This window comes from Azospira sp., assembly GCF_030247495.1.
In the GTDB taxonomy this organism is placed as follows: Bacteria; Pseudomonadota; Gammaproteobacteria; order Burkholderiales; family Rhodocyclaceae; genus Azospira; species Azospira oryzae.
Window position 1 is genome coordinate 113,321 of the sequence record NZ_JAOTRW010000002.1, and the last position, 453,058, is coordinate 566,378.

Consider the following 453,058-nt stretch of genomic DNA (forward strand, 5'->3'; position numbering starts at 1 on the left):
CGAGGAAGTGACCGAGGCCGTCATCACCGTGCCCGCCTACTTCAACGACAGCCAGCGCCAGGCCACCAAGGACGCCGGCCGTATCGCCGGTCTGGAAGTGAAGCGCATCATCAACGAACCCACCGCCGCGGCCCTGGCCTTCGGCATGGACAAGAAGCAGGGCGACAAGAAAATCGCCGTGTATGACCTGGGTGGCGGCACTTTCGACATCTCCATCATCGAAATCGCCGAAATCGACGGCGAGCACCAGTTCGAAGTGCTGTCCACCAACGGCGACACCTTCCTCGGCGGCGAAGACTTCGACCAGCGCCTGATCGACTACATCGTCACCGAATTCAAGAAGGAACAGGGCGCCGACCTGTCCAAGGACGTGCTGGCCCTGCAGCGCCTGAAGGAAGCCGCCGAAAAGGCCAAGATCGAGCTGTCCTCCTCCCAGCAGACCGAAATCAACCTGCCCTACATCACCGCTGACGCTTCCGGTCCCAAGCACCTGACCCAGAAGATCACCCGGGCCAAGTTCGAATCCCTGGTGGACGACCTGGTGGAACGCACCATCGCTCCCTGCGCCACCGCGCTGAAGGATGCCGGCATCAAGGTCAGCGACATCGACGACGTGATCCTGGTGGGCGGCCAGTCCCGCATGCCCAAGGTGCAGGACAAGGTGAAGGAGTTCTTCGGCAAGGATCCCCGCAAGGACGTGAACCCGGACGAAGCCGTGGCCGTCGGCGCTGCCATCCAGGGCGGCGTGCTGCAGGGTGAAGTGAAGGACGTGCTGCTGCTGGACGTGACTCCCCTGTCCCTGGGTATCGAAACCCTGGGCGGCATCATGACCAAGCTGATCCAGAAGAACACCACCATCCCGACCAAGGCCAGCCAGGTCTTCTCCACCGCCGACGACAACCAGAACGCCGTGACCATCCACGTGCTGCAGGGTGAGCGGGAAGTGGCTTCCGGCAACAAGAGCCTGGGCCAGTTCAACCTGTCCGACATCCCGCCGGCCCCCCGCGGCATGCCCCAGATCGAAGTCACCTTCGACATCGACGCCAACGGCATCCTGCACGTCTCCGCCAAGGACAAGGCCACCGGCAAGGAAAACAAGATCAAGATCCAGGCCTCCTCCGGCCTCTCCGAGGAAGAAGTGCAACGCATGGTGCGCGATGCCGAGCTGCACGCCGAAGAGGACAAGAAGGTCCATGAGCTGGCCGATGCCCGCAACCAGGCCGACGGCATGGTGCACATGACCAAGAAGTCCCTGACCGAGTACGGCAAGGAGCTGTCCGACGAGGAAAAGGCCGCCATCGAAGCCGCCATCAAGGAAGTGGAAGACGCCGTGCGCGGCACCGACAAGGCCGAGATCGAAGCCAAGACCCAGGCCCTGGCCGCCGCCGCCCAGAAGCTGGGCGAGAAGATGTACGCCCAGCAGCAGGCTACCGGCGGCGCCCCCGGTGCCGAAGCCGGTGCAGCTTCCGGCGGCGAGAAGACCGTGGAAGGCGACGTGGTGGATGCCGAGTTCACCGAGGTGAAGGACAAGAAGTAATCTCCTCTTCCGGTCCGACCATGGGTCGCAAGGACGTGCAAAGCCAGGCCGGAAGGCCCCTTTGCACGCTTTGCGGCCATGCCTTTTAGAGAGCTGAAATGGCAAAAAAAGATTTTTACGAAGTCCTCGGCGTCAATCGGGATGCCAGCGACGACGAGATCAAGAAGGCCTACCGCAAGCTGGCCATGAAATTCCATCCGGACCGCAATCCGGATAACCCCAAGGCCGAAGAGCAGTTCAAGGAAGCCAAGGAAGCCTACGAGATCCTCTCCGACGGCCAGAAACGGGCTGCCTACGACCAGTACGGCCACGCCGGGGTCGATCCCCAGGCCGGCGGCTTCGGCGGGAGCGGCGGCTTTGGCGGCGGCGGTTTCGGCGATGCCTTCGCCGACATCTTCGGCGACATCTTCGGCGGCCGTGCCGGCGGTGGCGGCGGTGGCCGTTCCAACATCTACCGCGGCGCCGATCTGCGCTACAACCTGGAAATCAGCCTGGAGCAGGCGGCCAAGGGGACGGAAACCAAGATCCGCATCCCCACCATGGAAGTCTGCGACACCTGCAGCGGCTCCGGTGCCAAGAGCGGCACCCAGCCCAAGACCTGCCCCACCTGCCAGGGCAGCGGCCAGGTACGGCTGCAGCAGGGCTTCTTCTCCATCCAGCAGACCTGTCCCAAGTGCCACGGCACCGGCCGCATCATTCCCGACCCCTGCGGCACCTGCCACGGCGCCGGCCGGGTCAAGCAGCACAAGACCCTGTCGGTGAAGATTCCGGCCGGGGTGGACGAAGGCGATCGCATCCGGCTTGCCGGCGAAGGGGAACACGGCGTCAATGGCGGCCCCCCGGGCGACCTTTACGTGCAGATCCACCTCAAGGCCCACTCCGTCTTCCAGCGGGACCACAACGACCTGCATTGCGAGATGCCCATCAGCTTCACCACCGCCGCCCTGGGCGGGGAAATCGAAATCCCCACCCTGGACGGTGCCGCCAAGATCAAGATCCCGGCGGAAACCCAGTCGGGCAAGGTCTTCCGCCTGCGCGGCAAGGGCATCAAGGGCGTGCGCAGCCATGTGCACGGCGACCTGCTGTGCCACGTGGTGGTGGAAACCCCGGTCAATCTCACCGAGCGCCAGAAGGAACTGCTGCGGGAACTGGAGGAGATCAGCCAGGGCGATTCCGCCAACCACAATCCGAAAGCCCAGAGCTGGATGGACAAGGTGAAGGATTTCTTCGGGCAGTAGTCCCGGAGACAAACCAGGGCGGCCTCCGGGCCGCCTTTTTTTCGGGCCGCAAAGCCAGGCGGCGTCTTGCAATCCGGCCCGACCAATGCCATAGTCCTCCCCCACAACACACCACAAAATGACGCTCAAGGAGGGAAAAATGAAGCGCTTTCGTCACCGTCTGGCATCCCTGTTAATGGCCTCCTGCGCCCTGCTGTCCGGCGCCGCCATGGCAGAGAACGGGGTCACCGACAGCACCATCACCCTCGGCATGTCCGCCCCCTTCTCCGGCCCCAACGGCATCTACGGCACGGAAATGCGGGAAAGCATCACCGCCTACTTCGAGCAGATCAACAAGGGCGGCGGCATCAACGGCCGCAAGCTGGAACTGGTTTCCCTGGACGACGGCTACGAGACCGACCGGGCCGTGGCCAATACCAAGAAGCTGATCCACGACGAAAAGGCCTTCGCCCTGCTGGCCTTCTACGGCTCCTCCCCCACCACTGCCGCCATGGAAGTGTTCTCCGGCGCCAAGGTGCCCCTGGTGGGCACCATCTCCGGCGCCGAAACCCTGCGCAACCCGGTGAACCGCTACATGTTCAACGTGCGCGCCAGCTATGCCAACGAAACCGATGCCATCGTCAGCCAGCTGGCCTCCCTCGGCCTGAAGAACATCGCCGTCTTCTACCAGAACGACGGCTTCGGCAAGTCCGGCTTGGACGGCGTCACCGCCGCCCTGAAGAAGCACGGCCTGGCCCCCTCCGCCGTCGGCACCGTGGAACGCAATTCCCTGGACGTGGCCAAGGCGGTGGAAGCCATTTCCAAGGTCACGCCCCAGGCCGTGATCATGGTCACCCTGTACAAGCCCACCGCCGAGTTCGTGCGCCAGATGCGCAAGCACGGCCAGAACCCCCAGTTCATGACCCTCTCCCCGGTGGGCGCCGACCTGCTGGTGAAGGAACTGGGCAACGACGCCCGGGGCATCGGCATCTCCCAGGTCATGCCCTATCCCTGGAACGACTCCAACCCCCTGGTGCGGGAATACCGCAAGCTGATGACCACCATGGGCAAGCAGAGCCAGTCTCCCTACTACGGCGTCGAGGGCTATGCCATGGCCAAGGTCATGGTGGAAGGCATCAAGCGAGCCGGCAAGGACCTCACCCGGGACAAGCTGACCACGGCCCTGGAAAGCATGGGCAGCTATGACCTGGGCGGCTACCGGGTCAGCTACTCCACCAGCGACCACAACGGTTCCCGCTTCGTGGACCTGACGGTGATCGGCAACGGCGGCAAGGTCCTGCGCTAGACCGACCAAGCATAGAAAAAGCCCGCCGATGGCGGGCTTTTTTGTTTCCCCCGTTCCCGACGGGAGGCGGATACGAAAGAGCGGAAGACGGCCCGGCTTCAGGCCCTGCGCCAGGTGGTGCCCTGGGCGGAGTCCTCGAGCACGATGCCGGCAGCCAGCAGTTCGGCCCGCAGACGGTCGGCCTCGGCAAAGTTCTTCGCCTTCTTGGCATCGATGCGGGCCTGGATGCGGGCCTCGATCTCCGCCGGGCTGAGGCCATCGGCCGCATCCGGCGTGGCGCCCTGCAGGAAGGCCTGGGGATCGCGCTGCAGCAGCCCCAGCACCCCGGCCAGGGCCTTCAGCTGGGCCGCCACGGCTGAGTCCTTGCTGCGATTGGCCTCGTTAGCCAGGTCGAACAGCACCGCCAGGGCTTCCGGCGTGTTGAAGTCGTCGTCCATGGCCGCCTGGAAGCGCTGGGCATGGGCCTCGTTCCAGTCCACCGCCACCGCTTCCGCCGGCGCCGCCTTGAGGGCGGTGTACAACCGGGTCAGGGCCTGCCGGGCGTCGTCCAGATGGGCGTCGGAATAGTTGAGGGGGCTGCGGTAGTGGGCGCGCAGGATGAAGAAGCGCACCACTTCGGCGTCGTACTTCTTCAGCACGTCGCGGATGGTGAAGAAGTTGCCCAGGGACTTGGACATCTTCTCGTCGTCCACTCGCACGAAGCCGTTGTGCATCCAGTAATTGACGAAGGTGCAACCGTGGGCCCCTTCGGACTGGGCAATCTCGTTCTCGTGATGGGGGAACTGCAGATCCTGGCCGCCGCCGTGGATGTCGAAATGCTTGCCCAGCAAATCGGAGCTCATGGCCGAGCACTCGATGTGCCAGCCGGGACGGCCGGCGCCCCAGGGGGATTCCCAGGCGGGCTCACCTGCCTTGGCGTGCTTCCACAGCACGAAGTCCAGGGGGTCCTGCTTGGCCGAATCCACTTCCACCCGCTCGCCGGCCCGCAGGTCGTCCAGGGACTTGCCGGAGAGGCGGCCGTAACCGGGGAACTTGCGCACCGAGAAATTCACGTCGCCGTCGGCGGCCTTGTAGGCCAGGCCGTTGGCTTCCAGCTGGCCGATGAGACCCAGCATCTGGGGCACGTACTCGGTGGCCCGGGGTTCGTGGGTGGGCTTCTGCACGCCCAGGGCGGCGGCATCCTCATCCATGGCCGCGATGAAGCGGTCGGTCAGCTGGCCGATGGTCTCGCCGTTTTCCACGGCCCGGCGGATGATCTTGTCGTCGATGTCGGTGATGTTGCGGACGTAGGTCACGTCCAGACCGCTGGCCCGCAGCCAGCGATAGACGGCATCGAATACCACCAGCACCCGGGCGTGGCCCAGGTGGCAGAAATCGTAAACCGTCATGCCGCAGACATACATTTTCACCTTGCCGGCTTCAATGGGGACGAATTCCTGCTTTTCCCGGGCGATGGTGTTATAGATTTTCAGCATGGGCAGAAAGAAAAATGGGGATTATCGGATGGGCAAAAGAAAGGGCGGGAGCTTACCCGCCCGACGGCAGGCCTGGACACAAGCGGCAACTGCCGTGGAACCCGGGGGGCGGACGGCGCCGAAATTCACCAGGTCGATGGCCCGGCAACTTCGCTCCGGCGCCCTTCTTTGTTAGAATCGGGCAGTTTTGCGAAAAGCCTGAAAAAAGCCGTTCGGCGTTCGCTTCGGCATATGCAAAACACCGTCAAATCGTCCGAGAGAGTATAACACAACGATGGGTTCCCACTTTTCGCCAGCTGCCCGCCTGCCGCGCCATTCCAGCCGTTCCCGGCTGCTTCCGGCCCTGCTGATCGGCGCCCTGATCGGGCTCGGTTCCGCCAACATTTCCCTGGCGGCCGACGTTGCCATCACCGATATCCAGAAGATGGTCAGACAGGGACAGAACGCCCAGGCCCTGGAAAAAGTGGATGCCTACATCGCCACCCGTCCCAAGGACGCCCAGGGACGCTTCCTGCGCGGCATCATCCTCACCGAGCTGAATCGCAACAATGAGGCCATCGCGGTCTTCACCAAGCTCACCGAGGATTTCCCGGAACTGCCGGAGCCCTACAACAACCTGGCCGTGCTCTACGCCCAGCAGAAGCAGTACGACAAGGCCCGCACCGCCCTGGAAATGGCCATCCGCACCCATCCTTCCTACGCCGTGGCCCACGAGAACCTGGGCGACGTCTATGCCAAGCTGGCCAGCCAGGCCTACGACAAGGCGCTGCAACTGGACTCCTCCAATGCCCACGCCCAGTCCAAGCTGTCCCTGATCCGCGAAATGATCGGCTCTTCCCGGGCTCCCGGCGGCAAGGTACCCGCTGCCGCCGCGCCTGCTGCCGCTCCGACGCCAGCCCCTGCCCCGGCGCCTGCTGCCGCCGCCCCGGCGCCGACCCCGGCTCCCGCCCCCGTCCCGGCCGCTGCTGCGGCCAAGGCACCGGAAGCGGCCAAGGGCACGCCGGCCAAGGTCACCGTGCTGGACAAGCCGGAGAAGGAAAAGCCCGCCGCCGAACCGGCCAAGGCCGAAAAGCCCGCTCCTGCAGCCGCCAAGGCTGAAGCCGCCGACGAAGGCGCCGTCACCAAGGCCGTGCAGAACTGGGCAGCCGCCTGGTCGCGCAAGGACGTGAAGGGCTATCTCTCCTTCTACGCCCCCGATTTCCAGGCCCCCGGCGGCAACCGCAAGGCCTGGGAGAAGGAACGGGCCAGCCGTATCGACAAGCCCGGCAAGCTGCAGGTATCGGTCGAGGACATCAAGGTCAGCCAGAACGGCGACAAGGCCACGGTGCGCTTCAAGCAGAATTACACCTCCGCCACGCTCAAATCCTCCGCCGCCAAGACCCTCGTGCTGCAGCGTAGCGGTGGCAAATGGCTGATCCAGCAGGAAAAAGTAGGTAGCTGATGTCCTTGATGTACACCCGGGGCAACTCCGGCCGGCGCTTCCGCCGCACCGTAGTTGCCCTGATCGTTTTGGTTGCCGCCGGCGCCGCCTGGAAGGCCAATGCCCTGTGGCGCTACAAGCACGGCAACGGCAGCAGCGAGGCCGACCTTTCCCTGCCGGCCGACGGCGCCACCTATTCCGATTCCGGCGCCGGCCTGCAAGGCCCGGAGCCCATGCTGGCGCGCATTTTCGACGAGATCGAACGCAACCGGCTGGACAAGGCCCTGGTCCTCACCGACACCCTGCTGGAGCGCTTTCCCAAGTTCCGCCTGGGCCACCTGATCAAGGGCGACCTGCTGCTGGCCCGTACCCGGCCCCTGGAAACCTTCGGCAACGCCCCCGGCGCCCCCCAGGACAAGCTGGCGGACCTGCGGGCCGAGGCCATGGTGCGTCTGCGCGGCTACAAGGACAAACCCCAGGCCGACGCGGTGCCCCGCTACCTGATGCAGATGGTGCCGGAGCAGAAATACGCGGTGGTGGTGGACACCCAGAAGTCCCGGCTCTACCTCTACGAGAACGACCTGAAGGCTGGCCGCCCCCGCTTTGTCGCCGACTACTACATCACCCAGGGCAAGCTGGGCGCCGAGAAATTCCGCGAAGGCGACAAGAAGACCCCCATCGGCGTCTACCACGTCACCTCCAGCCTGCCCCGGGAGAAGCTGGCCGACCTCTACGGCAGCGGCGCCTTCCCCATCAACTACCCCAACGAGTGGGACAAGCAGCAGGGCCGCAACGGCCACGGCATCTGGCTGCACGGCACCCCCTCGGACACCTTCTCCCGCCCGCCCCGGGCCTCCGACGGCTGCGTCGTGCTGGCCAATCCGGACCTGGACGCCCTGGCCAAGAACCTGCAGGTGGGCCTGACCCCGGTGATCATCAGCAATTCCGTGGAATGGCTGTCCCTGGACGACTGGAACAAGGAACGGAACGAGCTGAACAAGAAGATTGACGCCTGGCGGGCCGACTGGGAGAGCAAGGATGTGGACAAGTTCCTCTCCCACTACTCCGCCAGCTTCAAGAACGGCCAGCAGAACCTGGCGGATTTCGCCCAGCAGAAGCGCCAGGTCAACGCCAGCAAGGAATGGATCAAGGTCAAGCTGACCGGCATGTCCATGTTCCGCGCCCCGGACAAGGAAGACTACGTGGTGGTCACCTTCGAACAGGACTACCGCAGCAACAACCTCAACAACCAGATGAAGAAACGCCAATACTGGGTGCGGGAAAACGGCACCTGGAAAATCATCTACGAAGGAGCCGCCTGATGTTCAAATCCCTGCACCGCGCCGCCGCCGGCCTGCTGCTGGCCCTGGTCGCCCCCCTGGTCCTGGCAGCCAATCCCCAGGTGGAAATCCAGACCAACCAGGGGCGCATCGTCCTCGAGCTGTATGCGGACAAGGCGCCCAAGACCGTGGACAACTTCCTGCAATACACCAAGGACGGCTTCTACGACGGCACCATCTTCCACCGGGTCATCGACGGCTTCATGATCCAGGGCGGCGGCTTCACCCCGGACATGACCCAGAAGGCCACCCGGGCGCCCATCGAGAACGAGGCCAAGAACGGCCTGAAGAACGACATCGGCACCATCGCCATGGCCCGCACCAACAATCCCCACTCCGCCACGGCCCAGTTCTTCATCAATCTGGTGGACAACCGCAACCTGGACTATCCCTCCTTCGACGGCTGGGGCTACACCGTCTTCGGCAAGGTGCGCGAAGGCATCGACGTGGTGAAGAAGATCGGCCAGGTGCGCACCGGCAACCAGGGCGGGCACCAGAACGTCCCCGCCTCCCCGGTGGTGATCCAGTCCGTCAAGCTGCTCCCGGAAAAGAAATAAACCCGGCGGGCCCGTCCCGCCACCCTCACCCCCGGCCCCTCGTTGCGAGGGCGAGGGGCAATTCGGGCGTCGCCAGCGGCGGCGTCCACCCAGCATCGAAAGGCAAGCTCATGATCAAACTGCACACCAACTTCGGCGTCATCGGCCTGGAACTGGATGCCGAAAAGGCCCCGGAAACCGTGAAGAACTTCATTTCCTACGTGGAAGCCGGCCACTACGACAACACCATCTTCCACCGGGTCATCAACGGCTTCATGATCCAGGGCGGCGGCTTCGAGCCCGGCATGAAGCAGAAGGACACCCAGGCCCCGATCAAGAATGAGGCCGACAACGGCCTGAAGAACGACGTCTACACCATCGCCATGGCCCGCACCAACGATCCCCATTCCGCCACGGCCCAGTTCTTCATCAACGTCAAGAACAACGATTTCCTCAACCACACCTCCCCCTCCGCCAGCGGCTGGGGCTACTGCGTCTTCGGCAAGGTGGTCGAAGGCACCGAGGTGGTGGATCAGATCAAGGGCGTCAAGACCGGCCGCAGCGGCTTCCACCAGGACGTGCCGGTGGAAGACGTGATCATCGAACGCGCTGAAGTCGTCTAAGCAGCCCGCCGTACCGGGGCGCGAGCCATCATCACACCCTCGCGCCCCATGCTCTACTTCATCTCCGATCTCCACCTCTCGCCGGCAGTCCCGGGCATCACCGCCCTCTTCCTCGACTTCCTGGCCTCCCTGCCCGGCCGCCAGGCCAGCAGCCTCTACATCCTCGGCGACTTCTTCGACCACTGGGTCGGCGACGACGACTGCACCGATCCCTACAACGCCCGCATCATCGCCGCCCTGCGCCAGGCCGCCGACCAGGGCATCGAACTCAATCTGCTGCACGGCAACCGGGACTTCCTCCTGGGTCAGGACTTCGCCACCGCCGCCGGCCTGCGCCTGCTGCCCGACCCCTATGTGCTGTCCGTGGTCACCTGGCAGTTCGTCCTCAGCCACGGCGACATCCTGTGCACCGACGACAGGGACTACCAGGACTTCCGCACCCAGGTGCGCGGCGCGGCCTGGCAGGGCGAGTTCCTGGCCAAGCCCCTGGCGGAACGCAAGGCCATCGCCGCCGCCCTGCGCCAGCGCTCCGAAGCCATCAAGGCGGAAAAGCGGGACGGCGCCGACTACCTGATGGACGTCAACGCCGTCACGGTGGAAGACTTTCTGCGCGACAACGGCTACGCCACCCTGATCCACGGCCACACCCACCGCCCGGACCGCCACGACCACATCGTGGACGGCATCCATTGCGAGCGCTGGGTCCTCGCCGACTGGCGCCAGGACGCCAGCCGGGCCTGGGGCGACTGCCTGGTGTGGGACGGCGAGACCCTGCAGCGGGAAAGCCTGCAACTTCCCCTGGCCTGATCCGCCACGGGGCGGCCTGCGTAATAACCACAAGCCCCTCGGGGTTGACCAAAGCGCCCATCCCCCGTAAATTCAACTCCGCGATCCCACGAAGGGGAGTAGCTGAACCGCCGGAAGTCGTCAGTACGGGAATGAAAGTTCCCCGGCCCGGTGGGTGGTTCCAGAGGCGCGACATCCAGAGCGCCGACGCAACCCAAGCGAGACCTTTGCCGCCAACGGCAAAGGTTTTTTGCGTTTACGGGCGGCGAGGATCGGTTAATCTCGATCTTATGCAAAAGGAACCGTCATGAAAAAGCTGCTCTCGCTCCTCTTCTTCAAGCTCCGTCTGGCCCTCCTGGCCGGCATCGGACGCTTCGTCATCCTCCCCATTTTCAAGGCCCTCTTCTCAGCCATTGTCCGCCGCCTGGCGCGCCAGGCCGACGCCGTGCGCCGCGCCCAGGCAGAAGCGGAACCGGCCTTCGCGCCGGCCTACGCCCGGGCCTCCAGCGCTCCCCGCCAGCCCGTCACCCTGAACGGGGAATGGCGCCGCATCGACCCGGCCAGCGACCGCCGGCAGAACTGGTAAGGAGGCGCCATGGCTGAAAGCATCGGCAACCTGTGGTGGTGGGTCGGCTTTGCCGTCTTCGTCGTCGTCGCCATCGTGGTGGACCTGGTGGCCCTGGAAAAGAAGGGAGGCCGGGCCGTTACCGCCCGCCAGGCCCTGGCCTGGTCGGCCCTGTGGGTAAGCCTGGCCCTCATTTTCTGCGCCATCCTGTGGGGCTGGCTGGACCACAGCGTGGGCAGGGAAGTGGCCAACCTGAAGGCCACCGAGTTCCTCACCGGCTACCTGATCGAGAAATCCCTGTCGGTGGACAACATCTTCGTCTTCCTGATGATCTTCACCGCCTTCGTGGTACCGGCGGAGCAGCAGAAGAAGGCCCTCATCGTCGGCGTCATCCTGGCCGTGGTGCTGCGGGCCGTCATGATCCTCATCGGCGCCTGGCTGATTTCCCAGTTCAGCTGGATCCTCTACGTCTTCGGCGCCTTCCTGCTCGTCACCGGCATCAAGATGGCCCTGCCCGGCGAGCATGAGCCGGACATCGAGCAGAATCCGGTGCTCAAGTGGATGCGCGGCCACCTGAAGATCCTGCCCCAGTACGATGGCGACCGTCTGTCGGTGTGGAAGGACGGGGTGCGCTGGTTCACGCCCCTGTTCGTGGTGGTGGTGCTGATCGGGGTCACCGACGTGATCTTCGCCGTGGATTCCATTCCGGCCATTTTCGCCGTGACCACGGACCCCTTCATCGTCATGACCTCCAACATCTTCGCCATCCTCGGCCTGCGGGCCCTGTACTTCCTGCTGGCGGACATGGCCTCCCGCTTCCACCTGCTCAAGTACGGTCTGGCGGCGGTGCTCTGCTTCATCGGCGTGAAGATGCTGATCGTCAAGTGGTTCCACATCCCGGTGTTCGTCTCCCTGGGCGCCGTGGCCGGCATCCTGGCGGTCTCCATCGTCGCCTCCCTGCTGCGGCCGGAGCAAGCCACGGCCGGGAATCGGTAGCAGGAGGGGCCTGGCTAGGCGTGCCGCCGCAGGCAGTACACGGAGTACGGCAAGGCGGCACAACGACGCCAGGCACCTGCTGATGCCGGTTCCCCCCATGGGCCGTGAGATAATCGCGGCCCATGGAAACCAACACCCACACCGCCGCCCTGGAAATCCTGCACCGGGTTTTCGGCTACACCGCCTTCCGCGGCAGCCAGGGCGACATCGTCGGCCACGTGGCCGACGGCGGCGACGCCCTGGTGCTGATGCCCACCGGCGGCGGCAAATCCCTCTGCTACCAGATTCCCGCCCTGCTGCGCCACGGCTGCGGCGTGGTCATCTCGCCCCTGATCGCCCTGATGCAGGACCAGGTGGACGCCCTCACCCAGCTCGGCGTCAAGGCGGCCTACCTCAATTCCACCCTGGACTGGCAGCAGGTACAGGAAGTGGAGCGGCGCGTCCTCTGCGGCGACCTGGACCTGCTCTACGTGGCCCCGGAACGCCTGCTCACCGACCGCTGCCTCTCCCTGCTGGACAAGCTGGAAGAGGACAAGCGCCTGGCCCTCTTCGCCATCGACGAAGCCCACTGCGTCTCCCAGTGGGGCCACGACTTCCGCCCCGAATACCTGCAGCTCTCGGCCCTGCACAACCGCTACCCGGATGTGCCCCGCATCGCCCTCACCGCCACCGCCGACACGGCCACCCGGGAGGAAATGCGGGTGCGCCTGGGGCTGACCGAAGCCCGGGTCTTCGTCGCCAGCTTCGACCGGCCCAACATCCGCTACCTCATCGTCGAGAAAGATAATCCTCGCAAGCAGCTGCTCGGCTTCCTCGCCAACCATAAGGGCGAGGCCGGCATCGTCTACTGCCTGTCGCGCAAGAAGGTGGAAGAGACCGCCGCCTGGCTTACGAGCCAGGGCATCCCCGCCCTGCCCTACCACGCCGGCCTGCCGGCCGAGGTGCGGGCCGACAACCAGCGCACCTTCCTGCGGGAAGAAGGCATCACCATGGTGGCCACCATCGCCTTCGGCATGGGCATCGACAAGCCCGACGTGCGCTTCGTCGCCCACCTGGACCTGCCCAAGAGCCTGGAAGCCTACTACCAGGAAACGGGCCGGGCCGGCCGCGACGGCGAACCGGCCGAAGCCTGGATGGCCTACGGCCTGCAGGACGTGGTGCTGCAACGCTCCCGCATCGAGGATTCCGTCGCCCCGGAAGAACAGAAGCGCCTGGAAGCCCAGAAGCTCAACGCCCTCCTGGCCTACGCCGAATCCCCCCGCTGCCGCCGGGTGGTGCTGCTCGACTACTTCGGCGAAGCCAGCGAGCCTTGCAACAACTGCGACGTCTGCCTCACCCCGCCGGAACTGTGGGACGGCACCGTGGCCGCCCAGAAGGCTCTCTCCGTGGTCTATCGCACCGGCCAGCGCTTCGGCGTGGTGCACCTCATCGACGTGCTGCGGGGCAAGGTCAGCGACAAGGTCAAGCAGTGGGGCCACGACGCCCTGCCCACCTTCGGCGTCGGTGCCGACCTGGACGACGGGGCCTGGCGCGCCGTCTTCCGCCAGCTGGTGGCCGGCGGCATGCTCACCGCAGACCTGGCCGAACACGGCGCCATGAAGCTCACCGATGCCGCCCGCCCGGTGCTGAGAGGCGAACAGACCCTGCAGATGCGCCGCCACGTGGCGCGCAAGGGTGGCAGCAGCAAGAGCCGCAGCGAGCGGGCGCCGACCAAGCTGGACGACATGACCCTGGAAGACCAGTCCCTGTTCGAAGACCTGCGCCAGTGGCGCGCCGCCACCGCCAAGGAACAGGGCGTGCCGGCCTACGTCATCCTGCACGACAAGACCTTGAAGGAACTGGCGGAAGAACGGCCCACCACCCGGGATCAGCTGATGAACATCTCCGGCATGGGCACCGCCAAGCTGGAACGCTACGGCGACGACCTGCTGGGCATCATCCGGGCAGCCTGAGCCGTCCGGGTGGCGGCGATGGATTCAAACGCTACTGCCCGATGAGGCAATAGGGACGCCACTCTTCGGCATGGCAAGGCCGGGAGCGGCGTCCAGCCTGCCTCCCAGGCCACCCCACTTTCAGGAACTGCTACCGGTTCCCCACTCGGCCACAAAGTCCGCCTGGAATTGCCGCAGCCATTGCAGCCTTTCCTCCCCCAGGCGGCGACCTGCCGCCGTCTGCATGGTGGCCGGCAGGATCGCCAGCTTCACCTCGATGTGGTCCAGGGCGTAGGCCTTGTCGTCCAGCTCCCGCGCGGCCCCCAGCGGGTCGCCGGCATGGGCCAGAGCCGAACCCAGACGCCCCGCCGTGTAGAACAGCCGGGCCAATCCCACCGCTCCCAAAGCATCCAGCCGGTCCGCATCCTGGACGATCTTGGCTTCGATGGTGGTGGGCGCGATGCCCGCCGAAAAACTGTGGGCCTCGATGGCATGGGCCACGGCGGCCAGTTTCTCTGCCGGAAAACCGGCTTCCCTGAGTTTTTCCACCGCCAACTCCGCCGCCAGGGTGGAGGCTCTGGAGCGGTCCGGGTGGTTCTTCGGCAGATTGACCAGATCGTGCAGATAGCAGGCCGCCATCACCACCAGGGCATCGGCCTCGGCATGGTCCTGCAGCAGGGTCTGGGCGGTCTGCCAGACCCGGTGCAGGTGGTTGAGGTCGTGGGCGCCGTCGTCATGGCTGTCGGCAATGGCGAGAGCGGCAAGGTGGCGAGACCAGTCGCCGGATGATTCACTCATTGAAGGCACATTCAGGACAGTGAAGGCGCCATTCTAAGGCCCCGGCAGCATGGCCGGAGTCATGCCCCGCCCGGGCCTGATTTCAACCGGCAAATACCTTGCGGATGGTTGCTTCGTCGGGCATGGCGCTCACATGCCAGCGGACCAAAGTGATCCCGGCGGCAGCCAGTGCCTTTTCCTTCTTTGCATCCGCCTCCATCCGCGCTGCCCGCTCGTGGCTTTTTTCGTCCAGTTCGATGGCCGCCACGATGCTGGAATCCTTGAGGCAAACCAGGAAATCGAGGCTCATGCGGTTGATGCGGTTGTTCCATTCATGGAATCTGAACCCCTTCTTCACGCCGAGCACCCGGGAAAGCTGGACCTGGGCCAGCACCATACACTCGGGCAAGGCGGCAACCAGCCGGTGATAAAGCACCTGCTCTGGTTGGGACAAGGGCTTCTTGGCATAGAAGGGCCATGCCTCGGCCCCCTTGCCGGACATTCGCCGCAGCAGTAGAACAGCAATGCCGGCAATGACGAGGAAAACAACAACAGCGACAGGAACCAGTTGCTTCAGCACGAGAGCCTCTCCGGATGCGTCCAGCGTTGCCATATCCCCGGGGTGGGAAGCGATGAAACCTGCTCGCGATTATGACAAACAACTTTCCAAAAAAGCCAGAGGCGGCTTCAGACGCCGGACCTTAACCGCCCAATCCCTGCATCTCCCCCATCAACGCCCCATGCCAGGCCAGCTCGTCTGCTGCCAGGTCCGGGTCCCGATACTGGCGCAGGGTCTGGACGATGACGCCGTCGCCGCGAAATTTGTACTGGGTGTCCATCAGCAGCACGTCCAGGGGCTCCGGGTTCACCGTGACGTAGCAGAGATTGTCCGGCAAGGCCGGTTCTGCCGTCTTGCCGGCGGCCCGGGCGGCGATTTCCTTGGCGACGATGCGGCCCATGCGGTTGGCCACGTGGCCGCTCTTGGGGTAGTGGCCGAAGAGGGGCGAGACGGCGCCGACGGCGTCGCCGATGACGAAGATGCGCTCGTCGGCCCGGCTCTGCAGGCTGGTGCCGCGCACCTGGGCCCAGCCGGTGTTCTTGCCGCCGCTCTTGTCACCATCGTCCGGCCCCACCAGCCCGGCCTGCCAGGCGATGTCGCCGGCCTGCTGGGGCGGCATGAGGATGGCCTCGTCCCAGCCGAATTCGCCGGCGGCGGTAACGATGCGGCGGGCGCCCAGGTCCACCCGGCGCACCAGGGCGTGGGGCACGTAGTGGATCTGGTCCTTGAAGTATTCGTTGAAGACCTTGGCGTAGCCCGGGTTGGGCGGATTGGCATCGAGCAGGGTGATGCGGGCGGGAATCCTGTTCAGCTGGAAGTGCCGGGCCAGCAGCACCGCCCGCTCGAAGGGGGCCGGCGGGCAGCGGTAGGGATAGGGCGGCACGGTCATCAGCAGGTCGCCGCCCTTGAAGGCGGCCAGCCGGGTCTTGAGGGCGGCGAACTCGGGTCCGGCGGTGTAGGCCGGGGCGTAGCGGCTGCGGGCCAGGGCCGCGGCCTCCCGGCCGGCGGCATCGTCGCCGAACCAGGCGCTATAGTCGTGGCGGATGCCGGGGGAGAGGATCAGCCAGTCGTACTCCAGGTGCCCCTGGTTGGTGAGCACCTGGCGCCGGTCCCGGTCCACGCCGCTGACTTCGGCCTGGAGGAAGGTGTAGCCGAGGCGGCCGGCCACCTGGCGGTAGTCGAAGCTCAGGGCGGCGCCATCCGCCTGACCCACCAGCCAGTGGTTGCTGCGGGGGCAGGACCAGAAGGCGGGCAGCCGTTCCAGCAGTTCCACTTCCAGCTGGGGCGCCTCCTGGCGCAGATGGCGGGCGGCGGCGAGGCCGCCCCAGCCGCCGCCGACGATGAGCACCCGGCCGCCCTTGCCCGGGACGGTTGCGGGGGCAGCGGCCCGCGCCAGGGGCATGGCGCCGAGGGCGCCCAGGGCGGCGGTGGCAGTGAGGAAGTGACGGCGGCTCGGCTTCATGGCTCGTGATCGCAACGGGAAAGCGCCAGTCTAGCCAAGGACGCCGCCGGGCGACCTGACGCGCATCAATTCACAGCCCTTGCTCCCGGGCGACGGCAGCGGTAAAACCGAACCATGGAATTTGAAAGCAAGCACCGGAGTGCGCCCGGGCCGGCCGCCGCCTAAGCTGGCCCCGTCGCCTTGCCGGAGCATCCCCATGAAAAACGCCGCCCACGCCCAATCCGCCCCCAACCAGCCCGCCGCCCAGGCCGGCGATGCAGCCACCGACGCCGTCGCCGGTGCCGCGACAATCACCGCCGACCCGCGCTGGGCGGCCCTCTGCGCCCGGGACCCGGCGGCTGAAGGCCGGTTCGTCTACGCCGTGCGCAGCACCGGCATCTACTGTCGCCCCACCTGCCCCTCCCGCCGGCCCAAACCGGAGAACGTGCAGTTCTTCGCCGACGGGGAGGCCGCGGCCACCGCCGGCTTCCGTCCCTGCCGCCGCTGCCGGCCGGAGGAGGCGCCCCTGGCCCAGCGCCAGGCTGCCGTGGTGGCCGATCTGTGCCGCTTCATCGAGGCCGCCGAGACGCCCCCTACCCTGGCCCGGCTGGCGGCCCGGGCCGGCCTCAGCCCCCACCATCTGCACCGCCTGTTCCAGGCCCACACCGGCCTCACTCCCGGCGCCTATGCCAAGGCCCGGCGGGCCGAGCGCCTGCGCCAGAACCTGGCCGCCGGCCAGGGAGTGACCGAGGCCGCCTACGGCGCCGGCTACAACGCCAGCAGCCGCCTCTACAGCGAGGCCGGACGGGTGCTGGGCATGACGCCGGGGCGCTTCCGCCAGGGCGGCGTCGCCGAGGAAATTCGCTTCGCCGTGGCCCAGACCTCCCTCGGTGCCCTGCTGGCGGCCCGCAGCGCCCGGGGACTGTGCGCCATCCTGCTGGGGGATGATCCCCTGGGCCTGGTGGCGGACCTGCAGGCCCGTTTCCCCAAGGCCCGGCTGATCGGCAGCGGGCCGGAGGAGGAAGGGCAAACGGCAGGTGAAACGGGCAGCGCCGACTTCGCCGCCTGGGTCGCCCAGGTGGTGGGCCTGGTGGAAGCCCCCCGGCTGGGACTGGCCCTGCCCCTCGATCTCCAGGGCACCGCCTTTCAACGCCGCGTCTGGCAAGCCTTGCAGGCCATCCCCCCCGGAGAGACCCGCAGCTACACCGAAATCGCCCGGGACCTGGGCCTGCCCAAGGCCGTGCGCGCCGTGGCCGCCGCCTGTGTCGCCAATCCCCTGGCCGTGGCCGTGCCCTGCCACCGGGTGGTGCGCAGCGACGGCAACCTGGCCGGCTACCGCTGGGGCCTGGAGCGCAAGGCCGCCCTGCAACAGCGGGAACGGCAGCAGGCGGAAAATCCCGCCGCCAGCACGGCTCCACCCCGCCCCAGACCCGGCACCAAGGCAGCGCCATGAGCGGCACCCCGGACCTCTTTGCCGACCTGCCGCCCCACGCCGAACGGCTGGGGCCGGGCACGGTGCTGCTGCACGGCTATGTCCTGGAGCGGGCGCCGGCACTGATCGCGGCAGTGGAAGGCATCATTGCCGCCTCCCCCTGGCGCCAGATGATTACCCCCGGCGGCCAGACCATGGCCGTGAGCATGAGCAACTGCGGCCCCCTGGGCTGGATCTCGGACCGCAGGGGCTACCGCTACGTCCCTCTCGACCCCTTGCGCGGCCAGCCCTGGCCGCCCCTGCCGCCCCTGCTGCTGCAACTGGCCGACGAGGCCGCCACGGCCGCCGGCTTTCCCGGTTTCGTCCCCGATGCCTGCCTGATCAACCGCTACGCCCCCGGCACCCGCCTCTCCCTGCACCAGGACCGGGACGAGGAGGACTTCTCCCAGCCCATCGTCTCCCTTTCCCTGGGCCTGCCGGCGGTGTTCCTCCTCGGCGGTGCCAGCCGCAACGACAAGACGGTGAAGATTCCCCTGCTGCACGGCGACGTGCTGGTGTGGGGAGGGCCGGACCGGCTGCGCTTCCACGGCGTGCAGCCAGTGAAAGACGGGAACCACGCCCTCACCGGCCCCTGCCGCCTCAACCTGACCCTGCGCCGGGCCCGCCGATGAAGACCAGCCTGACCCTGGCACTGCCGCCGGATTTCCGCGGCGACGACCTGTTGGCCTTCCACCGCCGCGACGGCCAGGCCCTGGCCGAGCGGGTGACGGCGCAGCGCATCGACAAGGGCCTGCTGTGGCAGGGCCGTCCCGCCTGCCTCAGCCTGATGCTGGAAAGCCCCGGGGAGGCGGCCCTTGGCAGGGTCGGCAAGAGACAAGGCAAGGCAGCCGCCGCAAGCGAAGGAGCAGACAAGGCCGCAACGGAAACCTTGGGCCCCGGCGCCCGGGTAACGGCGACCCTGGCGGTGGACGGCGGCCCCCGCCCCGCCGCTGCCGCCGTGCAGGCCCTGGTCAGCCATCTGCTGGGCCTGGCCCAGCCGGTGGCCGAGTTCGCCGCCGCCCATGGGCACAATCCCCAGCTGGGGCCGGTCATCGCCCAACTGCCCGGCCTGCGGGTGCCCCAGACGGCCACTCCTTTCGAGGCCCTCACCTGGGCCGTCACCGGCCAGCAGATCAGCGTCGCCGCCGCCGTTTCCCTGCGTCGCCAGCTGATCCTGGCGGCGGACCTGCGCCACTCCTCCGGCCTCTACTGCTACCCCGATGCGGGAGCCCTGGCCCGGCTCGACGAAACGGACCTGCGCCAGGCCGGCTTCTCCCGCAGCAAGGCGGCGACCCTGCTGGACCTGGCCCGGGCCGTGGCGGCGGGAGAACTGGACCTGAGCTGCCCGGCGGCGGACCTGCCGGGCCTGCAGGCCGCCCTCCTGGCCCGCCGCGGCATCGGTCCGTGGACCGTCAATTACACCCTGCTGCGGGGCTTCGCCTGGCTCGACGGCTCCCTCCACGGCGACGTGGCCGTGCGCCGGGCCCTGGGCCTGCTGCTGGGCCGGACGGTGGAGGCCCGGGAAACGGAAACCTGGCTCGAATCCTTCCGCCCCTGGCGGGCCCTGGCCGCGGCCCACCTGTGGGCCAGCCTGCGCCTGCAGGCCTGAGACAGCCCTAACGGGCGATCACATAGAGGCAGAGGGAAATGGTGGCGAGGGAACCCACCGTGGTGAGCAGGATGACCCGGGCCACCATGCCCCCTTCCCGCCCGTAGAAGCTGGCCAGCATGAAAGGTCCGGTGCCCGTAGGCAGGGCGCTGAGGAGCAGGGCGGCGTGGGCCCACAGGGGCGGCAGCTGGAACACCCGGTAGGCGAGGAGCCCGGTGATGGCGGGCTGCAGCACCAGCTTGGCCAGGACCAGGCCGGCGGTGCCCGAACGCTGCCCCGCCTGGGGCTGGGCCAGGAAGGCGCCGAGGGAAACCAGGGCGCAGGGCGTGGCGGCGCCGCCGAGCAGGGTGAGGAAACGATCCAGGGCCAGGGGCAGCGCCAGGCCGGCCCCGGCCCAGGCGGCGCCGAGCAGGGGCGCCACCACCAGGGGATTGCGGGCCAGGGCCAGGCCGACCCGGGCGGCGATGCGCCAGGGCGAGGGAGCCTGCTGCAGACTGATTTCCACCAGCACGATGCCCACCGCGAAAAGGGCGCAGGCCACGATCAGGGTGGCGATGATGGCCGGCACCAGGCCCTCGTCCCCCAGCACCAGGGCGCACAGGGGAATGCCGAGGAAGCCGGTGTTGGCGTAGGCGGCGGACAGGCCGTCGATGCTGGCGTCGGCCAGGTGGCGCAGCTGGCGCAGGCGCAGCAGCACCGTCACGGCGAATACCGCGACGCAGCCGACGCAGACGGAAATGACGAAGCCCGGCTGCCACAGTTCGGCCCAGGTGGCCGTGGCGGTGGCCTTGAAGAGCAGGGAGGGCAGGGCCAGCCAGACGACGAAGCGGTTCAGCTCGAAGGAGGCCGCCTCCCCCAGGCAATGGCTGCGGCGGCCCACGTAGCCGGCCAGGATGAGGCCGAAAATGGGCAGGACGACTTGCAGGATGGCGATCATGGCGGGGCCGGGGAACCGGGGAGCGGGAACGGAGGCGCCAGCTTAGGACTTCCCCATTCATACCGTCCAATGCTATATAAGTCGTACATCAATACCCTGGACGCAACGATGCTGCCGGACCTGCGCCAACTGCGTTACTTCGTCACCCTGGGCGAGACCCTGCACTTCGGCCGGGCCGCCGCCCTGCTGCACATCTCCCAGCCGCCCCTGAGCCGGCAGATCGCCGCCCTGGAGGAATCCCTGGGAGTCATGCTGTTCCAGCGCAGCTCCCGCCAGGTGGAACTGACCGTGGCCGGGCGGCATTTCCTCGCCCAGGCCCGGCGCCTGCTGGCCGACCTGGAGCAGGCGGTGCAGGGCACCCGGGCGGTGCACCGGGGCGAACAGGGCAGCCTGCGCCTGGACTTCACCATGGCCGCCGCCTGGAGCGCCCTGCCGCCCCTGATCAAGGCCTACCGCCGGGACTTCCCCCAGGTGGAGGTGCAACTGGGGGAACTGCTGCCCCGGGAGCTGGACGATTCCCTCCTGGCCGGCCGTTGCGACGTGGGCCTGGCCTTTCCCTGGCAGCGTCCGGCGGGCCTGGAATACCTGTGCGTGCACCGGGAGCCCCTCTGCGCCGTGCTGCCGGCGGACCATCCCCTGGCGCAGGAGGAGACCGTGGCCGTGGCGGATCTGGCGGGGGAGCCCTTCATCACCTTTCCCGCCGCCACCGCCCCGGCCCTGCACGCCCTGGTGGCCGGCTGCTGCCGGGAGCACGGCTTCGAGCCCAGGGTCTGCCTGGAAACCCACCTGCAGCAGACCATCGTCAATCTGGTGGCCGAAGGACTGGGGGTCTCCCTGGTGCCCCGCTCCATGGGCAAGATGCAGCTGCAGGGCGCCGCCTTCCGCCCCATCGCCGCGCCACCCCTGGTGGAGCAGGGCATCATCTGGGCCGCCGCCAATCCCAACCCCTGCCTGCCCCACTTCCTCGCCTGTGCCCGCCAGGTGCGCCGCCAGGCCGGCCTCGACTGAGGCGCCGCCGCCGCCAGGGTACAATGGCCGCCCCTGCCCACTCCCCGCCTGCCGCTGCCGCCATGCCCTCCCCTTCCCCCGCCTCCCCACCCCCGGTATTCGGCGTCGTCCTGGCCGGGGGCCTGGGCCGCCGCATGGGCGGGGCCGACAAGGGCCTGCTGCCCTGGCGCGGCCGGCCCCTGGCCCAGGGCATCGCCGCCCGCCTGGCGCCCCAGGTGGAGGCCGTGGCCATCAATGCCAACCGCAACGCCGAGGCCTACGCCGCCTTCGGCTACCCCCTGCTGCCCGACCTGCTGCCGGACTACCCCGGCCCCCTGGGCGGCTTCCACGCCGCCCTCAGCGCCAGTCCCCAGCCCCTGGTGATGCTGGTGCCCTGCGATTCCCCGGACTTCCCTGCGGACCTGGTGGCGCGCCTCCGCCACGCCCTGCTCGAGGCCGACGCCGAGGTGGCCGTGGCCCGGGCCGGAGAGCGGCGCCACTCCGTCTTCTGCCTCTGCCGCCGGGAGCTGGCGGCGGACCTGGCGGCCTGGGTGGCCGAGGGCCGCCACAAGGTGGGGGAATGGCAGGACAGCCGCCGCCTGGTGCTGGTGGACTTTCCCCATCCCGAGGATTTCCGCAATTGCAATATCCGAGAAGATTTATTGGGTTAAGACGCTTTATTGACAAAAAGGGTTGAATTTTCCTGGTCTCCCGTTACCATCCCGTTGCAGCGCCCCCCGTCGGGGGATGCCCCCACGAGGTCGGAAAAACGGCCCTCGGGCCCGAAAAAACAAGAATCGACCCAAGAACACCGCTTCGTTTTGAGTAAATCCCTAATGACCTCGGCCACCCTCTCCTGCCTGCGCCCCCTGCTGGACGTCAATCAAGCCTGGTCGGCCCTGGAACTGGGGCCCCGGGGCATCGGCCTGGCCGCCAGCAGCCAGCTTTTCGCCCACGGCCAGAACCAGCCCCAGCCCTCGCCCCTGCCCTGGCTGGTGCCCTTGAGCGGTACGGACCTCAACCACAGCGGCCTGACCCGCCAGCTGCCGCCGCAACAGGTCTCCCTGCTGCTGCCGGCGGAGGTCTGGCTCGATGCGGCCGGCGCCGCCCGCTGCCAGGAACTGGCCAAACAGGGTTACCGCCTGGGGGCCGACGTGGATTCGGCCCCGGCCCTGGAACAATGCGCCGAGGCCGGCGCCCAGCTGCTGCGCCTGGATGCGGCCACGGCCCGGGAGCAGGTCTCCCCGGTGCTGCTCAACCGGCTCAAGGAAAAGGGCCTGACCCTGGTGGCCGACGGCGTCAGCAGCCACGACCTCTTCGTCTGGTGCGGCGCCCGGGGCTTTACCCTGATGAGCGGCGAATTCGTGCCCCAGCCGGAGGAATGCCCCACCTCCCCGGCGGACCCGACCAAGCTGCGCCTGCTCAAGCTGCTCTCCCTCATCGTCCAGGACGCGGACACCCGGGAGATCGAGGAAATGATCAAACAGGAGCCCAAGCTCTCCTACAACCTGCTGCGCCTGGTCAATTCCGTTTCCGTCGGCGCCACCACCAAGATCACCAGCTTCGCCCAGGCCATCACCCTGCTGGGCCGGCGCCAGCTGCAGCGCTGGCTGCAACTGCTGATCTACGCCAACCAGTTCAACGCCGGCAGCCAGCCCAATCCCCTGATGCCCCAGGCCGCCCTGCGCGGCCGCCTGGTGGAACTGATCGCCCTCGCCGCCCATCCGGAAGCGGCGGAGGACACGGACTTCCACGACTGCGCCTACATGGCCGGAGCCTTCTCCCTGCTCGACGTGCTGCTGCACCTGCCCATGGACAGCGTGCTGGCGGCCCTGCCCCTGGCCGACGAGGTGACCGAGGCCGTGGGCCGCCACCAGGGCCCCCTGGGCGACGCCCTGTCCCTGGTGGAAAGCCTGGAACGGGGCCTGCCGGCGCCGGATACGGCCCTGCTGGAAAAGCTGCGCCTGCGCGGCGATGCCCTGGGCCAGCTGCAGGTGGACGCCCTGGCCTGGGTCAGCCACATCGACGTGGCCTGAGGCAGGCGGCAGAACCATGGCTCCCGACCAGGGCAACTCCTTCCTTCCCCATCTGGGTGGCGGCGCCACCGATTTCGAGCTGGCCGGCCAGCTGTGCTACGCCCTGCTGCTGCGGGAAGGCGAGATTCCCGTGGCCCAGCTGGAGGCGATGTGCCGCAGCGCCATGGCCAGCCCGGAAGGCACGCTGTACCTGGCCAACGGGGATGGCACCCTGGAACTGCCCGCCAGTGCCGGCCCCTGGCAGGCCCTGCTTGAAGAAGCGCGCCGCTCGGGCACCGTGGCCACCCGGCCCGACGCCCTGGCCTGTCCCCTCACCTTCCGCGACATGCTGCTGGGGCTCCTCGCCGTGGGCGGCAAGGCCGAGGGCTACAGCGCCCTGGAACACCGCCGTTTCGGCGACCTGGCCGCCCTCCTGGCCGGTGCCCTGCATGCCCGCCAGGCCTTCAACCTGCGCCAGGAAGACCTGGCCCGCATGGAAGCCAAGGTGGAGGAGCAGAGCCAGATCCTCGACCACATCCACGACTCGGTCATCACCATGGACCTGTCCGGCTACATCATGGGCTGGAACAAGGGGGCCGAGCGCCTGTTCGGCTACACCGCCGCCGAGGCCGTGGGCAGGCACATCCTCTTCCTCTATGCCGACGACGGCAGCGAGACCCTGGAGGAGGAGGACGACCTCTTCTACAACGCCTTCCTCGACCACGGCCGCCGGGAATTCGAGGTGCGCCGGCGCAAGAAGTCGGGCGAGGTGTTCTGGGCCAGCGTCTCCCTTTCCCTGTCGCGCAACGAGGCCGGCGAACCGGCGGGCCTCATCGGCTACCTGGTGGACATCACCAACCAGCTGGAGCGGGAAGAGAAGCTGCGCCTGCACGCCAAGATTTTCGAGCACAACAGCGAGGCGGTGATCGTCACCGACGCCATGCAGCGGGTGCTGTCGGTGAACAAGGCCTTCTGCGACATCACCGGCTTCAGCGAGGCCGAGGTGCGCATGAGCCTGCCGGCCCTGCTGCAGCCGACCCGGGACGACCCCAACCTGGCGGCGGAAATCCAGGTGGCCCTGGCCTCCTCCGGCGCCTGGCAGGGCGAGCTGTGGGACCGGCGCAAGAACGGCGACACCTATCCGGTATGGGTCTCCATCAGCTCGGTGAAAAACACCCGGGGCATCCTCAGCCACTACTTCCTGGTCTTCTCCGACATTTCCGAGCGCAAGGAGGCGGAACGGCAGATCTACCGCCTGGCCTACTACGACGCCCTCACCGGCCTGCCCAACCGCTCCCTGCTGTTCTCCCTGCTGGAACAGGCCCTCATTGAAGCCCAGCGCAACCAGACCCACGGTGCCGTGCTGTTCGTGGACCTGGACCGCTTCAAGACCATCAACGATTCCTTCGGCCACGCCCCCGCCGACGCCCTGCTCAAGGAAGTGGCGCGGCGCCTGCAGGAGACCCTGCGGGCCGAGGACGTGGTGGCGCGCCTGGGCGGCGACGAATTCATCGTCGCCCTGTTCGACATCACCAAGCGGGAACACGCCGCCCTGGTGGGGCAGAAGATCCTCGACGCCCTGGCCGAGCCCTTCCAGATCGAACACCACGAGGTGCTGCTCACCGCCAGCATCGGCATCGCCGTCTTCCCCGACGACGGCCGCGACGCGGAAACCCTGCTGCGCAACGCCGACACCGCCATGTACCGGGTCAAGCAGACCAGCGGCGGCCCCCTCTTCTATTCCCAGGAAATGAACCTGCGCTCCCTGGAGCGCCTGAAGCTGGAAGGGGCCCTGCGCAAGGCGGTGGAGCGCCAGGAATTCCGCCTCTACTACCAGCCCCAGGTGGAGCTGGCCACGGGCCGCATCGTCGGCGCCGAGGCCCTGATCCGCTGGCACCATCCGGAACAGGGCATGATCCCGCCCACCGCCTTCATTCCCCTGGCGGAGGAGACGGGCCTCATCGTCAGCATCGGCGCCTGGGTCCTGGATGCGGCCTGCCGCCAGGGCCACCTGTGGCGCGAGGCCGGCTACGAGGACCTGACCATCGCCGTGAACCTGTCGCCGCGCCAGTTCCGCCCCGGCCTTTCCCAGCTGGTGAACGAAACCCTGGAACGGCACGCCTTCCCCGGCGAAAACCTGGAGCTGGAAATCACCGAGGGCATGCTCATGCACAACTCGGAGGCGGTGATCCAGATGCTGGAGGACTTCCACCAGGCCGGCGTGCGCCTGGCCCTGGACGACTTCGGCACCGGCTATTCCAGCCTGGCCTACCTGAAGAAATTCCCCATCGACAACCTGAAGATCGACCGGTCCTTCGTCAGCGGCATCCCCCACGACGGCGACGACTCGGCCATCGCCAAGGCCATCATCAGCATGGCCAAGAACCTGCGCCTGCTGGTCATCGCCGAAGGGGTGGAGACGGAGGAGCAGCTCGACTTCCTGCGGGCCGCCGGCTGCGACGAAATCCAGGGCTACCTGTTCAGCCCGCCGGTGCCGGTGGAGGATTTCCAGCTGCTGCTGGAACGCAACAACGGTTGACGCAAAAACGCCGGGCACTGCCCGGCGTTCTTCTTTGCGGCTGAGACTGTTGCCTCAGGCGGCGTCGGCCTGGTCGTCCGTCTCCGGGTCGCCCAGGGACAGCAACACCTTGTCCACCCGGTTCTTGTCCATGTCCACCACCTCGAAGCGCCAGCCGGCCAGGTGGAAATGGTCGGCTTCCACCGGCACTCGGCCCAGCTGGTGCATGACCAGGCCGCCCAGGGTGTGGAAGGCGTTTTCCTCTTCCCCCGGCAGCTCTTCCTTGACCTCCAGTACCGACTTCAGGCGCTCGATGGAAAGGCCGCCGTCCATCAGGTAGGAACCGTCCTCCCGCTCCACCACGTCCTGCTCGCCGTCGTCGTCCTGGCTCGGCATGTCGCCGACGATGGCGGCCAGCACGTCGTTGAGGGTAACCAGGCCCTGCACCTCGCCGTATTCGTCGATGACCAGGGCGAACTGGGCCCGGTTGCGGCGCAGGGATTCCAGCAGATGGGTGGTGGTGACGCTCTCCGGCACATAGACCGGCGGCCGCAGGGCCTTGCGCACGTTGAAGGGGGCGTTCTCCAGCACCGGCTTGAGCAGGTCACCCCGCTGCAGGATGCCCAGCACCCGGTCCAGGCCGTCCTGGCAGACCACCACCCGGGCGTAGGGGCACTCGGCCACCTGGCGCCGCACCTCGGCCTCGGATTCGGCCAGGTCCACCAGGTACATGTCCTTGCGCGGCGTCATGATGGCCGCCACCCGCTGCTCGTCCAGGCGCAGCACGTTGGAGACGATCTCCTGTTCGCTCTCATGGAAGACGCCGGCCTCGGCGCCCTGGCCCATGAGCACCTTGATCTCGTCGTCGGTCACCGGCGGCTCATCGCTGCGGCGGGCGCCGAAGAGGCGCAGGATGGCGCCACTGGAAGCGGAGAAAAGCCACACCAGGGGCGCCGTCAGGCGCGACAGCCAGCCCATGGGCCGGGCCACCAGGGAGGCGATGCCCTCGGGGCCGAGCAGGGCCAGTTGCTTGGGCACCAGTTCGCCCACCACCACCGACATGTAGGTGAGCAGGACCACGGTCAGGGAGAGGGCGATGACCCGGGCCGATTCGCCCAGCAGGGGAAACTGGGACAGCCATTGGGTCAGGGGATCGGCCAGGGCCGCCTCGCCGACGGCGCCGCTGAGAATGCCGATGGAGGTGATGCCGACCTGGATGGTGGAGAGGAAACGGGAAGGTTCGCTATGCAGTTTCAGCGCCGCGGCGGCGCCCTGGCTGCCGTCCTCCGCCATCCGCTGCAGGCGGGCCTTGCGCGAGGACACCACGGCAATTTCGGACATGGCGAAAATGCCGTTCAAAACAATCAACAACAGGATGATGCCTAGATCCATACAGGGCCGCGACCACCGTTTCCGGAGCGGCTCGGGGGTGAAGAAGGCGTGAAGATAGCATTTTTCCCGCCTTTCCCGCTATCTTGCCCGCCCGATCGACGCCGAAGCCCGTGGATAAAGGGGCTCCGGGGGAGCAACAGCTTTGCCACAGAGGACACAGAGAGCACAGAGGGTTTCCTTCTTCGCTGCCGGCACCTAGCCAAGCCTCCGGCTCCCATCTACACCAAACAACTCGGCTTCCCGCCTTTTCTCTGTGTTCTCTGTGCCCTCTGTGGCTAAGTTTTCCCCGCCTCAAACCCCCAGATACTTGAGATGGCTGCCGCAGCCTGCCTGGCAGTCGGTGCTGCCGAAGCCCGGGATCAGCACTTCTCCCGGCATGTTGCGGTTGATCTGGCATTCGGGCTCGTCGAAGAGGCGGGTGCCCACCACCTGCACGCCGGGGGCGGTGAGCAGGTAGTCGATGTGCCAGTGCAGCAGCTTGTGGGGCGAGAGATGGCGGGCCAGGCGGGCCGCCATGTTGCGCCGGGCCGAGCCCGTGTAGACGTAGCGGCCGGCCGGGAAGGAACAGGGACCGAGGCGCCCCACCGTCACGGTGACGGGCTGCGCCACCTGGATCAGCAGCTGGTAGGTGGGGGGCTCCGCCTGATCGACGGTCTCGACCATTTCAGCCATGGGCGCCGACGAAGGGGTTGAAGCGCCGTTCCTGGCCGAAGGTGGACATGGGGCCGTGGCCGGGAATGAACTCCACCTCGTCTCCCAGGGGGAACAGCACTTCCCGGATGGAGCGGATCAGGGTGTCGTAGTCGCCCTTGGGAAAATCGGTGCGGCCGATGGAGCCGGCGAAGAGCACGTCGCCCACCAGGGCCAGCTTGCCCGGGCGGTCGAAGAAGACCACGTGGCCCGGGGTGTGGCCCGGGCAGTGCAGCACCTCCAGGGTCTGGCGCCCCACCTGCACGCTGTCGCCGCCCTGGAGCCAGCGGTCCGGGGTGAAGCTGCGCACGTCGGGGAAGCCGAACATTTTGGACTGCTGGGGCATGCCGTCGATCCAGAACCGGTCGTCCACGTGGGGCCCTTCCACCGGAATGGCCAGTTGGGCCGCCAGTTCGGCGACGCCGCCGGCATGGTCGATGTGGCCGTGGGTCACCAGGATCTTTTCCAGGGTGACGCCGTGCTTCTCGGCCGCGGCCAGGATGCGGGGCAGGTCGCCCCCCGGGTCCACCGCGGCGCCCCGCATGGTCTCGGGGCACCACAGCAGGGTGCAGTTCTGTTCGAAGGGAGTGACGGGGACGATGGCGTAGTTCATGGCGCAAGCCTGGTTCGTTGAAGGGGCGTCAGGGGACATCAAGGGGCGACGGGCAGGTCGTCGGCACAGGGGGCGGCGACGCAGCGGGGTTCCCGCTGGGCGATGATGGCGGCCTGCAACTGTTCCAGGGCCGCCAGCAGGGCCCGCCCATGGCGGCGCAGCTGGGGGATGACGGCCTTGGCGGCCCGGGCGTCGCCGGCCTGCAGCTGGGCCGCGGCGGCCCTGGCCAGGGCATGGACCTCCCGGTGGGGGCCGTCCAGCGCCCCATAGGCGGCCAGGTCGCCGTAGTTCTGCTGGCCGCTGCCCAGGTACCAGATGCCGAAACGGCAGCGGGTGGGATCGGCCAGGTCGGCGGGCAGGCACTCCGCGTCGCCCTCCTCCAGGGCCTGGATGACGGTGTCGATCCAGCGCCGGTGCTCGACCTGGGCCGCCACCAGGGGAAAATCCTCCCGCAGCCACTGCTGGGACGCCACCTCGACCCAGCGCGGATCGGGCTCGAAGGAGGCGGCCCAGGCGGGCACCTCCGCCGCCGGCATGGGGCGGGCGATGGCATAGCCCTGGGCATGGATGCAGCCCAGGCGCAGCAGCATGACCCCGTGCTCGACGGTTTCCATGCCTTCGGCGACCACGCTGCGCTGGAAGGCGGAGGTCAGCCCCACCACGCCCTCGACGATGGCCAGGGCTTCCGGGTCGTGCAGCATATCGCGCACGAAGGACTGGTCGATCTTCAGGGTGCGGGCCGGCAGGCTCTTGAAATAGGAGAGGGAGGAATAGCCGGTGCCGAAGTCGTCCAGGGCGAAGCCCACCCCCAGGCGCTGGCAGGCGGCGATGACCAGGCTCACCTGGCCCACGTCTTCCAGGGCCGCGGTTTCCAGGATTTCCAGTTCCAGCAGCCGCGGCGGCACCGCCGGATGGCGCTCCAGGGCCCGCTGCAGGCGGGGCAGGAAGTTGGGCTGCTGCAGGTGGCGTGCGGCGATGTTGATGCTCACCGGATAGTCCCAGCCCAGGGCCTGCCAGGCCTCCAGCTGGGCCAGGGCGGTTTCCATGACCCAGTCGCCGATATCGACGATGAGGTCGGTCTCCTCCAGGTCCACCAGGAAGGCCGCCGGCGCCAGGATGCCCTGCTCCGGATGCTGCCAGCGGATGAGGGCCTCGAAGCCGACGATGAGGCCGGAACAGAGATTCACCTTGGGCTGGTAGTAGAGGCGGAACTGCTCCTGCTCCAGGGCGGCGCGGGCATTGACTATGGCTTCCCGCAGGCTGCGGGCCCGGCTGTCCTGCTCGGTGTCGAAGAGCTGGTAGCGGTTGCGGCCGGACTGCTTGGCGGCGTACATGGCCTGGTCGGCGTGGCGCACTAGGGTGTCGGCATCGGCATCGTCCGTCGGATAGATGGTGACGCCGATGCTGCCGGAAACGCTGGCCGTCTGTCCCTGCAGGGCAAAGGGAGCGGCCAGGGAAAGCAGCAGCCGCTCCAGGATCTGCTCCAGTTCGGAGAGGGCGGTGAGGTCGTTGAGAAGCAGGACGAATTCGTCGCCCCCCAGGCGGGCCGCCGTGTCGCCACCGCGCAGGGAGCGGCGCAGGCGCTCGGCCACGTCCATCAGCAGGCGGTCGCCGGCCTGGTGGCCGTGGCTGTCGTTGATGGCCTTGAAGCCGTCCAGGTCCAGGTAGCACACCGCCAGCAGCTTGTTGCGGCGCTGGGCCTGGGCCATGGCCAGGTGCAGGCGGTCGCTCATCAGGGTGCGGTTGGGCAGGCCGGTGAGGGCGTCGTAATGGGCCAGGCGCTCCAGGCGACGCTGGTTTTCCTTCTGCTGGGTGATGTCGGAAAAGACGCCGACGAAGTGGCTGATGCGCCCGCCATCGTCATGCACGGCGCTGACCGTCATCAGCACCGCCGTCACCGCCCCGGACTTGGTGCGGTTCCACATCTCGCCCTTCCAGAAGCCCCGCTCGGAGACCACCTGGAACAGCTGGCGGAAATAGGTACGGTCGTGGTGGCCGGAATTGAGCATGCGGGCCGGCTGGCCGATGGCCTCCTCCCGGGCGTAGCCGGTGAGTTCGCAGAAGGCCCGGTTCACCTCGATGATCAGGCCTTCCGGGTTGGTGATGAGGATGCCGTCGTGGCTGTTCTCGAACACGCTCAGGGCCAGCCGGTGCTGCTCCTCCCCTTCCTTGCGGTCGGTGATGTCCCGCCCCTCGGCCAGCAGCTGCAGGGGCTGGCCCGGTTCGTCCTCCACCGACTTGAGGATGAAATCCACGTAGCGCAGGCGGCCGTCACGGCGCATGTGGGTGACCTCGAAGCGCTGGGCCTCGCCGCCCGCCGCCACCCGCTCGACGGCCTGGCGCAGGCGCTGCTGCACCAGGGGCTCATGCACCCACCAGGGCGTTTCCCAGAACAGCTGGCCCAGCACCTCGGCGGGCTGGCGGCCGATCAGGTCCAGGGCCGACTGGTTGGCCTCCAGCAGGCGCCCCTTGAGGTCCAGGATGCCGATGAACTCGCTGGTCTGGTTGAAGACGGCGCTCAGGCGCAGGCGGCTTTCCCTGAGCTGGGCGCGGATGGACTGGCCTTCCTGCAGCACGTAGTCCAGGTATTCGCTTTCCAGCTGGCTGACGATGTCGTGCTCCGACACCACGCCCACCACCTCCCCGGCCGCCCCCACCACCACCAGATGGCGCACGTGCTCGGCCTGCATGCGGTCCACCGCCTGGCTGAGGGGATAGCCTTCCGGAATGCTGGCCACCGGGGCGCTCATCACCGCGGCCAGGGGCTGCTCCAGGCTGTCGGCACCGCGGCGGAAGAAGCGCAGGGCGTCCCGCTCGGTGAGGATGCCCAGGGGCCGGCCGGCCTCGGCGACGACGACGCAGCGCAGGCTGCCGGCGGACATCAGGGCCAGGGCCTGGCGCACCGTATCGCCGGGCTGCAGCAGCTGGACGCTGCTCTGCATCACCGCATTGACGTCCCGCAGGCGGCGGAAGAAGGCGACCCCCAGGTGGAAGCGGAAGTCGCTCTCGCTGACCACCCCCACGGGCTGGCCCGCTTCGCCGGTCACCAGCAGGTGGCGGATGCCCTTTTCCGCCAGCAGGTGGTAGGCGTGATGCACGGACATGCGGGAATCGGCGGTATACACCGGGGAGCTCATCACCTGATCCACCGCCAGCAGGCCGTCCACGTTGGCGGAGAGGGCCCGCAGGATGTCCCGTTCGGTGACGATGCCCACCATCAGGGCGCCCTCGCGCACCAGCAGGGAGCTGATGCGGGCCGTTTCCATGACTTCCACCGCCGCCAGCAGGGTGGTCCGACGCTCCACCTCGACGATATTCCAGGTCATCAGGTCTGCGAGGGTGCGTTCGGGCATGGCGTGAGGCCGGACTAGGGGTGAAGCCTCAATTCTAAGGGCTGGAGGGCGGAATCCCAAAGCCGGCCTTGTCCGGAGAGCGACGGAGGCCCTTCCGGCCTTTTTGATTCACATCATGGCTGCATAAGGAGCCCCGTCGCTACTCTCCGCACTGCCGTGTTCCATCTTTATTTTTTCCTCTCATGAAAGGAGGGCAGCATGAGCGGCGCTTTCACTAAGTCGATGGCGCGCAATATCTTTTTCGGCGGAACGGTCTTTTTCTTTCTGCTGTTCTTGGCATTGTCGTTCGACTCAACCGCAACACTGCCGAAGCGCGATAACCGGGCCAATCTGACCCCGGCCGTCGCCAACGGTAAAAAAATCTGGGAAACCCGTAACTGCATCGGCTGCCACACGCTGCTGGGCGAAGGCGCTTACTTTGCGCCCGAGCTGGGCAATGTGTATCCCCGCCGCGGTGGTGACTTCATCAAAGCCTGGATCAAGGGCCAACCCAGCGGTGCCCCCGGCCGTCGCCAGATGCCTCAGTTCAACCTGACTGAGCAGCAACTGGACGATCTGGTGGCTTTCCTCAAGTACACCTCTGAGATCAATACCGCCAACTGGCCGCCCAACATCGAGGGCTGATGCCTCGACGCGGACCCCAGAAAAACAGAGCTTACGCTTAAGGAGTCATCGCTATGCAATATAAATCCCAGGCCGTTGCCACGCCGTATTTCATCGCGGCAATCGGTCTTTTCGTCGGGCAGATCATATTCGGGCTGATCATGGGCCTGCAGTATGTGATCGGGGACTTCCTGTTCCCGATGATCCCCTTCAACGTGGCCCGCATGGTCCACACCAACCTGCTCATCGTGTGGCTGCTGTTCGGCTTCATGGGTGCGGCCTACTACATGATCCCGGAAGAATCGGAAACCGAGCTGTTCAGCCCCAAGCTGGCGCTCGCCATGTTCTGGATCTTCCTGGTGGCAGGGGCCCTGACCATCGTCGGCTACCTGGCGGTTCCCTACGCCACCCTGGCCGAGCTGACCGGTAACGACCTGCTCGAAACCATGGGCCGCGAGTTCCTGGAACAGCCGCTGATCACCAAGGTGGGTATCGTCATCGTCGCCCTGGCCTTCCTCTTCAACATCAGCATGACCGTGCTGAAGGGGCGCAAGACCTCCATCTCCCTGGTGATGCTGCTGGGTCTGTGGGGTCTGGCCGTGTTCTTCCTGTTCTCCTTCTACAACCCCACCAACCTGGTCCTGGACAAGTTCTTCTGGTGGTGGACGGTGCACCTCTGGGTGGAAGGCGTGTGGGAACTGATCCTCGGCGCCATGCTGGCCTTCGTGCTGATCAAGGTGACGGGCGTGGACCGTGAAGTCATCGAAAAGTGGCTCTACGTCATCATCACCCTGACCCTGGTCACCGGCATCATCGGTACCGGTCACCACTACTTCTGGATCGGCACGCCCGAATACTGGCAGTGGTGGGGTTCCGTGTTCTCCGCCCTGGAGCCCATCCCCTTCTTCGCCATGACCGTGTTCGCCTTCAACATGGTGAACCGCCGTCGTCGCGAACACCCCAACAAGGCCGCCACCCTGTGGGCCCTGGGGACCGGTGTGATGGCTTTCCTGGGCGCCGGCGTGTGGGGCTTCCTGCACACCCTGGCTCCGGTGAACTACTACACCCACGGCACCCAGATCACGGCAGCCCACGGCCACATGGCCTTCTACGGTGCCTACGTGATGGTGAACCTGACCATGATCTCCTACGCCATGCCCATCCTGCGCGGCCGTGCTGCCAACAGCAACAAGTCCCAGGTCCTGGAAATGTGGAGCTTCTGGCTGATGACGATCTCCATCGTCTTCATCACCCTGTTCCTCACCGCCGCCGGCATCCTGCAAGTCTGGCTGCAGCGCGTCTCCGAGACTCCCCTGTCCTTCATGGCAACCCAGGACAAGATCTCCCTGTTCTACTGGATGCGTGAGTGGACCGGCGTGGTCTTCCTCATCGGCCTGATCCTGTACATCGCCAGCTTCTTCGTGAAGGGCGAGGACAAGGCAGCCGCCTGAGGTCCCGGCAACACCTCCGCCCCCGCCGCCCCAACCGCGGCGGGAGCGGAACCAGCAACACCTTTTTTGTCACCTCCCAACCTCCGTTGACAAACCGGCGCACTCGCAAGGGTCCGCCGGATTTTTTTTGCCCCGCCGAACGGCCGGGACCGCAGCCGGCGGGCCTGCCGGCGTGTATTAATTGCTTTTACGCAGTGCAGCAATTGGTTAAGCTGCGTCAAGAACAGACTGACAGCCAACAGACGCAATTCCCTCGAGCCGCACCAGGGGGGGTGGAATTGACCAATGTATAAAGAAAACAGTCTTGCCCAGAACCGTCCCGACCCCGGCCCGATGCTGGCGCCGGGGCCGTCTACAGCCTGCCTCGCAGCCCTGCTCGGCGCCCTGCTCTGCCTGCCGCTCGCGGCCGCCGCGGACGCTGCCGACAGCCTGGAGAACGAGCCCGCGCGCCTGCATCTGCGGGGCTTCGGCACCCTGGGCCTGACCCGCTCCTCCGCCGACGGCGCCGACTTCGTGCGGGACCTTTCCCAGCCCCGGGGCACCTCCGGCGGCAACTGGTCGTCCCGGGTGGACAGCGTGCTCGGCCTGCAGGCCAACTGGCAGGCCACCGACCAGCTCGAGGCGGTGGTCCAGGGCGTCACCCGCTACCGTTACGACCAGACCTACCAGCCCGAACTGACCTGGGCCTACCTCAAGTACGACCCCACCCCCTCCCTCAGCCTGCGGGCCGGCCGCCTCGGCACCAATTTCTTCATGCTCGCCGACTCCCGCCTGGTGGGCTATTCCTACCTGGCGGTGCGGCCCTCGGTGGATTACTTCACCTCCCTGCCCTTCTCCCACGTGGACGGGGTGGACGGCAGCTTCACCTTCCCCCTGGGGCCGGGCCTGGGCAAGGTGCAGGCCTTCAGCGGCCGCATGCACGGCAGCCTGGCCCTGGGCGACCAGCAATGGCAGATGGGCGGCTCCAGCATGTACGGCGGCCACCTGGACTACCTGCAGGGCCCGTGGACCCTGCGGGCCGGCTACGCCCACCTGCGCTTCGGCCAGAACCTGCCCATCGACCCGGTGGTTAACGGCCTGCGGGCCAGCGGTGTACCCAGTGCTGCCGCCGCGGCCGACGCCCTCGGCACCCAGGACAAGGACAGCGAGTTCTACTCCCTCGGCGCCCTCTACGAATCCGGCCCCCTGCAGGCCCAGCTGATGCTCAACCGCATCCGCCAGCAGAGCGCCGCCTTCCAGGATTCCCGGGCCGGCACCCTGCTGGCCGGCTACCGCATCGGCCAGTTCACGCCCTACGCCGGCTATTCCTGGCAGAAATCCACGCCCAAGAGCCTGACCACGGGACTGCCCCCTGGCCTGCTGAATGCGGCCGTCAACAGCATCCTGGCCGATTCCCGCAGCCACCAGCACACCGTGACCCTGGGCCTGCGCTGGGACTTCCGCACCAACATGGACCTGAAGCTGCAGTACGACGCCGTGCGCGGCAGCAGCGATTCCATCTTCCCCACCCGCCGCGACACGCCGGGCTGGAACGGCCGCACCGACGTCATCAGCATCGTCACCGACTTCATTTTCTGAGACGACGCCCGTGAAACCCCGCCTCCTGCCCAGCCTCCGCCTCGCCCTGGCCCTGCTGCTCCCCGCAGCCGGGCAGGCCGCCGGCGACCTGGTGGTGGTGGTCAATCCCCGCAGCGGCGTGGAAAAACTGAGCCGGGAAGACGTCACCAACATTTTCCTCGGCCGCTACCGCCAGTTCCCCTCCGGCCTCACCGCCGTGCCCCTGGAACTGCCCCAGGAATCCCTGGAGCGGACCCAGTTCTACTGGCGCCTGGTGGGCAAGAGCCCGGCGGAGATCAATGCCTACTGGGCCCGGGTGATCTTCTCCGGGCGCACCTCGCCGCCCCTGCAGCAGCAGTCGCCGGACATGCTGCTCAACACCGTGGCCAGCAACCGGGGCGCCATCGGCTACCTGGACCGCAGCCGGGTTGATGGCCGGGTCAAGGTGGTGCTGGAACTGGAGAACCGGACCCCATGAGATGCCCGCCCAAACGCAACATCCTCAGCCGGGCCGTCTGGGCCATGGCCGGGGTCACCCTGCTGGTGGGCACCCTGGTGATCGGCATCACCTGGGTCGTCACCAACCACCTGGCCCAGCAGGAAGCCAACAACCGCCTGGGGGAACTGCTCGACACCATCGAGGAGACGGTGCGCATCGCCTGTTTCATCGAAGACGCCCAGCTGGCGACGGAAGTGGCCCGGGGCCTGATCCGCAACAGCGAGGTGGCCGCCGTCAGCATCCGCAGCCTGAACCAGGAGCTGGGGCGGGAGGAGCGCAGCGGCCAGTTGTCCCAGAACAGCGCCGCCGCCCTGCGGCGGGACATCTACTCCCCCTTCGACCCCACCCGCCGGGTCGGTGAAATCGAGCTGCAACCCAACCGGGAAGCCCTGGAACAACGCACCTTCCGCGAGAGCCTGTTCGTCGGCCTGGTACTGGCCGCCCAGCTGGCCCTGCTGACCCTGGCGGTGATCTTCATCGTCCTGCGCCTCATCGTCGCCCCCATCAAGGCCATCTCCGACCGCCTGCACCTGCTCAAGCCGACCCTGGGCGAGCGGCTGCCGGCGCCCCCCGGCCACGGCGGCAACGAAATCGGCCGCCTGGTGGACGACATCAACGGTCTCACCGAGGACCTGGTGGCCGCCCTGGAGGAGGAGCACAGCCTGCGCCTGCGCCAGGCCATGGACGAGCGCAAGTACCGGCACATTTTCGAAAATGCGGAATCGGGCATTTTCGTGGCCGACGGCCAGGGCACCCTGCTCTCCCACAACCGTTCCCTGGCCCGTCTCAGCGGCCAGGAGGAGCGGCCGGGCGGCATGCCGCCCAACCTGCTGGCCCTGCCCTGGGGCCAGCCGGAGCAGACGGCGGCCCTGCTGCGCAGCTGCCTGGAAAGCAACAGCGCCCAGGAGGACGACCTGGAACTGGCCCTGCCGGACAATCCGCGCTGGCTGCACCTGAGCCTGACCCCCATCGGCGACGCCCTGGTCCAGGGCATCGCCAGCGACATCACCCAGCGCAAGCTGGTGGAGACCTTTGCCCAGCGCATGACCGTCACCGACCTGCTGACCAGCCTGGGCAACCGCATGGGCCTGGAGCAGCAGATCCGGGAAATGATCATCCTCCATCCCGAGCAGCCCTTCGCCCTGCTGCTCATCAACCTGGACGGCTTCAAGCGCATCAACGACGGCCAGGGCTTCGACGTGGGCAACGAACTGCTGCTGATGGCCGCCAACCGGCTGCGCAACTGCATCAAGGGCAGCGACTGGCTGGGCCGCACCAGCGGCGACGAATTCGCCCTGCTCCTGCCCAATGTGGAAGGCCAGGAGATTCCCGCCAAGGTGGCCCACCGCATCGTCGAGACCCTGGGCCTGGCCTACGAGCTGGGGGACACCCCGGCCTTCGTCGGCAGCAGCGTCGGCATCGCCCTCTACCCGGAGGACGGGCGGGAACTGCTGACCCTGCTGCGCAACGCCGAACTGGCCCTGGACCGGGTCAAGCGCAGCGGCGGCCGGGACTACCAGTTCTTCCACCCCTCCATGGCCGCCGCCGCCGAGAACCGGCGCCGCCTGGAGAACGAACTGCGCCTGGCGGCGGAGCGCCAGGAGCTGCGCCTGTTCTACCAGCCCATCGTGGACATCCAGCAGAACCGCCTGGCCGGGGCCGAAGCCCTGATCCGCTGGGTCCATCCCCAGCAGGGCATGGTGCCGCCGGACGACTTCATCCCGGTGGCGGAGGAAACCGGCCTGATCCAGGAAATCGGCCTGTGGGTGCTGGAAACGGCCTGCGACCAGCTGCAGCAGTGGCGCCGGGAAGGCCGGGAGGACCTGTACCTCTCCATCAACGTCTCCGGCAGCCAGATTCCCCACGGCCTGCCGCCCTCGGCGGTGATGGAGGCCCTCAGCCGGCGCAGCCTGCCCCCCGGCGCCCTGGTCCTGGAAATCACCGAGGGCGTGCTCATGTCCGACATGAAGCAGGCCCTGGAGTGGCTGCAGGCCCTGCGCCAGGTGGGCATCCGCATCTACCTGGACGATTTCGGCACCGGCTATTCCTCCCTCTCCTACCTGAAGCGTTTCCCGGTGACCACAGTCAAGGTGGACAAGTCCTTCGTCCGCGACATGGGCCAGGACAGCAGCGACCGGGCCCTGGTGGAGGCCATCGTCGCCATGACCCGCAGCCTGGGCCTGGAGGTGGTGGCCGAAGGGGTCGAGAACGAGGCCCAGCTGGCCCTGCTGCGCAGCATGGGCACCCGCTACGGCCAGGGTTACCACTTCTCCCGCCCGGTGCCCGCCAGCGATTTTCCCGCCGTCGCCGAGCGCCTCGAGACCCTGCTGCAGGCCGCTCCCGGCACCCCCGGCTAGGGCTTGGCGCCGCCCCCGGCGGCCCCGGCTACCTTTTGCCGGCGTTCTTAGCAGGTATCAAAGTCGCCCCCGGGCCCCCTTCCTATACTGGGGCCCATGGATACCCAAGCCCTTACCATCAAGCCCGCCGCCAGCGAGCGCCACCTGCCCGGTGACCTGGCCATCTGGTTCTTCATCTGCGCCGAGCTGCTGGCCTTCTGCGTCTTCTTCGCCGCCTACGCCTTCACCCGGGCCAAGCACGTGGAGTTGTTCAACGCCGAACAGCTGGCCCTGGACCGCAATGCCGGTGCCCTCAACACCATCCTCCTGCTCACCGCCAGCTACTTCGTGGTGCGCGCCGTGCAGGCTGCCGAAGCGGGCCTCAAGGACAAGGTGGCGCCCTGGCTGGCCGCCGGCTTCCTCTGCGGCTGCGGCTTCGTCGCCGTCAAGCTGGTGGAATACGCCGACAAGCTGGGGGCCGGCATCACCCTGTCCACCAGCCCCTTCTACATGTTCTATCTCTCCCTCACCTTCTTCCACTTCATGCACGTGCTGCTGGGGCTGGTGATCCTGGCCATCCTCTGGTTCCAGGCCCGCCGCGGCAACTACGGCCCGGACAACGGCACCGCCATGAACAACCTGCACAGCGGCGCCTCCTATTGGCACATGGTGGACCTGGTGTGGATCATCCTTTTCCCCCTGGTCTATGTACTGCGCTGAGAACGAAACCATGGACAACCTGACCCACGTCGCCGCCCCCTACAGCACCCGCCGCAGCACCATCGTCTGGCTGCTGCTGATCGCCGCCACCCTGGCCACCTGGACCGTCGGCGAGGAAGGCATCAGCGGCCCCGCCGCCGTCGCCAGCCTGCTGCTCATCGCCGCCCTCAAGAGCCGGGCGGTGATCCTCGACTTCATGGGCCTGCGCCACGCCCCCCTGCTGTGGAAGGGCATCACCCTCGGCTGGGTGGTCCTGGTCTGCGGCCTCATTGCTATCGCCTACTGGAAAGGAATGCCCTGATGGACATGGCCTCCACTCTGCCCTTCTACGACGCTGCCGCCGATGAAGTGGAAATTTTCGAGCACGCCTGGAAGAACCGGCTGCCCCTCCTGATCAAGGGCCCCACGGGCTGCGGCAAGACCCGCTTCGTCGCCCACATGGCGGCCAAGCTGGGCCTGCCCCTGTTCACCGTGGCCTGCCACGACGACCTCACCGCCGCCGACCTGGTGGGCCGCCACCTCATCGGCGAAGGCAAGACCCTGTGGTGCGACGGCCCCCTCACCCGGGCCGTGCGCGAAGGCGGCATCTGCTACCTGGACGAGGTGGTGGAAGCGCGCAAGGACACCACCGTGGTGCTGCACCCCCTGGCCGACGACCGCCGCATCCTGCCCATCGACCGCACCGGCGAGGTGCTGGAGGCGCCGGATTCCTTCATGCTGGTGGTGTCCTACAACCCGGGCTACCAGAACCTGATGAAGGGCATGAAGCCTTCCACCCGGCAGCGCTTCGTCTCCCTGCGCTTCGACTTCCCCGGCAGCGCCCGGGAAATCGCCATCCTGCGCGGCGAAACCGGCTGCGACGAGGACCTGGCCAAGCGCCTGGTGGCCATTGCCCAGGCCCTTCGCACCCTCAAGGACCAGGACCTGGAGGAAGCCGCCAGCACCCGCCTGCTGGTCTACGCCGCTACCCTGGTGAAGGCCGGCATGGACCCGGTCACCGCCTGCCGCGCCGCCATGGTGGAAAGCCTCACCGACGACGTGGAAACCGCCGGCGCCCTGATGGAAATCGTCAACGCCACCTTCGGCCGCTGACCTACCGCCATGGCCAGCCCCAGCGCCCCTGCAGACAACCCGGAAGGCACCGGCCTGGCCATTGCCGCCGAGGCCCTGTTCCTGGTCAATCTCCTGGCCCTGCCGGGCCTGGCCTTCGCCGCCCTGGCCTGGCTGTGGTGGCGCCACGGCGGCACGGCGCCCCTGCTGGCCCGCCAGCACCTGCAGCAGACCTTCTGGGTCAGCGCCTGGGGCGGCCTGCTCATCGTCACCCTGTCCGCCGGCTTCATCGCCCTGGGCGGCCTCAACTGGGAATGGACCTGGGTCGCCGTCATCCTCTATTTCACCTGCGTCCATTCGGCCCTGGTGGTGGGCGGCATCGTCGGCCTGGCCAGCGCCATGGCCGGGCAGCCCTGGCGCTTCCCCCTGATCGGCCCGCGCCTGCCCCGGGCCTGACGGCCCTGCCTTTCCCATTTCCATGAACCAGCGCGTCATTCCCATCATTCCGGCGGCCCAGGCCGTGGCCGGCAACCAGCGCGTGCAGCGGCAAAGACTGGCGGCCCAGATGGGCTTCTTCGTCCTCTTCGCCCTGGCGCCGGTGTTCGACCTGTTCCGCTACGACCTGGCCCGCGGCCACGCCCTCTTCCTCACCTTCGAATGGCGCCTGGGCCTGGACCAGTTCCTGGCCGGCCGCATCGGCGCCGGCGAAGCGGCCTTCAACGTCCTCACCCGGCTGTTCCTGCCCATTCTCGCCGGCGCCGCCGTCTTCCTCTGGGCCGCCTGGAAATGGGGCCGCCTCTACTGCGGCTGGCTGTGCCCCCACTTCTCCGTGGTGGAGACCATCAACCGGGTGATGATCCGGGCCTCGGGCAAGCACAGCCTGTGGGACAAGAAACCCATCTCCCCCTGGCGCCCCGACGGCACCCCGGCGCCCCGGGGCCCGATCTGGTGGCTGGCGGTGCTGCCCCTGGCGGTGGCCTTCGCCTTCGTCTGGGCGGTGGTCTTCCTCACCTACCTGCTGCCGCCCATGGAGGTTTACACCAACCTCTTCAACGGGGCACTGACGCGCAACCAGCTCATTTTCATCGCGGCCGCCACCACGGTCATTTCCCTGGAATTCCTTTTCGCCCGCCACCTCTTCTGCCGCTATGCCTGCGCCGTCGGCCTGTTCCAGAGCCTGGCCTGGATGGGCAACAAGGACGCCCTGGTGGTGGGCTTCAACCGGCAGCGCACGGCCGAATGTGCCGACTGCCTGCCGGACCGGCAATCGGCCTGCGACGCGGTCTGCCCCATGCGCCTCAAGCCCCGCACCCTGAAACGCATGATGTTCGCCTGCACCCAGTGCGGCCAGTGCCTGGACGCCTGCGCCCAGAGCCAGGGCCGCCAGGACCAGCCACCCCTGCTGCAGTGGGTGGAGGCGGAGGCGGCGCGGCAGAACGAGGCCGGATTTTCCGCGGTGGACCGGCCATGACCAGGCACCGCCCCAAGAACCGCATGGATAAAGGGCCCCAGGCCGGCGCTCAGGCCCTCGCGGCGCCCCTGGCGGCCCATTAAGGAACGGCCATGGAAGAATTCGTCGGCAAACTCTGGCACCGCTGGATCACCCAGGCCGCGGGCGGCCACTACCCCAAGGCGGCGGTCAAGCTGAAGGAAGTGGAACGCACCGCCGGCATCCTCTTCCGCGCCTTCGGCGGCGACCCCGGCCTGCGCGTCGCCGCCGCCGTCGAAGTGCGCCACGGCGCCCGCCGCCGCTGGCTGTCCCGGGTTGCCGGCAGCGACGAAAAGGCCACTCCCGCCACCCTGGACCTGGCCACCCTGCGCCTGCCGCCGGAAATCGCCGCCTTCCCCGACGCCGCCCTCAACCGGGACCTCTACCTGTGGCTGGCCGCCCTGGCCGCCGCCGGCCAGCAGCCCGGGGCTGCCGCCGAAACCGATTCCTGCCGCCGCAACCAGGCCGCCACCCGGCGCGCCCTGGCCTGCTGGCCCGGCCTGGCGCCCCGCTACCGGCGCCTGGTGCAGGCCCACCTGGCCCAGCGCCTCAACCCCGACAGCCTGCCCGCCGCCGAGCGGCCGCGGGAAGAGGCCATCCGCCGCGCCCTGCTGGAGCCGGGCAGCGTCGATGCCCTGCCCCGCTCCCCCGTGCCCTCCCGCCCGGTGATGCTGTGGCTGGGCGACTTCGGCACCGAGCCGCACGGCGCCACCCAGCCCAGCCGCGAGGCGCCCACCGAGGACCAGGCCGGCAGCCAGCAGCTGAAGGAAGAGGAGGAACGGCGCGCCCACCAGACCGAGCGGGTGGAAATGCCGACGGAGAAGAACGGCATGCTGATGATGTTCCGGGCCGAGAGCATTTTCAGCTGGGGCGAATACGTGAAGGTGAACCGCCCCACCGACGACGACCCCAACGAGGACGCGGTGGCCGCCGCCAACGACCTGGACCAGCTGGCCCTGGCCGACGACAGCGAGAAGGTGGCCTCCAAGGTGCGCTTCGACCTGGACCTGCCCTCCGCCGCCGAGGACGACGTGATCCTGGGCGACGGCATTCCCCTGCCCGAATGGGACTACCGCAAGGGCCAACTGCTGGAGGAGCATGTGCGCCTGCTGGAAGTGACGCCCCAGGCCGCCAGCGACAGCGCCCTGCCGCACCGCCTGGCCCGCACCGCCCGCCGCCTGCACCAGCAGTTCGCCGCCCTGCTGCCGGCCCGGCGCTGGCTCAAGGGCCAGCCCGACGGCCAGGAACTGGACGTGGATGCGGCGGTGCGCGCCCACGCCGACCGGGCCACCGGCAGCCACCCCACGGACAACCTCTACCTCTCCCTGGAAAAGCGGGAGCGGGACCTGGCCTGCCTGGTGCTGGCCGACCTCTCCCTGTCCACCGACACCTGGGTCAGCGACGAGGCCCGGGTCATCGACGTGGTCAAGGACGCCCTGCTGCTGTTCGGCACCGCCATGGGCGCCACCGGCGACGCCTTCGCCCTGTGCGGCTTCTCCTCCCTGAAGCGCAGCCAGGTGCGCTTCTCCCGCCTCAAGGATTTCGGCCAGAAGTTCGACGCCGCCGCCCGGGGCCGCATCCTGGCCCTCAAGCCCGGCTACTACACCCGCCTCGGCGCCGCCATCCGCCACGCCGCCAGCCAGCTGGCGCGGCAGCCGGCCAGCCGCCGGGTGCTGCTGATCCTCTCCGACGGCAAGCCCAACGACCTGGACATCTACGACGGCCGCTACGGCATCGAGGACACCCGCATGGCCATCATCGAGGCGCGCAAGCTGGGCCTGCAGCCCTTCTGCGTCACCATCGACCGGGAAGGGGCCTCCTACCTGCCCCACCTGTTCGGCCCCGCCGGCTACGCGGTGATCCGCAAGCCGGAGGAACTGCCCCGCCGCCTGCCCCTGCTTTACGCCCAACTGACGCGCTGACCCACCGCCTCCCAGGAAACGAAGGTAAGCCCATGAACAACAGCACCTGCCTCCTGCCCCCGGATTCGGGCACCCCGCCCGATCCCCGCATCATCGCCCTGCTGCGGGAAACCAGCCTCTTCGCCGAACTGGAGGAGCCCGACCTGGAGCGCCTGGCCCGGGGCGTGCGCGAGGTCGAGGCCGGCCGCGGCGACATCCTCTTCCACAAGGGCGATCCCTGCCGCGGCTTCCACCTGCTGCTGGCGGGCCAGGTGAAGCTGGCCTTCAATTCCAACCAGGGCAACGAAAAGGTGGTGGAACTGATCCACCCGGGCCAGACCTTCGGCGAGGCGGTGATGTTCATGGAAAAGCCCTACGCCCTCTTCGCCCAGGCCCTGACCCGCTCCCGCCTGCTGCACATTTCCAAGCTGGTGCTGTTCCACGAGATGGACCAGGACCCCCTGCTATGCCGCAAGATGATCAGCAGCCTCTCCCGCCGCCTGCACCACCGGGTGGTGGATGTGGAAGCCTATTCCCTGCAGTCCGGCTGGGAGCGCATCGTCGGCTTCCTGCTGCGCGGCGCCGAGGCGCCGGAGGCCGGCAGCGGCAACTGTCCGCGCCAGGCCGTGGTGCGCCTGCCCAGCAGCAAGGGCAACATCGCCTCCCGCCTCAACCTGACCCAGGAACACTTTTCCCGCATCCTGCACGACCTGGCCGGCCGCGGCCTGGTGGTGGTGGACGGTCGCACCATCCACATTCCCGACGTGGAAGCCCTGCGTCTGGCTTCGCCCTAGGCCGCGCCCGATTCAGTCCCGGGTCAGGGTCAGGAGGATGTCCGCATACCAGGCGCAGTTGAGGCCCAGGGCCTCGTCCACCTCCGCATCCCGTCCGCCCGCATCGAGGCGGGCCGAATGCACGCCGAGCAGCAGCCAGGGCAGTTCGCCCCGCCCCCCGTCGCCGTCGGGCAGACGCATCACCACCGGCGCGCCACTGGTGCCGCGGTGGGTGCGGGCATCGGTGAGGAAATAGCCCTGGCCCTGGAAGCGCAGGCCGAAGGACGAGGCCACCACCGCCTGGCGCGCCACCGGCATGTGGTGCAGCTGGTCGTGGAAGCCCAGGGGGAAACCGACGATGAGCAGGGAGCTGCCCACCTCCACCCGGTCCCGGCGACCGGCCAGATGGGCCGGCGTGAAGGCGGCATGGAGCGTGGTCGGCGGCAGGGCCGCCCGCTCGATCTCGATCGCCGCCACGTCGATCTCCCCGGCCCCGTCCGCGCCCTGGCGCCACAGGCTGCGGCCGTCCCGGTAGAGGGGAATGGAAAAGCCGGTGGCGGCGGCCAGGTTGGCCGGATCGGTATGCAGCTCGATCTCGATGCGCTCCGGATGGTGGCCGCTGGCGGCATCGCACAGCACATGGCGGCTGGTGACGAGAAACAGGCGGCTCTCGTCCGGGGCGAAGAAAAAGCCGCTGGCATTAGTCAGGGCCCGGCCGGCGCCGAAAGTGCATACCCGTACTGCCGTCAACAAAATGGATTCGATCATGATCCTGGCACCTTTCGTCCCCAGGCCAAAAAAGGCTCCCGCCGAAGGGGGCGGGCACCGCCTGGAAAGCCATTGTGGGGCAAAGCGGAGAGCCTGCCCCGGACATTTGCCGACAGGGCCCCGGCAAAAGGCAAATATCGGCCCCGCAAGCTTTCCAATCCCCGTGCCACAAGGTAGATTACGGCCCCGGGAGGTATAGCTTCTTCCAGACGAGGAGCGAGACAAAAATGAAGGATAAATCCATCGTTCCCACCAACCGGGAACGGGTCATGCGCGACAACGATTTCATCGTCAGCAAGACCGACCTGAGCGGCCGCATCACCTACGGCAACGAGATTTTCATCGAGTTTTCCGGCTACAGCGAAGCCGAGCTGCTGGGCACCCAGCACAACATCATCCGCCACCCGGACATGCCCCGGGCCGCCTTCAACCTGGTGTGGGACACCCTCAAGTCGGGCCGGGAAATCTTCGCCTACGTGAAGAACATGTCCAAGGACGGCAGTTTCTACTGGGTCTTCGCCCACATCACCCCGGACTTCGGCCCCAAGGGCGACATCGTCGGCTACTACTCGGTGCGGCGCTGCCCCAGGCGCAGCGCCATCGACAAGATCGTGCCGGTGTACCAGCAGATGCTGGCGGCCGAAAAGGCCGCCGGCAGCAAAGACGCCATCGCCGCCGGCACCAAGGTGCTGACCGACCTCCTGCAATCTTCCGGAATGAGCTATGAACAGCTGGTTCTCTCACTTTGACAAGCGGCGCTGGCCGCTCCTGATCCTGGTGCTGGCCGGTGCCGGCCTGGCCTTCCTCGACCCGCTCTACGCCCTGCCGGCCCTGCTGCTGGCGGCCCTGCTGCTGGTCCTGCCCGCCGCCTCCCGCCAGGAGCGCCTGAAAGAGCTGAACGCCCTGATGGACAAGGTGCAGAACGGCCTGCTGGTGGAGCGCATGCCCCGCAGCATCGACGATCCCCAGCTCGACGCCATCCGCATCAGCATCAACTCAGCCCTGGACCAGACCGAAACCGCCTTCCGCGAAATGCTCGGCGCCATGGCTGCCTCGACCCAGGGCCGCCCCTGGCGCCGCCTGCATACCGCGGGCCTGCACGGCACCTTCCGCGACGTGCTGGAGCAGATGCAGGGCATGCTCGACCGCCTCGACGAGGCCCGGGAATCCGTGGCCCGGGAGGCCCTGCTGTCGAAGATCTTCCTGCGTTCGGAACGGGGCCTGTCCACCGCCATCGGCCGGGTCAGCGAGGCCCTGGAAACCGTGGCCCAGGAATCGGCCCAGGCCGAATCCCTGGCCCGGGCCTTCGCCGAATCCGCTGGCGCCATGTCCGGTGCAGCCGAATCCATGTCCGCCGCCCTCGGTCAGGCCCAGACCTCGGCCCAGCACAGCGCCGAGGCCCTGCACGAGCTGGACGGCAAGACCAACGCCATCCGCCAGCTGACCGGCCACATCGACGCCATCGCCAAGCAGACCAACCTGCTGGCCCTCAACGCCGCCATCGAGGCGGCCCGGGCCGGCGAGACGGGCCGCGGCTTTGCTGTGGTGGCCGACGAGGTGCGCAAGCTGGCCGACCAGTCCCAGAAGGCCGCGGTGGAGATCACCCAGGCCATCGGCGACGTTTCCGGCGCCATGGAAGACGTCTCCCGGCGCATGGAAGAACTGGGGGGCGCCGTCTCCGACGCCCGCGGCACCGCCGACACCTTCAGCCAGGAACTGGCCGGCTCCGCCAGCTCCGCCTCCGTGGTGGAGGAACTGGCGGGCACCATCGGCCAGGGTGCCGGCAGGATGGAAACCTCCATGCGCATGGTGTCCCTGGCCCAGAAGGCCCGGGCCGACGTCAATGCCATCATCAACGGCGAGCAGGTGGAAATCGCCAGCCGCTCCGCCACCGAACGGGCAGCCCTGGAACTGGCCGCCACCCGCAAGTGGACCGAGGGCAGTGCCGAGCGGGATGCCCTGGTGGAAATGTACGACGAGCTGTTCGCCTACATCGAAAGCCAGAACGCCGCCCTCTAGGCGGTGTCTGCTCCGGCCATGGCAGCCAAGACCCTCCTGGTGGTGGACGACGTGGAGTCCATGCGCGGCATCCTCACCGCCATCGCCCAGGAGGTGGGCTTTGCCGTCAAGCAGGCCTCCCACGGCCAGGCCGGCCTGGAGATGGTGCAGGCCGGCGGCATCGACGCCATCGTCAGCGACTGGAATATGCCGGTCATGGATGGCGGCCAGTTCGTCCGCGCCCTGCGGGCGGCAGGCCACCAGATGCCGGTGATCATGGTCACCGTGGAAGCGGACCAGAACCGGGTGCGGGAACTGATCCAGACCGGCATCCAGGGCTACATCGTCAAACCCTTCAAGGCGGAAACGGTGCACCGGGCCCTGGAAAAGCTGTTGCAGCGGCTCTGACGGAACACCGCCCGGGTTACCGGGCCCCTGCCGCCCCTGGTCACATCCAGGGCGCTGCTGCCCGGCCGGGCAGTTCCCTTCCCATCACTCCTTACCCAGGCCTCCCCCACCGCCATCGCGGCAGCAGGAAAGCCCGCCGGGCTGCCGAGCCCAGCCTAGTGGCTGGTGCCTTCGGAACGGGTGATCTTGTTCCACACGTTGTACTTGCCCACGGGCTTCTTCATGGGCAGGCGCTTCACCTCTTCCAGGGTCCTGGCGTCGTAGATGATCAGGGCGCCGTCCATTTCCCACAGGCTGGCCAGGGCGTAACGGCCATCCTTGGTGAACTCGATGTGGGCCAGGGTCTTGCCGGGGACGGGCTTGAGTTCCTTGACGATCTCCAGCTTGTCCTTGTCGATCACCTGCAGGGTGTCCTTGGCCGGGCTCATCATGGAATCGACGAAGGCGTAGCGGCTGTTCTCGTGGCTGCGCAGGAAGAAGCCGGCTCCCCGGGTGACGATGTCCTTCACCGGTTTCCAGTCCTTCATGTCGATCACCGTCACCTTGCCTTCCTTGAGGTTGGTGGAGGCCATCACGGTGCGGCCCTGCCAGTTCCAGGTGATGCCGGAGCCCAGGTGAGGCATGCCGGAGAGCTGCAGTTCGGAGACCTTGCGCCGGGCATCCAGGTTCACCACCTGGCCCTTGCCTTCCCGGCTGGTGCCCATCACCTCGGAATAGCTCTGGTCGAAGAAGAAATCGTCCAGGGGATCGGTGAGGCGGGTGCGGCGGGGGTTGAGGAAGCCGGGCACCGAGACCCCTTCCTTGTACTGGTAGTCGTGCACCAGGCCGTCGTAGATGGGATGGGCTTCCGGGTCGTAGCTGATTTCCCAGACCTCGGGCATGTCCTTCATGGCGGCGACGAAGCTCTTGCGCGGGGCGGCATCGTACACCGCGGAAACCCGGGAGCTTTCCTTGCCGTCGGCGCTCTTCGCCTCCATCACCTTGATCAGGTTGAGGTCGGCGTCGAACAGCACCAGATCCTGGGGCAGGTAGTTGGCGGCCATGACGTACTTGCCGTCGCCGGAGACGGCGGCGTTGCGGGTGTTGATGCCGGCCCGCACCTCGGCCACCACCTTCAGGTTCCACAGGTCGAACTTGGTCAACCAGCCGTCCCGGGAGGCGAAATACACGAAGCGGCCGTCGGGGGAGAACTTGGGCCCGCCGTGGAGGGCGTAGCGGGACTGGAAGCGGTGGATGGGCTCCAGCTTGTCGCCGTCGAGGATGGAGACGTGATGGTCGCCCCCTTCCACCACCACGAAGAGGTTCATGGGGTCGGCCTTGAAGACGGGCTTGGGCGAGAGGGTCTTCTCGTCCACGTGCTGGATGCGGGAGGCGCGGATGTCCTTCTCCGTCCAGGTGGGCTTGGGGTTCACCGGGGCGTAGGCGTAGTCGGCCAGGGCGGCGATGTCGGCCTCGCTCAGCTGGTCCTTGAAGGCCGGCATCTGGGTGGCGGCCCGGCCTTCCCTGATGGTCTTGAGGGCTTCGGCCTTTCTCAGCCGTTCCAGGTTTTCCGGCAGCAGGGCCGGGCCCATGCCCCCCAGGCGATCGGTACCGTGGCAGGCGGCGCAGTGCTGCTGGAACAGGGCCGGGGCGTTGGCATCGGCGGCGTGGGCCGGCCGGCTGGCCAGCCACAGCGCCCCCAGGCCCAGGGGTACGGAAAGCAGCCAGAAGGCCAGGGAGGACGGCCGCCTGGCGGCCTGGGCGCGGGTTTTCATAGGGATACCTCGGTTACCTTTTTGACGCCGATTTCTTCGTCGCTGAGATAGCAGGCCGGGTCTTCGGCCCAGGGATTGCCGGTCAGCTGCTGGGCCCGCACCCGGGTGTTGCCGTTGCAGATGTTGAGGTAGGCGCAGGCGCCGCAGCGCCCCTCCACGGGCCGCGGGTGCTGCTTGAGGCCGGCCATGAGGGGGTCGGAGAGGTCGTTCCACAAGGTGGAGAAGGGCCGCTCCTTGACGTTGCCCAGGGTGTGGTGCCACCACATGGTGTCCGGATGCACATTGCCCAGGTTGTCGATGTTGGCCACATTGACGCCGCTGGCGTTGCCGCCCCACTGCTCCAGCTTGGCGCGGATGTGGGAGACCTTGTCCGGGAAGCGGCGGGCCACCCAGCGCAGCAGGTACACGCCGTCGGCATCGTTGTTGCCGGTGACGAATTCCTTGTGCAGACCCTTCTGCCGGTAGTCCCAGCAGGTGTCGAGGAGCAGGTCCATGGCCTGGCGGGTGGCCAGGTGATGGGTGTCGGTGGCCCGGTTCTTGTTGCCCCGGCCGGCATAGTTGAGGTGGGAGAAGTAGAACTTGTCGATGCCCTCGGCCTCGATCAGCTTGAGCAGGCCGGGCAGGTCGTGGGCGTTGTCCTGGGTCATGGTGTAGCGCACGCCCACCTTGATGCCCCGTTCCTTGCACAGGCGGATACCGGCCAGGGAGGCGTCGAAGGCCCCTTCCAGGCGGCGGAACCTGTCGTGGGTCTCCTTGATGCCGTCCAGGCTGACGCCCACGTAGTCGAAGCCGATGTCGGCGATGGCGTCGATATTGGCTTCGCTGATGAGGGTGCCGTTGGAGGAAAGGCCGACGTAGAAGCCCATGCCCTTGGCGCGGCGGGCGATGTCGAAGATGTCCGGCCGCAGCAGGGGCTCGCCGCCGGAGAGGATCAGCACCGGCACGCGGAAGGCCTTGAGGTCGTCCATCACGGTGAACACCTGCTCGGTGTTCAGTTCGCCGGGAAAATCCTTGTCGGCGGAGATGGAGTAGCAGTGCTTGCAGGTGAGGTTGCAGCGGCGCACCAGGTTCCAGATCACCACCGGCCCGGGCGGATTGCGGCGGGGGCCGACGGTGCTGGGGGTCACCAGCTCGTCCATGAATTGGGAGATGCGGAACATTTTTTCTTCCCTGGAGATCGTGGCTGCCATTGAACGCGGGAAGAAATGGGGCGTCGTTGATACGCATCAAGACAGCTGCGGGATGGGCGCCAGGGCGGCCTTCGGCGGATGCGGGGAGGCCGGCGGGAAGCCCTCGGGCAGCAATTCCTGCTAGGATGCCCCTCCCCTTTGCCACCACCGTTACCGAGGAAAACCGAGCGGATGCTGCCGATTATCTACCGCGACGAGCACCTGATCGCCATCCACAAGCCCCCCGGCCTGCTGGTGCACCGCTCCCTGGTGGACCGGCACGAGACCCGCTTCGCCGTGCAGCTGCTGCGGGACCAGATCGGCCAGTGGGTCTACCCGGCCCATCGCCTGGACCGGGGCACTTCCGGCGTGCTGCTGTTCGCCCTCAGCAGCGACATGGCCCGGGAACTGGGGCGCCAGTTCGAGGCCCAGACGGTGCACAAGACCTATGTGGCGGTGGTGCGCGGCCATCCGGAGGAAGCCGGCGTCATCGACCATGCCCTCAGCCGCCAGTTCGACGACGGGGAATGGCAGGGGGAGCGCATGAACCGGGAGCCCCAGGCCGCCCTCACCCGCTACCGGCGCTTGGCCACGGTGGAACTGCCGCTGGCGGTGGACCGCTATCCCAGCAGCCGCTACGCCCTGCTTGAACTGGAGCCGGCCACCGGCCGGCAGCACCAGCTGCGGCGCCATCTCAAGCACATCGCCCATCCCATCATCGGCGACGCCACCTACGGCAAGGGCAAGCACAACCGCTTCTTCGCCCAGCACTTCGCCTGCCCGCGCCTGCTGCTGGCCTGCCTGCGTCTGGAAGTGAGACACCCGGCCAGCGGCGCCCCCCTGCTGCTGGAAGCGCCCCTGGAGGGCGATTTTGCCCGGCTGGTGGCCGAGCTGGGCTGGGCCCAGGCCCTGCCGGCGGGGCTCGCCGGCCAGACCTGAGACACGGCAACGGGGCCTAGCGCCCCTTGCGGCCGCCGTTGTTGGCGCCGCCCCTGCTGGCGGACTTGCTGCCGCCCTTCGCCCCGCCCTTGCCGCTCCGCTTGGGAGCGCCCGTCTTGGCAGCGGCCGGACTCTTGCCGCGATGACCGCCCTGACCCGGACCGCCCGCTTTGCCGCCAGGGGCGGACTTGCCGGGCTTGCCACCGCCAGAACCCGCACGGGGCTTGCCTTGCGGAGCAGCTGCCCCCAGGGCTGGCTTGCCCGTGGTGTTCTTGCGCCAGGTCACCACCTCGTCGTCGCCGGCCGGACCTTCTTTCTTTTCCTGGGCCAGGATGAAGTCGATGCGGCCGGACTCCAGGTCGGCCCGCACCAGTTTCACCCGCAGGCGGTCGCCGAGGCGGAAGCGCTTGCCGCTGCGTTCGCCCAGCATCTGGTGCTTGGCCGGCTCGAAGTGGAAATAGTCCTCGCCCAGTTCGGAAACGTGCACCATGCCTTCGACGAAGACCTCGTCCAGGGCGACGAAAATACCGAAGGCGGCGACGCCGGCGATGGTGCCCTCGAATTCCTCCCCGATGCGCTCCTTCATGTAGAAGCACTTCAGCCAGTTGTCCACGTCCCGGGTGGCCTCGTCGGCCCGGCGCTCGGTGCCGGAGCAATGCAGGCCGATGTCTTCCCACTTGCCCGGGTTGTAGGTCTCGCCGGCCAGCACCGCCTTGATGGCGCGATGCACCAGCAGGTCGGGATAGCGGCGGATGGGCGAGGTGAAGTGGGTGTAGGCCTCGTAGGCCAGGCCGAAGTGGCCCAGGTTTTCCGGGGCGTACTGGGCCTGGCGCAGGGAGCGCAGCATCACCGTCTGCAGCAGCTGGGTGTCGGGACGGCCCTGGATCTTTTCCAGCAGCTCGGCGTAATCCTTGGCCTTGGGCTCGTCGCCGCCGGCAAGGGAGAAGCCAAATTCGCCGAGGAAGGCCCGCAGGTTCTCCAGCTTTTCCGGCGTCGGTCCCTGGTGCACCCGGTACAGGCAGGCCTGCTTGTGCTCATGCAGGAAGCCGGAGGCGCAGACGTTGGCCGCCAGCATGCATTCCTCGATCAGGCGGTGGGCGTCGTTGCGCACCACGGGCACGATGTTCTCGATCTTGCCCTGGGCGTTGAACAGCATCTGGGTTTCCACCGTCTCGAAGTCGATGGCACCCCGCTTCTTGCGCGCCTTGAGCAGCACCTGGAAGAGCTTGTAGAGGTTCTGCAGGTGGGGCTGCAGGGCCTGATGCACCTCGTTCTCCGGCTGGCTTTCGCCGGACAGCCAGCCCCACACCTGGTTGTAGGTGAGGCGGGCATGGGAGCGGAACACGGCCGGGTAGAAGCGGTACTTGCCGATGCTGCCGGTGGCGCTGATGTTCATGTCGCACACCATGGCCAGCCGTTCCACGTCCGGGTTGAGGGAGCAGATGCCGTTGGAGAGTTTCTCCGGCAGCATGGGAATGACGCGCCGCGGGAAATACACCGAGTTGCCCCGGTCATAGGCCTCCTGGTCCAGGGCCATGCCCGGACGCACATAATGGGAGACGTCGGCGATGGCCACCACCAGGCGCCAGCCCCGGCCCACCTTCTCGCAGAAGACCGCATCGTCGAAGTCCCGGGCGGTCTCGCCGTCGATGGTCACCAGGGGCAGCTGACGCAGGTCTTCGCGGCCCTTGAGGTCGCTCTTCTTGACCTTGTCCGGCACCGCCTTGTTTTCGGCCTGGGCCTCCTTGGAAAACTCGAAGGGCAGGTCGTGCTTGCGCAGGGCGATTTCGATTTCCATGCCCGGGTCGGCATAGTTGCCGAGAATCTCGACAATGCGGCCGATGGGCTGGGAATAGCGGGAGGGCTGCTCCAGGATTTCCACCATCACCACATTGCCGGGCCGGGCCTTGAGCTTGGCCCGCTTGTCGGTCATGGCGGTGGGGGGAATCAGGATGTCTTGGCTGATGCGTTTGTTCTCGGCCACCACGAACTGGATGCCGTGCTCTTCCATGAGCCGGCCCACCAGGCGGGTGTTGGCCCGCTCCAGCACCTCGACGATGGTGGCCTCGCGACGGCCGCGGCGGTCCAGGCCGATGCAGCGCACCAGCACCCGGTCGCCGTGCAGCACCTTGTCCATCTGCTTGGGCTCGAGGAACAGGTCGTCGCTGCCGTCGTCCGGTTTGACGAAGCCGAAGCCGTCCGGATGGCCTTCCACCTTGCCCGGAATCAGGTCTGCCTTCTCCGGCAGGATGTAGGAGTTCTTGCGGTTGCGCAGCAGCTGGCCGTCCCGCTCCATGGCGTTGAGACGGCGTTGGAAGAGGTCCCCCTCATCCCGGCTGATGTCCAGCAGGGCCACCAGCTGGTCGAAGGAAACGGGGCGTCCCTGGTCCTGCAGCAGCTGCATGGTGTATTCCCGGGACGGCAGGGGAATCTCGTACTTTTGGCACTCCCTTTCGAAGAAGGGATCGTTTTTTCTAGTTTTGGATAGTTTTCTAGTTGACATGGTCTTTATTTACCTTATAATCGCGCCTTCTTCGACACCTGCCCAGGTGGCGGAATTGGTAGACGCACCAGGTTCAGGTCCTGGCGGTGGCAACACTGTGGAGGTTCGAGTCCTCTCCTGGGCACCAGGTTTCAGACATCAAGCCGGCTTTTGCCGGCTTTTTGTTTTTCTGCTTCCCGTTTGCACGGGTTTCCCCAGCCGCCACAATTCCCGCCAGCCGGGACGCACCCTGTCCTGCCATCCGCAAGGACGACATGGGGGCGACAGCCATGGCAAAAATCGGGTTCTGCAGCGACGGTAAAAAATTAATCATTTTTCCTCTTGCGGTAGTACCGCAGGCTTCATTATAATGCGGGCTCTTTTCGACACCTGCCCAGGTGGCGGAATTGGTAGACGCACCAGGTTCAGGTCCTGGCGGTGGCAACACTGTGGAGGTTCGAGTCCTCTCCTGGGCACCAAGGTTCAGGCAAAGCCGAAAATTCTTCAAGGATTTTCGGCTTTTTGCTTTTCCGGCCCCGCTTCCGCAACGGCTGCCGGTCCGGCACTCCCCCCTCCCCGCACCACCGTCCCCATTCGCGACGGCGGCAGAGTGCGCACCTCCCGCAGTCGCAGGGCACGAATGCCCCCGGCGATACTGGCTGCCGGCAAGCTTAAGGGGAGTTGACGACAATCAGGACGACACTCAGGTTAAAGAAAAAAGCCGGCGCTCTGACGCCGGCTTTTTCGCTCAGGCGGCGAAGGGATGCCGCTTGAGGATGGTTTCGTCCCGCTCCGGACCGGTGGAGACGATATCGATGGGAATCTCGCACAGGGTCTGAATGCGGTCCAGGTAGGCCTGGGCCGTGGCCGGCAGATCTTCCCAGCGCTTGGCGCCGAAGGTGGTTTCCTTCCAGCCGGGCATGGTTTCGTAGATGGGCTCGCAGCGGGCCACTTCGTCGGCACCGATGGGCAGCAGGTCCAGCACCTTGCCGTCCAGCTTGTAGCCGGTGCAGATGTGCAGCTCTTCCAGGCCATCGAGCACGTCCAGCTTGGTGATGCACAGGCCGGTGACGCCGTTGATGCGGGCGGAGCGGCGCAGGGCGGCGGCATCGAACCAGCCACAGCGGCGCTTGCGACCGGTGACGGTGCCGAATTCCTTGCCCTTGGTGGACATCTGATGGCCGGGACAGCCGGCGGTGTCGATATCCAGCTCGGAGGGAAACGGACCGCCGCCGACGCGGGTGCAGTAGGCCTTGGTGATGCCCAGCACGTAATGCAGCATGCCGGGGCCGACGCCGGCGCCCGCTGCCGCCTGACCGGCAACGCAGTTGCTGGAGGTGACGAAGGGATAGGTGCCGTGGTCGATGTCCAGCAGGGTACCCTGGGCGCCTTCGAACAGCAGGTTCTGGCCGGCCTTGTTGGATTCGTAGATGGCAGCGGAGACGTCAGCCACCAGGGGCTTGATCTGTTCCGCATTGGCCAGGGCCTGTTCCAGCACGGCTTCGTAGGAAACGGGCTCGGCACCCAGCATCTTGGTCAGGATGAAGTTGTGGTACTCCATCACTTCCTTCAGCTTGGCGGCGAAGCGCTCCGGGTTGAACAGGTCGTACACCCGCAGGCCGCGGCGAGCCACCTTGTCTTCATAGGCCGGACCGATGCCCTTGCCGGTGGTGCCGATCTTCTGGTCGGCGCACTTGGCGGCTTCCCGCGCCTTGTCGATGGCGGAGTGGTAGGGCAGGATCAGGGGACAGCCGGGGCTGACCTTGAGGCGGGAACGCACGTCCAGGCCGCCCTCTTCCAGGATCTTGATTTCGGCCAGCAGATGCTGGATGTCCAGCACCACGCCGTTGCCGATGTAGCACTGCACGCCGTCACGCACGATGCCGGAGGGCACCAGGTTCAGCTTGTATTCGCGCTCGCCCACCACCAGGGTGTGGCCGGCATTGTGCCCGCCCTGGAAACGCACCACGCCCTGGGCGTTGTCCGTCAGCCAATCGACGATCTTTCCCTTCCCCTCGTCGCCCCACTGGGTGCCGACGACCACGACGTTCTTAGCCATACTGCTTAGTCCTTATTGATTGCTGCAATAATCCATTTGCCGTCCTGCTGCACCAGCCGGCGGTCGCAGGGCAGACCTTCGCTGCCGGCCTGGCCGGGCAGGAGTTCCACCACGGCCTCGCCTTCGGCCCGCAGACGGGCGATGGCGGCGGCCAGCTGGGCATCCTCGCCGCCGTAGGGCGCCAGGATGGCTTTTGAAACCTGGGTGGCGGGGGCCAGGCGGGCCACCTCGCGCAAATCCATGGAGAACCCCGTGGCGGGACGGGCCCGGCCGAAGGCTTCACCAGCGCCGTCGTAGCGGCCGCCCAGGGCCAGGGCGGTGGCGTAGCCGGGGCTGTAGGCGGCGAAGACGACGCCGTTGTGGTAATGATAGCCGCGCAGGTCCGACAGATCGAAACCGATGGGCAGGTCGCCGGCCTTGGCGGCCAGGGCCGAGAGCAGGTCCAGGCCGGCGTGCACCGCCGGCAGGTCGGGCAGCTGCTGCTGGGCCTTGGCCAGCACGGAAGCATCGCCATAGAGGTCGGGCAGGCGCAGCAGGGCGGAACGGTAGGGCTCGGGCAGGCCGGCACAGGCGGCCTGCAGGCCGGGGATGTCCTTGACCTGCAGCAGGGCGAACACTTCCTCGTCAGCCGCAGCCGGCAGGCCGGCGGCCTGGGCGATGGCGCGGAAGATGCCGACATGGCTCAGATCGAGGCGGGCGGCGGAGAGGCCGGCCCCTTCCAGGGCGGCAGCCATCAGGCGGATGATCTCCAGGTCGGCCTCGACGCCGGCATGGCCGTAAATCTCGGCGCCGATCTGGATCGGCTCCCGGGTGCCGGCGGTGGCCGCCGGCAGGGTATGCAGCACGCTGTCGCAATAGCAGAGACGGACCACGCCCTGGCGGTTGAGCAGGTGGGCGTCGATGCGGGCCACCTGGGGCGTGATGTCGGCACGCACGCCCATGGTGCGGCCGGACAGCTGGTCCACCAGCTTGAAGGTCTTCAGACGCAGGTCCTGGCCGGACCCGGTGAGCAGGGATTCCAGGTACTCGAGCAGGGGCGGCATGACCAGTTCGTAGCCATGGCAGCGGAACAGGTCCAGGGTCTGGCGCCGCAGGCGCTCGATCTTGGCGGCCTCTGCCGGCAGGGCATCGGCCAGGTATTCGGGTAGCAACCAGTTCATTTGAAAATCATCAACAGTATGAGGCCCGCGATCATGGCGGTGAGGCCGATGAAGCGGATCTGGCCGTCGCTCATGGCGATGAGGCGGCGAAACGTCTCGCGCCAGGCCTGGGGCGCGAGAAAGGGAACGACGCCTTCGAGCACCAGCATGAGCGCGAAGGCGAGGAGGAGATTATCGCCCATAGGCAGAACGACGGCCGACTTTACTTGCCGCTGCGGCCGACGTTCTTCATGTACTTGAAGAAATCGGAATTGGGTTCCAGCACCATGACATCGCTCTTGCTCTTGAAGGTGGAGCGATAGGCTTCCATGCTGCGGTAGAAGGCGAAGAACTCGGGATTCTGGCCGAAGGCCTGGCCGTAGATGGCGGCAGCCTTGGCATCGCCCTCACCCTTGATCTTCTGGGCATCCCGGTAGGCTTCGGCCACCAGCACTTCGCGCTGGCGGTCGGCGTCGGCGCGGATCTTTTCGGCCTCGGCAGCGCCCTGGGAACGCAGTTCGTTGGCCACCCGCTTGCGCTCGGCCTCCATGCGGCGATAGACGGACTCGCTCACTTCCTGGGGCAGCTCGACGCGCTTCAGGCGCACGTCCACGATCTGCACACCGATCTTGCGGGCATCCTGGTCGGCCTTTTCCCGCATGTCGTCCATGATCTTGTCCCGCTCGCCGGAGACCACGTCATGCACCGTGCGCTTGCCGAACTCTTCCCGCAGGCCCGCATTGACGGTCTGGGAGAGACGGGTACGGGCCCGGGATTCGTCGCCGCCGACGGAGATGTAGTACAGCTTGGGATCGACGATGCGCCACTTGACGTAGGAATCCACCAGCACGTTCTTCTTTTCCGAGGTGATGAAACGCTCGGGTTCCGGGGAATCCATGGTCAGGATGCGGCGATCGAAGAAGCGGACGTTCTGGATCAGGGGCCACTTGAAGTTGAGGCCGGGTTCGGTGATGACCGACTTGACCTCGCCCAGCTGCTGCACCACGGCGTACTGGCGCTGATCCACGGTGAACAGGCTGAGGGCCAGCACCACCACGATGGCGGCCACCAGGCCGCCGATAAGACCGAAGCTCTGTTTCATCTCTGGGGCTCCTTAGCGGCCGTCCCGATCCCGGGAACGCAGGGAAGCGTCACGGGAACGTACATCGTTCTTTTCCAGCTGGGGCGGAACGTCGTTGGAAATCGACACACCCCGGTTCACGGTGCTTTCAACGGCCTGGGCGGCCGGGACGCCGGCATGGCCGGGCGCCGCCACGGTTTCCATCAGCTTGTCCAGGGGCAGGTAGAGCAGGTTGTTGCCGCCCTTGGCATCCACCATGATCTTGGAGGTGTTGGCGTAGATCTGCTGCATGGTTTCCAGATAGAGGCGCTGGCGCGTCACCTCGGGTGCCTTGGCGTATTCCACGAGGATCTGCTTGAAGCGGCTGGCATCGCCCTCGGCGGTGGCGATCATGCGCTGCTTGTAGCCGTCGGCTTCCTGCAACAGTCGGGCAGAGGTGCCCTTGGCCCGGGGGATGACGTCGTTGGCGTAGGCCTGGCCTTCGTTCTTCTGCCGCTCCCGGTCCTGACCCGCCTTCACCGCATCGTCGAAGGCTGCCTGGACCTGCTCCGGCGGCTGGGCATTCTGCATGGTGACCTTGGAAATGAGGATGCCGGTGTTGTAGCGATCCAGGATGTCCTGCATCAGCTTGGCCGCCTGGGCCGCCACCTGCTCCCGGCCTTCGTAGAGGACGAAGTCCATCTTGCTCTTGCCGACGATTTCCCGGATGGCCGTTTCCGAAGCCTGCATCACGGCCTCGTCGGCGTGACGGTTGTTGAACAGGTATTCGACCGGGTCCTTCAGGTAGTACTGCACGGCGAACTGGATGTTGATGATGTTTTCATCATCGGTCAGCATCAGCGCCTCTTTCAGCACCTTGTTCTTCTCGCTGCCCCGGTAGCCCACCTCGATGGTGCGCACGCCGGTGAGATTCACCAGTTCGTGGGATTCGATGGGGAACGGCAGGCGCCAGCGCAGGCCCGGCTCCGTGGTTTCCTTGAACTTGCCGAACTGCAGCACCACGCCGCGCTGGGAGGCGTCGACGATGTAGAAGCCGGAGGCCAGCCAGACCACGGCCACCAGGGCCGCCAGGAGGCCGATGCCGCCGCCGAAAAGCTTGGGATTGAAATCGGAGGGGCCGCCGGAATCGCCGCCGCCAAATTTGCCGTCGCCCTTCTTGCCGAACATGCCGGACAGGCGGCGGTTGAAATCGCGCCACAGGTCTTCCAGATCGGGAGGTCCCTGGTTGGGACGGCGGCCGTCGCCATTGCCACGATTGCCCCACTGGGGGTCGTTGAGCGACATCAGAAGTCCAATGCTAGAGATCATGTCGGGGAACTCTTATTGAGGGCGGTATGAGGGGCCGGTGATCCGGTCTAAACGTCTTGCACTGCGTCATTCGCACTGGCTGCCGCGGCATCGTCCGCAGAGGCCGCTGTCGTCATGCTGAGTGAATTATCCCGGGCAAACTCCGTCAATGCCTGGCGCAACAAATCCAGGCCTTCGCCGGTCCTGGCACTCAATCGGACGCGATGAAGTTTACCATACTCGTCCCGCTCCACAGCGGTGGGCAAGCCCGTAAGGTCGGCCTTGTTCCACACCAGAATCTGGGGCACCTGGTCGGCGCCGATCTCGTGCAGCACCTTGTTGACTTCGGCAATCTGCTCCTCCCGGGCATGGGAGGCGGAATCCACTACATGCAACAGCAGATCGGCCTGGGCCGTGGCTTCCAGGGTGGCCTTGAAAGCCTCCACCAGGGCGTGGGGCAGGTCGCGGATGAAACCCACCGTGTCCGACATTACCACGGAGCCCACTTCCGGCAGCCACAGCTTGCGGGAGGTGGTGTCCAGGGTGGCGAAAAGCTGGTCCGCCGCATAGACGCCGGCCTTGGTCATGGCGTTGAACAGGGTGGATTTGCCCGCGTTGGTATAGCCGACCAAGGACACGTTGAGCACATCGCGCCGGGAACGGGCCCGCCGCTGCACATTGCGCTGGCGCGACAGCTTGGCCAGGCGCTCCTTGAGGCTCTTGACCCGGACGCCAAGCAGACGGCGGTCCGTTTCCAGCTGCTTTTCGCCGGGACCGCGCATACCGATGCCGCCCCGCTGCCGCTCCAGGTGGGTCCAGCCCCGCACCAGGCGGGTGGCCAGATGCTCCAGCTGGGCCAGTTCCACCTGCAGCTTGCCTTCGGAACTGCTGGCGCGCAGGGCGAAGATGTCCAGGATCAGGCTGGTGCGGTCGATCACCCGGCATTGCAGGGCCCGCTCCAGGTTGCGTTCCTGGGCCGGCGACAGCTCGTGGTTGAAAATCACCAGGGTGGCATCATGGGCGGCGGCGACGGCACCGATTTCCTGCACCTTGCCCTTGCCCACATAGGTGGCCGCATCGGGCGCACCCCGCTTGGCCACCAGCACATCCACCACTTCGGCACCAGCCGAGCTGGCCAGCAGGCGCAGTTCTTCCTGGGAATCCTCGATGTCGGGCTGGCCGAAATCTACCTGGATCAGGAGGGCGCGCTCGGAACCGGGGACCCTGGGGTCACCGGCGGAGGGACGATCAAACATGGATTAGGAGCAGACTGGGCGCAACCGGCCGAAAACGACGCGGCCCGCCGGTGATGCCAGCGGGCCGGAAATGCGTATGCGGGGAATGATCACGACTCGGCGCCGTTATCCTGCTGGATATTGACGGGGCGGGCCGGCACCACGGTGGAAATGGCATGCTTGTAGACCATCTGGGTCACCGTGTTCTTGAGCAGCACGACGTACTGGTCGAAGGACTCGATCTGGCCCTGGAGCTTGATGCCGTTCACCAGGTAAATGGAAACCGGCACATGTTCGCGGCGGAGCGTGTTGAGAAACGGGTCTTGTAAAAGTTGCCCTTTATTGCTCATGGCTGAAACTCCATGGTTCGTTGTTATGGAAAAAGCACTTTAATGGATTTTCCGGGGGAAAGCCACCGGGCAAACCCGTAGATTCAGGACTTTTTCTCGCGGTTTTTGTAAAAGGTGTCCCGCGGATTGCCGATCTTGCGCACTTCCTTGGTGGCGAAAGGATTGTGGCTGGTGTTGAACTGGACCCGCAGGGGCGTGCCCTGCAGTTTGAACACTTCGCGGAAGGTATGTTCCAGGTAGCGGCGATAGCTTTCCGGCAGGGAATCCAGGGCGTTGCCGTGGATGACGATCAGGGGCGGGTTGGAGCCGCCCTGGTGGGCATAGCGCAGCTTGGGGCGGAAGATGCCGCCGTGACGGGGCGGCGCCTGGCGGGCCACGGCGTCCAGCAGCACCCGGGTCAGCTTGGGCGTGGGCAGCTTGGCCATGGCGGCGGCGTAGGCCCGGTCCACGGAGGTGAACAGCTTTTCCAGGCCCAGGCCCTTGAGGGCGGAAATGTAGTGGAAGGTGGCGAAGCTGAGGAATTTCAGCTTGTGTTCCAGATCCACCTTGATGCGCTCGCGCCGATAGGCGTCCAGGCTGTCCCACTTGTTCACCGCCACCACCAAGGAGCGGCCGGATTCGACAACGAAACCGGCGATGTGGGCGTCCTGGTCCGAGATGTCCTGGTCCGCGTCCAGCACCAGCACCACCACGTTGGCGTCCTCGATGGACTGCAGGGTCTTCACCACGGAGAACTTCTCCACGGCTTCGAAGACCTTGCCGCGGCGGCGCAGGCCGGCGGTGTCGATCAGGGTGTACTTGCGGCCGTTGCGCTCGAAGTCCACGAAAATGGCATCCCGGGTGGTGCCGGGCATATCGAAGGCGATGACCCGCTCTTCGCCCATGAGGGCGTTGATGAGGGTGCTCTTGCCCACGTTGGGACGACCGACGATGGCCACCCGGGGCGTTTCGTCCTTGGCGTCATCCTCGTCCGGCTCGGGAAAATCGGCCAGGGCCATTTCCACCAGATCCCGCACGCCGTCGCCGTGGGTGGCGGAAACGGGAAACGGCTCGCCCAGGCCCAGTTCGTAGAAGTCGGCCGCCACCACCGTGTGCTTCATGCCCTCGGCCTTGTTCACCGCCACCAGCACCGGGCGCTCCAGCTTGCGCAGCTTGTTGGCGATTTCCTTGTCCTGGGCGGTAATGCCGACGCGGCCGTCCACCACGAAGACCACGGCGTCCGCCTCGGCGATGGCCTGCTCGGTCTGTCGTGCCATCTCGTGGAAAATGCCGTCCTTGGCCAGGGGCTCGAAGCCGCCGGTGTCCACCACCAGATAGGGCTTGCTGCCCACCTTGCCGTGGCCATAGTGGCGGTCCCGGGTCAGCCCGGGCAGGTCGGCGACGATGGCGTCACGGGTCTTGGTCAGGCGATTGAACAGGGTGGACTTGCCTACATTGGGCCGGCCGACCAGTACCAGGGTGGGTTTCACGAGTAATGCTTTCTGCTTGGATTATTGAACGTCGAGGGCGAACACGCCGCCGCCCTGGGTCTGGAACAGCCAGCCGCTGCCGTAGCTCTGGGGCGCCGCCACCACGGCAGTGCCGTCGGTGGTGAAGCGGGCGCTGAAGGAGCCGTCGTCCCGGTTGAGGAAGTGGATCACGCCCTTGACGTCACCCACCGCCACCAGGCCGTGGGCCACCCGGGGCATGGAGAGCTGGCGCAGGAAGAGCTTGTCCTGCTTCCACAGGGAGGTGCCGCGGAAACGGTCCAGGGCATGCACGGCGCCCTTGTCGTCGGCGACGTAGATATTGCGGCTGTCCATGGCCAGACCGGAGGCGGAGGACATGTCCCGGGCCCAGATCAGGTTGCCGTTGGTCAGGTCGAAGCAGGCGACGCGGCCCTGGTAGGCCACGGCGCACACCTGGGGACCGTCGAACACGGGGGGGCTGGTGATATCGGCCACCCGGTCCAGCTCGGTAGTGCCCTTGGGCAGGGCCACGGTGCCTTCCCAGACGGCGGCGCCATTCTGCAGCGACACCGCCACCAGCTTGCCGCCGGGGAACCCGGCGAAGACGTAGCGTTCGGAAATCACCGGCGACGCCGCATTGCGCAGGGATAGGGCCGGGTTGTTGCGCTGATAGACCCACTTGCGCTTGCCGTCGGCCGGATCGAAGCCGTAGAGGCGGTTGTCGCCGGTGCGCACGACGACGATGTCGGCGCTCACGGCTGCCGCCGCCAGGATGTCGGAACTAGCCCGGGCCTTCCACAGCTGCTTGCCGTCCTTGGCGTCGAAGGCAATGATTTCGCCCTTGGGCGTGCCCACCACCACCAGACGGCCGTCGCTGCCGACACCGCCGGAGAGGGGCTGGCCGGCGGAAACCTGCCAGGCCTGCTTGCCGTCGTCGAAACGGGTGACGCTGCCGTTGTTGGCGGCCACATAGACGCTGGAATCCACCACCGCCGGCGTGAAGACGTAGTCCTCGGCCTTGCCGGCCCGGCCCTGCCACAGGCTCACCACATTGACGCTGGGCTTGATGGTGTCCAGCTCGGCCATCTTGACCTTGGAGGAACTGGCGAAGGGATTGATCTTGTCCAGGGAAGAACAGCCGCCCAGGGCGGCTGCCAGCAGCAGGCTCAGGAGGGCGGGACGGAATTTCACTTGGCCTCTCCCAGGGCATCGGCCTTCTGTTGCAGCACCTGACGGTAGGCGGCGGCCGCCTGGGCATCCTGGGCGCCGCTGCCGGCCTTGGCGGCGGCATCGATGGCGGCCAGGGCGTCGGCGAAGGCCTTGCGGGCTTCGTCCTTCTTGTCCTGGGCCAGGAAAATATCGCCACGCACTTCGGCATAGCGGGCCGCGAAGGCGGGTGCCGGCTTGGCTTCCAGCTGCTTCAGGGCCTCGTCGTAGGACTTCTCGTCGAGCAGCACGGCGGCCAGGCGCAGACGGCCCAGGTCGCGCAGCTCGTCCTTGCCGTTCTCGGCCACCCAGGCCAGCTGCACCTTGGCGGTCTTCAGGTCGCCGCCATCGAAGGCCACCTTGGCCGCGGTCAGGGCGCCGAGGGAGGCGTAGGTGGAGCCCTTGTAGTTTTCCAGCAGTTCGCCGGCAGCCGCCTTGAGGCGCTGGGCATCACCTTCCAGGGCGGCCTTCTGCAGCACACCGAAAACCACGGCGGCCTGGGCCGACTGGCGGCCCTGGTACCAGTTCCAGCCCTGCCAGCCGGCAACACCGATGGCGGCGGCGAGCAGGATGCTGGTCACCAGGTTGCCGTGCTGCTTCCACCAGGTCTTGATTTCGTCGAGCTGTTCCTGCTCCTGCAAGTCGTAGACGGCCATTATTTCTCTTCCCAATCAATGATTGAATCCATCAGGGTGGCAGGCAGATCATCCACCTTCACCCGCTGTTGTTCGCCCTTCTCGCCGTCGGCGCTGCGCAGGGACTTGAGGCTCACCTCCCCTGCCGCCGCCTCGTCGTCGCCGATGATCACGGCGAAGGCAGCACCGCTGCCGTCGGCCTTTTTCATCTGGCTCTTGAAACTGCCGCCGCCGCAATTGAGGAGCACGGCCAGGCCGTTGTCCCGCAGCCCTTCGGCGACGCGGAAGGCGAGCCGGCTGGCGGCCTCGCCCTGGTGCACCACGTACACATCCACCGGCTCCGGATTGCCCGCCAGATCCTGGTCCTGGATCAGGGCGATGAGGCGTTCCACCCCCATGGCAAAGCCGCATGCGGGCGTGGGCTTGCCGCCCAGCTGCTCCACCAGGCCGTCGTAGCGGCCGCCGGCGCAGACCGTACCCTGGGCGCCGAGACGGTCGGTGACCCATTCGAACACGGTCAGGTTGTAGTAGTCCAGCCCCCGCACCAGGCGCGGATTCACCGTATAGGGCTGGCCGGCATCCCGCAGCACCTGCTGCACGCCTTCGAAGTGGGCCAGGGATTCGGCGCCGAGGAAGTCGATCAGCTTGGGGGCGTTGGCGCACAGCTCCTGCATGTCCGGATTCTTGGTATCCAGAATGCGCAGGGGATTGGTGTGCAGGCGGCGCTGGGAATCCTCGTCCAGCCGGTCGGCATTGGCCTGGAAATAGGCGATCAGCTCGGCCCGGTGCCGGGCCCGCTCTTCGGGCTGGCCCAGGCTGTTGATCTGCAGGGTGATACCTTCCAGACCCAGGTCGTCCCACAGGCGGGCGCCCATGAGAATCTGCTCGGCGTCCACATCGGGACCGGCGAAGCCGAAGGACTCCACGCCCACCTGGTGGAACTGGCGGTAGCGGCCGCGCTGGGGCCGCTCGTGGCGGAACATCTGGCCCATGTAGTAGAGGCGGCGCGGATGCTGGGCCGCCAGGCTGTGCTGGATCACGGCACGGACGCAACCGGCGGTACCTTCGGGGCGCAGGGTGAGGTTTTCACCGTTGAGGGCATCCTCGAAGGAATACATTTCCTTCTCGACGATGTCCGTGACCTCGCCGATGGCCCGCTTGAAGAGGCCGGTGGGCTCCACGACGGGCATGCGGATGGGGCGGTAGCCGTAGCTGTGCAGCCAGGAACGGACAACCTCCTCGAAGCGCTCCCACAGCTCGGCTTCGTCGGGGAGGATGTCGTTCATGCCGCGGACGGCTTGTAGTGTTTTCTGACTCATAAACCTGGTTTCATTATCGGGAAGGGCCGGACACCGCCCACAGGCGGCGCCGGCCCCGGTCCCTGGCAATCACGGATGCAGTTTGCGTTGGTAGGTACGGGCCACGTAGCGATCCACGATGGCCTTGAATTCTTCGGCGATATTGTCGCCCCGCAGGGTAACCGTCTTTTCCCCGTCCTCAAACACCGGGGCCGCCGGCACTTCGCCGGTGCCGGGCAGGGAAATGCCGATGTTGGCGTGCTTGCTCTCGCCCGGACCGTTGACCACGCAGCCCATGACCGCCAGGGTCATGTTCTCCACGCCGTCGTACTCGGTGCGCCACTGGGGCATCTGGGCCCGCACGTACTCCTGGATGGTGGAAGCCAGTTCCTGGAAGAAGGTGCTGGTGGTACGGCCGCAGCCGGGACAGGCCGCCACCATGGGGGTGAAGGCGCGCAGGCCCATGGTCTGCAGCATTTCCTGGGCGACGATGACTTCACCGGTGCGCTTGCCGCCGGGCTCGGGGGTCAGGGAGACGCGGATGGTGTCGCCGATGCCTTCCTGCAGCAGCACGCCCATGGCGGCGGTGGAAGCGACGATACCCTTGCTGCCCATGCCGGCTTCGGTCAGCCCCAGGTGCAGGGCGAAACGGGAACGGGCCGACAGCTCCCGGTAGATGGCGATCAGGTCCTGCACCCCGGAAACCTTGCAGGAGAGGACGATGTGGTCGGCCGGCAGGCCAATCTCCACGGCCTTCTCCGCCGACTCCAGGGCCGAGGTGACCATGGCCTCGCGCATGATCTGCACCGCGTCCTTGGGTTCGGGCCGCTTGGCGTTCTCGTCCATGATGCGGGCCAGCAGGTCCTGGTCCAGGCTGCCCCAGTTCACGCCGATGCGCACCGGCTTGTCGTACTTGCAGGCCAGCTCGATCATCTGGGCGAACTGCTCGTCCCGCTTCTTGCCATGGCCCACATTGCCCGGGTTGATACGGTACTTGGCCAGGGCCTGGGCACACTCCGGATGGTCGGTGAGCAGGCGGTGGCCGTTGTAGTGGAAGTCGCCGATGAGGGGCACGGAGAGGCCGAGGCGATCCAGGTGCTCGCGGATCTTCGGCACGGCCGCGGCCGCTTCTGGCGTGTTCACGGTGATGCGCACCAGCTCGGAGCCGGCCCGGGCCAGTTCGGCCGTCTGCAGGGCGGTGGCGAGGTAGTCCTCAGTGTCCGTGTTGGTCATGGACTGGACCACCACCGGGGCATCGCCGCCGATGGTGACGCCGCCCACCTTCACGCCCAGGGTCGGGCGACGGGGAATGGAATAGGGATCAGACATGGATCAATCGAGGCTGACGCGGGCCACGTCGTCCTTGCTGCGGGGTTCCAGAGGCACATCCCGGCCCTTGTAGGTCAGCTTGACGTGGGAAGCATTGCCCACCACCAGGGAGAAGGGAGGCACACCTTCCACTTCCCGTTCGCTGCCGGCGGGGTTGAGTTGGGAAAAGACGATCTGGCCGCTCTTGTCCTTCACTTCGACCCAGGAGGGCTGCTCGAAGCGGAACTTGAAGCGGGCCTGGCCGGCGGCCACGGCGCCGCTGGGGGCCGGGGGGGAAACCGTGACCGGGGCGGGGGCGGCCACGGCAGCGGGAGCTGCCGCTGCCACAGGAGCCGGTGCCGCGGCCGCAGCAGGCGGCACAGCGGCAGCTGGCGCCTGCTCCGGAACCCCGGTGGCGGCAGCTTCGCTGCTGTTGCCTTCGGCCGGAGCAGCAGGCGGGAAGGCCTGCTCGGGCTCCGCTTCGGCGGCGGTTTCAGCGACGGGCTCGGGCTCCGGCGCGGACTGCCAGAAATCGGCCGGCACCAGGAAATAGGCGGCCACGGCGACCCCCACCATGAGGGCGGCGCCGGCCACGGCGGCCAGATCGCGGCGCTTGCCCTGGCCCGGCTGGGGCAGGGAGGCGGCGGAGGCTTCGGGCAGCACGATATTGGGATTGTCCGGGGTCTGGGCCGCCTTGATCTGCTGCAGCAGGGGCGTGGCGTCCAGATGCAGCAGCCGGGCGTAATTGCGGATGAAGCCGAGGACGAAGGTCTGGCCCGGCAAGGCGTCCCAGTTGTCGCTCTCCAGGGCATCGACTTGGCGATAGCTGATTTTCAGCAACTGGGCCACATCGGCCACGGACATCTGACGGGATTCCCGCGCCTGGCGCAGGACGAGGCCAACACTGACCTCGGGCCGGGACTCCGCGGCGGGAGATTCCTCGGCCAGGGTTTCTTGAACGAGTTCGCTCATTCGAAATTGCCTTTCAAGAGGGCCTGGGTTTCCCGGGAGCCCGGGAAACGGCGGCGCAACTGGGCGTTGTAACTGGCCTCTTCGGCCCGGTCCCCGAGCTTGCGGGCCAGGCGCAGGCCCAGCCACAGGGATTCGGGAGTGGGATCGCTGGCCTTGTGGAATTCGCGCACCAGCCGGTAGGACTCGTCCAGGTCATCCTGGCGGTACTTGAGGCCGGCCATGGCCAAGGTGGCCTGGAAATCGTTGCGGGCGAGGCGCAGCGCCCGGAAATAATAGTTTTCCGCGCCTTTCAGGTCACCGATTTTCTCCGAGCACCGGCCCGCATTCAGATAGGCACGCTCCGGCGTCGGGTAGAGCGGGTTCTTGATGGCGTTGTTGAAGTAGGCGATGGATTCCTTCTCCCGCCCGACCTGGCAGAGGAACCAGCCGAAGTTGTTGTTGATTTCGGGGTCGTTGCCGGCAAGGGACAGGGCGCGACGGAAGCTCTGCTCCGCCGCCTCGTTTTCCCGCAGGTCCATGTGCACCAGGCCCAGCACGTTGTGGGCCGGGGCATAGCTGGAATCGGCGGCGATGGCAATGCGCAACTCCTCCAGGGCCGTGGCCAGCTGGCCGTCCTGAAAGTACAGGGCCCCCAGCTCGGTATGGATCTTGGCCGAATTGCGGGCATTGCCGGTGACCGTCATCTGGGACTGGGGACCTTCGGCCAGGGGCTGGCTGGAGGGGGCACTGGGATTGCTGTTGCAGGCCGTCACCAGGGCCGCCAGGCAGCACATCAGAAGCGGGAGCGTGGGCAGCCGGAAGGGGGTCTTGCTCATGGTCGCATCTCCTGAATCGGGATGGTCCGCCGTTCGTTGCGCCGGGTCTTGTCCTGCACCTGACCGGCCAACTGGCCGCAGGCCGCGTCGATGTCGTCGCCCCGGGTCTTGCGGGTGGTGGTGACGACGCCGGCCTGGATGAGGATGTCGGCAAAACGGCGGATGCGCTCCGCCTTGGAGCGGCGGAAGGGCGATCCCGGGAAGGGATTGAAGGGAATCAGGTTGAACTTGCAGGGCACGTCGCGGGTGATGGCCAGCAGTTCCCGGGCATGGGCATCGCTGTCGTTCACCCCGTCGAGCATCACGTATTCGAAGGTCACGAAATCCCGCGGCGCCTTTTCCAGGTAACGCTGGCAGGCAGCCATCAGTTCCGCGATGGGGTATTTCTGGTTGATCGGCACCAGCTCGTCCCGCAGCTTGTCGTTGGGGGCGTGCAGGGAGACGGCCAGGGCCACCGGGCATTCATCCCGCAGGCGGTCCATGGCTGGCACCAGGCCGGAAGTGGAGACGGTGACGCGGCGACGGGAAAGGCCGTAGGCGTTGTCGTCCAGCATCAGTTTGAGAGCGGCGACGGCGGCCTCGAAATTGGCCAGGGGCTCGCCCATGCCCATCAGCACCACATTGCTGATGATGCGCTCGGCCTTGTCCGGGTGGCGGGGATCGACCCCCAGGGCCCGGTTGGCCTGCCACAGCTGGCCGATGATCTCGGACACGGCCAGGTTGCGGTTGAATCCTTGTTTGCCGGTGGAGCAGAAGGCGCAGTCCAGGGCGCAGCCGGCCTGGGTGGAAATGCACAGGGTGCCCCGGTCGTCTTCCGGAATAAACACCGTTTCCACCGCATTGCCGTTACCCACGTCGAAGAGGAACTTGCGCGTGCCGTCGTCGGACAGCTTGTCGCTGACGATGGCCGGGGGCAGCACGACCGCATTGGCCTTGAGCATTTCACGCAGGCTCTTGGCGATGTCGGTCATGGCATCGAAATCGGCCTGGCCGAAGTGATGCATCCAGCGCAGCACCTGGCGCGCCCGGAAGGGCTTCTCGCCACGGGCGGCGAACCAGGCCGTCAGGCCTTCGGCATCGAAATCGAGCAGGTTTTGCATCTGGGACTCTGATTGGGTGAGGGGGAACAACGAAAAAGCGGGACCGTCAGACCCCGCTCACCCGACTCCGATTAGCGACCGGAGTAAACGTTCATCGCCGGGAAGAAGAAGGCGATTTCGTTGGCAGCGGTTTCGGCGGCGTCGGAGCCGTGCACGGCGTTGGCGTCGATGGATTCAGCGAAGTCGGCGCGGATGGTGCCCGGCTCGGCCTTCTTGGGGTCGGTGGCGCCCATCAGGTCGCGGTTCTTGGCGATGGCGTTTTCGCCTTCCAGCACCTGGATCATGACGGGGCCGGAGATCATGAAGGACACCAGATCCTTGAAGAAGGGACGTTCCTTGTGCACGGCGTAGAACTTGCCGGCTTCTTCGGCAGACAGCCAGGCCATCTTGGAAGCAACGATCTTCAGACCGTTGGTTTCGAAACGGGAGTAGATCTTGCCGATGACGTTCTTGGCGACGGCGTCGGGTTTGATGATGGAAAGGGTGCGTTCGATAGCCATGGTCACTCCGTGAATAGCTGGGTTTGGAAATAACTTTATATTTTACCAGACCTTAGGGGAGAACCCCAGCCCGGACGCCATTTCCGCACCTTGGCAGCACCACGGCAGCCGCCATCCCCGCCCCGGGGCCGGGACGGGAAACCGGCCGCCCTCCCCTGGCGGGAAGGCGGCCGCCGGGACTCAACCGAACTTGAAGAGGATGCCGAAGCCGGCCCGGGGATAGTTCCAGTCCACGTTGCCGTGGGTGTCGCAGACCACCCGGCAGGTACCGCATTCCAGGCAGCCGTCGGTGATCAGGCCGATCTTGCCCTCCTCGAAGGACCAGCAGCCGGCCGGACAGCAGACGACGCAGGCCCGGCTGACGCAGCCGTCGTTGCAGACGGATTCGTTCTTGATACGGATGTGGGGCCGGTCCGCATCGACCCGGTAGCGGTTCTGGAACAGCTTTTCTTCGACTTTCATCATGATCTATGTCCTTTTGAAGCGCTGCGCCCAAGGGAAACAGCGTGGAGCGCAGCGATCCTGGCCAGGCGTGCCGCCGCAGGCAGTACAGCTAGTACGGCAAGACGGCACGGCCAGGACCATTTTGTTGGCCCTTCCTCAGCGGGTGGCGCGCCACAGGCGGTAGGCATCACCCAGCAGCCCCAGCAGGCTGCGGCGTTCGCGGAAGGCGTTGAAGATGGCCTTTTCCTTGGTCGCCTTGTCCTGTCCATCCACGGTGAAGAACTCGTGGGCGGCGCCGTTGAGCAGGGCCGGGTAATCGGAGAGGAACTGGCGCTGGCTGTGCAGGGTATCCGGGATGTTGCGGTACTTTTTCAGGTCCTTGAGCACGATGCTGTCCTCCAGCCTGGCCTTGTAGCGGGCCAGGTTGGCGGCGGTGGAAGGCAGGCCCTTCTCCCCCAGTTCCAGCAGGGTTTCGGCGGCAAGGCGGCCGCTGGTCATGGCCAGGTTGGAGCCTTCCCGGTGCACGGCGTTCACGAAACCGGCGGAATCCCCCACCAGCAGCCAGCCTTCGCCGTACAGCTCGGGCAGGGCGTGGTAGCCCCCTTCGGGAATGAGGTGGGCGGCGTATTCCCGAGTCTCGCCGCCGGCGATCAGGGGTGCCACGGAAGGGTGCTGCTTCAGCTTTTCCAGCAGTTCCGCCGGGGTGGTGTTCTGCGCCTTCATGTCGGAAAGCATGCAGCCGATGCCAAGGGAAATGGAGTCCTTGTTGGTGTAGAGGAAGGCAGTACCGGCCATGCCCTGGCTGATGCTGCCCAGCATCTCGATCACCACACCCTCGCTGCCCTTCAGGTTGAAGCGGGCTTCCACGGTTTCCTTGGGCAGGAAGATGGTTTCCTTCACCGCCAGGGCCACGGCGGCGGGCTTGATGTCCTCCCGCAGGCCGGCCCGGCTGGCCACCAGGGAATTGACCCCGTCCGCCAGGATCACGGTGTCGGCGTAGATCTTGCCGTCCTCCCGGTCCACCTCGACGCCGATGACCTTGCCGGCGGCATCCCGCAGCAGGGCGATCACCGTCATTTCGCAGATCACCAGGGCGCCGGCCTTCTGCACCTGCTCGGAGAACCACTTGTCGAAACGGGCCCGGATGATGGTGTAGCGGTTGCCCGGCATCTGGTTGAAGCGGTCGGAACGGAAGGTAGTGCCGACGTAGGACTCGTCCTCCATCACCCACATGCGCTGCTCGATGACGGTACGCTCCAGGGGGGCGGAGTCGCGGAAGTCGGGGATGATCTTTTCCAGGGCGTCGGCGTAGAGGATGGCGCCCTGCACGTTCTTGGAGCCGGGATACTCGCCCCGCTCCAGCTGCAGCACCTTCTTGCCGGCCTTGGCCAGGGTGTAGGCGGCGGCATTGCCGGCGGGGCCGGCGCCGACGACGATGACGTCGAATTTTTCGATGTTCTGGGTCATGAGGATTCCTTAGCTGCCTTGGTGCGCCAGGTAGCCGGCGAAGGTGCGGCCCAGGGCCGGCAGCACCTGGTTGCAGTCGCCGACGATGGCGTAGTGGGCGAAGTCGAAAATGGGGGCGTTGGGATCGTTGTTGATGGCGATGATGCAGTCCGCCCCTTCCATGCCCACCCGGTGCTGGATGGCGCCGGAAATGCCGGCGGCGATATAAAGGGCCGGACGCACGGTCTTGCCGGTCTGGCCCACCTGGCGGTCGGCGGAAATCCAGCCGGCGTGGATGGCGGCCCGGGAGGCCCCCACTTCGCCGCCCAGGACCTTGGCCAGATCCCACACATGCTTGAAGTTCTCCGCCTTGCCCAGGCCCTTGCCGCCGGAGACGACGATTTCGGCGTAGGGCAGCTGGGGCTTGTCGCGCTGGTCGTCGGGGATGAATTCCAGCACCTTGGTGACGATGTCGGTCTCGATCAGGCCGGCCTCGAAGTCCACGATCAGGCCGGTCCGTTCCGGTTGCGGGTCGGGCATGGGCATCACCCGGTGGCGCACCGTGGCCATCTGGGGCCGGTAGTTGAGGGTGACGATGGTGCACAGCAGGCTGCCACCGAAGGTGGGACGGGTGGAGAGCAAGCAGCGGTCTTCCGGATCGATGGCCAGCTCGGTGCAGTCGGCGGTGAGTCCGGTCTTCAGGGTGGTGGCGACGGAACCGGCCAGGTCCCGGCCCAGGGTGGTGGCGCCGAGCAGGAGGATTTCCGGCTTGTGGGCATTGACCAGGTCGGTCAGGGCCCGGGTGAAGGGCACGTTGCGGTACTCGGCCAGCACCGGGCTGGCGATGCGGTAGCAGCGGTCGGCGCCGTAGGCGAAGGCGGCCTGGCACTGGGCTTCCAGGTCAGGCCCGGGAGCACCCATGACCACGCCGCACAGCTCCACCCCCAGCTGGTCCGCCAGACGGCGGCCCTGGCCCATCAGCTCCCAGGAAACGGGATGCACATGGCCCCGCTCGCTCTCGACGAAGACCCAGACGCCCCGGTAGGCCAGCAGTTCTTCATCCAGCTTGATCTTGCGCTTCTTGATGGGCTTGTCGGTCTTGGCTTCACTCATGGCGCTCTCCTGCGTTGTGACCAGCCCGCTTGTTGTCGAGCTCCTTCTTTACCTTGGGGATTTCCACCAGCACCTTGTCCAGCAGGGCCTGGGTGGCGGCTTCCGGGTTGGCGGCGTCGAACTCGATCTGCTGGGCCTTCTGGGCCCGGGGGCTGGGCACGAAGACCCGGCTGACGATGGTGGGACTACCCTTCAGGCCCACCTTCTTGATGTCTTCGATGCCGGCAGCGTTGCGATCCCAGACGCGGACTTCGGCCCGGGCGGCGCGGAACATGTCGGGGGCGCTACCGAAGCGGATTTCGTTGCTGCCTTCGAGCATGGTGATGAGGGCCGGCAGGCGGGTTTCCAGCACCTGCACCCCGCCCTCGGCGCGGCGCTCGACGCGGATGCTGTTGGCTGCCTGATCCACACTGACGATGCGGGAGACGTAGGTGAGCAGTTCCAGTTCCAGGCGCTTGGCGACGCCCGGGCCCACCTGGGCCGTGTCGCCGTCGATGGTCTGCTTGCCGGTGAACACCAGGTCCACCGGGGTCTCCTGGTGCAAGGTTTTGATGGCCGAGGCCAGCACGTAGGAGGTGGCCAGGGTGTCGGCCCCGGCGAAGAGCTTGTCGGTCACCAGCACGGCCTCGTCGCAGCCGTAGGAGAGGGCCTTGCGCAGGGCCGGCTCGGCCTGGGGCGGGCCCATGGTCAGCACCGTGACCTTGCCCCCCAGCTGGTCCTTGAGGGCCAGGGCCGCCTCGATGGCGAAGAGGTCGTAGGGGTTGATGATGGCCGGCACCCCCTGGCGCATGATGGTGTTGGTCACCGGATGGACCCGAATCTGGGCACTGTCCGGCACCTGCTTGATACAAACGACGATGTGCATGATGACGATCCGTCTAAAGTTGAAATCAGGGTAGGAAACGGTAGCCGACGCCGATTTCCGTCAGGATATGGCGCGGTTTGGCCGGGTCGGCCTCAATCTTCTGCCGCAGGTGGCCCACATAGACCCGCAGGTACTGATTGTTCTCCGCCGCCTTGCCGCCCCACACCTGGGTCAGCAGCTGGCGGTGGGTCAGCACCCGGCCCGGGTTGCCGGCCAGGGCCAAAAGCAGACGGTACTCGATCTGGGACAGGTGCAACAGTTCGCCGCCCTTCTCCACCCGGCGCCCGGCGCAGTCGATGCGCACCTCGCCGAATTCGATGAGGGGACTGCCCTCCCCCGTGGCCGCCGGCCCCCGGCGCAGCAGGGCACGCACCCGGGCCAGCAGCTCGGGCACGCCGAAGGGCTTGGTCAGGTAGTCGTCGGCGCCCGCGTCCAGGGCCGCCACCTTCTGGCTCTCCTGGGTGCGGGCGGACAGCACCAGCACCGGCGCCGCCGACCAGGCGCGGAAGTCCCGCAGGAAATCCAGGCCGTCCAGGTCCGGCAGGCCCAGGTCCAGGATGAGCAGGGAGGGTTTCAGGGCGCCGGCCTGGACCATGCCGTGGCGGGCCGAACCGGCCTCGCTGACGGCGTAGCCTTCGCTCTCCAGCACGGAGACGACGAATTCCCGGATGGACCCATCGTCCTCCACCACCAGGATGGTTTCGCTGGCGTTCATGGCGTTTCGCTTTCCAGGTCTGCCAGATCCGCCAGGTCGGGCGGGGTTTCCAGGGGCAGGCGCAGGCAGAAGCAGGCACCGCCGCCACTGCGGTTGGCGGCGCTGACGCTGCCGCCGTGGGCCTCGGCAATGGTGCGGGCAATGGCCAGCCCGAGCCCGGCCCCGGGCACGTTGGACTCGCTGCGGCCGCGGCGGAAGAGGCCGAACAGATCCTCCTCCTGGCCCGGCGCCAGGCCTTCGCCCCGGTCGCAGACGGACAGTTCCAGCCAGCCTTCGGACTGGGCCACGCGCAGCTCGATGCTTCGTTCCGCCGGGGAATACTTGAGGGCGTTCTCCAGGAGATTCCACAGCACCCGCTCGATCAGCACCCCGTCGATATGCACCGGCGGCAGGTCCGGGGCGATGTTGATGACGATCTCCCGCCCCCCGGCGTGGGGCTCCAGCAGCCCCATGGTGGCGCCGATGACCTCCTCGATGGGCTGCCATTCCTTCTGCAGCTCCACACTGCCGGAGCGCAGCCGGGCCATTTCCAGCAGGTTGCCGAGCAGCTGGTTGATGGCCAGGGCCTGGTCCCGCAGGCGCAGCAGCATGGATTTCTGCTTGTCGGCACCGGCCACCTTGCCCAGGGCCAAGCCGTCGGCCATGCCCACCAGGGCCGTGAGGGGCGTGCGTAGATCGTGAGAGAGGCTGGCAAGGATGGTGCCGCGCAGGGTTTCGGCCGCCACCCGCAATTCGCTCTCGCGCACGGCGGCGGCGTACTGGGTCCGCTCCAGGGCCACGGCCACCACGGAGGCCATGGTGTCCAGGGCCTCCCGATATTCGCCGTCGTCCAGGGTGCCGCTGTCCACCTCGAAGCCGAGCAGGCCCTGCAGGTCCCGGGTGCCGGCCAGGGGCAGGAGGGCCCGGGAAATGCCCGGCGCCGGGCTGGGAATGGCCACCAGCTGGCGCCGCTCCAGACAGGCCCGTACCAGGGCCTTGGTGATGAAAGGCGGCGGCTGGTCCCAGGTGGCCGGCTCCAGCAGGCGGATGCGGCGGGCACCGAGGGCGTCGGCGAGGAAGCGGCGGCAGGTCTGGGTCACCTCCTCGGCGGTCTGGCTGCCGGCCAGGTGCTTGGCCAGTTCGTAGAGGGCCCGGGCCCGCCGGGCCCGGTCGCGGGCCAGTTCCACCTGGGTGCGCAGGGCGGCGGTGAGATGGCCCACCACCAGGGCCACCACCACCATGATCACCGCTGCCATGACGTACTGGATTTCCGTGATGGCGAGGGAGAAATGGGGCGGTACGAAGACGTAGGCGAAGGCCAGGCTGCCGGCCAGGGCGCAGGCCACGGCGGGGCCGCGGCCGAAGTGGCCGCCCACGGCCACCACCGCCAGGACGTAGAGCAGGGCCAGGTTGGAGAGGTCGATCTCAGCCCGGAACGGGGCCGCCAGCGCCGTCCCCAGGAGGACGAAGAGCATGCCCATCAGGTAGCCGGAGAAGCGCTGCAGGAGGTGCCCCATGGCCGAATCAGCAGGAAGAAGCCGGAATCATGGGCACCATGCTAGCCCGAGCCGTATAAAAGCACTGTAAAAAATGGGCGAAAAAAAGCGCGCGGCGGTTTCCCGCACGCGCGCCAACTCAACGCAAGGGTGATTCTTTGCTACAGCATGCCCAGGGTGCGGGGCAGCCACAGGGACAGGGTGGGCCAGTAGGTGACCAGGCCCAGGAAGCAGAGCATGGAGAGCAGCCACGGCCAGACGGCGATGGTCAGCTCCGTAATCCCCATCTTGGTGATGCCCGAAGCCACATAGAGGTTGAGGCCCACCGGCGGGTGGCACATGCCCACTTCCATGTTCACCACGATCAGGATGCCGAAGTGCACCGGGTCGATGCCCAGCTTGACGGCCACCGGGAACAGGATCGGCGCCATGATCAGGACGATGGAGGAAGGCTCCATGAAGTTGCCGGCCACCAGCAGCAGCACGTTCACCGCCAGGAGGAAGGCGATGGGGCCCAGGCCCTTGTCCAGCAGCCATTCAGCCAGCAGCTGGGGGATGTTCTCGTTGGTCATGAGGAAGGAGAACAGCACCGCGTTGGTGATGATGTACAGCAGCATGGCGGACATGTTGGCCGAATCCAGCAGCACCTTGGGGATCTGCTTGAGGCCCATGTCCTTGTACACGAACACCGCCACGATGAAGGCGTACACCGCGGACATGGCCGCTGCCTCGGTGGGGGTGAACATGCCGGTGTAGATACCGCCCATGACGATGACGATCAGCATCAGGCCCCACACGGACTTGCGGAAGGCGACCCAGCGCTCGCCCCAGGAAGCCTTGGGCATGCGCGGATAGTCGAACTTCTTGGCCCGGTACCAGGTGACCATGCCCAGGGTGAAAGCCAGCAGCAGACCGGGAATCACGCCGGCCATGAACAGGGCGCCCACGGAGGTGTTGGTGGCCACGGAGTACATCACCATGACGATGGAGGGCGGGATCAGGATGCCCAGGGCGCCGGAGGTGGTGATGACGCCCGCACCGAAACGGTTGGGGAAGCCTGCCCTGACCATGGCCGGCAGCAGGATGGAGCCGATGGCCACCACGGTCGCCGGGGAGGAGCCGGAAACGGCGGCGAACAGGGCGCAGGCCAGCACGCCGGCAAGGCCGAGGCCGCCGTAGAAGTGGCCCACCATGGCGCTGGCGAAGTTGATCATGCGCCGCGCCACCCCGCCGTGGGTGAGGAAGTTGCCGGCCAGGATGAAGAACGGGATCGCCATGATCTCGAACTTCTCGATGCCGGTGAACAGCTTCAGGGCCACCGATTCGATGGGCACCTGGGTCATGGTGAAGAGGAAGGTCAGTACGGTCAGACCCAGGGAAATGGAAATGGGCATCCCCGTCAGCATCAGCGCCAGGAGGAGGCCGAAAATGATTGCGGCGTTCATGTTATTGGCCTCCGTTCTTGTCGTCGCGCTTCACACCGTGGGGCGTGTCTGGCTCCATGGGCACTTCCTTGCGGCCAGCGTCCACGTGTTCCAGTTCCTCGGCGGCCTGGATGGCCTCGCCGATGGAGTAGGTCTTCTCTTCCTGGGCCAGTTCCTCTTCCAGACCTTCCACATGGCCGTGGTCGTGGTGGGGCAGTTCGCCGGTCTTGAGGAAGGAGACGGCCACCTGCAGGAAGCGGAAGCACATCAGGTAGGAGCCCAGGGGCACGGCGGAATAGACGATCCAGGTCGGCCATTCCAGGTCCGGTGTGATGGGGCCTTCGAAGAGGTCCGGCGCTTCGATGCCGAACCAGTGGAAGAACTGGTAGTGGGCGCCGTTTTCCCAGACGAAGGTGGCACCCAGGGTGCCGACGATGCCGGTGAAGGTGGCGCCGGCGAGCAGGCCGAACAGCACGAACTTGGCGCGGTTGGCAGTCTTCAGGCGGTTGATGACCACATCGACGCCGACGTGGATGCCGGTGCGCACGCCATAGGCGGCGCCGAACTTGGCCATCCACACGAACATGATGATGCACAGTTCCTGGGCCCAGCTGAAGTTGAGGCTGAGCAGCCAGTCCTGCAGGCCAGGAATGTCGTAACCGGAAAGATAGCGATGCACCACGGACAGGAAAATGATGACCGTGGCCGCACCCATCAGGAAGGTGATGATGGCTTCTTCCAGGTGATTGAGCAGCTTATTCATGACAGAACTCCCCCTGCCCTCACAAAAACGCCCGCCCCAGTCTGAGGCGGGCGTCCTCGCGGGCAGAATGTTTTACTGGGCGGTGAAACCGGTTTCCTTGTAGATGGACTGGATCAGATCCTTGCCGATCCGGTCAGCCATCTTGGCGTGCACCGGGGTCAGTGCCTTCTTGAAGGCTTCGCGCTCTTCCTTGGTGGGCACGTAGACCTGGGTCTTGCCGCTCTTCTTCACGGATTCCAGATCCTTGTCGTTCTGTTCCTTGGCGATCTTGTTGGCGTAGGTGGTGGCGTCCTTCATCGCGGTTTCGAGCTGGCCGCGCACATCGGCGGGCAGACCGTCCCAGAACTTCTTGTTCACGATGACGGCGTAACCCAGGTAGCCGTGGTCGGTCAGGGTCAGATGCTTCTGCACTTCATGCATCTTCTGGGTGTAGAGGTTGGAGATGGGGTTCTCGGTACCGTCCACCACGCCAGTCTGCAGGGCCTGGTACACCTCGGAGAAGGCCATCACCTGGGGCAGGGCGCCCAGGGAGCGCATTTCCTCTTCCAGCACCTTGGAGGACTGGATGCGCATCTTCTTGCCCTTCAGGTCAGCCGGGGTCTTGATCGGGGTGTTGGCGGAGAAGGACTTGAAGCCGTTGTCCCAGTAGGCCAGACCCTTGATGCCCTTGGGTTCCAGCTTGGCCAGCAGGGCGGCGCCGACGGGGCCGGTGGTGACCTTGTGCAGCTCTTCGTAGTTGTCGAAGATGTAGGGCAGGTCGAAGGCTTCGAATTCACGCACGCCCAGGGGACCGAACTTGGCCAGGGAAGGTGCCAGCATCTGCACGGCGCCCAGCTGCAGGGCTTCCATTTCTTCCTTGTCCTTGTAAAGCTGGCTGTTGGGGTAGACCTCGACCTTCACTTTACCCTTGGTCAGTTCGGCAGCCTTCTTGGCGAAGAAGTCGGCGGCCATGCCCTTGGGCGTATCCACGGCCACCACGTGGCTGAACTTGATGACGATGGGCTGCTGGGCCATGGCCCCGCAGGACAGGACTCCGGCCAACAGGCCGAACATGAGATGGGACATCTTCATATTTTCTCCTCCGACAAACAGTTGATTTGGTTTATGTAGACTAGCCCTCAGGCCAGCTTGGCGCAGTATCACAAACGTTATACACCACCCACTACTGTGGATATCCACAATCCACGCGGGTTTCCGTCATTCTGCATGCTTCGCCTCCTTACGTTGCAGCCCGCTGACCGCCCCCCCATGCCCCACGATCTGCTCTCCCCGCCCCTGCTGCTGGCCTGCATCGCCCTCATCGTCGGCATCGCCGCCTTCGCCCACGGGGTCATCGGCGTCGGTTTCCCCCTCATCACCACGCCCTGCATCGCCCTCCTCACCGACTTGAAGACGGCGGTGCTGATCACGGTTCTGCCCAACATCCTGCTCAACATCCTCTCCATCCTGCGCGGCGGCAACTGGCGGGACAGCCTGCTCAAGCACTGGCGCCTGGCCGCCTACGTGCTGCTGGGCAGCCTGGTGGGCACCCAGCTGCTGATCGGCCTGCCGGCCGAGCCCCTGAAGCTGGCCCTGGCCCTGATGATGCTGGTCTCCATCAACCTCAACCGCCTGAAGAAGCTCGACTGGTCCTTCCTGCGCCGCCACCGCCGCACCTCGGAAGCGGCCTTCGGCCTCATCGGCGGCATTCTCTCGGGCACCGTCAATGTCTCGGTGCCGCCCCTGGCCATCTACTTCATCGGCCTGGACCTTTCCCCCGTGGCCACGGTGCAGCTGTTCAACCTCTGCTTCATCGTCGGCAAGCTGACCCAGGCCGGGACCCTGGCCGCCCACGGCGAATTCACCGCCGCCATCCTGTGGCAGAGCGCCGGCCTCACCGTGCTGGCCGTGGCCTGTCTCATTCCCGGCATGCGCATCCAGTCCCGCATGGACGCCTCCACCTACCGGCGCTGGCTCAACCACACCCTGCTGCTGATGGCCGTCCTCATGCTGGTCCAGGTCGGCCTGGCCTGGGCCCGCTAGGCATCCCCAGGACCCGGTCAGCACGCCGGCCGGGGCTCCGCTAGAATGGCGTGCAGCCAGGGGCGCCCATTTCCAGGGGCCCCCCTCGCCAAAGCGCATCCAGGGCCGACCGCCGGCAATGCCGGCTCCCCATGCCCGCCCCATGCGCCGTTCAGACCCGTGCCCTCCCCTCACCTGGTGCCCCGGTATGCAACTGCGATTCGCCTCCGTCCTGCTGCTGTTCCTCGCCGGCTGTACCGCCCTGGTGCGCCACGACCTGGATCAACGCTTCGGCCCCGCCGATGGGGGCCGCTACGATGCGCCCCGGCCCGGCGCCATCTCCTTCCAGCAGCAGGTGCGGCCCATCCTGGACAGCCGCTGCGTCGTCTGCCACTCTTGCTACGACGCCCCCTGCCAGATCAAGCTGGGCTCCTGGGAAGGCGTGGCCCGGGGCGGCAGCAAGATCGAGGTCTATAACGGCACCCGCCTGCGGGAGGAGTCGCCGACCCGCCTCTTCATCGATGCCGAGCAAGCCTCCCAGTGGCGCGACAAGGGCTTCCACCCGATCCTCAACGAGCGGGGCGACACTCCTGCCGCCGCCCTCCAGGCCAGTCTCCTGGCCCGGGCCCTGGACCTCAAGGCGGCCCATCCTCTGGTGCCCGACCAGCCGGTGGGCGGGGACATCGACTTTTCCCTGGCGCGCCAGCAGTCCTGCCCGGCCATCGAGGAGTACGACGCCCTGGAACGGCGCAATCCGGGCTGGGGCATGCCCTTCGGCCTGCCGGCCCTGGCGCCGGCGGAAGTGGCCCTGCTGAAGAAATGGCTGCAGCAGGGCGCCCCCGCCGAAGGCCCCCAGCCCCTGACGCCAGCCCTCCAGGCCCAGGTGGATGCCTGGGAGCGCTTCCTCAACGGCGCCGACCTCAAGACCCGGCTCATGGCCCGCTATCTCTACGAGCACCTGTTCTTGGCCAACCTCTACTTCGAGGGCGCCGCCGAAGGTAGTGACGGCCCCCGTTACTTCCGCCTGGTGCGCTCCCGCAGCGCCCCGGGGGAAAAAGTGGAGGAAATCGCCACGCGGCGCCCCTTCGACGATCCGGAGGTGGAACACTTCCACTACCGCCTGCGCCCGGTGGAAGAGACCATCGTCGCCAAGAACCACATGCCCTACGCCCTCGGCCCGGGGCGCATGGCCCGCTGGCGCGAACTGTTCCTGCAGCCCGCCTACCGGGTGGAGCGCCTGCCGGGCTACGCGCCGGAAGTGGCGGCCAATCCCTTCCTCGCCTTCCGCGACATCCCGGTCCGTGCCCGCTACCAGTTCCTCCTGGACGAGGCCCAGTTCACCGTGATGGGCTTCATCAAGGGCCCGGTGTGCCGGGGCCAGACGGCCCTCAACGTCATCGACGACCATTTCTGGGTCTTCTTCCAGAACCCAGACAGCGTCTCCGAATCCGACGAAGCCTTTCTCCTGCGGGAAAGCCGCAACCTCAGCCTGCCGGCGGAAAAGGGCAGCGAGACGCCGATCCTCACCCCCTGGATGCGCTACAGCGCCCAGGAGACCCGCTATCTCCAGGCCAAGTCCCGCTACTACGAGCAGCGCTTCGACAGCCCGGCCAAGGTCAATCTCAACCTGATCTGGGACGGCGGCGGCCGCAACGACAACGCCGCCCTCACCATCTACCGCCACTTCGACAGCGCCACGGTGCTGAAGGGCCTGGTGGGCGAAAAGCCCAAGACCGCCTGGGTCCTCAGCTACCCCCTGCTGGAACGCATCCACTACCTGCTGGTGGCGGGCTACGACGTCTTCGGCAATATCGGCCACCAGCTGACGACGCGGCTGTACATGGATTTCCTGCGCATGGAGGGGGAATCCCAGTTCCTCATGCTGCTGCCCCGGGAGGCCCGCATCCGGGTGCGGGACCACTGGTACCGGGACGTCAATGGCGACACCCGGGAACGGGTCTATGGCAGCATCGCCCGCTTCGACCAGGAAAGCGGCATCGCCTACCGGAACCGGGAGCACCCCGAACTGGAACTGCTGCAACGTCTGCAGCAGCGGTTGCAGCCGGTGCTGCCGCAGCAGCATCTTCTCGACGCCCTGCCCGAGACCGGTCTACAGGCCGACCTGCAGGCCCTGGCCCGGGTCGCCGGCAAGGCCCTGGCCTGGCTGCCGGAAAGCAGCCTGCTGCTGGTGGAGGAAGCGGGACGCCCGCCCCGGATCTTCACCCTGCTGCGCAACACGGGCCACCGCAATGTCACCTACGTGCTCATCGAAAAGCTGGCCATCGCCCCGGAAGAACACAGCCTGGACGTGCTGCCCGGCATCGCCACCGCCTATCCCAACGCCTTCTACCGGGTGCCCCGCGCCAGCCTGGGTGCCTTCGCCCGGGACCTGGCGGCCCTGGCCTCGGAGCGGGACTACACCCGCTTCATGGACGCCTACGGCCTGCGCCGCAGCAGCCCGGCCTTCTGGGCCCTGAGCGACTACGTCAATGGGGAATACCGGCGCCAGGCCCCCGTCGAGGCCGGCTGGCTGGACTACAACCGGCTGGAGAACCGCTAATCCAGGCCCTCTGCAGGGAGGACAGAAAAGGAAAAAGCCGCCCTCGGGCGGCTTTTTGATTGGCGGCTACCTGAAAGGTCAGGCGGCCTTGCCCACCGGGCGGACCAGATCGGCCGGATGCAGCACGGCGTCGGACACGGCTTCGGGCTCGTCGGCCTCTTCCACCGTTTCGCCGTTCAGCACCCGGGTCATGCGGTCGGTGTTGAGGGCGTTTTCCCACTTGGAGACGACGATGGTGGCGACGCCGTTGCCGATCAGATTGGTGATGGCGCGGGCTTCGGACATGAAGCGGTCCACCCCCAGCAGCAGGGCCAGACCTTCCACCGGCAGCTTGCCGCCCAGGGTGGCCAGGGTGGCCGCCAGGGTGATGAAGCCGCCGCCGGTCACGGCCGCCGCGCCCTTGGAGGTCAGCAGCAGCACGCCGAGGATGGTCAGCTGCTCGGTCAGGGTCAGGGGCACGTTGAGGGCCTGGGCGATGAAGATGGCCGCCATGGTCAGGTAGATGGAGGTGCCGTCCAGGTTGAAGGAGTAGCCGGTGGGAATGACCATGCCGACCACGGGCTTGTGGCAGCCCAGGTTTTCCAGCTTGGTCATCATGCGCGGCAGGGCGGACTCGGAGGAGGAGGTGCCGAGCACGATGAGCAGCTCTTCCTTGATGTAGGCCAGGAACTTCAGCAGGGAGAAGCCGGTGAACTTGGCGATCAGGCCCAGCACCACGAAGACGAACAGGGCGCAGGTGATGTACACGTTGGCCATGAGGAAGCCCAGCTGCTTCAGGGAGCCGATGCCGTACTTGCCGATGGTGAAGGCCATGGCACCGAAGGCGCCGATGGGGGCGAAATGCATGATCATGCCGATGACGCCGAAGAGGCCGTGGGAGAACTCGTCGAGAATCTTCACCAGGGGCTTGGCCTTGTCGCCCAGGCGGGACAGGGCCAGGCCGAAGAGCACGGAGAACAGCAGCACCTGCAGGATTTCACCCTTGGCGAAGGCATCCACCACGCTGTTGGGGATGATGTTCATGAGGAAATCGGTGGTGCTCTGGTTGTGGGCCGCCGCGGCGTAGTTGGCGATGGCCTTGGTATCCAGGGTGGAGGGATCCACGTTCATGCCGGCGCCCGGCTGCAGGATGTTCACCACGATCAGGCCGATGGCCAGGGCCACGGTGGACACCACTTCAAAGTAGATCAGGGCCTTCAGGCCGACCCGGCCCACTTCCTTCATGTCGCCCATCTTGGCGATGCCGACCACCACGGTGGCGAAGATGATCGGGGCGATCATCATCTTGATCAGCTTGATGAAGGCGTCGCCCAGGGGCTTCATGGTGGCGCCCGTTTCCGGGAAGAAGGCGCCGAGGGCAACCCCCAGGGCAATGGCGAACAGCACCTGCACATACAGGCGCTTGTAGAAAGGCTTGTGAGACATGGTCACTCCTGCTGATTGAGATGGCTCCCGGGGTTTCCGTACGGACCCCGATGTAGTTATGGGGGCGCATTCTCTGCCCCTGAAGCCGGGGTCGCCATTGTGGTTATCCGTTAGCTGCAGCGCAGCATGACCCCGCGGAGAGGCAAACGGGACGCACCTCCTGGGGTACTATTGCGCTTTATGAAACGACTTTCCGTTCCTTCCTCGGGCAGCGTCCTGCAATGGCCCCGCTGGACCCTGCTGATGCCCAAGCTGGCGGTGGGGCTGCTGGTCATTTCCCTGGTCAGCCTGCTGTGGCTCCTGCACCGCAACGAGGTGGAGGAGCAACGGGCCACCCTCATCGCCGACATCCTCTGGCTGGAACAGAATTTCCGCTTCCACATGTCGGGCAACGAGGACCAGCTCAACCGCACCGGCCTCGACATGGGCAGCGCCGCCAAGGGCGGCACGCCGGCGACGGTGTTCCAGGTGCAGGCCCAGCACATCGTCAAGAACAACCCGGAAGTGGAACAGGTGATCTGGCTCGACGCCGGCGGCAACCTGGTCCAGGCCTACCCCAACCGCATCCCCGACCGGCAGGAGCTGGACATCTTCGGCGGCCCCATCACCCGGGACGCCTTCGACTTCGCCCGCAAGCTGGGCAAGGCCACCTACACCGACCCCTACCGGGCCGCCGGCGGCAACAGCCAGATCGACCTGTTCGTGCCCATCTACCGCCAGGGCGACTTCGCCGGCATGCTGGTGATGGTCTATTCCCTCAAGTCCATGCTCAACCACCTGGTGCCCTGGTGGTTTGCCGAGAAATACCAGCTGCGCATCCTGGACGACGGCGGTGCGGTGCTGGCCAGCAAGTCCAACATCCAGGGCGAGCCCGGGCTGGCCTACGAACTGCCCTTTGACCCGCCGGGCCACGGCCTCATGCTGCAGGGCATCGCCTACCGCAATGCCGGCAACCCGGCCCAGCTGGTCCTGGCCGGCGCCATCGTGGTCCTGGCCATCGGCGTCTTCTGGAGCCTCTTTGCCATCCGCGGCCTGATCAAGAAGCGCCTGGCGGCGGAACAGGCCCTGCGCGACGAGCATGCCTTCCGCCAGGCCATGGAGGACTCCATGATCATCGGCATGCGGGCCCGGGACATGGACGGCCGCATCACCTACGTGAACCCGGCCTTCTGCCGCATGAGCGGCTACCGGGCCGACGAACTGGTGGGCCACAGCCCGCCCCTGCCCTACTGGAACCCGGACAGCCTGGACACCCACGAGGAGCAGAACGCCCTGGTGCTCACCGGCCATGCCCCCAACGAGGGCTTCGAGGCCAGCATCCGCCACCGGGACGGCCACATCGTGCACACCATGGTGTACGCCACGCCCCTGATCGACGCCCACGGCAAGCAGACCGGCTGGATCAGTTCGGTGGTGGACATCTCGGAGCGGAAGAAGGCCCAGGCCCTGCAGCGGCAGCAGCAGGAGAAACTGGAACAGACGGCGCGCCTGGTGACCATGGGCGAAATGGCCTCGACCCTGGCCCACGAACTGAACCAGCCCCTCTCCGCCATCGCCAGCTACACCACCGGCTGCCTCAACCGCCTGGAGGCGGGGGACTACACCCGGGAGGAAATCTCCGGCGCCCTCAACAAGCTGGCCCTGCAGGCCCAGCGGGCCGGCCGCATCATCCGCCGGGTGCACGACTTCGTGCGGCGGCGGGAGCCCCAGCGGGTCATCTGCCACCTGGAAGAGGTGATCGAGGACAGCATCGCCTTCATCGAGCCCCTGGCGCGCAAGCAGCAGGTGCACATGCTGCGCCTGGTGCCGGCCCATCTGCCCAAGCTGCTGGCCGACCCGGTGCTGCTGGGCCAGGTGCTGATCAACCTGATGCGCAACGGCATCGACGCCATGGCCGCCACCCCGCCGGAACGGCGCCAGCTCATCGTCGAGGCCCAGCTGCTGGGCGACCAGGTGGAAGTGTGCATCGCCGACCGGGGCTGCGGCATTCCCCCGGAAGTGGCGGAAAAGCTCTTTTCCCCCTTCTTCACCACCAAGACGGAAGGCATGGGCATGGGCCTCAACATCTGCCGTTCCGTCATAGAATTCCACGGCGGCCGCCTCTGGTTCGAACCGGGGGCCGAAGGCGGCACCGTATTCATCTTCACCCTGCCCCTCGACTGGGAGTAAGCCGTGAGCCCCAAAGCCCACATCATCGACGACGACGAAGCCATCCGTGACGCCCTTTCCTGGCTGCTGCAGTCCCGCGGCGTCGCCAGCGCCACCTGGCCCAGCGCCGAAGCCTTCCTGGAGGCCTGGAACGCCTCCGGCGAAAGCCTGCAGGGCTGCCTGCTGCTGGATATCCGCATGGACGGCATGAGCGGCCTGGAACTGTTCGAGCACCTGCAGGGCAAGGGCCTCAAGCTGCCGGTGATCTTCCTCACCGGCCACGGCGACGTACCCATGGCCGTCTCCTCCCTGAAGAAGGGCGCCTTCGATTTCGTCGAAAAGCCCTTCAACGACAACGAACTGGTGAACCGGGTCATCGAGGCCATGGATGCGGACGCCCGCAACCAGGAAAAGCAGGCCATCAGCGCCTCCGTCCAGTCCCGCCTGGACACCCTCACCACCCGGGAGCGGCAGATCATGGAACTGATCCTGGTGGGCAAGTTCAATAAGGTCATCGCCGACGAACTGCAGATCAGCATGCGCACGGTGGAAGTGCACCGGGCCCACCTGTTCGAGAAGATGGGCGTGCGCACCGCCGTGGAACTGGCCCAACTGCTCAAACCCTGAGGTATTCCGTCATGAAACCGCCCGCTCCCGCCGCCCCCTCCCCCAATGGACAGGCCGGCCTGGTGGCCGGGCTCTACGGCCTTCTGGCGGCCCTCTGGATCGCCCTCTCGGACCGGCTGGCGGCCCTGGTGGCGGGCGACACGGCCCAGCTGACCCTGATCCAGAACTACAAGGGCTGGGCCTTCGTCGCCATCACCTGCACCCTCCTCTTCTTTCTCGTGCGCCGTTCCCTGTCCCGGCTCCAGGGCTCCTACCGGGCCCTGGCGGAAAGCGAGGCCCTCTACGAATCCCTGGTCCAGGTCATGCCCCAGTGCCTCTACCGCATGGACCGGGAAAGCCGCATCACCTTCGCCAACCGGGCCCTGGAACGCCACCTGGGCAAGCCCCGGGAAGCCATCCTGGGCCATTCGCCGCGGGAGGTGTATCCGGCGGATCTGGCGGCCAAGTACCGCCAGGACGACCTGCGGGTGCTGCAGGGCGAGACCCTCAACCTGATCGAGGAAATGGTTTCCCTCGATAGCGAGCAGCGCAAGCGCTACATCGAGATCGTCAAGACGCCCACCTACGCCCCCGACGGCAGCATCAACGGCATCCAGGGCATTTTCTGGGACATCACGGCACGCAAGAGCGCCGAGGAACAGATCGAATACCTGGCCCACCACGATCCCCTCACCGACCTGCCCAACCGGGTGCTGCTGCGCGACCGCTTCCTCCAGGCCCAGGGCCAGGCGGCCCGCAGCGACGCCCGGGTGGCCATCCTGTTCCTCGACCTGGACCACTTCAAACTGGTGAACGACACCCTGGGCCACCCCATCGGCGACCGCCTGCTGCAGGCCGTGGCCGAGCGCCTGCGCCACGGCGTGCGGGAGACGGACACCATCAGCCGCCAGGGCGGCGACGAGTTCGTCATCGTCCTGCCCGAACTGGCGGACCCGGAAAGCGCCGGCAGCATCGCCGGCAAGCTGATGGAGCAGATGCACGAGCCGGTGCGGGTGAACGGCCACCGCCTCAACGTCACCTTTTCCCTGGGCATCGCCCTCTACCCGGACGACGGCGACGATTTCGACACCCTGATGAAGAAGGCCGACACGGCCATGTACTCGGCCAAGGAAGCGGGGCGCAACACCCTGCGCTTCTTCACCGCCGCCATGAACGTGGAGGCCGCCGCCCGCCTCAAGCTGCAAAGCCGCCTGCAACGGGCCCTGGAAAAGGAGGAACTGGTGCTGTACTACCAGCCCCAGTTCGACCTGGCCAGCGGCCGCATCCTCGGCGCCGAGGCCCTGCTGCGCTGGCTGGACCCGGAACGGGGCCTGGTGCCCCCCGGGGAATTCATCCCGGTGGCCGAGGACACGGGCCTCATCGGCCCCATCGGCGAATGGGTCATCGGCGAAGCCTGCCGCGAGCTGCGCCGCTGGCACGAGGCCGGTGCCACGGACCTTTCCATGGCGGTCAATCTGTCGCCGGTGCAGTTCCGCCGCAGTCGCCTGGTGGAAATCGCCGCCCGGGCCTTGCAGGAAAACCGCCTGCCGGCCGAGTGCCTGGAGTTCGAGCTGACTGAGTCCCTGCTGATTCGGGAGGATGCGGCCATCCTGGAAACCCTCACCGCCCTCAAGGGCCTGGGGGTGAAACTGTCCATCGACGATTTCGGCACCGGCTATTCCAGCCTGGCCTACCTGAAGCGCTTCAATGTGGACAAGCTGAAGATCGACCAGAGCTTCATCCGCGAGCTGTGCAGCAATCCGGACGACGAGGCCATCGTCAGCGCCGTCATCACCATGGCCCGCCAGCTGCGCCTGCGCACCGTGGCCGAAGGGGTGGAAAACGCCGAGCAGGCCACCATGCTGCGCCGCTTCGACTGCGACGAGGTGCAGGGCTTCCACTTCGGCCGCCCCATGCCCGCCGCCGACTTCCAGGCCCTCCTGGGCCGCCGCTGAACACCTTGCGGGGCCGCCCCGGCCTCCACCGTCCACCGCGCCGCGTCCTGGCAGCCCCGGTCGGCCACCCCACAGGCGCCTTGGTCTCCTGAAGCCGAAGAATCGCGCGGCGACGAAATGTCGCCAACGATTGCGCGACTTCTATTTGAGAATAATTCCCATCCAAAGTATATTAGCGGCCGTTCTTGCGCCTCCGCTTCGGAGCCCGCCGGAGGCCGCCGCCGTTCCGCGCGCCTCATCGGCTATGGCGCGGCTCCCCATTTTCGATTCGCAACCCCACTCCCAATCACATACAAGAAAATCATGTCTGTCAGCCTGAAACTGAAGCCGCTCGCTGCGGCCGTACTGCTACTCGGCACAAGTCACTGCGCCCTGGCCGATGAACCTTCCCTGACCCTGTCTGAAATCAATGTGGTGGGACGCAGCGAAGGACAGGACTACTACAGCGACGAGGCCGGCGTGGCCCGTTCCGAGACGCCCCTGCGGGAAGTCCCCCAGTCGGTGCGGGTCGTTCCCCGCCAGGCCATCGACGACATCGGGGCGGTACGCCTCGAGGAAGCCTACGACTATGTCAGCGGCGTCAATCGCCAGAACAGCTTTGGCGGCCTGTGGGACAACTTCTCCATCCGCGGCTTTGCCGGCAACCCGGACACGGGAGCCAATTTCCTGCGCAACGGCTTTGCCGGGAACCGGGGCTACAACGCTCCCCGGGACATGGCCAACGTGGAACGGCTGGAAGTGATCAAGGGCCCCGCATCGGCCCTGTACGGCGGCAGCGAACCCGGGGGCATCCTCAACATCGTCACCAAGAAGCCCCAGTTCAAATCCGGCCACGCCCTGGAAATGTACGTCGGCAGCTACGACACCTACCGGACGACCCTCGATTCCACCGGCCCCATCAGCGACACCCTGGCCTACCGGCTTAACCTGGCCTATGAGGACAAAGGCAGTTTCCGCGAGCAGGTGGACAGCCAGCGCTACCTGGTGGCGCCCTCCTTCACCTGGCTCCTGGGCGCCGGCACCATCGTCAATTACGACCTGGAGCTGCTGCGCCAGAAAGCGCCCATGGACCGGGGGGTGATCGCGGTCAATGGCAAGGTGGGCAGCATTCCCCGGGAGCGCTTCCTGGGAGAGCCGGGGGACGGTGACATCACCATCGACAACAAGACCCACCATCTGACGGTGGAACATGAACTGGCCGATGCCTGGAAAGCCAAGTTTGGTCTGGCCTACCGCACCACCAGCCTGGAAGGCTATTCCACCGAGGCCAGCCCCCGCACTGCCGGCAGCATCCGCTGGACCAGCGCCGGCGCTCCCGTCATCGAGCGGGAACGGCGCTACCGGGACTACAGTTCCAACGACCTGTCGTTCCAGGGCGAAATCCTCGGCAAATTCAGCACCGGCTGGCTCCAGCATGAAGTGCTGACCGGCGTGGACAGCTACCGTTTCGAACTGGACCAGCTGATGCGGCGGGGCCGCTCCACCACCACCTACGGCCTGGATGTGCTCAACCCCGCCTATGGACAGACGCCGCTGGCCCTGACCGCCACGCCCACCAACACCCTGGAAACCCAGCACGCCACCGGCTTCTTCCTGCAGGACCAGATGAGCCTGGCGGAACGCTGGCGCCTGCTGCTGGGCCTGCGCCACGACCGTTTCCGGCAGGAAATCCTCAACCGGAACACGGGTATCAGCACCGCCCAGGAACACAGCGTCACCACCCCCCGCGTCGGCCTGACCTGGCTGGCCACCCCCACCCTGTCCGCCTATGTCCTGGCCAGTGAATCCTTCCGCGCCAACAACGGCGTCGATGCGGCCAGCCAGTCCTTTGCGCCGGAACGGGGCGAGTCCAGGGAAGCCGGCCTCAAATACGAATCGCCTGACAAGCGCTACGGCGGCACCCTGGCCCTGTTCGAGATCGACAAGAAGAACGTGCTGACCAACGACCCGGCCAATGCGGGTTACGCCATCGCCGCCGGCGAGGCCCGCAGCCGCGGCCTGGAATTCGATTTCTCCGGACAACTGACCAGCAAGGTGCGGGTGCTGGCCAACTACGCCCATATCGATGCCGAGATCACCAAGGACAGCAACGCCGCCCTGGTCGGCGCCCGGCTGATCAACGTGCCGAAAAACAGCGGCAGCGTGCTGGCAATGTATGAAGACGGCCTGGCCGGCGGCCGCTACGGCCTTGGCGCCGGCGCCACCTATGTGGGCAAGCGGGCCGGCAATTCCATCGACAGCTTCGAACTGCCCAGCTACACCACCATGCGGGCCATGGCCTACTGGAAGCCGAGCAAGACCCTGCGCTTCTCCCTGGATATCGACAACCTGTTCGACAAGACCTACTACGCCAGTTCCTACGACGTGTACTGGGTGACGCCGGGCGTGCCCCGCACCGTGACCCTGGGCATGCAGGCCAAGTTCTGATGCCCGGCGGAAATCAGCGCATCAACGCCATCGACGCCCTGCGGGGCCTGGTCATGGCGCTGATGGTGGTGGACCACGTGCGGGAGTTCTTTTTCCTGCACCAGCAGGTCGCCGACCCGATGGACCTGCACACCACCTCGCCCGGGCTGTTCTTCACCCGCTTCGCCAGCCACTTCTGCGCCCCGGTCTTCGTTTTTCTCACCGGGCTTGGCGCCTGGTGCTACGGGCAACGGCACCTTGGCGCCGGCGGCGATCCCCGGCGCGCCGCCAGCGCCTTCCTGGCCAAGCGCGGCCTCTTCCTGGTGCTGCTGGAGCTGAGCCTGATCAACTTCGCCTGGACCTTCGCCTTCCCCCCCAGGATGCTCTATCTGCAGGTGATCTGGGCCATCGGCCTGTCCATGCTGGCTCTGGCCGCCCTGCTGTGGCTGCCCCGGGCGGGACAACTGGCCCTGGGGCTCCTCATCATCGTCGGCCACAACCTGCTCGACAGCCTGCACTTCCCTCCGGGCACGGCAGCCCATGCCGTGTGGGCCGTCCTGCACGACCGCGCCATCATCGAACTGGCCCCCGGACTGGCGGCCCGCACCTCCTACCCGGTCCTGCCCTGGATCGGCGTCATCCTGCTGGGTTACGGGCTGGGGCCCTGGTTTGCCCAGGGCAGTGCGCCGGAGCAGCGCCGGCGCCGCCTTGCCCTGGCGGGCCTGGGCGCCCTCGCCCTGTTCGTCCTGCTGCGGGGGCTTGATGGCTACGGGGACCATCCCCTGGCCGGCGCCGGAACGGGCCTGGTCACCCTCATGGGCTGGCTGAACCTGACCAAATATCCGCCCTCCCTGCTGTTCCTGCTGCTGACCCTGGGGAGCGGACTGCTCGGGCTGGCCGTCCTGGAACGACACACCTGGAATTTCCTGGCGGTGCTGGGGCGGGTGCCGATGTTCTTCTACGTCGTCCATCTCTACGCCCTGCATCTGCTCAATCTGCTCTGCCTGGCGCTGTGGGGGCCCACCCAGGGCGAGCGCTACGGCTTCGGGCAGGTCTGGCAGATCTGGGGCCTGGCCCTGCTGTCGGTCCCGGTCCTGTATCCCCTGTGCCGGCGTTTTGCCGACTACAAACGCCGGCATCCCGGCGGCTGGCTGTCCTACTTCTGACCCTCTTCTCCGGCGCCCCCGTCTTACGGCGCCGGAGCAACTGGCGAAACCCCGGCCCCCTCTTCATGGGTCCCGGCAGCAGCCACCTCGATGCGGTTGCGGCCATTGGCCTTGGCCAGGTACATGGCGTTGTCGGCCCGGGACAGGAGGCAGTCCAGGTTGGTGTCGGCCGCTTCCAGGGCGGCGACGCCGATGCTCACCGTCACCGGCGGCAGCTGGGCCGGGCCTTCGGCGGTGGTCAGACGGATGCGCTCGGCCACCTGGCGGGCCTGTTCCAGGTCCGCATCGGGCAGCAGCACCACGAACTCCTCGCCGCCGTAGCGGCCGAAATGCTCACCCCGGCGCAGCACGGCGCCAACCCGCTGGACGAAGCCCTGCAGCACCAGGTCGCCGGCCTGGTGGCCGTAGGTGTCGTTGATCTTCTTGAAGAAATCCAGGTCCAGCATAAGCAGGCAAAGGGCACGGCCGTGGCGCCGGGCCCGGGCCATCTCCCACTCGCACACTTCGACGAAGGCCCTGCGGTTGAGAATCTGGGTCAGGGAGTCGTGGCTGGAGAGATATTCCAGCTCGCCCCGCAGGCGGTCCGTCGCCAGCAGCACGTAACCCACGGTGATCATCAGGGTGCAGATGGGGTAGGCAGTGAGATAGACCACCTGGATCGGCGTCTGCTCCAGGAAATCGCTGCCCAGGCCGGGCACCAGGGCGCTGCTGCCGCGCAGCAGCAACACGCCGATCTGGGCCAGCAGCACCAGGCAGAAAAAACGGCTGATGAAGCCGGGGCGCCCGTAGCGGAACACCACCAGCAGCTGCCGCCCGTAGAACAGGGGCAGGCTGAGGCCGGCCACCGCCAGGCGGGCATTGGTATCCGGCTGCACCAGCAGAAACCAGGTAAGCAGCCCCAGCCCGACGCCGCTGACCAGGGCCTGGAAGCGCCAGGAAGGCTGGCGCTGGTAGAACAGCTCGGTGCCGCTGAGCCAGAGGGAAAGGGCGGTGTACAGCAGCAGGCTGGCCAGAAGCACGGAAAGCGCATCGGGGATCAGCCCGCGCAGGCCGAACAGCAGGCCGGAAAAGACGCCCACCAGGGTGCCGCCGGCCCAGTGGCCGATGCCCCGGATGCGCTGGGGGAAACTGCGGGTGACGAAGAACAGCACCACGGCCATGAGGGCGGTCATGAAACCGGCCAGGAGGATGACGGTGCGCAGGTCAATATGGGGCATCGGGATCGTCGCAGGGCAAGGGTGACAGTGACAGGCTGGCGCTCTCGGCCGGCCGCCATTCGGGCAGCCAGCCGGGTGCGTCGGCCCGGGCCAGGCAGTCGGCGGCGATGCCGATGCCAGGCACCCAGGCCAGGGTCTGGCCGACCCACAGCAGGGGCAGGCGCTGCCGCTGCCAGGGCGGAATGTCCGCTTCCTGCAGCAGTTTTTTCAGGGGACGCCGGGGCCGGCCCGGCAGCTGCATGGTTTCGCCTCCCTGACGCAGGCGGAAGCGGGCAGCCTCGCCGCACAGAGCGAGGGCCACGCCCTGGCCGATCACCTCCCGCCCACCGATGCTGCCGAAGGCCCAAGGGACGGGCATGACGAAGGGGCCTGCCGGCTCCGCCAGGGAAGACGGGGGTTGCAGGGGCTCATGGTCCAGGAACACCGTTCCGCGCCACAAGCGGACCGCCCACTCGCTACAGCGCCATTCCACCTGGCCGTCAGGCCGGGGGCAGGCCAGCTGCTGCCACAGTTCCGCCAGGGCCCGGGCCTCGGGCATGGGGGCGCCATGGCGGCGCAGCCAGCAGCGCAGCAGGTTGCGCCCCCGGGCACTGGAGAGGCCGGCCAGGGCCGCCTGCTGCAGGCGGGAGCCGACGGCGGCCTTGGCCAGATCCTGGGCCGCCAGTTCCTCCAGCAGGTCCTCCGCCTCCCCCGCCAGCGCCGCCGCCCGGCCAAGGCTGACGGCGGCGGGAAAGCGGGACTGCAGCAGGGGCAGGGCCTCATGCCGCAGGAAATTGCGGGCGTAGGCCCGGTCGCCGTTGCTCTCGTCCTCGATCCAGCCCAGGCCCTCGGCCGCCAGCCAGGCTTCCAGCTCGGCCCGGGAGGTTTCCAGCAGGGGACGCAGCAACGGCAGGGGCCCATGGCCCGGACGCGGCAGCAGGCGCCGCCCCGGCATGGCCGCCAGGCCCCGCAGGCCGCTGCCCCGCAGCAGGTTGAAGAGCAGGGTTTCCGCCTGGTCGTCCCGGTGGTGGGCCAGGATCAGGGCATCGGCCGCAAGGCCGGCAAAGACCTGGTAGCGGGCAGCCCGGGCGGTCGCCTCCAGGCCCGCCGGACGGGCCTCGGGCAGACTGACCCGGTGCACCTGCAGGGGCACGCCGAGGCGAGCGCAGAGGTCGCCGCAGAAGGCGGCCCAGGCATCGGCATGGGGCGACAGGCCGTGGTGCACATGCACCGCCTGCAGACGCCAGCCCCGCGCCGGCGCCTGGGCAGCCAGGGCCGCCAGCAGGGCGACGGAATCCCGGCCGCCGGAGAGGCCGACGGCGAGGACGGGCGTAGTGGAAAGGGGGGAAGCGGGAAGAACGGAATGGGGATCGGCCGCCGCCAGCAACCGGGCCAGGCGGTCGGCGATCCGCCGGGGCAGGTCAGGAGACCGGCTGTTCCTTGAAGCGGCCATAGGACATGAGCCGCTCGTAGCGGGCCGCCAGCAGTTCTTGGGTAGACAGGCCGGAAACGCCCTTGAGCGCATCCTGCAGGGCCTTCTTCAGGTTCTGGGCCATGGCGGCGTGATCCCGGTGGGCGCCGCCCACGGGTTCGTTGACGATCTTGTCGATGAGGCCCAGGGTCTTCAGGCGGGAAGCGGTGATGCCCATGGTTTCCGCCGCCTCGTTGGCCTTCTCGGCGCTCTTCCACAGGATGGAGGCGCAGCCTTCGGGGGAAATCACGGAATAGGTGGAGTACTGCAGCATCTGCACCGTGTCGCCGACGGCGATGGCCAGGGCGCCGCCGGAGCCGCCTTCACCGATGATGGTGACGATGATGGGGGTCTTCAGTTCGGCCATGACGTAGAGGTTGCGGCCGATGGCCTCGGACTGGCCCCGCTCCTCGGCGTCGATGCCGGGATAGGCGCCCGGGGTGTCCACGAAGGTGAACACGGGAATCTGGAACTTCTCGGCCAGCTTCATCAGGCGCTCGGCCTTGCGGTAGCCCTCGGGGCGCGGCATGCCGAAGTTGCGGTAGATCTTTTCCTTGGTGTCCCGGCCCTTCTGGTGGCCGATGACGACGCAGGGCTGGCCGTTGAAACGGGCCAGGCCGCCGACGATGGCCTTGTCGTCGGCAAAGCTGCGGTCCCCGTGCAGTTCCTCGAAGTCGGTGAACAGGCGGGAGACGTAGTCCAGGGTGTAGGGACGCTGGGGATGACGCGCCACCATGGCGGTCTGCCAGGGCGTCAGCTTGGCGTAGATGTCTTTGGTCAGCCCCTGGCTCTTCTTTTCCAGGCGGGCGATTTCTTCCGAGATGTCCACCGCGGAATCGTCCTGCATGAAGCGCAGTTCTTCGATCTTGGTTTCAAGCTCGGCGATGGGCTGTTCGAAGTCGAGGAAAGTGGTTTTCATCGAGATAGGGAAATTTTGGCAGGCGCGTATTCTACCCCAAACCCCCCGGATACTCCCCATTGCCCGGGAAAGGCCGGCGGCGGCGCCGGCCCCGTGCCACCGACAGGCAGCAGGCCGCCGCCCCAGACGCCAAAGCCCTGGCCGCAAAAGGGTTGTCCGGACCGGCGCCCCGGGCGAGAATGGCCGAAAACAGGGGCGCGGCCTTTCCGCAGTCCCATATTCTCAGGGAAAAAATCTATGCAACGATTGCTGGCAACGGCCCTGCTGGCCGCTCTCCTGCCTGCCGCGCCCCTCGGCGCGGCGGAAAACCTGCCGCCGGTGGAAGTGTTCGCCCCGGTGCCTTGCCTGGCCTGCATCGACTGGGCCGAGCACCTGCGGCAGAACGGCTTCAGCGTCACCATGAAGGAAACGGCGGACATGGCGGCCTTGAAAAAGCGCCTGAAAGTCCCCGCCGCGGTGGAGTCGGTACATACGGCCCGGGTTGCCGGCTACTTCATCGAAGGCCATGTGCCGGCCGAGGACATCAAGGAACTGCTCAAGGAAAAGCCCAAGGCCCGGGGCCTGGCAGTGCCCGGCCTGCCCGCCGGGGCGCCGGGACGGGAGGCTTCCAACCCCAGCTGCGAGCGGGGCTGCACGGTGCTCGATTCGACCCCGGATCAGCGGGAAGTGCGGCGGGAGCTGTACGACACCCTGCTGGTGGATCTCAAGGGCCAGACCCGCATCTTCAACCGGCACTAGGACGGGCCCGGGCAGACAAGGGGACGGCCTTACGACAGCAACATGGGGGTGCTACACTCAGGGCCACAACAAACAGGCCCCAGGGCCCCGTATAACCATAGCGCCCCGACCATGCCCGATCCCGCCCCCGCCAAGGACATCGCCCCGGAAATCCCCGCCGAGAACCGGGTCAACCTGGATGAAGCCCGCCTGCAGATAGGTGACGCCCTGCAGCTGCAACCCAACGGCGACGCCAACGCCGCCCGCCACTACGTCAAGCTGATCGGCTTCACCAAGGGCGCCAGCGTCCTGGTCAGCACGCCCAAGGTGGACGGCGCCTACATTTTCGTGCGGGACGGCCAGAACTACGTGGTGCGGGCCTTCTCCGGCAAGAACGCCTACGCCTTCTCCACCACGGTGGTGCGTTCCGTGGCCGTGCCCTACCCCTACCTGCACCTGTCCTATCCCAAGGACGTGCGCGCCCTGGTGGTGCGCCGCGGCGCCCGGGCCAAGGTCAATCTCATCGCCAGCGCCCGCCGCCTCGACGCTCAGGGCCAGGAAAGTCCGGACGCCTGCGCCGCCAGCATCCGCAACGTCAGCATCTCCGGCGCCATGCTGGCCTCGCCCCATCCCCTGGGGCTCCAGGGCGACAGCATCCGCCTCTCCTTCAAGATTGCCCTGGCCGACATCATTTCCCTGGTGACCCTGGATGCGGTCATCCGCGCCGTCAATCCGGGCGGCGAAGACCTGGGCCCCGGCATGATCGGCTACGGCCTGGAATTCGTCGGCGGCGAAGCCCAGGACCGCATCACCCTCACCGCCTTCGTCTACCAGAAGCTGCTGGAACAGGACGCGGCCACCTGAAACTCCGGGCAGCCGCGGCCAAGCCAGGCCGTCCCCATCAGGCCTGCATGGCCCGGGCCACCAGCAGGGTGTCGGTGAACTGCTCGAAAGCGACGATCCGGCCGCCGGCAAGCTGCCACACATGGGTCGCCCGGGCCCGCATCGACTTGCCGGTTTTACGGTAAGTGCCGCTGTAGGTGCCGATACCCACCACTTCCTCGCCGCCGTCGATCAACCGTTCCAGGACAAAGGTGTAGCCCTCCCAGTCACGCCCGAGGACGGCGAAGACATGGGCGCTCACCTGGGTGGCACCGATCCAGGTGCCGGCGCAGGGAAAGCCCGCCATCTCGGTCCAGGCCGCCTGCGGCGACAGGTCCGCCAGCATGCCGGCCAGGTCCCCCCGGGCCGATGCGGCGTAATGCTCGGCAACGATCTGCAGATTGCTTTTCATGACCAGACGCCCAGCTTACAGGGCACAACCGTCGAAGCCGCAGCCCAGGGCCTGGGCGGCGCTCGCGGCGGGCAGCCCGGCACGCTGGCGCAGACGCTCCTGGAAGGCCTGGGGACGCCCCAGGTAGGCGGAGACGTCGATGCTCTGCAGGCCCTCCGCCGTTTCGAGGACGAAGGTGGGAAAGCCCTGGGCGCCGACCCGGGCCATGAATTCCCGGGTGTCGCGGAAATGGGCCTGCACCGCCTCGCCCGACAGTTGCGTCAGAGTCTCGGCAAAGGCCGCGGCATCGAGCCCGAGGGATGCGGCCAACTCCACCAGCACCGACGGCTCGGCGATGCGGCGGCCTTCTTCATAGTGGGCCACCTGCAACCGGGCCAGCATGTCCAGCCCGCGGCCGGCCAGCTGCTCGGCGGCCAGCATGGCGGCGGTGGGCGGTTCGGAGTCGAAGACGGCGCCGTTGTCCCGGAGCAGGCCGTCGGTATAGGCGGGGCCGAAGGGCTGGCCGCTCAACTGGGCGATCCGCTGGTCATGGGGTTGGACATAGGCGCGCAGCTGGGGCGTCACCGCCTGGCGCCGGGCGCCGGCCATCATGCCGCCGCTGCGGGGCCGCACCGGGAGGACATCGCGCGCTGCCCGCAGCAAGGGGGCGGCGCCATAGCACCAGCCGCACAGCGGGTCGTAGAGGTAATGCAGGATCGGGGCCGTCATGGTTCGGTAATTCGACAAATGAGGATCGTGCCGCCGCCCGGATGGCGGCGGCACGGTGTTGGCAAGGAGCGCGGAGACCTACCACTGCATCTCGCCCTTGTTGACCTTGGCGCCGATCTCCAGGGCCACGCCCAGACCGGCCCGTGGGTAGGCCTGCTGCATGGCGGCGATCAGCTCGGCGGCATTGGAGGCTTTGGCAGCTTCCGCGTCGAAGCGTTGCAGGTAGCTGCGGGTGTAGCCGATGGCGCTGGCGTCCAGGGCCGTGCCGGGGGCCATGTGGCCCGGCACCACCAAGGCGGGCTGCAGTGCCTCGATCTCGTCCAGCTGGGCGAACCAGGCCTGGCGCTGGCTCGCCGTCCGGGTATCGGCGGTCCAGACGTGCAGGTTGCCGAAGATGGCGATATTGCCGACCACGGCCCGCAGCGACGGAATCCACACATAGGGACGATGGGCCAGCTCGCCGCTGGTGCCGCGCACTTCGACGGTCTCGCCGTCGACGCTGAGGCGGGTGCCCTGCAGCAGTTCCGGCACGATCGGCTGACGGGGCCCGTTGGCGCCCATCTTGGGGCCCCAGAAGGCCACCTTGGCGGCCATTTTGGCCTGGATCTTTTCCCGCACCGCCGGCGTGGTCAGCACCCGGGCCTGGGGGAAATGGGCTTTGAGCACCTCGGCGCCGAAATAGAAATCCGGGTCCGCATTGCTGATGAAAATGGTCGTCAGGGTCTTGCCGCTGTCCAGCACATTGGCCGCCACCCGCAGGGCATCGGCCCGGGTGAAGCCGGTGTCGATGACCACGGCTTCGCTCTTGCCGCTCACCACCACCGCATTGACGTGGAAGCTGTGGCCGTCGGCGTTGTACACCTGCACCTGCAGCGGCGCCGGAGTCTGGGCGGCACCCTGGCTTTGGGCATGGCCGGGGGCGACGATGCCGAGGGTCAGGGCGGGAATGGCGAAGCGGGCGATGCGCTTGAGGGAAAACATGGCGGTCTCCGTGCATGGATGGGTTGTGATGACAGGGCGAACTTTATCTATTGCAAAATGGTTGATAAAGTTCGATCCAGTTGATTATTTATTGCACGAATCGATTAAATGGACCGCCTGACCGCAGTACGCGTCTTCGTTGAAGTGGCCGACCGGGGCAGCCTGACCCAGGCCGCCGAGCACCTGGACATGTCGGCGGCGATGGTCAGCCGCTACCTGGCGGCGGTGGAGGACTGGTTCGACGCCCGCCTGCTGCACCGGACCACGCGCAAGGTCAGCCTCACCGACGCCGGCCTCGCCGCCCTGCCCTCCTGCCGGCAACTGCTGGAGATCGCCACCGAGGCCCGGCACCTGGCCGCGGCCCGCAACCGGGAGCCGGCCGGGGTGCTGCGCGTCACCACCGCCGGCTCCTTTGCCGATGCCCAGCTGACGGCAGCCCTGGCGGACTTTCAGCGGCAGCATGAGCAGGTGGAAATCGTCCTCTCGGTGGGGGACAAGCCCACCGACCTGGTGGCGGAACGGGTCGATCTGGCGGTACGCATCACCAACACCCTGGACCCGGCCATGATCGCGCGGCCCATGGCCCGCTGCCGCTCCCTGCTGTGCGCCGCGCCCGCCTACCTGGAACGATATGGCAAGCCCGAAACGGCCGAGGACCTGCAGCGGCACCGCTGCATTGCCCACGCCTTCGGCATCGGCAAGCAGTACCGGTTCACGCGCAACGGCGCCGACCTTGCGGTGCCGGTGAACTGGAGCTTCCACACCAACGAGACGGCGGTGCTGCGGCGGGCCGTGCTGTGTGGCGCCGGCATCGGCATGCTGCCCACCTACTACCTGGGGGACGACCTGGGCGCCGGTCGCCTGGTGCCCCTGCTGCCGGACCATGAACCGGAAGTGCTGGGCATCCACGCCATCTACCTCTCCCGCCAGCACCAGCCCCTGGCCCTGCGCCTGCTGGTGGACTTCCTCGCCGAGCGCTTTGCCGGCGATCCGGCGCCGTGGGATCGGGGACTCGATCTGCCCGACCTCTCCTGAACGGCCGGGGCGACGACGGCCCCGCCAGGGTGCCGCCCCGGCGCCAGACGAAAAAAAAGGCCGGCGCATTGCTGCGCCGGCCTTTTTCATGGGGATCGCCCTGGCTTAGTGGTGCCGGGTGCCGTTGCGGTGGTTGCCGCCGCTGCGGGGCGTGCCACCGTTGCCGCTGGCGGCACCGCCGCCGCTGCGACTGCGGCCTTCGCCGCCCTGGCCACGGCCGCCACTGCCGCCGTTACCGCCGCTGCGGTTGCCGCCGCCGTTGTTGCCGAAGCTGCGGCCCGGCTGGCCCTGCCCCTGGCGCTGGCCTTGGCGTTGTCCCTGGCCCTGGCGCTGGCCGCCACGGTTCTGGGGCGGTGCCGGGGTCGGGTTGGCGCTGGGCTCGAAGCCGGGCAGCACTTCCTTCTCCAGGTCCTTCTTGATCAGGCGTTCGATGCTGCGCAGGTTGTCCCGCTCGTCGTGGCAGACCAGGGAGATGGCCTCCCCTTCGGCGCCGGCGCGGCCGGTGCGGCCGATGCGGTGCACGTAGTCCTCGGCCACATTGGGCAGCTCGTAGTTCACCACATAGGGCAGCTGGTCGATGTCGATGCCCCGGGCGGCGATGTCGGTGGCCACCAGGGCCACCAGCTTGCCTTCCTTGAACTCGGTCAGGGCCCGCACCCGGGCGCCCTGGGTCTTGTTGCCGTGCAGGGCGGCGGAGCGGATGCCTTCCTTGTCCAGGCGGCGGGAAAGGGCGTCGGCGCCGTGCTTGGTGCGGGTGAAGATCAGCACCTGGTTCCAGCCCCGGTTCTCGAAGAGGTGCAGCAGCACGTCCTTCTTCTTTTCCCGGTCCACGTGAATGACCTTCTGGCTGACGGTTTCCACGGTGGTGTTGCGGCGGGCCACTTCGATGGACTGGGGATCGTGCAGGAAGCTCCTGGCCAGTTCCTTGATCTCGTCGGAGAAGGTGGCGGAGAAGAGCAGGTTCTGGCGCTTGCCGTTGGGCGGCAGCAGGGCCAGGATCTTGCGGATGTCGCGGATGAAACCCATGTCCAGCATGCGGTCGGCTTCGTCCAGGACCAGGATTTCGATGCCGGAAAGGTCCAGGGTGCGCTGGTTGATGTGGTCCAGCAGGCGGCCCGGGCAGGCCACCAGGATGTCCACGCCGCGCTTCAGGGCGGCGATCTGGGGATTCATGCCGACACCGCCGAACATGGACATGGACTTCAGGGGCAGATGCTGGCCGTAGGTACGGACGCTTTCTTCCACCTGCAGGGCCAGTTCCCGGGTCGGCGCCAGGATCAGCACCCGGGGCTTGCGCGCCAGGCGGTTGAGGGGGCTTTCGCCGGCCTGGGCCTGGGACAGCAGCTGCAGGATGGGCAGGGTGAAGCCGGCGGTCTTGCCGGTGCCGGTCTGGGCGCAGGCCATCAGGTCGCGGCCGGCGAGGACGGCGGGAATGGCCTGTTGTTGAATGGGGGTGGGTTCGGTGTAACCCTGCTCGGCAATGGCGCGCAGGATTTCGGCCTTGAGGCCGAGATCGGTAAACAGCATGGATGCTCCTGGTGGGTAGCCCTTGGGCCCTGCGTGCGCTGCGGCACGAACCAGTCGAGGCGAACTACGGGGATGGGGTAATTCACGCGGCGGGCAGAGGGCCCGGCCGGAGGGATTTCAACGAAATCACGACGCCCGCCGTGACTGATTACGGCGACGCGAGGCGCGCAGTGTAGCACGGTCCCCCGCCCCCCGGGCCGCCATTCGCCCCCGGGTTGCCGGAAACCTTCGCTTACACGGATGTAAATGTCTGCAAAAACGGCCGCCGGCCACCCGGCAGGCCCGGGGATAATTGTTAAGATTCAATTACCGGGCCGCATCCGAGCCGCTTGCGGCCTCCAGGCGAACTGCCTGCCAGCGGCTTGCCAGCGGCCAATCCGGGCCGCCGCAGCGTCCCGTCGGCACCCGCCGTTCCGCTCTTCTCCACCACTTTCCTGCCCACCGTCGCCCCCACCGGAATCCCATGCCGCTCTCCCCGCCCCCCTTCCTCCGCCGCACCGCCGGCCACGCCCTGCTCCTGCTGGCCCTGGCCGGCAGCCTGGGGGGCTGCACCCTGTTTACCCCGGCGCCGGACCTGGACCAGCGCCGCCTGCAGGTGAGCGTGCCGGAGCAATGGCAGGGCCCAGCCCCGGCACGGGCCGAGACAACCGCGGAGGCCACCACCGAGGCCGATGAGGCCGCCGTGCTGGCCCAGTGGTGGACCCGTTTCAACGACCCGCTGCTCGACCAGCTGATCGCCCAGGGCCTCTCCGCCTCGCCGGACCTGCGCAGCGCCCAGGCCAAGCTGCGCAGCGCCCGGGCCAGCCGGGACCTGGCCGCCGCCGACTACTACCCGGGCCTCAGCGCCTCCACCGGCGCCACCGGCAGCAAGGCCAGCCCCGCCGTCAGCGGCGGCAGCAGCCGGCGCACCACCATCTACGACGCCGGCTTCGACGCCAGCTGGGAGCCGGACATCTTCGGCGTGGTGCGCCAGGACGTCAGCGCCGCCGATGCGGACGTGGCCGCCCAGGCCGCCACCCTGGAATACGCCCGGGTCACCCTGGTGGGCGAGGTGGCGCGCAACTACGTGGAGCTGCGCACCTACCAGGAACGCCTGCAGATCGCCCGGGACAACGCCAGCAGCCAGGCCGAAACCTTGGAGATCACCCAGTGGCGGCAGCAGGCCGGCCTGGCCACCGAACTGGACGTGGAACAGGCCCGCACCAGCCTGGAACAGACTAGGGCCACCATTCCCGCCCTGGTGAGCAACGTCGCCGCCTCCCAGAACCGCCTGGCCGTGCTCCTGGGCCAGACCCCGGGCAGCCTGCAGGAGCGGCTCGGCAGCGCCCGGCCCCTGCCGGCGGCGCCCCGGGAGATTGCCGTCGGCATTCCCGCCGACGCCCTGCGCCGCCGCCCCGACGTGCGCGCCGCCGAGCGCACCCTGGCGGCGGAAACGGCCCGGGTCCATGCCCGGGTGGCGGAACGCTATCCCAGCTTCACCCTCAGCGGCAGTTTCGGCTGGCAGGCCCTCACCTCCGGCGCCCTGGGCGGCAGCGGCACCGCGGCCCGCTCCCTGGCGGGCACCCTGGCCGCCACCCTGTTCGACGGCGGCCGCCTGAAGAGCCGCATCGCGGTGCAGGACGCCGCCCAGGAACAGGCCCTGATCGCCTACGAGCAGAAAATCCTGACGGCCTTGGAAGATACGGAAAACGCCCTGGCCGCCTACGCCGCCGGCCGGGAGCAGGAGGCCACCCGCCGCCGCGCCGCCGAAGCGGCCCGCAACGCAGCCCAGCTGGCACGGCAGATGTACCAGGCCGGCCTGACGGACTTCCAGAAGGTGCTGGACACCGAACGTACCCGCCTCAGCGCCGAAGACAGCCTGGCCACGGCGCGCCTGGCCGTGCTCAGCGCCGTGATCCAGCTCTACAAGGCCCTCGGCGGCGGCTGGAGCGCCCCCGAGGCCCCGGCGGACGCCATCGCTGCCACCGCTGCCACACCCCTTTCGACACAGGAAAAGACCGCCCCATGACCTCGCCCCAGGACAACCCCACCGGCGCCCTCCAGGACCTCCTCAAGAAGGCCGCCGGCAGCGGCGCCCAGCCCCTCTGGCAGCGTTATCCCAAGCGCTTCCTGGCGGGGGGCGCCATCGCCGTGCTGGCCCTCGCCCTGCTTCTTTCCGGCGGCAAGAAGAGCCAGGGCCAGTTCCTCACGGAAACCGTGGACAGCGGCCCCCTGGTGGTCACCGTTTCCGCCAGCGGCACCCTGGCGCCGACCAAGTCGGTGGACGTGGGCAGCGAACTTTCCGGCACCCTGGAGTCGGTGCTGGTACAGGAGAACGAGCAGGTGAAAAAAGGCCAGCTGCTGGCCCAGCTGGACATCTCCAAGCTCAAGGACCAGGTGGTCAAGTCCCAGGCCGCCGTGGCCGCCGCCGAAGCCAGCGTGGCCCAGGCCGTGGCCACCGTGGCCGAGGCCCGGGCCAGCCTTTCGCGCATGCGCCAGGTGGCGGAGCTGTCCGGCGGCAAGGTGCCGGCCAAGACCGAACTGGAAACGGCGGAAGCGACCCTGCTGCGGGCCCAGGCCAACGAGGCCAGCGCCCGGGCGACGGTGACCCAGGCCCGGGCCACCCTGAAGTCGGACGAGACCAATATCGCCAAGGCCACCATCCGCTCCCCGGTGGACGGGGTGGTGCTGACGCGCAAGGTGGAACCGGGCCAGACCGTGGTCGCCGCCATGACCACCCCGGTGCTTTTTTCCCTGGCCGAAGACCTGACCCAGATGGAACTGCAGGTGAAGGTGGACGAGGCCGACGTGGGCAGCGTGCAGGTGGGGCAGCAGGCCAGCTTCACCGTCTCCGCCTGGAGCGGGCGCAAGTTCCCGGCCCAGATCCAGCGGGTCGGCATCGGTTCCACCACCACCGACAACGTGGTCACCTACAAGACCGTGCTCAAGGTGGCCAACAACGACCTGGCCCTGCGCCCGGGCATGACCGCCACCGCCGAGATCATCACCGCCAGCCGGGACAAGGCCCTGCTGGTGCCCAACGCCGCCCTGCGCTTCACCCCGCCCCAGGCGGCCGGCGGCGACCAGCGCAGCTTCCTCTCCCGCCTCATGCCCGGGCCGCCCCGGGAGCCGGAGAAGAAGCGCAAGGACAACGGCGCCGCCGCCACCCAGGTGTGGGTGCTGCAGGAGGGCCAGCCGGTGGCCGTGGCCGTCACTCCGGGGGTCAGCAACGGCCGCTATACGGAGATACTGGGCGGCGACCTGCAGCCGGGCATGGCCGTCATCACCGAATACCAGGAGATGCGCCCGTGAGTTCCGGCAACGGCGCGGCGCCGCCCCTGATCCAGTTCCGCCGCATCACCAAGACCTACGGCCAGGGCCAGGCCGAGTTCCAGGCCCTGCGCGGCGTCGACCTGGAAATTGCCGAAGGGGACTTCGTCGCCGTCATGGGCCCCAGCGGCTCGGGCAAATCCACGGTGATGAACATCCTCGGCTGCCTGGACAGCCCCAGCAGCGGCGACTACCTGTTCCAGGGTGTGCCGGTGCAGGATCTCTCCCGCAACCAGCGGGCCCTGCTGCGCCGCCACTACCTGGGCTTCGTCTTCCAGGGCTTCAACCTGCTGGCCCGCACCTCGGCCCAGGAGAACGTGGAACTGCCCCTGCTCTACCGCGGCGAGACCCCGGAAGCGCGGCACCGGGCCTCCCGCGAAGCCCTGGCCCGGGTCGGCCTCAACGGCTGGGAGCACCACACCCCGGCCGAGCTTTCCGGCGGCCAGCAGCAGCGGGTGGCCATCGCCCGGGCCATCGTCACCAATCCCCTGGTGCTTCTCGCCGACGAGCCCACCGGCAACCTGGACAGCCAGCGCAGCCACGAAATCATGGAACTGCTGGTGAGGCTGAACCGGGAACAGGGCATCACCATCGCCATGGTCACCCACGAGCCCGACATGGCCACCTACGCCAGCCGCATCGTCCATTTCGTGGACGGCCGGGTGGCCAGCGACGAACGCACCGCGGAGCCCGCCCCATGTTCCTGAACGCCATCCTCCTGGCCCTGCGGGAGATCCGCCGCAACCTGATGCGCTCCTTCCTGACGGTGCTGGGCATCGTCATCGGCGTCGCCGCCGTCATCACCATGGTGACCCTGGGCAACGGCGCCACCCGCATGGTGGCCGAGCAGATTTCCAGCCTCGGCAGCAACCTGCTCATCCTGCGCCCCGGCCAGCGCCTCGGCCCCGGACGGGACAGCGCCGGCGCCCCCAATTTCCGCGCCGCCGACGTGGAGGCCCTGCTCACCCAGGTGCCCTCCCTCAAGGCCGTGGCGCCGGTGGTGAGCAGCACCGTGACCCTGGTGGCCGGCGCCGAGAACTGGTCTTCCAGCGTCACCGGCAGCACCAACGCCTACTTCGTCGCCGGCAACTGGAAGCTGGCTGCCGGCCGCCAGTTCAGCGACGAGGAAATGCGCGCCGGCAAGGCGGTGTGCGTCATCGGCAACACGGTCAAGCAGAAGCTATTCGCCGGCCAGAGCCCCCTCGGCAACGCGGTGCGGGTGAAGAATTTCTCCTGCGAGATCGTCGGTATCCTGGCCAGCAAGGGCCAGGGCGCCATGGGCATGGATCAGGACGACGTGGTGCTGATGCCCCTGGTGACGGCCCAGCGCCGCCTCACCGGCAAGACCCAGGACGTCTCCACCCTGATGCTGTCCCTCAAGGACGGCGCCAGCTCCCCCCGGGTCATGGAACAGATCCGGCAGCTGATGCGGGAGCGGCGCAAGCTGGCGGAGAACGACGACGACAACTTCAACCTGATGGACACCAAGCAGATCGCCGAAGCCCTCTCCGGCACCATCGGCACCATGACCACCCTGCTCGGCGCCGTGGCCGCGGTGAGCCTGCTGGTGGGCGGCATCGGCATCATGAACATCATGCTGGTGTCGGTCACCGAACGCACCCGGGAGATCGGCATCCGCCTGGCCATCGGCGCCCTGGAGAACGAGGTGCTGCTGCAGTTCCTCATCGAGGCCGTGGCCCTCTCCGCCTTCGGCGGCCTGGTCGGCATCATTCTGGCCCTGCTCGCCTGCCTCGGCCTCTCGGCCCTGATGGGCATGCCCTTCCTCTTCAATCCGGGCATCAACCTGCTGGCCTTCGGCTTCTCCGCCGCCATCGGCGTCATCTTCGGCTACGTCCCGGCACGCCGCGCCGCCGGCCTGGACCCCATCGAGGCCCTGCGCCACGAATGAGGCCCCCGCCCCGGGCCTAAGCCTGGGGCAGCACCACCTCGAACAGGGCGCCGCCCCGGCTGCCCCGCAGGCAGCGGATGCGGCCGCCGTGGGCTTCCACCACCGCCCGCACCACCGCCAGGCCCAGGCCGCTGCCGCCGCTGGCGCGGCTACGGGAATCGTCGCCGCGCTGGAAGGCGTCGAACAGATGGGGCAGCAGTTCTTCCGGCACCCCGGGTCCGTCGTCCTCGATCTGGAAGACGAAAGCGCCCTCCCCCAGGTGGCAGGAAATGGTGATCTCACCGGGCTGGGCATAGCGCCGCACATTGTCGAGCAAAGCCATGACGATCTGCCGGATGCGGGTGACGTCGCACAACACCGGCGCCGCCTCCAGCCGCAGGCGCAGGCGGAAGCCGGCGGCCACCAGTTCCGGCTCCAGCAGGCTGGCGATGCGCAGGATTTCCGCCGCCAGGTCGCTGCGCTCCAGGTGCAGGTTGAGGTGGCCGCTGTCGGCCAGGCTCAGCACCCGCAGGTCCTCGATCAGCCGCGACAGGCCTTCCACCTGGGTCAGCAGGCTGTGGAACTGCACCGGGTCCGGTTCGAAGACGCCCTCCGCCAGCCCCTGCAGACGCCCGCGCAGGATGGTCACCGGCGTGCGCAGCTCGTGGGCGATGGCCGCGTTCCAGGTGGAAAACTCGCTGCTCATGCGCTGCAGGCGCTCGGCCATGGCATTGAAGTCCCGCACCAGAACGGCGGTTTCGCCCAGGGCGTTGGCACCGGCCTCGGCCCGGGCATCCAGGTCGCCGTGGGCCAGGCGACGCACGCTGTCGGCCACCGAATTGAGGGGCTGCAGGATGCGCCGGGCCAGGCGGGAGGCGGTATACACAGCCCCCAGCAGCCCCACCAGAGTGACCCCGATCATCCAGCCCCATTCGGGCCCGGTGGGGGGCCAGGCATCGGGAGTGGAGGAGACCATGGCCGGATTCACCTCCATGGCCACGGCGTAGAAAATGTAGAAGCTGACGTGGATGAACAGGGTCACCCCCAGGGCCACCGCCGACATGGAGATGACCAGCTGCCGGCTGAGGCCGCCGGGAAACATCAGGCATTCCCTTCCAGGCAGTAGCCGACGCCGCGCACGCTCACCGGCAGGCCGCCGACCCCGGCCTCCTCCAGCTTGCGCCGCAGCTTGCTCAGGTGGCTGTCCACGGTCCGTTCCAGGGCATCGCTCTCCGGCAGGCAGGCGTGCAGCAGCTCGCTGCGGGAAAAGACCCGGCGCGGCATGCGGGCCAGATGGGCGAGCAGGCGGAACTCGGTCAGGGTCAGGGCCAGGGCTTGTTCGCCCCGGTCGCTGCGGACGCTGACGCGGAAGGCGTCCAGGTCGATTTCCAGGGGACCGGTGCGCAGGACGCCGGCTCCCCCATTCCCCTCCCCGCCGCCCAGGGTGCGGCGCAGCACGGCCCGGGCCCAGGCCGCCACCTCGGCAGGATTGAAGGGCTTGACCACGTAATCGTCGGCGCCCATGCGCAGGGCCGAGAGCTTGTCCACATCCTGGTCGTGGGCGGTGATCATGATGATGGGCGTGCTGCCGCGGCGGCGCACCTCGGCCAGCACCTGCCAGCCATCCAGGAGGGGCATGCGCACGTCCAGCAGGAGCAGGTCGGGCCGCAGGGAGAGGTGCAGTTCCAGGGCCTCCCGGCCGTTGGCGGCATGGGCGCTGCGCAGCCCCTCCCGCGCCAGATAGGCCCGCAGGATGTCGGCGATTTCCGGTTCGTCCTCGGCAACGAGGACCAGGGCCGCCGGGGAATTCACTGCCGCCTCCCATTTTCCGGGCACAGCCGGGGTGCCGGTACTTCCGGCAATGTGCCTTTCCTTCCTGGGCGCTTCTCCATCATTTCTCCACATTTCCGCCACGGATAGTCAATTTCATCCGCCTACACTGGCCCGGTCATCACTATGCCGTCCCTGCCCTTCGCAGGACCCAGCCCCAAGCCATGAAAAAAAGCTTACCGCAACTGCGGCCGTTCCTTGTTTCCCTGTTCGCCCTCACCCTGGCCGCCTGCGGCGGCGGGGAGGCACCCCAGGAAATGCCGCCGCCCATTGTATCCACCATCGTCGTGGAAACGCGCCCGGTCCATCTCGAAGACGAGTTGCCCGGCCGGGTCAGCGCCCTGCGCACGGCGGAAATCCGGCCCCAGGTCGGCGGCATCGTGCTGCGCCGGCTGTTCGAGCAGGGCGCCGAAGTGCAGGCCGGCCAGCCCCTGTTCCAGATCAACCCGGCCCCCTTCAAGGCCGAGGTGGACAGTGCCGCCTCGGCCCTGAAGCGGGCCATCGCCGCCATGGAGCGGGCCAAGCTGCAGGTGGACCGCTTAAAGCCCCTGGTGGATGCGGATGCGGTGAGCCAGCAACTCTTCGACGACGCCCTCTCCCAGTACAACCAGAGCTCGGCCGACGTGGCCCAGGCCAAGGCCGCCCTGGCGCGCCGGCAACTGGACCTGGACTTCGCCACCATTCGTTCCCCCATCGCCGGCCGCATCGGCGAGGAGCTGGTGACCGAAGGCGCCCTGGTGGGCCAGAGCGACGCCAACCCCATGGCCCGGGTGCAGCAGATCGACCAGGTTTATGTGGATGTGCGGCAGCCGGCCTCCATGCTGGAAGCCATCCGCAAGTCCGCCGGCCAGAGCGCCAGCAGCGACGGCGGCAAGGACGGCAACGTGAAAATCCTCGACGCCCAGGGCAATCCATATCCGGTCTCCGGCCACATCCTCTTTTCCGGCATCAATGTGGATGCGGGCACCGGCGACGTGGTCATCCGCATCCGGGTGAACAATCCGGAGCGGCACCTGCTGCCGGGCATGTTCGTGCGGGCCAAAGTGCCCCAGGGCGGCGACATCCAGGGGCTGCTGGTGCCGCAGCAGGCCGTGTCCCGCTCCTCCACCGGCCAGGCCCGGGTCTGGGTGGTGGGCCAGGACGGCAAGGCCGGGGTCAAGAACGTGGAACTGGGCAAGCTGGTGGAACGCCAGTACCTGGTGCGCAGCGGCCTCGCCGCCGGCGAGCGGGTCATCGTCGAAGGCCAGGACCGGCTGCAGCCGGGCATGCCCGTCTCGGCCCAGCCCTGGGCCCTGGCCGCTGACGGCAAGACGGTGGCGCCATGAGACTGCCTGCCTTCTTCGTCCGGCGCCCCATCTTCGCCTGGGTGATCGCCCTCTTCATCATCCTGCTGGGTCTCATCGCCATTCCCCAGCTACCCATCGCCCGCTATCCCACGGTGGCGCCGCCCATGGTCAGCATCTATGCCGTGTATCCCGGCGCCACGCCCCAGACCATGAACGACGCGGTGGTGGGGCTGATCGAGCGGGAGCTTTCCAGCGTCAAGAACCTGCTCTACTTCGAGTCCTCCACCGACACCTCCGGTTTCGCCCAGATCACCGCCACCTTCAAGCCGGGCACCAACCCGGAGCTGGCCCAGGTGGACGTGCAGAACCGCATCAAGACGGTGGAGCCACGCCTGCCGGCCGTGGTGCGGCAGAACGGCCTCAAGTTCGAATCGGCGGCCTCCTCCTTCCTCATGTTCATCAGCCTCAAGTCCGACGACGGCCGCCACAGCGAAGTGGCCCTCAACGACTACATGGCGCGCAACATGGTGGAGGAACTGCGGCGGGTGGACGGGGTCGGCCGGGTGCAGCTGTTCGGCTCCGAAGCCGCCATGCGCATCTGGGTGGACCCGGCCAAGCTGGTCGCCTACAAGCTTTCCATGAGCGACCTGAGCGACGCCGTGACCCAGCAGAACACCCAGATCGCCCCGGGCCGGGTCGGCGGCGCCCCCACGGTGGAAGGCCAGCGGGTCACCTTTCCGGTCTCGGTGCAGGGCCAGCTGACGACCCCCGAGCAGTTCGCCGCCATCGTCCTGCGGGCCAATCCGGATGGTTCCAAAGTGGTGCTGGGCGACGTCGCCCGGGTCGCCCTGGGCGCCCAGAGCTACGGCGAGTCGAACCGGGAGAACGGCAAGCTCGCCGCCGCCCTGGGGGTGCAGATGTCCCCCGGCGCCAATGCGGTGCGCACCTCGGCCGCGGTCAAGGCACGCCTGGCCGAACTGGCCAAGACCATGCCGCCGGGCATGAGCTATTCGGTGCCCTTCGACACGGCGCCCTTCGTGCAGATTTCCATCGAGAAGGTGGCCCAGACCCTGCTCGAAGCCATGCTGCTGGTGTTCCTGGTGATGTACCTGTTCCTGCAGAACGTGCGCTACACCTTCATTCCCGCCATCGTCGCCCCCATCGCCCTGCTCGGCACTTTCACCGTGATGCTGGCCACCGGCTTCTCGGTCAATGTGCTGACCATGTTCGGCATGGTGCTGGCCATCGGCATCATCGTGGACGACGCCATCGTGGTGGTGGAGAACGTGGAGCGCCTCATGGCCAGCGAGGGGCTGTCGCCCAGGGAGGCGACTCTCAAGGCCATGAAGGAAATCTCCGGTGCCGTGGTCGGCATCACCCTGGTGCTGATCGCCGTGTTCATTCCCATGGCCCTGGCCGGCGGCTCCGTCGGCGTCATCTACCGCCAGTTCACCCTGTCCATGGCGGTCTCCATCCTCTTCTCCGCCTTCCTCGCCCTGACCCTGACGCCGGCCCTCTGCGCCACCCTGCTCAAGCCGGTGGACGGCGCCCACCACGAGAAGGGCGGCTTCTTCGGCTGGTTCAACCGCATGTTCGAGCGCATGACCGGCCGCTACGAAACCCGGGTGGTCGCCATGGTGCGGCGCAGCGGCCGGGCCATGGCCGTCTTCCTGGCCATCACCGGGGTGCTGGCCCTGGGCTTCTGGCAGCTGCCGTCGGCCTTCCTGCCGGAGGAGGACCAGGGCTACTTCATCACCTCCATCCAGCTGCCTTCCGATGCCACCACGGAGCGCACCCTGGACGTGGTCAAGGCCTTCGAGGCCCATGCCGTCGGCCGTCCCGGCATCGAGGCGGTGCAGGCCGTGCTCGGCTGGGGTTTCTCCGGCTCCGGCCCCAACGCCGCCATCATCTTCACCACCCTCAAGGAATGGCACGAACGCCAGGGCGCCACCGCCCCCGCCGAGGTGATGGCCGCCCAGGAAGCCATGGGCGTGGCCCGGGAAGGCATGGTCATCAATCTGATGCCGCCGGCCATCGAGGAGCTGGGCACCTCGTCCGGCTTTTCCATGCGCCTGCAGGACCGGGCCAACCAGGGCTACGCCGCCCTCATGGCGGCCCAGCAGCAGCTGCTGGCCATGGCCGCGGAAAGCAAGCTGGTGACCGGCGTCTATCCGGAAGGGCTGCCGCCGGGCAGCAGCGTCCGCCTCGACATCGACCGGCAGAAGGCCGAGGCCCTGGGCGTCTCCTTCGCCAACATCAGCGACACCCTGTCCACCGCCATGGGCTCCCTCTACGTCAATGACTTCCCCAATGCGGGACGCATGCAGCAGGTCATCATCCAGGCCGAGGCCCGTTCCCGCATGCAGGTGGAGGACATCCTGCGCCTGCACGTGCGCAACAACGCCGGCGGCATGGTGGCCCTGAGCGAGGTGGTGACGCCCCAGTGGAGCGATGCGCCGCTGCAGCTGGTGCGCTACCTGGGCTATCCGGCCGTGCGCATTGCCGGCAGCGCCGCCCCGGGCGCCTCCAGCGGCGAGGCCATGGCCGAGATGGAGCGCCTGGCGGCGAAGCTGCCGCCCGGCTTCGCCGTGGAGTGGACCGGCCAGTCCCTGCAGGAGCGCCAGTCGGCGGCCCAGGCGCCGCTGCTGATGGCTCTCTCCATGCTGGTGGTGTTCCTGGTGCTGGCTGCCCTTTACGAGAGCTGGACCATCCCCCTGGCGGTGATGCTGGTGGTGCCCCTGGGCCTGATCGGCGCCGTCTTCGCGGTGTACGCACGGGGCATGCCCAACGACGTCTTCTTCAAGGTGGGCATGATCACGGTGATCGGCCTCTCGGCCAAGAACGCCATCCTCATCATCGAATTCGCCAAGCAGCTGCACGAGCAGGGCATGGGCCTGATCGAGGCCGCCGCCGCGGCCGCCCGCCTGCGCCTGCGGCCCATCCTCATGACCTCCCTGGCCTTCGCCCTGGGCGTGGTGCCCCTGATGCTGGCCAGCGGCGCCAGCGCCGAGACCCAGCACGCCATCGGCACCGGCGTCTTCGGCGGCATGATCACCGCCACCGTGCTGGCCGTGTTCCTGGTGCCGGTGTATTTCGTCTTCGTCCTCAGCCTCAGCGAACGGCTGGCCGCCTCCGCCACCCTGCAACGCCTGCGCCAGCGCTGGAACAAGGATTGACCATGCGTTTATCTCCCCTCACTCTTTCCCTCCTCCTGGCCCTCGGCGGCTGTTCCCTGGCGCCGGCGCTGCCAAAGCCGGCCCTGCCCGTGCCCGATACCTACGGCACCGCCCCGGCGGGCGAGGCGGCGGCAAAATCGGCGACTGCTTCCGCCGCCGCCATCGGCTGGCGCCGCATGTTCGGCGACCCGCGCCTGCAGCGCCTCATCGAAGTGGCCCTGGAACACAACCGGGACCTGCGCCTGGCCGTGCTCAACGTCTCCCAGGTGCAGGCCCAGTACGACATCCAGCGCAGCTACCGGGTGCCCGGTGTCGATGCCGGGCTGGAAGGCTCGCGCCAGCGCAGCTCCAGCGACGGCGGCAACAGCACCGCCATCCAGGAGACCCGTTCCGCCAGCCTGGGCGTCAGCGCCTTCGAGGTGGACCTCTTTGGCCGCGTCGGTTCCCTCTCGGAAGCCGCCTTCGCCCGCTACCTGGCCAGCGAGCACGGCCTGCGGGCGGCCCGCCTCAGTCTCATCGGCGCCGTGGCCGAGGCCTATTTCACCGAGCGCCTGGCCGACGAGCAACTGCGCCTGACTGAACTGACCCTGGCGGACTGGCGCCAGTCCCTGGACCTGGCGCGCAAGCTGAAGCTGGCCCAGCAGAGCAGCGGCCTAGACATCGCCCAGGCCGAAGGCCAGGTCGCCACCGCCGAAGCCGATCTGGAAAGCCGTCAGCGGGCCCTGGCCCAGGCCCGCAACGGCCTGGCCCTGCTGCTCGGCACGGAGCCGCCGGCGGACCTGCCACCGCCCACGCCCCTGGCCCAACAGCCGGTGCTGACCCAGCTGCCGCCGGGATTGCCGTCGGACCTGCTGGCCCACCGGCCCGACATCCAGCAGGCGGAACAGGCCCTCATCGCCGCCAACGCGGACATCGGCGCCGCCCGCGCCGCCTTCTTCCCGCGCCTGCTGCTGACCTTGTCCGTGGGCGCCATCAGCCCCTCCTTCGGCAGCCTCTTTGCCGGCGCCCACCAGACCTGGGCCTTCACTCCCCAGATCAGCCAGCCCATCTTCCAGGGCGGGCGCCTGCGGGCCGAACTGCGGCTGGCCGAACTGCGCCGCTCGGCCGCCGTGGTCGAGTACGAGAAGGCCATCCAGACCGCCTTCCGCGAAGTGCGCGACGGCCTCGCCGGCAGCGCCACCTTCGGCCGCCAGATCCAGGCCCAGGAGCGGGCCGTGGCCAGCGCCGAGCGGCGCCGGGAGCTGTCCACCCTGCGCTATCGGGCCGGCCTGGACAGCCGCCTGGAACTGCTCGACGCCCAGCGCCAGGCCTACGCCTCCCAACTGGGCCTGCTGGAACTGCGGCGGGACGACATCCGCAACGCCATCGGCCTCTACAAGGCTCTGGGCGGGGGACGGCTGGAACAGGGCTGAGGACCGCAGCAGTACTCGATCTCCGGCCCGGCATGGCGGACAGGCCGTACGGGTGAGGCGAGGCCGGCGCCGGCCGCCGGCGCAATGGCAACAAATTGTGTCCGGGCTCAACGGGGCGCCGGGGCCCGGCGTTATTTCCGCCAAGGGAGACCTCCTGTCTCCCGCTGCGGAGACTGCCATGCTTACCCCCCGTTTCATCCCTCCCCGCCTCGCCCGCCTGCTGCTGGCCCTGGCCGCCACCCTGCTGACGACGGCGCCGGCCCGGGCCGATCAATGGTCCGTGCGGGCCATGCCCGCCGGCCTGGCCATCGGCATCGAGATCGGCTCCCCGCCCCCGCCGCCCCGCTACGAAGTCCTGCCGCCGCCCCGGGGCGGCTATCTGTGGGCCCCGGGTTACTGGGCCTGGGACGGCTACAACTACGTCTGGCTGGAAGGCCGCTGGCTGCGCCAGCGCCCGGGCTACATTTACGTGCCGGGCCGCTGGGAACAGCGCCACCAACACTGGTATTTCAACGAGGGCGCCTGGCAGCCACACCACCACCATCCGGGCCCCGGCTACGGCCCGGGGCCGGGGAACTGGCACGGAGGCCCGCCGCCCCGGGGCCATCACCACCGCTAGGTCGGTCCCCGCCATTACCAAAGAAAAAGGATTTACATGCTTAACTTGCCCCGGGCATTTGCCGGTAGTCCGCGCCTGTTTCGGGGGTAAAAGCCACCATGACTGAGAGGCAACAAGGACGGCCTTCTCCGGCATGGCACGGCTAACATTCCCGTCCCCATTGCCTCCTGGGGCAATGCTGTTTTCGGCCGCCGGCAGCGCGAACCCATTCCCTTTGGGGAGGGCACTTCCCTCTCTCCGAAACGGCAAAGCAAATGCGTGGTTGCCAAAGAAAAAGCCCCCGGCAAGCGGGGGCTTTCTCATCTGCGACGCGCGGCCGGCAAGGCCGTCCCGACGGCCTCAGAGCTGGGCCAGGCCCCGCTCCAGATCGGCCTGCAGGTCCGGCACCGCTTCCAGGCCGACGGCGATGCGCAGCAAGCCGTCGCCAATGCCGGCGGTGGCCCGGGCCTCGGCGCTGATGCGGCCGTGGGTGGTGGTGGCCGGGTGGGTGATGGTGGTCTTCACGTCGCCCAGGTTGGCGGTGATGGAGAGCAGGCGGCAGTTGTCCACCACTTTCCAGGCCTCCGGCTTGCCGCCCTTGACCTCGAAGGAGACGATGGCGCCGCCGCTCTTCTGCTGGCGCATGGCCAGGGCGTGCTGGGGATGGGAGGCCAGGCCGGGGTAAAACACCCGGGCCACCTTGGGGTGGGCTTCGAGCCAGGTGGCCAGCTCCAGGGCATTGGCGGACTGGGCGGCCATGCGGATCTTCAGGGTTTCCAGGCCCTTGGCCAGGACCCAGGCGTTGAAGGCGGAGAGGGTCGGCCCGGCAGTGCGCAGGAACTTGAAGACCTCTTCGGTGAGTTTCTTCGAGCCCACCACGGCGCCCCCCAGGACCCGGCCCTGGCCGTCCAGGTACTTGGTGGCCGAATGCACCACCAGGTCGGCGCCCAGTTCCAGGGGCCGTTGCAGGGCGGGGGTGCAGAAGCAGTTGTCCACCGCCACCAGGATGCCCTTGGCGTGGGCGATCTCGGCCAGGGCGGCGATGTCGGCCACTTCCGTCAGGGGGTTGGAGGGCGTCTCCAGGAAGAACAGCTTGGTTTCGGGACGGATGGCGGCGGCCCACTCTTCCGGCCGGGTCTGGCTGGCGTAGGTGGTGCTGATGCCGAAGCGGGCCAGGATGTTGTTGAAAAGCTGGATGGTGGCGCCGAAGAGGCCGGCGGAGGCCACCACGTGGTCACCGGCCTTCAGATGGGCCATGACCAGGGACATGATGGCGGACATGCCGCTGGCGGTGCAGATGGCGCTCTCGGCCCCCTCCAGGGCTGCCAGGCGGTCCTGGAACAGGCTCAGGGTGGGGTTGGAGAAGCGGGAATAGACGTTGCCCTCCTCCTCGCCGGAGAAGCGGGCGGCGGCCTGGGCCGCGTTCTCGAAGACGAAGCTGGAGGTCAGGTACAGCGCCTCGGAATGCTCGTTGAACTGGCTGCGCTCCTGGCCGGCGCGCACCGCCAGGGTTTCCAGCTGCCAGTCGTTGTTGCTGTCGATGCTCATGGGGGTTCCTTAATGACCAAGCCCGTTCGGGAAATCCGGAACGGGCCTGGTGGTTTTTTCTCTGCTCCGGCGGGCGCTCAGTGTTCGGCGTTGTTGCCCATCAGGTTCAGGTCCAGCTGCTGGGTGGCATTGCTGTCATCCTCGTTGCTGGACTTGCCCTTGCCGCCGCGGCCGTTCTCCACCTTGTCCAGGTAGGCCGGCGTGATGTCGCCGGTGACGTAGGTGCCGTCGAAACAGGAGGTGTCGAAACAGGTCAGCTCCGGATTGAGGGCACGCACGGCGGCCTTGAGGGCGTCCAGCTCCTGGTACACCAGGGCGTCGGCACCGATTTCCTTGGCGATCTCGTCATCGGTGCGGCCGGTGGCGATGAGTTCGCCCCGGGTCGGCATGTCGATGCCGTACACATTGGGGAAGCGCACGGGCGGCGCGGCGGAGGCGAAGTACACCTTGAGGGCGCCGGCGGCCCGGGCCATCTCGACGATTTCCCGGCTGGTAGTGCCGCGCACGATGGAGTCGTCCACCAGCAGCACCCGCTTGCCCTTGAACTCGTGGGAGACGGTGTTGAGCTTCTGGCGCACGCTCTTCTTGCGGGTGGATTGGCCCGGCATGATGAAGGTGCGGCCGATGTAGCGGTTCTTCACGAAACCTTCCCGGTAGGGAATATTCAGGGCCTGGGCCAGTTGCATGGCGGAGGGCCGGGAGGAGTCGGGAATGGGGATGACCACGTCGATGTCGGCCGGGTTGAGCACCTGCTTCACCTTCTCGGCCAGGAACTCGCCCATGCGCAGACGGGTTTCATAGACGGAGACGCCGTCCATGAGGGAGTCGGGGCGGGCCAGATAGACGTATTCGAAGATGCAGGGGGCGTACACCGGCTTGTCGGCGCACTGGCGGCTGGAGAGGTTGCGCTGCAGGTCGATGAAGACGGCCTCGCCCGGGGCGATGTCGCGCATCACCTCGAAGCCCAGGGTATCCAGGGTCACGGACTCGGAGGAGATCAGGTATTCGTAGCCCTCTTCCACCGGATTGCGGCCCATCACCAGGGGACGGATGCCGAAGGGATCGCGGAAGGCCAGCAGGCCGTAGCCGGCGATCATGGCCACCACGGCGTAGGCGCCGCGGACCCGGCGATGCACGCCGGCGACGGCGCGGAAGATGATGTCCGGATCGAGGCGGGCGCCCTTGGCGGCGGCCTGCAGTTCATGGGCCAGGACGTTGAGCAGCACCTCGGAATCCGAGTTGGTGTTCACGTGGCGCAGGTCCTGCACGAACATTTCTTCCTTCAGCACTTCGGCATTGGTCAGGTTGCCGTTGTGGGCCAGGGTCAGGCCGAAGGGGGAATTGACGTAGAAGGGTTGAGCCTCGGCGAAGTTCCAGGCGGAACCTGCCGTGGGATAACGGCAATGGCCGATACCCCAGTTGCCCGGGAGAGCCCGCATGTTGCGGGTACGGAACACGTCCCGCACCAGCCCCGGCCCCTTGTGCATGTGGAAGGTATTGCCTTCCGCCGTGGCGATGCCCGCGGCGTCCTGGCCCCGGTGCTGGAGCACCATGAGGCCATCGTAAAGGAGCTGGTTAACCGGCGTGGTCGCGACGACCCCGAGAATACCGCACATAGAACACCACCTGTCTGTTACAAAACTTGGGCCGGAAGCCGGAGGCTACCGGTACTTGATCCTTTTCGCCACCTCGTCGGGCAGCCAGGGCCTGGCCAGCAGCACCGCCGTCTCGAAGGGAGGCGCCAACTGGGCCTGGGCCCACCAGCTCGCCTTGGGCAGGGAAGTCATGCCCCCGGCGGCAAACAGCAACAACACGATCAGGGCGCCCCGGGCCACGCCGAAGACCACGCCCAGGAGCCGGTCCGCCAGGCCCAGGCCGAGGGCCCGGATCAGACCCCGCACCGCCAACCGCAGCAGGGCCAGCAGCAGCAGGACGCCGACGAAGACCAGGATGTAGCCGGCCACCAGGCGCCACACCGGATCGGCGATGAGGCCGGAGAGGAACACCTGGGCGGCTTCCGGACCGAAGGCCCGGGCAGCGAGGAAGCCGAGGATCCAGGCCACCAGGGCGATGATCTCGCCCACCACGCCGCGCCAGGCGCCCAGCAGCAGGGAGGCCAGGATGATGCCGATGATGGCAAAGTCCAGTGCGGTCATTGCCGGTCGTGCTTATTTCGCGGAGACGATGCCGTTGACACCGATTTTCTTCATTTTATCCAGGGCCTTTTCCGCCGCTTCCTTGCTCGGGAAGGGGCCGGCCCGCACGCGGGTCTTGGCGCCCTGGGGGGAATCCAGGTTCTCGGTGTAGGACTTGACGCCGATTTCGTTGAGCTTGGTCTGCAGCACCTTGACGTTGCCGGGGTTGGCAAAGGCGCCGATGAGGATGACGTGCTGGCCGGCCGCAGCCGCCGGCTTGGCGGCTTCAGGCTTGCCGGCACCGAGCAGGGCGGCGGCGCGCTTGGCTTCGGCCTCGGCCTTGGCCTTCTCGGCAGCGGCGGCCTTGTCGGCGGCAGCCTTCTCCGCCGCCTGCTTTTCCGCAGTCCTGTCCACGGGCTTGGCGGCAGGCTTTTCTACCGGGGCGGGCGTGGCGACGGGGGGCTTTTCTGCCGGCTTGGCAGGGGCCTCGGCGGCCGGAGCCACGGCGACCACGGGGGGCGGCGCCAGTTCGGTTCTGGCCGGGGCGGCGGGTTTGGCCGGCGCCGGCGGCGTCAGGGCTTGGGGATTGAAGGCCGTCTGGTCCTGGCCGGGGATGCGGATCTGCACGTCGGGCGTGGGCGGCGGCGGTGCCTGGTCCATGACCATGGGCAGCACGATGGCGGCGAACGTGACGAAGGCCACGGCCCCCACCAGGCGGCGCCGGGCACGTTTTTTCAGTTGCAGTTGTGCGTCACTGTCCGTCACTTGCATGCCCGAAGCACCTTTAGCTGGGGGTTTGACCCGGTTGGCGATGTCGCTGGCCCACATGGGGCAGCACACCGGCCACCGTATGGAAGGATCCAAAAACCAGGATTCTATCATTCTCGGCAGCCTGCTTCAGGGCTGCCTGCCATGCGGCGTAGGGGGAATCGTGGCAGTGCACCTCGCCGCCAAGGCCGGCCACGGCCTCCGCCAGCTGCACTGCAGAGGCGCCCCGGGGCACCGCCAGGTCGGCCAGCAGCCAGGTATCCACCTTGCCCTTGAGGGCGGCCAGGGTGGTGGCGATGTCCTTGTCGCCGAGCATGCCCACCACCGCGTGGGTGCGGTTGTAGAAGCCCATATTGCCCAGGTTGTCGGCCAGCACCTGGGCCGACTGGGGATTGTGGGCCACGTCCAGGACCACCGCCGGCTGGCCGGGCAGTACCTGGAAGCGGCCGGGCAGCTCGGTCTCGATGAGGCCGGCGCGGATGGCGCCCATGGAAACGGGCAGACGGTCCTTGAGGTATTCCAGGGCGGTCAGGGCGGCGCTGGCGTTGGCCAGCTGGGCCGTGCCGCGCAGGCCGGGGAAGGCCAGGGCGCGGCGCTGCAGGGCCTCGCCCTGGCGCAGCCAGTAGCGCCATTGCAGGCGGTCCTCGGTGCTTTTCTCGAAACCGAAGTCGCGGCCGATGAGTTTCAGCTCGGCACCGATGGCGGCGGCGTGGTCCAGCAGGGACTGGGGCGGCTTGGCGTCGGCGCAGATGGCGGGCTTGCCGGGGCGGAAGATGCCCGCCTTTTCCCGGCCGATGTCTTCCCGGGTGGGGCCCAGCCAGTCGGTGTGGTCCAGGGCGATGCCGGTGACCACGGCCACGTCCGGCTCGTAGATGTTCACCGCATCGAGGCGGCCGCCCAGGCCCACTTCCAGGACGATGGCCTCCACCCCGGCGGCGGCGAAGACTTCCCAGGCGGCCAGGGTGCCGAATTCGAAATAGGTCAGGGCCTCATCGCCCCGGGCTGCTTCCACCCTGGCGAAGGCGGCGCACAGGGCCTCATCCTCCACCGGCTGGCCGTTGAGGCGCACCCGCTCGTTGTAGCGCAGAAGGTGGGGGGAACTGTAGGAGCCCACCTTGCAACCGGCCCGGTCCAGGATGTTCTCCAGATAGGCACAGACCGAGCCCTTGCCGTTGGTGCCGCCGACGGTGACGACCGGGCAGAACTCGGTCTGCCCCAGGGCTGCCTTGACCCGGGCCACCCGCTCCAGGCCCAGCTCGATGCCGGCCTGGCCCTTGGGATGGAGGGATTCGAGATGGGTGAGCCAGTCGGACAGGGTGGTGGGGGATGACATAGAAAGGCTAGCCACAGAGGGCACAGAGATCACAGAGGAAAGTCAAAAGCACCTACCCGGGAAGGCACCAGGGACGCGGACCTCGGCCATGGCAGGCTGAAGAATGGCGTCCCTGTTGCCTCCCGGGGCACAGGCCCACACAGTTTCCTCCGCCCTTACGCACGGAGCGGAAACTCTCTGTGTTCTCTGTGCCCTCTGTGGCAAAAAAGATTTTCAGGCAGCCGCAGGCAGCTTCTGCAGCAGGGCCAGCAGCTGGGCGATCTTGTCGCGCATTTCGCGGCGGTCCACGATCAGGTCGATGGCGCCCTTTTCCAGCAGGAACTCGGAGCGCTGGAAGCCTTCCGGCAGCTTTTCCCGCACCGTCTGCTCGATCACCCGGGGACCGGCGAAGCCGATCAGGGCATTGGGCTCGGCGATAACCACGTCGCCAAGGAAGGCGAAGGAGGCGGAGACACCGCCCATGGTGGGATCGGTGAGCACGGAAATGAAGGGCAGGCCGGCTTCCGACAGCTTGGTCAGGGAAGCGGTGGTCTTGGCCATCTGCATCAGGGAGAACAGGCCTTCCTGCATGCGGGCGCCGCCGGAGGCGGTGATGCAGATGAAGGGCACGTTCTGCTCCAGGGCCACCTGGACGCCGCGGATGAAGCGCTCACCCAGCACGGAGCCCATGGAGCCGCCCATGAAGTTGAATTCGAAGCAGGCCACGACCACGGGCAGGGTCTTGATGGCGCCCTGCATCACCACCAGGGAATCGGTCTCGCCGGTGTCTTCGGTGGCGTCGTTGAGGCGCTCCGGATAGCGGCGGCTGTCCTTGAACTTGAGGCTGTCCACCGGCAGCACTTCGGCGCCGATCTCGAAACGGCCTTCCGGGTCCAGCAGCAGGTCCAGGCGTTCCCGGGAATTGAGGCGGTTGTGGTGGCCGCACTTGGGGCAGACGTGCAGGTTGCCTTCCAGGTCGGTGGCGTAGAGCACCGCCTCGCAGGACGGGCACTTGCGCCACAGGCCTTCCGGCAGGTTGGACTTGCGCGGCGCGCCTTCACGCTTGATCTTCGGGGGCAGCAGTTTCTGCAACCAGCTCATGGCGTTCTCCGGTACTTTTTTAAATTCGGGTTGGCCACAGAGGGCACAGAGATCACAGAGTTAAAAACAATTCCTGGACAACGCGACAGGGCCTGATCAAAAGCCCTCGCGGCATGACTGTCCTGTCGGTTTTACTCTCTGTGTCCTCTGTGCCCTCTGTGGCTAAAAAATTACTTGCTGGCGGCATCCACACCGCGGCGGATGTCGGCCACCAGGCCCTTGACGCGGGCCACGGCGTCATCCGGGTACTTTTCCATTTCCTCGATGATGCGGCTGCCCACCACCACGGCGTCGGCCATGCCGGCGATGCGCTTGGCCGTTTCCGCATCGCGGATGCCGAAGCCGACGCCCACGGGCAGGCCGGTGGCTTCGCGGATCTTGGGAATGCGTTCGGCCACTTCGTCGAAGTTGAGGGCGCCGCTGCCGGTCACCCCCTTGAGGGAAACGTAATAGACGTAACCCCGGGCCAGCTGGCCCACCTGACTGATGCGGGCATCGGTGGAGGTGGGAGCGAGGAGGAAGATGGTGTCCAGGTCCCGGGCGTTCATGGCGGCGCAGAAGGCGGCGCTTTCCTCCGGGGTGTAATCCACCACCAGCACGCCGTCCACACCGGCCTCGGCGGCGGCGGCGACGAAGGCTTCCATGCCCATGGCCTCGATCGGGTTGGCGTAGCCCATGAGGACGATGGGAGTCTCGCCGTCCTTCTCGCGGAATTCGCTGACCATGGCCAGCACCTGGCGCAGGCTGACGCCCTTGGCCAGGGCCCGCTCGGAGGCGCGCTGGATGGTGGGGCCGTCGGCCATGGGATCGGAGAAGGGCACGCCCAGCTCGATCACGTCGGCGCCGGCTTCCACCAGGGTGTGCAGCAGGGTGACGGTGAGGGCCGGATGGGGATCGCCGGCAGTGATGAAGGGAATCAGGGCCTTCTTGCCCTGGGCCTTGAGCGCGTCGAAAGTCTGTTGGATGCGGGACATGGGGCGGGCTCTCAGAATTGGATGCCGGACTTTTCGGCGACGGTGTGCATGTCCTTGTCGCCGCGGCCGGATAGATTGACCAGCAGGATCTTGTCCTTGGCCAGGGAGGGGGCCAGCTTGGCGGCATAGGCCAGGGCGTGGGAGGACTCCAGGGCGGGAATGATGCCCTCGAAGCGGCACAGGTCATGGAAGGCCTGCAGGGCTTCGCTGTCGGAAATGCCCACGTATTCGGCCCGGCCCGAATCCTTCAGCCAGGCGTGCTCGGGGCCGACGCCGGGGTAATCGAGGCCGGCGGAGATGGAGTGGGTCTCGGTGATCTGGCCGTTCTCGTCCTGCAGCAGGTAGGTGCGGTTGCCGTGCAGCACGCCGGGGCGACCCTTCTGCAGGCTGGCGGAATGGCGGTTGGTATCCATGCCCTCCCCCGCGGCCTCGACGCCGATCAGCTTGACGCTCTCATGGGGAATGTAGGGATGGAAGATGCCCATGGCGTTGGAACCGCCGCCGACGGCGGCGATCACCGCGTCGGGCTGGCGCCCGGCCATCTCCGGCATCTGCACCAGGGCCTCCTTGCCGATGACGGTCTGGAAGTCCCGCACCATCATGGGATAGGGATGGGGACCGGCCACGGTGCCGATGATGTAGAAGGTGTTCTCGATGTTGGTGACCCAGTCGCGCATGGCTTCGTTGAGCGCGTCCTTGAGGGTCTTGGAGCCGGACTCCACGGGCACCACGGTGGCGCCCAGGAGCTTCATGCGATAGACGTTGGCGGCCTGGCGCTTGACGTCCTCGGAGCCCATGTACACCACGCACTCGAAGCCGTAGCGGGCGGCCACGGTGGCGGTGGCGACGCCGTGCTGGCCGGCGCCGGTCTCGGCGATGACCCGGGGCTTGCCCATGCGCTTGGCCAGCAGGGCCTGGCCGATACAGTTGTTCACCTTGTGGGCGCCGGTGTGGTTAAGGTCTTCCCGCTTCAGGTAGATCTGGGCGCCGCCCAGCAGCTCGGACCAGCGCTTGGCATGGTAGATGGGGCTGGGACGGCCCACGTAGTGCTTCAGCTCGTAGTCGAACTCGGCCTGGAAGGCAGGATCGGTGCAGGCGTGGGCATAGGCCGCCTTCAGTTCTTCGAGGGCGGCGATGAGGGTTTCGGAGACGAAGATGCCGCCGTAGGGGCCGAAGTGGCCGGAGGCGTCGGGCAGGTTGTAGGACATGGTAGGACTCCAGAAGACGAACGTTGAGAAGGACGGGGACTGCTTAGTCAGCCGCCGTCTCTCAGGTGTGGTCCGCCAGGTGGTGGCGCCAGTGAGTGCGAGTATGTCCGCCCGGTTTCTTGCGCATAAATCAGTTCGTCAAATCAATCGTTGTCGGCACTGCGAACGGCGGCGATGAAGGCCCGGATCTTGGCGGCATCCTTGATGCCCTTGGCCGCTTCGACGCCGGAGGACACATCCACCGCCGCCGGGCGCACCCGCCGTACCGCCTCCGCCACATTGTCCCCGTCCAGGCCGCCGGAAAGCACGATGCTCTGGGCCAGGCCGGCCGGGATGAGGGACCAGTCGAAGGTCTTGCCGCCGCCGCCGTAACCATCGACGAAGGCATCCAGCAGGATGGCCCGGGCCGAAGGGTAAGCAGCCGCGTATTGTACCAAATCCAGATCGGGCCTTACGCGGGCCGCCTTGAGGTAGGGCCGCAGGTAGCGCCGGCACTGGCTTTCCGTCTCGTCGCCGTGGAATTGCAGGACCTCCAGGGGCACTTTGGCCAGCACGGCCTCCACCTGGGCCGGTTCCGGATTCACGAACAGCCCCACCGCCGCGACGAAGGGCGGCAGCCGCCGGGCCAGTTCCGCCGCCCGTTCGGGCGTGACGTAGCGCGGGCTGGGCGGGTAGAAGACGAAGCCGATGGCGTCGGCGCCGGCAGCCACGGCGGCATCCACGTCCGCCTCCCGGGTCAGGCCGCAGATCTTGATGCGGGTCTTGGTACGGGCATGGGTGGCGCTCGTCATGGTTCCAGGCTCCAGATTTGGGGCAGCACCGTGGTCTCCGGCAGGCCCCAGTGGGGTTCGTAGCTGACGCCGGCCAGGTAGAGGCCGGAGGGACTGAAGGTGGGGGCCGCCAGGCGCCGGTCCCGGGCCGCCAGCAGTTCGCCGATCCAGGCCGGCTCGTGCTTGCCCTTGCCCACATAGACCAGGGTGCCCACCAGGTTGCGGATCATGTGGTGCAGAAAGGCGGTGGCCTCGAAGTCGAACACTACCAGCTCGCCCTGGCGGCTGACCCGGGCCTGCCGCAGTTCCTTCACCGGCGTCTTGGCCTGGCATTCGGCGGCGCGGAAGGTGGAGAAATCGTGTTCTCCCAGGAGCAGGTCGGCGGCCGCCTGCATTTTCGCCACATCCAGGGGCAGATGGAACCAGCCCACCCGGCCGGCGGCCAGGCCCGGCCGCACCGGGCGGTTGAGCAGCAGGTAGCGGTAGCGCCGCCCCCGGGCGGAGAAGCGGGCATGGAAATCGGCAGGCACGGCCTGGGCCCAGCGCACGGCGACGCCGTCGGGCAGATGGGAATTGACGCCCCGCACCCAGGCCGATTCGGGCCGGGACACGGGCGCGTCGAAATGCACCACCTGGGAAGTGGCATGGACGCCCGTATCGGTGCGGCCGGCGCAGGTGGTGGCCACCGGCACCCCGGCAATGGCGCCCAGGGCGGCCTCCAGGGCATCCTGCACGGTGCGGCCGCCGGGCTGGGTCTGCCAGCCGTGGAAGGCATTGCCGTCGTACTCCAGGCCCAGGGCGATGCGGCCCGGGGTGGTGGCGGAAAGAACAGTGGATTCGCTCATGGCAACCACAGCGGAGAGGCAAGCAGGACGAGGATGCCGAGACCCATGCCGGCGAGAAGCAGGCGGTCAGGGCCTGGCAGGGGATGCAGTTCCACCTCCAGGACGCTTTCCTGCTCCTGGGCCGGCATCTCCAGGAAACGGCGCCAGTCCTGGCCCCGGGGCCAGGCTTCGGCGGAATCCACGTGCCGCATCACCAGCAGCAGGCGGGCAATGCCCCGCTCCGGCGCCAGCCCCAGGTAGCGCAGGGGCTGCAACAGGGTCAGCAGGCCCTGGGCCAGGGCCGCCGGCCGGGTTCGGTGCAACAGCCAGGAGACGGCCAGCAGCACCGTCGCCAGGCGCAGGCACTGTTCCAGGCCGAGGAACACCCCTTCCCGGGAAGGGCTCCAGGCGTGGTCGTAGAGGGGCGTGCCCGGGGTGCCCAGGGCGAAGACGAGGAAGAGGGAAAGCAGCAGCCAGCGCGTGCGCCGCAGCAGAGTGCGGCAACGCCCGGCCACGCCGTCGGCCCGCAGCAAAGGCAGGACCAGGGCGGCCGCCAGGAGCGCCGGCAGGGCCTGGGCCGCCAGGGCCAGGAGCAGGCACAGCAGCAGGCGTACGGCCGGATGACGGGCGGAGGGCGGCGCCGGCATGGCAGCGGGCAAGGGCGGGGCGGAACGGTTCAAGAAGAGGACCAGGGGGTGCGAAGCCCGCACTGTAAAACAAATGCCGCAGCCGGGATACCCGGGCTGCGGCATGGAGGGGGCGGAGCGACGACGGCGCTCAGCTGCCGACGCGCTCCATCAGGGTGCGGGCCACGTCCTGCTGTTCGGCATTGCCTTCGCCGAGCACTTCCTGCAGCAGTTCCCGGGCCCCTTCCAGATCGCCCATTTCTTCATAGGCCTTGGCCAGATCCAGCTTGGTCGCCACTTCCTGCCAGCGGGCATCGTCGCCCTCGGCATCGGCAGCCTGCTCGGCTTCCAGCTGAGCCTCCAGCTGGGCGCCCAGTTCCGGATTGACCACGGTTTCGGCGGAGTCGAAGGACGGAGCCGGTGCAGCAGTCACCTCTTCCATCGCCAGCTCGGGCATGACCACGGTTTCATCCGCCGCCGGCGTCAGGGTGGTCTCGGCCGCGGCTGCAGCCAGGTCATCCAGGCTGAGGGCTTCATCGGCAACTTCCGGCAGCACCACGGTGTCGTCGGCGGCACTGGCGGCCGGCTCGGCAGCCGGCGCGGGTGCCGCATCCAGGTCCAGATTGATGCTGGAAAGATCGAAGGCGCGGGGCGCCTCTTCCACCGGCAGGGCCTCGTCATCCAGCTGGATGTCCAGGTCGCCGCCGGGGGCTTCCGCTGTGATGGAAACAGGCTCTTCGGCCCCGGCCCCCAGATCGAGGTCGAAGTCGATGATGTTGTCGGCAGGAGCCGCCGGGGCTGCCTCAGGGGCCGCGTCCGGCAGCTGGAAGTCCAGCACCTCGGACTCGGCAGCGGCGGCCGGGGCGGGCTCGGCCGCACCCAGGTCCAGGTCGAAGTCCATGGCGCCGGGCAGGGCGGCTTCAGGTTCAGCAGCGACGTCGGCCTGGGGCGCGGCAGGAGCCTCGAGACCCAGGTCGAAGTCCAGACTGACCAGATCGGGCACCGGCTCGGCCGCCGCTTCCTGGGGCGCTTCCACCACCGGCAGGGGCTCCGCTTCGGCAGCGGCTTCAGCCAGCTGGGACAGGGTGCCGGGCATGGTCACCGTGTCCTTCAGCTGCTCGGCGCCGACGATCATGGTGGCATCGGGATCGAAATCGGCAGCAGCAGCCGCGGGCGCCGGGTTGCCGCCGTAGAGCGGGTTGGCCGGGTCCAGCTTGGCGCCCATGGCGGCAGCCTTTTCCCACTCGGCGCCAACGCCGCCGGTCTGGGCGTAAAGCTCGCTGGCCAGGGTTTCGAACTGCTTGACGGCCTTGCGGTTGGAGTAGATTTCCAGCAGCTTGACGTGGATGGCAAAGCGCTTGGGATCCTTCTGCATGGCTTCGAGAAGGATTTCCTCGGCCTGGGCATCCCGGCCGTAGGCCATGTACACATCGGCTTCGGCCACCGGATCCACTTCGTCGGTATCGATGGTGCCGGGGCCGGCCTGGCTGAAATCGGTGGCCGGGGTGTTGGAGGTATCCACACTCTGGCCGCCGGTGCTCTTGAACACGGAATTGGCGCCCAGACTCGGCTGGGACAGGGAGCTGGTGGGCGGCAGGGTGGCCTCGCCGGCGGGAGCCTGGCGACGGCGACGGACCACGGCCAGGGCGCCGAGGCCGGCGATGGCGACCAGGCCGCCGCCCAGGAGGGGCAGGTTGTCCAGCAATTCATCCACTAGGCTGGGCTCTTCCACCGGGGCCGGCGGCGGCACCACCACCGGCGGCTTCGGTGCCGGCGTGGGCTCAGGCTTGGTTTCCGGTGCAGCAGCTTCGGCCGGTTTGTCCTCCGGCTTGGCGGCCTCGGCGGGCTTGGCTTCCTCGACCTTGGGCGGTTCGGGCTTGACCTCGGGCTTGGGCGGTTCCACCGGCGCCACTTCGGCAGGCTTGGCAGGGGCGGCGGCGGGCAGCGGGGCCGCTGCGGCCGGCTTGGCCGCGGCCTGCTTCTGCAGATCGGCCAGGTTCTGGTTCTTCAGTTCCAGCAGCTTCTGCAGTTCGCTGACGTTCTTCTCCAGGGCCGCCATGCGTTCATTGGCGTCCTTGAGGGCCTTGTCCTTGGCAATCAGATCCTCTTCGCTGGCCTTGCCGGCACCGGCCTTGCCCGTGGCCGGACCTTCGGTCTTGGCGACCTTCACCTGGTCCTTGGGCGCAGCGGCCGGCGCCGCCTTGTCTTCCACCTTGGCGGTGACGCGGCCGGCAACGGCCTGGGTGGCGCCGTCGTCCTTGGGCGCCTCCTGGGCCACGGCCCCGGCCAGCTTGCGGCGGTAGGCATTCCAGTCCGAGGACTGGGCAAAGACGATCTTGCGCGCCTCGCTCTCGGAGACAGCAGCGACGGACTCCTTGTCCGGCACCGCCAGAATCTTGCCGGCCTTGAGGCGGTTCATGTTGCCGCCGTCAAAAGCCTCCTTGTTGGCCCGGTACAGGCCTACCAGCATCTGCTCCAGGGAGACGCCCTCGTGCACGGTCTCGCCGGCAATCTTGCGCAGGGTGTCACCCTTCTTCACCTCGACGCTGCCCACGGCAGCAGCGGGCTGCTCAGCGGTCTTTTTCTCGGCGGCGGGCCGGGCCTCTGCCACCGGCTTTTCTTCCGCCGCCACCTTGGGTTTGCGGCTGGCAGTCACCTTGGCAGGTTTCTCTTCCACGGCCCGGGCTGCCGGCTTTTCTTCCACGGGCGCCAGGGGACGGGTTTCAAGACGGGGAGGCTGCTTGGCCTCGACGGTGGACACCTGGGCACCGCCCTTGATGGCCATTTCCGGCGGATCGAGAAGGAAGGTGTATTCGCGCACCAGACGGCCGGAATTCCAGCTCAGCTCCAGCAGCATGTCCACGAAGGGGTCGTTGATGGGCTTGTCCGAACTGATGCGGATAACCGGCTGGGCACCCTTCTGGTCCAGGGTGAACTTGATGCTGAGGAGGGCGGTGGCGTATTCGATGCCGGCCTGGGCAAAGGCATCCTGGGAGGCCAGGCGGGCCGCCATGCTGGACAGCTCCGCCTTGGTGGCGGAGACCTCCACTTCGGCGCGCAAGGGCTGCCCCAGACCGGAATAAACGGTGATCTTTCCCAACCCTGCCGCATCCGCCGCGAAAGGCATACACGCAAGCGCGGTTGCCAGGAGCGAGGCACGAATTTTCATATTGGTATCTTTAGTTTTGGCCACGGCGCCACCCTGAGCGTCGATTTTGGAAGAAATAAAATAACATCAGCAAGTTAGCGACGCAAGCTAATCTTTATTCTAATGTAGTTATCCCTTTTGTATAACAAAACCGGGGCTCTCGGCCCCGGTTCTGGTATTGGCTCCCGGCCGAATCAGGCTTCGAGCAGAATGCGCAGCATGCGGCGCAGGGGTTCGGCAGCGCCCCACAGCAACTGGTCGCCGCAGGTGAAGGCGGCCAGGTACTCGGGACCCATGGCCATCTTGTGCAGACGGCCGACGGGCACGGTCAGGGTACCGGTGACGGCGGCGGGGGTCAGCTCACGCTCGGAAATCTCGCGCTCGTTGGGCACCACCTTGGCCCACTGGTTGGCCTTGGCCAGCATGTCGCTGATCTCATCCAGGGGCACATCCTTCTTCAGCTTGATGGTGAGGGCCTGGGAGTGGCAGCGCATGGCGCCGATACGCACGCAGAGGCCATCGATGGGAATGGAGCCCTGGCTACGGAAAGCGGGCTTGCCCAGGATCTTGTTGCATTCGGCGCCACCCTTCCATTCTTCCTTGGACTGGCCGTTTTCCACGGGCACGTCGATCCAGGGGATCAGGCTGCCGGCCAGGGGGGTGTTGCGGAAGTTCTTCTTGGGGAAGGCGTCGGAACGGATGGTTTCGGCCACCTTGCGGTCGATTTCCAGGATGGCGGAAGACGGGTCGGCCAGCAGGTCGGCCACGGAAGCGTGGATGGTCCCCATCTGGGCGATCAGCTCGCGCATGTTCTGGGCGCCGGCGCCGGACGCGGCCTGGTAGGTCATGGAGGTGGCCCACTCGATCAGGTCGTTCTGGAACAGGCCGCCCAGGCCCATCAGCATCAGGGAGACGGTACAGTTGCCGCCGATCCAGTTCTTGCCGCCCTTGGCCAGGGAGTCCTGGATGACGTTCTTGTTCACCGGGTCGAGGATGATCACGGCGTCGTCGGCCATGCGCAGGGCGGAGGCGGCGTCGATCCAGTGGCCGTTCCAGCCGGCAGCCCGCAGCTTGGGGAAGACTTCCTTGGTGTAGTCGCCACCCTGGCAGGTGATGATGATGTCGCAGGTCTTCAGGGCATCCACGGATATGGCGTCCTGCAGGGGAGCCGCAGCTTCCTTGCCGCCGAACACCGGAGCCTTGCCGCCGGCGTTGGAAGTGGAGAAATACACCGGTTCAATATGGGCGAAATCGCCCTCTTCCACCATGCGCTGCATGAGGACGGAACCGACCATACCGCGCCAACCAACCAGACCAACTCGCTTCATCACTGCTTCCTTGGGTAAGAACTTAATGAATATGTAACGGTATCACAGGCGGCGAGGTTTACCACCCCGCCGCCGTCAAGGTTTTGCCTGGGATTACAGGGCGGCCAGGACCGCGTCGCCCATCTGCCTGGTGCCCACCTTGGTGGTGCCCGGCTCGTAGATGTCGCCGGTGCGGTAGCCCTGGGCCAGCACCTTCTTCACGGCGTTCTCCACCTTCACGGCAGCTTCTTCCATATTGAAGGTGTAGCGCAACATCATGGCGGCGGAGAGGATGGTGGCCAGGGGATTGGCCACGCCCTTGCCGGCGATGTCCGGGGCGGAACCGTGGGAGGGCTCGTAGAGGCCCTTGTTGTTGGCATCCAGGGAGGCGGAGGGCAGCATGCCGATGGAGCCGGTGAGCATGGAGGCTTCGTCGGAGAGGATGTCGCCGAACATGTTGCCGGTGACCATCACGTCGAACTGTTTGGGATTGCGTACCAGCTGCATGGCGGCGTTATCCACCAGCATGTGGGACAGTTCCACATCCGGATACTCAGGGGCCAGTTCATTGGCGATGTCGCGCCACAGCTGGGTGGTTTCCAGCACGTTCATCTTGTCCACCGAGCACAGCTTCTTGTTGCGCTTGCGGGCGGCCTCGAAGGCCACGCGCAGGATGCGGCGGATTTCGGATTCGCTGTAGTGCATGGTGTTGAAGCCGAAGCGCTGCTTCTGGCCGTCGATCTCGCGCTCCTCGATGCCGCGGGGCTGGCCAAAGTAGATGTCGCCGGTCAGTTCGCGCACGATGAGGATGTCCAGGCCGGCCACCACTTCGGGCTTCAGGGTGGAGGCATTGGCCAGTTCCGGGTAGAGGATGGCGGGGCGCAGGTTGGCAAACAGGTTCAGTTGCTTGCGGATGCCCAGCAGGCCGCGCTCAGGGCGCTGTTCCCGGGGCAGGGTGTCCCACTGGGGACCACCCACGGCGCCCAGCAGCACGGCATCGGCGGCCTGGGCCAGTTTCTGGGAGGCTTCCGGATAGGGATTGCCGGTGGCGTCCACGGCGCAGCCACCGAGCAGGGCGGTTTCCATCTCGAAACCCAGGTTCAGGGCTTCCAGCACACGCACGGCTTCCGCCATGATTTCGGGACCGATGCCGTCACCGGGGAGAACGCAAATTTTCATTTTGAGAACCTTAAAGGACTTGGCCACAGAGGGCACAGAGAACACAGAGGTTGAAACCTCGCGGTGCCACGGACACCTGCGTTAGCAGGCCAAATCCGCTGCCTTTCTCTGTGAACTCTGTGTCCTCTGTGGCAAAATTAGATCAGGAAAACAGCCAGGGCTGTTCGGCCCGGCGGCGCTCCTCGAAGGCCTTGATCTTGTCGGCGTGGCGCAGGGTCAGGCCGATGTCGTCCCAGCCGTTGAGCAGGCATTCGCGACGGAAGGCATCCACTTCGAAGGGAATGGCGTGACCGTCGGGGCGCACCACCTTCTGCTGCTCCAGATCGACCACCAGCTTAAAGCCGGGGGTGTATTCGGTGAGGCCGAACAGGGCATCGATCTCGGTCTTGGGCAGGACGATGGGCAGGATGCCGTTCTTGAAGCAGTTGTTGAAGAAGATGTCGGCGAAGGATTCGGCGATGACCACGCGGAAGCCGTAGTCCAGCAGGGCCCAGGGGGCGTGCTCGCGGGAGGAGCCGCAGCCGAAGTTGCTGCGGGTCAGCAGCACGGAGGCGCCCTGGTAGCGTTGCTGGTTGAGCACGAAGTTCGGATTCAGGGGCCGCTTGGAATTGTCCATGCCCGGCTCGCCGTGATCCATGTAGCGCCACTCGTCGAAGGCGTTGGGACCGAAGCCGGAACGCTTGATGGACTTGAGGAACTGCTTGGGGATGATGGCATCGGTATCGACGTTGTTACGGTCGAGGGGGGCCACCAGGCCGTCGAGTTTGGTGAATGCCTGCATTATTTGGTCGCCTTCTGGATGGCCTCGCCACCCTTTTCGATGTCCTGGCCGATACCGCGCACGGTGTTGCAGCCGGCGGACAGGAAAGCCAGGGCTGCGAGAATCAGGGTCAGTTTCTTCATGGCTCTAATCTCCTCGGTCTTCAGAGAATGTCACGCACGTCGGCGAAATGACCGGCGATGCCGGCGGCCGCGGCCATGGCCGGACTCACCAGATGGGTACGGCCACCGGGGCCCTGACGGCCTTCGAAATTACGGTTGGAGGTGGAGGCGCAACGCTCGCCCGGCTCCAGCCGGTCGGCATTCATGGCCAGACACATGGAGCAGCCCGGCTCGCGCCACTCGAAGCCGGCGGCAACGAAAATCTTGTCCAGGCCTTCGGCCTCGGCCTGGCGCTTGACCAGACCGGAGCCCGGCACCACCAGGGCCAGCTTGACGTTGGCAGCCTTCTGGCGGCCGCGCACCACGGCGGCGGCTTCGCGCAGGTCCTCGATGCGGGAATTGGTACAGGAACCGATGAAGACCTTGTCGATGGCGATCTTCTTGATTTCCAGATTGGGCGTCAGGCCCATGTACTGCAGGGCCCGCTCCATGCCTTCGCGCTTCACCGGATCGGCTTCCTTGGCCGGGTCCGGCACGGTGGCGCCGATGGGCACCACCATTTCGGGGGAAGTACCCCAGGTCACCTGGGGCTGGATTTCCTCGGCCTTCAGATCGACGGTGCAGTCGAAGCGGGCGCCTTCGTCGGACTTCAGGGTGCGCCAGTAGGCCACCGCCTTGTCCCAGGTCTCGCCCTTGGGCGAGAAGGGGCGGTCCTTCAGGTAATTGATGGTGGTGTCGTCCACCGCCACGAAACCCATGCGGGCGCCGGCCTCGATGGCCATGTTGCACAGGGTCATGCGGCCTTCCATGGAGAGGCCGCGGATGGCGGAGCCGCCGAATTCGATGGCATAGCCGGTACCGCCGGCGGTGCCGATCTTGCCGATGATGGCCAGGGCCACGTCCTTGCCGGTGACGCCCTTGCCCAGCTTGCCCTCGACGCGGATCAGCATGGACTTGGACTTCTTCTGGATCAGGCACTGGGTGGCCATCACGTGCTCCACCTCGGAGGTGCCGATGCCGTGGGCCATGCAGGCGAAGGCGCCGTGGGTGGAGGTGTGGGAGTCGCCGCAGACCACAGTCATGCCGGGCAGGGTGGCGCCGTTTTCCGGGCCCACCACATGCACGATGCCCTGCCGCATGTCCTTGAAGGGCCAGTAGGCGAGAGCGCCCACTTCACGGATGTTGGCGTCCAGGGTTTCCACCTGCTGGCGGGAAATGGGGTCCTTGATGCCCTCTTCCCAGTGGTCCGTGGGGGTATTGTGGTCGGCGGTGGCGACGATGGAGGAGACGCGCCAGGGCTTGCGGCCGGCCAGCTTCAGACCCTCGAAAGCCTGGGGGCTGGTCACTTCATGGACCAGGTGGCGGTCAATGTAAATCAGCGCAGTGCCATCGGCTTCTTCATGTACCACATGGTTCTGCCAGAGCTTGTCGTAGAGGGTTTGCGGCATTTTTGTTCCGGCCTTGGGAAAAGGGTGGAAATTTTATCGCAAAAAGGCGTTTTCAGGGCCGCCCGGGGCCTGGGGGACTGGAAACCCCTGTCTCATTTCCGTCGTTTTGCCGGTTTCTCGGCGCCTTCCTTGGCGGCATCCTTCGCCGGCTCTCCCGCCTTTTCCCGCTCCGCTCCGGACGCGGCCTCCGGGGCCGCTTCGCTGCGGGGCACGTAGTAGCCCATGGCCTCGGGCAGCCACTGCTGGATCTGGCGGATGCGGGTGCTGTCCGCCGGGTGGGTGGAAAGGAACTCCGGCGGTTTGCCTTCCCGCTTGCTCTCCTCGGCCATGCGCTGCCACAGGGCCAGGGCCGCATGGGGGTCGTAGCCGGCCTTGGCCATGTAGATCAGGCCCATGCGGTCCGCCTCCGATTCCTGCAAGCGCGAATAGGGCAGCAGGTAGCCCACCGCCGCCCCGGCGCCGAGCAGGCCGGCGTACATATTGGCCTTGCGCGAGTCGCTGGCGGAAACCACCACCGCAGCCGTCAGCCCGGCCACCAGCATCTGCTGGCTCATACGCTCGCCACCATGGCGGGCAATGGCGTGGGCCACCTCGTGGCCGACCACCGCCGCCAGGCCCGCATCGTCCCGGGTCAGGGGCAGGATGCCCGTATAGACGGCCACCTTGCCGCCGGGCAGGCAGAAGGCATTGATGGCCTTATCGTTCTCCACCACCTTGAATTCCCACTGGTAGTTCTTGCCCGTGGCGGCGGCAATGCGCTTGCCCACCCGCTGCAGCTGGGCATTGAGGGCCGGATCGTCGGAAATCTTTTCCTTTTTCAGAATGTCCTCGTAGGAACGCAACCCCATCCGCACCTCCTCCCCTTCGCCGAGCAACAGCAGCTGGCTGCGCCCGGTCAGGGGCACCGTCTGGCAGGCGGTAAAGAGGAGGACGGCGGAGGCAAGAAGCCAGGGACGCAGGTTCATGGCGCAATCAATCCGGAAGAAAGTGAATACTCAACGCACCGGGGCCGCCGGGGCTGACTCGTCCCGCACCCAGCCGGCCACCAGGACCAGGCCGCAGACGGCAAACAGGGCGCCGATGCCGAAGGTGGCGGCATTGCCCAGGCCATCCCAGGTCCAGCCGCTGACCAGGCCGCCGAGGAGGCCGCCGGCACCGAAGGAGAGACTGGAATAGAGGGCCTGCCCCCGGGCCTGGCAGCGCCCCGGAAACCAGCGGTTGATGGCGGCGATGGCCGCCGCATGGTAGGCGCCGAAGGTGAGGCCGTGCAACAGCTGGGCGCCGAGCAGGACCGGCAGGGAATCCACGCCCCAGCCGATGAGCAGGAAACGCAGCACGGCGGCGGCAAAGCTGGCCAGCAGCACCTGGCGCAGGGAGAAGCGGCGCAGCAGGCGGGCCATGAAAAAGAAGACGCCGATCTCGGCGATCACACCGAGAAACCACAGGCTACCCACCAGGGTCTTGCTGTAGCCGTGGTCGGCCAGGTAGATGGAATAGAACAGGTAGAGGGCGCCATGGGCCGCCGACATGAGGAAACAGGCCCCCAGCAGGGCCCGCACCCGGGGCTGGGCCAGGATGGTGGACACGGGCGGCGTCGCCACGTGCTGGGGCGGCGTCGGGCTCTCCGGCACCAGCAGGGCGAAGGCCAGGATGCCGCCCATGAGGGCGAAGGACATCCACAACACACTGGCCGGCGGCAGGTAATCGAGCAGGGCGCCGGTGGCCAACACGGTGACGATGTAGCCGATGGAGCCCCAGATGCGCACCCGGCTGTAGCGGGCCGGTTCGGCGTGGAGATGGTCGAAGACCACGGTTTCCATGAGGGGCAGGGCCGCCGACCAGAAGAAGGCCAGCAGGGCCATGGCGCCGAGCAGGGGCACCAGGGTCTGGGCGAAGAAGAACAGGTTGAAGACCACCACGCTGACCCCGGCCGCCAGCCGCACCAGGGGAATGCGCACGTGCAGGTGGTCCGCCAGCCAGCCCCAGACGGCAGGGGAGCACAGGCGCATGAGGGCCATCTGGCTCAGGATCAGGCCGATTTCCCAGGAGGAAAGGCCCAGGGACTGGAGATAGAGCCCGAAATAGGGCTGGAAGACGCCAACGAAGGCGAAATGGAAGAAGTAGTAGCCGGAGAGGCGCCAGTACGGCAGGGATGGGTGCATCCGGCGATTTTACCGGATGCACGGCCCCGGGCTCATGCCTTCGCCGCGGGGCCTGACGGGGGGACCGATCAGCCGCGGCCGGGAGCGGCCGGCAGGCGGGGCGTGGCACAGACCACATCGCCGCACTGGGCGCGGTGGCGCAGGGCATGGTCCATCAGCACCAGGGCCAGCATGGCCTCAGCGATGGGCGTGGCGCGGATGCCGACGCAGGGGTCGTGGCGGCCTTCGGTGGCCACTTCCACCGCATTGCCCTGCACATCCACCGAACGGCGCGGCTGGGCGATGGAAGAAGTGGGCTTGATGGCCATGTTCACTACGATGTCCTGGCCCGTGGAAATGCCGCCGAGGACGCCGCCGGCGTGGTTGGAGAGGAAACCGGCCGGGGTCATCTCGTCGCCGTGCTCGCTGCCCTTCTGGGCGATGCTGGCAAAACCGGCGCCGATCTCCACGCCCTTGACGGCGTTGATGCCCATCATGGCGTAGGCGATTTCCGCATCCAGGCGGTCATAGACCGGCTCGCCCCAGCCCGGCGGCACACCGGTGGCGGTGACGGTGATCTTGGCGCCGACCGAATCCAGGGACTTGCGCAGGGCGTCCATGTAGGCCTCCAGCTCCGGCACGATGGCGGCGTTGGGGGCGAAGAAGGCATTGCCGTCGATGGCGGCGGCGTCCACGAAGGGAATCTCGATGGGGCCCAACTGGCTCATCCAGCCCCGGATGCTGATGCCGTAGCGCTGCTGCAGCCACTTGCGGGCGATGGCGCCGGCGGCCACGCGCACCGCGGTTTCCCGGGCGGAGGAACGACCGCCGCCGCGGTAGTCGCGGAAGCCGTACTTCTGGGTGTAGCCGTAATCGGCATGGCCGGGACGGAAGGTGCTGGCGATGTTGCCGTAGTCCTTGCTGCGCTGGTCCTGGTTGCGGATCAGGAGGCCGATGGGCGTGCCGGTGGTCTTGCCCTCGAAGACACCGGAAAGAATCTCCACCGTATCCGGCTCCCGCCGCTGGGTGACGTGGCGGGAGGTGCCGGGCTTGCGCCGGTCCAGTTCGGCCTGGATGTCGGCCTCAGTCAGCTCCAGCCCGGGAGGGCAGCCATCGACGACGCAGCCGATGGCCGGGCCGTGGGATTCGCCGAAGGAAGTGACCGTGAACAGGGTGCCGAAAGTATTGCCGGACATGGGCGCAGAAACTTTGTGCTGGAAAGGTTTCGGAGTTTATCACAGGCCCGCCCGGCGCCCTCCCCGGCCAGGGCGTGGCAGGCGCCGATTTCAGAAGGGTGGCGGCGACTCGAAGCTGAGAGCCTCGTCGGTGATGGGATGGCGGAATTCGAGGCGGGAGGCGTGCAGCAGCAGACGTTCGGCCCGCGCCTGGGCCGGCCCGGCATACAGCTCGTCCCCCAGGATGGGATGGCCGATGGCCGCCATGTGCACCCGCAGCTGATGGGTGCGGCCGGTCACCGGCTCCAGTTCCACCCGGCTACTGTCGGCAGCCGCATCCACCGCCAGGCGGCGGAAACGGGTGAGGGAAGGCTTGCCCTCCTGGAAATCCACTTTCTGCCGGGGCCGGTTGGGCCAGTCCACGATCAGGGGCAGATCCACCTCCCCTTCCTTGTCCTGCAGCACGCCGGCCACCACCGCCTGGTAGCGCTTGCTCACCTTGCGCTCGCGGAACATCTCGAACAGCTTTTTCTGCATGGCCGGCCCCCGGGCCAGTACCAGCAGGCCGGAAGTGTCCATGTCCAGCCGGTGGGCGATCATGGCGTCGGCAAAGACTGCCTGCACCCGGGACACCAGGCAGTCCGCCTTGTCCTCGCCGCGGCCGGGCACGGAAAGCAGGCCGGCCGGCTTGTTGACCACCACCAGGGCGCCGTCTTCGTAGAGCAGGTCGAGGCCTGTATCGGGGGGAGGCTGATAGGAAATCACGGAAGCTGCCAGGTCGCAAAAAAGGCGCAGCCTACCTCAAGAAGGCGCCGCCCGGCCACCGCCGGCCCGGGAACGGCAGCCTAGGGCGCCGCCGGGAAGGGGGCGGAACGGCCGCCCCAGAACATCAGTTCGGTCTGGCCGGCGGGCGCCGGCGTGCCGGCCCGGGCCAGACCCAGGGCCACGGGCTTGTCCTTGAGCAGCTGGCGGATCAGGGCCGGCGGCACCGGCCCCTCGATGATGTAGCCGCCGGTGCGGGCAGTGACGAAGGAGGCGAAATTCTCCGGCACCGCCAGCCAGCGGCGGGTGGAGGCCACGCTCACCACTTCGTTGCGGCGCACGGTAAAGCCGTTGGCGCGCAACTGGGCTTCCCATTCACCGCAGGGACGGCAGGCGGATTCGTGGAAAATCTCGATCACCGGCGCCCCTCCCTCCTGGGCATGCAGGGGCAGGGCCGGCGCCAGCAGGGCCAGGCACAGCAGCAGGCGGCGGTTCAGCATCCGGCTTTCCCCGGCTTGCAGCCCTTGAGCATCCACAGGGAAATGATGCCCACCGCCTCGTTGGCCATGGTCTTGCGGCCCATGCTGGTGACCGTGCGGCCGTTGCTGGTCACCGCATTGACGTCGGCGCCGGCCTGCAGCAGCAGGGTGGCGTTGGCCGACTTGTCGGCGTAGGCGGCCAGGTGCAGGGGCGTGGCGCCCTCCCCGTCCCGGGCATTGACGTCGGCGCCGGCGGCCAGCAGGGCCTTGACCACGCCGCTGTCCGGATTGGTGGCGGCCAGGTGCAGGGGGGTGGAGCCCATGTCGGTGCGGGCGTCCTTGAGGCCGGGCTGGCGCTTGAGCAGGGCCTGCATCTCGGCGGCCGTGCCCAGGCGGGCCACGTCGTGCACCGGCTGGTCTGGCGACAGGCTCTGGGCGTGGGCATGGGGCGCCAGGAAGACGGAGAGGAACAGGCTGAAGACGACGCCGATGCAAAGGCCGATCAGGGAGCGGAGGGCATAGGGCATGGCACGGTCTCCGGCGACGCAGGAGGGAAAAGCGGGGAACTGGCGTGGGCGCATGGTTTGAGCGGGGTCCGGGAATTTCGTTGGATGCAGCGTAGCATCTACCACCCCCTCGCGGCTTGTCTTTCACCTGCATCAAAACCCGGAGGCGCCGGGGCGGTCGAAATAACCAGACGTTATCTCTTTAGTCCCACCTGATCTTTGTTCGCCGGGCGCCATGGTTTAGATTGGCGCCATTCTCCGCATACCGCCCAAAGGAAATTCCATGAAAATCGCCAAGGATGTGACCCAGCTGGTGGGCAAGACCCCCCTGGTCCAACTCAACCGCGTCGCTGCCGGCATCGAGGGCACCGTGGCCCTGAAGCTGGAATATTTCAACCCGGCCCACAGCGTCAAGGACCGGATCGCCGTGGCCATGATCGATGCGGCCCAGGCCGCCGGCAAGATCAAGCCCGACACCATCGTCCTGGAACCCACCTCCGGCAACACCGGCATCGGCCTGGCCATGGTCTGTGCCGCCCGCGGCATCAAGGCCGCCTTCGTCATGCCCGAAACCATGAGCCGGGAGCGCAAGCTCCTGCTCAAGGCCTACGGCGCCGAGCTGATCCTCACCCCCGGCCCCGAAGGCATGGGCGGTGCCATCAAGAAGGCCCAGGAGCTGGCCGAGAGCGACTCCCGCTATTTCATTCCCCAGCAGTTCGAGAACCCGGCCAACCCGGAAGTGCATCGCAACACCACCGCTGAGGAAATCTGGGCCGATACCGACGGCCAGGTGGACATTTTCGTCGCCGGCGTCGGCACCGGTGGCACCGTCACCGGCGTCGGCGAAGTGCTGAAGGCCCGCAAACCCGGCGTCCAGGTCTTCGCCGTGGAGCCCGATGCCTCCCCGGTGCTCTCCGGCGGCGCCAAGGGCCCCCACCCCATCCAGGGCATTGGCGCCGGCTTCGTGCCCGCCGTGCTCAACACCCAGGTTTACGACGGCGTGGTGCGGGTCAAGAACGACGACGCCTTCGCCACCGCCCGCCGCCTGGCCACGGAAGAAGGCCTGCTGGTGGGCATTTCCTCCGGCGCCGCGGTATGGGCCGCCCTGGAAATCGCCAGGAAACCGGAAAACAAGGGCAAGCTGACCGTGGTGGTGATCCCCTCCTTCGGCGAACGCTACCTGTCCACCGCCCTCTACCAGCACCTGGAAGTCTGACCCCGGATGCTCCCGAACGCCCCGGCCCGCCGGGGCGTTCGGCTGTCCGGGCACGGCAGGAAGCGCCCATGAGCAACGCCCATCCCGTCCTCATCGTGCCCGGCTTCGGCAACTCCGGGCCCGACCATTGGCAGAGCCGCTGGCAGGCTGCCGAGCCCCGTTTCCGCCGGGTCGAGCAGCAATCCTGGGAGACGCCCCATTACACAGACTGGCGCCATGCCCTGGAAGCGGCCGTGGCGGCGGCACCCAGTCCGCCCATCCTGGTGGCCCACAGCCTGGGCTGCCTGCTGGTGAGCCGCTGGGCGGAAGAAAGCCGCCTGCCGGTACAAGGCGCCCTGCTGGTGGCGCCCCCCGACCCCCAGGGGCCGGCCTTTCCGGCCGAGGCCAGGGGTTTCTCGCCCCTGGCCCGCAGCGCCCTGCCCTTTCCCAGCCTGGTGGTGGCCAGCCGGGACGATCCCTACGGCCACCTCATCTTCGCCGCCCAGTGCGCCGCCCTGTGGGGCAGCCGCTTCGTGGACGCGGGCTACTGCGGCCACATCAATGCCGACAGCGGCCTCGGCGACTGGCCCTGGGGCCGGGAACTGTTGCGCAGCCTCGAGGCCTGAAGCGCCCGTCTCAGTGGGCCATGGGCTTCCAGCCCGGGTGGTCGAAGTAGCGGCCGTAATCCTCCAGGGCGCCGAGCACCTTGGCGGCGCCGCGGCGGGGATCGCCGCCCTTGCTCTTGCCGGCCATGGCCTCGATGCCGGCGCCCAGGTCGGCCAGCACCAGATGCAGCATGGCGTCGGCTTCCGGTGCCAGTTTGCAGGCGGCAACGATGCCGCCCACCTCCCGCTCCAGACCCGCCGCCAGCTTGGCGTAGCCGGCCCGGTTCAGGCGGTTGCCGTGGATTTCCGCCAGACGGGGCTCCATGGCAGCCTGGATGCGGCTCATGCCGTCCCGCAGGGGCGCATCGGTGGCCCACTTCTGGCCCTGGTTGAGCTGCAGGGTCGGCGTGGCGGCCCCGTGGTGGTGATGGCTGTGGTCCGCCGCCAGGCTGGATGACAGGGGCGCCGCCAGGGCCAGCAGGCAAAGGACGGTCACGAGGGGTTTCTTGTTCATGTGTTCACTCCGGTTTCTCTAGGGGCCCCTATGCTCCCCATCCGGCCGGGGAAATAACATGATCCGTCTTAAAACGAGGCGGCGGCGGAAGGTCGCAGCGCTGGCAGGAAAATGCGGCTGCCTTGCCCCGACAGGAAACCCCGGAGCCCTGCTGGCCAGGGGCATTCCGAGCTTTTGGCGTCTACGTGCACCAAATTGGTGCATAATTCCCGGCGTTTTTTTCATCTTCCGAAAGCACGCCATGAACGACACCCTGGATTCCTTTCTTGCCCGCCTGCAGCTCCGGGACCCGCAACAGCCGGAGTTTCTCCAGGCCGTGAAGGAGGTCCTGGAAACCCTGTGGCCCTTCCTCCAGGAAAATCCCCGCTACCGCCGCCTGGGCCTGCTGGATCGCATCGTCGAGCCGGAACGGGCCATCATGTTCCGCGTGCCCTGGGTGGACGATGCCGGCCAGGTCCAGGTCAATCGGGGCTACCGCATCCAGATGAGTTCGGCCATCGGCCCCTACAAGGGCGGCATCCGCTTTCACCCCTCGGTCAATCTCTCCATCCTCAAGTTCCTGGCCTTTGAGCAGGTGTTCAAGAACTCCCTCACCACCCTGCCCATGGGCGGCGGCAAGGGCGGCGCCGACTTCGACCCCAAGGGCAAGAGCGACCTGGAGGTGATGCGCTTCTGCCAGGCCTTCATGGCCGAACTGCACAAGCACATCGGCGCCGACATCGACGTACCGGCCGGCGACATCGGCGTCGGCGGCCGGGAGGTGGGCTACATGTTCGGCATGTACAAGAAGCTGGAAGGGGAGTTTTCCTCCGTCCTCACCGGCAAGGGCCTGGACTACGGCGGCAGCCTGATCCGCCCCGAAGCCACCGGCTACGGCACCATCTACTTCGTCGAGAACATGCTGGCCACCCGCAACATGGGCCTGGAAGGCCTGCGCGTCACTGTCTCCGGCTCCGGCAACGTGGCCCAGTTCGCCGCCCAGAAGGCCATGCGCCTGGGGGCCAAAGTCATCAGCGTTTCCGACTCCGGCGGCACCGTGCACGACCCGGACGGCATGACCGAAGAGAAGTGGTCGGCCCTGCACCACATCAAGGAAGTGCAGCGGGGCCGGGTCGAGGACTATGCCCGCCAGTTCGGCCTCACCTTCCTCCCGGGCCAGCGGCCCTGGTCCATTCCCTGCGACGTGGCCCTGCCCTGCGCCACCCAGAACGAGCTGGACGGCAACGACGCCCGCACCCTGCTGCAGAACGGCGTGCGCTGCGTCGCCGAGGGCGCCAACATGCCCTCCACCCTGGAAGCGGTCCATGCCTTCCTCGAGGCCGGCATCCTCTACGCCCCGGGCAAGGCCTCCAATGCAGGCGGGGTCGCCGTCTCCGGCCTGGAAATGAGCCAGAACGCCCTGCGCCTGTCCTGGACCCGGGACGAGGTGGACCAGCGCCTGAAGCAGATCATGCTCTCCATCCACGCCGCCTGCGTCGGCCACGGCAGCGGCCGGGGCCAGCGGGGCAGCATCAACTACGTGGCCGGCGCCAACATCGCCGGCTTCGTCAAGGTGGCCGATGCCATGCTGGCCCAGGGCGTGGTCTGATCCCGGCGCCATCACCAAAACAAAAGGCCCCGCATGCGGGGCCTTTTTCATGGGACCAGGTGCGGCGGATCAGGCCGCTTCCTTCAGCGCCCGGCGCAGGATCTTGCCCACGTTGGTCTTGGGCAGGTCGTCGCGGAACTCCACCAGATGGGGCACCTTGTAGCCGGTGAGGTTCTCCTTGCAGTGGGCGATGAGCTGCTCCTTGGTCACCGACTTGTCCTTGAGCACCACGAATATCTTCACCGCCTCGCCCGAATGCTCGCTCGGCACCCCCACCGCGGCCACTTCCATGACCGCCGGATGCATGGCCACCACGGCCTCCACCTCGTTGGGATACACATTGAAGCCGGACACCAGGATCATGTCCTTCTTGCGGTCCACGATGCGCACGAAGCCCTTCTCGTCCATGACGCCCACGTCGCCGGTGCGCAGGAAGCCGTCGGCGTAGAACACCGTGGCGGTTTCATCCGGGCGCAGCCAGTAGCCCTTCATCACCTGGGGGCCGCGGATGCAGATTTCGCCGGCCTGGCCCACCGGCAGGTCGTTGCCCAGGTCGTCACGGATGACGATCTCGGTGGAGGAGATGGGCAGGCCGATGGCGCCGTTGAATTCGCCCAGGTCCAGGGGATTGATGGTGGCCGCCGGCGAGGTCTCGGTCAGGCCGTAGGCTTCGATCAGGGGCTTGCCGGTGACCTGGCGCCACTTCTGGGCCACTGATTTCTGCACCGCCATGCCGCCCCCCAGGGCCGCGCGCAGGGCCGAGAAATCCAGCTTGGCGAAGTCCGGGTTGTTGAGCAGGGCGTTGAACAGGGTGTTCACCCCGGTGATGACGGTGAACTTGTACTGGGCCAGTTCCTTGACGAAGCCCGGAATATCCCGGGGATTGGTGATCAGCACATTGGTGGCGCCGATCTTGAGGAAGGTCAGGCAGTTCGCCGTCAGGGAGAAGATGTGGTACAGCGGCAGGGCGGTGATGATCAGCTGCTGGTCCTTGTGCAGGAAAGGCTCGATCCAGGCGTGGGCCTGCTGCAGGTTGGCGATGATGTTGCGGTGGAGCAGCATGGCGCCCTTGGCCACGCCGGTGGTGCCGCCGGTGTATTGCAGATAGGCGATGTCCTCGTGGCCCACCTGCACCGGACGCAGGGTGGCGCCCTTGCCCCGGGCCATGGCGGCCTTGAACTTGACGTGGCGCGGCAGCTTCCAGGCCGGCACCATCTTCTTCACGTGGCGCACCACCAGATTGACCACGGTGCCCTTGAGCGCGCCGAGCATGTCACCGAGGGAGGTGACGATGACGTGCTTCAGGCCCGGCACCAGGGGCAGGGCCTGCTCCAGGGTGTGGGCGAAGTTCTCGACGATGACGATGGCCTCGGCGCCGGAATCCTTCAGCTGGTGTTCCAGTTCCCGGTGGGTATAGAGGGGGTTGCAGTTCACCACCACGTAGCCGGCCCGCAGGGCGCCGAACATGCACACCGGATACTGCAGCAGGTTGGGCATCATCAGGGCGACGCGGGCGCCCTGGGGCAGCTTCAGCACGTCCTGCAGATAGGCGGCGAAGTCCCGGGAGAGCCGATCCAGCTCGCCGTAGGTGATGCCCACGCCCATATTGATGTAGGCCACCCGGTCCCGGTACTGGGCACAGCTCTGCTCGAAAAGCTGGCCCAGGGACTTGAATTCGTTGACGTCGACAAACTCCGGCACGCCTTGCGGGTAACTCCGCAGCCAGATCTTTTCCATGGTTTGGTCTCCTCCTATGGCAGTGGCCAAGGGTCTTGTGGGTTTTCTTATTGACGGTTCAAACGACCGTTTGAAATCATTGTAACCTGAGTTTCACCCCCTTGGTAGTGGGACAGCCGAGGCCTGGGGGAAATCCCCTAGGCCCAGCCGATTCATCGCCTCACCCGGCCCCCGGCGGCCATCGCCACGGCCCCGCCGCCAGCCCCGGCAAAGGCTCCTCCGGCTGCGCTCCGGAGCACCTCCCGGGCTTTTCCCGGGCCGTAAACGCCGCTGCCCGCCGGACCTGGAAGGCGCGGCGGGCAGCTTGGCATGGGAGGCTACGGCGGCGGATCAGGCGGAGCCTTCCTCGTCCGGCCAGTTCTTGATGTAGTTCTTCAGCATCTTGTTCTCGAAGTTCTGTTCCTCGAGTACGGACTTGGCCACGTCGAGGAAGGAGAGCACGCCCATCAGGGTAGTGCCGTCCATCACCGGCACGTAGCGCTGGTGGTTTTCGATGAGCAGGTGGCGCAGCTCGTTGGTTTCCATATCGGGGCTGGCCGTGATGGGCGCGGAGAGCATCACGTCCTCGACCTTGACGCTGGCCAGGTTGCCCTTGTGCCGGTGCACCGCCTTCAGCACTTCGCGGAAGGTCAGCATGCCGACCATCTTGCCGCCGCCCATGACCACCAGGGAGCCCACGTCGTTTTCGGCCATGGCGGCCACGGCGTTGTCCAGGGTCTGCTGGGGCATGGCCGTGAACAGCACCGTTCCCTTGATCGCCAGAATATCCCGCACATGCATGTCTGTTCCCCTTGTCGCTTATGTTCGCTGTCGTCGCTGTCTCATTGTCTCCGGCACCTGGGGAGGGCCGGACCCGGATTAGTGATCGGATGTTAGTTCATCCCCTGCAATAGGGAAAGTGGCGTTTACCCCAAATCGGACAGCATTTCTTGCACCTCCAGCAGGGTGCCGTCGCCGAACACCAGGGCGGCGCGTACGGGCTTCTGCCCATAGAGGGGGGTCAGCAGTTCCCGGTACTCCGCCACCTGGCGGCGGTACTCGGCCAGGCGCTTGGTGTCGGCGCGGGAACTCTTGTAATCCACCACCCACACCGCCTCCGGCGTTTCCACCAGACGATCGACCCGCTTCACCTGGCCTTCGGCGTTGCTGATCTCGGCCTCGTTGCGGGCCACCAGGGACGGGTCGAGCAGGAAGGCCAGCTCGGGCCGGGCCATCAGGCGCCGGGCGGCGGCCTCGGCTTCCTCGCCGCCGGCTTCGCTGGCCGTGGCGCCGCCCACCTTGCGCCACCAGTCCGGCTCCAGGGCAAGGCCGGCGGTAAGGCGCTCGAGGCAGCCGTGGAGGAGGATGCCGAAGAGGGCGTCCTCCCCCGGCCCCAGGCGCCGCTCGCCCACGGGTTCCACCGCCAGGAACGGCGCAGGACGCCATTGTTCAGGCAGACCCGGCAAAGACTGGCTTCCCGCCTGGCTCCCGGCCATGGCATCCAGAGCAAGATCGCCGTAGGCCAGGGTGCCGGCCTCGTCCGCCGTCGCCCCCTGGGCCACCAGGGCCCGGGCCAGGCGCTGGTAGGGACTGTTCTCGGGAGAGTCGCCCTTCTTCGGCGCGCTGCCGCTTGCGACGAACACCTGCTTGGCCCGGGTGATAGCGACGTAGAGCAGGTTCAGTTCCTCCCGCTCCGCCAGCTTCGCCTCCCCCTCGAACAGGGGCTCCCGGGCCGCCCCCCGGTCGGCCTTGATGCCGTAGAGGGAAAGGTGCTCGGGCCGGGGCGCTTGCGGCGGCCAGTCCACCAGCAGGCTCCAGGCGTCGGCGGGACCGCCGCCCTCGGCGTTGGCGTCGAGCAGCCAGACGATGGGCGCTTCCAGGCCCTTGGCGGCGTGGATGGTGAGGATGCGCACCCGGCCCTGGCCGTCGTTGCTGTCACCTTCGACGATGCCCTCGTCCGGCGCCTCGTCGGCATCCGCATCGCGCAGGCGGGACAGCTCGTCGATGAAGCGGGGCAGGCTGGGGTAGCGGCCGCCGTCCAGGTCCAGGGCCAGTTGCAGCAGGGCCAGCAGATTGGCCTCCACCCCGGGCCAGAGGGCCGCCGGCACGGCTTCCCGGTAGCGGGCCAGCAGCTCGCCCTGGTGAAAGACCCGGTCCAGCAGGTCGTGGGCCGGCAGCACGTCGGCTGCCTTCAGCCAGCCGTCCAGCAGGGCGAAGGCCCGGGCCAGGCGCGGCCGCGCTTCGCCCCGGTTGCACAGGCCCATGAGGCGTTCCCACCAGGGGCCGGGGCCGGCGGCGGCCAGTTGCAGCAGGTCGTCGTCGCCCACGGCGAAGAGGGGCGTGCGCAGCACCTGGGCCAGGGCCAGGTCGGCGGAGGGCAGCACCAGGAATTCGAACAGGGCGGCGATGTCCCGGGCTTCCAGGGTCTGCAGCAGGCCGCCCCGGGAGGCCGCCAGATAGGGGATGCCGGCGGCCTTGAGGGCCCGCTCGTAGGCGGCCAGCTGGGTGCGCTTGCGCACCAGCAGCATGACGTCGCCCCAGCGGGCCGGGCGTTCGCCCTCCCCTTCCTTGACCCGCAGCGTGGCCATGAACTGCTGCAGGCGGGCTGCCAGGCGGGCCGCCTCCTCGTCCCGCCGCGGGTCCGTGGCTTCCGTCGCCGGGGTGGTGAGGGGATCGCGCAGGGCGGCGCCGGCGCTTTGCTCCTCCTCTTCCGCCAGGCTCACCAGGGGCAGCAGCTCCACCCGGCCCGGCAACTGCCCGGCCAGGGAACTCTGGGGGCGAAAGCCGGTGAAGGCGGGCTCGACACTGAAGAGGGCATTGACCACCTCCACCACCGACCGGGCGTTGCGCCGGGTGGCGTCCTGGGCCAGGCGGCGGGCGCCGAAGTTGTGTTCGAGGAAATCTGCCGCCGTGGCGAAAAGCCGGGGCTCGGCCTGGCGGAAACGGTAGATGGACTGCTTGGGGTCCCCCACCAGGAACAGGCAGGGCGCCTCGCCACCGTCGCCATGGGTGTAGGCGTCGAGCCAGGCCAGGAGAATCTGCCATTGCAGGGGGTTGGTGTCCTGGAACTCGTCCAGCAGGATGTGCTTGTAGCGGGCGTCCAGGCGGGCCTGCAGGAAGGCGGCGTGGCCCTCGTCCTGCAGCAGTTGCAGCACCTGCCATTCCGCGTCTACGAAGTCGATCAGGCGGCGGGCCTGCTTGTGCTTTTCCAGGCGCTCGAGGAAGGCGGCCCCCAGGCTGAGGCCGTGGCGGTTGAACTCGAGAATCTGTTCGGCCCGCAGCACTTCCCGGGTGGCCAGGAGAGACTGACCGAGACGCTGGTGCAGGTCGAGGAAGCGGGCAGCGCCGTCGCTGCCGAAGCGCTTGTCGAGGGCGCCGGAGGGCTTGCGCGAGCGCAGGGTGCCGGTCTGGGTCAGCAACACACTGCCCAGGGCCGCGAAGGCCGCTTCCGGCGCCGCGCCCGGCTGCAGGGCGGCGCGCAGGGGCGCCACCAGGGCCTGGTCGGTCTTGGTCTCGCTCTGTTCGAGAAAGCCCAGGTAGGCGTGGTAATCCGCTTCCCAGCCCGGGGCAAAAAAGGCCTTCAGCCCCTCCCCTGCTTCGCCGACGCCGAGTAGCGCCTGCAATTGCTCCAGGGCATGGGCGACGCCGTTTTCGGTGCCTCCCGTATAGGCCAGCCATTCGGCGCGGCGGCCCACCAGGCGCATCAGCAGGCTGCGGGTGCTGTCCAGGCCGGCGCCCTGCAGCAGGGCGGTGAAGTGGCCGGCCAGTTCGCCTTCCGGATCGGCCTGCAGTTCGGCGGCGAAGTTCTGCCACAGCTCTTCCAGCAGGCGCCCGGTGGATTCCACCAGGCTGCTGCCGGCCAGGCCGGAGACCAGGGGCGCGGCGGCGATGAGCTGGAGGAACCAGCCGTGGAAGGTATGCACGGAAAGGGGCGGCTGGGCGTCCGCCACCCGCTCGTAGAGGCCCCGGGCCCGGCGCAGCAGGCCGGCGTCCGCCGTCATGCCGCGCTCGGCAAGGAAAACAGTGGCCTCGGCATCGGGCATGGCCGCCAGGTCCCGCAGCCAGCCCATGACCCGTTCCTCGATTTCCCGGGCCGCCTTGCGGGTGAAGGTGATGGCCAGGATGTCGCCGGGGGCGGCGCCCTCCAGCAGCAGACGCACGATGCGGGAAGCCAGCAGCCAGGTCTTGCCGCTGCCGGCGCAGGCCTCCACCACCACCGAGCGGCGGGGGTCCAGGGCGTCCAGCACCAGTTGGCGGGGATCAGTCATGGTGGGGCTCCCCCGGGGCACTGGCATTCACGCCGTCGTTCATTTCATCCACGTGTTCGTAGCGGCACAGGCCGGACATTTCGCAATAGGTACACAGGGCGGCGACGCCGTGGGCCGGCAGGGAGGCGCCGGCCCGCATGGCCTGCACCGTCCGCACCAGGCGCGCGGCCTGGGCCTGGGCGTCGGCCTGCAGGTCGTCGCTGGCGGAGAGGGCTTCCACCTTGTCGTCGTCCAGCACCACGTAGGCGGCCTCTTCCGCGTCCTCGCCCACCAGGGCGGCGTAGGCGGCCAGCTGCAGGTCCTCTTCCAGGCCGGACTTGATGGCCTGGCGGCTGCGGGTCTTGTAGTCGAGCAGGGAATAGCCGTCGGGGCCGGTATCGGTGCGGTCGATGCGGCCGTGCAGTTCCACCTGGGCCCCGTCGGCCAGGGGGAAGAGGCGGCTCTGCTTGGTTTCGGCGTTGTGCCAGTACCAGCCCTCGGCCTCCCGCTGGCGCTGCCAGACGAGATAGGCGGCGAGGCGCTTTTCCCAGCGCAGGCGCCAGCCCAGGGCCAGGTAGTTGTCGGCCAGGGCCCGGGCGAAGACCTCCCGGGTGAGCGCCTGCAGGGCCGCCAGGGCTTCGGCCTCGGGCACCGGGGTCAGCACCGGGTATTGTTTATGGAAACGTTCCAGCACTTCGTGCACCAGCAGGCCGTAGTCCCGCTTTTCCATTTCCTCGCTGACCTCGTCCAGCTCGTTGAGGCGCAGCACGTGGCGGGCGAAGAAACGGTAGGGGCAGCCCACCAGGGCGGTGTAAGCGCTGACCGAATATTTGAGGGGAACTGATTCCGGCGCCAGCACCGGCGCCGGCCGCCGGGTGGGGCCGGGGCGCGCCGCGTCGCCTTCCGGCGGATCGGCCAGGGCGGCCACGGCGCCCTGCAGGCTGATCCCCCAGGCGAAGCGGTGCAGGGCGGCGAGGCGGTCCAGCTCCGGCGCCAGCAGCTGGGGTTCCCCGTTCCGTTCCTCCTGCCAGGTCACCGCCACCTGGGGCACACTGGCCAGGAGCAGGGCCAGGTCGGCACGCAGGCGCTCCTGGGCCACGGCCCGGGTGGGCAGGCCCAGTTCCTGGCGCACGCTCTGGTTGAAGAAGGCGGCGGCCGGCTCGGCCGGCTTGAGGCGCCCCGCATCGCCGCCCAGCAACACCGCGGCCTCGAAGGGCCGCAGGCGGGTGGCGGCCAGGTGGGTCATGAGCACCGGACTGTCGATGGAGAGGTCGCGGAAGACTTCGCTTTCCAGCTCCCGGTTGAGCCAGTCGCGGAAGACGTGGAAGGGGAAGCGGTCCCGGCTCTCCGCCAGTTCCTCCCGGCGCTGGGCCAGCAGGTCCAGGATCACCGCCCCGGCGGCGTCCTTGAGCAGTCGCTGGCGGGCGCCCAGGGCGTCCACCGCCTTTTCCAGGCGGGCGATCCAGTCGGGCAGGGTGGCATCGCGGCTGGCCAGCAGCTTGAGGGCCGCTTCCAGACGATCAAGCAGGGCCAGGGCCCGCTCCTGGGCGGCGGTGGGCTGGTCCACAGCCTGCAGCACCCGGCGCATGCCGGCCAAGCCGGCCTTGACGCCGCCCCGGCGCACCGCCTGCTCCAGGGCGAAGACGGCGCCCTTGCGGGCGTTGTCCCGCAGGTCGTCGCAGAGGAAGGGGGACTTCAAGAGGTCCAGCACGTCCTTGTAATAGGCGGCGCCGGCCACGGTCTCCAGGAGGCCGTCGAGGACGGCGCCGGCCCGGGAGGTGGACAGCTTCCAGCCGGTCTCGTCCGCCACCAGCACCTCGCGCCGCTCCAGCAGGGCCCGCACCCGGCGCGCCACCAGGCGGTCCTGGGCGATCAGGGCGATGCGCCGCTTGCCCTCCTGCAGCCATTGCAGCACCAGGGCGGCAGCGCCCCGGGCCTCCTGTTCCCGACCCCGGGCGGCAAGTATCTGCAGGCCCTCGGCCAGGGGACTGGCGGGTACCCGGGCCGGCAGGGCCTGGGCCCGTTCCAGCAGGGGCGCCATCTCCTGGGCTGGATCGGGCAGGGGCCAGGCGGCGGCCAGGGTGCGCATCAGGGGCGCTTCATCCTGCTGCCGCGGCATGGGGTAGTAGAGGAACACCGGCTGGCGCTCGGCGTAGCGCTGGTAGAAGGCTTTTTCCGCCGGCTTCAGGGCCGTTTCCGGCGGACCGTCCAGCACCGCCACCAGAGGCGCCGCGGCGGCCTCGGCGAGGCGGGCCAGTTGCAGGGCGTAGGCGCCTGGGGCGTCGGGCCGCCCCAGGCCGGCCAGGACCCGCCACAGTTCATGCACCACCCGGGCCTCGAAGGCCAGGGGCACGCTATGGCGGATGGCGTAGGCCGCCTCCAGCTCGGCGACGAAGGCGGCTTCGTCCGCCGGCAGGGCCAGGGCATTCTCGGTGAGTTCGTCGAAGAGGGCCGCCATCTCCCCGGCCACGCCCCACAGGGCGCCCTCCTCGAACCAGCGGCGCTCGGCCAGGGCGGCCCGCAGCAGCAGCAGGCGCTCGCTCTCCGGCAGGGGGGCCGGCTGCAGCACCTGGGTCCCGGCCCAGCGGGCCAGGGTGTCGCACACCGGCAGCAGCAGGGGCTGGGCAGCCACCCTGCCCAGTTCCCGGCGCAGCAGGGAGGCCAGGGGCAGGCCCGGGACGCAGACGTGCAGGGACGCCAGGTTGAGGCCCAGGCCGCACTCGGCGCCCAGGGCCAGGACGCCCTGGGCCACGGCCGGCAGAAAACCTGGGCCGGCGGGCAGGGGCAGGATTTGCAGGGAGGGCATCGAGGCGGACCCGGCTCAGCGTTGCAGCAGCTTGAGCTTGTCCGGCTTGCCGTTCCACTCGTCCGCATCCGCCGGCGCCGGCTGGCGCTGGGTGATGGCCGGCCACTGGCGGGCCAGCTCGGCGTTGAGTTCGATCATGTGCCGCTGTTCCACGGGCACGTCGTCCTCGGCGAAGATGGCCTCCGCCGGGCACTCGGCCACGCACAGGGAGCAGTCGATGCATTCCTGGGGGTCGATGGCGAGGAAGTTGGGCCCCTCGCGGAAGCAGTCTACGGGGCAGACATCGACGCAATCGGTGTACTTGCAGCGGATGCAGTTTTCAGTGACGACGTAGGCCATGGGAATCTCGAAATAATATCGGCATGCGGAATCGGGAATTGCCAGACGCAACCGGCCTTCGCCTGAAGTCGGGCCGTGGCGCCGGATTCCCGGGAGACGAAGTTTACGGCAACTTCCCATGCCCGTGGTTTTTCGTTAGGATAGGCCCGTTCCAACCTGTCCGCCCCTTCCGGCGCCGGACACATTTCCCCCAATCTCCAAAGACTTAGATTCCCAACGAGGCTTTTTCCATGAGCGAACACATCCATTACGTCACCGACGACAGCTTCGAGGCCGAAGTTCTTCAGTCCGAGCAACCCGTGCTGGTGGACTACTGGGCCGAATGGTGCGGTCCCTGCAAGATGATCGCCCCGATCCTGGACGAGGTGTCCACCGAATACGCCGGCAAGCTCAAGGTGGCCAAGCTGAACATCGACGACAACCAGAAGACCCCGGCCAAGTACGGCATCCGCGGCATCCCCACCCTGATGCTGTTCAAGGGCGGCAACGTCGAGGCCACCAAGGTCGGCGCCCTCTCCAAGTCCCAGCTCACCGCCTTTATTGACAGCAACCTGTAAAGTCTTTAGGCTGCCTGCCTGAAAGTTCCGGCCGCGCCGCACCAGGGCGCCTAGCGCATACGAACACTAAAAACCTGCGCGATTAAGGGTTGGACTTTCAGGCTGCAACACACCGGGTTCTCCGGGCCAAGAAGCACCGTCGCTCTCCCCCGCCCTGACCGTTTTCGTTTCAGCCCTGACCGGGTCCGGCCCGCACGCCGCACCTTCGATTCCCGACACTTTCTCTGTCTGCCTTCCACTGCCTGTCGTTTCAACGCGGCTTCCGTCCGCCCTTCCTGAAACTCGACACTCCCCCTACGCCATGCATCTATCCGAACTGAAAAACCTCCACGTCAGCCAATTGCTGGAAATGGCGACGACCAACGAAATCGAGGGCGCCAACCGGCTGCGCAAGCAGGAGTTGATCTTCGCCCTGCTCAAGAAGCATGCGAAGAAGGGCGAGAGCATCTTCGGCGACGGCGTCCTGGAAGTGTTGCCCGACGGCTTCGGTTTCCTGCGCTCCCCGGAAACCTCCTACCTGGCCAGTACCGACGACATCTACGTCTCCCCCTCCCAGATCCGCCGCTTCAACCTGCATACCGGCGACACCATCGAGGGCGAGATCCGCACCCCCAAGGACGGAGAACGCTACTTCGCCCTGGTCAAGGTGGACAAGATCAACTACGAGTCCCCGGAAGCGTGCAAGAGCAAGATTCTCTTCGAGAACCTGACGCCCCTGCACCCCTCCTCCCACCTGCACCTGGAGCGGCCGATCCGCGCCGAGGAGAACACCACCTCCCGCGTCATCGACATGATCGCCCCCATCGGCAAGGGCCAGCGCGGCCTGCTGGTGGCCCCGCCCAAGTCCGGCAAGACCGTGATGCTGCAGCACATCGCCCACGCCATCACCGCCAACCATCCGGACGTGCAGCTGATCGTCCTGCTCATCGACGAGCGTCCGGAAGAAGTGACGGAAATGCAGCGCACCGTGCGCGGCGAAGTGGTGGCCTCCACCTTCGACGAACCGGCCACCCGCCACGTCATCGTCGCCGAAATGGTCATCGAGAAGGCCAAGCGCCTGGTGGAACACAAGAAGGATGTGGTCATCCTGCTCGACTCCATCACCCGCCTGGCCCGCGCCTACAACACCGTGCAGCCCGCCTCCGGCAAGGTGCTGACCGGCGGTGTGGACGCCAACGCCCTGCAGAAGCCCAAGCGCTTCTTCGGCGCCGCCCGCAACATCGAGGAAGGCGGCTCCCTCACCATCATCGCCACCGCCCTGGTGGAAACCGGCTCCCGCATGGACGACGTGATCTACGAAGAGTTCAAGGGCACCGGCAACATGGAAATCCACCTGGATCGCCGCATGGCCGAGAAGCGCATCTACCCGGCCATCAACGTGAACCGCTCCGGCACCCGCCGCGAGGAACTGCTGCTGAAGCCCGACGTGCTGCAGAAGATGTGGGTGCTGCGCAAGCTCCTGTACAACATGGACGACCTGGAAGCGATGGAATTCCTGCTGGACAAGGTCAAGGCCACCAAGGCCAACGCCGAGTTCTTCGACGCCATGCGCAGCGGCCGCTGAGGCCCGGCGGCGCCCCGACAAAACATTTGCAACTACTGGAAAGTTCAGGGATAATCCCGCGTTTTCCAGGGGCCGGTCACAACCGCCGGCCAAGAGACTCGAAAGGACACACCATGAAGCCCGGTATCCACCCCGAATACAACGACATCCAGGTCACCTGCTCCTGCGGCGCCACCTTCACCACCAAGTCCACCATGGGCAAGCCCCTGAACGTGGAAGTGTGCTCCTCCTGCCACCCGTTCTACACCGGCAAGCAGAAGATCATGGACACCGCCGGCCGCGTTGAAAAGTTCAACCAGAAGTTCGGCAACCTGCGCAAGTCCGCCTAAGCTTCTGCGGACGATCCGGCGCCTGGCGCCGCGCAATGAAAAAGGCAGCCACGGGCTGCCTTTTTTGCTTTGACCGCCCTTACCTCCAGTCACCTATCGGCCATGATCGACCGCCACTTCCCCGGCCCCGCCACGCGCTACCCCGTCCCTTTCCGGGGACTGCCCCTGCTCCTGCTGCTCGCCCTGTTCCTGCTGCCGGGACTGGTGGGCCACGATCCGTGGAAGGCCGAGGACGCCACCCACCTGGGCATCGTCTGGCGCCTGCTGCAGGGCGACGGCGGCCTGGTCCTGCAACTGGGGCGGGATGCCTGGCCCGACGCCATGCCGCTCTACTACTGGACCGCGGCCCTGGCCGCCAAGGCCTTCGCCTGGCTGCTGCCCTGGTTCGACGGGGCGCGCCTGGCCACCGCCCTCTATGCCGCCCTGACCCTGGGTTTTCTCGCCCTGGCCAGCCGGGAGCTGCATGGCCGCGACGAAAGCGCCTCCGCCCCCCTGCTGCTGGCCGGCTGCATCGGCCTGCTGGTGCATAGCCACGAAGCCCAGCCGGCCATCGCCTTCCTCGCCGGCCAGGCCGCCACCCTGGCCGGCCTCACCCTGCTGCGGCGCCACCCCTGGAGCGGCACCCTGGTCTTCGGCGGCGGCGCCCTGACGGCCTTCCTCGCCGCCGGCCTGGCCGCCCTGCCCGGTCTGCTCCTGCCCCTGGTGCTGCTGCCCTGGCTGGCGCCGCGAAAAACCCTGGTCGTCCCCCTGTTGCTGCTGTCCCTGGCCCTGGCCGCCACCGGTCCCCTGCTATGGTCCGTGCTGCTGACCCCGGCCCAGGCCGGCGTCTGGTGGAACGGCGAACTGGCCCAGCTGCGCAGTCTGGAAGCCGGCTGGCGCAACGCCCTGGTCCTGCTCAACATGCTGCCCTGGTACGCCTGGCCGGCCCTGCCCCTGGCCCTGTGGACCCTGTGGGCCCGGCGCCGGGAATGGCTGACCGCAGCCCCCGCCCCGGCCCTGCTGCTGCCCCTGGCGGCCTTCCTCGCCAGTTTCCTCACCGTGGTCAGCACGGTGGATGCCAAGAGCGTGGCCGCCCTGCCCCTGCTGGCCCCCCTGGCCCTGCTCGGCGCCGGCGGCATCAAGACCCTGCGCCGGGGCGCCACCAATCTTTTCGACTGGTTCGGCATGATGACCTTCACCGTGGCCGCCGCCCTCATCTGGCTGGGCTGGAGCGCCATGGTCTTCGGCCTGCCGCCCAAGATCGCCCGCAATTTCGTCAAGCTGGCGCCGGGCTTCGAAGGCAGCTTCGCCCTGTTCCCCGTGCTCTTTGCCCTGGCCCTCAGCGCCGCCTGGTTCTGGCTCATTTTCTCCTCGCCCCGTTCGCCCTACCGGGGCCTGACCCACTGGACCGCCGGCGTCACCCTGCTGTGGGGGCTGGTGGCCGCCCTGTGGTTCCCCTGGGTGGACTACGGCAAGAGCTACCGCCCAGTGGTGGCCGGCCTGACCCAGGCCCTGCCGACCAAGCACGGCTGCGTCGCGGTGCGGGGCGAACTGTCGCCGGCCCTGAAGGCCTCCCTCGACATCTTCGGCGACCTGCGTCCCCTGCCCCTGGCCAGCAGCGAAGGCAAGCGCTGCGACTGGATGCTGGCCCTGGTGCCGGTGAAGAGCAGCGGCACCGCCGGCACCGGCTGGGAACGGGTCTGGGAAGGGGCCCGTCCCGGCGACAAGACGGAAAGGCTGCGTCTGTACCAGCGCCGCGCCGGCTGAGGCCGCCGCAAGGATCGCCTTTTTCCAGACAAGAAAAAGCCCGGGCCCCTGCTCCTGCAAAGGAGAGGGGCCCGGGCTTTTTGACGGCGCCAGACGCGGGCTGAAGCAGCTCAGCGCTTGGTGGTCAGGTAGGCGGCCACGGCCTTGATGTCGTCGTTGGTCAGGGGCGCGGTGGCGATCTGCATCAGGGGATCGATGCGCTCGCCGGTCTTGTCCCGGTAACGGGTGATGGAGCGGATCAGGTATTCCTTCTGCTGGCCGGCCAGACGGGCGATTTTCTCATTGCCGCGGGCGTCCTCGCCGTGGCAGCGCACGCACAGCTTGGCGAAGGTATCCTGGCCGCGGCGCACCAGGGCGGCATCCGCATTGCCCGGCACCACCTTGGACTCGGAATAGAACAGGGAAATCTGCACCCGCTCGTCGTCGGACAGCACCTTGATCAGGCCCTGCATGAATTCATCCTTGCGCTGGCCGGAGCCGAACTTGCGGATCTGCTCCAGCAGGTAGGCCGGGTTCTGGCCCGCCAGGTTGGGCACTTCCGGGTACTTGCTGTTGCCGTCCTCGCCGTGACAGTTGGCGCAGAAGAAGGAGGCCTTCTTGCCGGCGGCGACGGCGGCGGCGATGTTGATCTTCATGGCCGCCAGCTTTTCTTCCGGCGTGGTCGGGGCCGGCGCGGCGGCGGGGGCCGGGGCGGCTTCCTTCTTGGGCGGCGCGGCGTGCGCGGGCGCCGCCAGCAGACCCAGGGACAGGCTCAGGGCAAGGGGCAGGGGAAATGCCATTCCCAGAATTTTTCTCATTGTTCCTCCCAACGTGGTAAATGTTTTTTCCGCGGATTCTCAGACCCGCAGGAATTTTTCGCGGTAGTACCGCAATTCTTCGATGGATTCGTGGATGTCGGAAAGGGCCGTGTGCAGGCCCTTCTTGGCGAAGCCCTGGGCCACCTCGGGCGCCCAGCGCCGGCACAGCTCCTTGAGGGTGCTCACATCCAGATTCCGGTAATGGAAATAGTCTTCCAGGGCCGGCATGTAGCGGGCCATGAAACGGCGGTCCTGGCCGATGGAATTGCCGCACATGGGCGTGGCGCGGCGGGGCACCCACTGTTCCATGAAGGCCAGGGCCTCGGCCTCGACCTTGGCCTCGTCGGTGGCGGACGCGCGCACCCGGTCGATCAGGCCGGACTTGCCGTGGGTGTTCTTGTTCCAGTCGTCCATGCCGTCCAGCACCGCCTCGGCCTGGTGCACGGCCCACACGGGGGACTCGGCCAGGACGTTGAGATTGACGTCGGTGACCACCATGGCCATTTCGATGATGCGATCCTGGTCCGGGTTGAGGCCGGTCATTTCCATGTCCAGCCAGACGAGGTGGTTTGCGTCCTGTGCCATAATCCGAGGAGAAACTTGCGAAGCCTCTATTTTGTCACAGCTTCATGCCGGCTGACTGCCTTCCTGCATCATCGGCCTGCCGAACCTGCCCCGGACCAGCCCCGAATCCGCTTTTTCCCTGTCGAGACGACTTTCCTGCCGTGACCTTCACCCTCGTATTCCTCGCCGCCCTCCTCCTCAGCCTGGCCCTGCGCCTGGGTCTGGCCCGGCGCCAGATCGCCCACGTCCAGGCCCACCGCGGGGCGGTGCCGGCCGAATTCTCCGCCCGCGTCTCCCTGGAGGCCCACCAGAAGGCCGCCGACTACACCGTGGCCCGCAACCGCTTCGGCATGGCCGCCACCCTCCTGGAAGCCCTGGTCCTGCTCGGTTTCACCCTGGGCGGCGGCATCCAGGCCCTGCACGGCCTGTGGCAGGGCTGGCTGCCGGACAGCCCCCTGGGCTACGGCCTGGGCCTGATCGGCAGCGTCACCCTCATTTCCGGCGCCATCGACCTGCCCTTCGCCTGGTACCGCCAGTTCGTGCTGGAGGAGCGCTTCGGCTTCAACCGCATGACCCCGGCCCTGTTCCTCACCGACCTGCTCAAAAGCACCCTGCTGGGCGCCGCCATCGGCGCCCCGGTGGTGCTGGCGGTGCTGTGGCTGATGGGCTCCATGGGCGAGAACTGGTGGCTCTACGTCTGGCTCTTCTGGTCCGGCTTCAATCTTTTGCTGCTGTTCATCTACCCGACCTGGATCGCCCCCCTCTTCAACAAGTTCGCGCCCCTGGAAGCGGGCGAGCTGAAATCCCGCATCGAGGCCCTGCTGGCCCGCTGCGGCTTTGCCGCCTCCGGCCTCTTCGTCATGGACGGCTCCAAACGCAGCGCCCACGGCAACGCCTATTTCACCGGCTTCGGCAAAAACAAGCGCATCGTCTTCTTCGATACCCTGCTCTCCCGCCTCTCCCCGGTGGAGGCCGAAGCGGTGCTGGCCCACGAGCTGGGCCATTTCAAGCGGCGCCACATCGTCAAGCGCATCGCCCTGCTCTTTGCCATGTCCCTGGGCTTCCTCTGGCTCCTCGGCCAGCTCATGGAAGCGCCCTGGTTCTATGCCGGTCTCGGCGTCTCGGCCCGGAACACTGCCCTGGCCCTGATCCTCTTCTTCATGGTGGCGCCGGTGTTCACCTTCCTGCTGACGCCCCTTTCCAGCCTGCTCTCCCGCCGCCACGAATACGAGGCCGACGCCTACGCGGTGGAGCACGCCGACGGCGAGCAGCTGGTGGCCGCCCTGGTCAAGCTGTACGAGGACAACGCCAGCACCCTGACCCCGGACCCGCTCCATTCCCTGTTCTACGATTCCCACCCGCCCGCCGCCCTGCGCATCGCTCACATCACCCGCCTGAGCCAGCGCCGGACCGGCGCCGGGGCAACCGCCTGAAGGAAAGCGCCATGCTTCTGGACGATCTGGCCCGCGACACCTGCCGTCACCTCTCCGGCCCCCAGCACCGGCTGGACGACGCCACGGTGGCCATGCTGCTGCCCCTGCTGCCCGGCTGGAGCCGGGAGGACGGCCATATCGCCAAGACTTTCCATTTCACCGGCTACGAGGCGGCCATGCTCTTCGCCAACGGCGTCGCCTGGCTGGCCCAACGGCAAAACCATCACCCGGAACTGCAAGTGAACTACAACACCGTGCGCGTCACCTACGGCACCCACGACGTGGGCGGCCTCTCCCGCAACGACTTCATCTGCGCCGCCAAGATCGAAGCGCTGGCGGCCCTATGAGCGAGCGCATCCCAGGTCAGGTGGTGGCCGCCCACGGCCGCCAGTACATGGTGGAACTGGCCAGCGGGGAAACCCTGCTGTGCTTCCCCCGGGGCAAGAAGAGCGACATCGCCTGCGGCGACCGGGTCGAGATCAGCCGTCCGGCCAAGGACCAGGGCGCCATCGAGGCCATCACGCCGCGTAGTTCCCTACTCTACCGCTCCAACGAATACCGGCAGAAGCTCATCGCCGCCAACGTCAGCCAGGTGCTGATCGTGGTGGCCACCGAGCCGGGCTTCAGCTTCGAGCTGGTCTGCCGCACCCTGGTGGCCACCCAGGACCAGGGCGTGGCCGCCCGCATCATCCTCAACAAGTGCGACCTGGCGGACAAGATCGCCCCGGCCCGCCAGGCCCTGGCCCCCTTCGTCGCCCTCGGCGTGCCGGTGCTGGAGCTTTCCGCCCTGCACGGGGCCGAGGCCCTGCGCCCGCTCCTGGCCGGCCACACCAGCCTGCTGGTGGGCCAGTCCGGCATGGGCAAATCGACCCTGGTGAACGCCCTCATTCCCGAAGCGCGCGCCGCCACCCGGGAAATTTCCGAAGCCCTGGATTCGGGCAAGCACACCACCACCCACGCCCGCCTCTATCACCTGGACCCGGCCAAGCCCGAAGCCGGCGACCTGATCGACTCCCCCGGCCTGCAGGATTTCGGCCTGCGGCACCTCTCCCGCAGCGACATCGAGCACGCCTTCGCCGAACTGGCGCCCCATCTGGGCCAATGCCGCTTCCGCGACTGCCGCCACGACCGGGAGCCGGACTGCGCCCTGCGCAGCGCCCTCGAAGCAGGCCAGATCGACCCGCGCCGCTGGGCCGTGTTCCGCACCCTGTACCAGGGCGCCAGCAGCTAGGCAGGCCAGGGGCCAGGCAGGACGGCCATCCCGGGCATGCCATGACGGAAAGGCAGGCGGGACGGGCGTCCTGGCGGTGGTATCGGTAGAATCCGGGCCCGCCGCCGAACCGCCGCCCCGGCCGGAAATCCCGCTTCAAACCGATCACCTCTCTTGCCGCCGCCAGCCCAACGGCCATTCATGGCCTTCCCCACCCTTTCCCCGGCGCCGTCGCCGATCCGTGGGATACTCGCCCCCTCTCTCACCGCCCATCGCCCATGACCAATCCCGCCGCCCCCGCCAGCCCCAAGCCCGGCCTGCATCCGCGCAACCGCCACGCCCACGGCTACGACTTCGCCACCCTGGCGGCCATCACGCCCGAGCTGGCCCGCTTTATCGTCACCACGCCCGCCGGCAGCCCCAGCATCGACTTCGCCAACCCGAAGGCGGTCAAGGCCCTCAACAAGGCCCTGCTGGAAGCGGACTATGGCGTTTCCGGCTGGGACATCCCCCCCGGCTACCTGTGTCCGCCCATCCCGGGCCGGGCCGACCTGCTGCACCACCTGGCCGACATGCTGGCGGAAGGCAACGAGGGCCGCATCCCCACCGGGGAGCGGGTGCGGGTGCTGGACATCGGCGTCGGCGCCAACGGCGTCTATCCCCTCATCGGCCACGCCGAATACGGCTGGCGTTTCGTCGGCGTCGATACGGAGCAGAAGTCCCTGGACAACGTGGCCCGCATCGTCGCCGCCAACGAGCACCTGGCCGGCGCCATCGAGCTGCGCCACCAGCCGGTGCCGGACAACATCTTCGTCGGCGTGCTGCGCTCCGGCGAGAAGTTCGACCTGACGCTGTGCAACCCGCCCTTCCACGCCTCCGCCGCCGACGCCCGCTTCGCCAGCGAGCGCAAGCAGAAGAACCTGGGCCAGACCCAGGGCAAGGGCGGCTCCAACTTCGGCGGCCAGGACAACGAGCTGTGGTATCCCGGCGGCGAACGGGCCTTCCTCACCCGCCTGATCGAGCAGAGCGCCGGCATCCCCAAGCGGGCCCTGTGGTTCTCCGCCCTCATCTCCAAGGCGGAAAACCTGCGCCATGTGGAAGCGGCCCTGGCCAAGGTCAAGCCCACCGCCAGCCGCATCATTGCCATGAGCCAGGGACAGAAGCAGAGCCGCCTGGCGGTGTGGAGCTTCGTCGGCCGGGCCGAGCGGCAGAAGTGGATGCTGGCCCGCTGGGGCTAAGGCAGCCGCGCCGGCAGCACGAAAAAAAAACGGGGCCCGCGGGCCCCGTTTTGCATGCGGCGATGGCCGCCGGCCTCAGGCCGCCTGGTGGGTGCGGAACTGCTGGCCGCTGCGGTTGAGGCCGCTGACGATGGCCTTGAGGGAAGCGGTGACGATGTTGCCGTCAATGCCGACGCCGTAGAACTCCCGGCCGTCGCAGGCCATCTCGACGAAGGCGCAGGCCCGGGCCTCGCCGCCGTCCTGGCTCGGCGCCATGGAGCGCTCCTCGTAGCTGCGCACCTGGACCTGCATGCCGGCGCCGCGCAGGGCGTGGATGGCGGCATCGATGGGGCCGTTGCCTTCGCCGCTGAGCAGGTGGGCGGTGCCGTCGATGTCCACCGAGAGACGGATGCCCTGGGCGCTGCCGTGCTCGAACAGGTGGTGCTCCCGGTAATGCACCGGCGCCACCGGTTCCAGGTAGGTACGGCAGAAGAGCTGCCAGATGTCGGCGGCGGTGAGTTCGCTGCCGTGGCTGTCGGCATACTGCTGGACCACCCCGGAAAACTCCACCTGCAGGCGGCGCGGCATGACCACGCCGTACTCCGTCTCCAGCAGGTAGGCGATGCCGCCCTTGCCCGACTGGCTATTCACCCGGATCACGGAATCATAGCTGCGGCCCACGTCGGCGGGATCGATGGGGAGGTAGGGAACGTTCCACGGCGCATCCGCCTTTTGAGCGGAAAAACCCTTCTTGATGGCGTCCTGGTGGGAGCCGGAGAAGGCCGTGAAGACGAGATCACCCACATAGGGATGGCGCGGGTGAATGGGCAACTGGTTGCAGTGTTCGACGGTACGGGCGACGGCGTTGATGTCGGAAAAGTCGAGGCCGGGATGGACGCCCTGGGTGTACATGTTGAGGGCCACGGTGACGATGTCCACATTGCCGGTGCGCTCGCCGTTGCCGAAGAGGCAGCCCTCGACCCGGTCGGCGCCGGCCATGAGGCCCAACTCGGCGGCGGCCACGGCGGTGCCCCGGTCGTTGTGGGGATGGAGGCTGAGGATGACGCTGTCGCGGCGGGCCAGGTGGCGGTGCATCCACTCGATCTGGTCGGCGTAGATGTTGGGCGTGGCCATTTCCACCGTGGTCGGCAGGTTGAGGATCACCTTGTTGTCCGGGGTGGCGCCCCAGGCGGCGGTGACGGCGTCGCACACTTCCAGGGCGAAATCGAGTTCGGTGGCGGTGAAGGTTTCCGGGCTGTACTCGAGCACCACCTCGGTTTCCGGCATCTCGGCGGCCAACTGCTTGATCAGGGTGACGGCTTCCACCGCCATGGCCACCACCTCGGCCTTGCTCATGCCGAAGACGAAGTCGCGGAAGGGCTGGGAGGTGGCGTTATAGACATGGACGATGGCCCGGGGGGCACCCTTGATGGACTCCATGGTGCGGCGGATGAGGTGTTCCCGGGCCTGGGTGAGCACCTCGATGGTCACGTCCTGGGGGATGTGGCCGTCTTCGATGAGGCTGCGCACGAAATTGAAGTCGGTCTGGGAAGCGGAGGGGAAAGCCACCTCGATTTCCTTGAAGCCCACCTGGCAGAGGGTCTTGAACATGCGCATCTTCTTCTCGACATTCATCGGCTCGAAGAGGGACTGGTTGCCGTCCCGCAGGTCCGTGCTCATCCACATCGGCGGGGTAGTGATGACCCGGCTGGGCCACTGGCGGTCGGCGAGCTGCACCGGGGCGAAAGGCCGATATTTGCTAGACGGGTTGGACAACATGGCGGGCTCCTGAATGAATCAAACGATGGAGCAATGTTAGAGAATCCGGCCCCGCAGGTGCTTGCGTTCTTCAGCCCGAAAATGACATTTACAGCAATTTAATTGCGATAAATCACCTATTGAACAATAATAATTTCACACATTCACAAACCCTGGGAATTTTATGGAAATCGACCGCTACGACCGCCAGATCTTGCAGCTGCTACAGGAGGACGGACGCATCAGCAACCAGGACCTGGCCGACCGCATCGGCCTCTCCCCCTCCCCCTGCCTGCGCCGGGTGCGGGCCCTGGAGGAGGCGGGCCTCATCACCGGCTACCGGGCCCAGCTGGACGCGAAAAAGCTGGGCCTGTCCCTGATGGCCCTGATCGGCATTTCCATGGACCAGCACACGCCGGAGCGCTTCACCAATTTCGAGGCGGCCATCGCCCAGGTGCCCGAAGTCCTGGAATGCCTGCTCATCACCGGCCAGCAGTCCGACTACCAGCTGAAGGTGGCGGTGCAGGACATGGACGCCTACCAGGAGCTGCTGCTCAACCGCATCAACCGCATCGCCGGGGTCACCGGCGTCCATACCAGCTTCGTCCTGCGCCGGGTCATCGACCGCAACACCCTGGCCGTGGCCGCCTGAGGCCCTAGCCCCGCCCGGGGCAAAAAAGAAGGGGCCCGAGGGCCCCTTCTTTTTTTATCAATGGCTGCGGCGGCTAGGCCGGTGCAGCCAGGGGCAGCACCGTCACCGCCACCTCCAGCTCGTGGGCGCCGCCGCCCAGGATGACGCCGCGCATGGGGGAAACGTCGCCGAAGTCCCGGCCCCAGGCCAGGGTGATGTGGCGACTGTCGGGAATGAGGTCGTTGGTGGGGTCCAGATCCACCCAGCCCAGGCCGGGACAGAACAGGGAAACCCAGGCGTGGGAGGCGTCGGCCCCGATCAGCCGGGGGCTGCCCGGGGGCGGCTCGGTGAGCAGGTAGCCGCTGACGTAACGGGCCGGCAGGCCGAGGGAGCGCAGGCAGGCCAGCATGAGGTGGGCGAAGTCCTGGCAGACGCCCCGCTTCCGGGCCAGCACCTCGGCCACCGGGGTGGCGACGCTGGTGGCCTGGGGGTCGAATTCGAACTCGGCATGGATGCGCCCCATGAGGTCCCGGGCCGCCGCCAGCAGGCCCCGGCCGGGGGTGAAGGACGGCGCCGCATAGGCGGCGAAGGCGGGCCCCAGACTGACGAAGGGAGAGGGAAAGGCGAACTGCACCGCCTCCAGCAGTTCCGCCGGCGGCGGCAGGGCGCCCCGGTACACCAGGGCCTGGCGCCAGCCTTCCCAGGGCTGGCCCGGGGGCAGTTCGCCGGCAAAGCGGGGCAGCACCTCGATCTCGGTCTCGGCCCGCACCGTGAGGCTGTCGTGGGGACCGTCGAAGGCCAGCTGGGTGACCGGATTGCCGAAGGCGTCCCAGCGCTCCAGGCGCAGGGACGGCAGGGGCTCCACCTCCAGCCGGTGTTCCCGTACCGTCTGCCAGGGCAGGGGCCGGGGCGTCAGGTGCAGCAGCTGCTGGGAGAGGGCCACCGGGGCGCCGTAGCGGTATTCGGTGGCGTGGGTGATGCGGTAGGCCGCCGCCAGGAGCGCCTCCAGGGCCGGAACAGGATCGTGCAAGGGCATGTTCAGGCCGCCACCGTCTGATGGCTGACGTCGCCCACGTGGGTGAAGTAGCGCATGGCCAGGCGGTCGGAAAGCTCCCGCACCGCCGCCGCCAGGGCCCACAGCACGGCCGCCAGGTCCTCGCAGGCATTGCAGCCGATGCAGTCGCCGCAGACGTCACCCTGGAAGCGGGAGAGGTCCACGCTGCGCAGGCGGGCCAACAGCAGTTCCAGGTCGTCGGTGAAGGGGGCGCCCGCCTCCCCGGCCCCGCCGCCCAGGGACTGTTGCAGGCGGCCCAGGTAGCGCCCCACCACCTGGGCCTGGAAGGCCACCGAGTGGGGGTTGTCCTCGTCCAGCACCAGGAGGTCGATCACCGGCAGCAGCTCGGGCTGGGAGAGGTAGCGGGAGCGGTAGGTGATGGTGCTGTCGGCCAGTTCCAGCAGCCACTCCAGGCCGCCCTGGCCCTGGGAGCGGTCCTTGCCCTCCAGGGCGAGGAAGCCGGCGATGGCCGAGGCCAGGAAGTGCAGCCGTTCCAGGCGGCGGCCCACCACGTGGAAGCGCCAGCCGTCGTCCCGGGTCATGTTGTCCATGGTGAAGCCGGCCAGGGAGGCACAGGAGAGCAGGGCCTGGTCGAGGCAGGCCAGGGTCTCGCCGGGCTCGGGCCGGCTTTCCTTGCTGGCCTGCATGTCGTGGTTGAGGCGGTTGATGGCGTGCCAGTGGTCCATGGAGAGGCGCTCCCGCACCTGGGTGGCGGACCATTGCAGGCGCTTCAGGCCCGCCGCCAGGCCGGTATCCCAGGCGTCGTCGAAGACCGCCCGGGTCAGCCGCTCGGCCAGGGTCGGGGGCGGGGCCGGCGGCCGGGCCGCCGCCTGTTCCCCGGCCTCGTCCCGGGGCGGCAGCAGGCCCATGGCCTCGCCCACCGCCAGGGCCGCGAACAGCTCCGGCCCCGGCTCGCCGCCGGCGTCGATGAGCCGGGTCAGGGCCACCCGCAGGAAGCGGCTGGTATGGTCGCAGCGCTCCGAATAGCGGCCCAGCCAGAAGAGGTTTTCCACCACCCGGGAAGAGAGGCTGCGACCGCCCCGCACCACGTCCCGGGCACCGATGGAGGGCTTGAGCAGGCTGAAGGTGGACACCGGCTCGTCGGACAGCACCCAGGCGTCCTTGGAGGCGCCGCCCCGCTGCATGGAAATGACCCGGGCACCGGCACCGCCGGCCACCCGGGCGAGGCCGCCGGGCATCACCTGGTAGCCCTGGGGCGTGGCCACGGCATAGACCCGCAGCCCCGCCGGCCGGGCCAGCAGGCGCCGCTCGTGGCTGCGGCTCCAGGTGGGGGCCTGGGACAGCTGCACCAGCTCCTGGGCCACGTAGGCCTGGGGCTCGGCCTGCAGGCGGGCCAGCAGCTGCTCCCGCTGGGCACCCTTCAGGTCGGCGCCGAAAATGGGGTCGAAGCGGCGACCGGGGAAGGCCGCCTTGATCACCAGCTGGTCCAGGTGTTCGCTGGTGTATTTGAGGGCCGGCGCCTCGCCGCACCACCAGGTGGCCACCGAGGGCATCTGCAGGGGTTCCCCCAGGAGGCGCTCGCAGATGGCCGGGAGGAAGCCCGGCAACGCCCCCGACTCCACCACGCCGCTGCCCAGGGCATTGGCCACCAGCACCCGGCCGGCCCGCACCGCCTGCAGCAGGCCGGGCACGCCGAGGGCGGAATCGCCGCGCAGCTCCAGGGGGTCGCAGAAGTCGTCGTCCTGGCGGCGCAGGATGGCGTGCACCCGTTTCAGGCCGGTGAGGGTCTTGAGGAAGACGGTCTCGCCCCGCACCGTCAGGTCGGGCCCTTCCACCAGGGGGAAGCCCAGGTAGCGGGCCAGGTAGGCGTGCTCGAAGTAGGTTTCGTTGTAGGGCCCGGGCGTGAGCAGCACGATCAGGGGCGGCTCGCCGCCCTCGCCGCTGTCCGGGGCGTAGTGGGCCAGGCTCTCCTGGACGCTGCGGAAGAAGCCGGCCAGATGCTCCACCTTCAGGTCGCGGAAGAGGTCGGGGAAGACCCGGGAGACGATCAGCCGGTTTTCCAGGGAATAGCCGGCGCCGGAGGGGGCCTGGGTGCGGTCGGCGATGGCCCACCAGCGGCCGTCCGGCGAGCGGGCCAGGTCCACGGCGTAGAAATGGAGGAAGGTGTCGCCGGGCTGGCGCACCTGGCGGCAGGGCCAGAGGAAGCCGCCGTGGCCGTACACCAGGGCCGGCGGCAGCAGGCCCGAGGCCAGCAGGTCCTGGGGGCCGTAGAGGTCGGCCAGGACGGCGTTGAGCAGGGTGGCGCGCTGGGCCACGGCGGCGGCGAGCTGGCGCCACTCGTCGGCGGGGATGATCAGCGGCAGGGGGTCCAGTTCCCAGGGCCGGTCGGTGCCCTTGGGGTCGGCATAGACGTTGTAGGTGACGCCGTTTTCCTGGATGCGCCGCTGCACGAAGGCCAGGCGGGCCCGCATCTGCTCCGGCGAGGCGGCGTCCAGGTGGGAAAAGAAGGCTTGCCAGTGGGGACGCACCGCGCCGCCGGCGGCGAGCATTTCGTCGTAGCGGCCGGCGGAATCGGGATAGATGGAGAGAAGGGTGCGCGCCATGGCGTTCCGCAAAAAAGCGCGGCGGGGAAAAGGGGCGCCGCGCTGGTGGTTTTTTCCAGGGAGGGACTAGGGCCGGCCCTGGCGGCGCAAGTCTAGCGTAAACGGGAATTCCGGGTTCTGCGGCGCCGCCGCCTGGCCCCGGCCCGCCAGGGGACCCGGAGTGTGGCCCATGGGGAAGAAGCGGGCCAGACGCCGGCTCTCGGCCTCGAAGGCATTGACCGGAAAAGCCTCGAAATTGCGCCCGCCCGGATGGGCCACGTGGTACTGGCAGCCGCCCAGGGAGCGGTCCATCCAGGTATCCACCAGGTCGAAGGTCAGGGGCGCATGGACGCCGATGGTGGGATGCAGGCAGGCGGCCGGCTGCCAGGCCCGGTAGCGCACCCCGGCGACGAACTCGCCGACGGTGCCGGTGGGCTGCAGGGGCACGGCATGGCCGTTGCAGGTAAGGCGGTAGCGGTCCGGCGGCAGGCCCGTGACCTTGACCTGGAGCCGCTCCACGGAGGAATCCACATAGCGCACGGTGCCGCCGGCGGCGCCCTCCTCGCCCATGACGTGCCAGGGCTCCAGGGCGTGGCGCAGCTCCACGGCGACGCCGCGTACGGCGAAGTCGCCGATGCGGGGGAAGCGGAATTCCAGGTGGGGCGCGAACCAGGCCGGGTCGAAGGCGTAGCCCGCCGCCTGCATTTCCGTCACCACGTCGGCGAAATCCTGGGCGATGAAGTGGGGCAGCATGAAGCGGTCGTGCAGCTCCGTGCCCCAGCGGGCCAGCCGCTCCGGGGCGTAGGGACGGGCCCAGAAGCGGGCCACCAGGGCCCGCAGCAGCAGTTGCTGGGTCAGGCTCATGCGGGCGTGGGGCGGCATCTCGAAGGCCCGCAGTTCCAGCAGGCCCAGGCGCCCCGTGGGGCCGTCGGGGGAGAACAGCTTGTCGATGCAGAACTCGGCCCGGTGGGTGTTGCCGGTGACGTCGATGAGCAGGTTGCGCAGCAGCCGGTCGGTGAGCCAGGGGGCGCCTCCCTCCCCCGGCGGCGGGAACTGGCGGAAGGCGGTCTCCAGCTCGTAGAGGCTGTCGTTGCGGGCCTCGTCCACCCGCGGTGCCTGGGAGGTGGGGCCGACGAAGAGGCCGGAGAAGAGGTAGGACAGGCTGGGGTGGTTGTGCCAGTAGGAGATGAGGCTGCGCAGCAGGTCGGGCCGGCGCAGGAAGGGGGAGTCGGCCGGCGTGGCGCCGCCGAGGACGAAGTGGTTGCCGCCGCCGGTGCCGGTGTGGCGGCCGTCGAGCATGAACTTCTCGGTCGAGAGGCGGGTTTCCCGGGCCGCCTCGTAGAGGTGGCTGGTGCGCTCCACCAGTTCGTCCCAGGATTTGGCCGGGTGGATGTTCACCTCGATCACCCCCGGGTCCGGCGTCACCCGGAACACTTCCAGGCGCGGGTCCCGGGGCGGCTCGTAGCCTTCGAACATGACCGGCAGGCCTTGGGCCTCGGCGGTGGCTTCCACCGCCGCCAGCACTTCCAGGTAGTCCTCCAGACAGCCCACGGGGGGCATGAAAATGTAGAGCACGCCGTTACGGGGCTCGGCGCACATGGCGGTGCGGGTGATCCAGGCGGCGGATTGGTGATGCCCCGGGGCCCGCTCCCCACTTGCTTCTCCAGGCAGGCCACCCGGAGAAGCGCTTGCTGCCTGCCTGCCAGGCATGACCTTCGTGGGAATGCCCGGCACCTGCCGCCGCAGTTCGGCGTGGCGGGCCAGGGGCGCCCGGGGCGCCGCCGGGTCCGGCGGATTGAGGTAGGGGTAGTCGGACTGGCTGACCCAGGGCTGGGAATCCAGGGGCAGGCGGTAGCCCACCGGAGAGTCGCCGGGGATCAGGTAGCAGCGCTCGCTGCGCAGGAACCAGGAACCGCTCTGCCAGCGGCCGGCGGCCGTCTTGCCCAGGGGCAGCACCTGGCCCACGGCCTGCTCCAGGCCCCGGGTGAACACCTTGGCCAGGCGCGCCCGCTCCAGGGGATCGTCGAGGCGGGCGTCGAAGGGATCCACGTTGGCCGGCAGGCGCCGCTCCCGCCACAGGTAGTAGAAGGCGTCCTCGTAGGCGGGGAACACATGCTTTTCCTCCAGGCCCAGGCGCCGCGCCACTTCGCCGAGGAAGGCGCCGGCCCGGGCGGCATCGACGCCGTAGTCCCGGGACTCGTCGGCGTACAGCTCGGGCCGCTGCCACAGGGGCTCGCCGTCCTGGCGCCAGTAGCAGTTGAGGGACCAGCGGGGCAGCTGTTCCCCCGGATACCACTTGCCCTGGCCGAAATGCATGAAGCCCCGGGGGGCGTACTTCTGCCGCAGGCGGTGGAACAGGTCGGCCGCCAGCAGGCGCTTTTTCGGCCCCAGGGCCTCGGTGTTCCACTCGGCCCCGTCCGGGTCGTCCATGGAGACGAAGGTGGGCTCGCCGCCCATGGTCAGGCGCACGTCCCGGGCCGCCAGGTCGCTGTCCACCGTCTGCCCCAGGGCTTCGATGCGGGACCACTGTTCCTCGCTGTAGGGCTTGGTCACCCGGGGCGCTTCCCAGATGCGGGTAACGCCCATGGTGTGGCCGAACTCGCATTCGCACGGCTCCAGGGCGCCGCTGATGGGCGCCGCCGAGGAAGGCTCGGGGGAGGCGGCCAGGGGAATGTGCCCCTCGCCGGCGAAGAGGCCGGAGGTGGGGTCCAGGCCGATCCAGCCGGCGCCGGGCAGGTACACCTCGCACCAGGCGTGCAGGTCGGTGAAATCGGCTGCGGGACCGGAGGGACCGTCCAGGGATTTGACGTCGGCGGTGAGCTGGATCAGGTAGCCGGAAACGAAGCGGGCCGCCAGGCCCAGGTGGCGCAGCAGCTGGCAGAGCAGCCAGGCCGAGTCACGGCAGGAACCGGAGCCCTTGGCCAGGGTCTCTTCCGGCGTCTGCACCCCGGGCTCGAGGCGGATCAGGTAGGAAATGTCCCGGGCCAGGCGGGCGTTGAGGGCCACCAGGAAATCCACGCTGCGGCACTTCTCCCGGGAGATGGAAGCCAGATAGGCCTGAAATTTCGGCGTCGCCGGCAGGGTGTACAGATAGGGTGCCAGTTCGTGCCGCTGCCAGGCCTCATAGGCGAAGGGCACCTCCTCCGCATAGGGTTCGAGGAAGAAGTCGAAGGGATTGATGACCGACATCTGGGCCACCAGATCCACCTCCACCCGGAACTCCCGGGTCTTCTCCGGGAAAACCAGGCGGGCCAGCCAGTTGGCCTGGGGGTCCTGCTGCCAGTTGATGAAGTGCTCTCCCGGCGTCACCTTGAGGGAATAGGAGAGGATGGGGGTGCGGCTGTGGGGCGCCGGACGCAGCCGGATCACCTGGGGCCCCAGGGCGATGGGCCGGTCGTAGCGGTAATGGGTGACGTGGTTCAGCGCGACGTGGATGGACACGGGGCGGCTCCGGGCGATGGGCGATAGCCGGATTTAGCAAGAGACGGGCCATGCCCCAGGACGGGTCACCCCCTGGAGAAGCGCATGGATACTGGGCCCCGGGCCGGCCGCCGGCCATCATCCGCACCATCCCGGAGCACATCTGCCCCTGGCGCACCAGGAACGGGAGCCCCAGCCCCCTGTTACAGCCCAGTTGCAGCATTTTCCCTGCGTGATAACCTCCCACCCTTCCGCATTTCAACCCAACACCCAGATGACCTCTCCCGCCTTCAGCACGCCCCGCGAATTCCTCGCCGAACTGAGCGAAAAATTCCAGGTTTTCCGCGACCACCTGCCCCTGGCCATCGGCATCAACCAGCAACTGGCCGCCCTGTATCCGGAAATCGACCCCAAGCTGCTGAAGGTGAGCCTGTTCCGCCACACCAACTCGGTCCGCTACCTGAAGAACATGGAGAAGGCCACCCAGCGCCACGACCTGCAGGGCAACGCCGCCGGCGAGGTGGCCGAGGAACACCGCCAGCACGCCGCCGAAGTGCTGAAGGAACGCTTCAAGAAACAGGCCGAACAACGCCGCGCCGAAGCCGCCGCCAAGAAGGCCGAAGAAGATGCCAAGAAGGCGGAAGCCCAGCGCGCCGCCAAGCTCACCGCCCTGGCCGAAAAATTCGGCCGCAAATAAACAGGAAAACCGCCATGGCCACCAAAGCCCCCGTCAAAGCCGCCACCGCCGCCAAGCCCGCCAGCAAGCCCGTCGCCAAAGCCGCCGTCAAACCGGCAGCGAAGCCCGCAGCCAAGCCCGTGGCCAAAGCTGCTGCCAAACCCGTGGCCAAGCCGGCAGCGAAGCCGGTCGTCGCCAAGCCGGCCGCCAGCACCAAGCCCGCCACCAAGCCCGTTGCTGCCGCCAAGCCGGCAACCAAAAGCGCCGCGCCCCAGCGCCTGCTGGGTGCCGCCGACCTGATGGGCGCCCTGGACCTGGCCGACGAGTTCTACGCCATCGCCTACAACATCGAGACCTCCCTGCTCAACGGCGGCGCCGTGCCGGGCCAGGACTACACCCGCCTGGACCTCTACCAGCTGGCCCAGCCCTTCGTCCTGGAACTGTTCAAGGGCAACGAGAAGTTCTCCTACGTCTATCCGGCGGTGGAAGTGAACAAGCCCTGAGCCGTTTCCCGGCCCAAGCAAAAGGCGCCCGCGGGCGCCTTTTTTGTTGCCTGCCGGCCCGCTCCCGGCCTTAGTCCCAGGCCGGGTCGGGCAGTTCGGCGAAGACCTGGCGCAGGCGTTCGCCCCATTGGGTGCGGATCTGGTTGAAGTAGGGATCGTCGGCGCCGATCTTGATCTGGTGGGTGACCTTGAAGTCCCCCCTCTCGTAGACCAGCAGATCCAGGGGCAGGCCCACGGAAAGGTTGGAGCGGATGGTGGAATCCATGGAGATGAGGGCACATTTGGAGGCCTCCTCCAGGCTGGTGGCCTTTTTCACCACCCGGTCGATGATGGGCTTGCCGTACTTGGATTCGCCGATCTGGAAATAGGGCGTGTCGTGGGTCGCCTCGATGAAGTTGCCGGCGGCGTAGATCTGGAACAGGCGCGGCTCCTCGCCGTGGATGTGGCCGCCGAGGATGAAGGCGGCGGCGAAATCGACGCCGAATTCCTTGAGGGCCGCCGCATCCCGCTGGTGCACCTCGCGCAGGGCGTCGCCCACCAGGCGCGCCGCCTCGAACAGGTTGGGGGCGTTGTAGAGATTGGGCTTGTCAGTGGCCGCCAGGTGCTCGTTCAGCACATTGACCACGGACTGGCTGATGGAGAGGTTGCCCGAGGTCATCAGCACCAGCATGCGCTCCCCCGGGCGCTCCCACACGGTCATCTTGCGGAAGGTGTTGATGTGGTCCACCCCGGCGTTGGTGCGGGAATCGGAAAGGAAGACCAGGCCGGCATCGAGCCGCATTGCCACGCAGTAAGTCATGTCGTCGTCGCTGTTTTTATGATGGTGAATAAAGGCCGGCGGCAGCTGCCGCCGGCGCCTCCCCGACTGGTGCGCCTCAGGCCGGCACCAGGAAGTCCTGGGAGATGCGGTTGCCCAGGTCGTAGATGTCGTCCATGAACTCGGTCAGGTACTCGTGCAGGCCATCCTCCAGCACGTCGTCGATGCGGCCGTAGTGCAGGCGCGAATGCAGCAGGCCGGCCCGGCGCAGGGTCTCGCTGGACTGGCGGTTGCCCACCAGGCCCAGCAGGTGATTCACCTTGTCCAGGCAGTGGTGCAGGGAACGGGGCATGTCCATGCGCAGGATCAGCAGCTCCGCCACCCGGGCCGGGGTGATGACGTCCCGGTACACCTTGCGGTACACCTCGAAGGCGGAAAGGGAGCGCAGCAGGGCGCCCCACTGGTAGAAGTCGGTGACGCCGCCCTCCTCCCCTTCACCGTTGGGCTGCAGGAAGTGGTATTTCACGTCCAGGATGCGGGCCGTGTTGTCGGCCCGCTCCAGGAGGCCACCCATGCGGATGAAGTGGGCCGCCTCGTCCTGCAGCAGGGTGCCGAAGGTGACGCCCCGGGTCAGGGCCGAGCGCAGCTTGACCCATTCGAAGAACTCGGTGATGCCGCCGGCCATGATCTGCTCGAAGCTCTGGGCCCGCAGGTCGATCCAGGCGGCGTTGATGGTCTCCCACATCTCCGTGGTGAGGGTGCCGCGCACGGCGTGGGCGTTTTCCCGGGCCGCCCGCAGGCAGCTGTAGATGGAGGAGAAGTTGCTTTCGTCCCGCACCATGAAGCGCAGCACGTTTTCCGCGCTGGGCTCGCCGTAGGCCTTGGCGAAGGGCTCTTCCAGGCTGTTGAGGACGATGATGGCGTTCCAGTTCTGGTTCGCCGCTTCCGGCGACTGGGGCACCAGGGACATCTGGTAGGTGACGTCCAGCAGGCGGGCCAGGTTCTCGGCCCGCTCGATGTAGCGGGCCATCCAGTAGAGGTGATCGGCGGTTCGGCTGAGCATGATGGTTTCCTAGTCTTTTTTAGCCACAGAGGACACAGAGATCACAGAGAACAAGCAGAAACGTTCCGGGTCCGCACGTTTCGCGGCAACACGCCGGCCGCAGCCACGGTCTTACCCTCTGTGTTCTCTGTGCCCTCTGTGGCAAGGTTTCTCATTCCAGCACCCAGGTGTCCTTGGTGCCGCCGCCCTGGGAGGAGTTCACCACCAGGGAGCCTTCCTGCAGGGCCACCCGGGTGAGGCCGCCGGGCACCATGGTCACTTCCTTGCCGGAGAGGACGAAGGGGCGCAGGTCGATGTGGCGTGGCGCCACCCCCGATTCGACGAAGGTGGGGCAGGTGGAGAGGGCCAGGGTGGGCTGGGCGATGTACTTTTCCGGGTTGGCGACAAGACGCCGGCGGAAGTCCTCGATCTCGGCCTGGGTGGAGGCCGGCCCCACCAGCATGCCGTAGCCGCCGGCGCCATGGACTTCCTTCACCACCAGTTCCGGCAGGTGGGCCAGGGTGTAGGCCAGGTCGTCGGGCTTGCGGCACATGTAGGTGGGCACGTTGTTGAGGATGGGCTCCTCCCCCAGGTAGAAGCGCACCATCTCCGGCACATAGGGGTAGATGGACTTGTCGTCGGCCACCCCGGTGCCCACCGCATTGGCCAGGGTCACCTTGCCGGCCCGGTAGGCCTGCAGGATGCCGGGCACGCCGAGCATGGAATCGGCACGGAAGACCTGCGGGTCGATGAAGTCGTCGTCGATGCGGCGGTAGATCACGTCCACCCGCTGGGGGCCCTGGGTGGTGCGCATGTAGACCGTGTCGTTATCGACGAAAAGGTCCCGCCCTTCCACCAGTTCCACCCCCATCTGCTGGGCCAGGAAGGTGTGCTCGAAGTAGGCGCTGTTGTAGGCCCCCGGAGTCAGCACCACCACCGTGGGATCGGAGACACCGTTGGGGGCGGAGGCCCGCAGGGTCTCCAGCAGCAGGTCCGGGTAATGCTCCACCGGGGCCACCTTGTGCTTGGAGAACAGCTCGGGGAAGAGCCGCATCATCATCTTGCGGTCTTCCAGCATGTAGGAGACGCCGGAGGGCACCCGCAGGTTGTCTTCCAGCACGTAGAACTCGCCGGCCCCGGCCCGCACCAGGTCCACGCCGGCGATGTGGGCATAGATGCCGGCCGGCACGTCCACCCCGCGCATGATGGGACGGAATTGGGCGTTGCCCTCCACCTGCTCCCGGGGAATGCGCCCGGCCTTGAGGATTTCCTGGTCGTGGTAGATGTCGTGGAGGAACAGGTTGAGAGCCTTGACCCGCTGCTTGAGGCCGGCCTTGAGGGCCTTCCACTCATCTGCCGGGATGACCCGGGGAATGATGTCGAAGGGGATCAGCCGCTCGGTGCCGGCCTCCTCGCCATAGACGGCGAAGGTGATGCCGACGCGGCGGAAGGCGATGTCGGCCTCGGCCCGCTTGCGGGCGATGCGTTCGTCAGGGGTTTCGGAAAGCCAGCGCCGGTAGGTCTGGTAGTGGGAGCGGACGGCGCCGTCGGCACCGTTCATTTCGTCGAAGAAGCTGGGCTTGTTCATGATGGTCGCGCCATGAGGAAGGGCGACAATCAAATAGCAGGGGTTGTGCCAGGATCATAATCGCTTGATCCTTAAAGGACTTCCGGGGAATTGGCGGAAGCGGCGCCAGAAAACGGTGCCACCATGCACCATGGGCAGAAGCGGGCGCACCAATTTGAAGCAGAAAAGTGTGATTTCCTTCACAGCATGGCTGGTGGCGGAAATATAATGCGCACTTCATGTTTCATATAGTTTGGACAATCCCATGCTTGATCAACTTTCCCTGCGTACCCGACTCCTGGCGGTGGTGCTGGTGGCGCTCCTGGGGGTCCTGGCACTGGCGGCCATCGCCGCCTTCAATACCCGCTCCCTCATGCTGGATGAGAGAAAGGGACAGATTCGCGCCATCACCCAGGGCGCCTACAACGTGGTCGCCTACTATCAAAGCCAGGAAGCCGCCGGCAACCTCAGCCGCGACGAGGCCCAGGCCCACGCCAAGGCGGCCGTGCGGCAGATCCGCTTCAACGGCCCCGACGGCAAGAGCGACTATTTCTACATCTGGACCCCCGACGGCATCAGCGTCATGCATGCCCTGAAGCCGGAATGGGAAGGCAAGCCCATGGGCGACCAGGTGAAGGACGGCAGCGGCAAGCTGATCATCCGGGAACTGGCAAGCCTGCTGCAGAACCAGGCCACCACCTACATGGACACCCAGTTCGTCAAGAAGGCGGGCGACCCCACCATGTATCCCAAGGTGCTCTACGCCCAGAAATTCCCGGCCTGGGACTGGATCATCGGCACCGGCGTCTATATCGACGAAGTGGACCGGGAGTTCCAGCAAACCCTGATCTACCAGGGCCTGCTGGCCCTGGTGGTGCTGGCCCTGATCGGCAGCATCTGCTACCTGGTGACCCGCAGCGTGCTCAAGCAGATCGGCGGCGAGCCGGCAGCCGCCACGGCCATCATGCAGCAGGTGGCCGGCGGCAACCTGCATGCGGCCATCGGCCAGACCCAGCCCGGCAGCCTGCTCCATGCCCTGAGCCAGATGGTGCTCTCCCTGCGCCAGATGCTCACCGAAATCCGCCAGGACGCGGAAACCCTGGCCAGCAACTCCCAGGCGATCAGCTCCGCCTCCAGCCAGCTGGCCGACACCACCGGTGCCCAGGCCGATGCCACCTCCTCCATGGCCGCCGCCATTGAACAGCTGACGGTCAGTTCCAGCCACATTTCCGACAGCGCCGAGGAGACCCAGGGGGATTCCCACAAAGCCGTGGATCTCTCCAAACAGGGCCGGGAACGGGCAGAGCAGGCCGCCGAGGCCATGCAGCGCATCGCCGCCACGGTATCCGAAGGTTCCACCCGCATCCGCACCCTGGATCAGCAGGCCAACCAGATTTCCTCCATTGCCGGCGTGATCAAGGACATCGCCGGGCAAACCAATCTGCTGGCCCTCAACGCCGCCATCGAGGCGGCCCGGGCCGGCGAGGCGGGCCGTGGTTTCGCCGTGGTGGCCGACGAGGTGCGCAAGCTGGCGGAACGGACGTCCTCCGCCACCATCGAAATCGAGCAGATGATCGCCAGCATCCAGAGCGAGACCAACAACGCGGTGCAGTCCATGGACGACGCCCTGCCCCAGGTGGAACAGGGGGTCAGCCTGGCCCAGGCGGCGGCCGAATCCCTGGCCAATATCGAGGCCGGCGCCCTGCGCACCCTGGAGCACATCCAGGAAGTAGCCAATGCCATCCGCGAACAGAGCGCCGCCAGCACCTCCATCGCCCAGCGCGTCGAAGCCATTGCCCAGACGGTGGAAGAAACCAGCACCACCATGAACAACACCATGACCTCTGCCCAGGATCTGGAGCGGGTGGCCCACAACCTGAAGGGCCTGGTGAACCGCTTCCAGACCTGAGGCCGGCAACGCCCAATGAAAAAAGCCCGGAGCTTCGGCCCCGGGCTTTTTTTGTGGACCTCGTCGACCGGCTTAGCGCCCGGGCTGGAACTGGAAGTAGGCGATGAGGTTGCGCAGTTCGCCGGCGGTGGCCAGCAGCTGTTGCACATTGCGCTCCGCCTCGCCGATGGCGGCGGCGTTTTCCTCGATCAGGGCGGCAATCTCGGAGACGCTCATGGCCACGTCCTGGCTGGCCTGGGACTGCTGCACCGTGGCCTGGGCGATGTGGCGCGCCATCTCGTCGATGTGCTGCCCGTCCTGGACCACTTCGGCCAGGCTGACCCCGGTCTCGCCCATGGCCTCGTCGTTGTGCCCCACCTGGGCGCCGGCGGATTCGATGCTGCCGACGGCGCTTTCGGTGATCTTCTGGATCTCCGTCACCATTTCGGCGATTTCGGCAGTCTGCAGGCGGGTGCGTTCGGCCAGCTTGCGCACCTCGTCGGCCACCACGGCGAAACCGCGCCCCGCCTCGCCGGCCCGGGCCGCCTCGATGGCGGCGTTGAGGGCGATGAGGTTGGTCTGGTCGGCGATCTCCTGGATGCCCTGGGTCACCACCCCGATACGGTTGAGGGACTGGAACAGGGTGGCCATGGTGTTGGAGGCGGTATCCACCGCCGAAACCACGGCCCGGGAGGCCTCCCGGCCCTGGATCATGCGCCGCTCCACCCCGGCGATGCGCTCCCGGGTAGTGCCCACGGCGCTGGCCGTCTCCTGGGCATCGGCCGAGACCTGTTCCACCGTGGCGCTCATCTCTTCCATGGAGGCGGCGATGCGGCTCACCGAGTCGGACTGGGACTCGGACTGGGAGGAGACGCTGGACATCTCCAGGTTGAGCTGGGTGGTGTTGCCGCTGACCCGGTTCGCCGCTTCGGCAATCTCCGCCAGCATGACCTTGAGGTGAGCCTGGGTGGTGAGCAGGGAATCCTGCAGCTTGCCCACCTCGTCCAGACGGTCGTGCCACAGATCTTCCGACAGGTCGCCCTGGGCTACCCGGTCCAGGCTGCTGTTGGTGGCATCGATGGCGCGGAAGATACCCTGCTGCAGGCCGATCTGCACCGCGCCAGCAACCAGGCCGGTGAGACTCAGTATCTGCACCAGGGCGACGATGCTGTCGGCGGAAAAGCCGATGCCGCTGCCGAACCAGACGCCGATGCCGGTCAGCAACTGGGCCGCCATGACGAACAGGGTGAGGCCGGCCATCTTCTTGCGCAGGCTGACCTTGCGCCAGCCGCCCGGCCGGGGAATGGCGCCGCCCCCCTTGCCCAGCTTGGCGTAAAGAGCCTCGGCAGACTGCACCTGGGCCCGGGAGGGCTCGGTGCGCACCGACATGTAGCCGATGGTCTGACCCTTCTGCCGCACCGGCACCACCAGGGCATCGACCCAGTAATGGTCGCCGTTCTTGCAGCGGTTCTTGACGATGCCGCGCCAGGGGCGCCCTTCCTTCACCGAGATCCACAGGTCGGCAAAGGCGGCCGGCGGCATGTCCGGGTGGCGCACCAGATTGTGGTTCTTGCCGATCAGTTCATCCCGGGTGAAGCCGCTCAGCTCGACGAAGGTGTCGTTGGCGTAGGTGATGATCCCCTTCAGATCGGTTTTCGAAACGATGTACTTGCCCTTGATGAAGGGCACTTCAACTTGTGTGACGGGAAGATTGTTTTTCATGTTTCCCTACTACTCCCTGAGAGCCACTCTCATTTGGATGGCCTCGCGATGTTATCTCAACTTCATTACATTTGCCCTTAGCATGAATCACAGATCGTGCCCGGTAGACGAAAAAAAGCCCGACGGGATGGCTCCCGTCGGGCTTTTCAGCCTAAGCCGTTGTTTTAGATGCGTTCGTAGATGGTGGTGATACCCTGGCCGCCGCCGATGCACATGGTCGCCATGCCGTAACGGGCACCGGTACGCTGCATTTCATGCAACAACTTGGTGACAATGACGCCGCCGGTTGCACCAACCGGGTGCCCCAGGGCAATGGCGCCGCCATTGACGTTGGTCTTGGCGGGGTCCAGGCCCAGGCCCTTGGCCACGGCCAGGGACTGGGCGGCAAAGGCTTCGTTGGACTCGACCAGGTCGATCTGGTCCAGGGTCAGGCCGGCCTTCTGCAGGGCCAGCTTGGAGGACGGGATCGGACCTTCGCCCATGATTTCGTTGGGCACGCCGGCGATGGCGTAGGACACCAGGCGGGCGATGGGCTTGTGACCTGCAGCGGCGGCCTTGGCGGCATCGGCCAGCACCAGGAAGGCAGCGGCGTCATTGATGCCGGAAGCGTTGCCGGCGGTGACGGAACCGTCCTTCTTGAAGGCGGCCTTCATCTTGGCCAGGGCCTCCATGGTGGTGGCGCGGGGATGCTCGTCGGTATCGAAGACCACGTCGCCCTTCTTGGTCTGGAAGGTGATGGGCACGATCTGGCTCTTGAAGCGGCCTTCGGCGATGGCCTTGGCGGCGCGGTTCTGGGATTCCAGGGCGAAGGCGTCCTGCTCTTCCCGGGTCAGGCCCCACTTGGTCACCAGATTTTCGGCGGTGATGCCCATGTGGCCGACGCCGAAGGGGTCGGTGAGGACGGAGACCATGGCGTCGATGGCCTTGGTGTCGCCCATGCGGGCGCCGGAGCGCAGGGCCGGCAGCAGGTAGGCGCCGCGGGACATGACTTCGACGCCGCCGCCGATGGCGTAGTCGGCGTCACCCAGCATGATGGCCTGGGCGGAGGAGACGATGGCCTGCATGGCGGAACCGCACAGGCGGTTCACGGCGAAGGCCACGGAATCCATGGACATGCCGCCCTGGATGGTGGCCAGGCGGGCGACGTAGGCGTAGCGGGTTTCGGTGGGGATACAGTTGCCGACGGTGGCAAAGGTCACGGCCTTGGGGTCCACACCGGCACGGGCAATGGCTTCCTTGACGACCAGACCACCCAGCTCGGCGGGCTCCATGCCAGCCAGGGAACCGCCAAAACCACCCACAGCGGAACGAACGGCGGACAGAACTACGATTTCCTTGCTCATGAGCATCTCCTTGTTATAACTGACTTATCAACCCACCCAAGTGGCGAGCCCGATCAACAGCAACAGCAACAGCCACAGCACCAGGGCCCGCCAAACCAGGCCCACCGTGCTCTGCATGAAATCCACATCGGCTTCTTCGCCGACCCCCAGTTCGGCCCGGTCGGTGACCTCACCGCCTTCCACCAGGGGCTGGCCGAGACGCACGCCGAGGGCACCGGCACCGCTGGACAGCACGATGCCCAACTCGTGGTCAGCCCACTGGCCGGCCTGGGTGCGCCAGCAATAGACCGCATCCTCAAAATCGCCGACCACGGCGAAGGCGGCAGCGGTGGCCCGCAGGGGCAGCCAGTCGATGATGGCAAAGATTTGTTGCGAAAATTTGCCAAAGTCGCCGAATTCTTCATCCTGCCGCTGGCCCCAGCGCTCGGCCAGAATGCCGGCGAGGCGGTACAGCACCGCACCGCAGGGACCGGGAAGCAGGACGAAACAGAGGATCACCGCAAAAACATGGCGATGGGAAGCGGCCAGGGCCTCCTCGATGGCCAGGCGGGCCACCTCGCTGGACGACAGCCCTTCGGCGGAACGGCCCCGCCATTCGGCCAGAAGCTGTCGGGCCCGGGGCACGTCGCCCATGCGCAGGGCCAGGTGAATGTCGGTGAAATGGTGGCTGAACTGGCGGAAGCCCATGGTCAGATACAGCACCAGGACGTTCCAGGCCCACCCCAGCAGCGGCGTCACAGCGCAGAGCAGGTAATAGATGCCGGCCGCCAGCAGCACCGGCGGCAGCACGGCGGCCAGCCAGGCGATCAGGCCATGCCGCGAGTCGCCGGCGTTGAGGCGCGACTCCAGGAAGTCGGCATAGCGACCCACCGGTTCCAGCAAAAGGCGATTGGGTAGCGGCCGGAACTGTTCGAGGAACAGGGCCGCGATCAGGGAAAAAAGGCTCATCCCGAACTTGAGGCGCGATGTTGATCGGAAGCAGGGAGCCGCCTGGCAGGTGGCTCGGCGCGGAAACCACGCAACCGCCAAATGCTTTGCCAGCGCCCCTGTCGGAGAAGGTCCAAGATAACACATTTCGCCCCGGCCTGCAGATGACAGCCGGGAGCGGCAGGCATCCTACAGCGGTGTCGCCGGGTAGCCGAGACGGTCGGCCAGGGAGACGATCATGCCGGCGGTGGCGCCCCAGATGAAGTAGTCGCCATAGGGCATGGCGAAATAGTGGCGCAGCCGCCCCCGCCACTCCCGGGAGTGGCGCTGGCGATTGGCCGGGTCCAAGAGGAAGGCCAGGGGTACTTCGAAAACTTCGGCCACCTCGAAGGGGTCGGGCCGCAGGGTGAAGGGCGGGCGCACCAGGCCCACCACCGGGGTGACGCGAAAGCCAGTGCTGGTGCGGTACTCCGGCAGGTAGCCGAGCACTTCCACCAGCTCCGGGGACATGCCGATCTCTTCCTCGGTCTCCCGCAGGGCGGTGTGGATGGGGGACTGGTCCACCTCCTCCACCCGGCCGCCGGGAAAGCTGACCTGGCCGCCATGGTCCCGCAGGTGGGAGGTGCGCTGGGTCAGCAGCACCGTGGGATGGCTCTCCCGCAGCACGATGGGAAAGAGGACAGCAGCCGGCGTCAGGGTTTCGTTGCCGATGCCGTCTTCCAGGATCGGCGGGGCCGCCAGGGGTTCGGCGGAAAGGCTGGCACGGAGGCGCTCCAGGTCCACCACGCCGGCCGGACCGTCAATGGGTTTCAGCACCGCTTTCCTCGATCTCGGCACTGACGGCCTGCAGGGCGTCCTGCAGGGTTTCTTCCGGCAGGCGGTTGATGTGGGTTGCCACCAGATCGGCGGCCTCCACGGCGCCGACCGGCAGGCGCTTGCTGTCCAGGCCGGCGATGAGGCTGGCGGCGGCACCGACGATCTGCAGCAGCAAGTGACGCTCGCCCATGAGCAGTTCCAGTTCTTCGCGCAACAGGGCGATTTCCTGATCACGTTGGGGCATTGGGGGTTCCTCCAGGGGGAATCAATAACGTTTTTTTAGAATCATGCGCTGCCCGTCCCGCTGCATTTCCATGCGGTTGAGAAAACTCATGCCGAGCAGGGCGATGGGCATGTCACTCTCGTGCACCAGGCCATCCACATCGGTCAGGGTGACGTCACCGATGCGCACGGTGGACAGAAGTACCTTATACACCCGCGCCGTGCCGTTGGCTGTCTGGGTATAACCGACCTGGGCATTACGCAGGTCGAGGCCCAGACGGCGGGCATCGGACGCGCCGATGGAAACCATGGTAGCACCCGTGTCCACCAGGAAGCGGATGGTGCCGCCGTTGATGTTGCCGGTGGCGTAGAAATGGCCGCTGGCATCGGAAGACAGGGTCAGGGTGGGGGTGCGGTCGGAAGATTGCTGGGAGACGACGCTCTGGCCCACCCGCAGGGTGCGCCGCTTGCCGTCCACCTCGATGATGGCGGCACCGTCCTCCACCGCCACCAGCTTCACGCCCTGCTCCGTCTTCTGGCCCACGGCCACGCCCTTGGGCGGGGCGCCGTCGATGACCAGCAGGGCCTTGTTGGGGAAGACGCCGGCAATGCCGACTTCGACAGCCTGCAGGGGCGATGCCAGCAAAAGACATAGGCATGACAGCCAGCCCAGACTAGAATGCCCCGTCGCCATCCTTCCGCCCCATTTCCCTGCCATGCGTCCCGTTGCCATTTTTCGCCATACTCCGACAGAAGGTCCGGGCTATTTTGCCACATTCCTGGAAGGCCACGGCATCGCCTGGGAGCTGATCCCCGTGGATGCCGGCGCCCCCGTGCCGGCCTCGCCGGAGGCCTATGCCGGCCTCTGTTTCATGGGTGGCCCCATGAGTGTGAACGACCCCCTGCCGTGGATCGACCATACCTGTGCCCTGATCCGCAGCGCCGTCGCTGCCGGCATCCCGGTGCTGGGGCACTGCCTCGGCGGCCAGCTCATGGCCAAAGCCCTGGGCGGCCGGGTGACGCCTAATCCAATCAAGGAAATCGGCTGGGGCACAGCCCGCATCGAGGAGGGTGAAATTCCCGGCCACTGGTTCAACGGCCTGGGGGGCGAAGTCACCGTTTTCCAGTGGCACGGCGAAACATTCTCCCTGCCGCCCCAGGCCGTGCGCCTGCTCACCAACGATTTCTGCGCCAACCAGATGTTCGCCCTGGGGCCCCACCTGGCCATGCAGTGCCATGTGGAAATGACGCCGGAGCTGATCGCCACCTGGAGCAGCGACTGGGCGGACGAAGCCCGGGCCGCCGCCCGGCATCCTGCCGGCCAGACGCCCGAGCAGATGGTGGCCGAAATCGAATGGCGCCTGCCCGCCATGCGGCAGCTGGCCGACCGTCTGTACGGGGCCTGGATCGCCAACCTGCGCCGCTGACAGGACTACGGCAAAAGAAAACGGCGCCCGCGGGCGCCATTTTTCATGCAGGCGGAGAACGCCGGTTCAGTCGCGGAAATTGCCGTACTTGATGGGGAAGTCGGTAATGGACTTCTTCACCAGGGCAATGGCTTCCTGCAGCACATCGCGCTTGGCGCCGGTGACGCGCACCGTGTCGCCCTGGATGGCGGCCTGCACCTTGAGCTTGGAGTCCTTCACCAGCTTGACGATCTTCTTCGCCAGCTCGCTCTCGATGCCGATCTTGATCTTCAGGTCCTGCTTCACCTTGTCGCCGGAGACCTTCTGCACGGCCTGCTGGTCCAGACGCTTGACGCAGTCCGGCTCCTTCTTTTCCATTTCGGGAAAGAGGATGGTCTTGATCTGGTCGAGCTGGAAGTCGGAGTCGCCGTAGACCGTGATGACCTTGTCCTTCTCGTTGAGCTCCACCTTGGCGGTGGTGCCCTTGAAGTCGTGGCGGCCGACGATCTTCTTGCCGGTGGCATCGACGGCGTTCTTCAGCGCCACCATGTCCACTTCAGAGGAAAAATCGAAAGACGGCATGACGATCCTCGCTTAACCGAAGTAGCAGACGTAGTGGTAGGGCTCGCCGGTCACTTCGATGTCGAAGCTGGAATTGCCCGGCACGTTGAAGGACTCACCGGCACCGGAGGTCTTCCATTCCGTCTCGCCCTTGAGGCGATAGCGGCAGGCACCGGCCACGGTTTCCATGACTTCGGGAGCGCCGGTGTTGAAGGTCAGGCTGGCGGGCAGGATCACGCCCACGGTCTTCTTGGAGCCGTCGGCAAAAATCACGGTGTGGCTGACGCACTTGCCGTCGAAGTAGACGTTGGCGGCCTTGACCACGGAAACATTATCGAATTGAGACATCAGATTCCCCACAATTTCTGGATGAAGGTCTTGGAGATGAAGCCGAGCATCCCCAGAGACAGCACGAAAAACAGGACGAAGGTACCGACCTTGCCGGCCTTGGACTTGTAGGCCAGCTCGCCGATGATGAACAGCATGTAGAGGATGAAAGCCCCGATCCCGAAAGTGACGCCGAATTCGGAGATCTGGGCTTCCGTAAAGCCGAAGAGGGTGCTTTCCACCAAACCCTCCGCTTAACCCTTGCGTGCCTTGAGGTTGGCGGCGATGCGCATGCGCAGGGCGTTGAGCTTGATGAAGCCGCCCGCATCCTTCTGGTCGTAGGCGCCGGCATCGTCCTCGAAGGTGGCGATGGTCGGGTCGAACAGGGAGTCGGTCTTGGAATCGCGGCCGACCACGATGACGTTGCCCTTGTACAGCTTGAGACGAACGGTACCGTTCACGGTCTGCTGGGTGTGGTCGATCAGGGTCTGCAGGGCCTTGCGCTCGGGCGCCCACCAGTAGCCGTTGTACACCAGGCTGGCGTAGCGGGGCATGAGGTCGTCCTTGAGGTGGGCGACTTCCCGGTCCAGGGTGATGGATTCGATGGCGCGGTGGGCGCGCAGCAGGATGGTGCCCCCCGGGGTTTCATAGCAGCCGCGGGACTTCATGCCGACGTAGCGGTTTTCCACCAGGTCCAGGCGGCCGATGCCGTGCTTGCCGCCCAGCTCGTTGAGCTTGGCCAGCAGTTCGTGGGCCTTCATGTTCTGGCCGTTGATGGCCACCAGGTCGCCCTGGACGAATTCCAGATCCAGGTATTCGGCGGCATCGGGAGCGTTCTCCGGGGAGACGGTCCAGCGCCACATGTCTTCCTCGGCCTCGGCGGCGGGGTTCTCCAGGTGACGGCCTTCGTAGGAGATGTGCAGCAGGTTGGCGTCCATGGAGTAGGGAGAACCGCCCTGCTTGTGCTTCATTTCCACAGGGATGCCGTGCTGCTCGGCATAGGCCAGCAGCTTCTCGCGGGACAGCAGGTCCCATTCGCGCCAGGGGGCGATGACCTTGACGCCGGGCTTGAGGGCGTAGGCGCCCAGCTCGAAGCGCACCTGGTCGTTGCCCTTGCCGGTGGCGCCGTGGGAGATGGCATCGGCACCGGTCAGGTTGGTGATCTCGATCAGGCGCTTGGCGATCAGGGGGCGGGCGATGGAGGTGCCCAGCAGGTACTCGCCTTCATAGACGGTGTTGGCGCGGAACATGGGGAAGACGAAGTCGCGCACGAACTCTTCGCGCAGGTCGTCGATGAAAATGTTCTCGGGCTTGATGCCGAACTTCAGGGCCTTGGTGCGGGCCGGTTCCAGTTCCTCGCCCTGGCCCAGGTCGGCGGTGAAGGTCACCACTTCGCACTGGTAGGTATCCTGCAGCCACTTGAGGATGACGGAGGTGTCGAGGCCGCCGGAGTAGGCGAGAACCACTTTCTTGATGTCGCTCATGATGCTTCCCTGCAAAGATTAAGAATTGACGCGGCCCAGGAGCAGATACTCCATCAGGGCCTTCTGGGTGTGCAGCCGGTTCTCCGCCTCATCCCAGACTGCGGACTGGGGACCGTCGATCACTTCGGCGGTCACTTCCTCGCCACGGTGGGCCGGCAGGCAATGGAGGAAAATGGCGTCGGACTTGGCGATACGCATCATGTCGCCGTCGACCTGCCAATCGGCGAAGTCCTTCAGGCGTTCCTCGTTTTCAGCTTCGAAGCCCATGGAGGTCCACACGTCGGTGGTGACGATGTCGGCCCCCTTGGCCGCTTCCATGGGATCGCTAAATTGCTCGAAATTGGCGGTGCCATAGAGGCCCGCCCGTTCCGCCTCCACCTCATAGCCCGGGGGCGTGGAGACGTGGACGTTGAAGTCCAGCACTTCGGCCGCCTGCAGCCAGGTGTTGCAGACGTTGTTGGAATCGCCGATCCAGGCCACGGTCTTGCCCTGGATGGGGCCCCGGTGCTCGATGTAGGTGAAGATGTCGGCCATGATCTGGCACGGGTGGTATTCGTTGGTCAGGCCGTTGATCACCGGCACCCGGGAGTTGGCAGCGAAGCGCTCGATGATCTCCTGCTCGAAGGTGCGGATCATGACGATGTCGCTCATACGGGAGATGACCTGGGCCGCATCTTCCACCGGTTCGCCGCGGCCCAGCTGGGAATCGCGGGTGTTGAGGTAGATGGCGGAACCGCCCAGCTGCTGCATGCCGGCCTCGAAGGAGAGGCGGGTACGGGTGCTGGCCTTCTCGAAAATCATCACCAGGGTGCGATCGGTCAGGGGCCAGTACTGCTTGTAGTTCTTGAACTGGTCCTTGATCCAGCGGGTGCGCGCGAACAGGTAGTCGAACTCTTCCCGGGTGAAATCCTTGAACTGCAGAAAATGCTTGATTGACGACATAGTGGTCTCCCCTCCCCGACTGCCTCAGGCCGTCAGGAACTCCTTGATCAGGGCGGCCAGGCGCTGCACCAGCTCCTGGGTATCCGCCGCGCTGAAAGTCAATGCAGGCAACAGGCGCACCACCTTCTCGGCGGTGACGTTGATCAGCAGGCCGGCCTCCAGGCCCTTGGCCACCAGTTCACCGCAGGGACGGTCCAGCTCGATGCCCAGCATCAGGCCCTTGCCGCGAATCTCCACCAGGCCGCCGACACCGGCCAGGGCTTCACTGAGCCCGCGACGGATGGCCTCGCCCTGGGCCACGGCGTTTTCCCGCAGCTTTTCTTCCTCGATGCAGGCGATGGTGGTCAGGGCCGCGGCACAGGCCAGCGGATTGCCGCCGAAGGTGGAGCCGTGGTTGCCCGGCTTGAACAGACCGGCAGCCTTGCCGGCGGTCATGCAGGCGCCGATGGGCACACCGGAGCCCAGGCCTTTGGCCAGGGTGGCCACGTCGGGCAGGATGCCGGCGTGCTGGAAGCCGAACCAGGTGCCGGTACGGCCCATGCCGCACTGCACTTCGTCGCACATCAGCAGCCAGTCCTTCTCGTCGCACAAACTGCGCAGGCCACGCTGGAATTCGGGGTCAGCCACATGGATGCCGCCTTCGCCCTGCACCATTTCCAGCAGCACGGCCACCACATTCGGATTCAGCTCGGCGGCGGCGCGGATGGCGTCCAGGTCGTTGTACGGCACCCGCACGAAACCGGAGACCAGGGGCTCGAAGCCGGCCTGGGCCTTGCGGTTGCCGGTGGCCGACAGGGTCGCCAGGGTGCGGCCGTGAAAGGCCTTTTCCATGACGATGATGACCGGCGCATCGACGCCCTTCTGATGGCCGAAGAAGCGGGCCAGCTTGATGGCGGCCTCGTTGGCTTCGCAACCGGAGTTGCAGAAAAAGACCTCTTCCATGCGGGAAAGCCCGGCCAGACGATCGGCAAGCTCCTCCTGCAGGGGAATCCGGTATAGATTGGAGGTGTGCAGCACCCGAGCCGCCTGGCTGGCGATGGCATTGACCAGCTTGGGATGGTTGTGACCCAGGGTATTGACGGCGATGCCGGACAGGGCGTCCAGATAACACTTGCCGTCGGTATCGTAGATCCGGTTCCCCTCGCCATGGCTGAAAGCCACCGGCAGGCGGGCGTAGGTATTCATCAGGTGGGGCATGACCTTGCCTTGAAGTGACGGGCGAGGGGCGCGAGAATGACAAACGGCGGCCAGTGCCGCCGCCGTGGCGCCCCCGTACCCGGTGCTGTGCTGTAGTGAAAAGCCCAGAAATACGGGGTTGCTAAAGGTTGAATACTAAGCGAAAAACGCCGCCTTGTATAGGCGACACCCGGCCCGAGAGTGCCGTAAAACCTAGACCGAACAGGACTCCAACATGCCCCGGCTGGCGATCTTCAACCAGAAAGGCGGCGTCGGCAAGACGACCACCACCCTCAACCTTGCCGCCGCCAGCATCCGCCACAACCGCCCGCCCCTGCTCCTGGACCTGGACCCCCAGGGACACCTCTCCAGCATCCACGGCGGCGCCCCCAACCAGGTGGAGCACACCCTCTATTCCTTCTACCAGGACAACCGCCCCCTGGGCGACCTGGAACAGCCCTGGCCGGAGATCGGCACCCTGATCCCCTCGCACCAGCAGCTGATCAAGGTGGACTCCATCTACGGCAAGGGCCCCACCATCCTCAACAAGCTGCGCCTGGGGCTCAACCACCTGGAAGAGAGCAAGGGCGAACGGGTCACCCTGATCGACTGCTGCCCCTACGTGGGCGTCCTGGCCCTCAACGCCATCTTTGCCGTGGAACGGGTGCTGATCCCCGTCTCCACCGACTTCCTCTCGCTCCAGGCCGCCTTCCACATGGCCCGCACCCTGGACATCCTGGAGCCGGTGCTGAAGCGGCGCGTGGCGCGGCGCTACGTGCTCACCCGTTTCGACAGGCGCCGACGCATGAGCGAGGACATCCGCCAGCGCCTCTGCGCCGCCTTCGGCGACGAGGTCTGCCGCACCGCCATCTCCGAGAACGTGGCGGTCGCCGAAAGCCCCTCCCTCAACCAGGACGTGTTCACCCACTCCTTTGCCAGCAACGGCGCCCAGGACTACCTGGCCCTGCATGACGAACTGCGGGGCAGCGACTTCCTCTGAAATGCAAAAGGGCGCCGCAGCGCCCCTCGTTACCGGAATACCGTCCGCTCAACCGGACAGCAAATCCACCACCTCCTCGAAGCTGGCCCCGGCCCGGCCGGTCACCGCCAGACGGCGGGCCTCCAGCACCTCGCAGTCCCGGTACATCTGGCGCAGCTTGCGCTGGGCTTCACCCTCATCGCGTCCCTGAATGGTCAGATGATCCACCACCGCACCGGTACGGGTGCGGATGCGGAAACTGAACTTGGTGAAAAAGACGGGCGTCACGACGACCCCCTTTAATTCAATGGGATGGGATGCAGTATATGCACAGACATTTAACTATGCAACGCACCACCATAATTTCATTGAACATTCTCGAAAGCAAAACCTGCCGACACCCGCTCCCGGGAAAATCCGCCCGCCGCCAGCGACGACGAATGCGGCATTTCTGCTAGAATGCTTGGCGGCGCACGGAGGAGCCTCCCCGCCGATGCAGTCGGACATCATCCCGACATCCACACCACCCCGACCGGCACCCACAAGGCACCGGCGAGTCGATAAGAATACGTGGAGACATGACAACAGACGCAGCCCCCAACTTCATCATTGTCGGCCTGACCCGGGAGGGGCGAAAATTTCGCCCCAGCGACTGGGCTGAACGCCTGTGCGGCGTCATGTCTGCCTTTGGCGCCGAAAAGAAGATGAAATACTCCCCCTTCGTCGGCCCCTGTACCTTCCAGGGCGAAAAAGCCGTGTTCGTGGACGCCCAACTGGGCCGCCTCGAACCCATGGCCTACAAGTTCATGCTCAACTTTGCCAACGACAACGAACTGCAGGTCGTCGAAGGCGCGGAACGCCCCCACAACTGACGCTCCGGTATCGGCCGGCATCCCGCCGCCGAAGCACGCTTACTCCACACCCGACACCAGCAAGACCACGAATACCGGCTCCCCGGGAGCCAGAAAACAAAAACGGCACCCGCAGGTGCCGTTTTTTTCATCCGGAGACCGGGAGATCAGGCAGCCAGGGCCTTGATCGCAGCGGACAGGCGGCTCTTGTGACGGGAGGCCTTGTTCTTGTGGATGATTTTCTTGTCGGCAATACGGTCCAGAACGGCGACGGATTGCTGGAATACGGTTTGTGCGGCAGCCTTGTCGCCGGCCAGAACGGCCTTCTGGACGCGCTTGATAGCCGTACGCAGCGTGGAGCGCAGGCTGGCATTGTGAGCGCGTTGCTTCTCGGACTGGCGCGCGCGTTTGCGGGCTTGAGCGCTGTTGGCCATGAATTCTTCCTGAAAACGGGGGTTAATCGAAAGGGCGCGAGTTTACCGGTTCGTCAGGAAAAAGGCAAGCACTACATGCAATTGACCTTTTCGCCCCGCCCGCGGCCCGGGGACGGGCTAATATAGCGCCTTCGCCACGCCGCCGGCACCCCGGCCCCACGCTTCCCGTCTATGAATCTGCTTCGCGCCCTGGTCACCGTCAGCGGCATGACCCTGCTCTCCCGCCTGCTCGGCTTCGTCCGGGACTTCGTCATCGCCCGGGCCTTCGGCGCCGGCCTGGCCACCGACGCCTTCTTCGTCGCCTTCAAGCTGCCCAACCTGCTGCGCCGCCTCTTTGCCGAGGGGGCCTTCTCCCAGGCCTTCGTCCCCATCCTGGGGGAATACAAGAATCGCCGCGGCGAGGAAGAGGCCCGCCATCTGGTGGACCGGGTCGCCACCCTGCTCTTCCTGATCCTGACCCTGGTCACCGCCCTCGGCGTTGCCGGCGCCCCCATCCTGGTCTACATCTCCGCCCCCGGCTTTGCCGCCGAGGCGGAAAAGTTCGAACTGACGGTGACCCTGACCCGCATCACCTTCCCCTACATATTGTTCATGTCCCTGGTGGCCCTGTCGGGGGGCATCCTCAACACCTGGAGCCGCTTTGCCCTGCCGGCCTTCACGCCGGTGCTGCTCAATGTCAGCTTCATCGCCCTGGCCCTCTTCGCCACGCCCTGGTTCGACCAGCCGGCCCTGGTGCTGGGCTGGGCCGTCTTTGTCGGCGGCGTGCTGCAACTGGGACTGCAACTGCCGGCCCTGCGCCGCATCGGCATGCTGCCCCGCTTCCGCTTCGACTGGAAGGACGAGGGGGTGCGCCGCATCCTGCGCCTGATGGCCCCGGCAGTACTCGGCGTCTCGGTCAGCCAGGTGAGCCTGCTCATCAACACCGTGTTCGCCTCCTTCCTGCAGAGCGGCTCCGTCTCCTGGCTCTACTACGCCGACCGGCTCATGGAATTCCCCTCCGGCCTGCTGGGCGCCGCCCTGGGCACCATCCTCCTGCCTTCCCTGGCCAAGTACCACGCCGACGGCAAGGGTGAGGACTATGCCCGCCTGCTCGACTGGGGCCTGCGTCTGTGCCTGCTGCTGACCCTGCCGGCAGCCCTGGCCCTGGCCATCCTGGGCGTCCCCCTGATCGCCACCCTCTTCCACCACGGCGCCTTCACCGGCGCCGACGTGTTCCACACCCGGGACGCCCTGGCGGCCTACGCCGTGGGCCTCACCGGCCTGATCCTGGTCAAGGTCCTGGCGCCCGGCTTCTACGCCCGGCAGAACATCCGCACCCCGGTGAAGATCGCCCTGGCCTCCCTCGGCGCCACCCAGGCCATGAACCTGCTCTTTGTCGTCATCTTCGACCTGGGACATGCCGGCCTGGCCCTTTCCATCGGCCTGGCCGCCTGCCTCAACGCCTTCCTGCTTTATCAGGGCCTGCGCCGGCACGACATCTACCGACCCCAGGCGGGCTGGCTGCCGTTCCTGCTGAAGCTGCTGGCGGCCCTGGCGGTGCTCGGCACCGCCCTGTGGCTGGGCATGGGCCGGGAGGCAGACTGGCTGCTCTATTCCACCCTGCAACGCCTGTTGCATCTGGGAGCCCTGGTGGCCGGCGGCATCTTCGCCTACTTCGCCACCCTTTATGCTCTTGGCTTTAGAATGAGGGACTTCAAACGCCGGGCCGCGGAATAGTCCGACGACCGGCACTTTTCAAGGAGGAGTGCAACGTGAAACTGGAAAGCAAGAGCTTCAGCGACGGCCAGCCGATTCCCGGGGAATTCGCCTTCTGTATCCCCCACGCCCAGCACCACGTTTGCCTCGGGGGTAATCACAACCCCCACCTCCGCTGGAGCGACGTGCCCATCGGCACCCGCTCCTTCGCCCTCATCTGCCACGACCCCGACGTGCCGTCCACAGGCGACGACGTGAACCAGGAAGGCCGCAGCGTGCCGGCCGACCTGCCCCGGGTGGATTTCTTCCATTGGGTGCTGACGGACATCTCCGCCATGCGCCGGGAAATCCGGGCCGGCGAGTTCTGCAGCGAAGTGACGCCCCGGGGCAAGCCCGGCCCCGCCAGCCTGGAAGGCAGCCGCCACGGCATCAACGATTACACCGGCTGGTTCGCCGGCGACGGCGACATGAGCGGCGACTACTACGGCTACGATGGCCCCTGCCCGCCCTGGAACGATGCCCTGCGGCACCGCTACGTATTCACCATCTACGCCCTGGACGTGGAACAGCTGCCGGTGACGGGCCGCTTCAGCGGCGCCGACCTGCGTCAGGCCATGGAGGGCCACATCCTGGCCCAGGCCCAGCTGACCGGCACCTACAGCCTCAACCCTGCCCTCAAGGCCTGAACAACCGCCCCATGCGCTCCAGGGCTGCCTCCAGGGTGGCCCCGGGGCAGCCGAAATTGAGACGGACAAAACCGGGGGCGCCGAACTCCCGGCCGTCCGACAGCCCCACGCCGGCGGCCTCGAAAGCCCGGGCCGGCTCCTCCAGGCCGCTCTGCCGCGCGTCGATCCAGGCCAGATAGGTGGCTTCCGGCGCCACCATCTCCAGCCCCGGCCAGCCGGCCACCGCCTGCACCACCCGCTCCCGGTTCTGCCGTAGATAGGCCAGCAGGGCCTCGCGCCACGGCTCGCCATGGGCGTAGGCGGCACCGCAGGCGGCCAGTCCCAGCACATTGACATGTGGCACGATGCCCGCCATGGCCCGGGTGAAGCGGCGACGGATGGCGCTGTCGGGAATCACCGCGAAGGCGCAGGACAGCCCCGGGATGTTGTAGGTCTTGGAGGGCGCCATGAGGGTGACGCTGCGCCGGGCGGCTTCGGCGTCGAGGCAGGCGAAAGGCAGGTGGCGGGCGCCGGGTTCCAGTTGCAGGTCGGCGTGGATTTCGTCGGAGCAGACCAGCACGTCGTAACGCCCGCACAGCTCTGCCACCGTCTCCAGTTCGCTCCGGCTCCAGGCCCGGCCCACCGGATTGTGGGGATGGCAGAGGAGCAGCAGGGACGGCCGGGGATCGGCCTGCAGCGCCGCTTCCAGGGCTGCGAAGTCCCAGCACCAGCGCCCCTCCTGGCAGTGCAACGGCACCGTGGCCAGGCGCCGCTCCGACAGGGCCGGAGCGGAGAGGAACGGCGGATAGACGGGCACTGCCGAGAGCACCGTCTCCCCCGGCCCCGCCAGGCCCCGGCAGGCCACGTTGAGGCCGGTGACCAGTCCGGGCAGCCACACCAGCCACTCGGCCTGCACCTGCCAGCCGTAATCCCGGTCCAGGGCCTGCAGCACACTCCCGGTCACCTCGGGCGTGGCCCCGCCGTAACCGAAGACGCCGTGATCCACCCGCTGCCGCAGGGCTTCCAGCACCGCCGGCGGTGCCGCGAAATCCATGTCGGCCACCCACAGGGGCAGCACGTCCCGGCCGGCGTAGCGGCCCCACTTGAAGCTGTCGCTGCCCCGGCGCTCCACCGGGGTATCGAAATCGAAGGCCATGGTCAGACGCCGCTCCCCGCTTCCGCTTCCAGCAGTTCCGTATCGTCGTGGCGGTAGGCCGGGCTGCAGGCGCACAGCACCACCAGGGGCTGGTCGCCGCTGTTCTCCAGGGCATGGGCGGTGCCCGGGGCGATATGCACGGTATCGCCGACGGCGATGAGGAAACGCCGCTCCCCCAGGATCATGACGCCGTGGCCGGCGGTGACGTGGTACAGCTCCTCGCTCAGGCGGTGCCGGTGCAGCAGGGTGCGCGTTCCCGGCGGCACCGTGGCCTCGGCCAGGCTCTGCTGGCGGTTGCCGTGGACGTCGGGATGCATCAGTTCGCGGATTTCCGAGCCGTCCTTGGTGCGGTAGGCGGGAATGTCGGCGCGGGCGGTATGAAAGACAGGGCTCATGGCGGCAGTCGGGCGTGGCGGAGGAAGCATGCTGCCACAGACCCGCCCCCCGGGGAAACGCCCATGGACGCCGCCGGTCCGGCCCGCTAAGCTGGGCCGGCGGGGCGATAGCCGCCCCATGACACAAGGAGTCAGCCCATGCACAAGACCCTCCTCATCACCGGCGGTTCCCGCGGCATCGGTGCCGCCACCGTGCGCCTGGCGGCCCGGGCCGGCTACGCGGTGTGCTTCAGCTACCGCCAGGATGCGGCGGCGGCGCAACAGCTGGTGGCGGAAGTGACCCGGGAGAGTGGCCGGGATAGTGGCCGGGAAGGCGCGCCGATATTGGCTTTCCAGGCCGACATCAGCCGTGAAGAGGAAATCCGGGCCCTCTTCGCCGCGGCGGAACAGCGGTTCGGCCCCCTCACAGCCCTGGTCAACAACGCCGGCATCCTGGAGCACCAGACCCGGGTCGAGGACATGGACGGGGATCGCCTGCAGCGCATCTTCGCCACCAACGTCACCGGCACCTTCCTCTGCTGCCGGGAAGCAGTGCGCCGCCTGTCCACCCGCCATGGCGGCCACGGCGGCGCCATCGTCAATCTTTCCTCCCGCGCCGCCCGCCTGGGCGCGGCCGGGGAATACGTGGACTACGCCGCCTCCAAGGCCGCCATCGACACCCTCACCCTGGGTCTGGCCCGGGAGGTGGCGGCAGAAGGCATCCGCGTCAATGCGGTGGCTCCCGGCCTCATCGACACCGACATCCATGCCAGCGGCGGCGAGCCGGGCCGGGTGGAGCGGCTGCGAACGGGCATTCCCATGCAGCGGGGCGGCACACCGGAGGAAGTGGCCAAGGCCATCCTCTGGCTGCTGTCGGAAGACGCCTCCTACACCACCGGCGCCATCCTGGACGTGGCCGGCGGCCGCTAGTCCGCCGCCGGCACGGCCATGAAAAAAGGCGGCCGCAGCCGCCTTTTGCTTGCCGGAGGAAAGCCTCAGGCCATCAGTTTCACCACCAGGGGCACGATCAGCAGGGCCACGATGTTGATGATCTTGATCAGGGGATTCACCGCCGGGCCGGCGGTGTCCTTGTAGGGGTCGCCCACGGTATCGCCGGTGACGGCTGCCTTGTGGGTATCGGAACCCTTGCCGCCGAAGTGGCCGTCCTCGATGTACTTCTTGGCGTTGTCCCAGGCACCGCCGCCGGTGGTCATGGAGATGGCGACGAAGAGACCGGTGACGATGGTACCCATGAGCACCCCGCCCAAAGCCTTGGGACCGAGGAAGAGGCCCACCAGCACCGGCACTGCCACGGGCAGGATGGAGGGAATGATCATTTCCTTGATGGCGGACTTGGTCAGCATGTCCACCGCCCGGGAGTAATCGGGCTTGGCCGTGCCTTCCATGATGCCCTTCACTTCGCGGAACTGGCGCCGCACCTCCTCCACCACCGAACCGGCAGCCCGGCCCACGGCCTCCATGGCCATGGCGCCGAACAGGTAGGGGATCAGGCCGCCGATGAAGAGGCCGACGATCACCATGTGGTCGGAAAGGTCGAAGGAAAGCTTGAGGCCTGCCGTCTCCAGGGCGTGGGTGTAGTCGGCGAACAGCACCAGGGCGGCGAGGCCGGCGGAACCGATGGCGTAGCCCTTGGTCACGGCCTTGGTGGTGTTGCCCACCGCATCCAGGGGATCGGTGACACCGCGCACGGAGTCGGGCAACTCGGCCATTTCGGCGATGCCGCCGGCGTTGTCCGTGATGGGGCCGTAGGCGTCCAGGGCGACGACGATGCCGGTCATGGAGAGCATGGAGGTGGCGGCGATGGCGATGCCGTAGAGTCCGGCCAGGCCGTAGGAGACCAGGATGGCGACGCACACCGAGAGCACCGGCAGGGCCGTGGACTTCATGGACACCCCCAGGCCGGCGATGATGTTGGTCGCATGGCCGGTCTGGGAGGCCGAGGCCACGTGCTTCACCGGCGCATAGTCGGTGCCCGTGTAGTACTCGGTGATCCACACCAGCACGGCGGTCAGCACCAGGCCGACGACGGAGGCGCCGAAGATGGCATTGACGCCGATGACCTTGCCGTCCGCCAGGGGCACGCCTTCCGGCAGCATCCAGGTGGTGACCGGGTAGAAGGCGATCAGGGCCAGCACGCCGGCCACCGCCAGGCCGCGGTAGAGGGCGGCCATGATCTTGCCGCCTTCCGTGGTCTTGACGAAGAAGCAGCCGATGATGGAGGCGATGATGGAGACGCCGCCCAGGGCCAGGGGATAGACCACCAGGTTGTCGTTGGCCGCCGGCACGCCCTTGAGCATGAGGGCGCTCAGCACCATGGTGGCCACCACGGTCACGGCGTAGGTCTCGAACAGGTCGGCCGCCATGCCAGCGCAGTCGCCCACGTTGTCGCCCACGTTGTCGGCGATCACGGCGGGGTTGCGCGGGTCATCTTCCGGAATGCCGGCTTCCACCTTGCCCACCAGGTCGGCGCCCACGTCGGCGCCCTTGGTGAAAATACCGCCACCGAGACGGGCGAAGATGGAGATGAGGGAGCCGCCGAAGGCCAGGCCCACCAGGGGCTCGACGATGTGGTGGATTTCCGTGCCGGGCGCAGCGCCGGCCTTGAGCACGGCGTAGTAGCCGGCCACCCCCAGGAGCGCCAGGCCCACCACCAGCATGCCGGTGATGGCGCCGCCCTTGAAGGCCACATCCAGGGCCGGAGCGATGCCGCCCCGGGCAGCCTCGGCGGTGCGCACGTTGGCCCGCACCGAGACGTTCATGCCGATGAAGCCGGTGGCACCGGAGAGCACGGCACCGATGAGGAAACCGATGGCGGTGCTCCAGGCGAGAAAAATGCCGATGACGACGAACAGCACCGCACCGACGATGCCGATGGTGGTGTATTGCCGGTTGAGATAGGCGGATGCCCCCTGCTGGATGGCCTTGGCGATTTCCTGCATCCGCTCGTTACCGGCGGGCAGGCTGAGGATCCACTTGCTGGAAATGGCGCCGTAAAGCACCGCCAGCACCGCACACACTAGCGCTAACAACAGACCTGATGACATGAACTCCCTCCTAGATAGTGGTAAAGCTCAGGCCGTTCGGGCGATGGTCCGTCCTTACGGTCCGGTTTGCTACAGAGAAACAAACCTTTCCTGCCGCGCCGGGGCGATGCTGGGTCTTACACCTTGAACTCTCCCAGCTGCCGGGGCACGGCAATATTCTTCAGACTGACGTAATCGGGCAGGCCGTGCCGGTAGGGCGGATAGTCCTCCCCTTCGATCAGGGGCGCCAGGTAGGCACGGCACTTGTCGGTGATGTGGAAACCGTCGGCGCTGATGAAATCCGCCGGCATCTTGCGTTCCACATTGGCCACGTCCTTCAGTTCGGCCACGCCCACTTCCCAGCGGTAGGGCGCGTCAGCGAGGCGCTGCACGGTGGGCATCACCGCATTGCGTCCGGCCACGGCCAGCTCCACCGCCGCCTTGCCCAGGGCATAGGCCTGGTCGGCATCGGTCTTGGAGGCGATGTGACGGGCGGCCCGCTGCAGGTAGTCGGCCAGGGCCCAGTGGTACTTGTGGCCCAACTTGTCCTTGATCAGCTGGGCGATCCACTGGCCGGCGCCGCCCAGTTGGGAATGGCCGAAGGCATCCTTGCCGCCCTGCTCGGAAACGAACTTGCCGTCGGCCGTCTTCAGGCCTTCGGAAACGGCGATGGCGCAATAGTCGTAGCGGTCCACGCACTGCTGCACCCGGGCCAGGAAGGCGGCCTCGTCGAAGGGCACTTCGGGGAACAGCAGGATGTGGGGCGGCTGGCCGGAATCGGCCCCGCTGCCGGAAGCCAGGCCGCAGGCGGCGGTGATCCAGCCGGCATGGCGGCCCATGACTTCGAGGACGAAAATCTTGGTGGAAGTGCGGGCCATGGAGGCCACGTCCAGCCCCGCTTCGCGGATGGAGGTGGCGACATACTTGGCCACGGAGCCGAAGCCCGGGCAGCAGTCGGTGAGAGGCAGATCGTTGTCCACCGTCTTCGGTACGCCGACGCAGATGAGCGGGTGGCCCATCTTCTCGGACAGCTGGGAAACCTTCCAGGCGGTGTCCATGGAATCGTTGCCGCCGTTGTAGAAGAAATAGCCGATGTCGTGGGCGCGGCAGACCTCGATCAGGCGCTCGTACTGGGCCCGGTGCTCTTCGATGGACTTGAGCTTGTAGCGGCAGGAGCCGAAGGCGGCTCCCGGGGTGGTGCGCAGCCGGGCGATGTCCGCGGGGGACTCCAGGCTGGTGTCGATCAGGTCTTCGGTGAGGGCGCCGACGATGCCGTTGCGCCCGGCGAAGACCTTGCCGATTTTGTCCGGATGGGCCCGCGCCGTCTCGATGACGGCGCAGGCGGAGGCGTTGATCACGGCGGTGGGCCCGCCGGACTGGGCGTAGAAGGCGTTTTTCACCGCCATGGTGATCCGCCTCCCCTTACTTCAGCGCTGCGAAAGCCGCGTTCTTGATGTCTTCCACGGAACCGACGCCGGCGATCTTGCGGTACTTGGGGGCGTTGGCGTCGCCGGTGGCGGCCCACTTGCCGTAGTAATCCACCAGGGGCTTGGTCTGGGAGTGATACACGTCCAGGCGCTTCTTGACGGTTTCTTCCTTGTCGTCGTCGCGCTGGATCAGGTCTTCACCGGTTTCGTCGTCCTTGCCGGCCACCTTGGGCGGGTTGAAGGTGACGTGGTAGGTGCGGCCGGAGGCCACATGCACGCGACGGCCGCTCATGCGGGAAATGATGTCGCTGTCGGGCACGTCGATTTCCAGCACGAAGTCGATGGCCACGCCGGCAGCCTTCATGGCTTCGGCCTGGGGAATGGTGCGGGGGAAACCGTCGAACAGGTAGCCGGCCTTGCAGTCGTCCTGCTGCAGGCGGTCCTTCACCAGACCGATGATGATGTCGTCGGAAACCAGGCCGCCGGCGTCCATCACCTTCTTGGCTTCGATGCCCAGGGGGGTGCCGGCCTTGACGGCGGCACGCAGCATGTCGCCGGTGGAAATCTGGGGGATGCCGAATTTTTCGCGGATGAATTGGGCCTGGGTGCCCTTACCGGCGCCGGGAGCGCCGAGGAGAATCAGTCGCATGGAGTCCTCGGAATGTGTGCGATGACGTGATGTCAGTCAGAAGTGCGTTGATTGAATTTATGTTTTTGTACAGGTCTGGCGCTGTTCTGGCGGCGGCCTTGGGGAAGCCGCTGGGGTTGTGTTCACCCCTCTTTTTAAGGAGCGAAAATTACTCGGAAATTCCTTCTCGGTCAAACCATTTGCGCATGCGCACCGCATCTTCCGGGGTATCCACGCCGGGGGCCGGCAGGCTGTCGGAAATGGCCACGCTGATGCGGTAGCCGTGCCACAGGGCCCGCAGCTGCTCCAGGCATTCGAACTGCTCCAGGGGCGAGACGGCAAGGCCGGAGTAGGCCTTGAGGAAGGCGGCCCGGTAGGCGTAGAGGCCGATGTGGCGGTAGGCGGGGAAGTCCGTCGGCAGGGTTTCACCGCCGCCTTCCCGGGCGAAATGGTCCCGGGCGTAGGGGATAGGCGCCCGGGAGAAATACAGGGCGTCGCCGTCGGCCTTGCACACCAGCTTGACGATATTGGGATTGAAGAACTCGGCGGCCTCGGACAGGCCGTGGCCCACGGTGGCGATGTCGGCCCCGCTCTCGGCCAGGCGGTTCGCCGTGGCGGAAATCAGTTCCGGCTCGATGAGGGGCTCGTCGCCCTGCACATTGACCACCAGGGTGTCGTCGCTCCAGCCCTGCAGGGCCACCACTTCGGCCAGCCGGTCGGTGCCGGTGGGATGGTCGTCCCGGGTCAGCAGCACATTGAGGCCGTGGGCCCGGCAGGCCGCCTCCACCTCCCGGTGGTCGGTCGCCACCCAGATTTCCTCGGCGCCGGAAAGGGCCGCCCGTTCTGCCACCCGCACCACCATGGGCTTGCCGCCCAGGTCCAGCAGGGGCTTGGCCGGCAGGCGGGAGGAAGCGTAGCGGGCGGGAATGACGACCTTGAAGCGTTGCATGGCGGGATTCCGGGCAGGGCTCAGTTTTCGTCCTGGCCCAGGGTGCGGGCTTCTTCCTCGAGCATGATGGGAATGTCGTCCCGCACCGGGAAGGCCAGCTTGCAGGGCTTGCAGACCAGTTCCTTCTGCTCCTTGCGGTACTCCAGACTACTCTTGCACACCGGGCAGACCAGGATGTCCAGCAACCGTGCGTCCATTGATTTTCTCCAGAACAAAAGCGGATAGGTCGGGGGTCAGCTGGGCGTCCACCGGCAACACCCAGGCTTCGCCCCCGTAGATGGCCGCGCATTTTACCCCATCCTTGGCGGTGGTAAGGAGCACGCCGTCCCGGGCGAAGGCCAGGTCGGCGGCGGTGTAGGCGTGGTGGTCGGGAAAGGCCCGGGCCTCCACCGTCAGACCCAGTTCGGCCAGGGTGCGGAAAAAGCGCTGGGGATGGCCGATGCCGGCCACGGCGTAGAGCCGCTTGCCGGCCAGGTCGGCGGCGCTGCATTGCCGGGACGGGTCCTGCAGGGCATGGAACGATGCGGGCCGCAGGTCCATGCGGAACAGGGGCGGCGTCGCCGCCTTGGCGGAGAAGAGCAGTTCGGCGGCCATGCCGTTGCCCACCACCGCATCCACCTGGGCCAGGCGCTGCCGCGGCTCCCGCAGGGGGCCCACCGGCAGCAGGCGGCCGTTGCCCAGGCCGCGCACGTCGCACACGGCGATTTCCACGTCCCGGGCCAGGCGGTAGTGCTGCAGGCCGTCGTCGCAGAGGATCAGGTTGCAATCGGGGGATGCCGCCAGCAGGGCCCGGGCCGCCGCCGCCCGGTCCCGGCCGATCCATACCGGACAGCCGCTTTCCCGGGCCAGCAGCAGGGGCTCGTCGCCCACCTGTGCGGGCGTCGCCTCGGGGCTGACGGCCGCCACGCCTTCCTGGACGCTACCGTAGCCGCGGCTGACGATGCCCGGACGCAGGCCGGCAGCCCGCAGCTGCCGGGCCAGATAGAGGGTCAGGGGAGTTTTGCCGGCACCGCCGACGATGATGTTGCCCACCACCACCACGGGCACCGGCAGGCGCGCCGACCCCAGCCAGCCGTGGCGGAACGCCAGGCGGCGCAGGGCCGTCAGGCCCCGGAACAGCCAGGAGATGGGGGTCAGCAGGTTGAACAGCAGGGTGTCGAACCAGGCCGGGGCGCCATCACCCCGGCGCGGCAAGGCGCCGCGAAACCAGAACTTCTGCAGTCGCGGGCCTAGGGCCATGCCTTATTTCTGGGGCGCCTGGGTGGCGAAGGAGATGCGGGGATAGCCGGCGCTCTGGGCCGCCTGCATCACGTCCACCACGCTCTGGTGGGTGGCCTTGGCGTCCGCATTGATGACGATGACCGGGTCCTTCTGGCTACCGGCGGCCCGGCGCAGGGCCTCGGCGATGACCGGCACGTCGGGCGTGCTCAGGGGCGACTTGTTGACCAGCACCTGGCCGCTGGCGGTGACGGCCACGCTGACTTCCTGGGGCTGCTCCGGATTCTGGGAGGAATCGGCGGTGGGCAGATTGATTTCCAGGCCGGAGAACTTGGCGTAGGTGGTGGTGAGCATGAGGAAGATGATGATCACCAGGAGCACGTCGATCAACGGAATCAGGTTGATCTCCGGCTCCTCCCGGTGGCGGCCTTGACGGAATTGCATGATCGGGCGCCCGTTCAGTTACGTTCGCCGTGGACCACTTCCACCAGCTTCACCGCCTGCTGCTCCATCTCGATGACGAAGCTGTCCACCAGGGCGCGGAAGTGGCGCCAGAAGATCATGGCGGGAATGGCGATCACCAGGCCGAAGCCGGTGTTGTAGAGGGCGATGGAAATGCCGTGGGCCAGCTGCATGGGGTTGGCACCGGTGGGCGCCTGGGAGCCGAAGATCTCGATCATGCCGACGACGGTGCCGAAGAGGCCCATCAGGGGGCTGATGGAGGCGATGGTGCCGAGGGTGGTGAGATAGCGCTCCAGCTCGTGGGTGACGCCGCGGCCGGCTTCCTCGATGGATTCCTTCATCACTTCGCGGCTGCTCTTGACGTTGCGCAGGCCGGCGGCCAGCACCCGGCCCAGGGGCGAACCCTGCTCCAGGGCGTTGATGGCGGCTTCATTGACGGTTCCCTGGCGCACTTCGCCGACGACCCGGGCCAGCAATCCTTCGGGAGCCACCTTGCTGCGGCGCAGGGCCACCAGACGTTCGATGATGAGGGCAAGGGCGATGATGGATGCGAACAGCAGGGGCCAGATGGGCCAGCCAGCAGCCTGGATGATGGCGAACACGGAACCTCCGAAGGGTCTTTTTAAGCCCGCAACTTTAGCCTGCCCCTCATGCTTCGGGCAAGTCCCGCCCGCCCGGCGGCAGCCCCGCCGGATCGTCCCTTTGCCCGGCCCGCCCCGGGCCCGGCATCCCGGAGGAATTTTCCACCGGCATGGCAGGCGCGGGGCGGGCTTATCCCGGCTTATCCACAAAACCTGTGGATAACTTTGTGGATAGCCTGTCATCAAATTGTCTAAGTCGGGCTGGGACAAGGGTTTTTCTTGCTCTGCCGCAAAAAGGGGCACTCCACAACAATTCATTTAAAAACATGGAGATAAGATAAATCCAGAACAGGCAAGGGATATTTTTCCGCCGTTCCCCCCGGCTCGGCGGCGGGCCGGCTGACGTAAAATGGCGCCCATGCCCGACTACCCTGCCCGTCCCGCCTATTCCCCCGCCCGCCAGGAGCCCTTTGCCGCCGACGGCAGCCGGGAAGTGATCAGCGTCAGCAGCCTCAACCGCCTGGCCCGGCAGCGGCTGGAATCCGCCTTTCCCCTGTGCTGGGTCAGCGGCGAAATCTCCAACCTGACCGTGGCCGCCTCCGGCCACGCCTATTTCTCCCTCAAGGACCCCCAGGCCCAGGTGCGTTGCGTCATGTTCCGCAACAAGGCCCAGACCCTGGGTTTCCGCCTGGAGAACGGCCTCCAGGTGGAGGCCCGGGTGCTGGTCTCCCTCTACGAGCCCCGGGGCGACTTCCAGCTCAATGTGGAAGGCATGCGCCGGGCCGGCCAGGGCGACCTCTACGAACGCTTCCTGCGGCTCAAGGCCAAGCTGGAGGCGGAAGGCCTCTTCGCCGCCGAGCGCAAGCGCCCCCTGCCCGCCCATCCGCGCACCCTGGGCATCGTCACCAGTCCCCAGGCCGCCGCCCTGCGCGATGTGCTGACCACCCTGGCGCGGCGGGCGCCCCATGTGAAGGTGGTGCTGTACCCCACCCTGGTCCAGGGCGAGGAGGCGCCGCGCCAGATCGCCGCCGCCATCGAGACCGCCGCCAGCCGCCGGGAATGCCAGGTGCTGCTGGTGGTGCGCGGCGGCGGCAGCATCGAGGACCTGTGGGCCTTCAACGACGAAGGCGTGGCCCGGGCCATCGCCGCCTGCCCCATGCCCGTGGTCAGCGGCGTCGGCCACGAGACCGATTTCACCATCGCCGACTTCGCCGCCGACCTGCGCGCCCCCACCCCCACGGCCGCCGCCGAACTGGCCAGCCCGGACCGGGATGCGCTGCGCGACCACCTGCAACGCCTCGCCGGCCAGTTCTCCCGCCGCATGCACCGCCGCCTGGAGGAAGCCCAGCAGCGCCTGGACTGGACCGCCCGCCGCCTCAAGCACCCGGCCGAACGCCTGGCCCTGCAGCAGCAGAATCTCCATGCCCTGGGCCAGCGCCTGCAACACGCCCTGGGCCGCCGCCTGGAACGGGCCGGCTTCGATCTGGAGCGGGCCCGCCAGCGCCTGCGCCTGGCCCGGCCCCAGCCGGGGGCCCAGGCCGCCCGCCTGGACGCCCTGCAGCGCCGCCTGGCCAACGCCCAGCAGCGCGCCCTGCAGACCCGCCGCGGCCAGCTGGAGCGCCTCGCCGCCGGCCTCACCCACCTCAATCCGGAGGCCGTGCTGTCCCGGGGCTATGCCATCGCCTTCGACCAGCAGGGCCAGGCGGTCCACGATGCCGGGGCACTGGCGGCGGGCCAGCGCCTGACCCTGCGCCTGCACCGGGGCGAACGCCAGGTGGAAGTGCGGGGCGAATCCGACAGCGCCGCCGGAGCGAACTGAACAATCCCGGGGAACCGCCGCCGACTTGCGTTGTCTGTGGCGATGCGACTGTCTAGAATTGACGGTTACCCCAACCAACCCGCCTACTAAACGGAGAATAAGATGGAACATCAACTGCCCGCCCTGCCCTACGCCAAGAACGCCCTGGCTCCCCACATTTCCGAAGAAACCTTCGACTACCACTACGGCAAGCACCACCAGGCCTACGTGACCAACCTGAACAACCTGATCAAGGGCACCGAGTACGAGAACCTGGGTCTGGAAGAAATCTTCAAGAAGGCTCCCGCCGGCGGCATCTATAACAACGCCGCCCAGGTGTGGAACCACACCTTCTTCTGGAGCTCCATGAAGCCCGCCGGCGGCGGCGCTCCTGCTGGCGCCCTGGCTGACGCCATCAACAAGAAGTGGGGTTCTTTCGACGAGTTCAAGAAGGCCTTCACCGCCTCCGCCGTGGGCAACTTCGGTTCCGGCTGGACCTGGCTGGTGAAGAAGGACGACGGCTCCGTGGACATCGTCAACACCGGCGCCGCCGGCAACCCCCTGAAGACCGGCGAAGGCAAGCCCCTGCTGACCATCGACGTGTGGGAACACGCCTACTACATCGACTACCGCAACGCCCGTCCCAAGTTCGTCGAGACCTTCCTGGCCTCCCTGGCCAACTGGGACTTCGCTGCCCAGAACTTCGCCTGATCAGCTGATCTGGCCGCAAAACGGGACTGGCAACAGTCCCGTTTTTTTATGCCCGGATTTTTCTAGCAATCATGCAACAAGCCACCGACGCCTTCACCCTGGCCTGCCGCCACGACGATTTCAGCGACTGGCACCAGGGCCGGCGCCGCTACGCCGTGTGGGCCATTACCGCCGACACCCCGGCGCTGACGGCCGCCGTGGACAGCCTCAAGGCGCAGCTGGCACCCTGGCTGCTGCCCGGCTACCGGCGCCAGCCCCACATCACGGTGGCCCTGGGCGGCTTTCCCGCCCCGGCGCGGCGACGGGCCGACGACTACAGCCCCGCCTGCCTTGCCGCCCAGGTGGCGGCCCTGGAGCGGGCAGCACCGCCGCCCTTCAACCTGGAACTGGGCCCCTGCGCCACCTTCGCCTCGGCCCCCTACCTGGCGGTGGGCGGCGACGGCCCCAGCCTGCTGCAACTGCGCCAGGCCCTGCTCGACTCCCATCCGGAGCGGGATGACTTCCCCTACACCCCCCACCTGACCCTGGGCCTCTACGGCGACACCTACCCCCTGGCGCCCATGCAGGCTCGGCTGCAGGGGCTCGCCCCGGAGCCGGGCCTGGCGCTGCCGGTGCGCCACCTGGACCTGATGACCTACGCCGCCGACACCATCGGCGGCCCCCTGCACACCGTGGCCCGTTTCGACCTGCAGCAGCGGCGCCTGGATGCGGAAGCGCAAGCCCTGGCCGGGCTCTTTACCCAGCTTTAACCGCCGCCGGGTAGTCGCCGGCGCCCGGCTGGATTACAGTCACGGCAACGTCATTGCCCCGGATACCACCGTGCTGCCCGAGAACGCCACTCCCAGCGCCATCGTCAAATACCTCAACCAGTACGTCATCGGCCAGGAAGAGGCCAAGCGCGTGCTGGCGGTGGCGGTCTACGCCCACTACCGCAAGCTCACCGCCGCCGGCGAGACGGTGCGCCTGGACAAGAGCAACGTCCTCATCATCGGCCCCACCGGCACCGGCAAGACCCTGCTGTGCGAGACCCTCTCCCGCTTCCTGCAGGTGCCTTTCGTCACCACCGACGCCACCTCCTTGGCCCAGACCAAGTACGTCGGCGAGGAGATCGAGGCCATCCTGCTGCGCCTGCTGGAAAAGGCCGGCGGCGACACGGAGCGGGCCGGGCGCGGCATCGTCTTCATCGACGAGATCGACAAGCTCAAGGCCCGCCCCGGGGAAGCGGCCCGGGTCCAGGCCACTTCCGGCGAGAGCGTGCAGCACGCCCTGCTGAAGATCATGGAAGGCTATCCGGTGCGGCTGCCGGACAACCGCAGCATCGACACCTCGGGCATCCTCTTCATCTGCGGCGGCGCCTTCGTCGGCCTGGAGCAGATCATGGAGAAGAGCCACAGCTTCGGCTACATCGGCACCGGCGAGGACGACAACCAGAACATCCTGGACCGCCTCAACAGCCGGGTGAAGCCCACCGACCTCTTCGAATTCGGCCTGATCCCCGAATTCACCGGCCGCCTGCCGGTGGTGGCCCGCTTCCAGGACCTCTCCAAGGCCATGCTGGTGCGGATCATGACCGAGCCGAAGAACTCCCTCTACAACCAGTTCCGCCTGCTGCTGCAAAGCGAGGGGGTGGAACTGCAGATCGAGCCGGCGGTGTTCCAGCAGATCGCCGAAATCGCCTTCGAGTACAAGACCGGCGCCCGCAGCCTGCGGGGCATCTTCGAGGAACTGCTGACCCCGGTGCTCTACGCCGTGCCCGACCACAAGGAAGTGAAGAAGGTGGTCATCAAGTCCCTCTTCGAAGACCCCAGCTACTACAAGTAAGCGCAAAAGGCTCCACCATGACCTACGGCATCACCGACCTGGCCACCTTCATCCTCGGCACCATCTTCATCGTCCTGCTGCCCGGGCCCAATTCCATGTACGTCACCCTGGTGGCCTCCCGCTGGGGCATCGCCGCCGGCTACCGGGGCGCCTGCGGCATCTTCCTCGGCGACCTGATCCTGATGACCCTGGCCGCCTCCGGCGTCGCCTCCCTGCTGGTGGCGGTGCCGGCCCTGTTCATGGTGCTCAAGTACGCCGGCGGCGCCTACCTGGTGTGGCTCGGCATCGGCCTGCTGCGGGCCGCGGTGCAGCGCTGGCGCGGCATCGAGGCGCCCGCCAGCCGCCTGAGCGAAGGCGACGCCCGCCAGCCCTTCCGCACCGCCCTCGTCATCAGCCTGATGAACCCCAAGGCCATCCTCTTCTTCGTCTCCTTCTTCATCCAGTTCGTCTCCCCGGACTACCCCCACCCGGCCCTGTCCTTCCTCATCCTCGGCGCCATCGTCCAGTTCTGCAGCGCCCTCTACCTCTCCGCCCTGATCTTCGGCGGCAGCTATCTGGCCGATGCCTTCCGCCGGCGCCGCCGTCTCTCCGCCGGGGCCACCGGCGCCGTCGGCGGCCTCTTCATCGGCTTCGGAGTGAAGCTGGCGGGCGCCAGCCTGCGCTGACGGTGCCGGGCCGGCAGACCGCCACCACCACGAAAAAAGGCGCCCGCGGGCGCCTTTTTCGTTCCCTGCCGAGGGCCGGTCTCAGGTGGCATTAACCTCGGGATTGTCGGAGAGGGAGACGAAAGACATGGTACGACCGTCGAGGGCGTCGATGGCGCCGTTCTCGATGTCGTAGATCCAGCCGTGCAGGTTCAGCTTGCGCTGGGCCAGGGCCAGGGCCACCGCCGGATGGGTGCGGATGTTGGCCAGCTGGGCGATGACGTTCTCCCGCACCAGGTCGTCGGCCCGCTCCCGGGGCGTGGCGTATTCCCGGGCGGAGATGATGGCCTTGGCCGCATCCGCATAGCGCAGCCAGTGGGCCACGGCCGGCAGGTGGTCGAGGCACTGGCAGCTGGAGATGGCCGCCATGGCGCCACAGTTGGAGTGGCCGCAGATGACCACGTCGGTCACCTTGAGCACGGAGACGGCGTATTCCACGGTGGCGGAAACGCCGCCGGGCTCGGGCCCGTAGGAGGGCACGATGTTGCCCGCGTTGCGGATGACGAAAAGATCGCCCGGCTCCTGCTGGGTCAGCAGCTCGGGCACCACCCGGCTGTCGGAGCAGGTGACGAAGAGCACCTTGGGACTCTGGCCGTCGGCCAGATGGCGGAACAGTTCCGAACGGGCCGGGAAGACCTCTTTCTGGAACTTGAGAAAACCATCAATGATCTTTTGCACTTGGAAGCACCCATGAACTGAGGGAATGTGGGACCGCCGCCATTATCCCCCATGCCGCCGGAGGAACAAGGCAGGGGCCACAGGCCCGACGCCTCCGGCAATGTTGGCGGCGGCAATGGCGGCGGCGCTTCGACCGCGCCGCCCGACGGGGAGTTCAGGCCTGTAGGCCCCGCCACCCCGCCCGGTTGGCAGGCACTACAGCCAGCCCCGGTTGATGAATTCCATGATCGGGTAGAGGCGCTTTTCCAGCGCCTTGCCATGCACCGCCTCGACGATGCGCGACACCCCGGCGGCGTAGGGCGCCTCCCCCTGGACCCGGGTTTCCAGGCGCAGGCTGCAGGCACCGTCGCTGATGCTGAGGCGGTGGAAGGCATGGCGCGGCAGGTCGGCCTCGGGAATGCCCAGTTCCTCCCGCTGCTCCCGGGGGTCCCGCACCGAGCGGATCGCCTCCGGACCCAGGCCGACGGAAGCCGCCAGATTCACCGCCGTCCCCGGCACCGAGCTTTTGCTCGCCTGGTGGGACTCCACCAGTTCCATCTCGTAGCCGCGGAAGAAATAGCCGCTGGCCTCCAGCATGGCCATGAACTTGAGCATCAGGATATTGGTGTTGGGACACAGCAGCACCGGGAACTCCGGCGCCTCCCGCTCCAGGGCGGAGCCGGTGGAAAGCTCGATCAGGGGCGACGCCGTGGCGCGGCAGAAAGCCGCCACCGCCTCCAGCTCCCGCCCCGAACCGGCATGGACAACGATGGCCGGTTCGCCTCCGGCCTGCCGGCCCCAGGGCACGACCTGAAAGGGATGGCCCAACTGGTGGGAAGTGAGGAGCTCACTGGCGAGCTTGCCGGTACCGACGATGACGACTTGCATGGGAAGGCGGAGGGAAGAGAGAACTGGGAGTATAGCGAAGCTCCACCGTGCTGCCCCGGCCTACGGCTATGCGGGGCTATCGCTGGCCGTTAAGCAAAACAACTATCAGGCGACAGGCTTTTCTCACGACACCAAAAGTTGGACTTCAGCGGACGGCAAAAGCGCAGCTTCTGCCGGTCCGCTGGAACGACTAGTTATGCGGCTATTTGGAAGAGAAAACATCTGCCTCTCCCTTCTGTGCAAAAACATCACCAAAGGAGAGTTGGCCATTAGACAACTGATACGGGAAGAAGACAGTCACCGAATATTTGTCACGGTGATTGAGAGAAACGGCGATGGCGTCAGACTTCTTGCCGGTTGAAGGCAAGACGACCTTCACGCCGTAAACCAAAGCTGTCGCTTTGTACTCCCCTGACTTGGCTGCCTTAACAAACCCATCCTTTAGCAGGCGAACGATATCGTTGGATAGCGGTTGCTCGCGGCCATCGTATCCCGCCACACTCGCAATCTCGCCGTTAACTTTGAGTGCAGCTCCGTAAGGAAAAAACTCTCCGTGCTTCCGAAGCATTTGCTCAGCAAATGGGAGGGCTGCGTTCATGAGGTTTTCGCACTCAGACTTTGACTTCGTCATATCCTGTGCTCCAACGACCAGTGAATACAGCAACGAAAGAATTGTAATCAGGATTCTCATGGCGCATAACGCCTGAATTAAGGAGAGCCGCGAAGTGGCGTCGGCTTCTTAAATGATTGGTTAGGCCGCAGGCGCCAGAAGTAGGCGCAGCGACTCTGCATGGATAGTAACGTCCCCGAACTCGCCGCAGATTTGGAACTCGCCGTTCGGCCCAACCGATAGGCTGTCGATCGTGCCGTAGTCCAACGAGCCGTCTGCGTCTTGAGTAGAGATGACGGAGCTTTGTGGCTGGAGCCCGACTACGGAGGTGACCGACTGGAACACAATAAGCCCCGGGCGATAGCAGGCCCAATCCCCTTTGCTGGGCAGTGTGGCCAAGGGATGGCCCTGGCTTAGGTGAGCCAGCACATGGAACACAACTTCGTCTGAGGACGCGTGCCAAGCAAAGACAAATGTGTCTTGCAGGTAAACCTCGGAAAATTCGGAAATGCTCACAAGCGGTCTAACGTGAAGTAAATGAACATATCTGCCGTATAAGCAGGCCAACCGCCGTATAAGCTGGGAAAGACGGCGGCCTGGGAGGCTTCCCAATAGCGGCTTCCGCTAAATTGACGGCAGTATCTTCGGGGATAGATGGCAGTCATACGCGGCCCGGTTCAATGTCGCGTTAATTTTGCCAGTCGGCCAGCCAAATGTCATGCACGCGGAATGTTTGCGAACGGCTGCAATGGCGCGATTTCCCTTACGCCCACTGATGGCCGTCTCCAGCCATCAACCGCAGAACTACCTAATGGAAGTCTTCAGCCGCCCGTGCTGGACATGAAGCGCACGATCTTCGGGGTGGCCATGGCGGCGGTGAAGTCGTGGCCCTGGGCTTTGAGGCCCATGCCGGTGGCGATGGCGGCGCCGAGGGGGGCGTCGTCCTGGGGATGGGCGCGCAGCAGGGGCAGGAGGGGGATGGCGCCGTCGTCGCCGAGGCAGGGGTAGAGGGTGCCCTGGGCGCTGATGCGCACCCGGTTGCAGGTGTCGCAGAAGTTGTGGGAATGGGGGGAGATGAAGCCGACCCGGCTGTCGCTGCCGCCGACCCGCCAGTAGCGGGCGGGGCCGCCGCTGTTCTCCAGGGTGGGGATCAGCTCGAAGCGCTCGGCCAGACGGGCCCGGGCGGCATCGCTGGAAAGATAGGTGGCGCTGCGGTCGTGGCCGGTGTCGCCGAGGGGCATTTCCTCGATCAGGGCCAGGTCGATGTTGCGGGCCACGGCGTAGGCCAGCAGGTCGCCCAGTTCGTCGTCGTTCACGCCCTGCTGCATCACGGCATTCAGCCGGATGCGGGAGAAGCCGGCGGCCAGGGCCGCTTCCACCCCGTCCAGCACCTTGGTCAGGTCGCCGATGCGGGTGATGGCGCGGAAGCGCTCGGGGCGCAGGGTGTCCAGGCTGATGTTGAGGCGGCTGACGCCGGCCCGGCGCAGGTCTGCGGCGTGGCGGGCAAGCTGGGAGCCGTTGGTGGTGAGCACCAGTTCCTTCAGGCCTTGCAGCCTGCCGATCTCCTGCAGCAGCCAGAGGGCGTTGCGCCGTACCAGGGGCTCGCCGCCGGTGATGCGCACCTTGGTCACGCCGAGGGAGACGAAGATGCGCACCAGGCGCAGGGCTTCCTCCAGGCTGAGGACGGCGCTGTGGGGCAGAAACTGCATCTCTTCCGCCATGCAGTAGGTGCAGCGGAAGTCGCAGCGGTCGGTGATGGAGAGGCGCAGGTAGGTGATGCGGCGGCCGAAGCGGTCCACCAGGCCGCCAGGGGGCAGGTGCAGCGGGGCGCCAGGGGGCGCCTGCTCTGAAATCATTGCCGGGCGGGCCTTACATCAGGGTACGGCCGCCGGAGCGCGGCGGCAGCGGCTCCTGGCTGGCACTGCCCTGGGATTGGCCCAGGGGGCGGGTCGCAGCCACGCCTTCGGCGGCCAGGTATTCCGGATGGCTGTAGATGACCAGGCGGGAACCCCGGGCGAAACCGGCCAGGGTGATGCCGCTTTCTTCGGCCAGGCGCACCGCCAGGCCGGTGGGGGCGGAGATGGCGACCAGGCAGCCGATGCCGGCGGCGGCGCATTTCTGCACCATCTCGTAGCTGGCCCGGCTGGAGGTGAGGACGAAGCCGGCGGCCGGGTCGATGCGGCTCTTGGCCAGCCAGCCCACCAGTTTGTCGAGGGCGTTGTGGCGGCCCACGTCTTCGCGCAGGGTGCGGATGTTGCCCAGGTTATCCACCCAGGCGGCGCCATGGACGGCGCCGGTGATGCGGTGCAGCTGCTGCCAGTCGGGCAGCTGGTCCAGGGCCCGGGCCACGGCGGCCACGGGCAGCAGCAGGCCCCGCTGCAGGGGCTTGTAGGGCCGGGCCACGGCGTCCAGGCTCTCGACGCCGCAAAGGCCGCAGCCGGTGCGGCCGGCCAGGTTGCGGCGACGCTCCTTCAGGGCGACGAAGCGGCGGGAGGAAATTTCCAGATGCACTTCCAGGCCCTGGCAGCCGGAAACCACCTCGACGCCGTACAGCTCGGACGGCGACTCCAGGATGCCTTCAGTGAGGGCGAAGCCCAGGGCCATGTCTTCCAGGTTATCCGGCGTGGCCAGCATCACCGCGTGGGAGATGCCGTTGAAGACCAGGGCCACGGGCACCTCTTCCACCACGTGGTCGTCGCAGGTCTCGGCCTCGCCGCCGCTCAGGCGCAGCACCGTGGTGCGGCAGACGGTGGCGTGTTCGGGGCCTTCCAGCTCGTCGTCGAACTGGGTGCCGTGGAGAAGATGCAGGGATTCGCTGGCCATGGTCGTGTGTCCTGTACTGCAAAGATGGGGCTGCAGGGGCCGGAGGCGGCAAGCGCCGCCCCCGGCCGCAACGTCAGGGAATCAGGGGATCAGGATTCCTTGCCGGTCATTTCCCGGAACCACTTGGGATGGTGCTTGCGCGCCCAGGCGTGGGTGACCACCCCTTCCACCATGGCGCGGATGGTGCCCTGCACCCAGAGGGCGGCATAGACGTGCACGATGATGCTGGCGATCAGCACCAGGGCGCTGGCGGCATGCACCAGCAGGGCCACCCGGATCAGGGGAATGGGGAAGTAGAGGGCGAAGTAGGGACGCCAGGCGATGACGCCGGAGATGAGCAGCAGGGCCATGCAGCCAACCATCACCCAGAACATGCCTTTCTGGCCGCCGTTGTAGCGGCCGATGTCGCCCACCTCGTTGCCCTTCATCACCTCCTTCACCGACTTCATCCACTTCACGTCCTCGCTGGTGACGAGGTTGTGGTGCCAGTAGCGGAAGAACTGGCGGGCGAAGGCGATGAACATCACCACCCCGACGAAGGGGTGCACGATGCGGGCCAACTGGGGCGTGCCAAAGACGCCGGTGAGCCAGAAGAAGGCCGGGTAGAAGAAGGCCAGACCGGAGATGGCCAGCAGGATGAAGCACACCGCCACCACCCAGTGGTTGATGCGCTCGGCGGCGTTGTAACGCTGGATCAGTTGTTCTTTCATTTGGTCACCTCTTCTTCAGCCTCGTGTTCGTCCTCGGCCCGGTTGGGGCCCACGGTGATGTAGTGGAAGAAGCCGAACAGGCCGGCGGCGGCGATGCCCAGGGTGGCGACGGGCTTGAGCAGCCCCTTCCACAGGCTGACCGTGGTGCTGATGGCCGGGTCCTTGGGCAGGTTGTTGTACAGCTCGGGCTTGTCGGCGTGGTGCAGCACGTACATCACGTGGGTGCCGCCCACCCCTTGGGGATCGTAGAGGCCGGCGTTGTCGTAGCCCCGGGACTTGAGGTCGGTGACGCGCTTTGCCGCCACTTCCTGCATGTCCTCCTTGGAGCCGAACTGGATGGCGCCGGTGGGGCAGGTCTTGACGCAGGCCGGCTCCTGGCCCACGGCCACCCGGTCGGAACACAGGTTGCACTTGTAGGCCTTGTTGTCCTTCGGGTTGATGCGGGGCACGTTGAAGGGGCAGCCGGAAACGCAGTAGCCGCAGCCGATGCAGTTTTCCTGGTGGAAATCGACGATGCCGTTCTTGTACTGAATGATGGCGCCGGGGGAGGGGCAGGCCTTGAGGCAGCCCGGGTCGGCGCAATGCATGCAGCCGTCCTTGCGGATCAGCCATTCCAGCTTGCCGCCGCTGACGTCGGGCTGCTCCACCTCGTTGAAGCGCATCACCGTCCAGGCCTGGGCCGAGAGGTCGGTGGGGTTGTCGTAGACGCCGACGCAGCTGCCCACGTCGTCACGCAGCTCGTTCCATTCGGAACAGGCCACCTGGCAGGCCTTGCAGCCGATGCAGACGGAAACGTCGATGAGTTTGGCCACTTCCAGGGAATTGCGGGCCTGGGGGGCCGCCGTCGGGCTGGCCGAGCGGCGCAGGATGTCGAGAGATTGCAGAGCCATGTGTTCTTGCTCCTCAAGCCTTTTCAATGTTCACAAGGAAGGCCTTGTATTCCGGCGTCTGCGTGTTGCAGTCGCCCACGGCGGGGGGCAGGGTGTTGGAGAGGAAGCCCTTCTTGGCCACCGTCTCCCAACCCCAGTGCAGGGGAATGCCGACCTGATGCACGGTCTGCTTGTTCACCGTCAGGGCCTTGATGCGCTTGGTCACCACGGCCTTGGCCTTGATGTAGCCGCGCTTGGAACTGACCTTGACCCAGTCCCCGGCCTTGATGCCCTTCTCGGCGGCCAGGGCCTCGCCCACCTCGACGAACTGCTCCGGCTGGGCGATGGCGCTGAGGCGCACGCTCTTGGTCCAGAACTGGAAGTGCTCAGTGAGGCGGTAGGTGGTGCCCACATAGGGGAATTCCTTGTGGGTGCCGAGGCGCTCCTTGTCCGCCTTGAAGATGCGCACCGCCGGGCTGGTCACCACCTTGGGATGCAGGGGGTTGGTGCCGAGGGGGCTTTCCATGGGTTCGTAGTGCTCGGGGAAGGGGCCGTCCACCAGCTTGTCGGTGGCGAACAGGCGGCCCACGCCTTCAGGATTCATGATGAAGGGGTTCATGCCCGAATCCGGGGCCGCATCCACCTTGAAGTCGGGCACGTCGGCGCCGGCCCACTTCTCGCCGTTCCAGGCGATCAGCTTGCGCTTCGGGTCCCAGGGCTTGCCGGCGGCGTCGCAGGAGGCCCGGTTGTAGATGATGCGGCGGTTGGCCGGCCAGGCCCAGGCCCAGCCCGGGGTGTTGCCCAGGCCCGTGTCGGTGTTGTCGCGGCGGGCCATCTGGTTGCCGGCCTGGGTCCAGCAGCCGGCGAAGATCCAGCAGGCGGACATGGTGGAGCCGTCGTCCTGCAGCACGGCGAAGCCGGGAATCTGCTCGCCCTTCTTCACCAGGAACTGGCCCGGGTTCTTCGGATCGGGAATGTCCGCCAGGGCGCGGCCGTTGAGTTCCTTGGCCAGCTCTTCCGGGGTCGGATCGTAGGGGTTCTTGTAGGGCCAGGAGAGATTGAGGATGGGCTCGGGCACGGCGCCGCCCTGCTCCTGGTACAGCTTCTTCAGGGCCATGAACAGCTCGGCGATGATCTCCTGGTCGGTCTTGGCCTCGCCCGGGGCGTCGGCGCCCTTCCAGTGCCACTGCAGCCAGCGGGAGGAATTGACGATGGCGCCGTCCTCTTCCGCGAAGCAGGTGGAGGGCAGGCGGAACACCTCGGTCTGGATGCTGGCCGGGTCCACGTCGTTCAGCTCGCCCTGGTTCTGCCAGAAGGTGGAGGTCTCGGTGGCGATGGGGTCGATGATCACCATGTACTTCAGCTTGGCGAAGTCGGCGGCGGTCTTTTTCGCGTCCGGGAAGGAGGTCAGGGGGTTGAAGCCCTGCACGATGAAGCCGTTGATCTTGCCCTGGTGCATCAGGTCCATCACCTGCAGCACGTCGTACATCTTGTCCCACTTGGGCAGCCAATCGTAGCCCCAGTTGTTCTCCTTGGTGGCCTTGTCGCCCCAGAACCACTTCATCAGGCTGACGAAGAACTTGGGGGTGTTGCCCCAGTAGTTCAGCTGGCCCGGCTGCAGGGCCTTGGGCGTGGTCTTCTCCAGGTAGTCGGCGAAGGTCGGATGGGCCTTCTCGCTGGGCAGGGTCAGGTAACCGGGCAGGCTGGTGGACAGCAGACCCAGGTCGGACAGGCCCTGGATGTTGGAGTGGCCGCGCAGGGCGTTCACGCCGCCGCCGGGCATGCCGATGTTGCCCAGCAGCAGCTGGATCATGGCCATGGTGCGGATGTTCTGGGCGCCCACGGTGTGCTGGGTCCAGCCCAGGGCGTAGAGGATGGTGCCGACCTTGGTCGGCACGCAGGTCTCGCCCAGATGCTTGCAGACGGAGAGGAAGCCTTCCTTGGGGCTGCCGGTGAGGTCGGAGACCACTTCCGGCGTGTAGCGGGCGTAGTGGGCCTTCATCAGGTTCCACACGCAGCGCGGGTGCTGCAGGGTCGGGTCGGTCTTGGCCTGGCCCTTGGCGTCCAGCTCGTAGCTCCAGGAGCCCCGGTCGTACTTGCCCTTGGCCTCGTCGTAGCCGGAGAAGAGGCCCTCGTCGAAGGTGAAGCCTTCATTGACGATGAAGCTGGCGTTGGTGAAGGACTTGACGTAGTCCCACTGGATCTTGTCGTTGCTCACCAGCCAGTTGATGATGCCGCCCAGGAAGGCGATGTCGGAGCCGGCGCGGATCGGCACGAATTCGTCGGCGACGGCGGCGGAGCGGTTGAAGCGCGGGTCCACCACGATCAGCTTGGCGCCCTTCTTCTTCGCCTCGATGGCCCACTTGAAGCCCACCGGGTGGGCCTCGGCCGGGTTGCCGCCCATGATCAGGATGAAGTCGGCGTTCTTGATGTCCACCCAGGTGTTGGTCATGGCGCCGCGGCCGAAGGTGGCGGCCAGGGCAGCCACCGTGGGGCCGTGGCAGACCCGGGCCTGGGCGTCGGTACCGACGATGCCCAGGGAGCGCATGAACTTCTGGGTCAGGATGCCGGTTTCGTTGGAGGAGGCGGAGGCGGTCAGCATGGCGGTGGACAGCCAGCGGTTCACCGTCACGCCGTCGGCGTTCTTGGCGACGAAGTTGGCGTCCCGGTCGGCCTTCATGTGCTTGGCGATGCGCTCCACGGCCTCGTGCCAGGAGATGCGCTTCCATTCCTTGCTGCCCGCTTCCCGCACTTCCGGGTACTTGAGGCGGTTGGGGCTGTGGATGAAGTCCAGCAGGCCCGCGCCCTTGGGACACAGGGAGCCGCGGCTGACGGGGTGATCCGGGTCGCCCTCGATGTGGATGATCTCCTGCTTGGCGTTCTTGGCGCCGTCGCCCAGGCTGTACATGAGCAGGCCGCAGCCCACCGAACAGTAGGTACAGGTGTTGCGGATTTCCTTGGCCCGGGTCAGCTTGTACTGACGTACCTCGGCCAGGGCGGTGGCGGGCGAGAAGCCCAGGGCCACCAGGCTGGAGGCGGAAAGACCCGCCGCCGAAACCTTGAAGAACTGCCGTCGTGTGACTTGCATGAATCCTCCCTTGAAAGCGGAATTGCCGTGCTCCGGGCCGCCCGTGCAGAAGTCGCCTGACCTTCCGCCGGACCATCGCCGCCCACGGCTCGGGGAACATTTCGCACTTTCCGTGCCACCCGCCAAAACCGCTTCGCCACAAGGGTTTTGTGCTTCGCCGCAATCGAAAACGGGACATTCTGTCCCTCGCTGACCGGACAGAATGTCCCGCTGCAGCGCAGCAGAAGCGCCCTGCCCCGCCCCCGCGGCAGGGCCGAAAATCGGCCACCTCGATCGGCGCCGGGCCCCGCCACGGCCCTGGCGCCGCGCCGTTCCGCCGCCCCGCCATTCGCGCCCGGCGCCGCTTCCGGGCACAATCCCGTGCACGATTCTTGCAACCCTGCGCCGATGGCCCGCCAGCCCGGGCCCAATCCGGCCCTCACCGCCCACTGAAGAGACCCACCCACATGACCCTCTCCGCCCACGACGACACCGCCGCCGCCATGGCCGCCGCCGGCCTGGTGCCCGGCCAGTCCCCCTCCCCCGTGCGCCTGCCCGCCGCCGCCAGCGTCTTCAAGACCCGGGCTGCCCGCCTGCGCCAGCTGGCCGAAGGCCACAGCCTGGGCGACTGGCTCGGCTTCGTCGCCACCCTCAGCGACGCCCAGCAACAACGCATCGACGCCGCCCCCGGCCTGACCCCCGGCTCTTCGCCGGAACAGCAATGGCAGGGCGACCTGCAGGCCCTGCTGGCCCTGCTCCAGGACCAGGTGCCCGAACCGGCCCGCCCCACCCTGGCCGCCCTGCAGCAGGCCGACGCCGCCAGCCTCAGCGCCCTGGCCGAGCGCATCGTCGGCGGCACCATGGAAGCGGACGACATGATCCTCGCCCCCTTCGTCATGGCCGCCCTGCAAGTGGCCTGGACCCGCCACGCCGCCGGCCTGGATGCCGCCAGCATCGCCGCCCCCGCCACCGCCCACAGCTGCCCCGTCTGCGGCAGCGCCCCGGTGGCCGGCGTCATCCACGTCGGCAACGAATCCGGCGGCCTGCGCTACCTGCACTGCGGCCTCTGCCACACCGCCTGGCACCACGTCCGCGCCACCTGCGTCGCCTGCGGCAAAGGCAAGGAAGTCAGCTACCGCGCCCTTGACGAGCGGGAAGACGGCGCCCGGGCCGAAGCCTGCGACACCTGCCACAACTATCTGAAGCTGCTGCTGGCCGAGAAGGCCCCCGGCCTGGACCCCATCGCCGACGACATGGCCACCCTGGCTCTGGACATCCTGGTGAGCGAGGAAGGCTACCAGCGCATCGGCATCAACCCCTTCCTGCTGCTGGGCGAATAAGCTCCCGCTCCGGCGCATGCCGGAGAAGCACAAAAGACGGCCCTCCCGGCGATGCCATTGCCGGGAGGGCCGTCTTTATTGGGGTGTGGCGAGGTGGGTAGTTGTGATTGTTCGCCTGGGTATGGCGGACTGTTCCTCGAGGCGCTGCCGGGTGTGATTCCTCAGGTCCGAGAGTTGTTTGAATCTTCCGGCGTGGTGGAGTGTTTTACGGCTGGGTTCCGCGCCTGACGCGCGGGCGTCCTTTCTTTTGTCTCGCCAAAAGAAAGGAGCCAAAGAAAACGCGAGCCCGGTTTGGCGCCCCGCGTTCCGCGGGGTTCCCTGCGCTACTCGCTTCCGGCGGGGGCTGCGCAACTCGGGCCTAAAGGCCCTCAAACAGTGCTCGCCCTTTTCCCGCCACAAGCTCCGTTGCTCGGCGCCGCACAGGGCAGGGACCGGCTCTCTCCGAATATTTCTTATGACTTAAAGAAAACAATCACCGGCTTTGAAAACGGTCAATAACCGACTAAGCCGTCCACGTTTCGAAGGCTGGCTGCCTCCCACCTTGTTTGTGTTGCCAATTGCAAAACCTTTTCAACACCACATTGGGGCTGTTCATCACACACTCTATCGAAATAGCCCGCAAGCCACACATACTTAGCGAACACGTCTTCAGGACAATCTGCCTCTCGCGCCTTGCTGAGAATCAAATCACGGACAGGGTTGAGACAGCTTTTCCATAGTTGCGGATCTGTGAAGAACGGATCACCCATAAACGGCGGCAAGAAATTGAAAAATAGGTAGCCGTCAGGACTGGGTGCCCATGGAAGAGCGCCATTTGAATCTTTGCCTTCCCACTCTAAGCAAAGTTCCCTAGAGAGGATCACGCGAGGAGTAGAGGCAAATTTACTCTCCAAATCGTATGCCTGGATTAGCCCTGGGCCAAACACTAGGTTTCCATCGTGAAATATCTCTCCCCGTGAAACTCCGCCTCGAAGAAGGTATCCAGAAGTAATTAGATTAGATGTCAGTATTTGAAGGGCGTTTTGAAGGATATCTTTGCCTTGGCTACTATCTTCAACGCTAATAACTAGCGAATCTGAAAACTGGGTCATCACCGGATTCCCTGGCCATCTCATGCCATGGGGTAGCAGCCCACTTAGTGAGTTGAAGTGATTCGCGACCCAGCCCAATTGGGCCAAAGTTTTTCCCAGCGCCTTTACGACGGCACTTCCGCCACGACTGATTCCAGCCCTCCAGCCTAATATGTCAAGGAACGCAACAATGCGAGTTTCGTATTGAAGACTAGCTTCAAATCGCGCGGCCTCGTCGGCTTGGCGTTTTGCTTCAGCCTCTCTTTCTGGCGCATCGGCATCCCACTTTGCTTTTTGAGCATCAGCCAGCATTTCCTCTTCATCAGAGAACTCGAGGTAGTAGATCTCGCCTGTTTGCACGTTGGTGGTTAGGCTATATCGGCGAGTGTGGTTTCGCGCTTCCAAACGAACAAGCTTCCCGCCCTCGCGCTTGTAAATCGGATATTCGCCAGCGAGATCAACGACAGTTCTATAGGTTGGATTCATTAGCAGAAGGCATCAATAAGTTAGAGAAATCATACGCTTGCAGACAACCGATTATCCTCTTTGCGCTAGGTTGAGCTATGACCGCTTCTGGTCGCCCCCTTCCACCCCCGCCGAGCAGCGGAAGGCGGGCGGGGGTTTTCGGCGAGGACTGTCTGAGCCCCCGCAGGGGGCGAGTTCCGCAGCCGCCCCGCTCGGCTGAGCAGCGCAGGGAAGCCCGCAGGGCCGGGAGTGAGGGTTCCCCTTCTTTTGGTTCCTTTTCTTGGGGAAGCAAGAAAAGGAACACGCGCGGCGGCGCGGAACACAGCCGCAAAATCAACAAACCACGCCCGAAGCGGCAACCCACCCGAGCAAACCCACCAAAAACAAAGGGCAGTTGCAACCGCCCTTTAACCTCACTCCCCCGCCTTCATAAACCTCGCCGCAAACACCGGCGCCGACGGCTGTTCCGTGTATTGCGCCTCCCGGCGCAGCCACAGGGTGAAGGTGGTGTGCTCCCCCGGCGCGCTCTCCACCGAGATGCGCCCGCCGTAGCGCTGGATGATGGCGTAGGAGATGGACAGCCCCAGCCCCGTGCCCTCCTGCTTCTTGGTGGTGAAGAAGGGATCGAAGATGCGGTCCAGGTCGGCCGGGGCGATGCCGTGGCCCGTGTCCCGCACCCGCAGCAGGGCGCCGGGGAAGGAGGCTTCGCCGGGGATGGCGTCGTCGGGGCCGATGTCCCGGCTTTCCACGCTCAGGGTGCCGCCCTGGGGCATGGCCTGCATGGCGTTCATCATCAGGTTGATCAGCACCTGCTGCAGTTCGCCCCGGTTCATTTCCACATTGCAGCCGGCCTCGAGCCGGGTCTCCACCTTGACCCCGGCCTTGTTCAGGTTGTGCCGGGTCAGCACCAGGCAGTCGGCCACCACGCCGTTCACGTCCGTGGCTTCGGCATAGCCGGCGAAGTCGCCGGGGCGGGCGAATTGCAGCAGGCGGGTGACGATGGCGCGGATGCGCTGGGTCTGTTCGTCGATCAGGCGGATCTCGCCCCGCACCGGCTCGGCCTGCTCCCCCAGCACGTCCCGCAGCAGTTCCAGGTTGCCCTGGATCACGGCCACCGGGTTGTTGATCTCATGGGCGACGCCGGCGGTGAGTTCGCCGATGGCGGTGAGCTTTTCGTTCATCACCAGCTGCTGCTGGGCCCGGCGCAGGGTGGCGTTGGCCTCTTCCAGGGCGGCGGTGCGCTCGGCCACCTTGCGGTCCAGCTCGTCGGCGGAGCGTTGCAGTTCCAGGCGGCGGGCAGAGAGGGAATCGAGCAGGTGGTCGAAGGCCCGGGAGAGGCGGCCCAGTTCGTCCTTGCTGGCGCTGGGGCCGACCCGGGCGGTCTCTTCGCCGGCTTCGATGCGGACCATGACCCGGTTCATGCGCTCGATGGGGCGGAAGATGGTCTGGGCCCAGCGCAGGGCGGCCAGGGTGCCCAGGCCGGAAACCAGCAGGAAGAGCAGGAAGAGGCCGGCCAGGGCGCCGTGCAGGGCGGTCTGCAGGGGGGCTTCGAGAAAGCCCACGTAGAGCATGCCGACCCGCTCGCCGCGCAGGTTGAGCAGGGGCTCATAGCCGGAGACGTAGGTGTCGTCCACCACGAAGGCGGAGCCGAGCCACACTTCGCCCCGGCCCAGCACCTTGTCGCGCACGGCCTGGGAGACCCGGGTGCCGAGGGCGCGCCGGCCTTCGAAGAGGCGCACGTTGGTGGCAATGCGGGTGTCGCCGAGGAACAGGGTGGCGGTGCCCTGGCTGCCCAGGGGCAGGGAGGCCTGCTGATAGACGATGGTGTTGATGCGGTCCACGATGCCCAGGTTGCCGTTGAGCAGCACGCCCCCTTCCAGCACTCCCAGCATCTGGCCCTCGCTGCCCAGCACCGGCACCGCGGCCTGGATCACCAGGCCCCGGTCTTCGGCCCGGCGCGGGTCGGGGGAGGCATTGCGGGTGGGCAGCAGGTCCAGGTGGGCCCGCTGGCGCAGGGCAGGCGCCAGTTCGTCGAGCTGCTCCGGGGCGAACACTTCCAGGCCGTGCTGGCCCCGCCCCTGCAGGGCGGACTGGACCACGTCCCAGGCGCTGCGGTCCACCGGGCCGCGGCCGCCGGCCCGCACCCGGCCCCGGGAATCGAGCAGCACCAGATAGTCCAGGCTCTGGGCCAGGGCCGCTTCCTGCAGCAGCAGGTCCATGTCGTCGGGAGCGCCCCGCTGCAGGGCCTGCAGCAGGCGGTGGGAGGAGGAGAAACCTTCCAGGTTGAGGCTGACGCCGCTCTGCACCCGGTCGAAGAACTGGCGGGCGGTGACCAGGTCGGAGCTGACCTTATTCACCAGCAGCTGGTTGTAGCCCTGGGTGCCCCACACCCAGACGATGAGCAGCAGCACCGGCACCCCCAGCAGCAGGGGCGCCAGCACCAGGGCCAGCAGCTTGAGCCGCACCGAGCCGGCGAAGGAGGCCTGCAGTTCCTCCAGGCGCCGCCCGGGATGGCGCAGCCAGGCGCCCAGGCGGCCGCTCATACCCCCCACTCGGCGCACTTGCGGTCCAGGGTCTTGCGGGAGACGCCCAGGAGGTCCGCCGCCCGGGCCTTGCTGCCGTTGCTCTGGGCCAGCACCGCCAGGATGTGGCGTTTTTCCACCTCGGCCAGAAGCAGGGAGGGGGGCGCTGCCGCCGGCTCCATGGCGGCGCCGTCGCTGCCCAGGGAGTCCAGGGGAAATTCGCCGAAGAGCAGGGAGCGCTCGACGAAGTTGCGCAGCTCCCGCACGTTGCCGGGCCAGGTGTAGGCCGAGAGGGCGTGGGCCACCTCGGGGGTGATGAGCAGGGGCGCCACGCCGAGCTGGACGCACAGGTTGTCCATGAACAGGGCCGCCAGCTCGGGCACGTCCTCGGCGCGCTGGCGCAGGGGCGGCACGGTGAGGGTCATCACTTCCAGGCGGTAGAAGAGGTCCTGGCGGAAGCGGCACTGGGCTGCCTCCTGCTTCAGGTCCCGGTTGGTGGCGGCCACCACCCGCACATCCACCGGCACCTCGTGCTCGGTACCGACGGGGCGGATCCTGCGCTCCTCCAGCACCCGCAGCAGCTTGGATTGCAGGGCCAGGGGGAACTCGCCGATTTCGTCGAGGAACAGGGTGCCGCCGTGGGCGTAGTAGAAGAGGCCGTTGCGGGCCTCCTTGGCGCCGGTGAAGGCGCCCTTCACGTGGCCGAAGAGTTCGGATTCGATGAGGTCGGCGGAAATGGCGGCGCAGTTCACCGCAACGAAGGGCCGGGAGGCCCGGGGCGAGAGCTGGTGCAGGGCCCGGGCCACCAGTTCCTTGCCGACGCCGGACTCGCCCTGGATCAGCACCGTCGAGGGCGTCGGCGCCACCCGCCGCACCAGGGCCCGCAGGCGGGCGATGCTGTCGGAGTGGCCGACGATCTCGTCCCTCGCGCCGCCCCGCTCTTCCAGTTGGCGGCGCAGGACGAAGTTCTCCCGGGCCAGGCGGGCGCGCTCGAAGCAGCGGTTGATGGAATTGACGATCTGGTCCACGCGGAAGGGCTTGAGGACGAAATCGGAAGCGCCGGCGCGCAGGGCGTCGATGGCCGTTTCCATGTCGGCGAAGGCGGTGATGAGGATGACGTCGCCGGCGAAACCGGCGGCCTTCAGGTCCTTCAGCCATTCCAGGCCGGATTTTCCGGGCAGGGCGATATCCAGGATGATCAGGTCGAAGTGGCGCCCGGCCAGCTGGGCCGCCCCCTCCTCGGCACTGGCCGCCGCCTCCACCTGCCAGCCGCGCAGGGCCAGGGTGCGGGTGAGGAAGCTGCGCATGCCCTCCTCGTCGTCCACCACCAGCACCGTCGGTTCGGCGGGGCGGTCGGCGGGATCGGGGGATTCGGACCCGGGGGTTTCGGGAATGAAGGCCATGGCGAAGAAGGGAATGGGCGCGGAAAGGGCCGATTATAAGCCCCGCCGGTGCCCCGCCCGGCCCTCAGGGACGCAGTTCCACCAGGGTCAGGTCGTCGCGGAACTGGTCGCTGCCGTGGTAGCGGGCCGCCGCCAGCCAGATGCCCTGCACCGAGCGGCGCGGCCCCGGCTCCGCCAGGAGGGCGAAGATGGCCTCCTCGCCGAAGGCCTTGCCGTTCTCGTCCTCGCACTCGCAAAAGCCGTCGGTGAACAGGTAGAAGCGGTCCCGGGGATGGAACACCAGTTCCGTCGGCGCTTCCGTCTCCCCCAGGTTGGGCTGCAGACCGAGGGGATAGTAGGTCGAGCCCACCAGGGTCAGCTTGCCCCGGCCGCTGCGATTGAAGCAGCCGGGCATGCCGCCATTCCACACCCGCAGCCGGTCCCGGGCGGCATTCACCTCCACCAGGGCGAAGGCCATGAACATCTGCAGCGGCAGGCGCTGGAACATGACCCGGTTGAGTTCGATCAGCAGGGCCTCGGCATCGCCGTTCTCCGCCGCCTGGGAATAGAAGACGTGGCCCAGCAGGGGCGCCACCACGGCGGAGGCGGGGCCGTGGCCGGAGATGTCGCCCACCAGCACCCACTGGCGCCGGTCCGGGGTCATGGCAGAGAGCAGCATGTCACCGTTGCTGCGGTCCACCGAGGAAAGAACGTAGCGCAGCTTGTGGCAATCGAAGGTCTCGGTCTCCCGCAGCCGGGTGAGGATGTCCTCGGCCAGGCAGCGCTCGTGCATCAGCCACTGGTTCTGCTCCGCCAGCTGGCGCCGCGCCTCGGCCAGGGCCACATGACTGCGGACGCGGGCACGCACGATGGAGGGGCTGACCGGGCGGCCGATGAAATCCACGGCCCCCAGGGCCAGGCCCCGGACCTCGTCGCGGATGGCGGTCATGGCGGTGACGAAGACCACGGGAATGGCGGCGGTGGCCGGATCGGACTTGAGCCGGTCCAGCACCTCGTAGCCGTCCATGCCCGGCATCATGACGTCGAGCAGGATCAGGTCCGGCGGCGGCTCGTCCACAGCGCAGGCCAGGGCCTCCGGACCATTGTAGGCGAAGCGCAGGTCGTATTCGAACTGCAGGCAGTCGGCCAGCACTTCGACGTTTTCCCGGGCGTCGTCCACGATGAGGATGATGGGGCGCCGGAGCGTCCGCCACGGACACCCCCTGCCGGCGGGCAGCCCGGAGCTGCCCTGATCGGACGCATGGGACATGAAAGTCGTCCAGCTAAACCGGATCGGAATGGTCGCCGGCGGGCAGAAGCCCGCTGCGGCGGCTTCAGACCAGCTTGAGCACCTTGTGCAAATTGACCAGCTTGAGGACTTTCTTGACGTCGCTGCTGCAGTTGTGCAGCTCCAGGGACTTGCCTTCCCGGGTGACGCGGTCGTTGATGACCATGAGGGCGCCGATGCCCGAACTGTCGATGTAGGTCAGCTTGCCGCAGTCGAGGATGACTCGGCTGGCTTCCGGCATGGCGATCAGGCTGTTGCAGCGGCTGTGGAAATTGACGGTGTTGGAGTAATCCAGGCGGCCCTCCAGGACCAGGGAACACTCGCCATCCGGCTGGCGGATTTCAGCTTGGTTGTCCATTTCTTATCCCCCTGAAACTCCCGGGAGGCAGGCGGGGCCGGCCTCCGGGCAAGATTGAGCCATTCACCCGACCCAGTGCCTCCCTGGAAATGTCTCTCAGCGTTATATGGCGCGGGCCGGAGGGTCATTAGGCTACCGCCGGCCACCCCCCGTCAAGCCCCCGTCATTACCGTACGGAATGGCGCTTTTCCATCTCCGCCGCCATGGCGTTGAACTGCTCGGCCAGCTCGTGCTGCAGCAGGGACGGCCCCAGCAGGGAGGGCAGCCAGAAGTCGGGAACCATCGCCACCCGGTAGGAAAAGCGGGTGCCGCCGTCCAGGGGCGCCAGCACCATGTCGCTCTCGAATTGCCTGGTATTGCCGGCCAGGCCGCGGGCCTGGATGCGCCGCCGGGGCGTCAGGGTGATCTCCCGCAGGGACTCGAAGGCGAAGGAGAAAATGCCGAAGCGGGCCCTCCCCTTCTGCTCCACCTGCAGCACCTGGCCCTGGCGGGAAAGCACCCGGCTGCTGCTGAGATTGGTGAGGATGGCGGCCATGTTGTCGAAGTCCGTCAGCACTTCCCAGGCGACGGACGGCGGCACCGGCACGACGAACTGCGCCTCCACCGTCCACGTCTCGCCCTGGCGGCGCACCTGGATCTCATCTTCGTCGATGCGGACGGGGGCATTGGCGCCGGCGAGGACCAGGCCGGGGGCCAGCGGCAGCAGGGAGAGGGCCCGCAGAAGGAGGCGGCGGCAGGAATCCATGGCCCATTCTTGCGCCGGGCCCTGACCCGGGTCTGACCGGGCCGTGTAAAAGAATGTTCAGAGGGAGAGCACGGCGGGGAGGAAGACCTCGTTCACCAGGAGCCCCTTGGCGCCGCGGCCGAAGCGGGAGCGGCGGGCCCACAGCCAGCCGGGCTGGGGGCCGAGGGCGGCCTCGGCGCTGCGGTAGAGGCGGTGGCGCCGGTCCAGGGCGCGGAATTCGAGGCGGCCCCGGGCGATGCGCGGGTCGGAGAAGAGCAGGCTGCCCAGGGAACGCTGGCCCAGGGCGAAAAAACGCTGATCGAAGGGATGGCGCGGCGCCAGGGGCATAACGGTGTGGGCGAAGACCACCGGCACCTCGTCCGCCAGCAGCAGCACTTCCCGCATCCAGACCCGGGTGCCGGCGGGCAGGCCGAGGCAGGTCGCCTCTTCGCTGCCGATGGGGGCCAGGCACTGGCGCAGGCATTGCACGCGGAAACGGTCGCAGCGGGCACGGATGCGGGCGGTGAGGGAACCCCGCTCCTCCAGCCAGGGACGCAGGGCCGGGTCCGGGGCCCGGCCGCGTTGCAGCAGGGCCGGGCGCCAGGCGGCGCGGGCCGGGATCATCGCGGCGCGGGAGCGCGCTCGATGCCGCCCAGGGTCAGGCCGGCCTTGAGGCCCCGCTGGGCGAACCAGCCCTGGTTCATCTCCAGGGCGAAGCGGGCGTCCTTGTCGGCGCAGTGGCTGTTCTCGGTCTGGGGCTGCATGTCGCGGATGTTGATGATGCGGCCCTGTTCATCGAGGAAGGCGACGGAAAGGGGCAGCAGGGTGTTCTTCATCCACATGCAGTGGCGGGCCGGGAAGGGGAAGACGAACAGCATGCCCTGGTTGGCCGCCATGCTGCGGCGGTTCATCAGGCCCTGCTGGCGGTCCGGATCGGTGTAGGCCACTTCGGCCTCGATGCGGTGGAAGCCGGCAGTCAGTTCCAGGCGGCCCATCTCGGCCAGGGCGCTGCCGCACCAGGCAGCGGCCGCCAGGGCCAGGGCGGCGCCCAGGGAGCGGGAAAGGATGGTGGTATGCATGGGGCGGAATTATAGGCCAGCCGGCAGCGGCTGCCCTATTTTGCGCAGCGCCGGGCCGGGCAGGCCGCAAGCCTGCCGGACCGGCCGCGGCGGCTTAGTGGTGGCGCTTGGCGTGGTGCTTGGCGGCCTTGGCAGGCTTGACGTGCTTGGCATGGCTCGCCTTCTTGGCGTGGTGGCCATGGGTGGCGGCTTCAGCGACGCCGGTGCCGAGGGCGAAGGCCAGGGTCAGGGCGAGCAGTAGGGCTTTTTTCATTTGCAACTCCGTCAGGGGATGGGGTTCGGCCGGGAGCGCCGTCCGGCGCCAGGTCGGCAAAACCGCCCTGCAGCAGACGCCACTCTCCCGGGGCCAGGCCTTCCACGGAAGCCCGGCCGATGGCGGCCCGGATGAGCCGGAGCGTAGGGTAGCCCACGCTGGCTGTCATCCGCCTGACCTGGCGGTTCTTGCCCTCACGGATTTTCAGTTCGATCCAGCTGGTGGGGATGGCAGCCCGGTAGCGGATGGGCGGCTCCCGCAGCCACAAGCCATGCGGTTCTTCCATGAGCCTGGCCTGGGCCGGCCGGGTGACGCCATCCTTCAGGGCAACCCCCTGGCGAAGGGCTTGCAGCGCGGATTCCGTCGGTACGCCCTCCACCTGCACCCAGTAGGTCTTTTCCAGCTTGTAGCGGGGATCGGCGATGCGGGCCTGCAGGACGCCGTCGTCGGTGAGCAGGAGCAGGCCTTCGCTGTCCGCATCGAGGCGGCCGGCGGGATAAACGCCGGGCATCTCCAGGTAGTCCTTGAGGCCCTGCCAGCGGCCTTCGGGGGTGAATTGGGAGAGGACGCCGTAGGGCTTGTTGAAGAGGAGGATGCGGGCCATCTCAGGCGTTTTCCCCGCCGGCGGCATAGAGGCGGCTAAAGCGCAGTTCTTCCGGATAGGGGAAGAAGTCCTCCACCCGCCCCTGGCGGATCTGCTCCTGGGCCGCCTGCCAGAATTCGGGCTGCAGCAGGTCCCGGTGGTGCTTGAGGAAGGCCTGGCGCACCGGCCGGGAACCGAGCAGGAAGGTGGCGAACTCTTCCGGGAAGACGTCGTTGCGGGCCACGGAATACCAGGGCTCGCCGGACATTTCCAGTTCCGGATAGGGGGCTTCCGGGATGGCCCGGAAATTCATGTCGGTCATGTGTTCGATTTCGTCGTAGTCGTAGAAGACGATGCGGTTGTAGCGGGTGACGCCGAAGTTCTTCCACAGCATGTCGCCGGGGAAGATGTTGGCGATGGCCAGTTCCCGGATGGCGTTGCCGTAGTCCTTCACCGCCGCTTCCACCTTCTCTTCCGGGGCGTTGTCCAGATAGATGTTGAGGGGCGTCATGCGCCGTTCGATGTAGAGGTGCTTGATGATCAGGTCTTCCCCGTCCTCCTCCAGGAGGGAGGGCACCTGCTGCCGCAGCTCCTCCAGCAGGGCCGGATCGAAGCGGGAACGGGGCAGGGCCGCGTAGGAGAACTCCAGGGTGTCGGCCATGCGCCCCACCCGGTCCACCTGCTTCACCAGCTGGTACTTGTACTTCACCGTGGCGTGGTCCACTTCCTTGGAGCTGCCGAAGACGTCCTTGATGATCTTGAAGACGTAGGGGAAGGAGGGCAGGGTGAACACCAGCATCACCAGGCCCCGGATGCCGGGGGCGACGATGAATTTGTCCTCCGAATGGCGCAGGTGGTAGATGAGGTCGCGGAAGAACATGGTCTTGCCCTGCTTGCCCAGTCCCAGCATGGTGTACAGCTCGGAGCGGGGCTTGCCGGGCATGATGGAGCGCAGGAACTGGACGTAGCCGGAGGGCACTTCCATATCCACCATGAAATAGGCCCGGGACAGGGAAAAGAGGATGGAGATGCGCCAGGCGTCGAGCAGGATGGTATCCAGATAGAGCTTGCCACCCGGGGTGTGCAGCACCGGGATGGCGAAGGGGTATTCCTGGTTGCCGTTGATGGCCTTGCCGATGATGTAGGCGCCCTTGTTGCGGTAGAAGGCGGAGTACAGCACCTGGATCTGGCAGTTGGCCTCCCGGGCCGGCAGTTCGCCTCCGAGATGGGTCTGGATGGTGCGGTAGAGGTAGTCCACGTCCCGCTCCAGGTCCTCGAAATCCCGCTGCCAGTCGAAGTCCAGGATGATCTGGCGCATGGTCTGGCCGAGGCCGCCCTCCCCCGGGTAGTAGCTGGAGTAGGTGGGCGGATTGGATTCGATGTTCTCCGTGGAGATGGCCGGCCGCACGAAGATGAAGTCGTTGTGGAAATAGGTGCGGTGCAGGATCTTGCAGCACACGGAGTTGAAGAAGGTCTCCGCCAGCTCCGGCTGCTTGTGATTGAGCAGCAGGCCGATGTAGAGCAGCTTCACCTGCTGCCAGGTGGCGTCGTCCAGGGCCTCGGCCCGGAATTCGTCGCGCAGGCGCTCGACGCACTCCTCCACCCGGTCGTCGTAGAAACGGATGCGATCCTTCACCGCCTTGTGCACCGCCAGCCAGTCGCCGGACTCGAAACGGAACTTGGCCTCCCGGCTGGTCTGGCGGAACAGCCGGTAATGCTTGTTGAAGCCGTCGATGAGGGCAATGGCGATGCGATTGGCGGTGGCGGCGGTCGAAATGTCCATCGGCACGGGCGGGACGCGGAAGAAAGCGGAAATCTTAGCACCGGCCAGCCCCGCCTCCCGCGGAAATGGGGCCCGGACAGGCTCCATGAGGGGCCCTGGGGAGGGAAAGGCGGGCATCCATCCCCACGGCATTCATTGCACGGTACGCAATAAGATTGCACCGGGTGATATAATATATATAAGAGTTGTCCGCACCTTTAACTACGAACTATGTGAGGGATTAGCATGTCTGCTGGTAAGTCGAAGATCATTTACACGCTCACTGATGAGGCGCCCCTGCTGGCGACCTGTGCTTTTCTGCCGATCATCCGCACCTTCACCGGTCCGGCCGGCGTTGAAATCGCCGAAAGCGACATTTCCGTGGCCGCCCGTGTCCTGGCCGAATTCTCCGACTACCTGCGCGACGACCAGAAGGTTCCGGACAACCTGGCCGAACTGGGCCGCCTGACCCAGGACCCCGACACCAACATCATCAAGCTGCCCAACATCAGCGCCTCCGTGGCCCAGCTGGTGGCTTGCGTCAAGGAACTGCAGGCCAAGGGCTACGCCATCCCCGACTACCCGGAAAACCCCACCACGGACGAGGAAAAGGCCCTCAAGACCCGCTACGGCAAGTGCCTGGGCTCCGCCGTGAATCCGGTGCTGCGCGAAGGCAACTCCGACCGCCGCGCCCCCGCCGCCGTCAAGAACTATGCCAAGAAGCACCCCCACTCCATGGGTGAATGGAAGCCCTGGTCCCAGACCCACGTGGCCCACATGGACCACGGCGACTTCTACCACGGCGAAAAGTCCCTGACCCTGGACAAGGCCCGGGACGTGAAGATGGAGCTGGTCACCAAGAGCGGCAAGACCATCGTGCTGAAGCCCAAGGTGGCCCTCAAGGACGGCGAGATCATCGACTCCATGTTCATGAGCAAGAAGGCCCTGTGCGACTTCTACGAGAAGGAACTGGAAGACTGCCGCCAGGCCGGCATCCTCTTCTCCCTGCACGTGAAGGCCACCATGATGAAGGTGTCCCACCCCATCGTCTTCGGCCACTGCGTCAAGATCTACTACAAGGAAGCCTTCGAGAAGCACGGCAAGCTGTTCGACGAGCTGGGCATCAACGTCAACAACGGCATGGCCACCCTCTACGAGAAGATCGACACCCTGCCCGAATCCAAGCGCGACGAGATCATCCGCGACCTGCATGCCTGCCAAGAGCACCGTCCCCGTCTGGCCATGGTGGATTCCGCCAAGGGCATCACCAACTTCCACTCCCCCAACGACATCATCGTGGACGCTTCCATGCCCGCCATGATCCGCGGCGGCGGCAAGATGTGGGGTGCCGACGGCAAGCCTTACGACTGCAAGGCCGTGATGCCTGAATCCACCTTCGCCCGCATCTACCAGGAGATGATCAACTTCTGTAAGTGGCACGGCAACTTCGATCCCAAGACCATGGGCACCGTGCCCAACGTCGGCCTGATGGCCCAGAAGGCCGAGGAATACGGCTCCCACGACAAGACCTTCGAAATCGCCGAAGCCGGCATCGCCAACATTGTGGACCTGGCCACCGGCGAAGTGCTGCTGTCCCAGAACGTGGAAGAAGGCGACATCTGGCGCATGTGCCAGGTGAAGGACGAGCCGATCCGCGACTGGGTCAAGCTGGCCGTCACCCGTGCCCGCAACTCCGGCATGCCTGCCGTCTTCTGGCTGGACCCCTACCGTCCCCACGAGGCCGAGCTGATTAAGAAGGTGGAGAAGTACCTCAAGGATCACGACACCAGCGGCCTGGAAATCCACATCATGTCCCAGGTGCGCGCCATGCGCTTCACCCTGGAACGGGTCGCCCGCGGCCTGGATACCATCTCCGTCACCGGCAACATCCTGCGCGACTACCTGACCGACCTGTTCCCCATCATGGAACTGGGCACCTCCGCCAAGATGCTCTCCATCGTGCCCCTGATGGCTGGCGGCGGCATGTACGAAACCGGTGCCGGCGGCTCCGCGCCCAAGCACGTGCAGCAGCTGGTGGAAGAAAACCACCTGCGCTGGGATTCCCTGGGCGAGTTCCTGGCCCTGGCCGTGTCCCTGGAAGAGCTGGGCATCAAGACCGGCAACGCCAAGGCCAAGCTGCTGGCCAAGACCCTGGATGAGGCCACCGGCAAGCTGCTGGACGAGAACAAGTCCCCCTCCCGCCGTACCGGCGAGCTGGACAACCGGGGCAGCCAGTTCTACCTGGCTCTGTACTGGGCCCAGGCCCTGGCCGCCCAGTCCGAGGACAAGGACCTGGCCACCAAGTTCGGCCCCCTGGCCAAGTCCCTAGCCGAAAACGAGCAGAAGATCGTGGACGAGCTGAAGGCGGTCCAGGGCAAGCCCGTGGATATCGGCGGCTACTACCTGGCCGACCAGGCCAAGGTGACCGCCGTGATGCGCCCCAGCGCCACCCTCAACAGCCTGCTGCAGGCCGCCAGCGCCGCCTGATCGGCACCTGCCCGGCCCACGGCCCGGTCCAGCCCCCGTCCCGGGGTTTGGCCGGGCCGTTTTTCTTGTGTCGGCACCGGCCTTGCCACCTGCCGGACGCACCCTCCCGTTCCGCCTCTCTTCCGCCCCCCTTCTCTGCTCCTCTCCCCGCCAGCTTCCCGGTGGACAACACCCGATTTCCGCCGGCGCCAGCCCCATGTCCCGGCCCTGGATGGGCGTCTGTCCCCCCTCCCCGTTTTTCATACATAATGCCCCGGTGCCGGCCTGAGTTTCTCCTGGCCCACGGCCCTCGCCCGGCATGATCACGACGGGGTTTCAACGCAAAACCCTGCGCTCACATAACAACTCTCATCTCTCATGGAGCTAAGGAAATGAGTTCACACATCAAAGTCCCTCAGGGCGGGCAGAAGATCATCCCGGGCCAGCCCATTCCCAATAACCCCATCATTCCCTTCATCGAAGGTGACGGCATCGGCGTGGACATCACCCCGGTGATGATCAAGGTGGTGGATGCGGCCGTGCAAAAAGCCTATGGCGGCCAGAAGAAAATCCACTGGATGGAGGTTTACGCCGGCGAGAAATCCACCCAGATCTACGGTGCCGACGAGTGGCTGCCCAAGGAAACCTTCGACGCTCTCAAGGAATACTCGGTCTCCATCAAGGGGCCCATGACCACCCCGGTGGGCGGCGGCATCCGCTCCCTCAACGTGGCCCTGCGCCAGGAGCTGGACCTCTACCAGTGCGTGCGCCCGGTGCAGTACTTCAAGGGCGTGCCTTCCCCCCTGAAGCAGCCCGAGCTGTGCAACATGGTGATCTTCCGCGAGAACACGGAGGACATCTACGCCGGCATCGAGTGGGCCCACGGCTCCGAGGCCTGCAAGAAGGTGATCAAGTTCCTGCAGGAGGAGATGGGGGTGAAGAAGATCCGCTTCCCCGAATCCTCCGGCATCGGCATCAAGCCCATCTCCGTCGAAGGCACGGAGCGCCTGGTGCGCGCCGCCATCAAGTACGCCATCGACAATGGCCGCAAGTCGGTGACCATCGTGCACAAGGGCAACATCATGAAGTTCACGGAAGGCAACTTCCGCGACACGGCCTATGCCCTGGCCAAGCGCGAGTTCGGCGGCGTCGACATCGACGGCGGTCCGTGGCAGAAACTGCCCAACGGCATCGTCATCAAGGACGCCATCGCCGACGCCTTCCTGCAACAGATTCTGCTGCGCCCGGCCGAGTACGACGTGATCGCCACCACCAACCTCAACGGCGACTACATCTCCGATGCCCTGGCGGCCCAGGTGGGCGGTATCGGCATTGCTCCCGGCGCCAACATCTCCGACCAGTACGCCTGTTTCGAGGCCACCCACGGCACGGCGCCCAAGTATGCCGGCAAGGACAAGGTGAACCCCGGTTCCCTGATCCTCTCCGCCGAGATGATGCTGCGCCACCTGGGCTGGAAGGAGGCGGCGGACCTCATCATCAAGTCCATGGAAGCGGCCATCGGCGACAAGGTGGTGACCTACGACTTCGCCCGGCTCATGGAAGGGGCGACGGAAGTGTCCTGCTCCGAGTTCGGCGAGGCCATGATCGCCCGCATGTAAGCCGCCGCTGCGGCCACAAAAAAAGCCCCGCCATGCGGGGCTTTTTCTTTCTGCCTGCCAGCAGGGACCGGCTGGAGAAGCGCGTCAGATCTCGCTGATGACGGCGCTCTCGGGCAGGCGGGACTTGGGCAGGCGGGCATTGAAGTCGTCCTCGCTGCGGTAGCCCAGGGCCACCATGACCCGGCTGCGCAGCCCCTTGGCCTTGAGGCCCAGGGCCTCGTCCACGGCCTCGGGGCTGAAACCCTCGATGGGGCAGGCATCGATGCCCAGGGCGCCGGCCCCCAGCAGCAGGGTACCCAGGGCCAGATAGACCTGGCGGTCCATCCAGGAGGCCTCGTCCTGCAGCTGCTGCTGGTGCAGGCCCACGTAGAAGGCCCGGCCCTTGGCCTGGGCGGCCTTGGCCTCGGCGTTGGCAAAGCGGCCGTCGGCCTCCTCCTGCGCCAGGATGGCCGCCAGATGGCCTTCATCCAGGCTTTCCCGGGCGCACAGCACCACCACCTGGGAAGCATTGCGCACCTTGGGCTCGTTGTAGGGGAAATCGGCGCTGAGGGTGGCGGCGATGCGGCCCTTGGCAGCGTCGCTGCCGGCGATGACGAAATGCCAGGGCTGGGAATTGACGGAGGACGGGGCATTGCGCAGCAGGGTGCGCAGGGCCGCCAGATCGTCGGCGGCAATCTTGCGGCTGGGATCGAAGGCCTTGGTGGTGTAGCGTTGTGCGGCTACCTGGGCGATGTTCATGGAAGCTCCTGGGGATAGGGGAAGAAATTTGCCCGGGAGCATACCGCCGCCCGGGGCCGAAGCAAAGGCCGGGAATTCCCGGCCGGCCAACCTCTCGACTCGGGGCCGTCGCCGGCCGCCCCTCAGGCGCCCTTGCCCATCCGCGCCAGCACGTGGCGGGCCATGCCCTTGGCCAGTTCGTCCTCGCCCATGAAGACCGTGCCCAGGCTCTCCTGGCGCAGCAGGCCGGCCTCCTCCTCGGAGTGGGTGCGCAGCACCACTTCGATGGCCGGATTTAGGGTGCGGGCCATGTCCACGATCTTGCGCACGTCCAGGGTGTCGGGCGTGGCGATGACCAGCATGCCGGCCCGGGCGATATGGGCCTGGATCAGCACCGCCGGGTCCGAGGCATCGCCGGAGACGGCAGGCACCCCCCGCTCCCGCAGCTTCTCCACCACCTGGCGGTGCTGCTCGGCCACCACATAGGGAATCTTCTGGGCATCCAGGGCCTCGGCGATGCGCCGGCCGACCCGGCCGTAGCCCACCAGCACCACCTGGCCGGAGAGGAAATGCTCTTCCACCGTGGTCGGCAGGGCGGCCGTCGGGTCTTCCCGCATCTCCAGGCGCCGCGCCAGGGCGGAATGGGCCAGGGCCCATTTGCGGGCCGGACCGATGGCGGCAAAGACGACGGAGTTGAAGGCGATGGAAATCAGGGCCCCGGCCAGGATCAGGCTCTGCCCGGCCTTGGGCAGCAGGTCCAGGGCAACGCCCAGGCCGGCCAGGATGAAGGAGAACTCGCCGATCTGGGCCAGGCTGGCGCCGACTGTGAGGGCGGTGTTGAGGGGATAGCGGAAGGCCAGCACCAGCAGGATGGCAGCCACCGTCTTGCCGACGATGACGACGGCGGCCACCGCCAGCACCTTGCCCGGTTCCTGCAGCAACACCTGGGGATCGAAGAGCATGCCGACGGAGACGAAGAACAACACCGAGAAGGCGTCCCGCAGGGGCAGGGATTCCTCCGCCGCCCGGTGGGCGAAATCGGATTCGCGCATCATCATGCCGGCGAAGAAAGCGCCCAGGGCGAAGGAAACGCCGAAGAGCTTGGCCGAGCCGTAGGCCACGCCGACGGCGGCGGCAATGACGCAAAGGGTGAACAGCTCCCGGGAGCCGGTGCGGGCCACGGCCCACAGGATGCGCGGGAAGAGCCGCCGCCCCACCACCAGCATGAGGGCGATGAAGGCTCCCACCTTGGCCAGGGTCACCGCCAGGGTGCCCCACAGGCTGCCGCCGGCGCCGTGGGCATCGGCAGCGCTACCGCCCAGCAGCTCGGCCAGGGGCGGCATCAGCACCAGCACCAGGACGCACACCAGGTCCTCCACCACCAGCCAGCCGACGGCGATGCGGCCATTCACCGAATCCAGGATGCCCCGGGTCTCCAGGGCCCGCAGCAGCACCACGGTGGAGGCGCAGGAGAGGGCCAGGCCGAAGACCAGGCCGCCGCCGAAAGACCAGCCCCAGTACATGGCCAGCACGGTGCCCAGGGCGGTGGCCACGGTGATCTGCACCACGGCGCCGGGAACGGCGATGCGGCGCACATTCATCAGGTCTTCCAGGGAGAAGTGCAGGCCGACGCCGAACATCAGCAGCATGACGCCGATCTCGGCCAGCTGGCCGGCCAGCTCCACGTCGGCGACGAAGCCCGGGGTGGCCGGGCCCATGATGATGCCGGCAATGAGGTAGCCGACCAGGGGGGGAATCTTCAGGCGGGCAGCAATGAAGCCCAGGATCATGGCCAGGCCGAAGCCGGCGGCCACGGTGGTGATGAGGCTGATGTCGTGGGGCATGTTGCGGTCCTTGCGGGGAGTGTTAGCAGACTAGCGCCAAACAGGCGGCCACGCACTCCCCTCCCCTCGACATCCGCCGGGATCGGGCCGACACGCGCTGACCTTTCGCCCGGCGAAGCCCATTGTCCCACGAAGGGCGCCGCGGCTGGATCAGGGAAACGCCGGACAAACGGACGGCAGGCACCGCGCCGGGGACCCGGTGCGGCCAGGAAAAATCGGGGGAAAAACAGCGGGGCGAGGCCCGCCGCTCAGAACAGGGGCGCCAGGGCCTTGTCCAGGTCTTCCAGCTTCATGCCTCCCAGCTTGCGGGCGACGATGTGGCCCTGGCGGTCCAGGATCACCGTGTAGGGCAGGCCGGCCTTCTCGTTGCCCAGCTGGCGCATCAGGTCCAGCCCGGGCTGCAGGCCGGAAACCAGCACCGGGTAATTCACCTCGTAGGCCGAGGCGAATTCCTTCACCGCCTCCTTGCCCTCTTCCACCGCCACGCCGACGATGGTCAGGCCCTTGGCCTTGTACTTGTTCTGGATGCTCACCAGATCGGGAATTTCCTTGCGGCAGGGGCCACACCAGCGGGCCCAGAAATTCACCACCAGGGGCTTGCCCCGATAGCGCTCCAGATTCACCTTCTCGCCGGCGGTATCGGGAAAGCTGGCGGCGAAGAGCGGCGCCGCGGAGGCCTGCTCTTCGGCGACAGCCGCCAGGGGAGCGGCAAACAGCAGGGCGGAGGCCAGGGCGGCGAGGGAGGAACGCAAGGGCAGCATGGGCATCAGGGCAGGTCGGTTTTGCGGAAAGTCAGGAAGCCGGCCAGGGCCGCAGCGCTGCCCAGGAGGACCGGATAGGCCAAAGCATAAACCTTGTAACCGAGAACGCCAAAGGTATCCAGGATCACGTACGCGGAGGGCCCGAGGACGATCAACTGGGGATCGAAGAGGGCCAGGGCCGCGGTGCGGAACACCTGCAGGGGGTTGGCCAGGGCGATGCCGATCACCGTTTCCGGACTGACCTGGCCCTGGATCAGGACGCCGAGGAGGATCAGGTCGAGGAACACCAGCATCAGCAGCCAGACCATGAAGGCCGTGCCCTGGGCCACGTCGGTGCTGCGGGCCAGGGTGGAGATGAGCATGCCGATGCCGAGGAAGCACCAGGCCATGGCGGCCAGCAGGGCGGTGTAATAGACGAACATGCCCCAGGGCACTTCGATGCCCTTGATCAGGGCCCACAGCACGGCGCCCAGCATGGCGACGAAGACCGGCAGGAAGATGGTGACGTAGCGGCCCAGGAACTTGCCCCAGAACCAGGCCGCCAGGCCCACGGGCAGGGACAGCAGGTATTCGAAGACCCCCGCCTCCCGGTCGCCGGCGACGGAGCGCACAGTGGTGACGAGGACGAAGATGGGCAGGATGGCCATGGCCAGCTGGATGTAGGTCACCAGCAGGCGGGACAGGCCGATGAAGCCCAGGACCCGGGATTCGGTCAGACCGAAGGCGAACAGCAGGGCCACGATACCGCCGAAGACCAGGCTGTAGATGAGGAACCAGCGGGCCCGCAGGGATTCCACGATGTCGAGTTTGGCGGTGAGCCAGAGGGTTTTCATTGCTGTCCTATTCCCTGAGTATTTTTATTTGCCTTTGGCAAGGACCTGCTTCTTCGCTTCGTCGAAGCCGATGCTGCCCTCCACCTTGTCGGCCACGGCACCGAAGCCGTAGGCCATGGGAGTGCGCTTGCCGCTCACGTAATAGGCCTTGCGTGCGTCGAGCCAGCGGCCGTCGCGGGAATCGGCGATCCAGAATTCCATGCGCGGGTCCGACGACCAGGGCTGGTGCTCGCTCCAGAAAATGGCGCAGCCGAAATCGTCGAACTTGTAGACCTTCTTGCTGTAGGGATCGCGGATCTGGGCCGCGTAGGCCTTGTCGCTGATGGCCATGCCGCAGCGGGTGCAGCCGTCCCGGTCCCACTTGATTTCCACCGGGCCGCTGCTGGGCTGGCCGCCGCAGCCGGCGAGGGAGACGAAAACGCCGGCCGGCACCGAGAAGAGAAAGGTGCGGCGCTTCATTGCAGGGTCACTCCCGTGACCTCCTGCATGTCGATGCGGGTCAGCAGGCCGACGTAGCGCGACACCATGCCGAGGAAGCGCAGGCGGTCCGGGCCGGCCACCTGGCCGTGCCAGGAGAGGCCCTCGTTGCGGGCGGCGAAGCCCCAGCCTTCAAGGGCCTTGGCGATGGCCGGGTCGGCCCGGCGCAGGTCCACATGGCAGTCGAGCAGGGTATCCATGCCGGAATCGTCGGCCACCCGGTCGTCCAGCACCACCTTGCCCATGTCCATCTCGATCACCCGGTTCACCAGGGCCGCCACCTCGTCGAGACGGTGGCTGGAAATGATCATGGTGCAGTTGTCCTGGCGCTCGGCCAGAAGCTGGAAGAAGATGTGGCGGGCTTCCGGGTCCAGGTTGGCGGCCGGTTCGTCCATCACCAGCACCTGGGTGTCGCGCCCCAGGGCGATGGCGATCAGCAGCTTCTGCTTCATGCCGCCGGAAAGGCGGTTGAAGGGACGGGCGGCGATGGCGTCCACGTCCAGGCCGAGGCGGTCGGCGATGGCGTGGATGCGCCGGGGATCGGACTTGCACACGGCAGCGGCGAAAGTCACCAGCTGGCCCACGGGCATTTTCAGGGGAGGCGGCAGTTGGGGCACGAAGCCCACCTTGCCCAGCACGTCGGCCCGATGGGTCCGGGGCGCCTTGCCGTCGATGCTGACCTCGCCGCCGTAGGTGTATTCCCCCAGCAGGCAGCGAATCAGGGTGGTCTTGCCGGCACCGTTGGAGCCGATCAGGGCAATGCGCTCGCCCAGCTGGATGTCCAGGCTGACTCCGGCCAGCACCTGGGCCTTCTTGAAAATCTTGCTGACGTTGTCGAAACGGATCATGGGAAAGGAGATTTCTCGCAAAGCGTTACAGGGCCAAGGCCGCAGGATGCCAAAGCCCGGGCTGCGGCGCTTTGATATTTATCTCCTTCGGCTCCATTTTTCCTAAAGCAGTTTGTCCAGGCCCTTGACCCCGTAGGTCAGGGCGCCGCTGGGGCAGGTGTCCACGCACAGGCCGCAACGGGTGCAGTCGGGGCCGATGGACATCACCGCCTCCTCGGCCCGGCCCTTGATGACCACGTCGAGAACGTGGGGCACTAGGCAGACCTTGCGGCAATCGCCCTCATGGAAGCACTTGTCCAGGCGGTAGACGATGCGCAGGGGCGACACGGTGCCCACCATACCGTAGGTCAGGCCGATGGGACAAACATATCGGCACCAGGCCCGGCGCGAGTAGAAAACTTCGAACAGGAGCAGCAGGAAGACCCAGGCCAGGGCCAGGCTGGGGCCGTAGATCAGGGCCCGGGACAGGATGCCGGTGGGGGACAGGGTCTCGAACACGGTGTAGCCGGTGACGATGGCCAGCAGGGAGAACAACACCCAGAACACGGTGCGGGTGCCCCGGTGGAACTCGTGGTCGGTGACCCACTTCTTCTCCACCAGCTTCAGGTGCAGGGCCTCGAACCATTCCGCCACCAGGTGGTAGGGACAGACCCAGGAGCAGAAGGTGCGCCCCCCCAGCAACACCCAGAGGAAGAACACGGTGGCGGTGCCGATCAGCAGGTTCACGATGATGTGCTTGTGGGCCAGCATCACCTGCAGGGCGGAGTTGAGGTCGATCAGGTGGAAGCCGACGAAGCGGGAGGCGGTGAGGGCCCCCTCCAGCATCTGGATGTCCAGCCAGAAGGAGACGACGAAGAGCAGGTTCACGGCGATGAGCACGGCCCAGCGGCGGTTGCGCCACTTGTGCTGCAGCAGCTGGTGCTCCCGGGTGTGCTGCTTCATGGCCTCGAAGTCGGCCTTGTTGAGGCGCTTCAGCTTGTGGATCTGTTCCGCCTCCGGACTGTAGGCGGCGGGCTTTTGCGGCTCCCGGCCGAGCATGACCAGGAGCTTTTCCTTGAAGCTTTTCATTTCAGGCCTCCCAGGTCTTGCGTTCGTCCACCACGATGGCGGCCATGCCGCCCGCTTCCACGGGGCAGATCATTTCGCAGACGCCGCAGCCGACGCATTGTTCCAGGACCTCCGGCACCGCCCGTTTGACGCCGTCGCCGTTGTCCACGAACTTGAGGCGGATGGCGTCCTTGATCGGGCATTCGGTGACGCACAGGTCGCACAGTTCCCGCTCGTAGGGATGGTCCGCCACCGGAATGGGTTTCCAGCGGTCCACATCCATGTAGCGCATGGTGCCCTTGAAGCCGGCGCCCCGGGCCTGCCCCTTGAAGCCCTTGCCCTGGGCCGCCAGACAGATCTGGGGCTGGGCCAGGCGGGCCAGGCCCATGCGTTCCTTCAAGTTGAGGGTGGGCTCCGGGTCCTTTTCCTTGGCCTTGAGAATGGGCAGACGGGCCAGGTGGGCGCCGGGCCGTACCGCCAGGAAACCGGGCTTGTCGTAGGTGAGGGCGCCGGTGGGACAGGCCAGGATGCACTGGCCGGCATCGCAGGAAAAGTCGCAGGCCTGCTCCCGGGCGTCGATGTGGGGCACGCCGATGCCGTAGCCGTCCGTGAGATCGCCCAGCTTGATGGCCTGCACCGGGCAGACCTGGACGCACTGGCCGCACTTGATGCAGGAGGCGAGGAAGTCCTTTTCATCCAGAGCGCCGGGGGGACGCAGGCGGGTGCGGCTGGCCCGGGCCACGGGCAGATAGCCCAGCAGGGCCAGGCCGACGATGCCGCCGGTCAGGAGGGAACTGCGGATGAAGCGACGTCGGGCAGTGCGCTGCTTGGCGGAGCCGGCGGGCTTGGCAGCATTGCCGGCAGGCGTATCGGATTCCGGGTTGTTGTCACTCATGGTGCTTTCCTCCGGGGATTCTTGAACACCGGGGCTTCGTCCCGCACCATCAGCACGGGGTCGGAAAAGGGAGCCAGGCGCTCGAGGAAATCCAGTGATTCCATCATGGGGGCGCTCTTGAAAAAGAGGGCGAAGGGCACTTCCATCCACAGGCGGTCGGCGTAGGCGTAATCCTCGTAGGGCGTGTCGCCGACGCCGTCGTTGTTGCGGTCGAAGCCCTGGTAACCGTCCCAGTAGTTGCCGTGCCAGCGGTTATGGGCGGCACCGCCGCCCCCGGCCACGGCCACGTCGGCCAGGTTGCCCTCGAAGACATTGCTCTCGAAAACGCTCCCCTCCCGGTCGGAGACGAAGCTGACGGCAATGCCGTTGAAGGCGAAGCGGTTCTTGCGCACTTCGGTCTTGGAGCCGGGCTCGAAGGGCGACAGGTCGGTGCCGATGCCGGTGGAGCAGTAGAGGATTTCGTTGCCCTCGATGACCGTGTTGCTGGCCTCCTTCAGGCCCACGGCCATACCGGTGGCGCCGGTGGCATGGGAGATGGTGTTGTTGCGGATGTAGGCGCCGTTGGTGTACATGAGATACACGCCGACGGCGTTGTCGTAGAAGCGGTTGCCCTCCACCGTGTTCTCGTGGGCGAACATGAAGTGGATGGAATAGCGGCTGCGCCGGCTGACGTTGTTGCGGAAGACGTTATGGTCGGAATACCAGGCCACCATGTCCCGGGAATCCTCGATTTCATTGCCTTCCAGCAGGTTGTTCTTGCTGTACCAGAGGCGCACGCCGTCGCCCCGCAGGCCCAGGTCGAAGGGCTTGGAGCGGATGTAGTTGCGGGTCAGCTTGTTGTCGTTGGACTGCTTCAGGTCGATGCCGAAAAGACAGTTGGTGATGCGTACCTGGTCGACCACGTTGCGGTCGCCGCGCACATTGAGACAGGCATCGTCGCTGTCGTGGGAACCGCCGGAATTGGTCAGATGCACGCCGCGCAGCACGGCACCGCTGGTATCCAGGACGAACACCGTGCCCTTGCCGCCGCCGTCGATGATGACCTGGCCCTGGGCCTCGATGGTCAGGGGCTTGTTCACCACCACCGGACCGGAATAGCTGCCGGCCGGCACCTTCAGCACCGAGCCTTCGGGAGCCTGATTGACCAGGTCCTGGAACCAGGGAATGCCGGCCACCGCCGGCGCCGTGGGCAGGGGCACCTTCTCGCCGGAGGCACCCCAGGCGCTGCCGGCAGGCTTGCCCATGCCGTCATCCGCACTGGATGCGGCTGCCGGCGTATCGGTGGCGGCGCCAAGGGCCCGCAGGGCGTAATCCGGGTCTCCCACGGCAACGCTTACCGCCGCCCACACCAGCAACGGCGAGGCGGCGACTGCAAGCAGGCGTCTCACTCGGCAGCCCCCTCGCGCACCTGCTTGCGCCGGATCAGCAGGGCCGGCATGAGGCTGAGGAACATCAGCACCAGCAGGCCGTAACCCCAGTAGGGATAGGAGTAGGTGGAGAACTGGGCCACCTTGCCTTCGCCGAAGACGGTGGGCATGAAGGGCTTCACCGTGAAGGCGCCCCAGGGGTGCAGGTTGTGGCCGAAGAACCACAGCCAGGCGGCGTAGGTGACGACGAAGAAGAGGGGCAGCAGGGCCGGCACCAGGGCCAGCAGCAGGCTGAAATTGCGCACCTTGGCAACGCCGGCGACGACGATGCCCATGACCAGGATCAGGCCGACGATGACGATGTGGCTGATGAGGGTGACGTTATCGCCCCAGGCCTTGATCTTCTCCGGTTCCTTGAAGAAAGTGCCGGCCTCCTGGACGTAGGCTTCGACGTGGCTGGCCAGATGGCCGAGCACGTACTGGTCCACCAGCATCCAGGCGGCAACGGCGGCAAAGCCGGCGGACAGGACCAGGATGCGGGTCTTGCGCTTGGTCACCATGAAGCCGGCCAGCATGACGGCGAAGAAGCCGAAGAAGAACTTGGCCAGGGGCTTCTCCACCGGTGCACCGGTGGCGATGGGGAACATGCCCACGTAGTGGTTGATGGTGTTCATCTCGTGGACGCAGTCCAGGCCCTGGGCCCCCTTGTTCACATCCTTCTTGGCATCCAGGATGGGGTTGTAGCGTTCGGTGTTTTCATCCAGGTCCTGCTGGATGATTTCGTTGGCCATGCGGGTGCCGACCCCGGCCGCCTTGCAGCCGTTGTAGACGCCATCGAAATGGAAGTGGATGCGGATGCCGTCAGGAAAGGCGTCCTTGGGGTAGTTCGGCGCCGTCAGGGAGACCCACCAGATGGGGGCGAAATAGGCGGCCACCATGGCCACCAGGGCGATCAGGGTCAGTCCCTGGACCAGGCGAGTCTGTTTGGTTTGGGTATCCATGTTCTGCTGTCTCTCGAAAAGCAGCCCCGCTTACCGGCGACGGCCGCAGGATGGTAGTGCTAGTTATTTTTGACCGGCCTTCCCTAAACCGCCGGAGGCCCTCTCCCCGGGAGAGGGGTGGATGGAGGGAGGATCGGGCCTCCCCCTCATCCGGGGCCTCCCTGCGGGGAGGCCCAGAGTGTTGCAAGCTTACTTCTTCTTGCCAGGCTTGGCTGCACACATGGAGCCGGGCATGGTCATGCTGGACTGGTAGGCGGAGATGGCCACCAGCTGTTCGTTGTTGTACTTCTTGATGATCTTCACCATGTCCGGGTTGGCGTTACGGCGGTGGCCGTCGCGGATCTCGGTCATCTGGCGCAGCAGGTACTTGTAGTGCTGGCCGGCGATCACGGGGTAGAACTTGTCCTTGACGCCTTCGCCGTTCTTGCCGTGGCACTCCAGACATTCCTTCTCGTACAGCTCCTTGCCCTTGGCGATCTGCAGGGAGGCATCGGCACCTTCGTACTTGCCGTGATCGGTGGGGATGCACAGACCTTCAATGTAGGAGGCCACATCAGCCAGTTCCTGGGGATCGGTCAGGGTGGCGGCGAAGGGGTACATGGTGGGGTTGTCGCGCAGACCGGCACGGATGTCGGCCATCTGCTTGATCAGCACGGTGGTGTGCTGGCCGGCGAGCTGGGGGAAGGTGCCATCGGGACGGCCGGCACCGGAAGGCAGGTGACAGGCGCCGCAGACCTCGTAGGCTTCCTGGCCGCGCTTCTTGTCGCCCTTGAGCTTCAGGGCTTCGATCTTCTCGCCCTCCTGGGCATTCCACTTGTAGTCCTTCGACTCGATACCGCCTTGGTGGGGAGCCGGCGGACCGGCGTGGGCCACCCCCAGGGCGATGAGGGAAAGGGAGGCGGCGATGATCAGCTTTTTCATTTGAATCCCCTTACAGAGAGAAAATTGCTATGTACTAATGTTAGTCGGGCCCGGCGGGGCCTGTATTTGATGCGGGTCAATCCGAAAAAAAGACGCCGGTCGGCAAGCTAGCCGCACCGCCGTCCTCCGGGGATTCGGATCAGGGCTTGACCTTGGACAGGTAGTCGGCCAGCGCCTTGATTTCTTCGTCATTGACCAGGTGCATGACGCCCTTCATGGCGGCAGTCTGGCCGTTGTTGCGGGCGCCGCTCTTGATGTCCTTCATCTGCTGCTCGGCGTAGGCGGCGTTCTGGCCGGCCAGCTTCGGGTAGTTGGGCATCAGGGGCTTCTTGCCTTCGGCACCGTGACAGGCATTGCAGGTCTTCTCGGCAAACAGCTTGGCGCCGTCGGCAGCAAAGGCGGGGGCGGCCACAGCGGCGGCCAGGGCGGTGAAAAGCACCAGTTTTTTCATGGGTATTCCCTTTCATAAGAAAACGGGGAGCATGGTGATGCTCCCCGCGTTCAACAACTATTACCTGAATCAAATCCGGCGGATTACTTCACCTTCTTGGCGCCGTTCTGTTCCAGATAGGTCTTGGCGCGCAGGCCGAGGTCGGCTGCCTTCACCTGGTACTGCCAGACTTGCTCGGCCCACAGGGTGGCCTGGTTCCAGTCCTTCTTCTTGGCAGCGTCTTCATGCTTGGCCTTGGCGTCCTTGATCTTGTTCAGCTGATCGACGGCGTCGTCCATCATGTTCACCACATCCGGGAAGTCCTTGTAATTCACGGAGGTGATGTAGCCGACCACCTGATCAATGACGGCCTGGGTATCGGCCACCTTCTTCAGCTGCTTCTTGTAGTCGTCTTCGCTGTAGATCGCCTTCTCGGCACCAGCCGTCTTGGTCGCCTTCCAGCCCTTCGGCTTGACCAGGAGGTAGCCCTGCATTTCCAGGTGCAGCGCGGAGCAGAACTCGGTGCAGTAGTAGGGATAGACGCCTTCCTTGTCGGCCTTGAACTTGACCGTGACGGTCTTGCCCGGCTCGACGGAAGCATGGACGTTGTAGGTGGAGACGGTGAAGCCGTGGGTCTCGTCCTGGGCCCGTTCGAGGTTGGTCAGGTGGATGGTGATTTCGTCGCCCACTTCAGCCTCGATGGTTTCCGGGGTGATGTGGGAACGGATCAGGGTACCCTTGACCTCGATCTTGTTGCCCTTCTTGGTGGTGACTTCCTCACCAGCACGGACGGCGCCGGGGTGCGGCTTGTCGGTGCGGGAGTCGGTACCCACCTTGTAGCGGACGCCGGGCTTCAGCTTGGCGGCATCGATGGCGACAACGTAGTGCGGCTCGCCCAGCGGCAGGGGCATGTCGTACAGGAGCTGCATCTTGTCGTTGCTGATGTCGATCAGCTGGTGGTTCTGCGGGTGCAGGGGACCGACGGGCACGAAGCGGTCGATGGACAGCTTGTTCAGCGCCACCAGGTAACGGCCCTTGGGATCGGCGGAGTCACCTTCCATGGTCATCAGGTGACCGATGTTGTAGTGCACGCTGATTTTGTCGAGGACCTTGCCTTCACAGAAGTTCCACTTCACCACCTGGGAATCCACGTACAGGGAGGTGTAGGCCAGACACTGCTTGGAGTCGTACTGGGTGTGCAGGGGGCCGAGGCCCAGTTGCACCTGGGTGTGCAGCGCGTCCTTCATGGCGATCACGGGGATGCCGTAGGCGTCCTTGGACTCGAACTTGCCGGCCTTGATGGCGGCCTGGATCTTGTCGAAGGAATACACGGACACGTGGGTGTCGAGCTTGCCGGCAACGGTGATGAACTTGCCGTCCGGGGTCACGTCGACGCCGTGGGGGGACTTGGGTTCCGGAATCAGGAACAGCACGCCTTCCTTGACGGCAGTTTCGATTGCCAGGACGTTATGGCCGTTGATCTTCTTGGCCATGCCCTTGGCGACCAGTTCGGCAGCCTTCTTCCAGTTGATCACGTGCAGATAGTCGGTGTCCTTGGCGGAACAGCCGGCTTCATAGGGAGGACGACCCTTCTCGATACCGCCCACATAGCGCTCGGAGCAGAAGGAGTTGGTGAAGGACCAGCCGTCGGACGGCCCCTTGCCAGCGTCGGACAAATCCTGGCTGTAGGGGGGCAGTTCGAGGGAGAAGGACTGCTTCGGATCGATGCGGCCTTCCTTGCGGTCAAACTTCCAGTAGGTGACGCCGCCGCGGTACTTCTCGTTGAACTCTTCGAGGGGGTAGAACTTCTTGTTTTCCAGCGGGGAAGCGTACTGGGCAGCCTCGATGACGTAGTCGGTGTTCGGGGTGACGAAGGCGCCGCCGTGTTCGGACTTGAAGATCGGGTTGACCACGATCTGCTTGGTCTCGAAGTCGCGCAGGTCGATCACTGCCAGACGGGGATTGGCCTTGTCGTTGATGAAGAGGAACTGGCCGTCGTACTTGCCATCGGTTTCGGAGATGGCCGGGTGGTGGGTGTCGCCCCAGGTGATCTGCTTGCCGTCGATCATGCCCTGGTTCAGCACGGCCTTGGAGTTCTCGTCGTAGCCGTAGCCCTGCCAGGGTTCGGGGGTGAAAACGCCGATGTACTTGAGGATGCGCATGGACGGAATGCCATACACGATCACCTGACCGGACTGACCGCCGGAGGAGAAGGCGACGAATTCATCACGCTTACCGGTGGGAACGTAGGTCTTGGCCGCTGCCAGCAGGTCCTGCTGGGACAGGCTGCGACGTTTCATCACGTCCTGCAGGGACTCTGCTGCCGTGGCAGCCCCCGCTGCCGCGAAACCGATACCGGCTGCAACCAGCGCGGCGACGGTCTGCTTCATACGAGTCTTCATTTTGACTCTCCCGTTGATAAATAAAGGAAATTTCTCTGCTATTGCCCTAGGCACCATAGGGTGCGCACCTACTATGCGGCAATATGTCGCACATCATCGGCGCCGCCACACTTCTAAACTTTGATGCAGGTTAAATTGGGGAAATGGCTCGGGGTTGAGAATCGAGCCCATCGCCAAGCCAGTAGCGGCTTTGGCGTCATCGTGTCAGGATAGCCGAGGAATTACGCGCCTTCGCGGCACCGCTACCCGGCCCATCAAGCCCTAACGCGGTCCGCCGGCCCTCCGCAACACCGGTACCCATTACCTGCCCCAGCCCCGAAGCAACGAATGTCCAAAAAAATTATTTATGACCTGGCCATCCTCGGCGCCGTCATCGCCCTCGGCGGCCTCGGTTACACCCTGGCCCCTCTGCTCACCCCCAAGACCGACCTGGCAGCCCCCCTCTCGGACTGCGACCTGAACCGGGGCCCCTGCCGGGCGGCCCTGCCCGGAGGCGGCGAAGTGGAATTCAGCATCAGTCCCCGCCCGGTGCCGGCCCTCAAGCCCCTGACCCTGAGCGCCCGGGTCAGCGGCATCCCGGCCAGCCAGGTGGAGGTGGATTTTGCCGGGGTGGACATGAAGATGGGCTACAACCGCCCCCTGCTGGCCGCCGCCAAGGAAGCCGGCACCTTTGTCGGGCAGGGCAACCTGCCCGTCTGCATCACCGGCACCATGATCTGGCAGGCCACCGTGCTGGTCGGCAGCGGCGGCAAGAATATCGCCGTCCCCTTCCGCTTCGAGTCGGCCGCCCCGGAAGGCCACTGAAAGACACCATGCGCCTCATTACCCTGCTCACCATCCTGGCCCTGGCCATCCCGGGCCTGCCCGGCTGTTCCCGCGACACCCCGCCAGCCCCCGGCGGCCTGACCCTGGCCGCCCCGCCCAGCGGCGGCGATTTCAGCCTGGACAGCGCCGACGGCCGTATTGCCACCCAGAACTTCCGCGGTCAGGTGGTCGCCCTCTATTTCGGCTACACCTACTGCCCGGACGTCTGCCCCACCTCCCTGGCGGCCCTCGGCAGCGCCCTGGAAAAGCTGACGCCGGCGGAACTGGCCCAGGTCCAGCCCCTGTTCATCTCCGTGGACCCGGAGCGGGACAGCGTGGCCCGCCTCAAGGACTACGCCGTCTTTTTCCACCCCAAGCTCAAGGGCCTGACCGGCACCCCGTCGGAAATCGCCGCCATTGCCCACGCCTACGGCGCCAGCTACAGCCGGCAGGAGGTCAAATCGGAAGGCGGCTATGTGGTGGACCACTCCTCTTTCGTCTACCTGCTGGCTCCCGACGGCCGCCTGGCCGCCTCCCTGCCCCACGGCACGACGCCGGAAGACATGGCCGCCGCCATGCGGCGCCTGCTGCCCCAACCCAAGTAACCGACTTCACCCACAGGAGTTCCCCATGCAACTGCACCGCCGCCTCATTTCCGCCGCCCTGGCCTGTTCCGCCCTGTTCGCCCTGCCGGCCCTGGCCGACAGCCCGATCAAGGTGGAAGACCCCTATGTGCGCCTGGTTCCCACCGGCACCCCCAACACCGGCGCCTTCATGGTCATCAAGAACAGCGGCAACGCCGACCGCAAGGTGCTGAAGGCCGAGAGCCCCGTCTCCAAGGTGGTGGAACTGCACAACCACATCAACGACAACGGCGTCATGCGCATGCGCCCGGTGGCCGACATCGAGGTCAAGGCCAAGGGCGAGGCCGTACTGCAGCCCGGCAGCCTGCACGTCATGCTGATCGGCCTCAAGCAGGACCTGAAGGAAGGCGACGTGGTGCCCATCACCCTGAAGCTGGACGACGGCTCCTCCACCAAGATCGAAGCCCCGGTACGCAAGATCCAGGTGCCCGCCGCCAAGCCGGAAGACATGGGCCAGCACAACCACGGCGCCATGAAGCACTGAGCCTGTCCGGACGCAGCAAAGCAAAGGGACTCCCGCGGGAGTCCCTTTTTGCTGGCCGGCGCTTCAGAACTGGCTGAAGTTGCGCCCCATGACGTGTTCGTCGGTGCGGTATTTGTCCAGTTGCTGGGTGCGCTCGAAATACAGGGGCGGGTCTGGCACCTGCATGACGCCGCAGGTGCCGACGGGCATCCAGCGCAGGCGCAGGGCCCGGGCCGCATGTTCGATGGAAATCTCCACGCTTTCCGAAATGCCCAGTTCCAGGCGCAGGAATTCCAGCATGTTGCGGCGGGTGCCGTCGTCAAAGCGGACGAAATCCTCCCAGGTGTGGGGCACCCAGGGCGTATCGTAGGTCAGGCAGAGCAGGCTGTGCCCCCGGTAGGAACGCAGGCGGCAACCGTCGGCGCAGCAGGTGCAGGCAAAACGCAGTTCCAGCGCCTTGACCAGGCCATCCATATCCATGCCCGCCTCCTTTCGCCCATGCCCAGATGCCCACCTGTTTCATAGTGGGAAAAAAGCGGGGCAAGCGCAAGGAGGGATTTTCCCGCCCCGGCGGAACAATCCCGACCTCAAGGACGGGCGGGTTCCTCGGTGACGAAGGCGATCTTGGCGATGCCCACCCGCTGGGCGGTGGCCATCACTTCCGCCACCTTCTCGTAGCGGGTGCCGCGGTCGGCCCGCAGGTGCAGTTCCGTTTCCGGCCCGGCCAGGCCCTGCAGGCGGGTGGCCAGGGCTTCGCCGGCCACGACCTCGCCGTTGATGAAGACCTGGCTGTTGCCGTCCAGGGCCAGCTGCACCACCTGGGGTTTCTGCTCCACCTGGGTGGCGCTGACCTTGGGCAGATCCACCGGCACGGCCTGATTGAGCAGGGGCGCGGTGATGATGAAGATCACCAAAAGCACCAGCATCACGTCCACCAGGGGCGTGGTGTTGATTTCCGCCATGGGCTGGGCGCTGCCGCCCTCGTTGAAGGATCCGAAAGCCATGCCGGCGGCCTCAGGCAACCCGCACCAGGCCGCCCTGGGGCACGGTGCTGGAGAGACGCACGCCGGTGGTGAGATAGGCGTGGAGGTCGTGGGCAAAGCCGTCCATCTGGGCCAGCACCAGGCGGTTGGCCCGGGTAAAGGCGTTGTAGGCCAGCACGGCGGGAATGGCGACGAAGAGGCCGGCGGCGGTCATGATCAGGGCCTCGCCGACGGGACCGGCCACCTTGTCCAGCACCACCTGGGAAGAGCCGGAGAGGCCCACCAAAGCGTGGTAGATGCCCCACACCGTGCCGAACAGGCCAATGAAGGGCGCCGTCGAGCCCACCGAAGCGAGGAAGGTGAGGCCCTGCTCGATGCGGGCCTGGGCGGTGACGATGCTCTGGCGCAGGCAGCGGGTGACGAATTCACTGGCATTGACGCCGGCGCCGATGCCCCGGGCCGCATGCTGCTCATGGGCCTGGGCGGCGTGGGCGCCGGAGAGGGCCAGGCCGGCCAGGATGCCGCTGGCGTCCTCGCGGCGGATGGCTTCCAAGGCTTCGGGCAGGGAATCGGCCTGCCAGAAGGCGGCCAGGGCCCGGCTCTGGGTGCGGGAGGCGCGCCAGTGGGCGATGAACTTGCCGACGATGACGCACCAGCTGGCCACCGACAGCAGCAGCAGGATCAGGGCGACGGAATGGGAAACCCCATCTCCCTGGGCCCAGAAATGGGAAAGACCGAGTTGGGTGTTCATGGGGACTCCTGCAATGGGTTAGCTGTCGAGAGCGAAAGTGATGGGAACGATGACCGAGGCTGCCACGGCCTCGTCGCCGCGCCGGGCGGGGACGAAACGCCAGCGCTGGACGGCCTCCCGGGCGGCGCTGTCGAGGCGGGAATAGCCGCTACCGGTCTGGATATCCACCTGCTCCGCCGTGCCCTGGGGCGTCACCCGCACCTTGAGCAGAACCTTGCCTTCCTCGCCGAAACGGCGGGACATGGGGGGGTAAACAGGTTTCGGGTTGTGCAGGTAGTCCGCATCGAAACGGGCCGGCACCAGGGTAGGTGCGGCCGCAATGGTGCTGCTGGCGGGACGGCTGGGCGGTGCTTCGGGAGCGACGAAGTCGCTGCTGACGGCCGCCGCCGGCGTTGCGGCCAGTATCGGTGCCGGCGTCTTCGCCAGCGGCACGGGGGCCGGCGCCTTGGGCTGCCGCGGCCGCTCGACCTTGGGCGGCATCGGCTGGGGCGGCGCCACCTCGGGCTGGGGCCTGGCCGCAGGCGCGGCGTCGATGAGGCGCACGCTCATCGGCTGGGGCACCATGGCGCTGACCACGGCACTACCGGAATGCAGGGCGTAGGCCAGACCGCCCCCATGGAGGGCCAGCACCAGCAGGAAGATCGAGCCCCGGCGCCCCCGGGAGAGGGAGGGCCATGGACTGGGCAATGAAGCAGACAGAAAACGATCCTTTTCGGGCCGCGAGGGGCCCCGCAGCGGCATCCCGACGAGGGCTCGCGGGACTGCCGGAAACGCCGTCGCCAGGGCGGCCATGCCGGCTTTGGCGAGAGGGTGGCGAACCCCGTAATTCTAGGGTTCAACGGCCGCCAAGGGGATGCGACCAAAGGTCGCAGGGGCGGCCGGAAAAGGGCGCCAGTCTTAGCGCAGGGAGAGTATCCAGCGCACCAGGGCCTGCAGGTCGGCATCGCTGACCCGCTTGTTGGGCGACATGAAATCGTCGCCCCAGACGCCGCTGCCGCCTTCCCTCACCTTCACCAGCAGGCGGGCCTCGGCTTCCGGGTCGTCCCGGTAGCGGCGCCCCACCTCGCGCCAGGCCGGACCCCGCACCTTGACGTCCACCTCGTGGCAATTGAGGCAGCGGTGCCGCTCGGCCAGTTCGAGCATGGCGGCATCCCGCTTCTTGTCCGCGGCCTGGGCCGGTACGGCAACCACGCCGAGCAGGGCGGCGCAGAGCAGGGTTCGGGTCGTCAGTGACATCCTCATCTCCTTCGACAAAAGGCGTGCACCATGAAAAAACCGGGGGCCGCAGCCCCCGGTCATTAGACAACGATTCCGACAATAACGCTTAGTACACGTCGTGCTGGGTGTTGTGGATGTTGAACTTGCCGGTGGGCGTGACCAGCTTCGGATCCTTGATCACGGTCTTGAACTTGCGGGTCTTGTCGTCCAGCACCACGATGGCGGAAGGCTCGGTCTTGTTGCCCGTCCAAACGGAGAACCAGACTTCGTCACCCTTCTCGTTGTACTCGGCATGCACCACCCGCTTCACGCCCTTGGTTTCCGGCAGGCCGGCCATCTTGGCGACGTTGATCACCTCAGGCTTGGCATCCGGGTTGCCCAGCTGGTCGATGCTGTACACGGTGACGGATTCGGCAGCATCCTTCTCCGGCATCAGCGGGGCATCGGCCCACAGGTTGTTGGACTTGGGATGGGTCTTGACGAACAGGGAACCGGAACCGTGGTTCTTCAGCTCGGCCACGACCTTCCAGGCGTACTGGGGATGCTTCTCCGGATCGGTACCGATCAGGCTGATAACGTCGGAACCCAGGTGGGAAGTGGACCACACGGGACCGAACTTCGGATGCACGAAGTTGGCGCCGCGGCCGGGGTGGGGCTTGGGCTTGGTATCGACCAGGGCGGCCAGCTTGCCTTCCTTGGTATCGACGACCACCACCTTGTTGGAGGCGTTGGCAGCGACGAGGAAGTAACGCTTGGTGGCATCCCAACCGCCGTCATGCAGGAACTTGGCGGTTTCGATGGTGGTTTCCTTCAGGTTCTTCACGTCGGAGTAATCCACCAGCTTGACCAGGCCGGATTCCTTCACCGTCACCACCCACTCGGGCTTGATCAGGGAGGAAACGATGGAGGCAACGCGGGGCTCCTGGTGATACTCGCCATCCACGGTGATGCCGCGGGTGGAGACGTTCTTCAGGGGCTCCAGGGTCATGCCGTCCAGGATGGTGTACTGGGGCGGCCAGTAGGAACCGACGATGGCGTACTTGTCTTCCCAGCCCTTGAACTTGGAGGTATCGACGGAACGGGCTTCCAGGCCGGCCTTCAGGGTGGCGACGATGGTGGGCTTCTCGAACCACATGTCGATCAGGTCCAGACGGCCGTCGCGGCCGATCACATAGACGTAGCGACCGGAAGCGGAAGTACGGGAAATGTGCACGGCGTAGCCGGTCTTGACGATGCCCCAGATCTTCTTGGTGTCGCCGTCGATCAGGGCCACTTCGCCGGAGTCACGCAGGGTGGTGGAGAAGACGTTCTGCAGATTGATGTTGTTCATCTGCTTGGTGGGGCGCTCGGCCACGGGCACGTGCACCTTCCAGTTGGCCTTCATTTCCTTCATGCCCCACTCGGGCGGCACATCCGGCTGCTGCTGGATGTAGGTGGCCATGTTCTTGATTTCATCCTTGGACAGGATGTCGTCGAAGTTGGGCATGCCGCCTTCGGTACCGTAGGTCAGGATCTTTTCCAGACGGCCCTGGCCGAGCTTCTGGGTGTTCGCCGGCTCCAGGTTCTTGCCGGTGGCGCCCTTGCGCAGCATGCCGTGGCAGCCGGCGCAACGCTCGAAGTAGATCTTGGCGGAAGCCTCTTTGGCTTCCTTGGTCAGGCTCGGCGCATTGGCTGCGGGTGCAGCGAAAGCGGAGCCCATGGCGGCCGCGAGGGCCGTAAAGATAAAGGCACTAACTCCCTTTTTCATGCTTTCCTCTCCTCAATAGGAATTATCAGCAAACCGTTACCCCCGACACAGCATCCGGGGATGGCGAAAGATTGCGCCCGGTGACTTGTCCAAATCCTTGATGCGAATCAACTTCAAAAAGTAGGGATATTCACTAGAGTGGTGCCTAGGCCGAAACACCCCCAAAAGGGATTGAAGGCCGACGGCCAGCCCGGCTATGCTGCCTTTTGCCAAACGAGAAAAAATAATGCTCATGCCCGATCCGAACCGCACCCACCCTGCCCTGCCCGGCACCGTCTATCTCGTCGGCGGCGGCCCTGGCGACCCCGACCTGCTGACGGTACGCGCCGCCCGCCTGATTGCCCAGGCCGACGTGCTGGTCTACGACCACCTCATTGGCGACGGCATCCTGGACCTGGCCCGGCCCGACGCCGAGATCATCTACGCCGGCAAGGAAGCCTCGAAACACACCCTGCCCCAGGACGACATCAACCACCTGCTGGTACAGCTGGCCCAGAAATACCGCTGTGTGGTCCGCCTCAAGGGCGGCGACCCCTTCATTTTCGGCCGCGGCGGCGAGGAGCTGGAGATCTTGGCCCGCCACGGCGTGCCCTTCCAGGTGGTGCCCGGCGTCACCGCGGCGGCCGGCTGCGCCGCTTACGCCGGCTTCCCCCTGACCCACCGGGACCACGCCCAGGTGCTGGTGTTCGCCACCGGCCACCTGAAGGACGGCACGGTCAATCTGGACTGGCAGGCCCTGGCCCGGCCCAAGCAGACCGTGGTTTTCTACATGGGAATTGCCGGCCTGGGAGAAATCAGCCGGCAGATGATCGCCCACGGCCTCTCCCCGCAGACCCCGGCTGGCGTGGTGCAACAGGGCACCACCCGCCAGCAGCGGGTGGTGGTGGCCGATCTGGCCACTCTGGAAGCGAAGGTGCAGGAAGCGGGCATCACCACGCCGGCCCTGATTTTCGTCGGCGGCGTGCTGCAGCTGCAGCCCCAGCTCAGCTGGTTCGAACCCCAGGCCGCAGCCGAGACGGTCTAAGCCGGATCAGCCGGGTCGAAAGAGACAGCCCAGGAGCAGCAGGAAGGAGAACAGCAGCTGCAACTGGGCGGTGCGGCCGAGCAGCAGGTTATGGCCGGTACCCGGCGTCGCCCGGGCGAAGCGCACCACCAGCAGCAGGGCCGGCGGCAGCGCCAGCAGGGGCAGGCCGGCGGCCAGATGGTGGCCGGAGGCGGCCAGCCAGCCCAGCAAAACGAAGGGCGCCAGCATCAACAGCCCGTATTCCACCCGGCATCCCGTCAGGCCCAGGCGCACCGCCAGGGTCCGCTTGCCGGCCCGGGCATCCCCGGCCCGGTCCCGGGTGTTGTTCACCACGATCACCGCCGCCGCGAACAGGCCGGACATGTTGGCCAGGGCCAGGGCGGCCCGGCTGAGGCCGCCGGTCTGCAGGTAGTAGGTGCCGAGCACCGCCCCCAGACCGAAGAACAGCCACACGAAGACCTCGCCGAAAGGCCCGTAGGCAATGGGTTTGGGGCCGCCGGTGTAGGCCCAGCCGCAGAACAGGGAAGCCAGGCCGAGCAAGACGATGGGCCAGCCGCCCTGCCCCACCAGATAGATGCCCAGCAGGAAGGCGCCGCCCAGGGCCAGGAAGCCGCCCCGCTTGACCTGGGCGGCGCTGAGCCAGCCCATGGCCGTGGCCCGGGGCGGGCCCAGGCGGTCCGGCGTGTCCGTGCCGCGCTCGAAGTCGCCCACGTCGTTGAGCAGGTTGGTGCCGATCTGGATCAGCAGGGCCGCCGCCAGGGTCACCAGGGCCACCAGCCAGCGCAGCTGGCCCGTTTCCGACCAGGCCAGGGCGCAGGTGGACAGCACCGGGGCCGCCGCCACCGGCAGGGTGCGGGGCCGCAGGGCGAGCCACCAGGCCTGCCCGGGTGTGGGACGGGAGAGGCTGGCGAGTGTGGAAGCGTTCATGGGTAACGGGCGTAAGGGAAAAACAGGCCACAGTCTAACCACAGCGCGGCAAAACGGCGCATGGCCAGATCAAAAGGTGCCGAATTTATCCCGGAACGAAGACTGTGAGAGAATGCGGCCTTTGCAAAAACCGCCCCACGGGGTGGGTGTATTTGGTGCCGGGAGAGGGACTCGAACCCTCACACTGTTACCAGCGGCGGATTTTGAATCCGCTGCGTCTACCGATTCCGCCATCCCGGCCCGGGACGCCCGGCCAGAGCTGGCGGGCACTACTGCGCGAGGGGCGCATTATCACCGATTCACGACGCCCCCACAAGCCGGACGAGGACACCCGCCGCCTGCTCCGGGCACCACCGCCAAAGCCGCAAGACCATGAGCCTTTCCGTCGACCTTTTCGACTTTCCCCTGCCGCCCGAACTGATCGCCCAGCATCCGGCCAGGGAACGCAGCGCCAGCCGCCTGCTGCACGTGGACGGCCCCCACCTGGCCGACCTGCGCTTCACTGACCTGCCCGGCCTGCTGGCCCCCGGCGACCTGCTGGTGTTCAACGATACCCGAGTGATCAAGGCCCGCTTCTTCGGCCAGAAGGACTCCGGCGGCCAGGTGGAAGTGCTGCTGGAGCGCATCGTGGACGAGCACCACGCCCTGGCCCAGGTGCGGGCCAGCAAGTCGCCCAAGGCCGGCACCCGCATCACCCTGGAAAACGCCTTCAGCCTGGTGTGCAGCGGCCGCCAGGGCGAGTTCTTCGCCCTCGAACTGGAGGGCGAAGGCAATCTGTGGGACCTGGCCGAACAGTACGGCCGCCTGCCCCTGCCGCCCTATATCGAGCACGGGGTGGAGGCGGAGGATGAGGCCCGCTACCAGACCGTCTATGCCCGCCACCCGGGCGCCGTGGCAGCGCCCACCGCCGGACTGCACTTCGATGAGGCAATGCTGGAGCGGCTCTCCGGGCAGGGTGTCCGCCGAGCCGCGCTGACGCTGCATGTGGGGGCAGGCACCTTCCAGCCGGTGCGCGTGGAAAAGATCGACGAGCACAAGATGCACAGCGAGCGCTTCCACGTGCCGGAAGAAACCGCCGCGGCCATCGCTGCCACCCGGGAACGGGGCGGCAGGGTGGTGGCGGTGGGCACCACCTCCCTGCGCACCCTGGAATCGGCCGCCTGCGGCAACGGCCTGGTACGTGCCGGCAGCGGCGAGACGGACATTTTCATCACTCCGGGCTACCGCTTCCAGGTGGTGGACCGGCTCATCACCAATTTCCACCTGCCCCGCTCCACCCTGCTCATGCTGGTCTCCGCCTTCGCCGGCCTGGACCCCATCCGCGCCGCCTACGCCCACGCAGTGGCAGAAAAATACCGCTTTTTCAGCTACGGCGACGCCATGCTGCTGGAGCGGGAAGAACATTGATTCAATAAGCCACAGAGGACACAGAGAGCACAGAGAGAAAGACCAGACCCATCCCCTGCCGCAACTGGCGGCAGCCGGTTTTACTCTGTGATCTCTGTGTCCTCTGTGGCAAAAACGCTTTTAGGAATACGTCCATGCAGTTCGAACTTCTCAAGACCGACGGCCAGGCCCGTCGCGGCACCCTGACCCTGGCCCACGGCACGGTGCAGACCCCGGTGTTCATGCCGGTGGGCACCTACGGCACGGTCAAGGCCATGACGCCCCAGTCCCTGCACGACATCGGCGCCCAGATCTGCCTCGGCAACACCTTCCACCTGTGGCTGCGCCCGGGCCTGGAAGTAATCAAGGCCCACGGCGGCCTGCACGACTTCATGGGCTGGAACAAGCCCATCCTCACCGATTCGGGCGGCTTCCAGGTCTTCTCCCTGGGGGCCCTGCGCAAGATCACCGAGGAAGGGGTGAAGTTCTCCTCCCCCATCGACGGCGCCAAGCTGTTCCTGACGCCGGAAGAATCCATGCGCATCCAGCACACGCTGAACTCGGACATCGTCATGATCTTCGACGAATGCACGCCCTACCCGGCCACCGTGGACGAGGCGGCCAAGTCCATGCGCCTCTCCCTGCGCTGGGCCCAGCGCTCCATCGACGAGCACCGTCGCCTGGGCAACGGCAACGCCCTTTTCGGCATCGTCCAGGGCGGCATGTACGAGACCCTGCGCGACGAATCCCTGGCCGGCCTGGATGAAATGGGCTTCGACGGCATGGCCATCGGCGGCCTTTCCGTGGGCGAGCCCAAGGAAGACATGGCCCGCATCCTGGCCCACACCGCACCGAAACTGCCCGCCCACAAGCCCCGCTACCTGATGGGCGTGGGCACGCCGGAAGACCTGGTGCATGCGGTGAGCCAGGGCATCGACATGTTCGACTGCGTCATGCCCACCCGCAACGCCCGCAACGGCCACCTGTTCACCCGCTACGGCGACCTCAAGATCAAGAACGCCATCCACCGCCAGGACACCGGCCCCCTGGACCCGTCCTGCGACTGCTACACCTGCCGCAACTTCAGCCGGGCCTACCTGCACCACCTGTTCCGCGCCGGGGAAATCCTTGGCTCCATGCTCAACACCATCCACAACCTGCACTACTACCAGGTGCTGATGGCCGAATTGCGCGCCGCTATTGAAGAAGGGCGCCTGCAGCCCCATATGGAGAACTTCCATCGGGACCGTTCCCGGGGTGCCAGCCCGGCGGCCGGCTAAAGCCGCACCGTAGGTCCGCCACCGGGCATCCGCGTCATGGCTCGGTGGTACAATGCCCCGTTCAAATTTCGAAGCAATCAAGGAGTAAAACCGTGCTGATTAGCGCCGCTCACGCCCAGGCCGCAGGCCAGGCTGCCGACCCCACCGGGGGCCTGATGCAATTCCTGCCCATCATCCTGATGTTCGTGGTGTTGTGGTTCCTCATGATCCGCCCCCAGATGAAGAAGGCCAAGGAACACAAGGCCATGGTGGACGCCCTGCAGAAGGGTGACGAAGTGGTCACCCAGGGCGGCATGGTGGGCCGCGTCTCCAAGATCGGCGACGCTTACGTCCATCTGGAAATCGCCCCCAACACCGAAGTCGTGGTGCAGAAACCCGCCATCGGGGTGCTGCTGCCCAAGGGAACCCTGAAGTCCCTGTAAGTCATCCCCGGGGCCGGATTCGTCCGGCCCCTTGCCTTTTTCGGTCCCCCAGGAACCGCCCATGAACCGCTATCCGCTCTGGAAATACATCACCGTCGTCGTCGCACTGGTGATCGGTTTCCTCTACACCCTGCCCAATTTCTTCGGTGAAGCCCCGGCCGTCCAGCTTTCCCCGGCCCGCGCCACCCTGAAGACCGATGCCCAGCTGCTGTCCCGCGTCGAAGCCGCCCTGCAGGGCGCCGGCATCAGCCACGACGGCATCTTCCTCGACAGCAACGGCGTCAAGACCCGCTTCAAGGACACCGACACCCAGCTCAAGGTCAAGGACCTGCTGGAAAAGACCTTCAACCCGAATCCCCAGGACGCCCAGTACGTGGTCGCCCTGAACCTGCTCTCCTCCTCCCCCAAGTGGCTCTCCAACCTGGGCGCCCTGCCCATGTACCTGGGCCTGGACCTGCGGGGCGGCGTGCACTTCCTGCTGCAGGTGGACATGGCCGGCGCGCTGACCAAGCGCCTGGACTCCATGTCGGCCGACCTGCGCACCCTGCTGCGGGACAAGAACCTGCGCCACGCCGGCATCAACCGGGAAGGCAATGCGGTGGTGGTCAAGTTCCGCGACGCCGACACCCGCACCAAGGCCCGCATCGTGCTGGAAGACAACCAGCCCGACCTGACCTTCGTGGACGGCCAGGACGGCTCCGACCTGAAACTCACCGCCAGCTTGAAGCCCACGGCGGTCAAGCGCATCCAGGACTTCGCCCTGAAGCAGAACATCACCACCCTGCACAACCGGATCAACGAGCTGGGCGTGGCCGAGCCGGTGATCCAGCAGCAGGGCGCCGACCGCATCGTGGTGCAGCTGCCCGGCGTGCAGGACACGGCCAAGGCCAAGGACATCCTGGGCCGCACCGCCACCCTGGAAATCCGCATGGTGGACGACACCCCGGGCGCCCTGGAAGCGGCCATGGCCGGCCAGGCACCCTTCGGCACCGAGCTTTACAGCGAACGGGGCGGCTCGCCCCTGCTGGTGAAGAAGCAGGTGGTGCTGACCGGCGACCGCCTCACCGACGCCCAGCCCGGCTTCGACGGCCAGACCCACGAACCGGCGGTGCACCTGACCCTGGATTCCGCCGGCGCCCGCATCTTCAAGGACATCACCCGGGAGAACGTGGGCAAGCGCATGGCCATCCTGCTCATTGAAAAGGGCAAGGGCGAAGTGGTCACCGCCCCGGTGATCCGCACCGAAATCGGCGGCGGCCGGGTCCAGATCAGCGGCAAGATGAGCACCATGGAAGCCAACGACACCGCCCTGCTGCTGCGGGCCGGTTCCCTGGCGGCGCCCATGGACATCGTCGAAGAGCGCACCATCGGCCCCTCCCTCGGCGCCGACAACATCAGCAAGGGCTTCCACTCCACCCTGTGGGGCTTCCTCGCCATTGCCGCCTTCATGATGTGCTACTACCTCATGTTCGGCCTCATCTCCACCCTGGCCCTGGCAGCCAACCTGATGTTCCTGGTGGCCCTGCTGTCCCTCATGCAGGCCACCCTGACCCTGCCGGGCATCGCCGCCATCGCCCTGACCCTGGGTATGGCCATCGACTCCAACGTGCTGATCAACGAACGGGTGCGGGAAGAACTGCGCAACGGCGCCAGTCCCCAGGCGGCCATCTCTGCCGGTTACGAGCGGGCCTTCGGCACCATCCTGGACTCCAACGTCACCACCCTGATCGCCGGCGTTGCCCTGCTGGCCTTCGGCTCCGGCCCCATCCGGGGCTTCGCCGTGGTGCACTGCCTGGGCATCCTGACCTCCATGTTCAGTTCCGTGGTGGTCTCCCGGGCCCTGGTCAACCTCATCTACGGTCGCCGCAAGAAGCTGGACAAGGTCTCCATCGGCCAGGTCTGGAAGCCCGGCCTGGACAGCGCCAAGTAAGCGCCTAGCAAGGGATACTCAACATGGAATTTTTCAAGATCCGCAAGGACATCCCCTTCATGCGCCATGCGCTGGTGTTCAACGTCATTTCGTTGGTCACCTTCCTCCTGGCCGTGTTCTTCCTCGCCACCCGGGGCCTGCACCTGTCGGTGGAATTCACCGGCGGCACCCTGATCGAGGTCAGCTACAGCCAGGCCGCCGACCTGGAGAAAATCCGCGGCGCCCTGGGCAAGTCCGGCTTCTCCGACTACTCGGTGCAGAACTTCGGCTCCTCCCAGGACGTGCTGATCCGCCTGCCCCTGAAGTCCGAGCAGAACACGGCCAAGCTGGGCGAGTCCGTCATGGCCGCCCTCTCCGCCGAGGACGCTTCCGCCTCCCTGCGCCGGGTCGAGTTCGTCGGCCCCCAGGTGGGCAAGGAACTGGCCGAGAACGGCGCCATGGCCCTGCTGGTGGTGATCATCGGCATCGTCATCTACCTGGCCTTCCGCTTCGAATGGCGCTTCTCGGTGTCGGCCATCATCGCCAACCTGCACGACGTCATCATCATCCTGGGCTTCTTCGCCTTCTTCCAGTGGGAATTCTCCCTCTCGGTGCTGGCGGCGGTGCTGGCGGTGCTGGGCTACTCGGTGAACGAATCCGTGGTGGTCTTCGACCGGGTGCGGGAAACCTTCCGCAAGGCCCGCGGCATGACCACGCCCCAGGTGCTGGACCACGCCATCACCAGCACCATCTCCCGCACCATCATCACCCACGGCTCCACCCAGATGATGGTGCTGTCCATGCTGGTGTTCGGCGGCGAGACCCTGCACTACTTCGCCATGGCCCTGACCATCGGCATCCTCTTCGGCATCTACTCCTCGGTGCTGGTGGCCAGCCCCCTGGTGATGTGGCTGGGGGTGTCCCGGGAGCAGTTCATCAAGGCCCCCAAGGCCAAGGACCCCAACGTCAGCGACGACGGCGCCTGCGTCTGAGTCTGGATCAGCAACGGCCGGTTACATTCGGCCACAGCCCCGCCCCTGCGGCAGGGGCTACAATTCGACGGGTCGCCTGCCACCGCGGGCGGCCCGTTTTACTTGCATGAGGGAGAAACACTCGTGAGCACGCAGAAAATCAAGGTGTGGGACCTGCCCACCCGCCTCTTCCACTGGCTGCTGGCCGCCCTGGTGCTGGGCGCCGTGGTCACCGGCCAGGTCGGCGGCAACGCCATCTTCGTTCACGGCAAGCTGGGCCTGGCCATCGTCGGCCTGCTGGTGTTCCGTCTGGTGTGGGGCGTAGCCGGTTCCACCTACGCCCGCTTCAGCCAGTTCGTGCCCGGCCCCGGCGCCATCAAGGCCTATCTGCAGGGCCGCTGGCAGGGCCTGGGCCACAATCCCCTGGGCGCCCTCTCCGTCCTGGCCCTGCTGGCCCTGCTGCTGTTCCAGGTGGTATCCGGCCTCTTCGCCAACGACGACATCGCCTTCCGCGGCCCCCTCATGGACCTGGTGGGCAAGGATCTCTCCGACACCCTCTCCGGCCTGCACAAGGGCGCCTTTCCCCTGATCCTGGCCCTGGTGCTGGTGCACGTGGGCGCCATCGTCTTCTACGCCCGGGTGAAGAAGGACAACCTGGTCAAGCCCATGCTCACCGGCTGGAAGGAGCTGCCGGCAGCACAGCCCGCCGTGCCCGCCACCGCCCATGCCCAGGGCGGCGGCCTGGTGGCCTTCATCGTCGCCCTGGCCCTGGCGGCCCTGGCCGTCTGGGGCGCTTCCGGCGTCTGGATCGCACCGCCGCCCCCGCCGCCGGCATCGGCACCGGCCACGCCCAGCTGGTAAGCGTCGAGTCCCCCAAAGAAAAGGCCGCCCACGGGCGGCCTTTTCTTTGCCTGCACGCTCCGGACAGGACGACGCCAGGGTCGCCTGCCGGGCGCAAGGACCTCAGTCCTTCATGCGGAACTTGTCGTGGCAGGACTTGCAGGTCTCGCCGGTCTTGCCGAACTGGGCCTTGATGGCGTTCACGTCGCCGCCGGCAGCCACTTCGGCCAGCTTGTTGGCTTCGGCATTGAAGGCGCGGGCGATCTTGCCCACTTCCTCCTGCTGCTGGAAGAACTCGGGCTTGACCCGGGTCTTCTGGCCGCCGGCGTCCTTGTCGGAGCCGGGCACGTAGAGGGCGCCCATGCCGGAGTTGGCGATGGCGGCGATGGTGCGGGCAGCGGCCAGGACCTGGTCCTTGTTGTAGGCAGCCGGGTTGTCGATGGTCTGCTCCTTGATCTTGCCCATGTTCCAGGACATGTAGGAGTAGCCGGCCTTGCGGTACTTGATGGCGTCTTCAGGCTTGACCTGGGCGGAAGCGCCGGCGGCCACGGCCAGGGCGGAAAGGGCGAGCAGGAGCTTGGGCAGTTTCTTCATGGCATTTCTCTCGTGTTGTGGTTTGAATGGAAAGGCTGACGGTGGCACCGCAAGGCGCGGCGCAACGACGGGCAATTATACGACTCAAGGCAATGGCATATCAGCCGGCGTCAATGTACGGCACCCACCGGACAAGACCGGAGCAACAGCCTGGAAACGGCTGCAGATGCGGCTTCCAGCCGGGCTGGGAGCAAGAAAAAAGGCGGCCGCAGCCGCCCTTTTCCACCGGATTTTTACAACTTTTACACGGCAAAGACGTGCTTGGCGCGCAGGGTCTTGCCCTCGGCCGCCAGCTGGATCAGGCGATCGATATTGGGATGCTTGCCCGGATGCAGCTTGGCATCCTCGCTGTGCTCGGCATAGATCTCGATGCCCTTCAGCGCGGCCTGGGGCGTGATGGCGCCGTAGGTCTGGGCCAGGTGGTTATAGACGGCGACGGAACCGGCGCTGCCCGGCTTGTTCTCGATGGTGGCAACGGTATTGCCTTCGGCATCGAGCAGGTTGATGGCGGCCAGGTGGGAAATGCCCGGCAGCTTCTTCAGGTTTTCAGCAAAGCTCATGGGGAAACTCTGGTTGTGGTTCTTGGGAGAAAAAAATCAGCGCCGGCGCAGCATGCCGAACAGCACGCCGGTGATGGCGCAGGCCGAGGCGATGCCGAAGGCGATGGCCTTGATGCCCCGCTCGGGCCCGTAGGCGCCGAGCAGCAGGCCGGCCAGCAGCAGGCCCAGCAACAGGCCGGCCAGGCCGCCCTGGCGGGCGCCCCGGACCATGGCCTTCTGCCGGGCTTCAAGACAGTCGGGGCAGAGGTCGCTCCGACGGTCCTCCATGGGCTGATCGCAGCGGGGGCAGCGCATGGGCTTAGATGCGCTTGGCCAGTTCGGCAGCCTTGCCGGTGTAGTCCCAGGGCGTCAGCTTGAGCAGTTCGGCCTTGGCGGCTTCCGGGATTTCCAGGGACTGCACGAAGGTCTGCATGCCTTCGCGGGTGACGCGGGTGCCCCGGGTCAGTTCCTTGAGCTTCTCGTAGGCCTGGGGCACGGCGTAGCGGCGCATGACGGTCTGGATCGGTTCGGCCAGCAGTTCCCAGTTGGCGTTGAGGTCGTCGTGCATGGCCTGGGCATTCACTTCCAGCTTGTTCAGGCCGCGCAGCAGGGAATCGTAGCCGAGCAGGGCGTAGCCGAGGCCGACACCCATGTTGCGCAGCACGGTGGAGTCGGTCAGGTCCCGCTGCCAGCGGGAGATGGGCAGCTTCTCGGAGAGATGCTTGAGCACGGCGTTGGCCAGGCCCAGGTTGCCTTCGGAGTTCTCGAAGTCGATGGGATTGACCTTGTGCGGCATGGTGGAGGAACCCACTTCGCCGGCCTTCACCTTCTGCTTGAAGAAGCCCAGGGAGATGTAGCCCCAGACGTCCCGGTCCAGGTCGATGAGGATGGTGTTGGTGCGGGCGAAGGCGTCATACAGTTCGGCCATGGCGTCATGGGGCTCGATCTGGATGGTGTAGGGGTTGAATTCCAGGCCCAGGCTCTCGACGAAGCGCTTGGCGAAGCCTTCCCAGTCGAAACCGGGGTAGGCGGCCAGGTGGGCGTTGTAGTTGCCCACGGCGCCGTTGATCTTGCCCAGCAGGCCGACCTCGGCGATGCGGACGCGGGCCCGGTTGAGGCGATAGACGGCGTTGGCCAATTCCTTGCCCATGGTGGAAGGCGTGGCGGGCTGGCCGTGGGTGCGGCTCATCATGGGCACCTCGGCCAGTTCATGGGCCAGGTCGCGCAGGCGGCCGATGACCTTGTCCAGGGAGGGCAGCATCACCTCGTCCCGGGCGGCCTTGAGCATGAGGGCGTGGGAGAGGTTGTTGATGTCTTCGGAGGTGCAGGCGAAGTGGATGAATTCGGTGACCTTGGTGACTTCGGCGTTGGCCTTGGTCTTGTCCTTGATCCAGTATTCCAGGGCCTTCACGTCGTGGTTGGTGGTGGCCTCGATGGCCTTCACCTCGGCGGCCTGTTCGGGGCCGAAACCGGCCACCAGGGCATCCAGCTCGGCCACGGTGGCGGCGGAGAAGGCGGGGATTTCGGCGAAATGGGGTTCAGCCGCCAGGGCCTTGAGCCATTCGATTTCCACCTGGAGGCGGCGGCGGATCAGGCCGTACTCAGAGAACTGGGGACGCAGGGCATCCACCTTGCCGGCATAGCGGCCGTCCAGGGGGGAAAGGGCGGTGAGAGCGTGAAGAGACATGGAATGGGTATCCTGTTGAGCCAAGAGCGGAATTTTACCCGCCGGGCAAAGGTCTGGGCAAACCGGAATTGCCGTCCCCGAACCAGCACGGCATGGCGTACGTGACTTGCTTGGCAGGGGACGGTGGTCCGGGGTGTTATACTTTGCCTCCCCATCCGGCCGGGCCTGCCCGGTCGAAAACACGCATACAGACAACGAGAAGCTCATGAAACTGATCGGTTCCTACACCAGCCCCTTCGTGCGCAAGGTACGGGTGGTCCTGGCGGAAAAGAAGATCGAGGCCGAGTTCGAAATCGAGTCGCCGTGGACGCCGGAAAGCCGCGTTCCGGAGCACAACCCCCTGGGCAAGATTCCCGTCCTGCTGCTGGACGACGGCACGCCCCTGTTCGATTCCCGGGTCATCGTCGAATACCTGGACAACGTCACCCCCAACAACAAGCTGATGCCCGCCCCCAACCGGGAACGCATGGAAGTGAAGCGCTGGGAGGCCCTGGCCGACGGCCTGCTGGAAGCGGCGGTGGCCACCTTCCTCGAAGGCAAACGGCCGAAGCAGAAGCAGGATGGAGCCACCATCGCCCGGCAACGGGAAAAGATCCAGCGCACCCTGGACTACATGGCCAAGGAACTGGGCGAAAACCCCTGGTGTATGGGCACCCACTTCTCCCTGGCGGACATCGCCGTGGGCGTCGCCCTGGGCTACCTGGACTTCCGCTTTGCCGACATCGAATGGCGGCCGGCCTATCCGGGCCTGGCCCGCATCCACGAGAAGCTGATGCAGCGCCCCGCCTTCAGCGACACCCTGCCCCACGACTGAACGCCAGGGCTCGGCGGCCAATGCGCCTCCCCGAAAAAGGCTGCCGCGGGCAGCCTTTTTTCTTGCCCCCGGCATTATCCTAGGGCGAAAGGGGACGGTTTTTCGGTAGAGTAAGGACTATCGCCGGGACACCGGGGTCAATGCAGGCAGAGGCAGGAGGCTGGCATGGAATATGGGCACGATCATCCCACCCGCCACATTCTGGTGGTGGACGACGAACTGAGCATCCTCCATGCCGTGGAGCGGGAGCTCAAGGGCCGCCGCCTGGGCCGCTATGCCTTCACCGTGGCTGGTTTCACCGACCCGCGCCAGGCCCTGGTGGCTGCCGAGCGGCAGACCTTCGACGCCGTCATCAGCGACTTCCGCATGCCGGGCATGGACGGCCTGGAATTCCTCAAGGCCCTGGCGGCCATCCAGCCGGACTGTCCCCGCCTGGTCCTGAGCGGCCAGACCGACATGGACAGCCTGGTGCGCATGGTCAATGAAACCCACATCTACCGGTTCATCGCCAAGCCCTGGCCGGCCTACATGCTCCAGGCCGCCCTCGCCCAGGCCATCGACTACGCCGAGACCCTGGCCGAAAACCGGCGCCTGGCCGAAGCGGCGCGCCAACGCCAGCTGTCGGAACTGCTGCCGGAACCGGCGGCGGTGGAACAGCTGCTGATCGTGGACGACGACATGGGCGTGCTCAACAGCCTGGCCCGGGTGCTCACCCACCACAGCAAGTCCGACGGCCTCTTCGCCGCCATCCTGGCCGAACAGCACGGCCAGCCCCGCCGCCGGACCCTGGCAGAGGACCACATCAGCGTCCAGATCACCCCCTCCCCCGCCTACGCCCTGCAGATGGCGGAGCGGGTCGCCTTTTCCTGCATCATCGCCGACTACCGCATGCCGGAGATGAACGGGATCGAACTGCTGCAGCGCTTTGCCGCCCGCCAGCCGGACTGCAGCCGCATCCTCATCAGCGGCCAGATCGGCGAGGCCGAACTGGCCCAGGCCATCCAGCAGGCCCACATCTTCGCCTTCGTCGAAAAGCCCTGGAGCGACTTCGAACTGAAGGCCAACATCGCCCTCGCCCTGGCCCAGCACCGCCTGCAGCTGGAAAACCGCTGGCTGGCGGCATTCATGCGGCCGGAGGCGGAGCCGGCGGCTTCCGGAGTCTTCCCAGGATGATTGAAAACGACCTGCCCGAGGCGGGGGACGCCCCCCTGCACCAGGAAACCGTCCTGGTGGTGGACGACACCAAGGAAAACCTCACCGTCATCGGCGAGCTGCTCAATCCCCACTACAACGTGCGCATCGCCAACAGCGGCCAGCGGGCCCTGAAGGTGGCCAACAGCACCCCGGTGCCGGACCTGATCCTGCTCGACATCATGATGCCGGAGATGGATGGCTACGAAACCCTGGCCGAGCTGCGGGCCAATCCGGCCACCCGGCACATTCCGGTGATCTTCGTCACGGCCCTGGATGCGGATGAGGACGAGGAGCGGGGCCTGGCCCTGGGGGCCGTGGATTACATCGCCAAACCCATCCGCCCGGCCATCCTGCTGGGACGCATCCGCACCCAGCTGGACCTGAAGCTGGCCCAGGACCAGCTGCGCCGGCAGAACGCCTCCCTGGAGGCGGAAGTGCAGCGCCGGGTGGCGGAAAACCTGGCCATCCAGGAACAGGGGCAGCGCAACGAGGCCCGTCTCAACCGCATGCGGCAGCTGATCCTTTCCTCCGCCAGCGAAGGCATCTTCGGCGTGGACGTGGAGGGGCGCATCAATTTCATCAACCCGGCCGCCACGGCCCTGCTGGGCTACACCGAGGAGGAACTGCTCGGCCAGGACTCCCACCGCATGCTGCACCACTCCCACATCGACGGCAGCCACTACGCCGTCGAAGACTGCCCCATGCACCTGTGCCTGCACTCCGGCATCACCATCCGGGACCGGGAAAGCACCCTCTGGCACCGGGACGGCACGCCCCTGCCCCTGGAGTGCTCCCACACCCCCATCGTCGAGGACGGCAGGATCATCGGCGCCGTCACCACCCTGCGTGACATCCGGGACCGCAAGCGCTACCTGGAACAGCTGGAGCGCCACTCCAACTACGACGAACTGACGGACCTGCCCAACCGCAACCTGCTCTACGACCGCCTCAACCACAATATCGAGGTGTGCCGCCGCAGCGGCATGAACATCGCCGTCCTCACCCTCAACCTGGACCGCTTCAAGAGCATCAACGACACCCTGGGCCGGGCCGCCGGCGACCAGGTGCTGCGGGAAGTGGCCCAGCGCCTGGGGCGCCAGGTGCGCAAGATGGATACCCTGGCCCGCCTCGAAGGGGACGAGTTCGTGCTGGTGGTGGAGGTGGCCACGGCCGAGCAGTCCAGCGCCTTCGCCCAGCCCATCCTGAAGGCCCTGGCCAATCCCTTCCACGTGGCGGAGCGGGAGTTTTTCCTGTCCGGCAGCATCGGCATCGCCACCTTTCCCAAGGATGGCGACAACGGCGAGGAACTGCTGCGCAACGCGGATGCCGCCATGTACAAGGCCAAGACCAAGGGCGGCAACCGCTTCCAGTTCTACACGGCGGAAATGAACCAGCGCTCCCTGGAGCGCCTGGACCTGGAAAACGGCCTACGCCGGGCCATCGACCAGGGCGAGCTGGTGGTGTACTACCAGCCCCAGGTGAACCTGCGCAACGGCGCCATCATCGGCGCCGAAGCCCTGGTGCGCTGGCAGGACCCGGAGAAGGGCCTGGTCATGCCCGGCTCCTTCATCGCCCTGGCGGAGGAAACCGGCCTCATCGTGCCCCTCGGCGAATGGGTGCTGCGCACCGCCTGCAGCCAGAACAAGGCCTGGCAGGACGCGGGCCTGCCCAAGATTCCCGTGGCGGTGAATCTGTCCGCCCGCCAGTTCGCCGCCCAGGATGTGGTGGAGCTGGCCGCCCGCATCCTGCACGACACCGGGCTGGCCCCCAACTACCTGGAACTGGAGCTGACGGAGAGCGCCGTCATGGCCGACGCCGAGGCCTTCATCCGCGCCACGGAAAAGCTCAAGGGCCTCTCCATCGCCCTCTCCATCGACGACTTCGGCACCGGCTTCTCCTCCCTCAGTTACCTCAAGCGCTTCGCCATCGACCGGCTGAAAATCGACCAGACCTTCGTCCGCGACATCACCCACGATCCCGACAGCGCTTCCATCGCCCTGGCCATCATTTCCCTGGCCCACAGCCTGAAGCTGCTGGCCATTGCCGAAGGGGTGGAGACGGAGGCCCAGCTCAATTTCCTGCGGGCCCGCAATTGCGACGAAATGCAGGGCTACTTCTTTAGCCCGGCCCTGCCCGCCGACGAATTCGAGGCCATGCTGCGCCAGGGCCGCAAGCTGGAGTTCCAGCCCGAGTCCAAGGTGCCCGGGCGCACCCTGCTGCTGGTGGACGACGAACCGGGGATTCTCTCGGCCCTGAAACGCCTCTTCCGCCGCGAAGGCTACGTCATTCTCACCGCCAACAGCGGCAAGGAGGGCCTGGACATCCTGGCCGGCCACGACGTCGGGGTCATCATTTCCGACGCCCGCATGCCGGAGATGGATGGCGCCGAATTCCTGGGCAAGGTGCGGGCCATGTACCCGGACACCATGCGCATCATCCTTTCCGGCTACACCGACCTGAAGGCTGTCACCAGTGCGGTGAACCGGGGCGAACTGTTCAAGTTCCTGACCAAGCCCTGGGACGACGGCGAACTGCTGGAAACCATCCGGGACGCCTTCCGCCAGTACGAAATGCGCAAGCCGCCGCCCGCCGACGGCGCCGCGCCGGAGCACTGAGGCCGGCTGGGAAAGCCGGCCGTGCCTGTGCTACCCTTTTGACATGTCCCGCCGCCCCAGCGTGCGGCCACTCCCTCATTCAGGAATGCAGATCGTGGACCAAAACAACATCCGCCACATCCTCGTTGTGGACGACGAGCCCAACATTGTCAGCGCCGTGCAACGGGAGCTGGCCTCGCCGCCCCACGGCCGCTACCGCTACCAGGTGACCGGCTGCACCGACCCGCTGCAGGCCCTGACCAAGGCCCGGGAACAGAGTTTCGACGCGGTCATCAGCGACTACCGCATGCCCGACATGGACGGCCTGGAGTTCCTCAAGGAACTGACCCTGTTGCAGCCCGAATGCGCCCGCCTGGTGCTGAGCGGCCAGACCGACATGGCCACCCTGATCCGCATGGTCAACGAGACCCACATCTACCGCTTCATTCCCAAGCCCTGGCACGACTACTACCTGAAGAGCTCCCTGGCCCAGGCCATCGGCTATCACCAGACCCTGCGCCAGCACCGGGAACTGGCGGCTGTGGTGCGGCAGCGGCAGATCAGCGTGCCGCCCCTGCCCGAAGGCAACATGGAGCAGATCCTGATCGTGGACCACGACCCCGGCGTGCTCGGTTCCCTCTCCCGGGTACTCACCCACCACTCCGAGGTGGACGACCTCTACCTGGCGATCCGTGCCGAAGTGGCCCACGCCACCACGCCGGTGCTGCAGGAAGGCAAGATCAGCGTGCAGGTCACGCCCTCGGCCCGCCACGCCCTGGAGCTGGTGAAGAACAACACCTTCTCCTGCATCATCGCCGACCGCAAGATGCCGGAAATGGACGGGGTGGAGTTGCTGCAGCGCTTTGCCGACCTGCAGCCCGACTGCTTCCGCATCCTCATCAGCAACGAAATCTGCGAAGGCGACCTGATCCAGGCCATCGGCGGCGCCAACATCTTCGCCTTCATCCAGAAGCCCTGGAGCGATTTCGAACTGAAGACCAGCATCGCCCAGGCCCTGGCCCAGCGCCGCATGCTCCTGGAAAACCGGCAACTGGCCGAGATCGTGCAGCAGGCCGGCGCCGTGTAGCACCGGGGCCGGCCCCGCGCCGGCCCGGCCACAGCCGGTTTTACCCGCCCTCTAGCGGATGACGCCGCCGCCCAGGCAGACCCGGGACTCGTACAGCACCACCGACTGCCCCGGGGTCACGGCCCATTGGGGTTCGGCGAAATCGATCAGGCAGGATTCCCCATCCACCCGCTCCACCTCGCAGGGCGCGTCCTCCTGCCGGTAGCGGGTCTTGGCGCAATAGACCCAGTGGGGCCGCGGCGCCCGGCCCGAGACCCAGGACAGGTCATGGGCTTCCAGGCGGCCCGAGAGCAGGGCCGGATGGTCGTGGCCCTGGACCACGTAGAGCACGTTGGCCGCCACGTCCTTCTTCGCCACGAACCAGGCATCGTGCTCGCCGTTGGCCTTCTGGCCGCCAGCCAGGCCGCCGATGTGCAGGCCCTTGCGCTGGCCGATGGTGTGGTAGGTCATGCCGTCGTGTTCCCCCAGCACCTTGCCGCTGTCCAGATCCCGGATCTCGCCCTTCTGCGGCGGCAGATAGCGCATCAGGAAATCCTTGAAGGGCCGCTCGCCGATGAAGCAGATGCCGGTGGAGTCCTTCTTCGCCGCCACGTGCAGCCCTTCCTCCAGGGCCAGCTTGCGCACGTCCCGCTTGTACCAGTCGGCCAGGGGGAAGAGGGTCTTGGACAGCTGGGCCTGGTTGAGGCGGTGCAGGAAGTAGCTCTGGTCCTTGGTGCCGTCCTCGGCCTTGAGCAGTTGGTACTCGACGCCGACGCCGGCCGGATGGGGCACTTCCCGCACCCCGGCATAGTGGCCGGTGGCGATCTTGTCGGCTCCCAGCTGCATGGCGTGGTCGAGGAAGGCCTTGAACTTGATTTCCGAGTTGCACAGGATGTCCGGATTGGGGGTGCGGCCGGCCTGGTATTCCTTGAGGAACTCGGCGAAGACCCGCTCCTTGTACTCCTTGGCGAAATTCACCACCTCCACGTCGATACCGATGGTGTCGGCCACGCTCATGACGTCGATGAGATCCTGGCGGGAGGAGCAGTATTCCTCGTTGTCGTCGTCCTCCCAGTTTTTCATGAAGAGGCCCACCACCTTCCAGCCCTGGCGCTTCAGCAGCAGGGCTGCGACGGAGGAATCCACCCCGCCGGAAAGACCGACCACGACCGTACCTTTTTCCTGTGCTGCGCTCATTGCTTCACCTGTCTTTCCATCTGTTCCTGGACCGCCTCGGCCACCCGGTGCCGTGCTTCCGGGTCCCGGCCGTCCAGCCAATCCTCGAAGGGGATGACAGCCGGCGTCTCCCCGTAGTCAAAAAACCAGCTATCCACCGCAAACTTTTCCCCGTTGCCGTCCTCGATGGCGGCGGTCCAGTGATCGAAGATCAGGCCGCGGCGCCGCATCTGGCGGGGCAGCAGGGTGTGGTAGCGCAGCCAGCCGCGGCCGGCCAGCAACTCGATGAAATGGGTGGTGTTGGTGGAGTGGTCGATGCAGTCCATGCGCCCCTCCACCGCGTCGTCCTCGGAATTGCCGCCCTTGTCGCGCCAGATGGGCGTCTGGGTGCCGGCGATGCGGTACAGGCGGGCCACCGCCTCGGCCAGGAAGCGGCGCTCGGACTCGGCGTCCCGGGCCTTGAGCATTTCCCGCCCGATGGCGTCCAGCTGGGCCCGACTCACCTCCACTTCCGTCTGCACCGTGCAGCCGTAGTTGTAGCAGAGTCCCACCGGCTCCGCGGCGGCCCCCAGGGGCAGCCCCAGAGCCAGCAGTGCGGCGACAAGGACTCTCATGAATAGTGGGTGATGAGGTCCAGGGGATGGCGCTTGCCGGCCACGTAGTCCTCGATGCAGCGCAGGATCAGGGGGCTGCGGTGGCGTTCCGCCGTGGCCCGCACTTCCTCCAGGGTCAGCCAGCGGGCGCCGATGATGCCCGTATCCAGGGCCCGGCCTTCCTCGAAACCTTCGATCTCGCCGGTGAAGGCGAAGCGCAGGTAGGTGATGTCGCCGGCCGGCCGCGGCCACTGGTAGATGCCGACCAGGGCGGTGGGACGGAAACGGTAGGCGGTTTCCTCCAGGCACTCCCGGGCACAGGCATGCACCAGGGACTCGCCCTCGTCCAGATGGCCGGCAGGCTGGTTGAAGCGCAGACCGTCGTCGGTCTCTTCTTCCACCAGGAGAAAACGGCCGTCCCGCTCGACGACGGCGGCCACGGTGACATTGGGTTTCCAGACGGGTGCCATGGGAATTCCGGATTGCGCAAAGGCCGCATTTTACCCCCAGGCCCAAGGCCGGGGCCAGCCGTCATGCCGCGCCGCACCAATGCAGGCGGTGCGGATTTGGGCTAGAATTTCGGACTTTATCGAACACGCAGCGAACGGAGATTCAACATGTCTATGTCGGACCGCGACGGTTTCATTTGGCAAGACGGCAAACTGGTGCCCTGGCGCGAAGCCACCACCCATGCCCTCACCCACTCCCTGCACTACGGCATGGCCGTGTTCGAGGGCGTCCGGGCTTACCAGACCGACAAGGGTACCGCCATCTTCCGTCTGCAGGACCACACCCAGCGCCTGGCCCGTTCCGCCCACATCTTCCAGATGGCCCTGCCCTACAGCCAGGAAGAGCTGAACGAAGCCCAGAAGGAAGTGATCCGCGCCAACAACCTGGAATCCGGCTACATCCGCCCCCTGGCCTTCTACGGCTCCGAGAAGATGGGCGTTTCCCCCAAGGGCGCCAAGGTGCACGTCATCATCGCCGCCTGGCCCTGGGGCGCCTACCTGGGCGAGGAAGGCATGCAGCGCGGTATCCGCATCAAGACCTCCTCCTTCACCCGCCACCACGTGAACATCACCATGGTGCGGGCCAAGGCCTCCGGCAACTACATGAACTCCATCCTGGCCAACAACGAAGCCCTCACCGACGGCTACGACGAAGCCATGCTGCTGGACCCGGAAGGCTACGTCTGTGAAGGCGCCGGCGAGAACATCTTCATCGTCAAGAACGGCAAGCTGTACACCCCGGACCTGACCTCCTGCCTGGAAGGCATCACCCGCGCCACCGTGATCCAGCTGGCCGGCGAAATGGGCATCGAGGTGGTGGAAAAGCGCATCACCCGCGACGAAGTCTATTGCGCCGACGAAGCCTTCTTCACCGGCACCGCCGCCGAAGTGACCCCCATCCGCGAACTGGACAACCGCCAGATCGGCGTCGGCCACCGCGGCCCCGTCACCAAGGCCCTGCAGGAAAAGTACTTCGACGTGGTCAATGGCCGTTCCGCCGCCCACGCCGACTGGCTGGCCTTCGTTTAATCCTTTCGCCCGTTCCGAGACCGACCATGGCCGACAATCTGACCGTCGAAGTCACCGCCGACGACCTGCCCCTGCACTGCCCCACCCCCAAGGCTCCCCTGTGGAGCCAGCATCCCCGGGTGTTCCTGGACGTGCTGAAGACCGGCGAAGTGACCTGTCCCTACTGCAGCACCCGCTACGTCTTCAAGGGCGAAGCGCCCAAGGGTCACCACTGACCCCGTGCCGTTTCATGGAGGAGAGGCGATGACCTTGCGTCGCGGGCTCATCGTCGCCCCCTCCTGGATCGGCGACGCCGTCCTCGCCCAGCCCCTGTTCCAGCGCCTGCAGGAACGCCACCCGGGGCTGGTGCTCGATGCCCTGGCGCCCCGCTGGGTGGCGCCGGTGCTCTCCCGCATGGACGAGATCGGGGAAGTCCTGGACAACCCCTTCGCCCACGGCGAACTCAATCTCAAGGCCCGCTGGGCCCTCGGCCGCCAGCTGGCGGCCCGGGACTACGACGCCGCCTGGGTCCTGCCCAATTCCCTGAAATCCGCCCTGGTCACCGCCTTCGCCGGCATTCCGCTGCGTGTCGGCTTCACCGGCGAGGCCCGCTACGGCCTGCTCAACTGCCGCCACACCCTGGACAAAAGCGCCACGCCCCTGATGGTGGAACGCTTCGCCCAGCTGGCGGAAGCCCCCGGCCGGCAGCCGCCCCGGCCCATTGCCCCGCCCCGCCTGCACTCCCGGGAGGCAGACCAGATGCGGACCCTGGCAGCCCTGGGCCTGGAACGCCCGTCCCGCCTGCTTGTCTGCTGCCCCGGTGCCGAGTACGGCCCCGCCAAACGCTGGCCCGAGGCCCACTACGCCAGCCTGGCCCGGGCCGCCGCCGCCCAGGGCTGGACCGTCTGGCTGCTGGGCTCCCACAAGGATGGGCCGGTGGGCGAAAGCATCGCCCAGGCCGCCGAGGGCTGCGCCCGCAACCTGTGCGGCGCCACCAGCCTGGACCAGGCCATCGACCTGCTGGCCCTGGCAGACCACGTGGTCTGCAACGATTCCGGCCTGATGCACGTGGCCGCCGCCCTGGGGCGCAGCCTCACCGCCCTCTACGGTTCCTCCTCCCCCGGCTTCACGCCACCCCTCAGCGAGCGGGCCACGGTGCTGCAGCTGGGCCTGGAATGCAGCCCCTGTTTCAAACGGGAGTGCCCCCTGGGGCACTTCAAATGCCTGCAGGACCTGGAACCTCTCCGGGTCCTGGACACCCTCCCCCGCTGACCGCCGGAGTCTCCCATGCCGACACCGCCCTTCCCCCGCCCTGAAGATGCCGAAAACGCCTTCTACGAGGCCCTGGAGAAGGGCGATCTGGAGGCCATGATGGCCATCTGGGCCGACGACGAGGACGTCGTCTGCATCCATCCCGACGGCCAGCGCCTGTGCGGCCACGCCCAGATCCGCCACGGCTGGCAGAGCCTCTTCGCCAGCGCTCCCCGGCTCACCGTGCGCATCGGCGAGCGGGTCGCCTGGCTCGGCGGCATGCTGGCGGTGCACAGCCTGCAGGAAACCTTTTTCGCCGAAGGGGACCCGGAACCCCGGGGCCCGGTGCTGGTGACCAACGTCTTCATCCGCGGCAGCGACGGCTGGCGCCTGCTCTCCCACCACGCCTCCCCCGGCGCCGAAGAGGGCAACGGCGACAGCGACGGGGACGCCCAGCCCCGGGTCCTGCACTGATGGCCCATCCGCCGGCCTACACCCCGCCGGGGTGGCTGCCCGGCGGCCACCTGCAGACCATCTACCCCCTGCTGATCCGGCCGGCGCCCCCGGCCTACGTGCGGGAGCGCTGGGAAACGCCGGATGGCGATTTCATCGACCTGGACTGGCTGGACCCGGACCGGGAGGCCCCGCCCCTGGCCCATCCGCCCTGCCGGCGGCCCCTGCTGGTGCTGTTCCACGGCCTGGAGGGCAGTTCCCGCAGCCACTACGCCACCGCCCTCATGGCCGCCGCCGCCGAGGCCGGCTGGGGCGGTGTGGTGCCCCACTTCCGCGGCTGCTCCGGCGAACTGAACCGTCTGCCCCGGGCCTACCATTCCGGCGACTCCGCCGAAATCGACTGGATCCTGCACCGCCTCCGGCAGCGCTTCCCCGAACGGCCCCTGTTCGCCGCCGGCGTTTCCCTCGGCGGCAACGCCCTGCTTAAGTGGCTGGGGGAACAGGAATTCCAGGCCACCCGGGTGGTGGAGGCCGCCGCCGCGGTGTGCCCGCCCCTGGACCTGACCGTCTGCGGCGACGCCCTGGGCCGGGGCTTCAACCGGGTCTACAGCGCCCATTTCCTCGGCACCCTGAAACGGGGGGCGGAGGCCCGCCTGCGGCGCTTCCCCGACCTCTTCGACCCGCGCCCCATGCGCCGGGCCCGCAGCCTGCGGGCCTTCGACGATGCGGTGACGGCGCCCCTGCACGGCTTCGCCGGGGTGGACGACTACTGGCGACGGGCTTCCAGCAAGCCCCTGCTGCAGGGCATCCGGGTGCCCGCCCTGGTGCTCAATCCGCGCAACGACCCCTTCCTGCCGGCCCATGCCCTGCCCACCCCTACTCAGGTATCATTGCAGGTCCGGCTGGAGCAACCGGCCCACGGCGGTCACGTGGGCTTCGTCCGGGGCGGCCCGCCGGGCCGCCTGGACTGGCTGCCCCGGCGCCTGCTGCACTTTTTCCGGCAACACTGCTGACGCCGCCACCAGGCGCTGCCACCCGAACATTCGCCCGAACATAAAAACACGAGTCCGATTCATGAACGCCTCCGTCCAGATTCCCGCCCTGCCCCCCGAAATCTTCAAGGCCTACGACATCCGCGGCATCGTCGGCAAAAGCCTCACCGCCGACGTGGTGCGCGCCATCGGCCACGGCCTCGGCAGCCTGGCCCGGGAGCGGCAGCAGACGGCCATCGCCATCGGCCGCGACGGCCGCCTCTCCGGCCCGGAGCTGGCCGGCGCCCTGGCCGACGGCATCCGCGCCGCCGGGGTGGACGTGATCGACATCGGCTGCGTGCCCACCCCGGTCACCTATTTTGCTGCCCACCACCTGGGCTGCCACTCCTGCGTCTCCGTCACCGGCAGCCACAATCCGCCGGACTACAACGGCCTGAAAATGGTCATCGGCGGCGAGACCCTGGCCGGCGAGGCGATCCAGGCCCTGAAGCGCCGCATCGAATCCGGCGACCTGGCCCGGGGCGAAGGCAAGCTGACCCAGGCCGACGTCAAGGCCGCCTACGTGGAACGCATCCTGGCCGACGTCAAGCTGGCCCGCCCCATGAAGATCGTCATGGATTGCGGCAACGGCGTCGCCGGCGCCGTGGCGCCCGAACTGTTCAAGAAACTCGGCTGCGACATCGTGCCCCTCTTCTGCGAGGTGGACGGCAACTTCCCCAATCACCACCCGGACCCCTCCAAGCCGGAGAATCTGGCCGACGTCATCCGCGCCCTGAAGGAGACCGACGCCGAGATCGGCATCGCCTTCGACGGCGACGGCGACCGTCTGGGGGTGGTGACCAAGGACGGCGAAGTGATCTTCCCCGACCGCCAGCTGATGCTCTTCGCCGCCGACGTCCTGTCCCGCGTCCCCGGCGGCGAGATTGTTTACGACGTCAAATGCACCCGCCTGCTGGCCCCCTGGATCCGCGAACACGGCGGCAAGCCGGTGATGTGGCAGACCGGCCACGCCCTGATCAAGAAAAAGCTGAAGGAATCCGGCGCCCCCCTGGCCGGCGAAATGAGCGGCCACGTCTTCTTCAAGGAACGCTGGTTCGGCTTCGACGACGGCCTCTACACCGGCGCCCGCCTGCTGGAAATCCTGGCCCGGGCCGCCGACGCCAACCCGGTGCTGAAGAGCCTGCCCAACGCCACTTCCACCCCGGAGCTGAACATCAAGATGGCCGAAGGCGAACCCTTCGCCCTGCTGGACAAGCTCAAGGCCGGCGCCAAGTTCGAGGCCGCCCGGGAGATCATCACCATCGACGGTCTGCGTGTGGAGTACGCCGACGGCTTCGGCCTGGCCCGCCCCTCCAACACCACGCCGGTGGTGGTGCTGCGCTTCGAGGCCGACAACGCCGAGGCCCTGGCCCGCATCCAGGCCGACTTCCGCCGCGAACTGGCCGCCGCCTGGCCCGGCCTGGCCCTGCCCTTCTGACCCGACCGCCATGATGCTGCCCCTGGACGCCGACATCTTCCTGGCCCGCCAGCCCATCCTGGACCGGGAGCAGAAGCTCGTCGCCTACGAACTGCTGTTCCGCAGCAGCGGCGTGGACCGGGCCGCCGTGGCCGACGGCCGCCTGGCCACGGCCCGGGTGGTGGCCAATGCCTTCGGCGAAATGTCCCTGGGGGACGTGCTGGGGCCCTACAAGGCCTACATCAACGCCACCCCGGACTTCGTCCTCGGCCCCGAGGTGGAAATCCTGCCCGGCGCCAGCGTGGTCCTGGAACTGCCCGCCGACACGCCGGCGGACGAGGCCCTGCTGGCCCGCTGCCGCGAGCTGAAGCAGCAGGGCTTCACCTTCGCCCTGGGCGGCGTCGCCGAGTTCGCGGAAATCAACCTGCCCCTGCTGCCGGAAGCGGAAATCCTCAAGGTGGACCACCTGCTGCTGGACAACCACCAGCTGTTCCTCCTGGCCTGCAAGCTGCGCCCCCTGCAGAAGAAGCTGCTGGCGGAAAAGATCGAAAACCAGAGCCAGATGGAGCATTGCTTCGACCTGGGCTTCGAATATTTCCAGGGCTACTACTTCGCCCGCCCCACCCTCATCTCCGGCAAGAAGCTGACCCATTCGGCCATGACGGTGATGCGCCTGCTCGACCTGATCCTCAAGGACGCGGACACCGCCGCCCTGGAGCGTTCCTTCAAGGGCGAGCCGGGCCTCACCCTGAACCTGCTGCGCCTCACCAACTCCTGCGCCAGCGGCCTGGCGGTGCGCATCGCCTCGGTGCGCCACGCCATCACCATCCTCGGCCGCAACCAGCTGCAACGCTGGCTGCAACTGCTGCTCTACGCCGATCCGGAAGGCGGCGAGGTGGGCCCCCTGCTGCAGCTGGCCGCCACCCGGGGCCGCTTCCTGGAACTGGTGACCCAGAAGTTCCTGCCCCGGCAGAAAGACCTGCCGGACCGGGCCTTCATGGTCGGCATCCTCTCCCTGCTGCCCGCCGTCATCGGCCAGCCCATCGCCGACATCATCACGCCCCTGCCCCTGCCGCCGGACGTGAAGCAGGCCCTGATCGAATACAAGGGCGACCTGGGCCGCCTGCTGGCCCTGGCCGAGCAGCTGGAGAAGGCCGACGGCGATGCCACCTTCAACGGCCTCATCGCCGAGATGCCCGGCCTGCGGGGCGCCCTCCTCACCGAATGCCTGGCCCAGGCCATGGCCTGGGCCAACATGCTGGCCCGCGACAGCTGACCGCCATGGCCCCCGACACCACCCACACCACGCCCATCTACCTGGGCCGCCAGCCGATCCTGGATGCCCGGCAGAGCCTCTACGGCTACGAGCTGCTGTTCCGCTCCGGGCCGGCGCCCAACCGGGCCATCGTTGCCAACCACATGGTGGCCACCGCCACGGTCATCACCCACGCCTTCACCGAACTGGGCCTGGCCGACGCATTGGGGGAACAGAAAGCCTTCATCAATGTGGACGGCGACTTCCTCCTCAGCGAGGCGGTGGAGCTGCTGCCGAAGGACAAGGTGGTGCTGGAAATTCTGGAGACGGTGGAGGTGACGCCGGAACTCCTCAAGCGCTGCCGGGAGCTGAAGGCCAAGGGCTTCACCCTGGCCCTGGACGACATCGTCGCCGTCACCCCGGCCATGGAGCCCCTGCTGGACCTGATGGACATCGCCAAGGTGTGCATCTCCGCCGTGTCCGAGGAGGCCCTGCCCGGCCTGGTGCAGGCCCTGGCCCGGCGTCCCCTGGAACTGCTGGCGGAGCAGGTGGAAAGCCGGGAACAGATGGAACACTGCCGCAACCTCGGCTTCCATCTCTTCCAGGGCTACTACTTCGCCCACCCCACCATCCTCTCCGGGCGCAAGCTGGGCCAGTCCCGCCTCTCCCTGCTGAAGCTGCTGTCCCAGGTCCTGGACGATTCGGACACGCCCCAGCTGGAGCAGACCTTCAAGCACGAGCCCGGGCTCTCCATCAACCTGCTGCGCATGGCCAATTCCGCGGCCGTCGGCGCCCGCACCCGCATCACCTCCCTGCGCCACGCCATCACCCTGCTGGGCCGGCGCCAGCTGCAGCGCTGGCTGCAACTGCTGCTTTATACCGACCCGGCCGGCAACACCGGCTTCCCGCCCCTGCTGCAACTGGCGGCGACCCGGGCCCGGCTGCTGGAACTGCTGGCGGAAAGCCACATGGCGGCAGACCGGGATTTCGCCGACCGGGCCTTCATGACCGGCATCCTTTCCCTCACCCCGGCCCTCTTCGCCACGCCCATAGACGAAATCCTCAGCCAGATTTCCACCCTGGCCACGGACGTGAAGCAGGCCCTGCTTCGCCACCAGGGCTCCCTGGGGCTGCTGCTGCGCCTCATCGAGGCCCTGGAAAGCGAGGACCTGAGCCAGGTTCCGGCCCTGGTGGCGCAGCTGCCGGGGCTCTCGCCGGAGCGGGTCAACCTGGCCCAGGCCCAGGCGCTGGCCTGGACCCGGGCCATCGGCCAGGAACAGCAAAACTGATTTGCGCCGGCCTGCCGGGCCAATGCCGCCTCCCTGCTGGGCTGGCGGCAAAATAAAGAAAGCTGATGGTGCACTGCAAATTGCACCCCTTGCCGGCTTCATATAAAACGTTGGAAAACCAGGCTCAAAGGTCGCCTCGCGGCGGCCTCCGTCCATCCGGAATCCCCGCTGCACACTGACCATCCGCCGCCCCCGGCGGACGAGGAGGAGGCAAGCAATGTTCCAGATTCGCCAAGCTGCCGGCGCCGATCACGACGCCATCCATGCCCTGCTGTCCCTGGCCCACCCGGACGAACCCAGCCACTGCCGCCAGGTGGAAGACGTGGTGTACGTCGCCGACTCGGACGTGGGCCTGGTCGGCGCCGGAGGCCTCGCCCCCTGCGGCGACGTGGCCCTGCTCCATTCCCTCATCGTCCGTCCCGGCTTTCGCAAGCAGCGCATCGCCCGCCAGCTCTACCAGCACGTCCTGGACCACGCCTACGGCATGGGCATCCGGGAGCTGTACACCCTGACCGCCTCCAGCCGCACCTATTTCGAGACCCTGGGCTTCACCCCGGCCCACCGCGACACGGCCCCCGAGTCCCTGCGCCAGGCCCTGCTGCGGGACGATCCGGACCCGGACCAGACCGCCCTCATGCGCCGCTCCCTGGCCCACGCCCGCAGCGTGCCCAGCACCCCCCACAGCTACCACGGCGTGGATCCCACCAGCCAGGCCGGCGACTTCTTCGATTCGGGTTTCTACTGCGCCGAAAGCGTGCTGCTGGCCCTGGCCCGGCACATGGGCCTGGACTCCCCCCTCATTCCCGGCATTGCCACCGGCTTCTGCAGCGGCCTCTCCCGCACCTGGGGCACCTGCGGCGCCTACTCGGGCGGCGTGCTGGCCCTCAATCTGGCCCTGGGCCGCAGCGACCCGCGGGAACCGGTGACCGCCAACTACGACGCCATCCAGCGCTTCACCGACGAATTCCGCGCCACCTGCGGCGGCGGCCATTGCAGCGAACTCCTCGGCTGCGACCTGCAGACCCAGGAAGGACGCCAGGTGTACCGGGAAAACCACCTGCACGCCCAGTGCCGGGAATACGTGGTCATCGCCACCCGTCTGGCCCGGGAAATCCTGGACCAGCAGAACGGCGACGAACGCCTGCCCAATCTCTGAGACGGGGGCTTGCTCCCCGGGCCGTGCGCCCCAAGCGGCGACGCAGGAATCCCTTCAGCCGGCGCTGCGCCGGCGCAGCCAGTCGGCCACCGCCAGACCGGTGCCGTAATCCCAGGGTTTCAGCTTTTCCGGCGCGATCAGGCGGACTTCCGCCAGTTCCTCGTTGAGGCAGATTTCCCCTTGGGCCGGCACGTGGAAGGCCATGATCACCTCGTTCTTGCGGGCAAAGGGATAAGTGCCGATAAGCTGGGCACCCACCGCCACCAGCCCCAGCTCCTCCCCCACCTCCCGGCAGGCGGCCTCGGCCGGCGCCTCGTCCCGCTCCAGGAAGCCCGTCACCAGGCCGAACTGGCCTTCGGCCCAGGCCGCGTTGCGGGCCAGGATGACGCTGCCCTGCCACTCCACCAGGGCCGCCACCACCGGTACCGGATTGCCCCAGAAGACGTGGCCGCAGCTCGCGTCGTCGCAGACCTGGCGCGGCGCGCCGCCGATCTCGCGCCAGCTCAGGGTGCCGGCGCAGCAGGGACAGAAACGGTAGGGGGAAGACAGCTCCGACATCAGCGGGCCTTGGGGTTGAGGGAGCCCCGGTTGTAGTCCTTGTCGCCGGGCATCAGCATCTTGCTGCCCGGCACCCAGCCACCCTGGGCCTCAATGGGGCGAACCTGGTTTTCCGGGTACTGCTCGGCCCGCTTCCTGGCCTCGGCGGCCTTGGCCCCGTCAACGAATTCCCACTTGCCCGTGGGGTAGAGACGCACCTTGTCGCCGGCGGCGGTGGTGGCCTCCACCGGCGTGCGGTCCAGGTTGTCGGCGGCCAGGGCCGGGGCCAGGGAAGACAGGGCCAGGAGGGAAGAGAGCAGCAGGATGCGCATGATGTCGGCAAGCGGAAAAGGGAAAACCGCAGGATAGCACTGCTGGCGCCGCCGGCCCACGGCCGGGACCGGTGGCCGGCCTGCCGCAGGGGTACCCCGGAAGGCAGGAACGGTGCGCCTCTCCGGCCAGGCCGGCCCGGGAAGCTTGTGTAGCTTTTGCTACAGAGGTGCCGCCGGCAACGGCCTAAGCTCCGCCCCACTACATCCCGTAGTGACCGCCAAGGAGCCGACCATGCAAGCCCTGCGTTTTTTCATCGACACCCACGACCAGCAGCACGGCACTTTCCCCGCCGGCCTCAGCGCCGCCGACTTCGAGGGCTTCTACGCCCAGTACGAAGCCGCCTGCTACGCCGAAGGCGTCATCCCCCTGCGCACCCATCTCAGCTACGCCGACGGCCGCGCCTTCTGCCTCAACATGGCGCCCGACGCGGAAGCGGTGCGGCGGGCCCACGAACGGGTGGGCCTGCCCTTCGACAGCATCTGCGAAGTGTCCACCGCCACCCCGGCCGACACCTTCTTCCGCCGCCCCGCCCGGGCCTGACCCCAGGGCGCCCCCGGGGCCAGGGGGCGCCCGCCACCCAAGGGAGAACATCATGGACAGCGATCTGTTTGACTTACTGGCGATCGGTCTGGTCGCCGTCATCGGCCTCTTCACCCTGCTGGCCCTAATGGTGCGGCAGGACCTGGCCCCCCGCGCCGGCCTCACCCGGGAGGGGCGCTGGCTGCTTACCGGCGCCCTGGGCACCGGGCTGCTGGCCTTCAGCCTGAAAATGGCGGTGGCGGCGGTGCTGGTCCAGGCCCCCGGCGGCACGGTGGCTCCCCTCATCGCCGCCTACCGCCCGCCCCCGGCGGAAGAGGAGGCAGCCGCCCCGCCGGTCGCCCTGCCGGAGGTGCCCCAGGCGGCCCCGGCCTACGTCTGGGAAGCCCTGCCGCTGCAAGCGCCGGAGCCGGCCGACAACCCGGGCAACGCCGCCAAGATCGCCCTGGGCGAACGTCTCTTCCACGAAACCCGCCTCTCGGGCCAGGGCACCCAGTCCTGCAGTTCCTGCCACGATCTCTACGCCAAGGCCGGCGGCGACCGGCGCCCCACCGCCCTGGGGGAAGCGGGGCAGAGCGGCCCGCGCAACACGCCGACGGTATGGAACGCGGCCTTCCAGTCGCTGCTGTTCTGGGACGGCCGCGCCCCTTCCCTGGAGGAGCAGGCCAAGGGCCCCATCCTCAACCCCGTGGAAATGAACCTGGACAGCCCCGGCGAGGCGGAACGGCGCCTCGCGGCCGACCCCGGCTACCGCCGGGATTTCGCCCGGGCCTTTGGCGACGGCGAGGTCACCTTCAACCGCATCGCCCAGGCCCTGGCCGCCTTCGAGCGCACCCTGATCACCCCGGACAGCGCCTATGACCGCTTCGTCCGCGGCGACGCCACCGCCCTCAGCCAGGCCCAGCTGCGGGGCATGGCCCTGTTCGAGTCCGTCGGCTGCGTCCTCTGCCACAAGGGGCCGGCCTTCAGCGACGCCAGCCTGCTCGGCGGCCAGGCCCCGCGCCGCCATTTCCCGGCCAACCCCACGGCCTACGAGGACCAGTACCCCCTGCTGCTGGAAGACGGCCGCCGGGGCGTCTGGCGCGTGCCCTCCCTGCGCAACGTGGCCCTCACCGGCCCCTGGCTGCACAACGGCTCGGTGGACCGGCTGGAGGAAGTGGTGCGCATCATGGCCAGCGCCCAGCTGGGGCGTTCCGGCCGCCTGACAGCCTGGCGCGGCCAGGACCGGGCCCTGCACCGCATCGAGCGCTCGCCCCTGAGCCCGCGGGAGGTGGCGGACATCGTCGCCTTCCTCAACGCCCTCAGCAGCGACAGCCTGCTGGCCCGGCAGCGGGCCGCCGCCGGCAAGCATGCCGACGCCATGCCGGCGGGCTAGAATGGGCCCATGCCGCCCCCCGGGAGACCGCCCCGTGCAGGACTTCGACACCCTTCCCCTCTTTCGCCAGCTCAGCCCGGACAGCCTGCAACTGCTGCGCCAGGGCGTGGTCACCGCCGAGTGCCAGCCGGGCTCGCCGGTCCTCTACAAGGGCCAGGCCATCTCCGGCGCCTATTTCGTCCTGCGGGGGCGGCTGCGGGTCTATTCCCTGGCCCCCAACGGCAACGAGGCCACCCTCTATTGCATCGACCCGGGAGAGACCTGCGTCTTCGCCCTCAACAGCCTCTTCAACGACCTGCGCTACCCGGCCTGGGTCCAGGCCGAACAGCCCACCACCGTGGCCCTGGTGCCCGGCCCCCTGTACCGCACCCTGTTCGCCCGGGAAGACGCCATCCGGGACCTGACGGTGCACACCCTGGCCACCCTGGTGTTCCGCCTGATGCAGGAACTGGAGCAGGTGCATGCCTACAAGCTCAACCAGCGCCTGGCCAACCTCCTCTTGCTGCAGGCCTCGGCCGCCGGAGAGCTTCGCCAGACCCAGCAGCAGCTGGCCGACCACCTGGGCACCACCCGGGAGGTGGTGGCCCGCCTGCTGGGGGAACTGGCGGCCGACGGCCTGGTGGCCACCGGCCGGGGCCTGATCCGCATCCGCGACGCCCAGCGCCTGGCCGCCCTCATCGCCAGCCCCTGAGCCAAGACGGGGAACGACCATAAAAAAAAGCCCTCCCGCAGGGGAGGGCTTTTTTCCGAGGGAAAGCGGCAGCTTAGAGCTTGCCTGCCACCCAGGCAGCCACGGAATCCAGGGCTGCCGGCAGGTTTTCCGGCTGGGTGCCGCCGGCCTGGGCCATGTCGGGACGGCCGCCGCCCTTGCCGCCCACCTGCTGGGCCACCTGATTGACCAGCTCGCCGGCCTTGACCTTGGCGGTGAGGTCGGCGGTGACGCCGGCGATCAGGGTGACCTTGCCTTCGGCGGTGGAGGCCAGGACGATGGCGGCGGACTTGAGCTTGTCCTTCAGCTTGTCCATGGTCTCCCGCAGGGCGGTGACGTCGGCCCCTTCCAGGGTGGCGGCGAGGACCTTGGCGCCCTTCACTTCCACGGCCTGGTTCACCAGGTCGTCGCCCTGGCTGGAGGCCAGCTTGGACTTCAGCTTGGCCAGTTCCTTTTCCAGGGCCTTCACGGCCTCCTGGGTCTGGGCGATCTTGGCCGGCAGCTCGGCCACGGGTGCCTTGAAAGCGGCGGCGGCCTGGGCCAGCACGGCCTGCTGCTGCTGCACCAGGGCCAGGGCGTTGTCGCCGGTGACGGCTTCGACGCGGCGCACGCCGGCGGCAACGCCGGATTCGGCCACGATCTTGAAGAGGCCGATGTCGCCGGTGCGGGTGACGTGGGTGCCGCCGCACAGTTCCTTGGAGGAGCCGATGGAAAGCACCCGCACCTCGTCGCCGTACTTCTCGCCGAAGAGCATCATGGCGCCGCTCTTCTGGGCGTCGTCGATGCCCATGACCTGGGCTTCGGTGGCGGCGTTGGCCAGCACCTCCGCATTGACGATGGCTTCCACCTTGCGGATTTCCTCATCGCTCATGGGGGCGTTGTGGGCGAAGTCGAAGCGGGTCTTGTCCGGGTCCACCTGGGAGCCCTTCTGCTGCACGTGGCCGCCCAGCACTTCGCGCAGGGCCTTGTGCATCAGGTGGGTGGCGGAGTGGTTGCGCACGGTGCGGCTACGGGCCTGGATGTCCACCTTGGCGGTGACGTTGTTGCCCACCGTCAGGGTGCCGGTCTTGACCACGCCGTGGTGGCCGAAGACGGTGGCCTGGATCTTCTGGGTGTCTTCCACCGCGAAGATGCCGTGCACGCTCTGCAGCGCGCCCCGGTCGCCCACCTGGCCGCCGGATTCGGCGTAGAAGGGGGTGTTGTCTAGCACCACCACGCCCATGTCGCCTTCGTGCAGTTCATTGACCGCGACGCCGTCCTTGTACAGGGCCAGCACGTTGCCCTTGAACTCCAGGGTGTCGTAGCCGTGGAAGGTGGTGGCGGGGCCGTCGTATTCCAGGTTGGCGGCCATCTTGAACTTGCCGGCGGCGCGGGCCTGTTCCTTCTGGCGGGCCATGGCGGCGTCGAACGCCGCAGTATCGACAGTAACGCCGTGCTCGCGGCAAACATCAGCGGTCAGGTCCAGAGGGAAGCCGTAGGTGTCGTGCAGTTTGAAAGCAACATCGCCGTCAAACTTGCCAACAGAAAGCTTGGCAACATCGCCATTGCTATCTGCTGCCAAGGCTTGAATCCGGTCATGCAACGACTGGCCGTCTTCAATTTTCAGCATTTTCTTGAGTTCACCATCCAGGATGGCCATGCCGTGTTCGATGGTGGCGAAGAAGCGTTCCTCTTCCTGCTTCAGCACGTCCATGACGCGCTTTTCGCCGGAGGCCAGCTCGGGATAGGCGGCGCCCATCTCGGCCACCAGGTCCGGCACCATCTTGTGGAAGAAGGCGGCGCGGGCGCCCAGCTTGTAGCCGTGGCGGATGGCGCGGCGGATGATGCGGCGCAGGACGTAGCCCCGGCCTTCATTGCCCGGGATGACGCCGTCAGCGATGAGGAAGGAACAGGCGCGGATATGGTCGGCCAGCACCTTCAGGGAGGGGCTGTCCATGTCGGCACCGGAGGTTTCCCGGGCGGCGGCGGCGATCAGGCGCTGGAACAGGTCGATCTCGTAGTTGGCGTGCACGCCCTGCAGCACGGCGGCGATGCGCTCCAGGCCCATGCCGGTGTCCACGCTGGGCTTGGGCAGCGGGTGCATGACCCCGGCTTCGTCCCGGTTGAACTGCATGAACACGTTGTTCCAGATTTCGATGAAGCGGTCGCCGTCTTCCTCGGGGGATCCGGGAGGGCCGCCCCAGATGTGCTCGCCGTGATCGTAGAAAATCTCGGTGCAGGGGCCGCAGGGACCGGTGTCGCCCATCATCCAGAAGTTGTCGGAAGCGTAGCGGGAACCCTTGTTGTCGCCGATGCGGATGACCCGCTCCACGGGCACGCCGATTTCCTTGGTCCAGATGTCGTAGGCCTCGTCGTCCTCCGCATAGACGGTGACGGTGAGCTTGTCCTTGGGCAGCTTGAAGACGACGGTGAGCAGCTCCCAGGCGTAGGTGATGGCGTCGCGCTTGAAGTAGTCGCCGAAGCTGAAGTTGCCCAGCATCTCGAAGAAGGTGTGGTGGCGGGCGGTGTAGCCCACGTTCTCCAGGTCGTTGTGCTTGCCGCCGGCGCGCACGCACTTCTGGGAAGTGGTGGCTCGTGTGTAGGGACGCTTGTCGAAACCGAGGAAGACATCCTTGAACTGGTTCATGCCGGCGTTGGTGAACAGCAGGGTGGGGTCTTCGTGGGGCACCAGGGAGCTGGAAGAAACAATCTGGTGGCCCTTGGAGGCGAAGAAGTCGAGGAACTTCTGGCGGATTTCGGCGCTTTTCATCGTCGTTGCATCCTTGGCCCCGGCCAATGGCGGGGGCGGCTGAATTGGAAAAACGCGCATTTTATCATTGAACCGGGCCGGGACCGGCTTGCCGCAGTACCCGCGATCGGCAGGAACATGGCGGCCATGGAGAAAGCGCCAAGGCCCGCGCCAGGCGGGCCCCGGGCCGGCCAGGATGCCCGCGGGACGGGGCTCCTGGCCGGGTGGTCGCAAATGCCGGCGGCGACGGCGGGGCCGCGGCCGGCGGCGGCTTACTGACGCGCGGCGCGGCGGGCAGCCCGGCGCTCGGCCCGGTCGCTGCGGCCGTCGTGGTTGAAATCGTGCTGGCCGTCCCGCTTTTCCCGGGCGATGCGGCGACTCTGCACGTCCTGGGCGTGGTCCAGGCGGGCCCGCTCCCGGGCCGTCACCTTGCCGTCGGCCTGGGTCCGGGTCTCCACGTTTTCCACGTGGGTCTGGCCCTTTTCCAGCCGGGCCGCTTCCTTGCCGGTGAGGGTGCCGCTCTGGGCGCCCTGGTCGATGCGCTGCTCCTGGTTGGCCTGGCGCTGATCCACCTTGGGCGTGACGGTCTGGGCCAGCAGGGGGCCGGACAGGGCGAGGAAGAAGGCGGCGGCGGCAACGGGCTTGAAGGTCTTCATGGCAGGTCTCCTGATTTGAATGTCATGGGCGATTCCCATGGCCACTTTAACGTCATGGCCCGGCGGCCGACGACAAGCAGGAAGTAAGCGTGTGTAAGCGGATGTATCCGAGATGCCAGGTCAGGCCGGGCCGGCCAGGTCCAGGCGGTCGGTGAACACCCCGGCGACGCCCCACTGCAGCAGGGCGGAAATACGGGCGGCGTCATTGACCGTGTAGCAGGCCAGGGCCCCGCCCCGGGCGGCCAGCCCGGCGGCCAGTTGCCGCACCGTATACTCATCCAGCCCGGGGGCGGCGCAATGCAGGGCCACCGCCCCCAGGCGCGCCAGACGGGCTTCCCAGTCCGCCGGCACGGCCGTCACCAGGAGGGCCCTGGCCAGGCCGGGAGCCGTCTGCCGCGCGGCTGCCAGGGCCTCTTCGGCAAAGGAGGAGAGCACCAGGGCGGACGCCGGCAGGCCGGCGGCCACCGCCCGGGCCGCCACCTCGGCCACGGCGGCGCCGGTTTCAGCCTCCCGCCCGCGACTCGGCTTGATTTCCAGATTGACCCACAGGCCCAGGCTGCGGCACAGGTCCAGGGCCGCTGCCAGGGTCGGCAGGGGTTCGCCGCGGAAGGCGGGGGAATGCCAGCTGCCCGCATCCAGGCCGGCCAGGAGCGCGTCGCTGCTGGCCGCCACGGCGCCGCGACCGTTACTGGTGCGCTCCAGGGTTTCGTCGTGGATCAGGAAAGGGGTGCCGTCGGCACTGAGCATGGCGTCGAATTCCACCCCGGCGAAACCGGCACGGTGGCCGGCGCGGATGGCGGCCAGGGTGTTTTCCGGCGCGCTGCTGCCGCCGCCCCGGTGGGCGATGAGCCGGGGATAGGCGGGGGCGGATGCAAAAACGCCGGCCCCAGGGACCGGCGTTTCTTGTGGCGGCACTTGCTGGCCCACGACGCGGATCAGCGCACCTTGGAGGCCGCCGGCGCTTCGGCCAGGCGGGCGGCGGCGCCGGAGCGCAGGACCGCGTTGGCGCGGCTGACGGCGTTGTCCAGGGCCAGCTTGGCCGGCTTCTTGTTGGACCACACCTGCTCCAGCTCCTCGTCGATGATCAGGCGCACCGGGTTGATGGCGGAGACCACCGGGGTCAGGGCGGCAGCCTTGCTCACCGAGGTGCGGGGCAGCACCGGGCCGAGCTGGGCCTGGGCCACGTCGATGTTGCGCATGTCGTCCTTGAGCAGCTTGCCCTTGGCCGCGGCCTGGGCGGCGGCGGTGAGGGGCAGGTAGCCGCCGGAGCGGGCGATTTCCACCTGCATGTCGGGAGCCATGAGGAAGCCGACGAACTTGGCCACGCCCTTGTACTCGGCGGCCTTGTGGCCGGGGCCGACCCACAGGGAGGCGCCATCGGCCAGGGCCTGGCGGGGAGCGCCGTAGGCATCATCGTAATAGGGCAGGGGCGCCACGCCCACGTCCAGGTCCTTGTTCTCGCGGAAGGTGACGAAGCGGTCGGAGGCGGTGGTGATCATGCCGCACTCGCCGCTGGCGAAGTGGGCGTCAGCCTCGTTCTGTCCGCCGAAGGTATGGAAGTAGCGGGCCTTGTACCAGGAGTTGAGCAGGGCCACGTGCTTCACCTGCATCATGCCGTTGAAGGCCATCTCGCCCTTCTCGCCCACGGTTTCCACGTTGTTGCGGGCGGCCAGGTTGTCGATGTGCACCCAGGCCGGGCGGGAGGTGGTGTAGGGGCACTTGATGCCGGCGTCGAACAGCTTGCCGGCCACGGCCTGCAGTTCCCACCAGGTCTTGGGCGGGGCCTCGGGATCCAGGCCGGCGCGGCGGAAGGCGCTCTTGCTGTAGAACAGCACGGGGGTCGAGTAGGCCATGGGCAGGCCCAGCAGACGGCCCTTGCCATCGGTGACGCCGCTGCGCAGTTCGGGCGCCAGGCGGGCGGTGTCGATCTTTTCCTTGCTCTCGCTGATGACCTGGTGCAGGGCCCGGTAGGGTTCCTTGCCGCTGACGAAGTGGCTCAGCTCGTCGCGCAGGGCCAGGTTCATGTGGTAGTTGCCGGCGCCGCCCTGGCGGTGCACCAGCACCACCTTGTAGGCCTTCTGCTGGCCGTTGAAGCGGTCCACCACTTCCTGCAGGCGGGAGGTGCGGGATTCTTCCAGCTGGTGGGACAGGGTCAGTTCCACCGGTTCCTGGGGAGCGGCAGCCTTGGCCGGGGCGGCAGGGGCCTTGGCCGGCTTGGCAGCCTGGGCGGGGCCGGCCAGGGCGAAGGCGGCGGCCAGGGAAAGGGCAAGCAAAGAAGTGCGTCGGGCGGAAATGAACATCGCCAATCCTCAAGCAGTGCTAAAACGGCAATTATAGCGCCGGAAAGATGACCGCCGGAGGACAACGCCAGACCCGGCCCCGGGGGCCGCCGGCCTGCTTGTCAGCCCCCGGCCCAGCCACCATAATGACTCGTGCATGGGCATCCATGCCCGGCGCCACCGAGAGCGAGAGCCATGAACAAATATCAGAGACTGGTGTGCATCGTCGCCCTGCTGGACCTGCTGCTGATGGTGCTGTTCCCCCCCTTCAACAACATCCCCCTGGCCCGGGGCGCCCTCAATTCCTTCGACGGCTTCTACCCCCTGCTGACCCAGCTGGGGCACAAGCCCATCCACCAGGAGCTGCTGACCCTGCAGCTCATGTTCGTCGCCGCCAACGCCCTCAGCGCCTGGCTGCTGCTGCAACAGCGGGAGGCCCACGAGATTCCCCGCTTCCGCTACAGCCGGGCCATCGGCCTGTTCACCCTGGTGAACCTGGCGCTGATCTGCCTCTTCCCGCCCTTCGAGCCCTATCCCTCCCTGCTGCGCCAGGCGGCGACCTCGGGCTTCGACAGCTTCTACTTCATCCTCGGCGACCGTTCCCAGCGCCCCATCTTCACCCCCCTGCTCTATCTGGAGGTGGTGCTGGTGGTGATCAACGCCCTGGCCCTGTGGCTGCTCTTCAACGTCGTGCAGCGCAACGAGGACGCCACCCGGCGCAAGATCATCGAACTGGCCGAATCCCTGGACGACGAGGCCCTGCAGGCCCTGGGCGAGGAGATGCGGCAGAAGGTGCTGGCCCACAAGGCCCGCCCGACCCTGGGCCGGGGCGACGACCGGCGCCAGGCGGAACAGACCCACGAAGGGCCCGAACGCCGCCAGGGCGACCGGCGCCAGGAGGCCGAGTGAGCCCGGCGGCCGCCTGCGGCACCGGGGAATGCGGTTAAAATCCCCGCTCCATCAAGGAGGAATGAAGGAAGAGGAGCCCATGAGCCGCTTCAACTGGGAAGACCCCCTGCAGCTGGACGACCAGCTCAGCGCCGAAGAGCGCCAGATCCGGGACACCGCCCGCCACTACAGCCAGGACCGGCTGCTGCCCCGCATCGTCCAGGCCTTCCGCCACGAACAGACTGATCCGGCCATCTTCCGCGAACTGGGGGAACTGGGGCTGCTCGGCGCCACTCTCGACGGCTACGGCTGCGCCGGCGCCAGCTACGTTTCCTACGGCCTGCTGGCCCGGGAGATTGAGCGGGTCGATTCGGGCTACCGCTCCATGGTCTCGGTGCAGTCCTCCCTGGCCATGTACCCCATCCACGTCTTCGGCAGCGAGGCCCTCAAGGAACGTCTGCTGCCCAAAATGGCGACCGGCGAGCTGATCGGCTGCTTCGGCCTCACCGAGCCCAACCACGGCTCCGACCCCGGCTCCATGGAAAGCCGCGCCAAGGCCGTGCCCGGCGGCTGGGAGCTGACGGGGGCCAAGATGTGGATCACCAATTCCCCCATCGCCGACGTCTTCGTGGTCTGGGCCAAGGACGGCCAGGGTGAGGACGGCGGCGAAATCCGCGGCTTCGTCCTGGAGAAGGGCATGAAGGGCCTGTCCGCCCCGGTCATCCAGGGCAAGATGGGCCTGCGGGCCTCGGTCACCGGCGAGATCGTCATGGACAAGGTTTTCGTGCCCGAAGAGAACCTGCTGCCCAAGGTGAAGGGCCTCAAGGGCCCCTTCGCCTGCCTCAACCAGGCCCGCTACGGCATCGCCTGGGGTGCCCTCGGCGCCGCCGAAGCCTGCTGGCACGCGGCCCGCCAATACACCCTGGACCGGCCCCAGTTCGGCCGTCCCCTGGCCGCCAACCAGTTGATCCAGAAGAAGCTGGCGGACATGCAGACCGAGATCGCCCTGGGCCTGCAGGGCTGCCTGCGCCTGGGCCGCTTGAAGGACGAAGGCAAGGATGCACCGGAGATGACCTCCCTCTTGAAGCGCAACTCCTGCGGCAAGGCCCTGGAGATCGCCCGGACGGCCCGGGACATGCACGGCGGCAACGGTATCAGCGACGAATTCCACGTGGTGCGCCACATGTTGAACCTGGAAGTGGTGAATACCTACGAAGGCACCCACGACATCCACGCCCTCATCCTGGGCCGGGCCCAGACCGGCATCGCCGCCTTCGCCAACTGACAGAAGCGCCAGCTGAGATAGAATCCAGGGACCAAATCAAAGGCCGACCATGAAAAGAAGCGCCATCGCCATCACCATTCTCGCCGCGCCCCTGCTGCTGGGCGGCTGCGACCAGGTCCAGAGCAAGCTGGGCATCGAGGACCAGGCGGCCAAGGCCGCCAAACTGGAGGCCGAAGGCAAGGCCGTAGGCGGCGCCTGCCGCCAGTCCGGCCGCGCCATCGAGGATTGCTACAGCGTCTATTACTGGCTGCCCAAGGACGCGGTGTACGGCGGCTGGCGCGAGATGGACGTGTACATGCGGGAAAACCAGATCCAGACCATCGCCCCCACCCTGCCCCCGGCACCGCCGCCGGAAGACCCGAAAAAGAAGAAGACCAAGAAGAAGGCCGACGCCGAAGCCGCACCGGCCGAAGGTGGCGCCGAAGCGCCGAAGGAAGAGGCCAAGGAAGCCGCCAAGGAAGGCGAAGCAGCCAAGCACTGAGCCTCGCCGCCACCGCCCAGAGAAGCCCGTTCCGGCCCCGTCCGCAACGGGCTTTTTGCTGCCCGTCGGGCCGGCACCGAAGCGGAGGAGCGTGGCAGGCGCCTGGACTCGGGCCGGCGCCATCCGCTACCATGCCCCGCGCCCGATCGGCCGTCCCGGCCCGTCGCCGCTCCCCCAACCACCTGCCGGCGGCACACCATGCCCATCCAGTATTCCCGCAAGCTCACAGGCAAGAGGCGCAGTCCGGAAGCCAACCGGCAACTGGGGCTGGTGCTGGCCTTCGTCGCCGGCGCCGCCAATGCGGGGGGATTCCTGGCGGTGCACCAGTACACCTCCCACATGACCGGCATCGTCTCGGCCATGGCGGACCATCTGGCCCTGGGCGAATTCCACGCCTACCTGGCCGGCTTCGGCGCCCTGCTTTCTTTCATCGCCGGCTCGGCCTGCACCGCCATCCTGGTCAATCTGGGACGCCGCCGCCACCTGCACGGCGAATACGCCCTGCCCCTGCTGCTGGAGGCCGTGCTGCTGCTCTGCTTTGGCGCCCTGGGGGAACGCCTGTCCCATATCCACGGCCTGTTCGTGCCGCTGACGGTGATGCTGCTCAGCTTCATCATGGGCCTGCAGAATGCCCTGGTGACCAAGCTCTCCCGGGCCGAAATCCGCACCACCCACATCACCGGCCTGGTGACCGACCTGGGCATCGAACTGGGCAAGGCGGTGTACTGGAATTCCTCGCGCCGACCGGAAGAGCCCGCGGTGCGGGTCAATCGCCCCCGAGTCGCCATCCTGCTGGGCCTGGCCGTGTGCTTCTTCGTCGGCGGCGTCGCCGGCGCCCTCGGCTTCAAGCACATCGGCTACGCCACCACCATTCCCCTGGCCCTGCTGCTGGTGATCCTGGCCAGCGTCCCCACCATCGACGACCTCAGCCACTTTTTCTCCGGCCGCAGCCGCTAGACGCCGGCAGCCGGCTCCAGGGGCAGAAACGACAAAGGCGCCCCTGGGCGCCTTTGTTTTTTTCCCGCAGGTGGCAAGCCGCCTCCAGCCTACAGGGCCGGATTGGGATAGCGCTGGTGCACGGCGTCGATGTCGGCCTGGATGGCGCGCCACTGCTCGGCCCCGGGCCGCCGTTCCCAGGCTTCCAGGTTTTCCTCCAGCTGGGCCAGGGAGGTGGCGCCGATGATGGTGCTGGTGACGCCGGGCCGGTTGTAGCAGAAGGCCAGGGCCAGCCCGGTCATGGAAAGGCCGTGGCGGGCGGCCAGCTCCCGGTAGGCGGCCAGGGCCGGCGGCACATTGACCTTCTCGTAACGCTGGCCGAAACCGGGGAAGGCGGTGATGCGCCCGGCCGCCTTGGCATCGGCCAGGTACTTGCCGGAGAGATGGCCGAAGGCCAGGGGCGAATAGGCCAGCAGGGAAACCCGCTCCCGGAAGCAGACTTCGGACAGGCCGCCGGTGTCGTAGAGGCGGTTGATCAGGTTGTAGGCGTTCTGGGTGGAGGCGATGGCCGGCAGGCCGTGCTCCCGGGCCAGGCGCAGGAATTCCATGATGCCCCAGGGATGCTCGTTGGAGACGCCCACCTGGCGGATCTTGCCCTCCTGCACCAGCACCGCCAGGGCCTCCAGGGTTTCCCGCAGGGGCGTGGACTCCCGCTCCTGTTCCGGCTCGAACTGCCACTGGCCGAACATGGGCTGGTTGCGGGCCGGCCAGTGCAGTTGGTAGAGGTCCACGTAGTCGGTCTGCAGGCGCTGGAGGGAATCCTCCAGGGCGCGGCGCAGATTGGCCAGATCGAAAGCCAGGGGGCCGCCGCGGATCCACTCCATCTTGCGGGCGGGGCCGGCGGCCTTGGTGGCAATCACCACCTGGTCCCGGGCCTGGCCCTTGAGCCAGGAGCCGACGATGCGCTCCGTGGCGCCGTAGGTCTCGGCCCGGGCGGGCACCGGATACATCTCGGCGGTGTCGATGAAATTGATGCCGGCGGCGACGGCCCGGTCCAGCTGGGCGTGGCCTTCGGCCTCGCTGTTCTGCTGGCCGAAGGTCATGGTGCCGAGGCAGACGGCGGAAACCTTGAGCTCGCTGCGGCCCAATGCGCGATATTCCATGCTGTGCTCCGTAGAGGGGGTACGCCATTCTAGCGGCTCGCCCCCACTATTCAGAGCGGGTCGGGTTTCCTATACTCGGCGCATATCCAGGCACGGCCCAGCCAACGAAGGGCCGGCGCTGCCTTCCCGCCCACCGACCGAGGACCGCCATTCCATGACCACTCCCCAGAACACCCACCGCTGGCGCTTTTTCCGCGCCGGGGGCTTCGACCAGGTGCGCCTGGACCGGGCCGAGGACCTGCTGCACCTGGACCAGCTGGACCAGAAACTGTGGGTCGCCCTCTCCTGCCCCATCCAGGGCCTGGAATTCGACCGCCGCACCCTGGAGCTGATCGACACCGACCAGGACGGCCACATCCGCGCCCCGGAACTGATCGCCGCCCTGCACTGGACCGGCGCCCTGCTCAAGGACAAGGCCCTGCTCGGCGCCGGCGCCGCCACCCTGCCCCTGGACGCCATCGACGACAGCAGCGAGGAAGGCCGCCAGGTGCTGGCCGCCGCCCGGCGCATCCTGCAGAGCCTGGGCAAGGGCGAAGCCGCCAGCATCACCCCGGCCGACACCTCCGACATCGCCGCCATCTTCGCCGCCGCCCGCTTCAACGGCGATGGCATCGTCACCCCGGCCAACTGCCAGGACGAGGCCCTGGCCGCCCTGGTGCAGGACATCATGGAGCGCATCGGCAGCGACACCGACCGCAGCGGCGAGCCCGGCGTATCCCAGGCCCAGGCCGAGCGCTTCCTGGCCGAGGCCAAGGCCTGGTGCGAATGGCAGGCCGCCGCACGGCAGGATGGCGCCGTGCTGCCCCTGGGCGAGGCCACCGCCGCCGCCCGGGACGCCGTGGCCGCGGTGCGGGCCAAGGTGGAAGACTATTTCACCCGCTGCCGCCTGGCCGCCTTCGACCCCCGGGCCGGCGGCCTCATGAACGGCGCCGAGGACGACCTCAAGGCCCTGGCGACGCGCAACCTGGAAGCGGGGGATGCGGCCATCGCCGCCCTGCCCCTGGCCCGCATCGAAGCCGGCCGCCCCCTGCCCCTGGAAGGCGGCCTCAACCCGGCCTGGAGCGCCGCCGTGGCCACCCTGGCCAGCGCCGCCGTGACGCCCCTGCTGGGCCAGCGGCAAGCACTGACGGAGGCCGACTGGCAGGCCCTGCTGGCCAGGCTGCAGGCCCATGAGGACTGGCTCGCCGCCCGGGTCGAAACCCCGGTGGCCGAGCTGGGCCTGGAGCGGCTGCAGGCCATCCTCGCCGGCCACCTGCCGGCGCGCCTGCTCGCCCTCATCGCCGAGGACGCCGCCGTGGCGCCCGAATTCGAGGCCATCAGCAGCGCCGACCGGCTGGTGCATTACGTGCGCGACCTGGCCCTGCTGGCCAACAACTTCGTCTCCTTCCGCGATTTCTACACCCGCCGCGGCAAGGCCATGTTCCAGGCCGGCACCCTGTACCTGGACGGCCGCAGCTGCGAACTGGTAATCCCGGTGAACGACGCTGCCAAGCACGCCGCCCTGGCCGGCCTTTCCCGCATCTGCCTGGTCTATTGCGACTGCCAGCGCGGCGGCGAAAAGCTATCCATCGCCGCCGCCTTCACCGCCGGCGATTCGGACCAGCTGCTGGTGGGCCGCAACGGCGTCTTCTACGACCGCCAGGGCCGGGACTGGAACGCCACCATCAGCAAGATCGTGGACCACCCCATCAGCATCCGCCAGGCCTTCTGGTCGCCCTACCGCAAGGTGGCGCGCATGATCGGCGAGCAGTTCCAGAAATTCGCCGCCGCCAAGGCCGCCGCCGTGGAGCAGCAGTCCGCCTCCCTGGTGGCCGACGGCGCCAAGAAGGTGGAAAGCGCCCCCGCCGCCCCGGCTGCGGCCAAGCCGGCGCCGACGCCCTTCGACGTGGGCAAGTTCGCCGGCATCTTCGCCGCCCTGGGCCTGGCCGTGGGCGCCATCGGCACCGCCATCGCCTCGGTGGTCACCGGCTTCCTCGGCCTCTCCTGGTGGCAGATGCCCATCGCCGTGGCCGGCCTCATGCTCATGGTTTCCGGCCCTTCCATGCTGCTGGCCTGGTTCAAGCTCAGGAGCCGCACCCTGGGTCCCCTGCTGGACGCCAACGGCTGGGCGGTGAATGCCCGGGCCCGCATCAACATTCCCTTCGGCACCGCCCTGACCCAGCTGGCCAAGCTGCCGGATGGTGCCGAGCGGGCCCTCACCGACCCCTACGCCGACAAGCGCCGGGTGTGGCCCTGGGCCCTGACCTTCCTGGTGCTGCTGGCCGTCTTCGCCTGGGTGGTGCTGCGGGGCCACGTCTGATGGGCGCAGGCCGCCCGTGACGGCGGGTACATCCCTCCTCGGCCTGCTGACCGCCCTGCTGGGCGGCATCGGCCTCTTCCTGCTGGGCATGACCATGCTCACCGACGGCCTCAAGCTGGCCGCCGGGCGGGCCCTGGAGCGCATCCTGGCGGCGTGGACGCGGACCCGCCTGCACGGCCTCATCACCGGCATCTGCGTCACCGCCCTGGTGCAGTCCTCCACCGCCATGACCGTGGCCGCCATCGGCTTCGTCAATGCGGGCCTGCTCAGCTTCGCCGCCGCCCTGTGGGTGGTCTTCGGCTCCAACCTGGGCTCCTCGGTGACCGGCTGGCTGGTGGCCTGGATCGGCTTCAAGATCTCCATCGACGCCTTCGCCCTGCCCTTCATCGGCATCGGCATGGCCCTCAAGCTCACCGGCGAAGGCACCCGGCGCAGCGGCCTGGGCATGAGCCTGGCCGGCTTCGGCCTGCTCTTCCTCGGCATCGAGCTGCTCAAGGACGGCTTCGCCGGCCTGGGGCCGGACGCCCTGCCGCGCCTGGGCAGCGACCCGGGCGCCCTGGCCCTGGCCATCCTCATCGGCATCGCCCTCACCGTCATCCTGCAGGCCTCCGCCGCCACCCTGACCCTGGCCCTGACAGCGGTGGCCGGCGGCATGCTGCCCCTCACTGCCGCCGCGGCCCTGGTCATCGGCGCCAACGTGGGCACCACCCTCACCGGCATCGTCGCCGCCATCGGCGCCACCGCCAACGCCAAGCGTCTGGCCGCCGCCCACGTCTTCTTCAACGTCGCCACCGCGGTGGTGGCCGCCGCCCTGCTGGTGCCCCTGCTGTGGCTGTCAAAGGCCATCGACCTGGGGCTGGGCGACGGCGACGACCCGGTGACCCAGCTGGTGATTTTCCACACCCTCTTCAACGCCCTCGGCGTGGTGCTGATGGGCCTGCTCTCCCGCTGGCTGGTGCCCTTCCTGCTGTCCCGCTTCGCCTCCACTGAAGACAACGCCGCCCATCCCCGCTACCTGGACCGCAACGTCGCCACCGTGCCCCAGCTGGCGCTGCAGGCCCTGCGCCGGGAACTGGCCCGGGTCGCCCACCTGGCCCTGGAACTGGGGAACCTGGCCTGCCGCCACCTGCAACAGCAGGCGCCGGCCGACGCGGTGCAATTCACCCGCCGCCTGGAAGTGATCGAAAAGCTCCAGGCCGAGATCGGCCGCTTCGTCGGCGAAGTCAGCCGCCGCCAGGTGCACCGGGACCAGGCCGAACAACTGCCCGAGCTGCTGCGCATCGCCAACTACTACGACACCCTGGCCCGGGTCATGTACCACGTGGCCCTCAGCGGCCAGGCCGGCCCCCGGGTCCTCAGCAGCCCCCACCGGGACGAACAGGCCGACCTGCTGGCCGCCGTCGCCCCCGTGCTGGTCTCGGCCCAGGCCTTCTTCGGCGCCGCCGACCCGGACTGCGGCGAAGCCCCGGAGAACATCGCCCTGCGCGCCGAAGAGGCCCGCAACAGCTTCGAAGACACCTACCAGCGCAGCAAGGCCGCCCTGCTCCAGGCCGGGGCCGGCGGCACCGACGTCAATGCCATGTACGACTGGCTGGCCTGCCTCAGCGACCTGCGCCGCGCCGTGGCCCAGGGCTTCAAGGCCAGCCAGCGCTTCGCCTCCCTGCCCGAGCTGAAGGAACCGGCCCTGGGCAGCGAGTCGGAAGACTGAACAATCCAAGGAGAAACCCCATGCTGTTCCACGACCTGTTCCGCCACGAACCCAACCAGCGCCGCATCGCCGCCGGCGATTTCCTCTTCCGCGCCGGCGACCCGGGCGACGCCCTCTACGTCCTCCTCGAAGGCCACGCCCGGGTGCTGGTGGGCGAGCGGGCGGTGGACGAGGTGGAAGCCGGCGCCATCCTCGGCGAAATGTCCCTGGTGGAACGGCTGCCCCACTCCGCCAGCGTCCTCGCCGTGAGCGACTGCACCTTCGCCGCCATCGACGAAAAGCGCTTCCACATCCTCATCGCCCAGACCCCCCACTTCGCCACCGAAGTCATGCGCATCATGGCCCACCGGCTGCGGGCGACCAATCAGTTGCTGCAGCAGGAATAGAAGTAGGGACAGGCCGCCTCAGTCGTCGCCCAAGGTCTTGCCCAGCCACACGCCCAGCAGCAGGGGCAGCAGCCAGCCGCGCCGCGGCGGTGGCGCCGGGACGACCCGCCGGCGGGCCGGGCGCTTCAGGGCCGGGGCGGGCCGGCTGGAGGCCGGAGCCGCCACAGCAGCAAGGGAAGGATCGGGCGCCTCGCTGGCCCGGGCCCATTCGGCAAAGCTCTTTTTGCCCACCACCATGATGCCGCCCTCCCGCTCACAAGGCGCCGCCGATTGGGGCGGCGGCCACAGTCTTATGCCGCAGCCGCGGCCCGCTCCAGATTGAGGGCCAGCAGGCGGCGCAGGATTTCCTCTTCCGCCATTTCCGGCGTGTAGTCGGTCCAGCCGTAGGCCGCGGCCACGGCCGCGTCCAGCTCCCGGTGGGCCAGGTCCAGCCAGGCCGGGCGGGCGTTGTAGAGATTGGTCAGGGTGCGCTTCTTGAGGTCCGCCTCATGGCCCGGCTTGGCCACCGGCCGCTTGGGAAAGCCGGCCTTTTCTTCCTCCGGCGTGATGACCCAATCCACCCACTCCGGCGGATTGAGCCAGGCCTCCCGCCGCTCGTTGAGGCGCCGGGCGGCGGCGGCAATACGCTCCGCCGCCACCTCCCCCGCCAGACAGGGCGGTGAGCCCTGCCCCGCCTGGGGCGCCGTGTCCCGGGGCGTCATGCCGGCCGGGAAGGGGAAGGTCTCGAAGGTGGTGGTGGGGGTGTAGCGGGGGCGGTCTTCCAAGGAAGTGCCCAGGCGCAGGGACCACAGTTCGTGGAAACGGGAATGGAGAATGCCGAAGGTGAGGTCGTCGGCGCGGGCTATTACTACAAGGGCATGATCTGGACAGCAAGTCACTTGTCGCCAGACAAATAACCTGTGCTTTGCATGAGCAACGGTAACTAAGAAACGAGGCAAACCAATCAAATTTCGCCTCAATCCTGGACGAACCTCACCAAAATGCCACCAGTACTTGCGTTGAACATCTCGCTTAGCGCCCTCTCGGAATGGCTTTACGTACTCTGAGAGATGTTGGAAAGGTGCTTCGTATAGACAGGCATCCCCTTCTTCAATACGGACACCAAAGTCAATAATCCACATATCGGTTGGGCGCCGAGCTATTTCAATTCCGTTTGCCCAAGGCTTCACCACATCACTGTTTAGCCTTCCATTCGGATTGGAGGGCAATTTCAACCATTGACGAGCTAAATCGCCATCCACCTCAAACTTCCCCGTCTTCTGAATCCCAATAAAGGCGGTTTCAGCGTTCTCCGACAGAGATACTGCTTTGGTTAAGTCACTACCGATCGCTGCTGTTAAGTCTGAATGGATAACTCCCACACTTTCCCCGTCTAGACTTATCTCCGGATCAAAAGGATGTATCTGACCAAACCCAACCAGAGACACCCGTACTGCCGCCCCCTCATTCACCCATTCTTCATCGCTCCAGGCTTCAAAAATCCGGGTGGTTTCACAGATGCGGTCCAGCACCTTGCGATTGGCGCCGCCGCGGATGGAATTGGTGGCCACCAGACCCGCCGCCTTCAACTTGCCCGCTTCGATCTGGGCCCGGGCCTTCTCGAACCAGTAGGTGACCAGATCGGCCCCGCCGGGCACCCGCCCGGCGTAGCAGCCTCGCAGCACCTCCACATAGGCGTCGCCAAGCTCGGCCCGCATCACCTTGTCGCCGAGAAAGGGCGGGTTGCCCACCACCACGTCCGCCGCCGGCCATTCCCGCTCCACACCGATGCCCATGGGGCCGTGGATGTGGTTGCCTTCGGCATCGACGCTGTTCCAGTCGGTGGTGGGGGTGAAGTCGATCAGGGCATCCTGGTGCACGATGCCGTCCAGGGGCTTGAGGATGGGGTTGGTGGCGTGGGCGTAGCCGTTGCGGCGGCACCACTGGATGTCGCCGATCCACACCGTGACCCGGGCCAGTTCGGCGGCGAATTCGTTGATCTCCAGCCCCAGGATGTTGTGGGGGCCGGTCTGCATGGAGAGTTCGGCGGGCAGGCCCAGTTCCTGGGCTTCCACATGGGCGCGCTTTTCCACGTCGCGCAGGGCTTTTAAGGCCAGGTAGAGGAAGTTGCCGGAGCCGCAGGCCGGGTCCAGCACGCGGAAGTGGTTGAGGCGCAGGAGAAAGGTCTGGTAGGCGGCCTTGGCCTTCTTTGGCTTGGCGGCAATCTCGGCTTTGACCGCGGCCCATTCGGCCAGCAGGGGCTCGCTGATGAGGGGGCGGATGAGTTTTTCGATGGTGCCGGTGTCGGTGTAGTGGGCGCCCAGGGGAGCCCGGGCGGCCGGGTCCAGGCCCCGCTCGAAGAGAGTGCCGAAAATGGTGGGGTCGATGGCGCGCCAGTCCATGTCGGCGGCGGCGGCGTGGAGCCCGGCCAGATCGGACGGCTCCAGGGGCGGGATGTCGATGCTCTTGAAGAGGCCGCCGTTGAACCAGGGAATGTCGGCGTCGCCGTATTCGCCGTTTTTCTGCTGCATGGCCTGGAACAGTTTGGCAATGCGGCGGCGGGCCTTTTCTGCATCCTGGCCGGCGTTTTTCAGCAGGTCGGTGAAGATGCCGGCGGGCAGCAGGCTTTCGTCTTCGGCAAACATGCAGAACAGGCACTGCACCAGGAAATGGGCCACCCGCTGGCCGTCTTCGCCCCGCTGGCGCATGGCCTTGGCCAGGCCGGCGAACTGGCCGGCGGCGGCGGCGGTGATGGCGGCAGTGGATTTTTCGGGGCGCAGCTTTTCCGGCTCGGTGAACACCCAGCGCAGCAGTTGCCGGGCTTCGGGCGTGGCCAGCTGCTCGATGCGGATTTCCCTGGGTTCGTCCGGGTAGCCGGTGAAGGCGGTGTGGATGACGATGCGCTCCCGGTCGCAGACCACCAGCAGGGGCGGGTTCTCCAGTTGGAGGGCGTAGTCGGTGAGCTGCTTGAGGGCCTTCTCCAGGTCCCGCCCGGGCTTCTTGTTTTCCCAGCCGAAGTGCCCCCGTTTCCATACGTCGGCCCAGCCGTCGCCGCCGCCGGCCTTTTTGGCGCCGCGCTCGAAGCAGTAGTTGTCCGGGTCCCGGGGCTTGTCCACCTCCAGCAGTTCGCACAGGTCGTCGAAATGGGCCTGGGCGCCGGCCCGCTCCGAGAGTTTGTTATCTTTCCAGCGGGCGATGAACTGTTCGGGCGTCATGGGGGCGGGGGAAGGTCGGTGGTAAAGATGCCATTGTGGCATCGGCACGATGCGATTGGAATCAAGCCGGCGCGCCGAACTCGATTACCGCTGCCCCAAAGCACAAGGCGCAGCCTTGGCTGCGCCTTGTCGATGCCGTGAAAGCCAGTATCCACGACATTCTCCAGGCACGCCACCCGAAGAATGGCGTCCCGCCTGGCTCCCTGGCTAGGTAGATTACGGAATCACTTGCCGGCGTCTTCCGTCTTGCCGGCAGCCCGCTTCCACGCGGCTTCTTCGGCCAGTTCCCTGGCCCGCAGTTCCTGCCATTGGGCTTCGCTCAGCCCGTGGCTGCCGTCGCAGTATTCGCGGCGGCCGCAGCCGCAGCGGCCGATGTCGGCCGGATTTTCCTGTACCCGCATGGGGATGCTCCTGATGTTGCGGTTGATCGAAACGCCGGCTGTGGCGCCGGCCCGCTGCAAAGACCGCCGGGGCGGCGGAAAATTCCCCGGCCATGAAAAAAGCGCGGCGGTTGCCGCGCTTTTTCTTTGGGGCCGGGAGCTGCCGCGGGCCCGCCGATGGCGGTCCGGGCCGCGCCCGGCTCAGATGCCGCGCAGCTTTTCGCCGGCGGCGGCCAGAGTGGATTCCTGCTTGGCGAAGCAGAAGCGCACCACCTTGTCGTCCCGGCCGTCCGGGTAGAAGACGGAGACGGGGATCACCGCCACCCCCACTTCCCGGGTCAGCCACTGGGCGAACTCGGTGTCGGGCAGATCGGAGATGGCATCGTAGCGGGCCAGCTGGAAGTAGGTGCCGCGGCTGGGCAGCAGTTCGAACTTGGTGCCGGCCAACTGCTGGCGGAAGAAGTCCCGCTTCTGCCGGTAGAACTCGGCCAGTTGCAGGTGCCGGGAGTGGTCGGCCATGAAGGCGGCCAGGCCCACCTGGGAGGGGGCGTGCACGGTGAATACGTTGAACTGGTGCACCTTGCGGAACTCGGCCATGAGGGCGGCGGCGCCGTAGCAGTAGCCGATTTTCCAGCCGGTGATGTGGTAGGTCTTGCCGAAGCTGGAGACGATCAGGCTGCGGGCGGCCAGCTCCGGGTGGCGGGCCAGGGACTGGTGCTCGCCTTCGAAGCAGATGTGTTCGTACACCTCGTCCCCCAGCACCACGATATTGGTGTCGCGGGTCAGTTCCGCCAGGGCCTCCAGGTCGGCGGCGTCGAGCAGGCTGCCGGTGGGGTTGTGGGGGGTGTTGACGATGATCATGCGGGTGCGGGGCGTGATCAGGGCGCGCACCTCGTTCCAGTCGGGCTTGTAGTCCGGGTAGCGGAGGTTGGCGTAGATGGCCTTGGCGCCCACGGTCTCGATGGCGGGCACGTAGGAGTCGTACACCGGGGCGAAGACGATGACCTCGTCCCCCGGGCCGGCGAAGGCGGCGATGGCGGTGAACAGAGCCTGGGTGGCGCCGGCGGTAACGGTGATCTCGCTCTCGGCATCGTAGGCGGTGCCGTAGAGGGCCTGGACCTTGGCGGCGATGGCCTGGCGCAGTTCCGGCAGGCCGGTCATGGGGGCGTACTGGTTGCGCCCGTCGAGCATGGCCTGATGCACGGCGTCGAACAGGCTGCGGTCGGCCTGGAAATCGGGGAAGCCCTGGGACAGGTTGATGGCGCCGCATTCGGCGGCCAGCTTGCTCATCACGGTGAAAATGGTGGTGCCGACCCAAGGCAGCTTGGAGTCGATGGCGACGGGAGATTGGGGCATGGAAATCGGGACTTGAGGCTTGGGGAAGCGGAAGTTTAGGCCCTTTCGCCGGAATAGGCACCTGGGGCCATCCCCGGTTGCGGCGGGATGGCGACGGCTGGCCTGCCGAAGGCTTGAGCGGTACCCGGCCCGTCTTCCCGGTTCGCGGCGGGCGCCCTTATTGGGGCCGGGCTGCTCCGGTACGCCTCAGTCCGCCGCGGCCCGGGCCGGCGCGGGGGCCGCCGCATCCTCCTTGGCCAGCAGCAGGCAGCGCTTGCCGCTGCGGGCGCAGTAGTCCTGCACCCGCCAGTAGTCGTCGTGGCTGAGGCAGCCGGTCTGGCACAGTACCAGGTCGGCCGCCGCCAGGGCCTCGGTCAGTTGGGCCTCGTCGGGCAGGGCCGCCACCAGGTCGGCGGAGAGGATGGCCACGGTGCCCGGCCCGGCGGCCGCTTCTCTGGCCCGCAGGCTTTCCCGCTCGGCCCGCCACAGGGCGGCGTTGCGCTCCCGCTCCAGGGCGACGATGCGCTCGGCCTGGATGTCCAGCAGGCGCACCAGCTCCTGCCGCCCGGCCAGGCCCGGCACCTGGCGGCGCAGTTCCGCCAGTTCCTCCCGCAGCAGTTCCAGGGCCGTGTCCCGCACCATGAGCTGGCCGTGCAGGGCCAGCAACTGGTCGTCCCGCGCCGCCAATTGGGCCGCCAGGGCCCGGCGCTCGGCGTCGTGCTCGGCCTGCAGTTCCGCCTGGAGTTCGCTGTGCACTTCGGCACGCAGCTCCTCGAACTGCCGCCCCACCCGCTGCTGCACCTGGCCCAGGTAGCGCAGCAGGATGCTGCGCTCGCAGGGTTGGGCAGAACGGCCGGGGCCGGCTGGGAAAATGGCGGCGTCGGCAGTAGCGCCGGGCAGGGGCGGAAGATCGGCAGGCAGATGGGCCATGGTCGGCTCCCAGGAGAGGTGGATGAAGGTGGCGCGGGGCAGCGTCCGCCGGCCCGCTTTGCGCCCCCGCCGGCAGCCCCGGACTGCCCGCCAGACGGCGGCGGCGGGGGCGCCCGGCGAGGCGCCATGGCGTCATCCTAGTACAGTCTCCACCCCATGTAAACGCGAATGACTCGCAACAACAAACTTTTACACGACATAAAAAAGGGCGCCCCTGGGGACGCCCGTATTGCCGCATCGCCGCGGCCAGGGCTCAGCGGTCGCCGTCGCCGCCCGGCCGATCGTTGCGCCGGCCACCGCCCCAGGAGTTGCCTTGGCGCTGCTCGCCGCCATCGCCACCCCGGGGCGAGGCCGCCCGACTTTCGCTGGAGCTGCCACCATCGGCGCTGCGACCGCCGCCGTCCCTGCCCATGCTGCGCTCCCCGCCCGGCTGGCCGGACTGGCCCCGGGGCTGGAGCGGAGCGCTGCGGATCTCTTCGCGACGGTAGCCGCTATCCCGGTCCAGGGGCGTCAGGCGGCGCTGCTCGACGCTGCTGTCGGTAGCGGGCCGGTTGCGCTCCTGGGGGGCGACGCCGTTGCCCGGGGTGCCGCGGCGGCTGTCGTCACCCCGGTCACCCCGGTCATTGCGGTCGCCCCAGCCGCCATCCTGGTTGCCGCGGCGCCCATCGCGGTCGCGCCCCTGGACGCCGTCGGGGATGCCGTCCCGGTCCCGGTCCTGTCGGCCGTCCCAGCCGCCGGCGCCATCCCGGTCGCGCCGGGGCGAGGCGTCGTTGCCGCCGTAGCCGTAACCGGGGCGGCCCTGGCCGTCGGCACCGGAGCGGGCAGGCTGGGGCACGGCCTGGGGCCGGGGCTGGGCCGGGGATTCCCAGCGATGCTCCCGGGGGGAATCGCGCATGGGTTCATCATGCCGTTCCCACTGGCCGCCCCGGGGCTGCCAGCGGTCGCCGTCCCGCTCCCACTGGCGCGGTACCCAGCGATAGCCGGGGCGAGGCGCCTCCCAGCGGCCCGGGACCCATACGTAGCGCACGCCGATCCAGTTCCAGTAGCCGCCGATCCAGACATAGCCCACCACCGGCGGCGCCCCCATCACTTCCACCCGCAGCGGCGGCGGCGCCATGCGCACCGGCTCGCCATAGTAGGGACGACTGACGGGCTCGACGGCACAGCCGGCCAGGCCGGCCAAGGCGGCGAAGAGAAGGGAAAGCCAGAGTTTGCGTTTCATGGTGCCTGCCTCATGGGGCGTTGGAAAAAAAGCGCTGTTGCCGGCTTTAACGCGGCAGCGGCAGGCACCGCCGACCCGTTGCCCCGGGCCTTACGAATTGTTGCAACTGCCTTTACCCAATCTTGCCGCGGCCCCCTGGGCCGGACCGTGGCGTCGCCGTGCTTGGGCCGCCCGCCGCCTTGGCCTAGAATCGCCCCATGAGCCCAACCACCCTCCCCTCCCGCACCCTCTGGCCCGTGCCCGGCACCTGCGCCGTGGACATCATCGACCAGACGGCCCTGCCCCATCATTTCCGCACCCTGCGCCTGTTCACCCTGGAAGAGGCGGCCCACGCCATCCGCGCCATGCAGGTGCGGGGCGCGCCCCTGATCGGCGCCACCGCCGCCTACGGCGTCGCCCTGGCCCTGCAGCGGGACGCCTCCGACGCCGCCCTGAGCCAGGCCGTGGCCACCCTGGGCGCCACCCGGCCGACGGCGATCAACCTGCACTGGGCCCTCAACCGCATGCAGGCCCTGCTGCGCCTGCTGCCCCAGGAAGACCGGGCCGAAGCGGCATGGACCGAAGCGGCCGCCATCGCCGACGAGGACGCGGAGCAGAACCGCCGCATCGGCCAGCACGGCCTGGAACTGCTGCGGCCCCTGGCGGAAAAACGGGGACGGCTGGAGATCATGACCCACTGCAACGCCGGCTGGCTGGCCACGGTGGAACACGGCACCGCTCTCGCCCCGGTCTATGCCGCCCACGCCGCCGGCCTGCCGGTGCATGTCTGGGTCTCCGAGACCCGGCCCCGCAACCAGGGCCTGCTGACGGCCTGGGAACTGGCCCAGAAGGGTGTGCCCCACACCCTCATCGCCGACAACGCCGCCGGCCTGCTGCTGGCCCGGGGCGAGGTGGATGCGGTGATCGTCGGCGCCGACCGCATCGCCGCCAACGGCGACGTGGCCAACAAGGTGGGCACCTACCTCAAGGCCCTGGCGGCCCGGGAGGCGGGCGTGCCCTTCTATGTCGCGACGCCCCGTTCCACCCTGGATTTCGCCTGCCCCAGCGGCGCCGCCATTCCCATCGAGGAGCGGGAAGGCGACGAGCTGCGTCTGGTGCACGGTCTGGACGGCGCCGGCAGCCCCGGCTCCATCCGCCAGATCGCCGCCGCCGAGGCCGTGGCCAACCCGGCCTTCGACGTCACCCCGGCGGGCCTGGTGGCCGCCCTCATCACCGAGCGCGGCGCCTGCCCGGCCAGCGCCGACGGCATCTTCGGCCTCTACCCGGAGGAACAGGACCATGCCCGCTGATCCGCGCCAGAGCCTCATCACCGCCGCCCACCGCATGGCGGCGGAGGGCCTCAACCGGGGCACCGCCGGCAACCTGAGCCTGCGGGCCAAGCTGGACGGGGTGGACGGTTTCTACGTCACCCCCACCGGCATGAACTACGACAGCCTGCAGGCGGAGGACATCCCCTTCGTCAAGCTGGCGGACGGCAGCCACGTGGGGCGCCGTCTGCCCTCCTCCGAATGGCGCTTCCACCGGGACATCTACGCCGCCCGGCCGGAGACGGGTGCGGTGCTGCACGCCCATTCCCCCTTCGCCACGTCCCTGGCCTGCCTGCGCCGGGACATTCCCCCCTTCCACTACATGATCGCCCGCTTCGGCGGCGACACGGTGCGCTGCTCGGATTACGCCACCTTCGGCACCCAGGCCCTCTCCGACACCGCCCTGGCCGCCCTGGAAGAACGCAAGGGCTGCCTCCTGGCCAACCACGGCATGATCGTCTGCGGCAAGGATCTGGGCGAGGCCCTGGCCCTGGGGGTGGAACTGGAAAGCCTCAGCGAGCAGTTCTGGCGCGCCAGCCAGCTGGGCTCGCCGGTGCTGCTCGACACGGAACAGATGGCCGAGGCCCTGGCCAGATTCGCCACCTACGGCAAACAGGCCTGAAGGGCCGGAACTCAACAACGGGATCGCCTGGAAGGCAGCAGGGACGCCAATCTCGGGACACCCTGCCTGAAGAGGCTTGCTAGGAGCGGCCCCTGGCAGGGCGTCGTTCTGAACGCCGCAACCGTGCCAGCAGCAGCCAGCCCGCCAGCACCACCCCCACCAGCAGCAGACTCGCCGCCCACAGGCGCAGGGACAGGGCCAGACTCCCGGGCTGGAACATGCCCACCAGCCAGGCCACGGGGAACGGCACCGGCACGCTCATGTCGGCCACGCCGATGACGGCCGGCGCCAGGCCGCAGACCATGCGGAAGGACCACAGGGCCGGCCGGCGCCAGCTGCCCCGGGGCGCCGGCACCAGGAAGGACAGGGCCAGGGCCAGCAACAGCAGTCCCCCCAGGCTGCGCGCCGCCCAGGCCGGCAGGGCCGAATCCAGGGCCAGGAAAGCCTCGCAGCCCGTCACCCCCGGCAACAGGCAGACCCCGCTTACCGCCAGGGTGAGCAGATAGAGGGCCAGGGCCGGCCAGACGAAGAGATAAAAGACCCCGAGAAAGAGCACGATGCGCAGGGCCGGGCTCGGTCCCTTGGCCGGTGCCGCCTCGGCAGTTTCCCGGGCTCGGCGGGAAGCGGCGGTGGAGGGCTTGAAATGCAGGCTCATGGGGCGGGCTCAGGTGGAAGCTGGGCGGAAAAAAGGGAAACGGGAAGATTCGCGGGCCGGGCATCAGCCAGGATTGACCGAATGCGGACCGAATGCGGACCGAATGCGGACCGAGTGCGGGCCGGGCACGCCGCCGGCAAAGCTCGCCGGCGGCAGAGCCGCGAACCACCCGGCAGCGGCGCCAGGCGCCACTATAGGCCCTCCGCGCGCCCCTGACGAGAGCGTGAACGCTGCAGCGACAGCCGGGCAGCGGAGCGCCGCGGCTGGGAGGAAGCTACGGAACAGGCGCCCGTCGCCGGCCATCGCGGCAGCGTTTGCGGCCGGCCTGGGGCGCCATGTCTGCCGCAAACGCCGAAGGCGCCCGCGGCGCCGCCCTCATCCCGCCGCCGCGACAGGAGCCAGGACGGGATTCAGTCCGGAGCGCCCATGCCCCGCACCACAAGCAGGTCGCACTGGATTTCCTCGATGACGTGGAGGCTGACGCTGCCCAGGAGGGCGGCGGTGAGTTCGGAATTGTCCTGGGTCGCCAGGGCGATCAGGTCGAAGCTGAAGTCCTGCACCACCCGCTCGATTTCCGCCGGGGCGTAGCCGTGGCGCAGGCGGGTGCCCGGGGCCGGGCCGTCCTGCCAGCCCAGCTCGGCGACGAAGCGGCCCATGGCTTCCCGGGCGTCGCTCTCGGCCTTGTGGCGGTAGAAGTCCAGGGTGCTGTCCCGGGCGCCGGCGAAGTACATCTGGCGCTCGAAGGGGGCTTCATAGACGTGCAGGAATTCCCGGTCCGCCTCGGGGGCGAAGGCCCGGGCGATGGCGGCGGCGGTGCGGGCATTGGCGGAGAAGTCGGTGGGCAGCAGCACCCGCCGGTAGGGGCCGGCGGCGGCCTGCTTCACCACCAGCACCGGGCAGGGGGCCAGGCGCAGGGCCTTGTGCACCGTGGAGCCGAGCAGTACTTCCTTGAGGAAGCGTTCACCGTGGGCGCCGAGGACGATCAGGTCGGCCCCCAGTTCGCCGGCGGCCTTGGCGATTTCCGCCCCGGGCCGGCCGACCCGCAGTTCCACCTGATGGGGCGGCAGCTCGGGCAGGCGGGAGAGGCGCTCCTCCAGCTCCTGACGGGCGCCGCGGCGGGCCTCGGCCTCGGCCGCCTCCGGCGCCTGCATGGCGAAGCGCCGGGCCAGGTCCAGGGGCCCCTGGGGAATGACGTGCAGCACCGTCAGGCGGGCGCCCCGCTGCCGCGCCAGCTGGGCGGCCCGGGCCAGGGCCCGGTCGGCGGCGGCGGAAAAGTCGGTGGCGATGAGCAGATGGCGCAAGGCGTTGACGGGGGCGTTCATGGGCGGTTTTCCGGAGCGAAGGGAGGCAGTCCAGCGGGAACATGCCGACGGCAAAATTCTAGCGGCGGGAGGACCTTTGCACAGTCCGGCACGGCCCCAGCCGGGGCAGCCCCGAACCGACACCGAGGCAAAGGTTCGGCGAGGGCGGATGGCGCCTTGGCATCGGCCTGGGAATGTCTACAATGAATGTTCCCCGGCCCCTCTGCCGGGAGAGCGGCCAGAATTGCGGCATTCGAGGCACCCCCGGTGAAGATGCCCGTCCCTTGGGCCTTTCATGGCACCTAGAAAAACGTGACGTACGTCACGTTACGCAATATATTTGGCATGGTTGGTGTGCTAGCTTTCCGTCATAGCGACTGTCAAACAAGCAAAGGGAGGGGAATCCCATGCACCAGAACCACCGGCCCGTCATCGACGACGAGCTGTTCGGGGCCGCACTGGCCCAGACGGAGAGGGAAACGGCGGAGCGTCACGTGCGCGTGCAGCAGATGTGGGAGCCGGGCGCCATCGGCCTCGACAGCCAGGGCCACAACGGCGGCCTCTACTGCGTCCAGCACGGCCGCCTGGAACTGATGGTGCGGGACGCCAACGGCGGCGAACGCTCCCTGCGCCTGATGGGCAGCGGCGACATCTTCGGCCTGGAATGCCTGCTGCCCCAGGCCCCGGGCGGTTACCAGGTGCGGGCCCTGACCCGCTCGGCGGTGATCGCCGTCAATCCGGAACTGGTGGACCGCTGGATCCTCTCCTGCCCCGATTTCCGCCGCGCCCTGGCCAACCGCCTGGCCTCGGGCATCTGCCACCTGGAACAGGAACGGGAGCACACCCTCTCGCGCCCGGTGTCCGAGCGGCTGCTGTGCTATCTCATCTGCGGCGAGAGCTGCCAGTCCGAAAGCGCCGAGCGCCATCCCGGCCACGGCCCCCTGCCCATGCAGGTGCTGGCCCGGCGCCTGGGCTGCAGCGCCGGCCACCTGTCCCGGGCGGCACGGCGGCTGTTGCAGAGCGGAGTGGTGCAGCGCACCCATGGCGGCCTGCAGATCGGCGATCTGAGCCGCTTCGAGGGCGCCCTGTGCGAGGGTTGCCGCAAGTCCTAGGGACGGCGGCGGGGACGACGGCTACTTGCCGTCGAGAATGAAGTGCATGGCGGCCGACAGGGCCTCGCTGGTTCCCACCAGAATCAACACATCCTCGGGCTGCACCACGGTCTCCGGCAGGGGCGCCTCGTCCCGCACCCGGTGCCGGCGCAGGGCTTCCAGCTCGACACCGAAGCGGCCCAGGTCCAGCTCGGCCAGGCTGCGGCCGACGGCGTAGGCCTGCTGCTCGATGACACAGGCCAGCTTCTCCTGGGAGATGCGCTGCAGGCGGTCGCTCTCGCCCCGGTAGAAGGCCCGCAGGGCGGTGTAGCGGTGGGCCCGCACCTCCCGCACCTGTTCCAGGGCCCGCTCCACCGGCACGCCGAGCTGGGTCAGGGTCTGGGCCGCCAGCATCAGGCTGCCTTCCAGCACTTCGGGAATGACTTCGGTGGCCCCCAGACTCTTCAGATGCTCCAGGTGCAGGTCGTCCTGGGCGCGGACGATGATGGGCATGTCCGGCCGCAATTCCCGCACCAGATGCAGCACCTTCTCCGTCGCCGGCAGGTCGGCGTAGGTCACCACCAGGGCCCGGGCCCGGTCCAGGCCCGCCGCCTTGAGAATCTCGCGGCGGTCGGCGTTGCCGTACACCACGTTTTCCCCCGCCTCCACCGCCTGGCGGATGCGGGCCTCGTCCACATCCAGGGCGATGAAGGGAATGCTCTCCAGGTCGAGGAAGCGGGCCACACTCTGGCCGGTACGGCCGAAGCCGCAGAGGATCACGTGCTGCTCAATGCCCATGGCGTGCACCGCCACCTCGTGGATCATGCGGGTGCGGTCGCTCCATTCCTGCCGCGACAGGTGCTTGCTCCAGCGGCCGGCCTGGCCGATCAGGAGGGGGGCGATGAACATGGAGAGCAGCATGGCCGCCATGGTCACCTGGAACACGTCGGTGGGCAGCAGCTTGTTGTCCCGGGCCAGTTCCAGCAGCACGAAGCCGAACTCGCCGGCCTGGGCCAGCTGGATGGCGGTGCGGGCCCCCACTTCCGGCGAATTGCGCATCAGGAGGGTGATGAGGAAGACGATGCCGCCCTTGGCCAGCACCAGCAGGGCCAGGGCCAGCAACACCGCCGGCAGGTTCTGCAGGACGAAGTGCAGGTCCAGCAGCATGCCGATGGTGACGAAGAAGAGGCCCAGCAGCACGTCGCGGAAGGGCCGGATATCGGCCTCCACCTGGTGCCGGTAGAGGGTCTCGGAAATGAGCATGCCGCCGATGAAGGCGCCCAGGGCCAGGGAGAGGCCGGCCCAGGCGGTCAGGGCGGAGAGGCCGATCACGATCCACAGCACGCTGAGCATGAACAGCTCGGGGGACTTCTGCCGGGCCACGGCGTCGAACCAGCGGCGCATCAGGCGCTGGCCCACCAGGATCATGGCCGCCAGGGCCAGGGCGGCCTGGCCCAGGGCCATGGAAATGGCGCCGGCCATGCCCTTGGCGTCAGCGGCCAGGGCGGGAATGATGATCAGCAGGGGCACCACCGCCAGATCCTGGAACAGCAGCACGGCCATGGTCTGGCGCCCGGGCTGGGAATGCAGCTCCAGGCGCTCGGAGAGCAGCTTGCTGACGATGGCGGTGGAGGACATGGCGCAGGCGGCGCCGACGGCCAGGCCGATGCGCCAGTCCTGGCCGTAGTAGAGGATGGTGACCAGGGTGGTGCCCACCAGGGTCACCCCCACCTGGGCGCCGCCCAGGCCGAATACCAGGCGGTGCATGGCCTTGAGCCGGGCTAGGCTGAACTCCAGGCCGATGGAGAACATCAGGAAGACCACGCCGAACTCGGCGAAGTGGCTGGCCTCCTCACTCTCCGCCAGGAGGCCGAAGCCGTAGGGGCCGACGATGAGGCCGATGGCCAGGTAGGCCAGCAGGGAGGGCAGACGCAGCTGCTTGGCGACGACGACGAACAACACCGCCAGGGAGAGCAGGAGGACGACGCTGAACAGTGAGTCGGTCACGGCGGACTCCGGCTCCGAATAATGGGTTGGGGCGGATTATAGAAGCTGGAAGGCCAGGACGGACACCAACGTAGGCGGCAACGCGCACAGCAGCAGGCCGATGGGGCTGATGGCCTGCTCGTGGAAAGTGCCTTTGAGGATGGAGAAGCCCGCCGGGTTGGGGGCGTTGGCGATCACCGTGAGACCGCCGCCGGTGACGGCCCCCGCCACCAGGGCGTACTGGAAGGCCGGGGTGACGCCCTCCACCAGGGAGCCCAGGTAGGTCAGGGCCGCATTGTCGGTGAGGGCCGTGAGGGCGGTGGCGCCGAAGAACAGCACGGTGGGCGCCATGCCCGCCAGCACGTCCTGCAGCCACCACTTCTGCAGGCCGCCCAGGGTCACCAGGCCGGCCAGGAAGAAGGCCACCAGCAGGCCTTCCCGCAGGATGAGGCGGTCCTGGTGGTGCTTGTAGGCCTCGCAAAAGCCGAGGAAGAAGAGGAACAGGCCGAGGAACACGGCCGGATGGTGGGCGAACACCACCACCCCGACCAGGAAGGCCAGGTGCACCAGCACCATGCCGGCCGGCACGGCGGGGGCGGCCTCGCCTTCCACGGCGCCGCACAGGCTGACCAGCTCCCGGCGATAGACGAAGGTCACCACCAGGGCGTTGATGCCGACGGCGATGGCGGCCTTCCAGCCGAAGGTGCTGGCCATGAAGGCCAGGTCCCAGCCCCACTTGCCGGCCACCATCAGCACCGGCGGCGCGGCGAAGGGGGTCAGGGTGCCGCCGATGGAAATGTTCACGAACAGCACCGCCAGGGTCGCGTACTTGAGGCGGCTGGAAACAGGCCGGGCGAAATAGCGGTCCCGCAGCAGCAGGGCCCCCAGGGTCATGGCGGCGGGCTCGGTGATGAAGGAGCCGAGCAGGGGCACCAGGAAGAGAATGACGAAGAAGGTGGCGACGCTGTCCGGCAGGGGCAGCGTTCGCGCCGCGGCACGGACGCTGTGGCCGGCCAGGGCCAGGATGGGCCGGCTGGCGGCGATGACCATGATGACGAAGACGAACAGGGCCTCCGTGTAGTTGCAGGATTCCAGGTAGGTCACCGCCTCCCCGGTGCCCTGCAGGCCGACCATGACCAGCACCAGCACCATGGCCCAGAAGCCGAACACCACCTCCACCTCGCCCAGCAGGTGCCACAGGCCGGCATGGGCCGGCTGGGTGTGGGCCAGGTGTTCGAAGTACTTGGTGGAAAAGGTATGCACGATGGCCAGGGCGAACAGCACCGTGGCGGCGATTTCAACGGGAGTGGGGGCGAGGGCCGACATCAGGGCAGGTCCGGGCGCGGGGCAAAAGAAACGCCCGCTGCGGATGACGACGCAGCGGGCGACACGAGTGGGTGTCCAACAGGATTGTTGCTGAATCCAGCCTGGGCATCATAGGCGCGACCGCTCCCGGCGGTAATTCGCCGTTCAGCGTACGGCCGATCAACGACGCGGCCAACCCTAAGGACACGCCGGGCCATCAGGCGGCCTCTTCGTCCGGCGCCGGGGGCGGCACCTCGTTGTCGAACTGGACGACGATGCGCACCAGCTCGGAGAGGTTGCGGGCCTGCAGCTTTTCCATCATGCGGGCCTTGTACACCTCCACCGTGCGGGGGCTGATGCCGAGCACCTCGCCGATTTCCCGGTTGGGCTTGCCGGCGGCGGCCAGGCGCATCACCTCCCGCTCGCGCCGGGAGAGGCGCTCCAGGCGGTCGCGCATCTCGGCGCCGGTGGCGGCCTCCTTGCGGCGGGCCGTGTCCAGGGCCAGGGCGGTGGCGACGGCGTTGAACAGCTGGTTGTCGTCGATGGGCTTTTCCAGGAAATCCACGGCCTGGGCCTTGAAGGCGGTGCGGGCGGTGGAGGCGTCGCCGTGGGCGGAAATGACGATCACCGGCAGCTGGATGCCCTTCTCCGCCAGGGTGGCCTGCAGGGAGAGACCGTCCATGCCGGGCAGGCGCACGTCGGCGATGAGACAGCCGGGAGCGTCGGGATCGACGGCCGCCAGGTAGTCCTCGGCGGAGCCGAAGGCCTGGACCCGGTAACCCTTGAGGTTGAGCAGCAGACCCAGGGAATCCCGGATGGCCGCGTCGTCGTCCACCACATAGACGGTGGGGGCGTTGGGAGGAATGCTCAGATTCATGGGGCTCCTTTCACAGGCAGCGGTTTTACGGAATAAACGGAATGGTGCAGCGGCAAGGCGATGATGAAACGGCTGCCGCCGGCGCTGGGCGATTCGGCCCACAGGCGGCCGCCGTGGGCCTCGACGATGGCCCGGCTGATGGCCAGGCCCAGGCCCATGCCGGTGGGCTTGCTGGTGGCGAAGGGCTCGAACAGGCGTTCGCGGAACTGGGGCAGGATGCCCGGCCCGTTGTCCTGCACCACCAGTTGCAGTTCGTTGCCTTCCCGGTGGGCGGCCAGGCTCACCACCGGCTCGTCGGTGCTGCGGCCGAAGCTTTCCGGCGACACGGCGTCGAGGGCGTTGATGAGCAGGTTGCGCAGCACCACCTGGAGCTGCACCCCGTCGCCCCGGGCCGGCGGCAGGTCGGCCGGGATGGCGTATTCGAGGCGGCAGGCCTGGCGCTTGGCCCGTTCCTCCACCTCGCCGATGGTTTCCACCACCAGGGGCAGGATCGGCACCGGATCGCGCCGGGTGTGGCCGGTCTTGAAGAAGTCCCGCAGGCGGCGCACCACGGCGCCGGCGCGGCGGGCCTCGGCCGCCACCTTGTCCAGCACGTCGGACAGCTCGCCGCCCCGCCCCGCCTCCAGCATCAGCTGGCCGGCCCGGGCGTAGTTGGCCACGGCGGTGAGGGGCTGGTTCAGTTCGTGGGCCAGGGCCGCCGCCATCTCGCCGGCCGCCGCCAGGCGCAGGGCCCGCTTCAGCTCGCTCTCGGCCACCTTGCGGGCGCTGGAGGTGACCCCCAGGGTGAGGCCGGTGATGGCCAGGGAGGCCATGAGGAACTGCATCTCCTGCACCGTGCCACCCTTGTAGCCGAGCCACTGGGCGCTGACGATGAGGCCCACCTGGATCATGGCCAGGGTCAGGCAGGCCCCCTCCAGGCCGTGGCGCAGGGAAATCCAGGTGAGGGGCAGGAACAGCAGGTAGAAATACTTGAATTCGTCGGTCCACGGCAGGCCGAACACCACCCACAGGGAGAGCATCACCGCCAGGCACTGCAGGGTGAATTCCCGGGTCTCCAGGAATTTCCAGTCCCCCGGGCGCAGCAGCACCAGGATCAGGGGGGCGCTGACCAGGACGCCGATGGCATCCCCCACCCAGAAACGCACCAGGGCGTAGAGGAAGCCCCGCTGGCTGTCGGGCAGGAAGGCGCTGACCACCAGCAGATAGAGCCCGCCCAGAAGCAGGGCGGTGCCGGCGAGGACGGCGAGGAAGCGGGGCAGCGCGCCCCGGTCCCGGATGTCGGCGGCGCCGACCCGGTGCAGCAGGGCCGCCATGAGGCCGTAGCCGCCGGCGGTGATGCCGGTGAGCAGCAGGGTTTCCACGGACAGGGCGGCCATGCCGTGCACCAGCACATTGCCGCACCACACGGTGGCGAAGGCCAGGGGCCAGAAGCGCAGGCCGAAGGCCAGCAGCAGGGCCAGGGTCAGTCCGGGGGGCGGATTCCAGGGCGTCACCTCGAAGGCCGGCAGGGGATGGATGAAGCTGACCCAGTCCAGCAGGAGGTAAAGCAGCACGTAGACGCACCCTACGGCCGCAACCCGACTCGGGTTCAGCGCAGGGGGAACGGGCAGGTGGAAAAAGCGGGCAAAAGTCATACCCGGATCATGCCTGAAAACAGGCCAGGACTGGGTCTGCCGGGGTACGTACGGATTTGTCACGACACGCCGCCAGCGGAAATGCCGAACGCATCCCCCGTGCGGCGCAGTACGCACCCGTAAAAGCACCATGCCCGAGCAGCGCACGGGACGGCGCTGTCGGGCATGGGTGTCCGGAGAGGGCCGCGGAACCTTGGTCCCGGACCGGCCCTGAATCAGAAGTTAGGGCTTGGCGGCAGCCTCGGCCGGAACGGCGGCAGCGGCTGCCGCTTCGACGGCGGCGGGCGCCTTGTGGTCCGCATCCGGATGCCAGCCGAGCACGGTGAGCAGGACGAAGAAGCCGACCACGTAGGCCAGGGCCACGTGCCAGCCGTGGCGCAGCCAGTTACCCACGGACTTGGCCTCGGGGAACATGTTGGAGAGGGCCACGCCGGCGGAGGAGCCGAACCACACCATGGAACCGCCGAAGCCCACGGCGTAGGCCAGGAAGCCCCAGTCGTAGCCGCCCTGCTTCAGGGCCAGGGCCGTCAGCGGAATGTTGTCGAAGACGGCGGAAACGAAGCCCAGGCCCAGGGCGGTCTGCCAGGAGGCGCCGGGCAGCTCTTCCACCGGCATCATGGAAGCGCAGGTGACCAGGGAGAGCAGGAAGATGGAGCCCTTGAAGGTTTCCGGCAGCACTTCCCAGTCGGGCCGGCGGATGGAGGTGGAAATGAGGATGGCCAGCCACACGGCGACGCCGATGAAGGGGAAATGGTCCGCCTCTTCGGGGAAATTGATATTCACCAGCACGTTGGCGCCGATGGCGAAGGCCAGGATCATGCCGACGATGCCGACCCGGGCCCAGTCGATCTTGGTGTGCTGGTGGCCGCCCTTGATGATGGGGGAGTAGGCATGCTGCTGCCTGGAGGCGACGAAGGCGACGATGAGCAGGGCGACGATGGCCGCCACGTAGGCGTCGAGCACGATGTGGGGCGGCACGCCGTCGATCCACATCATGGTGGTGGTGGTATCCCCCACCACGGAGCCGGAGCCGCCGGCATTGGAGGCGGCGACGATGCCGGCCAGGTAGCCCACGTGGACCTTGCCGCGGAACAGCTGGTGGGCCATGGCGCCGCCGATGAGGGCCGCGGCGATGTTGTCGAGGAAGGAGGACAGCACGAAGACCATCACCAGCAGCACGAAACCGCCCTTCCACTCGCCCGGCAGGTACTTGGGCAGGATCACCGGCACGTGGCTCTTCTCGAAGTGGCGCGAGAGCAGGGCGAAGCCCATGAGCAGGCACAGCAGGTTGGAGAGGGTGACGAACTCGTGGCCCAGGTGGGCGGCGAAGCCGGCAAAGCCGACCCCGGTCTTGAAGCCGGTGACGAAGATCTTGTACAGGCTGATCACGGTGACGCCGGTGAGACCGACGTAGAGGGTGTAGTTGTGGAACAGGGCCACGCCCAGCAGGGTCAGGCCGAACAGGATGAAGTCCAGGGGAATGCCGGCCACCAGCACCGGGCCGTCGGCCCAGGCGGAGAGGGGAAAAGCCAGGCACAGGGCCAGCAGGCCGAGGGAGCGCGCTCCCGGGCGGGACAGGGTCGACAGCATGGAGTCCTCCAGATTTTTGTGGGCCGGATTCTAACATTCGCCCCGCGGCCTCCCCCTTAGGGGAAAACACTTAGCCCCATGCTGCAACGCCGCATTCTGGCGCACAATAGGACATCGTCTTCCACCGCCCGCCCCATGTCCCTCATCAACGCCCACCTCGCCGAAGGCATCGGCAGCATCACCTTCAACTACGACTTCAAGCGCAACGCCCTGTCGGAAGCCATGACCGGCGAAATCGCCGCCGCCCTCGCCCTGTTCACCCAGGAAGGGGCCCGGGTCGCGGTGATCCGGGGCCAGCCCGGGGCCAAGGTGTGGTCTGCCGGCCACAGCGTGGACGAGCTGCCCACCGGCGGCCACGACCCCCTGGGCTGGAAGGACTCCCTGCGCATGGTGATCCGGGAGATCGAAGCCTTTCCCGGCCCGGTCATCGCCCAGGTGGGCGGCAGCGTCTGGGGCGGCGCCTGCGAACTGGTGTTCGCCTGCGACCTCATCGTCGCCACCCCCGAAGCCACCTTCGCCGCCACCCCGGCCAAGCTGGGCGTGCCCTACAACGCCACCGGCCTGCTCACCTTCCTCAACGCCCTGCCCCTGCACCTGGCCAAGGAACTGCTGTTCACCGGCAGCCCCATGGGCGCCGCCCGCCTGGAACGCCAGGGCGTCATCAACCACCTGGTGCCCGCCGCCGAGATCGACGCCTTCGTGCACGAGCTGGCCAAGGGCATGGCCCACAACGCCCCCCTCTCCATCTCCGTGATCAAGGAACAGCTGCGCATCCTGGCCGGCGCCCACGCCCTCTCCCCCCAGGATTTCGAACGCATCCAGGGCCTGCGCCGGGTGGTGTACAACAGCGCCGACTACGCCGAAGGCATCCACGCCTTCAAGCAGAAGCGCAAGCCGATCTACCGGGGGCAGTAGGTAGGATTAGGCTTCCGGCAATCGGGCCGCGAAGGGGAGACAAAGCGTGAAATTCGGTTACACCATCATCTACGTCGCCGACGTACCGGCCGCCATCGCCTTCTGGGAAAGGGCCTTCGGCCTGCACCGGCGCTTCATCGACGCAACGGGCGTCTACGGGGAGCTGGAGGCCGGCGCCACCTGCATCGCCTTCGCCAGCCACGGCCTGATGGCGGATCTGCTGCCCCCGGAATGCGTGACGGAGCCGCCATTGCCCCAGCATCACGCTTTCGAGATCGGCCTCTTCACGGAAGACGTGCCGGCCGCCTACGCCAAGGCCCTGGCCCAGGGGGCCACCGGCCTGACGCCGCCGCGCACCACCCCCTGGGGCCAGACCGTCTCCTTCGTCCGCTGCCCGGAGGGAACCCTGGTGGAGTTGTGTACGGCCATCAAGCGTTAGTGCCCCAGCGCCCGAATCCATATCGCCTGAACCAATGGAAACCAATCCCAGGCAGTCTCCGCCCCCCGAAGTGGAACGTCGGAAATATCAGACGCTGCATGCCGGCATTGTCTACGGCTTCGCCGCGGTTGTTCTCTTTATTGCTTTGACAGTCTCGTTGCAACTCGGACTGGGGATTGGCCTGGCGGCCCTGCTCCTCCTGGGCGCTTGGTGGGGCGTCCTCATCGTTTTCTGGAGCCACCCAGTTTTCTGCCGGTTCGAAATGGAACATGAGTGGTTGGCCAAGACGCGCCAACTGCCGGCGGGGGTAGAAAGAACATTGCTCACAGGCCTATGGGTCACTTTCTACTGGCCCCTTCTGCTATCGAAGAACATCTATTTCTGGGCATTGCTTGCAGGCGTCGGCATCTATTACGCCTTGAAACTCAGGTAAGCCTTCAGTAGAACCGCCAAGGCCGGAATCAACCCCCTACCACCGCCGCTTTCTTGCTTCGTCCAGAAACGCCTGCAGCAGCGGCTCCCCGTCCAGCAGTTCGCCCTTGCCCGGGGTGTGGAATTCCGGGTGCCATTGCAGGCCCACCACGAAGCCCCGACCGGTCCAGCGCACGGCTTCCACCAGGCCGTCGGCGGCGGTGGCTTCCACCGTCAGGTCCTTGCCCAGCACCTTGACCGCCTGGTGGTGGATGGAAACCACCTGGCCGCCCGTCTGCTCCGGGTAGAGCCTGGCCAGCAGGCCGCCCTCGGCGAACTGCACCGGGTGGGTGTGACGGTCGTATTCGGGGGCCTCGTGGGCGATGGCGTCTTCCACCAGGCTGGGGATGTCCTGGTGCAGGCTGCCCCCCAGGGCCACGTTGATCAGTTGCAGGCCGCGGCAGATGCCCAGCACCGGCTTGCCCGCCTCCATGAACTCGTGCAGCAGTTCCATCTCGTAGGCGTCCCGCACCCGGTCGCCGGCCCATTCGGGCTTGAGGGGTTCCTCGCCGTAGCTGAGGGGCGAGAGGTCGGTGCCGCCCTGCAGCACCAGGCCGTCGAGGGCGCCCACGTAGTCGGCCAGGCGCATGTTGCTGCGCTGCATGGGGCTGTCCTGGACGATGGAGGGCACCATGAACACCAGCACGTCCCGGGACATGACCCAGTGGGCCACGGACTGCTCCAGGTACTGCAGGGTCTTGCCCAGCAGGCCGACGCTCTCGGGCTGGGGATGGTAGAGGCGGGCGGAAATGCCGATCTTGACGGTGCGCTTGGCCATGTCTGACTCCTTTCGATCCGGGTTTCAGGGCATTGCCGCAGCAAGGACAAGCGCCCGGGAGCACGCCGCAAACCAGGCCCCTCTCGGTGAACTCTGTGCCCTCTGTGGCAATAGCATTTTCAATACACCCGCTACACGCCCCCCGCCCAGCAACGGGCCGAGTGGCGCACCACGTCCTCCAGGGCGCCGCTTTCCTCGTGCCGGGCCCGCAGCCAGGCGCTGCCGTTGGCGCCGCTGCCGGCCATGGCGGCCAGCCGGGCCAGGGGCGCGCGGCTGCCGAGGATGTCGGCGAAGGGCTGCAGGCGCTCCAGGGTGGCCAGCAGGTCGTCCCGCAGCACCAGGCTCTGCTGGCTGCGCGGGTCCACCAGGGTGGCGTCGAAACCGAAGCGGGTGGCCTGGAAGCGGTTGTAGCCGTAGACCAGGTACAGGCCCTCCTCCACCCGGTCCGCCGGGTAGGGGCGCTCCACCAGCAGCCAGAAGGCCAGGGCCTGGACGAAGGCGGCCAGGGCGGCGGCCGTATCCACCTCCAGGGGGGTGTCGCAGATGCGCACCTCCACGGTGCCGAATTCGGGCTTGGGGCGGATGTCCCAGTAGAAGTCCTTGATGCTGCCGATGATGCCGTAGCCCAGCATCTTGGCAAAAAACTCCTCGAAGCCGGCCCAGGTGCTCACCGGCGGCATGTGGCCGGAGAGGGGAAAGGCGGAAACGGCGTGCAGGCGCGAGGTCTCGAAGGAGGTGTCCTGCCCCTGGGAAAAGGGCGAGGCCGCCGAGAGGGCGATGAAGTGGGGAATGTAGCGGGACAGCTGGTGCGTCAGATACACCGCGTCGTCCCCCGACTCGCAGGCCACGTGGATATGCTGGCCGAAGACGGTGAACTGCTTGGCCAGGTAGCCGTAAAGGCTGGACAGCTGCTGGAAGCGCTCGGTGGGGAAGATGCGCCGCTCGTGCCAGAGGTGGAAAGGGTGGGTGCCGCCGCCGGCGATGGCCAGGTTGAGGCTGCCGGCGGTATGCACCACCGCGTCGCGCATGGCGTGCAGCTCCTCCAGCAGGCTGTCGTGGCGGGCGTGGGGGCTGCTGTTGAGCTCGATCATGCTCTCAGTGATCTCGGGCTTGATCTCCCCCGGGTGGGCCACCTTCTCCAGGGCCCGCAGCAGGTCCGGGCCGCCCCGGGTCAGGTCCTGGGTATGGGGGTTGATCACCTGCAGTTCCAGCTCCACCCCCAGGGTGTAGGGACTGACGGACTTGAACTCAAGCATGCTCGTCTCCTTCCGGCCGGCTCTCGCCGGCGCCCTTGAAAGCCGCCTGCACTGCCAGGGGGCCGAGGAATTCCAGCAGCACCACCGCCGCCAGCACCAGGTTGCCCAGCCGTTCGCCGAACTGGGGATAGAGGCTGGTGAGGTCATGCACCAGGGCGATGGCCACCCCGGACATGGGCAGCAAAGCCAGGCTCAGCCAGGCGTGCTGGCGCCAGGTGATGCGGGAGAAAGGCGCGGTGAGCATGACCCCGGCCGCCTTGCCCAGGCTGCGGGCCGCCAGATAGGCCAGCACCGGCAGGCCGGCGGCCAGCACTGCCGCCAGGGGCAGGCTGGCGCCGGTGAGGACGAAGAGGACGATGTAGAAGAGCTGGGCGGCGCCCCCCAGGTCCACGCTGAGCAGGGCGTAGCGGCTGTCCCACTGGCGGCAGGCCAGGCCGAACACCAGCAGGGCCAGGAACACCGACAGCTGGAAGGCGTGGGCCAGGCCCACCGCCGCCAGCAGCATGCCGGCCAGCAAGATGAACTGGGAAAACTTGGATTCAGGCCCCTTGCCCAGCAGGCGGGCGCCCCACAGCACCAGGCGGGCGGCCAGGCTGCCCAGCAGCACCGAACCCAGCAGCAGGTAGAGGGGATGCAGCAGGGTCTTGTGCCAGGGCGCCGCATTTTCCGCATGGGCCACCGAGAGCAGGGTGGTGGCGGTGAGGAAGGCGAGCAGGGTGTTGATGGCCACCAGGGCCAGGGTGCGCTCCGTCACCTGGCCTTCGGCCCGGAATTCCCGGGCCACCAGCAGCACCACGGCAGGCGAGGTGGACAGGCCGATGGCCGCCGCCAGGCCCGCCTCCACCCGGGTGAAGCCGAACAGGCACAGCACCCCGGCCATGGCGGCGAAGGCCAGGGCCGATTCGAGCAGGGCCGCGGCCAGCAGGGAGCGGTCCCGCTTGAACCAGGTCAGGTCCAGGCGCCGGCCCAGGTCGAAGAGGATCAGGCCCACGGCCACGTCGAAGAAGAGCCGGGTTTCCCCCAGCAGGGGGTGCAGGGACCAGCCCGGCGGCAGCCAGGGGCCGGCCTGGCCCAGCAGCAGGCCGGCCAGGAGCCAGCCCAGCAGGCGCGGCAGTTTCAGGCGGCGGGCCAGCTCGCCGCCGAACAGCCCGGCCAGCAGCAGGCTGCCGAACAGGGCGGCGGGGCCCAGGGCCGGCGGCAGGGCCGGCAGAAAAGCGAAAGAGATGTTTCCGTCCATAGCGCGGTGCTCCCATGGGACGGCTGTTCAGCAATGTCTCAACAATGCGGCGCCCGGGCGGCCTGCCCGATGGGGCAGGAGCGGTCAGCGCACAGCCTGTTTTTGTTATTGAAAGACGGGCGCCGGCAAGGCGCCCCGGGATCATCCCCGGGGGCGGGGACGGTGGAGGCCGTAGGTTACTTCAGGTCAGAGTCGGCCGGACCCCGGCAAGTTCCGTACGGCCTGACGGCGCGCAAAGCCAAGGCGCAGACGCTTCTCGGTACCGATGACCAGGCCGCAGAAGAGGGCGAAGGCGCCGATTTCCAGCCATTCCGTGAGGCCGATGGGGGCCGTGGCGAAGAGCCGGTTCATGATCGGCGCGTAGGTGAACAGCAGCTGCAGGGCCGCCATGGTGCCGATGCCGCCCCAGAACCAGCGGTTGGTGAACAGGCCGATGCTCCAGAAGGAATGGGTGAGGGAGCGGCAGTTGAAGAGATAGACCGTTTCCACCAGCACGAACACATTGACCGCCACGGTGCGGGCCTCGGCCAGGGTGTGGCCCTGGTCCAACTCCCTCAGGAAGAGGCCGAAGGCGCCGAGCAGCAGCAGCAGGCTCACCAGCAGGATGCGCCCCACCAGGGGGGCGTCCAGCACCGGCGTCTGGGGCGCCCGGGGCGGGCGGGCCATGACGCCCTTCTCGATGGGCTCGAAGGCCAGCATGAGGCCGAGAAACACGGCCGTGGTCATGTTGATCCAGAGAATCTGCAGGGGCGTGATGGGCAGGGTGGCACCGGCAACGATGGCGGCGACGATGACCAGGCCCTCGCCGAAATTGGTGGGCAGGGTCCAGGTGATGAACTTCACCAGGTTGTCGAAGACGCCCCTGCCCTCCTCCACCGCCGCCTCGATGGCGGCGAAGTTGTCGTCGGTGAGGACCATGGCGGCGGCCTCCTTGGCCACCTCGGTGCCGGTAATGCCCATGGCGATGCCGATGTTGGCCTGCTTCAGGGCCGGGGCGTCGTTCACCCCGTCGCCGGTCATGGCCACCACCTGGCCCTGGGCCTGCAGGGCCCGCACCAGACGCAGCTTCTGTTCCGGCTCGACCCGGGCGAAGACGTTGATCTGCTGCACCGCCGCCAGCAGCCCGGCGTCGTCCAGGGCCGCCAGTTCGCCGCCGGAGAGGGCCTGCTCGCCCTCGGCGGCAATGCCGATCTGGCGGGCGATGGCCAGGGCGGTGACGGCATGGTCGCCGGTGATCATCTTGACCCGGATGCCGGCGTTGCGGCAGGCCTTAACCGCCGCCACGGCCTGGGCCCGGGGCGGGTCCATCATGCCGATCAGGCCCAGGTAGTCCAGGCCCTCGCCGGCGATCAGGGAGTCGGCCTCCAGCACGGCCTCGGCCGCCCAGCCGCGGCGGGCCACGGCCAGCACCCGCAGGCCCCGGGCCGCCATCTCCCGGGCCTGGCGCTCGATGGCGGCGGCGTCGGCCGCGCTCAGGGGCACCGGCTGGCCTTCCGCATTGCAGCGGCGGCGGCAGTGGGGCAGCAGCTTTTCCAGGGCGCCCTTGGCATAGACCACCAGGCCGCCGTCGCCCCGGTGCAGGGTGGCCATGTACTGGCGGGCCGAGTCGAAGGGCAGTTCGTCCTGGCGCGGATAGAGGGAAAGCAGGGTGTGTTCGTCCAGCCCGGCCTTGCGCGCCGCCACCAGCAGGGCAGCCTCCGTCGGGTCGCCGCTGATCTGCCAGTGGCGCCCCTCCTTGAAGAGGCCGGCGTCGTTGCACAGGGCGGCGGCCAGCAGGGTTTCCCGCAGGGCCGGCTCCGGCGGCGCCTCGTTGCCCAGACGACGGCCGCCGATCTCCCCTTCCGGGGCGTAGCCGTTGCCGCTCACCGGGTAGGCGATGCCGCCGGCCACCACTTCCCGCACCGTCATCTGGTTCTCGGTGAGGGTGCCGGTCTTGTCGGAGCAGATCACCGTGGTGCTGCCCAGGGTTTCCACCGCCGGCAGCTTGCGGATGATGGCGCGGCGCTTGGCCATGCGCGAGACGCCGATGGCCAGGGTGATGGTCATGGCCGCCGGCAGGCCTTCGGGAATGGCGCCCACGGCCAGGGCCACCGCCGCCATGAACATCTCGAAGGGGGATTCGCCGCGCCACAGGCCGACGGCAAAGGTGAACAGGGCCAGGGCGCCGATGGCCATCAGCAGCCAGTTGGAAAAGGCCGCCATCTTGCGGGTGAGGGGCGTCATCAGGTCCGGCGTCTCGCCCATCAGCTTGGAGATGCGGCCGGTCTCGGTGGCGTCGCCGGTGGCGATGGTGATGCCGGCGCCCTGGCCACTCACCACCATGGTGCCGGCGTAGGCCATGTTGCCCCGGTCCGCCAGCAGGGTTTCCGGCGGCAGGGTCTCGGCGTGCTTGTCGCTGGCCGTGGATTCGCCGGTGAGGGCCGCCTCCATGGCCTTCATCTCCTTGGCCCGGAACAGGCGCAGGTCTGCCGGCACCTTGTCGCCGGCAGCCAGCAGCACCACGTCGCCGGGCACCAGGGCGCGGGAGGGCAGGCGCTTCTTCTCCCCTTCCCGCAGCACCGTCACCTCGCTGGCGACGGAACGGGCCAGGGCCGCCAGGGCGCTCTCCGCCTTGCCTTCCTGGATGAAGCCGATGACGGCGTTGATCAGGGTGACGCCGAAGATGACTCCCGAATCCACCCACTCGCCGAGAAAGGCGGTGACGGCCCCGGCCAGCAGCAGCACCAGCACCAGGGGCTGGGCGAACTGCAGGGCGAAGCGCAGCAGGGGCCCCTTGCCCGGCTTGGGCGTCAGCCGGTTCTCGCCGTGGGTCTGGCGGCGGCATTCCACCTCGGCCTCCGACAGCCCTTCGGCGCAGGAGGTCTGCCAATGCTCGGCTACGGCATCGCCGGAAAGGTGGTGCCAGACGGGGGAGGAAGCATCGGGACGGGGCATGGTGGGCCAGAAGGCAATGACGACAGCCTTATTGTCCGCCCTTTCCCCTTTCCGGTGGAGTACGTCAGGCTCCCGACACGGCCTTGTGCAAACGGCTGCCGCCCAGCCAGGCCGCCAGCCCGGCCAGGCTGACGATGCCGCCGCAGAGGCAGACGCCGCTCCAGCCGGCAGCGCCGTAGGCGGCGGCGGAGACCAGGGAGCCGGCGGCGCCGCCGATGAAATAGCAGGTCATGTAGGCCGCCGTCAGCCGGTTGCGGGCCTCGGGCCGGATGCGGTAGATGGCGCCCTGGTTGCTCACGTGCACGCCCTGCACCGCCAGGTCCAGGGCCAGCACGCCGAGGATCAGGGCCACCAGGGACAGGGGCGCGAAATAGAGGGCGCCCCAGGAGAGCAGCAGCAGCCACCAGCCCAGGGTGGTGGCCCGGTCGCCGTGGCCCCGGTCCGCCAGATGGCCGACGGCGGAGGCAGCGAGGGCGCCGGCGGCGCCGGCCAGGCCGAAGAGGCCGATGGTGACTTCGGAAAAGCCGTAGGCGGGGCCGGCCAGGAGGAAGGCCATGGAAGTCCACAACACGCTGAAGGCGGCGAAGGCGGCGGCGCCGAGGAAGGCCCGCAGGCGCAGGCTCGGCTCCTCCCGGAAGAGGCCGAGCACCGACAGCAGCAGCCGCGGATAACTGAGGCCGACGCTGTGCTGGTAGCGGGGCAGGCGCCGGGCCAGCACCAGGGCCGCCAGGGCCATGGCCGCGGCGCCGACCCAATAGACCGTGCGCCAGCCGCCCAGGGTGGCCAGGGCCCCGGCCACGGTGCGAGCCAGCAGGATGCCCAGCAGCAGGCCGCTCATCACCGTGCCCACCACCTTGCCGCGCTGGGCCGGCGCCGCCAGGGTCGCCGCCAGGGGCACCAGCACCTGGGCCACCACGGAGAACAGGCCGGCCAGGGCGGTGCCGACGAAGACGCCGGCCATGGAGGGCGATAGGGCGGTGACCAGCAGGCCCGCCGCCGCCAGCAGGGTCATCACCACAATCAGGCGGCGCCGTTCCAGCAGGTCGCCCAGGGGCACGATCAGCAGCAGGCCCAGGGCGTAGCCCAGCTGGGCTGTGGTGACGATGGCCCCGGCCCCGGCGGCGGACAGCCCCATCTCCCGGGCGATGGCCGGCAGCAGGGGCTGGGCGTAGTAGTTGCCGGCCACGGCCAGGCCGGTGGCGACGGACATGATGGGCACCAGGCCGGGCGTCAGGCCCGGGGTGACAGGAACGGCGGCAGCAGAGGACACGGCAATCTCCAGGGGAAGGTGGGCGCCCCGGTCCCGGCCGGAGCGGCGTTATGTGGCGCCAGTATGGGAATGGCAGATCAATGACGCCAATGCATTGTTATCATCCAACCAATCCATTTTTCAGATTGATCGCCATGAACCTGCGCCAGATCGACTATGCCGTGGCGGTGGCCGAAACCGGCAGCTTCACCCGGGCCGCCGAGCGCTGCCACACGGTGCAATCCGCCCTCAGCCACCAGATCTCCCGCCTGGAGGAGCAGCTGGGAGCCCGCCTCTTCGAGCGCACCTCCCGCCGGGTGGCCCTGACCCCGGCCGGCCGTACCTTTCTCACCCACGCCCGCCAGGTGCAGGAAGCCGCCCGCCGCCTGGGAGACGAAATGGCCGCCGCCACCGGCGAGATCCGGGGCACCCTGACCCTGGGCACCATTTCCACCCTCACCGTGGTAAACCTGCCCGCCCTCCTCGCCGAATTCCACCGCCGCCACCCCCAGGTGGACATCCGCCTGCACACCGGCATGAGCGACCGCCTGCTGGAAGAACTGCGGCAGCAGGAAACCGACGCCGCCTTCATCGGCGTCTGGCCCGGCGAGCCGGTGGCCGGGGTGGACGCCCGCCTCCTCAGCGAAGAGCCCCTGGTGGCCCTGCTGCACCCGGACCATGCCCTGGCCGGGCGCAAGCGCCTCAGCCTGGCCGAACTGGCCCGGCAAACCCTGGTGGACTACCAGGCCGGCACCGGCCCCCGGCAACAGACCGACGCCGCCTTCCAGGCCGCCGCCATCGAGCGCCGGGTGACGGTGGAGGTCAATCACGTGGAATGGCTGGAAGCCCTGGTGCGGCAAAACGTCTGCATCGCCCTGGTGCCCCTGGCCACGGCCGCCCACTACCCGGGGCTGGTCACCATCCCGGTCCAGGCCGCGCCCCGCCGCCGGGTCTACTTCGCCTGGGGCCGCCACCCCACCCCCGCCGCCCTCGCCTTTCTTGGGCTGGTGCAGCAGGCGTTGGAGTGAGCGGCGGGACGCTCAGGGCACCCGGTCTGGGAGGAAGGGAGGACGGTCCTTCCGGCCATGGCATGGCGGAGAGTGGCGTCGCTGTTGGGTTGTGGGGCTGGTGCTTTTCGGCTGGGGATATTGCCTGTGAGGCTGAATCTTCAGGCGTGGTGGGTTGATTGACCGCTGTGTTCCGCGCCTGACGCGCGGGTTACTTGTTCTTGTCTCGCCAAGAATAAGTAACCAACAAGAAGGCGAGCCCGGTTTGGCGCCCCGCTACGCGGTGTCCCCTGCGCTACTCGCTTCCGGCGGGGGCTGCGAGTGTTGACAGTTGGTCGGGTCGAAAGGCCCTCAAACTGTGCTCGCCCATTTCCCGCCAAAAACTCCGTTGCTCGGCACCGCACAGGGCAACTTATTTTTGGCCTAAATTGAGTACTTCATCGACTTTCATACGATGGGTATTCCACCAAGTACTTACCCCAAGCGACAGTGACTGTTGGGAACAATGTACTGCGAAGTGATTGATAGTTACGACGAGCCTCTTCAATCCAATCTCTATTAATCAGATTAGGAACATACCCTGCGGGAATCGATAATTGTGCTTGTTTTGCACTATCGACCATGGCGGGAGAAATATGCACCGTCGCTTGCATTCCCTCAATTTCCCATTCCCGTATCCCATGCCAGTACTCATCAGGAAAGGTTTCCGTCATTTCGTAACACTGATGTACGTCGGCCAGAATGGCCAAAAAATAGTCTATCGATAGACTAATGCCATCTTGAAAAGGTGGTTGAATCCAGTCACCTTTTTCATCAACTATCGGTGAGCATATAAACACCCAAGATTTACCTCGTTCTTCATCAATTTGTATTGCACCAGCTAGTAAATCAACGCCGCCGTGAGTAATCGCATCTCTAGCTGTTTTCATCAAAAACTCAAAGTTCTCAGATGCAGCAAATTGCTCTAGGTAGCTTTTTTTTCGTTCTCCCCTAGCGGCAGCAAGCAACTCTAGGATTGACTTTCCCGAGCGAACAAAAGCACTAAACATATGAGAAATTTCATTAGTACCCTTGTAATTCAAGGACTCTCGATACCTCTGTTGCTGAAATTTATCTAGTAAAACATCTAAAAAATATGCTGCCTCATGAGCAGCGTCATGTAGTCCGAGAATTGCAATTTGTCTTTTATCCATTTGTTCTACCTATCACTCGCCTGTTAGCCAAATTTGGGGGGAACGATTTGGAATCGCCTAGGATACCCTTCCACCCCCGCCGAGCAGCGCAAGGCGGGCGGGGGGCTTTCGGCGAGGACTGTTTGAGGCCCACAGGGCCGAGTTCCGCAGCCGCCCCGCTCGACTGAGCAGCGCAGGGAAGCCCGCAGGGCCGGGGGTGAGGGTCGCCTTCTTGTTGGTTACTTATTCTTGGCGAGACAAGAATAAGTAACCCGCGCGTCAGGCGCGGAACACAGCCGCAAAATCAACAATCCACACCCAACCAATCCCCCCCCCCCCCACAAAAACCACCCCGCCACCAAACAAAAAGGACGGCCATCTCCACCATGCCCCGGCGGAAATGCCCGTCCTTCCTGCCTCCTGGCGCACCCGGTGCGCCGGCCAGTTCAAACCCGCTAACCCGGCTCACCAGCCGTAATAGACGCCCCCGCCCCGGCGGTAGTAGGGCCCCCAGCGCGGGCCCCAGAAGGGATCGTAGTAGGGCATGGCCCGCAGCCGCTCCTGCTGCCGCACGGCCTCCACCTCCCGGGCGTTCTGCTGTTCCTTTTCCGTCAGGGTGGTGGCCAGATCGGCCCGCAGGGCCTTTTCCCGGTATTCGTGCAGGTAGTCGAGCACCGCCACCGACAGCCCCTGGCGGGTCAAGTCCAGCACCTGGCTGGGGGTGGGGTCGAGGCGGGTCTGGGTTTCCTTGAGGCGGGCGATGATGGCGTCAGCCTTCATGCCGGACTTGGCCATGGCCACCAGTTCGGGGAAGCCCAGCTTGGGCGTGTCGGGCGCCAGGCGCTGCATCTGTTCGGGGGTGAGGCGGGCCAGCTTGGGGGTGGCGGTGCCGTCGGGAGGGGCGCTGGCGCAGCCGGCCAGCAGGGCCAGGGGCAGCAGGAGCGGGATTAGGCGGCGATGCACGGTCATGATGCTTTCTCCTCCATTACGGGGCCGGGGTCAGGGAGAGACCCCACGGCCGGCCCCCAGGTTCCGGAACCGGCCCGGCGGACACCAGGCAGCGGAACCCCGGGGACGCAGCCTGAGCGTCAGGCCCGGGGCCGCGGGCCAGGCGTGTCGCCGCAGACAGTACGCAAGTACGGCAAGGCGACGCAACAACGCCCGCGACCCCGGGCCTGATGCTCAGGCGGTGCCGCCGACGGTGAGGCCGTCAATGCGCAGGGTGGGCTGCCCCACGCCCACGGGCACGGACTGGCCGTCCTTGCCGCAGGTGCCGACGCCCGGGTCCAGGCCCAGGTCGTTGCCGATCATCTTCACCCGGGTCAGGGCGTCCGGGCCGTTGCCGATGAGGGTGGCGCCCTTCACCGGGTAGAGCACCTTGCCGTTTTCCACCATGTAGGCTTCGGACATGGAGAAGACGAACTTGCCGCTGGTGATGTCCACCTGGCCGCCGCCGAAATTGACGGCATAGATGCCCTTCTTCACGGACTTGAGGATTTCCTCCGGCGACTTGTCGCCGGCCAGCATGATGGTGTTGGTCATGCGCGGCAGGGGCAGGTGGGCGAAGGATTCGCGGCGGCCGTTGCCGGTGGGCTCGACGCCCATGAGGCGGGCGTTGAGGGAATCCTGCATGTAGCCCTTGAGGATGCCGTCCTCGATCAGCACGGTGCGGCGGGTGGGGTTGCCCTCGTCGTCGATGTTGAGGGAGCCGCGGCGGTCCGGCAGGGTGCCGTCGTCCACCACGGTGACGCCCTTGGCGGCGACCCGCTCGCCGATGCGGCCGGAGAAGGCGGAGGAGCCCTTGCGGTTGAAATCGCCCTCGAGGCCGTGGCCGATGGCTTCGTGCAGCAGGATGCCGGGCCAGCCGGGGCCGAGCACCACGGTCATGGTGCCGGCCGGCGCGGGCCGGGCGTCCAGGTTGGTGACGGCCTGATGCACGGCTTCGGCGGCGTAGCGCTTGAGCACTTCCTCGCTGAAGTAGCCGTAGTCGTAGCGGCCGCCGCCGCCGGCGGAGCCCTGCTCCCGCTTGCCCTTGCCGCCGTCCACGATGACGGTGACGGAGACCCGCACCAGGGGCCGCACGTCGGCGGCCAGACGGCCGTCGCTGCCGGCCACCAGCACCACGTCGTATTCGCTGGCGAGGGAGGCCATGACCTGGGTGACGCGGGAATCGATGGCCCGGGCGTAGCCTTCCAGGCGCTCCAGCAGCTTCACCTTGTCGGCAGCCTGCAGGGAGGGAATGGGGTCCTGGGCCGGATAGAGGCCGTGGCCCTTGCGCCCTTTCAATTTGGGCGCCGTGCCCGACTGGCCGGCGGCGCCGATGGCGCGCACGGCGGCAGCGGCGTCGCCGAGGGCGTTGCGGCTGATGTCGTCGGAGTAGGCGAAGGCGGTCTTCTCGCCGGAGATGGCGCGCACGCCGACGCCCTGGTCGATGTTGAAGCTGCCGGATTTGACGATGCCCTCCTCCAGGCTCCAGGCCTCGGCCCGGCTGTACTGGAAGTAGAGATCGGCGTAATCCACGTCGTTCTTCATGATCTGGCCGAAGACCTCGGACAGGCGCTTGTCGTCCAGGCCGTAGGGGGTCAGCAACAGGGATTCGGCTTGCTTGATGATCTTGCTCATGGGGAAACCTAAAGCCTTAAAAAACTTTTGCCACTGAGGGCACAGAGATCACAGAGTTGCTAGCGGTCCAGTCCTGGCTCTGCGTGAATAGAGGATACGTCACAGCACCCGGTGCTTGAGGGCCGGCAGGTTGGCCCGGGTCTCGGCGATGCAGCCGTGGTCGAGCAGCCCCAGGACCACGCCGGGACCTTTCAGCTTGCGGTCCACGATGGTGCCCCAGGGGTCCACGATCATGCTGTTGCCGTGGGTCTCCCGGCCATTCTCGTGCTTGCCGCCCTGGCCCACGGCCAGCACGTAGCACTGGTTCTCGATGGCCCGGGCCCGCAGCAGGATTTCCCAGTGGGCGCGGCCGGTGGTCTCGGTGAAGGCGGCGGGCACCACGATCAGGTCCACCGGCGCCAGGCGGCGGTACAGCTCGGGGAAGCGCAGGTCGTAGCAGATGGAAAGACCGATGCGGCCGTAGGGCGTGTCGAAGGCCACCGGCTCGCTGCCGGCCTCGATGGAGGCGGCCTCGTCGTAACGCTCCAGGCCCTTCTGGAAGCCGAACAGGTGGATCTTGTCGTAGCGGGCCACGCGCTGGCCGGCCGGGTCGTAGACCACGGTGGAATTCATCACCTTCGCCGCGTCCTTCGCCTCCAGGGGAATGGAGCCGCCGATGAGCCAGATGCCGTGCTGCTTTGCCGTGGCGGCGAGGAATTCCTGGATCGGGCCGTGGCCGTCGGCTTCCCGCACCTTGACCTTGTCGCCCTCGGCCATGCCCATGATGGGGAAGTACTCGGGCAGGGCGACGATGCGGGCGCCCTGGGCCGCCGCTTCGGCGACGCCGTGGGCGGCGGCCGCCAGGTTGTCGGCGACCCGGGGGCCGGACACCAGCTGCACGGCGGCGATCAGGGCATTTTCGGTCTTCTGGCGCTCAGGGCTTGGCGGATTCATCGGTCTTGGCCTTCTCGGATTTATCGGCTTTGGCGGCGGATACTTTTTCCACCTTCGGGTCTTCCCAGCTGCCGGTGACGGCGTATTCGAAAGCAAAAATCTGGTCCACCGGATTCTGCAGCACTTTCTGGGCGATGAGGGCAGCCACGCCGGCCACCGGATTAACCAGGGCAGCGGTCCCCAGGGAGATGGAATTGCCCAGGGCCGGCTGCACCCGCACCCGCAGGTTCTGGGTTTCGCTGTCCAGGTTGATGTCGCCCTTGATGCCCACCTTGGCCGCCGGACCGTCGATGCTGAGGTCCGAGGTCTTCATCAGACCATTCTGCACCTTGAAGGTGCCCTCCACATTGTCGAAGGCGAAACCTTCGGAGAAGACGTCGCGGAAATCCAGGGTGATACGCCGGGGCAGGGACTGCAGGGAAAGCAGGCCGATGAGCTTGCCGATGCCCGGCTCCACCTTGGCGAACTGGCCCTTCTCCGCCGTCAGCTTGAGGTCGCCGGAAAGGCTGGGAATGTCCAGGTTGGTGGGCGTGTTGTTCCAGGCCAGCTTGCCCGCCAGGGTGGCGCTGCCCCGCTTGAGGGTGCCGGGGAAACCCAGGCGGTCCAGGTACTTGCCGGCATCCCCCGCTTCCAGCCTGAACTCCACGTCGGTGCGGTGGGCGCCCCGGGGGTCGGTGCGCCACAGGCCCTTGCCGTTGATGGAGCCGTCCGGGCTGGAGAGCAACACCTTGTCCAGGCGCCACACCCGGCCTTCGTTGCGGGCCAGCAGTTCGAGCTTGCCGAAGCGGCGGCTGCCCAGGGTGAAGCTGTCGGCAACGATGTCCAGGCCCGGCAGTTCGTCCTGGCTCTCGGCCTCGCCCAGGCGCTGCATGGCTTCCTGCTGGGGCGTGCTTTCCGGCAGGGTCAGGTATTTGAGGCGGGCCTTGACCCTGCCCTGGCCGGCGCCGTCCCAGTTGATCTGGCCGGCGGCTTCCTTGGCGTTGACCTCCACCTGCCAGCTGTTGCCGGCGGGCGCCGCCTTCAGGGTGACGTCGTGCAGGCGCCGCCCGGAGATGTCCAGCAGGGGCGTTTTCAGCACCGCCTGGGAGAGGGGCGCCGCCGACTCGCCGGCGGCGGCGCTGCCGCCACTACTGGCGCTAGCGCCGTTGCCGTTGGCCGGGGTCAGGGCCTTGCGCCAGAAATCCGCATCCACGCTGGGCAGGTTCACCGTCAGGGCGAGGCCCCGCTCGGGCAGGCTGAGGCCTTCGCCGATGGCGATGGCGCCGCGCTCGGTGAGCGGGCCGGCGGCTTCCCGGCGGCGGATGATGTGGGCGCTGGCCAGCTTGCCCAGGGTGAATTTCACCTGTTCCCTCGCCACCGGCGACGGCGCGCCCTTGCGGGGGGCGGCTTCGGCCAGGGCGCCCCGCTCCAGGTGCAGGGGCAGGGCGACGGCGGCGCTCTTATTGAAGGGCTCGGGCAGGCTGGAGGCCAGGCCCTTGAGGTCGGAATCCACCACCAGCTCCGCCGTCTTCTTGCGCACCCGCACCTCGCCCTTCCAGGCGGCGCTGCCGGAGACGTTGTCGAACAGGGGCAGGTCCAGTTGGCGGCGCAGGGCCGTGGCGGTGAGGCTGCCGGAGGCATTGACCAGCACCTTGTCGCCCTCGTTGCTGGCGGAGAGCTTCATGGGGCCGCCGAGGAACTGGCCGGTGATTTCCTTGACGCTGATGCCGGCGTCGGTGAAGTGCAGGCGGCCGTTGGCCTGGGTGATGGGCGGCAGGCCCGGCTCCACCGTCACCTGGTTGTTGAGGAATTCGTAGTCGCCCTTGATGCGGCTGTCGGCCATGCGGCGCAGGAACAGTTCCAGCTGCAGGTTGAGGCGGCCTTCGCCCTGGGCCTTCATGCCGTCGGTGAAGTTATCGATCTTGTTGCCCACCGGGCTCTGGTCGATGAACTTGAGGAATTCGCCGGTGGGGCCTTCGGCCTTGCCGGTAATGCTGAGCAACTCCTCCGGCGCCTCCAGGTCGGCGATCTCGGCCTTGACGCCGGAGAGGCGGGCCCCCAGCAGCTTGGCGCTCCTGGCTTCAATCAGCATGCGGGCACCCTCGAAACGCAGGGAGCCCTGGATGTCGTCGATGCGGGGCCAGCCGGAGGCGTATTCCAGGGTGGCGCCGTTGATGCGGGCGGTGACCAGGAACTGGCCGTCCTTGGGGTCGAGGAAGGGGAAGCGGGCCAGGTCGCCCTTGAGCACCAGCTTGGCCTCGGAGGCGGTGCCGCCGGTGATGGAACTCTTCAGCCAGTCCCGGGCATCCTGGGACACCACCTTGGGCATGTAGCGCCAGACGGCGGTGCCGTCGGCCTTGCTGATGCCGGCGGTGAGGTCGATGCTGCCGGGGCCGTCGCCGCTGAGGCGGTAGGTGCCCTGGGCCGAGCCGGTGGCGTCGGGGCCGTTGAAGGTGAGGCTGTCCAGGCTGACGTCGAGGCGGCTGCCGTCGATCTTCCAGCTGACCTGGCTGTTGAGGGCATCCACCGCCAGGCGCGGATCGGGGAAGACCTGGGGCAGTTCCAGCTGGGCTTTGGCCGAGCGCAGGGTGAGGCTACCGCCCCGGTCCCCGGCGTCCACCGTGCCGCTCATGCCGGCAAAGCCCGGGAAGCGGCTGCTGGCCTTGATGCCGAGGCCGTCGAAGCGGGCCTTGAGGTTGTAGTCCTGGGGCTTGCCCTCGTTTTCCGTCCAGCTGGCCTTGAGGTCCCGCACCAGGCCCCGGGGGGCGTAGTCGTTCAGCCACTGGCGCACTTCGGCCCCCAGGGGCAGGTGCTCGGCCAGGGCCGCCAGGGCGCCCAGGTCCAGGGTGGTGGCGGCGGCGCTGCCGCGGCGGCGGTCGGAGAAAAGGCCGCCCTCCTGCCAGGAGAAGGCGAAATCCGTGGGCTCCAGGCTGGTGCCGTCCCGGGTGGCAAGGCCGACCCGCTTGCCGGAGAAGCGGGTGTCGCCGTTGCGCCGCTCGCCGCTGATGCGGCCCGCCAGGCGCAGCAGGTCCAGTTCCGGCAGGTCCTTGGCCAGCTTCAGGCGCAGGTCCTGCAGGCCCACGTCGGCGGTGGCCGCCACCGGCAGGCCCTTTTCCACCTCCAGCCACAGGCGCAGGGCGCCGCTGCCCTGGGGCAGGGAAACGGGGTAATCGACCCAGGCCTGCCAGGCCGCCAGGTCGGTGTGCACGAATTCGGTGTACAGCTCGCCGCTCCAGTCCTCCAGCCGCTGCGGATCGGAGCCCCGCAGGTCGCCCCGCAGGTCGAGGCGGGAAGCCAGCTCCGCCGGCGGCAGGGCAGAGAGGCCGAAACGGTGGCGGCGGCCCCGGTTTTCCAGGAGGAAATTCACCGCCTCCAGGGTCAGGGGCGGGGCGCCCCGCTGCAGGTCTTCCCAGACGATGGTGGCGTCCTTGATGTGGATGCGCTCCTGGCTCAGCACCCAGTGCAGGGCACTGCCGTCGCTCTTGCCGTCGTCCAGGGGAATGCCGGCCACCTCGAAGCGGCCGTCGGCGAGGCGCCGCACCAGCAGGGTCGGCTCGCTGATTTCCAGCAGGTGCAGGCGGGGCGAGAGGTGGGGCACGCTCCACCAGGAGAGCACGCTCTCCACCCGCTCGAAGGCCAGGGCCGGATAGCCCTGCCTGTCGGCCACCCGCACGTCGGCCAGGGTCAGCTCGGGGCGCAGGCCGCGCCAGCCGGCGTCGATGTGGCCGATGGTGACCGGCAGACCGACGGCCTGGCTCACCGCCTGTTCGATGTCGGCCCGGTAGTTGCCCACGTTGGGCAGCACCCAGTAGCGCAGGGCCAGCACCAGGAAGGCGAAGACGAAATAGACCACCACCCCCGCCACCAGGGCCAGGCGGCCGGCGCGGCGCCAGAACTGGCGCGCCCGGGGGCTGACGAGGAAGGGCAGGAGGGCGTGCAGGCGGTGGTAAAGGGCCGACCGCAGGACGGAATCAGTCATGGGCCTCGACCGGCAACAGGGCGGAGGCGGCGGCAACGATGGCGGCGGCGCTTTGCAAAGGTATTGGGCGGGTCACTACAATGGCAAGTTCTGGGCGAAGGGGTGGATTTTAACCCAGCCACCCCCGGAAACCCCGGATATAACCGGATGATTCCCTGATGAATAACGATTCCAACAATAACGCCGCTCCCGCCCCCGCCGCCGACACGACTTTTCCCGCCGCCTGGCAACCCGCCCTGGACCACAGTGCCTACCTGCGCCAGCTGCTCTCCTGCCGCGGCGAACTGGTGCCGATCCTGGCCGAATCCTGGCAGCGCCCCCTCACCGCCGCCGACCTGGAGGAGTGGATCGCCCAGGCCGCCCCGGCCGACGAGGAAGCCCTGAAACCGGTGCTGCGGCGCCTGCGCCAGCGGGTCATGGCCCATCTCATCATCCGCGACCTGGCCGCCGCCGCGCCCCTGCAGGAGGTGGTGGAAACCATGACCCTGCTGGCCGACATCACCACCAACTTCGCCCTGGACTTCGTGCACCGCAGCCTGGTGCAGCAGTACGGCGAACCCCTGGACAGCCAGGGCCGGCCCCAGCGCCTGCTGGTGGTGGGCATGGGCAAGCTGGGCGGACGGGAGCTGAACGTCTCCTCCGATGTGGACTACATCTTCGTCTATCCGGAAGAAGGCCAGACCGCCGGCCGCCCCGACGGCGGCGGCCAGGTGGACAACTACGACTTCTTCCACCGCCTGGGCAAGCGCCTCATCATCGCCCTGGGGGACCTCACCGCCGACGGCCAGGTCTTCCGCGTGGACATGCGCCTGCGCCCCAACGGCGATTCCGGCCCCCTGGTGTGCAGCCTGGACGCCCTGGAAAACTACTTCATCACCCAGGGCCGGGAGTGGGAACGCTACGCCTGGATCAAGGCCCGGGTGATGAACGCCGGCGCCAACGACGTGAACAACTGGGGCCCGGTGCTGAGCCAGACCGGCCGCCCCTTCGTCTTCCGCAAGTACCTGGACTTCGGCGCCATCAACGCCATGCGCGACCTGCACGCCCAGATCCGCCGCGAAGTGGCGCGCAAGGACATGGCCAACCACGTCAAGCTGGGCCCCGGCGGCATCCGGGAAATCGAATTCATCGCCCAGGTCTTCCAGCTGATCCGCGGCGGCCGCGACACCGCCCTGCAGATCCGCCCCACCCTGCAGGTCCTGGCCCTGCTGCCGGAGCGGGGCCTGATGGCCCAGGAGGCGGTGGACGAGCTGAGCACCGCCTACGACTTCCTGCGCCGCCTGGAACACCGCCTGCAGTACGTGGCCGATCAGCAGACCCACAGCCTGCCTGAAGATGCGGAGGGCCAGGCCCGCATCGCCCGTTCCATGGGCTTTGCCGACTACCCTGCCCTGCTGGCCGTGCTCGACGGCCATCGCCAGCGGGTCTCCCTGCACTTCGAGGCCGTCTTTGCCGAACCGGAGGCCCCCAGCTCCCAGAGCGAAACCCTCACCGCCCTGTGGCAGGGCGCCCTGGAATGCGACGGCGCCCAGGAAAAATTCGCCGGCCTCGGCTTTGCCGACGTGCAGGACTCCCTGGAACGGCTGCAGGCCTTCCGCGACGGCGCCCGCTACCAGCAGCTGCCCGCCAGCAACCGGGAACGCATGGACGCCCTGGGCCCGCGCCTGATCGAAGCCGCCGCGGCGACGCCGACGCCAGACCTGACCCTCTCCCGCTGCCTCGCCTTCCTCGAGGCCATCGGCCGCCGCGGCGCCTATCTGGCCCTGTTGCAGCAGTATCCCCAGGCCCTGAAGAAGGTGGCCGAACTCATCGGCGGCTCCAGCTGGGCCGCCGAATACCTGACCCGCCACCCCATCCTGCTGGATGAACTGCTGGACCCGCGCCTGCTGGAAGTGGCCACCGACTGGCAGCGTTTCCGCCGCGAACTGCGCCGGGCCCTGGACGAATGCGCCGGCGACACGGAACGGGAAATGGACCTGCTGCGGGAAATGCACCACGCCCAGGTCTTCCGCCTGCTGGCCCAGGACCTGGCCGGCCTGCACAGCATCGAGAAAATCTCCGACCACCTGACCGAGCTGGCCGACATCATGGTGGCCGAGACGGTGCGCCTGTGCTGGGGCAAGCTGAAGACCCGGCATCGGGAGGAGCCCGTCTTCGCCGTCATCGGCTACGGCAAGCTGGGGGGCAAGGAGCTGGGCTACGCCTCGGACCTGGACATCATCTTCCTCTTCGACGAAAAGAAGGACACCGCCCAGGAGGCCGAAGAGGTCTACGCCCGTCTGGCCCAGCGGGTGAACACCTGGCTCTCCTCCCAGACCCCCGCCGGCCTGCTCTTCGAGACCGACCTGCGCCTGCGCCCCAACGGCGATTCCGGCCTCATGGTCTCCTCCCTCGCCTCCTTCCGCGAATACCAGCTGCACAGCGCCTGGGTGTGGGAACACCAGGCCCTCACCCGGGCCCGCTTCGTCGCCGGCGACGCGGACGTGGGCCGGGGCTTCGACGCCATCCGGGAGGAAATCCTGCGCCAGCCCCGGGACCGGACCAAGCTCAAGGAAGAAGTGCTGGCCATGCGCCAGAAGATGATCGACGCCAACGCCTCGGATGCCGAAACCGTGGCCCGGGGCGAATTCGACATCAAGCAGGACCCGGGCGGCATCATCGACGTGGAATTCATCATCCAGTACCTGGTGCTGGGCCACGCCCACGAGCACCCGGAACTCACCGGCAACCTGGGCAACATCGCCCTCCTCGGCATCGCCGCCCGCCTCGGCCTGATCCCCACCGCCCTGGCCGAACCGGTGCAAAACGCCTACCGCGACTACCGCCGCCTGCAACACGCCAAACGCCTCAACGGCAGCCCCAAGAGCCGGGTGGCAAGGGAGTCGATAGCCGAACGCATCGCCGCGGTACGGGCGTTGTGGGAGAAAGTGTTTAAAGGGTAAGGGCTAGGGGCGACAGATGCCGCGGGCCCAAAATGAAAAAGCCGCCGGATTCCCGGCGGCTTTTTCATTCCGGACGCCAAACGACGGCGCCATGACCAGCGTACTGAGGAGAGATATGGGGACTGGAGGCAGGCCGACTGGAAGCCAAAGAACAGAAGGCATCTCCAGAGCCAAAGCCTCAATACAGCGTAGGTGAGCCGAACAGCAAAGAGCGGTTAGGCCCAAAAGTAACGGCCTCCGACAAAATGGTGCCCAGCCTCGCTCCCGCCAAAGAAAAAAAGGAACACCGCAAAATAACAGCTTGCCAGCAGGGTAATCAGACAATAGCCACCAACCTCCTATCGTGCAGCATCCGCCCCCTCAGTCATCGAAGCCTGGACTAGTCACGAATTCCCATGGCAAACAACAGCATCTTCTTGGTTTTCGAAGAAAACACCGAAGGCTGATACATCGTCACCGAACTGCCACTCTCGGTGGTTATTGTGAACTTGAACATGAGCGTAGTGTCTTCACGCGAATACAACCACGGCGAGACGTCCTTTGCTGCCGCCTTCGGTGCTGCGTGACCAACCCAATTGGATTTGGCATTCAAGGCAGGCGCTTCGTCTTTAACCAACAGCGTCAGCCGGCCATCGGACTCAACCTGTTCAACGGAAACATGCTTCAGCTTTCCTGGCTTCTTCGCTACAAAAGAAAAAGCCCAGTCCAACGTGGATTTTTCGGGAACAGATTGGTCTAGCGAAATGTTAAAACCGGCGCCTTCAATTTTGTAATCGTCGTTCTCGATGGGCATAGCCCCCGTTTTGGTCATGGGAAGGGTAATGGTCTTGCCACCATCCACCAGGAACGAAACCTCAATGACCTGTTGGCCAAGGTAAGTTTCGGAGATCGCTGCAGAGGGCAAAAGAAGCGAGGCGCATAAAGCAAAGAAGCGGTACTTCATCGAATTTCCTTTCTGGGAGCCTGAGAAGACAAAAAAACCATCGCATCATGCCAAAAGCAACAAGAACAAACAACCCAATGTCATTTATAGGCACCGCCATCTGATATCCGCCGCCCTGGCCGGACCGGTGCAAAACGCCTTCCGCAACTACCGCCGCCTGCAACACACCAAACGCCTCAACGGCAGCCCCAAGAGCCGGGTGGCAAGGGAGTCGGTAGCCTAGCGCATCGCCGCGGTAAGGGCGTTGTGGGAGGAAGTGTTTAAAGGGTAAGGGCTAGAGCGAAAGACGCAGCGGGCCTGAAATGGAAAAAGCCGCCGGGAATCCGGCGGCATTTCTGGGGGATGCTAACGTTTGAATTCAGGGGCACGATGCGGCTTTATCGCGGCGAGTCTCTTGGAATAATAGGTTACTTGTTGCTTGTCAGATCTTTGAAGTCACTTGCAATCGTCGCGAATGCGCTACTTCCGTCAGATTCTTTTGCAGTCCACGTTTTGCCACTTTCAGATAAGGACAGGTGGATAATCTGCCCTTTGTTTATAGAGACAGCTTTTGTGATTTCAGAGGTCGACCACGATTTTGCCCCCCCCTCGGTCATCCTGAAACCCCATCTTTAGAACGTGCGTACCGGGAAGCAAATGCAATTGAAAGCGCCCACCAGAATATAACCCTGAAGTCTTAAACTCTTTATAACTAGATGTAGGCTGACCATCAACGGATTTGATTTTGATGAGTCCATCTGTAGTCACAATGCCTACGTCTTCGAGGGGCCGTAATTCACCGGAGTAGCCAATATAGGCGTACTTTGAGTACATCATTCCCATTGGCGGTGGCGCGTCTGTGTAATTGTAACTGGCACAACCGAATAACATGGTTTGGGCAAGTAGTAGAGCTGCGATTGTTTTTGTGTTCATGCTTTTATCAAGTGGTGAATAAACTGAAAATGCCTAACGTCGAAGTTAAGCGGCGCGCCGAAGGCGCGTCCGATTGAACGAAAGGTTAGGGGAAATGGGCGTGAGAAGAGCCACATTCATTTTGAACCTTGTGACGGCGGTGATGCTTGTGCCGATTGCTTGGGGGATGTGGTCACACGGCTATCGGCTTGCGGTGCTGGAACAGACGGTGGAAAGAACGCAGCGTATGCCGCGAGGCACCCCGACACAGCAGCTACCAACCCAACCCACAGTTCAGGGGATTTGTACCACGGGGCTTTCTTCAACTGAGCTAACTGAACAGACAGGAGTTCGTATGTGATAGCAGGGCGATCTATGTGTTGGCGCGACATACCGTCTAGCTGCTTTTTCAGTGCGCGTTCCTTTTCTTGTAGATCAGACGAGGGCATGATTTCCCCTAACGTTAAGTAGACGGCATATCTGCCGTATAAGCTAGCAAGAAAAATCCTGAACGCTCCTGGTTAGCCGGCGGAATCCCGTTTCCAACAAGGCGCCTGACTGGGTAGCTCATAGTTCCTGACCTGATAGCAACTAATAAAAGACGGCGTTTTTCCGTCGTCGCGCCATCTAAATCGGCGCACCGCCGTATAACACCGGCAACGCATCACCTGAAAACAACGCTGCCCCAGGGATTTTTGCAAATCAGCTGCTTATACGCATCGATAGCAAAACGACAAACATGGCGTAGCAGCAGCCTACAGACTCCAGGCCGTGAGCATAATCAGCCACCCAAAGTATGTCGAGTGACTAGGTCAAAACACTGCACTTTCCCTCCCCGGCAAACCTGGGCATCAACCCGGCCACGGGCCTTACCGGAATCGCCCCAGCCCCTTGCCCTGCAACCCAATCCCCACGCCCCTCCCAGCCATGCCATGCTGGAGAAGCGCATCCCGCCTGCCTCCCAGGCCGGCCTCCGCAAACGACCCATTTCCCCCATACCGGCCTCCGGCGCGCATGGGTGTATAATCCCGGCCCTATGTCCTTGATGCCACATTTACTTTTCTGCGGAGACGCCCCCTTTGCGTTTTGACGAACTGGGCCTGGCGCCCGAAATTCTTAAGGCCGTGACCGAGATGGGTTACGCCGAAGCAACCCCGATTCAGCAGCAGGCCATTCCCCTGGTCCTGCAGGGCAAGGACCTCAAGGCCTGCGCCCAGACCGGTACCGGCAAGACCGCCGCCTTCACCCTGCCCCTGATCCAGCGCCTGCTGCACCTCGACACGGCCAGCCCGTCGCCGGCCAAGCACCCGGTGCGCGCCCTGATGCTGGCCCCCACCCGGGAATTGGCGCTGCAGGTGTATGAGTCGGTGAAGTCCTACACCAAGCACACCCACTTCCGCTCCATCTGCCTCTTCGGCGGCGTGGATATCAAGCCCCAGATCGCCGAGATGAAGAAGGGTGTGGAGTTCGTCGTCGCCACCCCGGGCCGCCTGCTGGACCACGTGGAACAGAAGAGCGTCTCCTTCAATCAGGTCCAGGCCCTGGTGCTGGATGAGGCCGACCGCATGCTGGACATGGGCTTCATCCCCGACATCCAGCGCATCCTCAACATGCTGCCCAAGACCCGGCAGAGCCTGCTTTTCTCCGCCACCTTCTCCAACGAGATCCAGCGCCTGGCCGACACCATGCTGCAGTCGCCGATCCTGGTGGAAGTGGCGCGGCGCAACCAGGTGAACGACACCATCACCCACCGGGTGCACCCGGTGGCCGAGACGCGCAAGAAGGACCTGCTGATCAAGCTGCTGCGCTCCGGCGAAATCACCCAGACCCTGGTCTTCATGCGCACCAAGCAGGGCTGCGGCCGTCTGGCCCGGGAACTGGAGCGGGCCGGCATCGCTGCCGACTCCATCCACGGCGACAAGTCCCAGAACGAGCGCATCAAGGCCCTGGACGCCTTCAAGAACGGCGGCTGCAAGGTGCTGGTGGCCACCGATGTGGCGGCCCGCGGCCTGGACATTGACCACCTGCCCTACGTCATCAACTTCGAGCTGCCCCACACCCCGGAAGACTACGTGCACCGCATCGGCCGCACCGGCCGCGCCGGTCGCCAGGGCAACGCCATTTCCCTGGTCTGCGCCCACGAGGTCGGCTATCTGGCGGATATCGAAAAGCTGATCAAGATGCAGATCGAGCAGGTGGCCGTGGCCGGCTTCGAGCCGGAGATGGATTACGAATATCCCCCCGGCAGCGGCAAGAAGCGCCGGGCCCACGAGACCCACGCCCCGTCCCAGCCCGTGGCCGGCCGCAGCAAGCCCCCGGTGAAGCGCAACAACATGATCGCCAAGGACGGCTTCGACTTCTCCAAGCCCTACGAGCCCAAGGCCGCCCCGGCCACGGTGCCGAGCAAGGAGGAAGCGGCCCACACCCCGGTCGGCAAGCCCGATCCCCACAAGCCGAAGAAGCCCATGGTGGCGGCCCTCCTGGGCGGCCTGGGGAAGCGCTGAGCGACGGCAAGATCCTAGCCACAGAGGGCACCGAGATCACCGAGAGCATCAGTCTGGCGTAACGGTGCTCTCCCCGCCCCCGACCCGATAGCCACTCAGTCAGGCAAGGCCACCCCGGTGGCCTTTTTCATTGCGGACCGAACGCCATGAGCGACACTCCCCTCCTCCACTGGCAGGAAGACGGCCAGCCCCACACCGCCCGGTGGCGCTCCGAGGCCGGGCTGCCGCCGCCGAAGCGGGTACTGGTGGCCGACGACACCCTCAACGCCGACCAGGCCTACCGCCTGGCCTGCGAGGGAACCGCCCTGCTCTGGCGCGGCGACTTCCACAACGGCCGCCAGCTGCTGCAGGCCCTGGCCCGGCGCATCGAGCGCAAGCAGCCCAAGGGCAAAGGCAAGGCCGGCAAGGACGCCGCGCCGGCCTCCCTGACCCAGGCCTTCCATCTGCACCGCCAGGCCCAGGGCCAGCGGGCCCGCATCCTGGCCATGCTGCTCATCGCCGTGGACGCCGACTACCGGGTGAACCTGCGCCGGGCGCCGGATTTCAGCGCCGCCTGCACTGAGGCCTACGGCCCGGCCGGGGAGCCCTTCGTCGTCAGCCTGCGGGAACTGCAGGCCCTGGTGGGAGCCCACGAATGGCGCAAGAAGGGAGTCAATATCCCGGCCCTGGGCGCCACCATCCACCCCCATTACGGCGTTTTCTCGCCCCTGCGCGGCGAATACCTGGAACTGCTGGCCCAGGCCCCCCTTCCTGCCTCGGACCTGGCCTTCGACATCGGCACCGGCACCGGCGTCATCGCCGCCCTGCTGGCCAAGCGGGGCCTGGCCAAGGTGGTGGCGACGGACCTGGACCCGCGGGCCCTGGCCTGCGCCCGGGAAAACCTGGAACGCCTGGGCCTCTCCGCCCGGGTGGAACTGCAGCAGCGGAACCTCTTTCCCGAGGGTCGGGCGCCCCTGGTGGTGTGCAACCCGCCCTGGGTGCCGGCCAAGCCCAGCTCTCCCATCGAATACGCCGTCTTCGACCCGGACAGCCGCATGCTGCGCGGCTTCCTGGCCGGCCTGAAGGACCATCTGGCGCCCGGCGGCGAAGGCTGGCTGATCATCTCCGACCTGGCCGAGCACCTGGGCCTGCGCTCCCGCCAGCAGCTGCTCGACTGGATCGCCGCCGCCGGCCTGGAAGTGGCGGCCCGCCACGACATCCGCCCCAGCCACGGCAAGACCCGGGACGCCGACGATCCCCTGCATGCCGCCCGGGCCGCCGAAGTCACCTCCTTGTGGCGCCTGCGGGCCGCTTAGCGCCGGCAGCAGGGCCAGCCCCGGGCCGGTCAACGCAAAAGGGCCGCGTCGTGACGCGGCCCTTGTCTTGAGGGGAGACTGTTTCAGGGATTGGCGTTGCGCATGCCGCCGGGGCCCATACCGCCCCCGCCCGGACCCATGCCGCCACCGCCGGGCCCCATCCCACCGCCGCCGGGCCCCATCCCACCGCCACCGGGACCCATGCCACCTCCCGGGCCCATGCCGCCGCCCCGGGCCGGCGGCACCTCGGGCAGGGTCACGCCTTTTTCCTTGGCCCGGGCCTGCATGGCCTCGTGGTGTTCCAGGCGCACCTTTTCCCGCTCCTCGGCGGTCTTGGCGCTGCGCATCTTGGCCCGGTGTTCGCGGCGTTCCTGAGGTGTCATCAGCTGGCTGCCGTAAATCTGCTCCTGCTTGGCCGGCGCCGCCTGTTTGGCGGTATCAGAGGTATCGGTGGCCTGGGCCAGGCCGGGCAGCAGCAGGGCGCCCAGGAGGGCGGAAACGGCACAGAGGGTCGGTGTTTTCATGATTGGCTCCTTCCACAGAGGGGTTGGCAAGACACGGCGATTCCCTGCCTTCAATCTAGGCCGCCGCGACCCGGGATGCCAGAATCAATATCAAAAAATGCTGATGAAGCGGTGACAGCCGGCCACCGCCAAAGCTCAGGCCGTCACTCCCTGCAGGCCGCCGAAGAAGGTCTCGGTGCCGCCGTCGCCCTTGAGGGTGATGTAGAAACTCTGGTTGTTGTAGGCGATGCGGGCTTCCACCAGGGCGGCCTGGGCCGAGGGATTGCCCTGCAGCGCGGCATAGCGGGCGGCGTATTCCTCGTAACCCTGAACGGCATGAAGCATCTCTTCGCCAGAAGCCACCTCGGCGAACTGGTCCCGCAGCTCCGTGTCTTCATGGAACAACTGCTCGATCCTGGCCTTGTCCGGGTGATCGTTGGCGACGCTGACGTAGCCCATGCGGTCCGGCGTCAGCACCGGCTCGGGCGGCACCTGGATGCCGGCCTGGCGGAACTTCTCTGCCGCATTGGCGGCAAACTTTTCCTTGGCGGCGGCCACCGATGCGGGCGTGGGGCACTCCAGGGGCGGCAACTCCTGGGGCAGGTTGCTGGCGGCCGCCGTCTGGGTGGCAGCGCTGCTGCCGTCAGTGGCGGCGGCCTTTACCGGCGTGGCCGAGGCGGTGCTGTAGGTTGCGTAGAGTCTGTTGAGGGAAGCGATGTTCATGACCGGCTCCGGGGGGAAGACGGCCATGCATTTGCGATTTCCATGCCAGCGGCCTGGCGGCGGATGGCTCAGGGCAGCAGGCGGAGGATGGCCAGGGAGCAGTTGTCGCCCTCCCCCTGGCAGCGCTGGCGGGCCCGGTTGATGAGGATTTCCGCCGCTTCCCGGGCCGGGAAGGCGGCCAGCACGCCGCCGATCTCGGCGTCGGAGAAATAGGCCCAGAGGCCGTCGGAGCAGAGCAGGAAGTTGTCGCCGGGCTGCACTGCGGCCTGGCCCACGTCGATCTTGGGATCGTCCTTGTCCCCCAGGGAGGTGAGCAGGACATTGCGGTTGGGGTGGATCAGGGCCTGCTCCGGCGTGATCTTGCCGGCCCGCACCAGATGCTCGACGTAGGAATGGTCGGCGCTGTGCTGCAGCAGCCGGTCGCCCCGGTAGTGGTAGAGGCGGGAGTCGCCGCAGTGGGCCCAGGTGGCGCCGCCGGGCTCCAGCACCAGCATGACGGCGGTGCTGTGGGGGTCCTTCTCGTTGAGGAAGCGGCTGGTGCGGATCAGCAGGTGGGCCTCGTGGATGGCGGTGCGCAGCAGGTCGCCGGCGGCCTCATCCTTGGGGGCGTAGCTGGAGAAGTTGTTCTGGGCGGTATGCACCACCTGCTCGGCCGCCAGGGCGCCGCCGGTGTGGCCGCCCATGCCGTCGGCCAGCACGGCCAGCACCGTGCCCTTGAGCCGGGGATGGGCCATCAGCCCCACCCGGTCCTGCTGTTCCTTGCGGTCGCCCTGATGCTGGGCGACGCAGGCATCCAGGGTCAGCGCCATGAGAGGCTCCCGGGGCCGTGCCTAGCCGAGCAGCTTGTCCTTGATTTCCTCGGCGCTGGGCACCTTGCCCGCCATGTGGGGATTGCGGCTGTGGAAGACCCGGGTGGCGGCGACGATGACCTGATGCACTTCCTGCTGGGTCAGTTCCGGGTGGCTGTCACGCACCACGCGGAAGGCCAGGTGTTCCAGGGAGTGGCCGCCCCAGGTGTTCTTGGGGTCGAAGAAGGGTTCGATCTGCACATACACCGCGTCGAATACATTGCGCAGTTTGCTATTGCCGCGGCGGTCGGGGCGTTCCTGACCGTTGGCGTCGATAAAGGTGGCCGTATTCAAGGGTGCTGTCCTTCAGGGGATGGTTTTTCCGGACGATTATAGCGCCGGGGCCGGCCCCGAGTCAGGATTGGTGCTGAAAGCGCTCCAGCAGCACGTCCAGGTATTCGGGCAGGTCGTCGGCATGGATGCCCAGTTCCTCCTGCACGTCCTCCACCACCCGGCCCCAGTCTGGGTCGTCCAGGTGCAGATACTGGTGGTAGGCGTGGATGGCCAGCTGGATGATGGCTGCCAGGCTGCGGGAGTCGCCCGGCACCAACTGGGGCAGGTCGTGGTGGAAGCGGATGGCCTCGCAGATGAACTCGGGCAGGTGCCAGTGGCGGGCCACGAAATAGCCGACGACGCAGTGGTCCGCCTGGTATTTCTTGTCCTCTTCCAGCAGGTCGATCCAGGTGTCGTTCTCCTCCAGGTGCATGGCCCGGCAGTAGGAGGGGAAACGCTCCATCAGCAGGGGTACGCCGCAGTCGTGGAAGATGCCGGCCAGGTAGGCCTGGTCGGGGAAGACGTTGCACACCATGACCCGCTCGTCGGCGATCAGCATGGCCAGCTGGGCGATGGTCTGGGAGCGGCTCCAGAAGCGCTCGTAGGCCTTGCGGTGCTTGGAAACCTTGTTGGCGCCCATGAGGGCGATGGCCTGCACCAGGTTGAGGGTCTGCTTGAGGCCGATGGCCTGGAGGATTTTCTCCAGGTTGTCGAAGGGCTGGTGCTGGCGGTAGGCGGAGGACTGCACCGCCTTGAACAGCATGGCGGTGATGCCCGCATCCTGGGAGATGACCCTGGCCAGGGCCCGCAGGTCCGCCTCGTCGCTGCGCAGCAACCGCTCCAGTTCCTCCACCACCTTGGGCTGGGGCGGCAGCTTGACGCCCTGGGACAGCAGCCGCTGCAGCGTCTTCTCGTCCTTTTGCAGACGGCTTTCAGGGACGGATTCGACCGTTGCGGCGGCGGAGGCAGAGGAGGTCATGGGGCCTTAAGTCTGGGGTAATTGCTCTTCCAGCAATTCTACCCAGTGCCGCACCGGCACGGCACTAGGAGTCCCCCTAGGTGCGCCGCCGCTCTGCAGGTGGGTGAGGCAGCCGATGTTGGCGGTGGCGATCACTTCCGGCAGGCCGGCGCCGAGGGCCGAGAGCTTGTTGTCCCGCAGCTGCTTGGAGAGTTCCGGCTGCAGGATCGAGTAGGTGCCCGCCGAGCCGCAGCAGAGGTGGCTGTCGGCCACCGGGGTGAGGGTGAAGCCGGCGGCGGCCAGCAGCTCCTCCACCACGCCGCGGATGCCCTGGCCGTGCTGCAGGGTGCAGGGCGAGTGGAAGGCCACCTTGCGCCCGGCCGCCGGCTTATGGGCCAGCAGGGGCAGCAGGGCTTCCTTCTGGGACATCACCAGCTCGGCCGCGTCCTTGGTCAGCTCGGCGATGCGGGCCGCCTTGGCGGCGTAGGCCGGATCGTCCTGCAGCAGGTGGCCGTATTCCTTGACGTGGGCGCCGCAGCCGGAGGCGGTCATGAGGATGGCCTCGGCGCCGGCCTCAACATGGGGCCACCAGGCGTCAATGTTGCGCCGCATGTCGTCCAGGGCCGCCTCCTGGGCATTGAGGTGGAAGCGCAGGGCGCCGCAGCAGCCGGCCTTTTGCTCCTCGATCATCTGGATGCCCAGGCGGTCCAGCACCCGGGCCGCGGCGGCGTTGATGTTGGGCGCCAGGCCGGGCTGCACGCAGCCGGCCAGGGCCAGCACCTTGCGCTGGCGCACCGCCGTGGGCCGGGGCTTGGCCGGCCCGCCGGCGGCCGCGGGAATCTTGTCGCCGAGGACGGAGGGCAGGAAGGGCTTCAACACCTTGCCCACGGCCACCGCCGGGTTGAACAGCCAGGGCCGCGGCAGCACCTCCTTGAGGGCCAGGCGGGTCAAGGCTTCCAGACCGCCCCGGGGCACCCGTTCCTCCACCACCTGGCGACCGATGTCCAGCAGGCGGTGGTACTTCACGCCGGAGGGGCAGGTAGTCTCGCAGGAGCGGCAGGTGAGGCAGCGGTCCAGGTGCAGGCGGGTGCGCTCGGTCACCGGGCCGCCCTCCAGCACCTGCTTGATCAGGTAGATGCGGCCCCGGGGGCCGTCCAGCTCGTCCCCCAGCAGCTGGTAGGTGGGACAGGTGGCGGTACAGAAGCCGCAGTGCACGCAGGTGCGCAGGATGGCGTCCGCCTCCTTGCCGGCCGGCGTGTCCTTGATGAAATCGGCGAGTTGGGTCTGCATCTCAGAGGCCCTCGTAGAGGCGCCCGGCGGCGAAGATGCCGCGGGGGTCAAAAGTGGCTTTCAGGCGGCGGTGGATGTCCAGCAGGGGCGAGGCCAGGGGGTGGAAGGCCTGGTCCCGGGCCGCTGCCGGGCCGCGGAACAGGGTGGCGTGGCCGCCGGCCTTTTCCACCGTTTCCCGGATGCGCCGGGGCTCGGCGTCGGACACCAGCCAGCGCTGGGCGCCGCCCCACTCCACCAGGGTGCGCCCCGGCAGGTCCAACTGGGGCGCCGTGGAAGGCACGGCGAGGCGCCACAGGGCGGGCTCGTTGGCACCGCCGGCGCCGGCGAAGAAGGGATGGGTCTGTTCCCGCACCCCGGCCCAGAAGGCAGACGCCACGCCGGCCTCCACCAGGGTGCCGCCAAGAGCGGCCTGGGCTGCGGCGACGGCGGCACGGGCGCCGGAAAGGCGCACCGTGATTGCCTCTCCGTCCGGGTGCCCGGCGTCGCTCCACACCGTGGCGGAAATGGGCAGGGGCTTGCCGCCCCACTGGTTCATCAGGGCCAGGGCCTTGGCCTGGGAGGTTTCCAGGCGGATGGTGGCCTCGGCCACGGGCCGGGGCAGCACCTTGAGGGACACTTCCAGCAGCAGGCCCAACTGGCCCAGGCTGCCGGCCAGGAGCCGGGGCACGTCGTAGCCGGCCACGTTCTTCATCACCTGGCCACCGAAGTTCAAGGCCTGGCCCTGGCCGTCCATCAGGCGCACGCCGAGGACGAAGTCCCGCACCGCCCCGGCCTGGGCCCGGCGGGGGCCGGAGAGGCCGGCGGCGACCATGCCGCCGACGGTGGCATCAGGGCCGAAATGGGGCGGCTCGCAGGCCAGGTACTGGCCCTTTTCCGCCAGCACCGCCTCCAGCTCGGCCAGGGATGTGCCGGCTTTCACCGTCACCACCAGTTCGGTGGGCTCGTAGGCCACCACGCCGCGATGGCTGCGGGTGTCGAGAATGTCGCCCTGCACCGGGCGGCCGTAGAAGTCCTTGCTGCCACCGCCCCGGAGCAGCAGGGGGGCGCCGGCGGAAGCAGCCAGGATGCGCTCCCGGCACTGTTGTTCAAAAACCTGGCTCATGCCTTTTCTCCACGGGTCTGGCGATACTCCCGGCAGCGGGCCGGGGTGGGGATGGCCTTGCCCGGGTTGAGCAGGCCGGCCGGGTCGAAGGACTGCTTGACGCCCTCGAAGCGGGCCAGCTCCTCCGGCGTGAACTGGGCGCACATCTGGGTGATCTTCTCCACCCCGACGCCGTGCTCGCCGGTGATGGAGCCCCCCAGGGCCACGGACAGCTCCAGGATCTCGGCGCCGAAGGCGGTGGCCTGTTCCAGTTCGCCGGGCTGGTTGGCGTCGTACATGATCAGGGGATGCAGGTTGCCGTCGCCGGCGTGGAAGACGTTGGCGCAGCGCAGGCCGTATTTCTTCTCCATGGCGGCGATGGCGGTGAGCATCTCCGCCACCCGCTTGCGCGGAATGGTGCCGTCCATGCACAGGTAGTCCGGGGTGATGCGGCCCACGGCGGGAAAGGCGGCCTTGCGCCCGGCCCAGAAGCGCAGCCGCTCGGCCTCGTTGGCGGAGACCCGCAGGGAGGTGGCGCCGCTCTTTTCCAGCACGGCGCGCATGGCGGCGATTTCCTCCTCCACCTCCTCCGGCGTGCCGTCGGATTCGCACAGCAGCACGGCCTCGGCATCGAGGTCGTAGCCCGCCTTGACGTAGGGCTCGACGGCGTGGGTGGCGGGCTTGTCCATCATTTCCAGGCCGGCGGGAATGATGCCGGCGGCGATGACCTCGGCCACCGCGTTGCCGGCCTTGGTGACGGAATCGAAGTAGGCCAGCACCACCTTGGCCACCTGGGGCTTGGGCGTCAGCTTCACCAGCACCTCGGTGATCACCGCCAGCATGCCTTCGGAGCCGTTGAGCAGGGCCAGCAGGTCGAAGCCGGGGGCATCCAGGGCGGCGCTGCCGAAGGTCACCGCCTCGCCGGCCATGGTGTAGCCCCGCACCTGCAGCACGTTATGCACGGTGAGGCCGTACTTGAGGCAATGCACGCCGCCCGAGTTCTCCGAGACGTTGCCGCCGATGGTGCAGGCGATCTGGGAAGAAGGGTCCGGCGCGTAGTAGAGGTTGTAGGGCGCGGCGGCCTCGGATACGGCCAGGTTGCGCACCCCGGGCTGGACCAGGGCAGTGCGGGCCACCGGGTCCACCTTGAGGATTTTCTTGAACTTGGCCAGGGACAGCAGCAGGCCCTGGTGGTGCGGCATGGCGCCGCCGGAAAGGCCCGTGGCGGCGCCCCGGGGCACCACCGGCACCTGGAGCCGGTGGCACAGCTGCAGGATGGCCTGCACCTCCGCCTCCGTCTCCGGCAGGGCCACCGCCAGGGGCAGGTTGCGGTAGGCCGTGAGGCCGTCGCATTCGTAGGGACGCAGGTCCTCCGGCTCCCCGTAGACCCGGCCCGGGGGCAGGATGCGCCCCAGGGCGGCCAGCAGGGCCGCCTGGTCCACGGCGAAATCCGGACTGTCCGGCAGACGGTCACCCATGGTCGTTCTCCTCGTGCGCTGGCCCCACGGCCAGCTTGGCTTCAAGACAGGTTGCTTGCGGCGCCGCGCCCACCCGGGCCGCCGCCTGATAGAGATGGCCGGCCGCCGCCTGGCGTGCCGCCGCTGCATCGCCGGCGGCGATGGCGGCGTAGAGCCGTTCGTGTTCGGCCTGGGCCGCCGCGGCCCGGCCCGTGGCATGGCCGGCTGCATCCCAGGTGGGACGGCGGCTTTCGGAAAACTGGGCGGAAAGGAAGCTGACGAAGCGGCGGATTTCCGGGTTGTGGGTGGCGGCGGCAATGGCCTGGTGGAAGACGTCGTCGTCCTCGGCGCCGTCGTCGCCCTGGCGCACCGCCTCGCCCATGGCCTGCAGGGCCGCGTACATGGCCGCCAGGTCGGCCGGGGTGCGGCGCCGGGCCGCCAGTTCCGCCGCCCCGGTCTCCACCAGGGCCCGCAGTTCGAAGATGTGGCTGAGGGCTTCCCCCGCCGGGGTCCCCGGGGCCAGCTTGAAGCTGCCGCTGTCGGGCCGGGCGGCCACGCTCATGCCCGAACCCTGGCGCGAGGCCACCAGACCGTCGGCCTTGAGGCGGGCCACCGCCTCCCGCACCACGGCGCGGGAAACGCCAAACTCGGCGGCCAGGGCCATTTCCGTCGGCAGGCGCGCCCCCGGCGCATAGGCGCCGCTGCGAATGCGCTGCTCCAGGGCCGCCCCGATGTCGGCGGAAAGCCCGGCCGAAGGGCCCATGCCACGGCCCCGGGCGGAACCCGGGGCGGCAGTGCTGGCAAGGGATGGGGAAGCGGCCATGAAAGTTGTCTGACAAATTTTTGCCAAGACTAAAACCCGCCCCGCCACCGGTCAACCTAGGGGAAACCCTCCCCGCCCCCGGCCTGCGCCCCACGCCGGGCGGAGAGGAAATGCAACAGCCCCGGCGGCATCTCCCTCGGCACTTCCAGCATGAATCCGGCCAGCCAGCCGGCAATGGGGTCAGCGGGCAGCGCGACCCCGCTAAAGTCGCGGGCCAGATGGAAATAGGCGGCCCCGTAGGCGCGCAACCCGGCCGGGCCGGCAGCGCCAAGCCTCGCGGCAGTTGGCGACAGCAGCAGCCGACGGCAGCGGCCGCGACGGAACAGGAACACCACCCGGGCCGCCCCGCAGCCGGCCAGGGGTTCCCCCCGGCCATTGACCAGCCCTTCCCCCGGCCTCTCGTACAGATACAGCCGCCGGCACCCGGGCAAGGGCGGCAGGACTTCAGCCATAGGTGCGCCAGAAGAAGGCGCCGGCCATGAGGAAGTTGAGCAGCACCACCCCCTTCCGCAGACGCCGGGGTTCCAGGCGCTGGCTAAGCCGCGCCCCCAGCCAGCCCCCGGCAACGGCGCCGGCCGCCAGGGCCAGGCCCGGCCCCCAGCGCACCTGGCCGGCGACAATGAAGCAGAGGACGGCCACCGCATTGGTGGCGCCGACGAACAGGCTCTTGGCGCCATTCACCGCCCGCAGTTCGGTGTAGCCCCAGATGCCCCACAGGGCCATCATCATGATGCCCACGGCGCCGCCGAAATAGCCGCCGTAGACGGCCAGCAGGCCCTGGCCGGCCAGCATGACGCCCGGCCCCGGATGGCGCTGCCGTCGCAGCAGGCGGCCCGCCGCGCCGCCCCAGGCGAAGGCCACGGCCCCCAGCAGGAGCAGCCAGGGCACCAGCAGGTCGAAATGGCGGGAGGGCGTCAGCAACAGCAGAATGGCGCCGATCAGCCCGCCGGCCAGGCTGACCGCCAGCAGGCGGGAGGTGGCCACCCCGGGGAAGGGGGCAAAGTCCCGCCGCAGGGTCCAGGCGCTGGCCAGGGCGCCGGGGAACAGGGCCACGGTGCTGGTGGCATTGGCGACGGTGGACGGCACCCCGGCCAGGATCAGGGCCGGCAGGGTGACGAAGGAGCCGCCGCCCGCCAGGGCATTCATGGCGCCGGCCAGGGTGCCGACGGCGAGAAGCATGAGTGAGTTTTCCATGAGCCTCAGTCTGAAACATGGAGCACCCCCTGAAAATCGGCATTTTTCTCAGGCACACTTCGGCTATTCCATAGGCTGAGCAGGGAGCCGCGCCATGCGTTTCGATCTCACGGACCTCAATCTCTTCATCCAGGTCGCCGACAGCGGCAGCATCACGGCCGGCGCCGAGCGCTGCCATCTGTCCCTGGCCTCGGCCAGCGCCCGTATCCGCGGCATGGAGGAAACCCTGGGCACGCCCCTGTTGCAACGGGGCCGGCGCGGCGTCACGCCGACACCCGCCGGCCGGGCCCTGCTGCACCACGCCCAGACCATCGCGGCCCAGGTGCAGCATCTGCGCGGCGACCTGGGCCAGTATGCCCAGGGCCTCAAGGGCCACATCCGGCTGCTGGGCAACACCGCCGCCCTCAGCGAGTTCCTGCCGGAGGCCCTGGCTGCCTTTCTCGCCGCCCATCCCCAGGTCGATGTGGACGTGGAGGAACGGCTCAGCCACCACATCGTCGAGGCCATCGCCGCCGGCCTGGGCGATGTGGGCATCATTGCCGACTCGGTGGACCCGGGGGAGCTGGAAACCCTGCCGTTCCGGGAAGACCGCCTGGTGCTGGTATGCAGCCGCCGTCATGGGCTCGCCGGGCGCGAGACGGTCAATTTCGCCGACACCCTGGACTGGGAATGGGTCGGCCTCACCCCGGGCAGCGCCCTGCCCGACTTTCTCGCCGCCCACGGCGCCCGCATCGGCCGCCAGCCCCGCTACCGGGTGCGGCTCGGCAATTTCGACGCCCTCTGCCGCATGGTGGAAGCGGGCGTCGGCGTCGGCATCATCCCGGTGACGGCAGCCCGCCGCTACGCCCGCAGCATGGATCTGGCGGTGTTGCCCCTGGCCGATGCCTGGGCCAGCCGCCAGTTGCGGCTCTGCTGCCGCCGGCTGGAGGCGCTGCCGCCCTATGCCCGGCAGCTGGTGGAGCATCTGCGGCAAGCCGCGCCGCCGGCCATCTGAGGCGCCACACCCGGCCCCCGGCGCCTCATCCGCCGCCCCTGCCCGGCGACACCCTGCGGGTGGAAAACGAGGTGCAGTCCGTGCTGTCCTCCCGTTCCAAACCCAGGCAGGGCATGGTCACGGTGCGCAGCGAAATCCTCAACCAGCACGGCGACACGGTACAGGTGCAGGAGCAGACCGCCAAACTGGTGGTGCCGCGCCGGCGCCTGAGCCGGCCAAGGGCCCGGCCTCAGCCGTTGTCCTCCTCCGGCAGCACCAGCACGGCGCGGAAGTCGTTGACGTTGGTGCGGGTGGGGCCGGTCAGCAGCAGGTCCCCCAGGCCGGCGAAGAAGCCGTAGGCGTCGTGGCCGGCCAGATGGGCCCGGGCGTCCAGGCCGGCAGCGGCGGCCCGGGCCAGGGTCGCCGGATCGATGCGGGCGCCGGCGTTGTCCTCGGAACCGTCGATGCCGTCCGTATCCGCCGCCAGGGCGTGGATGCCGGGCCGGCCGCCGAGGGCCAGCGCCAGGGCCAGGAGGAATTCGCTGTTGCGCCCGCCCCGGCCCAGGGGCGCGCCCGGCGCCACGCTGACGGTGGTCTCGCCGCCGGAGAGGAGCACGCAGGGCGGCGCCAGGGGCGTGCCGTGGTCCTGACAGGCCAGGGCCAGGCCGGCCGAGACCTTGGCCACCTCCTTCGCCTCCCCTTCCACCCGGTCCCCCAGCACCAGGGGCGTGATGCCGGCGGCCCGGGCGGCCTCGGCGGCGGCCAGGAGGGACTGCTGGGGCCGGCCGATGAGCCGGTAGTCGCTGCGGCCGAGCCGGGGATCGCCGGGCTTGGGCATCTCCAGGGCGCCGGACTGCAGCAGGGCGGCCACTTCCGGCGGTACCTCGATGCCGTGGCGGGCCAGCACCGCCAGGGCGTCGGCGCAGGTAGTGGGATCGGCCACGGTGGGGCCGGAGGCGATGACCGAGGGATCGTCCCCGGCCACGTCGGAAATGGCCAGGGTCAGCACCGGGGCCGGCCAGGCCGCGGCGGCCAGGCGCCCGCCCTTGACCGCCGAGAGGTGCTTGCGCACGCAGTTGATCTCGCCGATGTCGGCACCGCTGAGCAGCAGGGCCCGGGTCAGGGCCCGCTTCTGGGCCAGGCTGACGCCGGGGGCCGGGGCCGCCATGAGGGCGGAACCGCCGCCGGAAATGAGGGCCAGCACCCGGTCCTTTTCCGTCAGGCCCCGCACCTGTTCCAGGATGCGGGCGGCAGCGGCCTCGCCGGCGACGTCCGGCACCGGATGGGCCGCCTCCACCACTTCGATGCGGCGGCAGGGCAGGCCGTGGCCGTAGCGGGTCACCACCAGGCCGGAGAGGGGGCCGGGCCAGTGTTCCTCCACCGCCCGGGCCATGGCCCCTGCCGCCTTGCCGGCGCCCACCACCACCAGGCGCCCGCCCTCGGGCAGGCTGGCCGGGTCCGGCAGATGGGGCGGCACCAGCCGGGCCGGATCGGCGGCGGCGAGGGCGGCCTGCAGCAGGTTGTGGAGCAGGGCGTCGGGGGCTAGTTGCTTGTGGGAGGCAGCGGACATGGGGACTCCGGGAAAAGTCGGGACTGGCCGGACGGCACTCGCCGCCAGCGTCGGCGGCTGGCGGCGGCTGGCGGCAGAAGCGGGGCCGATGGCCCGCGCCGGTGCTGCCCGGGCCGGCCGTGCGCTGGGCAGGTCGCCCGGCAGCGCGCTATTACCTCGCTATTACCTAATGCATACTTTCTTGACCTGGATCAACGGCCGCCGGCGTCCAGGGGTTAGGCTGACCGCCCAGCCTCCGGGCTCCCTGCGGCCAAGGGCCCGGTCTGCGCCGGCCTCGGGCCGGCCGGGGCGGACATGGGGCCGTTGCCCCGTTGCCGCCTATTTACCGCCTTCTGCCTTTCTGACCATAGCGCCCGTCCATGAGCACCGAACTTTTCACCTGGAGCGACGATTTTTCCGTCGGCATCCAGGAAATCGACGAACAGCACAAGGTCCTGGTGGGCCTGCTCAACCAGCTCCACGAGGCCATCCGCGACCACCAGGGCAGCGCCACCTCCCGGGAGATCCTGGACCGGCTGGCCGACTATACCCGCACCCATTTCACCGTGGAAGAGAGCCTCATGCGGGTCACCAACTACCCGGATTTCCCCGGCCACAAGGCCCAGCACGAGGAGCTGATCCGCCAGATCCGGGAACTGCAGGAGAAGCTGGACACGGGTAAGGCCGCCATCAGTTTCGAGCTGCTGCACTTCCTCAAGGTGTGGCTGACCAAGCACATCAGCGAAACCGACAAGCGCTTCGGCAGCCACTTCCTCGGCGTGCCCCTGGCCGCCGACTGGTCGCCGGAGGTGGAGGCGGCCATGAACTCGAAGAAGGCCTGGTGGCGCTTCTGGTAAGCCGGGCCGCTTGAGGCCGGCAGTGCAGGACAACGGCAGCGCGGCTGCCGTTTCTTTTTTGCCGCGGTCGTGGCGCCCCGGGCGATGCTGCCGCCCCCGCGGCTTGCCGCTTACAGGCGACTGCCGCCGGGAAAATCGGCCCGCCTGCCCCGCAAGCGACAAGGCCCGCCGAGGGGAGCCCGGCGCGACCGCCGTACAGCACCTGTCCGCTGAAGCAGCAACGACGCCACTCTCCGATGACCCATGACTGAGATGGCCGTCCCGCCTGGGCCCCAGGCCACTCCCCTTTCAGATGCCCCGCGCCGCCGCCAGCCAGCCCAGGCCGGCCTCGGTGCCGGCGGCGGGCTTGTATTCGCAGCCGATCCAGCCGTCGTAGCCCAGTTCCGCCAGACGGCGGAAGAGATAGGGGTAATGGATTTCACCGCTGCCCGGCTCGTGGCGCCCCGGGTTGTCGGCGATCTGCAGGTGGCCGATGGCGGCCAGATGGCGCTCCAGGAATCGGGCCAGGTCGCCCTCCATGATCTGGGCGTGGTAGAGGTCGTACTGCAGCCGCCCCACGCCCGCCTCCGCCAGCACCTCCAGGCCCTTGGCCGGGCGGTCGAGCCAGAAGCCGGGCATGTCCACCCGGCTGTTGATGGGCTCGGCCAGCAGCTCGATGCCGTGGGGCGCCAGCTTGGCGTGGGCCCAGCGCAGGTTGGCGATGAAGGTGGCGCGCAATTCGGCTTCCACGTCCGCCGCCTCCACCGCCCCGGCCGGGGCCAGACCGGCCAGGCAGTTCAGCCGGCGGCAGCCCAGGGTGAGCGCATACTCCAGCGCCAGCTCAACGCCCTGGCGGAATTCCGCCTCCCGCCCGGGCAGGCAGCCGAGGCCCCGCTCGCCCCCCTCCCAGTCCCCCGCCGGCAGGTTGAACAGCACCTGCTCCAGGCCGTGGGCCTGCAGGCGCTCGGCGATTTCCTCCTTGGCGTGGGCGTAGGGGAACATGTATTCGACGCCCCGGAAGCCGGCGGCGGCGGCCCGGGCGAAGCGGTCGAGGAAGGGGTGCTCGGCAAAGAGAAAGCTCAGATTGGCGGCAAATTTCAACATAAGGGCGGGAAACGCAAGGGCGGCGAAGGGGAAAGCCTCAGTATAATCGGCCCACCAAGTTATCTATAAGACAGAGGAGACTGCCATGGGCAACCGCCTTTCCAAGATCGTCACCCGCACCGGCGACCAGGGTGAAACCGGCCTCGGCGACGGTTCCCGCACCGGCAAGGACAGCCTGCGCATCGACGCCATCGGCGAGGTGGACGAGCTCAACTCCTCCCTCGGCCTGCTGCTGGCCGAAAGCTTCCCCGAGGCCATCGACGCCGCGGCGCGGGAAGCCCTGATCCAGGTCCAGCACGACCTCTTCGACCTGGGGGGCGAGCTGTGCATCCCCGGCATGGAAATGGTCAAGGAAGAACAGGTGCTGCGCCTGGAGCAATGGGTGGCCGACTTCAACGAGCCCCTGGCGCCCCTCAAGGAATTCATCCTCCCCGGCGGCACCCGGGCCGCCGCCCACGCCCATCTGGCCCGCACCATCTGCCGCCGCGCCGAGCGCGCCGTGGTGCGCCTGGCCCACGCCGAGAGCGTGGCCGACGGCCCGCGCCAGTACCTCAACCGGCTCTCCGACCTGCTCTTCGTCCTCGGCCGTGGGCTCAATCACGCCGCCGGCTGCGGCGACGTGCTGTGGAAGCACGAGCGCAAGGCCAAGCCGAAACAGGCGTGAAGGTCTGAAGCTGGAAAGAAAAAGGCACCGCTCGGTGCCTTTTTTCTTGGCCGGTGGCCGCCAGCCAGTCCTGGCCGCAAGCCCTGGCGCCATCAAGGGGGCAGCGACCGGCTGGGCAGAGTTACCGGGCGGCCCCAGTCTGCCGGGCGTATCGGGCTCAGGCCCCGGGCAGGCGGGCGATGACCTTGATCTCGAACTGGAAACCATAGAGCCAGGTCACCCCCACACCGGTCAGGGCGGGATAGGGAGCCTCGCCCCAGTAGTCCGGCAACACCCGCCAGAAGGTCTCCAGCACGGCCTCGGGATCGACCAGGAACACGGTCACCTCCACCACGTCGGCAAAGGTGCAGCCGGCGGCCTCCAGCACCCCGTTCAGGTTGTCGAAGGCGCGGCGGATCTGGGCCTCCAGCTGCGGTTCCGGCGAACCGTCGTCACGGCTGCCGACCTGGCCGGAGACGAAGAGGAAGCCGTTCGAGCGCACGGCGGGGGAATAGCGGTTGCGTTCATACAGGGCTTGGCGCCCCGGCGGAAATACCGCATCGCGGGGTGATGTCATGGCAAGGGCTCTCTTTCTTGGCCGGCGGCGATGGCCGGACATGGCGGTAAGGGGAGCGCCCCCCCGGAGGCAGGGAACGCTGCAGCGGAGCACCCACTGTAGCGCCGGGGCCGGGGCCGATAAATGGCGGCGGCTGGGCAACAGTGTTTGTAAAATGCAAACAATCATCACCGGAAAATCAAAACAAACATGGACCGCTTCGATGCCATGCGCACCTTTACCTGCGTCGTCGACACCGGCAGCTTCACCAAGGCGGCGGAGACCCTGCACATCAGCCGGGCCACGGCGACCCAGCTGGTGCAGCAGCTGGAGAAGCGGCTGCAGGTCCGGCTGCTGGACAGGACCACGCGCAAGGTGGGAGTGACCGGCGCCGGCAGCGCCTTTTACGAGCGGGCGGTGCGCCTGCTGGCCGATCTGGACGATGCGGAAAACAGCGTCACCGCAAGCCAGGAGACCCTGGGCGGCCGCCTGCGCCTCGACGTGCCCAGCCCCCTGGCGCGCCTGGTGCTGCTGCCGGCCCTGTCCGCCTTTTTCGCACGCCATCCCGACATCCAGATCGACATGCGGGTCAGCGACCGTACTTCGGACCTGCTGGACGAAAACATCGACGGCGTCATCCGGGGCGGCCCCATGGCGGACCCGACCCTGATTGCCAGACGCCTGGGCGACCTGCGCCTGCAGACCTACGCGGCGCCCGACTATCTGCAGCGCCTGGGTTCGCCGCAGCACCCCCGGGAACTGGAGGGTCCGGAGCATCGGATCGTCGGCTATCTGTGGGCCCACCGGAACCAGCAGGCGTCCTATCTGATGCGACGGCAGCAGGAGGCCCTCGGCATCCGCGGCCACTACGCCCTGGCCGTGGACGACGGCAACGCCTACCTGGCGGCGGCCCTGGCCGGGCTGGGGATCGTCTGGCTGCCCGACTACATGGCCCGGCCCCACGTGGCCGCGGGCTCCCTGATCCGGTTATTCCCGGACTGGCAACTGGACCCCATGCCCCTGCATGCCGCCTTCCCCCCCAGCCGGCGCAACAATGCCCGGCTGCGGGCCTTCATCGACTGGGCGTCCGAACTGATCGCCGGCATTTCCTGACGCCGGGCCGGGAGCCGACCCGCGCCACGGCCTGCCGGCGCCCTCGCCGCGATTGGCGGCCCGCCGGACGGCACTTTCCACAGCAGCAGCCGCAGCGCCGGCAAACCGCCGGTGCCGACCGCCCCGGGCGGGCCGGCCTACAGCAGCGCCGCCGTGTCCACCACCGCCACCCGGGTGGTCAGGGCGCTGAGGGCGATGCGGTGGATCATCTCGCTGACCGTGGTGCAGCAGTCCTTCAGCACCGAGACCGGGTACTTCTCCGCCGCCCTGGAGAGGGCGGTATGGGTGACGCAGTTGTGGGTCATCATGCCGCACAGCCACAGCTCGGTGATGCCCCGCTGTGCCAGCACGGCTTCCAGATCGGTCTGGTGGAAGCTGTCGGCAAAACGCTTCAGCACCACCGGCGCCTCCGGCGCAGCGGCCAGGAGACGGGGGTGGAGGTCCACGCCCGACGTTCCCTGGTTGAAGAAAGGCGCCGGTCCCTTGGCCGGATCGGCCACGTGCTGCACCAGGATCACCGGCAAGCCCCGGGCCCGGGCCGCGGCCACCGCCGCCAGGGTGCGCTCCAGCAACGCCTCCGGCTGCCACAGGGGAAAGGCGCCGCCGGGGAAATAGTCGTTCTGCAGGTCGATGACGACCAGGGCGGGTTTGCTGTTGCTCATGGGAATCTCCTTGAGTGGGGTGCGATGGGCCGATTATTGGCCAGCCCCGGCACCACCGGCAGTGGCCCGAATGACAATTTCCGTTAATATCGGGCCACACCATTTCCCGGGAACTGCCATGAACCGGCTCCCCGTCGCCGTGCTGGCCTACCAGCGCATCAGCCCCTTCCACCTCTCCGTGCCCTGCGTCGTCTTCGGCGAGCGCCACCTGGGCGCCCCGGCCTTCGAACTGCGGGTGTGCGCCTGGGAGGACGGCCCCCTCGCCACCACCGCCGGCTTCAGCCTCAATGTGGAACAGGGCCTGGAGGCCCTGGCCACGGCCCGGGTGGTGATCGTGCCGAGCTGGCGCGACCCGGCGGAACGGCCGCCCCAGGCCGTGCTCGACGCCCTGGTGGCCGCCCACCGGCGCGGCGCCCAGGTGGTGGGCCTGTGCCTGGGGGCCTACGTGCTGGCCGAGGCGGGCCTGCTGGACGGCCGCCGCGCCACCACCCACTGGGAGTTCGCCGCGGACTTCGCCCGCCGCTACCCGGCCGTGACCCTGGACCCGGGGGTGCTCTACGTGGACGAAGGCAACCTCCTCACCTCCGCCGGCACGGCGGCGGGCATCGACGCCTGCCTGCACCTGCTGCGCCAGCGCTGCGGCGCCACTGCCGCCAACCGGGTGGCCCGCCGCCTGGTGACGCCGCCCCACCGCCAGGGCGGCCAGGCCCAGTACATCCCCCAGCCCCTGCCCGCCAGCGCCGGCGATTCCCGCCTGGCGGCGCTGCTGGACCGGGTGCGGGCCAGCCTGGAACAGCCCCACGACCTCAACAGCCTGGCGGCCCAGGCCCTGATGAGCCGGCGCACCTTCACCCGCCACTTCCGCCAGCTCACCGGCGCCACCGTCGGCCAGTGGCTGCTGGGGGAACGGCTGGGCCTGGCCCAGCGCCTGCTGGAGAGCACGGACCACGGCATCGAACGCATCGCCCAGCTGGCCGGCTTCGGCTCCCCGGAAGCCCTGCGTCTGCACTTCCGCCGCAGCCTGGGGGTTTCCCCCAGCCAGTGGCGGCAATCCTTCGGCGCCCGGGACGGGGCCTGAGGGCGCCGCCATGCCCGCAACACCGCCCGGCGGTCACCCCGCCAGCGCCCCCATGCCCGGAACGCCTTGCCCCGCCTAACTCTCCGGCATGGCATGGCGGAAATCCGCGTCTTTCCTGCCCCTCCGAACAGGCAGGGCGGCAAGCCCCATCCCTGCGCCTTAAGACCGCCTTAAGATTCGCCGGTTAAGGTGGCGCACAAACTGACTCAGAGTGCCGCCATGAACCGTCGCCATCCTTCCCCCAGCTTCAGCCTCGCCGCCGTCGCCCTGCTCTGCGCCCTGGCCTTCCCGGCCCGGGCCGCCAACCCGGCCGACTTCATTGCCCTGGCCCCCGCCCAGGCCAAGGCCCTGGGGGTGGAAACCCGGCTCCTGGCCGCCGCCGATACGGGCAGCGCCGCCGGCCTGCCGGCCAAGGTGGTGGTGCCGGTGGAGCAGATGCGGGTGGTGGCGGCGCCCCTGGCCGGCCTGCTGACCCAGGTGGGCGCCGTGGCCGGGCAGACGGTGAAGAAGGGCCAGATGCTGGCCCGCCTGGCCAGCCCGGGCCTCTTGCAGGTGCAGCGGGACTACCTGCAGGCCAGGCAGCAGGCCGACCTGGCCCAGCGCAGCCTGGCCCGGGACGAACAGCTGTTCAAGGAAGGCATCATCGCCGAAGCCCGGCTCCAGGCCAGCCGCGCCAGCCAGGCCCAGGCGGCGGTGGCGGCGCGGGAACTGCAGGCCGAACTGCGCATTGCCGGCGCCACCGCCGGCGGCGGCAGCCTGACCCCGGAAGTGGCGGTCAGCGCGCCCCTGGACGGCGTGGTGCTGGAAGCCAGCGCCGCCGTGGGCAGCCGGGTGGAGGCGGCCACCGCCCTGTTCACCGTGGCCCAACTCAATCCCCTGTGGCTGGAAATCCAGGCCCCCGCCGCCCTGGCCGGCAACCTGAAGGAAGGGGCGGCGGTGCGCATCGCCGGCAGCGAGGCCAGCGGCAAGCTCATCAACGTGGGCCGCCAGATCAGCCCCGGCAGCCAGACCGTGACCCTGCGGGCGAGGATGGACGCGGGTCTCGACTCCCTGCACCCGGGCCAGATGGTGGAAGCCACGGTGGCCGCGGCGCCCCAGGCCGGCGCCACTGCCGGCAAGGGCGCCACCTACCGCATCCCCCAGGCCGCCGTGGTGCGCCAGGCCGGCCAGGCCTGGGTCTTCGTGCAGACGGCCGGCGCCAGGCCCGGCTTCCAGGCCACCCCGGTGAGCGTGGCCGGTAACGCCGGCGCCGACGTGCTGGTCAGCGGCAGCGCCCTGGCGGCCAACGCGGCGGTGGCGGTGAAGGGCGTCAGCGCCCTCAAGTCCGCCTGGAGCACTGCCGCGGGCGATGCCGGGAGCGCCCAGTAATGCTCTCCCGCCTGGTCGAATTCTCCCTGGCCCAGCGCCTCCTGATGCTGGTGCTGACGGCCCTGCTGGTGGGCGCCGGCATCATGGCCTTCCACAACCTGCCCATCGACGCCTTCCCCGACGTTTCCACCACCCAGGTGAAAATCATCATGAAGGCCCCGGGCATGACCCCGGAAGAGGTGGAGGCCCGCATCGTGGTGCCCATCGAGCAGGAAATGCTGGGCATCCCCAAGCAGCGCATCCTGCGCACCACCTCCAAATACGCCATCGCCGACGTCACCATCGACTTCGAGGATGGCACCGACATCTACTGGGCCCGCCAGCAGGTGGCCGAGCGCCTCGGCGGCGTCGAGCTGCCCCCCGGCGCCAGCGGCGGCCTGGCCCCCATCACCACGCCCCTCTCGGAAATGTTCATGTTCACCGTGGAAGGCCCCCTCTCCCTGGAGGAGAAGCGGACCATCCTGGACTGGACCATCCGCCCCCAGCTGCGCACCCTGCGCGGCGTCGCCGACGTGAACAGCCTGGGCGGCCACGCCAAGGCCTTCGAGGTGGTGCCCGACGCGGCGGCCCTCAACGCCCGCGGCGTCAGCCTCAACGAACTGCGCCAGGCGGTGGAAGGCAACAACCGCAACGACGGCGCCGGCCGCCTCACCGAAGGCGAGGAAACCCTGCTGGTGCGGGTCGAAGGGGCCGTGCACAGCCTGGACGACCTGCGCGCCATCGTCATCGCCCAGCGCGGCGGCAACCCGGTGCGGGTGGGCGACGTGGCCGAGGTGCGCTTCGGCGCCCTCACCCGCTACGGCGCGGTGACCAAGGACGGCCAGGGCGAGGCGGTGGAAGGCCTGGTGCTGGGCCTGCGCGGCGCCAACGCCCAGCAGGTGGTGGACCAGGTGAAGGCCAAGCTGGCCGAGATCCAGGCCACCCTGCCCGAAGGCGTCAGCATCGTGCCCTTCTACGACCGGGGCCATCTGGTGGAGCGGGCCGTGGGCACCGTCTCCAAGGCCCTGGGCGAGGCCATCGTGCTGGTGGTGATCCTGCTCCTGGCCTTCCTCGGCAACCTGCGGGCGGCCCTGGTGGTGTCGGTGATCCTGCCCCTCTCGGCCCTGCTCACCTTCATCCTCATGCAGTACTTCGGCCTCTCCGCCAACCTCATGAGCCTGGGCGGCCTGGCCATCGCCATCGGCATGCTGGTGGATGCGGCGGTGGTGATCGTGGAAAACGTGGAGAGCCACCTCTCCAGCCCCCATACCTCCGCCCGCCTGCCCCTGCTGCACGTCATCTACCGCTCGGTGCGGGAGGTGACGGTGCCGGTGTCCTCCGGCATCGCCATCATTGTCATCGTCTTCGTGCCCCTGCTGACCCTGGAAGGGCTGGAAGGCAAGCTTTTCATCCCGGTGGCCCTGACCATCGTCTTCGCCCTGGTCTCATCCCTGCTGCTGGCCCTCACCGTCATCCCGGCCCTGGCCTCCATGCTCATGCAGCGGGGCGGCCACCACGAGGCCTGGCTGGTGAAGAAACTCAACGCCGCCTACGCCCCGGCCCTGGACTGGGCCCTGGCCCACACCCGGCAGGTGGTGGTCACCGCCCTGGCCCTGCTGGTGCTGGCCATCGGCGCCTACACCCTGCTGGGCAAGACCTTCCTGCCCACCATGGACGAGGGCGACCTCATCATCCAGCTGGAAAAGCTGCCCTCCATCAGTCTGGAGGAGACGGTGGAGACGGACCAGCGGGTGCAGCGGGCCATCCTGGAACGGGTGCCGGAGGTGAAGAACATCATCGCCCGGGTCGGCTCCGACGAACTGGGCCTGGACCCCATGGGCCTCAACCAGACCGACACCTTCCTCGTGCTCAAGCCCATCGACGAATGGCGCCAGCCGGACAAGGACTGGCTCACCGACCAGCTGCGCCAGGTGATGGAAGACTTCCCCGGCATCGCCTACACCTTCACCCAGCCCATCGACATGCGCATCTCGGAAATGCTCACCGGCGTGCGCGGCGACATCGCGGTGAAGGTCTTCGGCACCGACCTGGACCAGCTCAATCACGCCGCCGACGGCATCGTCGCCCTGCTCAAGGGCATCAAGGGCGCGGAGGACGTGTTCACCCTGAAGAACGAAGGGGTGCAGTACCTCAAGGTGGAGATCGACCGCCTCGCCGCCGGCCGCCTGGGCCTGCCCATTGAAGACGTGCAGAACGCCCTCAAGACCCTGGTGGAAGGCCTGCCCGCCGGCCTGGTGGTGGAGCCGGGGCGGCGCACCCCGGTGCTGCTGCGGGGCGGCCCGGACTACAAGACCAGCGTCGAGCGCTTCGCCGACCTGCGCCTGTCCCTGCCCGGCGAAGGCGCCAATGTCCGCACCGTGCCCCTCTCCCAGGTGGCCAAGATCGAGCGGGTGGAAGGCCCGGTCAAGGTGGACCGGGAAAACGCCCAGCGCTACGTGGTGATCCAGTCCAACGTGCGGGACCGGGACCTGGTGGGCTTCGTCGAGGAAGCCCAGGCCAAGGTGGCCCAGCAGCTGAAGCTGCCCCAGGGCTACCGCATCGTCTGGGGCGGCCAGTTCGAGAACCAGCAGCGGGCCGCCCAGCGCCTGATGCTGGTGGTGCCGGTGGCTTTGGGCCTGATTTTCATGCTGCTCTTTTCCACCTTCGGTTCCCTGCGCCAGGCCGGCCTGGTCCTGGCCATGATCCCCTTCGCCCTGGTGGGCGGCGTCTTCGCCTTGCTGCTTTCCGGCCAGTACCTGTCGGTGCCCGCCTCGGTCGGCTTCATCGCCCTGCTCGGCATCGCCGTGCTCAACGGCGTGGTGATGCTCACCTACTTCAACCAGCTGCGCACCCAGGGCCTGCCCCTGGAGCAGGTGGTGCGGGAAGGGGCCGGGCGGCGCCTGCGCCCGGTGCTGATGACGGCCTCCATCGCCGCCTTCGGCCTGGTGCCCCTGCTCTTCGCCAGCGGCCCCGGTTCCGAGATCCAGAAGCCCCTGGCCATCGTGGTCATCGGCGGCCTGCTCAGCTCCACCCTGCTGACCCTGCTGCTGCTGCCCATCCTCTACCGCCGCTTCGGCTTCGACAACACTCCGGGAGAACGGCCATGAGCGCAAACAATCGCCCCGTGGATACCTGCCTGACCCTGGTGATCCACCCCAATCTGGAAGATGCGGTAGTGGACTTCCTCCTCGACCGTGCCGAGACCGTGGGCCATTTCACCTCCCGCCCGGTGGATGCCCACGGCGGCGACATCGCCTACGAAACCGCCGCCGAACGGGTGCGCGGCCGGGCCCGCCGCTTCCGCATCCAGGCCCTCATGGCCGGGACCCATGTGCACGACCTGCTGCGGGACCTGCGCCAGCAATTCACCGGCGCCGACATCTACTACTGGACCGCCCCGGTCCAGCAATCCGGGAGGCTGTAATGGGCCCCATGCTGAAACTGATGCCCCTGGCCGCCCTGCTCTGCAGCGCCGCCCTCCAGGCCGCCGAACCGCCGCCCCTGGCCTACCCCACCGACCTGCCGCCGCGGGAAGCGGCGGTCAACGCCATCCGCCTGGCGCCCCAGGCCAAGGCCGCCGAAGCCATGCTGGAAGCCGAGGGCGAAAACCGCAAGCGCCTGGAAGCCGGCCCCTATGAATGGACCGCCCGGGTCGGCAGCCAGCGGCGCAACGTCAACGGCGTCAATGGTGCCGCCAACGAACGCTACCGGGAATGGAGCGGCGGCATCGAGCGGGGCATCCGCCTGCCCGGCAAGGCCGCCCTCGACGAGCAGCTCGGCGCCAACGGCGAAGCCATGGCCAAGGTGGCCCTGGGCGACACCCTGCACGAAACCTCCCGCAGCCTGCTGCGCTACTGGTTCATCTGGCTGCGGGAAAACGAAGGCGCCGCCCAGTGGCAGCGCCAGAGCGAATCCCTGGCCCGCCAGCGCCAGGTCACCGCCCGCCGCGTGCAGCTGGGGGACGCGCCGCGCCTGGAACTGATGCAGGCCGAAGCCGCCGCTGCCCAGGCCCAGGCCGCCCTGGAACAGGCCCGCCTGCGCCGCCAGGTGGCCGAGGCCGACCTGGCGGCCCGCTTCCCCGGCCTGCCCCAGCCCAGGCAGGTGGCCCCCAGCGAGCCCCAGCCCCTGGAAGAGGCGGAGTGGCGCGAGCACCTGCTGGAACACAACCACGAGTTGATGTTGGCCCGGGCCGAAAGCGAACAGGCCCGGCTGGTGGCCAACCGGGCCGACGCCGAGCGGATGCCCGACCCCACCCTGGGAGTGCACGTGGGCTCCGACAAGGGCGGCGAGGAACGCATCGCCGGGGTCAGCATCTCCATCCCCTTCTCCGGCAGCCTGCGCAGCGCCACCGCCCGCCGCGACGCCGCCTACGCCAGCGCCGCCGCCAGCCGGGAAGCCGCCACCCTGGCCCGCATCAACGCCGAAGTGGCCGCCCTCCTGGCCAACGCCCGGGCTGCCTACGAATCCTGGCGCCGGGCCGAGGATGCCGCCCAGCGCATCGAACAGGCCGCCGCCCTCATGGCCCGGGCCTACCAGCTGGGCGAAGCCGGCATCACCGAACTGCTCACCGCCCAGCGCCAGGCCAACGAAGCCCGCCTCGCCGCCAACCAGAGCCGCCTCGACGCCCTGGAAAGCCGCTACCGGGTGTACCTGGACGGCCACGGCCTGTGGCCGGTGGACGGGGAGCACACGGAGAAATAAGGCCGTCACGAAGCACCGCCCTGGAAGGCAGAAGGGACGGGCCTCCCCACCGTGCAACGGTGGGAAAGCCCGTCCCTTCTTGTTGGTGGCGATGGTGCCGCTGCCAGGCAGCGGACCGCTACGGCTAGGCGGTGGCGAAGAAGGCCGGATCGAAGGCGACGCTGGCAGCCGGCAGCGGGCCCTGGAAGGCCAGGGCCTGGAAGTACTGGGGCGGCACCTCCGGCAGCAGCAGCGGCGCCGCCTGGACGAAGCCGAAGCGGGCGTAGAAGGCCGGCTCCCCCACCAGCACGCAGCCGGCGGCGCCGCGCCGGCGCAGTTCCTCCAGGCCGTGCCGCATCAGCCGGCTGCCGATGCCGCAGCCCTGATGCTCTGGCAGCACCGAAACCGGGCCGACCCCAAACCAGCCGGGAGCGGCCGGACTCAGGGTCACCGGCGAAAAGGCCACGTGGCCGAGAAGGCGCCCGCCCTCCTCCGCCACCAGGGAAAGGCTGAGCCTGCCGCTATCTCGCAGGGCGCCGACGATGAACTGCTCGGTGCCCGCACTGTGGGCCGCCGTGGCAAAGGCCAGGCGGGTCAGGTCGAAAATGGCGGCGCTGTCGGCCGGCTGTTCGGGACGAATGGTGATGGTCATGTGATGAATTCCTTTTTGCAATGCAGGCGCCGAGCCGCCCGGCCGCCAGTAGGGACCCGGGCCGGGCGGGCGCGCGGGAGGATTACTGGTTGTCGAGCTGGCCGCGCACGGCCCCCAGGCCGGCCCGGTTGATCCGGTAAGGCCGGCCGTCCAGGGAGGCGATGAGGCGCTTGGCCTTCAGCTTCTTGAACACCGGCAAGGTGCAGTCGCTGAGGACGAAACCTTCGCGGGTATAGCAATCGACGTGGGTAATGCGGCCGGAAGCATCGCGGTGATGTTCGATATGGCCGCCTTTGGCGAGGACGTGCAACGTCCGCTGCTCGGGCTTGGAAAGATTCATGTTGGATTGTTCCGCAATCAAATGCACACACGACGGCAGCCTCCGAGAGGCGCCATCGACGCTATGGGCATATCGATAACTCGCGGCCGGCGGGGCCAGACGGAGTTATCGGATTGCGGCAATCTCCAACATACAGACCTAACTCAAATGGAATGGGCTTGCCCGTTTGCCGGGCAGGCGCGAATGATAGCGCTCCCCTCGGGGCGGGGCAATCGGGGCGGTGTCGGGCAGGGCGCCGCCGGACGCCTGGCACCCGGCCTGCAAGGCAGGAAGGACGGGCCTTCCAGCCATGGCATGGCGGAGAGTGGCGTCGTTATTGGGTGGTGGCGCTGTTGTTTCCGGGACTGCGGGCACCTGGTTGCCGGTTTGAGTCTTCGGACGTGGAGGGGGGTTTTACGGCTGTGTTCCGCGCCTGACGCGCGGGTTACTTTCTTTTGCTTCGCCAAAAGAAGAGTAACCAAAGAAAAGGCGAGCCCGGTTTGGCGCCCCTGCGGGGTCCCCTGCGCTACTCGCTTCCGGCGGGGGCTGCGCAACTCGGCCTACGGCCTCAGACAGTGCTCGCCCTTTTCCCGCCAAAAGCTCCGTTGCTCGGCGCCGCACAGGGCGGGATTGGCGCTCTCTGATTTTTGCTATCGACACCAGGCAGGAGTTGCCAACTCGGGAAGGCGGACGTTCAACGTGGAGTTGAATGGCCTGCGCAGCCTTTCCCGCAGGTCCGGTTGAGCCCGGGTTAGCAGCATGGAGCATTCAACTGAAGTCAGTGATTTTGAAGATTGCGCCGTCCCGGAACTCAAACTCCGAGCGGCCAGAAAGGTTCAGAACCTGCTCCTTCTTTAGACCATTCGGTAGATCGGCGGCAACGACGGCGCGAAAAGCGATGGTAGCAACCGCGACACCGCCTTCAATCTCGAAGGACTCGATTCTCTGATGCCTTTCCGAGAACAGCGATAGCGATTGCAGCGCAAGGGCCTTAAGTTCTGCGATTCCATTTGTACTGGCGTTCACTACACCAGCAGAAATGTTCTTGAATTCCACCCGCGGGTGAAGGCCATTGAGCATGTCGTCCACATCCTGGCGGTTGTAGGCGTCGATGTAGTGGTCGACGAGGGCGCGAATCTCAGTGGGACTCAATTGGCGATCTCCGTGAAAGGCTGCACAACGGGGAAGTGATGGGGGGGGCGCTGCTTCATCGGGCAGCGTCCCCTCGACTGAAAGACTATGTATTGCGGAAGACACGATATCGGCTCTGCACAAAGCCAAACTCGAAAGCTGTGGTGCCTTCGTGCACAAGGTGTAAATCAGTTTGAAGTGGCCCAAATAGCGGCTTCCCCGTGCCAAGCAGGACAGGGATGACAGTAATGGTGATGTCGTCGATCAGACCAGCTGCAAAGAAGCTCTGGATCGTGAGACCACCATCAACATAAATCTTCCTAGCCCCCCGTTCAGTCAGCGACGCCACCAATTCAGTCGGCGTTTTATTTGATACGGAGACACTTTTCGGAAGATTGGGCGACAAAGAAATTTCTCGGTGGCTCAAGACGACTACGGGAGTCGAACCATACGGCCAGGACTCAAAGGTGAGCACCTGTTCGAAGGTGTTTCGCCCCATAACCAAAGCATCGACATCGGCCATGAACTTACCGTAGCCGCAATCTTCTCCGGGTGTTATGGACTTGTTTGCCTCGTTCAGCCAATCAATGCTCCCATCGCTACGGGCGATAAAACCGTCAAGACTTGTGGCGATAAACACTGAACACTTGGCTACCATTGCAAGTTTCTCAGGGACACATAACGTGCTAGCTCACGGGCGCGAGCCGCTTTGCGGCGAAGCGTCCCTCTGAAGCGGAGGGTTAGGCAAAGACTGATGCAATAGCAAGTGCGAACAGAAATACCAAAAAGTCGGCGCTGGTGAGACGGCGCACGCTTGAATGATAGAGCACGCTACAGCCACTCACCGCGCTTATTGATGAAGCCCCATTTGCCGTTCAGCTTGGCAGCGGCTTTCCCGTTTTGAAATTCTTTTGCATCTTCAAATTTCGGCTGGATGACCCATTGCTGTTTCTCATTGATGAAGCCCCACTTCCCATTGCTTACCTGCACCGGAGCTAAACCTTCGCTATAGGAACGAACGTTCTGGTATTTCGGGCCGGTTGATTTGCACCCGCCGAGCGTGAGGAGTGAAATGGAAAGTGCAGCAACTGCAAACTTCTTAAGCATGTGATCTCCTTGATTGAAGTAAGGCCCAACGTAGAGCTAACCGACGCTGCGCGGCTTTATCGCGCAGCGTCCAGCAACTGAAAGGAGCGGGGTTGAGCGCCATGTTAGAGCTAGACGGTAACATTCTGTGACTCTTCAAGTACCGACTTGCCCAATATTCCAGGAACCCAGCTACGGAATGATTCTTCGCGGACAGCGTAGGAAACAGAAGTTGCCCTGTCGTTAATTTTTTCACCAACATAGATTCCGATTACGTCCCAAGTAGGCGCAGTAATTTTGCATACCGGAGCACCAGAAGCGCCGGTGCCTGCAATCTCGCTAAGCTCAAAAAATGAAGTTCCTTGTATTGCAGGCAATTCGCCGGTATAGCGCCTGCGAACGTAGCCTTCGTTATACACAAGATCGGGACGCACTACAGCTTGATTGCCTGCTACCAACTCGAAAGTGGCGTCATCGGGGTAACCAAAAAGCCGATACTTGCAAGAGGCATGCTCCACCGAGTTGCTTAGGCGAAAGAACGATTTCCATGGAGAGCCATCAAGCTTAACTAGCGCAACATCTTCAGTGGAATGTACTTCTCGGGCGGTTATTTCATATCCGAACCAGCCACCAGACTGAAGCGCAAATATTGCAACCAGTCTTTCAGCTTCGGAACCGGCGATTACATGTTTTGCCGTCAGTGCAAAGCCTTGGCTTCCAATAAGGAACGCGGTTCCAAGAACGCGCTTTACAGCTACGCTATCACCCTGCATCTCGGCAGACGCGATTGGAAATACGTAGTCTCGAATGGCATCCGATTGCTTAAACATAGGTGGCTCTAACTAGTAGTAGACGACAAAAACGTCCAATAAAAATGGGACTGTCCAATATCCTGGAACACCGGACAGCCAAATCGATTGTCCCGCAACGGATTCAGCAAACCTTCCGTTTACTGGCCCCACTAAAAATCCGTGAAACCGGACAGCCTCAAAGTTACCGTCGGCACACCCACACCGCAACCAAAAGTTGCAAATCGCATATCCCAATAACCTAAATCACCCACCCCAAACCGGTGAGAACACCTTCGCTACGCCACCGGCTTTCCATCCCCTTCCACCCCCGCCGAGCAGCGCAAGGCGGGCGGGGGGCTTTCGGCGAGGACTGTTTGAGGTCCCGCAGGGACCGAGTTCCGCAGCCGCCCCGACCGACTGAGCAGCGCAGGGAAGCCCGCAGGGCCGGGGGTGAGGGTTCCCCTTCTTTTGGTTCCTTTTCTTGGGGAAGCAAGAAAAGGAACACGCGCGGCGGAGCGGAACCCAGCCGCAAAATCAACAACCCACGCCCAACCAATCCCCCAGTAACAAAGCCCCCCCCCACCCCGCCACCAAACAAAAAAGACGGCCATCCCCACCATACCCCGGTGGAAACGCCCGTCCTCATTGCCTCCCGGGCCAATGCCCGGATCAGATCAACACCGTCGAAACTACCCCTTCCCCTCCAGCACCCGCAGCAGGGAGGAGGTGTCGTCCTTGCCCATGCCCTGCCCCATCAGGGCGTTGAGTTGCTGGCCCACCTGGGCCGCCACCGGCAGGGGCGCACCCAGGGCGTGGGCCTCGGCCAGGAGGATGCCGAAATCCTTGTGGTGCAGCCGGGCCTCGATGCCGGCGGCGAAGTCCCGCTCCGCCATGCGCTCGCCCATCACCTCCAGCACCCGGCTGCCAGCGGAGCCGCCGAGCAGGGCTTCGCGCAGGCGGGAGGTGTCCACGCCGCTGGCGGCGGCCAGGTGCATGGCTTCGGCGCAGGCCTGGATGGCGGCCACCATGATCATCTGGTTGCAGGCCTTGGCCACCTGGCCGGCGCCGTTGTCGCCGATGTGCACCACGGTTTTGCCCAGGCGCAGCAGCAGGGGCCGCACCCGCTCCAGTACGGCGGCGTCGCCGCCGGCCATGATGGCCAGGGTGGCGTGGATGGCGCCCTGCTCGCCGCCGGAAACGGGGGCGTCGAGGAAGTGGATGCCCCGGGCGGCCAGGGCGGCGGCGATCTCCCGGGCATCGCCGGGGGCGATGGTGCTCATGTCCACCACCACGCTGCCGGGGGCCAGGCCTTCGATGAGGCCGGCTTCGCCGAGGACCACGCTTTTGACGTCGCTGCCGCTGGTGACCACGGTGAACACGATCTCGGCCCGGCGCCCGACCTCGGCCGGGGTGGCGGCGACGGCGGCGCCCATTTCGGCCAGGGGCTCAGTACTGGCGGGACGGCGGCCCCACACGGTGAGGGGATAGCCGGCGTCGAGCAGGTGGCCGGCCATGGGGCGGCCCATGACGCCGAGGCCGATGAAGCCGACGGCGGGTTTGGCGGAGGAGCTGGCGGTCATGTGGAATGCAGTGATTGAGGGGATGAGGATGGGGATGGGGCGCCGCCGGGGCCGGCGGCCTGGCGGTGCTGCTGCTTGGCCAGGTACATGGCCTGGTCGGCGGCGCCGATGAGGGATTCGGCCACGTCGGCCTGGTCGGGGAAGACGGCGCTGCCGATGGAAACGCCGACCCGCAGTTCCTGGCCCTGCCACATCACCGGGCGGGCGACGGCGTTTTCGATCTCGCCCATCACCCGCTCCAGATCGTCCTCGACGGAGAGGTGGGCGAGGAGTACGGCGAATTCGTCGCCGGCCAGGCGGGCCACCGTGTCGCTGGTGCGCACGGCATTCTGCAGGCGGCGCCCCACCTCCTGCAGCACCGTGTCGCCGGCCTGGTGGCCGTAGGTGTCATTGACGCTCTTGAAGCCGTCCAGGTCCATGTAGAGCAGGCCCAGCCGCTCGCCCTGGCGCCGGGCGTGGGCCAGGGCCTGATCCAGGCGCTCGAGGAAGAGGGAGCGGTTGGGCAGGCCGGTGAGGGGGTCATGGTGGGCCAGGCGCCACATTTCCTCCTGGCTGCGGCGCAGTTCGGTGACGTCCTGGTACACGGCGACGAACTGGCGCACCCCGCCCTGGGCGTCGGTGACGGAGCGGATGTCCAGCTCCACCAGGATGGCTTCGCCGGTCTTGCGCCGGTTCCAGATTTCGCCGCGCCACTCGCCCCGGGTTTTCAGGGCCTGCCACATGCGGGAGAAGAATTCCGGGCTGTGGCGGTTGGAGCGGAAGAAGCCGGTGCGCCGGCCCAGGCACTCCTCCCGGCTGTAACCGAGGAGGCTGACGAAGGCGGAGTTCACGTTGTTGATGGTGCCGTCGCCGTCGGTGATGAGAATGGCCCGGCCGGCCCGTTCCAGCACGTCCCGGTAGATGCGGCTGGAGAGTTCCGCCGCCTTGATCTCGGTGATGTCGGCGAAGGAGGTGACGACGGCGAAGGGCTGCCGCTCGTCGGCGAAGTTGAGGGGCCGGCTGTTCACGCTGAGCCAGATGAGGCCGGCGTCGGGCCGGCGCAGGCCCATGATGATGTTGTCGCAGGAGACGCCGGTGCGCAGGGTGACCATGGCCGGATGGTCGCGGCCGGGGAAGGGGCTGCCGTCCTCCCGCACCGCCTGCCATTCCGGGTCGGTGGAATCCAGGCCCACCAGGTTCTCGCCGATGCGCAGAATGCGCCGGGCCGAGGCGTTGGCGGAAACGATCTTGCCCGTCTGGTCCTGCACCACCACCCCCTCGGCCATGGCCGAGACCAGGGAACGCTGCATGGCCTCGCTGCGGGCCAGGTCCAGTTCGGCCTGCTTGCGCGCCGAGATGTCGGAGATGATGCCGAGCATGCGCAGGGGCCGGCCCTCCGGGTCCCGGGCGCAGACCTTGCCCCGGCTCAGCACCCAGCGGTAGTTGCCGTCCTTGTGGCGCAGGCGGAATTCCATCTCGTACACCGGCGTGCGCCCGGCGAAATGGTCGGTGACGGCGGCCATGGCCCGTTCCCGGTCGTCCGGATGCAGGCGCTCCAGCCACTCCTCGTGGCGGCTCGGCAGTTCCTCGTCCCGGTAGCCCAGGATGGCCTTCCAGCGCGGCGAGAAATAGGCCCGGTTGTCCGCCACGAACCAGTCCCAGACCCCGGCGTCGGCCCCGTCCAGGGCGAACTTCCAGCGCTCCTCCGCATCGGCCAGGGCCTGCTGCATGTTCATGTAGTCGGTGACGTCCTGCAAGGTGCCGGTGAGGCGGCTGGGGCGCCCGTTTTCGTCCCGTTCGGCGCGACCACCCAGGTGCACGTAGCGCTCCACATTGCCCGGCAACAGCAGGCGGCAGGCGATGTCGAGGGAACCGCCCTGCTCCCGCACCTGAGCGAAGTTGACCTCGATGCGCTTGCGGTCCCGGGGATTGACCCGGGCCAGGAAGGCCTGCAGGGAGGGATTCTGGCTCTCCGGCAGATAGCCCAGGATGCGGTAGGTCTCGTCGGACCACCACACCTGGTTGCCCGGAATATCCCGCTCCCAACTGCCCAGGTTGGCCACCCGCTGGGCTTCGATGAAATGGCCCCGCTCCCGGGCCAGCATGGTTTCGAGCCGGTCCCGGCGCAGCTGGTAGAAGGCGACGGCGCCGCCGCACAGCAGCACCAGCAGGGACAGCAGCATACCCTTGCGCAGGTTGGCGTTGCGCTGGGCCAGCAGTTCCTCCTCCAGGCCCCGGGGCGACACGGCCACCATCACCAGCATGGGATAGCGGTCCAGCCAGCGGTAGGCGACGGTGCGGGTGATGCCGTCCAGGGCCGAAACCCGGGTGACCAGGCCGTGGGAGCTTTTCTTGAAGGGGCCGAACAACTCGTCGCTGAGCTGCTTGCCCAGGTGCTTTTCCATTTCCCGGGAGCGGCCCAGGACCTTGCCGGCAGCGGAATACAGGGTCAACACCCCGTCCGGCCCCAGGTCCTGGTGCTGGACGAAGGCGGTGAGCTGGCGCGGCTCCATGAAGAAGGCGACGACCCCGGCAAACTGGCCCCGGGCATCGAAGATGGGGCGGGACAGCTGCACCCCCGGCGCCCCGGTCATGCGCCCCTGGACCGGCCCGCTGATGTAGAGGCTGTCGCGGCCGCCGCTGGAGAAATGGATGTAGTTGTCCCGGTCCCCCAGATAGACCCGCTCGCCGGGACGGCGGGGGGCATCGGAGGTGGCGACGTAGCCGTCCCGGTCGATGACGGTGACCCGGGCCCCCAGCTCCTGCAGGGAACCCTGGCGCAGCAGGGCGATGGTGGTGTCGACTGACTTGCGCTCGGCCACATATTCGCTGCGCAGGAGCAGGAGCACGTCGTCCAGGCGCTGCAGCTGGCGCAGCAGGTTTTCCGCCACCAGGTCGGCCACCACCCGGCGCTCCGCCTCGAAGCGCTGCTGCCGCTCCTCGGCGAAGAGGCGGTTTTCCCGCAGCAGGAAGGTCCAGATCAGGGCCAGGGCCGCCGCCACCATGAGCAGCAGCGCGACGGGCCAGCGGCGCCCCGGGAACAAGGGTTTGGGCATGGCCGGCGGGTTCTCAGTCGGCCCCGTCGGTCCGGCCGGAAAGGCGCTCCAGCAGTTTCAGCACCGCCACCGAATCCTCCTCCCCCAGGCCGGAGCCGACCATGGCGTTGAACATCTGGGCCGTGGCGGCGGCACCGGGCAGGCACAGGCCCAGTTCGTGGGCGCTCTGCATGACGATATTGAGGTCCTTCTGGTGCATCCAGGATTTGAAGCCGGGCTTGAAGTTGCGCTCCAGCATGCGCTGGCCGTGGTTCTCCAGGATGCGGCTGTAGGCGAAGCCGCCGAGCAGGGCCTCGCGCACCTTGGCCGGGTCCACCCCGGCCTGGCGGGAAAAGTTGAAGGCTTCGGCCACCGCCAGCACGCCCATGCCGGTGACGATCTGGTTGCAGGCCTTGGCCACCTGGCCGGCGCCGGCGGCGCCCACGTGGACCACATTCTGGCCCAGGCAGAGGAAGGCCGGCAGGGCCTTGGCAAAGGCTTCGGCGGAACCGCCGGCCATGATGGAAAGGCTGCCGGCAATGGCCCCTACCTCGCCGCCAGAGACCGGGGCATCGACGAAGTCCACGCCCCGGGCCTGCAGCCTGGCGGCCAGATCGCGGGCCGCGGCGGGAGCGATGGTGCTCATGTCCACCGCCACCAGACCGTGCTTGCCGGCCCCCTCGGCGCCGGCGGCAACGCCGTCGGGGCCCAGCATCACCTGCGCCACGTCGGGGGCATCGGCCACCATGGAAATGACCACCTCGACCTGGCCGGCTACGGCCGCCGGGCTGCTGCAGCCGACGGCACCGGCCTCCAGCAGGGGCGCCATGGAGTCGGGCCGGCGCGCCCAGACATGGACGCCGTGACCGCCCTTGAGCAGGTTGAGAGCCATGGGGCGGCCCATGATGCCAAGACCGATGAAGCCGATTTCCATACTGTTTCCTCTGGTGATGGGGTAAGCCGCAACCGCCTCTGTGGGCAGCCTTTCATACTAAAGTCATAGTTAGTTTAACCCCCTCGCGGCACGAAAAAAAGCGCCCGGGCGGGCGCCTTTCCATCTTTTTCGCGGCGAAAGCTAAACGCGGAAGCCGGCGATGGCCGTACTCAAACCGCCGGCGGCGGAACGCAGTTGCACGGCGGACTGGCTCATCTGCCCGGCCACTTCGCTGGCCTCTTCCGCCGAGGAGGAAATGCGCTCCATGTTCTGGGCGATTTCCGTGCTGGCCACCTGCTGCTCCCGCACCGAGAGGACGATTTCATCGACCCCGCGGCTGGCCTGCTCCACCTTGCCCCGGGCCTGCTCCAGGGTGCCCTCGACACCGCCGGCCAGGCCGGCGCTGGCTTCGATGGATTGCAGCCCGGCCCCCACCGCCGCCCGCACCTGGTCGGTCTGACTGACGATGGCGCTGGCCAAGCGGGCGATCTCGGAGGCGGAGCCGCCGGATTTTTCCGCCAGCTTGCGCACTTCGTCGGCCACCACGGCGAAGCCCCGGCCCGCCTCCCCGGCCCGGGCCGCCTCGATGGCGGCGTTGAGGGCCAGCAGGTTGGTCTGGTCGGCGATCTCCCGCACTTCCTGGGTCATGTGGGTGATGGCGCTGGTGCTGTGCACGAAGTCCTCCACCACCCGGGCCACGTCATCCACCGTGTCGCGTATGCGGTGAATCTCGGCCACCAGCTCGCTCACCTGCTGGCTGCCGGCGTTGGTGGAGCTGACGCTTTCCTGGGACTGGCCATGGACGTCGCCGGCCACTTCGGCCACGGTGGCGATGGCCACCGTCAGCTCCTCAATGGCGGCGGCGTTGCTGGCCACGGACTCGGACTGGGCATGGGAGGCGTCGTTGAGCAGCCCGGAAGTGTGGGCCAGTTCGCCGGCGGTGTGGTCCACGGTCTGGACCGAGGCCGCCACCTGCCCCACCAGGGAGTGCATCTTGCCCATCATGTCGTTGAAGGCCGCCGCCATGCGGCCGATTTCGTCGCGCTGGTCGATGCCCACCCGCTGGGTCAGGTCGCCGGTGGCGGCAATGCGGGTGATGGTGCCTTCCAGCAGTTGCACCGGCCCGGTGATGGCCCGGATCAGGTAGAAGGAAAGACCGGCCAGCAGCGCCAGCGCCAGGGCCAGGAAGGCCCCCAGCCAGAGCAGCATGGTGCGGTAGGTGGCAGCCGCGGCGGCCTGCTCGGCGGCGCCGTTCTCGGCGGCCGCCGACTGGATCTGGGCCACCAGCCCGTCGATCATCTGGGTCGGCTCCCGGTCGATGCCCCGCACCAGCTTGTCCACCGTCGCCGCCGGATCGCCAGCGGTGCGTTCGTAGGATTTCAGCGCCGCCCGGTAGGCCGGCCCCAGCTTGGCGAAGGTGCTGCCCGCCTCGGCCACCTTGAGCCGGTCGGCGATGCCCAGGCGACGGGCCAGGCCGTCCAGCTTCTCCAGGCCGGCGATGACCTGGGCCTCCTCCTTGTCGAAGCCGGCCAGGTGCTTGTCGAAGGCCTGGACGTCCTTGCCCCGCAGCAGGATGTTCTTCCATTCCTGCACCTGGATCTTGAAGGCGACCTGGACGCCCCGGGCGGTATTGACCGCCTCCAGGTAGGTCTGCTGGCGGTCGAGGGCCCCGACCATCTGGCGGTTCAGGTGGCTGCTCTGCAGGGCGGAAAATCCGCCCATGACCACCAGGGTGAGTACGGCAACGGCGGCCAGAAGCAGAAGCTTCCAGCGGATGCTGGCATTTTTCATGGAATCCCCCCGAATCGTTGTCAGGACCGAATGATCCGGCCTGAGCAAAGGACCATCATACGGCCGGGAGGTTCCGGAAAATATAGAAAAACAGGATATTAATCAGCAACCTGGGAGTTTCCCTAGGTCAGCCACCACGCTTCACACCGGCCTTCAGCAGCATCATTTCCAGAGGGCAGAAACGGGTGAAACCGCTCTGCAGCAGGTTGGCGCCGACGAAGGCGGTGAACCAGAGGAAGTTGGCATTGACAAACAGGGGGCTGGCTTCCACCCCCAGGGCCAGGGACAGCAGCACGAAGCTGCCGGCGAAGATGCGGATGAGACGTTCCGAGGTCATGGTTGTTGCTCCTTGAAAGTGGCGTAATACAGCACCGGGATCACCACCAGGGTCAGCAGGGTGGAAACCAGGATGCCGAAGATGAGGCTGATGGCCAGCCCGTTGAAAATGGGGTCGTCGAGGATGAACAAGGCGCCCAGCATGGCCGCCAGGGCGGTCAGGGCGATCGGCTTGGCGCGCACGGCGGCGGCCGTGACGATGGCCTCCTTGAAGGGCATGCCCTTGGCCGTTTCCTCCTTGATGAAATCCACCAGCAGGATGGAGTTGCGCACGATGATGCCGGCCAGGGCGATCATGCCGATCATGGAGGTGGCGGTGAACTGGGAGCGCAGCAGGGCGTGGCCGGGCATGACGCCGATGATGGTGAGGGGAATCGGCGCCATGATGATCAGCGGCGTCACATAGCTCTTGAAGTGGGCCACCACCAGCAGGTAGATGAGGATCAGGCCGACGCCATAGGCGGCGCCCATGTCGCGGAAGGTCTCGTAGGTGATCTGCCATTCCCCGTCCCACTTGAGGGAGAAGCCGGCATAGGGGTCCGCCGGCTGGCGGATGAAGGTGTCGGCCAGGGTGCCGCCGGCGCCCTTGAGGCCGTCCAGGTTCATGCCGACGATGTCGCCCCGGGCGGCGAACATGCCGTAGAGGGGCGAGTCCAGGTCGCCGCCCATGTCGCCATAGACGTACACCACGGGCAGCAGGTCCTTGTGGTAGATGGCCTTTTCCCGGGCCAGGCGGCGCACTTCCACCACCTCGGAGACCGGCACCAGGGCGCCGGAACGGGCCCGCACCTTGAGCCGCAGCAGGGCGTCCAGACTGCTCTGCACCTCGGCCGGGAGGGTGATGCGCACCGGAATCTCGTACTTGGAATCCTGGTTGTGGGCCGGGGTCACGTCCTCGCCGGCCAGGCCCATGCGCACCACCTCGACGATGTCCTTCTGGGCCACGCCGAGCTGGGCCGCCTTGGTCTGGTTCACCCGCAGCACCGTCTTTTCGGCATCGGCCTGGACTGAGTCGTCCACGCTGGTGAAATCCGGAGCTTTCTCGAAGACGCCGCGCACCTGCTTGGCCACGGCGATGCGCCCGGCCTCTTCCGGCCCGTAGATCTCGGCCACGATGGGGCTCATCACCGGCGGCCCCGGCGGCACTTCCACCACCTTGGCGTTGCCGCCGGCGCGGCGGGCCACCGCCTCGATCTCGGCCCGCACCGCCACGGCGATCTCGTGGGACTGGCGGGAGCGGTGGTGCTTGTCCACCAGATTGACCTGGATGTCGCCCATCTCCGGCTCGCTGCGCAGGTAGTACTGGCGCACCAGACCGTTGAAGTTGATGGGGCTGGCGGTGCCGGCGTAGGCCTGGTAGTCGGTCACCTCCGGCACCTGCTGCAGCACGGCGCCGATGTCCTTCAGCACCCGGGCGGTCTCTTCCAGGGGCGTGCCCACGGGCATGTCCAGCACCACCTGGAATTCGCTCTTGTTGTCGAAGGGCAGCATTTTCAGCACCACCAGCTTCACCACCGCCAGGGAGACGGAGAGGAAGATGGCCGCCAGCACCCCGAGAAAGAGCTTCTTGCGGGCGGCGGCGCCGCTGCACTCGTCGAGGAAGGGCGGCAGCACCTTGTGGAAGAGCCGGTCCAGCTTGCCCGCCACCTTGCCGTCGTCGGCCCCGTGGCCGCCGCCGTGGGCCAGCAGCTTGGCCGCCAGCCAGGGAGTGACGATGAAGGCCACGGCCAGGGAGATGGCCATGCCGAGGGAGGAGTTGATGGGGATGGGGCTCATGTAGGGCCCCATCAGGCCGGTGACGAAGGCCATGGGCAGGAGGGCCGCGATCACCGTCAGGGTGGCCAGGATGGTGGGGCCGCCGACCTCGTCCACCGCCCCGGGGATCAGCTCCAGCAGGGTCTTCTCGGGATGCAGCAGCTTCCAGCGGTGGATGTTCTCCACCACCACGATGGCGTCGTCCACCAGGATGCCAATGGAGAAGATAAGGGCGAACAGGCTGACCCGGTTCAGGGTGAAGCCCCAGGCCCAGGAGGCGAACAGGGTGGCGGCCAGGGTCAGGGAGACGGCGATGCCGACGATGAGGGCCTCCCGCCGCCCCAGGGCGAAGAACACCAGCAGCACGACAAAGGCGGTGGCGAAGAGCAGCTTGCCGATCAGCTTCTGGGCCTTCTCCGTGGCGGTGGCGCCGTAGTTGCGGGTGACGGTGACTTCCACGCCCTCGGGGATGAGGCTGCCCTTGAGGCTCTCGGCCCGGGCGATGACGGCATCGGCCACATCCGCCGCATTGACCCCGGGCTTCTTGGAAATGGCCAGGGTGACGGCCGGATAGGTGCCGTCCGGGGAAGCATCCTCGCTCCCCGCGGCGATGCCCCGCTGGGCCGCCGCCGGGCCGGCGCCGAACCAGACGTAGCGCTTGGGCTGGTCCGGACCGTCCTCCACCGTGGCCACGTCGGCCAGGAACACGGGCTTGCGGATGCTGCCTTCGCTGCGCACGGCCACCACCAGGTTCTTCACGTCCTGGGCCGATTCGATCAAGGTGCCGGTGTGCACCAGCATTTCCCGCCCGCCCTCCACCAGGCGGCCCGAAGGCTGCTCGTTGTTGGCGATCTGCAGGGCGTCGCGCAGGTCCTGGGCGGTGACGCCGTAGGCATTCATGCGCTCGGCGTCCATGGCGACCCGGATCACGTGGTCCGGCCCCCCCAGGGTGGTGACGTCCCGGGTGCCGGCCAGGTGCTTGAATTCCACCTCGGCGGAGCGGGCGATCTGCTGCAGTTCGAAGGCGGAGCGGCGGCTGTCCCGGGTCCAGAAGGTGAGGGAGACGATGGGCACGTCGTCGATGCCCTTGGGCTTGACGATGGGTTCGCCGACGCCCAGGTTGGCCGGCAGCCAGTCCCGGTTGGAATGGACGGTGTCATAGAGGCGCACCAGGGCATCCTGGTTCTTCACCCCCACCTCGAACTGCACCGTGATCACCGCCATGCCCGGGCGGGAAACGGAAAAGACATGGTCCACCCCGGTCATGCGCGAGAGCACCTGCTCGCCCGGGGTGGCCACCAGGTTTTCCACATCCTTGCTCGATGCCCCGGGGAAGGGCACCACCACGTTGGCCATGGTGACGTCGATCTGGGGCTCCTCCTCCCGGGGCGTCACCAGGACGGCGAACAACCCGAGGAGCAGCAGCACCAGGGCCAGCAGGGGCGTCATGGGGGACGCCTGGAAGGTGTGGGCGATACGGCCGGAAATTCCCATGTCTGTGTCGGCCCGGACGAACCGGGCTATTTGCCTTTCAGTTTCATGATGCCCAGGGCCTCCATGACGATCTTTTCATAGACCGGCTCGGTGGCCCCCGTTTTCATCTTGCGCAGGAAGTACTTCTCGAAGGCCACCTTGGCCAGATGCACCCACTTGCCCTCGGAGAACCAGCTGACGTTGCGCGGCGGAATCTGGGGCAGGGCCACGAAGGCGGCGCCGGAGTCGCCGAAATCGGCCAGGCAGACCGCATTCCAGGTGGCCTTCTCGGTGGGCTCACGCCCGTCCAGCACGGCGCGGATGTTCTTGGCCGTGGCGGTGACCATGGACTCGATCATGTAGCCGGTCTTGGGCGTGCCCGTGGGCACCGGCGTCGCCTCCACCGGGGGGATGGCGACGCAGACGCCGACGGAGAAGATGTTGGGGTAGCGCGGGTTGCGCTGGTGCTCGTCGATGAGGACGAAGCCCCGGGGATTGGTCAGGCCCTCGATGCCGAACACCGCCTCCACGCCCTTGAAGGCCGGCAGCATCATGGAGTAGCTGAAGGGCAGCTCGTGCTCCTTCTTCGGCTGGCCCTCCTCGTCGTGCTCGGTCACAAACATCCTGCCGGCTTCCACCCTGCTCACCTTGGCGTTGCAGATCCACTTGATGTGGCGCTGGCGGAACATGGACTCGATCATGCCCTTGGAGTCGCCGACGCCGCCCAGGCCCAGGTGGCCGATGTAGGGCTCGGAGGTGACGAAGGTCATGGGCACCCGGTCCCGGATCTTGCGCTTGCGCAGGTCCGTTTCCATGATGAAGGCGTATTCGTAGGCCGGGCCGAAACAGGAGGCGCCCTGCACCGCCCCCACCACCACCGGGCCGGGCGCGGCGACGAAGCTTTTCCAGCTCTCGGCCGCCTGCTGGGCGTGATCCACGTGGCAGATGGACTGGGTGTGGCCCTGGGGCCCCAGGCCCTCGATCTCGTCAAAGGCCAGACGGGGGCCGGTGGCGATGATGAGGAAGTCGTAGTCCAGGCTGCTGCCGTCCTCCAGCTCCACCTGGTTACGCTCCGGATGCACTCGGCGGGCGCCGCACTGGACCAGGGCAATGCCCTTGCGACTCAGCAGGGGCGCCAGTTCCAGCTCGATGTCCTGGCGCTGGCGCCAGTCCACCGCCACCCAGGGGTTGGACGGCACGAAATGGAAGCGGGACTGGTTGGAGACGACGGTGAGCCTGTCGCCGTTGCGCAGCAGTTCGCGCATTTCGTAGGCCATGGGCATGCCGCCCAGGCCCGCGCCGATGATGATGATGTGCGCCATGGTGTCTCCTCCGTTGGCGTGGTGCGTGGATGAGCGGTCTTCTGCCGCTTCTGGGGAAACTGGAGTCGCGTGCTGCCGGGGTCTAGCGGGCTGCGCCCTGCTTCAGGGCGATGCCGCCCCGGACCGGATCGAGGACGATGGTCTCGCCGGCGGACAGCCCCGCCAGCACTTCCACCTCGCCGTCGCCGACGGCCTGGCCCAGGCGCAACTGGCGCAGGGACAGACGGCCCTGGCCGTCGCGCACATAGAGACCGGCCACCTCGCCGCGACGCACCACGGCACTGGCCGGCACCGTCAGCTTGACCGCCCGGCCGAGGACGAAATGGACCCGGGCCGCCATGCCCGGCAGCACATCCTGCAGGGAAGCGGCATCGCCGGGCAGGTTGAGGCGCACCTGGACCGTATGGGTGGCGGCATCCGCCGCCGGCAGCACGGTCACCTTGGCCGCCGCCACCTGGCGCTGCAGCTCCGGAAATTCGATGCGGCCCTGCAGATCCTTGCCGCCCTTCAGTTCCTTCAGCCGGTACTGGGGGATTTCCACCGTCACGCGCAAGCCCGCCGGGTCGTAGAGGGTCACCAGGGACCGGCCCTGGGCCGCCATTTCCCCCAGCTCGATGTGGCGCCGCGCCACCAGGCCGCTGATGGGCGCCGTGATGGTGCCGTGGCTCTGGCTGGCGCCGGAGGCTCCGGCATTGGCCATGGCCAGGTCCAGGTCGGCCTTGGCCTTGTCCAGGGCCGACTGGCTGATGAAATTCTGCTGTCGCAGGCTGCGGCTGCGCTCGTACTGGGCCCGGGCATTGACCAGGGCAGCCTGGGCCCCGGCGGCAGTCTCGGCCGCCTCGCGCACGTCCAGGCGCAGCATGACTTCGCCCTTCTTCACCGCCTGCCCGGCATCGACCCGCATCTCGGTCACCCGGCCGGCCACCTGGGCCGCCACCACGGCCTGGGATAGGGCTTCCACCACCCCCTCCGCCGGCAGCGTCAGGGCCACTTCCCGGGGCTGCACCACCCGGGTCGGCAACTCGCTCGGGGACGTTTCGGCAGCCACGACGGACCCGACCGCCAGCGACAGGGCCAGGCTCAGGCAGCGACGGAGGAAGAGGGATGAGGTATTCATGTATATAAGAATATACTTATGTTCGAGAATCGACAAGCGGGGCATTGCTTTCGGCTCATTCGGGGGAACGTCCCGCCCGCCATGTCGGTTCCGCCGCGGGGACGCGCATGATGCGTGACGACGAATGGCGCATCGCCAGGCAGCAGTACCGGTCATTGCCGTTTCCGGCTGGCCGGGAAAAGCGACAGCGCAAAAGGTAGGCGGCGGGCCCTCGTCGCCCCCGCCAAAACAGCCCCGCCCTTCGCCCCAGGCGGGCTTTGGCGTAGAATCGGGCGCTTTCCCATTGCCTGGCGCCCTTGTGGGCGCTGCTGTTCCGAGGTCTGTACCATGACGTCCCTGAAAGCCGCCTCCCACGCCACCAAACCCGTCACCGACGATGTGCGCATTCGCGAGATCAAGGAACTGGTGCCGCCGGCCCACGTCTTCCGCGAATATCCGGTGAGCAACCGGGCGGCCCAGACCACCTACGGCGCCCGCCAGGGCATCCACCGCATCCTGCACGGCGCCGACGACCGGCTGCTGGTGGTGATCGGCCCCTGCTCCATCCACGACTACGAAGCCGCCATGGAGTACGCCCAGCGCCTGCAGAAGGAAGCCGAGCGCCTCAAGGACGACCTGCTGGTGGTGATGCGCGTCTATTTCGAAAAGCCCCGCACCACCGTGGGCTGGAAGGGCCTTATCAACGACCCGCGCATGGACGGCTCCTTCCGCATCAACGAAGGTCTGCGCCTGGCGCGCAAGATCCTGCTCGACATCAACGAGCTGGGCCTCTCCTGCGCCACCGAGTTCCTCGACACCATCAGCCCCCAGTACACGGCGGACCTGATCGCCTGGGGCGCCATCGGCGCCCGCACCACCGAATCCCAGGTGCACCGGGAGCTGGCCTCCGGCCTCTCCTGCCCCGTGGGCTTCAAGAACGGCACCGACGGCAATGTGCGCATCGCCGTAGACGCCATCCGCTCCGCCTCCGCCCCCCACCATTTCCTCTCGGTGACCAAGGGCGGCCACTCGGCCATCGTCTCCACTGCCGGTAACGAGGACTGCCATGTCATCCTGCGCGGCGGCAAGGGCCCCAACTACGATGCGGCCAGCGTGGATGCGGCCTGCAAGGACATCGCCGCGGCCGGCCTGGCAGCCCGCCTGATGGTGGATTTCTCCCACGCCAACAGCAGCAAGAAGTTCGAGCGCCAGGTGGACGTGGCCAAGGACGTGGCCACCCAGCTTGCCGCCGGCGACGAGCGCATCATCGGCGTCATGGTCGAATCCCACCTGGTGGAAGGCCGCCAGGACATCACCCCGGACAAGCCCCTGGAATACGGCAAGAGCGTCACCGACGCCTGCATCGGCTGGGAAGACTCGGTGCGGGTGCTGGACATCCTGGCCCGGGCGGTGCGTGAGCGCCGCCTGGTGGAAGCCACGGAATAAGGGCCCCCGCTTTGGCGGAACACGACTCCCCTGCCCCGACCGAGACGCCGGCGCCGACCGAGGCCGGCACGGACACTTCCACCCGCGCCCTGCTCGGCCCCGGCCACTTCCTCGCCCGCCTGCCCATGCACCGCCTGGTGCTGGGGGTGGCGGCGGCGCTGCTGCTGTTCCGCACCTGGCTGGCGGCGGTCACCCCCATCACCGGCGACGAAGCCTATTTCGCCTTCTGGGGCTGGCAGCCGGACTGGGGCTTCTACGACCACCCGCCCATGGTGGGCTGGTGGCTGGCGCCCCTCATGGCCCTCTCCTGGGACGAATGGGTGGTGCGCCTGCCGGCCCTGCTGCTGCCCTTCGTCCTGGCCGGACTCTCCGGCTGGCTGGTGCGCCGCTCCGGCATTGCCTTCGCCGAGGAGCGGGGCTGGCTGACGGCCCTGCTGGTGCTGCTGCTGCCCACCTCGGTGTGGAACGTCTTCATCACCACCGACACGCCCCTGGTCTTCTTCTCCCTGCTCTCGGTGGCCGCCTACGTGGTGGCCCTGGAGCGCCAGGGCTGGCAGCGCTGGGCCCTGCACGCCCTGGCCGGCCTGATGCTGGGCCTGGCCTTCCTCTCCAAGTATTTCTCGGTGCTGCTGGGCGTCGCCTTCCTGGTGCATGTCATCGTCGCCCGCCGCGAGGAGGGCTGGCGCCGCTTCGCCGAGTTCGCCCTGTTCGTTGCCGTGGCCCTGCTGGGGCCGGCCCTCAACATCTGGTGGAACTGCAGCCACTGCTGGGCCAACATCATGTTCAACCTCTACAACCGGCACGAGAGTTCCGGTTGGGGCAAGTCCTGGGCCAATCCCTTCCTCTATGTGCTGACCCTGGGCTACGTCGCCACCCCCTTCCTGCTCGCTGCCCTGTGGAAGTTCCGCGGCGAGGTCAAGGCCGCCATCGCCCAGCCGGGCCTGGCCCGCACCGCCTTCTGGCTGGCCGCCGTGCCCCTGGGCCTGTTCGCCGCCCTGGCCCTGGCCAAGAAGATCGGCCTGCACTGGCTGCTCTCCTTCATCACCCTGCTCTGCATCCTGGCCGCCACCAGCCTGCCCATGACCGCCCTGCGCCGCCTGGCGGCCTGGCTCGGCGGCTTCGCCGCCCTGCACGTGGTGCTGTTGCTGGTGGTCAGCCAGTTGCCCCTGTCCACCTGGGAGAAGGCGGACTTCCACCGGGGCCTGGTGCTCACCTTCCGCAGCCAGGAGCTGCTGCAGCGGCTGGAGCCCTACGCCAACGACTACGCCTTCGCTTCCGACGGCTATTCCAACGCCGTCACCCTGGGCTACAACGCCCGGCGCTATTTCATGGTCTTCGGCCTGGCCTCTTCCCATGCTCGCCACGACGACATCCTCACCGACTTCCGCGAGCTGGACGGCAAGAACATCCTCATCCTGCGGAAGAGCGAGCCCAACCCGGGGGAATACGCGCCCTATTTCCGGGACGTGCAGCAGCTGGCCTTCCAGGTGGAAGGCGTCACCTTCTACCAGGTGCTGGGCCACGGCTTCGACTTCCACACCTACCGGGAACGGGTGCTGCGGGACGTGAAACAGCGCTACTACCGCATCCCCGGCTTTTTGCCCATGAACGGCTGCTACTTCTGCGAACGCTATTTCCCTGACGAGGAATGCCGCTGATGGCCCGCCGCCCCCAAAAGGCCGGCGACAGCACGCCCCGCGGCGGCCTCTGGCCCTACGTCAAACTGCTGCGCCCGCACCAGTGGGTGAAGAACGGCTTCGTTTTCGTCGGCCTCATTTTCGGCGAGGCCTTCGCCGATCTGGCCCTGCTGCAGTCCGTGGTCCTGGCGGCCCTGGCCTTTTCCCTGGCCGCCTCCAGCATCTATGTGGTGAACGACCTGGCGGACCGGGAAAAGGACCGCCTGCATCCGGTCAAGCGGCACCGCCCCCTGGCCGCCGGCACCGTCAATGCCACCGCCGCCCTGCTGCTGGCCGGGGCCTGCCTGTTCGGCGCCCTCATGCTGGCCTACAGCGTCTCCCTCACCGTGCTGCTGGTGGTGGCCCTCTACGCCGGCCTCAACGTGGCCTACTCCATGGGCCTCAAGCACGTGGCCGTGCTCGACGTCTTCATCATCGCCGCCGGCTTCATGCTGCGCATCCTGGCCGGCACCCTGGGGGTGGGCATCGCCCCCTCCCATTGGCTGCTGGTGTGCGGCCTGCTGCTGACCCTGTTCCTCGGTTTCGCCAAGCGCCGTGCCGAACTGAAGGCCCTGGAGGAGGATGCGGGCAGCCACCGCAAGGTGCTGGACGACTACGATCCGGTGCTGCTGGACCAGTTCATCACCCTCTGCGCCGCCGGCACCGTGGTCACCTACAGCCTGTACACCGTGGCCCCGGAGACGGTGGCCATGCACGGCAGCCAGTGGCTCATCGCCACCGTGCCCTTCGTCGTCTATGGCATCTGCCGCTACCTGTTCCGCCTGCACCGGCGCGGCGGCGGCGGCGACCCGGCGGCGGACCTGCTGGCCGACCCCCATCTCATCGCCGCCTTCGTCGGCTGGTTTGCCACCGTCCTGCTGGTGATCTGAGCCAGCCGGAGCGCCGCCGACCCAGGTCAGCGGAAACCGGCCTACGCAACCGGCCTGCTGAAGGACCTTACCCAGGGACCTGCTCCGCCCCTCGCCGGCACCGCCGCTGGCGGCATGACGCGGAATCTCGTCGGCACCATCGCCAGGAGCCAATAGGGGCGGCCCTGTCAGCCACGGCACCCCCAAAAGCACCGTCCCTGTTACCTCCCAGGGGAGGCATCACAAGCCGCCTATGCCGCCAGGGGCGGAAACACCACCAGCACCCGCAGGCCGTTGCCGTCCGGCCCCACGCCCAGGCTGAGGGCGGCGCCGTGCAGCTCCGCCACCCGCTGCACGATGGACAGCCCCAGGCCGGAACCTTCCGCCCGGGCCGGCGCCAGCCGGGTGAAGCGCCCCAGGGCCCGCTCCCGGGCCTCGGCGGGAATGCCCGGACCGTCGTCGGCCACCGCCAGCACCACCCGCTCCCCGTCCCGGCCCAGGGACACCCACACATGGCCGCCCTCCCGGGTGTAGCGGATGGCGTTGTCCACCAGGTTGCGCAGCAGGATGCGCAGCAGGTCCCCATTGCCGGCCAGGGTCAGGCTGCCGTCGCCATCGCTGCCGGCCAGTTCCAGGGCCAGGTCCACCTGCCGGGACTGGGCCGCCGGGGCCAGCACGGCGCACACCTCCCGCGCCAGGGGCCGGGGGTCCAGGGGCTGCAGGCTTGCGTTGGCGCCCGGGTCCAGGCGGGCCAGGGTGAGCAGCTGTTCCACCAGCCGGGCCAGGCGTTCGGTGCCTTCCAGCACATTGAGCAGGGCCCGCTGCCGCACCTCCCCCTCCCCCGCCCGCAGGGCCACCTGGGCCTGGGTCTTGAGGGCGGCCAGGGGCGTGCGCAGTTCGTGGGCGGCGTTGGCGGTGAACTGGCGCTCGTTGTCCAGCAGGCGGGCGATGCGGGCGAAGAGGCCGTCCAGGGCCTGCACCAGGGGCGCCACTTCCGCCGGCACCGGACCGCTGCCCAGGGGCTGGGGCGAATCGGGGGGACGCCGGTCCAGCTGTTCGGCGATGCGGGCCAGGGGCACCAGGCCGCGGCCGACGGCCACCCACAGGGCTGCCGCCAGCAGGGGCAAGCCCAGGATCAGGGGCGCCAGCAGACGCATGGCGGCCTCCTGGGCCAGGGCATAGCGGATGTCGTGACTCTGGCCCACCTGCACCTGGCGCAGCCCGTCCCGGCTCCATTCGCTGTAGAAGCGCCATTCGCCGCCGTTCCAGCGGGTTTCGACAAAGCCCTCCACCGCCGTCAGGGGCGTCTGCCCGGCCCCGGCGGAATGGAGGGCCAGCATCGGCCCCTGGGGGGTGCGACGCCAGATCTGGAACAGCACTTCGCCGCCGGCGGCGCCGGGAGTGGGCCGCACTTCCACGTGGCCGCTGGTGGGCTCGGTGGCCAGCAGCAGGCGGGCGGTCTGCTGCAGGTGGGCATCGAAAATGTCGTCGGCCAGGTCGTGGGCCCGCAGGAAGGCGGCGGCGATGGTGGCCAGCCAGATCAGGGCCGACACGGCCAGCAGCAGCAGGAGCAGGCGGCGGCGCAGGGAATAGGCCGGCGTCGGGCGTTGCACGGCAGCCATCAGGACTCCGGCGCCGCGGGCGCGGCGGACGCCTCCCGGGCCACGGTGTAGCCAACGCCGCGCACGGTGCGGATCAGGTCGCTGCCGAACTTGCGCCGCAGGTGGTGGATGTGCACCTCCACCGCATTGCTGTCCACCGTCTCGTTCCAGCCGTAGGCGGCCTCCTCCAGCTGGTGCCGGGTCAGCACCCGACCGGCGGCGGCGAGCAGGGCCTCGAGCAGGGCGAACTCCCGGGGCGACAGCTCCACCGGCTGCCCCGCCAGCTCCACCCGGCGGGCCGCCGGGTCCAGGCGGATGGCCCCGTGTACCAGCAGCGGCGCCGCCCGGCCGGCGCTGCGGCGGATCAGGGCGCGCAGGCGGGCCGCCACCTCGTCCAGGTCGAAAGGCTTGACCAGGTAGTCGTCGGCGCCGCCGTCCAGGGCCGAGAGCTTGTCGGGCACCCCGTCCCGGGCGGTCAGCACCAGCACCGGCACCGGGTTGCCGGCAGCGCGGCAGCGGGCCAGCACCTCCTGGCCCGACAGCTGGGGCAGGTTGAGGTCCAGCACCACGGCGGCAAAGCAGTGGGCCTCGGGGCTGGCGAGGACGGTGGCGGCCTCCTGGCCGTCGCGCAGCCAGTCCACGGTGAAGCCGGCCTGGCCCAGACCGACCTGGAGCCCGTCTCCCAGCAGGGAATCGTCCTCGACGATGAGGATTCGCATGGCTTTATGCTATTTGAAAAAAAACGAAATGACTACGGAGAATTAGGCGCTAGAATAACCGCTTTTCATGGCCCCCCGATGCCGTCATGACCCCCAGGATGGACAACGCTGCCCGGCAGGACGATCCAGAACGCGAGCTTTTGCGCGGCCTGCGGGTGCTGCTGGTGGAGGACGACCCGGTGGCGCGCTGCGCCGCCGCCGGCATCCTCAGCCGCCACGTGGGCACCCTGTGGGAAGCGGCCGACGGCGACGAGGGCCTGCAGCTGTTCCGCCGGCACCAGCCGGACCTGGTCATTTCCGACATCGTCATGCCCCACCGGGACGGTCTCTCCCTGGCCCGGGAGATCAAGGCCCAGAGCCCGGCGACGCCGATCGTCATCATCACCTCCCACAGCGACAGCGGCGCCCTGCTCGACGCCATCGAGATCGGCATCGACCGCTACGTGCTCAAGCCCCTCAAGGCCAGCGCCCTGCTCGAAGCCATGGCCACCTGCGCCCGGGCCGCCCGCCTGGAGTCGGAACACCGCCTGGCCACCACCGTCTTTCACGCTTCCAGCGAAGCCATCATGATCACCGATGCGGAAAACCGCATCGTGGACGTCAATCCCGCCTTCACCCGCATCACCGGCTTCTCCCGGGGCGAGGTGCTGGGCCGCAATCCCCGCATCCTCCAGTCCGGCATCCAGAGCGAGCACTTCTACCGGGAGATGTGGGCGGCCATCAACCAGTACGGCCACTGGCGGGGCGAAATCTGGAACCGGCGGCGCAACGGCGAGCTGTATCCGGAATGGCTGGCGGTGGACCGGGTGCTCTCCCCCGAAGGCGCCGTGCTCAACTACGTCGCCATGTGGTCGGACATCTCCGAGCGCAAGGAGGCGGAGGCCCACATCCACTACCTGGCCCACTACGACGCCCTCACCGACCTGCCCAACCGGGTGCTGTTCAACGACCGCTTCACCCAGGCCCTGATCCACGCCCGCCGCTACGACCAGAGCGTGGCCCTGATGTTCGTGGACCTGGACCGCTTCAAGGTGGTCAACGACACCCTGGGCCACCGGGTCGGCGACGAGCTGCTGAAGCAGGTGGCCGAGCGCCTGCGCCGCTGCGTGCGCGAGGAGGACACGGTGTCGCGCCAGGGCGGCGACGAGTTCGTGGTGCTGCTGGCCAACCTGGACATGTCCGCCGACGCCGCCGTGGTCTCCGACAAGATCCTCGAGGCCCTGGCCGAGCCCATGTACTTCGAGGGCCACGAACTGAGCGTCACCTGCTCCATCGGCATCGCCTGCTACCCCAGCGACGGCGCCGACCCGGACACCCTGATGAAGAACGCCGACCTGGCCATGTACCGGGCCAAGAGCGTGGGCCGCAACAACTACCAGTTCTTCAGCCCCGAGCTGGAACAGGGCGCCCTCACCCGCCTGACCCTGGAAAACGCCATGCGCCGGGCCCTGGACCGGGACGAGTTCGAACTGCATTACCTGCCCCAGGTGGACAACCCCTCGGGCCGCCTGCTCAGCCTGGAAGCCCTGATCCGCTGGCAGCACCCGGAGCGGGGCCTGCTCCTGCCCAGCCAGTTCATCCCCCTGGCCGAGGAAAGCGGCCTGGTGCTGCCTATTTCCCTCTGGGTACTGCGCCGGGTGGCACGACAGCTGGCCGACTGGCGGCGGCAGAACCTGACCCTGGTGCCGGTGGCCATCAACCTGTGCGAAGCCCAGCTGCGCCAGCCCGATTTCGCCGAGGCCCTGGGCCGCATCCTGAGCGAGGAAGGGGTGGAAGGGCGCTGGATCGAGCTGGAATTCACCGAAGGCGCCCTCATGCACGACACCGAGCGCAACCTGCGGGTGCTCTCGGCCCTGAAGCGTCTGGGGGTCGGCATCACCCTGGACGACTTCGGCGTCGGCTATTCCAACCTCAACGTCCTGCGGCGCCTGCCGGTGGATACCCTGAAGATCGACCGCTCCCTGGTCACCGACGTGACCCGCAACGAGGACGACGCGGTGATCGTGGACGCCATTATTTCCATGGCCCAGTCCATGAACCTCAAGGTGGTGGCCGAGGGCGTGGAAACGGCCGACCAGGCCGGCTTCTTCAAGGCCCGGGCCTGCGCCGAAATCCAGGGCCACTTCTTCTCCAAGGCCATCGGCGCCGTGGAAGTGGCGGCCATGCTGGGCCACGCCCCGGCCGCCGCCAGCACCTCGTCCCCAGCCTGACCCCCATTCTCTCCCGGTAGATCCCGTACGGCCGTCCGGCGGATTTTCGCGCGTCGGCAAGACTCCATACGCAATCGTATGGAGTGTACGTATAATGTTGCGCGACAAAGATTCCCCGCGATCTAAAAAAGGAGACAGCATGGACCTGCAGGCCCTGTACCAGGAAAAACTCGTAACTCCCGCCGACGCCATCGCCTGCGTCAGGAATGGCGACACCATCGTCGTTCCCACCGGGGTCGGCGAACCGCCCGCCCTGCTCACCGCTCTCTCCGATGCCCGGCGCAACTACCGGGACGTCACCGTCTCCCAGATCCTGGCCCTGCGCAAATACGGCTACATCGACCCGGAAACCCGGGACCACGTGCGCCACACCGCCTACTTCTTCGGCGGCGCCACCCGCCCCGGCGGCCAGGCCGGCTGGGTCGATTTCATCCCCAACTATTTCGCCGAGCTGCCCCAGCTGATCGAGCGCGGCCTGTCGCCCGCCGACGTGGTCTTCACCATGGCCTCGCCCATGGACGAGCACGGCTACTTCGCCCTCTCCCTGGCCGCCGACTACACCATGGCCGCCGTGAAGAAGGCCCGGGCCATCGTCCTCGAAGTGAACCCCAACGTGCCCTTCGCCTACGGCGACTGTTACGTGCACATCTCCAAGGTCACCGCCCTGGTGGAAAGCAGCGACCCGGTGCTGGAAGTGGGCCTGCCCACCATCGGCCCGGTGCAGGAAGCCATCGGCAAATACGTGGCCGACCTGATCGAGGACGGCTCCACCCTGCAGATCGGCTACGGCGGCATTCCCGACGCCGTGGTGATGCAGCTCCAGCACAAGCACGACCTGGGCATCCACACCGAGATGATTGGCGACGGCATCCTTTCCCTGATCGAGTCCGGCGCCGTCACCAACAAGAAGAAGACCTTCATGCCCGGCAAGTCCGTGGCCACCTTCGCCCTGGGATCGAACAAGCTGTACAAGTTCATGCACCGCAATCCGGCCCTGGAAATGCATCCGGTGGAATTCACCAACGATCCCTACATCGCCGCCCGCAACGACAAGCTGATCGCCATCAACGCCACCATGCAGGTGGACCTGCTGGGCCAGTGCGGCTCCGAGAGCCTGGGCTTCTCCCCCTACTCCGGCACCGGCGGCCAGGCCGACTTCGTGCGCGCCGCCAACCGCTCCAAGGACGGCAAGGCCTTCATCGTGGTGCCCTCCACCGCCAAGGACGACACCATCTCCCGCATCGTCCCCACCCTGACCCCGGGCACCCACGTCACCACCAGCAAGAACGACATCAACTACGTGGTCACCGAGTACGGCGTCGCCCAACTGCGCGGCAAGAGCGCCAAGCAGCGGGTGGAAGCCCTGATCGGCATCGCCCACCCCAACTTCCGCAATGAACTGCGGGAAGCGGCTAAAAAGATGAATCTGCTCTAAAACGAAAGCCCCGGCAGCGCAGGCTGGCGGGGCTCGCTGGAGCGACAGGGCGCGGTCACCACCGCGCCCTTTTTCATGGCCCCGGCCGGGGCGCCTGCCAGATGTTGCGGCAGCCCGTCTCCTTGACCCAGAAGCTGGCGACGAAGCCGATGCAGGCGGCGGCCGCCATGCAGGCCATGCCGACGCGGAAGGTGTCCGGCCCATAGACGCGCACGCCGTTGGCCAGGGTACCGTCCCACACCTGGTCCATGGCCCAGCCGGCCAGGGGCTGCAGCAGGGCCCCGGCGAGGAAGCCGCCCATGTTGGTGACGCTGGTGGACATGCCGGACAGCATGGGCGGATTGACCTCCTTGGCGCAGGCCCAGGTGAGGGCGAAGCTGGCCGTGGTCAGGCCCATGAGGCCAAACAGGCAGTAGGTCGCCGCCAGGGGCAGGCGGATGTTGGTCAGCCAGAACAGCCACAGCAGGCAGTAGAGGAAGGCCCCGGCGATGACCACCGGTTTGCGCTTGCCGAGCCGGTCCGAGAGGGTGCCAATGAAAAAGCAGCCCAGGGCGAAGCCGGCGAAATAGAGGGAAAGATGGGAGGAGGCCTGGGCCCGGGTCAGCTCATGCACCCGCATCAGGTAGGGCGTGGCCCACAGGCCGGCAAAGGAGAAGAAGCTGCCGGCCAGGCCGAAATTGACCACCACCGCCGGCCAGGTGGAGCGGTTCTTCAGCACCGAAGCCAGACCGCCGAAGATCACCGTGCGGTCGAAGCGGGGCCGCTCGCCGCCGCCATCCTTGACGAAGAACCAGCAGGCCACGCCCAGGAGGGCCGAGAGGGCGCCGGCGCCGACAAAAATGCCGCGCCAGGAAATGCTCTGGGCCAGCAGGGAAAGGGGCGCGCCGGCCAGTACCGAGCCCAGATTGCCCACCAGCATGGAGGCCCCCACCAAGGTGGCGAAGCGCCGCTCGTCGAAATTGACGGCGATGATCTTGAGCATGGCGATAAAGGTCACCGACACCCCCAGGCCCACCAGGGTGCGCCCCACCAGGGCCTCGTTGAGGGTGTCGGCGAGGCCGAAGAGAACGCTGCCCGCCGCCGCCACCAGGCCGCCGAGGAAGAGGATGCGCCGCGGCCCCAGGGTATCCACCAGGACGCCGGTGGGCACCTGCATGATGGTGTAGACGTAGAAATAGGTGGCCGCCAGGGCGCCGAGGGACGCCGCCGTGGTCTGGAAGGCCAGGGTCAGGTCGTGGGCGATGCCCGCCGGGGCGAAGCGGTGGAAGAAGGACAGCATGTAGGCGGCGATGACCACCGCCAGGGTCACGGCACGGGCCGTGCGGGCGGAAGAACCGCCGCTTTGATGTGGGGGCATTTATGCCTCTCCTCTTGTCTCCTTTGGGGGAACGGCATCGTAGCATACGCAACCGTATGTCACGCCATTGGGGAATGCCCGCGGTCGGGCCGGGACCCAGAAAGGGCGGCCCCTGCCGTGCTATCCTTGGCCCCCTGAGCGCCCTGCCGCACCCAATCCCATTGCCGCTGCCATGACCACCTACGCCCTGCCCGATTTCGAAGCCAAGATCTGCCCCCCCGACCAACTGGCCGAGCGCGCCGCCCGCCTGGCCCGCCCCCTGGTATTCACCAACGGCTGTTTCGACATCCTGCACCGGGGCCACGTCACCTATCTGGCCCAGGCCCGGGCCCTGGGCGCCGCCATGGTGGTGGCCCTCAACACCGACGCCTCGGTCAAGCGCCTGGGCAAGGGCGACGACCGGCCGGTAAACCGGCTGGAAGACCGGCTGACGGTGATGGCCGCCCTCGGCTGTGTGGACCTGGTCACCTGGTTCGACGAGGACACGCCCCTGCAGCGCGTCCTCGAGGCCCGCCCCGAAGTCCTGGTGAAGGGCGGCGACTGGGCGCCGGAACGCATCGTCGGCGCCAGCGAGGTCCTGGGCTGGGGCGGCAGCGTCCACTCCATCCCATTCCTCCACGAAAAATCCACCACCGCCCTGCTGACCAAGATCCGCGCCCTCTAAAGGCACGCCATGGCTCACGCCCACCACCACGACTGCGGCCACGGGCACGCCCACAGCCACCACCACGGCGGCAAGGGCCTGCTGCTGGCCACCCTGCTGACCCTGGGCTTTGCCGGGGTGGAGGCCGTGGCCGGCGCCTGGAGCGGTTCCCTGGCCCTCATCGGCGATGCGGGCCACATGGTGAACGACGGCGTTGCCCTGGCCCTGGCCGCGGCCGCCGCCTGGGTTGCCCGGCGTCCGCCGAGCCATCGCCATACCTACGGCTGGGGCCGGGCCGAAGTGCTGGCCGCCCTGCTCAACGGCCTGGCCATGCTGGCCCTGGTGGTGGCGATCCTGGTGGAGGCGGTGCAACGCTTCCAGGACCCCGCCCCGGTGGCCGGCCCGGCGGTGATGGCGGTGGCCGTGGTGGGGCTGCTGATGAACGCCCTGGTGGCCTGGATGCTCAGCCGCGGCGAAAGCTCCCTCAACACCCGGGCCGCCCTGCTGCACGTGCTGGGCGACATGCTCGGCTCCGTGGCCGCCATCGCCTCCGGCGCCATCGTCTATTTCACCGGCTGGAAGCAGGCCGACCCCCTGCTGGCCGCCGGCATCGCCCTGCTCATCTCCGTCTCCAGCCTGCGCCTGCTGCGGGAGGCGCTGCACGCCCTGATGGAAGGCACGCCGCCCCACATCTCCGCGGCCGAGGTCGGCGCCGCCATGGAACAGGTGGACGGCGTGCTCGGGGTCTACGACCTGCATGTGTGGACGGTGGGCGACGGCGAGGTGATGCTCTCGGCCCATCTGCAGGTGGCCGACCTGGCCGCCTGGCCCCAGACCCTGGCCGGGCTGCGCCAGGTGCTGCAGCAGCGCTGGCACATCCGCCACGTCACCCTGCAGCCCGAGACGGACCCCATCGAACCGCTGCACCGCCCGGCCTGAAAGCCGCCCGCAGCAAAGCGAAAGCCCCCCTGGCGGGGCCTTTTTCACGCCGGGGAAGCCGGATGCTCTCCCGGGATAGCGTTCCTACTTGGCCTTGCTGGCGGAAAAATTCCTGGTCGCGCTGCCCCGGCCCAGTTCCGTCTGCCCGTCGGCGGCCAGGGCCCGCACCGTGATGCTGTAATCGTGGCCGAAGGTGACGAAGTTGTTGGGACAGGGGCCCAGATAACGCCCCAGGGCGCCCTCGGGCAGGCTGGCAGTGGCGCCGCCGGCATGGGGCACCGTGCCGCCGCCATGGTCCTTGTTCTGGAAATCCAGGTCGTTCATCACCACCGCCAGGGAGGCAGTCCCTTCGGGAATGCCGGAAATCTCCAGGGCAGGGGAGGTGTTGTCGCAGCGGTGCTTTTTCAGCCACTCCCAGTTCACACTGAGGGACGACTGGGCCAGGGCCAGGGGGCTGACGAGCAAGGCGGAGACGGCGAGAAGGGTGCGCAGGGACGGCATGCAAGGCTCCAAAAAAGAAAGAAGAAACAGCGGCGCCAGTTTATGACGCCGGCAGTTTCGGCGACGTGACAAAAGCCTCAGCCGATACAACTCCCCACATCCACCGAATCGATCTGCTCCGGGCGCAGGTAGCGTTCGCCGTACTCCCGGTACACGCCCGAGGTGAGGAACAGGTCGAACAGTTCCGGATCGATGTGCCCTTCCCGCTTCATGGCCACCATGATGCGGACGGCTTCGGAGAGGGTCTTGCCCTTCTTGTAGGGCCGGTCCACGGCGGTGAGGGCCTCGAAGATGTCGGCGATGGCCATCATGCGGGCCGGCGCGCTCATCTCCTCCCGCCGCAGGTGCCTCGGGTAGCCGCTGCCGTCCATTTTCTCGTGGTGGCCGCCGGCCAGCTCCGGCACGTTCTGCAGATGCCGCGGGAACGGCAGGGCGGTGAGCATGATGATGGTCTGCACGATGTGGTCGTTGATGATGTAGCGGTCCTCCTCGGAGAGGGTGCCCCGGGCCACGGCCAGGTTGTGCAGTTCGCCCCGGTTGAACTTCCAGGCCGGCACCTGCAGCTTGAAGCCCCAGGGATTGTCGGCCGGCATCAGGTCCCGCGGGCCCCGCTCCAGGAGATGCTCCGGCTTGTCCGCCAGCAGGGGCTCGGTAGCCGGCAGAGGCACCGGCGGCAGCTGGGCCTTGCGCCGCCCCTCTTCCCAGGACAGGCCCAGGCGGTCGTCCAGGGTGCGCCGCCAGGTGCGGCCGGCGATGCGCTGCAGGCGCTCCAACTTCTCCGGCGCCATGAATTCGCCGCCCTGGTTGCAGCTGGCAACGAAGGCGAACTCCTCGTCCAGCACCTGCCACTGGGCTTCCAGGGCCTGGCGCAGGGCCGCCCCGTCGCCGCCGGCGGCCACCTGCTGCCAGAACTCGATCTCCGCGTCCCGCTTGAGCACTTCGAAGCGCATGCGCACCTCGTGGATGCGGTCATACAGGGTTTCCAGCTTGGTCGCCTTGTCCACCACGTACTCGGGCGTGGTCACCTTGCCGCAGTCGTGCAGCCAGCCGGCAATGTGCAGGGCTTCCCATTCCTCGTCGCTGAGGGCGAAGTCGGCGTAGGGGCCGGCGGTGGCGTCGCAGGCGGCCCGGGCCAGCATCTTGGTCAGCTCCGGCACCCGCTGGCAGTGGCCGCCCGTATAGGGGCTCTTGGCGTCGATGGCACCGGCCACCAGCTGGATCAGGCTTTCCAGCAGGGCCTTCTGGGCCTGGATCAGGCGCTGGTTGTCGATGGCCACGGCGGAAGCCCCGGAGAGGGCCTCGATGAAGGAAATGCGCTCCGGCGACGGCGCCTCGGCGCTGCCCGGCAGGAACAGGGCCAGCACCCCCACCACCTCCTGGGCCCGGTTTTTCAGGGGCAGGGCCACCAGCAGCACCGGCAGGCCCACCAGGGGGCTGCCCGGGGCATCGAGGAATTCCATGCCGGGGGGGCGCTGGGGCGGCACATCCAGCACCTGGGTGCGGGCCTCCAGGACCGCCAGCAACAGGGGATGGGTCTCCCGGGCCGTCGGCAGGAAGACCAGGCCCGGCAGCCCCGCCACCTCGCCGCTGGCCGGCGCCCCTTGTTCTTCCGCGGCGGTCCCCACCTCCCAGCGCAGGGCCGCCGGCAGCAGGCCGCGGCCGTTCTCCGCCATCAGGTAGACGATGCCGCCGCTGGCCTCGGCGCTGGCCAGGGTCTCCTGCAGCACCCGCTCCAGCAGCCGGTCGAAATTGCGCTCGGCGGTGAGGGTGGCGCTGATGTCGAGGAACTTGCGGATGGTGCCCTTCATCTGGTTCATGGAGCGGGACAACTCGTCGATCTCCCAGATGGGGGAGCCCTTGGCCGGGGTGCCGTCGAAGCGGAAGCGGCGGATTTCCGCCGACTCCCGGATCAGGTCCTTCAGCTCGCCGGAGATGCGCCGGGCCAGCCACCAGGTGCCGGGAATGGCCAGGGCGATGAGGGCCAGGGTGACCCACAGGGTCCAGGTGCGGATGCGCACCGCCTCGGCCAGCAATTCGTTTTCCGGCGCCGCCACCAGCAGGTAGTTGGGCTCGTCCCCGGCCTCGGGGACCGCCACCGCCCGCCCGTGCCAGACCTGGCCGGCAGCCTCGATCACCCGGGAATTCCCGGCGCCAGCCGCGGCCAGGGCCCCCAGCACCGGCACTCCCAGCTGGTCCAGGGTCGGCAGCTGGCCGCCGGCCCGGGCATTGGCCCGGTGCAGCCGTTCCCGGTCCCGCTCCGCCAGAACCCGGCCCCGGGCATCTACCAGGGCCAGCTGGGAACCGGGGGTGATGCCGGCACCGGCGAGGGAGGCGGAAATCTCTTCCAGAGTCAGGTCCGCCGCCACCACGGCGCCGCTGCCGGCGAGGCGGGCGAAGGTCTTGCCCACCTCCCGGGTGGTGAAGAAGACGTAGGGCTCGGTGCGCACCAGGGCGGTGGCGGTCTGGGCCCGGATGAACCAGGGACGGCCCCGGGGATCGAAATCGTAGGCGGCCGGATGGCGCCGCTCCAGTTCCTGCAGCCACTCGTCGAAAAAGATGAAGGTGGGGCGCGCCGCCCTGCCCTGGCGCTCCATGCTCTGCACCAGGAAACGGGCGCCGGCCGGCGCCTGCACTGCCAGGGCCACGGCCCGGCTGGCCAGGGAGCGGATAAGGAAAAAGTCCCCGTTGCCGTAGCCCACATAGACGGCGGAGAGATGGGCGTTCTTTTCCAGGGCCTCCCGCAGCATGGGCAGGGCCTGCAGCCGGGAATCCAGGCTGGGAGCCGCGGCCAGGGGATGGTGCACCAGCAGTTCGACCAGGGTTTCCAGGGGGCCGTAGAGGCGCTGCAGGTCATCCCCGGTCTTGGCGGGCGGTGCGCTCGAAGACGTCGCTGGCGGCGGTCAGGACGATGCGGCGTGACTGGTGGAAATTGAACCAGCCGATCACCGAGCAGGCAACGAAAATGAGCAGGGTGAACAGGTAGGCGATGTGGATGTGCAGGGGATAGAGGCGGCCCCGCTGGCCCCTGGGAAAGACTGCTGCCTGAAGTGCCATGACCATTCTCCGCTGAGGCCCGTCGGGGCCGCGACATGGTCACAGGCTAACACCGGGACGCCGGGGGGAAACGCCACATCCGTCACGAAGTGGCCGGGGACGGGGGCGCCGGCGTTGATTTAGGTCAAGCCTGGCGATCGATTCTGGCGGCAGACTGGCGCTTTTCCCGATCCCGGAGTATTTCCACCATGCAAGGATTCCGCATTGCCGTCGTCGGCGCCGGCGAAACCGGCACCCCCCTGCTCAAGCAGCTGCTGACCGCCCCCTTCGTCACCGTCCTCGGCGTCGCCGACCTGGACCTGTCCATGCCCGGCATCGCCCTGGCCAAGGAGCACGGCGTCAAGGTCACCAACAACTTCATGGAGCTGGCCGCCCTGGGCAACGAAGTCGACATCATCATCGACGTCACCGGCGCCCCCAAGGTGCGCGAAGCCCTGCGCAAGCACATGGTGGACAGCGGCAACACCCACACCCTGATCATGCACGAGTCCATCGCCCTGCTGATGATGTCCCTCTCCGCCGGCAAGCTGGTGAGCGGCAAGCACGGCGACCAGGAATACGTCTGAGGCCAGGTCCCGGACCATGAAAAAAGCCGCCCGCGGGCGGCTTTTTCTTTGGCCGGAAGGCCGGGGCAAAGGGCTTACAGCACCACCTGGGTGCCCAGCTCCACCACCCGGTTGGAGGGAATCTTGAAGAAGCTGGTGGCGCTGCCGGCGTTGCGGAACAGGGCGATGAACAGCTTCTCGCGCCAGAAGGCCATTTCCGAGCCGAGGCGGGGGATCAGGGTCTCCCGGCCGAGGAAGAAGGAGGTCTCCAGCATCTCGAAGGAGAGGCCGTAGTCGGCGCAGAGGGAAAGGGCCTGGGGAATGTCCGGATCGTCCTTGAAGCCGTACTGGACGATGACGCGGAAGAAGTTTTCCTTCAGCTTGTGCACCTCCACCCGGTCGATCTCCGGCACGTAGGGCACGTCGAAGATCTGCACCGAGACCATGATCACCCGCTCGTGCAGCACCTTGTTGTGCATCAGGTTGTGCAGCAGGGAATGGGGCACGCCGTTGGGGTCCGCATTGAGGAAGACGGCGGTGCCGGGCACCCGGGTCGGCGGCGAGACGGCGATGCTGTCGATGAAGGGCAGCAGCTGCAGGGCCTCGCCCTTGAGGCGGTCGGCCAGGAGCTGGCGGCCCCGCTTCCAGGTGGTCATGAGGACGAAGACGAAGACGCCGACCACCAGGGGGAACCAGCCGCCGTCGGGAATCTTCAGGATGTTGGCGGTGAGGAAGGTCAGTTCCACCACCAGGAAGCCGGTGAACAGCAGCACCGCCCGGCTCCAGCCCCAGCGCCAGACCTTGGCCGCCACCACGGTGGCGAGCAGGGAGGTGATGACCATGTCGCCGGTGACAGCGATGCCGTAGGCCGCCGCCAGGTTGTTGGAGGACTTGAAGCCCAGCACCAGCACCGCCACGGCGCCGAAGAGGCCCCAGTTCACGCCCGGCAGGTAGATCTGGCCCTGCTCCTTCTCCGAGGTGTGCTGCACTTCCATGCGCGGCACGAAGCCCAGCTGCATGGCCTGGCGGGTCACCGAGAAGGCGCCGGAAATGACCGCCTGACAGGCGATCACCGTGGCCAGGGTGGCCAGGCAGACCAGGGGCATGACCGCCCATTCGGGAGCCAGGTTGAAGAAGGGATTGGTGGCGGCGGCGGGGTCGGCCAGGATCAGGGCGCCCTGGCCGAAATAGTTGAGCATCAGGGCCGGCAGCACGAAGCTGAACCAGGCCAGCTGGATCGGCTTGCGGCCGAAGTGGCCCATGTCGGCGTAGAGGGCCTCGGCCCCGGTCACCGCCAGCACCACGTTGCCCATGGCCACCAGGGCCATGGCCTTGTTGGCCAGGAGGAATTCGAAGCCGTAGACCGGGTTGGCGGCCAGCAGCACGTGGGGGTTGGCCATGATGTTCCACAGGCCCAGCAGGGCCAGGGTGGAGAACCACAGCATCATCACCGGCCCGAACATGACGCCCACCGTGGCGGTGCCCCGGCGCTGGATGAAGAAGAGGCCGAACAGCACCACCAGGGTGATGGGGATGACGAAGGGCTTGAAGGCCGGGGTGACGATCTCCAGGCCCTCCACCGCGGAGAGCACGGAAATGGCCGGGGTCACCATGCCGTCGCCGTAGAACATGGCGGCACCGAGGATGCCGATGATCATGATGATCTGCTGGCGCCGCTTGCGGTCCTGGGCCTCGTGCAGGGCCAGGGCGATGAGGGCCATGATGCCGCCTTCGCCCCGGTTGTCGGCCCGCATGATGAAGACCACGTACTTCAGGGAAACGACGATGATCAGCGCCCAGAAGAACAGGGACAGGCTGCCCAGGACGTTGGTCTCGGTCAGGGGGATAGGATGGTTGCCGGCGAAAACTTCTTTCATGGCGTACAGGGGACTGGTCCCGATGTCGCCATAGACCACGCCGAGGGCGGCCAGGGCCAGAGCTGCCAGCCGCGCCTTGGTGGTCTGAACGGAATCGTGCATGCGAACTCCCGCAGGGGTGTCGAAAGTAATGACAGCGCTGGGTCTTCCCCGCTTTTGCCGCGGTTTGGAAGACGGGCCGGCGCCCCTTGCCCAGGGGCATACCGACATCCGGCCGACCTTCCGCTACAGCATGGAGGCAACCGGGGTGCGCCAGTCTACACCCATTTATTGCGACGCAACATTCCCCTCCGTACGGCCCCGGCAGGGCGGCAAATGACTGCGTCCTGAATGTTGCCACCGATGGTGGCGGAAAGGCCCCAACTGTCTGGTAAACTCGCGTTTTCTCACGTCCATGCCCCCGGGCCCCCATGAAGTCAGCCCCCAAGTCCGTCCCCCTGCTCGAAATCAAAGGCACCACCCTGGCCATGACGGTGCTGCAGGCCGCCCTCCGCTCGGCGGACCTGCCCTCCCTGGCCGACAGCCTGACCGACCAGTACGGCCCCAGTTCGGATTTCTTCAGTTTCGAGCCCACCGTCATCGACCTGGGCGAACTGCCCGCCGACATCGAGCTGGACTGGGCCGGCCTGCTGCCCCTGCTGCGCCGCTACCAGGTGGCCCCCATCGGCGTGCGCAACGCCTCCCCGGCCCAGGCCGAAGCGGCCCGCAACGTCGGCCTGATCGTGGTCGAAGAGGCGGAAACCCAGGTGCGCCACAGCCCGCGCCGGGCCGAAGCCGAGACTCCGGCCGCCCCCGCAGCCCCGACGGCAGCCGCCGCCGCGCCGGCCCAGGCCGAGCTGGACATCGCCCCCGCCAACGCCCCGGCCAATGAAGCGCCCGCTGCCGCCCCGGCCCCCGCCCCGGCAGCAGAAGCGGCCCCCAGAGGCACCCTGGTGCTGGACAAGCCCCTGCGCAGCGGCCAGCAGGTCTATGCCCGAGGCGGCGACCTGGTGGTGCTGGCCATGGTCAGCCCGGGTGCCGAGGTCATCGCCGACGGCAACATCCACATCTATGCCCCCCTGCGCGGCCGCGCCCTGGCCGGCGCCCGGGGCGACGCCAATGCCCGCATCTTCACCACCTGTTTCGAAGCCGAGCTGACCTCCGTCGCCGGGGTGTACCGCACCTTCGAACCGGGTTCGGAGAAGAGCCTCACCGGCAAGCCCGTACAAATCCGTCTGGAAGGCGAAAAGCTCGTGCTCGAAGCCCTCAAGACCAGCTGAACCCAAAATTTCCGACAACTCTTACTCTTACCAATCCAGAGGTCCCATGAGAATCATCGTCGTCACTTCCGGCAAGGGTGGTGTGGGCAAGACCACCACCAGCGCAGCCTTCGCCTCCGGCCTGGCCCTGCGCGGCTTCAAGACCGCGGTCATCGACTTCGACGTCGGCCTGCGCAACCTGGACCTGATCATGGGCTGCGAACGCCGGGTGGTCTACGACCTGGTGAACGTCATCAACGGCGAAGCCAACCTGACCCAGGCCCTGATCAAGGACAAGCACGCCGAGAACCTCTTCGTGCTGCCCGCCTCCCAGACCCGGGACAAGGACGCCCTGACCGAAGAAGGCGTGGAGAAGGTGCTCAAGGAACTGGAGCACATGGGCTTCGACTACGTGGTCTGCGACTCCCCCGCCGGCATCGAGCGGGGCGCCGTCATGGCCCTCACCTTCGCCGACGAGGCCATCGTCGTCTCCAATCCGGAAGTCTCCTCCGTGCGCGACTCGGACCGCATCCTGGGCATCGTCCAGTCCAAGTCCCGCCGCGCCAAGGAAGGCAACGAGGCGGTCAAGGAACACCTGCTGGTGACCCGCTATTCGCCCAAGCGCGTGGAGGACGGCGAGATGCTCTCCTACAAGGACGTGCACGAACTGCTGCGCATTCCCCTGCTCGGCGTCATTCCCGAATCCGAAGTTGTGCTGCAGGCCTCCAACCAGGGCACGCCCGCCATCCACATGAACGGCAGCGACGTGGCCGACGCCTACCAGGACATGGTGGCCCGTTTCCTCGGCGAGGAAGTGCCCCTGCGCTTCGTGGACTACGAAAAGCCGGGCATCCTGAAGCGCCTGTTCGGAGGCAAGTGACATGTCCCTGCTCGACCTTCTTTTTGGCCAGAAACAAAAGACCGCTTCGGTCGCCAAGGAGCGCCTGCAGCTCATCATCGCCCGGGAACGCAGCGGTGAGCAGAGCTCGCCGGATTTCCTGCCTCAACTGCAGCAGGAGCTGATCGCCGTCATCTCCAAGTACGTCAAGGTGAACCAGGACGACATCAAGGTCTCCCTGGAGAAGAAGAACAACTTCGAAGTGCTGGAAGTGAACATCGTTCTGCCGGAAGTGGGCCAGGCCCGCTGAAGCGTTCCACCGCCAAGCAAAAAGCCGGGGCATGCCCCGGCTTTTTCTTTGCCCTACGTTTGGCCCCGCCCTTGACGGCAGAGCCGGCCCCGCCTCAGAAGAAGCGGGTCAGGCGGACCACCCAGCGCCGGTCTTCCAGGAGGCCGTTTTCCGTGCGGAAATCCCCGCCGTATTGCAGGGACAGCTTGCCGACGGGCGAGTTGGCGGTGGCCGTGAGCTGATAGCGCTCCAGCTGGGTGCGGTCGTTCTGGGCCACGCCCGCCACCCGGGTCTCGCCGCCCCAGGTGTAGAAATAGGTGGCGGCCAGGGCAAAGGTGGCATTGATGTCGTAGCGCAGGCCGGTCTGGGCGGTGTACAGCACCTCCTGGTCCTGCTCCCGGCGCAGGGGGCCGAATTCCTTGTTGGTGCCGGAGCGCATGCCGTCCACCGCGCCCATCCAGTGCAGATTGCGCAGCACGGCGGTCTGCAGGCCGACCTGCAGGGCCGTGCTGACCCGGTTGCTGCCCATGTTGAGGACGCGCCCCGCCTGGTAATCCCCGGTGGGCAGGGTCAGGTAGCCGCCCAGGGCGAAATAGGTCTGGCTGGCATGGTTGGCGTAGGGCCACACGGCCAGCAGCATGGTGGTGTCGCCGAAGCCCGAAGCCCCCGGCAGGCTGGACAGAGTGCCGCCCGGATGCAGGCTGCCGACGGGCTGCTGCAGATAGGAGAAGGCGGGCATGCCGCCCAGGTCGAAGGTGGCGCCCAGGCGCAGCTGGGTCTGGGACAGGGTCACCTTGGGCTCGCCGGGCATCTTGCGGCCGCGGACGTACATGTCGCCCCGGTCGCTGTCCTGGTAGGCCAGCTGGATCATCCTGGTGCCGGAGGGCGGCACCTGCAGATCCCCCGGCTGGAGGTCGATGGCCCAGGCGGCGGCGCTGGGCAGCAGCAGGGCGAGGTAGGTGAGTTTGCGCATGGCGCGCAAGTGTGGCGAAAGGCCCCCGGATAGGCAAGCTAGGGCCTTCCCCAGGGCAGGCCTGGCCCGAGGCCGGCAGCCGCGCTCAGCCCCCGCGCCAGTCCGCCAGGGCGGCCGCCACTTGGGCCACGGCGCCGTCCCAGTCGCCCCAGGCCGGCTGGCGGAAGAGGCGCAGGCTGGCGTACCAGGGGGTCGCCGCCCCCTGCCGGCCCCAGCGCCATTCGCCGCCGTGCTGCAGCAGCAGCCAGCAGGGGCGGCCGAGGGCGCCGGCCAGGTGGGCCACCGCCGTGTCCACGCTGATGACCAGGTCCAGCTGCTGCACCAGGGCGGCGGTGTCGGCCCAGTCCTCCAGCCATTCATCCACCCGCTGCAGATGAGGCAGGGCGGCCAGGGCTTCCTGGTCGGCGGCCGGGATCATCTGCTGCAGGCAATAGAAGCGGCGCCCCGGCCCCAGCAGGGGCTGCAGCTGCGCCAGGGCAAGGTTGCGGCCGGCATCGCCGTCGGCCTTGGCCGACCACACCAGGCCGATGCGCATGCCCTGGAAGGCAGGCAGGACGGGCATCCTGGCGGCACGCTCCGGGGATGCCCGCAGATAGGGCGTCCCAGGCCCTTCTTCGGGACGGCACAGGCCCAGGGCCAGGGGCAGGCTGAGCAGGGGACAGTGCAGGTCGTGGGGCGGCAGCTCGGCCGGCGCCGGCAGCACCTCGATTCCCGGCCCCAGGCTGGCGGCCAGGGCGGCCAGGGACGGCGGCAGCAGCAACAGCACCCGGGCGCCGAGGGCCGCCACCCGGGGCACGTAGCGCAGGAACTGGAGGGTGTCGCCCAGGCCCTGCTCGGCCCACAGCAGCACGGTCCGCCCCTCGGGGGAATGGCGGCCCAGCCACAGGGGAGCATTGCTGGGCAGCCAGGCATCGGCCATCTGCCGGGTTTCCCAGCGCCATTCGTAGCGCTGCCAGCCCTGGCGCCAGCGCCCCAGGGCGAAGCAGCAGTGGGCCTGCTCCACCAGGGCCTCCGGGTGGTCGAGATGGAAGCACAGCAACTGCTCGTAGCTGGCGAAGGCGGCCTCCCAGCGGCCCAGGGCCTGCAGCACCCGGCCCCGCTGCAGGCGCACCTGGAGATTGCCCGGTTCCCGCTCCAGGGCCCGGTCCAGGGCCGCCAGGGCTTCCTCGTGCCGGTACAGGGCGGCCAGGGCCGCACCCCGGCGGGCCTCCAGACCCCAGCAGCGGGGATCGAGCCGGCGGGCCTGGTCGAAGTCGGCCAGGGCGGCTGCCGCCCGGCCGGCGCCGAGGCGGATGTTGCCCCGCAGCACATGGAAATCCACGTTGTCCCGATCGATCTCCAGCAGGGTGCCGTAGTGCTCCTCCGCCTCCTGTTGCAGCTGGCGGCACTGGGCCGCCGCCTCGCCGTCGTCCGGGGCGTCGCGCAGGTAGCGGCCGTAGGCGGCGATGGCTTCCTCGTAACAGCCCAGCTCGGCCATCAGGCGGGCGCAGTTTAGGTGCAGGGGATAGAGCCGGGGATTGACCGCCAGGGCCTGCTGCAGGCAGCCCAGGGCGGCCTCGGTGCAGCCTTCCTGGCGCAGGCTGGTGCTGCGCCCCACCAGGGCGATGATCTGTTCCAGTCCGTCGATGTGCGACATGCGTTGCCGGCTCCCCATGCTTGCCATGACCGGCGCCGCCGGCTGCGCCGGGACGCCACCGGGGCATTCTTGGCCCGGGGGATGTAAATACGGGTTAAGCCCCGGGTAAATCCGGGTTAAGACGATGGCCGACCCTGTGCGGAATCCCGGAACGCCCCCCCCGGGGTGTGCGGTTTTCCGGAAAGCCCGGGGCGACGCGGCACCCCGACGCCGAGCCAAATCTCCGCAAAAACAATTACCTGCAAACCTTTCCGGCGGATGGCACGGTCCCTGCAAACAGGAGCCTCACAACCCGGCACTGCCGCCGGGGACATCCACCCTGTGAGGAGACTTCCATGCAACAACGCAAAGTTCTGGCTGCGGCCGTCACCGCCCTCTGTGCTTCCGCCCTGCTGGCCGCCGCGCCGGCCCGGGCCGAGGACGTGGTGCGCCTGGGCAACCTGAAGTTCGCCCACTACGGCGCCGTGTCCTACATGAAGGAGCTGTGCGCCAAGTACGACCTGAAGGTGGAGGAACGCATGTTCCCCAAGGGCCCGGACATCATGCCGGCCATCGTCGCCGGTGAGGTGGACATCGCCGCCCTGGCCTCCGACGGCGCCATCTCCGGCCGCGCCAACGGCGTGCCCATCTATACCGTGGCCGGCTTCGCCAAGGGCGGCGCCCGCCTGGTGGCCGGCGCCGACACCGGCATCAAGGATATCCAGGGCCTCAAGGGCAAAAAAGTGGGCGTCACCCGGGGCGGCGCCCACGAGCTGCTGCTCTACGCCGAACTGGAAAAGGCTGGCCTGACCTGGTCCGACAAGCCGGGCAAGGACGTGCAGATCGTTTTCCTCGCCTTCGCCGACCTCAACCAGGCCCTGGCCGCCAAGCAGATCGACGCCATGTGCCAGTCCGAGCCCCAGTCCTCCCAGGCCCTCAACAAGAAGTTCGGGGTGGAGATCATGAAGCCCTACAACACCGCCATGGGCGAGCCGGTGCGCCTCCTGGTGATGACCGAGAAGCTCTACAACGAGAAGAAGGACGTGGCCCAGCGGGTCATGAAGTGCTTCGTCGAAGCCACCGCCCTGTTCAACAAGGACATGGCCCTGGCCGAGAAGTACGTGCGCGAGCAGATGTTCAAGGGCCAGATCAGTTCCCAGGACTTCAAGGACGCCATGGACAACGCCGATTACACCTACGACGTTTCCCCCGAGCACATCGACATCACCACCTCCTTCATGCAGAAGTACGGCGTCGGCCGCATGGCCAAGCCGCCCAAGGCCGCCGAGTGGGTCAAGCTGGACCTGCTGCAGAAGGCCAAGACCGAACTGAAGGTGAAGTAAGGCCATGCTGAAGAAACTGCAAGCCTTCGCCCACGGCGCCCTGGTGCCGGTGCTGGTGCTGATCCTGTGGGAGGCCGGCTCCCGGGCCGGCCTCTTCTCCGAGGTGCTGCTGCCCTCCCCCAGCGCCGTGGCGGTGAAATGGTGGGCCTACCTGCTGCCGACCCAGGACTACGTCCCGGGCAGCGGCAGCTACTTCACCTGGCTCATTTCCGGCGAGTTGCTGCACGACGCCTATTCCAGCCTCTACCGGGTCATCGTCGGCTTCATCATCGGCGCCGGCCTGGCCCTGCCCCTGGGCCTGGTGATGGGCGCCAACAACCGCATCTACGACCTGTTCAACCCTCTGGTGCAGATCCTGCGGCCGATCCCCCCCATCGCCTACATCCCGCTGGCGATCCTGTGGTTCGGCCTGGGCAACCCGCCGTCCTTCTTCCTCATCGCCATCGGCGCTTTCTTCCCGGTGCTGATGAACACCATCGCCGGGGTGCGCCACGTGGACGGCATCTACCTGCGGGCCGCCCGCAACCTGGGGGTCAATTACTGGACCATGTTCACCCGGGTGATCCTGCCCGCCTCCACCCCCTACATCCTGGCCGGGGTGCGCATCGGCATCGGCACCGCCTTCATCGTGGTGATCGTCTCCGAGATGATCGCGGTGAACGACGGCCTCGGCTTCCGCATCCTGGAAGCCCGGGAGTTCATGTGGTCGGACAAGATCATCGCCGGCATGATCACCATCGGCCTGCTGGGTCTGGCCATCGACACCGCCGTCAGCCGCCTCAACAACCACCTGCTGCGCTGGCACCGCGGCCTGGAGCACTAAGTTGGCCAGGACCATCCCCCCGCCCCCCTGCCCACGGCAGGGGGTGACGGCAGTTCAGCCCGCCGCCCGCCCGGGCGCCGGACATCCAGATCAACGACGGCTGCCTCCTTGGGGCGGCCCTGCGGAGGCAGCATGAGCGACATCCTCATCAACAACGTGCAAAAGGTCTTCAAGACCCCCGGCGGCGACGTCACCGCCCTCAAGGACATCAACCTCACCGTCAAGCAGGGCGAATTCGTCTGTCTGCTGGGCCCCTCCGGCTGCGGCAAATCCACCCTGCTCAACGCCGTGGCCGGCTTCCAGCCGCCCTCGGCCGGCGAGATCGTCATCGAGGGCAAGAAGATCCTCACCCCGGGCCCGGACCGGGGCATGGTGTTCCAGGAATACGCCCTCTTCCCCTGGATGACCGTGGCCCAGAACATCGCCTTCGGCCTGCAGATCCAGAAGAAGGAGAAGGCCGAGATCGACCTGACGGTGAACCAGCTGTTGGACCTGCTGCACCTGAAGGACTTCCGCGACCGCTTCCCCAAGGACCTCTCCGGCGGCATGCGCCAGCGGGTGGCCATCGCCCGGGTGCTGGCCCTGGATTCGCCCATCATGCTCATGGACGAGCCCTTCGGCGCCCTCGACGCCCTCACCCGGCGCAACCTGCAGGACGAGCTGCTGCGCATCTGGGAGAAGCTGAACAAGACCATCCTCTTCGTCACCCACTCCATCGAGGAATCCATCTACCTGGCGGACCGCATCGTGGTCATGACCTACCGCCCCGGCACCATCAAGCGGGACCAGTACGTCACCATGCCCCGGCCCCGGGACCCCTCCAGCCACGAGTTCAACGAGCTGAAGCGGGAGCTGGGCCGCCTGGTGATGGAGGAGCAGCAGCGCCACGCTGCCGACGAGCTGAAGCTGGCGGCGGTGGACTAGGCACCGCCGCGGGGGGCGGAAGCTGCCGTCCCCCGTTTTTTCCCCCGCTCTTTCCCGCTTCCTCCCGTTGCTGCTGGCCGCCGCCGGGTCCGGGCATTAGCATAGGCGGCTGCCTCCCAACCCTGACCGCGCCCCCACCCACCGTGTCCCTGCCGCCCCTGCCCGTCCCCCCCACCTCCAGCCGCCGCCGGCTGCTGCTGGGCACCGCCCTGCTCGCCGCCTGCCTGGTCTTCGGCTGGCTCGCCTACCGGGTGGCCCTGACCATCTTCCTCGATGGCGAACGGCAAAACGCCGCCCGCCGCCTGGAGTTCTACGCCCTTTCCCTGGAAGCCACCCTGGCCCGCTACGAGGCCCTGCCCGGCCTGCTGGCCCTGGAGCACAAGCTGCACGAACTGCTGGCCCAGCCCGCCGGCAGCGCCCAGGCCAAGGCCGCCAACGCCTATCTGAAGACCGCCCAGAGCGGCGCCGAGATCAGCGCCGCCTACCTCATCGACCGCCGCGGCCACACCCTGGCCGCCAGCAACTGGGACAAGGCGGGCAGCTTCGTCGGCCACAACTACGCCTTCCGTCCCTATTTCCGGGAAGCCATCAAGGGCAGCCTGGGCCGTTTCTACGGCGTCGGCGCCACCACCGGCGAGCCGGGCTACTTCCTCGCCGCCCCGGTGCGGGACGGCAGCCACGGCCCCATCGAGGGCGTGGTCACCATCAAGGTGAACCTGGCCCCCTTCGAATCCGCCCTGGCCAGGAGCGGCGACACCGTGCTGCTGGCCGACGACGAGGGCGTCATCTTCCTCGCCCCCAAGGCCGAGTGGCGCTACCGCACCCTGGCCCCCCTCTCCCCCCTGGCCCGGGAACGGCTGGCGGCCAGCCGCAAGTACGGCGACAGTCCCCTGGAACCCCTCATCAGCGACCGGGCCCTGGAAGACGGCAGCGTGCGCCTGGCGGTGACCGACCGGCGCCCCCGGGACCTGCTCATGGAAAGCCAGGCGGTGGGCCACCAGGGCTGGCGCGTGGTGCTCCTCACCGACCCGGCGGAGGCCCGCCGCAGCGCCCTCGGCGCCGGTTTCACCGCCGCCTTCGCCCTGGCCTTCGTGCTGGCCCTGGCGGCCCACCAGAACCTGCGCCGCAAGCGCCGGGCCGAACTGCACCAGGCCCATGCCGCCCTGGAGGCGGCCATCGCCGAACGCACCGCCGACCTGACCCGCAAGGTGGAAGCCCTCAAGCAGGCCGAGGCGATCCTGCACCAGACCCGGGACACGGCGGTGCAGGCCGGCAAGCTGGCGGTGCTGGGCCAGATGTCCGCCGGCATGAGCCACGAACTGAACCAGCCCCTGGCCGCCCTGCAGACCTTCTCCGACAACGCCGTGGCCCTCATGGACCTGGGCCGCCTGGAGGAAGTGCGGGAGAACCTGGCCATGATCCGCCAGCTCACCGCCCGCCTGGGGCGCATCGTCACCCAGCTCAAGTCCTTCTCGCGCAAAGGCCCGGCGGAAAAGAGCCCGGTCCCCGTGGCCCGGGCCGTGGACAACGCCCTGCTGATCCTGGAACCGCGGCGGCGGGAGCTGCAGGCCGCCATCCAGGTGGCTCCCATCGCCCCGGAACTGGCGGTGCTGGCCGACACCACCCGCCTGGAGCAGGTGCTGGTAAACCTGCTGCGCAACGGCCTCGACGCCATGCAGGAGCGGCCGGCGCCGCGCCTGCACCTGCAGGCCGAACGGCGGGACTCCCAGGTGCGCATCGCCATCCGCGACGAGGGCCCGGGGCTGCCGCCGGAGGTCCTGGCCCACCTGTTCGAACCCTTCTACACCACCAAGCCCGTGGGCGAAGGCCTGGGCCTGGGTCTGGCCATTTCCCTGGCCATCGTCGAAGGCTTCGGCGGCCGCCTGGAGGGCAGCAACCGGCCGGAAGGCGGCGCCGAATTCGCTATCATCCTGGAAGCCGCCAGCGGCACCCAGTCAAACCCCACCCCCGCCTGATCCGCCCCGGAACCACGCCATGCCCCACCTGACCCTGGAATACAGCGCCAACCTGTCCCTGGACCCGGCCGCCAGCCTCGCCCCCCTCAACCGCTGCCTGGCCGACTCCGGCCTCTTCGAGGAAGCCGACATCAAGAGCCGGGCCCTGGCCCTGGAGGTATTCTGCGTCGGCACCGCCGCCACGCCCCGGGCCTTCGCCCATGCCAAGCTGAGCCTCATGCCGGGGCGCAGCATGGAGACCAGGAAGCAGCTGGCGGACAGCCTGCTGGCCGCCCTCTCGCCCCTGGTGCAGGCGGCGCCGGGCACCGAACTGCAGCTGTGCGTGGAGCTGTTCGAGATCGACCGGGCCAGCTATGCCAAGGAGAGCCGCCGTGTCTGAGGCCGCCGCCCTGCCGGTCTTTCTCGTCGAGGACGATCCGGCGGTGCGCATGGGCAGCGCCCAGGCCCTGACCCTGGCCAGCCTGGAGGTGCGCAGCTTCGCCGATGCCGAGGGGGCCCTGGCGGCCCTGGCCGCCGAACTGCCCGGGGCCGTGGTCAGCGACGTGCGCCTGCCGGGCAGGGACGGCATCGCCCTGCTGGGGGAGCTGCGCCAGCTGGACCGGGAGCTGCCGGTGATCCTGGTCACCGGCCACGGCGACGTGGCCATGGCGGTGCAGGCCATGCGCGACGGCGCCCACGACTTCATCGAAAAGCCCTTCACCTCCGAACACCTGGTGCGGGTCACCCGCCAGGCCCTGGAAAAGCGGGCCCTGCTGCTGGAAAACCGGCGCCTCAAGGAAGCCCTGCCGACCCAGGACGGCCTGCCGGTGATCGGCCAGACTCCGGCCATGCAGGAGGTGCGCCGCCTGGTGGCGGCCCTGGCCCCCACCGACGTGGATATCCTCATCAACGGCGAGACCGGCAGCGGCAAGGAAGTGGTGGCCCGGGCCATCCACAGCGCCTCCGGCCGGCGCGGCCCCTTCGTCGCCATCAACTGCGCCGCCCTGCCCGAGAGCGTCTTCGAGAGCGAGATGTTCGGCCACGAGGCGGGAGCCTTCACCGGCGCCGGCAAGCGGCGCATCGGCAAGATCGAATACGCCCACGGCGGCACCCTGTTCCTCGACGAAATCGAGTCCATGCCCCTCAACCTCCAGGTCAAGCTGCTGCGGGCCCTGCAGGAGCGCAGCATCGAGCGCCTCGGCGGCAATGCCCCGGTGGCGGTGGATTGCCGGGTGGTGGCCGCCTCCAAGGCCGACCTCAAGGCCCTCTCCGAGGCCGGCCAGTTCCGCGCCGACCTCTACTACCGGCTCAACGTGGTCAGCATCGACCTGCCGCCCCTGCGCCAGCGCCAGGAAGACATTCCCCTGCTCATGGGCCACTTCCTGCAGCAGGCGGCCAAGCGCTTCGGCCGGGAAGTGCCGGCCTGGGGCCCGGCCGAACTGGCCCGCTGGCAGGCCCAGCCCTGGCCGGGCAACGTGCGGGAGCTGAAGAACGCGGCGGAGCGCTTCTGCCTGGGCCTGGACCAGCCCCAGGCGGCATCCCCGGCGGGCAGCGCCCCGGGGGCCGAGCTGCCCCTGGCCCGGCGCCTGGAGCTGGCGGAACAGGGCTTCATCGAGGCCGCCCTGGCGGCCTGCCACGGCAATGTGGCCCTGGCGGCCGAGCGCCTGCAGCTGCCGAAGAAGACCCTCTACGACAAGCTGGCCCGCCTGCAGATCGCCGCCGACACCTTCCGCCGCTGAAGCCGCCGTCGAGCCCCTTGCCGGGCCCGGTCCGATGCCGTCAAAATGGGCGGCACAAGAAGCGGCCCCCAGGGCCGCAAACCGGGAGGCTCCCGTGCCTGCGCGATTCGACAACGGCATCACCGGCACCATCCTGCTGGCGGACGATTCCGCCCTGGACCGCCATCTGTTCACCCAGCTGCTGCAGCGCTACGGCCACACGGTGCACGCCGTGGCCGACGGGGCCCAGGCCCTGGCCGCCCTCGACGGCCTGCAGCCGGACCTGGTGCTGCTGGACATCCGCATGCCCGACATGAGCGGCCTTGAGCTGTGCGCCAAGCTCAAGGCCGACCCGGCCACCCGGGACATCCCGGTGATTTTCATCAGCGCCGCCAGCGCCGTGGAGGATCGCATCCAGGCCTTTTCCAGCGGCGGCGTGGACTACATCGGCAAGCCCATCAAGAGCGAGGAAGTGCAGGCCCGGGTCACCACCCACCTGACCCTGCGGGCCCTGCGCCGCACCCTGGAACTGCGGGTGCAGGAGCGCACGGCGGAACTGGAAGTGGCCAACCGGCACCTCAGCGAGGAGATCACCGAACGCCGCCGCATAGCCCAGGAACTGCTCGAATCCCGGCAGCAGCTGCGGGACCTGGCCGCCCACGGCGAAGCCGCCATGGAGCAGGAGCGCAAGCGCATCGCCCGGGAGATCCACGACGAGCAGGGCTCCCTGCTGACCGCCCTGAAAATGGACCTGACCCTGCTGCGACGGGAGCTGGGCGACGCCCCGCCGGCCATCGGCCAGCGCCTGGACACCATGCAGCACCTGGTGGAGGAGGCGGTACGGGTGATGCGCCAGGTGGCCTCCCAGCTGCGTCCGGCGGTGCTCAACCTGGGCATCCTGCCGGCCCTGGAATGGCTCACCGAAGAATTCCGCCAGCGCACCGGCATCGCCTGCCACCTGCTGGCCGGGGACGACATTCCCCTGGACGACAGCCGGGCCACCACTCTCTTCCGCATCGTCCAGGAATCCCTCACCAACGTCACCCGCCATGCCGAGGCCAGCCAGGTGGATATCGGCCTGAGCCTGGAGGCGGAGCACATCCGCCTGGAGATCACCGACAACGGGAAGGGTTTCGAACTGCATCAGGTGAGCAGCCATTCCTTCGGCCTGCTGGGCATGGGCGAGCGCCTGGAAGCCCTGGGCGGCAAGCTGCGCATCGACAGTGCCCCGGGCCGGGGTACCCGCCTGCACATCACCATTCCCCTGGCGGAGGAACTGCCATGATCCGCATCCTGTTGGCCGACGACCACAGCATCGTACGCAGCGGCCTCAAGCAGCTCCTGGCCACGGAAGCCGACCTGGAGGTGGCCGGCGAGGCCAGCCAGGGCAGCGAGGTCCTGACCCGGCTGCGCCAGGGCGGCATCGACCTGCTGCTGATGGACATGTCCATGCCCGGCATCAGCGGCCTGGACCTGATCCGCCGAGCCCATACGGAAGCGCCGGAGGTCCCCGTCGTCGTCCTCAGCATGCACAACGAGAGCCAGCTGGTGTCCCGGGCCCTGCGCGCCGGCGCCAGCGGCTACGTGACCAAGGACAGCGACCCGGCCATTCTCCTGGCGGCCATCCGCAAGGTGGCCAGGGGCGGCCGTTTCATCGACCCGGCCCTGGTGGACGCCATGGTCTTCGGCGCCCCGGAAGAGGCGCCGCCCCACGAGGCCCTCTCCGACCGGGAATTCGAGGTGCTGCAGCTGCTCAGCCAGGGCCTGGCCCTGGCCGCCGTGGGCGAACGGCTGCACGTCAGCGCCAAGACCGTCAGCACCCACAAGACCCGGCTCATGCAGAAACTCGGCATCGACAACAATGCCGAACTGGTGCGCTACGTCCTGCGCCACGGCCTGGGCCGGCCCTAGGCCCCGCCTCCGCCCTGTCGTTGCGCTGCCCGTTTTACGTCTTCCTCCCCGCTTCCTCCCCACCTCCTCCCTATTTCCCCCTCCCATCCCCGGCATGGCCGGCCCGCTGCCGCGGGCACTCCCCTTGTAGGGTTTACCTGACCCCCGAATCAGGCTTGCCCTAAGTCACATTCCGCCGTTGCCGACGGCGGCGCTTTGGCGTCTGGCGTGAAATACACCCATCGCAGCACGCCACGGACAAGCGCCATGAAAATCCTCATCGTCGAAGACTCGAAGCTGGTCAGCGAACGGCTGCGCCTGGCATTCGCCGACCTGCCCCGGGTGGAAACGGTGGTCACCGATCGCATCGACATCGGCCTGCGCCATTTCCGCCTGTTCCGCCCCGAACTGCTGATCCTGGACATCGAGGTGGCCGACGGCAGCGGCATGTCCCTGCTGGGCAAGGTGAAGCTGGAAGCGCCGGCCACCATCGTCGCCATCTTCACCAACCATCCCGGCTTCCGCCGCCGCTGCGCCGCGGCCGGCGCCGATTTCTTTTTCGACAAGTCCTCCGACTTCGAACCCCTGGCCAGTACGGTGCGCCACCTGGCGGAGGCCCGGCAATGAGCGCCCCCACCACCTGGACCCCGCTCGGCCTGGGACTGGCCGGCGCCGCCTGGTCCCTGGGCCAGGGCGGCAGCACGGCCGGCGGCATCGGCGGCGCCCTGCTGCTGGCGCTCGCCGGGGCAGCCGGCGCCTGGTACGTCCGGCAGCACAGCCGCCTGCTGCAGGAACGGCTGGCCGCAGCCCTGGCGGCCGGCGCCCGGGGCGAGGCGGAGGAACGCCAACGCCAGGCGGGATTGACCGCCCAGGTACACAGCATCGAGGGCCACATCCTGCCCATCTGGCGCAAGCAGCTGACCCTGGTCGGCGAGCAGACGGAAACGGCCATCGCCGCCCTCTCCTCCCGCTTCGCCGGCATCGTGGACGGCCTGGAGGCCAGCGCCCGGGCCTCCGACGCCTCGGTGGGCGGCAATCTGCTGCAGACCCTGGAGCACAGCCGCCGGGAACTGGACGCCCTGCTCGCCACCCTGGCCGGGCTGCTGGCCAACAAGCGCCGCATGCTGGAAGAGATCGGCCGCCTCGCCGCCTTCACCGACGAACTGGATGCCATGGCCCAGGGGGTCGGCCGCATCGCCGGCCAGACCAACCTGCTGGCCCTCAACGCTGCCATCGAGGCGGCCCGGGCCGGGGATGCGGGGCGCGGCTTCGCCGTGGTCGCCGACGCGGTGCGGGAGCTTTCCAACGAATCGGCCGGCACCGGCCGGCGCATCGCCGACAAGGTGCAACTGGTCAACGAGGCCATCCACGGCGCCCTGCAGGCGGCGGACCAGGGCGCCCTGGCGGACGAGCAGGCCCTGGGCCAGGCCCAGCACTCGGTGGCGGGAATCCTCGAAGGCTTCCAGCGCGTCACCGGCGACCTGGCGGACACCGCCAACACCCTGCGCCGGCAGCACCAGGGCATCCAGCAGGAAGTGGCCGAATCCCTGGTCTCCCTCCAGTTCCAGGACCGCATCGGCCAGATGCTGGGCCACGTCCGCCAGGACATGGAAAGGCTGGAGCGGCACCTGGCCACCGGGCCGGAACACCTGGACGCCCAGGATTGGCTGGACAACCTGGCCAGCACCTACACCACGGCCGAGCAGCACGCCGTGCATGGCGGCAAGAGCAGCCAGGCACCGGCCGACTCCGACATCACCTTCTTTTAGGACCGCCCCATGGCAAAGACAATTCTCATCGTCGACGACTCCGCCTCCCTGCGCCAGGTCGTCAGCATTGCCCTCAAGGGGGCCGGCTACGAAACCCTGGAAGCCTGCGACGGCCAGGACGGCCTGAACAAGCTCAAGGGCCAGAAGGTGCACCTCATCATCAGCGACGTGAACATGCCGGTGATGGACGGCATCACCTTCGTCACCGAGCTGAAGAAGCTGCCGGAACACCGCTTCACCCCGGTCATCATGCTCACCACCGAAGCCGGCGACAGCATGAAACAACGGGGTCAGGCGGCGGGCGCCAAGGCCTGGGTGGTGAAGCCCTTCCAGCCGGCCCAGATGCTCACCGCCGTGACCAAGCTGGTCATGCCCTGAGGAGCGCGCCATGGAGATGAAGACCCATTCCGCCGACGGCGTCATGCACCTTGCCCTGCAGGGCGAATTCACCATCTACGACGCCGGCATCAAGGACGAGCTGCTGGCCCTGTGTGCCGGCCCCCGGGTGGAGATCGACCTGAGCCAGGTCAATGAGATCGACAGCGTCGGCGTCCAGCTCCTGCTGCTGGTCCTGCGCCAGGCCCAGATGCAGCAGCGCAGCCTGCGCCTGGTGGCCCTGCACCCGGCCGTCAACACCATGTTCGAGCTATACGACCTGCACCAGACCTTCGGTCTCGACACCAACGGGGAGCAGCTGTCATGAGCATGGATGAAGTGCTGCAGACCTTCGTTGCCGAAGCCCGGGAACTGCTGCTGGGCATGGAGGATTCCCTGCTGGCCCTGGAACGGGACCCGCGGGACGGGGAGGCCATTTCCGCCACCTTCCGCGCCATCCACACCATCAAGGGTTCGGCCGGACTGTTCAGCCTGGACCAGCTGGTGGCCTTCGCCCACGTTGCCGAAACCCTGCTCGACCGGGTACGGGACGGCAGCGTGGCGGTGAACGGGGACCTCATCGCCCTGCTGCTGGAAAGCAGCGACTACCTGGGCTTTCTCATCAACCAGATCGCCGGCGAGGAGGTGGCCGACGCTGCAACCCAGGAGGCCCGGAGACCCGCTCTGCTGGCTCGTCTCCAGGCATGCATCGCCGACAGCGGCGCCCCTTCTGCCTCCCAGGCCGAGAGCCCCCGGCAGGCCCCGCCGAGCGCAGTGCCGGCCGCCGGCGAGGTGGCGGACCCGGTGCATAACGATGCCTGGCACATCTCCCTGCGCTTCGGCCCCGAAGTCCTGAAGAACGGCATGGACCCGGCCTCCTTCCTGCGCTATCTCGGCACCCTGGGGGAAATCGCTCACATCACCACCCTGTGGCAGCAGATGCCGGCGCCGGAAGCCATGGACGCGGAAAGCTGCTACCTGGGCTTCGAGCTGGATTTCCGCAGCGAGGCCAGCCGGGAAGCCATCGACAGCACCTTCGACTTCGTCCGGGACGATTGCCGCATCACCCTCCTGCCGCCCCGCAGTTCCATCGACGACTACCTCAAGCTCATCGCCGAGGCGCCGGAAGGGCTGGAGCGCCTGGGCGAGATCCTGGTGGCCAGCGGCGCCCTCAGCCAGGCCGAGCTGGAGCGGGCCCTGGAGAGGCAGCGCCAGGCCGCCCCGCCGGCCCTGGGGGAGATGCTGATCCAGGAAGACGGCATTCCCGCCCCCGTGGTCCAGGCCGCCCTGGAAAAGCAGGCGAAAGGGCGGGAGAACCGCTCCGCCGCCACCCGCTTCATCCGCGTCGATGCGGAAAAGCTGGAGGACCTGATCAACCAGGTGGGGGAACTGGTCATTGCCGGCGCTTCCGCCACCCTGCTCTCCCAGCGTAGCGGCGACACCGCCCTGATCGAGGCCATGGCCCAGGTGGGACGCCACGTGGAGGAGATCCGGGACCGGGCCCTGTCCCTGCGCATGGTGGAGATCGGCGAATCCTTCAACCGCTTCCCCCGGGTGGTGCGGGACGTTTCCCGGGAACTGGGCAAGGACATCGAGCTGGTCATCACCGGCGCCGAGACCGAGCTGGACAAGACCGTGGTGGAAAAGATCGGCGACCCCCTCATGCATCTGGTGCGCAACTCCATGGACCACGGCATCGAATCCATCGAAGAGCGCCTGGCCCGGGGCAAGCCGGCCCAGGGCCGCCTCAGCCTCCACGCCTACCACGAGTCCGGCAGCATCGTCATCGAGGTGGCCGACGACGGCGGCGGCCTGAAGCGGGACAAGATCCTGGCCAAGGCCATGGACCGGGGCCTGGTGGCGCCGGGCCAGAGCCTCACCGACCGGGACGTCTTCAACCTCATTTTCGAGCCCGGCTTTTCCACCGCCGAGCAGGTCACCAACCTCTCCGGCCGCGGCGTCGGCATGGACGTGGTCCGCCGCAACATCAGCGCCCTGCGCGGCAGCATCGACATCGAGAGCCAGGAGGGCGTGGGCACCACCATGCGCATCCGCCTGCCCCTGACCCTGGCCATCATCGACGGCTTCCTCATCCAGGTGGCGGACAGCGCCTTCGTCCTGCCCCTGGACCTGGTGCAGGAATGCATGGAACTGCCCGACGGGGAGCGCCTGCAGAGCCGGGGACAGAGCAGCCACTACCTGGACCTGCGCGGCGAGGCCCTGCCCTGCCTGCGCCTGCGCAACCTGCTCAACCTGGAAGGGGAAAGCAGCCAGCGGGAGAACGTGGTCATCGTGCAGTACGGCAACCGCCGGGCCGGCCTGGTGGTGGACCGCCTGCTGGGCGAGTTCCAGACCGTGATCAAGCCCCTCGGCCAGATCTTCCGCCACCTGCGCGGCTTCTCCGGTTCCACCATCCTCGGCACCGGCGAGGTGGCCCTCATTCTCGACGTACCCACCCTGGTGCACGACGCCAGCGGCCGGGAAGCCCGCTTGTTGGGCGAAAGCAACGCCGGCCAAGCCATCGGCAGCGAACAGCCTGCCTAGATTCAGCCCCCACGACGCCACATCCACAGACCGATTTCTTCGCCCGAAGGAGCATGCAATGACCCTCAAACAACGCCTCATCCTGCTGATCAGCAGCGCCGCCCTCGGCCTGATCGTCCTCGCCGGACTCTCGGCCTACCAGATCGAGCGGGTGTTCACCATCACCAACTATTCCAACGTCAATTCCCTGCCCTCGGTGCGGGTGCTGCAGGAAGCCTACGTGCCCCTGGCCAGCATTCGGGCCCAGGTGTGGCAGCACATCACCCTGGAGGACAAGGGACGCATGGCCGAGATCGAAGGCCGTATCAACACCAACATGGCCAAACTGGAAGACTCACTGAAACGCTATGAAAGCCTGGTCTCGGACGAGAAGGACCGGCAGCTGCTGCGCGACGACCGGGACGCCCTGGAAGCCTACCGCCAGGTGCGGGACCAGACCATGGCCCTCTCCCGGGAGAACCGCATGGCCCAGGCCCGGGACTACCTGCTGGCCAACCAGGCCGCCTTCAACCGCATCAACGACGCTTTCCTCGCCCACCTGCAGTACAACCTGGACCTGGGCACCCAGTCCGCCAAGGAGGCGGAAAGCCTGAGTAGCGCTGCCGAATGGCAGTCCGCCGTCCTCAGCGGCATCACCCTGGTGCTGGTGGTGGGTCTGGGCATCCTCATCATGCGCTCCGTCTCCCGCCAGCTCGGTGCCGACCCCGCCATGGTGGCCGCCTGCGTCGATCGGGTGGCCCAGGGCGACCTGTCCCAGGACATCCCCCTGGAAGGAGTGGACAAGGATGCGCTGCTGGCCAACGTGGTGCGCATGCAGACCGCCGTGCGCAGCCTCATCGACGACATGAACCACATGAGCCGGGAACACGACCTGGGCGACATCGACGTCATCGTGCCCGTGGAGAAGTACCAGGGCGGCTTCCGCACCGTGGCGGAAGGGGTGAACAACATGGTGGGCGGGCACATCGCCGTGAAGAAGAAGGCCATGGCCTGCGTCGCCGAGTTCGGCAAGGGCAACTTCGAGGCCCCCATGGAACAGCTCCCGGGCAAGAAAGTCTTCATCAACCACGTCATCGAGCAGGTCCGCGCCAACCTCAAGGCCCTCATCGAGGACACCTCCACCCTGGCCACCGCCGCCCTCCAGGGCCGCCTGGAAACCCGCGCCAATGCTGAACGCCACACCGGCGACTTCCGCCGCATCGTGCTCGGCATCAACGACACCCTGGATGCCATCGTCACCCCGCTCAACGAAGCCATGCGGGTACTGCAGTCGGTGGAGCAGGGCGACCTGACCCAGAGCATCAATGGCAACTACCACGGCAAGCTGCAGGACCTGAAGGACTGCGTCAATAGCATGGTGGGCCGCCTCAGCACCGTGGTCGCCGAAGTGCGTACCGCCGCCGACGCCCTCAGCAACGCCAGCGAGCAGATCTCCGGCACCTCCCAGGCCCTCTCTTCCGCCGCCGCCCAGCAGTCCTCCAGCGTCGAGGAGACCAGCGCCTCCATGGAGCAGATGAGCAGCTCCATCAACCAGAACACGGAGAACGCCAGCGTCACCGACGGCATCGCCAGCAAGGCCTCCACCCAGGCGGTGGACGGCGGCAAGGCCGTCACCGATACCGTGGCCGCCATGAAGTCCATCGCCGCCAAGATCGGCATCATCGACGACATCGCCTACCAGACCAACCTGCTGGCCCTCAACGCCGCCATCGAGGCGGCCCGGGCCGGGGACCACGGCAAGGGCTTCGCCGTGGTCGCCGCCGAAGTGCGCAAGCTGGCCGAACGCAGCCAGGTGGCGGCTCAGGAAATCGGCCAGGTGGCAGGCAACAGCGTCTCCCTGGCGGAACACGCCGGCAAGCTGCTGGACGAGATCGTCCCCTCCATCAAGAAGACCTCCGACCTGGTGCAGGAAATCACCGCGGCCTCCAAGGAACAGGCCCTGGGCGTCGGCCAGATCAACAGCGCCATGTCCCAGCTGACCCAGACCACCCAGCAGAATGCGGCTTCCTCCGAGGAACTGGCGGCGACAGCCGAGGAGATGACCGGCCAGGCCGAGCAGTTGCAGCAGCTGATGGGCTTCTTCAATACCGGTCACGGCACCACCCAGCGCAACGTGCAGGTACGTGGCACCAAGAAGCCCGGCCAGGCACCGCGCCAGGCATCCCGGCAGGAAAGCTGGGAAAGCGCTTCTGCCGAAGTGGAAGCTGGCGGCGACTTCGTCCAGTTCTAAGGAGAATGGCCATGAACGCACCAGTCACCGCCGCTCCCGAGAGGGAGACGGAGGCCCGCACCCAGTGCCTCACCTTCCAGCTGGGCAACGAACTGTTCGCCGTGGGCATCCTCAACGTCCGGGAAATCATCGAGTACGGCCACCTGACGGTGGTGCCGATGATGCCCGACTCGGTCCGCGGCGTGATCAACCTCCGCGGCGCCGTGGTCCCGGTGATCGACCTGCGCCGCCGCTTCGGCCATGCCCCAACCGTGGTCGGACGGCGCACCTGCATCGTCATCGTCGAGACCCCCGCCGCCGAGGAAACCCAGGTGGTGGGCATTATGGTGGATGCGGTGAACGAGGTCCTGGACATCCCGGACACCCAGATCGAGCCGCCGCCGGCCTTCGGCACCCACCTGCGCACCGACTTCATCCGGGGCATGGCCAAGATGGACAAGGGCTTCATCCTGGTCCTGGATCTCAACCACGTGCTGGCCGAGGACGATTTTCACGCGCTGGTCCAGGACAGCGAATGCGCCGCGGCCTGAGCAGGGAGGAACCCCATGGAACCGGACCACAACCCCGCCGAGGATTCGCAGCAGCAACAGGTGCTGGCCGCCTTCGCCCGCTGGAGCCGTACCTACGAACTGATCCTGCACTCAGCCAGTGAAGGCATCTTCAGCCTGGATACCAACGGCTGCATCACCTTCGCCAACCCGGCTGCCTCACGCCTGCTGGGCTGGCCGGTGGAGGACATGCTGACCCGGCCGGTGGCCGCCGTACTCTATGGGGACAAACCCAATCCCCTGGCGGGGGAGGCGGAGTTCCAGCACCGCCGCCAGGTGTTCCTGCAGCGGGGCGGTTCCAGCATTGTCGTCGAGTGCAACCAGGCCCTGATCCTGGAGGAGGACCAGACGGTCGGCGCCGTCCTCATGTTCAACGACATCAGCGAGCGGGAACGGGCCGAACGGGCCCTGCAGGACACCCTGACCTCCCTGGAACAGACCAATCGCCGCCTGACCCAGACCCACGACCAACTCCTCCATGCCGAAAAGCTGGCCGCCATCGGCCAGCTGGCCGCCGGCGTGGCCCACGAGATCAACACGCCCCTCGGCTACATCCAGAGCAACCTGGGCGCCATGGCCCGGCACCTGGAGGACCTGCTGACCCTGGTGGACGCCTACGAGAGCGCCGCCGCCGGCCAGCAACCGCCCGGCCGGGAGCGCATCGACCTGGACTTCCTGCGCCAGGACGCCCCCCAGGTGCTGGCCGAAACCCGTCAGGGCATTTCCCGGGTGAGCACGGTGGTACGCCATCTCCTGGAGTTCTCCAGCACCTGCGCCAGCGGCGAATGGCGCCAGGCCGACCTGGAAGCCATCTGCCGCACTGCGGCGGAACGGGCCTGCCAGAAGCGCCACAACTTCCGCCTGGAACAGCGCTACGACGCCCTGCCGCCGCTGCACTGCCTGCCGGAACGGCTGCAGCAGGCCCTGGAAAACCTCATCGACAATGCCCTGCTGGCCATCCCGGCCGAGGGCATGGTGCGCCTGCACGGCAGCTGCCCCGACGGCCGCCAGATCTGCCTGACGGTGGAGGACAACGGCTGCGGCATCGCGCCGCAGCATCTGGAAAGCATCTTCAATCCCTTCTTCACCACCCGGCCGGTGGGTTCCGGCGAAGGCATGGGACTCTCCGTCGCCGACACCGTCGCCCGTCTCCACGGCGGCAACATCGAGGTGGAAAGCAGCCCGGGCCTGGGCAGCCGCTTCACCCTATGCCTGCCACTTCAAAACAACATTCCTCAGGCGAAGGCAGCCGAATGATCAACCCAGGCCGTTGGTGCAACTTGAATGCAAGCGAATCGCCTCGTAATCAGCGGGGATGAGAGCAAGCCAACGCCAAAACATACCAAAGTCATATTGCAATAATCCGGCGACAGACTATTGTTTTCCAACTGCCGTCTGCCCGCTTCTCAACCGCTCAGACGGCGGGTCGCCGGACTTCCCTGGATTGCCTTCATCATGGCACCCCCAGCCTCCGGCCTGTGCAAGATCACCAAGGAGGCAAGCATGAGCAAGACCAACTACATCATCAGGAACAATCCCAACAACGGCCCGCTGGAAGCATTCACCATCGGCCCCAATGCCGAACTCTGGCATTCGTGGCAGTCGCCCACCGGCCCCGGCGGCTGGAGCGGCTGGTCCAGCCTGGGCCGCCCAGCCGGCGTCTTCATCAGCCAGCTGGAAGTGATCGGCAACGCCAGGGACAGCGGCCCCTTGGAAGCCTTCGCCGCAGGCTCCGACGGGGCCCTGTGGCATATCTGGCAGGGCGGCGGCCAGAAGGACAACTGGAGCAACTGGGAATCCCTCGGCTCCCCCGGCCCCAAAGCCCTGATCACCTCGGTGGAAGTGGTGGAAAATGCCGGCAAGGGCACCCTGGAAGCCTTTTCCATCGCCACCGATGGCGCCCTCTGGCACAACTGGCAATCTCCCAACGGCCCAGGCGGGTGGAATGGCTGGTCGTCCCTGGGACAACCGCCAGGCGGCATTGCCATCGGCCAACTGCTGGTGGCCGAGAACGCCGGCACCAGCGGTCCCCTGGAAGCCTTCGCCCTGGGTTCGGACCGGGCCCTGTGGCACATCTGGCAGGGTGGCGGCCAGAAGGACAACTGGAGCAACTGGGAATCCCTCGGCGTGCCCTGACCTGGACGGGCACCGTTCCCACACCGGCGTGCCGGTTGCAATGAAAAAGCCCGGAATCCGTTGCGGATTCCGGGCTTTTCTTCAGTGCAAGAGACTGGACGGCTTTTAAAACGGTTGTGCTGAAAAAAAATCGTAAACAACCAACGGATCGCCCGCCTTAACTAGAATTTTTTCGACAAACATCTTTTTTGTGTAAACAAAACGCCAGAAAACGCCAATTTATTTACATTCTGCAAAATCGCCTTACTAGCAAAAGGTTCGCTACTAGGTGTTTCAATTTCACTCTCTCATCTTTTTTGTTGTCTCAGCGGGCATAACACCGACGTTTACCGCTCCGTATTTCTTACACCAGCAGTAATACATAGCGTCTACGATATCTATCTTCCTACAGACCTCATCAACAGGAGTTGAAACCTCAGCCTCCAGAAGGCAGCCTGCTCTTCGACAAAAAATCATTCTCTTCGCGGCACAATGCGCTGTGGTTGTTGAGACAACTATGGCGTAGCTTAATTTTGCTATTAGCATACTCCAGAGACAGAAAATCTGTAGACACATAGGCACCTTCGGCCCAAGCTCAATAAAAACCACCCCTGATTCGGTGAAGGGCCGGTTAATTTAAGCAGGTCGAAGCGGTAGTCTGCCTAGCGAGGCCCCGACGTCCCCCCGTTGAAGCCAGGGCAGTTTACTTTCCAGGTGGATTTATGAGGTGGCGAAGCTTGTTCCATGTCCAAGTGATGGGAAGCCAGTACAAAGTCCATCCTTGGCGAACCCCAGCCATAAACTCTCGCTTGACTTCGTTCAAGGTCGGAAACATCTACTTTCCTATGGTCACGTTGTCTTCAGAAGAAGATTGCACGTAATGTCAGAAGTCAACCGCACTAAAGCTTGCATACTCCACAACGCAGTTACGGCCATTTCAATAAAAGGAGTTATGGAGCATCGGAGCCAAATAAATCCCCGGCATCCTCCTGAATTACCTCGATCAAGCGTAAGTTAATTTTCTTTTGGATTCCATCAGCCCAAATAACTTCGACCTTGACACGGTCGCCGAGGCTCACGATAAATCCATTCATTTTTGTGCTGTGAATGAGGCCGTGAAGTCCATCTGGAAGCTCGACAAAGCAACCGAACGGAACAAGGTTCACTACAGTAGCAAGTGGCGTTGCACCCCGCGGAAATCTCTTGTTCACGTCAAACCATGGGTCCAGTGCAAAACCTTTCCTCACTCTAATTAGGGCCTCGTCGGCGTCAGTGATATCGGTAAGATCTGACAACCTGTCCTCAGCAAGAAAGGTTCCGTGAAGCGGAGTGAGTTGCATTTGCATCTTATGTAAATATTCGACCACTTCCGTTGCATTATCGACGGCAGTTTGGATGTGCAGATGTTTTCTTTGATCTTTGATTCTATTTGCAATATTTTCAGCCTGTATCCGATCAGTAAAGAATGTATCTTCTGCGACTGAGGCAAGATAACTGATGTTTCCAACCAAATCCAAGTGCACGAACCCAGCCGGGCCAATGCGAACCAAGTCATCATCAACTACCGAATCGAGCCGTAGATGTTCCGCAATTACACATCTACTCGAAAGCAAATAATTGAACTCACGATCAAGCATATCCGGTGACAGTCCATAAGACATTAGCTCCTGCTTGATTATACCCTTGCGGTAATATCCCTTTAATCCATCTGTTCCAGAGGTTGGGAACTTCTCGCGAAGCCACATTAGAATCATATAGCGACAAAAAAAACTTGGTCGCACATCATCTCTATTGGCTGAGAATAGATTTTTTACATATGAATGATCACTGTCATAGAATCGACGATTCATTCGCATAAGAACCGTAGCAACCTGGTGCAAGGGTAGAGTGTAACGCCCTTCAGATTGACGGATCTTAAAAATTTGATCCTCACCAATATGTGCGCTATTGCAAAATTCCAAGAATATTTCCATTGCGTCGCGCATGTTTCGCCCAGAAAGCCCAACGATCATCCGTCGGACAAATCTATCGTGTTCAAATAACGACTTAACGATAGACGTAAGGTAGTAAGCCTGCTCAGATTTTGGATACTCTACGGTTATACCATTTGGAAGTGAGAAATGAAGCTTCTCGGTCGAATCTTTGTTCAACTCGTTCATTGCAAGTTTCACGCGACTCAGCAAAACATTCTGAAATAACGGAGGTTCAATACGAAAAACCATGTCTTTGAGTGCTGTGTCCAGAGGGGGATGAAATCGATGGTTGTCGTATGTTTCATCTCTCATAGGTAGAATTATCAGCGCTCGAAATTCCTTTTGAAGCCACTGAGCGGCCTCGAACATTAGCAGTTGTTCATCACGAGTTTTCTTATCGCAATTATCAAGAACAATGATGCAAAGTTTATTTCGATCACCGCAGCAATATCGAACATGAGCTTGGGCTACGAGGTGAAGGTCTTTTTGTATTTGCTCGACAAGCTCCGCAAGCTTAGTGTCATATATATCTGGCTTGCTTATATATAGCCTCCCTACGCCCTTGTTGAATTTATTTATATCAACAGCAAATATTTTACGAATGACATCCAAGTCATCAAAATCTTCATTTGGCAATGAGGCTCGACATGCGGTAATTAACGCTTGTCGAAGCCAGTTATAAATCTCGAGTGGCGAAACCGGGGCAGAATTCATGTCGAGTCGACACCATACTGTCGATGCAATAAGTTCTCTAGGTAAAGCAACCTCTTGGAGGTGGTCAACAAATGTTGTTTTTCCTGATCCGACACTGCCAATTAATAGAAGAACTTTGTGCTCAAGTGAAGATTTGTCCTTTAGGCGAGAAATAAGCTCATTAGGTCTAGACGTGTCATCTAATGACAGCGCGTCTGTTTCACTATGTGGCCGCGCTGCACGTATTACTCGGTCAATCGGGTCCAAATAACGCTCCCGCATCCGCGACGGTATATAACCGTGCTTGGCAATAAAAGAGCGCTCCTTGCTTGTCGTTGGGTTGAAAATTGAGCTAATTGCTGCCGTTATAGTCGCTCCGAAGGTATTAACTCCCACTTCTTCGTTCTGGAGACCTGCTCCACCGACGAGACGTCGAGGCTTGAAAAGACTATCTGGTCTAACTGTTTGGGAAATATTTTGAGCGTACGCTGAAAGCTTTCTCCACGAGATTAATTCTTGGAGGGTTGCAATGTCCTGAGAATAAGCACCGAGGTCTGCCACTAAGGCTTTCGACAAAGGGTCAGCTTGATCTGCGTATCCGTACCACAACTCTCTTCCGTTTGACGCGACTATGAAATTTGTAGGGTTCAGTCCCGTGACGAATAGTGCGTTCAGTTCATGAGCGTAGAGACGTGCTTGCCTATAGCCCTCCTCAACTGATTCCGTAGGTGCTTTTGCCTCAATCACTACGAGGGGCATGCCATACATCACAATTACGTAATCTGGGTAGTAGAGCTTTGTCTCCGCACCTTTCCCAATTGCAAAACGACGGAGGTTGGCCTTCGTTTGTATCACTGAGCTTGGTAGTTCCAGACCAAGCGGAAGCGCTTCGGTTAACAGTCCATATAGGAATTTCTGCTCTACATCGCTCTCATTGTCGAGACCATCAATTTGCCACATGCTTAAATCTCCCCTTTAACTGTTAACTGCATAGGCCCCGTGGATACGTTCATGCTTATGTAGGTGTACTTGCAATGAAGTCTGGTCACGATGGCGTCGATCAACACCTCCCAGGTCAGGCTACATTGTGCTCGACACCAGATCACGCTACCGCTTTTCAAATGTAGTCCTAGAACCACAGTCTGGGCATACCATCTCGATCTGCTTTTGGCTGTTGAAGCGAAGACAAACATCCGGGGAGAAACACTCTAGGCACATCAGGTAATGCTTGCCACCAACTACGTCAGCGCTCACCCCTCCAAACCCATTGGAATACCTTGGCTCCAGCGCTTCCGTCCAGTAGGCAACGGGAGGAAACTTGAAGCCAGCATCGTCTTCCAAACGAAGAATTGTGTCGAACAATGTTTGGCTCATAGCCGACCTAGGACACCTAGAATCCCTATGATAGGAAGAGGGCTCCTTCCCCTTCATTGTGTATCTTGCAGCGATTGACTTCAGCGAGCCGGGAACGGTGTTTGACGCATGCTTGATCCCCTTACAGTTCACATGATCAAGAAATGCGGAAGCGTCTTTTACAGCCATAAAGCAGAAGCTGTATATCTGAGCAACGCTGTTGTCCTGTAGCAACAGACGCAATTCTGTCCTAGTTTTTTCCTCAGCCGAAAACTGCAAGCTTCTCGTTTCCTGAATCCTCATCTCTAGGTACTGAACACACTCTTCCACTCCCAACTCTATCCACAAATCGAGAATCTCAGCACACCATGTTTCTTTCCAGCCGCCATGTGAAAAGAAATCCATCAACCATGGCCACAGCGCGCTGAGCGGACGCGCTGTTTCATCTCCCCCAACGGAAATATTAGGGCACCAGTGAACTGATGATAAGTAGAAACGACCAATATCCTCAGATACGAAGGCATCGAGACTTGAATGTTGCGCATCAACCTCCAGCATTCCTTTTTGATAAAGCAACCGTAACAAATCTAATGAATGAGAGTCAGTCGCTGAAAACCGGCTGCCAGCCCCTACAGTAGAAAGAGGAAGAATCATTGACAGATCTTCGGTAGCTCGACAACTCAAAAAAGCCAGTAAACAAACAACTTCCCGAAGAGATAGAGACTCAAAAGACACCGGCTTTCTAAATCTGTACACATCTAGTAATTCACGCCGGCGCTTGGCATCAGCTTCCAAGCGCTCCTTCTCTCTTTCCTGCTTTAGGGCCAATGCCTCCTTACTGCATTCTGAACAGTTGCAATTGAGTATCCCTCTTTGCGTCGAACCGGTTCGCAGTTCGTAGTGACCACATGAACAGTATCGTTTCTCGTTATAGCGGTGGCCAAGTGAACTTTTTGACGGACGGGAAAAATACATTTGTTGCCCGCAATGCCGGCAGATGGAGGCGCCATCGTATGCCGGCGGAAATATTCTAAAAAACTGAGAAACTGAGACTGCTATCCCATAGTCCTCTATAAGGCTTTTTATCTCAACCCCAGATATATATTTCGCATAAATCTCATCCACGATCTCATTGGGGAGTTCTTTTATTGCCGGGTGCCTTTCAGAGGAAAATAGACGCTTTACCATCAGATATGTCCCTATCGGTATGCCGATCCCTTATCGCAGATAGCGATCCAATGAATAATGCTCAAAGCACTTTGGCATTTCCTTTGCCAGCATTATTAAATGGCCAAGGAAATTTATTGTTTCGACCATTGAGCCATCACTCAATACGGATGACCAGTAAAAATTAAAATTCTCTATCGTACGGATGGGCTTTGGGGAATAGCGCCTGAAGACCTCATCGGAAAACGAGATTCCACCATGACTCCACTCTCTATCCAGAACACAAACACCAAGAATGTCGGAATCCCCTACCGCAGTCAGCCCCTTTAAGTCTTCATACTCCTCCAGAGTATCTCGAGCCTTTGCAATAAACTCCTCATTGTTAGAACCTTGCACTTCTAAATATTTATTCGCCGCGGTTTGGCGTTCATCCTGGAGCGTGATGCGCTGCCTCTTTAGCCGCTGATGCTCTGGCCCATCCGCTACGCAATACGCAAATGGCTTCTTATAGCCTGGTGCGACAAGGTCAGATGAAAATGCAAATACATAATGTGGAATGGGATAGTGCCACCCCCTGTTTTCCAGCAAGCCTAGCCCTCCCACCTGATAATCAGGCTCCTCTATGGTTTGAACCAGTTTGCGTACACTATAGGCATTGAGAATCGCTGATCTCAACTCAGCCGCATCAAGGCGACTTTTTACTTCGATCACCGCAATTACTGATTCCCATGGAAAAACTCCATGGCCGTCATTACTCATAAGCATTGGAGGCAGGCGACCACGATTGTATAAAACCACGTCCACCTGCTTAGACGAGCCTCCAAGATGATTAATTATTTCACCTGTACCAATACCGATATGAGGAGGCAAAAACGGTAGTAAAAACTGTTTGATGAAAAGCTCACGTACAGCACCTCGCAAACCGTTATGGCTTATTGTTTCTGCCAGCGCTTCAGACTGTACTTTTAGCCCTTTAAGCGTTGCCGAAATTTGCTTTGACCATTGGTTCAACTCTGCCCCTTAAATTGAATTTCCGCTGCATCGGCAGACCTTCTACAGTCGATTGAAATATACCTTCCGAACTTTACTGAAACGAAGCCAAAAGCATAACCATACTTCGATTAGTCACGTCACATATCAAAAGGTAGTCAGTAATATTCAACATTCCGGTTGCCGAGCTCAATGGTCCTCTATTCGAGAGGACATCCACTGGTATCGAAAGTTTGACTGAGCACAGCAAGGACAATTATCCGAATAGGAACTTCCAACCGTTCGCTTGCAGCCGCCCCCATGGGCGCCAGTTATCCCGAAGCCTTGGTAGCAATTGGCCTTCCAGTCCAAGGTCGCACGCTGCCCTAACTGCACCAACCCTGACGCAGTACATCTTGTCGGCATAGAGTTCTTGTAACCGTTTATCAAACGTACCATCCATCATTTGATTCTTGGCTCGGCGATACGCCCTTGTTGTTTCTGTTCCACAAACAGTTGCACCGAGTACAGATCCACCGACAAACGTAGCAAAGAAGCCAACGAGGAACGAATATGGTTCCATGTGAAGAAGACCGTACGCATTGATTACCACGCCAAGTACGCTTAGTACCAATCCGAACTTCAGCCAAGCGTTCGAACGTAAGGCCGCCATCCAATCGCTAGACGTAATCTGGGCTGCCAGCATTTTCCTACGAATTTTCCGCCATTTTTTTCCAGAGGGTTTCATATTGGGCTCATGTGATGTGGTAAACAGGACTTCTCCACAATCTAGGTGACATTGAATGATTGTCTCTTTGGGCCGTTGGCAATCGAGATATCCGACCTAGATACTTGTGAAGGCATGTACTTATCTGTTGATTGACCTGCTTCTGCTTGTTCTCACGACGGCGCCTTCTTAGCATCTCCTGGCCCCCGACTTCGCAGGCGTCGACGACAGTTTTGTTTGCTCACGGTCCACTCGCGGCAATGGAGAGTCGAGGTAGTCCTTGGTCAAACCCTTTAGGTGGGCGTTGTAAAGCCAAGTCTGAAACTGCTCAAGTAGGCGATTGTTCTCACGCTCAAGGCGCTCGTTTTCAGCCAACAGCCGCTCGTAGCGTTGGAGCAGCGCCTCAGTTTCAGCCTCAGACAGCTTGTGTTTACGTACAGTACGCGGCACACCAGACAGCCGCTCTTTTGTAACTTGGAAGGCCATCTTGATACGAGCATGCTTGTCGAGAGCTTGTCGCGTATAACGAAGTTGAGTCCGCCTCTCAATCGCTTCAGCAAGCAAATCCCAGGTGAGCTTGCCAGACCAGCCGTCCAACACGCTGACAATGAGTCCGATGACCCCATCGTCGAGGTTCTTTGCCCGGCTCTTAGTCATTGATAGCCCTTCCGAGCCGCGGTTGCTGGCTGACATCCGAATGATTGGACAGTGGCTGACCATCCAATGCAGCCCTGTCTTCTAGTGCTTGCTCAATGCCGCGCGAACCCCCTGGAATATTGGTTAGCTGAATCACGGCGCCAACAGGAACCGCTGGGTTATCGAGAATCTCATCAAGTTGCGTCAGGCGTACGACCGTTTTTTGGTGGCGCTTCATCCATGTATCAGCTCCGTAGTACCCCTTCGAAGTCGCAGCTGTAGCACGTGCAAGCAAATGTTGCGCTTCTGCGAGTCTCCGTTTAATCATCACTGTCTTACGCTCGTCGCCCTTCACGCATACGTGCTCATTGCAGTTGATACAGTCAGCATGCTGGTCGCAGGGCATCATGGTGTAATCATGGACACAGAAGCCGAAGTCCGTCGTATGTGCAGTCGGAATCTTGAGCCGGGCAAACTCGTCCCGCGAGATCGGGATGTTCTTCGGGAGTTTTGCTAGCGGGCCAAACATCTGCGACTCATCACCGATGGCTTGGCGAATCTTCGCCACCATCTGGTTAGCACTTACGTGGTTGTAATCCCCATTCTGACGGATGTCGATGCGTCCAGACCACTTGGCGATATCGAGTTGGCTCATGCCACCAGCCTGCGCCAACGTATTAAGGTAGTGCCGGAACTGGTGTGTGGTTACGCGGATTGGACTGCCGTCTGGCTCTGTGAATCCAAGCCGATCGAATATCGAGTCAAATCCATGCTCACTTCTTGCACCAAGGCCAGTGTTCACCTGATTAATGGTGACAGCATCGATGTTGCAACGATAAGTAGCCTTCTTCGGATGAAGTTCGTTCCGCCGAACTAAGACGAGTGCTTCCGAATACTTGAGCCGGTTCTCCGTGCTCAGCATCGGAAATCCGGCTGGTAGCTGGGTCACGACACTCTTTTCAACATCGGAGAAACGTACGTGCAGCACATTCCCGATCTTGATCATGGGTACGCCATTTCCGCTACACCAAAGACGCGCCGTGTTCCTGTTGTCAGCATCCAAGAAAAGCATCTGACGAAGCTCATCCATCGTCAGTAGCTCTTGGGCCCTGAAATGTTCGAATGCTGACGGTAGGTAAAGCTTGTTCGGATTTGATTCGTACCACTTGGCAATTTGGCGTGCATCCTCCGTCAATCGTCGGATTCTGGCGATTGATTCGGCGACGACCGGCGCCATTGAGGGAATAATCCACTTAACCATCGGCTCCGCGCCTTTGGCCGGCCACCACCGCAGACCGTAAGCTTCCTTGCCCGCAGACGTTTTGTCATGCACTTCGCAGTTCTCAGCGAGTAGCAGCACCTCATTTATCCGGTCTGGTGCTGAGCATAGGATGGCAGCGATTGAGGAATACAAGATATCTTTGGGCTGTGTCGCTGCGTGAAACGCTTTTGGCAGCGCCTCCAATACAGCGAGGGACGGCATTTTCTCTGCCCGGCGCTTGTCGAACTCATGCCCTACCTGGACGGTATCGACTGGACGTTTGATGAAGCTACGCCACGAGAGCGGTACCGTTGTTAGACGGTGTTCTGACATGAACTCAGCGAGCACCTCCAGCTGAGTACCAATCCGGTACGCGGTTTTCCCTGCTAGCCGTTCAACAATGAGGCGCGCTGCGCGGTTGAACGTCTCACCATCAACCTTGATGGGATCTGAATGCCCCATCTCCCGCAGCGATGCATCGAGGGCACGTAGTGCCGTAACCCGGAAAGCAGGATTCTTCGTTGGGCGCATGCCCTGCATGTAGCGGACATAGGCCTTGGCGAAGGAGGCGAAGGGATCAGCCATTTGTGTACGATTGGTATCGTCTGCTGTTTCCAGGGTGGAGAAGTAGATACGGACCCGCTTTTTTCCATGCCCCTTTAGTTGTACGGCTTCAGTGACATCCCATGCCATATCATTAAAGTGAATGCCGGCACCGAAGATGGTCAGCTGTGACTTGCTCATCGCGACGAAGGCAGCCAGATTGGCAGAAGCATCTAATTCAGCCTTGGGTGTAAATACGATGAGGTCAGCAGCCATTGGCCACCTCCCCTCGTATTTCTCGAACTTGTCTTACGACCTCTGCGACTGCCAGAATCGTCCGATCATTTACCGTTGCAATTCGAGCATCTGCCTCCGTCATCAGACGCTCACGCTCTGCAAGGAGATACATCAGTACGGCTTCGTGTGGGCCTTCGACCCATGCCTGGAAACTCTTGCAGGTGTAACAGGAGATTGGCGCCAAAAAGCTACAGGAGCCGGGCCGGCCGCAATTACCCATTGGCATCATCTCTTCATCGAACCGTGGGTCAACGATTCGGCTCGTCGGATCATCGCCCCGAATCGCTTCCGATTCATTGTGGATAACTGTGCCGGCAAAGGCCTGAGCCAACGGTGCCATGCGTAGCGCCACCGCACGGTCGATTCGCTCAACGATTTCTGGGGTAGCCTTCACATAGACACCCACGTTCTGCGTATCACTATGGTCAAGCAATTCGGCAATGATCAACTCGCCGTGCCCCTCGCGTGCGGCAGTAGTTGCAAGGGTGTGCCGAAGTCTCTTTGATGTGACCTTGATCGATTCTCCAGTCCGCTCGGAGTAAACCTGCAATGCCGCAAAAAGTGACGAAATTCTGCGGCCTATGTCATTGGGTGTGGAGTGGTAGTGAAAGTCAGGGCGGTCTGTCCTAGTCATTCCCTTTTGAGGAAACAATGGAGCTTGCGACGGGGCGTCGGTGAATTCATTTTCGTGACGAAATCGTTCACTGACAATGTCTCCGTAGGACTTGAGTAGCTTGCCTATACTCGGTGTTATCAATCGCTCCTTGAATTGCTCTCGCCTGGCCACAGCGCTTGCTTGCTTGACGCGTGGCACTCGGAGTACGAACTCAGGGGTTCCATCGGACTTTACTACCTCGGAGATATCACACACTTTCAGCATCGCAAACTGGATGTTCCGTTGCCCCAAGAGGAGGCAGAGCCACGCTAGAAGGTAGTCATCGATAGCAACCCTGCCGGCAGCAAAAGCCTCGTTTAATGCTGTTTGTACGGCGGAACGCTCCACGTCCGTCAGGGGGCCGAGAAGCGGATCCATAGTCAGGACCGCAGTTCCTTTCCTACTTCCTTTGAGGCGAATGCTCTTCAGAAATCGTGCGGCGTCATCGGTCACGCCCGGCACGCCAAGGCTATGCCATTTCTTGATGAATGCACTGAGAACTCCTAACTTCCATTCTGTATCTGACGTTAGCATTCCTCGGACGTTGGCGAGAAGTGGTGCATCAATCACGCTGACCGGACGACCCATAGCAGCTGCCATTGGCTCAAGAACCCGCTTCACGTTGTCGAATACGCCTTGCAAAGTTGATCCCTCGGTATTCTCGGCGTACCAAATCAAGGGAGTCTTCATCCAGCCGATCAGATCATCGGTAACGCACGTACTTAGTCGCGAAAAGTTAATGCTGATTGTGTGGAGGCCGTCATGAAATGACCAGCGCGTTGCGTTCGGGTTGAACGTTGCTCCGCTAAGTGTTTTCACAAGGGCTGGAAGGGCTGGGGGGCTCGATGATCGAAGGACTAGCGCTCTCTGTTCAGTCATTGCGGTCGCCATTCACTTGGTCTGATTGCATTTGCAGCGACACCCGCTGAGCCTTCAAGCGAATGTGTCGACGGGTATAGTTCAAAGCGGTTTGGGATATTGGCGACCATCCCATCAGGAATGAGCGCATACGCTCCTCCTCAGGTTCGGGAATCTTCGCGTTATCCATCGCGTCCGAGAAGCGGTCATTCCACGTATGGCGAAGCGCGTGAGGAGTTAGCGTATCGAATTCACCAGGGAAGGCTTCTCGCAGCTCAGCAAAAAAGGAATTAACCGCACTGAGAGACAGCGGGGAACCGCTTCCCATTGCCACCAGCAGGAACGGATGAAGTCTTGCCGCAGGGATGAGTCGGCGAGTTTGCGTGATGTAGTCATGCGTCATAGCACAAAGACGGGGTGACAACGGTAGCTTGCGATCACGCGTTTTTACCGCCGGTTGGTCTTTGCGAGGATCCTCTAGGTCATCCGCTCGTCTGGCGACAAGTAGCTCTTCTGACCGGAAATTGATGTCGGAAATTTTGACGTTCAGGAGTTCACCGCGGCGCAGACCGAGTTCAATGAGCCAGTGAAATACAAGACAGTTCCGAATGCGGGTACCGTCCCCTTTCCAAGGGTTCTCGGGCGACCCTGGGGATGTGACGCTAAGAAGCCTATCCACGACCTCTGGCGGGAGCCCTTCTCGCTGCCCAATGGTGTTTCGCCCCTTATGACGCGGTATACGTGCATCCAGCGCGTCCTTGCAGCGCTTCCAGTCATCCCACAGCAAAACACCTTCAGCCCCCCCCGACTGGTAGCAGGCCACGCGATACCTAACGAACCAATCAAGATAGTCGCGGATAGTCCGAACACGGTTAGCTGCGGTGTGCCCAGCCACCTCCGCTGGCGCACGCAACCGTTGTCCAAGGCGAACAACTTCCGCAGAACCTATGCGAAGAGGGGAATTGGAGTTGGAGGGAACTTCAACCTTCAGCTGTTCGGAAACGGGCCGCCTACAGTACCGCACTAGTTCATCAAGCTCACTCAACGAAAAAATATGACCATCTCGTAAGCGCGACTTGAGGTCAATTCGGTTTAAGTCGAGGAACAGCTGTAGCACCATGATCGACCGCAAGATATGGTCGATGGTGTTGCGAGCCCTGTTGGTAGCTCGAATCTCGCTGAGAACATAGAGAGACGGATCACTCAGCGGTTCTCCGGTTGCGCGCAGGACTAGCATCGGTAGCCGCTCTCCGGAACTCAGAACAGCGGTTTTGACTACATAGGGGTTTTGAGCCACTTGTTTACAATTATTTAAGGTGAACACATAAGAAGAATAAGGTCCAAATTAGAAAAGGTGTAAACAAATAAAAAACGGAGCCAAATCAATGGCTCCGTTTCATTTATTGACAGGTTGTGAAAAGCTGGTTTTCAGAACGGAATGTCGTCGTCCATGTCGTCGAAAGACGGGGCCTTCTTCTTCGGCGCAGAGGCAGCGGGGGCGGAGGAACGGGGGCTGAAATCGCCGCCACCGAAGTCGTCGCCGCCGCCGTAGGAGGCACCGCTGCCGCCACCTTGGCCGCCCTGGCCGCCACGGCCGCCGAGCATCTGCATTTCGGTGGCTTCGATTTCGGTGGTGTAGCGTTCCTGGCCGTCCTTGTCCTGCCACTTGCGGGTGCGGATGCGGCCTTCGATATAGACGGAAGAACCCTTCTTCAGGTACTGGCCGACGATCTCGGCCAGCTTGCGGAAGAACACCACCCGGTGCCATTCGGTGGCTTCACGCTTCTCGCCGGAATTGCGGTCCTTCCAGGTTTCGGTGGTAGCCAGGCGGACAGTGGCCACAGCGTCACCGTTGGGCATGTAACGGGTTTCCGGATCGGCCCCCAGATTGCCCAAAAGAATCACTTTATTGACTGCAGCCATCGATGTTTCCCCAATAGTAAAAATGTTGAATTCAGGCCGGGCGCTGCTGGGCGCGGACCGGCGGTTTCATGGTCAGCCCCAGGGCCAGCCAGACGAGACTCAGGATTCCGGTACACCACCACACCGCATCGCCCCCCAGACGTTGCGCCAGCATACCGCCGACGGCGCCGCCAAGGAACAACCCGAGAGACTGGGTCGTATTATAAATGCCAAGTGCCGCTCCCTTGGCTTCCACCGGTGCGATACGGGAAATCAGGGAAGGCTGGGTCGCTTCCAGGATATTGAAGGCGACGAAAAAGGCGGTCAACAGCAGGGCCAGGGGCCACAGGCCCTGACCGAAGAGGCCGAAACCGGCCTGCACCAGGAGCAACAGGACCACGGCGCCGTTAAAGACCATTTTCATGCGGCCGTACTTCTCCGCCGCGATCACTGCCGGCACCATGAAGGCGAAGGACACCAGCACGGCAGGCAGATACACCTTCCAGTGCTCGGCCAGGGGCAGGTCGCCGGTCTTGACCAGGGCGGCGGGGATCAGCACCCACATGGCGGTCTGGGTCAGGTGCAGGACGAAAACGCCGAAGTTGAGACGCAGCAGCTGGGGATGGAACAGCACGTCGGCAAAGCGGGTACGGCCGCCATCCACCAGCACCTTGGGCGCCGGCGGTACCACCTTGTACAGGGCGACGATGGCCAGCAGGGCCAGCCCCCCGGTGAGAGCGAAGATGCCGGCCATGCCGATGGCGGCGTAGAGCAGGGGGGCCGCCACCAGGGAGAGGGCGAAGACCAGGCCGATGGAGGAGCCGATCATGGCCATCACCTTGGTGCGGTGCTGCTCCCGGGTGAGGTCGGCAGCCAGGGCGGTGACGGCGGCGGAAATGGCGCCGGCCCCCTGCAGCACCCGGCCGGCGATGATCATGGGCAGGTCGTCGGCGGCGGCCGCGATGAAGCTGCCCAGGGCGAACAACAGCAGGCCGAAGACGATCACCGGCTTGCGCCCGAAACGGTCCGAGGCGATGCCGTAGGGAATCTGGAACAGGGCCTGGGTGGCCCCGTAGATGCCGATGGCCAGGCCCACCAGCAGGCCATTGTCGCCACTGGGCAGGGTGTGGGCGTAGACGGCGAAGACCGGCAGGATGAGGAACAAGCCCAGCATGCGCAGGGCAAAGATGGAGGCCAGGCTGGCGCCGGCGCGGCGTTCCTCGGGGGTCATGGCATCGCCGGCGGGAGCGGCAGCGGTCAGGGGCTTGGCGGACACAGGGAGCAGGTAGGGATGGGGGGAAGAAGCAGGGGCGAATCTTAGCAGGTTTGCCCGGCGCCACGAAAAGCGCCGCAGCCCCACGGAGCCGCCGCCGGCCCATTCGTTCGGATTTCCGAACGCCATACCCGGCCTTTGTCCGGAAAGCCGAACAACACCCCCAAAACGACGGTCAAAACCCCATAAAAAACAAGCAACTAAAAACCAGACTCGCCCCCCTCCCGATGGCACGGCCCGTGCTGAAGAACAGGGACCGCCGCCGAGCGGGCACATCAGAACAGAGGAGACACCATGAACCAGCCACACCGCGTCGAACACGACCTGCTGGGCGACCGCAAGGTCCCGGCCGAGGCCTATTACGGCGTCCATACCCTGCGGGCGGTGGAAAATTTCCCCATCACCGGCACCCCCATCTCCATCTACCCGGACCTGATCCGGGCCCTGGCCCAGATCAAGCTCGCCGCCGCCAAGGCCAACGAGCAACTGGGCCTGCTGGAAGCCCCCCTGGCCCAGGCCATCGTCGCCGCCTGCCAGGAGGTAATCGCCGGCAAGCTGCACGAACAGTTCGTGGTGGACGTCATCCAGGGCGGCGCCGGCACCTCCACCAACATGAATGCCAACGAGGTCATCGCCAACCGGGCTCTGGAAATCATGGGCCACGCCAAGGGCGAGTACCAGCACCTGCACCCCAACCAGCACGTGAACATGAGTCAGTCCACCAACGACGTGTACCCGTCGGCGCTGAAGCTGGCCACCTACGTCGGCATCTTCCGTCTGGTGGACGCCCTGGCCTACCTGCGCCGCACCTTCGAGCGCAAGGCCGAGGAGTTCAAGGACGTGCTGAAGATGGGCCGCACCCAGCTGCAGGACGCGGTGCCCATGACCCTGGGCCAGGAATTCTCCACCTACGCCGTGATGCTGGGCGAAGACGAGGAGCGGTTGAAAGAAGCCGCCCTCCTGATCCGGGAAATCAACCTGGGGGCCACCGCCATCGGCACCGGCATCAATGCCCACCCGGACTACGCTCCCCTGGTCTGCCGCCTGCTGGCCGAGACCAGCGGCGTGCCGGTCATCACCGCCCCCAACCTGGTGGAAGCGACCCAGGACTGCGGCTCCTTCGTGCAGCTCTCCGGCGTCCTGAAGCGGGTGGCGGTGAAGCTGTCCAAGACCTGCAACGACCTGCGCCTGCTCTCCTCCGGCCCCCGCGCCGGCTTCGGCGAGATCAACCTGCCGCCGCGCCAGGCCGGCTCCTCCATCATGCCGGGCAAGGTCAATCCGGTGATCCCGGAAGTGGTGAACCAGATCGCCTTCGAGGTCATCGGCAACGACCAGACCGTCACCTTCGCCGCCGAGGCGGGCCAGCTCCAGCTCAACGCCTTCGAACCCATCATCGCCCACAGCCTGTTCAAGAGCGTCAATCACCTGCGTCAGGGCTGCCTGACCCTGGCCGACCGCTGCGTGGACGGCATCACCGCCAACCGGGATGCCCTGCGGGCCCGGGTGGAGAACTCCATCGGCATCGTCACCGCGCTGAACCCCTACATCGGCTACGCCGCCGCCACCTCGGTGGCTGCCGAAGCCCTGGAATCGGGCAAGGGCGTGGCCGAGATCGTGCTGGCCCGGGGCCTGATGAGCCGGGCCGAGCTGGACGACGTGCTGCGCCCCGAAGTGCTGACCCAACCCCGCGCCCTGCCCCACCGCCAGGGCTGAAACCGTTTGCCCCGGCAGCCCGCTGCCGGCCCCTTTTTTTCTGACTTTTACTGATCTTGACCGCCGCCCCCGCGGCAACGGAGCCCTTCGATGAAAATGAACAAGCTCACCACTTGGATCGTCCTGGCCATGCTGGCCGGGGTCGGCGTCGGCTATGCCTGCAACACCATGGCCCCCGACGCCGCCAGCGCCAAGGAAATTGCCGGCTATTTCAGCATCCTCACCGACATTTTCCTGCGCCTGATCAAGATGATCATCGCCCCCCTCATCTTCGCCACCCTGGTGGCGGGCCTGGCCAACATGGGCGACGCCAAGGCTGTCGGCCGCGTCGGCGGCCGCGCCCTGGGCTGGTTCATCTGCGCCTCCTTCTGTTCCCTCTTCATCGGCCTGCTCTTCGCCAATGTGCTGCAGCCGGGCCACGCCTTGAGCGTGCCCCTGCCCGAGTCCGCCGCCGGCCTCAACCTGAAGACCTCGGCCCTCAACCTGAAGGACTTCATCACCCACGTCTTCCCCAAGAGCATCATGGAAGCCATGGCCGGCAATGAAGTGCTGCAGATCCTGGTCTTCGCCGTGTTCTTCGGCCTGGCCCTGGGCCACCTGCACAACCAGGCCGCCCGCTCCCTGGTGAACACCATGGACGAAGTGGTGCACGTGATGCTGAAGGTCACCGACTACGTCATGCGCTTCGCTCCCTTCGGCGTCTTCGGCGCCGTGGCCGGTGCCATCACCACCAACGGCCTGGGCATGCTGCTGGTGTTCGGCAAGTTCATGCTCAGCTTCTACGTCGCCCTGGCCGCCCTGTGGGCCCTCCTGATCCTGGCCGGCTTCATCGTCCTGGGCAAGGACGTGTTCCGTCTCATCAAGCTGGTGCGCGGCCCGCTGCTGGTGGGCTTCTCCACCGCCTCCAGCGAGTCCGTCTATCCCAAGCTGATGGAACAGCTGGAGAAGTTCGGCATCAAGACCCGCGTCACCGGTTTCGTCCTGCCCCTGGGTTATTCCTTCAACCTGGACGGCTCCATGATGTACACCACCTTCCTGGCCCTGTTCATCGCCCAGGCCTACGACATCCCCATGAGCCTGACCGCCCAGATCACCATGCTGCTGGTGCTGATGGTCTCCTCCAAGGGTATCGCCGGTGTGCCGCGGGCTTCCCTGGTGGTGGTGGCCGCCGTGCTGCCCATGTTCAACCTGCCGGAAGCCGGCCTGCTGCTGGTGCTGGGCATCGACCACTTCCTCGACATGGGCCGCACCGTCACCAACGTGCTGGGCAATTCCATCGCCACCGCCGTGGTGGCCAAGTGGGAAGGGGCCATCGACCCGGTGAGCGAGGAGCTGGCCGAGGCCGAGGAATCCCTGCCGGTGCCGGAAGACGATTCCCTGGTCACCGCCAAGGCCGCTGCCTGATCCGTCCGGCCGGAGCCCCCATGTTCGCCCTGTTCCTGAAGAGCCTGCTGGGGGCCCTGGCCGTCCTGCTGATTGCCCTGCTGTCCCGCAGCAAGAGCTTTTTCATCGCCGGCCTGGTGCCCCTGTTCCCCACCTTCGCCCTCATTGCCCACGCCATCGTCGGCAGTGAGCGGGGCGGGGCGGACCTGCGCACCACGGCCATCTTCGGCCTGTGGTCCCTGCTGCCCTACGCGGTCTATCTGCTGGTGGTGGCCTGGCTCAGCCTGCGCTGCAGCCTGAGTCTGACCCTCGCCAGCGCCACCGCGGCCTGGCTGGGCAGCGCCGGCCTGCTGCTCCTGGCCTGGAGCCGCCTGTTCCCGCAAGGGAACTGAAGCATGTCGCGGGAGGCGCCCGGATTTGACCGGGGGCCGCCCGCCAAACGTTGTTTTATCCCTCCGCTTTAGGCCCGGCATACAATGCCGGGCACTTTTTTCCTTTATCGCCATGGATATCAACTGGTTCCTCCTCGCTCCCGCAGCCTTTTTCGCCGGCATGGTCGATGCCGTGGTGGGCGGCGGCGGATTGATCCAGATTCCCGTACTGCTTTCCCAGTTTTCCCAGACGGCCATCCCCACCCTCTTCGGCACCAACAAGGTGTCGTCCATCGCCGGCACCGGCGCCTCCCTCTGGCGCTACGCCCGGGCCGTCCCCATTCCCTGGGCCGTGGTTCTGCCTGCCACCCTGGCCGCCCTGGTGGGCGCCTGGCTCGGCGCCGCCGTGGTGGCCTGGCTGCCCCGGGAGGCCATGCGCCCCCTGGTGCTGGTGCTGATGCTGGCGGTGGCCATCTACACCTTCCGCCGCAAGGACTTCGGCCATAGCGCCAGCCGCGAGCTGGTGCCCGCCGACCGCTGGCGCGGCGCCCTCCTGGGCCTGACCATCGGCTTCTACGATGGTTTCTTCGGCCCCGGCACCGGCAGTTTCCTCATCTTCGGTTTCGTCCGCCTGTTCGGCATGGATTTCCTCAAGGCCTCGGCCAGCGCCAAGGTCATCAACGCCGCCACCAACCTTTCCGCCATCGCCTTCTTCGCCAGCCACGGCCCCATCCTGTGGACCGTGGGCCTGATCATGGCCGCCTGCAACCTGGCCGGGGCCCAGGTCGGCACCCTGCTGGCCCTCAAGCGGGGCGCCGGCTTCGTGCGCCAGGCCTTCCTCGTCGTGGTGGCCGTGCTCATCGTCAAGCTGGCCTGGGACATGTTCGCTCCGGCCGCCTGAGCCCCCGCAAAGGGCCCGGGACCGGCATAATCCGGAAATCCGAACGGGGCTTCCCTCCACCACCGCCACGCTCCATGCCACCCAGCCAGCGCCTCTTCCGCCTCGCCATCCTGCTCCTGGGCTTCGCCGCCCTGGTGGGCGGCACCAGCCTGCTGGCCTTCCGCTTCAGCCTGGCCATGGGCCTGGCCGAACTGCAGGCCACGGGCCGGCACCGGCTGGACCTCTACGCCACCAGCCTGGAGCGGGAAATCGACAAGTACGCCTACTTCCCCACCACCCTGGGGCTGGAAAAGGACGTGCTGCACCTGCTCACCACCCCCAAGCCCACACCGGCCCAGATCGAGCAGCTCAATCTATACCTCGAGCAGCTCAACGAGCGGGCCGGCACCCTTTCCATCTACGTCCTCAACGTCAATGGCCGGGTCATGGCCACCAGCAACTGGCGCCGGCCGGATAGCTACCTGGGGGAAGACCTCTCCTTCCGCCCCTATTTCCGCCAGGCCATGGATACGGGCAGCGGCCGTTTCTTCGGCATTGGCACCACCCGGGGCGAGCCGGGCTACTACCTGACCTCGGCCCTGACCAACGCCCAGGGCACGGTGGGCGTGGCAGTGCTCAAGGTGGGCTTGCAACAGCTGGAAAAGACCTGGTCCACCGTGGAGGCTCCGGCCCTGGTGGCGGACGAGAACGGCGTGGTCATCCTGGCTTCGGTGCCGGACTGGAAATTCACCACCCTGAAGCCCCTGGACGATGCCACCCGCCGTGCCTTCGACCAGACCCAGCAGTACAACCGCCGCGCCCTCAACCCCCTGGGGGTGGTGGAGCTGGCGGAACTGGACCACGGCGCCCGTCTGGTGCGCCTGCCTAAGGCCGGGCCGGAGATGGTTTCCATGTTCCCGGTGGCCGGCAAGTTCCTGGCCCAGACCCAGCCCCTGCCGGGCACCCCCTGGACCATCACCGTTTTCTCCCACCAGGAGCAGGTGCGTGAAATCGCCGCCAACCGGGCCGCCCTGGCCGGCATCGGCGCCGCCTTCCTGTGCATCCTGGCCCTCATGTTCAACGAACGCCGCCGCCATGTGCGGGACCGGTTGGCCGCCCGGGAAGCCCTGCAGAAGGCCCACGACGAGCTGGAACGCAAGGTGGAGGAGCGCACGGCCGACCTCTCCGCCGCCAACACCCGCCTGCAGGAAGAAGTGGCGGAGCGCACCCGGGCCGAACGCACCCTGCGCGCCGCCCAGGACGAACTGGTGCAGGCCGGCAAGCTGGCGGTGCTCGGCCAGCTCTCCGCCGGCGTCGCCCACGAGCTGAACCAGCCCCTGGCGGCCCTGCGCACCCTTTCCGGCAACGCCCGCAAATTCCTCGCCCGGGGCGACCAGGAAACCGCCGGCAGCAACCTGGAGCGTATCGGCGAACTGGTGGACCGCATGGGCCGCCTCACCGGCCAGTTGAAGTCCTTCGCCCGCAAATCCACCGGCAAGCCCCAGGCCGTGCCCATCCGCCGGGCGGTGGAAAATGCCCTGTTCCTGCTGGAACAACGCCTGCAACGGGCCGGCGTGGTGGCCTGCATCGACCTGCCCGAGGAAGAGCTGCTGGCCTGGTGCGACCCCAACCGGCTGGAACAGGTGCTGGTCAACCTGGCCGCCAATTCCCTCGACGCCATGGCCGGCCGTCCCCAGCAGGCCCTGGACATCAGCGCCCGGCGCCAGGGCGAGCGCATCGAGGTGAAGGTGCGGGACCAGG

399 protein-coding genes, 3 tRNA genes and 2 pseudogenes (2 of these 404 cut by a window edge) are annotated in these 453,058 nt (G+C 66.9%); 168 read left to right on the forward strand and 236 right to left on the reverse strand.

Features of this window, described 5'->3' with window-relative positions; genetic code table 11:
- The 3 genes from dnaK to OEL49_RS00545 form a co-directional block, all read left to right on the forward strand.
- Positions 1-1,537, forward strand: partial view of a molecular chaperone DnaK gene (gene dnaK, locus OEL49_RS00535; protein ID WP_205229871.1) — the 3' portion only. 395 nt of this gene lie to the left of the window's left edge; only the last 1,537 of its 1,932 coding nucleotides appear in the window; its start codon lies beyond the left edge, outside the window; it ends in the stop codon at positions 1,535-1,537.
- 98 nt (positions 1,538-1,635) lie between these two features.
- Entirely contained in the window at positions 1,636-2,775 is a 1,140-nt protein-coding gene (dnaJ, locus tag OEL49_RS00540) for a molecular chaperone DnaJ (protein ID WP_287873735.1), read from the forward strand.
- Between the two features lie 139 nt (positions 2,776-2,914).
- A complete protein-coding gene (locus OEL49_RS00545) occupies positions 2,915-4,060 on the forward strand; it encodes an ABC transporter substrate-binding protein (protein ID WP_014238097.1) in 1,146 nt (381 codons plus the stop codon).
- Between the two features lie 98 nt (positions 4,061-4,158).
- Here OEL49_RS00545 and cysS read toward each other — a convergent pair whose 3' ends face one another.
- Positions 4,159-5,535 (reverse strand): cysteine--tRNA ligase, encoded by a 1,377-nt coding sequence (cysS, locus tag OEL49_RS00550; RefSeq protein ID WP_152088938.1) that lies wholly within the window; start codon positions 5,533-5,535, stop codon positions 4,159-4,161.
- 274 nt (positions 5,536-5,809) lie between these two features.
- On the opposite strand from cysS, the gene OEL49_RS00555 reads away from it, so the two are divergent.
- From OEL49_RS00555 to recQ, 8 genes are all read left to right on the forward strand, one after another.
- A complete protein-coding gene (locus tag OEL49_RS00555; protein WP_287873737.1) occupies positions 5,810-6,976 on the forward strand; it encodes a L,D-transpeptidase Cds6 family protein in 1,167 nt (388 codons plus the stop codon).
- The gene (locus OEL49_RS00560) at positions 6,976-8,277 is read left to right on the forward strand and encodes a L,D-transpeptidase family protein (protein WP_287873738.1); all 1,302 of its coding nucleotides are present in this window, start codon (positions 6,976-6,978) and stop codon (positions 8,275-8,277) included. The genes OEL49_RS00555 and OEL49_RS00560 overlap by 1 nt, the downstream gene beginning before the upstream one ends.
- Positions 8,277-8,852, forward strand: coding sequence for a peptidylprolyl isomerase (locus OEL49_RS00565; RefSeq protein WP_014238101.1), 576 nt, complete (start codon positions 8,277-8,279; stop codon positions 8,850-8,852). The genes OEL49_RS00560 and OEL49_RS00565 overlap by 1 nt, the downstream gene beginning before the upstream one ends.
- A gap of 110 nt (positions 8,853-8,962) precedes the next feature.
- Entirely contained in the window at positions 8,963-9,454 is a 492-nt protein-coding gene (locus OEL49_RS00570) for a peptidylprolyl isomerase (protein WP_014238102.1), read from the forward strand.
- Between the two features lie 48 nt (positions 9,455-9,502).
- Complete coding sequence (locus OEL49_RS00575; RefSeq protein WP_287873740.1) at positions 9,503-10,261, forward strand: UDP-2,3-diacylglucosamine diphosphatase; 759 nt, start codon at positions 9,503-9,505, stop codon at positions 10,259-10,261.
- Between the two features lie 286 nt (positions 10,262-10,547).
- Positions 10,548-10,826, forward strand: coding sequence for a hypothetical protein (locus tag OEL49_RS00580; protein ID WP_287873741.1), 279 nt, complete (start codon positions 10,548-10,550; stop codon positions 10,824-10,826).
- Positions 10,827-10,835: 9 nt separating this feature from the next.
- Complete coding sequence (locus OEL49_RS00585) at positions 10,836-11,801, forward strand: TerC family protein (RefSeq protein ID WP_014238105.1); 966 nt, start codon at positions 10,836-10,838, stop codon at positions 11,799-11,801.
- 122 nt (positions 11,802-11,923) lie between these two features.
- Positions 11,924-13,753 (forward strand): DNA helicase RecQ, encoded by a 1,830-nt coding sequence (recQ, locus tag OEL49_RS00590; RefSeq protein WP_287873742.1) that lies wholly within the window; start codon positions 11,924-11,926, stop codon positions 13,751-13,753.
- Positions 13,754-13,873: 120 nt separating this feature from the next.
- Here the strand turns inward: recQ and OEL49_RS00595 are convergent, their stop codons facing one another.
- From OEL49_RS00595 to OEL49_RS00605, 3 genes are all read right to left on the reverse strand, one after another.
- Positions 13,874-14,530, reverse strand: a complete 657-nt coding sequence (locus OEL49_RS00595; RefSeq protein WP_287873743.1) for an HD domain-containing protein — start codon at positions 14,528-14,530, stop codon at positions 13,874-13,876.
- Between the two features lie 82 nt (positions 14,531-14,612).
- Positions 14,613-15,089, reverse strand: coding sequence for a DUF2726 domain-containing protein (locus tag OEL49_RS00600; protein WP_287873744.1), 477 nt, complete (start codon positions 15,087-15,089; stop codon positions 14,613-14,615).
- Positions 15,090-15,210: 121 nt separating this feature from the next.
- A complete protein-coding gene (locus OEL49_RS00605; RefSeq protein ID WP_287873745.1) occupies positions 15,211-16,530 on the reverse strand; it encodes an FAD-dependent oxidoreductase in 1,320 nt (439 codons plus the stop codon).
- Positions 16,531-16,726: 196 nt separating this feature from the next.
- On the opposite strand from OEL49_RS00605, the gene ada reads away from it, so the two are divergent.
- From ada to OEL49_RS00620, 3 genes are read left to right on the forward strand one after another with little or no spacing between them, the layout of a single operon-like run.
- Positions 16,727-17,962 carry a bifunctional DNA-binding transcriptional regulator/O6-methylguanine-DNA methyltransferase Ada gene (gene ada, locus OEL49_RS00610; protein ID WP_287873746.1) on the forward strand — a complete coding sequence of 412 codons (1,236 nt, stop codon included), beginning with the start codon at positions 16,727-16,729 and terminating at the stop codon, positions 17,960-17,962.
- Positions 17,959-18,612, forward strand: coding sequence for a DNA oxidative demethylase AlkB (gene alkB / locus OEL49_RS00615; RefSeq protein ID WP_287873747.1), 654 nt, complete (start codon positions 17,959-17,961; stop codon positions 18,610-18,612). The genes ada and alkB overlap by 4 nt, the downstream gene beginning before the upstream one ends.
- On the forward strand, positions 18,609-19,589 hold the full coding sequence (locus tag OEL49_RS00620; RefSeq protein WP_287873748.1) for a DNA-3-methyladenine glycosylase 2: 981 nt from the start codon (positions 18,609-18,611) through the stop codon (positions 19,587-19,589). The genes alkB and OEL49_RS00620 overlap by 4 nt, the downstream gene beginning before the upstream one ends.
- 7 nt (positions 19,590-19,596) lie before the next feature.
- Here the strand turns inward: OEL49_RS00620 and OEL49_RS00625 are convergent, their stop codons facing one another.
- Positions 19,597-20,526 (reverse strand): AEC family transporter, encoded by a 930-nt coding sequence (locus OEL49_RS00625; RefSeq protein WP_287873749.1) that lies wholly within the window; start codon positions 20,524-20,526, stop codon positions 19,597-19,599.
- A gap of 69 nt (positions 20,527-20,595) precedes the next feature.
- Between OEL49_RS00625 and OEL49_RS00630 the strand changes: the two genes are divergently transcribed.
- The 4 genes from OEL49_RS00630 (at position 20,596) to OEL49_RS00645 (ending at position 26,067) form a co-directional block, all read left to right on the forward strand.
- Positions 20,596-21,534: a LysR substrate-binding domain-containing protein gene (locus OEL49_RS00630; protein ID WP_287873750.1), complete on the forward strand. Its 939-nt coding sequence runs from the start codon at positions 20,596-20,598 to the stop codon at positions 21,532-21,534.
- Positions 21,535-21,596: 62 nt separating this feature from the next.
- Positions 21,597-22,184, forward strand: a complete 588-nt coding sequence (gene mobA, locus OEL49_RS00635) for a molybdenum cofactor guanylyltransferase MobA (RefSeq protein WP_287873751.1) — start codon at positions 21,597-21,599, stop codon at positions 22,182-22,184.
- A 165-nt stretch (positions 22,185-22,349) separates the two neighbouring features.
- Positions 22,350-23,549, forward strand: coding sequence for an EAL and HDOD domain-containing protein (locus tag OEL49_RS00640; RefSeq protein ID WP_287873752.1), 1,200 nt, complete (start codon positions 22,350-22,352; stop codon positions 23,547-23,549).
- A 16-nt stretch (positions 23,550-23,565) separates the two neighbouring features.
- Entirely contained in the window at positions 23,566-26,067 is a 2,502-nt protein-coding gene (locus OEL49_RS00645; RefSeq protein ID WP_287873753.1) for a putative bifunctional diguanylate cyclase/phosphodiesterase, read from the forward strand.
- A gap of 54 nt (positions 26,068-26,121) precedes the next feature.
- Here the strand turns inward: OEL49_RS00645 and OEL49_RS00650 are convergent, their stop codons facing one another.
- From OEL49_RS00650 to OEL49_RS00665, 4 genes are all read right to left on the reverse strand, one after another.
- Positions 26,122-27,387, reverse strand: a complete 1,266-nt coding sequence (locus OEL49_RS00650) for a hemolysin family protein (protein ID WP_235832411.1) — start codon at positions 27,385-27,387, stop codon at positions 26,122-26,124.
- Between the two features lie 342 nt (positions 27,388-27,729).
- Positions 27,730-28,110 carry a GIY-YIG nuclease family protein gene (locus OEL49_RS00655; RefSeq protein ID WP_014238120.1) on the reverse strand — a complete coding sequence of 127 codons (381 nt, stop codon included), beginning with the start codon at positions 28,108-28,110 and terminating at the stop codon, positions 27,730-27,732.
- Positions 28,103-28,741 carry an MBL fold metallo-hydrolase gene (locus tag OEL49_RS00660; protein WP_014238121.1) on the reverse strand — a complete coding sequence of 213 codons (639 nt, stop codon included), beginning with the start codon at positions 28,739-28,741 and terminating at the stop codon, positions 28,103-28,105. Before OEL49_RS00660 ends, OEL49_RS00655 begins: the two co-directional genes overlap by 8 nt.
- Before the next feature lie 38 nt (positions 28,742-28,779).
- Positions 28,780-32,094, reverse strand: a complete 3,315-nt coding sequence (locus tag OEL49_RS00665) for an EAL domain-containing protein (RefSeq protein ID WP_287873754.1) — start codon at positions 32,092-32,094, stop codon at positions 28,780-28,782.
- A gap of 198 nt (positions 32,095-32,292) precedes the next feature.
- On the opposite strand from OEL49_RS00665, the gene OEL49_RS00670 reads away from it, so the two are divergent.
- The 12 genes from OEL49_RS00670 to OEL49_RS00725 all read left to right on the forward strand — a co-directional run bounded on the left by OEL49_RS00670 (position 32,293) and on the right by OEL49_RS00725 (position 44,494).
- Positions 32,293-32,718, forward strand: a complete 426-nt coding sequence (locus tag OEL49_RS00670; protein WP_014238123.1) for a c-type cytochrome — start codon at positions 32,293-32,295, stop codon at positions 32,716-32,718.
- Positions 32,719-32,771: 53 nt separating this feature from the next.
- On the forward strand, positions 32,772-34,148 hold the full coding sequence (locus OEL49_RS00675; RefSeq protein ID WP_014238124.1) for a cbb3-type cytochrome c oxidase subunit I: 1,377 nt from the start codon (positions 32,772-32,774) through the stop codon (positions 34,146-34,148).
- A gap of 285 nt (positions 34,149-34,433) precedes the next feature.
- On the forward strand, positions 34,434-35,726 hold the full coding sequence (locus OEL49_RS00680; protein WP_287873756.1) for a porin: 1,293 nt from the start codon (positions 34,434-34,436) through the stop codon (positions 35,724-35,726).
- A 10-nt stretch (positions 35,727-35,736) separates the two neighbouring features.
- Positions 35,737-36,183 carry a hypothetical protein gene (locus OEL49_RS00685; protein ID WP_152088924.1) on the forward strand — a complete coding sequence of 149 codons (447 nt, stop codon included), beginning with the start codon at positions 35,737-35,739 and terminating at the stop codon, positions 36,181-36,183.
- Positions 36,180-38,561, forward strand: a complete 2,382-nt coding sequence (locus OEL49_RS00690; RefSeq protein WP_014238127.1) for a putative bifunctional diguanylate cyclase/phosphodiesterase — start codon at positions 36,180-36,182, stop codon at positions 38,559-38,561. Before OEL49_RS00685 ends, OEL49_RS00690 begins: the two co-directional genes overlap by 4 nt.
- Before the next feature lie 96 nt (positions 38,562-38,657).
- A complete protein-coding gene (locus OEL49_RS00695; RefSeq protein WP_014238128.1) occupies positions 38,658-39,260 on the forward strand; it encodes a cytochrome c oxidase subunit 3 family protein in 603 nt (200 codons plus the stop codon).
- Between the two features lie 10 nt (positions 39,261-39,270).
- Positions 39,271-39,561 carry a cytochrome C oxidase subunit IV family protein gene (locus OEL49_RS00700; RefSeq protein WP_043799579.1) on the forward strand — a complete coding sequence of 97 codons (291 nt, stop codon included), beginning with the start codon at positions 39,271-39,273 and terminating at the stop codon, positions 39,559-39,561.
- Complete coding sequence (locus OEL49_RS00705) at positions 39,561-40,352, forward strand: CbbQ/NirQ/NorQ/GpvN family protein (protein ID WP_014238130.1); 792 nt, start codon at positions 39,561-39,563, stop codon at positions 40,350-40,352. The genes OEL49_RS00700 and OEL49_RS00705 overlap by 1 nt, the downstream gene beginning before the upstream one ends.
- A gap of 9 nt (positions 40,353-40,361) precedes the next feature.
- Positions 40,362-40,766, forward strand: coding sequence for a hypothetical protein (locus tag OEL49_RS00710; protein WP_014238131.1), 405 nt, complete (start codon positions 40,362-40,364; stop codon positions 40,764-40,766).
- A 22-nt stretch (positions 40,767-40,788) separates the two neighbouring features.
- A complete protein-coding gene (locus OEL49_RS00715; protein ID WP_014238132.1) occupies positions 40,789-41,781 on the forward strand; it encodes a 4Fe-4S binding protein in 993 nt (330 codons plus the stop codon).
- A gap of 92 nt (positions 41,782-41,873) precedes the next feature.
- A complete protein-coding gene (locus OEL49_RS00720; RefSeq protein WP_014238133.1) occupies positions 41,874-43,721 on the forward strand; it encodes a nitric oxide reductase activation protein NorD in 1,848 nt (615 codons plus the stop codon).
- Positions 43,722-43,753: 32 nt separating this feature from the next.
- Complete coding sequence (locus tag OEL49_RS00725) at positions 43,754-44,494, forward strand: Crp/Fnr family transcriptional regulator (RefSeq protein WP_014238134.1); 741 nt, start codon at positions 43,754-43,756, stop codon at positions 44,492-44,494.
- 12 nt (positions 44,495-44,506) lie between these two features.
- Here OEL49_RS00725 and OEL49_RS00730 read toward each other — a convergent pair whose 3' ends face one another.
- Positions 44,507-45,241 (reverse strand): S1 family peptidase, encoded by a 735-nt coding sequence (locus tag OEL49_RS00730; RefSeq protein ID WP_205229893.1) that lies wholly within the window; start codon positions 45,239-45,241, stop codon positions 44,507-44,509.
- A 227-nt stretch (positions 45,242-45,468) separates the two neighbouring features.
- Here OEL49_RS00730 and OEL49_RS00735 point away from each other — a divergent pair, with 227 nt between their 5' ends.
- The 3 genes from OEL49_RS00735 to OEL49_RS00745 are packed head-to-tail and all read left to right on the forward strand — an operon-like array spanning position 45,469 to position 47,647.
- On the forward strand, positions 45,469-45,990 hold the full coding sequence (locus OEL49_RS00735; RefSeq protein WP_152088918.1) for a PAS domain-containing protein: 522 nt from the start codon (positions 45,469-45,471) through the stop codon (positions 45,988-45,990).
- Positions 45,965-47,260 (forward strand): methyl-accepting chemotaxis protein, encoded by a 1,296-nt coding sequence (locus OEL49_RS00740; protein ID WP_014238137.1) that lies wholly within the window; start codon positions 45,965-45,967, stop codon positions 47,258-47,260. The genes OEL49_RS00735 and OEL49_RS00740 overlap by 26 nt, the downstream gene beginning before the upstream one ends.
- Before the next feature lie 18 nt (positions 47,261-47,278).
- Positions 47,279-47,647, forward strand: a complete 369-nt coding sequence (locus OEL49_RS00745) for a response regulator (protein ID WP_014238138.1) — start codon at positions 47,279-47,281, stop codon at positions 47,645-47,647.
- Positions 47,648-47,802: 155 nt separating this feature from the next.
- On the opposite strand, the gene OEL49_RS00750 is transcribed toward OEL49_RS00745, so the two are convergent.
- The gene (locus OEL49_RS00750) at positions 47,803-49,401 is read right to left on the reverse strand and encodes a nitrite reductase (protein ID WP_287873762.1); all 1,599 of its coding nucleotides are present in this window, start codon (positions 49,399-49,401) and stop codon (positions 47,803-47,805) included.
- Positions 49,398-50,561: a heme d1 biosynthesis radical SAM protein NirJ gene (nirJ, locus tag OEL49_RS00755; RefSeq protein WP_130458805.1), complete on the reverse strand. Its 1,164-nt coding sequence runs from the start codon at positions 50,559-50,561 to the stop codon at positions 49,398-49,400. Before nirJ ends, OEL49_RS00750 begins: the two co-directional genes overlap by 4 nt.
- Before the next feature lie 201 nt (positions 50,562-50,762).
- On the opposite strand from nirJ, the gene OEL49_RS00760 reads away from it, so the two are divergent.
- The gene (locus OEL49_RS00760; protein ID WP_152088914.1) at positions 50,763-51,509 is read left to right on the forward strand and encodes a tRNA pseudouridine(65) synthase TruC; all 747 of its coding nucleotides are present in this window, start codon (positions 50,763-50,765) and stop codon (positions 51,507-51,509) included.
- Positions 51,510-51,525: 16 nt separating this feature from the next.
- Here the strand turns inward: OEL49_RS00760 and rnr are convergent, their stop codons facing one another.
- A complete protein-coding gene (gene rnr, locus OEL49_RS00765) occupies positions 51,526-53,913 on the reverse strand; it encodes a ribonuclease R (RefSeq protein ID WP_414635363.1) in 2,388 nt (795 codons plus the stop codon).
- A gap of 139 nt (positions 53,914-54,052) precedes the next feature.
- Here rnr and OEL49_RS00770 point away from each other — a divergent pair.
- Together OEL49_RS00770 and OEL49_RS00775 are read left to right on the forward strand one after the other, a co-directional pair.
- Positions 54,053-54,139 (forward strand) — tRNA-Leu (locus OEL49_RS00770).
- A gap of 244 nt (positions 54,140-54,383) precedes the next feature.
- Positions 54,384-54,470, forward strand: a tRNA-Leu gene (locus OEL49_RS00775).
- A gap of 269 nt (positions 54,471-54,739) precedes the next feature.
- Here OEL49_RS00775 and OEL49_RS00780 read toward each other — a convergent pair.
- The 25 genes from OEL49_RS00780 to OEL49_RS00900 form a co-directional block, all read right to left on the reverse strand.
- Positions 54,740-56,050 (reverse strand): adenylosuccinate synthase, encoded by a 1,311-nt coding sequence (locus OEL49_RS00780; protein WP_152088912.1) that lies wholly within the window; start codon positions 56,048-56,050, stop codon positions 54,740-54,742.
- Positions 56,051-56,055: 5 nt separating this feature from the next.
- Positions 56,056-57,210 carry an ATP phosphoribosyltransferase regulatory subunit gene (locus OEL49_RS00785; protein ID WP_287873764.1) on the reverse strand — a complete coding sequence of 385 codons (1,155 nt, stop codon included), beginning with the start codon at positions 57,208-57,210 and terminating at the stop codon, positions 56,056-56,058.
- Positions 57,207-57,392, reverse strand: coding sequence for a DUF2065 domain-containing protein (locus OEL49_RS00790; RefSeq protein ID WP_014238145.1), 186 nt, complete (start codon positions 57,390-57,392; stop codon positions 57,207-57,209). Before OEL49_RS00790 ends, OEL49_RS00785 begins: the two co-directional genes overlap by 4 nt.
- 20 nt (positions 57,393-57,412) lie before the next feature.
- Positions 57,413-58,291, reverse strand: coding sequence for a protease modulator HflC (gene hflC / locus OEL49_RS00795; RefSeq protein WP_014238146.1), 879 nt, complete (start codon positions 58,289-58,291; stop codon positions 57,413-57,415).
- A 12-nt stretch (positions 58,292-58,303) separates the two neighbouring features.
- Positions 58,304-59,554 carry an FtsH protease activity modulator HflK gene (hflK, locus tag OEL49_RS00800; protein ID WP_043798355.1) on the reverse strand — a complete coding sequence of 417 codons (1,251 nt, stop codon included), beginning with the start codon at positions 59,552-59,554 and terminating at the stop codon, positions 58,304-58,306.
- A gap of 71 nt (positions 59,555-59,625) precedes the next feature.
- Positions 59,626-60,813, reverse strand: coding sequence for a GTPase HflX (gene hflX, locus OEL49_RS00805; RefSeq protein WP_287873765.1), 1,188 nt, complete (start codon positions 60,811-60,813; stop codon positions 59,626-59,628).
- An 89-nt stretch (positions 60,814-60,902) separates the two neighbouring features.
- A complete protein-coding gene (gene hfq, locus OEL49_RS00810) occupies positions 60,903-61,142 on the reverse strand; it encodes an RNA chaperone Hfq (RefSeq protein ID WP_014238149.1) in 240 nt (79 codons plus the stop codon).
- Positions 61,143-61,225: 83 nt separating this feature from the next.
- A complete protein-coding gene (der, locus tag OEL49_RS00815) occupies positions 61,226-62,611 on the reverse strand; it encodes a ribosome biogenesis GTPase Der (RefSeq protein WP_014238150.1) in 1,386 nt (461 codons plus the stop codon).
- 21 nt (positions 62,612-62,632) lie between these two features.
- Positions 62,633-63,781: an outer membrane protein assembly factor BamB gene (gene bamB, locus OEL49_RS00820; RefSeq protein ID WP_287873766.1), complete on the reverse strand. Its 1,149-nt coding sequence runs from the start codon at positions 63,779-63,781 to the stop codon at positions 62,633-62,635.
- The gene (locus OEL49_RS00825) at positions 63,778-64,452 is read right to left on the reverse strand and encodes a YfgM family protein (protein ID WP_205229900.1); all 675 of its coding nucleotides are present in this window, start codon (positions 64,450-64,452) and stop codon (positions 63,778-63,780) included. The genes bamB and OEL49_RS00825 overlap by 4 nt, the downstream gene beginning before the upstream one ends.
- Complete coding sequence (gene hisS, locus OEL49_RS00830) at positions 64,452-65,750, reverse strand: histidine--tRNA ligase (RefSeq protein WP_287873767.1); 1,299 nt, start codon at positions 65,748-65,750, stop codon at positions 64,452-64,454. The genes OEL49_RS00825 and hisS overlap by 1 nt, the downstream gene beginning before the upstream one ends.
- A gap of 69 nt (positions 65,751-65,819) precedes the next feature.
- Positions 65,820-67,058 carry a flavodoxin-dependent (E)-4-hydroxy-3-methylbut-2-enyl-diphosphate synthase gene (gene ispG, locus OEL49_RS00835; protein ID WP_014238154.1) on the reverse strand — a complete coding sequence of 413 codons (1,239 nt, stop codon included), beginning with the start codon at positions 67,056-67,058 and terminating at the stop codon, positions 65,820-65,822.
- Between the two features lie 3 nt (positions 67,059-67,061).
- Positions 67,062-68,009, reverse strand: coding sequence for a helix-turn-helix domain-containing protein (locus OEL49_RS00840; RefSeq protein ID WP_287873768.1), 948 nt, complete (start codon positions 68,007-68,009; stop codon positions 67,062-67,064).
- On the reverse strand, positions 68,006-68,824 hold the full coding sequence (gene pilW / locus OEL49_RS00845; protein ID WP_287873769.1) for a type IV pilus biogenesis/stability protein PilW: 819 nt from the start codon (positions 68,822-68,824) through the stop codon (positions 68,006-68,008). The genes OEL49_RS00840 and pilW overlap by 4 nt, the downstream gene beginning before the upstream one ends.
- Positions 68,821-69,924, reverse strand: coding sequence for a 23S rRNA (adenine(2503)-C(2))-methyltransferase RlmN (rlmN, locus tag OEL49_RS00850; protein WP_014238157.1), 1,104 nt, complete (start codon positions 69,922-69,924; stop codon positions 68,821-68,823). Before rlmN ends, pilW begins: the two co-directional genes overlap by 4 nt.
- Before the next feature lie 71 nt (positions 69,925-69,995).
- Complete coding sequence (gene ndk, locus OEL49_RS00855; protein ID WP_014238158.1) at positions 69,996-70,424, reverse strand: nucleoside-diphosphate kinase; 429 nt, start codon at positions 70,422-70,424, stop codon at positions 69,996-69,998.
- Between the two features lie 180 nt (positions 70,425-70,604).
- Complete coding sequence (locus OEL49_RS00860; RefSeq protein WP_014238159.1) at positions 70,605-70,889, reverse strand: ferredoxin family protein; 285 nt, start codon at positions 70,887-70,889, stop codon at positions 70,605-70,607.
- Positions 70,890-71,024: 135 nt separating this feature from the next.
- On the reverse strand, positions 71,025-72,335 hold the full coding sequence (locus tag OEL49_RS00865) for an FAD-dependent oxidoreductase (protein WP_014238160.1): 1,311 nt from the start codon (positions 72,333-72,335) through the stop codon (positions 71,025-71,027).
- A gap of 9 nt (positions 72,336-72,344) precedes the next feature.
- Positions 72,345-73,427, reverse strand: coding sequence for an electron transfer flavoprotein subunit alpha/FixB family protein (locus OEL49_RS00870; protein WP_287873771.1), 1,083 nt, complete (start codon positions 73,425-73,427; stop codon positions 72,345-72,347).
- Complete coding sequence (locus tag OEL49_RS00875; RefSeq protein WP_287873772.1) at positions 73,420-74,292, reverse strand: electron transfer flavoprotein subunit beta/FixA family protein; 873 nt, start codon at positions 74,290-74,292, stop codon at positions 73,420-73,422. The genes OEL49_RS00870 and OEL49_RS00875 overlap by 8 nt, the downstream gene beginning before the upstream one ends.
- A gap of 25 nt (positions 74,293-74,317) precedes the next feature.
- Complete coding sequence (locus OEL49_RS00880) at positions 74,318-75,007, reverse strand: response regulator (RefSeq protein ID WP_014238163.1); 690 nt, start codon at positions 75,005-75,007, stop codon at positions 74,318-74,320.
- Positions 75,004-76,503: an ATP-binding protein gene (locus tag OEL49_RS00885; protein ID WP_287873773.1), complete on the reverse strand. Its 1,500-nt coding sequence runs from the start codon at positions 76,501-76,503 to the stop codon at positions 75,004-75,006. Before OEL49_RS00885 ends, OEL49_RS00880 begins: the two co-directional genes overlap by 4 nt.
- Before the next feature lie 140 nt (positions 76,504-76,643).
- On the reverse strand, positions 76,644-77,927 hold the full coding sequence (locus OEL49_RS00890) for a TRAP transporter large permease (protein ID WP_014238165.1): 1,284 nt from the start codon (positions 77,925-77,927) through the stop codon (positions 76,644-76,646).
- A 1-nt stretch (position 77,928) separates the two neighbouring features.
- The gene (locus tag OEL49_RS00895) at positions 77,929-78,669 is read right to left on the reverse strand and encodes a TRAP transporter small permease (protein WP_152088904.1); all 741 of its coding nucleotides are present in this window, start codon (positions 78,667-78,669) and stop codon (positions 77,929-77,931) included.
- Positions 78,670-78,741: 72 nt separating this feature from the next.
- Complete coding sequence (locus OEL49_RS00900) at positions 78,742-79,740, reverse strand: TRAP transporter substrate-binding protein (RefSeq protein ID WP_014238167.1); 999 nt, start codon at positions 79,738-79,740, stop codon at positions 78,742-78,744.
- A 177-nt stretch (positions 79,741-79,917) separates the two neighbouring features.
- Between OEL49_RS00900 and OEL49_RS00905 the strand changes: the two genes are divergently transcribed.
- Both OEL49_RS00905 and OEL49_RS00910 read left to right on the forward strand, forming a co-directional pair.
- Positions 79,918-80,691 carry a sulfite exporter TauE/SafE family protein gene (locus OEL49_RS00905; protein WP_287873774.1) on the forward strand — a complete coding sequence of 258 codons (774 nt, stop codon included), beginning with the start codon at positions 79,918-79,920 and terminating at the stop codon, positions 80,689-80,691.
- Between the two features lie 187 nt (positions 80,692-80,878).
- Entirely contained in the window at positions 80,879-83,230 is a 2,352-nt protein-coding gene (locus OEL49_RS00910; RefSeq protein ID WP_287873775.1) for a fatty acid cis/trans isomerase, read from the forward strand.
- Positions 83,231-83,308: 78 nt separating this feature from the next.
- On the opposite strand, the gene OEL49_RS00915 is transcribed toward OEL49_RS00910, so the two are convergent.
- Entirely contained in the window at positions 83,309-84,655 is a 1,347-nt protein-coding gene (locus tag OEL49_RS00915; RefSeq protein ID WP_014238170.1) for a dicarboxylate/amino acid:cation symporter, read from the reverse strand.
- A gap of 180 nt (positions 84,656-84,835) precedes the next feature.
- On the opposite strand from OEL49_RS00915, the gene OEL49_RS00920 reads away from it, so the two are divergent.
- From OEL49_RS00920 to OEL49_RS00940, 5 genes are all read left to right on the forward strand, one after another.
- Positions 84,836-86,824 carry an ATP-binding protein gene (locus tag OEL49_RS00920; RefSeq protein WP_152088900.1) on the forward strand — a complete coding sequence of 663 codons (1,989 nt, stop codon included), beginning with the start codon at positions 84,836-84,838 and terminating at the stop codon, positions 86,822-86,824.
- 3 nt (positions 86,825-86,827) lie between these two features.
- A complete protein-coding gene (locus OEL49_RS00925) occupies positions 86,828-87,430 on the forward strand; it encodes a response regulator transcription factor (protein ID WP_014238172.1) in 603 nt (200 codons plus the stop codon).
- 11 nt (positions 87,431-87,441) lie between these two features.
- Positions 87,442-89,364, forward strand: coding sequence for a putative bifunctional diguanylate cyclase/phosphodiesterase (locus tag OEL49_RS00930; RefSeq protein ID WP_287873776.1), 1,923 nt, complete (start codon positions 87,442-87,444; stop codon positions 89,362-89,364).
- Between the two features lie 303 nt (positions 89,365-89,667).
- The gene (locus OEL49_RS00935) at positions 89,668-91,791 is read left to right on the forward strand and encodes a TonB-dependent siderophore receptor (protein WP_287873777.1); all 2,124 of its coding nucleotides are present in this window, start codon (positions 89,668-89,670) and stop codon (positions 91,789-91,791) included.
- Entirely contained in the window at positions 91,791-92,936 is a 1,146-nt protein-coding gene (locus OEL49_RS00940) for a DUF1624 domain-containing protein (protein WP_152088898.1), read from the forward strand. Before OEL49_RS00935 ends, OEL49_RS00940 begins: the two co-directional genes overlap by 1 nt.
- Positions 92,937-92,959: 23 nt before the next feature.
- Here OEL49_RS00940 and OEL49_RS00945 read toward each other — a convergent pair whose 3' ends face one another.
- Genes OEL49_RS00945 through OEL49_RS00955 form a run of 3 tightly spaced genes read right to left on the reverse strand, consistent with a single transcriptional unit; the run spans position 92,960 to position 96,522 of the window.
- The gene (locus OEL49_RS00945; RefSeq protein WP_152088897.1) at positions 92,960-94,153 is read right to left on the reverse strand and encodes a GGDEF domain-containing protein; all 1,194 of its coding nucleotides are present in this window, start codon (positions 94,151-94,153) and stop codon (positions 92,960-92,962) included.
- Positions 94,140-95,585: a tRNA lysidine(34) synthetase TilS gene (tilS, locus tag OEL49_RS00950; protein WP_287873778.1), complete on the reverse strand. Its 1,446-nt coding sequence runs from the start codon at positions 95,583-95,585 to the stop codon at positions 94,140-94,142. Before tilS ends, OEL49_RS00945 begins: the two co-directional genes overlap by 14 nt.
- A complete protein-coding gene (locus OEL49_RS00955) occupies positions 95,554-96,522 on the reverse strand; it encodes an acetyl-CoA carboxylase carboxyltransferase subunit alpha (RefSeq protein ID WP_152088895.1) in 969 nt (322 codons plus the stop codon). The genes tilS and OEL49_RS00955 overlap by 32 nt, the downstream gene beginning before the upstream one ends.
- A 237-nt stretch (positions 96,523-96,759) precedes the next feature.
- On the opposite strand from OEL49_RS00955, the gene OEL49_RS00960 reads away from it, so the two are divergent.
- Both OEL49_RS00960 and OEL49_RS00965 read left to right on the forward strand, forming a co-directional pair.
- Positions 96,760-97,260: a DUF411 domain-containing protein gene (locus OEL49_RS00960; RefSeq protein WP_014238181.1), complete on the forward strand. Its 501-nt coding sequence runs from the start codon at positions 96,760-96,762 to the stop codon at positions 97,258-97,260.
- Positions 97,261-97,371: 111 nt separating this feature from the next.
- Entirely contained in the window at positions 97,372-98,103 is a 732-nt protein-coding gene (locus tag OEL49_RS00965) for a flagellar brake protein (RefSeq protein WP_130458828.1), read from the forward strand.
- Positions 98,104-98,140: 37 nt separating this feature from the next.
- Here OEL49_RS00965 and OEL49_RS00970 read toward each other — a convergent pair whose 3' ends face one another.
- The 3 genes from OEL49_RS00970 to OEL49_RS00980 form a co-directional block, all read right to left on the reverse strand.
- Complete coding sequence (locus OEL49_RS00970) at positions 98,141-98,533, reverse strand: nuclear transport factor 2 family protein (RefSeq protein WP_152088893.1); 393 nt, start codon at positions 98,531-98,533, stop codon at positions 98,141-98,143.
- A 15-nt stretch (positions 98,534-98,548) separates the two neighbouring features.
- The gene (locus tag OEL49_RS00975; RefSeq protein ID WP_287873779.1) at positions 98,549-99,241 is read right to left on the reverse strand and encodes a DsbA family protein; all 693 of its coding nucleotides are present in this window, start codon (positions 99,239-99,241) and stop codon (positions 98,549-98,551) included.
- 78 nt (positions 99,242-99,319) lie between these two features.
- Positions 99,320-100,222 (reverse strand): MBL fold metallo-hydrolase, encoded by a 903-nt coding sequence (locus tag OEL49_RS00980; protein ID WP_172974667.1) that lies wholly within the window; start codon positions 100,220-100,222, stop codon positions 99,320-99,322.
- Positions 100,223-100,330: 108 nt separating this feature from the next.
- Between OEL49_RS00980 and OEL49_RS00985 the strand changes: the two genes are divergently transcribed.
- Positions 100,331-101,257, forward strand: coding sequence for a LysR family transcriptional regulator (locus tag OEL49_RS00985; RefSeq protein ID WP_152088891.1), 927 nt, complete (start codon positions 100,331-100,333; stop codon positions 101,255-101,257).
- A 105-nt stretch (positions 101,258-101,362) separates the two neighbouring features.
- Here the strand turns inward: OEL49_RS00985 and OEL49_RS00990 are convergent, their stop codons facing one another.
- A complete protein-coding gene (locus OEL49_RS00990; protein ID WP_014238186.1) occupies positions 101,363-102,784 on the reverse strand; it encodes a DEAD/DEAH box helicase in 1,422 nt (473 codons plus the stop codon).
- A gap of 463 nt (positions 102,785-103,247) precedes the next feature.
- On the opposite strand from OEL49_RS00990, the gene OEL49_RS00995 reads away from it, so the two are divergent.
- Genes OEL49_RS00995 through OEL49_RS01010 form a run of 4 tightly spaced genes read left to right on the forward strand, consistent with a single transcriptional unit; the run spans position 103,248 to position 108,002 of the window.
- Positions 103,248-104,792 carry an efflux transporter outer membrane subunit gene (locus tag OEL49_RS00995; protein ID WP_287873780.1) on the forward strand — a complete coding sequence of 515 codons (1,545 nt, stop codon included), beginning with the start codon at positions 103,248-103,250 and terminating at the stop codon, positions 104,790-104,792.
- Positions 104,789-106,075: an efflux RND transporter periplasmic adaptor subunit gene (locus OEL49_RS01000; protein WP_152088888.1), complete on the forward strand. Its 1,287-nt coding sequence runs from the start codon at positions 104,789-104,791 to the stop codon at positions 106,073-106,075. Before OEL49_RS00995 ends, OEL49_RS01000 begins: the two co-directional genes overlap by 4 nt.
- Positions 106,072-106,800, forward strand: a complete 729-nt coding sequence (locus tag OEL49_RS01005; RefSeq protein ID WP_287873781.1) for an ABC transporter ATP-binding protein — start codon at positions 106,072-106,074, stop codon at positions 106,798-106,800. Before OEL49_RS01000 ends, OEL49_RS01005 begins: the two co-directional genes overlap by 4 nt.
- Complete coding sequence (locus tag OEL49_RS01010) at positions 106,791-108,002, forward strand: ABC transporter permease (protein ID WP_014238190.1); 1,212 nt, start codon at positions 106,791-106,793, stop codon at positions 108,000-108,002. Before OEL49_RS01005 ends, OEL49_RS01010 begins: the two co-directional genes overlap by 10 nt.
- Before the next feature lie 16 nt (positions 108,003-108,018).
- Here the strand turns inward: OEL49_RS01010 and OEL49_RS01015 are convergent, their stop codons facing one another.
- Both OEL49_RS01015 and OEL49_RS01020 read right to left on the reverse strand, forming a co-directional pair.
- The gene (locus OEL49_RS01015; protein WP_287873782.1) at positions 108,019-109,083 is read right to left on the reverse strand and encodes an ATP-binding protein; all 1,065 of its coding nucleotides are present in this window, start codon (positions 109,081-109,083) and stop codon (positions 108,019-108,021) included.
- A complete protein-coding gene (locus OEL49_RS01020) occupies positions 109,083-109,793 on the reverse strand; it encodes a response regulator (RefSeq protein WP_287873783.1) in 711 nt (236 codons plus the stop codon). The genes OEL49_RS01015 and OEL49_RS01020 overlap by 1 nt, the downstream gene beginning before the upstream one ends.
- 182 nt (positions 109,794-109,975) lie before the next feature.
- Here OEL49_RS01020 and OEL49_RS01025 point away from each other — a divergent pair, with 182 nt between their 5' ends.
- The 4 genes from OEL49_RS01025 (at position 109,976) to OEL49_RS01040 (ending at position 116,304) form a co-directional block, all read left to right on the forward strand.
- Positions 109,976-111,136, forward strand: a complete 1,161-nt coding sequence (locus OEL49_RS01025) for an efflux RND transporter periplasmic adaptor subunit (protein ID WP_287873784.1) — start codon at positions 109,976-109,978, stop codon at positions 111,134-111,136.
- Complete coding sequence (locus OEL49_RS01030; protein ID WP_275888315.1) at positions 111,133-114,273, forward strand: efflux RND transporter permease subunit; 3,141 nt, start codon at positions 111,133-111,135, stop codon at positions 114,271-114,273. Before OEL49_RS01025 ends, OEL49_RS01030 begins: the two co-directional genes overlap by 4 nt.
- Before the next feature lie 2 nt (positions 114,274-114,275).
- On the forward strand, positions 114,276-115,685 hold the full coding sequence (locus OEL49_RS01035) for an efflux transporter outer membrane subunit (protein ID WP_287873786.1): 1,410 nt from the start codon (positions 114,276-114,278) through the stop codon (positions 115,683-115,685).
- A gap of 178 nt (positions 115,686-115,863) precedes the next feature.
- Positions 115,864-116,304 (forward strand): YXWGXW repeat-containing protein, encoded by a 441-nt coding sequence (locus OEL49_RS01040; protein WP_014238196.1) that lies wholly within the window; start codon positions 115,864-115,866, stop codon positions 116,302-116,304.
- 339 nt (positions 116,305-116,643) lie between these two features.
- Here OEL49_RS01040 and OEL49_RS01045 read toward each other — a convergent pair whose 3' ends face one another.
- From OEL49_RS01045 to OEL49_RS01155, 23 genes are all read right to left on the reverse strand, one after another.
- A complete protein-coding gene (locus OEL49_RS01045) occupies positions 116,644-117,831 on the reverse strand; it encodes an O-succinylhomoserine sulfhydrylase (protein WP_014238197.1) in 1,188 nt (395 codons plus the stop codon).
- A gap of 77 nt (positions 117,832-117,908) precedes the next feature.
- Entirely contained in the window at positions 117,909-119,447 is a 1,539-nt protein-coding gene (purF, locus tag OEL49_RS01050; RefSeq protein ID WP_287873787.1) for an amidophosphoribosyltransferase, read from the reverse strand.
- Between the two features lie 45 nt (positions 119,448-119,492).
- Complete coding sequence (locus OEL49_RS01055; RefSeq protein WP_014238199.1) at positions 119,493-119,987, reverse strand: CvpA family protein; 495 nt, start codon at positions 119,985-119,987, stop codon at positions 119,493-119,495.
- 12 nt (positions 119,988-119,999) lie between these two features.
- Positions 120,000-120,737, reverse strand: coding sequence for an SPOR domain-containing protein (locus OEL49_RS01060; protein WP_287873789.1), 738 nt, complete (start codon positions 120,735-120,737; stop codon positions 120,000-120,002).
- A 13-nt stretch (positions 120,738-120,750) separates the two neighbouring features.
- Positions 120,751-122,067, reverse strand: coding sequence for a bifunctional tetrahydrofolate synthase/dihydrofolate synthase (gene folC, locus OEL49_RS01065; protein ID WP_287873790.1), 1,317 nt, complete (start codon positions 122,065-122,067; stop codon positions 120,751-120,753).
- 213 nt (positions 122,068-122,280) lie between these two features.
- Positions 122,281-123,147 (reverse strand): acetyl-CoA carboxylase, carboxyltransferase subunit beta, encoded by an 867-nt coding sequence (gene accD / locus OEL49_RS01070; protein ID WP_014238202.1) that lies wholly within the window; start codon positions 123,145-123,147, stop codon positions 122,281-122,283.
- Between the two features lie 170 nt (positions 123,148-123,317).
- Positions 123,318-124,121, reverse strand: a complete 804-nt coding sequence (gene trpA / locus OEL49_RS01075; protein WP_287873791.1) for a tryptophan synthase subunit alpha — start codon at positions 124,119-124,121, stop codon at positions 123,318-123,320.
- 11 nt (positions 124,122-124,132) lie between these two features.
- The gene (trpB, locus tag OEL49_RS01080) at positions 124,133-125,329 is read right to left on the reverse strand and encodes a tryptophan synthase subunit beta (RefSeq protein ID WP_014238204.1); all 1,197 of its coding nucleotides are present in this window, start codon (positions 125,327-125,329) and stop codon (positions 124,133-124,135) included.
- A gap of 143 nt (positions 125,330-125,472) precedes the next feature.
- Entirely contained in the window at positions 125,473-126,120 is a 648-nt protein-coding gene (locus OEL49_RS01085; RefSeq protein WP_014238205.1) for a phosphoribosylanthranilate isomerase, read from the reverse strand.
- Entirely contained in the window at positions 126,117-126,944 is an 828-nt protein-coding gene (gene truA, locus OEL49_RS01090; RefSeq protein ID WP_287873792.1) for a tRNA pseudouridine(38-40) synthase TruA, read from the reverse strand. The genes OEL49_RS01085 and truA overlap by 4 nt, the downstream gene beginning before the upstream one ends.
- Entirely contained in the window at positions 126,941-127,603 is a 663-nt protein-coding gene (locus tag OEL49_RS01095; protein ID WP_287873793.1) for a CbiQ family ECF transporter T component, read from the reverse strand. The genes truA and OEL49_RS01095 overlap by 4 nt, the downstream gene beginning before the upstream one ends.
- Positions 127,604-127,700: 97 nt before the next feature.
- Positions 127,701-130,649: a FimV/HubP family polar landmark protein gene (locus tag OEL49_RS01100; RefSeq protein ID WP_287873794.1), complete on the reverse strand. Its 2,949-nt coding sequence runs from the start codon at positions 130,647-130,649 to the stop codon at positions 127,701-127,703.
- A 242-nt stretch (positions 130,650-130,891) separates the two neighbouring features.
- Positions 130,892-132,025, reverse strand: coding sequence for an aspartate-semialdehyde dehydrogenase (gene asd / locus OEL49_RS01105; RefSeq protein ID WP_014238209.1), 1,134 nt, complete (start codon positions 132,023-132,025; stop codon positions 130,892-130,894).
- Between the two features lie 93 nt (positions 132,026-132,118).
- The gene (leuB, locus tag OEL49_RS01110; RefSeq protein ID WP_014238210.1) at positions 132,119-133,183 is read right to left on the reverse strand and encodes a 3-isopropylmalate dehydrogenase; all 1,065 of its coding nucleotides are present in this window, start codon (positions 133,181-133,183) and stop codon (positions 132,119-132,121) included.
- A 142-nt stretch (positions 133,184-133,325) separates the two neighbouring features.
- Positions 133,326-133,964, reverse strand: coding sequence for a 3-isopropylmalate dehydratase small subunit (leuD, locus tag OEL49_RS01115; protein WP_014238211.1), 639 nt, complete (start codon positions 133,962-133,964; stop codon positions 133,326-133,328).
- Positions 133,964-134,086 (reverse strand): entericidin A/B family lipoprotein, encoded by a 123-nt coding sequence (locus OEL49_RS01120; protein WP_014238212.1) that lies wholly within the window; start codon positions 134,084-134,086, stop codon positions 133,964-133,966. The genes leuD and OEL49_RS01120 overlap by 1 nt, the downstream gene beginning before the upstream one ends.
- A gap of 20 nt (positions 134,087-134,106) precedes the next feature.
- Complete coding sequence (leuC, locus tag OEL49_RS01125) at positions 134,107-135,513, reverse strand: 3-isopropylmalate dehydratase large subunit (RefSeq protein ID WP_014238213.1); 1,407 nt, start codon at positions 135,511-135,513, stop codon at positions 134,107-134,109.
- Positions 135,514-135,605: 92 nt separating this feature from the next.
- On the reverse strand, positions 135,606-136,478 hold the full coding sequence (locus tag OEL49_RS01130) for a M48 family metallopeptidase (protein ID WP_014238214.1): 873 nt from the start codon (positions 136,476-136,478) through the stop codon (positions 135,606-135,608).
- Between the two features lie 30 nt (positions 136,479-136,508).
- Positions 136,509-137,675, reverse strand: a complete 1,167-nt coding sequence (locus OEL49_RS01135) for an MFS transporter (RefSeq protein WP_014238215.1) — start codon at positions 137,673-137,675, stop codon at positions 136,509-136,511.
- A 68-nt stretch (positions 137,676-137,743) separates the two neighbouring features.
- Entirely contained in the window at positions 137,744-138,850 is a 1,107-nt protein-coding gene (gene aroC / locus OEL49_RS01140; protein ID WP_014238216.1) for a chorismate synthase, read from the reverse strand.
- 90 nt (positions 138,851-138,940) lie between these two features.
- A complete protein-coding gene (locus OEL49_RS01145; RefSeq protein WP_014238217.1) occupies positions 138,941-139,594 on the reverse strand; it encodes an RluA family pseudouridine synthase in 654 nt (217 codons plus the stop codon).
- Positions 139,595-139,674: 80 nt separating this feature from the next.
- Entirely contained in the window at positions 139,675-140,091 is a 417-nt protein-coding gene (locus tag OEL49_RS01150; protein ID WP_014238218.1) for a DUF411 domain-containing protein, read from the reverse strand.
- Positions 140,085-140,597 carry an ankyrin repeat domain-containing protein gene (locus OEL49_RS01155; RefSeq protein ID WP_014238219.1) on the reverse strand — a complete coding sequence of 171 codons (513 nt, stop codon included), beginning with the start codon at positions 140,595-140,597 and terminating at the stop codon, positions 140,085-140,087. The genes OEL49_RS01150 and OEL49_RS01155 overlap by 7 nt, the downstream gene beginning before the upstream one ends.
- A gap of 262 nt (positions 140,598-140,859) precedes the next feature.
- Here OEL49_RS01155 and cysK point away from each other — a divergent pair, with 262 nt between their 5' ends.
- Positions 140,860-141,792 (forward strand): cysteine synthase A, encoded by a 933-nt coding sequence (gene cysK / locus OEL49_RS01160; RefSeq protein WP_014238220.1) that lies wholly within the window; start codon positions 140,860-140,862, stop codon positions 141,790-141,792.
- 68 nt (positions 141,793-141,860) lie between these two features.
- Complete coding sequence (locus OEL49_RS01165) at positions 141,861-142,397, forward strand: RBBP9/YdeN family alpha/beta hydrolase (protein ID WP_014238221.1); 537 nt, start codon at positions 141,861-141,863, stop codon at positions 142,395-142,397.
- A 10-nt stretch (positions 142,398-142,407) separates the two neighbouring features.
- On the opposite strand, the gene OEL49_RS01170 is transcribed toward OEL49_RS01165, so the two are convergent.
- Positions 142,408-142,890, reverse strand: a complete 483-nt coding sequence (locus OEL49_RS01170) for a hypothetical protein (protein WP_014238222.1) — start codon at positions 142,888-142,890, stop codon at positions 142,408-142,410.
- Positions 142,891-143,131: 241 nt separating this feature from the next.
- Between OEL49_RS01170 and gdhA the strand changes: the two genes are divergently transcribed.
- Positions 143,132-144,478 carry an NADP-specific glutamate dehydrogenase gene (gdhA, locus tag OEL49_RS01175; protein WP_014238223.1) on the forward strand — a complete coding sequence of 449 codons (1,347 nt, stop codon included), beginning with the start codon at positions 143,132-143,134 and terminating at the stop codon, positions 144,476-144,478.
- Between the two features lie 69 nt (positions 144,479-144,547).
- On the opposite strand, the gene OEL49_RS01180 is transcribed toward gdhA, so the two are convergent.
- From OEL49_RS01180 to fdxA, 5 genes are all read right to left on the reverse strand, one after another.
- The gene (locus OEL49_RS01180) at positions 144,548-146,215 is read right to left on the reverse strand and encodes a long-chain-fatty-acid--CoA ligase (RefSeq protein WP_014238224.1); all 1,668 of its coding nucleotides are present in this window, start codon (positions 146,213-146,215) and stop codon (positions 144,548-144,550) included.
- Positions 146,216-146,545: 330 nt separating this feature from the next.
- On the reverse strand, positions 146,546-146,995 hold the full coding sequence (locus OEL49_RS01185; protein ID WP_014238225.1) for a CBS domain-containing protein: 450 nt from the start codon (positions 146,993-146,995) through the stop codon (positions 146,546-146,548).
- A 125-nt stretch (positions 146,996-147,120) separates the two neighbouring features.
- Positions 147,121-150,462 (reverse strand): UvrD-helicase domain-containing protein, encoded by a 3,342-nt coding sequence (locus OEL49_RS01190; RefSeq protein ID WP_014238226.1) that lies wholly within the window; start codon positions 150,460-150,462, stop codon positions 147,121-147,123.
- A complete protein-coding gene (locus OEL49_RS01195; protein ID WP_014238227.1) occupies positions 150,455-153,247 on the reverse strand; it encodes a PD-(D/E)XK nuclease family protein in 2,793 nt (930 codons plus the stop codon). Before OEL49_RS01195 ends, OEL49_RS01190 begins: the two co-directional genes overlap by 8 nt.
- Positions 153,248-153,262: 15 nt before the next feature.
- Positions 153,263-153,586 (reverse strand): ferredoxin FdxA, encoded by a 324-nt coding sequence (gene fdxA, locus OEL49_RS01200; RefSeq protein ID WP_014238228.1) that lies wholly within the window; start codon positions 153,584-153,586, stop codon positions 153,263-153,265.
- A gap of 230 nt (positions 153,587-153,816) precedes the next feature.
- Between fdxA and trxA the strand changes: the two genes are divergently transcribed.
- The 4 genes from trxA (at position 153,817) to OEL49_RS01220 (ending at position 157,782) form a co-directional block, all read left to right on the forward strand.
- On the forward strand, positions 153,817-154,143 hold the full coding sequence (gene trxA, locus OEL49_RS01205; RefSeq protein WP_014238229.1) for a thioredoxin TrxA: 327 nt from the start codon (positions 153,817-153,819) through the stop codon (positions 154,141-154,143).
- Positions 154,144-154,444: 301 nt separating this feature from the next.
- Positions 154,445-155,707: a transcription termination factor Rho gene (rho, locus tag OEL49_RS01210; RefSeq protein ID WP_014238230.1), complete on the forward strand. Its 1,263-nt coding sequence runs from the start codon at positions 154,445-154,447 to the stop codon at positions 155,705-155,707.
- Between the two features lie 113 nt (positions 155,708-155,820).
- Entirely contained in the window at positions 155,821-156,036 is a 216-nt protein-coding gene (gene rpmE, locus OEL49_RS01215) for a 50S ribosomal protein L31 (protein WP_014238231.1), read from the forward strand.
- Positions 156,037-156,138: 102 nt separating this feature from the next.
- Entirely contained in the window at positions 156,139-157,782 is a 1,644-nt protein-coding gene (locus OEL49_RS01220; protein WP_287873796.1) for an ArnT family glycosyltransferase, read from the forward strand.
- 110 nt (positions 157,783-157,892) lie between these two features.
- Here OEL49_RS01220 and OEL49_RS01225 read toward each other — a convergent pair whose 3' ends face one another.
- Positions 157,893-158,561, reverse strand: a complete 669-nt coding sequence (locus OEL49_RS01225; RefSeq protein WP_232058827.1) for a c-type cytochrome — start codon at positions 158,559-158,561, stop codon at positions 157,893-157,895.
- Positions 158,562-158,618: 57 nt separating this feature from the next.
- Positions 158,619-159,164, reverse strand: coding sequence for an oligoribonuclease (gene orn / locus OEL49_RS01230; protein ID WP_287873797.1), 546 nt, complete (start codon positions 159,162-159,164; stop codon positions 158,619-158,621).
- Positions 159,165-159,304: 140 nt separating this feature from the next.
- On the opposite strand from orn, the gene OEL49_RS01235 reads away from it, so the two are divergent.
- The 4 genes from OEL49_RS01235 (at position 159,305) to rlmF (ending at position 163,024) form a co-directional block, all read left to right on the forward strand.
- Entirely contained in the window at positions 159,305-160,576 is a 1,272-nt protein-coding gene (locus OEL49_RS01235) for a M48 family metallopeptidase (RefSeq protein WP_130458860.1), read from the forward strand.
- A gap of 11 nt (positions 160,577-160,587) precedes the next feature.
- Positions 160,588-160,923 carry a 4a-hydroxytetrahydrobiopterin dehydratase gene (locus OEL49_RS01240; protein WP_014238236.1) on the forward strand — a complete coding sequence of 112 codons (336 nt, stop codon included), beginning with the start codon at positions 160,588-160,590 and terminating at the stop codon, positions 160,921-160,923.
- Entirely contained in the window at positions 160,920-161,807 is an 888-nt protein-coding gene (rsgA, locus tag OEL49_RS01245) for a ribosome small subunit-dependent GTPase A (protein WP_287873798.1), read from the forward strand. The genes OEL49_RS01240 and rsgA overlap by 4 nt, the downstream gene beginning before the upstream one ends.
- 257 nt (positions 161,808-162,064) lie before the next feature.
- Positions 162,065-163,024: a 23S rRNA (adenine(1618)-N(6))-methyltransferase RlmF gene (rlmF, locus tag OEL49_RS01250; protein WP_287873799.1), complete on the forward strand. Its 960-nt coding sequence runs from the start codon at positions 162,065-162,067 to the stop codon at positions 163,022-163,024.
- A 75-nt stretch (positions 163,025-163,099) separates the two neighbouring features.
- Here the strand turns inward: rlmF and leuA are convergent, their stop codons facing one another.
- Entirely contained in the window at positions 163,100-164,782 is a 1,683-nt protein-coding gene (gene leuA / locus OEL49_RS01255) for a 2-isopropylmalate synthase (RefSeq protein ID WP_205229953.1), read from the reverse strand.
- A gap of 163 nt (positions 164,783-164,945) precedes the next feature.
- On the opposite strand from leuA, the gene OEL49_RS01260 reads away from it, so the two are divergent.
- On the forward strand, positions 164,946-165,413 hold the full coding sequence (locus OEL49_RS01260) for an Lrp/AsnC family transcriptional regulator (protein WP_014238240.1): 468 nt from the start codon (positions 164,946-164,948) through the stop codon (positions 165,411-165,413).
- Positions 165,414-165,486: 73 nt separating this feature from the next.
- Here OEL49_RS01260 and OEL49_RS01265 read toward each other — a convergent pair whose 3' ends face one another.
- From OEL49_RS01265 to OEL49_RS01275, 3 genes are all read right to left on the reverse strand, one after another.
- A complete protein-coding gene (locus tag OEL49_RS01265) occupies positions 165,487-166,428 on the reverse strand; it encodes a transglutaminase family protein (RefSeq protein WP_287873800.1) in 942 nt (313 codons plus the stop codon).
- Positions 166,429-166,430: 2 nt separating this feature from the next.
- Positions 166,431-169,010, reverse strand: coding sequence for a circularly permuted type 2 ATP-grasp protein (locus tag OEL49_RS01270; protein WP_014238242.1), 2,580 nt, complete (start codon positions 169,008-169,010; stop codon positions 166,431-166,433).
- 66 nt (positions 169,011-169,076) lie between these two features.
- A complete protein-coding gene (locus OEL49_RS01275) occupies positions 169,077-172,430 on the reverse strand; it encodes a DUF2126 domain-containing protein (RefSeq protein WP_287873802.1) in 3,354 nt (1,117 codons plus the stop codon).
- A gap of 253 nt (positions 172,431-172,683) precedes the next feature.
- Between OEL49_RS01275 and OEL49_RS01280 the strand changes: the two genes are divergently transcribed.
- Positions 172,684-173,106, forward strand: a complete 423-nt coding sequence (locus OEL49_RS01280) for a ProQ/FINO family protein (RefSeq protein ID WP_152088854.1) — start codon at positions 172,684-172,686, stop codon at positions 173,104-173,106.
- Between the two features lie 14 nt (positions 173,107-173,120).
- Complete coding sequence (locus OEL49_RS01285) at positions 173,121-173,588, forward strand: hypothetical protein (RefSeq protein ID WP_287873803.1); 468 nt, start codon at positions 173,121-173,123, stop codon at positions 173,586-173,588.
- A gap of 70 nt (positions 173,589-173,658) precedes the next feature.
- Here the strand turns inward: OEL49_RS01285 and OEL49_RS01290 are convergent, their stop codons facing one another.
- From OEL49_RS01290 to OEL49_RS01300, 3 genes are all read right to left on the reverse strand, one after another.
- A complete protein-coding gene (locus OEL49_RS01290; protein ID WP_130458871.1) occupies positions 173,659-174,387 on the reverse strand; it encodes a proteasome-type protease in 729 nt (242 codons plus the stop codon).
- 76 nt (positions 174,388-174,463) lie between these two features.
- Entirely contained in the window at positions 174,464-175,408 is a 945-nt protein-coding gene (locus OEL49_RS01295; protein ID WP_014238247.1) for an alpha-E domain-containing protein, read from the reverse strand.
- 151 nt (positions 175,409-175,559) lie between these two features.
- On the reverse strand, positions 175,560-176,975 hold the full coding sequence (locus OEL49_RS01300; RefSeq protein ID WP_172974662.1) for a circularly permuted type 2 ATP-grasp protein: 1,416 nt from the start codon (positions 176,973-176,975) through the stop codon (positions 175,560-175,562).
- A gap of 244 nt (positions 176,976-177,219) precedes the next feature.
- Here OEL49_RS01300 and OEL49_RS01305 point away from each other — a divergent pair, with 244 nt between their 5' ends.
- Positions 177,220-178,863, forward strand: a complete 1,644-nt coding sequence (locus tag OEL49_RS01305) for a methyl-accepting chemotaxis protein (protein WP_014238249.1) — start codon at positions 177,220-177,222, stop codon at positions 178,861-178,863.
- A gap of 72 nt (positions 178,864-178,935) precedes the next feature.
- Here the strand turns inward: OEL49_RS01305 and OEL49_RS01310 are convergent, their stop codons facing one another.
- The 6 genes from OEL49_RS01310 to OEL49_RS01335 all read right to left on the reverse strand — a co-directional run bounded on the left by OEL49_RS01310 (position 178,936) and on the right by OEL49_RS01335 (position 184,518).
- Entirely contained in the window at positions 178,936-180,564 is a 1,629-nt protein-coding gene (locus tag OEL49_RS01310) for a methyl-accepting chemotaxis protein (protein ID WP_287873804.1), read from the reverse strand.
- Between the two features lie 164 nt (positions 180,565-180,728).
- Positions 180,729-181,907: an acetyl-CoA C-acyltransferase family protein gene (locus tag OEL49_RS01315; RefSeq protein ID WP_014238251.1), complete on the reverse strand. Its 1,179-nt coding sequence runs from the start codon at positions 181,905-181,907 to the stop codon at positions 180,729-180,731.
- A gap of 27 nt (positions 181,908-181,934) precedes the next feature.
- Entirely contained in the window at positions 181,935-182,855 is a 921-nt protein-coding gene (locus OEL49_RS01320) for a CobD/CbiB family protein (RefSeq protein ID WP_014238252.1), read from the reverse strand.
- A gap of 168 nt (positions 182,856-183,023) precedes the next feature.
- Positions 183,024-183,650: a CoA pyrophosphatase gene (locus OEL49_RS01325; protein WP_014238253.1), complete on the reverse strand. Its 627-nt coding sequence runs from the start codon at positions 183,648-183,650 to the stop codon at positions 183,024-183,026.
- Positions 183,634-183,894: a hypothetical protein gene (locus OEL49_RS01330; protein WP_014238254.1), complete on the reverse strand. Its 261-nt coding sequence runs from the start codon at positions 183,892-183,894 to the stop codon at positions 183,634-183,636. The genes OEL49_RS01325 and OEL49_RS01330 overlap by 17 nt, the downstream gene beginning before the upstream one ends.
- A gap of 21 nt (positions 183,895-183,915) precedes the next feature.
- Positions 183,916-184,518 carry a retropepsin-like aspartic protease family protein gene (locus tag OEL49_RS01335; RefSeq protein ID WP_238526315.1) on the reverse strand — a complete coding sequence of 201 codons (603 nt, stop codon included), beginning with the start codon at positions 184,516-184,518 and terminating at the stop codon, positions 183,916-183,918.
- A gap of 70 nt (positions 184,519-184,588) precedes the next feature.
- Here OEL49_RS01335 and OEL49_RS01340 point away from each other — a divergent pair, with 70 nt between their 5' ends.
- On the forward strand, positions 184,589-185,299 hold the full coding sequence (locus OEL49_RS01340; protein ID WP_014238256.1) for a type 1 glutamine amidotransferase: 711 nt from the start codon (positions 184,589-184,591) through the stop codon (positions 185,297-185,299).
- Positions 185,300-185,365: 66 nt separating this feature from the next.
- Here OEL49_RS01340 and OEL49_RS01345 read toward each other — a convergent pair whose 3' ends face one another.
- Genes OEL49_RS01345 through OEL49_RS01370 form a run of 6 tightly spaced genes read right to left on the reverse strand, consistent with a single transcriptional unit; the run spans position 185,366 to position 189,789 of the window.
- Positions 185,366-185,860: a YajQ family cyclic di-GMP-binding protein gene (locus OEL49_RS01345; protein ID WP_014238257.1), complete on the reverse strand. Its 495-nt coding sequence runs from the start codon at positions 185,858-185,860 to the stop codon at positions 185,366-185,368.
- Between the two features lie 12 nt (positions 185,861-185,872).
- Complete coding sequence (locus OEL49_RS01350) at positions 185,873-186,187, reverse strand: pyrimidine/purine nucleoside phosphorylase (protein WP_014238258.1); 315 nt, start codon at positions 186,185-186,187, stop codon at positions 185,873-185,875.
- Complete coding sequence (locus OEL49_RS01355) at positions 186,187-186,408, reverse strand: DUF2788 domain-containing protein (RefSeq protein WP_014238259.1); 222 nt, start codon at positions 186,406-186,408, stop codon at positions 186,187-186,189. The genes OEL49_RS01350 and OEL49_RS01355 overlap by 1 nt, the downstream gene beginning before the upstream one ends.
- Positions 186,409-186,420: 12 nt before the next feature.
- Positions 186,421-187,650 carry an argininosuccinate synthase gene (locus OEL49_RS01360; protein ID WP_014238260.1) on the reverse strand — a complete coding sequence of 410 codons (1,230 nt, stop codon included), beginning with the start codon at positions 187,648-187,650 and terminating at the stop codon, positions 186,421-186,423.
- 18 nt (positions 187,651-187,668) lie between these two features.
- Positions 187,669-188,592: an ornithine carbamoyltransferase gene (gene argF, locus OEL49_RS01365; protein ID WP_014238261.1), complete on the reverse strand. Its 924-nt coding sequence runs from the start codon at positions 188,590-188,592 to the stop codon at positions 187,669-187,671.
- 24 nt (positions 188,593-188,616) lie between these two features.
- Positions 188,617-189,789, reverse strand: a complete 1,173-nt coding sequence (locus OEL49_RS01370) for an aspartate aminotransferase family protein (protein ID WP_014238262.1) — start codon at positions 189,787-189,789, stop codon at positions 188,617-188,619.
- Positions 189,790-190,003: 214 nt separating this feature from the next.
- On the opposite strand from OEL49_RS01370, the gene OEL49_RS01375 reads away from it, so the two are divergent.
- Positions 190,004-190,768, forward strand: coding sequence for a ParA family protein (locus OEL49_RS01375; RefSeq protein WP_287873805.1), 765 nt, complete (start codon positions 190,004-190,006; stop codon positions 190,766-190,768).
- Positions 190,769-190,816: 48 nt separating this feature from the next.
- Here OEL49_RS01375 and OEL49_RS01380 read toward each other — a convergent pair whose 3' ends face one another.
- Positions 190,817-191,035: a hypothetical protein gene (locus OEL49_RS01380; RefSeq protein WP_014238264.1), complete on the reverse strand. Its 219-nt coding sequence runs from the start codon at positions 191,033-191,035 to the stop codon at positions 190,817-190,819.
- A 290-nt stretch (positions 191,036-191,325) separates the two neighbouring features.
- On the opposite strand from OEL49_RS01380, the gene OEL49_RS01385 reads away from it, so the two are divergent.
- Positions 191,326-191,619, forward strand: a complete 294-nt coding sequence (locus OEL49_RS01385; protein WP_014238265.1) for a DUF3579 domain-containing protein — start codon at positions 191,326-191,328, stop codon at positions 191,617-191,619.
- Between the two features lie 146 nt (positions 191,620-191,765).
- Here OEL49_RS01385 and rpsT read toward each other — a convergent pair whose 3' ends face one another.
- Entirely contained in the window at positions 191,766-192,032 is a 267-nt protein-coding gene (gene rpsT / locus OEL49_RS01390; RefSeq protein ID WP_014238266.1) for a 30S ribosomal protein S20, read from the reverse strand.
- A 171-nt stretch (positions 192,033-192,203) separates the two neighbouring features.
- Here rpsT and murJ point away from each other — a divergent pair, with 171 nt between their 5' ends.
- Together murJ and OEL49_RS01400 are read left to right on the forward strand one after the other, a co-directional pair.
- Positions 192,204-193,748 carry a murein biosynthesis integral membrane protein MurJ gene (gene murJ, locus OEL49_RS01395; protein ID WP_287873806.1) on the forward strand — a complete coding sequence of 515 codons (1,545 nt, stop codon included), beginning with the start codon at positions 192,204-192,206 and terminating at the stop codon, positions 193,746-193,748.
- 35 nt (positions 193,749-193,783) lie between these two features.
- Positions 193,784-194,413, forward strand: a complete 630-nt coding sequence (locus tag OEL49_RS01400; RefSeq protein ID WP_014238268.1) for a YbhB/YbcL family Raf kinase inhibitor-like protein — start codon at positions 193,784-193,786, stop codon at positions 194,411-194,413.
- Here OEL49_RS01400 and OEL49_RS01405 read toward each other — a convergent pair.
- Positions 194,403-195,548 (reverse strand): MalY/PatB family protein, encoded by a 1,146-nt coding sequence (locus tag OEL49_RS01405; RefSeq protein WP_287873807.1) that lies wholly within the window; start codon positions 195,546-195,548, stop codon positions 194,403-194,405. The two genes, OEL49_RS01400 and OEL49_RS01405, sit on opposite strands and share 11 nt — an antisense overlap.
- A 2-nt stretch (positions 195,549-195,550) precedes the next feature.
- Complete coding sequence (locus tag OEL49_RS01410; protein ID WP_287873808.1) at positions 195,551-195,943, reverse strand: cupin domain-containing protein; 393 nt, start codon at positions 195,941-195,943, stop codon at positions 195,551-195,553.
- Between the two features lie 138 nt (positions 195,944-196,081).
- Here OEL49_RS01410 and OEL49_RS01415 point away from each other — a divergent pair, with 138 nt between their 5' ends.
- The gene (locus OEL49_RS01415; RefSeq protein WP_287873809.1) at positions 196,082-196,852 is read left to right on the forward strand and encodes an SDR family oxidoreductase; all 771 of its coding nucleotides are present in this window, start codon (positions 196,082-196,084) and stop codon (positions 196,850-196,852) included.
- A gap of 65 nt (positions 196,853-196,917) precedes the next feature.
- On the opposite strand, the gene OEL49_RS01420 is transcribed toward OEL49_RS01415, so the two are convergent.
- The 8 genes from OEL49_RS01420 to OEL49_RS01455 all read right to left on the reverse strand — a co-directional run bounded on the left by OEL49_RS01420 (position 196,918) and on the right by OEL49_RS01455 (position 204,252).
- Positions 196,918-198,987: a sodium-translocating pyrophosphatase gene (locus OEL49_RS01420; protein WP_287873810.1), complete on the reverse strand. Its 2,070-nt coding sequence runs from the start codon at positions 198,985-198,987 to the stop codon at positions 196,918-196,920.
- Between the two features lie 116 nt (positions 198,988-199,103).
- Positions 199,104-200,372: a 6-phosphofructokinase gene (locus OEL49_RS01425; RefSeq protein ID WP_287873811.1), complete on the reverse strand. Its 1,269-nt coding sequence runs from the start codon at positions 200,370-200,372 to the stop codon at positions 199,104-199,106.
- Between the two features lie 16 nt (positions 200,373-200,388).
- Entirely contained in the window at positions 200,389-201,042 is a 654-nt protein-coding gene (adk, locus tag OEL49_RS01430; RefSeq protein ID WP_014238274.1) for an adenylate kinase, read from the reverse strand.
- Positions 201,043-201,190: 148 nt separating this feature from the next.
- Positions 201,191-201,970 (reverse strand): 3-deoxy-manno-octulosonate cytidylyltransferase, encoded by a 780-nt coding sequence (gene kdsB / locus OEL49_RS01435; RefSeq protein ID WP_287873812.1) that lies wholly within the window; start codon positions 201,968-201,970, stop codon positions 201,191-201,193.
- 20 nt (positions 201,971-201,990) lie between these two features.
- A complete protein-coding gene (locus OEL49_RS01440; protein ID WP_014238276.1) occupies positions 201,991-202,167 on the reverse strand; it encodes a Trm112 family protein in 177 nt (58 codons plus the stop codon).
- Entirely contained in the window at positions 202,118-203,209 is a 1,092-nt protein-coding gene (gene lpxK, locus OEL49_RS01445; protein WP_287873813.1) for a tetraacyldisaccharide 4'-kinase, read from the reverse strand. The genes OEL49_RS01440 and lpxK overlap by 50 nt, the downstream gene beginning before the upstream one ends.
- A gap of 3 nt (positions 203,210-203,212) precedes the next feature.
- On the reverse strand, positions 203,213-203,632 hold the full coding sequence (locus OEL49_RS01450) for an ExbD/TolR family protein (RefSeq protein WP_014238278.1): 420 nt from the start codon (positions 203,630-203,632) through the stop codon (positions 203,213-203,215).
- A gap of 14 nt (positions 203,633-203,646) precedes the next feature.
- Positions 203,647-204,252 carry a MotA/TolQ/ExbB proton channel family protein gene (locus OEL49_RS01455; RefSeq protein WP_014238279.1) on the reverse strand — a complete coding sequence of 202 codons (606 nt, stop codon included), beginning with the start codon at positions 204,250-204,252 and terminating at the stop codon, positions 203,647-203,649.
- Between the two features lie 397 nt (positions 204,253-204,649).
- Between OEL49_RS01455 and xseA the strand changes: the two genes are divergently transcribed.
- The 5 genes from xseA (at position 204,650) to leuE (ending at position 209,226) form a co-directional block, all read left to right on the forward strand.
- Positions 204,650-206,050, forward strand: a complete 1,401-nt coding sequence (gene xseA, locus OEL49_RS01460) for an exodeoxyribonuclease VII large subunit (protein ID WP_287873814.1) — start codon at positions 204,650-204,652, stop codon at positions 206,048-206,050.
- Positions 206,051-206,152: 102 nt separating this feature from the next.
- Positions 206,153-206,740, forward strand: a complete 588-nt coding sequence (locus OEL49_RS01465; RefSeq protein ID WP_130458889.1) for a superoxide dismutase — start codon at positions 206,153-206,155, stop codon at positions 206,738-206,740.
- 71 nt (positions 206,741-206,811) lie between these two features.
- Positions 206,812-207,489 (forward strand): 2'-5' RNA ligase family protein, encoded by a 678-nt coding sequence (locus OEL49_RS01470; RefSeq protein WP_287873815.1) that lies wholly within the window; start codon positions 206,812-206,814, stop codon positions 207,487-207,489.
- Complete coding sequence (gene clpX, locus OEL49_RS01475) at positions 207,446-208,561, forward strand: ATP-dependent Clp protease ATP-binding subunit ClpX (RefSeq protein ID WP_287873816.1); 1,116 nt, start codon at positions 207,446-207,448, stop codon at positions 208,559-208,561. The genes OEL49_RS01470 and clpX overlap by 44 nt, the downstream gene beginning before the upstream one ends.
- A gap of 17 nt (positions 208,562-208,578) precedes the next feature.
- Positions 208,579-209,226: a leucine efflux protein LeuE gene (leuE, locus tag OEL49_RS01480; RefSeq protein ID WP_152088832.1), complete on the forward strand. Its 648-nt coding sequence runs from the start codon at positions 208,579-208,581 to the stop codon at positions 209,224-209,226.
- Positions 209,227-209,307: 81 nt separating this feature from the next.
- Here the strand turns inward: leuE and OEL49_RS01485 are convergent, their stop codons facing one another.
- The 8 genes from OEL49_RS01485 to fdnG all read right to left on the reverse strand — a co-directional run bounded on the left by OEL49_RS01485 (position 209,308) and on the right by fdnG (position 218,910).
- Positions 209,308-209,943 (reverse strand): carbonic anhydrase, encoded by a 636-nt coding sequence (locus OEL49_RS01485; RefSeq protein ID WP_014238285.1) that lies wholly within the window; start codon positions 209,941-209,943, stop codon positions 209,308-209,310.
- 195 nt (positions 209,944-210,138) lie between these two features.
- Positions 210,139-210,810 (reverse strand): dihydrodipicolinate reductase C-terminal domain-containing protein, encoded by a 672-nt coding sequence (locus OEL49_RS01490; RefSeq protein WP_287873817.1) that lies wholly within the window; start codon positions 210,808-210,810, stop codon positions 210,139-210,141.
- Between the two features lie 202 nt (positions 210,811-211,012).
- Positions 211,013-211,501: a hypothetical protein gene (locus OEL49_RS01495; protein WP_287873818.1), complete on the reverse strand. Its 489-nt coding sequence runs from the start codon at positions 211,499-211,501 to the stop codon at positions 211,013-211,015.
- Between the two features lie 740 nt (positions 211,502-212,241).
- Complete coding sequence (gene moaA, locus OEL49_RS01500) at positions 212,242-213,276, reverse strand: GTP 3',8-cyclase MoaA (protein ID WP_287873819.1); 1,035 nt, start codon at positions 213,274-213,276, stop codon at positions 212,242-212,244.
- A gap of 13 nt (positions 213,277-213,289) precedes the next feature.
- The gene (gene fdhD, locus OEL49_RS01505) at positions 213,290-214,243 is read right to left on the reverse strand and encodes a formate dehydrogenase accessory sulfurtransferase FdhD (RefSeq protein ID WP_130458896.1); all 954 of its coding nucleotides are present in this window, start codon (positions 214,241-214,243) and stop codon (positions 213,290-213,292) included.
- 89 nt (positions 214,244-214,332) lie between these two features.
- Positions 214,333-214,953, reverse strand: a complete 621-nt coding sequence (locus OEL49_RS01510; RefSeq protein WP_130458897.1) for a formate dehydrogenase subunit gamma — start codon at positions 214,951-214,953, stop codon at positions 214,333-214,335.
- On the reverse strand, positions 214,950-215,843 hold the full coding sequence (gene fdxH, locus OEL49_RS01515; protein ID WP_287873820.1) for a formate dehydrogenase subunit beta: 894 nt from the start codon (positions 215,841-215,843) through the stop codon (positions 214,950-214,952). The genes OEL49_RS01510 and fdxH overlap by 4 nt, the downstream gene beginning before the upstream one ends.
- 13 nt (positions 215,844-215,856) lie before the next feature.
- Positions 215,857-218,910 carry a formate dehydrogenase-N subunit alpha gene (gene fdnG, locus OEL49_RS01520; RefSeq protein ID WP_014238293.1) on the reverse strand — a complete coding sequence of 1,018 codons (3,054 nt, stop codon included), beginning with the start codon at positions 218,908-218,910 and terminating at the stop codon, positions 215,857-215,859.
- A 446-nt stretch (positions 218,911-219,356) separates the two neighbouring features.
- Here fdnG and fdhE point away from each other — a divergent pair, with 446 nt between their 5' ends.
- On the forward strand, positions 219,357-220,229 hold the full coding sequence (gene fdhE / locus OEL49_RS01525; RefSeq protein WP_287873821.1) for a formate dehydrogenase accessory protein FdhE: 873 nt from the start codon (positions 219,357-219,359) through the stop codon (positions 220,227-220,229).
- A gap of 491 nt (positions 220,230-220,720) precedes the next feature.
- Here fdhE and OEL49_RS01530 read toward each other — a convergent pair whose 3' ends face one another.
- The 11 genes from OEL49_RS01530 to aceK all read right to left on the reverse strand — a co-directional run bounded on the left by OEL49_RS01530 (position 220,721) and on the right by aceK (position 231,736).
- The gene (locus OEL49_RS01530; RefSeq protein WP_287873822.1) at positions 220,721-221,785 is read right to left on the reverse strand and encodes a hypothetical protein; all 1,065 of its coding nucleotides are present in this window, start codon (positions 221,783-221,785) and stop codon (positions 220,721-220,723) included.
- A gap of 392 nt (positions 221,786-222,177) precedes the next feature.
- Positions 222,178-224,307 (reverse strand): cache domain-containing protein, encoded by a 2,130-nt coding sequence (locus OEL49_RS01535; RefSeq protein WP_287873823.1) that lies wholly within the window; start codon positions 224,305-224,307, stop codon positions 222,178-222,180.
- Positions 224,304-225,689, reverse strand: a complete 1,386-nt coding sequence (locus OEL49_RS01540) for a sigma-54-dependent transcriptional regulator (protein WP_014238297.1) — start codon at positions 225,687-225,689, stop codon at positions 224,304-224,306. The genes OEL49_RS01535 and OEL49_RS01540 overlap by 4 nt, the downstream gene beginning before the upstream one ends.
- 64 nt (positions 225,690-225,753) lie before the next feature.
- A complete protein-coding gene (locus tag OEL49_RS01545; protein ID WP_014238298.1) occupies positions 225,754-226,938 on the reverse strand; it encodes a fused response regulator/phosphatase in 1,185 nt (394 codons plus the stop codon).
- A gap of 64 nt (positions 226,939-227,002) precedes the next feature.
- Positions 227,003-227,314, reverse strand: coding sequence for an STAS domain-containing protein (locus tag OEL49_RS01550; protein WP_152089573.1), 312 nt, complete (start codon positions 227,312-227,314; stop codon positions 227,003-227,005).
- Positions 227,315-227,480: 166 nt separating this feature from the next.
- Positions 227,481-228,059, reverse strand: coding sequence for an SRPBCC family protein (locus tag OEL49_RS01555; RefSeq protein WP_205231375.1), 579 nt, complete (start codon positions 228,057-228,059; stop codon positions 227,481-227,483).
- Positions 228,060-228,116: 57 nt separating this feature from the next.
- Entirely contained in the window at positions 228,117-228,662 is a 546-nt protein-coding gene (locus OEL49_RS01560; RefSeq protein ID WP_287873824.1) for a chorismate--pyruvate lyase family protein, read from the reverse strand.
- A complete protein-coding gene (locus tag OEL49_RS01565; protein ID WP_014238302.1) occupies positions 228,659-229,117 on the reverse strand; it encodes a DUF192 domain-containing protein in 459 nt (152 codons plus the stop codon). Before OEL49_RS01565 ends, OEL49_RS01560 begins: the two co-directional genes overlap by 4 nt.
- Positions 229,118-229,211: 94 nt before the next feature.
- On the reverse strand, positions 229,212-229,370 hold the full coding sequence (locus tag OEL49_RS01570) for a hypothetical protein (protein ID WP_014238303.1): 159 nt from the start codon (positions 229,368-229,370) through the stop codon (positions 229,212-229,214).
- The gene (locus OEL49_RS01575; protein WP_152089577.1) at positions 229,309-229,974 is read right to left on the reverse strand and encodes a pseudouridine synthase; all 666 of its coding nucleotides are present in this window, start codon (positions 229,972-229,974) and stop codon (positions 229,309-229,311) included. Before OEL49_RS01575 ends, OEL49_RS01570 begins: the two co-directional genes overlap by 62 nt.
- A 1-nt stretch (position 229,975) precedes the next feature.
- Positions 229,976-231,736 (reverse strand): bifunctional isocitrate dehydrogenase kinase/phosphatase, encoded by a 1,761-nt coding sequence (gene aceK / locus OEL49_RS01580; RefSeq protein WP_152089578.1) that lies wholly within the window; start codon positions 231,734-231,736, stop codon positions 229,976-229,978.
- A gap of 225 nt (positions 231,737-231,961) precedes the next feature.
- Between aceK and OEL49_RS01585 the strand changes: the two genes are divergently transcribed.
- Positions 231,962-234,202, forward strand: coding sequence for an NADP-dependent isocitrate dehydrogenase (locus OEL49_RS01585; RefSeq protein WP_014238306.1), 2,241 nt, complete (start codon positions 231,962-231,964; stop codon positions 234,200-234,202).
- 371 nt (positions 234,203-234,573) lie between these two features.
- Positions 234,574-235,800, forward strand: a complete 1,227-nt coding sequence (icd, locus tag OEL49_RS01590) for an NADP-dependent isocitrate dehydrogenase (protein WP_152089579.1) — start codon at positions 234,574-234,576, stop codon at positions 235,798-235,800.
- An 84-nt stretch (positions 235,801-235,884) separates the two neighbouring features.
- Here the strand turns inward: icd and nfsB are convergent, their stop codons facing one another.
- The 13 genes from nfsB to nosZ form a co-directional block, all read right to left on the reverse strand.
- On the reverse strand, positions 235,885-236,538 hold the full coding sequence (gene nfsB, locus OEL49_RS01595; RefSeq protein WP_287873825.1) for an oxygen-insensitive NAD(P)H nitroreductase: 654 nt from the start codon (positions 236,536-236,538) through the stop codon (positions 235,885-235,887).
- A 122-nt stretch (positions 236,539-236,660) separates the two neighbouring features.
- The gene (gene ybaL / locus OEL49_RS01600; protein ID WP_014238309.1) at positions 236,661-238,361 is read right to left on the reverse strand and encodes a YbaL family putative K(+) efflux transporter; all 1,701 of its coding nucleotides are present in this window, start codon (positions 238,359-238,361) and stop codon (positions 236,661-236,663) included.
- A gap of 248 nt (positions 238,362-238,609) precedes the next feature.
- Positions 238,610-239,128, reverse strand: a complete 519-nt coding sequence (locus OEL49_RS01605; protein WP_014238310.1) for a TlpA family protein disulfide reductase — start codon at positions 239,126-239,128, stop codon at positions 238,610-238,612.
- The gene (locus OEL49_RS01610) at positions 239,128-239,955 is read right to left on the reverse strand and encodes an ABC transporter permease (protein WP_014238311.1); all 828 of its coding nucleotides are present in this window, start codon (positions 239,953-239,955) and stop codon (positions 239,128-239,130) included. The genes OEL49_RS01605 and OEL49_RS01610 overlap by 1 nt, the downstream gene beginning before the upstream one ends.
- 24 nt (positions 239,956-239,979) lie before the next feature.
- Positions 239,980-240,414, reverse strand: a complete 435-nt coding sequence (locus OEL49_RS01615; protein ID WP_014238312.1) for a protein NosL — start codon at positions 240,412-240,414, stop codon at positions 239,980-239,982.
- Complete coding sequence (locus tag OEL49_RS01620; protein ID WP_014238313.1) at positions 240,411-241,280, reverse strand: ABC transporter ATP-binding protein; 870 nt, start codon at positions 241,278-241,280, stop codon at positions 240,411-240,413. The genes OEL49_RS01615 and OEL49_RS01620 overlap by 4 nt, the downstream gene beginning before the upstream one ends.
- A gap of 102 nt (positions 241,281-241,382) precedes the next feature.
- The gene (locus OEL49_RS01625; protein WP_014238314.1) at positions 241,383-242,348 is read right to left on the reverse strand and encodes a NapH/MauN family ferredoxin-type protein; all 966 of its coding nucleotides are present in this window, start codon (positions 242,346-242,348) and stop codon (positions 241,383-241,385) included.
- Position 242,349: 1 nt separating this feature from the next.
- Positions 242,350-243,222 (reverse strand): 4Fe-4S dicluster domain-containing protein, encoded by an 873-nt coding sequence (locus tag OEL49_RS01630; protein WP_014238315.1) that lies wholly within the window; start codon positions 243,220-243,222, stop codon positions 242,350-242,352.
- Positions 243,219-244,610 (reverse strand): nitrous oxide reductase family maturation protein NosD, encoded by a 1,392-nt coding sequence (gene nosD / locus OEL49_RS01635; protein WP_287873826.1) that lies wholly within the window; start codon positions 244,608-244,610, stop codon positions 243,219-243,221. The genes OEL49_RS01630 and nosD overlap by 4 nt, the downstream gene beginning before the upstream one ends.
- Complete coding sequence (locus OEL49_RS01640; protein WP_014238317.1) at positions 244,607-245,590, reverse strand: hypothetical protein; 984 nt, start codon at positions 245,588-245,590, stop codon at positions 244,607-244,609. Before OEL49_RS01640 ends, nosD begins: the two co-directional genes overlap by 4 nt.
- Positions 245,591-245,779: 189 nt before the next feature.
- The gene (locus tag OEL49_RS01645; RefSeq protein WP_014238318.1) at positions 245,780-246,511 is read right to left on the reverse strand and encodes a c-type cytochrome; all 732 of its coding nucleotides are present in this window, start codon (positions 246,509-246,511) and stop codon (positions 245,780-245,782) included.
- Between the two features lie 139 nt (positions 246,512-246,650).
- Positions 246,651-246,962, reverse strand: coding sequence for a c-type cytochrome (locus OEL49_RS01650; RefSeq protein ID WP_014238319.1), 312 nt, complete (start codon positions 246,960-246,962; stop codon positions 246,651-246,653).
- A gap of 83 nt (positions 246,963-247,045) precedes the next feature.
- Entirely contained in the window at positions 247,046-249,343 is a 2,298-nt protein-coding gene (nosZ, locus tag OEL49_RS01655; RefSeq protein ID WP_014238320.1) for a Sec-dependent nitrous-oxide reductase, read from the reverse strand.
- A gap of 327 nt (positions 249,344-249,670) precedes the next feature.
- Here nosZ and OEL49_RS01660 point away from each other — a divergent pair, with 327 nt between their 5' ends.
- Genes OEL49_RS01660 through OEL49_RS01670 form a run of 3 tightly spaced genes read left to right on the forward strand, consistent with a single transcriptional unit; the run spans position 249,671 to position 251,275 of the window.
- Positions 249,671-250,147 (forward strand): hypothetical protein, encoded by a 477-nt coding sequence (locus OEL49_RS01660; RefSeq protein WP_014238321.1) that lies wholly within the window; start codon positions 249,671-249,673, stop codon positions 250,145-250,147.
- A gap of 8 nt (positions 250,148-250,155) precedes the next feature.
- Positions 250,156-250,752 carry an SCO family protein gene (locus OEL49_RS01665; protein ID WP_287873831.1) on the forward strand — a complete coding sequence of 199 codons (597 nt, stop codon included), beginning with the start codon at positions 250,156-250,158 and terminating at the stop codon, positions 250,750-250,752.
- A 25-nt stretch (positions 250,753-250,777) separates the two neighbouring features.
- The gene (locus OEL49_RS01670; protein ID WP_130458926.1) at positions 250,778-251,275 is read left to right on the forward strand and encodes a copper chaperone PCu(A)C; all 498 of its coding nucleotides are present in this window, start codon (positions 250,778-250,780) and stop codon (positions 251,273-251,275) included.
- A 63-nt stretch (positions 251,276-251,338) separates the two neighbouring features.
- Here the strand turns inward: OEL49_RS01670 and OEL49_RS01675 are convergent, their stop codons facing one another.
- The 6 genes from OEL49_RS01675 to OEL49_RS01700 form a co-directional block, all read right to left on the reverse strand.
- Positions 251,339-251,734 carry a hypothetical protein gene (locus OEL49_RS01675; RefSeq protein WP_014238324.1) on the reverse strand — a complete coding sequence of 132 codons (396 nt, stop codon included), beginning with the start codon at positions 251,732-251,734 and terminating at the stop codon, positions 251,339-251,341.
- Between the two features lie 107 nt (positions 251,735-251,841).
- A complete protein-coding gene (locus OEL49_RS01680; RefSeq protein WP_014238325.1) occupies positions 251,842-252,258 on the reverse strand; it encodes an ExbD/TolR family protein in 417 nt (138 codons plus the stop codon).
- A gap of 10 nt (positions 252,259-252,268) precedes the next feature.
- Positions 252,269-252,988, reverse strand: coding sequence for a MotA/TolQ/ExbB proton channel family protein (locus OEL49_RS01685; protein ID WP_130458928.1), 720 nt, complete (start codon positions 252,986-252,988; stop codon positions 252,269-252,271).
- 18 nt (positions 252,989-253,006) lie between these two features.
- Positions 253,007-253,675, reverse strand: coding sequence for an energy transducer TonB (locus tag OEL49_RS01690; protein ID WP_152089586.1), 669 nt, complete (start codon positions 253,673-253,675; stop codon positions 253,007-253,009).
- A 210-nt stretch (positions 253,676-253,885) separates the two neighbouring features.
- The gene (locus OEL49_RS01695) at positions 253,886-254,224 is read right to left on the reverse strand and encodes a c-type cytochrome (RefSeq protein ID WP_014238328.1); all 339 of its coding nucleotides are present in this window, start codon (positions 254,222-254,224) and stop codon (positions 253,886-253,888) included.
- Between the two features lie 88 nt (positions 254,225-254,312).
- On the reverse strand, positions 254,313-255,953 hold the full coding sequence (locus tag OEL49_RS01700; RefSeq protein ID WP_130458930.1) for a nitrite reductase: 1,641 nt from the start codon (positions 255,951-255,953) through the stop codon (positions 254,313-254,315).
- A 226-nt stretch (positions 255,954-256,179) separates the two neighbouring features.
- Between OEL49_RS01700 and cobA the strand changes: the two genes are divergently transcribed.
- Positions 256,180-256,977 (forward strand): uroporphyrinogen-III C-methyltransferase, encoded by a 798-nt coding sequence (cobA, locus tag OEL49_RS01705; RefSeq protein WP_152089587.1) that lies wholly within the window; start codon positions 256,180-256,182, stop codon positions 256,975-256,977.
- 6 nt (positions 256,978-256,983) lie between these two features.
- Here cobA and OEL49_RS01710 read toward each other — a convergent pair whose 3' ends face one another.
- Entirely contained in the window at positions 256,984-257,904 is a 921-nt protein-coding gene (locus OEL49_RS01710) for a 1,4-dihydroxy-2-naphthoate polyprenyltransferase (protein ID WP_014238331.1), read from the reverse strand.
- 153 nt (positions 257,905-258,057) lie between these two features.
- Positions 258,058-258,144: transfer RNA gene (locus tag OEL49_RS01715), tRNA-Leu, on the reverse strand.
- Between the two features lie 132 nt (positions 258,145-258,276).
- Here OEL49_RS01715 and queA point away from each other — a divergent pair.
- The 6 genes from queA to OEL49_RS01745 all read left to right on the forward strand — a co-directional run bounded on the left by queA (position 258,277) and on the right by OEL49_RS01745 (position 264,733).
- Positions 258,277-259,311 (forward strand): tRNA preQ1(34) S-adenosylmethionine ribosyltransferase-isomerase QueA, encoded by a 1,035-nt coding sequence (queA, locus tag OEL49_RS01720; protein ID WP_152089588.1) that lies wholly within the window; start codon positions 258,277-258,279, stop codon positions 259,309-259,311.
- Positions 259,312-259,445: 134 nt separating this feature from the next.
- Positions 259,446-260,570 carry a tRNA guanosine(34) transglycosylase Tgt gene (tgt, locus tag OEL49_RS01725; protein WP_014238333.1) on the forward strand — a complete coding sequence of 375 codons (1,125 nt, stop codon included), beginning with the start codon at positions 259,446-259,448 and terminating at the stop codon, positions 260,568-260,570.
- Positions 260,571-260,662: 92 nt separating this feature from the next.
- Positions 260,663-260,992 carry a preprotein translocase subunit YajC gene (yajC, locus tag OEL49_RS01730; protein WP_014238334.1) on the forward strand — a complete coding sequence of 110 codons (330 nt, stop codon included), beginning with the start codon at positions 260,663-260,665 and terminating at the stop codon, positions 260,990-260,992.
- Positions 260,993-261,053: 61 nt separating this feature from the next.
- A complete protein-coding gene (secD, locus tag OEL49_RS01735; RefSeq protein WP_014238335.1) occupies positions 261,054-262,922 on the forward strand; it encodes a protein translocase subunit SecD in 1,869 nt (622 codons plus the stop codon).
- Positions 262,923-262,945: 23 nt separating this feature from the next.
- Entirely contained in the window at positions 262,946-263,893 is a 948-nt protein-coding gene (gene secF / locus OEL49_RS01740) for a protein translocase subunit SecF (RefSeq protein WP_014238336.1), read from the forward strand.
- Between the two features lie 123 nt (positions 263,894-264,016).
- Positions 264,017-264,733 (forward strand): cytochrome b/b6 domain-containing protein, encoded by a 717-nt coding sequence (locus OEL49_RS01745; RefSeq protein WP_014238337.1) that lies wholly within the window; start codon positions 264,017-264,019, stop codon positions 264,731-264,733.
- Between the two features lie 102 nt (positions 264,734-264,835).
- Here the strand turns inward: OEL49_RS01745 and OEL49_RS01750 are convergent, their stop codons facing one another.
- The 4 genes from OEL49_RS01750 to purB form a co-directional block, all read right to left on the reverse strand.
- Entirely contained in the window at positions 264,836-265,306 is a 471-nt protein-coding gene (locus tag OEL49_RS01750; protein WP_014238338.1) for a c-type cytochrome, read from the reverse strand.
- A 242-nt stretch (positions 265,307-265,548) separates the two neighbouring features.
- Positions 265,549-265,866 (reverse strand): DUF2322 family protein, encoded by a 318-nt coding sequence (locus OEL49_RS01755; protein WP_014238339.1) that lies wholly within the window; start codon positions 265,864-265,866, stop codon positions 265,549-265,551.
- A 36-nt stretch (positions 265,867-265,902) separates the two neighbouring features.
- Entirely contained in the window at positions 265,903-266,133 is a 231-nt protein-coding gene (locus tag OEL49_RS01760; RefSeq protein ID WP_152089589.1) for a hypothetical protein, read from the reverse strand.
- A gap of 31 nt (positions 266,134-266,164) precedes the next feature.
- The gene (gene purB, locus OEL49_RS01765) at positions 266,165-267,532 is read right to left on the reverse strand and encodes an adenylosuccinate lyase (RefSeq protein ID WP_130458937.1); all 1,368 of its coding nucleotides are present in this window, start codon (positions 267,530-267,532) and stop codon (positions 266,165-266,167) included.
- Between the two features lie 205 nt (positions 267,533-267,737).
- On the opposite strand from purB, the gene OEL49_RS01770 reads away from it, so the two are divergent.
- From OEL49_RS01770 to OEL49_RS01785, 4 genes are all read left to right on the forward strand, one after another.
- The gene (locus OEL49_RS01770) at positions 267,738-268,346 is read left to right on the forward strand and encodes a glutathione S-transferase (protein WP_014238342.1); all 609 of its coding nucleotides are present in this window, start codon (positions 267,738-267,740) and stop codon (positions 268,344-268,346) included.
- A gap of 165 nt (positions 268,347-268,511) precedes the next feature.
- A complete protein-coding gene (locus tag OEL49_RS01775) occupies positions 268,512-269,519 on the forward strand; it encodes a response regulator (protein ID WP_014238343.1) in 1,008 nt (335 codons plus the stop codon).
- Positions 269,516-272,155: an EAL domain-containing protein gene (locus OEL49_RS01780; protein ID WP_205231016.1), complete on the forward strand. Its 2,640-nt coding sequence runs from the start codon at positions 269,516-269,518 to the stop codon at positions 272,153-272,155. The genes OEL49_RS01775 and OEL49_RS01780 overlap by 4 nt, the downstream gene beginning before the upstream one ends.
- Before the next feature lie 85 nt (positions 272,156-272,240).
- Positions 272,241-273,221 carry a response regulator gene (locus OEL49_RS01785; RefSeq protein WP_205231015.1) on the forward strand — a complete coding sequence of 327 codons (981 nt, stop codon included), beginning with the start codon at positions 272,241-272,243 and terminating at the stop codon, positions 273,219-273,221.
- A 51-nt stretch (positions 273,222-273,272) separates the two neighbouring features.
- On the opposite strand, the gene mnmA is transcribed toward OEL49_RS01785, so the two are convergent.
- From mnmA to OEL49_RS01800, 3 genes are read right to left on the reverse strand one after another with little or no spacing between them, the layout of a single operon-like run.
- Positions 273,273-274,397 carry a tRNA 2-thiouridine(34) synthase MnmA gene (mnmA, locus tag OEL49_RS01790; protein WP_130458941.1) on the reverse strand — a complete coding sequence of 375 codons (1,125 nt, stop codon included), beginning with the start codon at positions 274,395-274,397 and terminating at the stop codon, positions 273,273-273,275.
- Positions 274,394-274,990 (reverse strand): hypothetical protein, encoded by a 597-nt coding sequence (locus OEL49_RS01795; protein ID WP_205231013.1) that lies wholly within the window; start codon positions 274,988-274,990, stop codon positions 274,394-274,396. Before OEL49_RS01795 ends, mnmA begins: the two co-directional genes overlap by 4 nt.
- Entirely contained in the window at positions 274,987-275,439 is a 453-nt protein-coding gene (locus OEL49_RS01800) for an NUDIX hydrolase (RefSeq protein ID WP_014238348.1), read from the reverse strand. The genes OEL49_RS01795 and OEL49_RS01800 overlap by 4 nt, the downstream gene beginning before the upstream one ends.
- A 147-nt stretch (positions 275,440-275,586) precedes the next feature.
- On the opposite strand from OEL49_RS01800, the gene OEL49_RS01805 reads away from it, so the two are divergent.
- The 9 genes from OEL49_RS01805 to OEL49_RS01845 all read left to right on the forward strand — a co-directional run bounded on the left by OEL49_RS01805 (position 275,587) and on the right by OEL49_RS01845 (position 284,338).
- Positions 275,587-276,507, forward strand: a complete 921-nt coding sequence (locus tag OEL49_RS01805; protein WP_014238349.1) for a branched-chain amino acid transaminase — start codon at positions 275,587-275,589, stop codon at positions 276,505-276,507.
- Positions 276,508-276,533: 26 nt separating this feature from the next.
- The gene (locus tag OEL49_RS01810) at positions 276,534-276,722 is read left to right on the forward strand and encodes a zinc-finger domain-containing protein (protein WP_014238350.1); all 189 of its coding nucleotides are present in this window, start codon (positions 276,534-276,536) and stop codon (positions 276,720-276,722) included.
- 28 nt (positions 276,723-276,750) lie between these two features.
- Positions 276,751-277,758 carry a lipopolysaccharide heptosyltransferase II gene (gene waaF / locus OEL49_RS01815; protein WP_152089592.1) on the forward strand — a complete coding sequence of 336 codons (1,008 nt, stop codon included), beginning with the start codon at positions 276,751-276,753 and terminating at the stop codon, positions 277,756-277,758.
- Between the two features lie 15 nt (positions 277,759-277,773).
- Positions 277,774-278,211, forward strand: a complete 438-nt coding sequence (locus OEL49_RS01820; RefSeq protein ID WP_014238352.1) for a YybH family protein — start codon at positions 277,774-277,776, stop codon at positions 278,209-278,211.
- The gene (locus tag OEL49_RS01825) at positions 278,211-279,203 is read left to right on the forward strand and encodes a hydrolase (RefSeq protein WP_014238353.1); all 993 of its coding nucleotides are present in this window, start codon (positions 278,211-278,213) and stop codon (positions 279,201-279,203) included. The genes OEL49_RS01820 and OEL49_RS01825 overlap by 1 nt, the downstream gene beginning before the upstream one ends.
- A gap of 61 nt (positions 279,204-279,264) precedes the next feature.
- The gene (locus OEL49_RS01830) at positions 279,265-280,659 is read left to right on the forward strand and encodes a phosphomannomutase/phosphoglucomutase (RefSeq protein ID WP_152089593.1); all 1,395 of its coding nucleotides are present in this window, start codon (positions 279,265-279,267) and stop codon (positions 280,657-280,659) included.
- Positions 280,660-280,669: 10 nt separating this feature from the next.
- Positions 280,670-281,914: an EAL and HDOD domain-containing protein gene (locus OEL49_RS01835; RefSeq protein ID WP_152089594.1), complete on the forward strand. Its 1,245-nt coding sequence runs from the start codon at positions 280,670-280,672 to the stop codon at positions 281,912-281,914.
- Positions 281,915-281,919: 5 nt separating this feature from the next.
- Positions 281,920-283,182: an EAL and HDOD domain-containing protein gene (locus OEL49_RS01840; RefSeq protein ID WP_014238356.1), complete on the forward strand. Its 1,263-nt coding sequence runs from the start codon at positions 281,920-281,922 to the stop codon at positions 283,180-283,182.
- A 217-nt stretch (positions 283,183-283,399) separates the two neighbouring features.
- Complete coding sequence (locus OEL49_RS01845) at positions 283,400-284,338, forward strand: C-GCAxxG-C-C family (seleno)protein (protein ID WP_014238357.1); 939 nt, start codon at positions 283,400-283,402, stop codon at positions 284,336-284,338.
- Positions 284,339-284,392: 54 nt separating this feature from the next.
- Here OEL49_RS01845 and OEL49_RS01850 read toward each other — a convergent pair whose 3' ends face one another.
- Both OEL49_RS01850 and OEL49_RS01855 read right to left on the reverse strand, forming a co-directional pair.
- Positions 284,393-284,896 (reverse strand): NUDIX domain-containing protein, encoded by a 504-nt coding sequence (locus tag OEL49_RS01850; RefSeq protein ID WP_130458947.1) that lies wholly within the window; start codon positions 284,894-284,896, stop codon positions 284,393-284,395.
- Positions 284,896-285,207, reverse strand: coding sequence for a hypothetical protein (locus OEL49_RS01855; RefSeq protein WP_014238359.1), 312 nt, complete (start codon positions 285,205-285,207; stop codon positions 284,896-284,898). The genes OEL49_RS01850 and OEL49_RS01855 overlap by 1 nt, the downstream gene beginning before the upstream one ends.
- 232 nt (positions 285,208-285,439) lie before the next feature.
- On the opposite strand from OEL49_RS01855, the gene OEL49_RS01860 reads away from it, so the two are divergent.
- From OEL49_RS01860 to OEL49_RS01870, 3 genes are read left to right on the forward strand one after another with little or no spacing between them, the layout of a single operon-like run.
- Positions 285,440-285,748 carry a DUF4242 domain-containing protein gene (locus tag OEL49_RS01860; protein WP_014238360.1) on the forward strand — a complete coding sequence of 103 codons (309 nt, stop codon included), beginning with the start codon at positions 285,440-285,442 and terminating at the stop codon, positions 285,746-285,748.
- A 52-nt stretch (positions 285,749-285,800) separates the two neighbouring features.
- A complete protein-coding gene (locus tag OEL49_RS01865) occupies positions 285,801-287,120 on the forward strand; it encodes a cytochrome-c peroxidase (RefSeq protein WP_287873836.1) in 1,320 nt (439 codons plus the stop codon).
- Positions 287,121-287,154: 34 nt separating this feature from the next.
- Positions 287,155-287,811 (forward strand): Crp/Fnr family transcriptional regulator, encoded by a 657-nt coding sequence (locus OEL49_RS01870; protein WP_014238362.1) that lies wholly within the window; start codon positions 287,155-287,157, stop codon positions 287,809-287,811.
- 73 nt (positions 287,812-287,884) lie between these two features.
- Here the strand turns inward: OEL49_RS01870 and alaS are convergent, their stop codons facing one another.
- The 4 genes from alaS to OEL49_RS01890 form a co-directional block, all read right to left on the reverse strand.
- Positions 287,885-290,578: an alanine--tRNA ligase gene (alaS, locus tag OEL49_RS01875; RefSeq protein ID WP_014238374.1), complete on the reverse strand. Its 2,694-nt coding sequence runs from the start codon at positions 290,576-290,578 to the stop codon at positions 287,885-287,887.
- A gap of 251 nt (positions 290,579-290,829) precedes the next feature.
- Positions 290,830-291,213, reverse strand: coding sequence for a hypothetical protein (locus OEL49_RS01880; RefSeq protein WP_014238375.1), 384 nt, complete (start codon positions 291,211-291,213; stop codon positions 290,830-290,832).
- A gap of 120 nt (positions 291,214-291,333) precedes the next feature.
- Positions 291,334-292,128 (reverse strand): glycerophosphodiester phosphodiesterase, encoded by a 795-nt coding sequence (gene ugpQ / locus OEL49_RS01885; protein WP_287873837.1) that lies wholly within the window; start codon positions 292,126-292,128, stop codon positions 291,334-291,336.
- Between the two features lie 20 nt (positions 292,129-292,148).
- Positions 292,149-293,513, reverse strand: coding sequence for an extracellular solute-binding protein (locus tag OEL49_RS01890; RefSeq protein WP_287873839.1), 1,365 nt, complete (start codon positions 293,511-293,513; stop codon positions 292,149-292,151).
- A 174-nt stretch (positions 293,514-293,687) separates the two neighbouring features.
- On the opposite strand from OEL49_RS01890, the gene OEL49_RS01895 reads away from it, so the two are divergent.
- From OEL49_RS01895 to OEL49_RS01910, 4 genes and pseudogenes are all read left to right on the forward strand, one after another.
- Entirely contained in the window at positions 293,688-294,401 is a 714-nt protein-coding gene (locus OEL49_RS01895) for a hypothetical protein (protein ID WP_287873840.1), read from the forward strand.
- A gap of 79 nt (positions 294,402-294,480) precedes the next feature.
- Entirely contained in the window at positions 294,481-295,665 is a 1,185-nt protein-coding gene (locus tag OEL49_RS01900; protein WP_287873841.1) for an acyl-CoA dehydrogenase, read from the forward strand.
- Positions 295,666-295,714: 49 nt separating this feature from the next.
- A complete protein-coding gene (locus OEL49_RS01905; protein WP_287873842.1) occupies positions 295,715-296,146 on the forward strand; it encodes a hypothetical protein in 432 nt (143 codons plus the stop codon).
- 198 nt (positions 296,147-296,344) lie between these two features.
- Positions 296,345-297,073, forward strand: a pseudogene (locus OEL49_RS01910) (YoaK family protein); the annotation flags it as partial.
- A 119-nt stretch (positions 297,074-297,192) separates the two neighbouring features.
- On the opposite strand, the gene OEL49_RS01915 reads toward OEL49_RS01910, so the two are convergent.
- Complete coding sequence (locus tag OEL49_RS01915) at positions 297,193-298,245, reverse strand: aldo/keto reductase (protein ID WP_287873843.1); 1,053 nt, start codon at positions 298,243-298,245, stop codon at positions 297,193-297,195.
- A 154-nt stretch (positions 298,246-298,399) separates the two neighbouring features.
- Here OEL49_RS01915 and OEL49_RS01920 point away from each other — a divergent pair, with 154 nt between their 5' ends.
- From OEL49_RS01920 to OEL49_RS01930, 3 genes are read left to right on the forward strand one after another with little or no spacing between them, the layout of a single operon-like run.
- Positions 298,400-300,544, forward strand: a complete 2,145-nt coding sequence (locus OEL49_RS01920; protein WP_287873844.1) for a hypothetical protein — start codon at positions 298,400-298,402, stop codon at positions 300,542-300,544.
- A 16-nt stretch (positions 300,545-300,560) separates the two neighbouring features.
- Positions 300,561-302,252 carry a Na/Pi cotransporter family protein gene (locus OEL49_RS01925; protein ID WP_287873845.1) on the forward strand — a complete coding sequence of 564 codons (1,692 nt, stop codon included), beginning with the start codon at positions 300,561-300,563 and terminating at the stop codon, positions 302,250-302,252.
- A gap of 20 nt (positions 302,253-302,272) precedes the next feature.
- Entirely contained in the window at positions 302,273-302,638 is a 366-nt protein-coding gene (locus tag OEL49_RS01930; protein ID WP_130458960.1) for a Crp/Fnr family transcriptional regulator, read from the forward strand.
- 18 nt (positions 302,639-302,656) lie between these two features.
- On the opposite strand, the gene OEL49_RS01935 is transcribed toward OEL49_RS01930, so the two are convergent.
- The 6 genes from OEL49_RS01935 to OEL49_RS01960 form a co-directional block, all read right to left on the reverse strand.
- Positions 302,657-302,875 carry a hypothetical protein gene (locus tag OEL49_RS01935; RefSeq protein WP_287873846.1) on the reverse strand — a complete coding sequence of 73 codons (219 nt, stop codon included), beginning with the start codon at positions 302,873-302,875 and terminating at the stop codon, positions 302,657-302,659.
- 53 nt (positions 302,876-302,928) lie between these two features.
- Positions 302,929-305,832, reverse strand: coding sequence for a class I SAM-dependent DNA methyltransferase (locus tag OEL49_RS01940; RefSeq protein ID WP_287873847.1), 2,904 nt, complete (start codon positions 305,830-305,832; stop codon positions 302,929-302,931).
- Between the two features lie 224 nt (positions 305,833-306,056).
- A complete protein-coding gene (locus OEL49_RS01945; RefSeq protein ID WP_287873848.1) occupies positions 306,057-306,233 on the reverse strand; it encodes a hypothetical protein in 177 nt (58 codons plus the stop codon).
- 180 nt (positions 306,234-306,413) lie between these two features.
- Positions 306,414-307,568 carry a pyridoxal phosphate-dependent aminotransferase gene (locus OEL49_RS01950; RefSeq protein WP_130458963.1) on the reverse strand — a complete coding sequence of 385 codons (1,155 nt, stop codon included), beginning with the start codon at positions 307,566-307,568 and terminating at the stop codon, positions 306,414-306,416.
- 186 nt (positions 307,569-307,754) lie between these two features.
- Positions 307,755-308,477 (reverse strand): hypothetical protein, encoded by a 723-nt coding sequence (locus tag OEL49_RS01955; protein ID WP_287873849.1) that lies wholly within the window; start codon positions 308,475-308,477, stop codon positions 307,755-307,757.
- A gap of 253 nt (positions 308,478-308,730) precedes the next feature.
- On the reverse strand, positions 308,731-309,699 hold the full coding sequence (locus OEL49_RS01960) for a hypothetical protein (RefSeq protein WP_287873850.1): 969 nt from the start codon (positions 309,697-309,699) through the stop codon (positions 308,731-308,733).
- A gap of 197 nt (positions 309,700-309,896) precedes the next feature.
- Here OEL49_RS01960 and mtnA point away from each other — a divergent pair, with 197 nt between their 5' ends.
- Positions 309,897-310,988 (forward strand): S-methyl-5-thioribose-1-phosphate isomerase, encoded by a 1,092-nt coding sequence (gene mtnA, locus OEL49_RS01965; protein ID WP_287873851.1) that lies wholly within the window; start codon positions 309,897-309,899, stop codon positions 310,986-310,988.
- On the forward strand, positions 310,978-311,628 hold the full coding sequence (locus tag OEL49_RS01970; RefSeq protein ID WP_287873853.1) for a class II aldolase/adducin family protein: 651 nt from the start codon (positions 310,978-310,980) through the stop codon (positions 311,626-311,628). The genes mtnA and OEL49_RS01970 overlap by 11 nt, the downstream gene beginning before the upstream one ends.
- A gap of 79 nt (positions 311,629-311,707) precedes the next feature.
- On the opposite strand, the gene OEL49_RS01975 is transcribed toward OEL49_RS01970, so the two are convergent.
- Entirely contained in the window at positions 311,708-312,283 is a 576-nt protein-coding gene (locus OEL49_RS01975) for a hypothetical protein (protein WP_287873854.1), read from the reverse strand.
- Positions 312,284-312,693: 410 nt separating this feature from the next.
- Entirely contained in the window at positions 312,694-313,605 is a 912-nt protein-coding gene (locus OEL49_RS01980; RefSeq protein ID WP_014238392.1) for a universal stress protein, read from the reverse strand.
- A gap of 386 nt (positions 313,606-313,991) precedes the next feature.
- Here OEL49_RS01980 and OEL49_RS01985 point away from each other — a divergent pair, with 386 nt between their 5' ends.
- Positions 313,992-314,696, forward strand: a complete 705-nt coding sequence (locus tag OEL49_RS01985; protein ID WP_287873855.1) for a Crp/Fnr family transcriptional regulator — start codon at positions 313,992-313,994, stop codon at positions 314,694-314,696.
- A 21-nt stretch (positions 314,697-314,717) separates the two neighbouring features.
- Here the strand turns inward: OEL49_RS01985 and OEL49_RS01990 are convergent, their stop codons facing one another.
- From OEL49_RS01990 to OEL49_RS02010, 5 genes are all read right to left on the reverse strand, one after another.
- Entirely contained in the window at positions 314,718-316,682 is a 1,965-nt protein-coding gene (locus OEL49_RS01990) for a monovalent cation:proton antiporter family protein (RefSeq protein WP_130458967.1), read from the reverse strand.
- Between the two features lie 36 nt (positions 316,683-316,718).
- Complete coding sequence (locus OEL49_RS01995) at positions 316,719-317,987, reverse strand: putative Na+/H+ antiporter (protein WP_130458968.1); 1,269 nt, start codon at positions 317,985-317,987, stop codon at positions 316,719-316,721.
- Positions 317,988-318,183: 196 nt separating this feature from the next.
- Complete coding sequence (locus OEL49_RS02000) at positions 318,184-318,843, reverse strand: response regulator transcription factor (RefSeq protein ID WP_014238396.1); 660 nt, start codon at positions 318,841-318,843, stop codon at positions 318,184-318,186.
- Positions 318,840-320,609, reverse strand: a complete 1,770-nt coding sequence (locus OEL49_RS02005; RefSeq protein WP_308806116.1) for an ATP-binding protein — start codon at positions 320,607-320,609, stop codon at positions 318,840-318,842. Before OEL49_RS02005 ends, OEL49_RS02000 begins: the two co-directional genes overlap by 4 nt.
- A 90-nt stretch (positions 320,610-320,699) precedes the next feature.
- Positions 320,700-322,067, reverse strand: a complete 1,368-nt coding sequence (locus tag OEL49_RS02010) for a citrate transporter (RefSeq protein ID WP_130458970.1) — start codon at positions 322,065-322,067, stop codon at positions 320,700-320,702.
- Between the two features lie 135 nt (positions 322,068-322,202).
- On the opposite strand from OEL49_RS02010, the gene scpB reads away from it, so the two are divergent.
- The 3 genes from scpB to OEL49_RS02025 are packed head-to-tail and all read left to right on the forward strand — an operon-like array spanning position 322,203 to position 323,854.
- Positions 322,203-322,982: a methylmalonyl-CoA decarboxylase gene (scpB, locus tag OEL49_RS02015; protein ID WP_152089618.1), complete on the forward strand. Its 780-nt coding sequence runs from the start codon at positions 322,203-322,205 to the stop codon at positions 322,980-322,982.
- A 46-nt stretch (positions 322,983-323,028) separates the two neighbouring features.
- Positions 323,029-323,421 (forward strand): VOC family protein, encoded by a 393-nt coding sequence (locus OEL49_RS02020; protein WP_287873857.1) that lies wholly within the window; start codon positions 323,029-323,031, stop codon positions 323,419-323,421.
- Between the two features lie 34 nt (positions 323,422-323,455).
- A complete protein-coding gene (locus OEL49_RS02025) occupies positions 323,456-323,854 on the forward strand; it encodes a hypothetical protein (protein ID WP_287873858.1) in 399 nt (132 codons plus the stop codon).
- A gap of 36 nt (positions 323,855-323,890) precedes the next feature.
- On the opposite strand, the gene OEL49_RS02030 is transcribed toward OEL49_RS02025, so the two are convergent.
- The 5 genes from OEL49_RS02030 to OEL49_RS02050 form a co-directional block, all read right to left on the reverse strand.
- Entirely contained in the window at positions 323,891-324,670 is a 780-nt protein-coding gene (locus OEL49_RS02030) for a gamma-glutamyl-gamma-aminobutyrate hydrolase family protein (protein WP_130458974.1), read from the reverse strand.
- A 131-nt stretch (positions 324,671-324,801) separates the two neighbouring features.
- Positions 324,802-325,926, reverse strand: coding sequence for a YbdK family carboxylate-amine ligase (locus OEL49_RS02035; protein WP_287873859.1), 1,125 nt, complete (start codon positions 325,924-325,926; stop codon positions 324,802-324,804).
- Positions 325,919-327,163, reverse strand: a complete 1,245-nt coding sequence (locus OEL49_RS02040) for a cation:proton antiporter (RefSeq protein ID WP_152089622.1) — start codon at positions 327,161-327,163, stop codon at positions 325,919-325,921. Before OEL49_RS02040 ends, OEL49_RS02035 begins: the two co-directional genes overlap by 8 nt.
- A gap of 186 nt (positions 327,164-327,349) precedes the next feature.
- Positions 327,350-330,097, reverse strand: coding sequence for a cation-translocating P-type ATPase (locus OEL49_RS02045; RefSeq protein WP_287873861.1), 2,748 nt, complete (start codon positions 330,095-330,097; stop codon positions 327,350-327,352).
- Positions 330,098-330,161: 64 nt separating this feature from the next.
- Positions 330,162-331,367, reverse strand: coding sequence for an MFS transporter (locus OEL49_RS02050; RefSeq protein WP_287873862.1), 1,206 nt, complete (start codon positions 331,365-331,367; stop codon positions 330,162-330,164).
- 134 nt (positions 331,368-331,501) lie between these two features.
- Here OEL49_RS02050 and OEL49_RS02055 point away from each other — a divergent pair, with 134 nt between their 5' ends.
- On the forward strand, positions 331,502-332,374 hold the full coding sequence (locus OEL49_RS02055) for a LysR family transcriptional regulator (RefSeq protein ID WP_287873864.1): 873 nt from the start codon (positions 331,502-331,504) through the stop codon (positions 332,372-332,374).
- Between the two features lie 416 nt (positions 332,375-332,790).
- Here the strand turns inward: OEL49_RS02055 and OEL49_RS02060 are convergent, their stop codons facing one another.
- From OEL49_RS02060 to OEL49_RS02080, 5 genes are all read right to left on the reverse strand, one after another.
- Complete coding sequence (locus OEL49_RS02060) at positions 332,791-333,546, reverse strand: hypothetical protein (protein WP_287873865.1); 756 nt, start codon at positions 333,544-333,546, stop codon at positions 332,791-332,793.
- A 444-nt stretch (positions 333,547-333,990) separates the two neighbouring features.
- Positions 333,991-334,494 carry a hypothetical protein gene (locus OEL49_RS02065; protein ID WP_287873866.1) on the reverse strand — a complete coding sequence of 168 codons (504 nt, stop codon included), beginning with the start codon at positions 334,492-334,494 and terminating at the stop codon, positions 333,991-333,993.
- A 213-nt stretch (positions 334,495-334,707) separates the two neighbouring features.
- Complete coding sequence (gene tldD / locus OEL49_RS02070) at positions 334,708-336,147, reverse strand: metalloprotease TldD (RefSeq protein WP_014238410.1); 1,440 nt, start codon at positions 336,145-336,147, stop codon at positions 334,708-334,710.
- A gap of 99 nt (positions 336,148-336,246) precedes the next feature.
- The gene (locus OEL49_RS02075; RefSeq protein WP_014238411.1) at positions 336,247-337,080 is read right to left on the reverse strand and encodes a carbon-nitrogen hydrolase family protein; all 834 of its coding nucleotides are present in this window, start codon (positions 337,078-337,080) and stop codon (positions 336,247-336,249) included.
- Entirely contained in the window at positions 337,061-341,038 is a 3,978-nt protein-coding gene (locus tag OEL49_RS02080) for a YhdP family protein (RefSeq protein WP_287873867.1), read from the reverse strand. Before OEL49_RS02080 ends, OEL49_RS02075 begins: the two co-directional genes overlap by 20 nt.
- A gap of 158 nt (positions 341,039-341,196) precedes the next feature.
- On the opposite strand from OEL49_RS02080, the gene glnE reads away from it, so the two are divergent.
- Positions 341,197-343,980 (forward strand): bifunctional [glutamate--ammonia ligase]-adenylyl-L-tyrosine phosphorylase/[glutamate--ammonia-ligase] adenylyltransferase, encoded by a 2,784-nt coding sequence (glnE, locus tag OEL49_RS02085; protein ID WP_287873868.1) that lies wholly within the window; start codon positions 341,197-341,199, stop codon positions 343,978-343,980.
- 379 nt (positions 343,981-344,359) lie between these two features.
- On the opposite strand, the gene OEL49_RS02090 is transcribed toward glnE, so the two are convergent.
- Together OEL49_RS02090 and OEL49_RS02095 are read right to left on the reverse strand one after the other, a co-directional pair.
- Entirely contained in the window at positions 344,360-344,923 is a 564-nt protein-coding gene (locus tag OEL49_RS02090) for a hypothetical protein (RefSeq protein WP_287873869.1), read from the reverse strand.
- Positions 344,924-345,481: 558 nt separating this feature from the next.
- Entirely contained in the window at positions 345,482-345,835 is a 354-nt protein-coding gene (locus OEL49_RS02095) for a hypothetical protein (RefSeq protein WP_287873870.1), read from the reverse strand.
- Between the two features lie 1,058 nt (positions 345,836-346,893).
- Between OEL49_RS02095 and OEL49_RS02100 the strand changes: the two genes are divergently transcribed.
- Entirely contained in the window at positions 346,894-348,318 is a 1,425-nt protein-coding gene (locus OEL49_RS02100; protein WP_287873871.1) for a DEAD/DEAH box helicase, read from the forward strand.
- A gap of 146 nt (positions 348,319-348,464) precedes the next feature.
- On the forward strand, positions 348,465-349,613 hold the full coding sequence (locus OEL49_RS02105; RefSeq protein WP_287873872.1) for a class I SAM-dependent methyltransferase: 1,149 nt from the start codon (positions 348,465-348,467) through the stop codon (positions 349,611-349,613).
- Positions 349,614-349,696: 83 nt separating this feature from the next.
- Here OEL49_RS02105 and OEL49_RS02110 read toward each other — a convergent pair whose 3' ends face one another.
- The 11 genes from OEL49_RS02110 to OEL49_RS02160 form a co-directional block, all read right to left on the reverse strand.
- The gene (locus OEL49_RS02110; RefSeq protein WP_287873873.1) at positions 349,697-350,137 is read right to left on the reverse strand and encodes a hypothetical protein; all 441 of its coding nucleotides are present in this window, start codon (positions 350,135-350,137) and stop codon (positions 349,697-349,699) included.
- A 135-nt stretch (positions 350,138-350,272) separates the two neighbouring features.
- Positions 350,273-350,839, reverse strand: coding sequence for a hypothetical protein (locus tag OEL49_RS02115; RefSeq protein WP_287873874.1), 567 nt, complete (start codon positions 350,837-350,839; stop codon positions 350,273-350,275).
- 68 nt (positions 350,840-350,907) lie between these two features.
- Positions 350,908-351,648, reverse strand: coding sequence for a PP2C family protein-serine/threonine phosphatase (locus tag OEL49_RS02120; protein WP_014238419.1), 741 nt, complete (start codon positions 351,646-351,648; stop codon positions 350,908-350,910).
- A 21-nt stretch (positions 351,649-351,669) separates the two neighbouring features.
- Positions 351,670-351,981: a hypothetical protein gene (locus OEL49_RS02125; RefSeq protein WP_014238420.1), complete on the reverse strand. Its 312-nt coding sequence runs from the start codon at positions 351,979-351,981 to the stop codon at positions 351,670-351,672.
- 61 nt (positions 351,982-352,042) lie between these two features.
- Positions 352,043-352,939 carry an HDOD domain-containing protein gene (locus OEL49_RS02130; RefSeq protein ID WP_014238421.1) on the reverse strand — a complete coding sequence of 299 codons (897 nt, stop codon included), beginning with the start codon at positions 352,937-352,939 and terminating at the stop codon, positions 352,043-352,045.
- 6 nt (positions 352,940-352,945) lie between these two features.
- Positions 352,946-354,208: a glycolate oxidase subunit GlcF gene (glcF, locus tag OEL49_RS02135; RefSeq protein ID WP_287873875.1), complete on the reverse strand. Its 1,263-nt coding sequence runs from the start codon at positions 354,206-354,208 to the stop codon at positions 352,946-352,948.
- Between the two features lies 1 nt (position 354,209).
- Positions 354,210-355,310, reverse strand: a complete 1,101-nt coding sequence (gene glcE, locus OEL49_RS02140) for a glycolate oxidase subunit GlcE (RefSeq protein WP_287873876.1) — start codon at positions 355,308-355,310, stop codon at positions 354,210-354,212.
- On the reverse strand, positions 355,307-356,767 hold the full coding sequence (locus OEL49_RS02145) for an FAD-linked oxidase C-terminal domain-containing protein (protein ID WP_014238424.1): 1,461 nt from the start codon (positions 356,765-356,767) through the stop codon (positions 355,307-355,309). Before OEL49_RS02145 ends, glcE begins: the two co-directional genes overlap by 4 nt.
- A complete protein-coding gene (locus OEL49_RS02150) occupies positions 356,760-357,569 on the reverse strand; it encodes a FadR/GntR family transcriptional regulator (RefSeq protein WP_287873877.1) in 810 nt (269 codons plus the stop codon). Before OEL49_RS02150 ends, OEL49_RS02145 begins: the two co-directional genes overlap by 8 nt.
- A 56-nt stretch (positions 357,570-357,625) precedes the next feature.
- The gene (locus OEL49_RS02155) at positions 357,626-358,021 is read right to left on the reverse strand and encodes a hypothetical protein (RefSeq protein WP_287873878.1); all 396 of its coding nucleotides are present in this window, start codon (positions 358,019-358,021) and stop codon (positions 357,626-357,628) included.
- Positions 358,014-358,748, reverse strand: coding sequence for a sulfite exporter TauE/SafE family protein (locus OEL49_RS02160; protein ID WP_287873879.1), 735 nt, complete (start codon positions 358,746-358,748; stop codon positions 358,014-358,016). The genes OEL49_RS02155 and OEL49_RS02160 overlap by 8 nt, the downstream gene beginning before the upstream one ends.
- 109 nt (positions 358,749-358,857) lie before the next feature.
- On the opposite strand from OEL49_RS02160, the gene OEL49_RS02165 reads away from it, so the two are divergent.
- Complete coding sequence (locus OEL49_RS02165) at positions 358,858-359,757, forward strand: LysR family transcriptional regulator (RefSeq protein WP_287873880.1); 900 nt, start codon at positions 358,858-358,860, stop codon at positions 359,755-359,757.
- Positions 359,758-359,986: 229 nt separating this feature from the next.
- Here OEL49_RS02165 and OEL49_RS02170 read toward each other — a convergent pair whose 3' ends face one another.
- Complete coding sequence (locus OEL49_RS02170; protein WP_287873881.1) at positions 359,987-361,306, reverse strand: glycerate kinase type-2 family protein; 1,320 nt, start codon at positions 361,304-361,306, stop codon at positions 359,987-359,989.
- Between the two features lie 359 nt (positions 361,307-361,665).
- Here OEL49_RS02170 and OEL49_RS02175 point away from each other — a divergent pair, with 359 nt between their 5' ends.
- Positions 361,666-362,142 carry a bacteriohemerythrin gene (locus tag OEL49_RS02175; RefSeq protein WP_014238430.1) on the forward strand — a complete coding sequence of 159 codons (477 nt, stop codon included), beginning with the start codon at positions 361,666-361,668 and terminating at the stop codon, positions 362,140-362,142.
- 288 nt (positions 362,143-362,430) lie between these two features.
- Here OEL49_RS02175 and otnI read toward each other — a convergent pair whose 3' ends face one another.
- Complete coding sequence (otnI, locus tag OEL49_RS02180; protein ID WP_287873882.1) at positions 362,431-363,225, reverse strand: 2-oxo-tetronate isomerase; 795 nt, start codon at positions 363,223-363,225, stop codon at positions 362,431-362,433.
- An 85-nt stretch (positions 363,226-363,310) separates the two neighbouring features.
- Between otnI and OEL49_RS02185 the strand changes: the two genes are divergently transcribed.
- Positions 363,311-363,889: a cob(I)yrinic acid a,c-diamide adenosyltransferase gene (locus OEL49_RS02185; RefSeq protein ID WP_287873883.1), complete on the forward strand. Its 579-nt coding sequence runs from the start codon at positions 363,311-363,313 to the stop codon at positions 363,887-363,889.
- 157 nt (positions 363,890-364,046) lie between these two features.
- Here the strand turns inward: OEL49_RS02185 and OEL49_RS02190 are convergent, their stop codons facing one another.
- Entirely contained in the window at positions 364,047-364,445 is a 399-nt protein-coding gene (locus OEL49_RS02190) for a RidA family protein (RefSeq protein WP_014238433.1), read from the reverse strand.
- Positions 364,446-364,634: 189 nt separating this feature from the next.
- Between OEL49_RS02190 and OEL49_RS02195 the strand changes: the two genes are divergently transcribed.
- Entirely contained in the window at positions 364,635-365,537 is a 903-nt protein-coding gene (locus tag OEL49_RS02195; protein ID WP_287873884.1) for a LysR substrate-binding domain-containing protein, read from the forward strand.
- A 137-nt stretch (positions 365,538-365,674) separates the two neighbouring features.
- On the opposite strand, the gene OEL49_RS02200 is transcribed toward OEL49_RS02195, so the two are convergent.
- Entirely contained in the window at positions 365,675-366,199 is a 525-nt protein-coding gene (locus OEL49_RS02200) for a cysteine hydrolase family protein (RefSeq protein WP_287873885.1), read from the reverse strand.
- A gap of 118 nt (positions 366,200-366,317) precedes the next feature.
- Between OEL49_RS02200 and OEL49_RS02205 the strand changes: the two genes are divergently transcribed.
- From OEL49_RS02205 to OEL49_RS02225, 5 genes are all read left to right on the forward strand, one after another.
- Positions 366,318-367,277 (forward strand): helix-turn-helix domain-containing protein, encoded by a 960-nt coding sequence (locus OEL49_RS02205; RefSeq protein ID WP_014238436.1) that lies wholly within the window; start codon positions 366,318-366,320, stop codon positions 367,275-367,277.
- A gap of 219 nt (positions 367,278-367,496) precedes the next feature.
- Positions 367,497-368,645 (forward strand): efflux RND transporter periplasmic adaptor subunit, encoded by a 1,149-nt coding sequence (locus tag OEL49_RS02210; protein WP_287873886.1) that lies wholly within the window; start codon positions 367,497-367,499, stop codon positions 368,643-368,645.
- Entirely contained in the window at positions 368,645-371,731 is a 3,087-nt protein-coding gene (locus OEL49_RS02215; RefSeq protein ID WP_287873887.1) for an efflux RND transporter permease subunit, read from the forward strand. Before OEL49_RS02210 ends, OEL49_RS02215 begins: the two co-directional genes overlap by 1 nt.
- Entirely contained in the window at positions 371,728-372,048 is a 321-nt protein-coding gene (locus OEL49_RS02220) for a DUF3240 family protein (protein WP_014238439.1), read from the forward strand. Before OEL49_RS02215 ends, OEL49_RS02220 begins: the two co-directional genes overlap by 4 nt.
- A gap of 8 nt (positions 372,049-372,056) precedes the next feature.
- A complete protein-coding gene (locus OEL49_RS02225; protein WP_287873888.1) occupies positions 372,057-373,325 on the forward strand; it encodes a TolC family protein in 1,269 nt (422 codons plus the stop codon).
- 124 nt (positions 373,326-373,449) lie between these two features.
- Here the strand turns inward: OEL49_RS02225 and OEL49_RS02230 are convergent, their stop codons facing one another.
- The 14 genes from OEL49_RS02230 to OEL49_RS02295 all read right to left on the reverse strand — a co-directional run bounded on the left by OEL49_RS02230 (position 373,450) and on the right by OEL49_RS02295 (position 390,605).
- Complete coding sequence (locus tag OEL49_RS02230; protein ID WP_287873889.1) at positions 373,450-373,956, reverse strand: GNAT family N-acetyltransferase; 507 nt, start codon at positions 373,954-373,956, stop codon at positions 373,450-373,452.
- 82 nt (positions 373,957-374,038) lie between these two features.
- Entirely contained in the window at positions 374,039-374,296 is a 258-nt protein-coding gene (locus OEL49_RS02235) for a YjhX family toxin (RefSeq protein ID WP_014238442.1), read from the reverse strand.
- A gap of 747 nt (positions 374,297-375,043) precedes the next feature.
- Entirely contained in the window at positions 375,044-375,427 is a 384-nt protein-coding gene (locus OEL49_RS02240) for a nuclear transport factor 2 family protein (protein WP_287873890.1), read from the reverse strand.
- Between the two features lie 85 nt (positions 375,428-375,512).
- On the reverse strand, positions 375,513-376,046 hold the full coding sequence (locus tag OEL49_RS02245; protein ID WP_287873891.1) for a dihydrofolate reductase family protein: 534 nt from the start codon (positions 376,044-376,046) through the stop codon (positions 375,513-375,515).
- A gap of 191 nt (positions 376,047-376,237) precedes the next feature.
- Positions 376,238-376,513: a WG repeat-containing protein gene (locus OEL49_RS02250; RefSeq protein ID WP_287873892.1), complete on the reverse strand. Its 276-nt coding sequence runs from the start codon at positions 376,511-376,513 to the stop codon at positions 376,238-376,240.
- 110 nt (positions 376,514-376,623) lie between these two features.
- Complete coding sequence (locus OEL49_RS02255; protein WP_287873893.1) at positions 376,624-377,322, reverse strand: S1 family peptidase; 699 nt, start codon at positions 377,320-377,322, stop codon at positions 376,624-376,626.
- Between the two features lie 650 nt (positions 377,323-377,972).
- A complete protein-coding gene (locus OEL49_RS02260; RefSeq protein WP_152089660.1) occupies positions 377,973-378,863 on the reverse strand; it encodes an NAD(P)-dependent oxidoreductase in 891 nt (296 codons plus the stop codon).
- Entirely contained in the window at positions 378,860-381,898 is a 3,039-nt protein-coding gene (locus OEL49_RS02265) for a sensor domain-containing diguanylate cyclase (RefSeq protein ID WP_287873894.1), read from the reverse strand. The genes OEL49_RS02260 and OEL49_RS02265 overlap by 4 nt, the downstream gene beginning before the upstream one ends.
- 13 nt (positions 381,899-381,911) lie before the next feature.
- On the reverse strand, positions 381,912-382,811 hold the full coding sequence (locus tag OEL49_RS02270) for an NAD(P)-dependent oxidoreductase (protein ID WP_287873895.1): 900 nt from the start codon (positions 382,809-382,811) through the stop codon (positions 381,912-381,914).
- A gap of 141 nt (positions 382,812-382,952) precedes the next feature.
- Positions 382,953-384,602 carry a methyl-accepting chemotaxis protein gene (locus OEL49_RS02275; protein ID WP_287873897.1) on the reverse strand — a complete coding sequence of 550 codons (1,650 nt, stop codon included), beginning with the start codon at positions 384,600-384,602 and terminating at the stop codon, positions 382,953-382,955.
- 127 nt (positions 384,603-384,729) lie between these two features.
- Positions 384,730-384,939 carry a YgaP family membrane protein gene (locus tag OEL49_RS02280; protein ID WP_014238448.1) on the reverse strand — a complete coding sequence of 70 codons (210 nt, stop codon included), beginning with the start codon at positions 384,937-384,939 and terminating at the stop codon, positions 384,730-384,732.
- Positions 384,936-388,187, reverse strand: coding sequence for an efflux RND transporter permease subunit (locus tag OEL49_RS02285; RefSeq protein ID WP_287873898.1), 3,252 nt, complete (start codon positions 388,185-388,187; stop codon positions 384,936-384,938). Before OEL49_RS02285 ends, OEL49_RS02280 begins: the two co-directional genes overlap by 4 nt.
- Before the next feature lie 26 nt (positions 388,188-388,213).
- Positions 388,214-389,488 (reverse strand): NAD(P)/FAD-dependent oxidoreductase, encoded by a 1,275-nt coding sequence (locus tag OEL49_RS02290; RefSeq protein WP_014238450.1) that lies wholly within the window; start codon positions 389,486-389,488, stop codon positions 388,214-388,216.
- A gap of 82 nt (positions 389,489-389,570) precedes the next feature.
- Positions 389,571-390,605, reverse strand: a complete 1,035-nt coding sequence (locus tag OEL49_RS02295; protein ID WP_165397461.1) for an efflux RND transporter periplasmic adaptor subunit — start codon at positions 390,603-390,605, stop codon at positions 389,571-389,573.
- 327 nt (positions 390,606-390,932) lie between these two features.
- Here OEL49_RS02295 and aroG point away from each other — a divergent pair, with 327 nt between their 5' ends.
- The 3 genes from aroG to OEL49_RS02310 are packed head-to-tail and all read left to right on the forward strand — an operon-like array spanning position 390,933 to position 394,596.
- The gene (gene aroG, locus OEL49_RS02300) at positions 390,933-392,030 is read left to right on the forward strand and encodes a 3-deoxy-7-phosphoheptulonate synthase AroG (protein WP_014238452.1); all 1,098 of its coding nucleotides are present in this window, start codon (positions 390,933-390,935) and stop codon (positions 392,028-392,030) included.
- 11 nt (positions 392,031-392,041) lie between these two features.
- Positions 392,042-393,688, forward strand: coding sequence for an ArnT family glycosyltransferase (locus tag OEL49_RS02305; protein WP_287873899.1), 1,647 nt, complete (start codon positions 392,042-392,044; stop codon positions 393,686-393,688).
- A complete protein-coding gene (locus OEL49_RS02310; RefSeq protein ID WP_287873900.1) occupies positions 393,688-394,596 on the forward strand; it encodes a decaprenyl-phosphate phosphoribosyltransferase in 909 nt (302 codons plus the stop codon). The genes OEL49_RS02305 and OEL49_RS02310 overlap by 1 nt, the downstream gene beginning before the upstream one ends.
- A gap of 230 nt (positions 394,597-394,826) precedes the next feature.
- Here OEL49_RS02310 and OEL49_RS02315 read toward each other — a convergent pair whose 3' ends face one another.
- Complete coding sequence (locus OEL49_RS02315) at positions 394,827-396,197, reverse strand: ATP-binding protein (protein WP_287873901.1); 1,371 nt, start codon at positions 396,195-396,197, stop codon at positions 394,827-394,829.
- Positions 396,197-396,895 carry a winged helix-turn-helix domain-containing protein gene (locus OEL49_RS02320; RefSeq protein WP_287873902.1) on the reverse strand — a complete coding sequence of 233 codons (699 nt, stop codon included), beginning with the start codon at positions 396,893-396,895 and terminating at the stop codon, positions 396,197-396,199. Before OEL49_RS02320 ends, OEL49_RS02315 begins: the two co-directional genes overlap by 1 nt.
- A gap of 86 nt (positions 396,896-396,981) precedes the next feature.
- Here OEL49_RS02320 and OEL49_RS02325 point away from each other — a divergent pair, with 86 nt between their 5' ends.
- The gene (locus OEL49_RS02325) at positions 396,982-399,105 is read left to right on the forward strand and encodes a putative bifunctional diguanylate cyclase/phosphodiesterase (RefSeq protein ID WP_287873903.1); all 2,124 of its coding nucleotides are present in this window, start codon (positions 396,982-396,984) and stop codon (positions 399,103-399,105) included.
- Between the two features lie 139 nt (positions 399,106-399,244).
- Entirely contained in the window at positions 399,245-400,540 is a 1,296-nt protein-coding gene (locus tag OEL49_RS02330; protein ID WP_014238458.1) for an acetyl-CoA hydrolase/transferase family protein, read from the forward strand.
- Between the two features lie 73 nt (positions 400,541-400,613).
- Here OEL49_RS02330 and OEL49_RS02335 read toward each other — a convergent pair whose 3' ends face one another.
- The gene (locus OEL49_RS02335) at positions 400,614-401,897 is read right to left on the reverse strand and encodes an MFS transporter (protein WP_130459023.1); all 1,284 of its coding nucleotides are present in this window, start codon (positions 401,895-401,897) and stop codon (positions 400,614-400,616) included.
- Positions 401,898-402,069: 172 nt separating this feature from the next.
- Between OEL49_RS02335 and rfaE2 the strand changes: the two genes are divergently transcribed.
- Together rfaE2 and OEL49_RS02345 are read left to right on the forward strand one after the other, a co-directional pair.
- Positions 402,070-402,561, forward strand: coding sequence for a D-glycero-beta-D-manno-heptose 1-phosphate adenylyltransferase (gene rfaE2 / locus OEL49_RS02340; RefSeq protein WP_287873904.1), 492 nt, complete (start codon positions 402,070-402,072; stop codon positions 402,559-402,561).
- A 9-nt stretch (positions 402,562-402,570) separates the two neighbouring features.
- On the forward strand, positions 402,571-403,479 hold the full coding sequence (locus tag OEL49_RS02345) for a cation diffusion facilitator family transporter (protein ID WP_287873905.1): 909 nt from the start codon (positions 402,571-402,573) through the stop codon (positions 403,477-403,479).
- A gap of 84 nt (positions 403,480-403,563) precedes the next feature.
- Here OEL49_RS02345 and OEL49_RS02350 read toward each other — a convergent pair whose 3' ends face one another.
- The 3 genes from OEL49_RS02350 to OEL49_RS02360 form a co-directional block, all read right to left on the reverse strand.
- Positions 403,564-403,980, reverse strand: coding sequence for a hypothetical protein (locus OEL49_RS02350; RefSeq protein ID WP_287873906.1), 417 nt, complete (start codon positions 403,978-403,980; stop codon positions 403,564-403,566).
- 77 nt (positions 403,981-404,057) lie between these two features.
- On the reverse strand, positions 404,058-406,784 hold the full coding sequence (locus OEL49_RS02355) for an HD domain-containing phosphohydrolase (protein WP_287873907.1): 2,727 nt from the start codon (positions 406,782-406,784) through the stop codon (positions 404,058-404,060).
- A 46-nt stretch (positions 406,785-406,830) separates the two neighbouring features.
- Positions 406,831-407,034, reverse strand: coding sequence for a hypothetical protein (locus tag OEL49_RS02360; RefSeq protein WP_287873908.1), 204 nt, complete (start codon positions 407,032-407,034; stop codon positions 406,831-406,833).
- A gap of 188 nt (positions 407,035-407,222) precedes the next feature.
- Between OEL49_RS02360 and OEL49_RS02365 the strand changes: the two genes are divergently transcribed.
- Positions 407,223-407,600, forward strand: a complete 378-nt coding sequence (locus tag OEL49_RS02365; protein WP_014238464.1) for an oxidoreductase — start codon at positions 407,223-407,225, stop codon at positions 407,598-407,600.
- A 74-nt stretch (positions 407,601-407,674) separates the two neighbouring features.
- Here the strand turns inward: OEL49_RS02365 and OEL49_RS02370 are convergent, their stop codons facing one another.
- Positions 407,675-409,558 carry a potassium transporter Kup gene (locus OEL49_RS02370; RefSeq protein ID WP_014238465.1) on the reverse strand — a complete coding sequence of 628 codons (1,884 nt, stop codon included), beginning with the start codon at positions 409,556-409,558 and terminating at the stop codon, positions 407,675-407,677.
- Positions 409,559-409,866: 308 nt separating this feature from the next.
- Between OEL49_RS02370 and minC the strand changes: the two genes are divergently transcribed.
- The 3 genes from minC to minE are packed head-to-tail and all read left to right on the forward strand — an operon-like array spanning position 409,867 to position 411,842.
- Positions 409,867-410,715: a septum site-determining protein MinC gene (gene minC, locus OEL49_RS02375; protein ID WP_287873909.1), complete on the forward strand. Its 849-nt coding sequence runs from the start codon at positions 409,867-409,869 to the stop codon at positions 410,713-410,715.
- Between the two features lie 46 nt (positions 410,716-410,761).
- Positions 410,762-411,574: a septum site-determining protein MinD gene (gene minD, locus OEL49_RS02380; RefSeq protein ID WP_014238467.1), complete on the forward strand. Its 813-nt coding sequence runs from the start codon at positions 410,762-410,764 to the stop codon at positions 411,572-411,574.
- 1 nt (position 411,575) lies between these two features.
- Complete coding sequence (minE, locus tag OEL49_RS02385) at positions 411,576-411,842, forward strand: cell division topological specificity factor MinE (protein ID WP_014238468.1); 267 nt, start codon at positions 411,576-411,578, stop codon at positions 411,840-411,842.
- 94 nt (positions 411,843-411,936) lie between these two features.
- Here the strand turns inward: minE and OEL49_RS02390 are convergent, their stop codons facing one another.
- Together OEL49_RS02390 and OEL49_RS02395 are read right to left on the reverse strand one after the other, a co-directional pair.
- Positions 411,937-412,794: a transporter gene (locus tag OEL49_RS02390; RefSeq protein WP_287873910.1), complete on the reverse strand. Its 858-nt coding sequence runs from the start codon at positions 412,792-412,794 to the stop codon at positions 411,937-411,939.
- A gap of 85 nt (positions 412,795-412,879) precedes the next feature.
- Complete coding sequence (locus tag OEL49_RS02395) at positions 412,880-414,430, reverse strand: tetratricopeptide repeat-containing glycosyltransferase family protein (protein WP_287873911.1); 1,551 nt, start codon at positions 414,428-414,430, stop codon at positions 412,880-412,882.
- Positions 414,431-414,765: 335 nt separating this feature from the next.
- Between OEL49_RS02395 and OEL49_RS02400 the strand changes: the two genes are divergently transcribed.
- From OEL49_RS02400 to OEL49_RS02480, 17 genes and pseudogenes are all read left to right on the forward strand, one after another.
- Positions 414,766-415,752, forward strand: a complete 987-nt coding sequence (locus tag OEL49_RS02400) for an ABC transporter substrate-binding protein (RefSeq protein ID WP_014238470.1) — start codon at positions 414,766-414,768, stop codon at positions 415,750-415,752.
- 4 nt (positions 415,753-415,756) lie between these two features.
- A complete protein-coding gene (locus OEL49_RS02405; RefSeq protein ID WP_014238471.1) occupies positions 415,757-416,575 on the forward strand; it encodes an ABC transporter permease in 819 nt (272 codons plus the stop codon).
- A 132-nt stretch (positions 416,576-416,707) separates the two neighbouring features.
- Positions 416,708-417,499, forward strand: coding sequence for an ABC transporter ATP-binding protein (locus OEL49_RS02410; protein ID WP_205231443.1), 792 nt, complete (start codon positions 416,708-416,710; stop codon positions 417,497-417,499).
- A 143-nt stretch (positions 417,500-417,642) separates the two neighbouring features.
- Positions 417,643-419,475, forward strand: a complete 1,833-nt coding sequence (locus OEL49_RS02415; RefSeq protein ID WP_287873912.1) for a sensor histidine kinase — start codon at positions 417,643-417,645, stop codon at positions 419,473-419,475.
- Between the two features lie 19 nt (positions 419,476-419,494).
- A complete protein-coding gene (locus OEL49_RS02420; protein ID WP_287873913.1) occupies positions 419,495-419,854 on the forward strand; it encodes a 5-carboxymethyl-2-hydroxymuconate Delta-isomerase in 360 nt (119 codons plus the stop codon).
- Positions 419,847-421,193, forward strand: a complete 1,347-nt coding sequence (locus tag OEL49_RS02425) for a sigma-54-dependent transcriptional regulator (protein ID WP_287873914.1) — start codon at positions 419,847-419,849, stop codon at positions 421,191-421,193. Before OEL49_RS02420 ends, OEL49_RS02425 begins: the two co-directional genes overlap by 8 nt.
- 94 nt (positions 421,194-421,287) lie before the next feature.
- Positions 421,288-422,457 carry a response regulator gene (locus OEL49_RS02430; protein ID WP_287873915.1) on the forward strand — a complete coding sequence of 390 codons (1,170 nt, stop codon included), beginning with the start codon at positions 421,288-421,290 and terminating at the stop codon, positions 422,455-422,457.
- A complete protein-coding gene (locus OEL49_RS02435) occupies positions 422,454-423,083 on the forward strand; it encodes a response regulator (protein WP_287873916.1) in 630 nt (209 codons plus the stop codon). The genes OEL49_RS02430 and OEL49_RS02435 overlap by 4 nt, the downstream gene beginning before the upstream one ends.
- 246 nt (positions 423,084-423,329) lie before the next feature.
- Complete coding sequence (locus OEL49_RS02440) at positions 423,330-423,689, forward strand: response regulator (RefSeq protein WP_130459035.1); 360 nt, start codon at positions 423,330-423,332, stop codon at positions 423,687-423,689.
- 557 nt (positions 423,690-424,246) lie between these two features.
- Positions 424,247-424,546 (forward strand): annotated as a pseudogene (locus OEL49_RS17375) (methyl-accepting chemotaxis protein); the annotation flags it as partial.
- A 294-nt stretch (positions 424,547-424,840) separates the two neighbouring features.
- On the forward strand, positions 424,841-425,209 hold the full coding sequence (locus OEL49_RS02450) for a response regulator (RefSeq protein ID WP_014238480.1): 369 nt from the start codon (positions 424,841-424,843) through the stop codon (positions 425,207-425,209).
- 10 nt (positions 425,210-425,219) lie between these two features.
- A complete protein-coding gene (locus tag OEL49_RS02455) occupies positions 425,220-425,534 on the forward strand; it encodes an STAS domain-containing protein (protein ID WP_287873919.1) in 315 nt (104 codons plus the stop codon).
- Positions 425,531-427,750: a chemotaxis protein CheA gene (locus tag OEL49_RS02460; protein WP_287873921.1), complete on the forward strand. Its 2,220-nt coding sequence runs from the start codon at positions 425,531-425,533 to the stop codon at positions 427,748-427,750. Before OEL49_RS02455 ends, OEL49_RS02460 begins: the two co-directional genes overlap by 4 nt.
- A gap of 58 nt (positions 427,751-427,808) precedes the next feature.
- A complete protein-coding gene (locus OEL49_RS02465) occupies positions 427,809-429,980 on the forward strand; it encodes a HAMP domain-containing methyl-accepting chemotaxis protein (RefSeq protein ID WP_287873922.1) in 2,172 nt (723 codons plus the stop codon).
- A gap of 11 nt (positions 429,981-429,991) precedes the next feature.
- The gene (locus OEL49_RS02470) at positions 429,992-430,510 is read left to right on the forward strand and encodes a chemotaxis protein CheW (RefSeq protein WP_287873923.1); all 519 of its coding nucleotides are present in this window, start codon (positions 429,992-429,994) and stop codon (positions 430,508-430,510) included.
- A gap of 15 nt (positions 430,511-430,525) precedes the next feature.
- Complete coding sequence (locus OEL49_RS02475) at positions 430,526-431,785, forward strand: two-component system sensor histidine kinase NtrB (RefSeq protein WP_287873925.1); 1,260 nt, start codon at positions 430,526-430,528, stop codon at positions 431,783-431,785.
- Between the two features lie 246 nt (positions 431,786-432,031).
- Positions 432,032-432,664: a hypothetical protein gene (locus tag OEL49_RS02480; protein ID WP_287873926.1), complete on the forward strand. Its 633-nt coding sequence runs from the start codon at positions 432,032-432,034 to the stop codon at positions 432,662-432,664.
- 929 nt (positions 432,665-433,593) lie between these two features.
- On the opposite strand, the gene OEL49_RS02485 is transcribed toward OEL49_RS02480, so the two are convergent.
- The 9 genes from OEL49_RS02485 to OEL49_RS02525 all read right to left on the reverse strand — a co-directional run bounded on the left by OEL49_RS02485 (position 433,594) and on the right by OEL49_RS02525 (position 446,908).
- Positions 433,594-436,269, reverse strand: a complete 2,676-nt coding sequence (locus OEL49_RS02485) for a type I restriction endonuclease (protein WP_287873927.1) — start codon at positions 436,267-436,269, stop codon at positions 433,594-433,596.
- A 147-nt stretch (positions 436,270-436,416) separates the two neighbouring features.
- Positions 436,417-437,850 carry a hypothetical protein gene (locus tag OEL49_RS02490; protein WP_287873928.1) on the reverse strand — a complete coding sequence of 478 codons (1,434 nt, stop codon included), beginning with the start codon at positions 437,848-437,850 and terminating at the stop codon, positions 436,417-436,419.
- A 30-nt stretch (positions 437,851-437,880) separates the two neighbouring features.
- Positions 437,881-438,840 carry a DUF6602 domain-containing protein gene (locus OEL49_RS02495; protein WP_287873929.1) on the reverse strand — a complete coding sequence of 320 codons (960 nt, stop codon included), beginning with the start codon at positions 438,838-438,840 and terminating at the stop codon, positions 437,881-437,883.
- Between the two features lie 874 nt (positions 438,841-439,714).
- A complete protein-coding gene (locus tag OEL49_RS02500) occupies positions 439,715-440,182 on the reverse strand; it encodes a hypothetical protein (protein WP_287873930.1) in 468 nt (155 codons plus the stop codon).
- Complete coding sequence (locus OEL49_RS02505; protein ID WP_287873931.1) at positions 440,175-442,241, reverse strand: integrase; 2,067 nt, start codon at positions 442,239-442,241, stop codon at positions 440,175-440,177. The genes OEL49_RS02500 and OEL49_RS02505 overlap by 8 nt, the downstream gene beginning before the upstream one ends.
- The gene (locus OEL49_RS02510; RefSeq protein ID WP_308806120.1) at positions 442,231-443,808 is read right to left on the reverse strand and encodes a site-specific integrase; all 1,578 of its coding nucleotides are present in this window, start codon (positions 443,806-443,808) and stop codon (positions 442,231-442,233) included. Before OEL49_RS02510 ends, OEL49_RS02505 begins: the two co-directional genes overlap by 11 nt.
- Positions 443,789-445,012, reverse strand: coding sequence for a site-specific integrase (locus OEL49_RS02515; RefSeq protein WP_287873933.1), 1,224 nt, complete (start codon positions 445,010-445,012; stop codon positions 443,789-443,791). Before OEL49_RS02515 ends, OEL49_RS02510 begins: the two co-directional genes overlap by 20 nt.
- A gap of 191 nt (positions 445,013-445,203) precedes the next feature.
- A complete protein-coding gene (ssb, locus tag OEL49_RS02520) occupies positions 445,204-445,698 on the reverse strand; it encodes a single-stranded DNA-binding protein (protein WP_014238487.1) in 495 nt (164 codons plus the stop codon).
- Between the two features lie 31 nt (positions 445,699-445,729).
- Positions 445,730-446,908 (reverse strand): MFS transporter, encoded by a 1,179-nt coding sequence (locus tag OEL49_RS02525; protein ID WP_043799797.1) that lies wholly within the window; start codon positions 446,906-446,908, stop codon positions 445,730-445,732.
- Positions 446,909-447,244: 336 nt separating this feature from the next.
- On the opposite strand from OEL49_RS02525, the gene aspA reads away from it, so the two are divergent.
- From aspA to OEL49_RS02550, 5 genes are all read left to right on the forward strand, one after another.
- Positions 447,245-448,663, forward strand: coding sequence for an aspartate ammonia-lyase (gene aspA, locus OEL49_RS02530; RefSeq protein ID WP_014238489.1), 1,419 nt, complete (start codon positions 447,245-447,247; stop codon positions 448,661-448,663).
- A gap of 90 nt (positions 448,664-448,753) precedes the next feature.
- Positions 448,754-450,067, forward strand: a complete 1,314-nt coding sequence (locus tag OEL49_RS02535; RefSeq protein ID WP_014238490.1) for a dicarboxylate/amino acid:cation symporter — start codon at positions 448,754-448,756, stop codon at positions 450,065-450,067.
- Between the two features lie 20 nt (positions 450,068-450,087).
- Complete coding sequence (locus tag OEL49_RS02540; RefSeq protein ID WP_287873934.1) at positions 450,088-450,438, forward strand: GlpM family protein; 351 nt, start codon at positions 450,088-450,090, stop codon at positions 450,436-450,438.
- 112 nt (positions 450,439-450,550) lie between these two features.
- A complete protein-coding gene (locus tag OEL49_RS02545; RefSeq protein ID WP_152089693.1) occupies positions 450,551-451,318 on the forward strand; it encodes a sulfite exporter TauE/SafE family protein in 768 nt (255 codons plus the stop codon).
- Between the two features lie 74 nt (positions 451,319-451,392).
- On the forward strand, positions 451,393-453,058 hold the 5' portion of the coding sequence (locus OEL49_RS02550) for a sensor histidine kinase (RefSeq protein WP_152089694.1). Its footprint extends 218 nt past the window's final position; the window shows 1,666 of its 1,884 coding nt (coding positions 1-1,666); the start codon lies at positions 451,393-451,395; its stop codon lies off the right edge, out of view.

Excerpts from the sequence above, each read along its gene's own strand:
- ada (WP_287873746.1), top strand. The coding sequence starts at position 16,727 with ATGAAAAACGCCGCCCACGCCCAATCCGCCCCCAACCAGCCCGCCGCC.
- OEL49_RS02260 (WP_152089660.1), bottom strand. The coding sequence starts at position 378,863 with ATGACCGCCAGCTCCTCCGCCAAACCCGCCGTCGGCTTCATCGGCCTC.
- OEL49_RS02270 (WP_287873895.1), bottom strand. The coding sequence starts at position 382,811 with ATGGAAATCGGCTTCATCGGTCTTGGCATCATGGGCCGCCCCATGGCT.
- alaS (WP_014238374.1), bottom strand. The coding sequence starts at position 290,578 with ATGAAAAGCGCCGAAATCCGCCAGAAGTTCCTCGACTTCTTCGCCTCC.
- orn (WP_287873797.1), bottom strand. The coding sequence starts at position 159,164 with ATGGCACAGGACGCAAACCACCTCGTCTGGCTGGACATGGAAATGACC.
- OEL49_RS00940 (WP_152088898.1), top strand. The coding sequence starts at position 91,791 with ATGCCCGGCGGAAATCAGCGCATCAACGCCATCGACGCCCTGCGGGGC.
- OEL49_RS02060 (WP_287873865.1), bottom strand. The coding sequence starts at position 333,546 with ATGGATAAAAGACAAATTGCAATTCTCGGACTACATGACGCTGCTCAT.
- minC (WP_287873909.1), top strand. The coding sequence starts at position 409,867 with ATGAAGTCAGCCCCCAAGTCCGTCCCCCTGCTCGAAATCAAAGGCACC.
- recQ (WP_287873742.1), top strand. The coding sequence starts at position 11,924 with ATGGAAACCAACACCCACACCGCCGCCCTGGAAATCCTGCACCGGGTT.
- OEL49_RS02350 (WP_287873906.1), bottom strand. The coding sequence starts at position 403,980 with ATGCCGTCCCTGCGCACCCTTCTCGCCGTCTCCGCCTTGCTCGTCAGC.
- OEL49_RS01285 (WP_287873803.1), top strand. The coding sequence starts at position 173,121 with ATGGCCACCAAAGCCCCCGTCAAAGCCGCCACCGCCGCCAAGCCCGCC.
- OEL49_RS01410 (WP_287873808.1), bottom strand. The coding sequence starts at position 195,943 with ATGAGCCCTGTCTTTCATACCGCCCGCGCCGACATTCCCGCCTACCGC.
- OEL49_RS00690 (WP_014238127.1), top strand. The coding sequence starts at position 36,180 with ATGAGATGCCCGCCCAAACGCAACATCCTCAGCCGGGCCGTCTGGGCC.
- OEL49_RS01085 (WP_014238205.1), bottom strand. The coding sequence starts at position 126,120 with ATGACGAGCGCCACCCATGCCCGTACCAAGACCCGCATCAAGATCTGC.
- OEL49_RS00710 (WP_014238131.1), top strand. The coding sequence starts at position 40,362 with ATGGCCAGCCCCAGCGCCCCTGCAGACAACCCGGAAGGCACCGGCCTG.
- OEL49_RS00730 (WP_205229893.1), bottom strand. The coding sequence starts at position 45,241 with ATGATCGAATCCATTTTGTTGACGGCAGTACGGGTATGCACTTTCGGC.
- OEL49_RS02275 (WP_287873897.1), bottom strand. The coding sequence starts at position 384,602 with ATGAAAAATGCCAGCATCCGCTGGAAGCTTCTGCTTCTGGCCGCCGTT.
- OEL49_RS01465 (WP_130458889.1), top strand. The coding sequence starts at position 206,153 with ATGGAACATCAACTGCCCGCCCTGCCCTACGCCAAGAACGCCCTGGCT.
- OEL49_RS01795 (WP_205231013.1), bottom strand. The coding sequence starts at position 274,990 with ATGAGAGTCCTTGTCGCCGCACTGCTGGCTCTGGGGCTGCCCCTGGGG.
- OEL49_RS01625 (WP_014238314.1), bottom strand. The coding sequence starts at position 242,348 with ATGAAAAGCTTCAAGGAAAAGCTCCTGGTCATGCTCGGCCGGGAGCCG.
- OEL49_RS01800 (WP_014238348.1), bottom strand. The coding sequence starts at position 275,439 with ATGGCACCCGTCTGGAAACCCAATGTCACCGTGGCCGCCGTCGTCGAG.
- hflK (WP_043798355.1), bottom strand. The coding sequence starts at position 59,554 with ATGTCGCTCAACGACCCCCAGTGGGGCAATCGTGGCAATGGCGACGGC.
- OEL49_RS02130 (WP_014238421.1), bottom strand. The coding sequence starts at position 352,939 with ATGACCTCCTCTGCCTCCGCCGCCGCAACGGTCGAATCCGTCCCTGAA.
- rlmF (WP_287873799.1), top strand. The coding sequence starts at position 162,065 with ATGACCAATCCCGCCGCCCCCGCCAGCCCCAAGCCCGGCCTGCATCCG.
- OEL49_RS02055 (WP_287873864.1), top strand. The coding sequence starts at position 331,502 with ATGAACCTGCGCCAGATCGACTATGCCGTGGCGGTGGCCGAAACCGGC.
- fdhE (WP_287873821.1), top strand. The coding sequence starts at position 219,357 with ATGACCCTCTCCGCCCACGACGACACCGCCGCCGCCATGGCCGCCGCC.
- OEL49_RS00955 (WP_152088895.1), bottom strand. The coding sequence starts at position 96,522 with ATGAAAACCACTTTCCTCGACTTCGAACAGCCCATCGCCGAGCTTGAA.
- OEL49_RS02160 (WP_287873879.1), bottom strand. The coding sequence starts at position 358,748 with ATGCTTCTCGCCGTCGGCACCCTGGCCGGCGCCATGAATGCCCTGGCG.
- OEL49_RS02525 (WP_043799797.1), bottom strand. The coding sequence starts at position 446,908 with ATGACCCCCGAGGAACGCCGCGCCGGCGCCAGCCTGGCCTCCATCTTT.
- trpA (WP_287873791.1), bottom strand. The coding sequence starts at position 124,121 with ATGTCCCGCATCCAACAGACTTTCGACGCGCTCAAGGCCCAGGGCAAG.
- OEL49_RS01185 (WP_014238225.1), bottom strand. The coding sequence starts at position 146,995 with ATGCATGTGCGGGATATTCTGGCGATCAAGGGAACGGTGCTGTTCACG.
- OEL49_RS01695 (WP_014238328.1), bottom strand. The coding sequence starts at position 254,224 with ATGTCACTGACGACCCGAACCCTGCTCTGCGCCGCCCTGCTCGGCGTG.
- rpmE (WP_014238231.1), top strand. The coding sequence starts at position 155,821 with ATGAAGCCCGGTATCCACCCCGAATACAACGACATCCAGGTCACCTGC.
- OEL49_RS00625 (WP_287873749.1), bottom strand. The coding sequence starts at position 20,526 with ATGATCGCCATCCTGCAAGTCGTCCTGCCCATTTTCGGCCTCATCCTG.
- OEL49_RS02040 (WP_152089622.1), bottom strand. The coding sequence starts at position 327,163 with ATGGACGGAAACATCTCTTTCGCTTTTCTGCCGGCCCTGCCGCCGGCC.
- leuB (WP_014238210.1), bottom strand. The coding sequence starts at position 133,183 with ATGAAAATTTGCGTTCTCCCCGGTGACGGCATCGGTCCCGAAATCATG.
- OEL49_RS01770 (WP_014238342.1), top strand. The coding sequence starts at position 267,738 with ATGAAACTGATCGGTTCCTACACCAGCCCCTTCGTGCGCAAGGTACGG.
- OEL49_RS01750 (WP_014238338.1), bottom strand. The coding sequence starts at position 265,306 with ATGAAGAAACTGCCCAAGCTCCTGCTCGCCCTTTCCGCCCTGGCCGTG.
- OEL49_RS01810 (WP_014238350.1), top strand. The coding sequence starts at position 276,534 with ATGGCCGACAATCTGACCGTCGAAGTCACCGCCGACGACCTGCCCCTG.
- OEL49_RS01470 (WP_287873815.1), top strand. The coding sequence starts at position 206,812 with ATGCAACAAGCCACCGACGCCTTCACCCTGGCCTGCCGCCACGACGAT.
- OEL49_RS00980 (WP_172974667.1), bottom strand. The coding sequence starts at position 100,222 with ATGTTTTCCCTCAAGCGCATCGCCCGCTTCGCCATTCCCGCCCTGACC.
- OEL49_RS02110 (WP_287873873.1), bottom strand. The coding sequence starts at position 350,137 with ATGAAAACACCGACCCTCTGTGCCGTTTCCGCCCTCCTGGGCGCCCTG.
- OEL49_RS01645 (WP_014238318.1), bottom strand. The coding sequence starts at position 246,511 with ATGAAAAAGCTGATCATCGCCGCCTCCCTTTCCCTCATCGCCCTGGGG.
- OEL49_RS01980 (WP_014238392.1), bottom strand. The coding sequence starts at position 313,605 with ATGAACGCCCCCGTCAACGCCTTGCGCCATCTGCTCATCGCCACCGAC.
- dnaJ (WP_287873735.1), top strand. The coding sequence starts at position 1,636 with ATGGCAAAAAAAGATTTTTACGAAGTCCTCGGCGTCAATCGGGATGCC.
- clpX (WP_287873816.1), top strand. The coding sequence starts at position 207,446 with ATGCGGAAGCGCAAGCCCTGGCCGGGCTCTTTACCCAGCTTTAACCGC.
- OEL49_RS01890 (WP_287873839.1), bottom strand. The coding sequence starts at position 293,513 with ATGTTCATTTCCGCCCGACGCACTTCTTTGCTTGCCCTTTCCCTGGCC.
- xseA (WP_287873814.1), top strand. The coding sequence starts at position 204,650 with ATGCCCGACTACCCTGCCCGTCCCGCCTATTCCCCCGCCCGCCAGGAG.
- gdhA (WP_014238223.1), top strand. The coding sequence starts at position 143,132 with ATGAACGACACCCTGGATTCCTTTCTTGCCCGCCTGCAGCTCCGGGAC.
- OEL49_RS02265 (WP_287873894.1), bottom strand. The coding sequence starts at position 381,898 with ATGCCCAAACCCTTGTTCCCGGGGCGCCGCTGGCCCGTCGCGCTGCTG.
- OEL49_RS02315 (WP_287873901.1), bottom strand. The coding sequence starts at position 396,197 with ATGGCTGCCGTGCAACGCCCGACGCCGGCCTATTCCCTGCGCCGCCGC.
- OEL49_RS01895 (WP_287873840.1), top strand. The coding sequence starts at position 293,688 with ATGAACAAATATCAGAGACTGGTGTGCATCGTCGCCCTGCTGGACCTG.
- OEL49_RS01490 (WP_287873817.1), bottom strand. The coding sequence starts at position 210,810 with ATGCAAGTCGTCATCGTCGGTACCGGCAAGCTCGCCAGTGAGCTCCTC.
- glcE (WP_287873876.1), bottom strand. The coding sequence starts at position 355,310 with ATGAGCCAGGTTTTTGAACAACAGTGCCGGGAGCGCATCCTGGCTGCT.
- rpsT (WP_014238266.1), bottom strand. The coding sequence starts at position 192,032 with ATGGCCAACAGCGCTCAAGCCCGCAAACGCGCGCGCCAGTCCGAGAAG.
- OEL49_RS02535 (WP_014238490.1), top strand. The coding sequence starts at position 448,754 with ATGAAAATGAACAAGCTCACCACTTGGATCGTCCTGGCCATGCTGGCC.
- OEL49_RS02205 (WP_014238436.1), top strand. The coding sequence starts at position 366,318 with ATGAACCGGCTCCCCGTCGCCGTGCTGGCCTACCAGCGCATCAGCCCC.
- OEL49_RS00680 (WP_287873756.1), top strand. The coding sequence starts at position 34,434 with ATGTATAAAGAAAACAGTCTTGCCCAGAACCGTCCCGACCCCGGCCCG.
- leuD (WP_014238211.1), bottom strand. The coding sequence starts at position 133,964 with ATGCAGGCATTCACCAAACTCGACGGCCTGGTGGCCCCCCTCGACCGT.
- trxA (WP_014238229.1), top strand. The coding sequence starts at position 153,817 with ATGAGCGAACACATCCATTACGTCACCGACGACAGCTTCGAGGCCGAA.
- OEL49_RS01825 (WP_014238353.1), top strand. The coding sequence starts at position 278,211 with ATGGCCCATCCGCCGGCCTACACCCCGCCGGGGTGGCTGCCCGGCGGC.
- OEL49_RS02320 (WP_287873902.1), bottom strand. The coding sequence starts at position 396,895 with ATGCGAATCCTCATCGTCGAGGACGATTCCCTGCTGGGAGACGGGCTC.
- OEL49_RS00975 (WP_287873779.1), bottom strand. The coding sequence starts at position 99,241 with ATGACGGCCCCGATCCTGCATTACCTCTACGACCCGCTGTGCGGCTGG.
- minE (WP_014238468.1), top strand. The coding sequence starts at position 411,576 with ATGTCCCTGCTCGACCTTCTTTTTGGCCAGAAACAAAAGACCGCTTCG.
- OEL49_RS01755 (WP_014238339.1), bottom strand. The coding sequence starts at position 265,866 with ATGAGCTTTGCTGAAAACCTGAAGAAGCTGCCGGGCATTTCCCACCTG.
- OEL49_RS01035 (WP_287873786.1), top strand. The coding sequence starts at position 114,276 with ATGCGTTTATCTCCCCTCACTCTTTCCCTCCTCCTGGCCCTCGGCGGC.
- OEL49_RS02010 (WP_130458970.1), bottom strand. The coding sequence starts at position 322,067 with ATGCTGTCGACCCTGTCCCGCCCGGGAGCGCGCTCCCTCGGCCTGCTG.
- OEL49_RS01450 (WP_014238278.1), bottom strand. The coding sequence starts at position 203,632 with ATGCAATTCCGTCAAGGCCGCCACCGGGAGGAGCCGGAGATCAACCTG.
- ybaL (WP_014238309.1), bottom strand. The coding sequence starts at position 238,361 with ATGCCCCACGACATCAGCCTCATCACCACCGTGGCCGCCGGCTTCGGC.
- OEL49_RS01845 (WP_014238357.1), top strand. The coding sequence starts at position 283,400 with ATGTTCCAGATTCGCCAAGCTGCCGGCGCCGATCACGACGCCATCCAT.
- OEL49_RS01995 (WP_130458968.1), bottom strand. The coding sequence starts at position 317,987 with ATGTCGGCCCTCGCCCCCACTCCCGTTGAAATCGCCGCCACGGTGCTG.
- OEL49_RS02485 (WP_287873927.1), bottom strand. The coding sequence starts at position 436,269 with ATGTGGCAAATTGATGGTCTCGACAATGAGAGCGATGTAGAGCAGAAA.
- aroC (WP_014238216.1), bottom strand. The coding sequence starts at position 138,850 with ATGTCCGGCAATACTTTCGGCACCCTGTTCACGGTCACTTCCTTCGGC.
- OEL49_RS01240 (WP_014238236.1), top strand. The coding sequence starts at position 160,588 with ATGCTTCTGGACGATCTGGCCCGCGACACCTGCCGTCACCTCTCCGGC.
- OEL49_RS02545 (WP_152089693.1), top strand. The coding sequence starts at position 450,551 with ATGGATATCAACTGGTTCCTCCTCGCTCCCGCAGCCTTTTTCGCCGGC.
- rfaE2 (WP_287873904.1), top strand. The coding sequence starts at position 402,070 with ATGACCACCTACGCCCTGCCCGATTTCGAAGCCAAGATCTGCCCCCCC.
- leuA (WP_205229953.1), bottom strand. The coding sequence starts at position 164,782 with ATGTTGTCCAACCCGTCTAGCAAATATCGGCCTTTCGCCCCGGTGCAG.
- OEL49_RS02475 (WP_287873925.1), top strand. The coding sequence starts at position 430,526 with ATGGAACCGGACCACAACCCCGCCGAGGATTCGCAGCAGCAACAGGTG.
- kdsB (WP_287873812.1), bottom strand. The coding sequence starts at position 201,970 with ATGCAACGCTTCAAGGTCGTCATTCCCGCCCGCTACGCTTCCTCCCGC.
- OEL49_RS02090 (WP_287873869.1), bottom strand. The coding sequence starts at position 344,923 with ATGAAGTACCGCTTCTTTGCTTTATGCGCCTCGCTTCTTTTGCCCTCT.
- OEL49_RS01290 (WP_130458871.1), bottom strand. The coding sequence starts at position 174,387 with ATGACTTACTGCGTGGCAATGCGGCTCGATGCCGGCCTGGTCTTCCTT.
- cysK (WP_014238220.1), top strand. The coding sequence starts at position 140,860 with ATGAAAATCGCCAAGGATGTGACCCAGCTGGTGGGCAAGACCCCCCTG.
- OEL49_RS00900 (WP_014238167.1), bottom strand. The coding sequence starts at position 79,740 with ATGAAGATGTCCCATCTCATGTTCGGCCTGTTGGCCGGAGTCCTGTCC.
- OEL49_RS00745 (WP_014238138.1), top strand. The coding sequence starts at position 47,279 with ATGGCAGCCAAGACCCTCCTGGTGGTGGACGACGTGGAGTCCATGCGC.
- OEL49_RS02310 (WP_287873900.1), top strand. The coding sequence starts at position 393,688 with ATGGCCCGCCGCCCCCAAAAGGCCGGCGACAGCACGCCCCGCGGCGGC.
- rnr (WP_414635363.1), bottom strand. The coding sequence starts at position 53,913 with ATGCAGCTGCTGCAGGACCAGGGACGCCCCGTTTCCTTCGACCAGCTG.
- OEL49_RS01605 (WP_014238310.1), bottom strand. The coding sequence starts at position 239,128 with ATGCCCATGCTGCCCTTGCGTTCCTCCCTCGCCGCCCTGGCCTCCGCC.
- OEL49_RS01850 (WP_130458947.1), bottom strand. The coding sequence starts at position 284,896 with ATGTCGGAGCTGTCTTCCCCCTACCGTTTCTGTCCCTGCTGCGCCGGC.
- OEL49_RS02480 (WP_287873926.1), top strand. The coding sequence starts at position 432,032 with ATGAGCAAGACCAACTACATCATCAGGAACAATCCCAACAACGGCCCG.
- OEL49_RS00785 (WP_287873764.1), bottom strand. The coding sequence starts at position 57,210 with ATGAACTGGTTGCTACCCGAATACCTGGCCGATGCCCTGCCGGCAGAG.
- OEL49_RS01135 (WP_014238215.1), bottom strand. The coding sequence starts at position 137,675 with ATGCACCCATCCCTGCCGTACTGGCGCCTCTCCGGCTACTACTTCTTC.
- OEL49_RS01575 (WP_152089577.1), bottom strand. The coding sequence starts at position 229,974 with ATGGCCCGCATCCTCCTCTTCAACAAGCCCTACGGCGTCCTCTCCCAA.
- OEL49_RS02235 (WP_014238442.1), bottom strand. The coding sequence starts at position 374,296 with ATGAATCTTTCCAAGCCCGAGCAGCGGACGTTGCACGTCCTCGCCAAA.
- OEL49_RS02450 (WP_014238480.1), top strand. The coding sequence starts at position 424,841 with ATGGCAAAGACAATTCTCATCGTCGACGACTCCGCCTCCCTGCGCCAG.
- hflX (WP_287873765.1), bottom strand. The coding sequence starts at position 60,813 with ATGTTTGATCGTCCCTCCGCCGGTGACCCCAGGGTCCCCGGTTCCGAG.
- OEL49_RS00695 (WP_014238128.1), top strand. The coding sequence starts at position 38,658 with ATGGATACCCAAGCCCTTACCATCAAGCCCGCCGCCAGCGAGCGCCAC.
- OEL49_RS02290 (WP_014238450.1), bottom strand. The coding sequence starts at position 389,488 with ATGGCGCACATCATCATCATCGGCGCGGGCCTGGGCGGCATGCCCATG.
- hfq (WP_014238149.1), bottom strand. The coding sequence starts at position 61,142 with ATGAGCAATAAAGGGCAACTTTTACAAGACCCGTTTCTCAACACGCTC.
- OEL49_RS02500 (WP_287873930.1), bottom strand. The coding sequence starts at position 440,182 with ATGACTAAGAGCCGGGCAAAGAACCTCGACGATGGGGTCATCGGACTC.
- minD (WP_014238467.1), top strand. The coding sequence starts at position 410,762 with ATGAGAATCATCGTCGTCACTTCCGGCAAGGGTGGTGTGGGCAAGACC.
- rlmN (WP_014238157.1), bottom strand. The coding sequence starts at position 69,924 with ATGCAAAACCTGCTCGATTTCGATGCCGAAGGCCTGACGGCCTGGTTC.
- OEL49_RS01180 (WP_014238224.1), bottom strand. The coding sequence starts at position 146,215 with ATGGAAAAGATCTGGCTGCGGAGTTACCCGCAAGGCGTGCCGGAGTTT.
- OEL49_RS00570 (WP_014238102.1), top strand. The coding sequence starts at position 8,963 with ATGATCAAACTGCACACCAACTTCGGCGTCATCGGCCTGGAACTGGAT.
- OEL49_RS02080 (WP_287873867.1), bottom strand. The coding sequence starts at position 341,038 with ATGACTGATTCCGTCCTGCGGTCGGCCCTTTACCACCGCCTGCACGCC.
- OEL49_RS01405 (WP_287873807.1), bottom strand. The coding sequence starts at position 195,548 with ATGGCCTTCGATTTCGATACCCCGGTGGAGCGCCGGGGCAGCGACAGC.
- aroG (WP_014238452.1), top strand. The coding sequence starts at position 390,933 with ATGACGTCCCTGAAAGCCGCCTCCCACGCCACCAAACCCGTCACCGAC.
- OEL49_RS01780 (WP_205231016.1), top strand. The coding sequence starts at position 269,516 with ATGATTGAAAACGACCTGCCCGAGGCGGGGGACGCCCCCCTGCACCAG.
- truA (WP_287873792.1), bottom strand. The coding sequence starts at position 126,944 with ATGAGCGAATCCACTGTTCTTTCCGCCACCACCCCGGGCCGCATCGCC.
- OEL49_RS01345 (WP_014238257.1), bottom strand. The coding sequence starts at position 185,860 with ATGCCGTCTTTCGATTTTTCCTCTGAAGTGGACATGGTGGCGCTGAAG.
- OEL49_RS00865 (WP_014238160.1), bottom strand. The coding sequence starts at position 72,335 with ATGACCCAGAACATCGAAAAATTCGACGTCATCGTCGTCGGCGCCGGC.
- OEL49_RS00860 (WP_014238159.1), bottom strand. The coding sequence starts at position 70,889 with ATGATGAAAGTCGAAGAAAAGCTGTTCCAGAACCGCTACCGGGTCGAT.
- OEL49_RS02030 (WP_130458974.1), bottom strand. The coding sequence starts at position 324,670 with ATGGCCAAGCGCACCGTCAAGATCGGCATTTCCGCCCGCCTCTACCAT.
- OEL49_RS00645 (WP_287873753.1), top strand. The coding sequence starts at position 23,566 with ATGGCTCCCGACCAGGGCAACTCCTTCCTTCCCCATCTGGGTGGCGGC.
- OEL49_RS00670 (WP_014238123.1), top strand. The coding sequence starts at position 32,293 with ATGAGCGGCGCTTTCACTAAGTCGATGGCGCGCAATATCTTTTTCGGC.
- OEL49_RS01385 (WP_014238265.1), top strand. The coding sequence starts at position 191,326 with ATGACAACAGACGCAGCCCCCAACTTCATCATTGTCGGCCTGACCCGG.
- OEL49_RS01440 (WP_014238276.1), bottom strand. The coding sequence starts at position 202,167 with ATGGACGCACGGTTGCTGGACATCCTGGTCTGCCCGGTGTGCAAGAGT.
- OEL49_RS01310 (WP_287873804.1), bottom strand. The coding sequence starts at position 180,564 with ATGAAAAACAATCTTCCCGTCACACAAGTTGAAGTGCCCTTCATCAAG.
- OEL49_RS02295 (WP_165397461.1), bottom strand. The coding sequence starts at position 390,605 with ATGAATACCTCATCCCTCTTCCTCCGTCGCTGCCTGAGCCTGGCCCTG.
- OEL49_RS00870 (WP_287873771.1), bottom strand. The coding sequence starts at position 73,427 with ATGAGTGAAGCCAAGACCGACAAGCCCATCAAGAAGCGCAAGATCAAG.
- rsgA (WP_287873798.1), top strand. The coding sequence starts at position 160,920 with ATGAGCGAGCGCATCCCAGGTCAGGTGGTGGCCGCCCACGGCCGCCAG.
- OEL49_RS01340 (WP_014238256.1), top strand. The coding sequence starts at position 184,589 with ATGCGTCCCGTTGCCATTTTTCGCCATACTCCGACAGAAGGTCCGGGC.
- OEL49_RS00545 (WP_014238097.1), top strand. The coding sequence starts at position 2,915 with ATGAAGCGCTTTCGTCACCGTCTGGCATCCCTGTTAATGGCCTCCTGC.
- mtnA (WP_287873851.1), top strand. The coding sequence starts at position 309,897 with ATGAGCCCAACCACCCTCCCCTCCCGCACCCTCTGGCCCGTGCCCGGC.
- OEL49_RS00880 (WP_014238163.1), bottom strand. The coding sequence starts at position 75,007 with ATGAACGCCAGCGAAACCATCCTGGTGGTGGAGGACGATGGGTCCATC.
- OEL49_RS01670 (WP_130458926.1), top strand. The coding sequence starts at position 250,778 with ATGCAACTGCACCGCCGCCTCATTTCCGCCGCCCTGGCCTGTTCCGCC.
- aspA (WP_014238489.1), top strand. The coding sequence starts at position 447,245 with ATGAACCAGCCACACCGCGTCGAACACGACCTGCTGGGCGACCGCAAG.
- leuC (WP_014238213.1), bottom strand. The coding sequence starts at position 135,513 with ATGCCGCAAACCCTCTACGACAAGCTCTGGCAGAACCATGTGGTACAT.
- OEL49_RS02095 (WP_287873870.1), bottom strand. The coding sequence starts at position 345,835 with ATGAACACAAAAACAATCGCAGCTCTACTACTTGCCCAAACCATGTTA.
- OEL49_RS02435 (WP_287873916.1), top strand. The coding sequence starts at position 422,454 with ATGATCCGCATCCTGTTGGCCGACGACCACAGCATCGTACGCAGCGGC.
- OEL49_RS01415 (WP_287873809.1), top strand. The coding sequence starts at position 196,082 with ATGCACAAGACCCTCCTCATCACCGGCGGTTCCCGCGGCATCGGTGCC.
- OEL49_RS01945 (WP_287873848.1), bottom strand. The coding sequence starts at position 306,233 with ATGCGGGTACAGGAAAATCCGGCCGACATCGGCCGCTGCGGCTGCGGC.
- OEL49_RS01570 (WP_014238303.1), bottom strand. The coding sequence starts at position 229,370 with ATGAAAAAAGCCCTACTGCTCGCCCTGACCCTGGCCTTCGCCCTCGGC.
- hflC (WP_014238146.1), bottom strand. The coding sequence starts at position 58,291 with ATGAAACAGAGCTTCGGTCTTATCGGCGGCCTGGTGGCCGCCATCGTG.
- tldD (WP_014238410.1), bottom strand. The coding sequence starts at position 336,147 with ATGAGCAAGATCATCAAGCAAGCCGAATCCCTGTTGCTGACCCCCTAC.
- OEL49_RS01040 (WP_014238196.1), top strand. The coding sequence starts at position 115,864 with ATGCTTACCCCCCGTTTCATCCCTCCCCGCCTCGCCCGCCTGCTGCTG.
- OEL49_RS01265 (WP_287873800.1), bottom strand. The coding sequence starts at position 166,428 with ATGCCCTTGCACGATCCTGTTCCGGCCCTGGAGGCGCTCCTGGCGGCG.
- OEL49_RS02285 (WP_287873898.1), bottom strand. The coding sequence starts at position 388,187 with ATGGGAATTTCCGGCCGTATCGCCCACACCTTCCAGGCGTCCCCCATG.
- OEL49_RS01320 (WP_014238252.1), bottom strand. The coding sequence starts at position 182,855 with ATGAGCCTTTTTTCCCTGATCGCGGCCCTGTTCCTCGAACAGTTCCGG.
- OEL49_RS02465 (WP_287873922.1), top strand. The coding sequence starts at position 427,809 with ATGACCCTCAAACAACGCCTCATCCTGCTGATCAGCAGCGCCGCCCTC.
- OEL49_RS02400 (WP_014238470.1), top strand. The coding sequence starts at position 414,766 with ATGCAACAACGCAAAGTTCTGGCTGCGGCCGTCACCGCCCTCTGTGCT.
- secF (WP_014238336.1), top strand. The coding sequence starts at position 262,946 with ATGGAATTTTTCAAGATCCGCAAGGACATCCCCTTCATGCGCCATGCG.
- OEL49_RS01260 (WP_014238240.1), top strand. The coding sequence starts at position 164,946 with ATGGAAATCGACCGCTACGACCGCCAGATCTTGCAGCTGCTACAGGAG.
- OEL49_RS01305 (WP_014238249.1), top strand. The coding sequence starts at position 177,220 with ATGCTTGATCAACTTTCCCTGCGTACCCGACTCCTGGCGGTGGTGCTG.
- OEL49_RS00970 (WP_152088893.1), bottom strand. The coding sequence starts at position 98,533 with ATGAAAAGCAATCTGCAGATCGTTGCCGAGCATTACGCCGCATCGGCC.
- OEL49_RS01915 (WP_287873843.1), bottom strand. The coding sequence starts at position 298,245 with ATGGAATATCGCGCATTGGGCCGCAGCGAGCTCAAGGTTTCCGCCGTC.
- OEL49_RS01170 (WP_014238222.1), bottom strand. The coding sequence starts at position 142,890 with ATGAACAAGAAACCCCTCGTGACCGTCCTTTGCCTGCTGGCCCTGGCG.
- OEL49_RS01700 (WP_130458930.1), bottom strand. The coding sequence starts at position 255,953 with ATGAAAAAGGGAGTTAGTGCCTTTATCTTTACGGCCCTCGCGGCCGCC.
- OEL49_RS00990 (WP_014238186.1), bottom strand. The coding sequence starts at position 102,784 with ATGCTGTTTACCGATCTCGGCCTCAAGGCCGAAATCCTGCGCGCCATT.
- OEL49_RS00995 (WP_287873780.1), top strand. The coding sequence starts at position 103,248 with ATGCCGCTCTCCCCGCCCCCCTTCCTCCGCCGCACCGCCGGCCACGCC.
- OEL49_RS00555 (WP_287873737.1), top strand. The coding sequence starts at position 5,810 with ATGGGTTCCCACTTTTCGCCAGCTGCCCGCCTGCCGCGCCATTCCAGC.
- otnI (WP_287873882.1), bottom strand. The coding sequence starts at position 363,225 with ATGTTGAAATTTGCCGCCAATCTGAGCTTTCTCTTTGCCGAGCACCCC.
- OEL49_RS02145 (WP_014238424.1), bottom strand. The coding sequence starts at position 356,767 with ATGGGTGACCGTCTGCCGGACAGTCCGGATTTCGCCGTGGACCAGGCG.
- OEL49_RS00915 (WP_014238170.1), bottom strand. The coding sequence starts at position 84,655 with ATGTCTCACAAGCCTTTCTACAAGCGCCTGTATGTGCAGGTGCTGTTC.
- OEL49_RS00910 (WP_287873775.1), top strand. The coding sequence starts at position 80,879 with ATGCAACTGCGATTCGCCTCCGTCCTGCTGCTGTTCCTCGCCGGCTGT.
- OEL49_RS01760 (WP_152089589.1), bottom strand. The coding sequence starts at position 266,133 with ATGGAGGACCGTCGGAGCGACCTCTGCCCCGACTGTCTTGAAGCCCGG.
- OEL49_RS01905 (WP_287873842.1), top strand. The coding sequence starts at position 295,715 with ATGAAAAGAAGCGCCATCGCCATCACCATTCTCGCCGCGCCCCTGCTG.
- OEL49_RS02360 (WP_287873908.1), bottom strand. The coding sequence starts at position 407,034 with ATGGCACTTCAGGCAGCAGTCTTTCCCAGGGGCCAGCGGGGCCGCCTC.
- OEL49_RS02045 (WP_287873861.1), bottom strand. The coding sequence starts at position 330,097 with ATGCCCCGTCCCGATGCTTCCTCCCCCGTCTGGCACCACCTTTCCGGC.
- OEL49_RS01165 (WP_014238221.1), top strand. The coding sequence starts at position 141,861 with ATGAGCAACGCCCATCCCGTCCTCATCGTGCCCGGCTTCGGCAACTCC.
- OEL49_RS00630 (WP_287873750.1), top strand. The coding sequence starts at position 20,596 with ATGCTATATAAGTCGTACATCAATACCCTGGACGCAACGATGCTGCCG.
- OEL49_RS01225 (WP_232058827.1), bottom strand. The coding sequence starts at position 158,561 with ATGGCATTTCCCCTGCCCCTTGCCCTGAGCCTGTCCCTGGGTCTGCTG.
- accD (WP_014238202.1), bottom strand. The coding sequence starts at position 123,147 with ATGAGCTGGTTGCAGAAACTGCTGCCCCCGAAGATCAAGCGTGAAGGC.
- nfsB (WP_287873825.1), bottom strand. The coding sequence starts at position 236,538 with ATGAACATCGCCCAGGTAGCCGCACAACGCTACACCACCAAGGCCTTC.
- OEL49_RS01620 (WP_014238313.1), bottom strand. The coding sequence starts at position 241,280 with ATGATCCGTTTCGACAACGTCAGCAAGATTTTCAAGAAGGCCCAGGTG.
- OEL49_RS01010 (WP_014238190.1), top strand. The coding sequence starts at position 106,791 with ATGTTCCTGAACGCCATCCTCCTGGCCCTGCGGGAGATCCGCCGCAAC.
- OEL49_RS02115 (WP_287873874.1), bottom strand. The coding sequence starts at position 350,839 with ATGAACATCGCTTCCCTCAACAGACTCTACGCAACCTACAGCACCGCC.
- OEL49_RS01370 (WP_014238262.1), bottom strand. The coding sequence starts at position 189,789 with ATGCCCCACCTGATGAATACCTACGCCCGCCTGCCGGTGGCTTTCAGC.
- fdxA (WP_014238228.1), bottom strand. The coding sequence starts at position 153,586 with ATGGCCTACGTCGTCACTGAAAACTGCATCCGCTGCAAGTACACCGAT.
- OEL49_RS01150 (WP_014238218.1), bottom strand. The coding sequence starts at position 140,091 with ATGCTGAACCGCCGCCTGCTGCTGTGCCTGGCCCTGCTGGCGCCGGCC.
- rho (WP_014238230.1), top strand. The coding sequence starts at position 154,445 with ATGCATCTATCCGAACTGAAAAACCTCCACGTCAGCCAATTGCTGGAA.
- OEL49_RS00935 (WP_287873777.1), top strand. The coding sequence starts at position 89,668 with ATGTCTGTCAGCCTGAAACTGAAGCCGCTCGCTGCGGCCGTACTGCTA.
- OEL49_RS00740 (WP_014238137.1), top strand. The coding sequence starts at position 45,965 with ATGAACAGCTGGTTCTCTCACTTTGACAAGCGGCGCTGGCCGCTCCTG.
- OEL49_RS01630 (WP_014238315.1), bottom strand. The coding sequence starts at position 243,222 with ATGAGTGACAACAACCCGGAATCCGATACGCCTGCCGGCAATGCTGCC.
- OEL49_RS02250 (WP_287873892.1), bottom strand. The coding sequence starts at position 376,513 with ATGCTTAAGAAGTTTGCAGTTGCTGCACTTTCCATTTCACTCCTCACG.
- OEL49_RS02120 (WP_014238419.1), bottom strand. The coding sequence starts at position 351,648 with ATGGCGCTGACCCTGGATGCCTGCGTCGCCCAGCATCAGGGCGACCGC.
- OEL49_RS00580 (WP_287873741.1), top strand. The coding sequence starts at position 10,548 with ATGAAAAAGCTGCTCTCGCTCCTCTTCTTCAAGCTCCGTCTGGCCCTC.
- OEL49_RS01820 (WP_014238352.1), top strand. The coding sequence starts at position 277,774 with ATGCCGACACCGCCCTTCCCCCGCCCTGAAGATGCCGAAAACGCCTTC.
- cobA (WP_152089587.1), top strand. The coding sequence starts at position 256,180 with ATGCTCATGCCCGATCCGAACCGCACCCACCCTGCCCTGCCCGGCACC.
- glcF (WP_287873875.1), bottom strand. The coding sequence starts at position 354,208 with ATGCAGACCCAACTCGCCGATTTCATCAAGGACACGCCGGCCGGCAAG.
- OEL49_RS00750 (WP_287873762.1), bottom strand. The coding sequence starts at position 49,401 with ATGAAAACCCGCGCCCAGGCCGCCAGGCGGCCGTCCTCCCTGGCCTTC.
- OEL49_RS01900 (WP_287873841.1), top strand. The coding sequence starts at position 294,481 with ATGAGCCGCTTCAACTGGGAAGACCCCCTGCAGCTGGACGACCAGCTC.
- OEL49_RS01935 (WP_287873846.1), bottom strand. The coding sequence starts at position 302,875 with ATGGTGGTGGGCAAAAAGAGCTTTGCCGAATGGGCCCGGGCCAGCGAG.
- tilS (WP_287873778.1), bottom strand. The coding sequence starts at position 95,585 with ATGGCCGCTTCAAGGAACAGCCGGTCTCCTGACCTGCCCCGGCGGATC.
- secD (WP_014238335.1), top strand. The coding sequence starts at position 261,054 with ATGAACCGCTATCCGCTCTGGAAATACATCACCGTCGTCGTCGCACTG.
- cysS (WP_152088938.1), bottom strand. The coding sequence starts at position 5,535 with ATGCTGAAAATCTATAACACCATCGCCCGGGAAAAGCAGGAATTCGTC.
- OEL49_RS01270 (WP_014238242.1), bottom strand. The coding sequence starts at position 169,010 with ATGGCGCGCACCCTTCTCTCCATCTATCCCGATTCCGCCGGCCGCTAC.
- OEL49_RS01785 (WP_205231015.1), top strand. The coding sequence starts at position 272,241 with ATGCAGATCGTGGACCAAAACAACATCCGCCACATCCTCGTTGTGGAC.
- OEL49_RS02440 (WP_130459035.1), top strand. The coding sequence starts at position 423,330 with ATGAAAATCCTCATCGTCGAAGACTCGAAGCTGGTCAGCGAACGGCTG.
- nosZ (WP_014238320.1), bottom strand. The coding sequence starts at position 249,343 with ATGAAGACTCGTATGAAGCAGACCGTCGCCGCGCTGGTTGCAGCCGGT.
- OEL49_RS01195 (WP_014238227.1), bottom strand. The coding sequence starts at position 153,247 with ATGCCCTCCCTGCAAATCCTGCCCCTGCCCGCCGGCCCAGGTTTTCTG.
- OEL49_RS02220 (WP_014238439.1), top strand. The coding sequence starts at position 371,728 with ATGAGCGCAAACAATCGCCCCGTGGATACCTGCCTGACCCTGGTGATC.
- scpB (WP_152089618.1), top strand. The coding sequence starts at position 322,203 with ATGTCCCTCATCAACGCCCACCTCGCCGAAGGCATCGGCAGCATCACC.
- purF (WP_287873787.1), bottom strand. The coding sequence starts at position 119,447 with ATGTGCGGTATTCTCGGGGTCGTCGCGACCACGCCGGTTAACCAGCTC.
- OEL49_RS02405 (WP_014238471.1), top strand. The coding sequence starts at position 415,757 with ATGCTGAAGAAACTGCAAGCCTTCGCCCACGGCGCCCTGGTGCCGGTG.
- OEL49_RS01535 (WP_287873823.1), bottom strand. The coding sequence starts at position 224,307 with ATGAGCGGCCGCCTGGGCGCCTGGCTGCGCCATCCCGGGCGGCGCCTG.
- OEL49_RS01710 (WP_014238331.1), bottom strand. The coding sequence starts at position 257,904 with ATGAACGCTTCCACACTCGCCAGCCTCTCCCGTCCCACACCCGGGCAG.
- asd (WP_014238209.1), bottom strand. The coding sequence starts at position 132,025 with ATGAAGCGAGTTGGTCTGGTTGGTTGGCGCGGTATGGTCGGTTCCGTC.
- OEL49_RS01025 (WP_287873784.1), top strand. The coding sequence starts at position 109,976 with ATGAAAAAAAGCTTACCGCAACTGCGGCCGTTCCTTGTTTCCCTGTTC.
- OEL49_RS01660 (WP_014238321.1), top strand. The coding sequence starts at position 249,671 with ATGTCCAAAAAAATTATTTATGACCTGGCCATCCTCGGCGCCGTCATC.
- OEL49_RS00560 (WP_287873738.1), top strand. The coding sequence starts at position 6,976 with ATGTCCTTGATGTACACCCGGGGCAACTCCGGCCGGCGCTTCCGCCGC.
- OEL49_RS00960 (WP_014238181.1), top strand. The coding sequence starts at position 96,760 with ATGCAACGATTGCTGGCAACGGCCCTGCTGGCCGCTCTCCTGCCTGCC.
- waaF (WP_152089592.1), top strand. The coding sequence starts at position 276,751 with ATGACCTTGCGTCGCGGGCTCATCGTCGCCCCCTCCTGGATCGGCGAC.
- OEL49_RS01855 (WP_014238359.1), bottom strand. The coding sequence starts at position 285,207 with ATGCGCATCCTGCTGCTCTCTTCCCTCCTGGCCCTGTCTTCCCTGGCC.
- icd (WP_152089579.1), top strand. The coding sequence starts at position 234,574 with ATGAGTTCACACATCAAAGTCCCTCAGGGCGGGCAGAAGATCATCCCG.
- fdnG (WP_014238293.1), bottom strand. The coding sequence starts at position 218,910 with ATGCAAGTCACACGACGGCAGTTCTTCAAGGTTTCGGCGGCGGGTCTT.
- OEL49_RS01970 (WP_287873853.1), top strand. The coding sequence starts at position 310,978 with ATGCCCGCTGATCCGCGCCAGAGCCTCATCACCGCCGCCCACCGCATG.
- glnE (WP_287873868.1), top strand. The coding sequence starts at position 341,197 with ATGAATAACGATTCCAACAATAACGCCGCTCCCGCCCCCGCCGCCGAC.
- OEL49_RS00715 (WP_014238132.1), top strand. The coding sequence starts at position 40,789 with ATGAACCAGCGCGTCATTCCCATCATTCCGGCGGCCCAGGCCGTGGCC.
- OEL49_RS02105 (WP_287873872.1), top strand. The coding sequence starts at position 348,465 with ATGAGCGACACTCCCCTCCTCCACTGGCAGGAAGACGGCCAGCCCCAC.
- OEL49_RS01555 (WP_205231375.1), bottom strand. The coding sequence starts at position 228,059 with ATGGATTCCTGCCGCCGCCTCCTTCTGCGGGCCCTCTCCCTGCTGCCG.
- aceK (WP_152089578.1), bottom strand. The coding sequence starts at position 231,736 with ATGGACATTTCGACCGCCGCCACCGCCAATCGCATCGCCATTGCCCTC.
- OEL49_RS02455 (WP_287873919.1), top strand. The coding sequence starts at position 425,220 with ATGGAGATGAAGACCCATTCCGCCGACGGCGTCATGCACCTTGCCCTG.
- OEL49_RS00840 (WP_287873768.1), bottom strand. The coding sequence starts at position 68,009 with ATGAGCGAACTCGTTCAAGAAACCCTGGCCGAGGAATCTCCCGCCGCG.
- trpB (WP_014238204.1), bottom strand. The coding sequence starts at position 125,329 with ATGTCCTACAACCTGCCCGACGCCTCCGGCCACTTCGGCCCCTACGGC.
- OEL49_RS02410 (WP_205231443.1), top strand. The coding sequence starts at position 416,708 with ATGAGCGACATCCTCATCAACAACGTGCAAAAGGTCTTCAAGACCCCC.
- OEL49_RS01775 (WP_014238343.1), top strand. The coding sequence starts at position 268,512 with ATGGAATATGGGCACGATCATCCCACCCGCCACATTCTGGTGGTGGAC.
- purB (WP_130458937.1), bottom strand. The coding sequence starts at position 267,532 with ATGTCTCTTCACGCTCTCACCGCCCTTTCCCCCCTGGACGGCCGCTAT.
- fdhD (WP_130458896.1), bottom strand. The coding sequence starts at position 214,243 with ATGGCCAGCGAATCCCTGCATCTTCTCCACGGCACCCAGTTCGACGAC.
- OEL49_RS01045 (WP_014238197.1), bottom strand. The coding sequence starts at position 117,831 with ATGAGCATCGACAGCAACAACGACTGGCAGCTGGAAACCCTGGCGGTG.
- ssb (WP_014238487.1), bottom strand. The coding sequence starts at position 445,698 with ATGGCTGCAGTCAATAAAGTGATTCTTTTGGGCAATCTGGGGGCCGAT.
- OEL49_RS00640 (WP_287873752.1), top strand. The coding sequence starts at position 22,350 with ATGACCTCGGCCACCCTCTCCTGCCTGCGCCCCCTGCTGGACGTCAAT.
- OEL49_RS01985 (WP_287873855.1), top strand. The coding sequence starts at position 313,992 with ATGCACCAGAACCACCGGCCCGTCATCGACGACGAGCTGTTCGGGGCC.
- OEL49_RS02175 (WP_014238430.1), top strand. The coding sequence starts at position 361,666 with ATGAGCACCGAACTTTTCACCTGGAGCGACGATTTTTCCGTCGGCATC.
- OEL49_RS02155 (WP_287873878.1), bottom strand. The coding sequence starts at position 358,021 with ATGGCTGAAGTCCTGCCGCCCTTGCCCGGGTGCCGGCGGCTGTATCTG.
- ispG (WP_014238154.1), bottom strand. The coding sequence starts at position 67,058 with ATGTCTGATCCCTATTCCATTCCCCGTCGCCCGACCCTGGGCGTGAAG.
- OEL49_RS01865 (WP_287873836.1), top strand. The coding sequence starts at position 285,801 with ATGGACAGCGATCTGTTTGACTTACTGGCGATCGGTCTGGTCGCCGTC.
- OEL49_RS00705 (WP_014238130.1), top strand. The coding sequence starts at position 39,561 with ATGGACATGGCCTCCACTCTGCCCTTCTACGACGCTGCCGCCGATGAA.
- OEL49_RS02470 (WP_287873923.1), top strand. The coding sequence starts at position 429,992 with ATGAACGCACCAGTCACCGCCGCTCCCGAGAGGGAGACGGAGGCCCGC.
- OEL49_RS02210 (WP_287873886.1), top strand. The coding sequence starts at position 367,497 with ATGAACCGTCGCCATCCTTCCCCCAGCTTCAGCCTCGCCGCCGTCGCC.
- OEL49_RS02510 (WP_308806120.1), bottom strand. The coding sequence starts at position 443,808 with ATGGCGACCGCAATGACTGAACAGAGAGCGCTAGTCCTTCGATCATCG.
- OEL49_RS02280 (WP_014238448.1), bottom strand. The coding sequence starts at position 384,939 with ATGACCTCGGAACGTCTCATCCGCATCTTCGCCGGCAGCTTCGTGCTG.
- OEL49_RS01510 (WP_130458897.1), bottom strand. The coding sequence starts at position 214,953 with ATGAAAGAACAACTGATCCAGCGTTACAACGCCGCCGAGCGCATCAAC.
- OEL49_RS02370 (WP_014238465.1), bottom strand. The coding sequence starts at position 409,558 with ATGCACGATTCCGTTCAGACCACCAAGGCGCGGCTGGCAGCTCTGGCC.
- OEL49_RS02195 (WP_287873884.1), top strand. The coding sequence starts at position 364,635 with ATGGACCGCTTCGATGCCATGCGCACCTTTACCTGCGTCGTCGACACC.
- OEL49_RS01280 (WP_152088854.1), top strand. The coding sequence starts at position 172,684 with ATGACCTCTCCCGCCTTCAGCACGCCCCGCGAATTCCTCGCCGAACTG.
- OEL49_RS02025 (WP_287873858.1), top strand. The coding sequence starts at position 323,456 with ATGGAAACCAATCCCAGGCAGTCTCCGCCCCCCGAAGTGGAACGTCGG.
- OEL49_RS00700 (WP_043799579.1), top strand. The coding sequence starts at position 39,271 with ATGGACAACCTGACCCACGTCGCCGCCCCCTACAGCACCCGCCGCAGC.
- OEL49_RS01680 (WP_014238325.1), bottom strand. The coding sequence starts at position 252,258 with ATGGCTTTCGGATCCTTCAACGAGGGCGGCAGCGCCCAGCCCATGGCG.
- OEL49_RS01960 (WP_287873850.1), bottom strand. The coding sequence starts at position 309,699 with ATGAAACGCAAACTCTGGCTTTCCCTTCTCTTCGCCGCCTTGGCCGGC.
- OEL49_RS01550 (WP_152089573.1), bottom strand. The coding sequence starts at position 227,314 with ATGGACAACCAAGCTGAAATCCGCCAGCCGGATGGCGAGTGTTCCCTG.
- mobA (WP_287873751.1), top strand. The coding sequence starts at position 21,597 with ATGCCCTCCCCTTCCCCCGCCTCCCCACCCCCGGTATTCGGCGTCGTC.
- OEL49_RS01030 (WP_275888315.1), top strand. The coding sequence starts at position 111,133 with ATGAGACTGCCTGCCTTCTTCGTCCGGCGCCCCATCTTCGCCTGGGTG.
- OEL49_RS02230 (WP_287873889.1), bottom strand. The coding sequence starts at position 373,956 with ATGACCATCACCATTCGTCCCGAACAGCCGGCCGACAGCGCCGCCATT.
- fdxH (WP_287873820.1), bottom strand. The coding sequence starts at position 215,843 with ATGGCTCTGCAATCTCTCGACATCCTGCGCCGCTCGGCCAGCCCGACG.
- OEL49_RS01545 (WP_014238298.1), bottom strand. The coding sequence starts at position 226,938 with ATGTCCCATGCGTCCGATCAGGGCAGCTCCGGGCTGCCCGCCGGCAGG.
- OEL49_RS01675 (WP_014238324.1), bottom strand. The coding sequence starts at position 251,734 with ATGGATATGGATGGCCTGGTCAAGGCGCTGGAACTGCGTTTTGCCTGC.
- OEL49_RS00945 (WP_152088897.1), bottom strand. The coding sequence starts at position 94,153 with ATGCCCCATATTGACCTGCGCACCGTCATCCTCCTGGCCGGTTTCATG.
- OEL49_RS00920 (WP_152088900.1), top strand. The coding sequence starts at position 84,836 with ATGAAACGACTTTCCGTTCCTTCCTCGGGCAGCGTCCTGCAATGGCCC.
- murJ (WP_287873806.1), top strand. The coding sequence starts at position 192,204 with ATGAATCTGCTTCGCGCCCTGGTCACCGTCAGCGGCATGACCCTGCTC.
- OEL49_RS01120 (WP_014238212.1), bottom strand. The coding sequence starts at position 134,086 with ATGAAGAAACTGACCCTGATTCTCGCAGCCCTGGCTTTCCTGTCCGCC.
- OEL49_RS02330 (WP_014238458.1), top strand. The coding sequence starts at position 399,245 with ATGGACCTGCAGGCCCTGTACCAGGAAAAACTCGTAACTCCCGCCGAC.
- OEL49_RS01615 (WP_014238312.1), bottom strand. The coding sequence starts at position 240,414 with ATGAAGCGCCGCACCTTTCTCTTCTCGGTGCCGGCCGGCGTTTTCGTC.
- OEL49_RS01530 (WP_287873822.1), bottom strand. The coding sequence starts at position 221,785 with ATGAATCCAACCTATAGAACTGTCGTTGATCTCGCTGGCGAATATCCG.
- OEL49_RS01000 (WP_152088888.1), top strand. The coding sequence starts at position 104,789 with ATGACCTCGCCCCAGGACAACCCCACCGGCGCCCTCCAGGACCTCCTC.
- OEL49_RS01975 (WP_287873854.1), bottom strand. The coding sequence starts at position 312,283 with ATGAGCCTGCATTTCAAGCCCTCCACCGCCGCTTCCCGCCGAGCCCGG.
- folC (WP_287873790.1), bottom strand. The coding sequence starts at position 122,067 with ATGTCATCCCCCACCACCCTGTCCGACTGGCTCACCCATCTCGAATCC.
- OEL49_RS00725 (WP_014238134.1), top strand. The coding sequence starts at position 43,754 with ATGAACAACAGCACCTGCCTCCTGCCCCCGGATTCGGGCACCCCGCCC.
- OEL49_RS01055 (WP_014238199.1), bottom strand. The coding sequence starts at position 119,987 with ATGACCGCACTGGACTTTGCCATCATCGGCATCATCCTGGCCTCCCTG.
- hisS (WP_287873767.1), bottom strand. The coding sequence starts at position 65,750 with ATGAGTCAGAAAACACTACAAGCCGTCCGCGGCATGAACGACATCCTC.
- OEL49_RS01830 (WP_152089593.1), top strand. The coding sequence starts at position 279,265 with ATGAACGCCTCCGTCCAGATTCCCGCCCTGCCCCCCGAAATCTTCAAG.
- OEL49_RS01420 (WP_287873810.1), bottom strand. The coding sequence starts at position 198,987 with ATGTCATCAGGTCTGTTGTTAGCGCTAGTGTGTGCGGTGCTGGCGGTG.
- OEL49_RS00885 (WP_287873773.1), bottom strand. The coding sequence starts at position 76,503 with ATGGGGCACCTCCTGCAGCGCTTCTCCGGCTACCTGATGGGCATGCTC.
- OEL49_RS00905 (WP_287873774.1), top strand. The coding sequence starts at position 79,918 with ATGCCCCACGATCTGCTCTCCCCGCCCCTGCTGCTGGCCTGCATCGCC.
- mnmA (WP_130458941.1), bottom strand. The coding sequence starts at position 274,397 with ATGAGCGCAGCACAGGAAAAAGGTACGGTCGTGGTCGGTCTTTCCGGC.
- OEL49_RS02335 (WP_130459023.1), bottom strand. The coding sequence starts at position 401,897 with ATGCCCCCACATCAAAGCGGCGGTTCTTCCGCCCGCACGGCCCGTGCC.
- OEL49_RS00585 (WP_014238105.1), top strand. The coding sequence starts at position 10,836 with ATGGCTGAAAGCATCGGCAACCTGTGGTGGTGGGTCGGCTTTGCCGTC.
- OEL49_RS01295 (WP_014238247.1), bottom strand. The coding sequence starts at position 175,408 with ATGCTCAGCCGAACCGCCGATCACCTCTACTGGATGGCCCGCTACATC.
- OEL49_RS00605 (WP_287873745.1), bottom strand. The coding sequence starts at position 16,530 with ATGAAGCCGAGCCGCCGTCACTTCCTCACTGCCACCGCCGCCCTGGGC.
- OEL49_RS02505 (WP_287873931.1), bottom strand. The coding sequence starts at position 442,241 with ATGGCTGCTGACCTCATCGTATTTACACCCAAGGCTGAATTAGATGCT.
- OEL49_RS01940 (WP_287873847.1), bottom strand. The coding sequence starts at position 305,832 with ATGACGCCCGAACAGTTCATCGCCCGCTGGAAAGATAACAAACTCTCG.
- OEL49_RS00575 (WP_287873740.1), top strand. The coding sequence starts at position 9,503 with ATGCTCTACTTCATCTCCGATCTCCACCTCTCGCCGGCAGTCCCGGGC.
- OEL49_RS02345 (WP_287873905.1), top strand. The coding sequence starts at position 402,571 with ATGGCTCACGCCCACCACCACGACTGCGGCCACGGGCACGCCCACAGC.
- OEL49_RS01650 (WP_014238319.1), bottom strand. The coding sequence starts at position 246,962 with ATGAAAAAACTGGTGCTTTTCACCGCCCTGGCCGCCGCTGTGGCCGCC.
- OEL49_RS01955 (WP_287873849.1), bottom strand. The coding sequence starts at position 308,477 with ATGGCCCATCTGCCTGCCGATCTTCCGCCCCTGCCCGGCGCTACTGCC.
- OEL49_RS01315 (WP_014238251.1), bottom strand. The coding sequence starts at position 181,907 with ATGAGCAAGGAAATCGTAGTTCTGTCCGCCGTTCGTTCCGCTGTGGGT.
- tgt (WP_014238333.1), top strand. The coding sequence starts at position 259,446 with ATGCAGTTCGAACTTCTCAAGACCGACGGCCAGGCCCGTCGCGGCACC.
- OEL49_RS01015 (WP_287873782.1), bottom strand. The coding sequence starts at position 109,083 with ATGTTTCCCGGCGGCCTCAGCCGGCAGCTGGTCATCTCCATGTCGGCG.
- OEL49_RS00650 (WP_235832411.1), bottom strand. The coding sequence starts at position 27,387 with ATGTCCGAAATTGCCGTGGTGTCCTCGCGCAAGGCCCGCCTGCAGCGG.
- OEL49_RS02075 (WP_014238411.1), bottom strand. The coding sequence starts at position 337,080 with ATGAATCCGCCAAGCCCTGAGCGCCAGAAGACCGAAAATGCCCTGATC.
- OEL49_RS01190 (WP_014238226.1), bottom strand. The coding sequence starts at position 150,462 with ATGACTGATCCCCGCCAACTGGTGCTGGACGCCCTGGACCCCCGCCGC.
- OEL49_RS00930 (WP_287873776.1), top strand. The coding sequence starts at position 87,442 with ATGAAACCGCCCGCTCCCGCCGCCCCCTCCCCCAATGGACAGGCCGGC.
- moaA (WP_287873819.1), bottom strand. The coding sequence starts at position 213,276 with ATGATTTCAGAGCAGGCGCCCCCTGGCGCCCCGCTGCACCTGCCCCCT.
- OEL49_RS02255 (WP_287873893.1), bottom strand. The coding sequence starts at position 377,322 with ATGTTTAAGCAATCGGATGCCATTCGAGACTACGTATTTCCAATCGCG.
- OEL49_RS00965 (WP_130458828.1), top strand. The coding sequence starts at position 97,372 with ATGCCCGATCCCGCCCCCGCCAAGGACATCGCCCCGGAAATCCCCGCC.
- OEL49_RS02215 (WP_287873887.1), top strand. The coding sequence starts at position 368,645 with ATGCTCTCCCGCCTGGTCGAATTCTCCCTGGCCCAGCGCCTCCTGATG.
- argF (WP_014238261.1), bottom strand. The coding sequence starts at position 188,592 with ATGTCGTCAATCAAGCATTTTCTGCAGTTCAAGGATTTCACCCGGGAA.
- OEL49_RS02490 (WP_287873928.1), bottom strand. The coding sequence starts at position 437,850 with ATGGTAAAGCGTCTATTTTCCTCTGAAAGGCACCCGGCAATAAAAGAA.
- OEL49_RS01220 (WP_287873796.1), top strand. The coding sequence starts at position 156,139 with ATGATCGACCGCCACTTCCCCGGCCCCGCCACGCGCTACCCCGTCCCT.
- OEL49_RS01920 (WP_287873844.1), top strand. The coding sequence starts at position 298,400 with ATGACCACTCCCCAGAACACCCACCGCTGGCGCTTTTTCCGCGCCGGG.
- OEL49_RS02000 (WP_014238396.1), bottom strand. The coding sequence starts at position 318,843 with ATGAATCTGAGCATTCCTCCCAACGCCCCCACCGTCTATGTGGTGGAC.
- alkB (WP_287873747.1), top strand. The coding sequence starts at position 17,959 with ATGAGCGGCACCCCGGACCTCTTTGCCGACCTGCCGCCCCACGCCGAA.
- OEL49_RS01330 (WP_014238254.1), bottom strand. The coding sequence starts at position 183,894 with ATGCCCCAACGTGATCAGGAAATCGCCCTGTTGCGCGAAGAACTGGAA.
- OEL49_RS01665 (WP_287873831.1), top strand. The coding sequence starts at position 250,156 with ATGCGCCTCATTACCCTGCTCACCATCCTGGCCCTGGCCATCCCGGGC.
- OEL49_RS00780 (WP_152088912.1), bottom strand. The coding sequence starts at position 56,050 with ATGGCTAAGAACGTCGTGGTCGTCGGCACCCAGTGGGGCGACGAGGGG.
- OEL49_RS02150 (WP_287873877.1), bottom strand. The coding sequence starts at position 357,569 with ATGGCCGCTTCCCCATCCCTTGCCAGCACTGCCGCCCCGGGTTCCGCC.
- OEL49_RS00595 (WP_287873743.1), bottom strand. The coding sequence starts at position 14,530 with ATGAGTGAATCATCCGGCGACTGGTCTCGCCACCTTGCCGCTCTCGCC.
- queA (WP_152089588.1), top strand. The coding sequence starts at position 258,277 with ATGAGCCTTTCCGTCGACCTTTTCGACTTTCCCCTGCCGCCCGAACTG.
- OEL49_RS01880 (WP_014238375.1), bottom strand. The coding sequence starts at position 291,213 with ATGAAGACCTTCAAGCCCGTTGCCGCCGCCGCCTTCTTCCTCGCCCTG.
- OEL49_RS01840 (WP_014238356.1), top strand. The coding sequence starts at position 281,920 with ATGGCCCCCGACACCACCCACACCACGCCCATCTACCTGGGCCGCCAG.
- ndk (WP_014238158.1), bottom strand. The coding sequence starts at position 70,424 with ATGGCTATCGAACGCACCCTTTCCATCATCAAACCCGACGCCGTCGCC.
- OEL49_RS00565 (WP_014238101.1), top strand. The coding sequence starts at position 8,277 with ATGTTCAAATCCCTGCACCGCGCCGCCGCCGGCCTGCTGCTGGCCCTG.
- OEL49_RS02190 (WP_014238433.1), bottom strand. The coding sequence starts at position 364,445 with ATGACATCACCCCGCGATGCGGTATTTCCGCCGGGGCGCCAAGCCCTG.
- OEL49_RS00985 (WP_152088891.1), top strand. The coding sequence starts at position 100,331 with ATGGACCGCCTGACCGCAGTACGCGTCTTCGTTGAAGTGGCCGACCGG.
- OEL49_RS00660 (WP_014238121.1), bottom strand. The coding sequence starts at position 28,741 with ATGAACTACGCCATCGTCCCCGTCACTCCCTTCGAACAGAACTGCACC.
- OEL49_RS02065 (WP_287873866.1), bottom strand. The coding sequence starts at position 334,494 with ATGACCGTGCATCGCCGCCTAATCCCGCTCCTGCTGCCCCTGGCCCTG.
- OEL49_RS01565 (WP_014238302.1), bottom strand. The coding sequence starts at position 229,117 with ATGCATACCACCATCCTTTCCCGCTCCCTGGGCGCCGCCCTGGCCCTG.
- pilW (WP_287873769.1), bottom strand. The coding sequence starts at position 68,824 with ATGAGCAAGACCCCCTTCCGGCTGCCCACGCTCCCGCTTCTGATGTGC.
- OEL49_RS01860 (WP_014238360.1), top strand. The coding sequence starts at position 285,440 with ATGCAAGCCCTGCGTTTTTTCATCGACACCCACGACCAGCAGCACGGC.
- OEL49_RS02170 (WP_287873881.1), bottom strand. The coding sequence starts at position 361,306 with ATGTCCGCTGCCTCCCACAAGCAACTAGCCCCCGACGCCCTGCTCCAC.
- nirJ (WP_130458805.1), bottom strand. The coding sequence starts at position 50,561 with ATGTTCCGCATCTCCCAATTCATGGACGAGCTGGTGACCCCCAGCACC.
- OEL49_RS01300 (WP_172974662.1), bottom strand. The coding sequence starts at position 176,975 with ATGAACAAGCCCAGCTTCTTCGACGAAATGAACGGTGCCGACGGCGCC.
- OEL49_RS01350 (WP_014238258.1), bottom strand. The coding sequence starts at position 186,187 with ATGTCTCAATTCGATAATGTTTCCGTGGTCAAGGCCGCCAACGTCTAC.
- OEL49_RS02390 (WP_287873910.1), bottom strand. The coding sequence starts at position 412,794 with ATGCGCAAACTCACCTACCTCGCCCTGCTGCTGCCCAGCGCCGCCGCC.
- OEL49_RS01685 (WP_130458928.1), bottom strand. The coding sequence starts at position 252,988 with ATGAACACCCAACTCGGTCTTTCCCATTTCTGGGCCCAGGGAGATGGG.
- adk (WP_014238274.1), bottom strand. The coding sequence starts at position 201,042 with ATGCGACTGATTCTCCTCGGCGCTCCCGGCGCCGGTAAGGGCACCCAG.
- OEL49_RS01060 (WP_287873789.1), bottom strand. The coding sequence starts at position 120,737 with ATGCAAGTGACGGACAGTGACGCACAACTGCAACTGAAAAAACGTGCC.
- OEL49_RS00895 (WP_152088904.1), bottom strand. The coding sequence starts at position 78,669 with ATGAATAAGCTGCTCAATCACCTGGAAGAAGCCATCATCACCTTCCTG.
- OEL49_RS01560 (WP_287873824.1), bottom strand. The coding sequence starts at position 228,662 with ATGATCCCGGCCCGCGCCGCCTGGCGCCCGGCCCTGCTGCAACGCGGC.
- OEL49_RS01950 (WP_130458963.1), bottom strand. The coding sequence starts at position 307,568 with ATGCCCCAATCTCCCGTCGCCATCGACTCCAAGCTGCCTTGGGTCGGC.
- OEL49_RS00875 (WP_287873772.1), bottom strand. The coding sequence starts at position 74,292 with ATGCACATCGTCGTTTGTATCAAGCAGGTGCCGGACAGTGCCCAGATT.
- OEL49_RS02540 (WP_287873934.1), top strand. The coding sequence starts at position 450,088 with ATGTTCGCCCTGTTCCTGAAGAGCCTGCTGGGGGCCCTGGCCGTCCTG.
- OEL49_RS02395 (WP_287873911.1), bottom strand. The coding sequence starts at position 414,430 with ATGTCGCACATCGACGGACTGGAACAGATCATCGCCCTGGTGGGGCGC.
- OEL49_RS02165 (WP_287873880.1), top strand. The coding sequence starts at position 358,858 with ATGCGTTTCGATCTCACGGACCTCAATCTCTTCATCCAGGTCGCCGAC.
- OEL49_RS00825 (WP_205229900.1), bottom strand. The coding sequence starts at position 64,452 with ATGGCCGTCTACGACTTGCAGGAGCAGGAACAGCTCGACGAAATCAAG.
- lpxK (WP_287873813.1), bottom strand. The coding sequence starts at position 203,209 with ATGGCCCTAGGCCCGCGACTGCAGAAGTTCTGGTTTCGCGGCGCCTTG.
- OEL49_RS02460 (WP_287873921.1), top strand. The coding sequence starts at position 425,531 with ATGAGCATGGATGAAGTGCTGCAGACCTTCGTTGCCGAAGCCCGGGAA.
- OEL49_RS02185 (WP_287873883.1), top strand. The coding sequence starts at position 363,311 with ATGGGCAACCGCCTTTCCAAGATCGTCACCCGCACCGGCGACCAGGGT.
- OEL49_RS01375 (WP_287873805.1), top strand. The coding sequence starts at position 190,004 with ATGCCCCGGCTGGCGATCTTCAACCAGAAAGGCGGCGTCGGCAAGACG.
- OEL49_RS02325 (WP_287873903.1), top strand. The coding sequence starts at position 396,982 with ATGACCCCCAGGATGGACAACGCTGCCCGGCAGGACGATCCAGAACGC.
- OEL49_RS01130 (WP_014238214.1), bottom strand. The coding sequence starts at position 136,478 with ATGAACCTGCGTCCCTGGCTTCTTGCCTCCGCCGTCCTCCTCTTTACC.
- OEL49_RS01360 (WP_014238260.1), bottom strand. The coding sequence starts at position 187,650 with ATGAGCGACATCAAGAAAGTGGTTCTCGCCTACTCCGGCGGCCTCGAC.
- OEL49_RS01155 (WP_014238219.1), bottom strand. The coding sequence starts at position 140,597 with ATGCCCTATGCCCTCCGCTCCCTGATCGGCCTTTGCATCGGCGTCGTC.
- OEL49_RS01540 (WP_014238297.1), bottom strand. The coding sequence starts at position 225,689 with ATGGCCTTCATTCCCGAAACCCCCGGGTCCGAATCCCCCGATCCCGCC.
- OEL49_RS02200 (WP_287873885.1), bottom strand. The coding sequence starts at position 366,199 with ATGAGCAACAGCAAACCCGCCCTGGTCGTCATCGACCTGCAGAACGAC.
- OEL49_RS01425 (WP_287873811.1), bottom strand. The coding sequence starts at position 200,372 with ATGGCGGTGAAAAACGCCTTCTACGCCCAGTCCGGCGGGCCCACCGCC.
- OEL49_RS00665 (WP_287873754.1), bottom strand. The coding sequence starts at position 32,094 with ATGCCCGAACGCACCCTCGCAGACCTGATGACCTGGAATATCGTCGAG.
- OEL49_RS01930 (WP_130458960.1), top strand. The coding sequence starts at position 302,273 with ATGCTGTTCCACGACCTGTTCCGCCACGAACCCAACCAGCGCCGCATC.
- OEL49_RS00735 (WP_152088918.1), top strand. The coding sequence starts at position 45,469 with ATGAAGGATAAATCCATCGTTCCCACCAACCGGGAACGGGTCATGCGC.
- OEL49_RS02005 (WP_308806116.1), bottom strand. The coding sequence starts at position 320,609 with ATGGTGCTTTTACGGGTGCGTACTGCGCCGCACGGGGGATGCGTTCGG.
- OEL49_RS02420 (WP_287873913.1), top strand. The coding sequence starts at position 419,495 with ATGCCCCACCTGACCCTGGAATACAGCGCCAACCTGTCCCTGGACCCG.
- OEL49_RS01640 (WP_014238317.1), bottom strand. The coding sequence starts at position 245,590 with ATGGATACCCAAACCAAACAGACTCGCCTGGTCCAGGGACTGACCCTG.
- OEL49_RS00620 (WP_287873748.1), top strand. The coding sequence starts at position 18,609 with ATGAAGACCAGCCTGACCCTGGCACTGCCGCCGGATTTCCGCGGCGAC.
- OEL49_RS00675 (WP_014238124.1), top strand. The coding sequence starts at position 32,772 with ATGCAATATAAATCCCAGGCCGTTGCCACGCCGTATTTCATCGCGGCA.
- OEL49_RS00790 (WP_014238145.1), bottom strand. The coding sequence starts at position 57,392 with ATGGGCGATAATCTCCTCCTCGCCTTCGCGCTCATGCTGGTGCTCGAA.
- OEL49_RS00720 (WP_014238133.1), top strand. The coding sequence starts at position 41,874 with ATGGAAGAATTCGTCGGCAAACTCTGGCACCGCTGGATCACCCAGGCC.
- OEL49_RS00760 (WP_152088914.1), top strand. The coding sequence starts at position 50,763 with ATGCTGCCGATTATCTACCGCGACGAGCACCTGATCGCCATCCACAAG.
- OEL49_RS00890 (WP_014238165.1), bottom strand. The coding sequence starts at position 77,927 with ATGAACGCCGCAATCATTTTCGGCCTCCTCCTGGCGCTGATGCTGACG.
- OEL49_RS01495 (WP_287873818.1), bottom strand. The coding sequence starts at position 211,501 with ATGAGAATCCTGATTACAATTCTTTCGTTGCTGTATTCACTGGTCGTT.
- OEL49_RS02225 (WP_287873888.1), top strand. The coding sequence starts at position 372,057 with ATGCTGAAACTGATGCCCCTGGCCGCCCTGCTCTGCAGCGCCGCCCTC.
- OEL49_RS01805 (WP_014238349.1), top strand. The coding sequence starts at position 275,587 with ATGTCTATGTCGGACCGCGACGGTTTCATTTGGCAAGACGGCAAACTG.
- leuE (WP_152088832.1), top strand. The coding sequence starts at position 208,579 with ATGACCTACGGCATCACCGACCTGGCCACCTTCATCCTCGGCACCATC.
- OEL49_RS01610 (WP_014238311.1), bottom strand. The coding sequence starts at position 239,955 with ATGAAAACCCTCTGGCTCACCGCCAAACTCGACATCGTGGAATCCCTG.
- OEL49_RS00655 (WP_014238120.1), bottom strand. The coding sequence starts at position 28,110 with ATGGCTGAAATGGTCGAGACCGTCGATCAGGCGGAGCCCCCCACCTAC.
- OEL49_RS02365 (WP_014238464.1), top strand. The coding sequence starts at position 407,223 with ATGCAAGGATTCCGCATTGCCGTCGTCGGCGCCGGCGAAACCGGCACC.
- OEL49_RS01835 (WP_152089594.1), top strand. The coding sequence starts at position 280,670 with ATGATGCTGCCCCTGGACGCCGACATCTTCCTGGCCCGCCAGCCCATC.
- OEL49_RS02035 (WP_287873859.1), bottom strand. The coding sequence starts at position 325,926 with ATGCTTGAGTTCAAGTCCGTCAGTCCCTACACCCTGGGGGTGGAGCTG.
- OEL49_RS02515 (WP_287873933.1), bottom strand. The coding sequence starts at position 445,012 with ATGCTAGTCCTGCGCGCAACCGGAGAACCGCTGAGTGATCCGTCTCTC.
- OEL49_RS01585 (WP_014238306.1), top strand. The coding sequence starts at position 231,962 with ATGTCTGCTGGTAAGTCGAAGATCATTTACACGCTCACTGATGAGGCG.